Source organism: Pseudoxanthomonas sp. JBR18 (assembly GCF_028198165.1).
In the GTDB taxonomy this organism is placed as follows: domain Bacteria; phylum Pseudomonadota; class Gammaproteobacteria; order Xanthomonadales; family Xanthomonadaceae; genus Pseudoxanthomonas_A.
Genome location: NZ_CP116339.1, coordinates 4003276 through 4464648 on the forward strand (window position 1 = coordinate 4003276; position 461373 = coordinate 4464648).

The following is a 461373-nucleotide window of genomic DNA, read 5'->3' on the forward strand; positions in this document are numbered from 1 at the left end:
GTCCGGACGCATGCTTCTCGCTGGACGAAAAAAAGCCCGCGCAGTCCTGATGCCGGCCTGGCCCTGGCCTTTACGCTAGGGCATCCAGCGCCGCCGCCAGATCCTCCGAAAGCGGCGCATTGAGCACGTAAGGGGTGTGCCCGGCATCGAGCGCGAACTCCAGCGAGGCGGCGTGCAGGAACAGCCGCTTCAGGCCCGCCTGGTCCCGTAGCCGCTTGTTGGCCGCCGGGTCGCCGTACTTGTCGTCGCCCGCCACCGAATGGCCGATGTGCTGGGCGTGGACGCGGATCTGATGGGTGCGCCCGGTCTCGATCAGCACTTCGCAGTACGACTGCCCGCCGCGGCGCTCCAGCACCTTGAAATGGCTCACGCTGGGCTTGCCGCCCTCGTTGACCTGAACGTGGCGCTCGCCGCCCTGCCGAAGCCCGACCAGCAACGGCGCATCGACGGTCATCACCCCGTCGGGCATGCGCCCGGTCAGCAGGGTCAGGTAGCGCTTGCGGATGCCCTTTGTCGGGCCGGCATCCTCGCGCAGCAAGGCCTGCAGCTCGGTCAGGGCCGAACGCTTCTTGGCCAGGATCAGCAGGCCCGAGGTGTCCCGGTCCAGGCGGTGGACCAGCTCCAGGGACTGGTTGGGCCGCAGGGCGCGCATGGTTTCGATGGCGCCATGACTGATTCCGCTGCCGCCGTGGCTGGCCACTCCGGTCGGCTTGTTGATGACCAGCAGGCGCGCGTCCTCGAACACGATCGCCGCCTCCATCCGCGCCAGGAAGCCCGCCGGCGGCGCCGCGCGGGGGCCAGTTTCCTCCAGGCTCACCGGCGGAATGCGCACCTCGTCGCCCGGCTCGAGCTTGCGCTCGGCCTTGGCCCGCCCCCCGTTCACCCGGACCTGGCCGCTGCGGACCAGCTTGTAGACCAGGCTGCGCGGGGCGCCCTTGAGCTGTCCGAGCAGGAAATTGTCCAGGCGCTGGCCGCCGCGATCGGCGGGCACCACGACCATGCGGACGGCGCTACGGGCAGGCGGGTTTTCGGGGTGGGAGGGGGCGGTCATTTGTCCATCTTGTCTGTTACACTCGGCCTGCGAGATAAGGGTTTGATTTCGCTAGGAAGTTGCGTCACGGGCCAGAAGCCCAGCTTTCTTCAGCGAAGCCCGGCACAGTGCGCGACCACCGTCCTCGGGGCGGCCATGTTAGCGGCTCGCCGGCAGACCCCGACACCCGCCGGGTGCGTCAGACATCCGAAGCTGAACACGTCCCGCGCGGCGCAACCGGCCTTTGGGCCTGTCGCCGACGGTCCCGCAACACCGACATCGCAACAAAGCGCTCCCGCGGCTCGCCGTGGTGTCGAAGCGCTGGAAGCTCCAACCCGCCCCACCCGCGCTGCGCGCGAGGAGCGGCCGAACGTTCCAGAGGCAAAACGCCATGGTGTTTGTCGCGCGGTAGAGCGCGAGGAACACAACAATGAAACGTATGTTGATCAATGCCACGCAGGCAGAAGAACTGCGCGTGGCGATCGTGGATGGGCAAACGCTGTACGACATCGATATCGAGCAGCCCTCCAAGGAACAGAAGAAGTCCAACATCTACAAGGGCCGCATCACCCGGCTCGAACCCTCTCTCGAAGCGGCCTTCGTCGACTACGGCGCCGAGCGCCATGGCTTCCTGCCGCTGAAGGAAATCTCCCGCGATTATTTCCAGGCCGGCGTGGACCACCACAAGGCCGGCCTGCGTGAACTGTTGCGCGAAGGCCAGGAAGTGGTCGTGCAGGTCGACAAGGACGAGCGTGGCAACAAGGGCGCGGCCCTGACCACGTTCATCTCCCTGGCCGGCCGCTACATGGTGCTGATGCCCAACTCGCCCACCGCCGGCGGGGTTTCGCGCCGGATCGAGGGTGACGACCGCGCCGCGCTGAAGGCCGCCATGGACGCGCTGACCATCCCCGACGACATGGGCGTGATCATCCGCACCGCTGGCGTGGGCCGCGACGCCGAAGAGCTGCAGTGGGACCTGGACTACCTGCTGAGCGTGTGGAAGGCCGTGGCCGAGGCCGCCCTGGCCAAGCCGGCGCCGTTCCTGATCTACCAGGAGTCGCGCCTGATCGTGCGCGCCCTGCGCGACTACCTGCGCAGCGACGTGGGCGAAATCCTGGTCGACACCGAGGAGCTGTACGCCACCGCGCAGGAGTTCATGCAGCAGGTGATGCCGCACAACCTGCGCAAGCTCAAGCACTACACCGACGATATCCCGCTGTTTAACCGCTTCCAGATCGAATCCCAGATCGAGGGCGCCTACGAGCGCAATGTGCGCCTGCCGTCCGGCGGCTCGATCGTGGTCGACCAGACCGAGGCGCTGACTGCCATCGACGTCAACTCGGCCCGCGCCACCAAGGGCGGCGACATCGAGGAGACCGCGTTCCACACCAACTGCGAGGCGGCCGAGGAAGTGGCCCGCCAGCTGCGCCTGCGCGACCTGGGCGGCCTGGTGGTGATCGACTTCATCGACATGGCGTCCAACAAGCACCAGCGTGAGGTGGAAAACCGCCTGCAGAATTCGCTCAAGTACGATCGCGCCCGCGTTCAGCTGGGCCGCATCTCGCGCTTCGGCCTGATGGAGATGTCGCGCCAGCGCCTGCGTCCCAGCCTGGGCGAGTCCAGCCAGATCGTGTGCCCGCGCTGCGACGGCCATGGCCGCATGCGCAGCGTCGAGTCGCTGTCGCTGTCCATCATCCGCGTGGCCGAAGAGCACGCCATGAAGGACAACACCGGGCAGGTCCTGGTGCAGGCGCCGCTGGAGATCGCCAACTACCTGCTCAACGAAAAGCGCGGCGCGCTGCGCGAGATCGAGCAGCGCCACGGCTCGCCGATCATCATCGTGGCCGACGAGCAGCTGCACACCCCACACTACGAGGTCACGCGCCTGCGCGAAAACGAGCTGGGCGAAGAATCCAGCAAGCCCAGCTATCAGCGCGGCACCCCGCGCAAGCTGCCGGTGCATGCGTTGACCAAGGCCCAGCTCAACATCCCCGCCGCCCCGGCGGTGACCACGGTCAAGCACGCCCAGCCTGCCCCGGTCCGCCAGGAGCGCGAGGCACCGGCCCCGGTCGAACCCACGCCGGCCCCCGTGGCGCCTGCTCCGCAGCCGGTCGTCGCGCCGGGCGGCGTGGTCGGCTGGCTCAAGCGCGTGTTCGGTGCCGCCAGTGCCCCTGCGCCGGCCTCCCCGACCACGCCCGCACGCGGCAACGACAGTCGCCAGGGTCGCGCCGAGCGTGGCAATGGCAACGCGCCGCAGCAGCGCCGTGACGCCAACCGCGGCCAGGGTGGTAATGGTCGCGGCGGCCAGAACGGCCAGCAGCGACGCGAGCGTGGCAAGGACAAGGACAAGGACAAGGAGGCGAACCAGAACAACGGTGGCGCCCAGCAGCCGCGCAATCGTGGCGAGCAGCAGGGCAAGCCGGCCAGGCAGCAGCCCAAGGCCAAGCAGCAGGAAAAGCAGCAGGACAAGAGTCCCTCACCTGCGCAGGCCAACGAGCGGGGTCCCAAGCCCCAGCGTGAGCCGCAGCAGAAAACGCCCGAGGTCCAGAACGAGGTCAACGCCGCCGTTGCGGCCGCTGCGCTCGTGCAGGGCGCAACCGTGGCGCAGCAGGACACCGCGCCTCAGACCGCTCCTGCCCCCGAGGCGCGCAGCGAAGCCCCGGAAGCACGCAAGCCACGCGAGAAGAAGCCTCAGGTCGAGGACACCGAGACCCTGACCCCCGTTGTACCCGAAGGCCAGGAAGCGACCGATGAGGCCAACGCGGCGCAGGACACGCACGAAGCGAACGAAGCCGAATCCGGCGATGAGAACGGCACCCCGCGCCGTCGCCGTGGCCGTCGCGGCGGTCGCCGTCGCCGTCGTGGCAATGGCGAAGGCAATGGAGCGCCGCACGACCAGCACGATGCGGACGCCGACCAGGCGGGCGATGAAGAGCCGGTCGTGATCGCGTCTTCTTCCCAGCCCGAGTTCGACTTCGACGATGCCGAGCCGGCAACGCCGGCACCCGCGCCAAGTGCTCAGCCTGCCAGCGCGCCCGTGACTGCGGCCGCGGCCGCAGTGGTTGCCGTCGCCGATGCGACGCCGGAACCCAAGTTCGAGCAGAACCAGGACGCCGCCGAGGCCGCACCGCAGGCCTCCTCCGAACCAGCCGCCCCCCCGGCGCCGCAGGTCATGACGCCAGCCGCGGTCGCCGTGGCAGTCGCCTCGGAAGTCGCTCCTGCCGAGGAGATCGCGCCGTTGGTGGTGGAGGAGACACCCGCCACCGCAGCGTTTGCCGAGGCGGACACGCCATCCGACGCAACCCCGGCTCCGGTGGAACCTGTCGTCGCCACCGCCGCGGAAACCGTCGATGCCGCGGGCCAGCCCGACCTGCTGGTCGCCGCCGAGGTCGCCCCGTCCGCCGCGGAAGCAGAAGCCGCGCAGCAGGCCGCCAAGCCTCAGCCGATCACGCCACCGGCCGGTTCGCTGTTCTTCGCTGCCGACGTGGCCACTCCGCGTTCGGTGACCCGCCACCTGTTTGAGCCTGCGTCTCCGTCGCAGCCCGCGCAGGTGCCGAGCGAAGCACACAACGACGATGCCCCCGCTGCCGGCGATACGGCAGGTGGCAGCGATTCGGAAAGCGAACGCAGCGCCTGATCGGCGCTGCACACCGGCGCGTGCTGGGTCAGACCACGCGCGCCGGATCCACCAGGCCGTACTGCGCGGCCAGGCGGGCCAGCGACACGGTGTCCTGGACGTTGACCTTCTGGAACAACCGCGACTTGTGCGTGTTGACCGTCTTGGGGCTAAGGCTGAGACGCCGCGCGATGTCTTCCTGTCGCAGGCCCTGGATGAGCAGCATGGCCACTTCCAGCTCACGCGGGGACAGCGCATCGAATGGTGACCCCGCCGTGTCCACACTGGACAACGCCAAGTTCTGCGCCACGCTGGAGCCCAGATAACGACGCCCGCGCGAAACCTCCCGCACGGCGCGCACCAGCTCTGCGGCGTCCCCACCCTTGCCCACATAGCCCGAGGCTCCCGCCTCGAGCAGCCGCTTGGGCAACGGACCGTCCTCCAGCACCGAGACGATCACCACGCGCGTGCCATAGTCGCCGCGCACGATGCGCTCGGTGACATCCAGCCCGCTCAGGCCCGGCAGATGCAGGTCGCACAACACGACATCGGGCTTGAGCTTGCGGATCTCCGGCAGCGCGTCTTCGCCATTCTCGGCTTCGCCAACGACGTCCATATCGTCCTGTCCGGACAAGATCATCTTCAGACCGGTCCTGACCAACGCATGGTCATCGACCAGGAATACCCGGATCATCATCCTTGCTTCCCCTTGTGCAAGACATCATCCTCTCCCCGCCTGCCAGACTAAACGTCGCCATCACGCGGAGCAAGCCGACCGCCTCGCGCCATGGACGATGCAAGGGCGCTGCCGGCCTCAGCTTCCCGGGGAACCCTCCGCAGTGGCCGATGATCCGTTCTTCGCTGGACTGCTTACTCATATCCAATCTCATTGACCCACCCCCGGATAACTGGGCGTACGAGGCAGGTGTAGAGCTGGACTTTTCTCGCCGTGGCACGCCGACGGACAACGCGATGGTGGAAAGCTTCAACGGCCGGCTGCGGCAGGAGTGTCTGAACGAACATTGGTTCTTGTCGTTGGCCGATGCGCGGAGCAAAATCGAAGCGTGGCGGCGCTTCTATAACGAGGAGCGTCCCCACAGTGCACTGGCATGGAAAACCCCTGCGGAATTCGCCCGAGAACACCGGTCCCAAGCGAATTCCCAGGTGCCGGAGAAGGTCGGAATCTCTACCGGCTGATGGCCCTGCGATCGGGGGTGGGTCAAGGTGTCTACCTTCGAAGTGGACGAGTGAGGCCACTGGGTTTGCTCAAGCCTTCGAGCAATGCCTTTGCTTCCATCAAAGTGTCGCCCGCCTCAACCGCAACCTCGATTGGAAGCACAGCAACCACCGGACTGGTCAGATTCGCCGCATGAATCTCTACATGAAGCGCCGCTTTCCTTGATTGGTTGCTACCGAACCATACAAGCTCGAACTCAAAGGACTCAGGTGATGAACGATGCCGCCACTGCTGACACGTCAGCTCGGTGGAAGGCCGAGGGTCATCTGGTCGCTCGCCGGCTCGCCAGTAAAACGAATCGATCTCCCGGGCTGCCGGCATCATAGGCAGCCTGTTCAGATGAGCGGAGAAGAGAGGCTCGTGCCTCTGGATACTTCCAGCTAAAGATGCGAAATGGTCCAATGAACTAAAGGCTTTAACCTTCTTCCAAGAACCCTTTGGGGGAGCCGGAGGCCGCGGCAACTCCAAATCCGGGCCGCGAATCTCCACCTTCAACTCGACTCCACCCTCAAACCCCAGTGGCACGGGCTCCTCTTCCTCTTTGGGAAGCTTGATCAGCAAACCGCCGCCGCGCATCGAAAACGTGACGCGCACATCCTCCGCTGGGCGCGCTCCGTCGTTACGCAATTTCAAGATGATTCTCGGCGCAGGCTGGCAACGCTCAAGCTTCTGATGAAGTTCTTTGAAGTATTCCTCACAGGTCGACAGCCATTGCGGATACGCTTCCTCCTGATACGACAGGATCTCGTTTTCCGACGCGGGAACAAATTCCTCATGCCCGAGGTATGCCGCTAGGCCTGGCATTCCTGGAGCAGCACTGCGAGTGGAACTTTCGCGGGGTCCAAAGTCAGTTTCCATCGGGTAGCGTCGCTTAAGCAATTCCAGGAGCGCATCGGACTCTGAATCACTTAAGGGTTCAAAGCTTTCACAGTTAAAGCGCCAAGGCGTGGCTTCTGCCTCAATGACACATGCGGGTTCGCTTTTCTTGAGCTGCTCGATTTCGCCCTCGAGCGCTTTTAACTTCTTCCGGTCCTCATCAGCCTCAGCCGGTAGCAGCCAGTCGGGCGGAACGCGATGGAATGCCACCCCTACCCGGCGTGCGCTCAGTAGGACACCATTATCATTGGACAGAAGCTTCACTTGCTGGTCGGCGAAGGCCACAGCTTGCGTCAGTGCTGACACTGTTCCGACGATCGCGTCGTCAGCTTGCGAGTAGTCGAGGCCGCCGCTAAGGCCAGCGTCCGGCCGGAACTCGTCGCCCGAAACCATAGTCACTGACGGCACTCGACCTTCGGACAGATCAACTACTGACGTCTCAAGAAGTCGGCCAATCAGGCTGTTGATGATGCGAGCTCGCTTAGCCAGGCGGCCCTGCCCCCCTTTGTGCCTGTCGACTTCACGAAGCACCGGAGCGATCAGAACCAACGTGATTGAATCAACGCCTGGAAATTCATCCTTCCAAGGAAGTTCGTTGAGCTGACGGCACTGCATCAGCACATTGGTGTCAGGAACGAGATAAATATTTATGGACACTTGACCTTTACCTCCTTTGGTCGGTTAATCGTAAGGCGGTCGATTCCAAAGCACACCAAGACCCGCTGACAGACCGCGCCCTACGCCCATAAGCCGACCCTTCCAGCATCCGAGCATCATGACCGATCAACTGCCCCTTTCGACCGTTCCGACGAACCTGAGCTTGGCTCTCATGAACTTCCCGGATGACCAGGAGTTCATCCAGAAGTTCAGTGACGAGATGTCAGTCGCGATAGTCGATTGCGGCCGCTTCCTTGACCTCGAACGCCTTGCCGGCGTCACCGTCGGATATGACTTCGACGCGGCCCTAGCGTCTGTTGACCTGGGTTACGAGTCGGGGATTGCAACGCAATACACGAACAACGGTGACGTGGTCGCGGTCGCGAAGGCAATGAACGTGCTGCGGGATGGCAAGGTCATGTCGCACGTGGTCTACAACGCAAACGTCATCGTTGCGCTCGTAGATCCAACCAACGAGTATCACTTGGACGCCCTGCATATCATCGCCCACGAGTTCGGACATGTGGCAGAACTGAAGTGGAGGGACGAAGCCATGCCTGGCTTGATGCTGACCAGGCCAGAGGGCGAATGGGTAGACGTAACGCTCTTGCAGACCATCTTGACGGCCTGGGAGGAATACGCCGCCTGCCGGATGACAGGGACAATTGGAGACCGTCAAGCATTGAAGCTTCGCTACGCGGCAGAGTTGGATAGGGCAGCGGGCTACTCGTTGGCCCGCGCCCAAGAGCAGATCAAGCAATATCGAACTCACGGAGATGTCAACCGCCTTCTGATTAACGCTGGCGAGCCCATCGCCATGCCCTTTAAGATGGCCGGCTACCTCTTAGGACACTTGGACGCTATCGACGCGCCGGACCTTCTTGAGGACCTGTGCCCCGTCTACGCTAATTCCCACCTCGTAGCGCTGATGTCCGAGCTTAGAAAGGCGCTGCGAAACGTTTGGAGTGAACGTGATGCAGGAAAGGGCATCGGAGTATTCGATCCGCTGAAATCACTGATTCTCCAAGCCTACTCAGCGGCTGGAATCGACCTCGCCCCCGGTAGCAATGGCCATGGCTACTATGTCAGCGTGCCATGCACCGCCGAGACCATGCCCAATGGCGAAGCAGACATGGCCATCGTCCTCCTTCGAAGAAAGCTCGGGCTAGACTAAGAACGAAGGCGCCATATACGGCAATACGCCTTTGCTACATAAAATACTTATAGAACCACCAACGAATAGGAATTAGATTGCGAAAGAAAGAGTTCAAGGCGTACGCTTTAGGCGGAGACGGGGCCAAAGAGCTCATTCGCTACCAGAAGATACTTCCGGAAATATCTGAACAGGCGCATGAATCCGTCGTGGTCCTTAAGCGGGAAACCCAGTCAAAGGGCGATGAGCAGATAGGCTCCGGTATTCTGATAAGAACCGGCGATAGATTATTTTTGGCCACAGCACAGCACGTTTTGTCTAACTGGTTTCAGCCGAACACCCCTCATACGATTAGGCTATCCACAAGCTTCGGGATATTCAAATTAGCAGGATCCGCGTGGATAGCAGCCTATGACCACCCAATAGGAAAGGAGAAGCTGATTCTTGACACAGCCGTTCTTGAGATCACGGGAGAACTGCTCACCGTTGGCTTGGAAAAATCTCTCGGCGAGATAGAAATTACATCAAACAGCCACGACGATCTCTACGTGATGGCGGGCTACCCATTAAAACTGACCACCGCTCCCATTTTAAATTCAACAATCTATGGACTATCTATAATCCCCACAGCACTCTATGGATCTAGACGCATATCGGGTCAAATGGCTAGTGTCCAAATCGGTGACAGTATAATTGACGACGCTTCGCTAGCATTTGTCTACTATGGCATGAAGTTCGAAAATAATACCCTAAGTGAGATGCCGAGCATTCGGGGCATAAGTGGAGGGGCAGTATTCAGAGTTCTTAACTGCCCATTAGACGTCGACTCCGAAATCCCGGAAAAGCTGCAACTATCGATCGCTGGAATACTCATTGAAACCGCTTCTAGAATAAATGATCAACCGCCCCTTATGATTGCGACAAACATTTTAGTAGTCTCAGAAATGATAAAATCGCTTGCATCCGAAGCGGCGAGATTTTCTTGGGAGTCGAAGCAAATTGGCAGACCGATTTCAGCCGCACCTTATCCACTGTCTATCATTCCTGACGAAATATAGAGTATGCGAATAGAAACGACCGCGCCGCGACTCGTTCCCGTTGTGCTGCACTGCGCAATGAAGCACAAATCTGGATGGTGTAACTTAATTCCGTGACGCACGGCCGGATTCGAGCGTGCAATCGATCACCTCTGCCTTCAGGATGAAGTTATGGTCAATAAAGTGATTTTCGTTGCCTTCGCGATTGAAGACGTCGCAATTCGAGACATGATCAAAAGACAGTCACTTAACACCAAGTCCCCTTTCGAATATATCGATATGTCAGTCAAGGACGCATACGACGACGAGTGGAAGAAGAAGGTCCGCACCAGAATTCTGCGATCGGATGGCGTCCTTGCAATCGCGACGAAGAACTCGCTGAAATCCACAGGGCAGAAATGGGAAATCCAGTGCGCGAAGGACGAGGGCGTTCCAGTCAAGGGAATTTGGGCTTACAAGGACGACGGCACTGTCTTGCCTGGTGTGAGCACGATGGTGACCCACCCCCGATCGCAGGGCCATCAGCCGGTAGAGATTCCGACCTTCTCCGGCACCTGGGAATTCGCTTGGGACCGGTGTTCTCGGGCGAATTCCGCAGGGGTTTTCCATGCCAGTGCACTGTGGGGACGCTCCTCGTTATAGAAGCGCCGCCACGCTTCGATTTTGCTCCGCGCATCGGCCAACGACAAGAACCAATGTTCGTTCAGACACTCCTGCCGCAGCCGGCCGTTGAAGCTTTCCACCATCGCGTTGTCCGTCGGTGTGCCACGGCGGGAAAAATCCAGCTCAACGCCAGCCTCATACGCCCAACGGTCGAGCACCTTGCCAGCAAATTCACTGCCGTTATCCACCTTGATCGCTTCCGGCTTGCCGCGTTGAACAACCAGGCGCGTCACCGCTTCAGCCACGTCGTCAGCACGCAGGGACTGATCGACGACGATCTCCAGACACTCGTGCGTGAAGTGATCCAGCACCGGCAACAGCCGGAACCGACGGCCGTCGAACAATGCGTCACTCACAAAGTCCATTCCCCACAGCGTGTTGGGTGCGGTCGCAATTTTGATCGGCTGCCTGCGACGACTGCTTCGGCTGCGACGCGGCCGGCAATGCCTTAAAGACAGGCCTTCTTCCTTGTAGATGCGATGCACGCGCTTGTGGTTATCGCGCCACCCCTCCCGGCGCAGCATCACCAGCACCCGCTCGCAACCATAGTGGATGCGCGTCTGCGTGATCTTGCGCATCCGCAAGCGGATGGCGCTACAGTCGCGCGCTTTGGCCTTGTACGAAAACGCTGAGCGCGACATCGCCACGATCCGCAGCGCACGCCGTTCGCTCACCCCAAAGCGCTCTCTCAAACGGGCAACCCAGCTGCAGTCCTTGCCGATCTCGGCCAGATATCGGCTAAACGCTTTCGTGATCCAGTTCCCCTGCCCGTTCATGGCATCTGCTTTGGCCTGCGGAAACAAGCGCTTGTGGCCAGTAGTTTTTCGGCTTTCCACCCAGTCCCAAAATCCAAGCGCCAGCAGCTCGGGATGGATCGGCACCGTGCGCAAGCTGACTTCGGTTTTGACCTTCTGGTGCTCTCCCTCGTCCGAAATCCGGATGCAAGGGAGATTGTCTTCCTTAAATACATCGGCCACCAGCAACTGCCCGACCTCAGAGGCTCTGGCACCTGTGTAGAGGCCAATAAGCGCTGCCCAGCGGGCGTTCGGAGAAAGCCTTGGGAAGCTGACCGGCGAGAAAATCGCCTGAATCTGCTCTCGGTCGTAGGCCTTGAAGCCGAGCTTCCGTCGTGCCCGCTTCTCACGAAGTGAATAGCTCACATGCCCAGACGCCGGGTTGTCGCCCTTGGGTAGTAGCCTGAGGCAATTGCCCAATCGAAAAACCCACCCTTCCCGCCCACATAGCTTTGCTTGTTCATCAGGGTCGGGGTGGAAGCACCCTTATCGCGCAAGTGCTGAAACCAATGCGCCAGATCGGTCCGTGTGACGCTGTGGAGCTTGGTCTCGGTTCCAAGACATGTCTTTCTTGCAAAGCCTATCCACACGTCGATCCCTCAACACGTCGAAGGCCTGAGCATAGCCTGAGGCAAGCATCAAAGCGCGCAATCGCGCGCTAGGCAGTTCTTTCGTGTGGAGGGTGTGCTTGATGACCTTGCGACCCAAGACCGATTGCAGATCAATGGGAACGCGTTGGCGGAAGGAGCAGTGACCGGAGGAGGATCGGATGAGGTGGTGGGGGATGCGCATCGGGAGATGTGTCCCGATTTGTGTCCTGCCCCAGACCTCAATTTCTCGCCAAAATCAAATGTAAATCATTGATTTATATAGATAATGGCGGAGAGAGTGGGATTCGAACCCACGGAAGGTTTGACCCTTCGCCGGTTTTCAAGACCGGTGCCTTAAACCGCTCGGCCATCTCTCCGAAGTGCATGCCGGCAGGCCCGGCAGCAAAGCGCCCGGCGCGGGGCCGGGCGCGTATTCTCGCACGTGCGCGGGGCGGCGGGTACCGCCCCGGGGCGGGTCAGGAGGCCTTGCGCAGGCCCAGTTCGACCAGGCGTTCGACGCACTTGCCGCCACAGTCCAGGCGCGAAGCCTCGATCTGCTGCGGCAGGTGTTCGGCCAGGTAGTCGATGAACACGCGCACCGCCGGCAGCAGGCCACGGCGCGAGGCGAACACGGCATGGCAGATGCCCTGCGGCAGCGACCATTCGGGCAGCACCACCTCCAGCTCGCCGCTGCGCACCGCATCGGCGCACACGGTTTCGGGCAGCAAGGTGATGCCGTATCCATCCTTGGCCATCGCCTTGAGCAGCGGGAAATCGAAGCCCGCCAGGCGCGGCTGCAGCTCGACGCGGCGCACCTCCCCGGCCGGCCCGTGCAGTTCCCAACGCTGGCGGGCCTCGTCCTCGCTCATCGACATGGTCACGTGCTGGGTCAGGTCCTCCGGGGTCTGCGGCCGGCCGGCGCGCTGCAGGTACTTGGGGCTGGCGACCAGCAGTTCCTGGATCTGGCCGAAGCTGCGCATCACCAGGCTGCCATCGTCGTCCAGCTTGGCGCGCACGCGCAGGGCGATGTCGTAACCCTCGTTGATGATGTCAACGCGCCGGTTGTTGACGTGCAACTGCAGGCGCACCTTGGGGTACTTGTCCAGGAACGCCGGCAGGATCTTGGGCAACTGCATCTGCGCCACGGCAACCGGCACGCTGACCCGGACCACGCCACGCGGCTCGGCCGAGAGGCGGTCCACCACTTCGCGCGCAGCCTGGGCTTCGGCGAGCATGGTCTGGGCATGGCGATGCACGCTCATGCCCACGTCGGTCACCGCGAAGCGACGCGTGGAACGCTGCAGCAGGCGCACGCCCATGTCGGTTTCCAGCTGGCTGATGCGCCGGCTCAGGCGTGACTTGGGGATGCCGAGCGCGCGTTCGGCCGCGGCGAAGCCGCCGTGGTCGACGACCATGGCGAAGTAATAAAGATCGTTGAGGTCTTGCATGGCGGCATCCCGAATCTGGAACGATTCAGGACATTTAACACCCGCATGTTTGTCCATGCAACGAAAACGGACAAATTCAGGCGGGATTCTCTACCCCGCCCGTGGGCCAATCCTCAGGCGATGCGTTCCAGTCCGCCCATATAGGGACGCAGCGCTTCGGGGACGTCGATGCTGCCGTCGGCGTTCTGGTAGTTCTCCATCACCGCGATCAGGCAGCGGCCAATCGCCACGCCCGAGCCGTTGAGCGTATGCACGGCCTCCGGCTTGCCGGTGGCTGGATTGCGCCAGCGCGCCTGCATGCGCCGGGCCTGGAAGTCGCCACAGTTGGAGATCGAGGAGATCTCGCGGTAGGTGTCCTGCGAGGGCAGCCAGACCTCCAGGTCATAGGTCTTGGTGGCCGAAAAGCCCATGTCACCCGAGCACAGCAGCATGCGCCGGTACGGCAGGCCCAGGGTCTCCAGCACCACTTCGGCACAGCGGGTCATCCGCTCGTGCTCTTCGGCGCTTTCTTCCGGCCGGGTGATGGCCACCAGTTCGACTTTCTCGAACTGGTGCTGTCGGATCATGCCGCGCGTATCGCGGCCATGGCTGCCGGCCTCGGCACGGAAGCACATCGAGTGGGCGGTCATGCGCAATGGCAGCGCGGCGTCCTCGACGATGGTGTCGCGCACGGTGTTGGTCAGCGGCACTTCGGAGGTCGGGATCAGGTAGCGCTTGCCCTCGCCCACCTGGGTCGAGAACAGGTCTTCCTCGAACTTGGGCAGCTGGCCGGTGCCCTGCATCGACTCGGCGTTGACGATCACCGGGACGTTGGTTTCCTGGTAGCCGTGGGCGCCGGTGTGCAGGTCCAGCATCAGCTGGGCCAGGGCACGATGCAGGCGCGCCACGGGGCCACGCAGCACGGTGAAGCGCGCGCCCGACAGCTTGGCGGCGGTGTCGCCGTCCAGCCAACCGTTGCGCGCGCCGAGCTCGACATGGTCCTTGATCGGGAAATCGAAGCTGCGTGGCGTGCCCCAGCGGTGTTGCTCGACGTTGCCGGCCTCGTCGGTGCCCGGCGGCACGGTCGGATCGGGCAGATTGGGAATGCCCAGGGCGATGGCCTCGATCTGGGCGCGCAACTGGTCCAGCTCGACCTCCGAGGCCTTCAGCTCCTCACCGAATCCGGCGACCTCGGCCAGCAGCGGCGCGACGTCCTCGCCCTTGGCCTTGGCCTGGCCGATCGCCTTGGAGCGGGTGTTGCGCAGGTTCTGCAGCTCCTGCGTGCGCACCTGGATCTGCTTGCGCCGTGCCTCCAGGGACTCCAGTGCGGACACGTCCAGATCGAAGCCGCGCGTGTCGCGCAGGCGCTGGGCAAGGTCGGCGGGCTGGTTGCGGAGCAGGACGGGATCGAGCATCGGAAAGACATCGGCGCGGGGAAAGAACCTCGGATTATCGCCCGAAACCCCATCCGGCGCTGCCGCCAGCCAGCCGGCGGTCGGGTCCGGCGCGCGCGCCTGTGCAAGAATCCGCTGTCTTCCGCAAGCGATGGTTCCCAAAGCTCATGTCCCGTGCCAGCTCCAGCGAACGCGCCTTCACCTTCCGTTTGCCGCATCGCGCACTGTGGTTTGCGCTGGGCGCCTTCGTGCTGGGCTTGGGTCTGTTCGGGCTGTTCTGGCTGACCAACCGCGACGATGAGGCCCTCTATTCTGTCCAGCCGGTCGATAAGACCGCCGAGGCCGCCCTGTCCGAACCGCTGCCCGAGCCGATGGCCGCGCAGGACAACGCCAGTGGCATGCAGGCACCGTCGGCGAGCGATACGCAAGCCGCCGCCGATACCACCGCGTCCAGCCAGCCATTGCCCAAGGCCGTGGACCAAACCGCGGACGCCGGCGCTGCACCGACCACTCGGCCACCTGCGGCGGCGCAGGCCGACCGTCCGACCCCGCTGCCGATCGAGGCGCAGAGTCCCGCCCCGACCTACCCCCCTGCGGCGCTGCGGCGCGGCGACACCGGCACGGTCGTGGTGCGCATCGAGGTGGATGCCAACGGTGATCCGGGCGGCGTGGCCCTGATCCAGCGCAGCGGTTCTCGCGATCTGGACCGGGCCGCCATGCAGGCGGTGCGTCGCTGGCACTTCCAGCCTGCGATCGAAGACGGCCAACCAGTGGCCGGCAGCGTCGACGTGCCGGTGGAATTCAATCTGCAGCACTGATGGTCGCGGCCCGCGTGAAATCCGGTTTGCATCACTGAACCCCAGCCGGTTGCGGAATGCGGCGTGGCCGGCATTGTCACGTCACAAAAACGACATGGCACCAACACTGCTCGCAAGCGTCCCCTAAGGACGCCACCAGTGAGGTTGAAACCATGCGTCCATCGTCGTCCGACACCGCGCAAGGCGTGGACAGCGCGCCCTCGTCGTCCACGTTAAAGCGCAGATCCATCGGCCCGCTGCTGTGGCTGATCGTTCTGCTGGTTCTGGTGGGCGGAGCGATCTGGTGGTTCGGCGCCACGCGTGAGACAGCACCCGCTCCTACCGCGACCGCGCCAACCGACCCCGTCGCGTCGCCTCCTGCGAAAGCAGCGCAGACCAACGGGCAGTCCCAGGCCCCTACCGCGTCCAGCCGGACACGCCCGGTCATCGCCGATCGCGATGCGCGCATGGCCGAGGGCATGCCGCAACCAGACTATCCGGGCGAGGCGCTGCGCGCTGGCGAGGGCGGGACCGTGCTGCTCAACGTGGAGGTGGATGCGCACGGCGAGCCGTCCCAGATCAGCATCGCCAAGCGCAGCGGCAACCGGCAGCTGGACCGCGCCGCCCTGACGGCGGCAAGCAAGTGGCAGTTCGAGCCGGCCATCCGCGATAGCGAGGCAGTGACAGCGACCGTGCAGATCCCGGTGGAGTTCTCGCCGCAGTAGTACTGCGGCCCGCGCACGGACGCGCCGCCAGCGATTGCGGTGCGCGTGCGTCCCTGCCCCTCCGGCTCAGAAGGCGTAGCGCAGCTCCAACTGCACAAAGCGGTAGTTGTAACCGCTATCGCTGCTGCCGTTGATGGCCGGCATGTCGCTGTAGCCTGCATCGAGACGCAGCCAGGCTTGTTTCCAGCGCGGCGTTTCCACCCCACCTTCCAGCAGCCTTGCCTGGCGCCAATCCTCCTGCCCACTGCGCTGCCGCCCCAGCCCTGCCCGCGCATACCACTGGGTGCCGCCGATATAGCGCCGCCAGGCCAGCACGCCCATCGCCTGACGGTAGTCGCCGGGCGTGTAGTAATCGGCCTCGCGCACATGGCTGTCGTGGTAATAGCGCGTCCTCAGCTGGAGACTGAGGCCTTGCTGTGGCAGGAAGGCATAGACCAGGTTAGCGCGCAGGTGCGTGCGCAGGTTGTCGCCCACACCGAAGTCCTGCACCCCTCCCAGCACTGTGGCGTTCCAGCGCTCGGAGAACGGCAGATCCAGTGCGGCGCCGGCATAGGTCTGGACCCAGCCGTTGTGCACCCCCTGCCGCGTCTCCAGCACGTCGCGTTCGACGAAGAACTCCTTGCGGAAGGCGTCCTCGCTGTGGATCGTGCCACTGCCCAGCAGGCGATGTCCGTTGCTGCCCACGCTACCCTGCCAGCGCCACTCGCCCGCATGGCCTGCGCCGGTCAGGAACAGCCGACCTTCCTCACGGCGCCAACCATCACCGGAGAAACGCGCGTCCTGCACGGTCACCCCACTCCACTGATCGTAGGAGGTATAGGTCCAGTCGCCGGAAACCCCGGTCTTGAGCGTCTGGTTGCCGTCCGAATCCGAACCCAGGAACACCTGCGCCTGTAATGCGCGGTCGGGCGTTTCCGAGGCAGGCTGAGCGGTGGCGGACAGGGCGGCCAACATGGCCAGGCCGATGCAATGCGACTTCATTATTTGGTTCCCCACGTCTTGCGCACGCCCAGTGCTTCCTTGGCATATCCCAGCACGCAAACCGGCTGCAGGATCATCGTGTAGGCCAGGCTGTAGAACAGGAATCCGCCTACGTTGCGCCGTACTTTCAGGCTCTGGCTGCGGAACATCAGCGCCTGCACACGGAAGATGATCAGGTTCCAGACCATCGCCAGCGGCAGCACCAGCAGCGTCATTGGCCCGGCGATCCAGTACACGCCGAACATCGCCAGTACCAAACCGGGGATGAAAGCGAGGGTATAGACCAGGTCCAGCGGCAGGAACAACAGATTCCACCAGATGAACAGCGTGGTCATGCGAGGCTTGAGCAGCAGGCTGCCATGCCGGGCAAAAGCCTCCATCAGGCCGCGCGACCAGCGCTGGCGCTGACGTGAGAACTGCCGCAGCGAGGCCGGCACCTTGGTGAACAGGCAGGCGTCCTCGCAGTAACCGATGCGCGCCCCGGTCTTCAGCAGTCCCCAGGACAGCACGATGTCCTCGCCCACGCACTCGGGCCAGCCGCCGACGTGTTCCAGTGCCGCTCGGGTGTAGAGCGAGAAGGCGCCCTGTGCGACGAGCGTGCCGTGGTACATGCTCTGGATCCGCTTGACCGCCGCGATGCCGTGGAAGTAGTCCCACTCCTGGCCCCGGGTCAGCAGGTTCTCACGCGAGTTGCGGACCAGGACCGCGCCAGCCACCGCAACCGTACCGGCCGGATCGGACAGGAAGCGCCCGACCAGCTTGCGCAGCGCATCGGCGCGCAAGCAGCAGTCGCCGTCGACGGTGATCACCAGCGCCTGGCGCGTCTCGGCCAGGCCGCGGTTGAGCGCGCGCGATTTGCCACCGTTGCGTGCCTGCTCGAGGACCCGGATGCGAAGCCCGGGCCGTCCGTGCTCCAGCGCCGCCGCCTTGGCGATGGCCAGGCTGTCGTCGGTGGAACCATCGTCGATGACCACCACCTCCACTTCGCCGGCATAGTCCTGCCGGGCGAAGCTGGCGAGCGTCTCACCGATGTTGGGCCCCTCGTTGTAGCAGGCCAACAGGACGCACACTTCCGGCGTTCCTGGATGCTCGGTTCGCGCGGGGCGACGGTCGGCCAGAATCGAACCGATCAGGAAGGCATTCATGAAGCCCGGCACATAGGCGATGAAGGCAATGATGATCAGGGCCGGCACGAACCCGATCGGCTGGGAGAGCTCATGCAGCCAGCGCATCGAGAGCTTGACGCTGAGGGCGGTCCAGGCGATCGAGGCCATCAGTACCAGCACGTACTTGACGCGAACCGGGACATAGAAGCGGCGCGCATGCGGCGCCGGGGCGAGTGGCGCATCGGCGCCCACCGTGGCCTGGAGCGCCACGGGATGGAGTCGGGTCAGGTCGGACATCACACATGCCAACAGCAGAGATGGCCCTGTTCAGCACTAAACGTGCCAACTCCTGGGACCCCCGAATTCACGGCACCCTAACAAATGTTTACGCCGCAAATAGCGTGACGCATATCAAGGAAATGACCTGCCGCGTCACTTATCGCCAACGGCCCGGAACCTGCCTGCGAGCTTAGCTCGCAGCGCGGGTCTGGCCACGACCCTGCACCACGAATCGCTCCACGGTCAGTGCCTCCAGGCCCATCGGACCGTAGGAATGCAGGCGCGTGGTGGAAATCCCGATCTCTGCGCCCAGGCCCAACTCGCCGCCATCGGAGAAGCGCGAGGACGCGTTGACCATCACCACCGCCGCGCGCAGCGCGCTGACGAACGTGGCGGCATGGGTGTCGTTTCCGGTCGCGATGACCTCGGTGTGGTCCGAGCCGTAGTGGCGGATGTGTTCGATGGCAGCGTCCAGGCCGTCGACGACGCGGACGGCCAGGATCAGGTCGAGAAACTCAGCGGCGTAGTCCTCGTCGCTGGCAGGCTTGGCCTCGGCCACTAGCACGCGCGTGGCCTCATCGCCGCGCAGCTCCACGCCACGTGCCAGCAGCGCCTTGGCCGCCATCGGCAGGAAGCGCTCGGCAATGGCCTTGTGCACCAGCAGTGTCTCCAGCGAGTTGCACGCGCTGGGACGCGACACCTTGCCGTCCACCAGAAGGCCGACTGCCAGGTCCAGGTCGGCGCTGTCGTCCACGAAGAGGTGGCACACGCCCTTGTAGTGCTTGATCACCGGCACGCGGGCATGCTCGGCGACGAAGCGGATCAGGCCTTCGCCGCCGCGCGGAATGGCCAGGTCGACGATGTCAGTCAGCTGCAGCAGTTCCAGCATGGTCTCGCGGCGCAGGTCGGTGACCAGGGTCAGTGCCGCAGCCGGCACGCCGGCGGCTTCCAGAGTCGCCTGCAAGACCTGGGCGATGGCGGTGTTGGAGTGGATCGCCTCCTTGCCACCGCGCAGGATGACGCCGTTGCCCGCCTTGATGCACAGCGCCGCCGCGTCGGCGGTCACGTTGGGGCGCGCCTCGTAGATCATCGCGATCACGCCCAGCGGCACGCGCACCTTGCTGACTTGGATGCCGTTGGGGCGGGTGTCGGTGCGGGTGACCTGACCGACCGGATCCGGCAGGCGCGCCACTTCCCGCAGGGCAGCGGCGATGCCGTCGATACGCTCCGGCGTCAGCGTGAGCCGGTCCAGCATGGCGCTGCCGGTCCCGTTGTCCCGCGCGGCCTGCAAATCCTGCGCGTTGGCCGCCAGGATGGCCTGCGCCTGGTCCTGGAGCCGCTGCGCCATGGACGTCAGCAGGTCGGCCTTGTCGGTTGAGGACAGCTGCGCAAGCACCTGGGCGGCGTCGCGGCAGGCCAGGGCCTGGGTCTTGATGTCATCGGTCATGGCGGAAGGACTCGGCACGAAAGGAGGGTTGCGGGTGGGAGCCGCCACGGCGGCGACGGGCCCTTACCGGCAAAGCCCCATCGCCGCCATGGCGGCTCCCACCGTAGACGGCGGTCACAGCAGCACCAGGTCGTCGCGGTGGATCACGTTCTCACCGTAGCTATAGCCCAGCACGGCCTCGATCTCGCGCGAATGCCGTCGCGCGATGCGGCGGATGTCGGCGGCAGAATACTGGGCGATGCCCCGCGCCAGGCGGCGCACGCCGTCGGCATCCCGCTGCTGCACCTCGACCATGTCGCCGCGCCGGAAGTCGCCTTCGGCCCCGGTCACCCCGCCCGGCAGCAGGGAGGCGCCCTTGCCGGCCAGCGCCGCGGCCGCTCCGGCATCGACCAGGATCGCACCCGCTTCCACCGGCGCATGGCGCAACCAACCTTTGCGCGCGGCGATGCGGGTCTGCGCGGCATGGATGCGGGTGCCGCGCAGCCGATCCAGCGCCAACCCGCGCACGACCTCGGCGCTGCGGCCATTGAACAGATAGGTCTCCACGCCCGCCGCGCCGGCCTTGGCGGCGGCTTCCAGCTTGGTCCGCATGCCGCCGGTGCCCACGCTGCTGCCGCTGCCGCCCGCCATCGCGAACACCTCGGGCGTCAGCGCCGTCACCTCGTCCAATGGCCGCGCGGTCGGATTGCTGCGCGGATCGGCGGTGTACAGGCCGTCGATGTCGGTGGCGATGAACAAGGCATCGGCGTCGACCAGCGCGGCCACCACAGCAGCCAGGTTGTCGTTGTCGCCCAGCTTGAGCTCGTCGATGGAGACGGTGTCGTTTTCGTTGATGACCGGCAGCGTGCCCAATGCCAGCAGCTCCAGCAGGGTCGCGCGCGCATTGAGGTAGCGGCGACGGTTGCGCAGGTCGTCATGGGTCAGCAGCACCTGCGCCACCGGTCGCTCGAAGAAGTGCTGCCACAACCCGATCAGCTGCGCCTGGCCGAGCGCGGCCAGCGCCTGCCGCGCGGCGATGGCCGCACCGGCTTCGGCGGCCCTGGGCACGATCGCACGCCCGGCCGCGACCGCGCCGGAGGACACGATCACCACCTCGCGCCCGGCCAGTACGTTGGCCGACACGAACTGGGCCAGGCCCAGGGCGAACTTCGGCGACAACCCGCCCCCGTCCGCCGCCAGCAGACTGCTGCCAACCTTGAGCACCGCCCGCCGCCACGGCGGCAGGGCCTGTTCGGTGAAGGGAGACAGCGCGATGGGGGTGGGGAGCGCGGCGTCATTCATGGGGTGCTAGGGATGATAAGGAAATTAGTAACTCAGGAACCTGCGTGGGTCAGCGGTGACGGGAAGCCGCCCCAATCAGTCAGAAGCGGACATTGGGTAACGCGAGAATCAAGCAACGCCTTGAATGAATTGTCATGGCTCATCGGGCTGGGCTAAGCCGTCGTAGTAGCTCTCACAGTGCACTTCTTCTTTGGCATCAGCGATTGCCTGCTCAACTTCAGCTAGGGGAACACGGATGCCAGCTCCGTTATCGAATACCTCAAACCAAAAAGTGCCGTCTTCATCCTGACCAATGGTCCCGATACCCGCACGGAGCTGACCTAGGACCTTCCCTGCAACATCAACAGGGACTAGCTCGGCCTGAAACCCATCGCCGGACACTGAGGACCAAATGATCTTCACTCTTGGTGCTGGAATGACTTGGTGAGATGCCACGGAGCTAATTCCTACGTTAAGCCGGCCCGCGAATCGAATGACGGATGGCCGGAACAAGATTGCCTGGGCGTGCTTTGTATCAATATCCGCTGCGGGTTAAATGCGCCCATCAAGCGGCAACATTCAGCGCTCGAAAGCTAGGGCGTGTTCCACTCGTACACGGTCAGCTCGGACGCGTCGCGCAGGGCCAGCGGGTCGGTGGCGACCAGCGCCTGGGCCTGCTCCAGGCTGTCGAGGTTCTTGAGCACGTACGCGCCGCCGCTGCCGTCGCTGAAACCGCCGGTCATGTGGAGCTGGCCTTCGACCTTGAGATTGATCAACCAGTCCTTGTGCGGGCCGATCACGTCGTCCGGAAACTCAGGCTTGCGCTTGGCCATTACCAGATACAGCTTCATTGACGCTTCTCCTGCTTGTGTTGCGTGGCTGGCGCGATGAGTTGCGCTGCGGGAGCCACTGGATGATCAGACATTCGCCTGCCGTAAAGCAGTTCCCGCCCGCGCCGGGAAACGACTCAAACCTGGCTGGCAACCCTGAGCATTCCGCTCGATCCCCCGACCAGTCAAAACACCTGTTGCTGTTGCTGTTGCTGTTGCTGTTGCTGTTGCTGTTGCTGTTGCTGTTGCCAGTGATCTTGACTCACCCTAGCCGTAAAGCGAGCCGAGCATCGCAGCAAGTCAGGGCCGAAGAGGCGCCCTGTTTGAGCGAAGCGAGTTTGGGCGCCGTGCCCTGACTTGCGAGAAGCGCAGGGGCCCGACGCGCCAGCGTCGGATCGCGTCCCGGCGAAGACGGTTTTGCTTCCTTTTGCCAAGACAAAAGGAAGTCGCGCCGAAGGCGCGAAAGCCTTTGCCCTTGCTTCCAACACAAGGCCAAACACCATCTCAGCCGCCCAGCCCCTCCCAACGCCGCCGCAACACCTCCAACTGCAGATCCGCCGCCGCCCCCGGCGACACCCGCGCCGCCAAACTCCCTTCCGGCGTGCGTCCCTGCCCCGCCGTGTCCGCACTGGCCGCCGCGGCCTTGTAGGCCTCGCGGAACGGCACGCCGGCCACCGCGGCTTCCACCGCCACGTCGGTCGCATACATGCCCGAATCGATCGCCGCGTGGATCTTGTCCTGCCGCCACTCCAGATTGGCCAGCAACGCCGGCAGCAGCTCCAGCGCCGCCAGCCCGCGGCCGAAGCCGTGGAAGATCGCGCCCTTGGAGCCCTGCAGGTCGCGGTGATACCCCGATGGCAGCGACAGCAGCTGCTCGATCTCGGTCTTGGCTGCCGCCACGCTGGCGTGGGTGGCGCGCATCAGCTCGATCACGTCCGGGTTGCGCTTGTTGGGCATGATCGAGCTGCCGGTGGTGTACTGCGCCGGCAGCGCGACGAAGCCGAACTCGCCACTGGTGAACAACGACAGGTCCCAGGCGATGCGGCGCAGGTCCAGCGTGGCGCCGCCGAGGGCCTCCAGCGCGGCCAGCTCGAACTTGCCGCGCGAGAGCTGCGCATAGATCGGCGAGACCTGCATCCGGGCAAAGCCCAGTTCGGCGGTGGTGTGCTCGCGATCCAGCGGCAGGTTGACGCCGTAGCCTGCGGCGGTCCCCAACGGGTTGGCGTCCACCAGGCGGAAGGTATCCATCGCGCGCGTGGCGTTGTCGATGAAGGCTTCGGCCCAGCCGGCCCACCACATGCCTGCCGAGGACACCACCGCACGCTGGATGTGGGTATAGCCGGGAATCGGCATTCCCTTTTCGGCTTCCGCGCGGTCCAGCGCCACCTTGGCCACCTCGCGGCTCAGCCCGGCCACGCGCAGCAGCTTGTCCTTCAGCCACAGGCGCGTGGCGACCAGGATCTGGTCGTTGCGGCTGCGGCCGGTGTGGATCTTGCGGCCGGCATCGCCCAGGCGCTCGGTCAGGCGCGCCTCGATGGCCGAATGGCAGTCCTCGTACTGCGCATCGAGCACGAAGGCACCGCTGCGGAAGTCTTCGGCCAGCACATCGAGTTGCTCGCTCAGCTTGCCCAGCTCGGACAGCGAGAGGATGTCGATGTGCTGCAACCCCTGCGCATGCGCCTTGCTGGCCGCGATGTCGTACAGGAAAAACTCGCGGTCCAGGATGACGTCATCGCCGGCCAGGAAGGTCTGGATCTTGGCGTCGACCGCGACGCCGGGTTTCTGCCATAACAAGTCAGCCATGGATGGTTCTCCTGCGAAGACAGCGTTGAAGCTGTCTTGAATTTGGTCTTTGCATCTGTAGAGCGGAGCTTGCTCCGCTGAGGCCTTCCCCGGAACGTCCACGTGGCTGGACCGGGACGGCAGCGGAGCAAGCTCCGCTCTACAAAACTCGATGCGCGATGGAAGGGACAGCGGCGGAGCGAGCTCCGCTCTACAAAGGGCGGGTCAGTGTGGGATCGAGGTCAGCTCATCCAGGCCCAGGGCCAGGTTGAGGTTCTGCATGGCCTGGGTGGCCGCGCCCTTGAGCAGGTTGTCCAGCGTGGACACCACCACCACGCGCTTGCCGCCCGGGGCCAGGGTGAAGCCACCGATCTGCACGCCATGGGTGCCGGCGATGCGGCTGACCCACGGCGCATCGTCGATCACCTCCACCAGCGGCTCGTCGGCATAACGCGCCTCATACAAGGACTTGATCGCCTCGCGCGTCATCGCGTGCTGCAGCCACAGGTTGACGGTCATGGTGATCCCGCGGAAATGCGGCGCCACGTGCGGCATGAACTCCACCGGCAGGCCGAGCTGCGCGGACACCTCGCGTTCGTGCATGTGGTTGGTCAGCGAATACGGCATCAGGTTGTCGGCCAGCAGCTCGGGGTTGTTCTTATCCGACGGCGTGGTCCCGGCACCTGAATAGCCAGAGACGCCGAAACACTGCGGTGGACTGGCCAGTTGATCCAGTAATGGCGCGATGGCCAGCTGCATGGCCGTGGCATAGCAGCCGGGGTTGCTGATGCGCTTCTGGCCGGCATACCTGTCGCGGGTGAGTTCCGGCAGGCCGTAATACCAGCTAGGTTCAAAGCGGTAGTCGGCCGACAGGTCGACGATGATCGTGTCCGGCGCGACCGCCTCGAGCGCGACGACGAAGGGCTCGGCCTTGCCGTTGGGCAGCGCCAGGATCACCGCGTCGGCGCCCTTGGCGGCCACGGCGTCGGCATCGAGATTCTCGAAGCGCAGCGCACCGGCATAGGCGGCGTTGTGTTCGCTGACCGGCTGGCCGTCCAGCTCGCGCGAGGACACGAAGGCCAGCTGCAGCTGTGGGTGGGCGACGATCAGCTTGATCAGCTCGCTGCCGGTGTGGCCGCGCGCGCCGACGATGCCGACGGTGAACGTTTTGGAAGTCATGCGTGCTTGTCCAGCTGGTGTTGCAGATGGGTTTTGATCGCCGGCCATTCGCGGTCGAGGATCGAGAAGATGACGGTGTCGCGCAGGGAACCATCGGCGTGGCGCTTGTGGTTGCGCAGGACGCCGTCCTGCTTTGCGCCCAGGCGGGCGATCGCCGCGCGCGAGGCATGGTTGAACCAGCTGGTTTCCAGCACCACCGAGGCCACACCCAGGGTCTCGAACGCGTAGCCCAGCAGCAGCTGCTTGGCCTGCGTGTTCAAGCCGGTGCGCTGCGCGCGCGGTGCGTACCAGGTGTAGCCGATGCTCAGGCGCGGCACCGCCACATCGATGTCATAGAAGCGCGTGCAGCCGGCCACCACGCCATCGGCGTCCAGCACCGTGAAGCACAGCATGCGGCCCTGCGCCTGCTCGGCCAGCGCGGCGGCGATGTAGCCGTCGATGGCCTCGGCCCTAGGAACGCCGGTGTACCACAGGGCCGGCAGCACGCCGTCGGCGACGATCGCGCGCAGGCCGTCGGCATGCGTCGGCGACAGCGGCGCCAGGGTGACGTGGTCGCCACGCAGGGTCGGCACGCAGGTCCAGGCGGTGGCGTCGGCCTGGGTCATCAACCCACCAGCGTCGGCTGGCGCGTCGCGCAATGGGCCACGCACTGCTTGATCTGGTCGAAATCCTCCATGCCGTACCAGAACACCTTCCACTTCTCCTGCTTGAAGCAGCCGTCGGACTCGGCGTAGTAGAAGATGTTGATCTGGTTGTTGTGGCGCGAACGCCAGAACAGCTGCGGCGTCTCCTCGCGCATCACGTTCCAGACCGCACGGCCCAGGCCCTCGCCCTGCGCGTCGTCGGACACGGCGAACTTGTCCAGGTACACCATGCCGTCGCCATCGGTGAGGATGATGGCGGTGCGGTAGTTCTCGCTGACGTAGGCGCGCAGCAACGCGGTCTTCTCGAAATAGTCCGGCACCAGCGTGCGGCGGAAGCTGGATTCGATCAGGGTCTTCAGCCGCGGCAGGTCCAGCTCGTCCCAGGAGGTCGCCTTCAGCACGCGCTCGCCACGCCGGACCAGCGTGCCGGAGCCCTTGTGCGTGAACAGCTCCTTGGCCAGGTCCGCCGGCCGGGTGATCGACACCGACGATTCCAGCGGCAGCTTGTCCAGCAGATCCTTGATCTGCTCGATCTTGACCTTCATCCCGCCGTGGATCCACGGCTGGGCAATCAGGTGATCGTACTCGGTGGACAGGTTGATCGAGTCGATCACCTTGCCCTGCTCGTCGAGCAGGCCGCCGGTGCCGGTGAGGAAGATGATCTTGTACGGTTGCAGCTCGCGCACCAGCTCGTTGGCGGCAAAGTCGGCGTTGATGTTGAGGATCTGGCCGGCCGGGGTTTCGCCCAGGCTGGTGATCACCGGGATCGAGCCGGCCTGCAGGCTGGCTTCGATCGGCGCCAGGTTGACCGCCTTGACCTCACCGACCAGCCCGTAGGTGGCCTGGTCCAGGTAGTCGGCTTCGAACACGCCGCCGGTGATCGAGGTGGCACGCGCGCCGGCGGCCTGCAGCGCCTCGACCAGCTTCAGATTGGAGGACTGGAACACCTTGCGCACGATTGCCAGGCCTTCGGGCGAGGTCACGCGCAGGCCGCCCACGGTCTGCTTCTCGATACCGGCGGCCGACAATTCCGCATCCAGCTGCGGGCCGGCGCCGTGCAGCACGATCGGGGTCAGGCCGACTTCCTGCAGGAAGGTCAGTGAGGAAGTCAGGTCGTCCAGCTCGTCGCGCAGCACCGCGCCACCGACCTTCACCACCGCAAAGCGCTTGGCATCGAGCTGCGAGAAGCGCTTGAGGTACTGGCTGATCTCCTTCGCGCTGGCCATGCTCGAAAGCAGGCGCACGATGGTCTGGCGGGTCTGGGCGTTGGTCACGGGGATATTCACGATGTGCGGACTGACTCTTTTGAGGTGGCAGGCGGCCACGAAGGCCGCCGGCGAGATGCGCTGGAATCAGCGCCCATTGATGATGTGGTGGACCGATCCGGCGTAACGCTCCAACTGCTCCAGCGTCACGAACTCATCGGCGGTATGCGCCTGGGCGATATCGCCCGGGCCGTAGACCAGCGCGGTGTAACCACCGGCCGAGAACAGCGAGGCCTCGGTCCAGAAATCCACCGCGTTGCCGATGGGCAGGCCCAGTTCGTCGGCGACATCGCGCGCGGCCAGGCGACGCTCCTCGGCACGGGCGATGTCGCCCGAAGGCAGGCTCGGGCCGCGGAAGGTTTCCTCGAAATGCGCCGCGGCCGGTTCGGCGAAACCGGCGAAGGTGCTCAGCAGGTCGTCGACGTCCATCGAGGGCAGCGGCCGGAAGCCAAAGCGCAGCTCGGCCGCTGGCGCGATCATGTTGGCCTTGATGCCACCTTCGACCCGGCCGATGTTGAAGCGCAGGCCGGTCAGCCCGCCAAAACGCGCATGGCTCAGCGACTCGACATGGTCCAGCGCCTTGCCGCCCCAGCGCATGGCCTGGTGCAGGGCGCTGGCCGATGGATCCTGCTTGCCCGAGGCATGGCCGGCGCGACCGGCGAACTTCATCAGCACCGAGCTGATGCCGCGATGCGCCAGCACGGCCTCGCCCATGGTCGGCTCGGCGACCAGAATCGCCTCGTACGGCAGGCCACGGGCCAGGAACGCGGCGATGCAACGCGGGTCATTGGCTTCCTCGTCGGAAGAGAACAGGAAGGCCGCATCGCCATCGCCGGCATTGGCCGCGGCGATCAGCGCGGCCGCCGCGCCCTTGATGTCGCACACACCCAGGCCGACCACGCGATCGGCCTGGCGGCGCATCACGTGCGGATCGGCGCTCCAGTGCGGCGAATCCGGCACGGTATCCAGGTGCACGTTGAACAGGTATCTGGGCGCGCCGCGCACGGCGTAGAAGCTGATCGCGCCGGCGCCGTGGTCGATCACCTCGACCTGGAAGCCCGGCAACTGCGCACGCAGGTAATCGAAGATGCCGCCAGTGGTCAGCGCACGCGGCGGGTTGCGGGTGTCGAAGGACACCAGCTTCTCCAGATGCGTCAGCGTGGTTTCGAGCAGATGGGTCATGTCAGTCGGTCTATCGGGTTCAGGCGGCGGAAGCGGCGGCGCGGCTGTAGAGCTCCATGTCGAGCTTCTCCATCAACCGGTCCGGACGCGCGGGTGGCACGAAGCCGAACTGCGCATACAGGCCATGCGCATCGAAGGTGGCCAGCATGAAGCGACGCAGGCCCTGCAGCTGCGGATGCGCCACGATGGCCTGCATCAGCTGCTTGCTGTAGCCATGGCCGCGCTGGCTTTCCAGCACGAACACGTCGGCCAGATAGGCGAACGTCGCACCATCGGTGATGACCCGCGCGAACGCCACCTGCCCCACCTCTTCGAGATAACCACCGAAGCACAGCGACCCGTCGATGGCGCGCTGCACCGTCTGACGCGGGATGCCGCGCGACCAGTAGGCCTGGACCAGGAAACCGTGGATCACGTCCAGGTCCAGGCGGGTCTTGTCGGTGGAGATGTCGAGTGTGGTCATGTCTTCGCTTTAAACATCATTCGTCGCTTCCGCGGCGTTCAACAGACGGATGTCTGGTCAGGCGGGAGCCCAGTGACTTGCAAGTGATCAGGCAAGCCACTGGATCCCCTCCTGCGCGGGAATGACGGGCCCGATCAACCTTCGCCGTTGACCTGCGCGTACAGCGTGGAGCTCATGCCGAACAGCTTGATGAAGCCTTCGGCCTCTTCCACGCCCCAGTCGGCCGACTGCGCGTAGGTCGCGCCCTTGGCGTTGAGGATGTGCGGCGACTTAACCGCCACGGCCTCGACGCGGCCGCCGTCGGTACGCAACACCACCTCGCCGTTGACCTTGCCCTGCGAGGACTTCAGAAAGGCCTCGATGTCGGTCTTGAGCGGGTCGTGGTAGAAGCCCTCGTACACCAGCTCGACCCACTTGCGCGCCACTTCGGGCTTGAAGCGATTCTGCTGCTTGGTCAGCACCGCATCCTCCAGCGCGCGGTGCGCGGCCAGCAGCGACACCAGGCCCGGCGCCTCGAACACGATGCGGCCCTTCAGGCCGATCACGGTGTCGCCGGTGTACACGCCACGGCCCACGCCGTAGGGGGCGAAGAGCTTGTTGAGCTTGGCCAGAATCTTCTCGCCGGCCAGCTTTTCGCCATCCAGCGCCACGGCCTCGCCGTTGACGAAGCTCAGGGTCACCGACAGCGGCGCTTGCGGCCACTCGGCGCGCGGCGCGCACCAGCCGCGTGCGCCCTCGCCCGGGGCTTCCCAGCGATCGATCTCCCCGCCGGACATGGTCAGGCCCAGCAGGTTCTCGTTGATGGTGTAGGCCTGCTGCTTGGCGCGCACGCCGAAGCCGCGTGCTTCCAGGTACTGCTGCTCGTAGGCGCGGGTCTGGGTGTGCTCTTTCTGGATCTCGCGGATCGGCGCGACGATCTCGTAGTCGCCCAACGCCTTGACCGCCAGGTCGAAACGCACCTGGTCGTTACCCATGCCGGTGCAGCCATGCGCGATGGCCTTGGTGCCCAGCTCGGCGGCGCGCTTGAGCGCGGCATCGACGATCAGGTAACGGTCGGAGACCAGCAGCGGGTATTGACCCTGATAGCCCTCGCCGGCCCACACGAAGGGCTTGACGAAGCCGTTCCAGATCGCAGGGCCGCCATCGACGGTCTGGTGGCTGGCCACACCCAGTTCGGCGGCGCGCTGCTCGATGAAGGCGCGCTCGGCATCGTCCACGCCGCCGGTGTCGGCGAACACGGTGTGCACCGCGTAGCCCTTTTCCTGCAGGTAGGGAACGCAGAAGCTGGTGTCCAGGCCGCCGGAAAAGGCCAGCACGATGTCTTTCTTGCTCATGATCTGTGGTTCCGAAAGGTGGGGAATTACTGGGAAATCAGGGCGGCCATGATCGCCTTCTGCACGTGCAGACGGTTCTCGGCCTCATTGATGGCGATGCACTGTGGCGAATCCATGACCGCGTCGGTCGCCTTGACGTTGCGACGCAGCGGCAGGCAGTGGCTGAACACGCCGTTGTTGGTCAGGGCCATCTTGGCCTCGTCCACGATGAAGTGCTTGTACTGGTCGCGAATAGGCTTCTCCGGGCCCCAGTTGCCGAAGTACGGCAGCGCGCCCCAGCTCTTGGCGTAGACCACATCGGCACCGGCGTAGGCGCTGTCGATGTCGTGGCTGACCTTGAGCGAGCCGCCGCTTTCGGCCACGTTGTCCTGCGCCCAACCCATGTAGCGCTCGTCGAGGACGTACTCGGGCGTCGGGCACAGCAGGGTCACGTCCATGCCCATGCGCGTGGCGATGGTCAGGGCCGAATTGGCCACCGCGGTGTTGAGCGGCTTGGGGTGGTAGGTCCAGGTCAGCACGTACTTCTTGCCGCGCAGGTCGGAGGTGCCGAAGTATTCCTGCAGCGCCATCACGTGGGCCAGCTCCTGGCACGGATGGGTGATGGTCTCCATGTTGATGACCGGCACCGGGCAATACTTGGCGAAGCTCTTGAGCACGCGGTCCTGGCGGTCGATTTGCCAGTCCACGAACTTCGGAAACGCGCGCACCGCGACGATGTCCGCATAGCGTCCCAGCACCTGGGCCACTTCGGCGATGTGCTCCTCGGCCTCGCCATCCATCACCGTGCCCAGGTCGAACTCGATCGGCCACGCATCCTTGCCCGGCTGCAGCACCACCGCGTGGCCGCCCAGCTGGAAGGTGCCCAGCTCGAAGCTGGTGCGCGTGCGCATGGACGGGTTGAAGAACACCAGGGCCACCGACTTGCCCTTGAGCTCGCTGCCCAGCTTGTTGCGTTTGAACAGCGCGGCCTGGGTCAACAGGGCGTCCAGGTCCGGACGGCTCCAGTCCTGGGTGTTCAAGAAGTGCTTCAAGGGCATCGGGTCATCCTTTGCGAGATTGGGCGCGCCGGCCGGCGCGGTTGCGATTGAAACTTTCCAGTGACGCGAAAACGAAAAAACCCAGCCTGATGGCTGGGTTTTTCCGGTGTGCAGGCGAAGACCTCCGGTGACCCAGCTAGGAGCAGGATTCCGGTCGGCGAGCACGCGAGGTCATGCCCGAGGCCATCCGGGCGGCGCTTGCGTACAGGTGCGAAGAGATCTTCATGGGGCGCGCATCCTCGCACGCCGCCGTGCTGCGGCGCAAGGCCGAGTGCGACAGATCCCTCACTGGCCCGCGTAGGGCATCACCGAGACGCGGATGCGCAGGCGATTGCCGGGATCCTCGGCCATGCGGTTGCGGTACTTGGTGCCCTTGTAGACGTAGTCCACGTCGTAGGCGATGGGTCGGCGGAACTCGCGCTCGACCGTGACCATGTGGCAGTTCTGGTCCGCTGAAGACGTTGACCTGGATTTGGCATCCGAGGGCTTGCCATCGGCTGGCTGGCTGTCGTCCCCGGTAAAGATGCCCTTGACCGAATCGACCATCCGCGCGATGCGCCCTTCTTCCTTTGGCGCCTCTTCGTCCTCCTGCCTGGCCGGCGAATCGCACTGCTGCTCGGTGCGGCTGGCCCGCAGCGTCTGGTAGACCGGCTCGACGGAGAGCACCTGCGCGTAGTCGATCCTCACGTTCTCCACCGGAACCACCGTGGTCTGCTGCGCGGACGCTGGGACGACGCAGGCACAAAGACTGACGGCAAGCAGGACGCGGAAGGCTGGAGGCATACAGCGCGGGGGAATGGGAAGCGAGGCGGAGATACCACAGGACAGTGTAGGCAGCAGGGCTGGAACTGGGCTGAATCCGCGCTGTCGACTGACACGCCCGCATGCACCGTGAACAGGCGTGGGCCGGGCACGTTCCTGCCAAGCACACGCCATGCAGGCAGCGACACGCATGGGCCTGGGCGCCCCGCGCGTACCGCCGTGTCCTATCCAGGTATCGCTGACAAGCCCTAGAATCAACGGCCTGCTTCCTGTCGTGCCCCCATGTCCCTGCAGCTGTTCAATACCCTGACGCGCCGCGTCGAAGCCTTCACCCCGCTGGATCCGGCCGCTCCGACCATGTACGTGTGCGGGCCGACGGTCTACAACTACGTGCATATCGGCAACGCCCGTGGCCCGGTGGTGTTCGGCGTCCTGGCCCAGCTGCTGCGCCGCCGGTACGGCGGCCTGCGCTACGCCCGCAACATCACCGACGTGGACGACAAGATCAACGCCGCCGCCGCCGAACAGGGCGTGCCGATCTCGGCGATCACCGACCGGTTCACCGCCGCCTACCGTGCCGACATGGCCGCGCTGGGCGTGGTCCCGCCGGACATCGAGCCGGAGGCGACCGCGCACATCCCGCACATCATCGCCATGATCGAGCGATTGATCGACGCCGGCCACGCCTATGCCGCCGATGGGCACGCGTTGTTTTCGGTCGGCTCGTTCGACCGGTACGGCCAGCTCTCGCGCCGCGATCCGGACGAGCTGCTGGCCGGCGCGCGCGTGGACGTGGCGCCGTACAAGCGCGACCCGGGGGATTTCGTGCTGTGGAAGCCCTCCACCGACGCGCTGCCCGGCTGGGACTCGCCGTGGGGACGCGGCCGGCCGGGCTGGCACATCGAATGCTCGGCCATGGCCGCCGCGCACCTGGGCCAGACCATCGATATCCACGCCGGCGGCGTGGACCTGCAGTTCCCGCATCACGAAAACGAGGTCGCCCAGAGCGAGTGCGCACACGGCGGAGTGACGTTCGCCCGCTTCTGGCTGCACAACGGCATGCTCAACTTCGGCGGCGCCAAGATGAGCAAGTCGGTGGGCAATATCGCCCGCGTCCACGACCTGCTCCAGGCGCACCCGCCCGAGGCACTGCGCTACGCCCTGCTCTCGGCGCACTACCGCCAGCCGCTGGATTGGTCCGATGCGCTGATCGAGCAGTCGGTGCGCACGCTGGACCGCCTGTACGGGACGCTGCGCGACCTGGGCGACGTGGACGCGCAGGCACATATCCCGGCCAGCATCGAAGCCGCATTGGACGACGACCTCAACACGCCGCTGGCGCTGGCCGAAGTAGCCCGTCTCGCGAGCGAGGCACGCAAGGCCGAATCCGCGGACGACAAAACGCGCCTGAAGTCCGACCTGCTGGGCGCCGGCCTGGCCCTGGGCTTGCTGCAGCAGTCACCGGCCGAGTGGTTCGCCCGTGGCACCTCGTCCGACGACGACGCCCGCATCCAGGCCTTGATCGAGGAACGCGCCGCCGCAAAGCAGGCACGCGATTTCGCCCGGGCCGACGCGATCCGCGATCAGCTCGCCGGCGAGAACATCGTGCTCGAGGACACCCCGCAAGGCGTGCGCTGGAAGCGCGGCTGATTTGATTGTTTCCTTCTCCCACCGGGACGAGGCGCCTTTGGGGTGGAAGGCGCCCCGAGGGGCGGATGAGGGTCAGCGAGCGACGCACGCGCGGCGCCAAACATCCCTGACTTCGCCCAACCCTCACCCCAACCCCGCTCCCAGAGGGAGAGGGGGCAACGCTCGCCATCTGGAAGACCCATGACCGACACTGTTTTTCCGCTGGAACCCACTGCCGTCGAAGCGCAGGCGGCGATCAAGGAGGAGTTTTCCTTCTTCTCTGACTGGGCCGAACGCTACCAGTACCTGATCGACCTGGGCCGCAAGCTGCCGCCCTTCCCCGAGGCGTGGAAGACCGAGGAGCATCGCCTGCTCGGCTGCCAGTCGATGGTGTGGATCGTGCCGCAGGGCAACGCCGCCAAGCTCGACTTCCAGGCGATCAGCGACTCGGCCATCGTCTCCGGTCTGATCTACCTGGCCCTGCGCGTGTACGCCGGCCGCCCCGCGGCCGAGATCCTGGCGACCGAGCCGGACTACATCGCCGACATCGGCCTGGCCAAGCACCTCTCACCGACCCGCAGCAACGGCCTGGCCGCGCTGCTGGCCTTTATCCGCCAGACCGCCCAGGCCCAGGCGCAATGAGCGTCCCGCCGCCGGCGGACACCGCGGTCGGCGCGCGCGAGGTGCTGGCGCAGCCAGGGTTCATCCGGATCCTGGCCTACCGCATCTGCGCGATCCTGTCCTATCAGGTCGTGGCGGTTTCAGTGGGCTGGCACATCTACCAGATCACCCAGAACCCGCTGTCGCTGGGCCTGATCGGCCTGGCCGAAGTCCTGCCGTTCGTGTGCACCGCGCCATTCGCGGGTTATCTGGTCGATCACCTGCCGCGGCGCCGACTGGGCATGACCGCCTCGACCGGACTGCTGCTCACGCCGCTGGTGCTGCTGGCGGTGGACAGGCAATGGCTGCCGGTGGACGGCGTGTGGCCGATGTACGCTGCCGTGTGCCTGACCGGCGCGGTGCGCTGCTTTCTGACCCCGGTCTACAACGCGCTGTTCGCGCGTGTGCTCGAACGCCGCCAGTTCGCCCGCGGCACCAGCATCGCCAATGTCTTCTTCCAGGTGGGGCTGGTCACCGGGCCGGCGCTGGGCGGTGGCCTGGTCGCCTGGGGCGGGACCACCCTGGCCTACTCGGTCGCCGTCGTCCTGGCGGCCGTGGCTATTGCGGTGCTATACCCGCTGAAGGTCGCCGAGCCCATCGCCACCGGGCCGCGCGCGCCCGTGTTCAAGAGCATCGCCGAAGGCACCCGCTTCGTGTTTTCCAACCAGATCATGCTCGGCGCGATGGCGCTGGACATGTTCTCGGTCCTCCTGGGCGGTGCTGTGTCGATGCTGCCGGCCTTCATCCACGACATCCTGCACCACGGCCCGGAAGGGCTGGGCATCCTGCGTGCCTGCCCATCGCTGGGCGCGGTGGTGGCCGGGCTGTGGATCGCGCGCCATCCCATCGACCGCCATGCCGGTCACATCCTGATGATCGCCGTGGCGGCCTTCGGGCTGTGCACCATCGCCTTCGGCCTGTCGCGCAGCTTCTGGCTGTCGGCGGCGATCCTGGTGGTGTATGGGCTTTGCGACGGGGTGTCGATGGTCCTGCGCAGCACTATCTTGCAGCTGGCCACCCCTGACGAGATGCGCGGGCGCGTCTCGTCGATCAACAGTATTTTCATCAGCTCGTCCAACGAGCTGGGCGCGTTCTACGACGGGGTGATGGCGCGCTTCCTGGGCTTGGTGCCAGCAGTGCTTCTGGGCGGCTGCGTGACCCTGTGTGTGGTGGGCCTGACCGCCTTGAAGGCGCCGAAGCTGCGCCGAGTGTCAATCAAGGATCTCTAGGAACCCCTGCTTTTCGCGCCACCTGAACCGACAAGACCCACACCCGTAGAGCGGAGCTTGCTCCGCTGCTCTTGTCCCTCTAGCAGCCGGATCGGTAAACCGGATCAGCGGGAAGGCCCCAGCGGAGCAAGCTCCGCTCTACGCGGGATTGTTTGGCGGCGCTGGTGCTAAAGGGGAATCAGGGCCGCCGATCACCAGACCAGGTCGTCCGGGACCTGGTATTTCGGATCGGCGTAAGGGTCGTCCTCGGCCGGTGCGTCCGGGTCGACCTTGAGCGCGACGGCCGGGGCGAAGATCGCTTCGACCTCGGCCAGCAGCGCCGCCTCCACCAGCAGGTAGCGACCGGCCTGCTGCACGATACCCAGCTGCCCGGCGTTGAGCGCCTTGAGCTGGTCGGCGGTGACATGGATCCGCTTGATCTTGCCGCCGTACGGGAAGTGGCGGACCACCTCGGCCGCGGGATCGTTGAGGGTCTTGCCGGCGATCAGCGCATCCACCTTCGCCCGCGCCTCCCGGCGCAGACGGGCCTCTTCCTGCTTCAGGCGCTCGGCCTCGATGCGCTCGTCCTTTTCTCTCTGCGCGCGGATCGCATAGGCCTTGGCCAGGTCGATATCCTCACGCGAGCGCGGCTTGCCGCCGGACTTGTGGGCGCCCGGGCCCTTGCCCGCCGCGGCCTTGTCGCCGCGTCCACGTGGCCCGCCGGGCTTGCCGTCGCGCCGATCGCTACGGGCATCGGCGCGTGCGCCACCGTGGGGACGCCCCGGCTTGTTGCCAGGGGTGTGATGGCCCTTGGGCCGTTCTGGCTTGGGCGCGGGCTTGAAACCCAATCCCAGCAGCTGGTCTCGCAGTGAGTCGGTCATCGGTGAATCGGTCGTGGATCAGTAATGCGGGGGCGGCGGTTCGTCGCCCGGTTCGGAATACAGCTCGGAACGGACCTTCTTCAGGTCGGCCAGCAGGTGGCGGACCAGTTCACCGTTCCGATTGCCCTCGGCCCTGGCGTCGGCCAGGGCCTCGCTGAGTTCGGCCAGGGCGTGCTCCTGGAAGGCGAGCCTGGTCTCCAGTTCGATCAGGCGCCGCTCCAGCGCATCGCCCGCCTGGGCCTCACCCGCGCTCATTACTTGGCGATGCCCAGCAGTTCGACGTCGAAGGTCAACGTCGCGTCCGGACCGATCGGGCCACCCGGGGTGCCCTGCTCGCCATAGCCCAGGTTGGCCGGCACCCAGAAACGGTACTTGGAGCCCACCGGCATCAGTTGCAGGCCCTCGGTCCAGCCCGGCACCACGTTGGCCAGCGGGAAGGTGGCCGGCTCGCCACGCTCGTAGGAACTGTCGAACACGGTGCCGTCCAGCAGCTTGCCCTCGTAGTTCACGCGCACGGTGCTGGCCGCGGTCGGACGCGCGCCGCTGCCCTGGCGCAGGACCATGTACTGCAGGCCCGACGGGGTGGTGACCACGCCCTTGGCGGTCTTGTTCTTGCCGAGGAACGCGGCGCCCTCGTCACGATTGCGCTGGGCCAGGCCGGCCTGGCGCTCGCTGGCGTAGGCTTGCACGGTCGAACGCGCTTCGTCCTCGGTCAGCAGGGTCTTGCCCTGAGCCAGCACGGTGCGCACCGCCTGCATCAACACCGGCAGTTCCACCTCATTCTTGAGCGGCGCGAGCTTGGGACCGATCATCATGCTGCCGACCATCAGGCCGACGTTCTGCTTGTTCACGGCCGGCGGCTGGCTGCCCGGCGGCTGGCCCGGCGGGGTCTGGCCGTTCTTGGCGGCCAGGTTTGCACGCAGGGCGGTGTCGGTGGCCTGGGCCTCTTCCTGGCTGATGGGTGGTTCCTTACCGTCCAGCGCACTCTGCAGGCCACGCTGCATCGCGGCAGGATCGATGTAGTCGGCCACCGGCGCGAAGGAGCGGCCGATGTCCATGCCGATCGCGTAACTGACCTTGTCACGCTGGCTGTCCAGCGTCGTCTTGTCCTGCGCCAATGCGTTTCCTCCGATCAGGGACGCGGCCAGACTGGCGGCCACCACCCACATGCCAAACGATTTCATCCGGTGCTTTCCTCATGCAGCCAAGCGCCGGGACTTCCGGCGCAACAGGCGCGCATTGTGGCATGTGCGCCTGCGGCAAGCAGGCTTTGCGGTCGTACACCCGACCGCATCGGCCCTGCACGGCCGCCTGCGGCACGCGACCCGTTCATGCATGCGCCGGTGAGGTGCCCTGCTCCCAGCCGCAAGGCCACCTGGATGCACACCGGACACCCCTGCCATTGGTTGGGTCATCGAAGTGTCATTCCCTGTTGACGCGGGTTGATTTGGTGTTATAGTTACCTACAACACCACCAACCCAAAGCAGAGGACGCCATGGACAGCAAACTCGGAAACCCCGGTTTCACCCTGCTCGGCCTGAGCCTCGTAGCCCTGACCACATTGGGCCTGCTGAGCCGGATGCCGGCCTCCAGCGCGCTGCCCGGCGCGGTGGAAGCGGCGGCCGCACACGCGCTGCCCACGGTGATCGAGGCAGGCGCCTCGACCGCCGCCCCCTCTCCCCCAGCCCAGGACGGCACCCACCACAGGCACGCGCTGTCGATGCCTTATTTCTCCTTTGCCCGTCTGTTGCGACCCGGGAGCTGAACCCATGACACCGATCCAATGGAGCGACGGCGCTCCCATCTACCGCCAACTCAAGGAAAAGGTGATTGCCATGATGCTTGATGGCGAACTCAAGCCCGGCGATGCCCTGCCTTCTGTCCGCCAGGTGGCCGCCGAATACCAGCTCAATCCCATCACCGTTTCACGCGCCTACCAGGAATTGGCCGACGAGGCCCTGGTCGAGAAGCGCCGCGGCCTGGGGATGTTCGTCACCGACGAAGCCGCCAGAAAGCTGCTGGCGAACGAGCGCGAACGTTTTCTGAAAGAAGAGTGGCCGGCCGTGGCCGCGCGCATTGCGCGACTGGGACTGTCCATCGACGAACTGCCCAAGGGAGGCGAGGAATGAATGCCGTGACACAACCGGTCATCCAGGCCCGCGGCCTGCGCAAGACCTACCGCAACAAGCTGGCCCTGGACGGGGCGACGTTCGCCATCGAATCCGGGCGCATCCTGGGCCTGATCGGGCCCAACGGCGCCGGCAAGACCACCGCGCTCAAGGCGATCCTGGGCCTGACGCCCTTCGATGGCGAGCTGGACGTGCTGGGCATGGATCCGCGTCGTCGCCGCGACGAGCTGATGCGCGATGTGTGCTTCATCGCCGACGTGGCCGTGCTGCCGCGCTGGATGAAGGTCTCCGAGGCCATCGACTTCGTCGGCGGCGTGCATCCGCGCTTCGACCGCGCCAAGTGCATGCGCTTCCTCGAAGGCACCCAGCTCAAGCCCAACCTGCGGGTGCGCGAGATGTCCAAGGGCATGATCGTGCAACTGCACCTGGCCCTGGTGATGGCCATCGATGCCCGCCTGCTGGTGCTGGACGAGCCGACCCTGGGCCTGGACATCCTGTATCGCAAGCAGTTCTACCAGCGCCTGCTGGAGGATTACTTCGACGAGAACAAGACCATCATCGTCACCACCCATCAGGTGGAGGAGATCGAGCACATCCTCACCGACGTGATGTTCATCCGCGACGGTCGCATTGCCCTGACCGCCACCATGGACGAGGTGGGCACCCGCTACACCGAACTGCTGGTGTCCGAGGCGGGTGCCGAGCAGGCCCGCGCCCTGGGCCCGATCGACCAGCGTGCCCTGCCCTTCGGCAAGACCGTGATGCTCTTCGATGGCGTGCCACGCACGCAGCTCGCCGCCCTGGGCGAAACCCGCAATCCCGGCCTTGCCGACCTGTTCGTGGCCATCATGAAAGGAACCTACGCATGAACGCCCCCGCTCCTGCCCGCACTCTGTCCAAGCCAAGCGTCTTCGGCTGGCTGCTGCGCCGCGAATATTGGGAAAACCGCGGCGGATTCCTCTGGGCCCAGGTCATCACCGCCGGCATCATCCTGGCCTTTGCCGCGCTGGGCGCGGTGATCGGCGCGATCCAGGCACGCGACAAGATCCAAGGCGATAGCTTCAACATCCATGTCGGCCCAGAGGCACTCGCCAAGGGATTTGGTGCCACCGGTGATTTTGCGCTGCTGACAGGTTTCAGTATCGCCGGGGTCGTGGTCGCCTTCGTCGTGTTCTTCTACTGTCTGGGCAGCCTGTACAACGACCGCCACGACCGCAGCGTGCTGTTCTGGAAGTCCCTGCCGGTGTCGGACACGATGACCGTCGCCTCCAAGCTGGTCTGGGCCCTGCTGCTGACCCAGGTGGTCTCGCTCATCGTCGGCCTGCTGATGGGACTGGGGCTGTGGGTCATCATCGCCTTGGCTTCCACCACCGCTGGCATGCCGGGCGCCGGCGCGATCTTCACCGCCTCTCACCCGTTCAAGGTGATCGGGACGATGCTGGCCACCCTGCCCATCTACGTGTTGTGGTCGCTGCCCGCGATCGGCTGGCTGATGCTGTGCTCGGCCTGGGCACGTCGCGTGCCGTTCCTGTGGGCGGTCCTGGTGCCGCTGCTGGCCTGCATCGTGATCAGCATCATGGGCGCCATGCCCGGCCTGAACCTGCCGCTGGGCGAGGTCTGGTACGTGGTCATGTATCGCGGCCTGCTGAGCGTCCTGCCCGGGATCTGGATCCCGTCGGAGCTGGCCCGCCACGAGACCCTCGAAAGCGCGTCCCAGTCCGCCCAGGATCCAGCCCAGGCGCTGGACCTGGTCCTGCACCACACCAGCAACCCCTCGATCTATGCCAACCCGGACCTGTGGATCGGCGCGGTCGTCGGCATTGCCCTGATCGTCCTGGCCGTGATGGTTCGCCGTCGCCGTGACGATGCCTGATCCCCGAGACAACGGAAGGAATCTGGAGATGAAGAGATTGCATAGGGGTCGACGCCCTGGCCTGTCGGTGATTGCCGCGGCACTGTCCCTGCTGGTGCTGCCCGCGCTGGCCAGTGCGCAGGACGCGCGCTGCCAGTACTCGGCACCGCGCTCGCTCAAGCTTGACCTGGCCGGCGCGCATTCGGTGCTGTTCAACGTGGGCTCCAGCAATCTGCGGCTGAAGGCCACCTCCGGCAGCACCGGCACCCTCGATGGCCGGGCATGCGCGTCCAGCAAGGAGCTGCTGGACGACATGCAGCTGCAGCAGGAGCGCCAGGGGGACAAACTGGTGGTGACCCTGATGCCGGCCAAGCATCTGCACCTGTCACGCTCTATGGGCACGACCTACTGGTACATGGACCTGGACGGCAGCGTGCCCGACGACGTGCTGGTGCAACTGGACGTGGGGTCGGGCGATGCCAGCCTGCGCGGTGGCCAGGCTGCCAGCGCGGACATCGGCTCCGGCGATGTGGACCTGCAGGACGTGGCCGGCCTGGTCACCGCCAAGGTCGGCTCCGGCGACCTCAAGCTGCACGGCGCCGGTGCGCTGAAGGTCCTGTCGGTCGGCTCCGGTGACGTCGTTGCCGCAGGAATCAAGGGCAAGACCGAAGTCGGCAGCATCGGTTCGGGCGACGTGACGCTTGATCAGGTCGGGGCGGGCGTCGACATCGGATCGATCGGGTCCGGCGACCTGCGCCTGGGTGACATCACCGGCGATGTCACCGTGGGCTCGATCGGATCGGGCGACCTGGACGCCCGCGACATCCGCGGCAATCTCAGCGTGCGCCGCAAGGGCAGCGGCGATATCGACCATCGCGGCGTGACCGGCACGGTCGACATCGCCAAACACTGACATCACCTCACCAGGAGAGATCACCATGCACCAGCGTTCACTGCGCATCATCGCCGCCACTGGCCTGCTGGCTCTGGCCGCCTGCGCTCCGGGCCGCGATGCCGATGGCAAACTAACGGGCGTGGCAGGCCACGCCGTCGAGCAGGCCAGCAAGGGCCTGGACGATGCGTCCAAGGAGATGGAAAAGGCCAACTCAGAGATGAGCAAGGCCCAATCCAAATTGCGTAGCTCCAGCATGTCGCTCGAGGCCAAGGACGGCAGCCATGCGCCCGATGCGTCGATCACGCCGGACGGCGACATCATCATCGACGGCAAGACCATCGATGCCACGCCCGAGCAGAAGGCCCTGGCCAAGACCTACCGCAAAGAACTGGAGGGCGTGGCAAGCGACGGCATCGCCATCGGCATGGCCGGCGCCAAGATCGGGATCGATGCCGCGGGGGCCGCGCTCAAGGGGCTGCTGAACGGAGACTCGAGTGACGAGGTCGGCAAGCAGGCCGAAGAAGCCGCCCGGCAGAAGATCAAGCCCCAGGTCGAGCAGCTGTGCGCGCGCCTGCCCAAGCTGCGCGACGCGCAGGATGCCTTGGCGGCCGCGCAACCTGCGTTCCGGCCCTACGCCGGCATGGACCAGTCCGACATCGATGACTGCATGGACGACAACGACTGGAAATCATGACGTGAAGCCAGCACCGGCGCGGCATGGGCCGCGCCGGTGCATCGCTTACAATCAAGCGCATGACTGTCCTGTCCCGATTTCGCTTCGTTTTGGCCCCGGTCGTGGCCGCCCTGGCACTGAGCGCCTGCGGCGGCAGCGGGGATCACACCGCCAACAGCCGCGCCGAGCGGATGAAGCCGGCAACCTCCGTCACCACCCTGCAGGTGAGCATGCGCCAGGCGCCAGGCGCACCGGTCGGGATCGGGCCGGATGGCACGCTCAAGATCGACGATGTGGAACTGCCGCAGCCGGCCGACAAACGCGCCGAATTGCAGCATTACTTCGGTCTGCTGCAGATGCGCCGCCAGGCGGTGCTGGACCAGTTCCAGGCCAATGGCGGCGCAACGATCACCATCGCCCCCGATGCGCAGCTCAAGCCGCTGCAGGCACAGCTGCTGGCCGATTTCCCGGAACTGCGTCCGTACAAGGACAGCATGCAGACCATCCGCCTGGAAGCGCGTTAGGTCACCCCATAAAAAAGCCGGCGGGATCACCCCGCCGGCTTTCTCACGCCCGGCAACCGTCCGGTGTCAGGCGATCTCAGCCGTGGATGCCGCCTTTGGCCAGGGCGGCAGGATCCAGCAACGGCTTGAGCTCGGCCTCACTCATGCCGGTGACCTCGATGGCGACCTCCAGGACCGGGCGGTTCTGCTTGTAGGCCTGCTTGGCGATGGCCGCGCCCTTTTCGTAGCCGATGACCGGGTTGAGCGCGGTCACCAGGATCGGATTGCGCTCCAGCGCCTCGCGCACCTTGTCCTCGCGGACGGTCAGCCCGGCGATGGCCGAATCGGCCAGCAGGCGGCTCACGTTGGACAGCAACTGGACCGATTCGAGCAGATTGGCCGCGATCAGCGGCAAGGTCACGTTGAGCTGGAAGTTGCCGGTCTGCCCGGCGACGGTGATCGCGGTGTGGTGGCCGATGACTTGCGCGCAGACCATCACCGTGGCTTCCGGGATCACCGGATTGACCTTGCCCGGCATGATCGAGCTGCCAGGCTGCAGCGCCGGCAACTCGATCTCGCCCAGGCCGGCCAGCGGACCGGAGTTCATCCAGCGCAGGTCGTTGGCGATCTTGATCAGGGCCACGGCCAGCGCGTTGAACTGGCCCGACAGCTCCACCGCATCGTCCTGCGCGGCCAGGCCTTCGAACTTGTTGTCGGCACTTTCGAACTTGGCCCCGGTCATCTCGGTCAGCACCTTGGCCACCTGCTTGCCAAAGCGTGGATCGGCGTTGATGCCGGTGCCGATGGCGGTCCCGCCCAGCGGCAGCCGGCGCAGGCGCTTGAGCGTGTCGCCAAGGCGACCTTCCGCCGAGGCCAACTGGGCCGACCAGGCGCCGAATTCCTGGGCGAAGGTCAGCGGCATGGCGTCCATCAGGTGGGTGCGGCCGGTCTTGACGATCTTGCCCAGCGCCTTGCCGCGCGCATCGATGGTCTTGCGCAGGTGCTTGAGCGCCGGCAGCAGGTCCTCGATCACCGCCAGCTGCGCAGAGACGCGGATCGCGGTGGGCACCACGTCGTTGGAGCTCTGCCCCAGGTTCACATGGTCGTTGGGGTGCACGGCGGCCTTGCCGCTGCGCGTGGCGAGATTGGCGATGACCTCGTTGGCATTCATGTTGGACGAAGTGCCCGAGCCGGTCTGGTAGAGATCGATGGGGAACTGTTCGTCAAAGTGTCCCTGGGCCACTTCAAAGGCCGCCTTGCGCACCGCCTTGGACGTGGCCTTGGGCAGCAGGCCAAGCTCGGCGTTGACCTCGGCCGCGGCAGCCTTGATCAGGCCCAGCGCGCGGATGAACCCGCGCGGCATCGGCCGGCCGGAAATGGGGAAATTCTGCACGGCGCGCTGGGTCTGGGCCCCCCAGAGGGCGGCCTCGGGGACCTGCAGTTCCCCCATGCTGTCGTGTTCGAGTCGGACCTTGTGCGGCATCAGCGTGTTTCCTTCTGGATAAAAGGCTACGGCTGGCACGCGGTGGTCAGTCCGCAACGGCTGGCGAGGAGCGGCGAAGGATACGCCGCGGGGCGTGACATGGGCGACAGGGGTAAACTGTGCGGCCCTTGAGGCCCCGCCAGGCCGCGCACTGCGCGCCGGCGCCCTTGCTCCCTCTTCCCTTCCATCAGCCACTTTTCAATGACCAACGCGACCCTGCTTGCCCTGTCCCCGCTCGATGGCCGTTACGCGTCCAAGGTCGACGCCCTGCGCCCGATCTTCTCCGAGTACGGCCTGATCCGCGCCCGCATCAAGGTCGAGGTGGAGTGGCTGCTGGCCCTGGCAGCCGAGCCGGGCATCACCGAACTGGCGCCCTTCTCCGCCGCCGCCGTGCAGAAGCTGCGCGCGCTGGCCGAGGATTTCAGCGTCGAGCAGGCCGGACGGGTCAAGGAGATCGAGCGCACCACCAACCATGACGTCAAGGCGGTGGAGTATTTCATCAAGGAGCAGCTCAAGGGCGATGCCGAGTTGGGGCCAGCACTGGAGTTCGTGCACTTCGCCTGCACCAGTGAGGACATCAACAACCTGTCCTATGGGCTGATGCTCGCGCAGGCGCGGCGCGAGGTGCTGCTGCCGGGCTTGGAGGGCATCGCCGCCAGCCTGCGCACCCTCGCCCATGCCCAGGCTGACCAGCCGATGCTCTCGCGCACCCATGGCCAGACCGCCTCGCCGACTACCCTGGGCAAGGAAATCGCCAACGTCGTCGCCCGCCTGGAGCGTCAGCTCAGGCAGATCGCCGCGGTGGAACTGACCGCCAAGATCAACGGCGCGGTCGGCAACTACAACGCGCACGTGGTCAGCTACCCGGACGTGGATTGGCCGGCCTTCGCCCAAGCCTTCGTCGAAGGCCTGGGTCTGGTCTTCAATCCCTACACCACCCAGATCGAGCCGCACGACAACGTGGCCGAGATCGGCGATGCCACCCGCCGCGCCAATACCATCCTGGTGGATCTGTCGCGCGACATCTGGGGTTACATCTCGCTGGGCTATTTCAAGCAGAAGCTGAAGGACGGCGAAGTCGGCTCCTCGACCATGCCCCACAAGGTCAATCCGATCGACTTCGAGAACGCCGAGGGCAACTTCGGCGTGGCCAATGCGCTGTTCGAGCACTTCTCGGCCAAGCTGCCGATCAGCCGCTGGCAGCGCGACCTGACCGACTCCACCGTGCTGCGCGGCCTGGGCACCGCCTTCGGCCATACCCAGGTCGCCGTGGATTCGCTGGCCAAGGGCCTGGGCAAGCTGGAGCTCAACCCACAGCGCCTGGATGCTGACCTGGATGCCGCCTGGGAAGTGCTGGCCGAAGCCGTGCAGACCGTCATGCGCCGCCACGGCCTGCCCAACCCCTACGAGCAGCTCAAGGCCCTGACCCGCGGCCAGGGCATCACCGCCGCGTCGATGCAGGCCTTCGTCGAATCACTGGACCTGCCGGCCGAGGCCAAGGCGCGCCTGCGCGAGCTGACCCCCGGTGGCTACACCGGCCTGGCCTCGTCATTGGCCAAAGCGATCTAGGGAAGAACCCCGAATCTCAGCGAACAGGGTCAAACCTGGCTTCCATCGTGACGCTGGCTGCCGTCTGGGCGGCGGCGCTTCACCGACAGCTTCGGATCTCAGCCGGCAGCCGCCATGCGCTGCTGTGGCAATACAAGGACTTCACGTATGCAAGCACTCGAAGGACAAACGCAGGCCTCTTGGCGACTAGCAGTCAAAGCCGCGTTTCACGCCTTCCTGCTTTCCAGGCTCATCATTTTCTTGGTCGCCGCAACCACCGTGGCCTTTGTCCAACAATGGCCTGCACCGGGACAGGAGAGCGGCCAGACCAAGCTCGACATCCTCAAGCCCGATGTGCTCCATGCGCTCATGGCCCACGTGATCTCCAACGATGCTGGCTGGTACGCATCGATTGCGCAGAGTGGTTACGAAGCACGCCCCTTTGACACGAGCCAGCAAGCCAATTGGGCGTTTTTCCCGCTACACCCCTTGTTATGGCGTTTGCTGACGGCCACCGGAATTTCGCCGGCCCTTGCTGGACTGTTACTTGCCAACCTCCTGTTTTTCGTGGGAATGGTTCAGCTTCATCGATGGATGCAGCTGAAAGCGGGAGCTTCCGTAGCGGACCGCGCCACGCTGTGCCTTGCCATGTTTCCCACGGCCTACTTCTTTTCCCTGCCGTGGACAGAATCGCTATTTCTGTTTTTATCGGCCTCAATTCTTGTGGGACTGCAGCGCGGTCGCTGGGGCGCGGCGGCATTGGCAGGATCGCTCGTGACAGGAACGCGGGCGATCGGCGTTCTATTCGCTCCATTGGCCTGGATGATGGCGCGTCAGGATGCAAGGACCGGCTGGGTGCAGCGCTGGATATGGCCGGCCTGCTATGGCCTCGGCCTGATCGTGTTCATGAGCATCCTGTGGCACAAGACGGGTAATGCATTGGCCTTCTCCGACATCCAGATCACCTGGGGCCGCGGTGGCGGAGGGGGAATGACAAAAGAGCTGCGTCGCTGGCTAAAGGACCCCTCCATCGTCGCCCACGCTTGGAACGTTCGCTGGATCAACTACCCCAGCCTGCTGATGGCACTGGCTGCAACATGGGCACTCTGGCGCCAGCGCGAGCGAGCACTCGCAACGTTTGTCTTGCTCTCGGTCTTGATCCCGTGGGCAAGCGGCAGCCTGATGAGCATGGCCCGTTATGTGATGTCCTGCCCGCCAATTTTCCTCGTGCTGGGCGTTTGGCTTGCTCAACCGAGGACCTGGGCGACCTGGATGGCGGTCAGCGCCTGCATGTTGGCTTGGTTGACCCATTATTTTGTATTGGGCGCCAACTTTGCTGGCGCCTGAACTGTCCGAGACCACGCCGATGAATAAACTCCCTCCAATCGAGGTCGACGCCACAAAGCTGCCACCGCTGGGGATGCCGCCGCAGGTGTTCCTGCGTGACTACTGGCAGAAGCGTCCGCTGCTGATCCGCAACGCTTTCCCGGGCTTCGTCTCGCCGATCGAGCCGGGCGATCTGGCCGGCCTGGCCTGCGAAGAGGCAGCGCTGTCGCGCCTGATCGTGCATGACCGCAATCGGGATGCCTGGTCAGTGCGCAGCGGCCCGTTCGAAGAGGACGAATTCCCGGGCATGCCCGACCACGACTGGACCCTGCTGGTGCAGGACGTGGACAAGTGGGATCCGGACATCGCCGCGCTGCTGGAGGCCTTTGCCTTCCTGCCGCGCTGGCGGATCGACGACATCATGGTCAGCTTCGCGGCCACCGGCGGTTCGGTCGGCGCGCACGTGGACCAGTACGACGTGTTCCTGCTGCAGGCGCACGGCCATCGCCGCTGGCAGATCGATGCCTCGCCCAATCCGCCGCTGGCTTTCCGCGACGATGTCGAGCTCAAGCTGCTGCGCCAGTTCAGCCCCACCCACGACTGGGTGCTGGCGCCGGGCGACATGCTGTACCTCCCGCCAGGCGTCCCCCATCACGGCGTGGCCGAAGACCCGTGCCTGACTTTCTCGGTCGGCATGCGCGCGCCCTCGGCCGCCGAACTGATCGGCGATTACCTCGACACCCTGGTCGCCGATGCCGACGAGGCGATCCGTTACCAGGACCGGGACCTCGCCGCGCCAACCGACCCGAACGAGATCGATGCCGCCGCGATGGGGCGCGTGGTCGAAGCGCTCAACGCCCTGCGTATGAACGACCCGGATCGGCTGGGTGAGTGGTTCGGCCGTTTCATCACCACTTATCGCAGTGCCGGAGAAGCCGCGGTGCCCGAACTGGCGCCGGACCACGCCGAACTGGAGACCGCCCTGGCGCAAGGCGCGGTGCTGCAGCGCCACCCCATGACCCGCATGGCCTGGCGCCGGGCGGCCCGGGGCGCGGTCCTGTTCGCCAGCGGCCAGGCGCTGCCCATGTCGGTGCGCGATGCCCGCGCCCTGGCCGCCGCCGCCGAGCTGGATGCAGCCGCATACCAGACCTTAGGCGAACAGGGCCGCCAGGCGGTTTCGGCTCTGGTAACGTCCGGCCATTACGTGCTGCCCGGGACCGATGACGATGACGAGTTCGACGCCGCTTGAGTTCACCCTGCGCCCTGCTTCCTTCAGCGCCGACCGCGAGGCCCTGCGCTGGGTCCGCGAATCGGTGTTCGTGACCGAGCAGCACGCGCCGCTGGACACCGAATGGGACTCGATGGATCCGGAGGGCGAGCACATGCTGGCGGTCGACGCGCATGGCGCGCCCATCGGCACCGCCCGGCTGACCCCCGATGGCCGCTTCAGCCGCCTGGCCGTGCTCAAGCCCTGGCGCGGCAAGGGCGTGGGCGAGGCCCTGCTCAAGGCCATGATCGACCAGGCCCGTGCGCACGGCTGGGCCACGCTCAATCTCTACGCCCAGGTCGCCAACGAGAGCTTCTACGCCCGCCACGGATTCGTGGCCATCGGCGAGCCGTTCGACGATGTCGGCATTCCGCACCAGTACATGCGCCTGGACCTGCGCCACTGACGCCATGGAAGTCGAACACCTGGCCCAGGCCGTCGAGGTCGTCACGGCCCTGGCGGTCGACACCCGCAGCCTGCTGTGCATCTACACCCGCGACCTGGACCCGGGCCTGTTCGACGCGCCAGCGGTCCTCGAGGCGCTGCGCGGGCTGGCCGTGCGCCAGCGTGGGGCCGAGATCCGGATCCTGCTGCAGGACCCCGGGATTCCACAGCGCGCCAATGCGCCCCTCCTCCCCCTGGCCCAGCGGCTCCCCAGCAGTTTCCTGCTGCGCGCCATCGACGAGCCCGTGGACCGCGCCTACGCGGCCGCCTTCGTCGCCAGCGACGGCGGTGGCTATTACTTTCGCCCGCTCGGGCATCGCTTCGATGGCGAAGCCGATCTGCACGCCCCGGGGCGCAGTCGCCAGCTGCGTGAGGAATTCGGCCGCTTCTGGGAGCGCGCCCGCGCCTGTACGGAGCTGCGCGCCCTTGGTCTTTAAGGGTTCATCTGCAATGTCCCGCATAGTGGGTCATTGCACGGACACACCTGCCCGATCCCACGCCCGGACCCGCCCGGATTCAGGCCGAAGCCTATAATTTGCTGGTTTGTCGGCGGGCGGAATGCCCGCCAACCGGCTGCAACCGGGCCGGCCACCGAGCCACTTTTTCCCCACAAAGACGCCGTAGGCAACCACCGTGGACAATCTTCTCAAGCAGTTTGTGCAGACCTCCCAGCTCAACGGCGGAAGCGCCGCCTACGTGGAGGATCTGTACGAGCAGTACCTCGTCGCGCCGGACAGCGTGGATCCCAAGTGGAAGGCCTTCTTTGACGGCTTCCAGGGCCGTGAGGCCGGCGACGTCCCCCATTCGGCCGCCATCGAGCACATCACCCAGGCCTCCAAACTGGCCGCCAACGCGGCCAATGGCGCGTCGCCCTCGGATGAACGCGAGCGCCACGTCGGCCGCCTGATCACCGCCTACCGCTCGCGCGGCCACCTGGGCGCCAAGGTCGATCCGCTCAACCTGACCGACCCGGTCAATCCGCCGGACCTGAGCCTGGACTGGCACACCCTGTCCGAGCGTGACCTGGACAGCGAGTTCAGCACGGGCGGCGTCGCCGGCCAGTCGCGCATGGTGCTGCGCGACCTGCTCGCGCGCCTGCAGGCGACCTACACCGGCTCGATCGGTGCCGAGTTCATGCATATCCCCGACCACGACCAGCGCAAGTGGTGGTACCAGCGCCTGGAACAGGCCGGCGGCAACTACGGTCTGGACACCGAGACCCGCAAGCGCACGCTGGAGCGGCTCACCGCCGCGGAAGGCCTGGAGCGCTACCTGCACACCAAGTACGTGGGCCAGAAGCGTTTCTCGCTGGAGGGCGGCGATTCGCTGATCCCGATGATGGACCAGCTGCTGCGCCGCAGCGGCACCGACGGCATGCGCGACATCGCCGTGGGCATGGCCCACCGCGGCCGCCTCAACGTGCTGGTCAACACCCTGGGCAAGAACCCGCGCAAGCTCTTCGACGAGTTCGAAGGCAAGTTCGAGCACGCCCACGACGACCGCGCCCACACCGGCGATGTGAAGTACCACATGGGGTTCTCGGCCGACGTGGCCACCCCGGGCGGTCCGGTCCACCTGGCCCTGGCCTTCAATCCCTCGCACCTGGAAATCGTCGACCCGGTGGTCGCCGGCTCCGTGCGTTCGCGCCAGGAGCGCTACAGCGACACCGATCGCAGCCACGTGCTGCCGGTCCTGATCCACGGCGACGCGGCCTTCGCCGGCCAGGGCGTGGTCATGGAACTGCTGCAGATGTCCCAGGCCCGCGGTTTCGCCATCGGCGGCACCGTGCACATCGTGATCAACAACCAGGTCGGCTTCACCACCAGCGCCCGCGACGACGCGCGCTCGACCCTGTACTGCACCGACGTGGCCAAGATGGTCGGCGCCCCGGTGCTGCACGTGAATGGTGACGATCCGGAAGCGGTGGTGTTCTGCGCCAACCTGGCCTATGAATTCCGCCAGCAGTTCAAGAAGGACGTGGTCATCGACCTGGTCTGCTACCGCCGCTGGGGCCACAACGAGGCCGACGAGCCGGCCGCGACCCAGCCGCTGATGTACCAGGTGATCCGCAAGCACAAGACCACGCGCGAGCTGTACGCCGCGCAGCTGGAGCAGGCCGGGGTCATCGCCGACGGCGAAGCCAAGACGATGGTGGACACTTACCGCGACAAGCTCGATTCCGGCGCGTATACCACCGAGCTGGCCAAGCCCGAGCGTGACCCGCTGGCCATCGACTGGTCCAAATACCTGTCGGGCAAGCTCTCCGATCCGGTGGATACCACGGTCAAGCCGGGCAAGCTGGCGCAGCTGGCCAAGATCATCAACACCATCCCCGAAGGCGTGCACCTGCATCCGCGCGTGGCCAAGATCTACGAGGACCGCGCCAAGATGACCGAAGGCGAGCTGCCGGGCGACTGGGGCTTTGCCGAGAACCTGGCCTACGCCACCCTGCTGTCCGAGGGCCACACCCTGCGCCTGGTCGGCCAGGACGCGGGCCGCGGCACGTTCTTCCATCGCCACGCGATCCTCCACGACCAGAAGACCGACAGCTACTACCTGCCGCTGCGCCAGCTGGTCGACGATCCGCAGGACGCCACCGTCATCGACTCGCTGCTGAGCGAGGAAGCGGTGATGGGCTTCGAGTATGGCTACTCCACCACCGACCCCAATGCCCTGTGCATCTGGGAAGCGCAGTTCGGCGATTTCGCCAACGGCGCGCAGGTGGTGATCGACCAGTTCATCGCCGCCGGCGAAGCCAAGTGGGGCCGCATCACCGGCCTGGCGCTGTTCTTGCCGCACGGCTACGAAGGCCAGGGCCCCGAGCACAGCTCGGCGCGCCTGGAGCGCTTCCTGCAGCTGTGCGCCCTGGACAACATGCTGGTCTGCGTCCCGACCACTCCGGCCCAGGCCTTCCACATGATCCGCCGGCAGATGCGCATGACCACGCGCAAGCCGCTGATCGTGATGACGCCCAAGTCGCTGCTGCGCCACAAGCTGGCCGTGTCCAGCCTGGACGAGCTGGCCAACGGCGAGTTCCAGCAGCTGATCCCGGACGCCAAGGCCGACCCGAAGAAGGTCAAGCGCGTGGTTGCCTGCTCGGGCAAGGTCTACTACGACCTGGCCGAGGATGCCGCCAAGCGCGAGCAGGACGACGTGGCCATCCTGCGCGTGGAGCAGCTGTATCCGTTCCCGCGCGAACTGCTGGCCGCCGAGCTGAAGAAGTACAGCAAGGCCACCGACGTGGTCTGGTGCCAGGAAGAGCCGCAGAACCAGGGCGCGTGGTACCAGATCAAGCACCATCTGCAGGCCTGCCTGGGTCCCAAGCAGGAACTGCACTACGCCGGCCGTGCCCGTTCGCCCTCGCCTGCCGCCGGCCATTTCGCCGAGCACGTGGCCGAACAGCAGCAGCTGGTCGCCGATGCACTGGTCAACTCCTTCGGCGACGACGTCGTCGCCGAATAACGCAGCACCTCCATACCTACCCGACGAGAAATCTAGGACGTTCCCCGCATGGCAACCGAAGTCAAAGTTCCGGTACTTCCCGAATCCGTTTCCGACGCCACCATCGCAAGCTGGCACAAGAAGGCCGGTGACGCCGTCAAGCGCGACGAGAACCTGGTGGACCTGGAGACCGACAAGGTCGTCCTGGAAGTGCCCTCGCCCGTCGATGGCGTGCTGAAGGAAATCAAGTTCCAGGAAGGCGACACCGTTACCTCCTCGCACCTGCTGGCCATCATCGAGGAAGGCGCCGCTGCCGAGGCCGCGCCGTCCAAGCCGGCCGAGGAAGAAGTGAAGCCGGCTGCCAAGGCCGACGCACCCAAGGCGGCCGAAGCACCGAAGGCCACCAAGGCCGAGGCGCCCAAGGCGGCCGGCGATACCGCTTCGCTGCCCCCGGGCGCGCGCTTCTCGGCCATCACCGAGGGCGTGGACCCGGCCCAGGTCGAAGGCACCGGCCGCCGCGGCGCGGTCACCAAGGAAGACATCGTCAAGTTCGCCGCCGGCGGCGGCGTGGGCAAGGCCTCCGGCGCCCGTCCGGAAGAGCGCGTGCCGATGACGCGCGTGCGCAGGACCATCGCCAAGCGCCTGATGGAGTCCAAGAACTCCACCGCCATGCTGACCACCTTCAACGAGGTCAACCTCGCCAAGGTGTCGGCCGCGCGCAAGGAGCTGCAGGAAGAGTTCCAGAAGGCCCACGGCATCAAGCTGGGCTTCATGAGCTTCTTCGTGAAGGCCGCCGCCAACGCGCTGCAGCGCTTCCCGCTGGTCAACGCCTCCATCGACGGCGACGACATCATCTACCACGGCTACAGCGACATTTCGATCGCCGTGTCGACCGACAAGGGCCTGGTGACCCCGGTGCTGCGCAACGTCGAGCGTCAGTCCTTCGCCGACGTCGAACAGGGCATCGCCGACTACGCCGCCAAGGCGCGCGCCGGCAAGCTGGGCCTGGACGACCTGCAGGGTGGCACCTTCACCATCACCAATGGCGGCACCTTCGGCTCGCTGCTGTCCACGCCGATCATCAACCCGCCGCAGAGCGCCATCCTGGGCATGCACGCCATCAAGGAACGCCCGATCGCCGAGAACGGCCAGGTCGTGATCGCCCCGATGATGTACCTGGCGCTGTCCTACGATCACCGCATCATCGACGGCAAGGACTCGGTGCAGTTCCTGGTGGACATCAAGAACCAGCTGGAAAACCCGGGCCGCATGCTGTTCGGTCTGTAACTGCCTTGAAGCCCCTCTCCCGACGGCGACCGAAGCAAGTCCCGTGGGAGAGAGGGGTTGGGGTGAGGGCCGGACGAAGGCATTTCGCCGGAGACTCACCTCATATCAGGCAGCACTCGGCGCCAGGCCTGCCCTGCTCCGCCGAACCCTCATCCGGCGCTCAGCGCCACCTTCCCTCGAACACGGGGAAGGGAAAGGCAAAGGAAATCTGAAATGGCAGAGAACTACGACGTCGTCGTCATCGGTGCCGGCCCGGCCGGCTATCACGCGGCCATCCGCGCCGCGCAGCTGGGCATGAAGGTCGCCTGCGTCGATGCGGCGCTGGGCAAGGACGGCAAGCCCGCCCTGGGCGGCACCTGCCTGCGCGTGGGCTGCATCCCGTCCAAGGCGATGCTCGATTCCTCGCGGCAGTTCTGGAACATGGGTCATCTGTTCGGCGACCACGGCATCACCTTCAAGGACGCCAAGATCGATGTGGCGACCATGGTCGGCCGCAAGGACAAGATCGTGAAGCAGTTCACCGGCGGCATCGCGATGCTGTTCAAGGCCAACAAGGTCACCGCCTACTACGGCTTCGCCCAGCTGCAGCCGGGCAACCTGGTCAAGGTCAAGCAGCATGACGACACCGAGGTCGAGCTGCAGGGCACCAACGTGATCCTGGCCGCCGGCTCGGATTCGATCGAGCTGCCGTTCGCCAAGTTCGACAACGAGTACATCGTCGACAACGTCGGCGCGCTGGACTTCACCGAGGTGCCCAAGCGCCTGGCGGTGATCGGCGCGGGCGTGATCGGCCTGGAGCTGGGCAGCGTGTGGAAGCGCCTGGGCGCCGAGGTCACCATCCTGGAGGCCCTGCCGGACTTCCTGGCCGTGGCCGACGCGGAAGTGGCCAAGACCGCTGCCAAGGAGTTCAAGAAGCAGGGCCTGGACATCAAGCTGGGCGCCAAGGTCAGCGCGACCGAGATCACCGGCAAGGGCAAGAAGAAGGAAGTCCTCGTCAGCTACACCGACAAGGACGGCGAGCAGACCCTGACCGTGGACAAGCTGCTGGTGGCCGTGGGCCGCCGCGCCGCGACCAAGGGCGTGCTGGCCGAGGGCACTGGCGTGCAGCTCAACGAGCGCGGCCAGATCGTGGTCGACGAGCACTGCCACACCGGCGTCGATGGCGTCTGGGCGATCGGCGACTGCGTGCGCGGCCCGATGCTGGCGCACAAGGGCTTCGAGGAAGGCATCGCCGTGGCCGAGCTGATCGCCGGCCTGCCGGGCCACGTCAACTTCGACACCATCCCGTGGGTCATCTACACCGAACCGGAAATCGCCTGGGTCGGCAAGACCGAGCAGCAGCTCAAGGACGAGGGCGTGCCGTACAAGGCCGGCAGCTTCCCGTTCGCCGCCAACGGCCGCGCCGTGGCGATGGCCGAGCCGGCGGGCTTCGTCAAGGTGCTGGCCCATGCCGAGACCGACCGCGTGCTGGGCATGCACCTGGTGGGCGTGAACGTCTCCGAGCTGGTCCACGAAGGCGTGCTGACCATGGAGTTCAGTGGCTCGGCCGACGACCTGGCCCGCATCTGCCACGCCCACCCTTCGCTGTCCGAAGTGGTGCACGACGCGGCCATGGCCGTGGACAAGCGCGCCATCCACAAGGCGAACTGAGTCCACACACCGTGGTGGGAAGGAGGCTTCGCCGCAGGGCGGAGCCTTCTTTCGTTTCCCCTGCCGGCCAAGGCTTGGACATGGCGTCGATCCGCACACTCAAATGGGCAGGCTTCACGGCGATGGCCGCAGGGTTGGTCGCGCTTGCCGCCGCCACCTTGTTCGGCATTCATCCCTACCTGCTCTATACGCTCGCCATCGTCCTGCTGGGCGGCGGGCGGGTCGCCCTGGCACGGGGCCTGCGCCGCGCGCTGCGACGACCCGAGTGATTCTTCTTCCGATGTCTCCTGGAGTCCCCCTATGAAATCCGTCTGTGTCTATTGCGGCTCCAATGCCGGCAGCAAGCCCGTCTACGCGCAGCGTGCCGCCGAACTCGGCAAGCGCCTGGCGGCCGATGGCCTGCGCCTGGTCTACGGCGGCGGCAACGTGGGCCTGATGGGCACGGTGGCCAACGCGGTGCTGGAAGCCGGCGGCGAGGTCACCGGCGTGATCCCCAAACAGCTGGCCGACTGGGAGGTCGCCCACCGCGGCCTGACCACGCTGGAGATCGTCGGCTCCATGCACGAACGCAAGATGCGCATGTTCGAGCTGGCCGACGGCTTCGTCACCCTGCCCGGCGGCTTCGGCACGATGGAAGAGATCTTCGAGATGCTGACCTGGCGCCAGCTGGGGATCGGGAACAAGCCCTGTGCGTTCCTGGACATGGACGGGTTTTACGCGCCGCTGATCGGGATGATCGACCGCATGGTGGAAGAGCGCTTCCTGCACACCGACCAGCGCGCCGACCTGTGGTACGGCGAGGACATCGGCGCCCTGCTGACCTGGATGCGGGCCTATACCCCGGCCCAGGCCTCCAAGTGGATCGATGAAAAGCGTGCACAGACGCTCAAGTAAGCTCGACACCTCCATCCAGCGCAAGGACGCCTCCATGCGACGCTTCGACATGCCGCTCGCCCGCCTGGCCCTCACGCTTGGCCTGCCCTTGCTCATCGCCAGCTGCAGCCACCTGCCCGACGCCGCGGCACCGAGCGCGGCGACTGCCGACGACCCGATCACGCAAGTCACCCTGGAGCGCTCGCCCTGCTTCGGTGCGTGCGCCACGTTCACGCTGGTGCTCAAGGCGGATGGTCAAGCGACCCTGTCGCTGCCCAGCCGGCCAGGCTCCGATGCCACCGCGCGCAAGGCCGCCGCAGACACCAGCACCGCCTCCGCGCCGATCCTGATCCACGGCCAGATTCCGGCCACCGACACCACCGCGTTGCTGGAGACCCTGCGCCAGGGTCATTTCGATCAACTGCGCGATGACTACAGCGCGCAGATCACGGACATGCCTTCGACCAGCATCACGGTCGCCACGGCCCATCAGGTCAAGGCAACGCGCGTCTACGCCGTGCCCTGCGCGCGCGATGCGCGCTCACAGGAACGGGCTGCGGGAACGCCGGCGCCCGTCCCGGATGTGTTCTGCCAGGCCGCTGAACGTCTGGACGCCATGGCATGCCAGCTCTATCGCGATGGGCCTTTGCCGGCGGACCGCACGGCCCGCTTTCCCCCTCATTGCAGCACTCCGTCCTGACCCAGCGCTGCGTGAGCGCCCGCCCACGCGCTCACCGCACCGGGCCTGGCGTTAGGAATGTGACCTGCCGCAGCCTTTTGGCCGCTGCATCCCCGCGCGCCTGGACGGCGGCCGCGCAGGCATCTGGCCAGGGCTCCAGACGAACGGAACATCCGTGACCCCGACCGGTCACCGGCGTATTACCTTGTCGATGAACAGCCTCTACAATCGAGCCGGGGACAAACAGGGGTACCGCATGGCACGCATTCTCATCGTCGACGACTCTCCGTCGCAGCTGCTGGGCATTCAGCGCATCGTCGAAAAGCTGGGGCACGACTGGATCACTGCCGAAGACGGCGCCCAGGGCGTGGAAGTGGCCAAGCGCGAGCTGCCGGACATGGTGTTGATGGATGTGGTGATGCCCAATCTCAACGGCTTCCAGGCCACGCGCCAGCTCAGCCGCGAGAGCACCACCCGGCACATCCCGGTCATCCTGGTCACCACCAAGGACCAGGACACCGACCGCATGTGGGGCATGCGCCAGGGGGCCAAGGCCTATCTGACCAAACCGTTCTCCGAAGACGAACTGTCCGAGGTGATCGAGCGCATCCTGGCCGATGGAGCTGCCGCGCCCGGCACCTGAGGGCCATCACCGGCAGACACGGAACGGGCGCCGCAAGGCGCCCGTTCCGGTTATCAAACACCAAGCGATCGACCGCTCCGGCTAATCGTCGGCGAAAGCCTTGGCCAGCTTTTCGTAGGCCTTGCGCTTGGCATCGGTCGTGGCGCGCGGGGCGGTGATCTCCAACTCGACGATCTGGTCGCCCGCCGGGCTGCCCGGCAGTCCGCGACCGCGCAGGCGCAGCTTGCGACCGGCGTCGGAATCGGGCGGGATCTTCAGGTCCACCGACCCACCCAGGGTCGGCACGCTGACCGTGGCGCCCAGCGCCGCCTGCCAGGGCGTGACCTGAAGGACGTGGATGATGTTGCGCCCGTCGACCTCGAACTGCGGGTCGGCCGCATATTCGATCTCCAGCAGCAGGTTGCCGCCGCTGGTACCTTGCCCTCCCAGCCGGATCGACTGGCCAGGTTTGATGCCCTTGGGCACCCGCACTTCCAGCTGCTTGCCGTTGACGGTGACCCGGATGCTGCTGCCCTCGTAGACCGCCTTGAGCGGCACCGACAACTTGGCGCGGGTGTCGCCCCTGGGCGCCTGTCCGCTCGAAAAGCCCGGTCCGGCACCGCCACGGGCGCGCTGGCCGAACAGGTTCTCGAAGAAATCGCTGAAGCCGGCACCGCCGCCACCGCTGCCGAACACTTCCTCGAAGTCGAAGCCCTGCCCACCGCCAACCCCCCCACCGCCGAAATCCTGCGGCTGGTATTCCTGGCCCGGCCGGTAGCCGCGCGCCTTGAGCTGGTCGTAGGCCGCGCGTTTTTCAGGATCGCGCAATGCCTCGTAGGCCTCGTTGACGGCCTTGAATCGCTCCTCGGCGTCGGCCTCCTTGCTGACGTCGGGGTGATACTTGCGGGCCAGGCGGCGATACGCCGTCTTGATCTCCGCCTCGCCCGCCGTCGGCTCGACGCCCAGGGTCTGGTAGTAATCCTTGAATTCCATCGCACCTCCGCAAGAAAGCCCGCGACCTTGCAGTCACGGGCTTGATCCTGGCCCAGGGCGGCTGGAGACCGCCCTGCGCCCGCTGACACTGGCCCGGCAGACCGGGCCCACCTGCACAGGTTACTGGATCGACTCGCGACCCACCTGGATCCGCCGCGGGGCCAGTTCGGCGCGCTTGGGAATCACGACCTCCAGCACGCCGTTGCGCCCGGTGGCCACGATGCCGTCGGCATCGGCCGTCTCCGGCAGGGTGAAGTTGCGCACGAACGCGCCGTGGCGGCGCTCCTGGCGCGAGAACCGCTCCTGCTCACCGACGGCCGGCGCCGCACGCTCGCCGCGGATGCTGAGCACGTTCTTGTCCATCTGGACCTCGATCGCGTCCAGGTCCACGCCCGGCAGGTCGGCGTAGATCACGAACCGCCCGGCTTCTTCCTTCACGTCGACCTGCGGCGTCCAGCCCTCGCTGCTCCCGTTCTGCACGAAACGCTCGAACACGCGGCCCAGATCGGCCTGGCCCACGCGCGGGAAACCACCCTGATAATGCACGTAACGCATGTTGTCTTCTCCTGTTCGGTTGCCGACATGCCGAGGGACCGGCGCGGCAGGGGCCCTCGGCCTCCATGACCAACAGATAAGCGCCGCCCAGGCGTTTTCAAGGGTTTTGACGCGGCCTTTCCGCGCGGGCTTCTAGGGTGGCGTTCATGCGCGGGCACCTCCGCCCGGCACCCATTCAGTCAGAGCGACCATGACCATCGAAAGCGGACAGCGCATCCCGGAAGTTACTGTCACCCGTATCCGTCAGGGCGTGGAGACGGTCGATACGCCGACGCTGTTCAATGCCCAGAAGGTCGTGATGTTCGGCGTCCCCGGCGCCTTCACTCCGACCTGCTCCGAGAAGCATCTGCCGGGCTTCATCGCGCACTACGACGACTTCCTCAAACGCGGCATCCACGTGTACTGCGTGTCGGTCAACGACGCCTTTGTCATGAAGGCGTGGGGTGAGTCATTGGGTGTCCCCGACGGCCTGCAGATGCTGGCCGATGGCAGCGGCGACCTGACCCGCGCCCTCGGGCTGGACATCGACCTGAGCGGCAACGGCATGGGTCTGCGCTCGCGCCGCTATGCCCTCTATGCCGAGGACGGCGTGGTCAAGCAGGTCTGGGTCGAAGCGCCTGGCGAATTCAAGGTGTCCTCGGCCGAGCACGTGCTCGAACAGCTTCCCGACTGACGTTTCATCCCTACTTTCTTTCCCTCACCCAAAGAGGCCTGCCAATGTCCAAGACATCAGCCAAGACCAAGTTCGACCACACCGACGCCAACGAGCTGTCCGACCGCGACACGCTGCGTGCGAACGCGCGCAAGAGCATCGAGGACGGCGCCATCACCGGCAGCTATACCGCCGACCGCAAGGAAGTGATCAAGCTGCTCAACGAGGCCCTGGCAACCGAGTACGTGTGCGTGCTGCGCTACTACCGCCACTACTTCATGGCCAAGGGCATGCTGGCCGATTCGGTCAAGGCCGAGTTCCTCGAACACGCCCAGCAGGAGCAGGATCACGCAGGCAAGTTGGCCGAGCGCATCGTGCAGCTGGGCGGTGAGCCGGATCTCAACCCCGACACGCTGACCGCGCGCTCGCACGCCGAGTACAAGGAAGGCACCGACCTGCGCGACATGGTCAAGGAAAACCTCATTGCCGAGCGCATCGCCATCGACAGCTATCGCCAGATGATCAACTACATCGGCGACAAGGACACCACCACCAAGCGCATCCTGGAATCGATCCTGGCCCAGGAAGAAGAGCACGCCGACGAGTTCGCCGACATGCTGGAAGGCTGGATCGGCAAATAGTTGGACCCCTAAGAATCGGTACGAAGCGGGCGCCCAAGGGCGCCCGCTTTTTTTGCATCACACACATCGAGCGACAGCAGCATCCCGCTGTAGAGCGGAGCTTGCTCCGCAGCGCTTCGATGAGACCCGCGCCGGTAAGACCTCAGCGGAGCAAGCTCCGCTCTACGGGGGGATGGGCGCCTGCTTCAACGCAGCACCTCGAACCGCAAGGTCGTCCACGCGCCGCTTTCGGCGAGCGCAGTGAGCGTGTGCTCGCCGGGCTGGTCGAAACCCTGCTCGAAACTGCGCCGCCCCTGGGTGGTGGCGATCCAGCGTCCGTCCAAGAGCCACTGCACCTGGGCCTCGGTGCCCAGCGCCCGCAGGCGCACGGTGGCCGGTTTCAGGCTGCCGGGCGCACGGGCGATCGTCGCACGGTCATTGAGGCCTTCGATGCGCAGGGTTTCCACCGCGTCACGGCCATCCGGGGCGCAGTCCGCCGCCAACGCGGGCAGGCGCGAGGCCGTGCGCTCGGCCTGGGTCAGCCACGGGGCCGCCAACGCCGGCCAGCGTGCGATCTGCGCGGGCTCGGCCACGTGCCGCTCAGCGCACTGCGGCGACAGGCGCTGGCCGGTCGCCGCATCACGGGTGAAGCGCTCCACGCCGCCATGCCACAGCCGCGCCTCGCGCTCGGGGAAGGTCGGCGGCACGTTGCCGTCCAGGGTCCAGGCCTGCAGGCGCTTCTGGCACAGCTGCGGCGCCTGCGGGTCGGGCGGCAGGCCCAGCGGCCAGCACACGTCCACCTGCGCCACGCTGGGCGGCGCCGGGGTGAGCATTGCATCGCCGCGCGCGCGCGGCAGGCTGTCGATCACCTCGAACATCAGCGGCAGCGCCGTCACCGCGCCGTACTGGCCCGGCAACGGCGTGCCGTCCGGACGTCCGACCCACACCCCCACGGTGTAGCGGCGCGTGCCGCCGATCGCCCAGGCATCGCGATAGCCGTAACTGGTGCCGGTCTTCCACGCCACCGGGGGGCGGCTGGCGGTGTCGAAGGTGTCCAGCGCATAGCCGGGGCGCGGATGATCCTGCAGGATCTGGCGGATGATCCAGGCCGCGCCCGGTGAGAGCAGGCGCCGGTCCGCGGTCGGCGCATCCGGTGTATAGCGCACGCGTCCGGCCAGACCACCGCGGTTGAAGGCGGCGAATGCGCCGACCAGGTCTTCCAGCCGGGCCCCGGTGCCGCCCAGGATCAGCGCCAGGTTCGGCTTGGCGCCTCGCGGGAAATGCAGGTCGATGCCGGCATTGGCCAGGCGCGCGGCAAACCGCGCTGGCCCGACCCGGTCCAGCACGTCGACCGCCGGCACGTTGAGCGACAGGCGCAAGGCCTCGGCCACGCCGACCGGACCGTTGAAGGCCGCATCGAAGTTACCCGGCCGGTAGCCGCCGAAGCCCTGAGGCGCATCCACCAGCAGGCTTTCGGAATGGATCAGCCCATCGTCCAGCGCCAGCCCGTAGAGGAAGGGCTTGAGGGTGGAACCCGGCGAGCGCCAGGCCCGCACCATGTCCACATGGCCCAGGCGCTTGGCATCGCCGAACTTCACCGAGCCGACATAGGCGCGGGCCTCCATCGTGGCGTTGTCGACCACCAGCAGCGCGGCGGAGGTGCGCTCGGGCAGATCGGAGAAGTACGCCGTCACCCGATCCTCCAGCGTGCGCTGCAGGTCGGCGTCCAGCGTGGACACGATCCGCGATGCGCGCGGCTGCTGCAGGTGCAGGCGTCGCGCCAGCAACGCCGCGCGCATCGGCGGCTGCAGGGAACGCGCGACCACCGGTTCGATGCGTGCATCGTCGACCTGCGCCTGGGTCCACACCCCCAGGGCCACCATGCGCGCCAGCACCTTGTCGCGCGCGGCCTGGGCGGCCTGCGGATGGCGATCCGGCCGCAGGCGGCTGGGCGACTGCGGCAGCACGGTCAGCAACGCCGCCTCGGCACGCGACAGGCGCGAGGCGGGCTTGCCGAGGTAGGCCCAGCTGGCGGCCTCCACGCCCTCGATGGTGCCGCCGAAGGGCGCGCGTTCGAGGTACAGGTCGAGGATCTGCGCCTTGGACAGGTGCACCTCCAGCTGCACCGCGCGCAGCATCTGTACCGCCTTGCCCCACGGCGTGCGCGTGCTGCCCTCATCCAGCAGGCGCGCGACCTGCATGGTCAGCGTCGAGCCGCCGGACACGATGTGCCCACGCGAGACCAGCTGCCACCCTGCGCGTAGCAGCGCCACCGGATTGATTCCCGGATGGCGCCAGAACCAGCGGTCCTCGTAGGTCAGCAGTGCCTGCACGTACAGCGGCGACACCCCGTCCGGCGGGACCGGATAGCGCCAGACACCTTCTTCATCGGCGAAAGCCCGCAGCGGCGTCCCGTCACGCGCCACCACCAAGGTACTGGTGTCGCGGGCCTTAGGCAGGGGCGGCGGGAAGGCGAAGTCCAGGACCAGCAGCGCGACCAGCCCCGCTGCCGTGGTCCAGCGCAGGATCCGCCAGAAGATCACTCTCTTATCCAGGATCACGGCACGTGAAGCGAACTGACTTCAAAGTCGTAAGACGCTTCTCGCTGATAGATGCGGAGAAACAGGACCAGATCACTTCTGCCTTCCTCAAGCGTGAAGAGATCGATCAGCGCCTCCCACCACTCGCCCATCCAGACACAAATCGATGTCTGCCAGGCCTGCGGTGAAAGCCGATCAAGCGTGGCGCCGTATCCCTCCACCTGTTGCGCCAGCCAGGCGCCGTCCAACGCATTGGAAAGATGGGCGCCCTCAATCCCACGTGCCAAGGAAAAATCCCCTTCGCAGAACGCGTCGACGATAGAGGCGATCGTGGGCCGCCACCGCGAAGGAACGGGAAGTTCCTGTCCTACTTCCCGCTGGATCGGAAACGTTTGCTCCAGCTGCGTCATCCCTTGACGCCGCCCCTGGGCGCTGCCTGATTCACGGCTGTACCACCGTGATCGTCGTCGGCGTGGACGCGCCGACACCGCGGATGTCCGGGCGATACATGTCCTCCACCAGCGGCGGCGGCACGGTGTAGGTCCCGGGGGTGACGGCGCGGACAAGGTAGAAGACCTTGGCGCCGCTGCCGCCCTGACCCAGGCGCAGGGCCGCCACGTAGCGGTCGTCACGGAACTCCTCGTGCTTGACGTCGGCCGCGTCGCCGCGCTCGGTGATGTTGATGCCGTCGACCACCACGTCGGCCCACTGCTTGGCGTCGGAGAGGTTGAAGTTCTCGATCTCCAGTCCGGCCGGCAGCAGGTCGGTGAGCAGCGCGTCCGGCATGGCGGTGTCGGCGGTGATGCGCAGGCCCACGATGAGCGCCTCGCCCTCCTTGAGGGTGCTGCCGGTCCACGGCTTGCCATCGGTTGTGTAGTAGCGCCGCTCCACCCCGATCTGGGACTTGTCCTCGGCCGGTGCGGTGCGCGGCACGCCGGCCACCTCCAGGCTGGCGTACAGGGGCACGGTGCCCTGCGGGGTGAACGTCACGCCCTTGGCCAGGGTGTCGCCGTCGAAGGCGCGCGCGAACAGGCGGCGCTCGCCGATGGCCTCGGTGCCGCCGTCGGCCGCCCAGGTGCCGGACAGCGTCTTGGCCTGGCCGTCGGCCAGCAGCGACTTGCCGAGCCGCGCCAGGGCCACCTGTTCCTGCGTGCTCAGGTAGAACCAGCGCGCCTTGCGACGCTCGTCCAGCTCGCGCCCCAGGTCGACCACGCGTGCGTCGTATTCGGGCCTGGACAGCTTGCGCTCGCGCACCAGGGCCAGCATCAACGCGTCATCGCGCAGGCGGGTGCCGTAATCGCCCAGGTAGCGTGGGCGGTCACCGCGCTTGTCGAAACCCAGCGCGATCGCGCGCGCGCCACGCTTGGTGTCACCTTGCAGCGACAGCGCAATACCCAGATGCACCAGCGGCAGGCCGGTCATCGACTTGACCCGGTCGTTGTCGTACAACGCCCGCAGCGTGCCCAGCGGCGCGCGGCCCACCCGCGCCAGCACGTAGCCGGCATAGGCACGGTTGGCGAAGCGCAGGTGGTCGCGGAAATCCGCGCCGTAGAACTGGTTGCCACCGGACAGCAGGTCCTCGCTGAGGCGCTTGAGCGCCTTCTGCAGGACCGCGTCAGGCACGGCGAAGCCGGCATCGCGCGCGTCGAGCAGGAACTCGGTCACGTACGGCGTGATGTAGGGCACCACGTCGCTGTCATCGCCCCACATCGAGAAGTTGCCGTTGGCCACCTGCATCGAGGCGATGCGGCCGAACGCGCCTTCCATCCGCGCTTGGCGCGTGTCCGCGTCCAGTCCGCGGGTGCCCAGCAGCTCGGCCGTGGCCTGGTCCATCAACAGTGCGCCGTAGCCCTTGCTGGTGGTCTGCTCGATGCAGCCGTAGGGGTACTTGAGCAGGTTCTCCAGCGCGGCGGCGAAGGGGATCGGCGGCAGCGCGCTGACCACCATGCGCGCATTGACCGAGCCGGGCATCAGGCCATCGGCGAAGCCGGCGCCCATGGTCACCGGCGCAAGCGGATCGATCACCCGGCTCTCGGCGCGCACCACGCTGGGCCAGCCGGCCCGCACCGGCACGTCGTAATGGCGATCCACCTTGAAGCCGGTCGCGCCACCTTCCACGCGCACGCGCACCTGGGCGGTCTGGTAGCCCTCGCGCGCGGTCAGCGGGAAACTCAACGTGGTCTTGGCCCCGTCGGCCAGCTGCGCGCTGCGGCTGCCCTCGCCCACCGCCACAGGACCGCTGCCATCGACCTGCACCTTGAAGGTCCCCGCCTTGCCGGTGAAGTTCTGCACGTCCAGCGTGACCATGGAGCGGTCGCCCGGCGCCAGCACGCGCGGCAGGCTGGCCTCGGCCACGATGGGCGCGCGCACCACGGTCTGCGCATCGCGGCTGCCATAGTCGCTGTCCGAATACACCAGCGCCGACACGCGCAGGGTGCCGTTGAAGTCCGGCACGTGCAGCAGCACGCGTGCATTGCCCTTGGTGTCCAGCTTCACTGGCCCGGCGAACAGGTCCACCGTCTGCACCCGCGCGGTGGGGCGGCGTGCCTGCGGCAACGGCCCCAGTGCCATGTCGCCGCCGAAGCGCATGCGCGCGGTGTCACCGGCGAAACTCTCGATCACCCGCCCATAGATGTCGTACGCATCCACGCCCAGGCGGCGCTGGGCGAAGAAGTGCGTGGTCGCATCCGGCACCGGGTAGCGGGTGATGTTGAGGATGCCCACGTCCACGGCCGAGACGGTCACGTGCGCGGCCTTGCCGGCCAGCTGCGGCACGCTGACGGTCACCGCCAGGTCCTGCTCGGGCTGCATCTTTTCCGGCACCTTCAGGCCGACGGCGACACGGCGGGCACTGCGGTCCATCGGCACGTGGGCAACGCCCACCGCGCGCGCCGGGGTGATCTTGGAGGTGGCGCTGCCGCCGCGAAACACCAGGGCGGTCACGTAGACATCGTGGCGTTCCCAATCCTCGGTGACCGGAATTTCGAAAGTGCTGCCCGCTTTCACGTCCACGTTCTTGACGTAAAGCATGTGATCGGACTCGACCATCAGCACGCCCTTGCCGGCGTGCGGCGGGGTCGCGGTGACCTTGAGCGTGTCGCCGGCGCGGTAGCCGGTCTTGTCCAGCGACAGCTTGACCTTGTCCGGGCGTGCGTCCAGGCCTCGGTTGTCGTCGCTCCAGCTCCAGCCGGCGGTGAACGGATAGCGCGTGGTCAGGCCCGTGGCCGGGTCGAAGACCTCCAGCCGATAGCCGCCCCACTCCACCGGGAAGTCGATGCGCGTGGCTTCGCCGGTGACATCCACCGTGCGCGTCTCGACGTTCTCGAAGCGCTGGGTGTAGTCGAACGACCAGCCGGTGTCCTCGTCATGGGTCCAGTGGTAATCACGACGCTCGCGCACCAAGGTGACCTTGAGCCCCTTGCCTGGCTGGCGCGCACCGGCCGCGTTGAAGCGCGCCAGTTCGAAGCCGGCATTGGCGTTGGCGTCGGACCCTTGCGCATCGTCGAACAGCGGGCGCACGCCCACCAGCACGTCGGCCGGCCACATGACCCGCTTGAGGGTGCGGTTGACCGTGCGTCCGCCGGTCTCGTACACGCTGCCCGAGACGATGACCGCCACCGGCGTCACCGGCTTGACCTCCTCGGGCAGCGCCAGCGCCTGTGCGAAATGGCCCTTGGCGTCGAAGCTGGCGTCGACCACGTCCTTGGCTTCGCGCGGCAGCTCCACGGTGGCATCGCCGAAGAACCAGCCCGGCAGCTTGTCCAGCGGGTGCTGCTCCACCGCCACGGCCAGCTTGGCAGTGAAGCGGTTGCCGTCGGCCGGCGCGCCGTAAAGGTAGGCGGCATCGGCCTGCAGCTGCAGCGGTGCAGCCGGCTTGAGGGTCTCCGGCGCGGACAGGTCCAGCTTCATCCGCTCGGGCAGGAACTCCTCGATCCGCAGGCTCATGCCCTGCACCGCCTGCGCGCTGACCGGATCGGTGCGGAACTCCACCTGCCAGCGCCCAGTCGGGGCTTCGGCGGGGATGGCCTGTTCGAAGGAGAAGTACCCCTGCTCGGCCGGGGTCAGCCGGGTCTCGCGGAAGACCTTGCCGTCGGGCTGCTTCAGGCGCAGGTACAGCGGCTGGTCGGCTTTGACCGGCTTGCCGTCGAAATCGCGCAGCAGCGCCGACACGCGCACCGTCTCGCCCGGCCGATACAGATCGCGTCCGGACCAGGCGAACACGTCGAACCAGGCCTGCTCGCGCCCGGCCACGGCGAACTCGGACAGGTCCAGCGCCGGCTGGTTGAACGGCAGCAGGGTCACGTCCTTGCCGCGCTGGGCGATCAGCACCTGGCCCGCATCCAGCGTGTACTTGAGCAGCGCGTTGCCGTTGTCGTCGGTCTTGCCGCGCAGCACCGTGGCGCCCTTGGCGTCGAGCACGCGCAGCTCCGCGCCCGCGGTGGCCTCGCCGGTGGCCAGCGAGGCGGTGTGCACGAACAGCGTGTCCTTGTAGGCGCGCGCGTGCAGGCCCAGGTCGCTCACGCTGAAGAACGCAGTCTGCAACTCCTCGGAATAGCGACCGACGCGCTTCATCACCGCGAAGTAGAGCCCGGGATCCTGCAGTTGCTTGATGTCCTGGATCGGCAAGTAGCTCAGCGTGCGCGCGTTGGGCTTGCCGCCGAGTTCAAAGCGATTGAGGTAGACCGAGTCGGCCATGTCGCCCAGCGGGGTGTGCGTGCCGTAGGTGCGGTCCAGGTCCCAGGCGCCCCGGCTGCCGCCGCGCTGGTACTCGCCGAAGAAGCGCGGCAGGTCGGCCTCGCGCACGCGCAGGAACTCGACGTCGACCTCCGGCACGTTGAGCGAGACCACCGGCAGGCCACGCGATTCGCGCGCCGGCAGCACGCTGCCCTGCGAGGCAAAAGCCACCGACGGCGCCAGCGGCCCGGTGTGCACCACCTGCTCCACCGCCTTGCCCAGGCGCGGCCCGGACGCGGCCAACAGGCCGGCGTCGACCTTGACCGTGTAATCGCGCGCGGCCTCCAGCGAGGGGAAACGCAGCACCTTGGCCTCGTCATCCAGCACCCAGCTACCACTGACCACCGCGCCCTTGTCGTCGGTGACGTGCAGCAGGCTGTCGAAATCCTGCGACTCCACCAGCGGCTCGGTGAACTCCAGGGCGATGGCGACCTCGCCGTCGTGCTGGTCCGGATACGCATTGGCCAGGGCGAAGCCCTTGGGCACCTGGGCCTGCTGGGCCTTGACCGCTTCGCCGGAGACTTCGGGCAGTTGCCCGGTCTTGTTGCGACCACAGCCGGCCAGGGCGAACAGCGCCAGCAGCAGCAGGCACCACCGCAGCCCCGCCCGGGCCGTGCGCGCGAGGGGCGCGACATTCGAGACGGCGTGCAGCTCCTGCACGATGATCGATCGCGGCGCGCCTGCGCCGAGCTTCTGCGGACAATCCATGGTTCGCGTTCTCCCCTTGCTGGCGCGGAAGTATAGAACGCAGGTCCGCGCAACGCGGCCCCGAATGCAACACGGCCGCCCCGCTTGCGGCGGGACGGCCGTGGCCTTCCACTGCGACCGGGTTGGCTTCAGGCGTCGGGTTGGACGGCCTCGCTGGCGCCGGTGCCCTCTTCGTCGATCGCGTCCAGCACGTCCTCTTCGATCGAGGCATCCAGGCGCTCGATGGCCTGCAGCTTCTCGTTCTTGCCCAGGCGAATGAGGGTGACGCCCTGGGTATTGCGACCCACGCGCGAGATCTCGGTCGAACGGGTCCGCACCAGGGTGCCACCGTCGGAGATCAGCATCACCTCGTCGCTGTTGCCCAGCAGCAGCGCGCCGACCAGCTTGCCGTTGCGGGCATTGGTCTGGATGCCGATCACGCCCTGGGTGCCGCGGCCCTTGCGCGGATACTCGGTCAGCGGGGTGCGCTTGCCGTAGCCGTTCTCGGTGGCGGTGAGGATGTAGCAGCCCGCCTCGTCCTGGGTGGTTTCCAGCACGGTCTCGTCGCTGGCGGCCTCTTCGGCGGTGTCATCCTCGGCCTCGTCGGCGCTGGCCGCGCGCTCGGCCACGATCAGGCTGACCACGTCCTCACCCTTGGCCAGCTTGATGCCACGCACGCCGGTGGCGGTGCGGCCCATGGAGCGCACCGTCTCTTCGCCGAAGCGCACGGTCTTGCCGTTGGAGGCGAACAACATCACATCGCGCTCGCCGTCGGTCAGGGCCACGCCGACCAGCGCGTCGCCCTCGTCCAGGTTGATGGCGATCTTGCCGCGCGCCAGGCGGAAGGCGAACTCGGTCAGCGGGGTCTTCTTGACCGTGCCGTTGCGGGTGGCGAAGAACACGTAGTGGCCTTCGCTGTACTCGCGGATCGGCAGCACCGCCTGGACCTGCTCGCCGGCTTCCAGCGGGATCCAGTTGATGATCGGCCGGCCGCGCGCGTTCGGCCCGGCTTCGGGCAGCTGGTGCACGGCCAGCCAGAACACCCGGCCCTTGCTGGTGAAGGTCAGCAAGGTGTCATGGGTGTTGACCAGCCACAGCTGGTCGATGAAATCCTCGTCTTTCATCGAGGCCGCATTGCGCCCGCGGCCGCCGCGCTTCTGCGCGCGGTAGCTGCTGGCCGGCTGACGCTTGGCGTAACCGGAGTGCGAGAGGGTGACCACCATGTCTTCCGGCGCGATCAGGTCCAGGATGTCCAGGTCCTCTTCGCTCTGGCGGATCTCGCTGCGGCGCGCGTCGCCGAACTCGGCCTTGACGTTGAGCAGTTCCTCGCGGATCACTTCCTTGAGCACGTCCGGGTTTTCCAGGATGCGGATCAGGCCGGTGATGGTCTCCAGCAGTTGCTTGTATTCCTCGGTGAGCTTTTCCTGCTCCAGCCCGGTCAGGCGATGCAGGCGCATCTCCAGGATCTGCTGGGCCTGGACCTCGGTCAGCTGGTAGCGGCCATCGATGAAGCCCACGCCCTTGGGCAGGTCTTCAGGGCGCGAGGCCTCCGCGCCAGCGGCGCCGAGCAGCGCGCCGACCATGCCCGGCTCCCAGGACTTGGCCAGCATGCGCTCGCGGGCCTCGTTGGGATTGGCCGAGGTCTTGATCAGCTCGATCATCTCGTCGATGTTGGCCAACGCGACGGTCAGGCCTTCGAGGATGTGGGCGCGGCCACGGGCCTTGCGCAGCTCGAAGATGGTCCGTCGGGTCACCACCTCGCGGCGGTGGCGCACGAAGGCCTCCAGCATCTGCTTGAGGTTGAGCAGCTGCGGGCGGCCGTCGACCAGGGCCACCATGTTGATGCCGAACACCGACTCCATCGGCGTCTGCGAATACAGGTTGTTGAGGACCACCTCGGCCGACTCGCCGCGCTTGACCTCGATGTAGATGCGCATGCCGTCCTTGTCGGACTCGTCGCGCAGCTCGCTGATGCCTTCGAGCTTCTTTTCCTTGACCAGCTCGGCGATCTTTTCGATCAGCCGTGCCTTGTTCACCTGGTAGGGGATCTCGGTGACGATGATCGCCTCGCGACCGGTGCGGTCATCGACCTCCACGTCGGCCTTGGCGCGCATGCGCACGCGGCCACGGCCGGTGCGATAGCCGGCGATGATGCCGGCAGTGCCGTTGATGATGCCGGCGGTCGGGAAGTCCGGGCCGGGGATGTATTCCATCAGCGCATCGATGTCGATCAGCGGGTTGTCGATCAACGCGATCAGACCGTCGATCACCTCGGTGAGGTTGTGCGGCGGGATGTTGGTGGCCATGCCCACCGCGATGCCGGCCGAGCCGTTGACCAGCAGGTTGGGGATGCGCGTGGGCATCACCGACGGCTCGAATTCCTTCTCGTCGTAGTTGGGCACGAAATCGACGGTTTCCTTGTCGATGTCGGCCATGATCTCGTGGCTGAAGCGCGACATGCGCGCCTCGGTGTAACGCATGGCCGCCGCGCTGTCGCCGTCGACCGAACCGAAGTTGCCCTGCCCGTCGATCTGCAGGTAGCGCAGCGAGAACGGCTGCGCCATGCGCACCAGCGTGTCGTAGACCGCGCTGTCGCCGTGCGGGTGGTACTTACCGATCACGTCACCGACGATACGGGCCGACTTGTAGTACGGCTTGTTGGCGTGCGCGCCAAGTTCGTTCATCGCGTACAACACGCGGCGATGCACCGGCTTGAGGCCGTCCCGGACGTCCGGGAGGGCGCGGCCCACGATCACGCTCATGGCGTAATCGAGGTAGCTCCTGCGCATCTCGTCTTCGAGGTTGACGGGGATGATTTCCTTGGCGAGATCAGCCATTCGAGGTCCGTGCTTGTGTTCGGTACGTCGGGCCAAAACCCGGGCCGCCACGGAGTCCGCGGCAGATGGATTTTGGAGGGGTTTTCAACCTCGGAATTGTAGCACGCGGCCGCCTCCCGATGCCGGGTCGGAAGCTGTCTGAATCAAGCACTTGCGCGTGGAACACCACAGCGCGCGCCCACTTTCGACGAAGGTTCCACCCTGCTGCGGACGCGCTTGGCGCATGCGGTGTTGTCAAGGCGCTGCGCAGCAGCGTTGAAAGCCCGCCGTCAGCCGAAAGCCGCGCGCATCTTCTCGGTCGTGGGCTGCTCGACCACGCCCTTCTCGGTCACGATCGCGTCGATCAGGCTGCCCGGGGTGACATCGAAGACCGGGTTCCAGGCCTTGATGCCCTCGGCCACCGTGCGCACGCCACCGATGCCGTGCAGTTCGCCCGGATCGCGCTCTTCGATCTCGATCGCCTCGCCGCTCGCGGTGTCCATGTCCACGGTCGAGGACGGCGCCACGACCATGAACTTCAGCCCGTGGTGGCGCGCGGCGATGGCCAGCTGGTAGGTGCCGATCTTGTTGGCGGTGTCGCCATTGGCGCAGATGCGGTCGGCGCCGACGATGACCCATTGCACCGCGCCGGTCTTCATCAGGTGCGAGGCCGCCGAATCGGCGATCAGGGTCGCGTCGATGCCGTCCTGCTGCAGCTCCCATACCGTCAGGCGCGCGCCCTGCTGCCACGGGCGGGTCTCATCGGCGAACACCTGGGTCACGCGCCCCTGGGCCACGCCGGCGCGGATTACGCCCAGCGCGGTGCCGAAGCCGGCGGTGGCCAGCGAGCCGGTGTTGCAGTGGGTCAGCACGCCGCTGCCTTCTGCGATCAGCGCCGCGCCCAGCTCGCCCATGTGGCGGTTGGCGGCCAGGTCCTCGGTGGCGATGGCCTCGGCCTCACGTTCGAGCACCGCCTGCCAGTCGGCGCCGGCGGCCTGCAGCACGCGGCGCATGCGCGCCAGCGCCCAGGCCAGGTTGACCGCGGTGGGCCGGGCGGCGCTGAGGCGCTGCAGGGCCGGCTCGAGCTTCTGCGCGGCCTGCGCGCCGTCGGCGGCCTCGATGTCCCGGCCAGCCAGGACCGTGCCCCAGGCCGCGGCAATGCCGATGGCCGGCGCGCCGCGCACGGCCAGGGCATGGATCGCCGCGGCGACCTCGTCGCTGGTGGCGCACACCACGTGTTCGACCTGGAAAGGCAGCTTGCGCTGGTCGAGCAGTTGCAGGGCATCGCCCGTCCACAGCAGGGGACGGATGCGGTCGTAGCGGGCGTAGTCGAAGGTCTCGTTCATCGGCGCATTTTACCTGCGCCGGCCCGGCAACTCAGCGGACCCGGAACAGACCTCGGCAGCCGCCATCCACCCACACGCCCTGCGCGTCCCAACCCCAGGTGCTGCCCTCGACGCACTTGGTGTCCGAAATCTGTCGCAGCAGCGTGGCCGGCGGGCTGCTGACCTCGATCGGGCAACGTCGCCGCGCCTGGTCTTCCGACTCGCAGCGCACGACCTTGTGCCGGGTATCGAACATCCCCCCATCGTCGTCGCCGGCGCCGCTGATGAACTCGCCGCGGCATCCATGGTCCACCCACACCCCGAAGCGCCCATAATCCCAAGTGCGCCCCTTGATGCAGGGCATGTTGGACAACTGCTTGGTCAGCCGGACACCGGCCGACGCATCCACGTCGCAGTACTTGAGATCCTGGCTCTTGGACTCGCACTTGAAGTGCACCACCGGCACATCGTCCAGCGTGCGCTCGTGGCCGCCAAGCAGGTTTCCGACCGTCGCACATCCAGACAGGACCATCAGCAAGCCGCCCAGCGCGCCCCACCCCAGCTGTCGCATCGGTCCTTTCACATTCCCCTGCACGATACGCAAACTCGAAACTCCGGGCCGGACAGCATGCCAACACAATCAGGTGTTTACGGTCCGTGTATTCCCGGCGTGTGTCAGGCCCGCGCGAAGTCGAACGCCAACACCTCGGCGATCCTGGAAGTTTCCAGCATCGCCATCAGCAGCCGATCCATCCCGACCGCCACGCCCGCGCAGTGTGGCATGCCCGGCAGGGCGTCGAGCAAGTGCCGGTCCTGCGGTGGCTGAACGAGCCCACGGGCAGCGCGGCGCGCGTTGTCGTGGGCAAAGCGTGTGCCCTGTTCCACCGCGTCTTGCAGCTCGTGATAGCCATTGGCGAGCTCCACCTGGCCCAGATACAGCTCGAAGCGCTCGGCCACCGGCGGGTCGTCCGCGCGGATGCGCGCCAGCGCTGCCTGCGACGCGGGCCAGTCATGGACGATGGTCAGCGTGTCGGCGGCAAAGGCCGGCTGCAGGTGGTGGGTGATCAGCAGGTCCAGCCAATCGTCGCGGCCCAGGCCATCGGGATCGATCCGACTGGCGGCCAAGGGCGCCTGCAGTTGCTCCAGCGTGGCGCTGAACGGGTCCAGCCCCAGCCCGCGCAGGAACAGTTCGCGATAGCTCAGCGTTTCCACGCCAGCGCTGCGCCCCACCAGGGCCAGCGCCTGCTGCACCAGTTCCACGGTCTCCTCGGCCAGGCGCAGGTGGTCCCAATCGACGCGATACCACTCGAGCATGGTGAACTCGGGATTGTGACGCCCGCCGGCCTCGCCATTACGGAATACGCGGCCCAGCTCGTAGCAGTCGCCGAGACCGGCAGCCAGCAGCCGCTTGAGCGGATACTCCGGCGAGGTCCGAAGCCAGCGCGTACGCGCCCCGGCGCTGACGTGTCCGCTGAATTCGGTCGTGAAGCTCTCGATGTTCGGCTCGGTGTTGCCGGCCTGCGAGAGCACCGGGGTTTCGACCTCCAGCACCTCGCGCCGCGCGAAGAAGTCGCGCACCAGCGCGTTGAGCCGCGCGCGCAGGTGCAGTACCTCCAGGGTCGCGCTGGGCTGCCAGTCGGCAAGCGACCAGGCCGGTTCAGGAGCGACGACATCCGATATTCCTTCCACTACGACAAGACCGCCTGAATCGTTGTTGTTGTTGCTGTTGTTGCTGTCGCCCCCTCTGCCCCGCCTGCGGGGGAGAGGGCTGGGGTGAGGGGGCTGCTTCTCCGGCCGCTGCTCCATATTCACGGCATGCCAAATCGCCTCAAGCACCGCCTCGGTCCGGCCCAGCACGTCGTCATTCCAGAACCGCAGCACCCTGAAGCCGCGTGCCTCCATCGCAGCCGTGCGCTGTGCGTCCGGTGCAGTCTGTTCAAGATGCTGGCTGCCATCCAGCTCCACGACCAGACCAACCTCGATACAGGCGAAATCCGCGATATAAGCGCCGATGCGATGCTGGCGACGGAACTTCACGCCCAACTGGTGGTTGCGCAGGCGCTGCCAGAGCCGGTGGCCGGCTTCGGTCTGCGCGCGACGCAGGCGCTTGCTGTGATCCATGCAAGCCCCCCCTCACCCCAACCCTCTCCCCCGCATGCGGGGGAGAGGGGGCGGAAACAGCCGGACCCGAAAAGCCCGAGGCGCCAGCGACACGCTCATGCGTGCTGGTCCAGAAACGCCAGCAGCGCCGCCTCGTCCCAGATCTCGATGCCCAGGTCCTGGGCCTTGGTGAGCTTGGAGCCGGCCTCGCTGCCGGCCACGATCAGGGAGGTCTTCTTGGACACGCTGCCGGTGACCTTCGCCCCCAAGGCTTCGAGCCTGGCCCCGGCCTCGTCGCGGGTCATCGCCTCCAGGCTGCCGGTCAGCACCACGGTCTTGCCCGTCAGCGGACCGGTCTGCTCGGCCGCCTGTTGCGGGGTGATGGCGTCGAGCCGCTGCAACGCAGCGCCCGTCTCCAGCAGCAGTCGGGCGTGGTCGTCCGCCTCCAGCCAGGCGACCAGCGCCGCGGCGGTCTCCTTGGGCAGGCCGGCGGTGACCAGGGCCTCGGGCGCGGCGTCAACGATGTCGGCCACGGCGGGCATGGCCGTGGCCAGGGCGTCGGCGCGCAGCCGGGTCAGCTTGGGAATTTCCAGATCGGCCAGCAGCGTGGCCAGGGTCAGGCCCTCGCGCAGCAGGCCGCTGGGCGGATGCGTGTCGGTGATCTCCACGCCGCGCGAAAGCAGGTCATCGATCGCCTGCTGGTTGCCGGCCTGCTGGAAGAACTTGCCCAGCGAGCGCGCCACCTCGCCGCCGATGTCCGGCACGCGCTTGAACACTGGCCACGGCAGGTGGCGCACGATCTCCAGATCGCCGAACCATGCGGCCAGCGCCTTGGCCGTGCTTTCGCCCACATGCTCGATGCCCAACGCGAACAGGAAGCGCTCCAGCGCGGTGTGCTTGCTCTTTTCCAGCGCGGCGACCAGGTTCTCGGCCCACTTGGTCGCGATCTTCTTGCGGTTCCAGTCGAAGTCCGGCAACCCGGCACGCAGCAGGTCGGCCTGCCAACCCGCTGACGCCTGCTCGGTTTCGCCCCGCACGGTGGCCAAGGTCGCTTCCAGCCTGGCGTAGGCGCCGCTGGCCAGATGCTCGCGCGCGTCACGGAGGAAACCTTCCGGCGTCTCGGCGCCAGTGACCAGGCGCAGCTGCAGCAGCTGGTCCAGATCGAGCGAATACAGATCGGCCACGCCCTGCACCACGCCGGCGTCGACCAGCAGCTCGATGAACTTGTCCCCCAAGCCATCCACGTCCATCGCCCTGCGTGAGACGAAATGGGCGATGGCCTCCTTGCGCTGGGCCGGGCAGCTCAGTTCGCCCGAGCAGCGCCACACCGCCGCGCCTTCCTCGCGCACGATCTCCGAACCGCAGACGGGGCACTGGGTCGGCATCTGCCAGGCCTGGGTGCCCTCGGGCCGGCGTTCGATGATGACGCTGACCACTTCGGGAATCACGTCGCCGGCGCGTCGCACGATGACCGCATCGCCGACGCGCACATCCAGCCGCGCGATCTGGTCGGCGTTGTGCAGCGTGGCGTTGGTGACCGTCACCCCGGCCACCTGCACCGGCGCCAAGCGTGCCACCGGCGTGGCCGCGCCGGTGCGGCCGATCTGGATCTCGATCGCCTCCACCGTGGTGGACTGCTCCTGCGCGGCGTACTTGCGCGCGATCGCCCAGCGCGGCGCGCGCGAGACGAAGCCCATTTCGCGCTGGCCTTCGGCATCGTCGAGCTTGTAGACCACGCCGTCGATGTCGAACGGCAACCCATCGCGCCGTTCGCCGATCTCGCGTGCATAGGCCAGCAGGCCGTCTACGCCCTCGACGAGCCGGGTCAGGTCGCTGACCGGAAAGCCCCATTCCCGCAGCTGCTTCAGCACGCCCGAATGGCTGTCCGGCAACGTCCCGCCTTCGACCGCGCCGGTGCCATAGGCGAAGAACGCCAACGGACGCTGGGCGGTGATGCGCGCGTCCAGCTGGCGCAGCGAACCGGCCGCGCCGTTGCGCGGGTTCGCCAGGACCTTGCCGCCATGCAGGCGCGCCTGTTCGTTATAGGCCTCGAAAGCCGCGCGCGGCATGTAGACCTCGCCGCGCACTTCCAGCACCTGCGGCCAGCCGCTGCCGCGCAGCTTGAGCGGGATCGCCTTGACCGTGCGCAGGTTGGCGGTGACATCCTCGCCCGTCGCCCCGTCGCCGCGCGTGGCGCCCTGCACGAACACCCCACCCTCGTAGCGCAGGCTGATAGCCAAGCCATCGAGCTTGGGCTCGGCGGAAAACACCAGCGTGTCGCGGCCCAGGCGATCGGAGATGCGGCGCACGAACTCGCGCACCTCGTCCTCGTCGAAGGCATTGCCCAGCGACAGCATCGGCATCGCGTGGCGGACCTCGGCGAATCGGCCCGAAGCCACCGCGCCCACGCGCTGGGTCGGCGAATCGGGCGTCACCAGCTCGGGATGCGCGGCCTCCAGTTCGTCGAGCTCGCGCAGCAGGCGGTCGTACTCCGCATCGGGAATGTTGGGCTCGTCCAGCACGTGATAGCGGTAGCTGGCATCGTCGAGCTGCTGGCGCAGCGCGGCCGCGCGGGCGGCGGGGTCTTGGGCGGCGTGGGTCATCGGCCGATTTTACGCAAGCTACCCGGCTGTCGCCCGGTGCCTTAAAGAGGTCACATCGCCTCCTTGATGCCGGCGCGGATCAGCCAGGCGTTGACCGGGTAGGCCACCACGAAGCCTGCGCACATGGCGAACTGCATCATCCACCAGAACACCGCGCCGTCCTTGGGCAGCGCCTCGGGCGACCACCAGACGAACAGGGCCAGGGCCATGAAGCCGTACATGCCGACCTGCCAGGCCAGCAGCGAGGCGGTATCGGCCTTGATCGCGGCCACCAGTCCGTCCTTCAGGCCGAGCCCGCGCATCGGCGCGATGGCAAAGTACTGGAAGACGATGCCGATGACGTAGGCCAGCAGCAGCGCCACCAGCCAGCCGCCGAAGACCTCGTTGCCCCACAGCACCAGCGGCCAGTGCGCGGTGGCGCTCTCGGCGATCACATCGGCGAGCACGCAACCGGCGCCGCAGTGGCTGGCGCCCAGCGCGATCGACTGCCAGCGCGGTCGCCGCGGGGGATGCATGTGCGAGTGTCCCCCTTCGCCTGCTCGCCCGTCATCGTGCGCCTCGGCCCCGCGCTTCATCCCACGACCGAAGGCGAAATACGCCAGCAGGCCCACCGGACCGGCCCACAGCATGGTCAGCGGCCAGACCGCCTCCATGATCGCCATGTGCTGGCGATAGCCCGCCACGAAGATGTCCACGACCACCACGCCCACGCAGGCGGCGGCCAGCAGCAATGAGGCCAGGCCCCAGGGTGAAAGTGCTTGGACAGACACGGCAGGCTCCCAGACAAACAAGCCCAATGCTGGGACCCGCCACGCCAACGCAGTGTCGATGTCCTCAGCTGCGGCTCACACCGCGCGGACGGCGAACTGCGGAACGCAGCGCAGGCCATCGCCTGTTGAGACGTCAAAACGATCCCACACCCCGGCACGCACAAGCCTGCCAGGCCTGCGTGCCCTACCTGCGCCCGCTTACCAGCGCGGCGCCTTGCTCAGCGGTGGCGCCTCGTGCTGGCGGTCGTAGCCGCGCAGTTCCTCGCGGATGTGCTGGATGCGCTGCCGGCCCAGCGCATTGCGGCTGTCGTCCAGGACCACACCATCGAGCAGCTCGGCCATGCGCTGCACATTGGGCAACATCATCTCCCAGGCCTCGAGCGCGGTCATCGGCGCCGGCAGGGTCAGGAAGAAGGCGATCGCCGGGGTCTCCAGCTCACGGATCGCGCCCATGTCGAAGCTGCCCGGCTGCATGATGTTGGCCATGCTGAACACCGGCCCGCGCTCGGGATGATGTTCGATCAGCCGGTGGAAGACGTTCATGTGGCCGAAGGTCAGGCCGGTCTTCTCGGCGGCCACGACGATGTCTTCGCCACGCAGCATCTGTCCGGCCTTGGCCGCGACGTAGAGCGAGATGATCTTGTCGAAGTCCTGGCCCGGCCGGCGACCGAGGTCTTCACCGGCGGCGGGATCGCGCAGGCCCAGGTCCTGCTGCACGCCCGTTTCGCCAACGGCCTCCGCGGCGGCCTCGTCCCCGAGGCTGGGTTCGACCCGGGGCTGCTCGCGATCGCCTCGCTCCAGGCGCCGTCCCTGCGAGGGCTTTTTGGGCTTGCCGAACAGCAGCATCGCGCCGATCAGCAAGGCACCGACGACGGCAATGCCGATCCGCAGCATCCAGACATCGGACATCAGGCGCTCCTTCCTTCAAACAGGCGCGATGGTGACATGCTCAGGCGGCGCCGGCCAGACGCGAGGCTTCGGCCAGGTCCACCGAGACCAGGCGCGAGACGCCCGGCTCGCGCATGGTCACGCCAGAGAGCTGATTGGCCGCCTCCATCGTCGCCTTGTTGTGGCTGACAAACAGGAACTGCACCTTCTCGCTCATCTCCTTGACCATCGCGGCCAGGCGGCCGACGTTGGCTTCGTCCAGCGGCGCGTCCACCTCGTCGAGCAGGCAGAACGGCGCGGGGTTGAGCTGGAAGATCGCAAACACCAGCGCCACCGCGGTCATCGCCTTCTCGCCACCGGACAGCAGGGTGATGCTGGACACGCGCTTGCCGGGCGGGCGGGCCATGATGGCCACGCCGGTGTCGAGCAGATCCTCGCCGGTCAGTTCCAGATAGGCATGGCCGCCACCGAACAGACGCGGGTACAGCGCCTGCACGCCGGAATTGACCCGGTCGAAGGTCTCCTTGAAGCGGCCACGGGTCTCGCGGTCGATCTTGCGGATGGCTTCTTCCAGCGTCTCCAGCGCCGCGGTCAGGTCGGCGTTCTGCGACTCCAGGTATTCGCTGCGCGTACTGGCCTCGCCGTACTCGTGGATGGCGGCCAGGTTGACCGGCTCCAACCGACGCATACGGGTGTCGATCTGGGCCACGGCCGCTTCCCACTCGGCCGGATCGGCCACCTCGGGCAGGGTCTCGATCACCGCCTGCAGGACGAAGCCGGCCTGCTCCACCGCGGTGGACAGCTGCTCGGCCTTGAGGACCAGTGCCTGCTGGTCCAGGCGCCGCTGGGCGATGGCCTCGCGCTGGGCCAGGGCCTGCTCGTCGCGCTGCTGGCGGGTCTGCTCGTATTGGCGCAAGCCGTTGTCGATGCCATCCAGCGCGGTGCGCGCCTCGGTCAGCACGCGTTCGGTACGCACGCGCTCGGCCAGCGCGTTCTCGCGCTCGGCCTCCAGCGAGACAATCGGATCGTCGTCGCCGCTGAGCTGGGCGGTGATCTCTCCCAAGCGTGAATCCAGCTGTCCGCGCTGGCCGCCCATGCGATCCAGGCTCTGGGTCAGCGAAGCGATCTGGGTGCGCTGGGATTCCAGGGTCAGGGCCAGGGCGTGGGTGGCCTCACGCGTGGTCCGCGCCGCCTCGCGCGCGCTGTCGCGGGCGCTGGTCAACGCCTGGCGCTCGGCGTCGAGCTGGCGGCGTGCGTCCTCCTGGTCGGCCATGCGGGTGACCGCGTCCTCCAGGCGCAGGCGCGCCTCGGCGGCCTGGTCGCGGGCTTCCTCCAGCGCACCGGACAGCTGCGCCAGTTCGCCGTCGATACGATCGATGCGGTTGCGCGCGGCATCCACCTTGCCCTGCTGGCCCTGCAGCTGGCCGGCCAGCTCGGACACGGCGCGATGCGCCTGGTAGAGCACACGCTGGGCTTCCTCGCGCGCCTGTTCGGCGGCCAGTGCGGCTTCGCGCAGGCTGCCCACCTCATCCTCGGCCTGCGCCTCGCGGGCCTGCAGATCATCGATCTCCGCACGCAGGGACTGGATCTCGCGTTCGCGCAACAGCGCGCCCTGGCGGGACGCACCGGAGCGCTGGACATGCACCCAGCCTTCGCCCAGGCGCTCGCCGGCGCGGGTGATGACCGCATCGCCCGCCGGCAGCGAAGCCAGCAGCGCGCGCGCGGCGGCCAGGTCCTCGGCCGCGTGCAGGCGCGACAGCAGCCGGCGCACGGCCAACGGCCCCTGCACCTTGGCCGCCAACGAAGTCGGCGCGAAGGTCTCGCTTCCCTGTTCCGGCGAGACCAGGGCAATGCGGCCCTCGCCCAGGTCGGCCAGGGCTTCGACAAGCGACTCCGGCGATTCGACCAGCACGCCCTCGATCAGTCGGCCCAGGGCGCCTTCCACGGCGTTTTCCCAGCCGGCCTCGACAGTCAGCGACTCGCCGACGCGGCTGGCCGAATCCAGCCCACGCGCCTTCAGCCACGCCACCGCCGCACCCTGCTCCTGGCCGAGGGCGGCTTGTTGCAAGGCCTCCAGCGAGGACAGTCGGCCGCGCGCGCCCTGGGCCTGCTTGCGCACCTCGGCCAGTTCGGCCTGCAGCGCGCGCTGGCGCTCGCTCACCCCATCGACGGCCTGCTTGCGCTGGTCCACCGCCTCGGTGAGTTCGTCCAGCGACGCCTTCTTGACCTCGTGCTGCTCGTACAGCGCCTCGTAGGCCTCGGCCAGGGATTCCAGGTCCAGCCCGGCGCGCTCGGCGGTCAGCGACTCGCGGCGACGGTCGGCTTCCAACGACTGGCGGTCCAGGTAGTCCACGCGGGTGCGCTCGACCTCGCCAGCGCGCGAGGATTCGGCGGTGGCGCGGTTGTGCGCTTCCCAGCGCTGCTGCCAGTCGGCCAGCTTCGCTTCGGCCTCGCGCAGCGCGTCCTGGCGCATGACGTCGTCCTCGCGCAGCTGTTCGAGCTGCGGCTCGGCTTCCTCCACCGACGCGCGCAGCACGGACAGGCGGGCGCTGTCGCTGTCCATGTGCGTGCCCAGTTCGGCCAGCTGCGCCTGGGCCTCGGCCTGGGCCTTGACCAGGCGGCTGGAGAGGTCGCGCTGGTGCTGGATCTGCTGTTCGATGCGGGCCAGGTTGCTGGCGACCTGGTAGACGTCGGCCTGCGCCTTGTTGAGGACCTCGACGGCTTCCTCGCGGCGCACGCGGTCGCCTTCGATCTGGGCCTCGGCCTCGCGCTGTTCGGCGATCAGTTGCTGCAGGCGGGTCTCCTCCACCGACAGGCCTTCGCGCAGCCCGGACAGTTCGCCGTCCAGGCCGCGGTATTCCAGCGCCTTCCACTGCGCATCCTTGACCCGGCGTTCTTCCTGGTAGGTCTGGTATTGCTCGGCCTGGCGCGCCTGGCGCTTGAGGTGCTCGAGCTGCTTGTCCACTTCCTCGCGCAGGTCGGTCAGGCGCTCGAGGTTCTCGCGGGTGTGGCGGATGCGGGTCTCGGTCTCCTTGCGGCGCTCCTTGTACTTGGAGATGCCGGCGGCTTCCTCCAGGTACACGCGCAGGTCCTCGGGCCGGGCCTCGATGATCTGGCTGATCATGCCCTGCTCGATGATCGAGTAGCTGCGCGGCCCCAGGCCGGTGCCCAGGAACAGGTCTGTGATGTCGCGCCGACGACACTTGGTGCCGTTGAGGTAGTAGTTGCTCTGGCCGTCGCGACTGACCGTGCGCTTGACCGAGATCTCGTTGAAGGCGGCGAATTCGCCGGAGATCGTGTGGTCGGAATTGTCGAAGATCAGCTCGACGGTGGCCTGGGACACCGGCTTGCGTGCCGAGGAGCCGGAGAAGATCACGTCGGTCAGCGAGTCGCCGCGCAGCCGACTGGCCGAGCTTTCGCCCATCACCCAGCGCACCGCGTCGATGATGTTGGACTTGCCGCAGCCGTTGGGACCGACCACGCCGGTCATGTTGGTAGGCAGGTGCAGCGTGGTGGGATCGACGAAGGACTTGAAGCCGGCGAGCTTGATCGTGGACAGGCGCATGCGACGTTGGATTCCGGGGGCAGCGGCGACGCACTCCATCGCGCGCGGCCTGGGTGAGGATCAGGATGACATCCGGCGCGCAACCCGTTGAATAATTTTACGAATATGGCACGCACGCCAGCCGCCAGCGACCAGTATAACGGGCGCCACGGACGTGGGCCGGCCCGATGTCCGGACCACTCGGCCGCGCTCGTCGGCGCGCGGGCGTATCAGCGCACCGCGAGGCTCAGCCCGGTCTCGGGATCGAAGGCGTGGAGGCGATCCATCGGCAGTGCCATGGCCACCCGCTCCCCCACTTCCGGGGTGCCCTGCGGCGGCACGCGCGAGATCAGCAGATCCTCGCCGAAGCGCAGATGCAGGAACGCCTCGTTGCCCACGAACTCGATGCTTTCCACATCGGCCTGGAACGCGGCCTGCCCGTCGCGCGCCGGCTGCAGGTCCTCCGGGCGCACGCCCAGCACCAGATCGCGCCCGGCATGGCCGGCCAGCGCCGGCGTCAGCGCGCCCAACTGGACCTGGCGCCCGTCGGCCTGGACGAGCTGCGGCGCTTGTCCCACCTCGAGACGGCCATGCAGGAAGTTCATCGCCGGGCTGCCCAGGAAGCCGGCGACGAACAGGTTCGCCGGCCGGTCGTACAGCGCCTTGGGCGTGTCGATCTGCTGGATCTGCCCATCCTTGAGCACCACGATGCGCTGGCCCAGCGTCATGGCTTCGACCTGGTCGTGGGTGACGTAGATCATGGTGGTGCCCAGCTGCCGGTGCAGCTTGGAAATCTCGGTGCGTACCGAGTTGCGCAGCTTGGCGTCCAGATTGGACAACGGCTCGTCCAGCAGAAACACCGCCGGCTCGCGCACCAGGGCCCGGCCCAGGGCCACGCGCTGGCGCTGGCCACCGGACATGGCTTTGGGCAGCTTGTCCAGCATCGAGGTCAGGCCCAGGGTCTCGGCCGCGGCCTTGATGCGTGTGTCGATGGTGGCCTTGTCGTGCTTGCGCAGCTTCAGGCCGAAGGCCAGGTTCTCGGCCACGGTCATGTGCGGATACAGAGCGTAGGACTGGAACACCATGGCGATGTCGCGGTCCTTGGGCGCCACGTCGTTGACCACCCGGTCGCCGATCTTCAGCGTGCCGCCGCTGATCTCTTCCAGCCCGGCGATCATCCGCAACAGCGTGGACTTGCCGCAGCCGGAGGGTCCGACCAGCACCATCAACTCGCCGTCGGCAACCTCGAAGCTGGCCCCGTGCACGGCCACCTGGCCGTTGTCATAGACCTTGCGGACCTGATCCAGCTGCACACTCGACATCGTTGCTCCCGTGGCGTCAAAAGATTGCTGCATTGCGACATCGGCAAGGCCGCCCCAGCCTGGCTTTGCAAGGCTACGCTGGCCCCCGTGACGGCAGCCGGCGAGCCGCGCTATTCTGCCATGTAAGCGTTTTCAACACGCAACCTGACACCATCGACACGCCGGAGGGGGCCATGTCGCTAGAGGGTCCGCATTCGTATGCGGGACATCGCCTGAACGGGGCACGCGCTAACATCCGGCGCGCCTTGCAGCCGGCCCGTGCTTCCGCGCGTGGCGGCCTTTCCCATTCAAGAACCCAGGATTCCCGCATGACCTCACCCGACCCCGCGCAGTGCGTCCTGCTGGCCGACATCGGCGGCACCAACGCGCGCTTCGCGCTGGCCGACACCGGCAACGATGTCCCGCTGATCAAGGACAGCTACCGCGACTACACCGTGGCCGAGTTTCCGTCACTGGCCGATGCGGCGCGGCATTACCTGGACGAAACCGGCGCCAAGGCCAGCAATGGCGTGTTCGCGGTCGCCGGCCGGGTCGACGGCGACGAGGCCCGCATCACCAACCACCCCTGGGTGATCAAGGTGCCGCGCCTGCGCAGCATGCTGGGTTTCGAGGGGGTCAAGCTGATCAATGATTTCGCGGCCCAGGCCATGGCGGTCTCGCTGCTGGGACCCGAGGACGTGGCCCAGGTCGGTGGACCGCGCTGGACCCCGGCACCGATCACCAAGCAGCGCACCTACGCGGTGATCGGCCCAGGCACCGGCCTGGGTGCCGGCGGCCTGCTGATCCGCGACGGGCGCCGCTTCGCGCTGGAGGCCGAGGGCGGACACGTGAGTTTTCCGCCGGGCACGCCGGAGGAGATCGAGATCCTGCAGCGTCTGTCGCGTCAGTTCGGCCGGGTCTCCAACGAGCGCCTGATCTGCGGCCCGGGCCTGGTCAACATCCACCGCGCCCTGAGCGAGATGGCCGGCGAGGATCCCGGTCCGATGAAGCCGGCAGACGTGACCGCGCGCGCAGCCGAGGGCGATGCGCGCTGCCTGCATACGCTGGATGTGTTCTTCGCGGTGTTCGGCGCGATCGCCGGTGACCTGGTGCTGACCCTGGGAGCCTGGGACGGGGTGTTCCTGTGCGGTGGACTGGTCCCGCGCCTGCTCAACCAGCTGCAGCGGTCGGGCTTTCGGCAGCGCTTCGAACACAAGGGCCGCTTCTCGCCGGCGATGGGCAATATCCCGGTGTTGGCCAACCTGCACCCGCAACCGGGCCTGCTGGGCGCGGCGGCCACCGCAGTGGAAGTGTTCGGCGGGACGCGTGACACGACCACGGCAGTCGCCAAGGCCTGACTGGCATCTTATTGGTCCCATCGATTTCCAGCGCGACCTGACGGGATCGCGCTAGAATCGGGACAGATGCGTCGCCTGACGATCAGGGCCGAGAAACTGGTATTACCAGTGGTCTTCTCCAGGCAGGTGCCGCGCCGCCCTTTGCCTCCGTCAGAGCCCAACGCCCATGACCCTGCATCCGCGCATCGAAGCCGTCACCGACCGCATCCGCCGCCGTAGCGCGCGGCCCCGCCAGGCCTACCTGGACGGGATCGACGCCGTCCTCAAGGAAGGCCCGCTGCGCACCCGCCTGAGCTGCGGCAACCTGGCCCACGGCTTCGCGGCCTGCGGTCCCACCGACAAGGGCCGGCTGCGCGCCGATGTGACCGCCAACCTGGCCATCGTCACCGCCTACAACGACATGCTCTCGGCGCACCAGCCTTTCGAGCGCTACCCCGAGCTGGTGCGTCAGGCGGCCCGCGAGATGGGCGCCACCGCCCAGGTCGCCGGCGGCGTGCCGGCCATGTGCGATGGCGTCACCCAGGGTCGCCCGGGCATGGAGCTGTCGCTGTTCTCGCGCGATGTGATCGCCCAGTCCACGGCGATCTCGCTCAGCCACGACATGTTCGATGCGGCGCTGTATCTGGGCGTGTGCGACAAGATCGTGCCGGGCCTGCTGATCGGTGCGCTGGCCTTCGGCCATCTGCCTGCGGTGTTCGTACCGGCCGGGCCGATGACCCCGGGCATCCCGAACAAGGAAAAGGCCGCGGTCCGCGAGCGCTACGCGGCCGGTGAAGCCACCCGCGAGGAACTGCTGGAAGCCGAAGCGGCCAGCTACCACGGCGTGGGCACCTGCACCTTCTACGGCACCGCCAACTCCAACCAGACCCTGCTGGAGGCCATGGGCCTGCAGCTGCCGGGCACCTCCTTCGTCAACCCGGACACGCCGCTGCGCGACGCGCTGACCCGCGCCTCGACCGAGCGCGCCCTTCAGATGAGCGCGCTGGGCGACGACTACCGCCCGATCGGTCACCTCATCGACGAACGTGCCATCGTCAACGCGATCGCCGCGCTGATGGCCACCGGCGGCTCGACCAACCACACCATCCATTGGGTCGCCGTCGCCCGCGCAGCCGGCATCCTGCTGACCTGGGACGACATCGACGAGATCTCCCAGACCGTCCCGCTGCTGGCCCACGTCTATCCCAATGGCGAAGCGGACGTGAACCGTTTCGCCGCGGCCGGCGGCACCCAGTTCGTGTTCCGCGAACTGCTCGACGCCGGCCTGATGCACGACATCCCGACCATCGCCGAAGGCGGCATGCGCGCCTATTGCCAGGAGCCGCGCCTGATCGACGGGCAGCTGTCCTATGCGCCCGGTACGGCGACCAGTGGCGATGACAAGGTCGTGCGTCCGGTTTCGGCGCCGTTCGAAGCCCAGGGCGGCCTGCGCCTGCTGCGCGGCAACCTGGGGCGTGCGCTGATCAAGACCTCCGCGGTCAAGCCCGAATACCGTCGCATCCACGCTCCGGCCGTGGTGGTCGACGACCCGCGCAGCCTCAACAAGCTGCACGCAGCCGGCGTGCTGCCGCAGGACTTCGTGGCCGTGGTCCGCTACCAGGGCCCCAAGGCCAACGGCATGCCCGAGCTGCACTCGCTCGCCCCGCTGCTGGGTCTGTTGCAGAACCAGGGACGGCGCGTGGCGCTGGTCACCGATGGCCGCCTGTCCGGGGCCTCGGGCAAGATCCCCGCCGCGATCCACATCACCCCCGAAGCCGCCGCGGGTGGTCCGCTGGCGCGCCTGCGCGAAGGCGACATGATCCTGCTCGACGCCGAGGCCGGCATCCTGGAGGCGCAGGTCAATGCCGAGGAATGGAAGCTGCGCACCATCGCGCCGGACACCGCCCGACCCTCGCACGATCTGGGTCGCAACCTGTTCGCGCTGAGCCGTCAACAGGTCAGCCCCGCCGACCAGGGCGCGCTGTCGATCTCCTGCGGTCCGCCCTCGCCCGAGCATGGATGGGAGGAAGAAGATGCGGAGTACGAACTCGGCCACGTTCCCGCCGCCGCCCAGGCCCCCCACGAAGCCAAGGACGCCTGACCGGCGCCCCTTCTCCCAACACAGGATTCCGACATGATCGCTTCCAAACGCCAGCAGCAGACCGAAGCCCTGCTGTCCTCCGCCGGCATCCTGCCGGTCGTTGCCGTGGACACCCTGGACCAGGCCCGCGGCGTTGCCAACGCGCTGCTCGAAGGCGGCCTGCCGGTGGTCGAGCTGACCCTGCGCACGCCGGTGGCGATGGAGGCCCTGGCCACGCTGAAGAAGGAGCTGCCCGGCTTCGCCATCGGCGCCGGCACGGTGCTGACCATCGACCAGATCGGCCAGTGCGTCGGCGCGGGCGCCGACTTCCTGGTCACCCCGGGCACGCCGGCGCATATGGCCGAGGCGCTGGTGGCCGCCCCGATCCCGGTGGTGCCCGGCGCCGCTTCGCCGACCGAACTGCTGACCCTGCTCAACCTGGGGTTTCATGTCTGCAAGCTGTTCCCGGCCAACGCGGTGGGCGGCCTGCAGATGATCAAGGGCCTCCACGGCCCGGTCCCGCAGCTCAAGCTCTGCCCGACCGGTGGCATCACCGAAGCCACTGCGGCCGACTACCTGGCCCAGCCCAACGTGGTGTGCATCGGGGGTTCGTGGATGGTGCCCAAGCAGTGGATCACCGCCGGCGACTGGACTTCGATTCGCGACACGGCCGCCCGCGCGGCGCAGATCGTCAAGGACGTGCGCGCCGCCTGACCCGCGGTGCCAGCCCTGCTTCGCCGTGTGCCCACGGCGTGGCAGGCACAGGTCGCCACGACAACGGCGACACCTTGTGCACACGCCGGCGCGGAGACTGCGAAGCCTCGCGGGCACCCCTCGGTACGGCAAGGCCGGATCATCGGCGCCTGCGCGTTCTTTCGCAGGAGACTTCCATGTCCGTCCACGCCGTCCCCCGCCGCTCCGCCGCGGCCAATGCCCTCTACGGGGTGCTCAACCCGATTCCATTCGGGTTTTTCGTCGCAGCACTGATCTTCGACATCGCCTACTTCCGCACCGCGGAAATGCTGTGGATGAAGGGCGCGGCCTGGCTCATCGCCATTGGCCTGCTGTTCGCGATCGTTCCGCGTGTGGTCAACCTGGTCCAGGTGTGGATCACCTCGCGCCGGATCGCCACCGGGACCGACCGGCTCGACTTCTGCCTCAACCTGGCGGCCATCGTGGCGGCGACCTTTAACGCCTTCGTGCATAGCCGGGATGCCTATGCGGTGATGCCCGCGGGGATGTGGCTGTCGCTGCTGACCGTGCTCCTGCTGGCGATCGGCCATGTGCTGATCGCGGTGCAGGCCAGCCGCAATGGAGGGCTTGTCCATGAATAAGTCTCCACTGCTGCGCACGGGCCTGGCCATGGCGGCCGCGATCGCTCTGCTGGGCGGCTGCGCCGACAAGGCCAAGCTGAAACCCACCGAACAGGCCGGCGGCGCTCCACCACTGCCCGAAGCCCAGCACTATCTGGTTCCGCCGATGCAGGTCCCCGACGGGGTCGGCTGGAAGGAAGGCCAGGCACCGAAAGTGGCCGCGGGCCTGAAGATCGAAAAGATCGCCAGTGGACTGATGCATCCGCGCCAGTTGCTGGTGCTGCCCAATGGCGACGTGCTGGTGGCCGAGGCCAACAGCCCCGGCACCGAAGCGGTGACCACACCCAAGCAGTTGATCGCCAACAAGATCAAGGGCCTGTCGGGCAAGGGTGGGAAGGGCGGCAACCGCATCACCCTGCTGCGTCACGGCAATGCGGCCGGCGGCGAGTGGGAACAGCATGTGCTGGTGGATCACCTCAACTCGCCGTTCGGCATGCAGTTGATCGGCGACATGCTCTACGTGGCCGACACCGACGCGATCATGGCCTTCCCCTACACCGTGGGGCAGACCCGGATCACCGTGGCCGGGCGTGAATTCGCCGACCTGCCCGACACCATCAACCACCACTGGACCAAGGCGCTGCTGGCCAGTCCGGATGGCAGCAAGCTGTATGTCGGCGTGGGCTCCAACAGCAATATCGGCGAGAACGGCCTGGAAGTGGAATACCGCCGCGCCGCGGTCCTGCAGGTGGACGTGGCCTCAGCCAGCAGCCGCATCTACGCCTCGGGCATCCGCAACCCCACCGGCCTGCAATGGGAGCCGCAGAGCGGGCAACTGTGGGCCATCGCCAACGAGCGTGACGAGATCGGCGCCGACCTAGTCCCGGACTACCTCACCTCGGTCCAGGAAGGCGGCTTCTACGGCTGGCCCTACAGCTACTACGGCCAGCACGTGGACACCCGGGTCAAGCACCAGCGCCCGGACCTGGTGGCCAAGGCCCTCAAGCCCGATTACGCACTGGGATCGCACGTGGCCGCGCTGGGACTGTGGTTCTCGCAGGGCGACGGATTGCCGGCCCAATACCGGAATGGCGCCTTCGTGGCCGAACACGGTAGCTGGGACCGCTCTCCGCTCAGCGGCTATCAGGTCGTGTTCGTCCCGTTCCAGAACGGCAAGCCGACGGGCAAGCCGCAGCCGGTGGTCACGGGGTTCCATTCGGACGACGAAGAGTCGCTCTACGGGGCACCGGTGGGACTGGCCCAGGACGCCGACGGCGCGCTGCTGGTCGCCGACGACGTGGGCAACACGATCTGGCGGGTCAGCCCGGCCAGCACGCCCTAGGCGTGCGGCACATCTTCCTCACCCACACAACGCCGCCCGCTTGGGCGGCGTTGCGCTTGGGCGCTGGAAAACAAGCGTCTTGTGGATGCCGGCGGCGACAGGCTCGACCCGACGCCGCCGCCATTGCCTTCGCACGCGCAGGGACCGACGTGGCGATCGGCGACCTTGCCCTTGTAGAGCGGAGCTAGCTCCGCTGAGGCTTTCTCGCACTCCGCGTGAAGCGCAGCCGAACAGGCTCGGCTCTACAAAGCGCAAGCGGCGTCGCATCTGGCCAGACCGCACGCTCCTGGTAGAGCTGAGCTTGCTCCGCTGGGTGCTTTCCTCGCGATCCGCCAGAAGCGCAGCCGAGCGAGCTCGGCTCTACGAAAGGCGGTTCGACGCGAGACGCAACGTGCGTCTTCATGCATTGCCGAACGCGCGGCCGATCCTCAGGGCACCACGACCCGCACCTTGGCGGGCAATGCGTTGAGACGCAATTCGTTGCCGTCCCATTTGGCCGCCTTGCCGTTCACCAGTGTCTTGCCCGGCACGCTGGGATATGGCCACTGCAGCACCAGCCCGCCCTTGGGCAGCGTCATCCCGGCCGGGACATCGAGCTGCAGCTGTCCGTCCACGCGCTTGAGCGCATAGGAGAGCTGGCCCTGGGGCGTGCGCAGCCCCTCGATGGCGATGCCCTGCCCGTCCAGCCACGCCGCCGGGATGCCCGCGGCCAGGACGAAGCTCTGGTCCTGCTCGCGGCTGTAGGCAAACATGTCCAGCGCGGTGCGCACGAAGTCCGAGCCCACCCAGGCATGCGGCAGATCGCCCAGGAAGAACGGCTTGCGCGGGGTATGGGAGACGACCTCGGCCCACTGGTTCCACGCCTGCGGGGTGCGATGGCCGAAGAAGAACTTCACCGCCGCGTCGGCACGCGCGCGCCAGCCCAGTCGCACGAAGGCCGACACGTTGCGCCACTCGTAAGGCGTGTAGTCCTTCCACGCGCGGGTGCCGTTGGCGCGCGCTTCGAATTCGCGCCAGTAACGCTGGAAGGTATTGTCCAGCTGCGGCTGCGGCAGGTTGGCCTGCTCCCCGGCTGGCGCCAGGGCGATGGTGGTCGAGGTGGAATCGAAGTCGCCCAGCTCCACAGATCCCGGAATGTAGTCGATCTTGCGCTCGCGCATGGTCGCCTGCAGCGAGGCCATCAGATCGCCATGAAACTGATCGCGCGAGGCGGCCATGCGCTTGGCGTCCTCCGTCTTGCCCAGCGCCGTGGCGATCTGCACCGCGTCCTTGTAGCCACGCAGTGCCCAGAAGTCATCCCAGTACGAGTGCACCGGCTTGGCCGAATAGCCCTCGTGGCTGATCGACACCGGCATCATCCCGTAGAAGCCTGGGTCTCTGGCCTTGTTGGCCTCGGTGCGCTCGGACAGGCGCAGCTTCTCCATGTAGCGGTAGGCGCCCTCCACATGCGGCCACATGCGCCGCAGGAACGCGGTGTCCCCGGTGTAACGCCAGTAGTCGGCGATGGCGAAGATCAGCTCGCCATGGCTGTCGTTCTCGGGCACCGGATCGCTGCCGCGACGGTCCACGCAGCACGGCACCATGCCGTCCTTGAACTGGTAGGGCGCATACCAATCGACGAACTGGCGCGCGACTTCCGGGCGCCCCATGCGCAGCAGCCCCTCGGAGATCATCGCCCCGTCGCGGATCCAGCTGCGCCCGTAGGAACGCGTCCCCGGCTGCAGGCGCGGGCCCACGCGCGAGATCAGCATGTGCGCGGTCGCGGTGCGCAAGGTATTCACCAGCGCCTGGCCGGCCGCCGGCACAGTGAACCGCACCTGGTCCAGCTTGTTGCGCCACGCCGCGGCCACCGCGTCCTGACGAGCCTGCGCGCCACATGCCGGATCCGAGGAGGCCTGCGCACAAGCCGGCATGCCGGTCAGCGGAATGCGCAGGTCGAACTCGCGCGCCTCGCCCGGCGCCAGATGCACGTCGTAGACAAAGGCACCGGACGCCAGTCCGGTCTCGTCCACCACCTCGGTGCTATCTGGCAGTGCACCGCGGGCCAGGTGCTCGGCGGCCATGCCGCCGTCGAAGGTGCTGGCAAAAACGGCCGAGGGCACCTGCGAGGCGAACACCCGAGGACTGCCGTTCACCTCGGCGGTCCGGCCGGCGATGGACAACGTGTCGATGCGGCTGATGCCGCCCTGGGTATTGAGGAACTGCGAAGGCGGATTGACCTGGAACGGACGCACCGCCAAGGCCAGCCGATAGTCGTGCGCCGTCTTGCCGGGGTTGTGTAGCCGATAGCGCACCACCAGCTGCGAGTCGGCCGGCGTTCCGTCCGCGAAGGCCGTCGTCTCCAGCCCCAGTTCCGGCGTGGTCCACTGCACGCTGGGGATGGGCAGGTCTCCATCCTGCAGCGACTGCGCCTCCTTCACGTCGGCCCAGGTGTTCATGCGCCCGTCCACCGAGACGAACGGCTCCACGCTGAAACCGCCACGCGCGACCTCCACGGCCCCGTCCTCGCTGATCAGCCCCTGCTCGGTTCCGCTGTCCAGGCCGACAATCGTCCAGTACGGCTGTTCGTTGCGGAACCCGCGCGGATACCAACCTCGCGGCGCGGCGGCCGCGACCGCCTTGACCACATCGTTGGGCGTGGCCGAAAACGCCAGTGGCAGGACCTGGAGTTGGGCCAGGCCGAAGGAGTCGGCCGGGCCCTGCGCCGGCATCAGCCGCACGTAGCGCGCCTCGGACTCCGGCAGGGCGACCCAGTCGGTTCCGCCATCACCTCCAACGACCGCACGCGCATCGCGCCAGTGCAGGCCGTCATCGGACAGCTGGATCAGGTAGTCGGAGGCGTACTCGTCAGGTTTCCACACCAGCTTGAGCCCGCCGAATTCCCGCGGCTTGTGCAGGTCCAGGGTCAGCTGTGGGGCAGTGGCCGCGTCGAAGTCCGCATACCACGCCGTGTCGGAATTGCCATCGATCGCCATCGGCGCCTCGCTGCCCGCGTTGGACACCGAGGCGCTGGCCGAACCAGTCAAGGGCGAGGTGTCTTCCGGCGGCAGCTGGGTGAAGGTCAGCGCATCGAAACACACCGAGCCCTTGCCACCGGCATTGTTGTAGATGGTGAATTCCAGCCTGGCGCTGTGCCGCAGCACCGGGTCCTTGCCCGGACCCCAGGCCTTGTCGATGTGACGCTTGCGGTAGGTCACCTCGGTCCAGGTCTTCGGAAACTCGTAGCGCGTGCGGTTGACCCACCACACGTTGTCGCCAGAAGCGTCGGTCAACTTGAACTGCAGGTCGTTGGCCGGCGAGTCGCCCCGCAGCTTGAAGTCGAAGCGGTAGTTCTGCGGATAGTCCAGCTCCAGGGTGCGCTGCAAGCCGGCATAACCGGACACGCCGTTGTAGTCGTACTCCAGGCACAGCGCCTTGCCGCCATCCGGACCCGTCACCGCGCGCAACGAGGCGCTCACCTGATTGGAGGTCACCACCTTCCATGACGACGGATCGTCGAAGCTGTCCAGCACCCGCGTCTGCGCCAGCGCCGGGATCGCCGCCCCTGCCAGCAGGCCGAGTGCGAGAACGGAGGAAGACACGGGAACGGAACGCTTGTCAGTCATGGAAACTCGCCGGATAACGTCGGGAATGCGGAACTAGGCTGGTACAAGTGCTGCGGTCACGGCGTGACAGTGTGGTCACGCGGCAGCGCAAGCGACTGGCTTCGGTCTCGTCGTGCTGCCTGCCATGGCGGGACATACGACTTCGGAACGTCCGGCCCGGCCATCCATGGCCGGGCGTTCGGGCGTCCGCGCGGCAGTGCCGCGCAAGCGGCTGGCTTCGATCGCACCACACTGCCTTCCATGGCGCGACGCATCGGCTTCGGAACGTCCGGCCCGGCCATCCATGGCTGGGCGTTCGGGCGTCCGCGCGGCAGTGCCGCGCAAGCGGCTGGCTTCGATCGCACCACACTGCCTTCCATGGCGCGACGCATCGGCTTCGGAACGTCCGGCCCGGCCATCCATGGCCGGGCGTTCGGGCGTCCGCGCGGCAGTGCCGCGCAAGCGGCTGGCTTCGATCGCACCACACTGCCTTCCATGGCGCGACATACCGGCTTCGGAACGTCCGGCCCGGCCATCCATGGCCGGGCGTTCGGGCGTCCGCGCGGCAGTGCCGCGCAAGCGGCTGGCTTCGATCGCACCACACTGCCTTCCATGGCGCGACATACCGGCTTCGGAACGTCCGGCCCGGCCATCCATGGCCGGGCGTTCGGGCGTCCGCGCGGCAGTGCCGCGCAAGCGGACGCCCTCACCCTTTCACGCTGCCGAGCAGGAGGCCTTGGATGTAGTAGCGCTGCAGCAGCAGAAACAGCGCCAGCACCGGGACCACGGTGACCACCGCGCCGGCCATCATCATCTCCACGTCCATGATGTGTTCGCGCGAGAGCGAGGCCAGGGCCACCGGCAAGGTGTAGTGACTCTGGTCGGTCAGCACGATCAGCGGCCACATGAAGTCGTTCCACGCCGCCATGAAGGTGAAGATCGACAGCGTCACCAACACCGGCTTGAGCATCGGCAGCACGATCTGGAAGAAGATGCGCATCTCCCCTGCCCCGTCGATGCGCGCGGCTTCGAGCAGCTCGTCCGGGATGCTGCGCGCGTACTGGCGCACCAGGAAGATGCCGAACACCGTCGCCAGCGCCGGCACGATCACCCCGCCATAGCTGTTGACCAGGTGCAGCTGCTTCATCAGCAGGAACAGCGGCAGCATGGTCACCTGCGCGGGAATCACCAGCGCGGCCAGCAGGATCTGGAAGATCCGCTCACGCCCGACGAAGCGCAGCTTGGCGAACGCGTAGCCGGCCATGGTGTTGAACAGCAACGAGCCCAGGGTGATGGCGATCGAGACGATCAGGCTGTTGACGAAGTTGCGCGCCATGCCGGTGCGCTCGAACAGCGCATGGTAGTTGGCCAGCGTCGAGGCGCTGGGCAGCAGCGGCGGCGGAAACCGACTGGCCTCACCGGCCGGCATGAATGAGACCGACACCATCCACGCCAGTGGCGCCAGCGCGATCAATGCGATCAGCAGTAGCGCGCCGTTGACCAGCACCGTGTTCCAGCGGCTGCCCCCGACTTCGTGGCTCATGACGCCTCCCCGCCTGACATCCGCACGCGCGGCAATGCTCGTGGGCTCATACCAGGTCCTTCCTGCGCCCCAAGCGCAACATCAAGGTGGTCACGCCTAAGATGATCAGGAACAGCAGGAACGCCACCGCCGAGGCCAGGCCCAGGTTCCACCACTTGAAGCCCTGTTCGAACATGAAGTACAGGACGCTGACCGTGCTCTGCAGCGGGTCACCGCGGGTCATGATGTAAGGCTCGGCGAACAGCTGGAAATACCCGGAGATCGTGATCACTCCCACCACCAGCAACACCGGTCCCAGCATCGGCAGGGTGATGTGCCAGAACTGCCGCCAGCGGTTGGCCCCGTCGATGCGCGCGGCCTCGTAGAGGTCCTGCGGGATGGCCTGCAAGCCGGCCAGGAAGATCACCATGTTGTAGCCGAAGTTCTTCCACACCGCGAACAGCATGATCATCGGCATCGCCCAGTGGGGATCGCCCAGCCAGTCGATCGGCGAGATGCCCAGATGCGCCAGGACGTAGTTGACCAGCCCGTACTGGGTGTTGAACAGATAGCGCCAGATCACCGCCACGGCCACCAGCGTGGTCACCACCGGGGCGAACAACGCCGTGCGGAACAGCGCCTTGAAGCGCGCGGCCGGTGCATTGAGCAGCAGCGCCGCGCCCAGCGAGGCGGCGATGGATAGCGGCACGCCGACGATCACGAAGTACGTCGTGTTCCACAGCGCCTTCCAGAACATCGGCGTGCGCAGCAGGTCGATGTAGTTGCCCAGCCCGACGAAGCGCAGGTTATGCACGTCGGCCAGTGCGTAGAGGTCGAAGTCGGTGACGCTCAGCAGCAGCGCCGAGATCACCGGCAGCCCGAAGAACAGGCCAAGCACGATCAGCGAAGGCCCAGCGAAGATCCAACCGGCCAGCGAGGGACGCTTCATGGCTGGGCCTCCGTGTTGCCGTTGGCGCGATCGGCCTTGTGGTCGCGCTCGTACATCCAGCGGCGCTTGGCCAGGATGTCGTCGACCTGCTGGTCCAGCTCGACCACCGCGTCGTCCTGGGACAGGCCGCCGCGCACCACCCGCTCGGTCACCAGGCGCATGTTCTGCACGATGCGCTCCCATTCGAGCACCTTGGGCGTGGGCCTGACGCGCTCGAGCTGGTCGCGGAACGCCGCGGCCAGCGGGTCGCCCTCCAACTGCGGGGCATGCCAGGTGGAGCGACGCGGCGGCAGGTCGCCGATCAGCGCATGGAAGCGCTGCTGCACCGAAGGCTGCGAGAGGAACTCGACCAGCTTCCACGCCGCTTCTTTCTTTTTCGACTGCTGGAAGATCACCAGGCTGGTGCCGCCGGCGATCCCGGCGCCCGGGCCATCGGGCCCCGGCAGCGGCATGGTGCCCCACTGGTCCTTGAGCGCCTCGGGTGCAAGCCGGCGGAACTCGCGGATATTCCACGGGCCGGACAGGTAGAAGGCATAAAACCCGTTGAAGAACTCTTCCCAGACGTTGGAGATCTGGGTTTCGGACATCTTTGGCGCCCAGTTCTGCTCGAACATCTGCGCATAGAACCCCAGCGCCTTGCGAAAGCCCGGGCTTTCGAAGTTGCCGCGATTGTCATGGTCCCTGAGCAGCGGATCGTCGGTCTGCAGGGCCAGCGACAGTTGCTGCTCGAACTCGTTGAGCGGCATGAGGATGGCGTAGCGGTCCGGCCCGACATGCGCCTTGACCTTGGCCATGGCGTCCTTCCACTGCGCCCAGGTCACGATCGGCAGCTCGACTCCCGACTCGCGCAAGATGTCCTTGCGATAGAACAGCAGGCGCGTGTCGACATACCAAGGCACGCCCACGAGCTTGCCGTCGATGATGTTGGTGTCCCAGATGCCCGGGAAGTAGTCGTCCTGCTCCACCACCGGCGAATGATCCACATAGGCCTGCAGTGGGGTCAGCGTGCCCAGGTCGGCGAACTCGGGGATCCAGGTGTTGCCCAGCTGGCAGATGTCCGGGAGGCTGTCGGCGGCAAAGGCGGTCAGCAGCTTCTCGTGCGCGGCCGTCCACGGGATCTGCTGGATATCGACGCGGATGTCGGGATGGGCCTTTTCGAAATCCGGGATCAGCGTCCCGACCACCTCGGCCTCGCGTCCCATCGCCCAGAAGGTCACGGTGGTGCGGCCATCGTCCTGGTCCGCGCAGCCCGCCAGGCCGGCCAGCGCCAGCCCGGCCATGAGCAGCCACGCGCCCCAGCGCGGCAGGCGCCTGCCTGGCCTGAGAGATCGAACACGCATGGCGAGGCGCCTCACGAAACGACCTTACTGCGGCTGCTGGGGCTTGGCATCGGACGGGGTCGTCGTGTTGGCCGGCACGCGCGACTCGGCCAAGCCCAACGCGCGCGCGTTGGCCTTCTCCGGATCCCCCTTTTCGGCCGGCGCGGGCTTTTCCCCGTCCTTGGCCGCCAGCCAGCCACCCTTGAACCCTGCCCGTTCCAGCCCCTGGCGGATGTGCGGGTTCTTCTTCATCACGTTCCAGACGAAGTCGTCGCGGTAATTGGCGATCATCGCCAGGATCGGGCCCTGGTCGATACCGATGTAGTCGCTGCCCACCCAACCGTTATCCGGCACGATGCGGCCGGTCTTGATCGGGATGTCGTAGGTGAAGCTGCGGTTGAACGCGTCCAGGAACCCGTAGCTGGAATACAGATAGTCGCCGAAGCGCTTGTGCATCTCCTCGGTGGCCGGGATCACGATCTCCGGGGCGAACGGCAGCGAGGCGATGGCCGCGGTCGGCGCGATGGTGCCGTCGTCGAAGGCATCGCGCAGCCCCGCCCCACGGGCCGAGTAATGGCGGAACTCACGCTGCTCGCCGCGGTATTCCTGCTGGGTCTGCTGCGGACCGTCCGACGCGGTCAGGCCCCAGACGTTCTCGCCGTAATCTTTCCACTTCATCGGATTGGAAATGGCGTACTGGCGCTGGGCGTAGGCGGCGCGGCGGCTGTTCTCGAAATAATCCATGCCGTGTTCGCGCATGAAGTCGTCCTGGATGCCGCGGAAGTCCACCCAGACATGCGTGTACTGGTGGCCGAACATCGGGCCGAAGGACAGGTACTCCTGCCCCTGATAGACGCCCCACACTTCGTTGTAGCTGCGGCTCCACACCTGCCAGGCATCCGGTTCCACCGCATGGGTGGGCGAGCCCAGGGCCAGGATGTAGACCATCATGCCCTCGTTGTAACCCATCCAGTCGTGGTTGATGAACTGGCTCTCGGGGAACCAGCCCATCGAGATCAGCGGCGAGCGCGGTTGCATCCAGGTCCAGTCCACGCGCCGGTAGAGCTTCTCGGCCAGATCGCGGATCTCCTTTTCGCGCGGGTCGTCTTTGTCGTAGTAGGACTGGGCGAACAGCACGCCCATCATCAGCAGCGTGGTGTCCACGCTGGACAGCTCGACCCAGCTGTCAAAGCGCTCGCCCTTCTGCATGTCCAGGAAGTGGTAGAAGAATCCCTTGTAGCCGGCCGTGCCCTCGGATTCCTTGCCCTGCTTGAGGCCGTAGAGGAACTTCAGCGTGGTCAGCGTGCGGTCCACGGCCTGGTTACGGCTGACCCAGCCGTTCTCGATGCCGATGGGATACGCGGTCAGGGCAAAGCCGACCGAGGCCACCGAGGCAAACGGGCGCGATGGATACCGGTCCGGGGTCAGGCCGTTGGTTTCGTTGGTGGTATCCCAGAAGAACTGGAAGGTGCGCCGCTCGATGTCGCGGAAGAGCGGTGAGAGTTCTGGCTTCTTGTCTTCCACGGGCAACTCCACCGGTGGTCTGCCGGTGACCTTGACCGGCTTGACCGGGGTCGGTTCCGGCGTCTTGTTGCAGGCCGCGAGGAGCACGATCAGGGCCCCGGCGGTGAGCCTGGCCAGCGAAGGAACGATTCGGCGCGTTTTCAAGGTCGAGATCCGTGTAAACGTTTACATCTGCAAACAGACTGTGGCGCAGATCAAGGGTGTACGGGAAACCTCCCCAGCCGGCAAACGGCCAGCCGGGGAGGATCAAGGTTACCAGTCCAGCCCGAGCGATAGCTTGAAGGTGCGAGTGACATATTGGTTCACACCACTCGCCGTGCCCGCGTCGAAGTCGACGTTGTAGCTGTCGTAGTTTTCCCAGTCAAAGACGTTGAGGATGTCGGCGCGCATGCGCAGCTTCACGTCGGTGCCGGTATCCCAGATCTTTTGCAGTGCAAGGTCGAGCTGCTTGTAGCCAAGCGTGCTGTCGGACTTGTATTGGCGCGTCACGCACTGGGTGACGATGTCGTTGCCATCAGGCCCATTCGGGCAGTAGCGCACATAGACCGGCTCGGGCGTGGCCAGCACCAGCTTGCCCGATACCTGCGTGTCCCAGGGGCCGTCGACCATGCCGCTCAGCACCAGGCGGTGCTTGGCCACACCACCGGAAGAGAACCAGCCGTAGCCGGCCAGGGTTGGGTAATCCAGCGCGTAATGCTCGCCGAACTGACGGTTCTCCTCGGCATCACTGAAGGTATAGGCGACGTTGAAGTTCCACGGGGAGGACTCCGAGTACGGCTTGTCCAGCCCGACCAGCAGCGAGTTGTTGCGACTTTCGATGCCGTTGGTGCCCAGCAGCAGCGAGCCGTAGCCCGGCACACCGTAAGAGAACGGTGACTCGGAGATCGCGCCCGGCTCAAAGAAGCTGCCATCCGGCCGGCGGTTGCCCAGCAGGAAGGCGAAGCCGTCCTTGGACACGATGCGCTGGACGGCCACCGAGCTGTTCCACTGGTGCCCCATCAGCTCGAAGCTATCGCGGATGCCGATGCTGAACTGATCCGAGTACGGCACCTTCAGGTTGTTGGCGAGCAGATCGACTTCGCGCCCAAGGCCTGGCGCACCAGCCACCAACGCATTCAGCGTGGTCTGGTCGCGCAGCGATTCATCCCAGTCCAGGCAGGTGCCCACGCCCGGCGTACAGGCATGGCCCGGCGTATTGATGCTGTAGATATAGCTGGGGAAGGTGGCCTTGGTCTGCTCAAGCGCCAGGTAATCGAAGATGTTGCGGTCGTAGGAACGACCCGCACCGCCGAACAGCACATGGCTTTCGTCGCCGCTCAGGTCATAGGAAAAGCCAAGGCGCGGCTGCCAGGCATCCTTGAACGCCTTTCGATTGTTGCCCGTGCTGATGTAGTGGGAAATATCCACACCGCCCAGCGCGAGCGTGTCGGCGTAGCTCTGCCCGACCGGCGCTCTGGGGTCCTGGCCGTAGATCGCCGCCACCACGCCCGGATCGGTCACTGCATCCAGGTAGCTCGGCGTCTTCTCGTAATCCCAGCGCAGGCCGAGGTTGAGTTCCAGGCGATCGGTCACGCGCCAGTCGTCCTGGAAATAGATGCCGAACTGCTTGTTGTCCGATTCCACCGAACCGCCGTTCGTGCCGGCCAGCGGCGAGGTGAAGCTGATGGTGTAAGGGATGTCGGTGTTGCGGTTGATGTCGTAGTAGTACTGCGGGTTGTACGGCTGCTGCTCGGTGGTCCGCAGTTTGATCTGCTTGTACTTCACGCCCATCTTGAAGGTGTGGTCCTCAAGACCGGAGTAGGTCAGATCGTCCTGGAACGAGTAACCGTCCTGGCCCTTGTCCTGAAAGCCACCGGCGCCGGCGCCGGCGCGGAAGATGACGTTACCGGTGACGCCCGCGCCATCGGTCAGCACGTATCCGTTGCCGAAGTTCTGCGGAGCCAGCTCGAAGGTCGCCTTTTCGTAGGTCAGATGCGCATCGTTGAGCCAGTCGCCGGCCGTGAGCTGCCAGCGCAAGTCCACCCGGGTTTCCTTGACGTTCTGGTCGGTGCCCGCGCTGGCGGCGGTCTGGTCGCCCACATTGGCCACGCCGGTCTCGTCGCGCACCTTGGTGGTCAACTCCAGCAGGTTGTTCTCGTTGACCGACCAGTCCAGCTTGCCGAAGTACAGGTCTTCATGGAACGGCACATTGCTGCTTCCCACCTGGTCCTGCAGGTTGGCAGGTAGGTCGGACACGTCGTAGCCACTGCCCGGGAAAATGTCCTTGGGCGAGATGTAGTCCTTGCCTTCGTAGACGAAGAAGAAGTGCGCCTTGTCCTTCACGATCGGGCCGCCGAAGGAGACCCCGTACTGCTCGTCGCGCGAGTAGACCTTCTCCGCGTCCGGGCCCTTCTCGATCTCCTTCTTCTCACGCCAGTCCGCGTTGGTGTAGTCCCAGAAGAAGTTGCCGTGGAACTCGTTGCCGCCCGACTTGGTCACCGCGGTCACCGCGGCGCTGGAGAGCTGGTCGTACTCGGCCTTGTAGTTGGAGGTGATGACCTTGTACTCGCCGATGGCCGCCTGCGGGAATGGATTGCCGCGACTGGAGTCCTGACCGGTGATGCCGCCCTGCAGGACATAGTTCTTCTGACCCACGCCATCGACAAACACATTAATGTTGTTGGCGCTCTGGGCGCCGGACTGCAGTTTGGTCGAGCCATCGCTAGGATTGGTCTCGAACTTCATGCCCGGCACGGTGTCTGCGAAAGCCAGGAAGTTGCGCGAGGTCTGGGGCAGCGATTCGATCTGGCGCTGGGTGACATAGGTGGCCACCTCGGAGGTCTTGGACTCGATCAGCGCCGGCGCGGTCACCTGCACGGCGTCCAGGTTGGTCGCATCGCCGCCGGGCGTCACCGCCGTGCTGGCCCCGCCGTCCATGTTCAACGTGGCCGTCTGTCCGACCTGCAGAGTCACGTTCTGCGAGGACGCCGCGCCATTGGCCACCACATCGACCTTGTAGGTGCCCGGCGGCAGGCCGGCCACCGAGTAGTTGCCGTCGGCGCTCACCGACACGCTACGGCTGAAGCCGGTGGCCGTGTTGGTGGCGGTCACCGTGGTGCCTTCGGCCGCGCCGCTGATCTGGCCGCGCAGCGTGGCGGCGGTCGACTGAGCGTTGGCAAGCTGGGCGCCTCCCAGCAACAGGCAGCTGGCCAGGGCGCAGGTCAACAGCCTGCGGGCGGGTCGGGTGGAATTGCGTCGTGGTTGCGTCATGCGTCTGCCCTCCCAGGGCTTGCCCAAACGTCATTGGGGGTGGTCAAGAACAGCGAAGTGCTGCGAAGGAAAATTCCGCGCGCTCAGGCGCGGACGGCCCCTTCCCTGGTGGGTGCCGAATTGCGCACCACCAGCTCGGGGGTCAGGGGGTCTGGTTCAGGCCACGGCTGGCCGCCGGCCTGGATGTCGTGCAGCAGCCGCTGCATGGCGTTGGCGCCCAGCTCGGCAATGCTGATGCGCATGGTGGTGAGGGTGGGATGAACGAAGCGCGCCAGCGGCACGTCGTCGAAGCCCGCCAGTGCGATGTCGCGTGGCACCTGCAACCCGGCCTCGTTGAAGGCGAACAGACAACCCAGGGCCATTACGTCGTTGGCTGCGAAGACCGCATCCGGCCGCGCCTCGGCCTTCAGCAGGGCGGTTCCGGCCTCCATGCCCGAGGCCTCGTCGAAGTTGCCCGGCACGATCCACGCACGGGTGCCAGGCAACAGCTCGGCCAGCGCGTCGCGGTAACCGCGTTCGCGCTCGGCGGCGTCGAAATTGCCCTGCGGCCCCCCGATGAAGGCGATGCGTCGGTGCCCGGCGCCGATCAGGTGGCGCATCATCGCCAACGCGCCACCGTGATTGTCGACATTGAGGACCGGATAGACGTCATTGGGCAGCCGAGTGTTGATCATCACCACCGGCAGTCCCACCGGCAGGTTGTCGGTGAGGAAGCCCGGCTGGTCGGCATAAGGCGAGAGCACCAGCAGCCCGTCGACGCGGCCGCGCATCGCACGCAGGGCGGCTCCCTGCCCTTCCTGGGCACCGTGATAGCTGGAGACCAGCAGATGCCGACCCTGGCCACGGGCGACGCCGTCGATGCCCCGGATCAGCTCGGAGAAGAACTCGCCATACAGGTCCGGCAGCACCACGCCAATGGTCTGGGTGCTACGGCTGGAGAGGCTGCGGGCCGCGGCATGCGGCTGGTAGCGCAGGCGCTTGGCGGTCTCCAGCACCATGCGGCGCACGTCCTCGGCCACGTTCTCATGGCCGTTCAGTGCGCGCGAGACGGTGGCCACCGAGACCGCTGCCTCGCGTGCCACGTCCTTGATGGTGATGGTGCCACCTCGACCCACGTCCGCCCTCCACGGTCATGCCTGTGTTCGATTGGGCGCGGACTGTAATCGTTTCCACGCAATCGAGTAAACCCTACGTTTGGCGAATGTTAAACACGCGCCAGATCAAGGGCTTGCGAAGATGAGAGCGTTTTCAGAATTGCTGCACTGCCACATCCGTGGCCGGCAGCAAGCCCGTTCAGGGGGGCGATGCTTCGCCCGGGGCCCTCGCGTCGATCGACAATGCATGGATGTCGGTCTGCATCATGTCACCCAGTGCCGCGTACACGGCCCGGTGCCGTGCCAGCGGCGCCTTGCCGGCAAAGACCTCGCTGACCACGACCACCCGGTAGTGGCCGCGCCCGTCGCGCGCGCCCGCATGGCCGGCATGCAGGTGGCTCTGGTCTTCCAGCTCCAGCTGCCGAGGCGAAAGTCCCGCTTCCAGCGCCCGGCGCATGCGCTCCATCCGCTCGCTCATGGCAAGACCTTCAGGAACGGCCGGACGTCGACGCGAGCGTAGGCGCCGACTTCCATGTAGGGGTCGCCCTGCGCCCAGGCCTGTGCCTGCTCGAGCGATTCGAACTCGGCAATGACAATGCTGCCACTGAAGCCGGCCGGGCCCGGGTCCGGCGCATCGATCGCGGGGCACGGCCCGGCGACCAGCAGGCGCCCGGCGTCGAGCAGCGCCTGCAATCGGGCCAGGTGGGCTGGACGCACCGACTGGCGCAGTGGCAGGGAACCGGGGGCATCGTGGCCTTCGATGGCGTACCACATGGCGGTCAGGCTTCTTCTCGTGAGCGGGCTTGGATTGTAGAACGCCTGCCCATGCTGGACAGGCGCGCCCCAGGCCCGTACTCTTTGAACTTGATTGGCACGTGACGACCCGCAGCGGCCGTCTCCCGGATCCGACTTAGGTGCCCGGGATGACCACCCCCGCGCTGCCTGACGCGTTCCGCAGCCAGACCACCTTCTTTCCCGAGTTGCCCGCCGCTCCCGCATGGGCGTGTGCCTGCTTGGGCCTACGTGCGAAGTCCCTTCGCCACGCAAGGTTGCATGACCCGCCGTAACCGTGCCGGTTCCGCAAGATCCGAGCGCACCCTTTCGCAATCGCGACCTCCCTGGCGCTTGGCACGTCATGGATGGCCCCGAACGCAGCGTTGACGCGACACAGCCCGTGACCCGATGACATCGCCCTCCGCGCCTGGCGCGACCGTTTCCACCGAGAGCCCGCAGGCACCGCAGCAGCAGGAAATGCCGCTGGCGGTGGTGCATGGCCAACCGGTGCTGCAGATTCCGCAGGACCTGTATATCCCGCCGGACGCACTGGAGGTCATCCTCGATGCGTTCGAAGGCCCGCTGGACCTGCTGCTGTACCTGATCCGCCGCCAGAACCTGGACATCCTGGATATCCCGGTGCTGGAGATCACCCGCCAGTACGTGGCCTACATCAATGTGATGCAGGAGCTGCGCTTCGAACTGGCAGCCGAATACCTGGTCATGGCCGCGATCCTGGCCGAGATCAAGTCGCGCATGCTGCTGCCGCGTCCCCCCGTGGAGGAAGGCGAGGAAGGCGATCCGCGCGCCGACCTGGTTCGCCGACTGCAGGAGTACGAGCGCTTCAAGCAGGCTGCCGAAGACATCGATGCCCTGCCCCGCCAGGACCGCGACACCGCCGTGGCCCACGCCCACGTGCCGGACCGCGCGGCGATCAAGGTCCCGCCGGAGGTGGAGCTGAAGGAGATGCTGCTGGCGCTGCACGACGTGCTCAAGCGCGCCGAGCTGTTCACCGGCCACGCCATCAAGCGCGAGGCGCTGAGCGTGCGCCAGCGCATGGGCGAGGTGCTCTCCAAGCTGGAGGACGGCAAGTTCCATCGCTTCGAATCGATGTTCACTGCCGCCGAAGGGCGCCTGGGCGTGCTGGTCACCTTCCTGGCCATGCTGGAACTGGCCAAGGAGCAACTGCTGGACATCGTGCAAGAGGCGCCGCTGGCGACGATCTACGTCAAGTCGCTGGCGCTGGGCAACACCAACGAGCCGCTGCAGTTCTCCAGCGAGTTCGACGATTCGGACGCGGCCAACGACGCATGACGCGCGCGCCGGCCGGACACCTGCAACGCCCGGGCAACCGCCCGGCCTGACATCAAACTGCATGCAAGACGAAGCCTTCGATCAAGAATCCATGCCTGCCGCCCCGGTCGCCGTCGACCAGGCGCTGGTCAACCGCATCGTGGAAGCCGCGCTGCTGGCAGCCAACCTGCCGATGACCGTGGCCCAGCTCGAGGAACTGTTTCCCGAGCAGCGTCCGGCGCCGGAAGGGGCCATCCCCACCGCGCTGGAGCAACTGGGCGCGGCCTGCGCCGACCGCGGCGTGGAACTGGTCGAAGTGGCCAGCGGCTGGCGCTACCAGGTCAAGGGCGAGGTCCACGGCTGGGTCAGCCGCATGTGGACCGAGCGCAAGACCCGCTACACCCGCGCCACGCTTGAGACGCTGGCCCTGATCGCCTATCGCCAGCCCATCACCCGCGGCGAGATCGAACAGGTCCGCGGCGTGGCGGTCAGCAGCAACATCATCCAGGCCCTGGAAGAGCGCGAATGGATCCGCGTGGTCGGTCATCGCGACGTCCCCGGGCGGCCGGCGCTGTTCGGCACCACTCGCGGGTTCCTGGACTACTTCGGCCTCAAGCGCCTGGACGAACTGCCGCCGCTGTCCGAGCTGAAGGACATCGGTGAGCTGGACCCACAGTTGCCCTTCGCCCCGGCCACCGCCAAGGTCGCTGCCGAGGGCCAGCCGGAGGACACCCAGGCCACGCCGGTTGAGGATGCAGGACAGGCCGACGACGCCAGCACCGCGCAAGCGTCGGCAGGCGAGGCACAGGACGTGCAAGTACAGGCGGACACCCTGGAGACGGCCCCTCCCCCTGATGACACGGCGACTGCCGACGCGTCCTTCGCGTCGGAATCTCCCGCAGACGACACCCCCGCCGACATCGCGCAGGACGCAGGCGATGCCGACGACACCCAAGATTCTTCCCAACAACCCCAAGAAGACGACGCCGCACCGGTCTCGTCGGAGCAGAAACCATGAGTGACACCCCCCGCAGCAAGCTGTCGCTGAAGCGCGATCCCGCCGCCGCCCCTGAAACCCGCCTGGAGGAGCGCCTGCACAAGGTGCTGGCCCAGGCCGGCCTGGGCTCGCGCCGCGCGCTCGAGCAGCGCATCGCCGACGGCCTGGTCAAGGTCAACAACCAGACCGCGCAGATCGGCATGTCCATCGGCAGCGGCGACCGCGTCGAGCTGGACGGCCGCAGCTTCGTGGCCAGCGCGCTGACCGAACCGCCGCGCGTGCTGATCTACAACAAGCCCGAGGGCGAGGTCACCACACGTGAAGATCCCGAGGGCCGGCCGACCGTGTTCGAGTCGCTGCCCGCGATCAAGGGCGCGCGCTGGATCGCCATCGGCCGCCTGGACATCAACACCACCGGCCTGCTGCTGCTGACCACCGACGGCGAGCTGGCCAACGCGATGATGCATCCCTCCTTCGAGGTCGGCCGCGAATACGTCGTGCGCGTGCGCGCGCCGGAAGGCCAGGACACCGTGTCCGACGCGCTGGTCGACCGCCTGCAGAAGGGCGTGGAACTGGAAGACGGCCCGGCCCGCTTCGACGAGATCGAACGCATCGGCGGCACCGATTCGCACGACTGGTTCCGGGTGATGCTCAAGGAGGGCCGCAACCGTGAGGTGCGCCGTCTGTGGGAATCCCAGGGCTGCCAGGTCAGCCGCCTCAAGCGCACCCGCTACGGCAGCGTCGAGCTGCCCCAGCCGCTGCTGCGCGGCCAGTCCCAAGAGCTGCCCGATGCACAGGTCCAGGCCCTGCGCAAGTCGCTCAAGCTGGAGGACGGCACGCCCGCCGCGCTGACCCTGCAGCCGGTGATCGGCCAGCGCAAGGCAGCCCGCGCCGCCGTGCAGGTCAATGCCCATGCTGCTGGCAATGCCTACGTCAACGGCCACAACACGATCGCCGACGAAGGCCGCGAGCTGCGCCGCTTCGACAACGTGCGCGAGGATCGTGGCCGTGGCCGCGGCAAGGGCGGCTTCAAGGGCGGCCTGACCGTCAGCGGCGAAGCGGCGGCCAAACAGTCGCAGAAGCCGTTCAAGCAGCGCACCCCCAAGGGCCCCAAGCCGCTGCCGGACGGCAACCCGGCCGCGTTCCGCAGCTGGTATGTGCCCGATGGCGTGGACACCGGCCCGACCGGGCACCGCAACGCCGGGCCCGGTGGCGCCAGGAAGCCCTACGGCGGCAAGCCAGGCGGTGCGCGTGGCGGCGCCGCGGGTCAGCCGCGCAAGGCCAAGCCCTACGGCCATCCCGGCAACGCGCCGGTGTTCCCGTCCGACCACGCGACTCCCGGCGGCAACAGCCCCTACGGTCAGCGCCCGGCCCGTCCCAACGGCAACCGCGCCGGCAACAAGGGCCCACGCCCGGGTGGTGGCGGCAACCGCGGTCGTGGCGGCCCGCGTGGAGGCGGCAACGGCTGAACCCAGCGGTCTGCGATGCGTACTCGCAGGTCGAAAGATGAGAACCACTCTCATCGGGGCGTTATACTGCGCCCCGTACGCCCCCCATTGCTGACACGATTCGCCCATGTCTTCCGCTTATGGCACCGAAACGGTGCTCGACGTCCGTCACTGGACCGACGACTACTTCAGCTTCACCACCACCCGCCATGAAGGCTTTCGCTTCGACAACGGCCAGTTCGTGATGATCGGGCTGGAAGGCGAGACCCGCCCGTTGCTGCGCGCCTATTCCATCGCCAGCGCCAACTGGGAAGAGCAGCTCGAGTTCTTCAGCATCAAGGTGCCCAACGGCCCACTGACCTCGCGCCTGGCGCACATCAAGCCCGGCGACAGCGTCCTGGTCGGCAAGAAGCCCACCGGCACCCTGCTGATCTCAGACCTGCACCCCGGCAAGCATCTCTACCTGCTGGGCACGGGGACCGGCATGGCGCCCTGGCTGAGCATCATCAAGGACCCGGAGACCTACGAGCGCTTCGACAAGGTGATCCTCACCCATGGCGTGCGCTTCGAGAAGGACCTGGCCTATCGCGACTATTTCGAGCACGAGCTGCCGCAGCACGAATTCCTGGGCGAAATCATCCGCGAGAAGCTGCTGTACTACCCGGCGGTGACCCGCGAACCGTTCCGCAACCAGGGCCGGCTGACCGAACTGCTGGGCAATGGCCAGATGGCGCAGACGCTGGGCCTGGAGCCGATCGACCCGTCGCGCGACCGGTTCATGATCTGCGGCAGCCCACAGATGCTCGCCGACCTGCGCACCCTGCTGGATAGCCGTGGCTTCGAGGCGTCGCACCGCATCGGCAATGCAGGCCATTACGTGTTCGAGCGCGCCTTCGTCGAAAAGTGAACCGCGCTTCCGGCGGCGCTTCGCGGTGACGGATCTGCGCTGAAGATCCAGCCCGGCAGGCCGATACCGACCTCAGACCCCTCCCTGGTGTGGCCTGAGATGTCAGCACTTCCCACCTGCTCGGCCTGTCGCGACGGGACGGCGCTGCCTGTCGCGGTGTCGATGGCGTTCCAACCTATCGTCCAGGTCAGTCGCAGGACCATCTATGCGCACGAGGCGCTGGTCCGCGGTACCGAAGGCCAGTCGGCGGCCAGCGTGCTGGCCACCGTCACCGATAGCAACCGCTACGCCTTCGACCAGGTCTGCCGGACCGAGGCCATCGCCACGGCCGCACGGATCGGGCTGGACACCCGGCTATCGATCAACTTCATGCCCAACGCGGTCTACAAGCCCGCGCATTGCCTGCGCGCCACCGTCGCGGCCTGCCAGCAGCACGGCCGAGGGCTGGATACGCTGATCTTCGAAGTCAGCGAGCAGGAAGCCATGTTGGATCCGGCCCATTTGCTGGACATCCTGCAGACCTACCGCGAACTCGGGCCGAAGACGGCGATCGACGACTTCGGCGCGGGACACTCCGGTCTCAACCTGCTGGCCGATTTCACACCGGACCTGGTCAAGCTCGACATGCACCTGATCCGCGACATCCACACCGACCGCAAGCGCCAGGCCATCGCGCGGCACCTGACCGCGCTCTGCGCCGAGCTGGGGATCGAGGTGGTCGCCGAGGGCATCGAATGCGAGGATGAGTCCAAGGCGCTCAGCGCGTTGGGCATCGACCTGCAGCAGGGCTACCTGTTCGCGCGCCCCTTGTTGCGCGGCATTCCTCCGGTGCACTGGCCCCACTGAGGCACCCACTTGCTACCGAACGCGACACACCCGTTGTCGCCGGCAAGAAATTCGTCCTCTGGAACGGCAGCGCCTTGGATGCGAAGCGCAGCCGACAACGGCTTCCGGTACACCGACGTGCCTCTGCGGTAGCGGCAAGGGCCGGCCCCGCCTGCACGTCACCCCAAGGCGCGCTCGATGTCACCAGCGAGCGAAGATGGCGTATGACGCGGGCCGTAGCGCTTGACCACCTGGCCATTGCGGCCGATCAGGAACTTGGTGAAGTTCCACTTGATCCGTTCGGAGCCGAACAGCCCTGGCTTGTCGTGCTGCAGGCGCTTCCACAACGGATGCGCATCGGCGCCATTGACCTGGACCTTGGAGAACATCGGGAAGGTCACCGCATAATTGAGCCCGCAGAATTCGTGGATCTGCGCCTCGTCCCCCGGCTCCTGCTGACCAAACTGGTTGCACGGAAACCCCATCACCACCAGGCCGCGGTCGCGGTACTGCTGCCACAGCAGTTCCAGACCACCGTACTGGGGCGTGAATCCACAGCGCGACGCTACGTTCACGATCAACAGCACCGAGCCAGCCCACTCGGCGAGCGGCTGCTCGCGCCCGTGGATGTCGGTCGCCGAATACTCGAATACTCCTCGCATGCGTCGCAACTCCTCCCAAGGCGCGGATCATAGGCGCTGACGCCCACGACCACCACCCGGGCGAATGACAGGATCGACATCGCCTGCATGACCATGGTCATTTGTAGGCACGCACCGCAACTGGGTTAGCCTGCCCTACTGCCTGTCACATGGAAGCCACACCGCATGACCACCCGTCTCGCCCTGGCGCTTGCCCTCGCCCTTGGAACCACCATGCCCGCCTACGCCCAGACCACGCCGACGGCTGCCAGCCCGGCCGCCAATCCCTTTGCCAGCGAGAGCCCGCTGCCGCTGCACTACCCGCAGTTCGACAAGATCAAGGACAGCGACTTCGCCCCGGCCTTCGATGCAGGCATGGCCCAGCAGCTCAAGGAGGTCCAGGCGATCGCCGACAACCCGGCCAAGCCGACCTTCGACAATACCATCATCGCCATGGAGAAGAGCGGCCAGGAACTGGACCGCGCCACCACGGTGTTCTTCAACCTGGTCGGTGCCGACACCAATCCGGCGCGCGAGAAGCTGCGCAGCGAGTACTCGGGCAAATTCGCCGCCCATCGCGATGCGATCACCTTGAACGGCAAGCTCTTCGCGCGCATCCAGGCGCTTTACGACAGCCGTGACACGCTGGGCCTGGACCCGCAGGCGGTGCGCCTGGTCGAGAAGTACCACACCGACTTCGTGCGCGCCGGCGCCAAGCTCAACGATGCGGACAAAGTCCGTCTGAAGGACATGAACAGCCAGCTGGCCGCCCTCGGGACGCAGTTCAGTCAGAACGTCCTGAAGGAGGTCAACGATTCGGCGGTCGTGGTCGACGACGTCAAGCAGCTCGACGGCTTCACCCGCGAGCAGATCGACGGGGCCGCCGCCGAGGCCGCCAAGCGCGGCCTGAAGGGCAAGTCCGTCATCACCCTGCTCAACACCACCGGCCAGCCGCCGGAATCGCAGCTCACCGACCGCGCCACGCGCCAACGACTGTTTGAGGCCTCTGTCGCGCGCGGCAGCCGCGGCAACGCCTTCGACAACACCGGCATCGTCTCCAAGATCATGAAGCTGCGGGCCGACAAGGCCGTACTGCTGGGCTATCCCACCTGGGCCGCCTACGTGCTGGAGGATGAGACCGCCAAGACGCCGGCCGCGGTCAACGACATGCTCGGCAAGCTGGCGCCGGCCGCAGTGGCCAATGCCAAGAAGGAAGGCGCCGACCTGCAGGCGATGATCGATAGCGAGCAGAAGGCGGCCGGCAAACCGAGCTTCCAGCTGCAGCCCTGGGACTGGGCCTACTACACCGAGAAGGTGCGCAAGGCCAAGTACGACTTCGACGAGTCCCAGCTCAAGCCGTACTTCGAGCTGGACAGCGTGCAGCAGAACGGCGTCTTCTATGCCGCGCACGAGATGTACGGGATCAGCTTCAAGGAGCGTCACGACCTGCCGGTCTACGAGCCGTCGGTGCGCGTGTTCGACGTGACCGACGCCGATGGCAAGCCGCTGGCGATCTTCATCTCGGACATGTATGCGCGCGAATCCAAGCGCGGCGGCGCCTGGATGAATGCCTACGTCTCCCAGTCCGGCCTGACCGGCAACCTGCCGGTGATCGCCAACCACCTCAACATCCCCAAGCCGCCGGAAGGCAAGCCGACGCTGCTGACCTGGGACGAGGTCACCACCATGTTCCACGAGTTCGGCCATGCGCTGCACGGCATGTTCTCCAACGTGGAATATCCCTATTTCTCCGGGACCAGCGTGCCGCGCGACTTCGTCGAGTATCCCTCGCAGGTCAACGAGATGTGGGCGGACTATCCGGCCGTGCTCAAGCACTACGCCAAGCATTACCAGACCGGTGAGGCGATGCCGCAGGCGCTGTTGGACAAGGTGATCGCCGCGTCCAAGTTCAACCAGGGCTTTGCCACCACCGAGTACCTGGGCGCGGCGATGCTGGACCAGAGCTGGCACCAGATCACCGCCGAGCAGGTGCCGCCGGCCGCCGGCGTGATGGCCTTCGAGGCCGACGCGCTGAAAGCCAACGGGACCGATTACGCGCCGGTGCCGCCGCGCTACCGCACGCCGTACTTCAGCCACATCATGGGCGGCTACTCGGCCGGCTACTACGCCTATATCTGGTCCGAGGTCCTGGCTGCCAACAGCGAGCAGTGGTTCCGCCAGCATGGCGGATTGAGCCGCGCCAACGGCGATCACTTCCGCAAGACGCTGTTGTCCCAGGGCGGCAGCCAGGACGCGCTGAAACTGTTCCGGGACTTCGCCGGACACGGCCCGCAGATCCAGCCCCTGCTGGAAAAGCGCGGGCTGGACGCCAAGGCCGACTGAGTCACGGCTTGCATCCAGACCCACGAAAAAGCCCGGCAACGCCGGGCTTTTTCATTTTCTGCCGCGTGATCGACCGCTCACGGCTTGGTCGGTTGGATGATGCGCTGCCCGTCACCGTCCGGAACGGTGGAATAGATCCGGCCGGTCCTGGGATCCATTACCCGGTTGTCCCCCACCATCACCGCGCCGGCCACCACGCGCCCCTGCGCATCGGTGACCCGCAGAGGTTTGACCGGCGCCTTGGGCGTGATGCTGGAAGGCTGGCCAGGCCGCGCGACATCGTTGGCCGGCCCCTTCGCGCTCATCGGCGAGGGGGTGGCCCGATCGCTGGCACTCGCCCGCACTCCGGACTTCACCCGCTGCTGCGGCGCGGGCAACACATTGGAGGAAGCGCTGGTCGATTCAGCGCTGCTGACCGGCTCGAACGGCTCTACTTGTTTGGGCTGGTTGAGCTGCTGCGCAGCGGCCAGGCCGATGACGCCGTAGGCCACCACGCCGACGAGGGCGATCAGGTAGGTCCTGTTGCGCATGACGGAACTCCCCGTATGGAATGCCAGCCACGCTAGCGCACCCCGACTGGCTGCGCCATGAAGCCCCGCCGTCCTGCCAGGGTCGTTCGTTCAGCCGACCGCTGGCGCCTGGACCAGCGCGCGCGCGCGACGCGGCTTGCTGGGCAGGGAATGACGCAGGATGCGCCAGGCCACCTGACCGAACTGCTTGAACAACGAGCCGGTGTTGTAGTGCTGGCCGTACCGGGCGCAGATCTCGCGCACCTCCACGGCCATGTCGCTGTAGCGGTTGGCCGGAATGTCGGGGAAGAAGTGATGCTCGATCTGGTGGCTCAGGTCACCGGTCAGGACGTCCACGACCTTGCCGCCGCTGATATTGGACGAGCCACGCAGCTGGCGCAGGTACCAATGGCCACGGCTTTCATTACGCACGCAATCCTTGGGAAAGGTTTCGGCCTCGGCGGTGAAGTGACCGCAGAAGATCACCACGTAGGTCCAGATGCTGCGCAGCACGTTGGCCACCAGGTTGCCCAGCAGCACCGGCAGGAAGAACGGGCCGGCCAGCGCGGGGAAGATCAGGTAGTCCTTGATCATCTGCCGGCGCATCTTGCGCCCTACCGGCCGGAACTGCGCACGCAGTTGCTTGAAGGTCATCTTGCCGGCGAACACGCGGCCCAGGCGCAGGTCCTGGATCGCCACACCCCACTCGAACAGCAGGCAGAAGATCACCGCGATCGGCGGCTGCAGCAGGTTGAACGGCTTCCAGCGCTGCTCGGGGAAGATGCGCAGCAGGCCGTAGCCGATGTCATCGTCCAAGCCGCGCACGTTCGTGTAGGTGTGGTGGCGGAAGTTATGGGTTTTGCGCCAGTTCTCGCTGGTGGCGACGATGTCCCACTCGTAGGTGCGGCTGTGCAGCTGCGGATCGCCCATCCAGTCGTACTGACCGTGGATCACGTTGTGGCCGACGGTCATGTTCTCCAGGATCTTGGACAGCGCCAGCAGCAGCGTGCCGGCGATGCAGGCCGGCCACAGCAGCAGCGGCAGGAAGGCGCCACCCACCGCGCCGGCGAACAGCGCCAGACGGCCCAGCGCACCGGTCCAGCGCACGGCGGCCACGGCGCGGCGGATGTAGCGGGCGTCGGGGGATCCCAGCTTGGCCACGATGCGCGCACGCAACGCGTCCAGTTCGTCGCCGAAGCGCTGCAGTTCCTCCTGGGACAGAGGGCGGTTCTTGTGGGCCATTACAGATCCAAGGTCAGGTCGGTGGACGCGGCGCTGATGCACAAGCGCACGGTGGCGTCGGGCTCACCCGAACGCGCGTTGGACTGGGTATCGCGGGTGATGCCTGCGCGCTTGGTGCAGGCGCAGGTGTTGCAGATGCCCATGCGACAGCCGGACGCCGGACGCAGGCCCTGGGCTTCCAGCGCCTCCAGCAGCGAGGTGTCGCGGGCAACGGTCAGGGTGCGCCCGCTGCGTGACAGGGTGACGTCCACCGTGCCGGTTTCGCCCGGGAGCGCCTGCGGCGGCGTGAACGCCTCGGCCTCGAACCGGGTGACGCGGCCCTCCAACTGCGCGTGCGCGTCCTGCACGAAGCCATGCGGGCCGCAGGCGAACACCTGGCGGCGCGGAAGTTCGGCCACCAGCGCGGCCAGGTCTGTCTGGTCGATGCGCGGCGCCGCCTGAGCTTGCGTCTCGCGGGTCAGGCGCAGGTGCACCTTCAGGCCACGATGGCGTGCGGCCATGGCCTGCAGGTCTTCGGCGAAACAGACCTCGGCGCGGGTCCGCGCCCAGTACACCAGGTCCAATTCGACCGGCATGCCGGAGGCGTCCAGGTCGCGCAGCATCGCCATCAGCGGGGTGATGCCGCTGCCCGCGGCCAGGAACAGCCAGGCGCCGTGGACCGCGGCCGGCAGCGTCATCGCACCGAAGGCCGCGCCCAGTTCGAACACCTCACCGATGCGCGCTTGCTGGCACAGGTACTGGCTGACCCGGCCGCCCTCGACCGCGCGCACGGTGATCTCGATGCGGCGACCGTCCACCCTGCTGGGGCTGTAGCTGCGGGTGACGCGCGCGCCGTCGATCTCCACGCCCAGGTTGATGTGCTGGCCCGCGCGCAGCCCGGTGAAATGCCGATTGGCCTGCAGGACCAGCGTCATCGCGCCTTCGGCCGCCTGGTGACGCGCCTTGAGACGCGCCAGCGGGCGCTCCCACGTCCACAGCGGATGCAGCCGGGACGCCCAGAAATCGAACACCGCCGGCTCCACCAGTCCGCGTGCAAGACGCAGGGGCTGGCGAGGGGCGGGACGGGAACGGCGGGCGGTGATGGCACTCATGACATGCACTATACAGACGTGAGAACGCATGTCTATACAATTGTATATTCGCGATGAGGCTATGATTCATCGGCCTGCCCCACCAGGCCGAGGAAACTGCAATGCCTTTCACGGAGCCCGCCGCCATCGACCCGACCGCCGAAGACACCTCGCCGGTCCGCAGAGCCGCGATCTCGCGGCAGGATCTGCTGGCGGCGGCCCTGCGCCTGGTGGGCCCGCATCGCAGCCTGGCCTCACTGAGCCTGCGCGAGGTCACCCGCGAGGCCGGGATCGCGCCAAACAGCTTCTATCGGCAGTTCCGCGACATGGACGAACTGGCCGTGGCCCTGATCGACCTGGCCGGCAGCTCGCTGCGCCAGATCATCGGCCAGGCCCGGCGCCGCGCGCTGCGGGCGGACCGCAGCGTGATCGGCCTGTCGGTGGAGACCTTCATGGAACAGCTGCGCGCCGACGACAAGCTGCTGCATGTGCTGCTGCGTGAAGGCATGGTCGGCTCGGATGCGTTCAAGGCCGCCGTCGAACGCGAGCTGACCTATTTCGAGGACGAGCTGAAGGTCGATCTGGTGCGCCTGGCCGCCGCCGATGGCGCGACCCTGCACGAGCCGGCCCTGGTGTCCAAGGCGATCACCCGCCTGGTCTTCGCCGCCGGCGCCAATGCCATGGACCTGCCGCCCGAGCGCGACCCGGAGCTGATCGAACAGCTCTCGACCATGCTGCGGATGATCCTGACCGGGTCGCGGGCGATGGCCAAGGGTGTCGGCGCTGGCCGGTGAGCCGCGGATGAAGCGATCAAGCCCTTGATCCCGCTTGATTCGACAGACTGGATCCGATTCCAGCACGCCTATGGCAGTGCCGAGGACATCCCGGCGCTTGTCAGGCGACTACGTGATTTCCCGGACGACAGCGACCCAAATGCAGAGCCGTGGCATTCGCTCTGGAGCGCACTGTGCCATCAAGGCGATGTATATCCGGCTTCTTTCGCGGCGCTTCCTCATATCGTCGAAGCGCTCCACTCAGCGCCAGAGCGCGCCACTTTCAGCTATTTCCTGCTGCCCGCAAGCATCGAAATCGCGCGGAACGAGCGCGACGTCGACATTCCCCCGGAACTAGAGCGGGCTTACTTCAAAGCGTTGAACATGCTGCCAGCCCTGGCGGCACAGACCATCGCCGCGATGCCCCCCAGCCCAGAACTCTGTTCGAGCGCACTCGCCGCCAGTGCGGCAGCCTCAGGAAACATCGCCATCGCCGCACTTCTGACCGAACTTGACCCCGGCGACATCGATGGCATGCGCGAGTGGATTCTCGAGCGCTGACGCTCTGCTTTAGGGTAACGCGCGCTCAATCAACGGATCGAAATCCGCATCCGCGGGCAAGGTTCCCATCGCCAACCCATGCGCGCGGCCCAGGCGTGAGCGGCAGAACAGCGGTGCGGCGGGGCTCTGGTCGCGCAGCAAGACGCTGGCTTGCAGCAACAGCGCCAGTTGCTCCACCAGCAGGCGCGCACCCGCTTCGGCCGGCGCTCCGTTGGCGAGTTGCGAGGCCAGCACCTCCAGCTGCTGGTCGTAATCGCGGTTCAGGCCGCGGGCGGCGTCGAGTTCCGACCGCAGGGCCTGCATGCACGCCGGTTCCTTCGCCAGCGCGCGCAGCACGTCCAGGCACTGGATGTTGCCGCTGCCTTCCCAGATGCCGTTGAGCGGCGACTGCCGGAACAGACGCGGCAGGATCGATTCCTCCACATAGCCGGCCCCGCCCAGGCACTCCTGGGCCTCGTTGACGAAGGCCGGCGCGCGCCGGCAGATCCAGTACTTGCCAATCGCGGTGGCCACCCGCGCCAGCGCGGCCTCGTGCGGATCGGTCGGCGCGCGATCTACCGCGCCTGCCACGCGCAGGCAGAGCGCCAGGGCGGCTTCCCATTCCAGCGACAGGTCGGCCAGCACGTTGCGCATCAGCGCGTGCTCGACCAGCACCTTGCCGAAGGTGCGGCGATGACGGGCATGGTGCACCGCGTGCGCCAGCGCCATGCGCATCTCGGCGGTGGCGCCCAGCATGCAGTCCAGTCGGGTGAGCATGACCATCTGGATGATGGTCGCCACCCCGCGCCCCTCCGCACCGATGCGATGGGCCATCGCGCCGGTGAATTCCACTTCGCTGGAGGCGTTGGACCAGTCGCCCAGCTTGTCCTTGAGCCGCATCAGGCGCAGCGCGTTGAGGCTGCCATCGGCCAGACGTCGCGGCAGCAGGAAGCAGCTCAGCCCGCCCGGCGCCTGCGCCAGCACCAGCCAGCCATCGGACATGGGTGCCGAAAAGAACCACTTGTGCCCGACCAGCGTGTATTCGTCTTCCCCGCCATTAGACGTGGCGACCGTGGCATTGCTGCGCACGTCCGAGCCGCCCTGCTTTTCGGTCATGCCCATGCCCAGGGTGATCCCGGCCTTGCCGGCGATAGGAATATCGCGCGGGTCGTAGTGCGGGGCGGCGGCCTTATCGGCCCACGCCCGCAGCGCCGGTGCCTGGCGCAGCACCGGCACGGCCGCGTGGGTCATGGTCAGCGGGCAACTGGTGCCGGCATCGGCCTGGTGATGCAGATAACTCAGCGCGGCGCGGGCCACGTGCGCGCCGGGGGCCTGCGCCGTCCACGACAGGCCGGCCACGCCCCCCGCCTTGGCCGCGTCCATCAAGCGGTGATACGCGGGGTGGAACTCGACCACCTCGATGCGCTGGCCGAAGCGGTCATGCGTTCTCAGCCGCGGCCTGTCGCGGTTGGCGTCGAAACCCAATGCGTAGAGCTCGCCGCCGGCCAGCGTGCCGTAGTCGACCAGGGCCGACACGAAGGCGGCCGCGCCCTGTCGCGCGACGCCCTCGCGCAGGACCTGGTCATCGGCCCACAGATCACGGGGACCGAATTCGGGCGGCTGGTTGCCGACCTGATGCGTTTCGAAGGGTGCGGGTTCGTCCTGCATGGCGTGCTCCTCCCTGCCCACCATTGTGCCGCAGCGCGCCGGACGGCTCAGCCTCCGGGCTGGAGCGCGGTCACCTTGACGTCCACGTCCACACAGGCCGGATCGCGGCAGACGCCGTTGATCCAGACCTGTCCGGCGCCGAGCATCACCCCATTCTGGCTGACGAACAGCTCGCCGTAGCGCGCGTCGGCGATGGCCTGAACGATGGAAGGCCGCATGATGTCCTCATAGCGCGCCACGAAGGCCTGCGCGTTGTCCACCTGCTCGATGCCGGCCTCGGTATGGATCTTCAGCGGATAGCGGACCATCGCCGCCACGCCCATCGGATCATGGCTGGCCACGGCTTCCTGCAGGCGTTCGAACACTGAGCGATAGGCCGCATGCGGGCCCAGCACGCGATCGATGCGCGCATCCATCGCCGCCGAGTCGCCCGCAGGGGGGGCGTCGGCCTTCGGCGGGACCGGCGTCTGCGGCGCAGGCCGCGACTGTGCCGGGGCCGTCTTCGGAGACGTCTGGGCGGTGGTTTCAGGCGCTGGCGCCTGCGCGCTACAGGCGGACAGCAGCAACAGGAGTGCCGGGGGACACCACGTTTTCATCCAGATCCTCCTTCTGGTTTGGCGGACCGGACCGGCCAGCCAGGGGCGCGCAGGATGCGGGGCCGCATGTCAGCGTCGCGCGAGGGTGCCGCGCCCGTGGCCAGACCGTCCTGGTCTCAGCTGCTGAGACGCAGAACCCCAACGTTGGCGGCCTGTGCACATCCCTGCCCGCACCCTGCCCGCCCATGGCCACAGCAACCGAAGACCTGATCGTCCTGCGCCCGGAGGGCCTGTACTGCCCGGCCGGCGACTTTCACATCGATCCGTGGAAGCCGGTGCCGCGCGCGGTCATCACCCACGGCCACGGCGATCACGCGCGCACCGGCATGGGCCGCTATTGGGCCACGCGCGAGAGCGTGCCGATCCTGCAATGGCGGCTGGGCGAACAGGACTACGCCATCCACGATTACGGCGACACCTTCCGGTTGGGCGACGCCAGCATCTCGCTGCATCCCGCCGGACACGTGCTGGGTTCGGCGCAGGTGCGCGTGGAAGCCCACGGCCAGGTCTGGGTCGCCTCGGGCGACTACAAGCGCCAGCCCGACCCGACCTGCGCGCCGTTCGAGGTCGTGCCCTGCGACACCTTCATCACCGAGGCGACCTTCGGCCTGCCGATCTACCGCTGGCCGGACACGCGCGAGGTGGCGCGCGAGATCGTCGCCTGGCGCCGGCACTGCGCCGCACGCGGCGAAGCCGCGATCCTGTATTGCTACGCATTGGGCAAGGCGCAGCGGCTGCTGGCCGAACTGCGCGACCTGGACGACCAGCCCGCGCTGCTGCACGGCGCGATCCAGACCGGGGTGGAGGTGTATCGCGGCGCCGGCATCGCCATGCTCGATACGCTGCCCGTGTCCGAAACCGCCAAGGGCAGCGATTACGCCGGGCAGCTGATCCTGGCCCCGCCGTCGGCGGCAGGCAGCCCGTGGATTCGCCGCTTCCGCAAGGCGCAGCAGGGGTTCGCCTCCGGTTGGATGCGGGTGCGCGGCAATCGGCGGCGACGCAACTACGATCGCGGCTTCGTGGTGTCCGACCATGCCGACTGGCCCGACCTGCTGCGGACCGTGCGCGAGACAGGCGCGCGCCGCGTCATCGCCACGCATGGCAATACCGAGGCGATCATCCGCGCGATGAACGAGGCCGGCATCGCCGCCGAAGCCTTTCGCACCGATTACGGCGGTGAGGAATGAAGCGCTTCGCCGAGCTGTACAAGGCGCTCGACGAGAGCACCGCCACGCTGGACAAGCGCGCGGCGCTGGTCGCCTATTTCCGCGACGCGCCGCCGCGCGACGCGGTGTGGGCACTGTACCTGCTGTGCGGCGGCAAGCTCACCGGCGCGCGGCGCAAGATCGCCGGCACCCAGGAGCTGCGCGCGTGGATCGCGCAGGAATCGGCCACGCCCGACTGGCTGGTGGACGACAGCTACGACCACGTGGGCGACCTGGCCGAAACGCTGGCCCTGCTGCTGAACGATCCGGCCGATCCAGCGCCGGATGTGGGGCTGGCTGAGTGGATCGAGCAGCGCCTGCTGCCGGTGGCCAACCAGGACGAAGCCGTGCGCCGCGCGGTCATCGTCGACGCCTGGCACGCCCTGCCCTATGCGCAGCGACTGGTGTTCAACAAGCTGCTGACAGGCGCGCTGCGGGTGGGCGTGTCGCAGCGACTGGTGCAGCAGGCGCTGAGCGAGATGAGCGGCATCGACATCGCTCGCATTGCCCAGCGCATGCTCGGCGAATGGGTCCCGACCCCGCAGTTCCTGCAGGACCTGCTCTCGGACGAGGAACTGCCCAGCGACCGCCAGCAGCCTTACCCGTTCTTCCTCGCCTCGCCGCTGGAAGCCGAGGTCACCACACTAGGCGAGATCGAAGACTGGCGGCTGGAATGGAAGTGGGACGGCATCCGCCTGCAGCTGATCCGGCGCCGGGGCGAAGTCGCGCTGTGGTCGCGCGGCGAGGAACGGCTGGACGGCCGCTTCCCGGAGATCGAAGCCGCCGCGGCCACGCTGCCGCGCGACTGCGTGATCGACGGCGAGCTGCTGGCCTGGCGCGCGGGCGAGGACGCGCCGATGCCGTTCACTGCGCTGCAAACCCGCATCCAGCGCCGCAAGCCTGGGGCCAAGACCCTGGCCGACACCCCCGCACGCGTGCTGGCCTACGACCTGTTGGAACTGGACGGCGAAGACCTGCGCGAGCGTCCGCTGGACCAGCGCCGCGCCCTGCTCGACCACCTGCTGCAAGCACATGGCGATCCACGCCTGGTGGTTTCACCGCAGGTCCAGGCCCTGGACTGGGACACCGCCGCGCGATTGCGTGAGGACGCGCGCAATCGCGGCGTGGAAGGCCTAATGCTCAAGCGCGGCAGTTCCACCTACCAGGGCGGGCGCAAGCGCGGGGACTGGTGGAAGTGGAAGATCGATCCGCTTTCCATCGATGCGGTGCTGATCTACGCGCAAGCCGGTCATGGCCGGCGCAGCACGCTCTACACCGACTACACCTTCGGGCTGTGGGACGGCGAGGCGCTGGTGCCGGTGGCCAAGGCGTACTCGGGCCTGGACGACAAGGAGATCCTCAAGCTGGATAGCTGGATCCGCGCGCACACCACCGAGCGCTTCGGGCCGGTGCGTGCGGTGACACCGCACCATGTCTTCGAGCTTGGCTTCGAGGCGGTCAACGTCAGCAAGCGGCACAAGTCCGGCATCGCCACGCGCTTCCCACGCATCCTGCGCTGGCGCCACGACAAGCCCATGGCCGAAGCCAACCGCCTGGACGATCTGAAGGCCCTGGCACGGTGACCCAACGCCCCCCACGCCGGCCCGGACCGGTGGCCAGACGCCTGCTGGACGACACCGAGGCCACGGCAGCGGCCACGCCGCCGATGCCGCGCGGCATCGAGGCGCCCCTCCAGGCCTGGCTCGCCACACGCGGATGGAAGCCGCTGGCCTTCCAGCGCGAGGTCTGGCGGCACTACCTGGCCGGCCAGTCCGGCCTGCTGCACACCCCGACCGGCAGCGGCAAGACCCTGGCCGCCTTCGGCGGTCCCTTGCTGGAAGCCGTCCGCGCGCGTGCCGGCGACTCGGGCCTGCGCAAGAAGAACCGCGTGCGCCCGCTGCAGGTGCTATGGATCACCCCGCTCAAGGCGCTCGCCGCGGACACCACCCGCGCCTTGAACGAAGCCATCGTGGGCGTTGGCCTGGACTGGCAGGTGGGCCAGCGTACGGGAGATGCCTCCTCGCGCGACAAGCGCCTGGCGCGCGCAGGCAAGCTTGACGTGCTGGTCACCACGCCCGAGTCCCTGGCGCTGCTGCTGTCCTATCCCGACACCGCGTCGCAGCTGCAGGACATCCGCGCGGTCATCGTCGACGAATGGCACGAACTGCTGGCCAACAAGCGCGGCGTGCTGCTGCAGCTGTGCCTGGCGCGCCTGCGTACGCTCTCGCCCGCGATGCGGACCTGGGGCCTGTCGGCCACGCTGGGCAACCTGGACGAAGCACGCGAGGCCTTGCTGCCGCACAGACCGGGCGCACCGATGGTCGCAGGCGTCCGACCGCGCACGCTGACGCTGGAGACCCTGCGCCCCAAGGCGGGCGAACGCTTCCCCTGGTCCGGGCACCTCGGCTTGGCCCAACTGGCACGCGTGCTGGACAAGCTGCTGGCGGTGCCGACCAGCCTGGTGTTCACCAACACCCGCGCACAGGCCGAGCTGTGGCACCAGGCGCTGGCCTCGGTGTGGCCAGAAGACCCCGCCACGCTCGCCCTGCATCACGGTTCGCTCAGCCCCAAGCTGCGCAGCGAGGCCGAGCAAGGCCTGCGCGAGGGCACGCTGCGCTGCGTGGTCGCCACCTCCAGCCTGGACCTGGGCGTGGACTTCCCGGCGGTGGACCAGGTCCTGCAGATCGGCAGCCCCAAGGGCATCGCGCGGCTGCTGCAGCGCGCCGGACGCGCGCGCCATCGGCCGGGCGTGGCCGGGCACGTGGTGTGCGTGCCCACGCACGCGCTGGAACTGGTCGAGTACGCCGCCGCGCGTCAGGCCATCGCCCGCAACGCCATCGAGCCGCGCCACGCGCCGCGCCTGTCGCTGGACGTGCTGGCCCAGCATTGCGTGACGCTGGCCCTGGGCGGCGGCTTCTCGCCCGATGCATTGCTGGCCGAGGTGCGCGGCACCCAGGCCTTCGCCGCGCTGGACGAGGCGACCTGGCGCGGCGTGCTGGACTTCATCACCCGTGGCGGCAGCGCGCTGGAGCGCTACCCCGATTTCCACAAGGTCGTGCGCGACGACGACGGCGTCTATCGCGTGCACGACCGCAGGGTCGCCCTGCGGCATCGCTTGTCCATCGGCACCATCACCAGCGACGGCAGCGTGCAGGTGAGGTTCCTGCGCGGCGGGCGGCTGGGCTCGGTGGAGGAGCAGTTCGTCGGGCGCCTGCGCCGGGGCGACCGGTTCCAGTTCTCCGGCAAGCTGCTGGAGCTGGTGCGGCTGGAGGACATGACCGCCTACGTGCGCCTGGCCAAGGGCGGCGATGGGACGGTGCCCAAGTGGATGGGCGGGCGCATGCCGCTGTCCTCCGAACTCGGCCGCGAGGTGGAAGCCGTGTTCGGCGGCGATCACGCCGCGCCCGAGCTGCACGCCATCGCGCCCCTGCTCGCGCTGCAGGCCCGCCTGAGCGCCCTGCCCGCGCCCGGCGCGCTGCTGTGCGAGTGGATCAAGGCGCGCGATGGCCGGCACCTGTTTCTGTACCCGTTCGCCGGCCGCCAGGTGCATGAGGGACTGGCCGCACTGCTGGCACTGCGCTGGGGGCGAATGCAGGCCAACACCTTCGCCTTTTCCGCCAACGACTATGGCCTGGTGCTCTCGCCGGCCAACCCCGTCGAACTGGACGCGGACACCTTGCGCGGGTTGCTGTCGCCGGACCAGTTGCTCGAAGACCTCACCGCCAGCCTCAACCTGGGCGAGCTGGCGCGACGCCAGTTCCGCGAGATCGCGCGCGTGGCCGGCCTGCTGCCGCCCTCTCTACCGGGCAAGACGCCGCGCAGCCTGCGCCAGTTGCAGGCCTCCAGCGGCCTGCTGTTCGATGTGCTCAGCCAGCACGACCCGGATCATCTGTTGCTGCATCAGGCCCGGCGCGAAGTGTTCAGCGGCACCCTGGAGCTGGACCGCCTGGCCGCCACCCTGGCCGACTGCGCGCAGCGGGAGCTGACGGTGCATCGCCCGGTCAGCCTGACCCCGCTGTCCTTCCCGCTGTGGGCCGAACGCCTGCGCGGACAGCTCAGCACCGAGGACTGGAAGACCCGCGTGCAGCGCGCCGCCGAGCAACTGGAGCGCAAATATGGCCGCTGAGCTGGCGCTGACACTGGCCGGCGAGCCCATGCAGGTGCTGGGCGATCGCGCCCTGTATTGGCCAGCGCGACAGCGCCTGCTGATCGCCGACCTGCACCTGGGCAAGGGTGATGTGTTCCGTCGCGCGGGCATCGCGCTGCCGCGCGGCGGCACCCTGCACGACCTGCAGCGGCTGACCGAGCTGATCGCCCGCACGCAGGCACGCTCACTGTGGATCCTGGGCGATGTCCTGCACGGACCGGCGCCGCACGCGGCCTGGCGCGCGCAGCTGGCGCAGTGGCGTACCCACCACGCGCTGCTTGAGATCGCCGCGCTGGCGGGCAACCACGACCGCGTGCTGGCCCAGGCCGGACTGGACATGCAGCTGCTGCCAGACCAGGTGGAAGACGGCCCGTTCCTGCTGCGCCATGAGCCCGCCACCCATCCGGCACTGCACGTGCTGTGCGGCCATGTGCATCCCCAGTTCAAGCCGCCGGGCACCACGCGACGGTGGCCGGCGTTCTGGCGCCGCGCTGGCCTGACGGTGCTGCCGGCGTTCTCGCAGTTCACCGCAGGTGTCGTGCCGACGCTGCAGCCAGGCGAGCAGTTGATTGCCTGCGTGGAAGGCGCGGCCATCGCCCTGCCGCCGGCCTGAGTGCACGTGCCTATTCGGTGACGGCCGGCTCCGGCGCGGCGGGCAGCGTCAACGGCGACTTGTCCACCAATCCCTCCAGGGCCGCCAGGAAGCCCGGCTCCAGCTTCAGCCGGCCGAACACGCCGTGCTGGGTTCCGCTGAGCACGCGCAGCATGTGCCCGCGCCCGCCCGGCATGCGCCCCAGCGGGCGGAACGCGACATCGCGTAGCTTGGCGATCCGATCGCGCTCGGACTGGAACAGCGGCGTCAGCCAGCGGCTCCAGAACTGGTAGATCGCCACGTGCCGCTGGCGGCGGTGCTGGTAGCGCGCCAGCGCGGCCGGCAGCGCATCGGCATGGCGCAAGGCCTCGCGCAGCGCCGCGGCATCCATCAGCGCCATGTTCACGCCCTGACCGAGCTGCGGGCTCATCGCATGGGCGGCGTCACCCATCAGCAGCAGGCGATCACGATGCCAGCTGTGCAGCACCGCATCGCGGTAGCCCGCGCGTGCCAGCTGCGCGCAGGACTGCACCTGATGCACGCGGGCGGCGGCCTGCGGCCATAGCGTGGCCAGCTCGTCGCGCCAGGCCTCCAGACCGCCGCGTTCCCAGGCGTCGAAGCCGTCGGCCGGCAGGCTCCAGAAGAAACTGATGCGCGGCTGTGGATCACCCGGTCGCGTACCGACCGGCAGCATGCCGACCATCTTGCGCGCGGCCACGTAGCGCTGCCGCAACTCATGCGGCCAGGCCCAGTCTTCCTGCGGGACCAGGCACCACAACGCGCCCCAGGGATACGGCGTATCCGCCCGGACCCCACCGCTATGCCGGCGCAGCGCCGAGGCCGCCCCGTCGGCGGCGATCACCAGATCGAACGGCCCATGCCAGCTGCCCTGCGCATCGCGCACGCGGCGGGTGTCTTCGCTGATCTCCACGATCCGCGTGCCGCAATGCACGCCGCCGAAGCCGTCCCAGGCCTGGGCCAGCAGGCCGAACAGCGCGCCGCGCTGCATGCCCAGCCCGAACAGCCGACGGTCCAGTGGCGCGTAGCGCATGTCCATCACCGCGCGGCCGCACGGCGTCTCGCCATACAGCCGGTCGATGCGGCGTCCGTGGGCCAGCGCCTGGTCGAGCAGGCCCATCTCCCACAACACCTGCATGCCCGTGGGCTGCAGCAGGAATCCCGCGCCCACCGGTCCCAGGGCTGGCGCCTGTTCGAAGACCTCGACCCGGTGCCCGTCGGCGGCCAGCAGGGCGGCCGAAGCCTGTCCCGCGGTACCGTATCCGACGATGGCGATGTGATGCGACTTGTGCATTCCAATCCCTGGTCTGCCGGTGATCCGTGGGAGCCGCCATGTCGGCGATGCGCCGTTCCCGGTGAAGCCCCATCGCCGCCAAGGCGGCTCCTACGACAGCAGCGTTGCATCATCGCACGCCGGGCAGCGCGCTTCAGGCGACGTAGACGGTCTTGATGTTGGTGAACTCGTGCATGCCCACGGCCGCCAGCTCGCGGCCGAAGCCCGAGCGCTTGGTCCCGCCAAACGGCAGGCGTACGTCGGACTTGACGATGGAGTTGACGAAGGCCGCGCCGCACTGCAGCTGCTGGGCCACGCGCTCGCCACGCTGGGCATCGCCGGTCCACACGCTGCCGCCCAGCCCGAAGCTGGTGTCGTTGGCCACGCGCAAGGCCTCGGCCTCGTCCTTGACCCGCAGGATGCTGGCTACCGGACCGAACAGCTCTTCGTCATAGGCGCGCATGCCCGGCTGCACCTGGTCCAGGATGGTCGCCGGATAGTCGGCATGCCCCTGGCCTGGGTGGCCGCCCAGCAGTACCTTGGCGCCATCGGCCACGCTGCTGGCGACCTGGTGGTGCAGTTCGTCGCGCAGGTCCTGGCGTGCCATCGGCGCCAGCGTGGTGGCCGCGTCGTTGGGGTCGCCGGTCTTGAGCTTGCCTGCCGCCTCCACAAAACGCTGCACGAAGGCATCGGCGATCGCATCGACCACGATGAAGCGCTTGGCCGCGATGCAGGTCTGCCCGGCATTGTCGAAGCGGCCCTTCACCGCCGCGGCCACGGTCTTGTCCAGGTCCGCATCGTCGAGCACGACGAAGGCATCGCTGCCGCCGAGTTCCATCACGCACTTCTTCAGTTCGCCACCGGCGTTGGCGGCAATGGACTTGCCCGCCCGCTCGGAGCCGGTGAGCGTCACCGCCGCCACGCGCCGGTCGCGGATGACCTCGGCGGCCTGATCGTTGTCGATGTGCAGCACGGCGAACACGCCTTCGGGCACGCCGCCGTCGCGCAGTACGGAGGCGATAGCGTCGGCGCAGCGCGGCACGTTGCTGGCGTGCTTGAGCAGGGCCACGTTGCCCACCATCAGGGTCGGCGCCAGGAACCGGAACACCTGCCAGATCGGGAAGTTCCACGGCATCACCGCCAGCACGCAGCCGATCGGCTCGTAGCGCACGTAGCTGGCCTGGGCCTCGGTCTCGATGGGCTGTGGCGCCAGGTAACGCGCGGCGTTGTCGGCGTAGTAGTCGCAGGCACCGGCACACTTGTCGATCTCGGCCAGGGCCTCGGCCTTCAGCTTGCCCATCTCGGCGGTCATGATCCCGGCAATGGCCTCGTGGCGTTCGCGCAACAGCGCGCCCACCTTGCGCAGCACTGCGCCACGGGCCTCCAGCGGACGCTGCGCCCATTCGGGGAAGGCGGTCTGGGCCGCATGCAGCGCGGCCTCGACCGCGTTGGCGCCCATCAGTTCCTGGCGATGCTCGATCTGGCCGGTCGCAGGATTGGGAATCTCGGTGAACATGGCGCACTCCACACAGCTTGAAAACAGGGCTCCATCATCGCGATGTGCCTGTTACCGAGTCGTCGCCGACGCACGTCGCCACGGGTTGGAACCGCCCTTATGGGAGCCGCCATGGCGGCGATGAGGCGTGACCGGGAATGCCCATCGCCGCCGTGGCGGCTCCCACAAAGCAACAACATCAGCGCGCCGCGGTCTCCTGGTCTTTGGCGACCGGTTCCGGCGCGTCCTGCCAGCCCAGTCCCAGGCTCTTCTGCAGCGCCACGTAGTCCACCAGCAGCTGGACCTGCGCCTGCGCGGCGCTATCCCGTGCGGAAAGCTGCTGGCGCTGCACATCGAGCAGATCGATCTGCGAGCTGGCACCGGCATCTCGTCGCTGCTGCATGAGCTGCGCCGCACGATCGGCCGAGGCTTCGGCCTGCTGCGCCACGACCAGCTGCTTGCGCGCCGAACCGAAGTTGGACAGCGAGGTATTGGCATCCTGCAGGGCCGACAGCACCGTGTTTTCGTACGCCGCAGCCCGTGCCTGGGTGCCGGCGCGTGCCTGGGCGACCTGGGCGCGGATGCGGCCGAAGTCTAGGATCGACCACTGCAGGAACGGTGCGGCGATGGTCGCCGCCGAGTCCGCATCCAGGTCGCTGGGCTTGGTCGCCACCGCGGCGATGTTGCCGAACAGCTTCACCTGAGGGAAATAGCCGGACATCGCCTCGCCGATCCGCGCGTTGGCGCCGGCCAGTTCGCGTTCGGCCTGGCGCACATCGGGACGGCGACGAATCAGCGCAGCCGGATCGTCCACCTTCACCTGCGCCGGCAACTCGGGCAAGGGCGTGACCGGCGCCAGCCTTGCGTCCAGCGCGCCGGGCACCTGCCCGACCATCAGCGCCAGCTGGTCGAGCGCGGCGTCGCGCTGTGCCTGCAGCGGCAGCAGGCGCGCCTGCTCTTGCTGGAGCTGCCCGCGCGCGCGCTCGACCTGCAGGTCCGAGGCGGCGCCACGGCCGCGGCGCTGTGCGACCAGATCCAGGGAGTGCTGCGCATCGCGCACGCTGTCCTGACCGAGCGCGATGCGCGCCTGCAGGCCGCGATAGTTCAGATAGACCTGGCCGATCTCCGCGGCCAGCCGGACCTGGGCGTCGGCCAGTTCGGCCTGCGCGGCCTGGGCCTGGGCCGCCGCTCCTTCCAGCGCACGCCGGCGCCGGCCGAAGAAATCCAGTTCCCAGCTGGCGTCGAAGCCGGCCAGGTACAGATCCGTATCCAGGTCGACGTCCTGCGTGGCCTGGGTGACCGCCGCGCCGGTGGCCGGATCGCTGGCCTGGGCAAGGCCCTGGCCCGCTTCTCGCAAGCCATCCTTGACCGAATCCGGCGATCGGACATGCGCATAGGCGGCCATCGCCCCGACCTGGGGCAGGCGTTCGGCCCGGCGCTGGGCGGCCAGGCCGCGCGCCGAACGCAGCTTCGCGTCCGCCGCGCGCAGGTTGGGGCTGTCGCGAAGCGCGGTTTCCACCAGCCAGGTCAGCTGCGGATCGTCCAGCGTGCGCCACCACTGGCTGGGCGGCGGCGCATCGACGACGCCTGCGGCGGCGGCGCGGTGCAGGCGCGGGGCCTCCATCGCGCCCTGCGCGACCTGCGGGCGCACATAGTCCGGACCCAGCATGCAGCCGGCCAGGGCCAGCGGCAGCAGCGCGAACAGCAGGGGGCGCCGGGCGCGGGAATCAATGCATCGCAATGTGGGCCCCCTTGGGCAATGGCTTGAGCAGGAACGCCAGCGGAATGGCACAGGCCACGACCACGCCGAAGATCCAGAACAAATCGTTGTAGGTCATCACCAGGGCCTGCAGCTGCACCTGCTGAGCAAATGCCCCCATCGCCTGCATGGCGGTATCGCCTCCGCTGCCGCGCAGCGCGCCGGCGATCTGGCGCAGGTAGTCCTGCCCCATCGGCGAATTGGCCGTGGTCGCGCTGCCCAGCACCTCGGTGTGGTAGGTCAGGCGCCGGTCCTGGAAGGTCGAAATCATCGCCAAGCCGATCGAACCGCCCAGGTTGCGCGCGGCGTTGAACAGGCCCGAAGCGTCGCCGGCCAGTTCGGTCGGCACCGAGCTGATCGCCGCCTGGTTGAGCGACATCATCGCCAGCGCCAGGCCCACACCCTGCAACAGCTGGCTGGCCACGAAGGTGGTGCCCACGCTCTGCGAGGTCAGGTCCATGTTGATGAAGCAGGCGATGCCAAAGCACAGCAGGCCGCCGATCACCAGCGCGCGCACATCCACGATCTCCAGCAGCTTGGGCATCAACGGCATCAGGAACACCGTAGGCAGGCCCTGCAGCAGCAACACATAGCCGGACTGCTCGGTGTTGTAGCCGGAGACCATCGCCAGGAACTGCGGGATCATGTACATCACGCCGAACAGGATCATGCCCACGGCGAGCATCATCAGGAACACCGCGCCGAAGCTGCGGTTGCGCAGCACCTTGAGCTGGATCACCGGCTCGCGGCTGACCACCTGGGCCAGCAGCAGGGCGGCAAAGCCCACCGCGGCCACCAGCGACAGGATGATGATGAACTCGGACTCGAACCAGCGCTCACGCTGCCCCTCTTCCAGCACCACCGTCAGCCCGCCCAGTCCGGCGGCCAGGCCGAAGATGCCCAGCCAGTCGGCATCCAGCAGACCGGCCCAGTGCGCCTTTTCGTGGTGCAGGCCCAGCAGCAGGAGCGCCAGCAGGCCAGCGCACACCGGCACGTTGAGAAAGAACGCGTAGTGCCAGCTGACGTTCTCGGTCAACCAGCCGCCCAGCAGCGGGCCGATCACCGGTCCCATGATCACCGTCATGCCGAACAGCGCCGTGCCCATGGTCTGCTGCGCGGGCGGCAGGCGCGTGGCCACGATGGTCAGCGCGGTGGGAATCAGCGCGCCGCCGGCAAAGCCCTGGCCGATGCGCCCGACGATCATCATCGGCAGCGAGCTGGACAGCCCGCACAGCACCGAAAACAGGGTGAAGAACGAGGCGCAGATCAGCAGGAAGTTGCGCAACCCGAGCGTGCGCACGAACCAGCCGGTCAGCGGGATCATCACGATCTCGCTGACCAGGTAGGCGGTGGAGATCCACGTGCCTTCGGTGCCGCTGGCGCCGACCTCGCCCTGGATGGTGGGCAGCGCGGCGTTGACGATGGAGATGTCCAGGGTGGCCATGAACGAACCGATGGTGCCGGCGGCCACCGCCAGCCAGGCGCCGGCGTCGGCCTTTTGCGCCGCCCCGGCCTGGCCGTCATCGTCCGCGCTGGCCGCCTGCGCGTTCACTCGCGTGCCTCCTCCCGCTCCTCCAGGCGTTCTGCTTCGTCCTGGGTCTGGTCCTTGGCGCCCTTGGCCGACCGCGTATCGACCGTGGCGGTCACCGACATGCCCGGCACCAGCACCTTGCGCGCCTCTTCCCCCGCGATGACCTTGATGCGCACCGGCACGCGCTGGACGACCTTGGTGAAATTGCCGGTGGCGTTCTGCGGCGGCAGCAGCGCGAACTGCGAGCCGGTGCCCGGTGACAGGCTGTCCACGCGCCCGTGCAGGGTCACTCCGCTGAGTGCATCGACCTCGATCTCCACCGGCTGCCCGGGGCGCATGAGCCCGACCTGGGTTTCCTTGAAGTTGGCGCTCAGGTACAGCGCGTTGACCGGCACGATGGTCATGGTCCGCGTGCCGGCACCGAGGAACTGGCCGACCTGCACGGTCTTGTCGCCCAGGCGCCCGGCGATGGCCGCTGTCAGCCGGGTGTCGTCCACCGCAACCTGGGCCTGGTCCACGTTGGCCTGCGCCTGCTTGAGCCCGGCCTGGGCCTGCTCCAGTTGCGCCTGGCTGGCGGCGATCTGGCTCTGCGCGCCGGCCACCTGGGCCTTGGCCGCGTCGTACTGCGCCTGGGCCTGGTCGCGCTGCTGGTGCAGTTGCTCCTGGTGTTCGTGGGTATCGGCGCCGGAGGCGGCCAAGGGCGCGAAACGCGCGACCTCGGCCTTGGCGAACTTCAGCTGCGCCGCGGCCGAGGCCACCTGCGTGCGGGCCTGCAGCAGCTGCGCCTGATAGCCCTCGATGGCGGCCTGGGCCGCGACGATGTCGGCCTGGCGCACGCCCACCGCGGCCTGGGCCTGCTCGAGCTGCGCGCGATAGGTGCGGTCATCGATCTGCAGCAGCGGTTGCCCGGCCTTGACCCAGGCGTGGTCCTTGACGAAGACCTTGGTCACGTAGCCATTGACCCGCGGCGCCACGGCCACCGAGTCGGCCTGTAGATAGGCGTCGTTGGTTTCCTGCATGTAACGGCCGACCAGCAAGTAATAGACCAGCCAGATCACCAGCGCGACGACCACCAGCACCCCGATCACGATCAGGGTCCACTTCACCCGGGGGTTCTTCAGCGGCGAGGGCTTCTTCTGCGCGTCCTGTTCCTGGTCATCGTCGCGGCCCTGCGCGGGCGCGTCTTCGTGGCGGCGGTCGTGGTCGTCGTGACTGCTCAAGGTGGCGATTCCTGCTCGGTGGACATGGACAAGACAGCCCGATCCACCACCACACCCATCCACGGCGCGACGGCGCCGGGGAACGGCACGTACGGCGCCGGATGTTAGATCACGGTGACTTCACGAAGGCGTGAAAGTGAAACTCGAGGTTCCACTTACCATCAAGCCTGGTCGTGCAGGGCCAGCTGCATGTCCGCCCTGCGGCGACGTTCGTTGCGGGACATCAGCCACCATCCCAGGAACGCACACAGGGACACCGCCACGATCATCAGCGTGGCCAGTGCATTGATCTTGGGACTCAGCCCCAGGCGCACCGAGGAGAACACCTTCATCGGCAAGGTGGTCGAGCCGGGTCCGGAGACGAAGCTGGCGATCACCACGTCGTCCAGCGACAGGGTGAAGGCCAACAGCCAGCCGGACACCAGCGCCGGCGCGATGATTGGCAAGGTGATCAGGAAGAACACCTTGATCCGGTTGGCGCCCAGGTCCATTGCCGCCTCTTCCAGCGACTTGTCCAGCTCGGCCATACGCGAGGACACCACCACCGAGACGAAGGCCAGCGAGAAGGTCGTATGCGCGATCCAGATCGACAGCATGCCCTTGGGCTGGAAATGCAGCATGTCGCCCAGCGAGACGAACATCAGCAGCATCGACAGGCCAATGATCACGTCCGGCATCACCAGCGGCGCGGTGATCAGCCCGCCGAACAACGTCTTGCCGTGGAAGCGACGCATGCGCGTCATCACCAGCGCGGCCAGCGTACCCAGCACCACCGAGGCATTGGCCGTCCAGAATGCGATGCGCAGACTGACCCAGGCCGCGTCCATCATCTGCCGGTCGCGCAACAGCTCGCCGTACCACTTCACCGAAAACCCCGCCCACACCGTGGCCAGGCGCGAGCTATTGAACGACCACACCACCAGCAGCAGGACCGGCAGATACAGAAAGCCGAAGCCCAGGCCCAGCACCAGCCAGGATGGCCAGCGGGCGCGACCGACGCTCACGTCAGCCGCCCTTCGATCTGCCGCTGCTGAACGCGGTTGAAGATCACGATGGGCACCATCAGCAACAGCAGCATGGCGATGGCCACCGCCGAGGCCAGTGGCCAGTCGCGGTTGGCGAAGAACTCGTTCCACAGCACCCGGCCGATCATCAACGTGTCCGGCCCGCCCATCAGTTCGGGAATCACGAACTCCCCCACCGCCGGGATCATCACCAGCATGCAGCCGGCCACGATGCCGGCGCGCGAGAGCGGCAGGGTGATCCTGAGGAAGGCCCGCCACGGCCGCGCGCCCAGATCGTAGGCGGCTTCGAGCAGGCGCGTGTCGTGCTTGACCAGGTTGGTGTACAGCGGCAGCACCATGAAGGGCAGGTAGCAATAGACGATGCCGATGTAGGCGGCCATCGGGGTGTAGAGGATCTGGCGTCCGTCGATCCAGCCCAGCGCCTGCAGCGCATCGATCACCCCGAGCTTCTCCAGCAACCGCCCCACCGGACCGCTGCTCTTGAGGATGCCGATCCAGGCATAGACCCGGATCAGGAACGAGGTCCACGACGGCAGCACCACCAGCATCATGGCGACATTGCGACTGGCCACCGGCAGGCGGGCGATGACATAGGCCATCGGATAGCCGATCAGCAGGGTCAGGAAGGTCGCGATGGCCGCGATCTTGAGCGAGCTCCAGTACGCGGCGATGTAGCCGTTCTGCAGCGCACCGAGCTGCAGGAAGTTGGACAGGTTGAGCTTGAGCGCGACCTCAGCCCCATCCACCTCCAGGATGGGCGTGTACGGCGGCATTGCGATGGCCAGCCGCGCGAAGGAAATCTTCAACACGATCAGGAACGGGATGGCAAAGAACACCAGCATCCACAGATACGGGATGCCGATGACGCCCCAGCGCGGCCCGGGCGTGAGCTTGCGCAACGCCTGGAAGACCGTGGCGGCGCTCATTGGGTCAACACCACGCCATCGTTCTCGCCCCACCACACCCAGACCGTGTCGCCCCAGGTCAGGCCTTCGCTGGCCCAGCGCTGCACATTGGCGAAGTGGGCCATGATGGTGAAGCCACTGGGCAGCTTGACGTGATAGACCGAATGGCTGCCGAAGTAGGCGATGTCCTCGATCACGCCCTGGGCCCTGTTGTGCGGCTGGTCCGGCGCCTGCTTGCCGATGCCCAGCTTCTCCGGGCGCACCGCGAAGGACACCGCCTGCCCTTCGAAACCGGAGATGCCATGGCCGATGTAGATGACCGATTCCAGCGCCGGTGCGCGCAAGGTTACGTACTCCGGCTCGTCCTGCTCGATCGCCGCTTCGAGCATGTTCACCGAACCAATGAAGCTGGCCGCAAAACGGTTGGCCGGCTGCTCGTAGATCTCGTCGGGAGTGCCCACCTGGCGGATGCGCCCGGCGTCCATCAACGCGATGCGCGTGGCCATGGTCATGGCCTCTTCCTGGTCGTGGGTGACCATCACGCAGGTGACCCCGGTCTTTTCGATGATCGTGACCAGCTCCAGCTGCATCTGGGTGCGCAGTTTCTTGTCCAGCGCGCCCATCGGCTCGTCCAGCAGCAGCAGCTTGGGGCCCTTGGCCAGCGAGCGCGCCAGCGCCACGCGCTGCTGCTGGCCACCCGACAGCTGGTGCGGCTTGCGCCTGGCCAGCGCGTTCAACTGCACCAGCGAGAGCATCTCTTCCACGCGCCGGGCGATCTGCGCCTTGGGCAGCCGGTCCTGCTTGAGTCCAAAGGCGATGTTCTGCTCCACGGTCATATGCGGGAACAGCGCGTAGGACTGGAACATCATGTTGATCGGACGCTCGTAGGGCGGCAGCGACCCCAACGCCTGACCATCGAGGAAGATGCGGCCGGAGGTCGGCGTCTCGAAGCCGCCCAGACAGCGCAGCAGCGTGGACTTGCCGCAGCCCGAGCCGCCCAGCAGCGCGAAGATCTCGCCCTTGCGGATGGATAGGTCGGTGTCGTCCACGGCCAAGAAGCCGTCGAACTCCTTGCGCACCTGCTCCAGCCGCAGATAGCCCTCCGTGCCGACGGTGGGCAGCGGGCTTGGCGCTGTCAGCGGAGTTTCCACTGCGCTCATCCGGCATCCCCTCTCTTGAATGTGGCGGGGCCAGGCATGTCGGGCCCGGCGCCACCAGACAGGTTCCAGGATCGGGCGCGCGGATGGCCGCGCACCGGACCGCGACCGGCCCTGATGGGCCGGTCAGGCGTGCCTCACTTGCCGCTCTTCAGGTCAGTCCACAGCTTGGTGTACTGCTTGTCGACCTCCGGCGGGATGATGGCGAAAGTGAACAGCTTGGCCTCCACGTCCGCCGGCGGATAGATCGTCGGGTCGGAGGTGATGTCCTTGTCCATCAGCGCCTTGGCCTTGGGAACCGCGTTGGGATAGCTGATGAAGTTGGAGTTGTTGGCCATGACCTGCGGATCGAGCAGGTAATTGATGTAGACATAGGCGTTGTCGACGTTCTTGGCGTCCTTGGGGATGGCCAGCATGTCGAACCACAGCGGCGCGCCTTCCTTGGGGATCGAATAGGCGATGTCCACGCCGTTGCCGGCTTCCTGCGCACGGTCACGCGCCTGGATCACATCGCCCGACCAGCCCACCACCAGGCAGGTGTCGCCATTGGCCATCGCATCGATGTACGAGGACGAGTGGAACTGGGTGATGTAGGGCCGGATGGTCTTGAGCAGCGCGGCGGCCTTGGCGATCACCGCCGGGTCGGTGCTGTTGGGATCCTCGCCCAGGTAGTTGAGCGCGATGGGGACGATCTCGGTGGGCGTATCCAGGAAGGTCACCCCGCAGTCCTTCATCTTGGCGATATTCTCCGGCTTGAACACCAGGTCCCAGCTGCCGGCGATGTCGGTGCTGCCGAAGGCCGCCTTGAGCTTGTCCACGTTGTAGCCGATCCCGGTGGTCCCCCACATGTAGGGCACGGCGTACTGGTTGCCTGGGTCCTGCTTGGCGATACGCGCCATCATGGTCGGATCCAGGTTGGCCAGATGGGGGATCTTGGCCTTGTCCAGCGGCTGGAACACGCCGGCCTGGATCTGCCGCCCAAGGAAGTTGAGCGTGGGCACTACGACGTCATAGCCGCTGGAGCCCGCCAGCAGCTTGGCTTCCAGCACCTCGTTGCTGTCGAACACATCGTAGGTCACCGTGATGCCGGTGGCCTTCTCGAAGTTGGCGTTGGTGTCTTCTGCGATGTAGTCCGACCAGTTGTAGACGTTGACCGTCTTGGAAGCGCCGGCCTGTGCAGCCGTCGACTCCTTCCCCGCTTCCGGGCCACCGCAGGCGGTCAGGCCCGCGGCCAGCATCACACCCAGGATTCGCAGCTTCATCGTCTCTCTCCATGCAGTCCCCGCCGGGCGGGGCGTTCGACTGGAAGCACGGACCGCCGGTGGGCGGACCGCGCGTTTGATCCCTCCCCAGGGAGCATCACCTACCGATCGCCGCAGCCGTCTCCTCCAGCGCGGCCCAGGCCTTGTCGAACAGTTCGTCCACCTGCGCACGGGTCATGACCAGCGGCGGGGAGAGCAGCATCGAGTCGTAGGTGGCGCGGAGGATCAGGCCGTGACGCAGCGCACTGTCACGGCACAACGCCCCCACTCTACCGCGCTCCTCGAACATTGTGCGCTGGCCCTTGTGCGGCACCAGCTCCAGCGCGCCCATCAGACCGACGATCCGCGCCTGGCCGACCAGGCGATGCTCGCCCAGTTCGGCCCAGCGCTGGGCCAGGTAGGGAGCGACCTGCTCGCGTGCGGTCTCCACGATCCGCTCGTCCTGCAGGATGCGGATGTTCTCCAGCGCCACCGCCGCGCACACCGGGTGGCCGGAATAGGTGGCGCCATGCGCCAGCTCGCCGCCCTGGCCCTTCAGCACGCCGGCGACGCGGTCGTTGAACATCGCCGCGCCCAATGGGATGTAGCCGGAGGTGATGCCCTTGGCGATGGTCATGATGTCCGGCATGAAGCCGAAGGTCTGCGACCCGAACCACTCGCCGGTGCGGCCAAAGCCGCAGATCACCTCGTCGGCGACCAGCAGCACGTCGTACTTGCGACAGATGCGCTCGATCTCCGGCCAGTAGGTGCGTGGCGGGATGTACACGCCGATCGCGCCCATGACCGGCTCACCGATGAAGGCCGCCACGCGCTCTGGGCCAAGCGCCAGGATCCTGTCCTCCAGCCGACGCGCGGCGACCAGTCCATATTCGTCCTCGGACAGCTCGCCGCCGTCATGGAACCAGAACGGCGGATCGATATGGTGGATGTCCGGGATCGGCAGCCCGCCCTGCCCGTGCATGCCCTTCATCCCACCCAGGCTGGCCCCGGCCACGGTGGTGCCGTGGTAGCCGTTGTGGCGGCCGATGAAGATGTTTTTCTGCGGCTGGTCCTGCACCGCCCAGAAGTGGCGCACCAGGCGCAGGATGGTGTCGTTGGCCTCCGAGCCGGAATTGACGAAGAAGGCGTGGTTGAGATCCCCCGGGGTCAGCTCGGCCAGCTTGGCCGCCAGGCGGATGGTGGGCTCGGTGGTGCACTGGAAGAAACTGTTGTAGTAGGCCAGCTGCTCCATCTGCCGCGCGGCCGCCTGGCCCAGTTCGGCCCGGCCGTAGCCGATGTTGACGCACCACAGCCCGGCGAAGGCATCGAGCAGCTTGTGGCCCTGGGCGTCCCAGACATAGCAACCCTCGCCGCGAGTCAGGATGCGCGTGCCCTTGGCCGCCAGGGCGGCGTTGTCATTGAATGGATGCAGATGGTGGGCGGCATCGAGGTCCTGCAGGAGTCGGGCTTGCTGGGTATCCATCACTTTTTTCCAACGCTTTGAAGGCAAGGGCAAGAGCTTTCGCGCTTACAGCGCGAGCTACTTTTGTCATGGCAAAAGTAGCCAAAACCGTGGGCACCGACGCAATCCGATGCTGCGCATCGGTCCCCTGTGCTTCTCGCAGCCCCGGGCACGGCGCCCAAACTCGCTTCGCTCAGACAAGGGCGCCTCTTCGGCCCGGGTCTGCTGCGATGCTCGGCTTGCTTTAAGGTGCTCAGAATCAAACGCCGACAGCAACAACAGGCCTCACCGCGCGGATCACACGTTCAACAACAAGAACTCGCGCTCCCACGAGCTGATCACCCGGAAGAACGTCTCGTATTCCTTGCGCTTGACCGAGATGTAGGCGCGCACGAAGCGCGGCCCGAGCAGGTCGTGCAAGGCGGTGGCGCCCTCCAGTTCGTCCAGCGCCTCGCCCAGCGAGCGCGGTAGCTCGAAGCCCACGTCCTGCGCGCTGGTGGACAGCGGCTTGGTCGGCTTCAGCTCGCCCTGGATGCCCAGCAGCCCACAGGCCAGGGTGGCGGCCATGGCCAGGTAGGGATTGGCATCGGAACCGGCGAAACGGCTTTCCACGCGCGTGTTCTCCAGCGTGTCCTTGGGCACGCGCAGGCCGCAGGTCCGGTTGTCGTAGCCCCACTGCACGTTGATCGGGGCCACCTGGCCGATCGCCAGGCGCCGATAGGAATTCACGTTGGGCGCAAAGAAGGCCATCGTCAGCGGCGCGTACTTCTGCAGCCCGCCGATGTAGTGATGGAAGGTCTTGCTCTCCTTGCCCAGCGCCTTGCCGGCGAACACGTTCCTCCCGCGCTTGAGGTCCAGCACGCTCTGGTGGAGATGCATGGCGCTGCCGGGCTCGTTCTCCATCGGCTTGGCCAGGAAGGTGGCGTAGATGCCGTGGCGCATCGCCGCCTCGCGCATGGTGCGCTTGAACAGGAACACCTGGTCGGCGCGGCTCAGGGCGTCGGCATGGGTGAAGTTCACCTCCAACTGCGCGGCGCCGGATTCGTGGATCAGCGTATCCACGTCCAGCTCCATGGCATCGCAGTAGTCGTACATCAGGTCCAGGATCGGGTCGAATTCGTTGACCGCGTCGATCGAGTAGGACTGGCGCGCAGTCTCCGGCCGGCCCGAGCGCCCGGCCGGGGGCAGCAGCGGGAAGTCCGGATCGGTGTTTTTCTGCACCAGGAAGAACTCCAGCTCCGGCGCCACCACCGGCTGCAGGCCAGCATCCTCGTAGGCCTTGAGCACGCGCCGCAGGACGTTGCGCGGGGCCAGTTCGTGCGGCTCCCCGTCCTTGGTCCAGCAGTCGTGGATCACCTGCGCGGTCGGGTCGGCGGCCCACGGCACCATGCGCACGGTGCCCGGGTCCGGGCGCAGGAACATGTCCGAATCCGACGGACTGGTCAGCTCGTAGTAATCGTCCGGATAGTCGCCGGTGACGGTGGTGGCGAAGATGCCTTCGGGCAGGCGCGTGCCGTAGTCGTGGCTGAACTTGTCGGCCGGGATGATCTTGCCGCGCGCGATGCCGGTGATGTCCGGGACCAGGCATTCGACCTCGGTGATGCGGCGCTCCTTGAGCCAGCGCCGCAGCGAATTGTCGGCCGGTTCGGCGGGCGGTTCACGCGGGGGCTGGCGGCGGCTCATGCGAAAGCGGGCTCCTGGCGACGTCTGGCGCGGGCGCGGCAGGCATCGCCGAACGCCCGGAAGATGCCCATGTAGAACGGGTGCTCGGTGAGCTTCCATTCCGGATGCCACTGCACACCAAGCAGGAAGGTCTCGCCATCGAAGCGAAAGGCTTCGACCAGCCCGTCCGGTGCGGTGGCTTCCACCAGCAGGCCGTCGGCGAGTCGGCGCACGCCCTGCCCGTGGAGCGAATTGACCTGTTGGCTGCTGCCGCCAAATCCGGCCAGCAGCCCACCAGGGACCAGCGCGACCGGATGCGCCGGGGCGTACTGCACGTCCAGGGTCGCGGCCTTGTCCTCGCGGTGATCGGTCAATCCAGGGACCTCGTGCACGCGCTGGTGGAGGGTGCCGCCCAGGGCCACGTTCACTTCCTGGAAGCCGCGGCAGATGGCCAGAACCGGGACGCCGGCATCCAGCGCCGCGCGCACCAGCGGCAAGGTGGTCGCATCGCGCGCGGGGTCGTGCGGGTTGCCTTCCCAGCTGGGCTCATCGGAGTAGTGGTGCGGCTCGATGTTGCTGACCGCACCGGTCAGCAACAGGCCATCGACCGTGTCGAGCAGCGCATCGAAGGCCAACGGCGGGCTCAGCGCCGGCCACAGCAGCGGAACGCCGCCGGCGCCGTCCACCACGGCGCGGACATACTTCTCACCCACGGCCAGGAACGGATGCAGGCCGATCTGCTTGCGGTCGGTGGGGATTCCGATCAGCGGCGACTGGGTCATGGGGGACGCGGCTCGCGTGCGGCTCCGGGCCAAAGTAGCCGCGGCGCCTGATTTTTACAACGCGGTCCTCCACCTAAGCCCAGGCAGCACTGAAAGCCGACGGACACTAAGCGGCGCGTGCATGGCCTTTGTTGATTTTTCTTGACAGCCACCCGCACTGCTAAGCTCCTGCGTGATCGCCAGCGAGGCCTCCATGACCCTTCCTCCCGCCGCCTCCGACGAGGCCCTGCGTGACCAAGACCGCGCCACCCGCGCCGCGCTCCCGGACCTGGAAGCCATCGACCTGCTGCTGCCTGACATGAACGGCCTGCTGCGCGGCAAGCGCGTCACCGCCGATGCGCTGGACAAGGTGTATCGGGACGGGGTGTGCCTGCCGATGTCGCTGATCGCCACCGACATCACCGGCAATACCGTCGAGGAGACCGGGCTGGGCTACGACATCGGCGACGAGGACCGGATCTGCCGGCCGGTGCCGGGCTCGCTGCGGCCGGTGCCGTGGTCGCCACGGCCGATGGCGCAGCTGCTGCTGTCGATGGAGGACGGGCAAGGCGGCGTGTTCGAGGCCAATCCGCGCGAAGTGCTGCGTCGGGTGGTCGAACGCTTCGCCGCGCGCGGCCTGACGCCGGTGGTCGCCATCGAGCTGGAGTTCTACCTGTTCGACCGCCTGCCCGATGCGCAGGGACGCCCGCAGCCGGCCATCAACCCGCAGACCGGCACGCGCAACGCGACCACGCAGGTCTATTCCATGGAAGACCTGGACGACCATCGTGGCTTCATCGACGCGGTCACCGCGGCCTGCGCCATCCAGGACATTCCCGCCGACACGGCCGTGGCCGAATACGCCCCGGGGCAGTTCGAAATCAACCTCAAGCATCGCGCCGACGCGCTACGCGCCTGCGACGAGGCGCTGTTGCTCAAGCGCACCATCAAGGCGGTCGCCCAGCGGCAGGAGCTGCAGGCCAGTTTCATGGCCAAGCCGCTGGTCGAGCAGGCCGGTAGTGGCCTGCACGTCCATGTCAGCCTGCTGGATCGCCAGGGCCGCAATGTCTTCGCCGGCCCCCAGGACGCACCGGCCGAGGCGCTCAAGCACGCCATCGGCGGCTTGCAGCGCAGCGCGGCCGAGACCCTGCTGTTGTTCGCCCCGCATGCCAACAGCTACCGACGCTATGTCCTCAATGCGTTCGTCCCCCTGGCCGACACCTGGGGCTTCAACAACCGCACCGTGGCCATGCGCATCCCACACAGCGATGCGGCCAATACGCGGATCGAACACCGCGTCGCCGGTGCCGATGCCAACGTCTACCTGGCCTGCGCGGCCGTGCTGGCCGGCATGCTGCACGGCCTGGAGCACCAATTCGATCCCGGACCTCCCATCGTCGGCAATGCCTACGACCAGACCGACAACCGCAGCCCTTCCTGGCGCCAGTCGATCGACGACTTCCTGGCCAGCGACCTGGTGGCCACGCAGTTCGGCACGCGCTTCCGCCACATCTATGGACAGCAGAAGCGCAAGGAGCTGCGCAGCTTCGAGACCCAGGTGACCGACCTGGACTACGCCTGGTACCTGCGTGCGGTCTGAGCCTGCCTGGCCGCGCGCCCGCCGCCGCACGCACCTGTAGAGCGGAGCTTGCGCCGCTGGGCCTGCCCCGGGAAAACCCCGTGCCGAGCAAGCTCGGCCCTACAACGACCACGACAATCGGAAAGGTCCACGCGCAGGAGCCTGCATGAGCGAGTCATACCCCCTCAGCTGGTACGCGGCCAGCGTCGATCCCCTGCCCCTCCAGCCCACGCTGGAAGGCCGCCTCACCTGCGATGTCTGCATCCTCGGCGCCGGCTACACTGGACTGTCCGCCGCATTGGAGTTGGCCGAGGCCGGCTATCGCGTCGTGGTACTGGAGTCGCACCGGATCGGCTGGGGAGCGTCGGGCCGGAACGGGGGCCAGGCCATCGTCGGCTTCGGCTGTGGCGAGGAGAAACTGGAACACCTGGTCGGACTGGACCAGGCGCGGCGCCTGTTCGACCTCTCGCGTGAAGGCCTGGACTGGCTGCACGCCCGCCTGGCCAGGCACGGCATTCAGGCCCACTGGCGTCCCGGCCACGCCACCGTGCCGCTCAAGCCGCGCCAGCAGCGCGACGTGCAGGCGATGGTCGAACGCTTCCACACCTACTACGCCCATCCGGTCGAGTGGTGGGACCGCGAACGCCTGCGCGCCAACCTCGCCAGCGACCGTTGCCTGGGCGCGCTCTACGACCCGATCAGCGGCCACCTGCACCCGCTGGCCTATGCGCTGGGCCTGGGACGCGCGGCGCTGGCCGCCGGCGTCCAGATCTTCGAAGGCACCCCGGTCACGCAGTTGGTCCGCGGCGCCAAGCCCGTCTTCCGCACTGCGCAGGGCGAGGTGCATTGCGAGTTCGCCGTGCTGGCCGGCAACGCGCTGCTGCAGGGCATCGCCCCGGAGCTGGAGGCGCGGATCATGCCGGTCGGCACCTATATCGCCGCCACCGCCCCACTGGGCGAGGACGGGGCCCGCGCCCTGATCGGCAACGACATGGCCGTGGCCGATACCGCATGGACGCTGGATTACTACCGGCTCAGCCACGACCATCGCCTGCTGTTCGGCGGGCGGGCCAGCTATTCCGGGCGCGCCCCGCGAGACCTGCAGGCGATCATGCGCCGGCGCATCGTCGCGGTGTTCCCGCAACTGCGCGACACCTCGCTGGATTACACCTGGGGGGGTGTGGTGGACATCTCGCTCAATCGTGCCCCCCACTGGGGGCGCCTGGCGCCCAACCTGTACTTCGCCCAGGGATTCTCAGGTCATGGTGTGGTCGCCACCGGGCTGGCCGGCAAACTCATCGCGGAGGCGATCGCCGGCCAGTCCCAGCGGCTGGACCTGTTCGCCAGGATCAAGCACGCGCCCTTCCCCGGCGGCCAGGCCCTACGCACCCCGCTGCTGGTCGCGGCAATGGGCTGGTACAAGCTGCGCGACGCACTTTGGTAAGCACAAAGGCCTCAAGAACCCCGCAGTCGTGCCGTTATGGGCACTGACTCTCCAAGTCTTCGCGACCCATGTCACCGTTTCCGCATCTAGCGGCGTTTCAAGCTGGCGACGAAGTGCTCCCGCAGAAAGTCCTGCTGGTGGAGAACTCGCGCACCTTCACCACCCTGGTGCGCGAGGCGATTTCCCAACGCATCAATCTGCCGGTGACCGTGGTCTCCACCCTGGCCGAGGCCGCGCGGGTGCTGGAGAGCGAGGATGGCTGGTTTATGGTGATGACCGGCCTGGTCCTGTCCGACGGTGACCGCGACACGGTCGTGGACTTCTTCGTCTCGCGCGGGCTGCCGACCGTGGTGGTCAGCGGCGTCTACGACGAAGACCTGCGCAAGCGCGTGCTGCAGCAGCAGATCATCGACTACGTACTGAAGAACGCCCCGGGCAGCATCGACTACCTGGCCTGGCTGGTGCAGCGTCTGGAACGCAACCGGCGCATCGCCGCCCTGGTGGTGGACGATTCGCTTTCCGCGCGGGCGTACGCCGCCGGACTGCTGAGCATGTACGGCTATCGGACCGAACAGGCGGCTGGCGGCGCCGAGGCACTGGAAGTGCTGGAGAAAGACCCCGGCATCCGCCTGGTGGTGGTCGACCAGGAAATGCCGGGCATGGAGGGCGTGGAATTCATCCGCCGCATGCGCGCCATCCGCGCGCGCGACAAGGTCACCGTCATCGGCCTGTCCGGTAGCAGCGACCCCACCCTGATCCCCCGCTTCCTCAAGAATGGCGCCAACGATTTCCTGCGCAAGCCGTTCTCACGCGAGGAGTTCTTCTGCCGCGTCTCGCAGAACGTCGATCAGCTGGAGTTGATCGGCACCCTGCAGGACCTGGCCACGCGCGACTTTTTGACCGGGCTGCCCAACCGGCGGCACTTCCTGGAGCAGGGCCAGCGCATGCTGCCTCACCTGCGCCAGCAATCGGCCCAGGTCGCCGCGGCGATGGTCGACATCGACCATTTCAAACACATCAACGACACCTGGGGCCACGAGGCCGGCGACGACGCGTTGCGCGCGGTGGCCAATGCTGTCTCACGTCACGCCCGCCCGCAGGACCTGGTCGCCCGCTTCGGCGGCGAGGAATTCTGCCTGCTCGCGCCGGGACTGAGCGCGGACGAGGCGGCGACGTACTTCGAGGACCTGCGCCACCGCATCGCCGAGCTGGACGTCCAGATCGCGGGCGACCGCCTGAAGACCACCGTCAGTATTGGCGTGTGCCTCAGCGCGGGCGCTCACGACGAGACCCTGCACAGCCTGCTGGCCGAGTCCGACCGTCGCCTGTACTTGGCCAAGGCCGGCGGACGTAACCAGGTCATCGCCTCGGGCTGACAGCCTTGGTCGGCGCGGCGGTGCGCATACACCGGACCGCCGTGCCTTGCGCCAGATCAATGCCTCAGCGACGCGTGTCGCACACATTGCCTTCCATCGGCCCCGCCAACCTGGGGCGTCCTGGAAGCGTCAACATGGCCCTGCTGATCTGGCAGAACGACCTGGACACCGGCATCGAGGAGATCGACCGGCAACACCGGCGCATCGTTGAGATGATCAACCAGCTGCATGCCGCCCAGCGCACCCACGAGCAGCTGGCCGTGGGCGAGGTGATCGAGGAGCTGGTGGACTACACGATGTCCCACTTCGCCTTCGAAGAGGAACTGCTGGAGGAAGCCGGCTATCCCTTCACCGCCGCGCACAAGCGGGTGCACGAGGTGTTCATCCGTCGGGTCAACGAGTTCCGGCTGCGCTTCCAGGCTGGCGAGGACGTCTCCGACGATCTCAAGCACCTGTTGTCGCGCTGGCTGTTCAACCATATCCGCAACGACGACAAGGCCTACGCCGAGGACGTCCGCCGGCACCTGGACCACTTCAGCCGCGCCCATCAACAAGGGGGCTGGATGAAGCGCACCCTGGCGCGCCTGTTTCACTGACCGCCAGCTTGCCTCATCGGGCCACGCTGGCGTGGCGTCGCACCACCATCAGCGCCAGCAGCGTGATCACCGCCGCCGCGCTCAGGTAGAACCCGACCGACTGTACGCCGTACTGCCCGGCCAGCCACTTGGCGGCCGCCGGCGCCGGCGCCGCGCCCAGGATGCTGGCCAGGTTGAACGACAGCGACGAGCCGGTATAACGCACGCTCACCGGATAGACCTCCGACAGCAGCGTGCCCACCGGGCCGTAGGTACAGCCCATGATGAAAAAGCCGACCGACAGGAACAGCAGCACCATCGCCGGATGCCCGGACTGGAACAGTGTGGAGAACAGCAGGCCGAACACGAAGATGCACACCGTGGCCACCATCATCGCCTTGCGCGCGGTGGCGCGGTCGCCGTAGAGCGCCGAGAGCGGGATGCCCGCAGCGAAGAACAGGATGCCGATCATCTGCAGCAGCAGGAATTCCTGCTTGCTGTAGCCCAGGGTGCCGGTACCGTAGCCCAGGGCGAACACGGTCATCAGGTAGAACAGCACGAAGGTCGCCAGGGCGCCCAGGGTCCCGGCCAGCATCGGCCCGAAGTGTCGGGTGAACACCTCGCCCATCGGCAGGCGCACGCGCTCGTTGCGGTCCAGGGCCTTCTGGAAATCCGGGGTCTCGGCGATCTTCAGCCTCACCCACAGGCCGACGATCACCAGCAGCGAGGAGGCGATGAACGGCACGCGCCAGCCCCAGGCCAGGAACTGGTCGCTCGACAGCGCCGCGCCCATGATCAGGAAGGTGCCCGCCGAAAGCAGGAAGCCCAGCGGCGCGCCCAGCTGCGGGAACATGCCGTACCACCCGCGCTTGCCGGGGGGCGCGTTCTCGGTCGCCAGCAGCACCGCACCGCCCCATTCGCCGCCCAGGCCCAGGCCCTGGCCGAAGCGGAACAGGGTCAGCAGCGCCGGGGCGGCCAGCCCGATGGTCGCATAGGTCGGCAGCAGGCCGATCGCCACCGTGGAGATTCCCATCGTCAGCAACGCCGCCACCAGCGTGGCCTTTCGGCCGATCCGGTCACCGAAATGTCCAAACATCGCCGAACCGACCGGACGGGCGATGAAGGCCACCGCGAAGGTGGCCAGCGACGACAGCTGCGCGGCGGTCTCGTTGCCCGGCGGGAAGAACAGATGCGGGAACACCAGCACCGCGGCGGTGGCATAGATGTAGAAATCGAAGAACTCGATGGTGGTGCCCATCAAGCTGGCCACCAGCACGCGCGCGGGCGAGTTGGTGGTGGGAGCGGCGGCGACGGAAGACATCGATGAAAACCGGTTCAGGAAAACGAAGCCGGCGGATTCTGTCATGTTTGCCTGATCACGTCGGCAATGGTTGCAGGCGTGACGATCCTGGCACGCAGGCTTCAGGCGTCGAGCTGCTCCACGGCGTTACGGGCCAATGGAACCAGCCCCTCTCCGCCCTCACGCACGTAGCGCAGCAACTTGCGACGCATGCCCGGCTCCCAGAATTTCACCAGATGCTGGCGAACCCCTTCGGCGCCGATGGCCTGGTCGGACTCGGCGGCGAAGTAGGCGGCGATGTCGTTGGCCATCTCGACCAGGCGATTGACGCGTTCACCGGCAGTCTCGTTCATGGGCGGTCCTCGTGGATGTCTTCGATGAAGCGCGGCGCGTGGGTGTACACCGCGTGGCCGTCCTCACGCGCAAAGCCCAGCAGGGTCAGGCCGGTGCGCTGGGCCAGGGAGATGGCCAACGCGGTCGGTGCGGAGATCGCGGCCATGAAGGCGATGCCGGCGCTGGCCGCCTTCATCGCCATTTCGTAGCTGGCGCGGCTGGTCACCACCAGGAAGCCGGCCTGTGGATCATGGCCGGCCCGATGCATCGCTCCGATCAACTTGTCCAGCGCGTTGTGGCGGCCAACGTCCTCGCGCACCAGCACGACACGGCCATCGGCCAGCGCCCAGCCTGCGGCGTGGGTGGCGCCCGTGCGCGCGTTGAGCGGCTGCAAGCCGCGCAGCTCCCGCAGGGCGCGCTGCAGGGCGGATGCGGTGACCTTGATGCCCTCGCCCACCGGTGCCGGTGAACGCAGGGCCGCTTCCAGCAGTTCGCTGCCGCACACGCCGCAGCCACTGCGCCCACTCATGCTGCGGCGGCGCTGCTGCAGGATCTCCGCGCGGTCCTGCGGGATGCGCACACGGATCTCCACACCCTCCAGCAGGTGCTCGACCGAGGCGACCTGCGCATCGTCGAAGGCTTCCACGATGCCCTCGCTCAGGGCAAACCCCTGCGCAAAATCGTCCAGGTCCGCAGGCGTGGCCATCATCACCGCGAACGGCGCATCGTTGTAGACGAAGGCCACCGGCACCTCTTCGGCGATGTGGTCTTCCAGCGTGCGCACGGTGTCGCCACGCCGCCTGGCCACGCCGCGCACGACGCTGCCGGCGTCTTCGGTCCGCTCTGCGGTGTGGCTCTCGCTCATGGTCCTATTCTGCGGCAGGCAGCAGTTGCTCCTGCAGCGTGTCGAAGGCCTTGTGCCGCTGCTGCCAGTCCGAAGGCTGGGTCACCCGCGTGACCTGGACCGCGGTGACCTTGTACTCGGGACAGTTGGTCGCCCAGTCCGAGTTATCGGTGGTGATCACGTTGGCGCCCGAGCCAGGGAAGTGGAAGGTGGTGTAGGCCACGCCCGGCTGTACCCGGTCGGTAATGCGCGCGCGCAGGACGGTGTCGCCCGCGCGGCTGGCCACGCCGACCCAGTCGCCCTCGGCGATGCCGCGCTCCTCGGCATCGTGCGGATGCAGCTCCAGGCGATCCTCGTCGTGCCAGGTGGAGTTGGGCGTGCGCCGGGTCTGCGCGCCGACGTTGTACTGGCTCAGGATGCGCCCGGTGGTCAACAGCAGCGGGAAGCGCGCGTTGACCTTCTCACGCGTGGGCACGTATGGCGTCAGCATGAACTTGCCCATGCCGCGCACGAAGGCATCCACGTGCATGGTCGGCGTGCCCTCCGGGTGCTCGGTGTTGCACGGCCACTGGATGCTGCCCATCTCCTCCAGGCGCGCGTAGCTGACACCGGTGAAGGTCGGGGTGAGCCGGGCGATCTCGTCCATGATCTGCGAGGGGTGGGTATAGGCCATCGGATAGCCCATGGCATTGGCCAGCAACTGGGTGATCTCCCAATCCGCATAGCCGGCCTTGGGTGCCATGATCTTCCTCACCCGCGAGATGCGGCGCTCGGCGTTGGTGAAGGTGCCATCCTTCTCCATGAACGAGCTGCCGGGCAGGAACACGTGCGCGAACTTGGCCGTCTCGTTGAGGAACAGGTCCTGCACCACTACGCACTCCATCGCGCTCAGCGCGGCGGTGACGTGCTGGGTATTGGGATCGGACTGGCCGATGTCCTCGCCCTCGATGTACAGCCCCTTGAACTCGCCATCCAGCGCCGCCTCGAACATGTTGGGGATGCGCAGCCCCGGCTCGTCGTGCAGCGGCACGCCCCACTCGCCCTCGAACAGCGCCCGCACCTGGGCGTCGCCCACGTGGCGATAGCCGGGAAACTCATGCGGGAAGCTGCCCATGTCGCAGGAACCCTGCACGTTGTTCTGCCCGCGCAGCGGGTTGACGCCCACGCCGGGCCGGCCCAGGTTGCCGGTGGCCATGGCCAGGTTGGCAATGCCCATCACCGCGGTGGAGCCCTGCGCGTGCTCGGTCACGCCCAGGCCGTAGTAGATGGCCGCGTTGCGCGCGCCGGCATACAGGCGTGCGGCCTGGCGCACCAGCGCGGCGTCCACCCCGGTCTCGGCCTGCAGCGCCTCCGGCGAGCGCGAGGGATCGGCCACGTAGCTGCGCCACTTGGCGAAGGGTTCGGGCTCGCAGCGCGCGGCGATGAAGCCCTCATCGGCCAGGCCTTCGGTCACGATGACGTGGGCCAGCGCGTTGAGCATGGCCACGTTGGTGCCGGGCTTGAGCTTGAGATGGACCTCGGCCTTGCCGTGCGGCGTCTTGACCAGGTCGATGCGGCGCGGGTCGATCACGATCAGCTTGGCGCCCTCGCGCAGGCGCCGCTTCATCTGCGAGGCGAACACCGGATGGCCGTCGGTTGGATTGGCGCCCATGACCAGGATCACGTCGGCATGGCGCACCGAGTCGAAATCCTGGGTGCCGGCCGATTCGCCCAGGGTCTGCTTGAGCCCGTAGCCGGTCGGCGAATGGCACACGCGCGCGCAGGTATCGACGTTGTTGTTGCCAAAGCCGGCGCGCACCAGCTTCTGCACCAGGTAGGTTTCCTCGTTGGTGCAGCGCGAGGAGGTGATGCCGCCAATGGAGAACTTGCCGTACTGCTGCTGCAGGCGCTTGAACTCGCTGGCGGTGTGGGCGATCGCCTCCTCCCAGCTCACCACCTGCCACGGGTCGGTGATCTGCTTGCGGATCATCGGCGTGGTGATGCGGTCCGGATGGGTGGCGTACCCCAGCGCGAAGCGCCCTTTGACGCACGAATGCCCGTGGTTGGCGTGCCCGTCGGCGTTGGGGACCATGCGCACCAGCTGGTCGCCCTGCATCTCGGCGCGGAACGAGCAGCCCACGCCGCAATAGGCACAGGTGGTGACCACGCTGTGGTCGGCCTGGCCCAGGGTGATCAGGGACTTTTCCGACAGCGTCGCGGTTGGGCAGGCCTGCACGCAGGCGCCGCAGCTGACGCACTCCGATTCCAGGAACGGCTGCTCCTGCGCGGCGGACACCTTGGATTCGAAGCCACGTCCGGCGATGGTCAGGGCGAAGGTGCCCTGCACCTCGCTGCAGGCGCGCACGCAGCGCGAGCAGACGATGCACTTGGACGGATCGAAGGTGAAATACGGGTTGGACGCGTCCTTGTCGGCGAACAGCGGATTGACGTGCCCGTCCTGGCTGACCGGCTTGACGTGGTTGGCGCCCTCGTAGCCGTAGCGCACCTCGCGCAGGCCGACCGCGCCGGCCATGTCCTGCAGTTCGCAATGGCCGTTGGCCGGGCAGGTCAGGCAGTCCAGCGGATGGTCGGAAATGTACAGCTCCATCACCCCGCGCCGCAGTTCGCCCAGCTTGGGTGACTGCGTGCGCACCACCATGCCCTCGGTCACCGGCGTGGTGCACGAGGCGGGGTAGCCCTTGCGTCCTTCGATCTCCACCAAGCACAAGCGGCATGAGCCGAAGGCGTCGAGCGCATCGGAGGCGCACAGCTTGGGAATCTTGGTTCCCATCAGCGCCGCGGCACGCATGATCGAGGTGCCTTCGGGCACCTGCACCGACTGGCCGTCGATGTTCAGGGTGACCTTTTTGAGCGGCTGAAGCTGGATGAGCTGGGGATTGGGGGTGCCCAGGTCGGTTTCGGCGATGGAACGCATGGTGACCTCCTCAGGCCGCGTCGGACTGGCGGACGCGGTCGAAGTCTTCGGGGAAATGATCCAGGGCGCTGAGCACCGGGTACGGCGTCAGCCCCCCCAGCGCGCACAGCGAGCCGTGCAGCATGGTCTGGCACAGGTCGCGCAACAGCGCCTCCTGCACCGCGCCATGCGTGGCGAAGCGGTCGATGACCTCCACCCCGCGGGTGGAGCCGATTCGGCACGGCGTGCACTTGCCGCAGGACTCGATCGCACAGAACTCCATGGCGTAGCGGGCCTGTTCGAGCATGTCCACGGTGTCGTCGAACACCACGATGCCGCCATGGCCGAGCATGCCGCCGACCTTGGCAAAGGCCTCGTAGTCCAGCGGCGTGTCGAACAGCGATTCGGGCAGATAGGCGCCCAGCGGGCCGCCGACCTGTACCGCGCGGATCGGCCGGCCGCTGGCCGAACCGCCGCCGTAGTCGTACAGCACCTGGCGCAGGGTCAGCCCGAACGGCACCTCGACCAGCCCGCCGTGGGCGATGTTGCCCGCCAGCTGCAATGGCAGCGTGCCGCGCGAGCGGCCAGTCCCGTAGTCGTGGTAGGCCGGCGCGCCATCGGCCAGGATCGCGGGCACCGCCGAGAAGGTGATCACGTTGTTGATCACGGTGGGCTTGCCGAACAGACCCTTGAGCGCCGGCAGCGGCGGTTTGAAACGCACCTGTCCGCGCTTGCCTTCCAGGCTCTCCAACAGCGAGGTCTCCTCGCCGCAGATGTAGGCCCCGGCGCCCAGGCGCACCTCCAGGTCGAAGCGCCGCCCGGAGCCGGCGATGTCCGCGCCCAGCCAGCCCGCCGCGTAGGCCTGGGCGATGGCGGCATTGAGCGTGCGCCAGGCGTGCGGGTACTCGCTGCGCAGGTAGATGTAGCCCTGGGTCGCCCCGACCGCCAAGCCGGCGATGGTCATGCCTTCGACCAGGCACAGCGGGTCGCCCTCCATCAGCATGCGGTCGGAGAACGTGCCCGAGTCGCCTTCGTCGGCATTGCAGACGATGTATTTCTGCAGGGCGTGGGCATCGTGCACGGTCTGCCACTTGATCCCGGTCGGGAACGCCGCACCGCCGCGCCCGCGCAGGCCGGAGGCGGTCACCGTCTCCACGACCTTCGCCGGCTCCAGCGCCAACGCGCGCTTGAGCCCGGCCCAGCCGCCATGGGCGGCGTAGTCGTCCACATCCACCGGATCGATCACGCCGACGCGGGCGAAGGACACCCGCCGCTGGTCGCGGAAATACGGATGCTGGGTGATATCGCCCAGACGCAGGGCATGGGCGCCGCCCTCCAGCCATCCGGCCTGGAACAGGCCCGCGATATCCCCCTCGCCCACCGGCGCATAGGCCACCCGCCCCTGGGGCGTGGCGACTTCGACCAGCGGTTCCAGCCACAGCAGCCCACGCGAGCCATTGCGGACCACACGCACGTCCAGGCCGCGGGCCTGGGCCTCGCGGGTGATGGCGGCGGCCACGGCATCGGCGCCGACCGAGACCGCGGCGGCGTCGCCTGGCACATACACCGTAATGCTCATGCGGCGTGCTCCTCGGTCGTTTCACAAGTGGCCAGCAAGGCATCGAAGCGGCCCGGCGTCACCCGCCCGTGCAACTGCCCGTCCAGCAACATCGCCGGCGACAGGGCGCAGTTGCCCAGGCAATACACCGGTTCCAGGGTGAAGCGACCATCGGCGCTGTGATGTGCGCCGGCCGCAAGCCCGAGCCGGGCGCGGGCGTGGGCTTCCAGCGCCCGGGCGCCCATCGACTGGCACGCCTCGGCCCGGCACACCTGCACCAGGTGTGCGCCTGGCGGCGCGCTGCGGTAGTGGTGGTAGAAGCTCACCACGCCGTGCACGTCGGCCCGGGTCATGTTGAGCGCGGCGGCGATCGGCGCCACCGCGCCTTCGGGGACATGGCCCAATGCGTCCTGCACCGCATGCAGGATCGGCAGCAGTGCGCCGGGACGGTCGCGATGTTCGGCGATGGCCGCCTCCACCGGACCGGCCAACGCGTCCTCCAGCGCCGGGACCACTTCGGTCACTGATTCGATATGCCTAGAGCGCTTGCCCATCGGTACGATCTCCTCTGCCCGACTACATGAACAGTGCCGCGGCCTTCTTCAGGGCGATCCACACGCCGATCAGGAACGGCACGCCCACCGCCAGCCACGCCAGCATCCCGCCCAGCCCGAAGCCGCCACGGGCCACCTGCTCGGTCCCGGCGCCGGGGGTTGCGGTCTTGGCCAGCGCGCGCTCGGCGGCCAGTTCCTCCTCGCTCATGTAGTGCTTCTCGTTGACCGGGCGGACCAGCAGGTTGCAGACGAAGCCCACCAGCAGCAGGCCGGCCAGGATGTAGAGCGTGGTGTCGTAGACCAGGTTGGGCGCCATGCCGCGGTCCAGCTGGAACTGACGCAGGTTGGTGATCAGCACCGGGCCGATGATGCCGGCCACCGACCAGGCGGTGAGCAAGCGACCGTGGATCGCGCCGACCATCTGCGTCCCGAAGATATCGGCCAGGTACGCCGGGATGGTGGCAAAGCCGCCGCCATACATGGTCAGCACCACGCACACGGCCACCACGAACAGCGCCGCGTAACCCAGGTGTCCCAGCGTGGGCATCAGGCAGTACAGCGCCATGCCCAGCACGAAGAACACGAAATAGGTGGTCTTGCGCCCGATGAAGTCCGACAGCGAGGCCCAGAACAACCGCCCCAGGCTGTTGAACAGGCTGATCAGGCCAACCAGCCCGGCCGCCGCCGCAGCCACCGCCGCCTTCTGCTCGGTACTCAACTCGGTGCCGGCCGGCAGGCCCAGCAGGCCGCCGCCAAACACCTCCTGCAACATCGGCGAGGCCATCGCGATCACGCCGATGCCGGCGGTCACATTGAGGCACAGCACGCCCCAGATCAGCCAGAACTGTGGGGTGCGCCAAGCCTTGGACAGGTGCACGTGGCGCTGGGTGACCATGCGCGCGGCCTTGTCGCTGGCCGGCGGAGTCCAGCCGGCCGGGCGCCAGCCATCGGGGGCCACGCGGAAGCCGAACGCGCCGGCGCTCATCACCAGGAAGTAGATCGCGCCCATCACCATCAGCGTGGTCGCCACGCCGTTGCCGCCACCGGCGTTGAAGTGGCCCATCAACCACACCGCCAACGGCGCGCCGACCAGCGCGCCACCGCCGTAGCCCATGATCGCAAAGCCGGTGGCCATACCGCGCCGGTCGGGGAACCACTTGATCAGCGTGGACACCGGGGTGATGTAGCCCAGGCCCTGCCCCACGCCGCCGAGGATGCCGCAGCCCAGCCATACCAGCCACAGTTGGTGCACGTAGACGCCGATGCCGCCCAGGATCATGCCGCCGCCCCAGCACAGCGCCGCGATGAAGCCGGCCTTGCGCGGGCCGGCATGCTCCAGCCAGCCGCCCCAGATGGCCGCCGAGATACCCAGCATCGCGATGAACAGCGTGAACACGATGCTCACCATCGGCACCGACCAGTTGCAGGTGGTGGTGGTCAGCTCACCCAGCACCCCCAGGTTGGCGCAGCTGGCGGCCGCGCCATCGGCGCCGGCCAGCAGCTTGGTCATCGGCAGCCAGAACACGCTGAAGCCGTAGGCCATGCCGATGCACAGATGGATGGCCAGCGCGGCCGGAGGCACCAGCCAGCGGTTGAAGCCCGCGCCGGCGATGATGCGTTCCTTGGACATCAGGCTCGGCGCTGCGCCGCGGGTCCCTGCAACTAAGTCTGGTGTGCTCGCCATGAACCCTCCCAAGGTCGATTGGCTGGCGGATCTACGGATCACCCGGACGATTCAATATGTTCCAGATGACATAAGGCGTATCGGACTCGTGACGAGTTTAGTCGGGCATATTGACGCAATGCGGCGTTCCAAGACGCGCCATTGGTCGAATAATCGGCTCTGAACCACCGATGGCACCGGCACACCGGCCGCGCTGCCCCGCACCACCGCGAGGTCATCCATGTACAAGGTCGGCATCCGCCCGCAGTGGAGCGTTCAGACCGTCGACGGTCGGGAGTTGCCCGCGCGCCTGATCGAACTGCTGGTCGCCGTGCGCGCGTCCGGTTCGCTGGCGGCGGCGAGCCGCGAGATCGGCCTGTCCTATCGCTATGCCTGGGGACTGCTGCGCCAGGCCCAGGCCCTGTTCGGCGTACCGCTGCTGCGCTCGCAGCGTGGACGTGGCGCCGTGCTGACCCCGCTGGGCGAGCGTCTGGTCTGGGCGGACAACCGCATCGCTGCGCGCCTGTCGCCCATGCTCGACAGCCTGGCCACCGAACTGGAGGCCGAGTTGTCGCGCAACCTGACCTGCGAGACCACGCCACTGCGCCTGCATGCCTCGCATGGCTTCGGCGTGGAGATGCTGCGCAAGACCCTGGCCGCCGCCGACCAGCCCCTGGACCTGAAGTACCGCAGCCCGGACGACGCCCTGACCGCGCTGCGTGCCGGCGCCTGCGACCTGGCAGGCCTGCACCTGCCCATCGGCGGCCTGGAGGGCGAATTGCTGCGTCATTACCTGGACCGGCTGGATCCGCTCGGGGACCGGGTCATCCACCTGGCCATGCGGCGGCAGGGATTGGTGGTGGCGCCTGGCAACCCCAAGCGCCTGCGCGTGCTCAGCGACCTGCTGCGTGATGATGTGCGCTTCATCCATCGCCAGCCGGGCTCGGGCACGCGCCTGTTGCTGGAATGCATGCTGGCCCGCGAGGGCCTGCCCCTGTCGGCGATCCACGGCTGCGATGCCGAGGAACTGACCCATGCCGCGGTCGCCGCGTATGTGGCCAGCGGCCTGGCCGACGTGGGCCTGGCGCTGGAACCGCCGGCGCGCCGCTACGGGCTGGATTTCGTGCCGTTGATCACCGAGCACTACTTCTTCCTGTGTCAGGCGCGCAGCCTGGATGACCATCAACTGCAGCCGGTACTGGACCTGCTACGCAGCGACGGCTTCCGACACGAGCTGGGACAGTTGCCTGGCTACGACCCCAGCTACTGCGGCACGGTGCAGATGCTGGGCGATGCCTTCCCGTCGATGGCCGAGCGCAAACCCGTACCCACCCTCCCGTAGAGCGGAGCTCGCTCCGCTGCGGCTTTCCCGAACATCCGACCTGTAGAGCGGACCTTGGTCCGCTGGGGCATTCCCGAACATCCGACCTGTAGAGCGGACCTTGGTCCGCTGGGGCTTTCCCGAAAACCTGACCGAAGAGCAGCGGAGCAAGCTCCGCTCTACGCGCGGCTCTGGGCGATCGCAACACGCCGGCCTCGCGCAGAGCTGCCTGCCCTTGACGTGGTTGGCCGGCGCCGGCTCGGTCATCTGCAGCTGCGCGGCGCTCCCGAACATCCCGTGTAGAGCGGAGCTCGCTCCGCTGCGGCCTCCCCGAACATCCGACCTGTAGAGCGGACCTTGGTCCGCTGGGGCTTTCCCGAAAACCCGACGGACGAACAGCGGAGCAAGCTCCGCTCTACACGCGGTTTTGGGGTTATTGCAGCACGCCGGCCTCGCGCAGGGCGGACTCGACCTTGGCCTGGTTGGCCGGCTCCAACTCGGTCATGGGCAGACGCAGCGCACCACCGCAATGGCCCAGGCGCGAGACGGCCCACTTCACCGGGATCGGGTTGGCCTCCACGAACAGCTGCCTGTGCAGCGGCAGCAGCCGCATCTGGATCGCCATGGCGGTGGCGGCATCGCCGGCGATGGCGGCCATGCACAACGCATGCATCAGGCGCGGGGCGACGTTGGCAGTAACGCTTACATTGCCATGGCCACCACAGAGCATCAGCGCCACGGCGGTGCCGTCATCGCCGGAGTAGATCGAGAAGCCCTCCGGCGCCTCGCGGATCAGCCACTGCGCACGTTCGATATTCCCGGTGGCTTCCTTGATGCCGACGATGCCCGGCAGCTGGGCCAGGCGCAGCACGGTGTCGTGCTGCAGATCGGCGACGGTGCGGCCGGGCACGTTGTACAGGATGATCGGCAGGTCGCCGGTGGCTTCGGCGATGGCGGCGAAGTGGCGGTACTGCCCTTCCTGCCCGGGCTTGTTGTAGTACGGCACCACCTGCAGTTGGCTGTCGGCGCCGACCTCGCGCGCGAACTTCGCCAACGCGATCGCCTCGGCGGTCGAATTGCCGCCACAGCCGGCCATCACCGGCACGCGCCCCGCGGCCTGCTCGACGGCGACGCGGATGATCTCGCAGTGCTCGTCCACGTCCACCGTGGGCGACTCGCCGGTGGTGCCGACCACGCCGATGCAATCGGTGCCTTCGGCCACGTGCCAGTCCACCAGTTTGCGCAAGGCGGCGTAGTCGACGCTGCCGTCCTGGTGCATGGGGGTGACGAGCGCGACGATGCTGCCGCGCAGGGGGGCGTGGGAAGTGGTCATGAAGGCAACGAGAAAGTGACGGACGGAAAGAGCGCCGATTCTAAGCGCCGCGGCGCGCCATCGCGCGCTTCCAGGACGTGTTTTGGCGCAAAACAGGCAGTGTCAAATGCAACCATCCGCCTTGTCGATTTCGCGCACGCTGCACCGTCGTGTCATCGAAAGCGCATCGCTGCGCGCCCACTCGCCCAAGGAGAAACGCCTGTGATCCCCAAGAACCTGATCTGCCTGTGGTACGACGGCACCGCGCTGGAAGCGGCCGAGTTCTACACCAGGACCTTCCCCGACAGCCACCTCGGCCCGGTGCATCGGGCGCCATCGGACTTTCCGTCCGGCAAGGCGGGTGACGTACTGACCGTGGAGTTCACCGTGGTCGGCATCCCGTGCCTGGGGCTCAATGGCGGCCCGATGTTCAAGCACAGCGAGGCGTTCTCGTTCCAGGTCGCCACCGAGGACCAAGCCGAAACCGATCGGCTATGGAACGCGATCGTGGACAACGGCGGACAGGAGAGCGACTGCGGCTGGTGCAAGGACCGCTGGGGCCTGTCGTGGCAGATCACCCCGCGCGCCCTGACCGAAGGCGTGACCGATGCGGACCCGGCTGTTGCCAGGCGCGTGTTCGAGGCGATGATGACGATGCGCAAGATCGACGTGGCCCGGATCCAAGCCGCGCGACGCGGCTGAGCGCATTCCTCAAGCAGACCCCCTGCCCGCCTCGCGGCGGACAAGGGGCCCGGTTCACTCCCAGCGGATCGCGCTCAGCGCTGAGGCAGCGCGTAGGCGACCACGTCGTTGCCACGCTTGGTCTTCATGAAGTGGTGACCGGTGGCGGTGATGACCACGTACTCGCGGCCGTTCTGCTCGTAGATCATCGGCATGGCCTGGCCCCCGGCCGGGAGCGGCGCGGTCCACAGGGTCTTGCCGGTGTTGATGTCGATCGCGTGCAGCAGGTCATCGGTCGCTGCGGCGATGAAGATCAGGCCGGACTTGGTCACCACCGAGCCGCCGTTGTTGGGCGTGCCGATATTGATCGGCAAGCCACTGGAGATGCCCCAAGGGCCGTTCTTGCGGGCGGTGCCGAAGGGGCGGTCCCACACGGTGCGACCGGTGCGGATGTCGATGGCCCGGATCCCGCCGTAAGGCGGCTCGGTGCACAGCATGCCGGTGTACTTCAGCTGCCAACCGGCATTGACGTCCACGGCGACCGGCAGGCCTGCCTGCGGATCGCCCGCGCCTTCGGCCTGGGCATCGGCGTGCGGATCGTTGATCACGTCCTTGGCATGCCAGCCCAGCGCATTGGCCTTCGCCCGCGTGACCAGCTTGTTGTAGTTGGCCATGTCGTTGTAGTTGGCGATGATCAGGCCGCGGGCCGGATCAAGCGCCACCCCGCCCCAATCGATGCCACCGTTGTAGCTTGGGTAATCGATGATCGGGTGCTTGACGCTGGGCGGCGTGAACTCACCGCGGTAGTCGGCCTGCTGGTACTGGATGCGGCACACCAACTGGTCGATCGGGGTCAGGCCCCAGGTCTTGGCCGGGGTCAGCTCGGGCTGGGCCACAGTGGCAAACTTGGAGAACGGCTGGGTCTTGCTGCGCTCGCTGGGCTCATAGCCGCCCTGCGGTGCCGGACGTTCTTCCACGCCGAACAAGGGTTTGCCGGTCTTGCGGTTGAGGACATAGATCTCCCCGTTCTTGGTCGGGAAGAGAATCGCCGGCACCCGGGTGCCGTCCTTCTGCGGATAGTCCACCAGGGTCGGTGACGCGCCCGGGTCGTAATCCCACACATCGTTATGGGTGTTCTGGAAGGTCCACACCGGCTTGCCGGTCTCGATATCCAGCGCCGTCAACGAAGGCGAATACTTCTTCTCGGCGGGCGTGCGGCTACTGGAGTAGTAGTCGCCCGAAGCATTGCCCACCGGCAGGTAGACCATGCCCAGCGTGTCGTCGCCGGTGAAGGAGGTCCACACGTCCGGCGAACCACGCTTGTAAGCGTCGTCGTGATCGCGCGGTGCGGTGTTCTCCGGATCGGCCGCGTCCCAGGCCCACTTCAGCTTGCCGGTGTGCACGTCGTAGGCCTTGGTTACCCCGGCCGGGCCGAAGGCACGCTGGCCATCGACGGTCTCGTGCCCCACCACGATGGTGTCGCGGATCACCGCTGGTGGGCTCGAGATGGCCACATACCCGTGGTAAACCTTGCCCATGTCGACAGTGATATCCACCTGGCCGTTTCTGCCGAAGTCGCTGCAGCGCTTGCCGGTCTGCGGGTCGAGTTCGATGACGCGACCGTCCAGGGTGCCCATGATCAGGCGGGACGTGCAGGCCTGCGGGGCAGCGCCTGCGACAGGCGTCGCAGGTGCGGCAGGTGTCTCATTCGCGGCCGCTGTGGACGTCTCGGTCGCCGGAGCCGTCGCCCGGTCGACGGGTGTCTGCGGGGCGGCGCCGGTGTCGGTGTAGTAGGCCATGGAGCGGCACGAGGGGGTGTAAGGCACGGATGTGGCCTTGACCCCCGGGTCGAAGGTCCACTTGGTCTTGCCCGTTGCCGCATCCAGCGCCGCGACCTTGTTGAGGTAACCGCACACATACAGCGTGTCGCCGATCTTGAGCGGGGTGTTCTGGACGCCCCAGCGACCATCGGTGGGCACCTCGCCCACCTGGGCGGTCCAGGCCATCTGGAGGTTCTTGACGTTGTCCGGCGTGATCTGGGTGGCGGTGGTGTAGCGGTCGGTCGCCTGGTTGCCGCCGTAGGCGGGCCAGTCGCTCGAAGGCAGTGCGCCGTCCACGCTCGAACCGGTCTGGGCGGTGAAGTCGGCATCGCCGGCCGTCGGCACATTGGACGCTTCGGTCACGTGATGCGGCGCGAACGCCAGGCCCCCGGCGACCAGGAAGGCGGCCACGAGCACAGCGGTGATGCCGCCGGCCTTGGCGCGCGATAAACCCGCATGCAGCCCCGGCAGCAGTAGGGAGAACCAGATCGCGAAGACCAGCACCAGCGCAAAGCGCGGCACCCAGCCCCAGTAGTCCAAGCCGGATTCCCAGATCGTGAACAACAAAGTGATTACGAACAGCGCGCCAAACCAGAGCGTGGCACTGGCTTTACGGCGCCATAGCGCTACCGCACTGCCCACGCTGAGCAGGCCGGCGACCAGGTAATACCAGCTGCCGCCAAGTGCGATCAGCCAAGCGCCGCCAATCGTCAGGAAAAGGCCGAATGCGCATAGACACAGCGCGAGAAGCCAACGACCCACGCGCATGGGAGTTGTCTCGGTTTTAAGCATGTTATTTCCTTCGGCAAAGGAGCTCCGCCGCGACATCCATGCCCGGCCTGGAGATTTACTTGAAGGCCGGCCTTGCGATGGCGAACCTTCAATCAAGGAGTCGCGGGTAGGTTCCTCATCGGCCGCGATGGGGCCGGTGGGCCCACGATTTCGATCCAAGTGGAATGACCGTTCTGTCATTTTGGCCCGCTGGATGCATTCCCACCGTGAATTTTGGTCGAGCGCCCGCTGGTGCCGGTCCGTACTGGCGGTCTCATCGCCAAGGCACGATCGCTGCACACCTAGAGGTGTGCTTACGTCAGAACATGCGCAGGTCGATTCTCAGCAGAACCTCTGCGGCGAGTACCTGCGCCGCGCGCGAGATTGGTTGGCGCTGCGCCACCGCATGCGAGCCGTGGTGGGAGGCCGCGCCGCATCGATCCAAAGCCATGACGGCCGTGCGCCGAGCGCCGAGGTGATGTGTCCGGCTCGTCAATGCCGGCGACTTCCGCCTGGGCGACGCGCATCGCCAAAGCCGTATCGAATGCGGCGCCCGGAACATGAGACCCGCATGCGCACCACATGCGGGGAGCCGCATCCATGCGACCCGAGCCAGCGGAGCGACACTGCGCCGTCTACAGCACACCCACTAACCAGGGCTCGCGCGCCAGAGCGCTCGGTCAAACCCTCCCGCAGCGGCGAGCCCCCGGGGCCCTCATGGGACTGACCATGTGGCAACCGCGGCTCGCCGCGCCAAGCGGTCGACCACCTGGGCGCGTTCCGGCCTCCACGGACGGACCTCGACAGCGCTGCGCGCCGCGCCGGGAATCGGCAAGCCACGACACGACGTGTCACTAGGCGAACACCAGCTCAAATTTGTAGCGAAACGCTGCCCATTTCTACGCGGCACTATTCCCGCACAAAGTGATAGCGTTAACGCTGATAGAGGGGACGGCCTTGCGAGCGCATGGCCAACGACAGGGGTAGGCCAGCACCGGCCTCAGAGGGAGCGGAGAACGGGCAATGCCAAACAGCCGATGGTCGCTGCGCCGGGGAGTTGGCCGAAGGGCGCTGCTCAGCTCCATCGCCACGGCGCTGGTGGGCACCGTGGCGGCGTTGCTGGCCGGCGCGGCCACCGAACGCCACAACACCCAGATGCTCAACGAACGCTTCGCCGACCTCAACCGGCACATGGTTGCGGAGATCGGCGATCGAATGTCCATGTTCGAGCACGGTCTACGGGGTGCACGTGGGGCGTTGATCGCCACCGACGGCAACATCGGCCGCGAGCGCTTCGTGCGCTACAGCCGATCGCGAGACTACCAACGCGAGTTCCCGGGCGTGCGCGGATTTGGCTATGCGCAGCGCGTCCCCCCTGAGCAGCGCGCGGCCTTTCTTCAGAAAGCCCGGGACGATGGCGCAGAGAATCTGCACATCCGTCAGTTCGCCCCGCACGACGGCGAGTCCTACGTGCTTCTGTATTTCGAACCGTACCCAACACAGGGGGGGCCCGCAGGGCTGGACCTGGCCTCGGAGCCTGCCCGGCGTACCGCGGCCATCGCCGCGGCACGCAGCGGCATGCCCGTCATGACCAGTCCGATCCTTCTGCAATCGGCGCCATTCCATGGCCAGCAGGGCTTTCTCATCCTGCTGGCCGACTACCGCGAAGGCATGCCCCTGGACACGCCCGAAGCGCGCGCGCGCGCGGCCCGCGGCTGGGCGCTGGCAGCCCTGGAGGCCAGCCACCTGCTCACGCACCTGGCGCTGCATCGCCGCGATGTCGAGCTGTCGCTGGCCGATACCACGTCACCTGATGCACCGTTCTTCCAGGTGCATCAGGCGCAGGCGGCGGAGGGCGCCAAGGCCATCACCAGCGACCTGCCCGTGTACGGACGCTCTTGGCGGCTGACTGCGCGACCGACGGAGACCTTCATCCGCTCTCTCAACCAGATTCAGCCATGGTGGGTGGTGAGTGGGGTCACCGCACTGTTCATCCTGCTGGCTGCGCTGCAGTACCAGTATCTGTCCAACCGTTTTCGACGCGCCCAGGTCCTGCGCCACCAGACCGAGTTGGCCTCACTGGTCAGCCATTCCAGCGAGGCGATCATTGCCGAGGACGCCAAAGGACGGATCACGCACTGGAACCCGGCCGCCGAACGCATCTTCGGCCATACCCGGGCGCAGGCGCTGGACCAGGACCGCCTGGCCCTGCTCATGCCCGAGCCCTATCTGCCTCCGCAGATCGCCGAGCTGATGCCGGGCGAGGATCCCAGCCCCACCCTGGTCGAACAGATGCGGCATCGCGATGGACGCGTGGTCTACGTCCTGTCCAGCATCGCCCCCATCGTGGGTCGCCATGGGCAAACCGTCGGGCACTCGCACTTCGTGCGCGACGTGACCGAGCGGGTCGTGGCCCAGCAGCGCGTCCTGCAGGCCAACGCCACGCTGGAGCAGCAGGTCCAGGAGAGGACCAGTGAGCTGGTGCGCTACTCGGCGCTGCAGCACGCCATCCTCGCCCACGCCGGCTATGCCATCGTCGCCACCGACAGGCAGGGGCTGATCACCCTGTTCAATCCCGCGGCCGAGAAGCTGCTGGGCTATTCGGCCCACGACATGATCGGGCGCAGCCATCCCGAGCAGTTTCTCGACGCGACCGAACTGGAACGCCGTGCCGAGGACGCCTCGCGCGAGGCCGGCCATCCCGTGGCGCCCCGCCTGGAAGCCATCGCCGCCGAATCCAGCCTGGGACGCAGCGACACCCGCGAATGGACCTATGTGGCCAGCAACGGCCGTCGTCTGCCCGTGCTGCTGACCCTGAGCACGCTGCTGGATGCGCAGGATCAGGTCATCGGCTACCTGGCCATGGCCGTGGACCTGAGCGAGCAGAAGCTGCGAGAGCAACAGCTGCGCCTGGCCATCGATTCGGCCGAAAACGCCAACCGCTCCAAGTCGGATTTCCTGGCCAACATGAGCCACGAGATCCGCACGCCGATGAATGCCATCCTGGGCATGCTCTATCTGCTGAGCCGCAGCAGCCTGGCCCCGGCGGCCAAGGACATGGTGCAGAAGATCGATGTGTCGGCCCGTTCGCTGCTGGAAATCATCAACGACATCCTGGACTTCTCCAAGATCGAGGCTGGGCGGATCGACCTGGAGATCGCCCCGTTCGATCTCAACCAGTTGCTGGACGACCTGGGCGTGCTGATGGGCAACTCGCTGGCGAACAAGCCGGTGGAGATGGTGATCGAGTCGGCGCCGGAAGACTGCCACTGGTTCCTGGGCGACGCGTTGCGGCTGAACCAGGTGCTGATCAACCTGGTCGGCAACGCGGTGAAGTTCACCGAACATGGCGAGGTCGTGCTCTCGGTGCGAACCTTCCCGGCCGGCAATGCGAGCAGGGTCAAACTGCTGTTCTCGGTGCGCGACACCGGCATCGGCATCTCGCGGGAAAAGCAGGAACTGATCTTCTCGCCGTTCCTGCAGGCCGATACCTCCACCAGCCGCCAGTTCGGGGGAAGCGGACTGGGCCTGACGATCAGCGCACGCCTGGTGGAGCTGATGGGTGGCGAGCTCAAGGTGGACAGCGTGCTGGGCCAGGGCAGCGAGTTCTACTTCGCCATCAGCCTGGAGCGCGCAGCGCCCCCCGCACACGCGCTGCCACTGCCCCACGCGCCCGCGGCGACCGAGCGGGCGCCGCGCGTGTTGATCGCCGACGACCACGAACTGGCGCTGAGCACGCTCAGTGGGATCGCCAGTAGCCTGGGGTGGGAGGTCCGGGCCGTGGCCAGCGGCGCCGAAGCCCTGGCCGAGATCAAGGCCTCGGCCGAGGACCCGTTCGACATCTACCTGCTCGACTGGTGCATGCCCGAGATCGACGGCCTGGATGTGGCCCAGCACGTCCGCGACACCGCCACGCCCGGCTATCACCCGGTCATCGTGATGGTCACCGCCTACGAACGGCGCCTGCTCGAGCAGCAACCCGACCACCCCTGCATCGACGCGGTCATGACCAAGCCGGTCAGCGCCAGTTCCCTGCACCGCACCGTGACCGAGCTGGACCGCCAGGCGTGCCAAGACGCGGGCACCGCCCAGATCGAGTCAACTGAACGCCTGTCCGGCGCGCGTCTGCTCCTGGTCGACGACAGCCACATCAACTGCGAGGTCGCCCAACGGATCCTGCAGGGCGAAGGCGCCTCCGTGGAGGTCGCCCATGACGGCCAGCAGGCGTTGGACATGCTGCAGCGCCAGCCGGACCACTTCCACCTGGTGTTGATGGACGTGCAGATGCCACGCATGGACGGCTACGAGGCCACCGCCCGCCTGCGACGCGATCCGGCGCTGTCGGACCTGCCGGTGATCGCGCTGACCGCCGGCGCCTACCGCCAGCAGCAGGACCTGGCCCTGCAGGCCGGGATGAACGGCTTTGTGTCCAAGCCGTTCCAGGTCGACGAACTGGTGGACATGATCCAGCAGTTCATGCCGCGCACGGTCCGCATGACGCGCCTGGGCAACCTCCCTGCCCCGCCACAGGCGCCGCTTCCCCAGCGCGGCTGGACCAGCAGCGACCCGGATCTGCTCGATGGCGAGCGCGCGCAACAGTTTTGGGAGGAACCGGCGCCTTACCAGCGTTACCTGGCGCGCCTGTTCCATGACGACCCGGACCCCGCGGCGACGCTCGGCGGGCTGATCGAGGCCGGCGACATTGCAGCGGCCATTGCGCTGGCGCACAAGCTGCGCGGCTCGTGCGGTTCGCTGGCGTTGCCGCGACTGGGCCAGGCCGCCGCGCAGCTGGAGCACGAGCTCGAGCAAGGGCGCAGCGGACGCGATGCCCTGACCGAGCTGCATCGCGCCGTCGTCGACACGGCGGCGGCCATCGAGGTCTTCCTGCGCCGTAATCGCCTTGAGCAGGCGCCGGACATGGCCCAGGAGGACACCACCCGGCCGGACATCGCATCCGATGGGGAAGGCGACCCGCTGGCGCGCCTGATCCTGGCCCTGCAGACCGACGACGCGGACCAGATCGAGCAGACGCTCGCCAGCATCGCCCCCTACATTCCCGAGGAACTGCGCGACCAACTCCAGACGCTGGTGGAGAACTTCGACTTCCGCGTCGCCGAGGATCAAGTCCGCCGCCACCAGGCCGATATCACGTCATGAAGCCCCGAATAATGGAACCCGGTCTCATCGAGCGGCATCGATCCGGAGCGGTCATGAGCCAACGCCCCATCCTCTGCGTGGACGATGAAGCCAGTAACCTCGCGTTGCTGCGCCAGATCCTGCACAACGACTACCCGCTGGCCTTCGCCAAGAGCGGCACCGACGCCATCCGCTGCGTGGTCCAGCACGCGCCCTCACTGATCCTGATGGACGTGGACCTGCCGGACGTGGATGGCTACACCATCGCCCGCACCCTCAAGCAGGACAACCGCAGCGCGGCGATCCCGATCATCTTCGTCACCTCCAAGAACAAGGACGCCGACGAGGACGTGGGGTTCGCCGCCGGCGGCGTGGATTACATCACCAAGCCCTACTCGCCGGCGGTCCTGCGCGCGCGCATCCGCACCCACCTGTCGCTGGTCAGCGCCACCGAGCTGGTGGCCAGCTACCACGACGCCATCCGCATGCTCGGCATCGCCGGGCACTACAGCGACAACGACACCGGCGTCCACATCTGGCGCATGGCCGCCTATGCCGGCGCCCTGGCCTGCGCCGCGGGCTGGCCGGTGGAGGAGGCCCGGCTCCTGGAGGAAGCCGCGCCGATGCACGACACCGGCAAGATCGGCATCCCCGACGCGGTGCTCAAGAAGCCCGGGCCGCTGACGCCCGAGGAATGGGCGGTGATGAAGACCCACCCGCGCATCGGCTACGACATCCTCAGCCACAGCAAGGCGCCGTTGTTCAAGCTGGCCGCCGAGGTCTCGCTCTACCACCACGAGCGCTGGGACGGCAGCGGCTATCCCAGTGGATTGGCCGGCGAGCGCATCCCGGAGTCGGCGCGCATCGTTGCGGTCGCCGACGTCTTCGACGCCCTGACCTCGCCGCGTCCCTACAAGGAGGCGTGGCCGGTGGAACGGGCGATCCAGCAGTTGCAGGACTCGGCCGGCAGCCACCTGGACGCCCGCCTGGTGCGGATCTTCATTTCGATCCTGCCGCGCATCCTGCAGATCAAGGCGCACTGGGACGAACAGGACGCCTGAGCGCGGCGCACGCTGGATAGCGCTTCATGGCGGAAGCGCGACGGCTCACCAGCACCGGGCCCCGGTGCCTGCGTGAAGCGGGTGGGACACGCTAGGCTAACGACTCCCCGGCTCCTGACCGACCCCGCCCATGCCCGCCGACGCCCTGCACGACGACACCGCCCTGGCCACCCAGCGACCGGAGGCGATGGACGCCTTCTGGATGCCGTTCACCGCCAACAAGGCGTTCAAGGCCAGGCCGCGCCTGCTGGCCAGCGCGCAGGGCATGTACTACACCGATGTGGACGGGCGGCAGATTCTCGATGGCTGCGCCGGCCTGTGGTGTGTCAACGCCGGTCACGCCCGCCCGCGCATCGTCGAGGCCGTGCGCCGGCAGATCGGCACGCTGGATTTCGCCCCCAACTTCCAGATGTCCTCGCCCCTGCCCTTCGTGCTGGCCGAGCGCCTGGCCGAACTGACCCCGGGCGACCTCGACCATGTGTTCTTCACCAACTCTGGCTCCGAAGCAGTGGACTCGGCACTGAAGATCGCCCTGGCCTATCACCGCGCCCGCGGCGAGGGGCAACGCACGCGCCTGATCGGCCGCGAGAAGGCCTATCACGGGGTGGGCTTCGGCGGCATCTCGGTGGGCGGATTGCCCAACAACCGCAAGTGGTTCGGCCCCGGCCTGCCGGGCGTGGACCATTTGCGCCACACCCTGGACATCGAGCGCAACGGCTTCACCCCGGGCCTGCCCGCCCACGGCAAGGAATGGGCCGAGGAACTGGAGCGCGTGATCGCCCTGCATGACCCGTCGACCATTGCCGCGGTCATCGTCGAACCCATCTCCGGCAGCGCCGGGGTGATCCTGCCGCCGGAGGGCTACCTCAAGCGCATCCGCGAGATCTGCACCCGGCACGGCATCGTGTTGATCTTCGACGAGGTGATCACCGGTTTTGGCCGCGTGGGCAAGGCCTTCGCCGCGCAACGCTTCGGGGTGACGCCGGACATCATCACCGCGGCCAAGGGCATCACCAACGGGTGCGTGCCGATGGGCGCGGTGTTCGTGTCCGAGGACATCTTCGATGCCTTCACCCATGGCCCGGACAACGCCATCGACCTGTTCCATGGCTACACCTATTCCGGCCATCCACTGGCTTGCGCCGCCGCGCTGGCGACCCTGGACACCTACGCCGAGGACCATCTGTTTGAGCAGGCCATTGCCCTGGGCGAGGTCTGGCAACAGGGCCTGCACGCGCTCAAGGGCCTGCCCAACATCATCGACATCCGCAACTACGGGCTGATCGGCGCGATCGAGCTTGCCCCGCGCCCCGATGCGCCCGGCGCGCGTGGCGCGGAGGTGTTCACCCGCGCCTTCCACGACGGCCAGCTGCTGGTCCGCGTCACCGGCGACACCATCGCCCTGTCGCCACCGCTGATCATCGAGAAGTCGCACATCGACCAGATCTTCAATGTCCTGGGCGAGGTCATCAAAGCGACCGCATAACCCGTAGCGCGGAGCTTGCTCCGCCGCCCTACGACCAGATCAAGAAAACCCCTCTGCAATCAGGTCAAGGGAACGCCCCGTAGAGCGGAGCTCGCTCCGCTGCTCTGCAATCAGGTCAAGTGAACCCCCTGTAGAGCGGAGCTCGCTCCGCTGCCCTTCGGCAAGGTCAAGGGGAACGCTCCAGCGGAGCAAGCTCCGCTCTACACGTGGTGCGGCGGACCTGCTCAGGCCGTCGGCAACTGCATGCAGGCCTCGGCTCCGCCCCCGGCGGCGTTGGCCAGTTGCACCTGGCCGCCGTGCAGGCGCGCGACTTCACGCACGAAGGGCAGCCCCAGCCCGCTGCCGCGCTGCCGCGCTGCCGCGCTTGCCGGTTGCCGGCGAGGCCTGCGAATAACACCGCTGCCCTCCGTCACGGATCAAGGCAAAACACCCGTAGCGCGGAGCTTGCTCCGCCGCCCTACGACCAGATCAAGGGAAAGCCCTGTAGCAACTGTCTTCCTCACTCCCCCGCCGGCAGCACGCTCCAGGCGTCGCGTGCACGCGCATTGAGGATCACCAGCATCTTGCGCATGACCGCCACGATGGCCACCTTGGCCGCTTTGCCGCGAGCACGCAGGGATTGGTAGAACTGGCGTAGACGCGGCTCGTAGCGCAAAGCCGACAGGGCCGACATGTACAGGGCCTGGCGGATGTCAGCGCGGCCACCCCAGATGCTGCGGGTGCCGCGCAGGGTGCCGCTGTCGCGTGCCAGTGGCGCCACCCCGACCAGCTTGGCAATGGCCTTGCCATCGAGCCTGCCCAGTTCAGGAAGCTCGCTGGCCAGGACCGCCAACAACACCGGCCCCACGCCCTTGAGCGTCTGGATCGCCTCCAGTTGTGGCTGCTGGCGCACCTGTTGGGCAATCTGCTGATCCAGAAAGGCCTTGCTCTTGGTGAGTTGGAGGACATTGGCCTGCAACGCACCGCGTAGCTGGCGGTCCTTGACCCAACCCAGCTGTTGTTCGGCGCTGACCAGCATCTGGACGACCTGACGACGGCTCTGCACATACTCGGCCAGCCGGCGCTGCCATGGATGCGCCGGCTGATAAAGCGGCAGATCAAGGACCTGGGCGATCTGAGCCAGCACGGCCGCATCCAACCGATCGGTCTTGGCCAGTTGTCCGGTGGCCCGGGCAAAGTCACGGACCTGGCGCGCGTTAGCCCGCACCACCGGCAGGCCTGCTGCATGCAGGGCATCGAGCACCTGCTGCTCATAGCCGCCGGTGGGCTCCAACACCACCCGGCGCACGGCCAGGGGCTTGAGCCAAGCGGCCAGTTTGCGATGACCGGCGACGGTGTTGTCGAACTGCCGCCAAGGGCCATGGTAGACGGCCACCTCCAAGGTGGCCTTGCTCACATCGATCCCGATCCCGTGCATGGCGCATCTCCGTTAGGCTGGAAGGGTCGAGCACTCCCCCGCTTGCCCAGTCTTATCCATCCGAGTGTCGGCTCGGGCAACTGTTCGGGCGGATCAAGGGAGCTTCCGGCGTGGGCACCAGGCTACAAAGCGATCGTCAGATCCAGAGCGGAGACGGTGGCCCACGCCGGCGCTCGGCACCTAACCTGACAGATCCACAGCAGATAAGAGCGGAGCTCGCTCCGCTGCCCTTCGGCAAGGTCGAGGGGAACGCTCCAGCGGAGCGAGCTCCGCTCTACGCGTGGCAGGGCGAACCTGCTTGCGCTCAGGCCGTCGGCAACTGCACGCAGGCCTCGGCTCCGCTCTCGGCGGCATTGGCCAGTTGCACTTGGCCGCCGTGCAGACGCGCGACTTCGCGCACGAAGGGCAACCCCAGCCCGGTACCGCGCTGGCCGGTCGCCGGCGAGGCCAGCGAATAGAACCGCTCGAACACCCGCTCCAGCGCGTAGTCCGGCACGCCTGGCCCGGTATCGCGCACGATGATGGACACCTGGCCGCCCGACGCCTCGGCGATCAGCGCCACCTCGCTGCCCGGCGCCGAGAACGCCCGCGCGTTGTCGAGCAGGTTCAACAGCGCCTGGCGCAGCAGGAAGGCATCGCCCTGCACCGCCAGCCCCGGCGCGCAGCGGACCTGCAACGCCACGCCGGCAGCCTGCATGCGCGGTGCGGCCGCGGCACGCACTTCATCGAGCAAGCGGGCCACCTCGATCCGCGTGCGCGTCTGCAGCCAGCCGTGCTGCTCCACCTCGGCCAGCGCCAGCAGCTTTTCGATGGTTTCGGTCAGGCGCTGCTGCTGGTCCAGGATGTTGCGGGCGAAGCGCTGGCGGTCCGCCTCCGGGATCGGCTCCTGCAGCAGCTCGGCCGCGCCGCGGATGCCGGCCAGCGGGCTTTTCATCTCGTGGGTCAACGACTGCACGTACTGCTCGACGTAGTCCTTGCCCTCCAGCTTGCGACGCATGGTTTCCAGCGCCTGGCCCAGGTCGCCGATCTCGTCGCGGCGCGGCTTGGGCGGCGCGACCGGCTGTCCGGCGCTGACCGCCTGCGCGTAGCGGTTGAGCCGGCCGATGCCGCGCGAGAGCCACCAGGTCATCAGCACCCCGATCAGCACCGACAGGCCGATCAGCCAGCCGCCGCGGCGCAGGATGCTGCGCTGGCTGGCCGCGATGAACGGCTCGAAGGTCCGGTTGGGCTGGGACAGCGTCAGCACCCCGATCAGGCGCGGCGGCTGGCTGCCCGGCGCATAGATCGGCGCGGCCACGTGCATCACCGTATGCGCGGTGTCGCCCGGCGACTCGGGGCTGGAGCGTGCCCCGTACTCGCCCCGCAAGGTTAGGTAGACATCGTTCCAGCGCGAGTTGTCCCGGCCCAGGTTCTTGCCGCGCGAGTCGTAGACCACCACGCCATGCGCATCGGTGATGCTGACCCGGTAGTCCACGCGCTTCTTGGGAATCTGCCAGATGTGCGCGTCCACCTCGCGCTGGAAGGCCGCATCCATGTCGCGGGCAAAGCGGCCATCGTCGATGCGGCCGGCGGCCAGGTCGTCGGCCGCCATCACCGCCAGCACGTTGGCCGTATCCACCAGCGTGGACTCCATCGCCTGGCGCACGCCGGGTTTGACCTCGTTGACGAACACCCGCATGACGAAGAACGCCGCCAAGCCGGTGATCAGGAAGAACCCCAGGAACAGCCGCAGCCCGATGCGCATCAGGGCGCCCCGTCACTGCACAGGCGGCACGCGCGGCGCTCGCGTGCGCGCAGGGAAAGCAAGCACGGGGCCATAGCCACCGGTCCATCACCGAGCGACGAGCGCGCATGGGGCAGACACAGGCCGGGCCACACGCGCCGCGTCTGAAAGCCCAGGCACGACGTGTTCGGAAACGGACGGCGCACCCTCACAGCTCCAGCGAATAGCCCAGGCCGCGATGCGTGCGCACCGGGTCCGGCTCGGCCCCGGCGGCGCGCAGCTTGGCGCGCAGGGTCTTGATGTGGGTATCCACGGTGCGGTCCGCGCTGTCGGCATCGCGATCCCAGCCCCGGTCCATGAGTTGCGCGCGGCTCAGGATGGCGCCAGGCCGCTGCAGTAGCGCGGCCAGCAGCGCGTACTCGTAGCGGGTCAGCTCCAGCGGCTGGCCGCGGAAGTGCACACGGTGGCCTTCGGGATCGACACTAAAATCGCCCTGTGTCCTGCCGCCGGCCATGACCACCGCCGGGCGCCGCAGCCGAGCACGCACGCGCGCCACCAGTTCGCGTGGCGAGAACGGCTTGGCGATGTAATCGTCCGCGCCCAGTTCCAGGCCCAGTACGCGGTCGATCTCTTCGTTGCGTGCGGTCAGGAACAGCACCGGCACCTCGCTGAAGGTGCGCAGCTGGCGGCACACGTCAAAGCCGCTGCCGTCCGGCAGGCCGACGTCCAGCACCACCACGTCCACGCCACCGGCGCGCAGGCGCGGCACCACTTCGCGCGCCAGCTGCAGGTGCTCGGCCTGCAGCCCTTCGCTGCGCAATGCGTAAAGCACCGCATCGGCGATGGCGGTTTCGTCTTCGACAACCAGGACATGGGGCATGGCGCGCAGCATAGCGGTGCGCCGTGCCGGCCCGCATCCTCTATGCTTGTGCGCGATGAACTACCGACACGCCTTCCACGCCGGCAACCATGCCGACGTCCTCAAGCACCTGGTGCTGGTCAACCTGCTGGAGGCGATGGCGCGCAAGGACAGCCCGTACTTCGTGCTCGACACCCACGCCGGGCGCGGCCACTACCTGCTGGCCTCGCCGGAGAGCCGCAAGACCTCCGAGGCCGCCGAAGGCGTGCTCAAGCTGTTCGGCCAGCCGCCACTGCACGAGAGCATCGAGCGCTACCTGCGCGCGGTGCAGTCGCACAACCCGGTCGGCGCGCTGGTCGCCTATCCCGGCTCGCCGCTGCTGGTCGCCCAGCACCTGCGTGAGCAGGACCGCCTGGCCGCCTGCGAGCTGCAGCCCGAGGAAACCCAGGCCCTGCGCGAGCTGTTCGCCCGCGACGCGCGCGTGGCCGTGCACGGCCGCGACGGCTACAGCGCGATCAAGGCGCTGCTGCCGCCGCGCATCGGAGACACCAAGTTCGGCCGGGGCCTGGTCCTGATCGACCCGCCCTACGAGGCCCAGGACGCCGAGTACCCGCAGATCATCACGGCCGTGCGCGAAGGCCTCACCCGCTGGCCCAACGCCACCTGGGCGGTGTGGTATCCGATCAAACAGCGGCGCACGCTGCTGCCATTCTTCCGCAAGGCCGCTGCCCTGCCCGCCAGGTCCATCTGGCTGGCCGAACTGCAGGTCCGCCCGGACGACTCCCCGCTGCGCCTGGCCGGCAGCGGCATGCTGATGATCAATGCCCCATGGCAGCTGGAGCAGGCGATCGCCCCAGCCCTGCCAGTGCTGCAGCGGCTGCTCGGCGAAACCGGTGCGACCACGCGCCTGGAATGGCTCAAGCAGCCGGACTGAGCGCCGCACGGACGCTGGCTTGCACCACGGCCAGCCATGTCAAACCCGCTTTCACCCGCCGCGTGACAGCATCCGGCCATGAGCGGGCAAAAAAGACTGCCGCCGTGGCACGAGAAATTCCGGCTGAGGGATGGCCGTGAACTCCTGATCCGGCCAATTAGGCAAGAAGACGCGGCACCGATCCGCGGGGCGTTTTCCCTGTTGGAGCCCCAGGAGATCCGCCAGCGTTTTCTTTCACCGATGAACGAACTGTCCGTGGACCAGGCTGCGGCCCTGTGCACGCCCGACAGCCGCACGGCGTTCGCGCTGGTCGCCGCCGAGCCGATGATCCCAGGCGAAGCCCTGGTCGGCGCGGTGGCGCGGGCCCACATCCTGGACGGTGGCAAACAGGCCGAGTACACGGTCCTGGTGAGTCGCTTCATCGCCGGTCAGGGCGTGGGCCGGCATTTGATGCGCCGGCTGGTGAAGTGGGCGCGCGGACGCAACGTGCAGCAGCTGCAGGGCGACGTGCTGGACGACAATCAGCCAATGCTGCAACTGGTCAAGTCGCTGGGCTTCCGCGTGTTGCCAGGGCACCAGACCCCGGGCATGTCCCGGGTGGTGCTGGATCTGGACACGGCCGCCGGTCGCCTGGGCGAGGCCGAACCCGCGCCGACCGCGCCAGCCTGATCCCCTCGCACGCCCGCTCACGGCGTTTGTCCCGGCCAGCAAGTTAAAATGGCCGACTGATGAGCCAGTCTTCCTCGACCCCGCCGCTGCCGCGTGCCGGCCAGCCGCGCGCCTGGTGGCGCGCCCCGACCTCTCCTTCCGCCCTGGCCTGGCACCTGGTGCAGGCCGCGCGCGCGCATGATGGCCCGCTGCTGGCTATCGCCGCGGACAACCACGGCGCGCACCAGATCGAATCGGACCTGCAGACCCTGCTGGGCCCCGATGCCGACCTGCCGGTGCTGCCATTCCCGGACTGGGAGACCCTGCCCTACGACCGCTTCAGCCCGCACCCGGACATCATCTCCCAGCGCCTGGCCGCGCTGAACCGCCTGCCCACGCTGGGGCGCGGCATCGTGGTGGTGCCGGTGCAGACGCTGATGCAGCGCCTGGCACCGGTGGCGCGCATGTCCGGCAGCAGCTTCGACTACCGCGTCGGCCAGAAGCTGGACTTCGACGAGGAAAAGCGCCGCCTGGAGGCCGCCAGCTACCGCAACGTGCCCCAGGTGCAGGACCCGGGCGACTTCGCCGTGCGCGGGGGCCTGCTGGACGTCTACCCGATGGGCGCCAAGGCCCCGCTGCGCATCGAGCTGTTCGACGAAGATATCGACACCATCCGGGCCTTCGACCCGGAGACCCAGCGCTCGCTGGACAAGACCGACGCCATCCGCATCCTGCCCGGGCGCGAGGTGCCGCTGGACCCGCGCAGCGTGGAGAAGGCGATGAACGCCCTGCGCGAGCGCTTCGACGTGGACACACGCCGCAGCAGCCTCTACCAGGATCTCAAGTCCGGCCTGGCGCCGGCCGGCGTGGAGTACTACCTGCCGCTGTTCTACGACGCCACCGCCACGCTGTTCGACTACGTGGGCGACAAGGCGCTGCCGGTGCTGGCCGATGCCGCCCTGGCCAATGCCGATGCGTTCTGGCTGCAGGCGCAGTCGCGCTACGAGCAGCGCCGCCACGATGTCGAGCATCCGGTGCTGCCGCCCGAAGAGCTGTACCTGGCCCCCAATCCCCTGCGCGAGCTGCTCAACCAGCGTCCGCGCGTGGAGCTGTGCGGACCGGCCCACCCGCGCGTGGACGAGGCCAAGTCGCTGGGCGACGTGATCATGCCGCCACTGCCGCTGGCGCCGCGCGACGCGCCGGCCGGTCAGGCGCTGCGCCAGTTCCTGGACGGCTATCCGGGCGGCGTGCTGGTCGCGGCCGATTCGGCCGGCCGCCGCGAGGCGCTGATGGAAGTCATGCAGTCGGCCCAGCTCAAGCCCGAGGTGGTGCACGACTTCAAGGCCTTCCTGGACAAAGGCCCGGGCGCCAGGACCTTCGCCATTGCCGTGGCGCCGCTGGAGGACGGCTTCGCGCTGGAATCCCCGCGCATCGCGGTGCTCACCGAGCGCCAGCTGTTCCCCGAGCGCGCCAACCAGCCGCATCGGCGGCGCCGCAGCGGCAAGGAGCCCGAGGCGATCATCCGCGACCTGGGCGAACTGTCCGAAGGCGCGCCCATCGTCCACGAGGACCACGGCGTGGGCCGCTACCGTGGCCTGATCACGCTGGAAGCCGGCGGCATGCCGGCCGAGTACGTCGAGATCGAGTACGCCAAGGGCGACCGCCTGTACGTGCCGGTGGCGCAGCTGCACCTGATCAGCCGTTACTCCGGCGCCTCGGTGGAGACCGCGCCGCTGCATTCGCTGGGCGGCGAGGCCTGGACCAAGGCCAAGCGCCGCGCCGCCGAAAAAGTGCGCGACGTGGCCGCCGAACTGCTGGAAATCCAGGCCCGTCGCCAGGCCCGCGCCGGCCTGGCCTTGGATGTGGACCGGGCGATGTACGAGCCGTTCGCCGCGACCTTCCCGTTCGAGGAGACGCCCGACCAGCACGCGGCCATCGACGCGGTGCTGCGCGACCTGGCCAGCAGCCAGCCAATGGACCGCGTGGTCTGCGGCGACGTGGGCTTCGGCAAGACCGAGGTCGCCGTGCGCGCCGCCTTCGCCGCCGCCAGCGCCGGCAAGCAGGTCGCCGTGCTGGTGCCAACCACCCTGCTGGCCGAGCAGCACTACCGCAACTTCCGCGATCGCTTCGCCGACTGGCCGCTGCGGGTGGAGGTGCTCTCGCGCTTCAGGTCCACCAAGGAGATCAAGGCGGAACTGGCCAAGCTGGCCGACGGGCAGCTGGACGTGATCGTCGGCACCCATCGCCTGCTGCAGAGCGACGTCAAGTTCAAGGACCTGGGGCTGGTGATCGTCGACGAGGAGCAGCGCTTCGGCGTGCGCCAGAAGGAGGCGCTCAAGGCCCTGCGCGCCAACGTGCACCTGCTGACCCTGACCGCCACGCCGATCCCGCGCACGCTCAACATGGCCATGGCCGGCCTGCGCGACCTGTCGATCATCGCCACCCCGCCGGCCAACCGCATGGCGGTGCAGACCTTCGTCACCGTGTGGGACGAGGCGCTGCTGCGCGAGGCCTTCCAGCGCGAACTGGCGCGTGGCGGGCAGGTGTATTTCCTGCACAACGATGTGGAAAGCATCGGCCGCATGCAGCGCGACCTGCAGGCGCTGGTGCCGGAGGCGCGCATCGGCGTGGCCCACGGCCAGATGCCCGAGCGCGAGCTGGAACAGGTGATGCTGGGCTTCCAGAAGCAGCGCTTCAACGTGCTGGTGTGCTCGACCATCATCGAATCGGGCATCGATATCCCGAATGCCAACACCATCATCATCAACCGCGCCGACCGCTTCGGCCTGGCCCAGCTGCACCAGCTGCGTGGCCGCGTCGGTCGCTCGCACCATCGCTCGTACGCGTATCTGGTGGCGCCTGAGACGCGGTCGCTCACCGACGATGCGCGCCGTCGCCTGGAGGCCATTTCCTCCATGGACGAACTGGGCGCTGGCTTCATGCTGTCCACCCACGACTTGGAAATCCGCGGCGCCGGCGAGCTGCTGGGCGAAGACCAGAGCGGCCAGATGGCCGAGATCGGCTTCAGCCTGTACACCGAGCTGCTGGATCGCGCGGTGCGCTCCATCCGCCGGGGGCACCTGCCCGACGTGGATGCCGGCGAGGAAGCGCGCGGGGCCGAGATCGGCCTGCATGTCCCCGCCCTGATCCCCGAGGACTACCTGCCCGACGTGCATACGCGCCTGACCCTGTACAAGCGCGTGTCCAGCGCCCGCGACGTGGACGAACTGCGCGAGCTGCAGGTGGAGATGATCGACCGTTTCGGCCTGCTGCCCGACCCGGTCAAGCACCTGTTCGCCACCGCCGAGCTCAAGCTCACCGCCGACCAGTTGGGCATCCGCAAGCTGGAGCTGGGCGAAGCCGGCGGGCGCATCGTGTTCGAGGCCAAGCCCAAGGTCGACCCGATGACCGTCATCCAGCTGATCCAGAAGCAGCCCCGCATCTACGCCATGGACGGCCCGGACAAGCTGAAGATCAAGCTCCCCCTGCCCGAGGCCGCCGACCGCTTCAACGCCGCCAAGGGCCTGATGACGGCGCTGGCGCCGGCGGCCTGACCGGACCCTCGCCTCCGCCGTGACGGCACGCTTCATCGCGCGCCGTCACGGCGTCCGCACCGTCGTCACGAAGGCGCGCGCGCAAGCGAGGGGGGTCGCAACGATTGATCACGGGGCCGGACCGCGCGTACCAAAATCCTCCGGCGAAGAACCCCTGTGCCGGTTGAGACCCTCGCGGCAATCCCTGCTTTTCGGCCTAACGCCTTCCAACACCCGTCAACGTTGCGGCCCGTGACGTGGACGGAACTCCGCGCGATATCGGGGTCTGCACGCCCCGCGATGTTGTACCGGGGTCTGCTCGCCCCCTATCCCGACACGCGGCGAGCGACTCACGCGCTCAATGGCACCGCAACCACCTGATTCCTATCGGGAACTTTGAATTGACCCGCCAGCGGCGACAGCACAGAATCCGGATAACGCTCCTTCGAGGGGTCTAATAGTAGTTAGGCGTGTGCCTTCTCCTTTGGCTTGGTGCTCCCGCTTGCATCAGCCCTCGCGCCGGCTGACACTTGACGGGTCACTTCATCGGACGGACAACGTGGCAAGCCCTGCATCGGATGCAGCACAAGACAATCGGCCAATCGGCTCGCAAGCGCAGCCGGCCACCTGCGTTGGGCCGTCCTGGCCTAACAAGTCAATCAAGCCGAAACCGCTTCGCGGTTCGGCTTATTTCCAGCGTTAGGCGTGTGCTTTTTTCTTTGGCATGGCGCTCCCGCTTGCACCGGTCATTGCGCTGCTTGACACTTGGCAGGTCACCTCGACGGATGGTCAACGTGGCAAGCCTGCATCGGACGCAGCACAAGACAATCAGCCCGTTGTCTTGCACGCTCAGCTGGCTACATGCGTTGGGCCGTCCTGGCCTAACAAGTCAATCAAGCCGAAGCCGCTCCGCGGCTCGGCTTATTTCCAGCGTTAGCCTTCAAGACAGACTATGACGCTCTCGCAGATAGCTGACATCGCCTCATTGATCGGCCTGCCGGTGACCTTTTGGGTTTTGTACGAGACCCATCTGATACGGCAGCATTTTTCTCTGCGCGCGCGAATCCCTGAGCTGCGAACGGCTCTTGCCGAACAGACAAAAACGCTTTTGTCCGCCATCCAATCCCGTAACTCTGGCGATGCCCACGAGAGCCTCGCCGCCATCACTGCTCTTTTAAGGAACTTAGAGAAGAAGGTGGGTGCGGCGCACAAGCAGACCGTTACCGAGGCAATCCAGAAAATAGAAGCTGTGACGAGCCAAAGGCTTTCAGATACGCGCAGCCTCCGCGGCACCTATGAGGCCACGCTCGGGATTGTGGTAACCCTTGAACAAGTCGAACGCGATCTAGCCTGGAAGTGAGCCATGCCAACTGATTCGAAAGTCTCCAAGCTCATCAGCACACTTACTTGGGCAACCGTATCCGGCGAGCTCATTTGGCAGATCGTAGAGCCGCCCTCAAGTTTGCGCCAAGGCAGCGATGACATCGTTGCGTTGTACATTGAATGCAACTTCAAGAACCAGAGAATCGGTCTCTACGAACGTCGCTACAGGGATTACCAGCCAGATCTGGATTCGTGGTACTGGGCATCGGCCATCCATATGGTCTTCTTTGATCGTTTCGAGCGCGTAATCTGGGAGCACGGCGAGCCAAGCACCGCATTCTATAATCTGTTCGTTGTCGCCCGCGATTCCGCGTCTGGCATCGATGGAATCTTGAAAGGGCTAGTTGAAGGCTAACAATTCGTTCAAGCCGAACCCGCTTCGCGGGTCGGCTTAATTCAGGCGTTAGGCGCCAATAGGAGAGTTCTGTGAGACCGTATGGATCCGCAATTAGCTATGACACATCCAACCATCCGATCAGGATGATCATTGACTCGTCACGTTACGAGGCAATCAGGCACAAGTTCGTGACGGACTATGGACTGCACCCAGTTTCAGAAGAAACTGACTCGGCAAACAACTCTGTAGTCGCAACGCTTCATGAAAGCGTTGATGAGCACACCTTCCTTCGCCATCTTCAGACCATGCCCCCTGAACAGTACGAAGAGCTAGAAATTCCGCAGGAATGATCGAGCCTTAGGCGGCATCGTTTGGCGCCTGACGACTCATTCAAGCCGAAGTTGCTTCGCAACTCGGCTTAATTCAAGGATTGGACTCATGCCGGACAGAAACACGCATCACGATAGATTGCGATCCATTATTGTGCAGATCGGTCGACTGCAGACCGCTAGAGTCGACATAGTCACATCGTGCGCAGGAGTCGACCACAATAATGTTGTGGCTGTCATTGATGCGCTCGACAAGATCATTTCAATCTTAGATCAGGAAGCAGCCTGCGAGGAGCAGACCTCGAACATCCACGAAGCTCTTCATATGCCGCAGACGGGGCGAAAACCTCGTAAGATATGAGTCCTAACAATTAATTCAAGCCGAAGTTGCTTCGCAACTCGACTTAATTTAGGCCTTAGGCGGTGGTGGAGCAAATCAGTTGGTTGGTCCGGCTTCGGTCGGTTCACTGGCATGCAGGCGATCGGCTCCGCGCAGTGGTCATCACCGTTGCTGTTGCGGTAAGTTCAGTGCTTCGTCCTTGTGCGTCATTGCCGCGCCATGCTCGTTGCATTTGGCTTCGGTAGCAGCCCAGATCGGGCATCGCTGGGCAAGCTCCGTCTCGCAAGCTGGGGCATACTCGGTCCAGACGGCGGTGCTGGGGAGCATGGTTGCACCATCCAACCTTTGCAGCCACTCACTGCCTAACAACTCATTCAAGCCGAAGTTGCTTCGCAACTCGGCTTAATTCAAGCGTTAGGCCCAAGAAGCAGCATATGGCGTCTCCTGACAGCGAGTACTTTTATCATCTGCCTTCGCTTACCTCCGACGATTTCGTCGAGCTGAGCGCCGACAGCTCTTTGCCGCTCCTACTACTTGAGTACGTTCCGACCGGCGCCGGCGTCATTTTTCCAGTCGAGTACATACATCGAGAGTTGATTTACCGCACACCCGTACAGAAGGATGCGGTGGCATTCGGCAAAGGCAGACTTGCCGAGGGCACCGACGAGTATCAAGATGTTCGCATTCTCTTCTCGCGTCCAAACAAGACTGCGACATTTCGCGGACTAGTGCTTGAGGGGCAGGTCAAGGTCGGTCGGCTTCGGCCTAACAATTCATTCAAGCCGATGCCGCTTCGCGGCACGGCTTAATTATGGTGTTAGGCCTCTATGCCAATCAATGTCGTAGCCAAGCAAGAGATCACGGTCGGAACCGAGCAGTTCGTGGATGGAACTGCCCCAGATGGTCCCTTCGCTGTCGTTTTCGAAGATGACGGGGACACGGGCTACCTCTACGCGCTAGATAGATCCAAGTCGGACCCGTCCATTCAAGATGCGCTGCACATCTATAACGTCGCAAATGTCACGGACGGACATCGCCCTTCGCTAGTCGAGATTGGCTGGTCACTGGACAACCTAAAGGCAATTTTGCTTATAAATGACTATCCTCATGCCATCTTCGACTTTTCGTCAAAGCAAGGCTACTGCCGAACCGGATTTCCACCTCCTTCGGAGAACGGAGATTGGTCCGGCCACGAGTGGGACGAGTCCGCGCCCAAGCTCTTCGAGGACGAAGCCTAACAAGTCAATCAAGCCGAAGCCGCTTTGTGGCTCGGCTTATTTCCAGCGTTAGGGCTCACAACATGCACTACAGTGACGGCCACGAAGTGAATCGCCCAGGGTTTCGTAGACACCTACGAGCCGCTTGATTGCTGCTTCTCGAACTGCACCGGTGACAGTCTGTAGGACATCTGAGTTTGGTCAAGGACATCTGCTCTGGCCTCAGCACCGTGATTGTGGACACTTCGCTTAGTCCGGTCGCGCTCGAACAATTGAAAGAAGCACTCCGCCGTCTCATATGCGGGGAAATTTTTTCCGAAGTACTCGACGACAGTGGCGGTGCTGCGGCTTTTCCCCTTCCGCGTCATTAACCTCGGGCAGCTTGGTGCAAGCGTTGCGGATGGCATGCGCTCGACCTTCTGTCGGCCGCATCACACAATCAATCTCAACACGGTTGACAAGGCCGCCGAGTGACCGCAATCTGCAGTCAAGGAGCGTAGAAACTCCTCTAGTAGCGGTACCCACCTCCGTCAAACCGGTGGGTTTTTTGTGCCCGCATTCTGCAGGGACAAACCGACGCGATGCCTGCGTCGGGAGGGCGGCTAATACAACACCCGCAAGGGGAATACGCCCGCCGACTACTAGCGGTTTCTAACCTCCCGACTTCCCGTCCGCCGTTCGGCGGGCGGTCACTTCATGGTGAAAGGAGAAGCGGCGATGACGGAACAGACGTTTGACGATCGAGGTGCGGGGGACTTCCTGCGTGAGAACAGCGGGCTGTTGCTGAAGCAGGTGAGGAATCACATCCACTTCCTGGCGCGGCGGGCCCAGCCAAGCGCTGCGGACGGGACGAAGGACGGGGCTGCGGCCGTGGGCATGGCCGAGGTGATGTCCTGCCTGGACCAGTTGTCCGAGCAGCTGGACTTGTTGATCAAGGACGCGAACTTTTACGGACGTGCGGGCCACCCGCTGATGGTGGATATTGCCGATGTCACTGCGGCGCACAGTGACGCTTCCGGTGAAGAAGACGAGGAAGAAGAAGAGGAAGAAGAAGCGTCATCGTCCGAGCAACAGGAGGATGAAGAAGGCGATAACGTCCCCGCATCCCCTGCCCGCCACGGCACCTACGCGCAGCGGCTGGTCTTCGGCGTGACGCTGGCGCAGATCGACACGCTCCAACAGCTGATGGTGGGCATCAAGGCCTACGCAGATGCGGTGTTCGCCGATGGCATGGCGGACTTCGCACCCGGCACATTGGCGGCGCTGGGTGGCACGATCTTCGACCGGGCCAATGATGTGTGTGAGATCCTCAGGGAGATCAATGCGCAGTCGCTGCAGCAGGGTCGTTCGGGCTTTGCGGTGGAAGAGACCGCGTCCGGGTACCTCGTCCAGGGGCGGGCCGGAAGAAGCCACGGATCGCACAGCACGCCTGCATGGGAGGCGCACGTGGGGACCGGGGCGCCGCACGCCGATCGGCGGCATCTGCACTGAGCGAGCGATGATCTGGCGCAACCGATCCCGTCGGTGACGCGAACCAGCGGGCCGTCTCTGGGACGCCGCTGGTTCGTTTGCAGTGCTGAGGTGAGCTTCAGTTCCTTCTTTGTCCGCTGGCCAGGTGCGTCGCCGCTCCTGGCTTGGCGCCGACGCTTGCAGGAGCCAACCGCCTTGTAGCCGCCTGTCGCCTCCACCACAACGCGGCCTGATCAAGCTTTGCGACCAAGCGGATCAGCTTGCGCATGCCCGCTGCCGAACTGGCGATTTGCACCGCCCCAGGCTTGGCCTGCATGGCCACATCCAGCGCCGCCTTGCCCACGTCGATCCCTACTGCGGTCATGCCCGTTCTCCGATAGAGTTGGCCGGTCGAGAGCATCGCGCCTGAGGCCCACGCTTATCAGTTCGAGGGTGACCTCGGTCAACTGTCCGGGCGCAGGGCGCGAGCACCGGCATGCGGCCCCTGCTGAGTTACGGTGCTGCTACACCGAGGCGTTATCGGGCGCGCATGCCGGGCTCTCGGCGCCTACAGTAGGGAAACTGGAAGACATAAGGTGTTAGGCGGTCATGGAAGAACTCAGCGGCTACGAGCATGAAGCAATCGCAACAATCGCGCTTTCGGACGCCCAACGAGACATAGTTCTCGCTCAGCTGGCTAAAGCTACCTGCATCTCGCGGGATTACACAGGCGTTGGCCTATATACACAGAACTTTACGTAGACCCGTCTGCTCCAAAGCTAGATGAGGCTCGCTGGAAGATCGAGGACATGCCCAAAGGGCACGCTTACCATCCGGACCTGCCTGCTGGTGCCGGACTTATTCTATGGGTCAAGGACGGCTACATTAGCTGCCTTGAGTCGTACACGTATGAGGGTAGCTGGCCGCAGGACGAGTCACTGTTCCGGCTAGCCGCCTAACAATTCATTCAAGCCGACGCCGCTTCGCGGCTCGGCTTAATTCAGGTGTTAGGCCTCAGGGGGAACTATGTCGAGCGACCAACTTCCAGACGACCGCGTGATCGTCGAGCGCCTTAGACAAGAACTTGCCAAGACGGAGCCCTCAAGGCGACGGCGAATAATTGAGAAGTTCGTACTCGCCGCACTCGGAAGTATTCCTTGGATTGGAGGATTCCTCAGCGCCGCTTACGACTACAAGGCCGAGGAAGACACACTCCGGCAGGATTCGCTCCAAACACAGTGGCTTGAGGAGCACCAAGGAAAGATCGCCTCACTCCGAGAGACCCTAGCAGAGATAGAGAGGCGCTTTGAAGCGCTTGGCAGCGCGATCGAAGACCGGATTCAGAGCGAAGAGTATCTAGGCCTCGTAAGAAAGGCGTTCCGCGCTTGGGATGAGGCTGACACGCAGGAGAAGAGACGGTACATAGCCAATCTCGTCACGAACGCCGCTGGCACGCGTGTCTGCTCCGACGACGTACTGCGGCTGTTTATTGACTGGTTAGAGCTCTACCACGAGGCTCATTTCGCCGTTATCCGTGAGATCTATCAGTACCCGGGCTCTACCCGTTTCGACATCTGGTCAGCCATCTATGGCGACACGCCACGAGAAGACTCTGCGGAGGCAGATCTCTACAAGCTACTCATTCGAGATCTAAGCACTGGCGGAGTGATCCGACAGGAGCGCGACACAAATTCCATGGGGCAGTTCATGCGCAAAAGACCGCAGAAAACTGGTGCTCGCAGAGTTGCGCCAAGCACGATGGAATCCGCGTTCGAAGATACCAAGCCGTACGTACTGACTGAGATGGGGAAGCAGTTCGTCCACTACACCATGAACGAGGTGGTCACTCGCATTGAGAGCGACAGTGATGGGCCGCTGGCCTAACAATTCATTCTGAATCGCCCAGCGCTTCGTAGACACCCACGAGCCACTTGATTGCTGCTTCTCGACTGTAGCGGTGACAGTCCTCCGCCGTACCGTGTCGGTGCTTGGGGCTGTAGGACACCTCATTGAGTTCTTCGGTGGCGGCGCGGGTGGCGGTTCTCGCCCGGTAGGCAAGCCTCGCGGCTGGCTGTCAAAGTTCTTCTTCAGCGCAAAAACGTACCGATTGTCTGGCCCGGTTAACGGGTGAGGGTTAGCAGTTCATTCAACCCCAACCCGCTTCGTGGGTCGACTCCATTCACGCGTTAAGCTACTGGATGCAGAAATGTCGCAAGCGCTGATTCTGGCCATGGCCGCGCATGTCGCGCTCGCGGCATTGCTCTATGTGCTTCTCACCGTTGCTCGCGCCCCGGCGGTGTGGGGCGTCGGGAAGCGCGCCGATGGGTCGAACCCGTTCGCGGAATTCGAGCCGCGCATCGGCGCCAGCCTTTCCAACCAATTCGAATGGCCGGTGCTGTTCTACGCCGCATGCATCCTCTTGCTGCTCGGGACTCCCGGGCCGGCCGCCGTCGGCTTGGCGTGGCTGTTTGTCGCGGGCCGCGTCCTCCACAGCGTGGTGCACATTGGCACGCGGAACGTCCGGCTCCGGGGTGTCGTGTTCACCCTGAACTTCCTGGCCGTGTTGGGTCTTTGGGTGCTTGTAGTTGCACGCGCAGCGTCCGAGCCCCTGGCCTAACAACGCTCTCTTCGTCCGCTGTCGAGGCGCGTAGCCTCTTCAGCTTGGCGCTTGTGATTGCAGAAGCCGGCTCGCGCACCGACACTGCGGCCTGGTTCACCAGCATCCCACCAGGGCCGATCTCCGATGAGCCTGTCGAAACCACAGCGTGGCGTTGCCTTGGGCATGGCGTCGGCCCTGGCGCTCTCTGTCGCCGGGCTGGGCGCTGAGGTCCTTGTTGCGCCGGCTGTGTTGCTGCCAGACACCTTGGAGGGCCGGCTGCAGCTGGCGGCGTGTGCCGCGTTGGCGCCTGCACTGGCGTTCGCGGCCTGCATCGCGCGGCTGGCCGCGCATCGCTTTCGCACGCCCGCCGACCTCGATGGCAGTGGCATGACCGAGGGCACGGACCAGGCCAGATTGCTGCAGGCGCTGCTGCAGAACACGCTCGAACAACTGGCCCTCGCCCTGCCCGTCTACGCCGCCTGGGCCGCGCTGGCGCCGCCACGCTGGCTGGTGGCACTCCCCGTGGCCGCTGGCATGTTCGTGCTGGGGCGGCTGCTCTTCTTCGTCGGCTATGCGCGGGGGGCGCCAGGCCGAGCGTTCGGATTTGCGCTGACGTTCTATCCCAGCGTGCTCCTGCTGCTCGGTGCGCTCTTGTTCGCTGCACACCTGGTTTGACCGCCGCCGCTCGCAGAGCCACCCGCTTCGCCGGGCGATTCGGCTCGGTTAGCAGGGACATCGCTTTCGCCTGGGCGTAAAGCACGTATGTGCATCGGCGCGGGCCATGCGCTGACGCCGGTGCCGCTCATGCGCACTTGTTGAAGGGCCGGAGCGTGACGCCGGGGGACTGGTCCAGGAACTGCGTGCGGACCCGCCCCTCCGCGCGCCCGGCAGGGCTGCGTCCTTGTTAGGAATCGGTGCGGCGTCACGGGAATTTCTTCACCTGACATGCTCGCCGCAGTCTTTAGGTTCGTACTTCCCCCGCGTCCCACAAGATCCATGTTCTCTCATTCCTTGCGCCGCTTTCCTTGCGCTCGATGCGCTGTTTCCATGCGTTGTCGCGCCCGATGAAGGGGAACGCTGAAAGCTGTCTTCAGGACGCGCGCGATTTCCGCGTGGACGGCGTGCTGCCCATTGCGCGCTACGGCGCGTTGGGTGAGGGGCGCTCGGTCGCGCTCTCCGGCGTGGATGGCTCGATCGACTGGTGGTGCGCGCCCAACATGGATAGCCCGCCGCTGTTCGATCGCCTGCTCGATCCCGAGCGCGGCGGGTTCTTCTCGCTCTGCCCCGATGAGCCCTTCGACATCGAGCGCCGCTACCGCGACGACAGCAATGTGCTGGAGACCGTGTTCCGCACCGCGTCGGCGCGGGCGGTCCTGGTCGAGTCTCTGAACAGCGGCAACGCCGGGCGCCTGCCCTGGTGCGAGCTGGCACGGCGGGTCGAGGGCCTGGAAGGGACGATGCGCTTTGTCCTCAAAATGAAGCCAGGCGCACGGGCCGAAACCGCCAACCCGTATTACTCCACGGTCGGGCCGCACAAGGTCTTCCATGTGCAGCGGCTGCTGGGGCTTTTGATCCACCACTCCGCCGTGCAGTGCCACTGGTCCGATGCCGGGATCACCGGTGAGGTCACGGTCTCGGCGGGAGAACGGGCCACCATTGCGCTGGTGGTCGGCGAGGACGAGCCGCTGGTGGCCCCCTCGGTCGAAGAAGTCGATGGCCGCATCGACCTGACCGATCGCGAATGGCGCGCGTGGGCGAGCAACGTCAAGTTCCAGGGTGATGCGCGCGCGGGGTTCGTGCGCAGTGCGCTCGCGCTCAAGCTGCTGCTGTACTCGCCTTCCGGTGCCATCGCGGCCGCGGCGACCACATCGCTGCCGGAGCGGATCGGCGGTGAGAAGAACTTCGACTATCGCTATGCGTGGGTCAGGGACGCCGGCTACACCATCCAGGCGTTCCTGGCGGCCGGGCTGGAAGCCGAATCGAAGGCGGCCTTCACCTGGCTGCTCAAGCAGCTGCGACGACACGGTTCCAAGGTGGTTTTCACCCTGGATGGGGAGCAGGTGCCGTCGGTCGCGCACAAGCGTGCGGCGGGCTACCGCGATTCCACACCCGTGGTGGTCGGCAACCTGGCCGGTGACCAGCACCAGCACGGTATCTACGGCGACATCTTCGAGACCGCCTGGTGCTTCGTGAACACCGGCAACGTGCTGGACAGCGCCAGCGCGGAAGTGCTTTCGCATCTGGCCGACGAGTGTGCCGATCGCTGGCGGATGCCGGATTCGGGCATCTGGGAGCTGGCGGACCTGCAGCACTACACCATGTCCAAGGTCAGCTGCTGGCAGGCATTGGCGCGGGCGGTGGAACTGGCCGACCAGGGCCAGTTGCCCACCACCTGCCGCGACCGCTGGCACCGCGAGCGCGACAGGATCCGGGCCTGGATCGAAGCCGAGTGCTGGTCCGACGAGAAGCAGGCCTTCGTCATGTATCCGGGCAGCGATCGGCTCGATGCCTCCATCGCCCTGGCCGTGCGTTTCAGGTTCGATGGCAAGGAGCGGCTGCAGAAGACGCTGGACGCCATCGACCACGAACTGGGCCAAGGCGAGTTCCACTATCGCTACTCGGACATGGAGCAGGAGGAAGGCTGTTTCATCGCCTGTTCCTTCTGGATGGCCGAAGCGGTCGCGCGCCTGGGCGACACCGAGGCGGCCCGTGCGCGCCTGCATCGCCTCGGTCGCGCGCTCGGCCACTGCAACGGCGTGCTGAGCGAAATGATCGACCCCCATACCGGCGAGTTCCTGGGCAACACGCCCCAGGGGCTCAGCCACCTGGCGCACATCATGGCCATGTCCACGGTGGCCGAACTGAGCGCACACCCCTCACCACAGCAAGGAGAATCTCCATGAGCGATCGTCTCAAGATGCAGGACCCACGCACCCAATATCCCCAGCCGCCCTTCCCCGCCCAGCCGCAGCAAGCGCCCGGCGAGGCGGCCAAGATGGAACCCACGCCGGATCACGGCGAGAGCAGCTACCAGGGCTCGGGCAAGCTCAAGGGGCGCAAGGCCCTGGTCACCGGCGGCGACAGCGGCATCGGCCGCGCCGCCGCGATTGCCTTTGCCCGCGAGGGAGCCGATGTCGCCATCTCCTATCTTCCCAGTGAGGAGGCCGACGCCAAGGAAGTGATCGAACTGATCCAGGCCGAGGGGCGCAAGGCGCTCAGCCTGCCTGGCGACGTCACCGATCAGGCCTGGTGCAAGACCCTGGTGGACAAGACGGTCTCCGAGCTCGGCGGCCTGGACGTGCTGGTCATCAATGCCGGTCGGCAGCAGTACCGCGAGGACATTTCCCAGCTCAGTGCCGAGGACTTCGACAAGACGCTCAAGACCAACCTGTATGCGATGCACTGGATCGCGCAGGCCGCGGTGCCGCATCTGCCGGCCGGCGCGTCGGTGATCACCACCGCATCGATCCAGGCCTATGACCCCTCGGCGATCCTGCTGGATTACGCCACCACCAAGGCGGGCATCGTGGCCTACACCAAGGCGCTTGCCAAACAGCTGATGGAGAAAGGCATCCGCGCCAATGTCGTTGCGCCGGGTCCGTTCTGGACCGTGCTGCAGTGGGCCGGTGGTCAACCCACCGATAAGGTGACCCAGTTCGGCGCGCAGACGGAGTTCAAGCGCCCGGGCCAGCCGGTCGAAATCGCCCCGCTCTACGTGCTGCTGGCCAGCCAGGAAGGCAGCTATCTGTCCGGTGAAGTGCTGGGCGCCACCGGTGGCGCTGGCGTCGCCTGACGCCCACGGGCAGCCCGCTTCGGCGGGCTGCCTGGACTAGCCTCAGCCGGCGATGGTGAACACTGAGCCGGAGTCAATGCGCAAGCCGGCGCCGTTGATGAAACTGGCGCGCTCGGAACACAGGAAGGCCACGGCCGCCGCGACTTCTTCCGGCTTGCCGCGGCGCTTGAGCGTCATGCCCGGCCGTTCTTCGTCCAGGAATGTGGCGATGGCCTTGTCCACGCTGACGCCTTTTTCCTTGGCCCGCTTTTCCATCATGGCGTCGGTCATCGGCGTGTGGATGAAGGCCGGCGACACCGTATTGACCAGCACGTTGTCGGCGCCATAGGCCTTGGAGAGCCCCTTGGCCAAACTCAGAATGCCGGCCTTGGAGGCGCAGTACGGCAGTTCGTCCACATAGGGCTGAACGGCATCCTCGGAGGCGAACAACACGATGCGCCCCCACTTGCGCTGGCGCATGGCGGGAATGGCCTGTCGGCACATGCGTACCGCGCCCATCAGGTTGATGTCCAGTGTCTCCAGCCAGCCCGCATCGCTGACGTCGAGAAAGTCCCCCGTGGCGCCCGTGACGCCTGCGGCGTTGACGTAGATATCGGGGTCGCCCAGGCGCTCGCGCACCTCCGACCAGATGCGGTGGACATCGTTCTCGCGCCTGACATCGCCGGTCACCGCGATGACCTGCCCCAGCGCGGAGAGCTCGTCGTGGGCCTGTTGCAGGGTCCCGTCCGGCAAGTCGGTGATGGCCACGCGGGCGCCAGCCTGCAGTAGCTGCCTGGCCGTTTCCAGGCCCATGCCCGAGTCCGCGCCGCTGATCAGCGCGATCCTGTCTTTGATACCGAGGTCCATGTGATCTCCTTGATGAGTGAGTCGTGCAAGCGCAGCGGCGACGGCCGCGCAGGATTCAAGCCGCCAGGAAACGATCGGCCGTCCGCAGGCCCAAGGCCATCTGGGTCAGGGCCGGATTGGCCGCCATCGCGCTGGGAAAGGTGGAGTTGTCGCAGATGTACAGGTTGTCGATGTCGAACGAGCGGCCATCCGCATCGACCACGGCGCGGCTGCGATCGGTGCCCATGCGACAGGTGCCGAGGGTGTGCGCCGAGCGCGCCACCGCGAAGATGTCCCGCGCCCCGGCCGCCTCCCAGATCTGCCGCAACGTCCGCTGGGCGTGGGCATCGAGCGCCTGCTCGTTGTCGTTGAAGCTGAAGTCGACGCGGGCCTTCTTCATGCCAAAGTCGTCGTCTTCCGCGGCCAGGGTCAGGACATTGTTCTCGCCAGGCAGGCACTCGCCGTTGATCCCGATGCCGGCCAGGTGGTTGTAGTCCTGCAGGACCGAGACCAGCTCGGCGCCCCACAGGCCGGCACCGCGCACCAGGCTGTTGGCCAGCGTGACCGGCTGAACGCCGAGGCTCTGGATCAGGTAGCCGCCGGCGAAATCGGCGTCGGCAGGCCGCAGCATGTCTTCACTGATCAGCGAGGAGGGGTAGCCCCGGTTCATGCGCATGGACGCATCGAAGCGGCCCCAGACCTGGGTCGCCACGTGCGCCATGAAGTTGCGACCGACCTGACCGCTGGAATTGGCAAGCCCCACGTTCAGCAGCAGGCGTGGGGTCTCGATCCCACCGGCGCACAGGAACAAGGCCTGGCAACGTTGCCTGACGTTCCGGTCTTCCAGGCGATACACGACGCCGGTCACCCGCCCGCGCGCGTCGAGCTCGATGTCGATGACGCGTGCGCCGGCCTGGAGCGTGGCGCCATGCGCCTGCGCCATCGGCAGCCAGCTGGTGTCCGAGCCAGCCTTGGCCCCATTGAAGCAGCCCTGGTGACATGCGCCACAGTTGGCGCAGGCCAGGCGCCGGCCGAGGAAGGGCTGCTCGCGGTCCTGCGTCACCAGCGCCGCCGGGGCGTCGGTCGCGGTGATGCCGCTCGCCGCGCAGCCACGGGCCATCGCTTCGGCCGGTGCATTGCGCCTGGGTGGCGCATAGGCGTACGCGCGGCCGGGATCCCAGGGATAAGGCGAAGGCCCGGCAACGCCGATGGTCGCCTCCACCTCACGCAGGTAGTCCACGAGCTCACGATGCGCGATGGGCCAGTCCTCACCCACTGCATGGTGCGAACGCAGCGCCAGGTCGCGCGCATCCGGCCGTGGGCAGAACGCGCCCCAGTGCAGGGTCGAGCCTCCCATGCCCGTTCCGGAATTGTTGGGGCCGAAGGCGGTCGGTGTGCGCCCTCCGCTCAGTCGCTCCTCCATCCAGTACAGGCTGGACTCCAGCTCGTCGGGAAGATGGTCGGCCGGGGCGAACCGTGCGCCCGCCTCCAGCACCAGCACCGACAGGCCCGCCCGCGCAAGCCGTGCGGCCAGCGGGCCTCCGCCTGCTCCGCTGCCCACCACGACCGCATCGACGCATGAGGGGTTGCTCATGTGCGACGCGCTCCAAGCTGCCAGGCTTCCACCTCGTCGGCACCCGTCAGTGCGTAGCCCAGTGCGAGCTCGCCGTCGCGAGCGACAGCGAAGCCGTCATATCCCATCTTCGCCATCGTGCGCGGAAGACTGGTCCAGACACGCGCGATCTGGGCACAGGCATCCTCGAACCACAGGGCAAGTTGGTCCGGATCCAGTGGGCTTCCCGCGCCCACCGTCAGCTCACGGCGCTGGAGCTGGCGCAGCAACGACGCCTGTGCTGCGGTCGTGCGATGACAGAAGCCGCCGGCCAACGCGTCCACGCTCGCGAGTCCCGCGATCCACGCGTCCCTGTCGGGTGGAAGCTCGGCGAACCGCCACCCATCGCCCTCGCCAGCGGCCAATGCGATATCGATGCGGTGCGCAAGCTCATCGGCGCCCTCCGACGAATCGACGACCTGCGCGACGATCGCCGCCAAGACCTGGCGCTGGGCCTGGTTCAAGACGCCAGCGGCCTGCGGGTCGGGAGGCAGATTCCGCGCGATCAGCCGGGCACGCATCCGCGGATCGACGCGCGAGGTGTTGAGCAGGGCCAAAAAATCCTCAGGCAATGCGCGCCCGAGCGCCGCGCTGGCCAGCGCATCGATCTCGCTGGCAACCTCAAACGGCTTTTCGTAGGGAAGGAAATGCGCAGCGTGAGCGAGGACCCGCACCTCCTGCGCCGCCGCGTAATGCGGAAGATTCAAATCGCGTTGCGCCTGCGCGCCCAGATCGCCGTCTTCGGCGCCGGCGATGATGCAAGCGGGAAACGCCAGACGGCCCGCCTCCTCGCGCCAGTCCTCGCGGCTGCCGTGCTCCAGCCAGGCGCGCCACGCCACCGGATCAGCGCGCATGACGTCGTGGATGGCCCGCTCTCGCAGCCGTTCGGGCAATGGCCCCGCGGTGTTGGCGGAGACGAACGTGTCCGCATCGCGGCGGCTGATCGAACCGTGTTCGACCCAGCCCAGCATGTCCTTGCGCCGAGACGCATCCATCGGCTCACGCGCAGGCGGTGAGCCCGCCAGCAAGACGACGCCGCACAGCCCGGCAAGGCCTGCATCGCCGGCAGCCGCCTTGGCCGCGGTGAGGGTCGCGATCTTCGCGCCCATGCTGTGCCCGACCACCAGCCAGCTCGACGCGCCGCTGTCGATCACGACGTGGCAGAACCACTGCACCAGTGAGGCGACGTCCGTGTGGTTCTGGACCGGGGTGTCGCCAAATCCCGGTAGATCCAGCGCGTGGCAGTCGTAGCGTTGGTCGAGATGGGCGATCACTTCCTGCCACTGCGCCCCGCTGGATCCTAATGCATGCAAGAAGAAGAGCGTGGGTCTGGTCATGAATGCGTTGTCGTCGAATTGGCCGGGAGTGATAGCGCTCACCGGGTCACCAAGGCGTGATCGGTCGCTGGCCCGAGCGCCGTTCTGCTCGGGGGAGCATGAGATGAGTTTTGAAGGCTTCGGACGGCGACGGCGCAGGCCCGCGCATGCATGCCCGCGCATGCATGGTCGAGCGCGATGCGACACCCTCCCGGCGCGCCCTGGCTGGTCTGGCGCGATCACGCACAGCGCGAGCCCACCGGATATACGCGGAAAGGCCTCACCGCACCTGTGTAGATCGGAGCTCGCTCCGCTCGGGCTTTACCCACCCACTGATCGCAGCGCAGCGGAGCTTGCTCCGCTGGCACGTCACCCGTTCCCTGGTCGCAGAGCAGCGGAGCAAGCTCCGCTCTACGTCGGGCGCGCGTCGCCGGTTGGCCATTCGACTGCGCCCCGTGAGAAGGGCACCAAAAAAGGAGCCGGTTACCCGGCTCCTTTCGTGTCATGCAGACGACCTCTTACTTCATGGCGTGCTTGCGGTCACGCATGACCGCGTGGGTTTCCTGCACCTTCGGCAGCAGGGCCAGGATTTCCTCCTTGGCGCCGACCGCGATGTCGCTGTCGTTGGCCGCTTCCTTGAACGCCTTCAGCAGACGGTCCTCGGACTCTTCGAGCTCGGCGACATAGCCATACTCGGTATCGCCCACCGCCGCACGCACCTTTCCGTAGAACTCCTGCATCGAGCCCACGAAGGTGCCGTGCTCTGCCGGCTTTTCGCCTGTCGCCGCGACGACGGTGCTCAGCCTGGTCACGATCTCCGCCTTGGTGGTGGCGATCCGCGCGAAAAGGCTGGACAACTCCGCGTCCTTCACCTTCTTCGACGCATCGCTATAGAACTCGTTGCCGTCGCGGGCGATCTCGATCAGGTCGTTGACATGGTGTGCGGTTTTCTTTTCGACGTTCATCGTGTGCTCCTGAATTGAAGCCCGATCATTCACCGCGCTCGCGCAAAACGGCGTGAGCCTGGAATGAGGGAGGCGTGACTCATCGGTGCGTGTTCAGAGGACGGGAAATTAACGATGTCCCGCAGCTCGCCTATTGAGCGGATGCTCCCCAGATCACGATGAGCGCAGCAGCCGCCGCGATACGCCGCCTGATTGCGCGACGCGCGGGATGCGCTCGCCGGGCAGCACGGTGCCCCGCATGTTGGCCTGGTCGCGGGCCGACGCGCACACCAGGCGCCCGTCGCCCTCGCGGCGAGTTTCGCGCAGCTGGCCGATGGCCATCGGCGGGGCAGACTTTTGCGCGGACAGGCCTTCGATAGAGCGGCTGCCGGATCAAAACCGGGGATCGAGCAAACGACCCCTGTTGAAGCCACAGGAGGTTTGCAGCCGCCATGGACCCCGATGCCGTCGCTCGCATCGGGAGGAGCGGCGCTCGGGCCGCTGACTGCGGTAGATTGCGCCATCGTCTGGCAACGACACAGGGAAAGGTGCATGAAACTGCTCTGCTCATCCAGCAGCCTTGCCTTCATCCACACGCTCCGGATTGCGCTGGAAGGCGAAGACATCGCGACCTATATCTCCGATGCCGAGACCACCTCGCTTTCCAGCGTCGCCGGCCCCATTGGCAGCTCGGGACGGCTGTATGTGCTCCACGAGGAGGGCTGGGACCGCGCAATCGAAATAATGGGAGATTTTTCCGGCCCAGATCAGCCGAGCGCAGAGGTCGCCCGAAGCAGAAAGCCAATGCCTGTTTGGCTTGTGGTTGGTGCAACCACTCTGCTCACCGCCGTTCTCGTCGGGCTATTGAGCAATTGACTTGAATCCCTGCCCTCCCGACGGCCTGCGACGCTGGTACCGCCTGTTCACGGCGACGCTCCTCGCTCTCACTGGGTGCTCGACCCCATCAGCCCGCACACATCAAAACACGTATGACGCGGTCTCCTCGGTCGAGCTCTATCGCGGCGAATGCTTCTGGGGCACATGCCCGAGCTACAAGCTCAAGCTCGGTATGGATGGGCAACTGAGCTACACCGGCCTGGGCGCCGTCCCCACACTTGGCGAACGCCAAAAGACCATTGCTGCGGCAGACGTTCAAGCCATTCTCGCGACACTCGATGAGATGGATGACTTCTCCCTCTCCGATCGTTACACGGCCCTAAAGGAAGGCTGCAAGGAGGTGTGGACAGACGCGCCTACCGCCGAGATCACCATCACACGCCACGACGTTCGCAAGACGGTGTTGTACTACTTCGGTTGCAGGGGCGGGAAGCAGCCGAGACAGCTGAATCGTCTCATCGAAGTCATCGAAAGCCGAACGGGCATCGCCGAGTGGATCGATGCCGATCCTCGATCGAGACCCGCGCCACTTCCGTCTCAGCTTTGAAGCAAGACGGCTTCCCGACCAGTCAGCAGCGCCATTACCGCAGCGCGTTCTTCTGCGTTGAGTTCGACCAGTGACTCAAACCGCTCACTGACCCACGTGGCCACCGGCACGCCATCGCGATACGCCACCCGATTGCCGGGCACGCGCGGGATGCGTTCGCCGGGAAGCACGGTACCCAGCAGGTTGGCCGGGTCGCTGGCCGACAGGCAGACCAGGCGCCCGTCGCCGGGGCGGCGGCGGGTCTCGCGCAGCAGGCCGATGGCTTCGGGCAAGGCGAACTGCTCACCGGACAGGCCCTCGATGAAGCGGCCGCCACGGATCTCGCCGCGCGCTTCCAGGCGCTGGTAGACCCGGACCAGTTCGCGCCAGGGCGGCAGCCACGCCGCCTCGCGCTCCAGCAGGCGCCAGGCAATCACGCCATAGCGTTGCAGCAGGATGCGGGCGATATGTTCGACCGAGGCACGCCTCGCCTCGGCCTGCTCGGCGCGGGCTTGCGCGTCGTCGGCATCCAACGCGGCGAGCGGCCGCAGCAAGGCCCAGCGCCCCGCGTCCTGGATACCGAACAGCGGCACGCGCCGACGCTTGCGTGACAACGCGGACGGGCGCTTGGACGCCGGCACCAGCAGCGCGCGCAGGCCGCCGAAGCTGTCGCAGTGCGCGCGCCCACGCGCGACCAGCTCGGACAGCGCGTCTTCCAGCTCGGTGGACAGCAGGCGCGCGCCGTCGGCGATCTCGTCGAAGAACGATGCCCCGTTGGCCTGCAGATAATCGGCCACGCGCTGCGCGCGCGAGCCGAGCGCGCCCTCGCCTTCGACCTGGGGCGCCAAGCGCGTCCAATGCGCGGCGCTGCGGCGGGGCAGCAGCAGGATGGGCGTGGCGCGCAGGGACTGGCCGGTACCGCCGGCAGGCTTCAGCGCGGAAGCGGCAGCATTCACGCGCGTGGCACTGGAAGCCCGCTTGCGCCGGGAGGACACCTCGGTCGAAGACGACGACGCAACGCCCGGCGCCGGGCGCAGGCGCGTCCACAGTGTGCGCCCGGCGCTGCACAGGTCGTCCAGCCACGAAGGCGCGTAATCGCGCACGCGTGCGGACAGCAACTCGCTCTCCCACACGGCGGCCTGGGCCTCGTAGCCTTCCAGCTGCGCCAGTACGCCGGCCAAGGCTTCGGGCCCGGCCACGCGCGACTCCGCGTCCAGGTGCTGCCACTGAAACAGGAAGCGCGCGTAGTCGCGCACGGCCACCGGCTCGATCTCGCGCCGCAGTCGGCCCAGCGTGTAGCGATGGATGCGCGCCAGCAGATGCCGCTCGCACCATTCGTCCTGCGCCGCGCCCGGGCTGAAACGACCGGCGATGACAAAGCCATCGGTCTGCAGCGCCAGCAGGCCGGCCTGCACCTGCGCCAGCGGCAACTGCAGGTCGGCGGCGATCACCGCCGCCGGCAGCGGACCGAAGCCGGACAGGCGCGCGCGCAGCAGTTCGCGCAGGGCGCCCTCCGCCTGCCAGTCGTCCACGTCGTAGCCGCGCGGGGCAACGATCTGTGGCTGCGGCACCGCATTGGCATACAGCGGGCCGAACTGGGCCAGGCGTTCGGCGCCGATCCACAGCCCCGGCGCACCGGCGTCATCCTCCAGTCGTGCGGCGCGGCCGGCGCGGGCCAGTTGCGCCAGCCAGGCGTCCCACCCCGCGTGGTCCCGCACCTCATTCGGCGTGATGAGGCCCAGGCCGGTCAAGGCCTCGTGCAGTTCGTCGGCATCGCGCACCTGTGGCCAGGCCTCGGCACGCACGGCGGCGATGGCCTCCGGATCGAGCCGGCCCAGGTCATCGGCGCTGTCCGGATCGGCGTAGCGGCGCGATTGTACGGCCTGGGTGCGGCGCTCCTCCAGCGGCGCATCGTCCAGGAAAGCGTAGGGCTTGGCGTTGAGCGCCTCGGCCGCCAACGGCGAGGGCGCGGCCAGGTCGCGCGCCAGCAGGCGCACCTGCCCGCTCTCCATGCGTCGCAGCAAGGTCAGCCAGCCCTCGGCGTCCATGGCCTCGTGCAGGCAGTCCTCCAGGGTCTGGGCGACCAGCGGATGGTCGGGAATCTCGCGCTCGCCGACGATGTTCTCCAAACAGGCAACCTGGTCGGGGAACACCGTGGCCAGCAGGTCCTCGGACTTCATCCGCTGCAGCTGCGGGGCGGTCTTGCGGCCCCCGGTGAAGCGCGGCAAGGCCAGTGCGTTGGTCGCGTTCCAGCGCCAGCGCACACCGAACAGCGGCGCGTCCAGCAGCGCCTGCACCAGCACCTCCAGCGCGCTGGACGATTTGAGGTAATGCCAGACGTCCTCCAGCGGAAAGCTGTGGCTGGTGGACAGCGACAGGACGATGGCGTCCTCGGTCGCGGCGGCCTGCAGCTCGAAGTTGAAGGTGCGGCAGAAGCGCTTGCGCAGGGCCAGGCCCCAGGCGCGGTTGAGGCGACTGCCGTAGGGACTGTGAATGACCAGTTGGGTGCCGCCGGAGCCGTCGAAGAAACGCTCCATCACCAGTTGGTCCTGGGTGGGCAGCGTGCCCAGGGCGATGGCGGCGCTGGCCAGGTAATCGGCGATCTGGCGCGCGGCTTCTGCATCGAGCTGGAGCTGCATGCGCAGCAGGGCCAGGGCCGCGTCGCGACCGCCCTGCTCCACCGCACCGGCGACCTCGGCCCGCAGGCGTGAAACGGCCTGGGACAGCTCGTCGGTCCGGCCGGGCGCCTCGCCGATCCAGAACGGGATGTTGGGCGCCGCGCCGCGCGCGTCCTCCACGCGGATGCGTCCGGGTTCCACGCGCAGGATCCGGTAGCTGATGTTGCCCAGCTGAAAGACATCACCGGCCAGGCTCTCGACCGCGAAGTCCTCGTTGACCGTACCGATGGTCTGCGCCTGCGGCTCCAGCAGCACGCTGTAGTCACCGGTCTCGGGGATGGTGCCACCGCTGGTGAGCGCGGTCATGCGCGCGCCGCGACGCTGGCGCAACCGCCCATTGACCGCATCGCGGTGCACGTACCCGGCACGCTGGCCGTTGCGGGTGGCAAAGCCTTCCGAGAGCATCCGCACCACCGCGTCGAAGTCCTCGCGCGCCAGCCGCGCATACGGCCAGGCACCGCGCACCAGCTCGAACAAGGCGTCCTCGTCCCAGTCCTGGGTGGCGGTTTCGGCAACGATCTGCTGGGCGAGCACATCGCGCGGCGCCTCCAGCAGATGCAGCGCATCGAGCTCGCCGCGCCGCACGGCATCGAGCAGCGCGGCACATTCGACCAGTTCGTCGCGCGACTGCGGGAACAGCCGCGCCTTGGGCGTGCCGCCCACCGCATGCCCGGAGCGTCCGGCGCGCTGGAGGAAGGTGGCGATCGAGCGCGGCGACCCGATCTGGCAGACCAGGTCGACCTCGCCAATGTCCAGGCCCAACTCCAGCGAGGCGGTGGCCACCAGGACCTGCAGCTGGCCGGCCTTGAGCCGTTGCTCGGCCAGCAGGCGCGCATCGCGGGCCAGGCTGCCGTGGTGCGCGGCCACCGCCTCCTTGCCCAGCAGTTCGCCCAGGTGTCGGGTGACGCGTTCGGCCATGCGCCGGGTGTTGACGAACACCAGCGTGGTGCGGTGTTCACGCACCAGCTGCGCGATGCGTTCATGGATCTGCTGCAGCTGATCGCCGGACAGCACCGCCGACAGCGGCGTGGGCGGCAGCTCCAGTGCCAGGTCGCGCTGGCGGGTATAGCCGATATCGACGATGGCGCAGTCCGGCACGCCGTCATGCACGTGGCGGCTGCCGACCAGGAAGCGGGCGACCTGCTCGATGGGCTTCTGCGTGGCCGACAGACCCACGCGCACCGGTGGGTGTTCGCACAGGTTCGCCAGGCGCTCCAGCGACAGGGCCAGGTGGCTGCCGCGCTTGCTGGCGGCCACCGCGTGGATCTCATCGACGATGACCGTGCGTACGTGGCGCAGCGAGGCGCGACCGGATTCGCTGCCCAGCAGCACGTACAGCGACTCGGGGGTGGTGACCAGCACGTGCGGCGGCAGCTTGCGCGCGGCGGCGCGCTCGCGTTGCGGCGTATCGCCGGTGCGCACGGCCGTGTTGATCGCCACGTCCGGCAGCTCCATGGCGCGCAGTTGCGTGCGGATGCCGGCCAGCGGCGCTTCCAGGTTCAGGTGGATATCGTTGGACAAGGCCTTGAGCGGCGAGACGTAGAGCACCCGGGTTTCATCGGGCAGCGCGCCACCGGCGGCCACGCCTTCGGCCACCAGAGCATCCAGCGCCGCCAAAAACGCGGTGAGCGTCTTGCCCGAACCGGTCGGTGCGGCCACCAGCGTGTGCCGCGCCGCCTGGATGGCCGGCCACGCGGCCGCCTGGGCCGGGGTCGGCCCTGCGAATACACCTGCGAACCAACGCGCGGTGGCGGGGTGGAAGGAAGTCAAAGGGTCGTGCATGAGGACGCTCACTGCGCATGCGCACCAGCGATCCATTGAAGATGGGGTCGCGCAGGCAGCGGGTCAACGTGCGGCGCGAGATCACGCGTGACCGCATACCGGCAACAAACTGGGATGGGTCCCACAAAAGCACCTGAATGCCAAAGGAATTGCGAACACCGGGTTTGCAATCGCTTTACAGCGTGACCGATAGCGTCATACCTGCCGCGCGCCGGCACTTTACCCAACTGAGCGCGAACGAGGATCAAACAGGATGATGGCACTCAAGCAGGGACACGACGAAGACACTTCCCCCTCCCACGACAACCACCGCTGGTCGCAGCACGTCTCGGAGACCAGTGATGCGATGGATCTCAAATCCGGCGTCTTCGAGCAGGACGACCCCAAGGAGATCGCCCGCTCGCTCAAGCACTCGGCCGACGCCAGCACCCGACGCAAGGCGCCACCGTTCCGCTCGGCCATGTCGATGCTGGTCTTCTATATCAACCGCGCCGGCAAGAACCTGCCCCAGCAGCGCATCGAGATCCTGGAGCAGGCCAAGGACGAGCTGAGGGCGCTCTACGGCAAGCCGCGCAAGGCGGCCACCGCCTGAGGTTGAGTGGCGCCGCCCTCAGCGCGGCGCCACATACCCCCCACGTACCCCGCGCGGCGAGAGCACCAACTGCCACAGCTGCGAGCGACGCGTGCGGAAGGTGGCCATCGATCCGGCCAGATAAAAGCGCCACATGCGCCGGAAGCGCTCGTCGTAGCGCGCGGACAGACGGCCCCATGCCGCCTCGATGTTGGCGCGCCAGGCCTGCAGCGTGCGGTCGTAATCGGTCCCGAAGTTGTGCCAGTCCTCGATCACGAACAGCCCTTCCAGCGCACGCGTGGTCTGCTCGGGCGAAGGCAGCATGGAGTTGGGGAAGATGTACCGGGCGATCCACGGATCAGTGCGATTGCGCGAGGTGTTCGTCCCGATGCTGTGCAGCAGGAACAGGCCCTCGTCCTTGAGCACGCGGCGGGCGACCTCGAAATAGGTGCGGTAGTTCTTGGCCCCGACGTGCTCGTACATGCCGATGGACAGCACCGCATCGAACGGTCCGCGCACCTGGCGATAATCCTGCAGCACGATCTCCACCGGCAGCCCAGCGCACAGTTTGCGCGCGTACTCGGCCTGCTCGCGGGAAATGGTCACGCCCACTCCGCTCACGCCATAACGCTCGGCGGCGAACTTCAGCGCCTCGCCCCAGCCGCAGCCGATGTCCAGCACGCGCATGCCCGGCCGCAGCCCCAGCTTGCGGCAGACCAGGTCGAGCTTGGCCTCCTGCGCGTCGTCCAGGGTGTCGGCCTGGCGCCAATAGCCACAGCTGTAGACCAGTCGTTTGCCGAGCATGGCCTGGTAGAGGTCGTTGCCCAGGTCGTAATGCCGCTCGCCGACCTTGCGGCTACCCCGCAGGCTCTGGGCATTGAACAGGCGCGCCCGCAGCGCGTCCCAGATTTCGCCCAGGCCGTGCACCTGCTCGTCCAGGCGTGCTTCCAGCACCCGGGTGAGGAACCCATCCAGTGAGCGCGCATCCCATGCCCCGTCCATGTAGCTCTCGCCCAGGCCCAGCGAGCCCTGTGCCAGGACCCGTCCGTACATCCCGGGGTCATGCACCTGCAGATCCCAGGGCCGTTCGCCGTTGAGACGGACGTCGGCCTTGGCCAGCAGGCGCGCAATGCGGGATTCGAAGCGGGGGGCGGTGGAGGACTGGGGATGGGCGGGGGCTTGGAAGTGGCTCATTTGAGGAAGAGATCTGCGTACTCCGGTGCCAGGTAGGGACGCAGGACCGGGGCGGGCACATCCACGGTCTGCGTACCGTCGGCGTACGAGCCCACCTGGTAGGGCGGGAACACGAAGCGGACGGCGGCGATTTTCCCGTCGGCGTTCATCACCGGCTGGAACAGGCTGAAGTTGGAAACCTCCGGCGCGGTCCCTGCGTCGATCATCTGGTTCTCCGAATCCAGCAGTTGCATGCGCTGGTCCGGCGGCACGGTGTCATCATCGACACGCAGCGAGGCACTGGTGTGCAGCTGCTCGCGCACGTATTGGCTGGCCGCCTGCAGTCCCGCCGGCGTGGGCAGCATCTCCTGGGTGGTCAGCAACGCCTGCCGCTTGGGCAGCCAGGTGAAGCGCGCCACCAGCGGCTCGCCATGGGCGCCCCCGGTGTAGCGTCCGCCATCGGCGGCCACGGCGAAGATCTCTGGCGTATCGGCCACCACGTCGAATGACAGCGACAACTCGTAAGGGGCCGACGGTTTCTGTCCATCCAGGCCGTTGACCGCCTGCATCAGCTCGGCACGTGCGGACTGGGCGTAATCGCCAAGCACCTTGACCATGCCCGGGTAGGCGTTGGCCTGGCGCGGGAAGCTGATCCCGATCACATAGCGCGGATCGGACTCGGCCACATCGGCCAGGGGGCCATCGGCGGCAGGCTCGGTCGTGGCCGGCGGCGGGGCCGCAGGCGCAACGGGTGTCTCCGAGCCCTGCGGGCGCTTGGCCTCGCCGGCATCGTCAGGCTGGCCGGGGCTGCAGGCAGCAAGGAACGCGGTCAGGGTCAGCGGAGCAAGAACGGCTTTTACGGATCCCACGTGCATCATCCTAGGCAGGGTGTTGGTCGCAGTGTAGGTCCGGCGGGCGAACGCTCCATCCCACCGGCCAGGGCGCACAGCGCCGAGGCTAGCGCCGGCCCGGTGATGACCGTGCAATACACGGCGGCTGACCTGCCGCGTCACTTTTCGGCACAAACCGCCGGGGCGGCCAGATCGAAGACGCCGAAGCGTCGCGTCCCGAGGTTGGCATGGTTGATGCTTGATCCTCCCCAACGATCACTGGGCAGGGGGAAGTGCGATGCATCAGGGTGAAGACGGATCCCAGGGGGTGGGAGTGCCGAGCGACTTCACGTTGCTCGAAGGGTTGTACCAGCTCGCGGTGACCGGTCATGCCCATGACTGGGAATTCGAGCGCCTCAATAACGCCGTTTACGAGCGCCTGCTCTCGTCATACGGCGTAGAGGAAAGCACAAAGTTTGACCAGAGCAAGAATGCGTTCAACGGTTCCTGACCGCCACCGCACAGCAACATCGCTTTACTATTGCTACGGACGGGCGACGGGGGTCGCCCGTTTTTTTTTGCGCAGCGGTCACCGCCTCAACCGCGGTTGTCGCGCTTGCCCTGGTTGCGTCGGTCCTGGACAGACGCACTGCCCTGCACCGCCTTGGTCCGGCTTTCGGCCAGATGTAGTTCGTTGGCCTTGGCCGCCGCCTCCTCGTGCGGGACGAAACCGGTCTCAGCGGTGTGGCCGACGGCGTCGTCGAGCATCTGCCACGGTTGCGGCTGGCGATCATGTTCCTGCTTGGCGGCGAGCAGTTCGCGCGTCTTGGCCAAGGCCTGCTCGGGGCTGATCTTCTTCGGGGCGCTGGGCCGCTTGCGCGCCGGTAGCTTCTTGGCGCTCGCCTGGGTCAGCGTGGGCGAGGTGCGCTTGACGGCCTGCTTCGCAGGCGCCTTTTTTGCAGGGACCTTCTTCGCCACTGCCGGCCTGGAACTCGTCTTCTTGATCGCGCGCTTGGCGGCCTGCTTCCCGACGCCCTTGGCGACCTTCTTCGGTGCGGCTTTCCTTGCGACCTTCTTGACGGCCTTCTTTGCGGCGGCACGCTTGGCCGGCTTTTTGGCGACCGCTTTGCGGGCCGTCGGCTTCTTGGTTGCCTTCTTCGCGGCGGGTGTCCGGATCGTCTTCTTGGCGACGGCTTTCTTGGCAGCCTTTTTGACTGCCTTCTTCGCTGCCTTCTTGGCCGCCTTCTTGGCTGCGGGCTTGGTCGACTTCTTGGCCGCCTTCTTGGCGACGGTCTTGCGGACGCGTGTTGCCATCGTGCAGAACTCCTGAAGTGGTCACACGCGCATCGGGATAACACGCAAAACATTCAGAAGCGGTGAGCCGCCAAGGCGGGCATTCAGCCCGCCTGCGGCATGGCGCAGGACATGCCTGCACCACGCATCAACGAATCGCTACTTGGCCTTGCCCTGGTTGGCGACGGCTTCGGCCGCGCGCTTGGCCGCTTCCGGATCGCCCAGGTAGCGATAGGACTGCACCTGCAGTTCGTCGTCCAGTTCGAACAGCAGCGGGATGCCGGTGGGGATGTTGAGCTCCAGGATCTCTTCCTTGCTCACCCCGTTGAGGTACTTGTACAGCGCGCGCAGCGAGTTGCCGTGGGCGGTGACCAGCACGGTCTGGCCGGCCTTCAGCGACGGGGCGATGGCGTCGTGCCAGTACGGCAGCACGCGATCGAGGGTGGTCGCCAGCGACTCGGTGGCCGGCAGCGCGTTGCGATCCAGGGTGGCGTAGCGGCGGTCGTGCGCCGGGTGCCCCGGATCGGCCAGGTCCATCGGCGGCGGCGGGATGTCGTAGGACCGGCGCCAGATCTTGACCTGGTCCTCGCCGTGCTTGGCCGCGGTCTCGGCCTTGTCCAGGCCCTGCAGGCCGCCGTAGTGGCGCTCGTTGAGACGCCAGCTCTTGTGGACCGGCAGCCAGTCCTGGTCCATCTGCTTGAGCGCCCGCTGCAGGGTGTGGATGGCACGCTTGAGCACCGAGGTGTAGGCCACGTCGAACTTCAGCCCCTCCTCCTGCATCAGCTTGCCGGCGGCGACGGCCTCGCTGCGGCCCTGTTCGCTGAGGTCGACATCGACCCAGCCGGTGAAGCGGTTGGCCAGGTTCCATTCGCTCTGGCCATGGCGCAGCAGGACAAGTTTGCGGCTCACTGAGGATTCTCCGGGAGGGGGCGAAAAGGGCTGTCGATTGTACGGCAGGCCACCTCCACGCCCGGTAGCGGCCGCACGCGGGCGCGGGCTAGAAGTGCGGCCGGCTCAACTCACCCAGAAAGTGCGAAAAGACCTCCGGGCGCATGATCAGCATGAACATCACGCCGTAGGCCGCGCCGGCCAGATGCGCGCTGTGGTTGACCCGATCGCCGCCGCGCCGGTCCATCCAGATGCTGTAGACCACGTAGAGGACGGCGAACAGGATCGCCGGCATGGGGATGACGAACACCAGGATGCGCGACCACGGCGCCAGCAGGATGAAGGCGAACAGCACCGCCGACACCGCGCCCGACGCGCCCAGCCCCAGGTAGTTGGGATCCTTCTGGTGCTTGAGGTAGGTCGGCAGGATCGCCACGACCAGGGCGGAGAGATAGAACAGCGGGAACACCCACCACGCCGTCTCCTGGGTCATGAAGCCCTCGATCTGCCGCCCGAAGAAGAACAGGGTGAACATGTTGAAGAACAGGTGCATGAAGTCGGCATGGATGAAGCCATGCGTGATCAGGCGGTCGTACTGGTGCTTTTTGTCGATGGCCGGCGGCCACAGGATCAGGCGATCGGCGATGCGGCGGTTGTTGAGGGCGAGCAGCGACACCACGGCGGTGACGGCGATGAAGATCAGGGTGAACATCGAAACCTGCGGGGATGAGGAGACAGGACCCGCCGGTCAGGCGGTCCGGTAATTGTCCTGCATCGGGTAGCGTCGTGCGTACCAGGCGAAGGCCAGGCCGGCCAAGAAGGCGAATCCGGCGAAGAAGAACATCAGGAAAGCCGCCTCGCTCAGGCCGGTATCGGCGATCCGCGCGGTGAGCGCGTCGTTGCGGACCGCCGCATTGGTCAACAGCACCCACAGGCTGCCGAAGGTCGTGGCCAGGTACCAGAACGCCATGATCACGCCCTTCATCGCCGCAGGTGCCTGGCTGTAGGCGAACTCCAGCGCCGTGGCCGAGACCAGCACCTCGCCCAGGGTCAACAGCGCGTACGGGCCGATCTGCCAGGCCAGCGAGACCTGCGCCCCGCCATCCATCGCCAGCTGCAGCACGCCGGCGAACACCCAGGAGACCCCGGCCAGGGCGATGCCCGCGCCCATCCGCCGCAGCGGCGTGGGCTCGAACCCCAGGCGCCGCAGCAGCGGGTAAGCGACCAGGTTGTTGAACGGGATCAGCAGCATCACCAGCAACGGGTTGAGCGCCTGCATCTGCGCCGCATCGCGCACCAGCCAGCTCGGCCACCAGGCCAGCTGGTGCGGGATCACCATGTCCTGGCCCTGCAGGACCCAGGTCGAGGCCTTCTGGTCGAACAGGGAGAAGAACGGCGTGGTCAGGGCGAACACGATCAGGATGCGCAGCACGGCCCGCACGCCATCGACCGCCGCATCCGGGTGGTGCGCCCGGGCGCGGTCGAGCTGCAGCGAGGCCCCTGCCCCGCCGAAGGCGATCACCAGCCCCAGCGCCAGGCAGGCCGCCGCCACGAAGCCCAGCACCGGCGTGGCGGCCAGGGCCAACACGGCAAGCACGGCTCCGACCACGGCCACGATCAGGCCGGCGCGGCCCTGACCGTCCGCCCGTCCCAGCAGCGCGCTGCGCACCACCTTGAGGAAGGCATGCGGATCGGCCGGCGTGGGTGGGACGTTCACGTACTGTCTGCGCCCGGCCCAGAACACGATGGTGGCGATCAGCATCAGCACGCCAGGAATGCCGAAGGCCACCGCCGGACCGTAGCTGCGCAGGAAGATCGGCATCAGCAGCGAGGCGAAGAACGAGCCGAAATTGATGATCCAGTAGAACGCGTCGAAGACCGTGCGCGCCAGGTGCTTGTTGCGCTGGTCGAACTGGTCACCGACAAAGGACACCACCAGCGGCTTGATCCCGCCCGAGCCCAGCGCGATCAGGAACAGCCCGGTATAGAAGCCCTGGCGGTTGTCCTCGAAGATCGCCAGGCACGCGTGGCCGGCGCAGTAGATCAGCGAGAACCACAGCACGGTGTGGTACTTGCCGAAGTAGCGGTCGGCCAGCCAGCCACCCAGCAGCGGAAAGAAATACACGCCGATGACGAAGCTGTGGAACACGTCCTTGGCCATCGTCGCCCGCTCGGCTTCCGGCGCGTATAGCAGCAAGGTGCCGACCAGGAACGAGGTCAGGATGTTGCGCATCCCATAGAAGCTGAAGCGCTCGCAGCCCTCGTTGCCGATGATGTAGGGGATCTGGCGCGGCAGGCGCGCCGCAGGCGACGGGGTCTGGGTCATCGTGGAACGGCTGGCGGCGAATCGGGCCAGCTTACCCAGCGGGTCACACGGCTTGGCTGACCACCCTGTCAGGTCACACCGACGACGTGGCGCGCCTGGCGGTGGCAGGTGGCGAGGCGCCGTTCGGCTGGCATGATGCGGGCTGCCTTGAAAACGGTTCCCCGCCCCGATGCGCCTGCCATCCGCCCTGATCGCCTGTTTGCTCCTCCCGATCCTGACCTTCGCGGCTCACGCCGCCGATGACGCCCTGACCACCGTCGCCGAGGCCTCCGGCTTCCAGAAGACCGGACGCTATGCCGAGGTGGGACCGTTGTGCCAGGCCTTCGCCACCCGCTGGCCCAAGGCGGTGCGCTGCTTCGACTTCGGCACCACACCGGAGGGCCGGCCGATGCACGCCATGGTCATCTCCACCAGCGGCGCGCTGGACCCGGCATCGGCCCGGGCGCGAGACCTGCCAGTGGTGCTGGTCCAGGGCGGCATCCATGCCGGCGAGATCGATGGCAAGGACGCCGGCTTCCTGGTCGCCCGGCAGCTGCTGGAAGGCCGGCGCGCCAAGGGCACGCTGGACAAGGTGGTGTGGGTGTTCGTCCCGGTGTTCAACGTCGATGGGCACGAGCGCTTCGCCGCGTGGAACCGCCCCAACCAGCGCGGCCCGGAGGAGATGGGCTGGCGCACCACCGCGCAGAACCTCAACCTCAACCGCGACTACACCAAGGCCGAAGCCCCGGAAATGCAGGCGATGCTGGCCCTGGTGAATCAGTGGGACCCGCTGATGGCGCTGGACCTGCACGTCACCGACGGGGCCAAGTTCCGCCACGACGTCTCGGTCCAGGTCGAGCCCTCGCACGAGGGCGATGCCACCCTGCAGCGCGACGGGCAGGCCCTGCGCGCGGCGATGATCGCCGAGCTGGACCGACAGGGCTCGCACGCCCTGCCCTTCTATCCCTCGCTGGCCGAGCACGACAACCCGGCCGCCGGCTTTACCGACGAGATCTACCCGCCGCGTTTTTCGCATGGATATTTCCAGCTGCGCAACCGCTTCGGCATCCTGGTGGAAACCCACTCCTGGCTGCGCTACCCGCAGCGTGTGGCGATCACCGGCAACGCGATCGTGGCCTTGCTGCAGCAGGCCGCCGCGCATGGCCGTGACTGGTCCAAGGACGCCGCAGCCGCCGACCAGGCCGCGACGCAGCTCGGCGGTCAGCCGCAGATCCTGGACTGGCAGGCCAGCGACACCGCCAGGACGATCGACTTTTTGGGCTACGCCTATACCCGCACGCCCTCGGACGTGTCCGGCGGGCTGATGACCCACTACGACGAGACCAGACCGACCATCTGGCACATCCCGCTGCGCGACCAGATGGTGCCGTCGGTCACCACCACCGCGCCGCGCGCAGGCTATCTGGTGCCGGTCGCCTGGGCGCCGGTGGTCGAGCCGCGCCTGCGTGCCCACGGCCTGACGTACCAGCGCCTGGAAGCGAACGAGGACCTGTCCGTACAGGCTTACCGGGCCACCGACATCGCCTTCGACAAGTCCTCCACCGAAGGCCACCAGCGCCTGAAGCTCGCCGGCGCCTGGGGCGCCGAGCCCGCGCAGCTGCCCGCCGGCAGCCTCTACATCCCCATCGCCCAGCCGCGAGCGCGCCTGGTGGTGGCGCTGCTGGACCCGGCCGGGCCGGACTCGCTGCTGCAGTGGGGCTATTTCAATGGTGCCTTCGAGCGCAAGGAATACATGGAGAGTTATGTCGCCGAGGAGGTCGCGCGGCAGATGCTCCAGGATCCCGAGGTCAAGGCGCAGTTCGAGCAACGCCTGAAGGACGACCCGGCCTTCGCCGCCAGTCCACGCGCGCGGCTGGAGTTCTTCGCCCGCCGGCATCCTTCATGGGATACCCGCTACGGGCTCTATCCGGTCCTGCGCACCGACACCGCACCGCACTGATCCCGCCCGAGAGGGGGCGCACCACGCGCCGTTGCACGTCACGCCGCTGGTCCACCGCATTGAAGGCGACCGGTACCGGCCTTCGGCCTGAGGCACGCGGTATCCGGACGCCGCACCGTTGAAGCGGGGCCGATGGGAAGGCGATGCCCGCACGGCACTTGAGCAGGTCGATGTCGGCCTGCCCGATCGCTGGTCGCCACGCGCATCGGCCGCGTCGACACCTTGACGCGGGTGACGCGACGTCACATTCCAGACAAACGGTGACCGATGTTGACCTGCTTGCCCGTTTACATCGGCATGTAGGGCGCCGACACTTCCGACTCAACCTGAACAGGGGTAGCGCATGTCGCGTCGGGAAGCGCGAAGCCGTCGGCCGCGCAGCACCGGGGGATGGATGGTGCTGGTTGCCGGCCTGGTCCTGGCCATGGCATTCCTGGGCAGCCGTCCGCTCGACCCGACGCAGCCGGCGTCCACGGTCGCGCGGGAACCGGCCACGGGGCAGCGCCAGGCCCTTCCAGACTTTCTGCCGCCCGAGGCCAGGACCACGCTGAGCCTGATCGCCCGCGGTGGCCCCTTCCCCCATCCGCAGGACGGCGCGGTGTTCGGCAACTTCGAAGGACACCTGCCACGCCAACCGCGGGGGTGGTACCACGAGTACACGGTGGAAACGCCCGGGCTGTCCAACCGAGGGACGCGGCGCATCGTCACCGGGGGCACGCCCCCTTCCAGCTACTGGTATACGGCCGATCACTACGCCAGCTTTTGGCCGTTCCAGGTGGAGCGGCCATGAGCCAGGAGCCTCCCGCCCTGCACGATCCCGACCAGGCCGGCGTGTTCTTCGTCGGTGGCAATGACCTGGACGTGCTGGCCTACTACGCCTTCGACGCAAGGCTGCTCTCGCGCCGGATCGACCTGATGGGGGTGCGCGACAAACGCACCCTGCTGCTGCGCATCGCGGTGGCCCTGGATTTCCCCGTGTCGGCCGGACGCAACTGGGACGGACTGCTGGACAGCCTGCGCGACCTGTCCTGGCTAGAGGCGTCCGGCTACGTGCTGCTGATGGAGGGGGCCGGTGAGCTGCACGCCCACAACGAACCCGAATTCGACACGCTGATCGCCATCCTGGACCAAGCCCAGGCGCATTGGCACACGCAGGGCGTGCCGTTCTGGGCATTCCTGGCCCTGCGCGACAAGGACATCGCCGAGCTGGAGGACTAGCGCCGCATCGCCGTGCGGTGCCGGCGCGTGCGCCCGCGCTTCGCAGCGCGTGCCGATGCTGCGATCATGGCGGATGGACGACTTTTCGACACTTCCGCTGACCGACGCGCTGCGCCGCGGTCTCGACGCCGCCGGCTACGCCCGCCCCACCGACATCCAGGCCCGCGCCCTGCCCGCCATCCTCGAGGGACGCGACGTCATCGCCCAGGCCCCGACCGGTAGCGGCAAGACCGCCGCGTTCGCGCTGGGGCTGCTCAGCCGCGTGGACACCGGGCTGGTCAAGACCCAGGCCCTGGTGCTGTGCCCGACCCGCGAGCTGGCCGATCAGGTCGCCCGCGCGGTGCGCCGCCTGGCCGTGGGCCTGCCCAACCTCAAGGTCACCCTGCTGTGCGGCGGCATGGCGCTCGAACCCCAGCTGGCCTCCCTGGAGCACGATCCGCACGTGGTGGTCGGCACGCCAGGCCGCGTGCAGGAGCTGATGCGCAAGAAGGCGCTGCATCTCAACGGGGTCCGCGTCCTGGTCCTGGACGAAGGCGACCGCATGTTGGACATGGGGTTCGAGGACCAGATCCGCGAAATCGTCGGGCGCACGCCCGCCACGCGCCAGAGCCTGCTGTTTTCGGCGACCTGGCCCGACGCCATCCGCGTCATCGCCCAGGACAGCCTGAAGGACCCCGTGGAAGTGGCGTCCGACGCCACCACGACCGTGGCGCCGGCGATCTTCCAGCGCTTCTGCGAAGTGGAGCCGGCCATGCGCCAGAAAGCGCTGGCGGGCCTGCTGCTACAGCAGCGCGTGGAACCGGCGGTGGTGTTCTGCAACACCCGCAAGGACGTGGATGAAGTGGCCAATTCGCTACAGGGTTTCGGCTTCTCCGCGCTGGCCCTGCACGGCGACATGGAGCAGCGCGACCGCGAGGAAGTGCTGGTGCGTTTCGCCGGCGGCAGCTGCAACGTGCTGGTGGCCAGCGACGTGGCCGCGCGCGGCCTGGACGTGGAGGACGTGGCGGCGGTGTTCAACTATGAATTGCCGACCGACACCGACACCTACACCCACCGCATCGGCCGCACCGCGCGCGCCGGCCGCAGCGGCCTGGCCTTCAGCCTGGTCACGCCACGCGAGCTTCCGCGCGCGCGCGCGCTGGAAGACCTGTCAGGTGCGCCGCTGGACTGGATGAAAACGCCCCTGGCGACCGGCCGGCCCAAGCAGCCGCCCAGCGCGCCCTTCGTGTCACTGCGCGTGGATGGCGGCAAGAAGGACAAGCTGCGACCGGGCGACATCCTCGGGGCCCTCACCGGCGATGCGGGCCTGCCGGGCACGGCGATCGGCAGGATCACGATCGGTCCTGTGCGCAGCTACGTCTCGGTCCGGGACGAACACGCCAGCAAGGCCGTCGCGCGGCTGTCGGCCGGCAAGATCAAGGGCCGAAGCTTCCGAGTGCGCGCGCTCTGAGGGCCGTGCGCCGCCACGCCTGAGCGCGGGACGCGCGACCCCGACCGCTCACGCGTAGCGGAGCGTCGCGGTCAGCGGCAGGTCGGCCTGCCAGCGACCGCGGCCGCCCAGGGACTGCAGTTCGATCAACACCGCCGCCCCCAGTACGTCGCAGCCCTGCTGGCGCGCCAGCGACAGCGCCGCGTGCAGGGTTCCGCCGGAAGCCAGCACATCGTCGACCAGCAACACCTTGGCCCCCGGCGGCAGCGCATCGGCGTGCAGTTGCAGGCTGTCGCTGCCGTACTCCAGGCCGTACTCGACTGTCAGCACGTCACCTGGCAGCTTGCCCGGCTTGCGCACCGGGACGAATCCGCATTTGAGGGCGCGTGCGAGCGCTGCGCCCAGGATGAAGCCGCGCGACTCGATCCCCAGCACCGCCTGCACGCCGGCCTCGCGCCAGGGCGCGGCCAGCGCACTGGTCGCCGCGGCGAAGGCGGCCGCGTCGGCCAGCACCGGGGTGATGTCCTTGAACAGGATCCCCGGCTTGGGAAAATCAGGCACGTCGCGGATCAGGGTTGCCCATTCGGTATCGCCGGACATCGAGGCTCTCGCAGTGAAGGATGGCCCCCGATGCTACTGCACTGCGCCGCCGATGCCAGCCGGCAGGGGCGCGCCCGTCGCTACGAGCTGCACGACAGCATCGAACAGCCTGCCCGCGTGCGCGCCCAGTCCGGGCGCTTGCGGGCGAAGGCCTCGCGACCAGGCTGGTCGTCGTAGGGATGGCGCAGCACCTCGAGCAGCTCATGCACCCCGGTCAGATCGCCGTCGTGCGCGCGATCGATCGCCTCCTGGGCCAGGTAGTTGCGCAGCACATAGCGCGGATTGGCCGCGCGCATGCGGCGCTGGCGCGCGGCCTCGTCGTCCTCGCCCGCGCAAAGCGCCGCATAGCGGGTCAGCCAGGCCTCGAAGGCAGGACGATGGGCGGTGTACTTGTCAGGGTCATAGAACGCGTCGGCCAGCGGCGCAAGGGCCTGCGGCCCAGGCGCGTGATCGCCCAGGCCACGGAAGAACAACGTCATGTCGACCTCGGCGCCGTGCAGCAGGCCGCGTAGTTCCGCCATCAGGGGCGGTGCCTCGGGCGCGCCCTCCGGCAGCCCCAGCTTGGCGGCGGCATCGGCGCGCTCGCAGGCGGCATAGGTGTCGGCGTAGGCCTGCAGCGCCTCCTGCAGCGGCGCCGGATCGGCGAACAGCAGCGACAACGCGCCGGCCAGGCGGCTGAGGTTCCAGAAGGCTACCTGCGGCTGCCAGCCGAAGCGATAACGACGGCCCTGCGCATCGGTGGTATTCGGCGTCCAGTCCGGATCGTAGTCGTCGATCCAGCCATACGGGCCGTAGTCGATGGTCAGTCCGAGGACCGAGAGGTTGTCGGTGTTCATCACCCCGTGCACGAAGCCCACCCGCATCCAGTGCGCCATCAGCACCGCGGTGCGCGTACAGATCTGTGTGAACCACGCCGCGTCCCGCTCGGCGCCTGGCGCCAGCTCGGACAGCTCGGGGAAGTCGCGCTCGATGGTGAAGTCCACCAATCGCCGCAGCAACGCCGTGTCGCCGCGCGCGGCCGGGAGTTCGTAATGCCCCAGGCGCAGGAAGGAAGGCGCCACCCGACAGACCACCGCGCCAGGCTCGGGCGCGGCATGGCCGTCGTAGAACATGTCGCGCACCACGTCTTCTCCCGTGCCCACCAGGCATAGCGCGCGGGTGGTCGGCACGCCCAGATGGGCCATGGCTTCGCTGCACAGGAATTCGCGGATCGACGAGCGCAACACCGCGCGTCCATCGGCGAAGCGCGAATACGGCGTCGGCCCGGCGCCCTTGAGCTGCAGCTCCTGACGGCTGCCATCGGCCGCGATGGCCTCGCCCAGGGAGATCGCCCGACCGTCGCCCAGCTGCCCTGCCCAGTTGCCGAACTGGTGGCCGCCGTAATTGGTCGCGTACGGCACCATGCCCGGCAGCAGCGCATTTCCACCGAAGACCTGGGCGAACTCGGCCGTCTCGATGTCGTCCTGCTTGAGTCCCAGCAACGCCGCCACTTCCGGCGACCAGGCCAGCACCCGCGGCGCGGCGACCGGCGTGGGCGCCACGCTGGACCAGACCGCGCCCGGGACCTGTCGGACCTGTGGCCCGTCGATGGGATCGCGCGGCAGCGCGCGCAGCAGGGTGTTGTCGAAATGCAGTTCCATGCGCACAGCCTACGCGGGCATGGCCACATGGACGCTGACACAAAAAAAGACGCCGGGGAAACCCCGGCGTCCTCTTCATGCGGTTGACGCAATGAAGCGCTGGATTACAGCGGCTGCACCTGGTCGGCCTGCATGCCCTTCTGGCCCTGGACGGCCACGAAGGTCACTTCCTGGCCTTCCTTCAGCGACTTGAAGCCGGTGCCCTGGATCGCGCGGAAATGCACGAACAGGTCCGGGCCGGACTGCGGGGTAATGAAGCCGAAGCCCTTGGCGTCGTTGAACCACTTGACGGTGCCGGTCTGACGATCAGACATTTTTACTACTCCTGAAAACGAACGATGGGTAATCGCAGCCACGAAAAACCGCGACTGAGACTGGGTTTGCAGGCGTAGGAAAAACGCAAACGATGTAGCCGATCTGACGATCTACCGCATCAGGCTCACGATTTACGGTGACCCTGGCAAGCACAGTGGCGCGAACGATACGCAGGTTGGGGGGAAAAAGCCAACGCAATTGCAAGCCCGTTCGTCGGGCTCTGGCGGGGGCATGGGTCCGGCACTGGAACCCGGCTGTTTTCGGAGGAAAATATCTTTCACTATCAATTGGATACGAAAACTCCTGACGGTTCTGACAGGTGGATCTAGAGCGCCTGCCGGCTCTGGAATTGTCGCAACGCACCACAAAGTGGGTCGCGAAACGCCAAGGATCGCGCCAAAAGTTTGACTGGGCGGCTGAAGTCCTCCGGCGCGTGCTGGGGCTGCAACACCGGATAAAGCGGATCGTGCTGGATCGGAATGCCGAGCGAGGCCATGTGCACGCGCAGCTGGTGCTTGCGCCCGGTCACCGGCTCCAGCGCGTAGCGCCACAGGTCTGGCCCGCGCTCCAGGACGGCCACGCGGGTCAGGCTGTTGGGCGCGCCGTCCACCTCGCGCATCCGGAAGAACGGTTCGCCGCGGACCAGTCGCGAGGCGACCTGACAGGGAAAGATCCGCTGCGGGCACGGTGCGGCCAGGGCCTCGTACTGCTTGTCGATGCGCCGTTCGCGGAACAGCGCCTGGTAGGCGCCGCGCGTGGCCGGGTCGACCGAGAACAGGACCAGCCCGGCTGTCGCGCGGTCGATCCGATGCAGCGGCGCCAGCTCGGCCAGTCCGGTCCTTGCGCGCAGGCGCGCGAGCAAGGTCTCTTGCACGAACCGCCCCGACGGCATCACCGGCAGGAAATGGGGCTTGTCGGCCACCAGCAGGTGCGCGTCCTGGTACAGCACCGACTCGGCGAACGGAATGGACGCTTCGTCGACCACTTCGCGGAAATAGACGATCTCCTGCCCGACCCGCCACGGCGCATCCGGCGCCAGCGCCCTCCCCTGCGCATCCTGCACGCGGCCGCGTGCGAAACGTGCGCACCACGTCTCGCGCGGAATCGCCGGAAAGCGCGCGCAGAGACCCTCCAGCAGACAGGACCAGGGGCCTGGCGCCAGTTGCAGGCGGCTGGGCTGTGGCGATGGTGCGTGCGTGTGGGACACGTCGATGCACGGTCGAGCCGTGTGCGTCAAAGGTGAAGCCATTATCATGACGTCCGCTTTCCGACGATATCCGCATGGCCCTCTCTGCCACGATCCGCAAGGTCGAGCTTCAGATCAACGACCTTGACCGGCACCATTACGCCAGCCACAGCCTGACCCTGGCCCAGCATCCTTCCGAAACCGACGAGCGCCTGGTCGCGCGCCTGCTGGCGTTCGTGCTGTATGCGCACGAGCGGCTGGAGTTCGGCCGTGGCCTGAGCGCCGAGGACGAACCCGATCTGTGGCGGCGCGACTACACCGGCCAGATCGAACAGTGGATCGATCTGGGCCAGCCCGACGAGAACCGCCTGCGCAAGGCGGCCGGACGCGCGAGCGAGGTCGTGGTGGTCAACTACGGCGGCCACGCCGCCGAGGTGTGGTGGCACAAGCAGGGCGCGGCGCTGCGCCGGATGAAGCAACTCACGGTGATCGACCTGCCCCACGACGTGGTGTCCACCCTGGCCAGTCACGTGCAGCGGACCATGCGCCTGGACGTGCTGATCCAGGATGGCGAAGTGCAGATCATGGGTGACGCGCTGCAGCTGGTGTTGGTCCCCGGCGTGCGCCACGCGCCCCAGGCGTAATGGAACCCGGCTTCACCCACGACGTCCTGATCATCGGCGGCGGCGCGGCGGGGCTGATGTGCGCGGCCACCGCGGCGCGGCGCGGGCGCTCGGTGCTGGTCATCGAGCACGCCAATCGGGTGGGCAAGAAGATCCTCATGTCCGGCGGCGGCCGCTGCAACTTCACCAACACCGGCACCACGCCGGCCAACTACCTCTCGGCCAACCCGCACTTCTGCCGCTCGGCGCTTGCGCGCTACACGCCGCGCGACTTCATCGACCTGGTCGAGCGACACCGCATCGCCTACCACGAGAAGGAGCTGGGCCAGCTGTTCTGCGACGACTCGTCCAAGCAGATCGTGGCGATGCTGCTGGCCGAGTGCGCGGACGCCGGTGCGCGCATCGCCACCAGCTGCGGCGTGGAACGCGTGGCCGCGTGCGAAGGGGGCGGCTACACGCTGTACACGGCACAGGGCGCGTTCACCGCGCCGTCGCTGGTGGTCGCCACCGGCGGACTGTCGATCCCTTCGATGGGCGCCAGCGGATTCGGCTACGCACTGGCGCGCCAGTTCGGGCACGAGGTGCTGGCCACGCGCGCCGGGCTGGTCCCGCTGACCCTGAGCGGCAAGCCGCAGCAGCAGTTGGCCGACTTGGCCGGCGTCGCCCTGCCCGTGCGCGCGCAGTGCGGCAAGACCGCCTTCGAAAACGCCATGCTGGTCACCCACCGCGGCATCAGCGGCCCGGCGATCCTGCAGATCTCCTCCTACTGGCAGCCCGGCCAGCCGCTGCTGCTGGACCTGCTGCCGGGCCAGGACGCGCTGGAGGTGCTGCAGGCCCAACAGGCCGCGCGCCCGGCCGCCGAGCTGAAAACCGTGCTGTCCGATCTGCTGCCGCGGCGCTTCGCCCAGCGCCTGTGCGAGCACTGGCTGCCCAACAAGCCGATGAAGCAGTTCAATGCCCCACAGCTGCGCCAGGCCGCCGAGCTGCTGCGCGCCTGGCCGCTGGTGGCCAGCGGCACCGAGGGCTACCGCACCGCCGAGGTCACCCTGGGCGGGGTGGACACCCGTGAGGTCTCACAGGCCAGCTTCGAGTCCAAGCGCGCGCCTGGGCTGCATTTCATCGGCGAGGTGCTGGATGTCACCGGCTGGCTGGGCGGCTACAACTTCCAGTGGGCCTGGGCCTCCGGGCACGCCGCCGGCGAGGTGGTCTAGACCCGCGGATCTGCCGCAGCGCAACACGGCTTTCGTGGCGCCGCGTGGCATGATCGCGACCTCGTAACACCCTGCGTGACTGCCGTGCAGCATCCCATCAAGGGCAAGGCCACCTCGCTGGACATCGCGCATCTTGCCGGCGTCTCCCAACCCACCGTCTCGCGCGCCCTGCGCGGCAGCCCGATGGTCAACGAGGAGACGCGCAAGCGCATCCTGGCCATCGCCGAGGAGCTGCACTACAAGGTCGACAAGAACGCCTCCAACCTGCGCACCCAGCTCACCGGGACGCTGGCGCTGCTGTTCTTCGAAGATCCCACCCCAGACGACTCGGCGATCAATCCCTTCTTCCTATCGATGCTGGGCGCGATCACCCGTGCCTGCGCGCTGCACGGCTACGACCTGCTGATCTCCTTCCAGAATCTCTCCGAGGACTGGCAGGCCGACTATGCCGACAGCAAGAAGGCCGACGGGCTGATCCTGCTTGGCTACGGCGACTACCTCAAATCGCGCATCAGGCTGGAGAAGCTCCAGCAGCAGGGGATCCGCTTCGTGCGCTGGGGCGCGGCCCTGCCCGGCCAGCCGGGCGTATCGATCGGCTGCGACAACTTCCAGGGCGGGCATGACATCGCCGCGCACCTGCTGGAACAGGGCCGCCGGCGGATCGCCTTCATCGGTCACGCCTCGGCGCATTACCCGGAATTCCAGGAGCGCCATCGCGGTGTCGCCGCTGCGCTGGCCGAGCTAGGCCTGGCGCCGGACCCGTCCTTGCAGGTCGACGCGGAGACCAGCGAGCAGTCCGGCTACGAAGCCACCAAGGCGCTGCTGGCGCGCGGCGCCAGTTTCGACGCCCTGTTCGGCGCCAGCGACCTGATCGCCATCGGCGCGATGAAGGCGCTGCTGGAACACGGCTTGCGCATTCCCGAGAACGTGGCCGTGGCCGGGTTCGACGATATCCCGCTGGCCAACTTCGTCGCACCGGGCCTGTCCACGGTCCAGCAGGACACACGCCAGGCCGGGATGCTGCTGGTCGATGCGCTGATGCAGCTGATCCACGGCCAGCCGGTGGACAACCAGACCATCCCGGTACGCCTGGCCCTGCGCGGCTCGACCCGCTGCGCGTAGTGCGATGGACACGCGTGTAGCGCCGAGCTTGCTCGGCTGGGGCTCTATCGGCAATGCCCCGGCCGAGCAAGCTCGGCCCTACAGGAATCGGCGAGTCAATCCAGCAGAGTCTACCCACGGGGTGCGCGCCCGCACACAGGGACTCGCCGGATTGAGGACACGCTCTAGTCGCGCAGGCGATGTCCCATGTCTTCGGCCAGTCGCGCGCGTAGTAGCGCATTGGTCAGCGGCTGGTCGTAAAGCAGGACGCGCACCCCATGCGCTGGGACGTCCAGCGCTAGCGTGTCCCCATCCACCTGCACGGCTGCGCCATCGAAGGCGTCTCGCCACTGGCCGGGCTGCAGCAGCGTATCCAGCGTCACTTCAGAAGCCGTGTCAGCCTTGTTGAGTAGCACCAGCGCGGTCTGCGCCTGACCGTCGTGCTCGAAGACGCGATAGAACGCGGCAGTCTGCTTGGTCAGCTGCAGGTTGAGCTGCAAGCCGCGCTGCAGGGCGATCGATTCACGACGCAGGTTGGCGATGCGCTTGAGATTGCGGTAGATCGCGCTCTCGCCGGCCGCATCCACACGCGCCTGCCCGTAGTAGTTGCGATTGCCCGCGTGCTCGGCCGCGCCACGCATGAAGCCGGTCTCCGAGCCGTAGTACACCGCCGGGATGCCGCGCGTGGTGAACAGCCAGTTGTGCGCATCGATGAAGCCGTTGTCGCTGGCGTCCAGGCGCGCCATATCGTGGTTGTCGTAGAAGGTCACCAGGTCGTAGGGGTTGTTGTACGGACCGTCCTCCAGGTACAGCGTGCGCTCCAGTTCGTCGTAGCCGCCGCCTTCCCTGCCGAAGACCTTGGACAGCTTCCCGCGCTGGGGAAAGTCCAGCACGCTGTAGTGCCCGTTGCGGTCCAGCGTGTGCGCGGCGATGAAGGCCGCGTCGTAATCGAAGGCCTCGCCGAACATGAAAAAGCCCGGGTGTTTGGCGCGGATGCGATCGGCGAACTGCTTCCAGAAGCTGTGCGGCATCCAGGCGATGGTATCGACGCGGAAGGCGGCGGCGCCCTGGTCGATCCACTGTTCGTAGGCGCCGGCCAGATAGTCCAGCACCGCAGGATTGTCCTCGGCCAGGTCCGACAGCTCGGCCAGCCCCCCGCCGGTGTTGTAGAAGGCATGCATCGGGTTATGCCGCGGGTCCAGCTTGCCTGGATCCAGGTTCTGGTGGTCGGCGACCTTGTGGCCCTGCTTGTCGAAGAGCTGCCCGAACTGGGGCTGCGCGGTAGGCATGGAGAACGCCGGCGAGCCGTGGTTGGCGACGATGTCCAGCACCACGTCCAGCTGCTGGCCCTTCATCGCCTTGGTGAACCCGGCGAAGTCCAGGCCCTTGCTGGGCAGGTGCTCGTCGAGCTTGTAGAAATTCACGCCCCAGTAGCCGTGGTAACCGGTCTTGCCCTGGTCGGTCAGCGAACTGCCCCACTTCACCGGCTTGCCACCAGTAAAAGCCTGGTCGGGGTTGTCGACGATGGGCGTCACCCACACCGCGCTGAAGCCCATGTCGCGGATGTAGTGGGCGTTGTCGACGATGCCCTTGAAGTCGCCCCCCAGGTAGCCGATGTTCGCACTCTTGCCGGCCGGGGCGCCCGGCACGGGAATATCGAAGGTGTGGTGCTTGCCGCCCTGGTCGCGGTGGTCGTTGGACGGATCACCATTGACGAAGCGGTCGGTCACCACGAAATAGATCGCCTCGCTGGCGAACGGCTCCAGCGTGCCGTACAGCTCATCGGCCGGCGCCTGCTGCGCACGGGCCGGCAGCGCCAGGACGGTCGCCAGGGCCAACAGGGACAAGGACAGCGGCTTCATGCTTGGGACTCCAGGCGAGGTTCGGGCACGCGCAGGGTGCACAGGCCGGCCACCACCAGGCTCAGGCCACCGACGGCCAGGGCGTTGATCGGTGCGCCGCCCAGGACGGTCTTGACCAGCAGGCCCAGGATCGAGGCGGCGACCAGTTGCGGGATGACGATGAAGAAATTGAAGATGCCCATGTACAGGCCCATCTTCGCGGCCGGCACGCTGTCGGACAGCAGCGCGTAGGGCAGCGAAAGGATCGAGGCCCAAGCGAATCCGACCCCGGCCATGGACAGCAGCAACCAGTGCGGATCGCGAAAGAGAAGAAACGAGCAGAACCCCGCGCCGCCCAGGCACAGGTTCAGCAAATGGCTCCAGCGCAGGCCGATGGCACGCACCATCCACGGAATCACGATCGCCGCCAGCGCGGCAAAGCCGTTGTAGGCGGCAAACAGCACGCCCACCCAGTTGGCGCCCTCGTTGTAGGCGGCCGAGGTGGTATCGCTGGTGCCGAAATGGGTGCTGGTCACCGCGTCGGTGGTATAGATCCACATGGCGAACAAAGCGAACCACGAAAAGAACTGCACCACCGCCAGCCGCCGCATCGCCGGCGGCATGTCCATCAGGTCGTCCACGATGGTCGCGTACATCCCGCCGCGGGCGCGTCCGCGCCCCAGCAGCAACGCACCGGCGACGGCCGCACCACCGCCGAGCACGTAGAGCTGCTTGTCCAGGCCAAACGCCGCCACCAGGACGCAGCCAATCAGGCCCAGGACCAGCGCCACCATGCCCAGCCGCACCCGCACCGCGCCATTGCCCGATGCCACTGGCACGGGCGCGGTGGTCGGCGGCTCCAGCTCACCGGCCAGTTGGCCGGGCGGGGCTTCGCGCGTGGTGACCACCGTCCAGACGATGGCCAGCATCAACACCGCGCCGCCAAAGTAGAACGCGTAGCGCACCGTGTCCGGCACTTCGCCCGCCCCGGCGGTATTGGCCACGCCGACCTGCGCCAGGATCCACGGCAACAGGCTGGCGACCACCGAGCCTAAGCCGATGAAAAAGCTCTGCATCGCATAACCCGACGCGCGCTGCCGGGTCGGCAACAGGTCGCCGACGAAGGCGCGGAACGGCTCCATCGAGATGTTGATCGACGCATCCAGCACCCACAGCAACCCCGCGGCGATCCACAGCGCAGGCGAATGCGGCATGGCCAACAAGGCCAGCGTGGCCAGCACCGCGCCGACCAGGAAGTACGGACGTCGCCGCCCCAGCCGCGTCCAGGTCCGATCCGAGAAATAGCCGACCACCGGCTGCACCAGCAGGCCGGTCAGCGGCGCGGCCATCCACAGGATCGGGATGTCGTCCACCGACGCGCCCAGCGTGTGGAAGATGCGGCTGACGTTGGCGTTCTGCAGGGCGAAGCCGAACTGGATACCCAGGAAGCCGAAGCACATGTTCCAGATCTGCCAGAACGACAGGGCACGGGTACGGGTCATGATGCGAGTGAAATCCCCTTGCGACGGCACGGTGCGCACTCACGATGATGCGTGACCGGGTCGGCGCGTCATGGTGACCTCTGCCCACGCGCTTGCCATGCTGCACTGCAAAACACGCATCCCGGCCTCGAACCCGCCTTTGACCGTTGTCCCAGGCCTCGCCAAAAGCGCATGAAATGCCTTTTTTCAAGACACTTCACGCATTGTCCGGCGGACCCCGCGCGTCTCGTCGACTCGCTTCGGCAACGCGCACGCGCCGCCACGCCTGCATACGTATTCATGCGTCTTCGAACCCATCCTCTGGCGACGTCATCGGGATCGCGTGGAATAGTGGCGCCCGTTTTCGACCGCCAGGCAGTGGCCTGGCGGGGCACCGCATTTCTCGGGGAAGGCAATGAACAACTGGTGGCGTGGCGCGGTGATCTACCAGATCTATCCGCGCAGCTTCATGGACACCAATGGGGATGGCATCGGCGACTTGCCGGGCATCGTCGAGCGGCTGGACTACGTGGCCAGCCTGGGCGTGGACGCAATCTGGATCTCGCCGTTCTTCAAGTCGCCGATGGCCGACTTCGGCTACGACATCGCCGACTACCGCGATGTGGACCCGATGTTCGGCACCCTGGCCGACTTCGACGCGCTGCTGGCCAAGGCCCATCGGCTGGGCATCAAGGTGATGATCGACCAGGTGCTCAGCCATTGCTCGGACCAGCATGCGTGGTTCCAGGAGAGCCGGCAGAGCCACGACAACCCCAAGGCCGACTGGTACGTCTGGGCTGATCCGCAGGAAGACGGCACGCCGCCCAACAACTGGATGTCGATCTTCGGCGGCGTGGCCTGGCGCTGGGAGCCGCGCCGCGAGCAGTACTACCTGCACAACTTCCTGGGCCTGCAGCCGGACCTGAACTTCCACAACCCCGATGTCCAGCAGGCCACGCTGGACAACGTGCAGTTCTGGCTGGACCGCGGTGTGGATGGCCTGCGCCTGGATGCGATCAACTTCTGCTTCCACGACCAGCAGCTGCGCGACAACCCGCCCAAGCCCAAGGCCGAGCGCGTCGGGCGCGGTTTCAGCCCGGACAACCCCTACGCCTACCAGTACCACTGGTACAACAACACCCGCCCCGAGAACCTGCCGTTCCTGGAGCGGCTGCGCGCGCTGATGGACCGCTATCCGGACGTGGCCGCGCTGGGCGAGATCTCCTCGGAAGACTCGCTGGCCACCACCGCCGAATACACCGGCCACACCCGCCTGCACATGGGCTACAGCTTCGAGCTGCTGGTCGAGGACTACAGCGCGGCCTACATCCGCGAGACGGTCTCGCGGCTGGAGGCGGCCATGGACGAAGGCTGGCCGTGCTGGGCCATCTCCAACCACGACGTGCCGCGCGCGGTGACCCGCTGGGGCGGCGCTGGCGATGCGGCCTTCGCCGCACAGCTGGTGGCGCTGGTGTGCTCGCTGCGTGGCTCGGTCTGCGTCTACCAGGGCGAGGAGTTGGGCCTGAGCGAGGCCGAGGTCCCCTACGAGCTGCTGCAGGACCCGTACGGCAAGGCGTTCTGGCCCAACTTCAAGGGCCGCGACGGCTGCCGCACGCCGATGCCGTGGCAGGCGCTGCCCGGCGGCGGCTTCAGCGCCGGCGTGCCGTGGCTGCCGGTGCCGGCCGAACACGTGCAGCGCAGCGTGGCGACCCAGGAGGCCGATCCTGACTCGGTGCTGCAACAGGTGCGCCGCTTCCTGGCTTGGCGGCGGCGCCATCCGGCGCTGGTGCGCGGCGATATCCGCTTCCTGGACACGCCAGAGCCGGTGCTGGCCTTCGTGCGCGAAGGCGAAGGCCAGGCGTTGCTGGTGGTGTTCAACCTGTCGACCGCGCCGGTGCAGTGGCCATTGCCGAAAGGCATGAAGACCACCACGGTCGACGATCACGGCCTGCGCGCGGCGACGCTCGAGGCCGGCACGCTGTCGCTGCCCGGCCGCGGCAGCTGGTTCGCGACCCTGGCCTGAGCGGCGGGCGCCGCATGGCCATGCGCAAAGCACCTGCCGCGATGCAACAAAAGGCCGACCGTGGGCATGTGGAAGCGTTTTTCATGCGTGCGCACCGCGCCTGCCAAGCGCAGGTCGGTGCCACAGCGACATCGCTGCGCGCACCGAATTTCATCGCATTGCCATGAATACGTATGCAGGCCGATGCATCCGCGCGGGCCGGCACTACCATGGCCGCCCATTCGAATAGGCCTTGTTTTAACGCCTTTGCGAAACGCCGGCGATGTGGGGATGCCGGCCCACACCTTGAACGCTGCACCGACATTGACTGGAGGGGAAAATGTTGACTCCCAAGCGCAACCTGCTGTGCGTGGCCCTGGCGTCCGCGATCACGTTGACCAATACGCATGCCAACGCGCAGACCACGCCGACCGATACCACGGCCGATCCTGCTGGCACCCAGACCGCCCAGGCCACCGATCTTGAGCGGATCACGGTGACCGGCATCCGCCGCAGCATCGAAGGCGCGATCTCGGTCAAGCGTGAATCGACCTCGATCGTCGAGGCGATCTCGGCCGAGGACATCGGCAAGCTGCCCGACGTGAGCATCGCCGAATCGCTGGCGCGCCTGCCCGGCCTGGCCGCGCAGCGCGTGGCCGGACGCGCGCAGGTGATCAGCGTCCGCGGCCTGTCGCCCGACTTCTCCACCACCCTGCTGAACGGGCGCGAGGTGGTCAGCACCGGCGACAACCGCAGCGTGGAGTTCGACCAGTACCCATCGGAACTGGTCAACGGCGTGACCGTGTACAAGACGCCCGATGCCGGCCTGGTCGGCCAGGGCCTGTCGGGCACCGTGGACATGCAGACCGTGCGCCCGCTGAGCTTCGGCGAGCGCGTGATCGCCATCGGCGGCCGCTACCAGCGCAACTCGCTGGGCAAGGCCGCCAACGTCGATGCCTATGGCAACCGCTTCAGCGTCAGCTACATCGACCAGTTCTTCGACAAGACCCTGGGCGTGTCCATCGGCTATGCGCATACCGACATGCCCATCCAGGAAAACCAGGTGGGTCTGTACGAGCCATGGAGCACCCAGAACACCGACAGCGGATCGCGTCCTGGCGTGGCGCCGGGCACCTATTTCTCCGATGGCATCAAGGCGCTGCGCCGCACCGGCAACTCAAAGCGCGACGGCGTGATGGCCACCGTGCAGTACCGGCCTTCCAACAACTGGACCAGCACGCTCGATGCCTTCCATACCGAAGCCGAGCAGATCGACACGGCCAACCAGTTCGAGCTGAACCTCAGCAACTACAACGGCGGCTACACGCCGGGCCTGCTGATCACCAATCCGCAGGTCAACGCGGACAACACCTTCACCGGCGGTACCGCCAGCGGCGTGTATCCGCTGGTGCGCGGCATGTACAACAAGCGCAAGGACAAGATCGACGCGTTCGGATGGAACAACGAGTTCAACGCCGGTGCGGTGAGGATCAACACCGACCTCAACTACTCCAAGGCCACGCGCAAGGAACTCAACCTGGAGAACAACCTCCAGCTGACCCCCATGCCGCAGCTGGACACCGTCGGCCTGGCCTTCCGTGGGAACGACTTCTCGCAGATCTCGCCAAGCCTGGATTACTCCAATCCCGACGCCCTGTTCCTGACCAACACGATCTATGGCTCCGGCTACGGCAAGGCGCCGCAGGTGGAAGACAGGCTGAAGGGCGCGCGCCTGCAGGCCAGCTTCCCCATGCCGCAGTCGCTCAGCTGGTTCTCCGACCTGGACGTGGGCGTCAACTACGCCGACCGCGAAAAGCAGAAGCACCAGCCAGAGGGCAACATCACCCTGGGCGCGCAGGGCGACAGCACCGTCGCCTCGGACCTGCAGTATTCCCCGGTGAACCTGGGCTTTGCCGGCATCGGCTACATCCCGGCCTGGAACGTGCCTGGCGCGGTGGCGCGCTACATGGTGTTCGAACCGAACGAGGACGCGTCCTACCTGGTCTCCAAGGCCTGGACGGTCGATGAAAAGATCACGACCGCCTGGGCGCGCGCCAATATCGACACCCAATGGGGCGAGGTCGGCGTGCGCGGCAACGTTGGCGTGCAGATGCAGCACACCGACCAGTCCTCGAGCGCCAACTACTGGGATGCCTCGCAGCCTGCCGGCAGCGAGGTGCGCCCAATCGAGGAAGGCAAGACCTACAACGACTGGCTGCCTAGCCTCAACCTGGCGTTCCAGTTTGCGCACGAGCAGACCCTGCGCTTCGCCCTGGCCAAGCAGGTGGCCCGTCCGCGCGTGGACCAGATGCGCGCCTCGCTGGAATTCGGCGTGGACACCTCCACCGGCAAGCCCGGCGCCAGCGGCGGCAATCCGCTGCTCGATCCCTGGCGCGCCAACGCGGTCGACCTTTCGTATGAGAAGTACTTCGGCGAAAAGGCCTACGTGGCCGCCGCGGTCTTCTACAAGGACCTGAAGTCCTACATCTACACCCAGACCCGCGACGACTACGATTTCAGCGCGCTGGTGGCCGGCTACGTGCCGCCGCCGGGCATGACCGTGCCGGTACAGACCACGGGTACCTTCAGCGCGCCGTTCAACGGCAAGGGTGGCACGCTGCGGGGCCTGGAGTTGACCGCCTCGCTGCCGCTGGACATGGTGTTTGCGCCACTGGAAGGCTTCGGCATCCAGGCCAGCGCGACCTTCAACGACAGCGACGTCAAGATCATGGATCCGGAAAGCGCCTCCAGCGTGGGCAGCGATGCCATCGACCTGCCCGGCCTGTCCAAGCGCGTCTACAACTTCACCGCCTACTACGAGCACAGTGGATTCGAGGCGCGGGTGAGCCAGCGCAGGCGCTCGGACTTCATCGGCGAGATCGGCAACTTCAACGGCAACCGCACCCTGCGCTACGTGGTCGGCGAGAACATCACCGACGCGCAGATCAGCTATACCTTTGGCGACGGCAGCAACCTGAAGGGCCTGAGCCTGCTGCTCCAGGGGAGCAACCTGACCAACGCGCCCTACCGGACCTATGCCGAAACCAAGGACCGCCCGCTGGAATACATCGAGTGGGGCCGCACGGTCGTGCTGGGCGTCAACTACAAGTTCTGACCACAGCGGGATCGGTCGATACAGGGCGCCCCGCGAGGGGCGCTTCTGTTAGGGCGATGACGGGACCTGGGACAGCTGTGCCTGGATGGCCGCGCGGTCGATCAGCGACCACACCTGTGCGATACGCCCCGCCTCGACGCGGTAGAAGACGTGTTCGCAGAACCGCACCCGGCGCCCGTTGACCGGCAGTCCGAACAGTTCGCCCATCGGGGTGCAATCGAACACCAGCCGCGCGGCGATGATCGGCGCGGTGCAGGCGAGCTGGTCGATGGAAAATCGCAGGTCCGGAATCGACCGGACGTCGTCTTCCAGCATCCGTCGGTAGCCCTCCAGCCCAAATGCCCGCCCGTTGTGGCTGACCGACTCTGCGACGAATTCGCCCAACGCGTCCCAATCCCGCCGATTCAGGCAATCCAGGTAGGCGCGGTAGAAGCGATCCATGTCCTGTGCGTGCATGCGTACTCCATGGTCGTTTGTGGAAGCGCAGTGCAGCAGGCCTGGCCTGTGCACGAAGTCAACGCGCAAGTTCAGGCGCCGTCGGCCGGCTCCAGGCGCGGTGTCATCGCGCCCTGACGCGGCAGGCGCCGGCCCGCGCGGCGATCGGCGCGCCAGCACAACCAGCCGGCGACGAAGAACGTCGTCGCCCCCAACGCCAGGTGCATCGGATCATGCGCGACCAGCGGCGACAGCACGCCGGCCACCAAGGCGTTGGTGGTGAGCTGGACGAAGGCCTGCAGCGAGGACGCCAGCCCGCGCTGGCGCGGATACAGGTCTAGGACGGCCAGGGCCAGGATCGGGAACACCAGGCCCATGCCGGTGCCGGCCACGAAGATCGGCAACACCGCCCACGGCACCTCGAAGGTGGGCGATATCGACGCGTAGGCGATGCTCGCCAAGCTGGCCACCGCGCAGCAGATGAAGCCCACGCGCACCTGCGCGGCGGGCTTCAACCTGCCGGCCATGCGCCCGGACAGCCACGAGCCCAGCGTCATCCCGCCGATGGTGGGGATGAACAGCCACGCAAAGTCCTGCTCGGTCTTGCCCAGCAACTCCATGACGACCACGGGCGCCGAAGCGATGTACAGCCAGATCCCGGCGAAGGTCAGCGCGCCCGAGGCGGCCAGGCGCTGGAAGCGGCGGTCCAGGCCGATGGCCTTGTAGCCCCGCCACAGGCCACCGGGCGAGAGCGGCGTGCGCGCGGCCGGCGGATGCGTCTCCGGCAGCCAGACCGCCGTGGCCAAGATCAGCAGCGCAGCGAAAACGACCAGGAACCAGAAGATCACCGGCCAGCCCGCGCCGCTGCCCAGGATCCAGCCCCCGATGATCGGCGCGATGGCCGGGGCGATGCCGAAGATCATCGACACCTGGCTCATCAGCTTCTGCGCCAGGTGACCCTCGTAGAGGTCGCGGATCACCGCCCGCCCCACGATCATGCCGGCTCCGGCCGAAAAGCCCTGCAGGGCACGGAACGCCAACAAGGTGCCCAGGTCGCGCGAGAGCGCGCAGCCGGCCGAGGCCAGTACGAACACCACCAGTCCGCCCAGGATCACCCGCTTGCGGCCGAAGGCATCGGACAGCGCGCCATGGGCCAGGCTCATGACTGCGTAGGCCAGCAGGTACACGCTGACGGTCTGCTGCACCGCGACCTGTTCCACGCCCAGGCGCTGGGCCAGCTGCGGGAAGGCCGGGAAGATGGTGTCGATCGAGAACGGCCCGAACATCGCCAGTCCGGCCAGCAGCAGGGCGAGACGACGGGTCGAGGTGGCGGGCAACGGCATGGAATGGGGTCCTGGCAGGCGCCATCTGCGCGGATGGCACGCACGGGCGACACGACGAGGGCGCCGCGCAGCCCCGGGGGGCACACGGCGATGACAAGGAAGGAAGGGCGCCATGATAGGCGCTGGGCCCGGTCCCGTTAACCGCCCGGGCCGGACAGGCCGTCCCGGGATCGCGACACCCGGCGTCCGGCCCGGGCGTACGCAGCCCTGCCCGGCCCGTATAATCGGCGGGGCAACACAGGTGGGAGAAGCGGCGCAGGCCCGTCCAGGACCGGCTCCGCTGCCGAAGGCGCAACGCCCGTAATCGCTCAGGCCCGATACCACCGCAGGCAGCACACACTCTGGAGAGACCGGTCGGCCCGTGACAGGGCTCGGCACCGGCGCCGAAGGGGCACGAAGCGCAATCCAGCGCGCTTTTAAACTCTCAGGCAAAAGGACAGAGGGGCGCGAGGAAGACGCCGCCACTCCGCCGATCCGCATCTGGATCGCAGGAGGGCCGCGGCTTCCGAACCTTTCGCGTGCCCCACCCTGACGGATGCCTGCCATGTCCCAGAACACCCCCTCGCTGCGCGACCTCGAACACCACGGCGCGTTCGTCGAACGCCACATCGGCCCCAACGACGCCGAGATCGCGCAGATGCTCGACGTGGTCGGCCATCCGACCCTAGAGTCGATGACCGACGCCATCGTCCCGGGCAAGATCAAGTCGCCGGCCCCGCTGGCCCTGCCCGAGGCGATCACCGAAGAAGAAGCGCTGGCCAAGATCCGCCAGATCGCGCTGAAGAACCAGGTGTTCCGGAGCTTCATCGGCCAGGGCTATTACGGCACTCACACCCCCAAGGTGATCCTGCGCAACATCCTGGAGAATCCGGCCTGGTACACCGCCTACACCCCCTACCAGGCGGAAATCTCACAAGGCCGCATGGAAGCGCTGATCAACTTCCAGACCATGTGCGCCGACCTGACCGGCATGGAGATCGCCAACGCCTCGCTGCTGGACGAGGCCACCGCGGCGGCCGAGGCGATGACCCTGGCCAAGCGCTCGGCCAAGTCCAAGTCGGACGTGTTCTTTGTCCATGACGCGGTGCATCCGCAGACCCTGGAACTGCTGCGCACCCGCGCCGAGCCGCTGGGTATCGTGCTGGAACTGGGCACGCCGGCACAGGCGATGGACGCCGATGCTTTTGGCGTGCTGCTGCAGTACCCGGATACCTTCGGCCACATCGGTGACTACAAGGCACTGGCCGACGCCGTGCACGCGCGCAACGGCCTGGTCGCCGTGGCCACCGACCTGCTGGCCCTGACCCTGATCGCCGCGCCCGGCGAATGGGGCGCGGACATCGTGGTCGGCAACTCGCAGCGTTTCGGCGTGCCGTTCGGCTTCGGCGGCCCGCACGCCGCGTTCATGGCCTGCCGCGATGCCTACAAGCGCTCGATGCCTGGCCGCCTGATCGGGGTGTCCATCGACGCCCAGGGCAATCCGGCGTATCGCCTGACCCTGCAGACCCGCGAGCAGCACATCCGCCGCGAGAAGGCGACCTCCAACATCTGCACCGCGCAGGTGCTGCTGGCGGTGATGGCCTCGATGTACGCCGTCTACCACGGCCCCGACGGCCTGACCCGCATCGCCCGTCGCACCCATCGCCTGGCCGCGATCCTGGCCGCCGCGCTGCGCGATGCCGGCGTCGAAGTGGGCGAACACTTCTTCGACACCCTGCACGTCAAGGGCGTCGACGCCGACGCGATCCACGCCAAGGCGCTGGCCGCCGGCATCAACCTGCGCGTGATCGACAGCGAGGCGCTGGGCGTCAGCGTCGATGAGACCACCACGCGCGCCGACATCGTCGCGCTGGGCGCGCTGTTTGGTGCGAGTGTGGATGTCGATGCGCTCGATGCCGCCACCGCCGATGCGCTGCCGCAGGGCCTGGTGCGCACCAGCGTGTTCCTGCAGCACCCGGTGTTCAACACCCACCACAGCGAGCACGAACTGCTGCGCTACATGCGCGCCCTGGCCGACAAGGACCTGGCGATGGATCGCACCATGATCCCGTTGGGCAGCTGCACGATGAAGCTCAACGCCACGGCCGAGATGATCCCGGTGACCTGGCCGGAGTTCGGTGCGGTCCATCCGCTGGCCCCGGCCGCGCAGTCCGCCGGCTACACGCAGCTGATCGATGAACTGGAAGCCATGCTGGTCGAATGCACCGGCTATGACGCGGTGAGCCTGCAGCCCAACTCCGGCGCGCAGGGCGAATACGCCGGCCTGCTGGCGATCCGCGCCTACCACCGCTCGCGCGGCGAAGGCCATCGCGACATCTGCCTGATCCCCGAGTCCGCGCATGGCACCAACCCGGCCTCGGCGCAGATGTGTGGCATGAAGGTCGTGGTCACCAAGTGCGATGCCAACGGCAACGTCGATGTCGACGACATCCGCGCCAATGCCGAGAAGTACTCCGACCGTCTGGCCGCGCTGATGATCACCTACCCGTCCACGCATGGTGTGTTCGAGGAAGACATCGTGGCCATCTGCGAGGCCGTGCACGCGCACGGCGGGCAGGTCTACACCGACGGTGCCAACATGAATGCCCTGGTCGGCGTGGCCAAGCCCGGCAAGTGGGGCTCGGATGTCTCGCACCTCAACCTGCACAAGACCTTCTGCATCCCGCACGGCGGCGGCGGCCCGGGCGTGGGCCCGTGCGCGGTCAAATCGCACCTGGCCCCGTTCCTGCCCAAGACCCTGGGCGGCGAAGGCGAAGTCGGCATGGTCTCGGCGGCGAGCTTCGGCAGCGCCAGCATCCTGCCGATCAGCTGGATGTACATCACCATGATGGGCACCGGTGGCCTGCGCAAGGCGACCCAGGTGGCGTTGCTCAACGCCAACTACATCGCCAAGCGGCTCAGCCCCCACTACAAGACGCTCTACACCGGCCGCAATGGGCTGGTGGCCCATGAGTGCATCCTGGACGTGCGTCCGCTGGAAAAGGCCACCGGCATCAGCGCCGAGGACGTGGCCAAGCGCCTGATCGACTTCGGCTTCCATGCACCGACCCTGAGCTTCCCGGTCGCCGGCACGCTGATGGTCGAACCGACCGAAAGCGAATCCCAGCACGAGCTGGATCGCTTCATTGACGCGATGATCCAGATCCGCGAGGAGATCCGCGCCATCGAAGACGGTCGCCTGGACCGTGAGGACAACCCGCTCAAGCATGCCCCGCACACCGCTACCCAGGTGTCGGGCAGCGAGTGGACCCACGCCTACCCGCGCGAACTGGCCGCCTTTCCCCTGGCCAGCCTCAAGCAAGCCAAGTACTGGCCGCCGGTGGCGCGCGTGGACAACGTCTATGGCGACAAGAACATCATGTGCGCCTGCATCCCGGTCGATGCCTACAAGGAAGACGACGTCGAGGCCTGATCACGCCCAGGTCCGCTGACGCGACAAGGCCCCGCTCCGGCGGGGCCTTGTCGTTGAAGCCATCAGGTCCCGAAGGCGACCTGCCGGTCGAGCACGGCCGGTGCGGGATGGATCCGGTTACGCCCCTCGGCCTTGGCCTTGTACAGCGCCTGATCGGCGGCCTGGAACAGCGACAGGGTCGTGTCGCCTTCGTCCAGCCAGTCGTGTTGCCGGATCGCGATGCCGATGCTCACCGAGACATGGCCCAAGGGCGAGGCCGGATGTGCGATCCGCAGTCCGGACACCGCGCCTAGCAGGCGCCTGGCCATGGCCTCGGTGTCGGCTTGACTCGCGGCCGGCATGACCGCCGCGAACTCCTCGCCGCCGTAGCGCGCCACCAGTTCGTCGGCGCGCTGCAGGCAGCCTTTCAGCGCCGCGGCCACGCGAACCAGGCACTGATCGCCGCGCACATGTCCCTGGCTGTCGTTGAACTGCTTGAAATGGTCCACGTCGATCATCAACAGCGAACAGGTCACGCCGCTGGCGAGGATCTCGCGGACGCGGGCATCCAGCGCGCCGCGATTGGCGATGCCGGTCAGCGGGTCGATCCCCAGTTGCAACTGCAGCTGGCGGTTGTCCAGATCGACCTGCTCACGCAGGTCCTGGTGCCGGGTCTGGACGAAGGCCACCCGCAGGCCATACAGGATGGCGGCCAGCATGACCGCCGCGGCGCCGCCTGCGAAGTGCAGCCGTGACAGGCTCAGGCCCAGCATCAGCACGCCCAGTGAGATCGCCACTGGCGCGAAGGCGGCGATCACCCGACCGGTGCGCACCGAGGGCCGATAACGCCGCAGCCAGCGCGGCGGCGGCAGGCCGGCCAGGATCGCGACGGCCACAAACGCCGGCTCGATCAAGATCGCGCTCCACCCTGTCGGCCCGGCAACGCTCAACCGGTTGTAGACCGCCGCGTCGATGGCGTTGAACCACAGAAAGGCCGCGGCGACCCAATACAGATAGCGCCGGTTGATGCTGCGCGCGCCAAGCAGGCGCAGCGTGGCCAGCAGCGCCAGCGAAAAATCGATCACGTCGGCATGCCAGATCGCAAAGCGGGTGGCATCCAGCCCCGCAGGGACCGCGCCGCGCACCACCGTGACGATCAGCAGCGCCAGCAGCACGCCCAGCAACAGAGAGGTCCCGGCGTCGAGGATGCGCACCGCGCGCGGCTCGCCATGGGAGAATGCGCCGGCGATCAAGTACATGCACGGCAAGGTGTACAGCGCCGAGGCGACCTCGGCGGCGATGGAAAGCGAGGCGACACGCGCCGGCCAGAGCGTCCCCAACAGCAGCACGCTTCCCCAGACCACCTGCATCGTGACCGCCAGGGCAAGCAGGCCCCAGAGCGCGCGCAGGGTGCCGATGGTCAGCGCCCGCTGCCGCCACAGGGCGGCCAGTGCCGCGCTCATGACGCCCAACCGCAGCAGTTGTTCGGCCACCTCCGGCCGCAGGCCTTCGCCGGTTGCGACCAGCACGTGCAGCGCCATCAGCCCCAGCGCAATGCTGGCATAGCGTAGTTTCAGCCGCACGCGGCGTCCACGCCCGACGTGCCTGGGGATCCCAGGTTGGCGCCCGCCACTCACTTGCGCTGGCGGCACGCGATTCATATCGCTTCGACGGCCGAGGCGAGGGTACCGGCCGGTTCATGGCGATCAACCGCCACGAGCCCCCAGCGCTGCGGGCGCCGGGCGACCCGGCTCTCGCTGGCATGCGTACGCAGCCCGCCCATGGCCGGTAGCGCCATGGCCGCCAGGACCTGCCGCCGAGGCGGGGAGTGCGCGTCGGCCTCCGCACCAGGCCTCGCGCTCAATCCCCACTGCATCGCCAGCATTGCCATGGCGGCCACGCGCGATCCCCATGCGGCATGGCACCGCATCCCAGCCACACGGGCGCTGTCATGCCACGATGGCCCATCGTCGTGTGATGCCTGCGTCCTTGCCTGCTGCTGTGCCTCCTGCCTGCGTGGCGTGCTGTGCATGACGGCTCCGCGAGGCGCCGCTCCGCGGCCCCCAATTTGCGCAATCCGAAGCAAGTTCCGCGCCAGCCATCACAAGTGTGATGAAGCACACATTTACCATACCCTGGCGCATGCCGCTGCGGCAATGGCTGACCCGGCACGTCACCCGCGCTGACGGTGGAGGCCGAACGTTACCCATGTCTCACCGCGATCCCGGCGTCTCCTCCTCCGTCGCGCCGCGGGCGATGCGCGCTTTCCAGGTCCGTCCATGCTGCCCGCGTCCCCCCTTCTTAATGCGTGTCGTCTGGATCTTGCGCCTGCGCGTCGGACGGCAAGCATCGCCGCGCGCCCGACGACCTGGCGATGCGATCGTGTCCAATGCGGCAACGGGCATCCGTGCCGACCCCAACGCGTATCACGCGTCACAAGACGATGCGGGCCTCGACCGATGCGCCCCCAACTGCCTGACGACGGGCCACGGGCCAATGCGCAAGGCCGATCCAGCAGACCAGAACATGGGAAGCGGGCAAACCAGACCTGGACCGGCGCGGTGAGCCTACGCGCGATCACGATGGCCCCACCAGGACCGTAACGCCATCACCGCTTCACACGGGCAAGTGCCATCCGCACCCGCCTCCGATGCGGCCAGCCCGTATCCGAGGCTGATGAGAAGGTGACACAACGCGTCACCACGCTGGCCAAGCGCTCTGGGATGCCTCTTCACAAAAGAGTGTCGCGGCAGGCGCTAGGCAGATGCAGGCGCGGCACCACGCCGCTTTGCAGGGCCAAGGCGCTCCATGGCACGCTCCTTGCTGCTTTCTTCGGCGTCCCCCGCCTTTGGACGGCCCCCGGCCGATTCCAACCAACATGATCGGAACCTACAACCTTCCTCTGGTGCTGGCGTCCTTCCTGGTCGCCGGCATCGCATCCTATGTGGCGCTGAGCATGACCGAGCGCATCTCCGCCAGCGAGGGCGCCACCGCGCGTTGGTGGTTGGCCGGCGGTGCCTGTGCGCTGGGATTCGGCGTGTGGTCCATGCATTTCATCGGCATGCTCGCCTTCCGCCTGCCGATCCCGCAGGGCTACGATCTGCTGATCACCGGTTACTCCCTGCTGATCGCGGTAAGCGCGTCGGGCTATGCGCTGTGGATGGTCAGCCGCCCCACCCTGCCGATGAGGCAGTTGCTGGGCAGCGGCCTGATCATGGGTTCAGGCGTGGCCGCGATGCATTACGTCGGCATGGCCGCCATGCACATGGAACCCGGGATCGACTACGACCCATTGTGGTTTTCGCTGTCCATCGTCATCGCCATCGCCGCCTCGGTCGCGGCGCTGTGGATCTCCTTCGCCCTGCGCAGCGAGCACCGGCACCTGCTGCGCCTGCGCCTGGCCGCGGCGGTGGTGATGGGCCTGGCGATCGCCGGCATGCACTACACCGGCATGGCCGCCGCACGCTTTCCGGCCGGAAGCATCTGCGGCGCAGCCCTGGGCCGTGGCGTGTCCCCGCAATGGCTGGCCGCGCTGGTCGGCAGCTCCACCTTCGGCATCCTCGGCATCGCCCTGGTCATCTCGGTGCTGGACCGACGTCTGCAGGAGCGCACCGTGCTGCTGGCCACCTCGCTGGACAAGGCCAACCAGGAGCTCACCCACCTGGCCATGCACGACGGACTGACCCGCCTGCCCAACCGGGTGCTGCTGGAAGACCGTCTCACCCAGGCCATCGAGAACGCGCGCCGCGGCCAGCGTCGCTTTGCGGTGATGTTCATCGACCTGGACGGGTTCAAGGTCATCAACGACGCCTACGGCCACCAGGTCGGCGACCGGCTGCTGCTGCAGCTGGCCTCCAACCTGGTCGAAAGCCTGCGCGCTGAAGACACCGTCGCACGCCTGGGCGGAGACGAGTTCGTCGTGCTCACCGAGATCGAAGCACCGGAGGACGCGGCCACCATCGCCCACAAGCTGATGGAACTGGCGACCCTGCCGATGGAGGTGGACAAGACCGAAGTCGCGGTCTCGGCCAGCATCGGCGTGGCGATCTACCCTGAAGACGGCCGTCGCGCGCAGGACCTGCTAGCCAACGCCGATGCCGCCATGTACGCGGTCAAGGAACGCGGCCGCAACGGCTACCAGCTGTTCGAGCCGGCCATGAACCGGGGCGCGCACGAGCGCATCGCCCTGACCCAGGACCTGCGCCGCGCGATCGGGCGCGGCGAGCTGTTCCTGGACTATCAGCCCAAGGTCCAGGCCCCGGCTGGCCCGGTGATGGGCGTCGAGGCGCTGGTGCGTTGGCGCCACCCGGCGCGCGGCCTGATCATGCCCAACGACTTCATTCCGCTGGCCGAACGCAGCGGCCTGATCATCGAGCTGGGGCGCTGGGTCCTGGACGAGGCCTGTCGACAGATGTCGGAGTGGCGCGCCGAGGGGTATGCGCTGGGCAGCGTGTCGGTGAACCTGTCGCCTACGCAGTTCCGCTCCGACCTGCTCTACCACGACGTCAAGGCTACGCTGGCCCGCCACGCGCTGCCCGCCGCGTCCCTGGTGCTGGAGATCACCGAGTCGATGGCCATGCATGACCCGCAGACCAGCCTGGAGATCCTGCGCAAACTTTCCGACCTTGGCGTGAGCATCTCCATCGATGACTTCGGCACCGGCTACTCCAGCCTGATGTATCTGAAGAAGCTGCCGGCCAGTGAACTCAAGATCGACCGTGGCTTCGTGCGCGACCTGATACCTGGCAGCGACGACGAAGCCATCGTCTCGGCCATCGTCGCGCTGGGCCGTACCCTGGGCCTGCAGGTGATCGCCGAGGGCGTGGAAACCGCCGAACAGCAGGCGCTGCTGACCCAGTTGGGCTGCACCTCGCTGCAAGGCTATCTGCTGGGTCGCCCGGGCCAGCCGGGCATCGTGCGTACTGGCTTCGAAAGACAAACGGTCCAACTGCGTCGCGGTTGAGCCCCGCAGGGCTCGCCATGTGCCGACGGAGGGTCGGACCATGGCTGCGCACCATGGAAGGTGGCGCGCGAGCGGCATGGCGAATGCATCGGTGGCGTGAAGCGCGAGCGGCAACGGCGTCCGGTCTTATGCCAATGCCGCAGCCGGCTCGTGAACTGCCGGTGCAACGCCAAGCGGCATGACGACCTCGTCACGCCCCGCGAAACCGAAACCGACACGATGCGTGAAGACCGTCGCGCGAAAGCTCGACGAACCATTGACGCCCGCGCTCCCAGCATCGGGGGTCCTGCCTTCATCATCCCCCGGAGTTCCTACCCCATGGCCGATCGCAAGCAAGCCTCCAAGCCCGCCGCCCCGCCCTCCAACGATCAAGCCGGCCAGGGTGGCGAGCTCCACCAGCCCGCGGGCGGCACGCATCCGGCATTGACCACCAACCAGGGCATTCCGGTCAGCGACAACCAGAATTCCCTGCGCGCCGGCCCCAAGGGACCGACGCTGCTGGAAGACTTCGTTCTGCGCGAGAAGATCACCCACTTCGACCACGAGCGCATTCCCGAGCGCATCGTGCATGCACGCGGCACCGCGGTGCATGGCTATTTCCAGCTGACCAAGTCGCTGTCCAAGTACACCACCGCCAAGATCCTGACCGAGGTCGGCGAGAAGACCCCGGTCTTCACCCGCTTCTCGACGGTGGCCGGCGGCGCCGGTTCGGTCGATACCCCGCGCGACGTGCGCGGCTTTGCGGTGAAGTTCTATACCAAGGAGGGTAACTGGGACCTGGTGGGCAACAACATCCCGGTGTTCTTCATCCAGGACGCGATCAAGTTCCCCGACCTGATCCACGCAGTGAAGATGGAGCCGGACCGTGGGTTCCCACAGTCGGCCACCGCACACGACACCTTCTGGGACTACATGTCGCTCACCCCCGAGGCCATGCACATGGTGATGTGGGCGATGAGCGACCGCACCCTCCCGCGCTCACTGCGCATGATCGAGGGGTTCGGCATCCACACCTTCCGCCTGCTCGACGCACAGGGCAAGAGCACCTTCGTCAAATTCCATTGGCGGCCCAAGCTGGGGCTGCAGTCGCATGTGTGGGACGAGGCGGTGAAGGTCGCCGGCGCGGACCCGGATTTCCTGCGCCGCGACATGTTCGAGGCCATCAGCGCTGGCGACTTCCCCGAGTGGGAGCTGGGCGTGCAGCTGTTTACCGAAGAGCAGGCCGAGCAGTTCCCGTTCGACCACCTGGACTCCACCAAGATCATCCCCGAGGAAACCATCCCGCTGCAGATCATCGGCAAGATGGTCCTGGACCGCTGGCCGGACAACTTCTTTGCCGAAACCGAGCAGGTCGCCTACTGCCCGGCCAACATCGTGCCCGGCATCGACTTCTCCAACGACCCGCTGCTGCAGGGCCGGTTGTTCTCCTACCTGGATACGCAGCTCTCGCGCCTGGGCTCGCCCAACTTTCACCAGATCCCGGTCAACGCGCCCAAGTGTCCGTTCCACAACAATCAGCGCGATGGCCACATGCAGATGGGCACGCCCAAGGGCCGCGTCGCCTACGAGCCGTCCTCGCTGCAGGACGACAGCCCGCGCGAGACGCCGGCTGGCTTCACCAGCCACGCCACGGTGGATGATGGCGCCAAGGGTCGCGTGCGTGCTGAAAGCTTTGCCGACCACTACAGCCAGGCGCGCCTGTTCTATCGCAGCCAGACCAAGCCCGAACAGGCGCATATGGCCTCTGCCCTGGTCTTCGAGCTGTCCAAGGTCGAGACCCCGCATGTGCGCGCGGCGATCGTGGGCCACCTGCGCCACATCGATGCCGATCTGGCCCAGCGCGTGGCCGATGGCCTGGGCATGGACACGCTGCCTGAAGCGCCCAGCACCACCACCGAGGTTGTGGACATGGCGCCGTCACCGGCGATCCAGCTCATCGGCAAGATGAAGGACACCCTCAAGGGACGCAGTGTCGGCATCCTGGTCGACGATGGCTCGGACGCGGCCACGGTCAAGGCGCTGTCCAAGGCGATCGAGGACGCCGGTGCCATGGCCAAGCTGGTGGCGCCCAAGCTGGGCGTGAAGCTGTCCGATGGCAAGAAGCTCACCGCCTTTGGCCAGCTGGCGGGCACGCCGTCCTTCATGTTCGACGCGGTGGCCATCGTGCTCACCCCCGAGGCCGGCAAGAAGGCGTCCAAGGACAGTGCGGCGATCGACTTTGCCAGCAATGCCTGGGCGCACCTGAAGGCCATCGCCAGCGACGCCGGCGCCGCGCCGCTGCTCAAGGCCGCCAACGTCGGCAAGGACGCTGGCATCATCGATGCGTCCGATGCCAAGGCCTTCATCGCTGCGGCCAAGACCCGGCAGTGGGCGCGCGAACCCAAGCTGCGCATGCTGGCCTGAGCCAGCGCAACGGGTCTTCCGTCAGCAAACACAGGCAGGCCGCCCTCTCCGGGCGGCCTGCCTGCTCTTAGAGGTTCAGCGGCGCAGCGCCATGACCACGTCCAAGGCCTCGCGCAGCTTGGCCGCGGTGACCGGCTTGACCAGGTGATGGTCGAAGCCCGCGGCCCGGGTTTTCTCGCGATCTTCCTCCGCTCCCCAGCCGGTCAGGGCGACGATGCGCAGGTCCTGTCCATCGGGGCGCTGGCGCAGGCGCCGACAGACCTCGTGCCCATCCAGTCCCGGCATCCCGATGTCGGTAAACACCACGGCCGGATGCCCGGCCGCGACTGCGTCCAGGCCTGCCAGGCCTTCGTAGCAGGTCACCACCTGATGTCCCAGCGCCTGCAGCACCATGGAGATCGAGTCGGCCGCGTCGCGGTTGTCATCGATGACCACCAGCGTCAGCACGCTGGGGGCCGCCTTGGCCTGGGCATCGGCGGACGGCAGCGGCGTCCCGCTCGCGGCGTCGAGCGGGAGCTGGATGGTGAAGCAGCTTCCCTTCCCCAGCCCATCGCTATGGGCTTCGATGTGTCCCTGGTGCATCTCCACCAGTTCACGGGCCAAGGCCATGCCAACGCCCAGTCCGCCCAGGGTCGCGTCCCGACCGTTGTCGGCCTGCGCGAACAGCTCGAAGATCGTCTCCAGTTGGCTGGCTTCCATCCCTAGCCCCTGGTCGCGCACACGCAGGTGCGCCTTGTCCTTGTGTTCCAACAGCGAGAGCCAGACACGTCCGCCTTCGGAACTGAACTTGACCGCATTGGCCAGCAGGTTGCCCAGCACCTGGGCCAGGCGTGTGGGATCGATCCTGACCCACACCGGGCCGTCGGGCAGCACGCATTCCAAGGTGAGCCCGTGCTGAAGGTAATGCGGGCGGAAGGCTTCGGCCACTTCGCGGACCAACTGCACCAGATCGCGCCGCTCCAGGCGCAGGATGACTTTGCCCAGGGTGATGCGGTTGATGTCCAGCAGGTCGTCGAGCAGCTCCGTCATCTGCGCGATCTGGCGCTCCATCATGGGCGTGGCCGGATGACTGGATACGCCATGGCTACCGAGTTTCATGGCTTGCAAGCCACTGGTGATGGTCGCCATGGGATTGCGCAGTTCATGGGCCAACATGGCGATGAACTCGGTCTTGCGCCGTCCTTCCTCGCGCAGCGCGTCCTCGGCCCGCTTGCGCTGGGTGATGTCGCTGAACAACACGCCGACCTGACCACAGCCTGGCGCACCGACCGGAAAGGCATGGACGTCGTAGTAAAAGCCCAGCGCCGACGCCCCATGCTCGAACCGCTCTGGCACACCAAGGCGTGCGATCCGCCCGTAGGTTTCGAACCAGTGCGCCTCATGCGCCGGCGCGATTTCGCGCATGCGCCGACCAACCGCATCGACGATGCCGGTCACGCCCTCGAAAGCGGCATTGACCTCCAGGAAGCGATAATCGACCGCCTGGTCCTGCGCGTCGAACAACACCTCGATGATGCAGAAGCCCGACTCGATCGAATCCAGCAGTTGCCGGTACTTGTCGGCGGACTGCTGCGCACGCTGGTCGTGCATGGCACGGCCGCTCACGTCATCGAGCACGCCAAGCAAGCGCATCGCGCGTCCCTGGGCGTCACGTTCGATCACCTGGACACGGTCGCGCAGCCGACGCGCCTGCCCGTTCGCAGCGCTTACCCGATATTCGATGTCCAGGGGCTGCCCCGTCCGCAGCATGCACTCGTATTCGGCACGGGCGCCGTCCACATCGTCGGGCAGCACCGCATGCCACCAGTCAGAGGGGCCAGCTGGGTCGAGGCCAAGCAACTCGTACAGATGCCCGGGCGCAGTCCGCGGAATCGCATGCGCGGCACTGGCCTCATACAGCATCCCCGTAGGGCGTCGCGCATCGAACGGTGGCGCAAGCGCCGTCGACGCTTGAGTGGTACGGATGGAAGCCAGTGTCGTGGTCCTGCCTGCAGGTCGTGCCCGTTCGCGGGAGGGTAGCGACCTTCACGCTGAGACAACGTGAACGACACGTGCTCCTATCAAGGCACTTGCCCCCGCCTCACTTCGAGGGCGTCGTCGGGCTCGGCGCGGGGTCAGGTGCGTCGGAACGCGAAGGATCCGGCGCATGGCCGCGCGGCACATGCGGCATCCCCTCGCGCGAGGCCGGTTGCGACTGCGGGTCGTTGCGCTCGTCGTTGGTGCGTTTGCCAGGCTGCTCCCCGCGCTCCAGTGGCCCTGGCATCCGCGCTTGCTCAACTGCGTTGGTCGGGCGGCTCGGGTCCTGGCTTTGGTCGATGTTGTCTTTCATATGGATCTCCATAAAGAATCGAATGAGACACAGTTGGCAGGTGATACGCCGAGGTAGACCACAGACGCGAGCGGCATCAGGCGGCATTGCGTTTGCGGGTACGCGCGGCTTTCTTGGCGGCAGCCTTGCGAACCGCTGGCCCCTTGGTCCTGGCCGCCTGCTTGGCGGCCGCAGAACGACTGGCCTGGGTCCGCTTGCTCGCGGCCTTCTTTGCCTGACGCGAGAGGGCCTGTTTGCTCGCAACCTTCTTGGCCGACGACGAGGATTTGGCCGCCGTCTTCAGCGCTTTCTTGGCGCCCTTGGATCTGGCCGGTGAGGCGCGCTTACCGGCCTTGCCCGATTTCGCGGCCTTGGTGTCCTGTGCGGCCTTGCGCTTGACGGACTTGGAGGCCGTCTTTGACGGCTTGACCTTGACCCCGTCACGGCGCGCCTTGGACAGGCCGATGGCGATGGCCTGCTGGGTGCTCTTCGCACCGTGCTTGCCCTCTCTAAGATGATCGATTTCCTCGCGGACGTATTCGCCCGCCTGGGTCGCTGGAGACTTGCCCTCGCGTCGATCCTGCGCGGCGGCCTTACGTGTGCGTTGTTCGGGCATATCGGTCCTCGTGCACGAAGTGGCGATACCAAGACATCATGCGTCGTGGCCCGGTGAGCCGAAGGTGGAGTCCATACGATTCAATGCACACGGCTGACTAACATGCAGCCAAGCCATCGCCGACCCACATGCGCGGACACCCGCCCGCTTTCCGGGTCGGCGCCTCTCGCCGCCGCCAAAGCTTGGCTAAATCGTTTTAGGTTCAGGTCTCATCCCTCGCGGCGCCTTGAACGCAGGGCTGCATGACGCGATCCAACCGTGCTAGCGTTCATTTCTCGATCACGCTTTCCGGGAATGGGCCATGCGATACCCACACCGCGCTCGCCAAGGCATGCGCGCGATTTGTAACGTTTTAGCTTGCGCAGCGCTGCTGGCGTCCGGTGCGGCCGGCGCCGCGTCGCTGACCACCGCGCAGGAACAGGCTTTCGCGGCGGTCGATCCTTTCATCGGCAGCGGCGGCGAGGGTCACACCTTTCCCGGGGCCACCCTGCCCTTCGGCATGGTCCAGCTCTCGCCCGATACGCAGATCAAGTCGCGCAAGGACGGCTATGGCTGGGCCGCCGGCTACCGCTACAGCGACCACACCATCGTCGGCTTTTCGCATACCCACTTCTCGGGATCGGGCCACTCGGACCTGGGCGACTTTTTGGTCATGCCGACCACCGGCGAACTGCAGCTCGAGCGCGGCGACGTGGACAAGCCGGGCAGCGGCTTCACCTCGCGCTTCGACCACGCCACCGAAACCGCGCAGCCGGGCTACTACGCCGTGACCCTGGCCGACTCGGGCGTGCGCGCCGAGCTGACCGCCACCGCGCGCGTGGGCCTGCACCGCTACACCTTTCCGAAGGGCAAGCCCTCGCACGTCATCCTGGACATGCGCACCAGCATGTACGACTACCCGGGCAAGGTGCTGTGGTCGCGGGTGCGCATCCGCCCGGACGGCACCATCACCGGCTTTCGCGAGACGCGTGGCTGGGCGGCCGGGCGCCAGCTGTACTTCGCCATGCGCTTCTCGCGCCCGGTAACCGCGCACACGCTCAACGACACCGAGCAGAACGTGATCTACAAGGGCTTCGCCCCGCCGGCAGCCGATGATCCGTCCAAGCGCGCGCAGATCGAAGGCCGCCAGCCGGTGGCCAGCTTCGACTTCGGCGATGGCGGCGGTCCGGTGCTGGTGAAGATGGCGATCTCGCCGGTGAGCGAGGACAACGCCGTCGCCAACCTGGAGGCCGAGGCCCCGGCGTGGGACTTCGATGGCGCACGCGCCGCCGCCAAGCAGCAATGGGCCACGGCGCTGGCCGCGGTCGACGCCCAGGGCAGCAAGCAGCAACGGACGCAGTTCTACACGGCGCTGTACCACAGCTTCCTGGGGCCAACGCTGTTCATGGACGTCGATGGCCGCTATCGCGGTCCGGACAACGCCGTGCACCAGGCCAAGGGCTGGACCAACTACTCCACCTTCTCGCTGTGGGACACCTACCGCGCCCTGCACCCGCTGCTGACCCTGGTGCAGCCGCCGCAGCACACCAACGACATCGTCAACTCACTGCTGGCTTCGCGCCGCGAGAGCCCCTACGGGATCCTGCCGGTGTGGGCATTCAACGGCCTGGAGACCTGGTGCATGATCGGCTACCACGCCGTGCCGGTGATCGCCGATGCCTACATGAAGGGCATCCGCGGCTATGACACCACCGAGGCCCTGGACGCGATGGTCGCCAGCGCCGACTATGGTCCCTACGACGGCATCGCCCAGTACCGCGAACTGGGCTATGTCCCGATCGATGAGGAAGGCGAAGCCGCGTCCAAGACGCTGGAGTACGCCTTCGACGACTGGACGATCTCCCAAGTTGCCAAGGACATGGGCAACGCCAAGGTCGCCGCCGAATTCACCCAGCGCGCCGGCAACTGGAAGAACGCCTACGACCCGGCCACCGGCTTCATGCGCGCCAGGAAGCGCGACGGCGCTTTCCGCGAACCTTTCGATCCCACCGCCAGCGGCTATGGCACCGACTACACCGAGGGCAATGCCTGGCAGTACTCCTGGTACGTGCCACAGGACGTGGCCGGCCTGGCCAAGGCCCACGGGGGCGCCGACAAGCTGCTGGGCATGCTGGACCAGGCCTTCGATGCCAAGGTCGATCCGAAGGTCTTCGAGCACATGGAGGACATCACCGGCCTGATCGGCTGGTATGCGCACGGCAACGAGCCGGGCCACCACGTGTCCTATCTGTACGCCTACGCCGGCCAACCCTGGCGCACCCAGCAGCGCTTGAAGCAGATCATGGACACCCAGTACAAGGACACGCCAGACGGCCTGGCCGGCAACGACGACCTGGGCCAGATGTCGGCCTGGTACGTGTTCACCTCACTGGGCTTCTATCCGGTTACCCCGGGCAGCAACCAGTACGTGATCGGCCGGCCGTTCCTGCCCCGGGCCACGCTCAATCTGCCCAACGGCAAACGCTTCACCGTGGTGGCCGACGCGCTGGACGCCAAGCATACCTATGTGGGCAAGGTCACGCTGGATGGCAGGCCGCTGGACCGCGCCTACGTCACCCACGAGGAGATCATGGCCGGCGGGGAGCTGCACTTCACCATGCAGGCCGAGCCCAACAAGACCTGGGCCACGGACCTGAGCAAGCTGCCTTATTCGCAATCGGCCCAATAGGCGCGCACGTCCAACGCCGAAGGGCCGCAGGTGCAGCATGCGGCCCTTCTCCCATCGGCACGCCACAGGGCATGCCGGGCGAGCGCGCCTAGAGCGACTGCAGGATCAGCGAATGCCAGCCTGTGCTGTAGGTTTCGTAGCCGGGCGAAGCGGCATGGGCGATGCAATGCACACGGCCATCGAGATCGGCCAGCACCGCGCCGCGGGCTTGCTTGAACAAGGCCTCACGGCCAGCAAAGTCGATCCGCTCCTGCAACATGCGCCCAGCCGAATCGGCCAGGACCTGCCCACGCCCGTCCACGATGCACACCCGGGTGCGAGTCCACTCCTGCGCCGACAGCGGCGTGCGCTGGACGACCGTCTGGGCCAAGGCATCCCAGCGAAACACGATGCCCAGCACACCCAGCACGCGTCCGTCGACCCGCCCGCCATCACGCACCGTGCAGGCGTACACCAGGACGCGTTCGCCGTCGGCCAGCGCGCTGGGGTGCACGTCCTGGAAGCCGAACTCCTCGCCGCTGCGTGTCCGCGAGGCCTCCTGAAACCAGGCCTGGCCGGACACGTCGCTCCCCACCGAGTCGTATTGCCGCGGTCGGCCGTTGGCCAGGACCCGGCCGTCGGTGCCGGCCAGCACCAGATCGAAATAGACCGTATACGAGTCCAGGATCTGGCCCATCCGGCGTGATGCGTGCGACAGCGCCTCGTCGCTGCGGCCCTGGCGCGCAGCGGCGACCACGGCGGCGTCGGTGGCCCACCAGCGCACGTCGCAGCTGCGCTCGTAAAGATTCCGGTCGATCAGATCGATGTTGCTCAGGGCCAGTTCGCTCAGCCGGGTCTGACGCACGCCATCGTCCAGCCGTTGCAGGGTCTGGCGCATGTCGGCGCTGGTCGTGGCAGCGACCTTGTCCAGGTCCAGGGTGGCGTCTGCGACGCGCCGGGACAATACGTCCATCTCCTGCGCGATGACACTGAAGCCGCGGCCGGCCTGACCGATACGCGCAGATTCGATTCGCGCATTCATGGCGATCACGTGGGTGGTGCGGTTGATCTCATCGATCCGCTGTAGCGAGCGTCGCAGCTGGATCAGGAGTTGATCGGAAAGGCCCACCACAGAACGGATGTGATCATCGATTCCCACCGCTGTGGGCGTGCCTGCAAGGTTCATTTGCGCTGTCGGTGGGAGGGAGGGAGGGGACAGCAAACGCAATTTCACTTGAACACTTAACGGCCGCCGATCGCGCACCTTGAGACGAACGTGCTCGGCACACGCACAGCCACTGAACTAGCTCAGCGACGACCTGCCACGGCTTGCCTCGCGGGCGTCAGCACCCGGGTCACCCGTGTGCCGCTCAGGCCACGCGCTGCGCGAACTACAGCCCCGGGATGGGGTCGTGGGGCTGGCCAGGCTGCCGCTCCGAGTCTTCCTGCTCGCGCCCGTCGTGCTCGGCAGGGACGTGGCCGGGCATGGGCACTTCGGCGTTGGGATCCATGTCGGAAGAGGGAACCGGTTGTGCAGGCTGGTTGGGCACGGCGGGAGACCTGGGCGATGGAGTTCCACACAGACTGCGCCAAGGGATGTCAGTGTCCCGCCTGCAAGGCGTGAAGCGCTGAGCGCTTACAGGCGCGGCGCGCTGGCCTGATTGAAGTTGGCCGGCAGGCTGCCGAAGGCGTCGGCCGACATCGGCGTCGCGGCCTGCTCGGCGTTGCCGCCCAGGTTCAACGCGCCCGAATGCGACTGGGCCGGAGCGGTCCACGGCTGGCCCGCCGGCTGCACCAGGGCCATCGTCGGCGCCGGCTGACGCAGCAGACGCTCGGCCCGGGACTGCAGCGCCGGACTGGAGACGAACACGAAGATCCCCGCCATCGCCAGCGCGCCGGCACTGATCGCGGCCCGCAATGGCCAAGCCGGACGTGTGGCTTCGCGCAGGCTCATGGCGCGCAGGGCCGCGCGCTCGGCATAGACGTCCACCACCGGCAATGGCTGGTCGGCAGCGGCCGGATGATCGGCCATCACCAGGTCGCCGTGGCGCAGCGCGGCCTGGTGCGCGGCGACCGTAAAGCCACCTTCGCCGATGAGAAACGCACGTTGCGCGCCCACTTCGAAACGCTCGGCCGCCAGCTGCTGGACCGCACCCTGCGCCAGCGCACCGTGGCGCCGTGCGTAAGCGTGGACCAGGACCTGCTCACGCTCCTTGGTCAGCAGCAGCGCGGTGTCCGGCGCATTGGCCGAGGCGGCTGATGCGGCAGGCAGCACTTCGACGGCGTAACCAAGCGCGCGATACGCCTTGGCCAGACGCGACGCGGCTTCGTCGGCCACGCCGCGACCGGCGCGCCGATCGCGGGAGAATGTGATGCCTTGCATGGTATGGCGCCCCTGTTCCGTAGGTCTTCGTAGAAGACCTACGGCCTGTGTAGTCAAGACTTGAGGGGTCCACAAGCAAGATCCCGTGTTGGATCACCGAACTCCCAACGGCGTCTCACTCGGGACGTGCGCGGAATACCACACTCATGCGCGGCGCCACAGCCTGGCGCGTCTTGGGAATGCCGTGTTCGTGGGTCATCTGCGAGGCATGACTCATGACCAGCAGGCTGCCCGGGGCCAGGTCCAGCGCCCAGGTGCGGCGTCTCCCTTCCCGCGCCCGGATGTGCATGCGCCGCGTGCCCCCCAGTGACAGCAGCGCGATGGGCTGGCCCGGTTGCAGCGTGTGCAGCTTGTCATGGTGCATGGCCACGCTGTCGCGGCCGTCTCGGTAGAAGTTCATGCCGACACCGGTGTACGGCGCCGGCACCCTCCCCTGCACCAGGGACAACATTTCAGCCAACGGCAGTTGCGCTGGCAGTTCATCGAGCCGATAGCCGGCACGCAGGCGCGGGACATCGACGATGCGGTCGTACATCGGCCGGCGTTCGTGCTGCCAGTGGGCGTGGTCACGCAGGGCCTCGAACCAGCGCGTGGCCGTGTCCGGATCGACGACATCCGGCCAGTAGCGCATCCCGCCCTCGGCATCGTCGAACACCGTGATCGGCGCCGGCGCGAACAGGTCGTCCATGAAGGCGTTCAATGGAAATCCCGTGACGGCAGCGACAGTTCGCCCAGCAGCTCGCTCATGTCGCGCAGATCGCCGGCGATGAGGTGTTCGACACCATCCACGCGCTCCCAGCGCCCGCGCACCGCCAGCAGCCGCGACTCCAGCAGCGCGCGCCGGCGGCGTATCGCCAGGTGCGACCAGACGATGACATTGATCATGCCGTGCTCGTCCTCCAGCGTGACGAAGATCGTGCCCTTGGCCGTGGCCGGGCGCTGGCGCTGGGTGACCAGCCCGGCCACGTGCACGCCGCTGCCGCTGGCCCGGCCCTGCAGCTCGCGCAGGCCGAGGATGCGCTGGGCGCGCATCTGCGGGCGCAGCAGCGCCATCGGATGCGCTTCCAGGCTCAGGCCCACGCTGCGGTAGTCGGCGGTGATGTCCTCGCCGATGCGCGGCGCAGGCAGGTCGATGCGGCGCTCTGCCGGGCTGCCGGGCAGCAGCGGGCGGCGCCGTTCGATCCCGGCCACCGCCCAGCGCGCGGCATTGCGGTGGCCGACCAGGGATTGCAGTGCACCGGCTTCGGCCAGGGCGGTGCGGGCCTTGTCGTCGAGTTGCGCACGCAGGCTCAGGTCCTCGACGCTGGAGAACGGTCGCTGCGCGCGCGCAGCCACGATCGCCCTGCCCGCCAGTTCGGACAGGCCGGCGACCTGGCGGAACCCCAGGCGGATGTCCGGCTGCGCCTCTGGCTCGTCCTGGCTGCGCCACGGCCGCCCACCGACGAGCGTGTTGTCCCAGTCGCTGTGCAGCACGTCCACCGGCAGCACGTGGACCGCCTCGCGCGCGGCCCTGCCGCGGCGCGCGTCCTGCACGATCTGGCTGGGCGAATAGAAACCCATCGGCTGGGCATTCAACAGCCCGCAGGCAAACGCCGCCGGCTCGTGCCGCTTCAACCAGCAGCTGGCATAGACCAGCTTGGCAAACGAGGCTGCATGGCTCTGCGGGAAGCCGTAGGAACCGAAGCCTTTGATCTGCTCAAAGATCTGGTCGATGAATTCGGACGAATAGCCCTTGCCCGCCATCAACTCACGGATGCGCACACGATGCGGCTCCATGTCCCCGCCACGCCGCCACGCCGCCATAGAGCGGCGCAGCTCATCCGCCTCATGCGGCTTGTAACCAGCATGGATCACCAGTTCCATCACCTGCTCCTGGAACAGCGGCACGCCCAGGGTCGGCCCGAGGATTTCCTCGACGCCCTGCGATGGATACGTGGGCTGCTCCAACCCCTGCCGCCGCCGCAGATAGGGATGGACCATGTCGCCCTGGATGGGGCCGGGGCGCACGATCGCCACCTCGATCACCAGGTCGTAAAACTTCGCCGGCTTGAGCCGCGGCAGCATCGCCATCTGCGCGCGCGACTCGATCTGGAACACGCCCACCGTGTCGGCCAGCTGGATCATCTGGTAGGTCGGCGCGTCTTCTTTTGGAAGGGTGGCGATCTCGTAATCGCGCCCGCGATGCACGCGCACCAGGTCCAGGGTCTTGCGGATGCAGGTCAGCATGCCCAGCGCCAGGCAGTCGACCTTGAGCATGCCCATGGTTTCCAGGTCGTCCTTTTCCCACTGGATGATGGTGCGTTCGGCCATGGCCGCGTTCTCCACCGGCACCACCGTGGACAGGGTCTGCTCGGCGATCACAAAGCCGCCCACGTGCTGGGACAGGTGCCGGGGCTTGCCCTCCAGTTGGAAGGTCAACGCCAGGATCTTGAGGATCAGCGGATTGGCGGTGTCGAAGCCGGCCTCGGTCAGGCGCTGCTCCATCGGCGTGTCGCCATTACCCCAGCCAAAGCAGTTGGCCAGCAGCGAGATCTGGTCCGGTGGCAGGCCGAAGGCCTTGGCGACATCGCGCACCGCGCTCTTGCCGCGATAGCTGATGACCGTGGCCGCCAGCGCGGCGCGGTGCCGCCCGTACTTCCGGTAGACGTACTGGATGACTTCCTCGCGCCGCTCGTGCTCGAAATCCACGTCGATGTCCGGCGGCTCGTTGCGCGCCTTGGACAAAAAGCGCGAGATCAGCAGTCGGTTCTCGTCCGGGTCCACCGCGGTGATGCCCAGCGCGTAGCACACCGCCGAATTGGCCGACGAGCCACGCCCCTGACACAGGATCTGCTGCGAGCGCGCGAAGCGCACCACATCGTGCACGGTCAGGAAGAACGCCTCGTACTTGAGCTCCTCGATCAGCGCCAGCTCTTGCTCGATGTCGCTGCGCACCTTGGCCGAAAGTTTCAACCCGCGATCGTCCCAGCGCGCGCGGATGCCGGCTTCGGTCAGTTCGCGCAGGTAGCTGGTGGCGGTGTGCCCGGCTGGCACCAGCTCGGCCGGATAGTCGTATTGCACGTCGCGCTTGAGATCGAAGCCGCTGCAGCGCCGGGCCAGCGCGACGGTGGCCTGCAGCAGTTCGGCCGGATAGATATTGCCCAGCGCCCGGCGCGAGCGCAGGTGGCGCTCGCCATTGCGGAACAGCTGCGCGCCGGCCTCGGCCAGCGGCACGGTGTGGCGGATGGCGGTCATGGTGTCCTGCAGCGCGCGGTCGCGGCGCGTGGCCATGTGCACATCGCCACTGGCCAGCGGCGTCATGCCCAGCTGTCGGGAGAGCGCCAGCAGCGTGTCCAGGCGCGCGGTGTCGTCGCATTCGCGCAGCAGCTCCACCGCCAGATAGGCGCGCTCTGCAAACACCTGGCGCAGCCATCGCGCCTCCTCTTCCCGTGGCGCATCGCCCGGCAGCCACAGCGCGAACAGCTCCGGTGCCGCTTGGCGAAACTGCGCCTCCACATCGGCGCGCGTCAGCGTGTAGCACCCCTTGGTCGCCGCGCGGCGCGCGGTGGTGATCAGCGCGCACAGCTGCGTGTAACCGGCGCGCGTTTCCACCAGCAGGACCAGGCGTGTGCCATCGACCAGGGTGAACTCGCTGCCGACGATCAGCGGCACCCCGGTGGCCTGCGCGCCCTCCCAGCCGCGCACGATGCCGGCCAGCGAACATTCGTCGGTGACGGCCAGCGCGGCGTAGCCGCAGGCCTTGGCCCGCTCGAACAGGCTTTCCGCATCCGAGGCGCCGCGCAGAAACGAAAAGTCGGACAGGCAGTGCAGCTCGGCATAGGCCGGCAGGCCATCGCCGTGCTCGCCGTGCAGCACATCGTCATTGGCGGCCTGGCGTAGGCGCTGGGCCACGCGCCAGGCGCGCGGCATGCGCCCGCCGGGCGTGTCGCGATCCACCCCGTCGATGGCGTCATCCCAGCTCATGCGAACCAGCCGTGCAGCATCCAGCCGCCCTCGCGCACGCCCGCCGGCAAGAACGCCCAGGCGCGCTGGCCCCGCGCGGTCTCCACCACGTAGTAGTCGCGCCGGGTGTCGCCGTCGTCCCACCAGCCGCTTTCCAGGCGCTCGGGGCCGGAGAGGATCTTCGGCGGGGCGTGCAGCGGCACCGGCTGCGGCAGTAGCCAGGTCGGGCGCGGCGGACGGGCGGGCGCGGCTTCGACGCCACGCGCAGGGGCATCACCGATGGCCCGGCGCCAGGCGCGTTCCGGGCGCGGATCGCCCGCCGGTTCGACCCGATACACGGCCGCATCGCCCAGGCGCGCGCGCAGGCGCTCGCGCAGCTGCGGCCAGTCCACGGCCTGCTGCGGGCGCGTATCGAACAGGTCGCGCGCGGCCGGCACGAACGGCGGCAGCTGGCGCGCCAGCAGACGCACGCCGACCACCGGGCGCGGGATCGACACCCGCTCCAGCCGGTTGCGGGCCAGCTCGAACAGCATCGCCTGGTCGCGCTCGGGCGCCAGCAGGCCCACGTCCACGTCGGTGTGGCCCTGCTCGTGCTCAAGCCGCAGCACGAAACGCTGTACGCCCCCGTCGCGGATGGACAGGTACGTGCACAGGTCACCGATCAGGCGCCGCAGCGGAAACAGCAGCGCCATGTGGCTTTCCACTTCGTAGCCCATTTCCACGCGTGCGTCGAAATGGTCCGGTGGCGCGTACCAGTCCAGCGGATCGTCGGCCTGCCCGTACAGTCGGTCCAGGTGCTCCAGCAACGCCAGGCCGAAGCGCCGCCGCACGGCCTCGCGCGGCAATGCGCGCACGGCGGCCAGCGTACGCAGGCCCATGCGGTGCAGACGCTCGCCACTGTCCTGCGGCAGCCGCGCGCCGCGCACCGGCACGCCATCGAGCACCTGCTGCAGGCGCGCGAGGTTGGCAATGGCCAGGCCGTCCTCCAGCCCGGCCAGCACATGGGCTGCGCGCGGTGTCGGCGCCAATGCCAGGCGATGGCGGAAACCCAGCGTGTCCAACTCCTTGCGCAGGCGCCGGGCGAACTGCGGCCATGGCCCGAACAGGCGGAAACTCGCCCGCGCCTCCAGCACGATGGCGTGCGGCCACTGCTGGCTGACCAGCGAGCTGTGCCGGTAGGCCCAACTGGCCAGGAAGCGCTGGCTGCGCGCCTGGTCCTGCGCGTCGAAGTCGACCGTGCGCACCTGGGTCATCAGCGCATGCGCCGCCGACAGGCGCATCCCGGGGTTGAGGCCGGCCTGCGCGGCGGTGGCATTGACCGAGTGCAGACGCCGCAGCTGCGCCGGGCCTTCGACCAGCACCAGCGGCGCTCGACGCTCGTCTTCGGGCAGGCGCCGCAGCACGGCGTCCATCGCCAGGTGCGGCAGCAGGATGCAGGCCCAGAGCATCAGCGTCGCTCCTGCGCAGGCGCGGTGTCAGCGTCGGGGCGGGAGGCCGGATTCCACGGCAAGGGACGATGCGATGACATGCGCGCGCCTCAATGCACCAGCCGCAGCGGCTGCGTCGGCACCTGCCCGCCGCGACATTTGCGCACGCGCCAGGCACCTTCCTCGCGGCGGTATTCCAGGCGCAGCGCCGCCGGTGAGGCGTTGACCGCATGACGTGCATCGCGCAGCGCGAACCCACAGCAGTCGCCACTGTCGGCCGCCACCTGCAGGCGCCGCAGCGCGCGCTCGTCAGCGGTCTGCGGCCAGCCCAGCACGGCCGCGCAGGCGCCGCTGCGCAGGCATTGCTCGAACGCCCATAGCGCATCGCGCGGTTCGGCCTCGATCACCTCCAACTGCGCCAGGTCGATGCCGCCGCACTGCCAGGCCGGCGCATACGGCACGTACGGCGGGGCCACCAGCGCCACACGCCCACCGGCTGCGGTCATGCGCGCCAGCGTGGGCAGCAGCAGGCCGATCTCGCCGACGCCGTCGGCCGGCAGCAGCAGTTCGGTCAAGGCCTTGCGCGGCCAGCCGGCGGTGGGCAGCACCGCATCCAGCGCCGCGTATCCGGTCGGCTCGCCGGCATGCTGGGCGCCGCCACCGCGTCCGGCACGCCACACCGTGCGCGCAGCCAGCAGGTCGTCCAGCGGCATCGCCGCGGACGACACAGCCGATAACGCACGGCGCGGGACTTCGGACATCGCGTGCTCAGCCTCGCCGCACCAGGCCGCAGTACAGGCCTTCGATGGCGAAGTCCGCCCCGGCCGGGACCACGATGGGCGCATGCGCCGGGTTGCGCGGCAGCAGGCGGATCCGGCGTGGGCCACGCTCCAGCCGCTTGATGGTCAGCTCGCCGTCGATGCGCGCCACCACGGTCTGGCCGTCGCGCGCCTCGTGGCTGCGATGCACGCCGACCAGGTCGCCATCGAGGATGCCGTCGTCGATCATCGAGTCGCCCTGCACCTTCAACAGGTAATCCGGCCGCAGCGAGAACAACCCGGCATCCAGCACCAGTTGCTGGTCCAGGCCAATGTCCGCGCCGATCGGCACACCCGCCGCGACCCGGCCCAGCACCGGCAGCGCCAGCAACCCGTCCCGGCGCCCGCCGCCAGGCAGACGGATGCCGCGCTTCTCACCCGGGCGCAGCTGGATCAGCCCGTCCTCGGCCAGGGCCTGGACGTGCTTCTGCGCCGCATTGCGCGAGGCGAAGCCGAATTCAGTCGCGATCTCCGCCAGGCTGGGCGTATGGCCGCGCAGGGCTTGGTCCTGGAGGAACGCCAGCACGGCGGCGCGTTTGGGGGGCAAGGTGTCCATGGGTGTACATTTGTACACCTATCGCGTCGCACGAAGCGAGATACCAGACGTCCTTCCCTCGCCTTGCATGCAGGCTGGGAAGGGCGCAATATAACGATCGTTATAACAACGAGGCCGCGACCATGAAGCTCAAGATCACCACCATCGGCAACTCGGCCGGCGTCATCCTGCCCAAGGACCTGCTGGCCCGCCTGCGCCTGGGCAAGGGTGACGAGCTCTACGCGCTGGAGACCCCGGACGGCATCAAGCTAACCGTGTTCGACCCGACCCTGGCCGAGCAGATGGAAGTGGCCGAGCAGGTCATGCGCAGCCGCCGCACGCTGCTGCACAAGCTGGCCCAATGACATGATCGTCTGGATCACCCGTGCCTTGGCGCTTGCCATCCACGACCGCCAACTGGCCGAACACGGCGGCGGCAGCGGCGTGCGCGACGAGGCCTTGCTCGACTCGGCCTTGGCGCGTCCGCAGCAGCTGTTTTCCTACGGCGATCCGCCGCCGGACCTCGCCGCGCTGGCCGCCAGCCTGGCCTTTGGCCTGGCTCGGAACCATCCGTTCGTGGATGGCAACAAGCGTACGGCGGCGGTGGCCTGCGAAACCTTTCTCCTGCTCAACGGGACCACCTTGATGGCCGATGACCTCGCGCTGTATCCGGTGTACCTGGGATTGGCCGACGGCAGTCTGGATGAAGCCGCATTCGCCGACTGGCTGCGTCCTCACCTCAAGCCTCAATCGCCAGCCCACGTCCACGAGCCAGTCCCCAACTACGCGGACTGACGCTGAGGCTCAAGTTCCCGACACCGGTCTTTGGGCCAGCGCCGCGTCGAACGCGCGTTCCAACTCCGGATGCGCCCCGCGCACCTGCCCGATCACCTGCGCGGCCCAGTCGAAATACTGCTGGCGGCGGGCCAGGCTCCAGTCCTGCGGCGGCGCCTGGTGCAGGTCGCGCAGGTTGGCGATCTTGTCGGCGAGCTTCACCAGCTTGGCGCCATGCGGGACGTGGGCGGCGTGTTCGACCTGCAGGCGCTTGCGCTCGGCCTTGGCCAGTGATTTGTCGTCACTGACCGCATCGACGTAGGACAGCACCTGCGGTCCGAAGCGCTCCAGCAGGCGCGCGCGCCCGGCCTCCACCGACATCGCCAGGTGCGTCGGCACCTCGGCGCCAGGCCCGCAGCAATCTTCCAGATAGTCGTGAAGGGCCGCCGCACACAGCACCTCGACATCGTCCACGCCGCCCTCCACCGCCAGGATGCGCACCAAGGCCATCGGGTGGTTGATGTACGGGGTGAGGCCATCCTTGCGGCGCTGCAGGCTGTGCGCCTCGGCGGCGAAGGCCATTGCCTCGACCAGGCGTGGCAGCGCGGTTGCGGTGGCGGTTGTCTGGTCCATCGTCTTCTCCTGTGATCGTGAAAGCGCAGGACGGTGGCCAGGGCCGTGGCATCAGTTGCCGGGCCGCGCCACCACCTTGGGTTCGTGCACTTCCTCGCCGGGCTTGGCGCGCCCGGCCATTTCCGCGCCGGCATCGGGCGTCAGCTGGCGCATCACCAGCACCGAGCTGGCCGAGATCAACGCCACGGTGAGGAAGGCGAAGGTGAAGTTGATCGGCACGCCGGTGGCCTGCCCGGTCGCCAGGCTGGCCCCGGTCAAGGCGTAGCCGCCCACGGTGATGCCCAAGGCCAGCGAGATCTGCTGGATCATCGCCGACAGGCTGCTGGCCTGGGCCATGCGCGCCTGGTCCACGTCGGCGTAGACGATGGCGTTGAGGCTGGTGAACTGCAGCGAGCGGAAGCAACCGCTCACCAGCAACACCCCCACCATCAGCGCGTAGGGCGTGGATTCGCGGAACAGCCCGACCACGGCCAGCGCCACCGAAGCGATCACCGCATTGCCCACCAGCACCCGGCGGAAGCCGAAGCGCTTGAGGATGCTCGCGGCCAGGGTCTTCATGAACATCGCCCCGGCCGCCGAGGTGAAGGTCACCAGGCCCGACTCGAACGGATTGAGTCCGAACCCCAGCTGCAGCATCAGCGGCAGCAGGAACGGAATCGCACCGATCCCGATGCGGAACAGCGAACCGCCCAGCACCCCGATGCGATAGGTCGGGATGCGCAGCAGGCCCAGGTCCACCAGCGGATGCGGATGCCGGCGCGCGTGCCAGCCATAGCCCAGCAGCGCGAGCACGCCCAAGGCCGCGCATCCCAGTGCAAGCCCCAGATTGACCATGTGCCGGCCCATCGTGGCCAGGCCGAACATCGCCAGGGCAAGGCCTACGCCGGACAGCGCGAACCCCACCCAGTCCAGCGGCTTGACCTCACCCTTGAGCAGTGGGATGTGACGCCAGGCCAGGAAGATGCCCAGCGCGCCCATCGGCAGGTTGATCAGGAAGATGAAGCGCCAATGCCCCCAGGTGGTGATCATGCCGCCCAGCAGCGGACCCAGGATCGGCCCCATCAACGCGGGGATGGTCAGCCAGCTCAGCGCGCGCACCAACTCGGCCTTGGCCACGCTGCGCAGCAGGACCAGGCGCCCGACCGGCACCATCATCGCCCCGCCCATGCCCTGGACGAAGCGCGCCACCACCAGCCATTCCAGCGAGCCGGCCACCGCGCAGCCCAGCGAACCCAGCAGGAACACGCCAATGGCCGTCATGAAAGTCGGCCGCGCGCCGAAGCGGTCGGCCACCCACCCGCTGATCGGAATGAACACCGCCAGGGCCAGCATGTAGGTGGTCAGCGCCAGCTTCAGCGCGACCGGCTCGACCTCCAAGTCCTGCGCGATCGCCGGCAGCGAAGTCGTGATCGCCGTGGAGTCCATGTTCTCGATGAACAAGGCGGTGGCGACGATCAGGGGCAGCAGGCGTTCGGGTTTCAACGGGCCGGGGGATAAGCGAGGGGGCGAGCCTATTTTCGCGCAACGCCGCGTGCGCCGCTGTGATCCGCTTGCGTCGGCACACCGGTTCGACCCATCTGCCGGCACACCGCACGGACCCACCTGCCCGGACCGATCGTGATGTACGCCCGGCGGACTGTAGCGCCGAGCTTGCTCGGCAGCCTTCCGGACAGCTCGCTGGGAGAGCCCAAGCGGACCAAGGTCCGCTCTACGGGCATCGCCCGGAAGACCGTGATCTACACCGGCGGACTGTAGCGCCGAGCTTGCTCGGCGGCCTTCCGGACAGCTCACTGGGAAGGCCCAAGCGGACCAAGGTCCGCTCTACGCGCACAGCCCGGGAGGGTTGTGATGCACGCTTGGCCGACTGTAGCGCCGAGCTTGCTCGGCGGCCCTTCGGACAGCTCGCTGGGAAGGCCCAGGCGGACCAAGGTCCGCTCTACGGGTCCGTGCCTGCATAACACCAGGCATACGGATACTCCCCGACCTGCCCGGCCAGCCCGCTGCGGACCGGATTGGCCAGGATGTAATAGGCCAAGGTCCGCAGGTCCTCGTCGGCACGGAGTTGACGGTCGTAGAAGCCCGCCTGCCACACCGCTCCGCTGCGCGCGTGCGCGGCGTTGACGCTGCGGGCGGCGCACGACTTGGCTCGCTGCACGACGGAACTCAGGCCCCCCGCCTGCAGCACAAACAACCAATGCAGATGATCAGGCATGACAACCCACGCCAACGACGTGGTCCAACCGGCAGCATCCATGTTCCGCAGGACCGCCTCGACACCCTGCGCCGCCGAGGCAGGCGCCAGCCAGCGCTGTCGCAGCACGGTCACCGTGGTGATCATGTAGACCGCATCCAGAGACGAGCGGCGGCCACGCAGGAGCAATGGACTGGGCATGCCCCAGCATCCCGCGCGTGGCACCACGCGCCCATCAGTGCAGCGCGCAGGCACGGGTCGGATAAATCCGAAGCCGTCGAGCGGCGCCGGGAAGGCCTCAGCGGACCAAGGTCCGCCCTACGCGCATGGCCTGGACGGATTGTGATGTACGCCTGGCCGACCGTAGCGCCGAGCCTGCTCGGCGGCTGTTCGGACGGAGCGCCGGGAAGGCCAGCGGACCAAGGTCCGCTCTACAAGTACGGCCTGTAGCGCCGAGCTTGCTCGGCGGCTGTTGGGATAGATCACGACAACCCGGTCAGCCCATCAGGGCCGGCATCGCCGGCGCTGCAAGCAAACTGCCTGCCTCAGACGAAGCGTGGAATCGGCCCCACCTGAGGCGTCTGGTCCGGCAATTCCACCTCCACCCGATCCACGTAGCACCAGCCCCAGCCCTCGGGCGGATCGTAGCCCTCGATGATGGGGTGGCCGGTGGCGCGGAAGTGCGCGCTGGCGTGCCGGTGCGGGGAGTCGTCGCAGCAGCCGACATGGCCACAGGTCCGGCACAGGCGCAGATGCACCCAGGGGCTGCCGATGGCCAGACACTCCTGGCAGCCGCGGGCGCTGGGCGTGACGTCTTCGATGGTCTCCAAATGCGTGCAGGTCTTCGGCATCACACGGTCTCCCGGGAAGTTTGCATGGCGTCCAGCTCGGCGAGGTACTGGTGGATCTGGGCCACCACCTGCGCCCCCTCTCCCACCGCGGCGGCCACACGCTTGACCGATCCGGCACGGACATCGCCGATGGCAAACACCCCGGGACGATCGGTCTGCAGGGAGCTGCCATGCTGGCCGGTGAGGACGAAGCCGGCCGGATCGAGTCCGACGCAGCCCTTGAGCCAGTCGGTATTGGGATCGGCGCCGATGAAGAGGAACAGGTGGCGCAGGTCGCAGTGATGGGTCTGCCCACTGCCGCGTTCGCGGTAGACCGCACCAGCCAACGCACCGTCGGCATCGGCCTCCAGCGCGACCAGCTCGGTGCCAGTGTGCAGCACCACGTTGGGCAGCGCGGCGATGCGTTCGATCAGGTAGCGCGACATCGAGCTTTCCAGTCCCTTGCCGCGAATCACCAGGTGCAGCGTCTTGACCTGCGGGGCCAGGAAGACCACGGCCTGCCCGGCCGAATTGCCTCCGCCCAACAGCGCGACGTCCTCGCCGCTGCACATGCGCGCCTCGATGGGCGAGGCCCAGTAGGACACGCCCGCGCCCTCGAAGCGCGCCAGCTGTTCCAGCTCCGGACGCCGATAGCGCGCACCGGACGCCACCACCACGGTACGCGCCGACACCGTGGCACCACTGTCCAGGACCAGCTTCAGCGGCGCCAGCGGGTCCTCCGCGCTGGCCGCGCAATCCAGGCGGAGCACGTCCAGCGGCAGGGCCAGTTCGGCCCCGAACTTCAGCGCCTGGTTGTACGCGCGCCCGGCCAGACCCTGCCCGGAGATACCGGTCGGAAAGCCCAGGTAGTTCTCGATCCGCATCGAAGCGCCGGCCTGCCCGCCAATGGCGCGCTGCTCCAGCACCAGCACCTTCAGGCCCTCCGAGGCGGCGTAGACCGCCGTCGCCAGCCCTGCCGGCCCGGCACCGACCACCACCACGTCGTGGACGATGTCCGGGTCCAGCTCGGGGGTCATGCCCAGACAGCCGGCGGCGGCGGCATCGGTCGGCCGCCGGAGCACCGTGCCGTTGGGGCAGATCATCAAAGGCAGGTCTTCGGCGTGCAGGCCCATGCGTTCGACCACCGCGCGCCCTTCGCCGGGTACGGTGACATCGAGCAGTGCGTTGGGATAGCCATTGCGCGTCAAAAAGCCCTGCAGCCGCACCAGGTGCGCCTCGCCGGGGTGCCCGACCAGCACCGATCCCACCGCATCGCTTTCGATCAGTCCGACCCGGCGCAGGATCAGCGCGCGCATCACCAGCTCGCCCAGTTCGGCCGCGCCGATCACCAGCGCGCGCAGATGCGCGGCATCCAGCGGCACGGCCGTGCACCCATGCTCACCGGCCACACCGCCGGCCAGCGAACTGCGCCCGGCCAGCTGGCTGACCTCGCCGCTGAACTGCCCGGCGCGGTGTTCGGTGATCTGCGCCTGATGGCCCAGGCCATCGCGCCGGATCACCGACAGGCTGCCCTCCAGGACCAGCCAGACCGGGGCGGCATGCTGGCCCACCTCGAATACGGCCTCGCCCGGCGCGAAGCGACGCGGCGGACCACTTGCGAAACGTTGCGCCAGCGCCAGCTGCGCGGCGTCCAGCACCGGATACATCTGGTGCCGGCGGGTATCACTCAGGGCCATGGGCGTCTCCGGTCGACGGGCGCAGAGTGCGCCAGGCCCACTTTCTACCACCAACGGCCGTGCCTGACCCGCCCTGTCGGCATGGCCGCGGCAAGCCGCTGGCCTTCATCCGTGGATGTGGTGCATGCCGTCGCGCCGGGCTTGCTCGGCGGGCTTTCGGACAGATCGCCGGGAAGGCCCTAGCGGACCAAGGTCCGCTCTACAGGCATCGCCCGGAAGGGGTGTGGTGCACGCCTGCCGCGCTGTAGCGCCGAGCTTGCTCGGCGGACTTTCGGACAGATCGCCGGGAAGGCCCTAGCGGACCAAGGTCCGCTCTACACGCATGGCCCGAAAGGGCTGTGGTGCACGCCTGCCGCGCTGTAGCGCCGAGCTTGCTCGGCGGACTTTCGGACAGATCGCCGGGAAGGCCCTAGCGGACCAAGGTCCGCTCTACACGCATGGCCCGAAAGGGCTGTGGTGCACGCCTGCCGCGCTGTAGCGCCAAGCTGGCTCGGCGCCCCTCGGGAGCAAAGATCGCGACGAACCGGTCAGTACACCAGCGTCTGGATCGCATGCGCGGGGATTTCCACCTGGGTGGACTGCTCGCCGACGTAGAAGTTGTAGGTGATCGCCTTGTCGCTGGCATTCATCACCACGGTGGCCAGCGAATTGTCCGGGTTGATGAAGGAGGTCGTCATCAAATTGCTGCGGCTGCTCGCCGCACTGACGCGCTTGGCGCCGGGGCGGATGAACTTGGAGAAGTGGCCGATGTACCAGTAGCTGGGCGTGTAGATCAGCTTGCCGGTGTGGGTATCGGCGTGGATCGGCGAGAAGCAGAAGTTGCCCACGTGGTTGGGGCCACCGTGCTCATCCAGCAGCACGTTCCAGTCGGTCCAGGCCACCGAGCCGCCATTGAGGTCGTGGATGATCGAGGTGCCATAGCGCTCGCCATTGGGCCAGTACTGGTAGCGCGCCGGGTCGAACTTCTCCACGGTGGCCTCGGTCAGCAGTACCGGCTTGTCCGGGTAGGCGCGGGTCACCTCGGCGACGTTGTCGAACATCGGATCGAACCCGGCCCAGGTCTCGTACCAGTGGAAGCCCATACCCCAGGCGTACTTGGCCGCCTCCGGATCGTCGAAGATCACGTGCGCGCGGTGGACCATCATGTCGCGGTTGTGGTCCCACACGATGATCGGCTTGTCGCCGTAGCCGGCCTTGGCCATGGTCGGACCGAGGTGGTCGCGCAGGAAGTCGCGCTCCTCCTCGGCCGAGTACTGCATCGATTCCCAGGTCTGCACGGCCATCGGCTCGTTCTGGATGCTGATGCCCCAGATCGGGATGCCGGCCTTCTCGTAGGCGGCGATGAACTTGGTGTAGTACTGCGCCCAGGCGTCATCATACTTGGGCAGCAGGTGGCCGCCGTGCAGCATGTTGCCGGTGTCCTTCATGAAGGCCGGCGCGCTCCACGGGCTGGCGAACATCGGCAGGCTACCGCCGGCCGCGGCGATCGCATCCTTGATCATCGGGATGCGGTACTTGCGGTCATGATCGATGCTGAAGGTCTTCAGCGCGGCATCGCCTTCCTTGATGTAGGTGTAGCTGGCGCTGGAAAAATCCGAGCTGTGGATGGTGGTGCGCGCCCAGGTGTAGCCGATGCCGTCCTTGGGGTCGTAGTAGGCCTTCATGAACTCGGCCCGGGTGGGTTTGTCCAGTTTGGCGTAGACCTCGGCCGAGGCGTCGGTGATGGCCCCGCCGATGCCCAGCATCTCCTGGAAGCGGCGCGTGGGGTCGACGAAGATCGAGTTCTCCACCTCTTTCAGCGTATGCCCGGGCTTGGGCGCGGCCACCTGGCTGGGCACCATCTGCGTGGCGGCGCCCTCGGCGGTGGTGTAGACGGTGACCGCGCCGCCAGCCGGGGTATAGGCCGCGGTGGTCACGGCGGCAGCCTGCGCGGGTCCGGCCTGCGCCAGCAGGACACCGAGCGTGCCCACGGCCGATAAGAGCATGGATGGCTTCACGTTCCCCTCCCAGGGTGTTGAGTGCGGCCGGTAGGGTAACCGAGGGCCGGGGGGAGCGACATGGGACGATCTGTCGACTCAGCAGGCCGCAGCGCCTGCCTCAGCCCGCCGGCGTGAGCCCCTGCGCGTCCAGGAACCGCCACATTCGCTGCAGCGTGTCGGCAAACGGCGAGCGCCCCAGCGCGGCATCGTCCTGCTGTCCGTGGAAGAAGCCATGCCCATGCCCGGCGTAGGTCTGCAGCTGGCACAGGCGTCCGGCCCGGATGGCGCGCGCACAGAACGCCTCCACGGTGTGGACGGGTACCACCTGATCGTCCTGTCCGTGGAAGACCAGCGTCGGTGGCAGCCCGGCCACGGGCAGCACGCTGGGCGAGATGCGCCGGGCGACCAGCTTGAGCGCCAGCGGTGCCGGGCCGACCAGATCCACCGCCGGATTGAACAACACCAGCGCCGCGGGGCGATGCGCGCGCGCGGATTTCATCGCCGTGGTCAGCGCCAGGTGGCCGCCGGCCGAGCCCCCGGACAGGACGATGCGCGCCGGGTCCACGCCCAGCCCCTCGGCTTCTGCGCGCAGCCAGGTGTGGGCGGCGTGGGCATCACGCACGGCATCCAGCGGGCTGGTGCCATCGCGGCACTTGACCCGGTAGTCGGCCAGCACCGCCACGTAGCCGCGCGCCACGCAGGCATCGGCCTGCGCGCGGAAGGCGTTGATGTCGCCCACCCGCCAGGCCCCACCGAAGAAAAACAGGATCGCCGGCCGCGGCGCCCCGCCTTGCTCCGACTCCGGCACCAGCACATGCACGCGCAGGTCGCGCCCGGACGCCTGGCGGTAGGTGAAGCTGCGCGCACCGGATAAGGTCTGCGGCTGCGGGGCGATGGCCTGGCAGGGATCGGAAAGGACCTCTGCCCCCGCGCCCACCGGCTTGCGAATTGCGACCAACCCCGTTCTCCACGCCTGCATCGTGGCGAACATGATCGCGGATCGCGGGCCATCCTCACAGTGCTCCACGCCGATCAACGTGCGGCTTGCCCATCTCGTGCCGGTGTCCTACGGTGCACTTCGACTGGTTTTCCCGCGTGTGCGATGCCCTCCCCCTGGCTGTCGAACCTGAGTGTCTGGCTGGCCGCCGCCATGGCCGCCGTGGCGCTGGCGTGGCCACGACTACGCAAGGCCGACCGCTGGCGGGCCACGGTCACGCCCCTTGCCTCGATCATCGGCAGCGGCTTCCTGGTGCTGGGGCCGCTGCTGCTGCATCGTTTCGGCAACCTGGCGGCATGGGTGATGGCCGGGCTCTGTGGCCTGGCCTATGCGGTCGGCGCCGCGATCCGCTTCAACATTCTCGCCCTGGAAAACGGCGGCGGCACACCGCCCCGTGCCGCGACCTTGCTGGACCGCGTCGCCTCCTGGGCACTGGCCTTCGCCTATGTAATCTCGGTCTGCTACTACCTCAACCTGTTCGGCGCCTTCGCCGTGCGCAGCGGGCCGCTGCACGGCGTGGTCAGTGGGCGCGTGGTGACCAGCGCGATCCTGATGGGGATCGCCGCCTTGGGCATGTGGCGCGGCCTGCGCGGACTGGAGCGCGCCGAGACCATCAGCGTCTCGCTCAAGCTGGCGGTCATCGCCGGCCTGCTCGCCGGCCTGGCCGTGTTCGCCGGCACCCTGGCCGGCCATCACCAGTTGCCCGACACGCATGCGCCCGCGCTGGACTGGTCGGCACTGCCGTTCGCCTTTGGGCTGGTGATCACCGTGCAGGGCTTCGAGACCAGCCGCTACCTCGGACAGGCCTACGCCGCGCCGATGCGCGTGCGCTCCATGCGCGATGCCCAGTGGTTGTCCACCGCGATCTACATTGCCTATATCGGGCTGGCCAGTGTGGCCTTCACCGCCGACAGCGTGCCCAACGAGGAAACCGCGGTGATCGCGATGATGGCCCCGATCGCAAGCACCCTGCCGGCGCTGTTGATCCTGGCCGCCCTGGCCGCGCAGTTCAGCGCCGCGGTGGCCGATACCAACGGCTGCGGCGGTCTGGTCTATGAGATGACCGGCGGCCGCATTCCGGCGCGGACCGCCTACGCCCTGCTGGCGGCGGTTGGCCTGGTCCTGACCTGGACGGCCGACATCTACCAGATCATCAGCGACGCCTCGCGCGCGTTTTCCGCCTACTACGCGCTGCAGTGCGCGCTGGCCGCCGTGCTGGCCAGGCGCCAGCGCACGCGGCGCCTGGCCTTTGCCGCGCTGTCGGTGCTGATGACGGCAGCCGCGTTGCTCGGCGTCCCCGCCGAGTAGGCGACCATCGATCAATCGCCGCTGGGGTGCAACACCTCATGCAGGAACGGCGCCGTCCTGCTTCCCTTGGCCTTGGCCACCTGGGCTGGCAGTCCCGCCGCGATCACCGTGCCTCCCTGGTCGCCAGCGCCCGGCCCCATGTCGATCACCCAATCGCTGCTTGCGGCCACGCGCATGTCGTGCTCGACCACCACCACGGTGTTGCCGGCCTCCACCAGCCCGTGCAGCTGGGTCATCAAGGTATCCACGTCCGCCGGGTGCAGGCCGGTGGAAGGTTCATCCAGCACGTACACGGTGTCGCGACGCTGGGCGCGCTGCAGCTCGGTGGCCAGCTTGATGCGCTGGGCTTCGCCGCCAGAGAGTTCAGTCGCAGGCTGCCCAAGGCGCAGATAGCCCAGGCCCACCTCGATCAGGACCTGCAGCGGCCGGGCGATGGTGGCGTCCTGGGCGAAGAATTCCGCGGCCTGCGCCACGGTCATGCGCAGGACCTGGGCGATGTTGTGACCGCGCAGCTCCACCTCCAGGGTCTTGGCGTTGTAGCGCGCGCCATGACAGGTGGGGCACGGCGCATAGACGCTGGGCATGAACAACAGTTCCACATTGACCGCGCCCTCGCCCTGGCAGGTTTCGCAGCGGCCCTTGGCCACGTTGAAGGAAAACCGCCCGGCATCGAAGCGCCGCCGCCTGGCCTGCGGTGTTTCGGCAAAGCGCTTGCGCACATGGTCGAACAGTCCGGTGTAGGTGGCCAAGTTGGAACGCGGGGTACGGCCGATGGCTTTCTGGTCCACGCGCACCAACCGGCGCACGTGCTCCAGCCCGGCCACGATGTGGCCGCCGGTGGGAACTTCTTCCCCACGCTCCAGCGGATCGAGTGCGTCTTCGTCATCCGCGCGTGCCTGGCCCAGGTGATCGGCCAGCAACTCCACCAGCGCCTGGCTGACCAGCGAGGACTTGCCCGACCCACTGACCCCAGTGACCGTGGTGAACACGCCCAGGGGAATGTCCACGTCCAGTCCATCGACGTTGTTGCGGGTGATGCCGCGCAGCTGCAGCCAGGCGCTGGACTGGCGCGCACGGCTGTGCACCGCCTGCTGCCCGCCAAACAGATAACGCCGGGTGGCCGAGGCCTGCACCTGTTCCAGGCCGGCCGGCGGGCCGCTGTACAGCACCTGCCCGCCTTGCTCGCCCGCCGCAGGACCAACATCCACAATCCAGTCGGCATGGCGGATCACATCAATCTCGTGTTCGACCACGAAGATCGAATTGCCTGCGCCCTTCAACTGATCCAGCGCCCGCAGCAGCGCCTGCGCATCGGCCGGGTGCAAGCCAGCGGATGGCTCGTCCATGACATAGACCACCCCAAACAGCTGCGAACGGATCTGCGTGGCCAGGCGCAGGCGCTGCAATTCGCCCGGTGAAAGCGTCGGCGTGCCGCGCTCCAGGGTCAGGTAACCCAGGCCCAGGTCCTGCAGGATGGCGATGCGCGCCAGCAGATCCTGCGCGATGCGCTGGGCGGCGATGGCCTGCTCGGGATGACCATCGCCGCGATGCGCCTTGCCCTGCGCAGCCGGTGTCAGCCGTGCCGCCACCTCGCTCAAGGGCAACTGCGAGAGCGCCCCGATATCCAGCCCGGCAAAGGTGACCGACAGCGCCTCGCGCCGCAGGCGTTTGCCGTCGCAGCTCGGGCACAGCGTGCTGACTAGGTACTGGGACGCGCGTTTTTTCTGCTGCGCACTCTGGGTGGTGGCAAAGGTATGCAGCACATGGCGCCGCGCACTGGTGAAGGTGCCCATGTAGCTGGGCTCGGTCTTGCGTTTGAGCGCGGCCTGGGTCTGGGCCAGGCTGAAGCCCGGGTACACCGGCACCACCGGCTGCTCGTCGGTGAACAGGATCCAGTCGCGGGTCTTCTTGGGCAGCTTGGACCACGGCACGTCCACATCGATGCCCAGCGTGGTCAGGATGTCGCGCTGGTTCTGCCCGTGCCAGGCACCGGGCCAGGCCGCCACCGCGCGCTCGCGGATGGTCAGGCTGCGGTCGGGCACCATCGAGGCCTCGGTGGCTTCATACACACGCCCCAGTCCATGGCAGGTGGGACACGCCCCGGCGGGGGTATTGGGCGAAAACCCATCGGCATAGATGATTTCCTGCCCCTTGGGGTAATCGCCGGCGCGCGAGTACAGCATGCGCAGCGAGTTAGAGATGGTGGTGACACTGCCCACCGACGAGCGCGTACTCGGCGCGCCACGCTGCTGCTGCAAGGCCACCGCCGGGGGCAGGCCTTCGATGGCATCCACCTCGGGCACGCCGGCCTGGTCGATCAACCGGCGTGCATAGGGCGAGATCGAATCCAGGTAGCGCCGCTGCGCCTCGGCGAACAAGGTGCCAAAGGCCAACGAGGACTTGCCCGACCCCGACACCCCGGTGAACACCACCAGCGCATCGCGCGGGATGTCCACATCCACGTCTTTCAGGTTGTGCTCGCGCGCACCACGCACGCGGACAAAGCCGGCGGGGCCAGATGGGGAAGCTTGGGACATGACGACGGCACTCGCAAAAGAACGCCGCCATTATCCGGACCAGCGCGCATGGAGGGCGCGAATGGCGGCCAGGTCGCACCGTGCAAGCACTCCATGGAAGCGCGCCCTTGGAGGCACCCCAGCTTTCACCACGTAGGGCCCGAACGCCTAACCACGCCACAGTGCGTTGCGGCGGGCGGAACCTATCGAAATGTGCGGCTTGGAGCGACGGACGTCTCCAATCCCGCGAGACGGCTCCCGCTTTAGGTGGACCTGTCCCACTTGATAGCCATCGCTGTGCTCGAGCCACGATCGCTTCGTCATTTGGCAGCTCTAGCGCTACCACTCAGCGATTCGCACGCACCAATCGAAACGCCCCGCGGTGCGGGGCGTTTTGTGTCATTGGTAGAAGGGGATAACGGGCGCCGCCGCAGCCGGCCGCGCTCAGCCATCAGGCCTTGGCCAGCAGCGTTTCCAACTCGGCCTTGCCGACGCGGGCGCCGTAGGCGGGGGTGCCGTTCTCGTAGCGGAAGCCTTCATGCAGGTTACCGGCGTCCAGCACGTCAAAACCGAAAGATTCGATCAGCTCGGCCACCACGGCCTTGGCCGAGGCATCGTCACCGACGATGGGCAAGGCGCGGCGTTCCGGATCGCCCTTGGGCCGAGCCGCGGTGCCGATCTCCTCGGCGTGGATGGAGTTGAAGGCCTTGACCACCTTCGATTCCGGCAGATGCTCGGCGGTCATTTCGCTGGTGGTGGTATCGCCACTGTCCAGCGCGGCGATCTGGCCGTCGCGCTCGGGGTAGTAGTTCATGGTGTCGATGATCACCTTGCCGGCCAACGGCGCGACCGGCACGTCCTTCAAGTCCTTCAGCGGAATGGTGACCACCACCATCTCGCCTTGTTCGGCCGCGTCCTTGGCAGTGGCGGCGCTGGCCTTGGGACCAAGCTCGCCAATCAAGCCGGACAAGGTCTCCGGCCCGCGCGAATTGGACATGACCACCTCGTGGCCGGCCTCGATGGCCTTGCGCGCCACGATGGAGCCGATATTGCCGCTGCCGATAAATCCGATCTTCATGGGATGCCCTTTAGACCTGAGATGAAAGTGTCCACGATGATGCGGATCGCATCAGAGCCTCCCGGTGAAGGATTTGCTATACGCCTTTCATTCGTATGAATCTCCACCTTGGACCAGTCCTACAGGAACCACGCTGGCGCAAGCCGCGCGGCACTCCCGCGATTGCACAGCCCGGCGCCTTGCCCGCTCTCTCGCCGCACGCCCCACTCACCTTCGGGAACGCAACCTCGGCGCTGGCTTGCGCCTTCAGGTTTCCGAGTGAGGAAAAAGCGTCAGGCGCCGGGACGCGCGCCAGCGCTGCATAGACAAACCGCCAACGCATGGCCGCCTTGATGGCCCTGGCCTCGTAGCGAAGCGGCGCGCATGCATCACGTGCGACCTCGATGCTCGCCGCGCGCGCCACTGGTCGACACCTGCAGAAGGCGCAACTCACCGTAAGAACAAAGACTTTTCTCTTGTTCGGGTGATGCCTGCCCATTGGCCTGATGCCTGGATCGGGTGGCTGGCTTGCGGTGCAGCCGCCACCGAGGCCTTGTAGAGCGGAGCTTGCTCCGCTGAGGCCTTCCCTGCGTTCTGATCGCAGAGCAGCGGAGCAAGCTCCGCTCTACGCGGCGAGGAGATTGTCGGGAACGGCGCTGATCCGGCTGCGAAAAGGCGTCGCGATCGTTGGGGCGCGCAGCTCACCAACGGGCGCTGATGCCAGCCTGTGTTCTCGTCTCCCGCTTCCCGCAGTCGGGAGAAGACGCAAGAAAAAGCCCCGCTTTCGCGGGGCTCCTTCGTGTCGCCGGGAAGGTTGGAACTCAGCCCTTCTGCTGCTTCAGCCAGGCTTCGATCTGCGGCAGGCGCTCGGCGCGCAGCTTGATGCGGGTCTTGATGCCGGTGACTGCGGTTTCCGCATCGCGACGCGAGGTCGGCGCGATGTACTTGTCGGCGAAGGCGTTGAGCTTGTCGACCATCTTCAGGTCGGTCGAGCCGCTGGCCAGGCGCGGGTAGTAGCGCGAGATCGAGGTCGAGTCGACCAGCTTGTTCACCTGCTCGCGATGGTCCACGGCAAAGTCGAACGCCATGTCCGGATGCTCGCGCGAGACGCCACCGATCATGCTGGCGCTGTTGGTCGCACCCGGCTCGTCGGTCAGCGCCATGTCCAGGGCCTTGCGCGCCAGGGCGTCGTCCTTGGCATAGGCCAGCAGGCTGTAGTACTGGTCGCGGACCATGGAAGAGGTCTCCTTCTGCGCCATCTGGTGCAGGGCCTCCCAGGTGGTCGCATCGGCGTTGCGCGCCACGATGCCCAGCACCGTGCGGCGCAGGTCAGGCGAGAGCGAGGACGGATCGGCCTGGAAGGCGGCAAAGCGGCGACGCGCCTCGGCGATGACCTGCGCATCGCCCAGGCTGCTGAGGATGCCGATCAGGCTGCTGCGCAGCTGCTTGGTCCGCGCGGCATCCCCATCGCGGTTGTCCCAGCCCAGCTGCTGGAACTTGGGCGAGAGCCGGCCGATGGCGTACTTGCGCCATGCCGCCTGCGCCTTGGGCTTGCCCTCGAACATGTCGTCGATGCCGCCCAGCGTGCCGGCCACCTGCAGCCACAGGTCGTCGGAGGCCTTCAGCGGCACCTTGGCGGTCAGGTTGAGCATGTCCGATTCGGGCTGCAGGCCGATGGTCGCCAGCGCGCTGGTATCCATCATCACGCCCAGCTGGTCCACCACCGGCAGCGTATTGAAGCTGGCCGTCAGCGCCTTGAACTGCGCCGGCGCGTACAGGGTGCGGTAGTAGCCCTTCTGGCCGGCATTGACCAGCACCGGGCCGTCGCAGCCGGGCAGCTTGACCTGCGCGTCGCCATCGACCAGCACGCGCACTTCCTTGCCATCGGCGCCACGCAGGGCCACCGGCACGTGCCAGCGCAGCGGGGTCTTGTCGGGGCGGTCGACCGTGTATTCGCCCTGCTCCAGGGTCACGGTGGTCTGCCCGCCCGCGCAGGTGGCGCTGGCCTTGATCAGCGGTACGCCCGGCTGCAGGGTGAAGTCATGCGCCACCTGGGTGAAGTCCTTGCCCGGGGCGGCCTTGTCCATCTCGGCCCACAGGTCGTCGGTCACCGCGTTGGCGTGCTCGTGCTTCTTGATGTAGCTGCGCACGCCGGCGCGCCAGGCGTCCGAGCCCACGTAGTCCTCCAGCATGCCGATCACCGCCGAGCCCTTGCCGTAGGTGATGCCGTCGAAGGCCTGGCTGGCCTGCTCCACCGTGGCCACGTGCTGCACCACCGGATGGGTGGTGGCGTAGGCGTCACGGCCCATCGCGCCACGGCTGGTGTAGGCCGCGTCGGTCTTGTCGATGTCCCACTCCGGATGCAGCTTGGCCGTGGTGCGCCCTTCCATCCAGGTGGCGAAGCCTTCGTTGAGCCACAGGTCGTCCCACCACGCCATGGTCACCAGGTCGCCGAACCACTGGTGGGCGATCTCGTGCGCGGCGGTGGTGAACACGCGCTGCTCGTCGTTGACGTTGGAGATGGCCGGGTCCAGCAGCAGTGAGTATTCGAAGGTGAAGATCGCGCCCCAGTTCTCCATCGCGCTGAAGAACTGGCTCTGGCCCGGCGCGGCGATGTTGTCCAGCTTGGGCAGCGGATAGTCCACGCCGAAGTAGTCGTTGTATTCCTTGAGCACGTCGCGGCCGGAATCCAGCGCGAACTTGGCCTGGGACACCTTGCCCTTCTGCGCGATCACGCCGATCTCGGTGCCGTTGGGGCCCATGGTCGTGGCGCGCTCGAAGTCGCCCAGGCCGAAGAACAGCAGGTAGGTCGACATCTTGGGCGAGGTCTGGAAGACCACCTGCTTCATCCCGCCGGCCACGTCCTTGGATGAGGCGATGGGCATGTTGCTCACCGCCATCTGGTCGGCCGGCACCTCGACGGTCAGGTCGAAGGTCGCCTTGAAGTCCGGCTCATCCCAGGACGGGATGAAGCGGCGGGCGTCGGAGTTCTCGAACTGGGTGTACAGCGCACGCTTCTGCCCGCTGTCGGTGGCGTAGTCCAGCGCGAACAGGCCATTGGCCTGGGTGTTGATGATGCCGCTGTAGTCGATGGACAGCGTGTACTGGCCCGGCGCCAGCGTCTTGTCGAAGGCGAAGGTCGCCGTCTGCGCATCGGCACCGGTGCTGACCTTGGCGGTCATCGGCTTGCCCTTGCCGGCGCTGAGCGTGCTGGTGCCGAAGGTCAGGTTGGCCGCCTGCAGGACGATGGTCTTGGTCGGCTGCAGCACCTGCACGTCGATCTTGACCTTGCCATCGAAGGTCATCTTGTCCGCGTGCGGGGTGATCTGCACCGCGTAGTGGCTCGGCTTGGCCGTGCGCGGCAGTTGGGTGGTCACCTCGGCGGAGGACGCCGGGGTGGAAGAAGCAGGAGCGGCTTGGGCCAACGCGGCCACGCTCGTGCTGGCCAGGGCCAGGGCAATGGCGGTCACCAGGGTCTTGCGCATGCGAATCCTCGAAAATGAAGGGCGCCTCAAAGCGCCGACCGGCGATGATCCCCCGCCGCACCGGCAGCCGACACCGCCGGAAGTCATGGCCGGCCCTTCCCGCCGTCCTCCGGTAATCCCCCCGTAGAGCGGAGCTCGCTCCGCTGCCCTCCGGCCAGCGCGCGGAAAACCTCACCCGCGCGGGGAAAGCCCCAGCAGAGCAAGCTCTGCTCTACAAGGCCCGAAGCTCGCAGCACATATTCTCCATCCAACCCCGCGCCGTCGTAGAGCGGAGCTCGCTCCGCTGCTCTCCGCCCAGCCTGCAGAAGACCCAAAGCAGCCAGGGGGCGAGAAACCTCGCCACTCGGGCCGCCTTACCCGCTACGCACCAGCACCGCGCACCGCGCGTCAAGGCACCGCCAAAGCGCGATGCCTCGACACGCGTCCCACAACAAACGCTCAGTGCAGCAGCGCCCCCACCCCATAAACAGCACGCACTTCACGCACGCGACCAAGCGGCGCCCGCTCCCTCAAACGCTGCGACGCCACGGCCTCGAGCACCGCCCGCACTTCCAGGCCGGCATCGAAGACCGTATGCCCCATCTGCGCCAACGTGCCATCGGCGTACTCGGCCATGTCGCTGGCGGCCACCACGTCCCCGTGCGCCGTGATCGCGTGGACCAGCCGGTTGAGCGTGTCGATCTGATCCAGGGTGACGCCAAAGAGGAAATCGCCCGCTTCCGCATCGCCCTCGTCATCGGCTTCCGCGTCGTCGTCATCTTCATCCTCATCCTCATCCGAAGCGACTTCATACGCGATCGTGTCGGCCGTGTCCGCCTGCGATGAGGGCGGGTATGCCTCACTCAGCACCCGGTCCAACCGGTCGGCCAGCAGTTGCAGGGAACCCGCAAGTTCGCCGCCACCTCCGTCCGCCAATCCATCGCCCGCGCCGTCCTCGGCGCGTCGCTGGGCCAGCCCTGCCAGCAATCTGAGATGCGCACTCAGCCGTACCAGCGGGAGCCGGCCTTCCTGATCCAACAGCGCCTGCGCGTCATGAAGTCCATGCGTTTCGTGCGTTGACATCGGTGCCTCCTCATTCCATGAAGTGACCGCCCGCCGGAACGGCGGACGGGAAGTCGGGAGGCTCGAAACCGCAAACAGCCGGCGGGCTTATTCCCCTTGCGGGTGTTGTATTCACCGCCCTCCCGACGCAGGCATCGCGTCGGTTGCGCCTGCAAAACATGCAGGCACAAAAAACCCACCGGTTTGTCGGAGGTGGGTACCGCTGTTTGAGGAGTTTCGAGGCTCCGTGCAGCAAGACTGCTACTGAATTTTCGACGCGTCAAGATAATGCGCGATCAGAATCAAGGAGCGCCGATCAACGGTCGCAATCGCCAAATGCTGTGCAGCTCAATACCAGATCACCGCATCCAATCCAGCGGCATCTGGCTCCACCTCGGCCGGCAGCGAATGCGGTACGCCATCGCGGATCCTCTCAGCCGTCCACAGCGCAGCCAGCGCATCGAGCACGTCGTCCGTTTTGGCCTCGCGCGGAGGAACGGCTTGCAGCAGATCCGAAATCGACACCTCGCCGAACACAGCGGCAAGCAACGCGCTTCTGGCGGCAACGCCAGCAGGCGTGCGCTTGCTGGCGACGACACCCTGCCCCGCGCCACCGGCCAGCGCCGCGAACGACACCTCCGGATGCACCTCGCGCACTACACGGCGCGCCTGCGGGTTACTGCGCAGCAGCTCGTCCCACTCGCGGATCTTGGACAGGATGGCAAAGGACTGGGCCCCAAACCCACGACCGTCGATCGCGCGGTGGCGCCGCGACGCCTCCGGCTGGGTCTGCGCATCCAGGATCCCGCGCACCGGCGTCGAGAAGAGGCTGCAGGCGCGCCGACCGCCAACGAAACGCCGGGCCTCGCGCTCGGCCGGACGTCCGCCGTGCTCGGACAGGCCAATCGGCACGTCCACCGCGATCACTGCGGCATCGCGGTGCGCGTCAACCAGCGCACGTGCATCGCCGTGGACACGCCACGCCAGGCCACCCTGCCCCCGCCACACCGCGATCCAGCCGGACCGGGCCCCGTCCCCCCCGATGCACTGATCCATTCGCTGCTTCCTCCTCCGCCCGGCAAGCCGGCAGGCTCTTCTATACTGCGACGACGATTGCAGGCAAGGCACCACAACATGGACGGGGAACTCGAGCAACTGCAGGCCGAGCTGCGCCGCTTCGCCGCAGAGCGGGATTGGGGGCAGTTCCATTCGCCGAAGAACCTTGCGGCGTCGCTGTCCATCGAGGCCGCCGAAGTGCTGGAGCACTTCCAGTGGCTGACCGACGCGCAGAGCCGCGCCCTGGACGACGAGCAGCGTCAACAGGTCGGCCACGAAATCGCCGATGTCCTGCTCTACCTGCTGCAGCTGGCCGACAAGCTGGGCATCGACCCGCTGGCCGCGGCCCGCGAAAAGCTGGCGATCAACGCCGCCAAGTACCCGGTCGACCTGGCCAAGGGCACCAGCAGGAAATACACCAAACTCTAAAAGAACGGCCGTCCAAGGAGGACTCGCTGGCGTGATCGTCTACCAGGCAACAAAGCGTACTTTCCTGCACGATACCGATCATGCGCAGATCGAGGACGTGGTCGAGCGGGCCTTCGTCCAGCGCGCAGGACGCTACGCATCCGATTCCGAGTTCAGGTCCTGGCGCCATTCGCTCGCCGCCATGGCCCGTGTGCTGCGCGACAGCGAGATCCCGGACGATATCGGCATCGGGGTCGAGTTCGGCATTCCGCAGACCTCCAAGCGCATCGACTTCATCGTGTCCGGCAAGGCCGACGACGGCACGCCGCACCTGGTCATCGTCGAACTCAAGCAGTGGTCCAGCTCTCAGGTCAGCGAGAAGGACGGGATCATCGTCGCCAACCGCGGTGGCCGTGCCGAAACCGAAGGTCCCCACCCCAGCTACCAGGCCTGGTCCTACGCCGCCCTGCTCAACGGCTTCAACGAGGCCATCTACGAATCCGGCACCGAGCTGCGTCCCTGTGCCTACCTGCACAACTACAAGGACGACGGCGTCATCCGCGACGCCCGCTATGCCGCCTACCTCGACAAGGCGCCGGTCTTCCTCGATGGCGCCGAGGAGCTAGCCAAACTGCGCGGCTTCATCAAACAGCACGTCAGGAAGGGCGACAACGGCGAACTGCTCTACAGCATCGAGAACGGCCGCATCCGCCCCTCGAAGATGCTGGCCGACAGCGTCGCCAGGATGCTCAAGGGCAACGAAGAGTTCGTGCTGGTGGACGACCAGAAGGTGGTCCATGAAACCTGCCTGGCGAAGGCCGCGCAGGCCAGCGATGCCCGCAAGCAGGTGGTCATCGTCAAGGGCGGCCCGGGCACCGGCAAATCGGTGGTGGCCATCAACCTGCTGGTCAACCTGACCAAGCGCGGCCAGCTCACCAAGTACGTGTCCAAGAACGCGGCGCCGCGCGCCGTCTACAAGCAGAAGCTGGCCGGTCACCTGCGCCAGGCGGAGATCGGCAATCTGTTCGCCGGCTCCGGCGGCTTTCACGACAGCCAGCCCAACGTCTTCGACACCCTGGTCGTGGACGAAGCGCACCGCCTCAATGAGAAGAGCGGCCTGTACGGCAACCTCGGCCAGAACCAGGTAATGGAGCTGATCCGCAGCGCCCGCTGCACCATCTTCTTTGCCGACGACGACCAGCTGGTGACCTTGTCAGACATCGGCCGCATTGCCGAGCTGGAGCGCTGGGCGCAGGCCGCCGGCGCGGAGGTGACCCGGCTGGAACTGGCCTCCCAGTTCCGCTGCGCCGGCTCGGATGGCTACATCGCCTGGCTGGACAACTTCCTGGGCATCCGGCAGACGGCCAACACCGACTTCGACCGCAACAGCTTCGATTTCCGCATCGTCGACTCCCCGGTCGAACTGCACGACCTGATCCGCGAAAAGAACAAGCTCAACAACAAGGCCCGCGTCGTCGCCGGTTACTGCTGGGACTGGAAGAGCAAGAAGAACCCTAAGGCCTGGGACATCGAGATCCCCGAATACGACTACCGCGCCCAGTGGAACCTCGACAAGGACAGCAGCCTCTGGATCGTCGCCCCGAACTCGGTCGAACAGGTCGGCTGCATCCATACCTGCCAGGGCCTGGAGCTGGACTACGTCGGCGTGATCATCGGCCCGGACCTGCGCTGGGTCGATGGCGAGCCAACGGTTTTTCCGGAATCACGCTCGCGCATGGACCGTTCGGTGCGAGGTTGGAAAACCCTGATGAAAAATGATCCAGACGCAACGCGCGAACGACTAAAGCAGATCGTGCGGAACACGTACAAAACGCTGATGAGCCGGGGGATGAAAGGGTGTTATGTGCACATCGCTGATCGGTCCGAGCGTGACGCATGACCGCTTCTGACCAAAAGCGGAAGTCAACAGCTCGAACACTCACTAGGCACTTATTTCGCTCATAAGTGACATCAGGTTAAATACCTCAACAGCCATCTCTAGATCAAATTTCTTCGCATATTCCCGAACGAGCGAGTCCAGGCTGAATGAATCTTCTGGATCGCGAGTCACGACTACGAGTGTGAATGAAGCCTGCTGGGCGCTCCCATCGATATCCATCTGATTCTTCAACTTCCGAAACTTCTCTAACTGCATTTTTATCTTTGAGCCAATGTCAGCCTCACTCTTGTAAACAACTTCCACTATGTTAACTGTCCGACCCTGCACGATAGCGCCGTCAAACTGATATGCCCCATCATTCACAGTCACTGTGGCCGGGGTAGTGAGCTGCCCGCCGTAGGTCTTGATCAGCTTCGCTAACGCCAGTCTCTCGGCCATGGCTGCTTCGCCTAACTCAAGAGTGGTCTGAGCTAGCCGCGGTGTCGGTGCTGGCGACTGGAACCTGTAGAAATGCTTAGCGTCCAGCGCTCGATCCGTAGCTTGCCCAACAGTGGAGTTACTTGGGTCTACAACGGGCGTGGGCGTAGCAGACGGCTCTACCGCTGGGCCACTATTCACAGACTCAGTTCTTGCGCCAGGCGTTTCCGTCTCACTGGATTCAAAAACATTCGCATGACCAAGATCTCGCACGGCAAGAAAGTTGTCGTTCGTCACCTTGGGACCGTTGATCTTTATGTAGGCAGAGTCATCCCTGAAATCTGCAGGCGCGTAAAGTGCAGAAGGCCTCCTCCAAAGCATTATGAAGAAGAGAAGAACAAGGAGGCAAGGAAAGCCCATTACGAAGTTTACGAAGATGACTTGAATGCCAGGATCTAGGATAGGCAGCACCGCAACGGCACAAGTCTCTGCGATTCCCGCAAATACTGCGATAAGTGTCAGCGGGTTGCTGATAGAGGCTTTCGACATGTGATTTCGCCTGTCCTAGTTGGCGCCAACGTCAATCGTCGACATCTCCGATTGACAATCTTACATTTCTCTCCCGCAGCTTGAAAGCGCCCACCCGGAAAGCGGCGGGTCGCTAGAGGCTGGAGATCTCGATAGCTGGATAGTGGCGGCGGGACGAAAACCCAGTGGTATTTTAGAGCGGATGGCTGCTGAAAGGCGACCTCCGCTAACCCATTAGGTTCCGGATCGTACCCTTACTGCGCATGATGTGTGCCATTGGCCGATAACCGACGCTTGGTCGGACTTGGCCTACCTGTGGTGCTAAATTTGCTTTAATTGGGCAGGCGTGCGATCGGAAAGGGACCTAATGGAACTTCGAGCTCAGCTTCATGATCACCGGCTGAGGACCGATTTGCCACTCCGGCATGGGAAGAAAAGCACCGTTCTCGCTGTAATCATCGAGCGTCCTGAAGGCACTAAGTTGCCCACAGAGGCGGAACTTCGTCTCGACCACTTCGACCTGCGGCTACAAGATGATCGTCCATCTCACTGCGCTCGAGAACACAGACGTACCCGCAGGCACCAAAATATGACGGGTTTGATTCGAGCCTCCGGCTTTGGACATGAGCAAGAATCAGGTACGCAGCGGATTAGGAGTGTATCGAGGAGATGAGAAATTTTTGTCCGCGTTGGAGGTCGATGGCGAACTAGTCAAGCTCGTGTTCGTGCAGATGCGTTGTATTGAGGCTTGCACTAAACGAAACCTAAGGAGGGATCAATGTCATCGTTCCCAGCAAGAGCAGTCGAGATATGGAGGTCATCGCAAGCGGAAGTAATCGCTCCAATATATGGAGTTTTCTCCTTCGAAGTCCTCAAAACTTTGATGGTCCCACAGACTTTGCAGTTCCTCGCAGAACGCGCCAGTCGCCCGCGAAGCGGCGTTGGTGAAATCTCATCCGCGTTCCTGCGGGGCATGCGCCACTTTGATCAGGGCAGGCCCGCGCTACTATTCTGGAAAGAATTCCGAGATCACAAAGAGTTGTTTTCGTTCGATTCCGAGGTTCTTTCCGAGGCGATTCGGCAACTTGAAATCCATACTGACATCAACCTCACCTTTGGCCGAGTCACCTACTTGGCCGATATCGGGCGCGGTCCGGAGTTGCCATTGTGGATACTGTCGAGACTTCCATTCACCAGGGGGATTGCGTTCGAAATCGACGAGCGTGGCGCCACCGAGGCATCACTAGAGGTCGGCGATTTCGAAATGTCGGATAAGGCCAAGGTGGCGCAACAGCATTACTCTACCGGCATGTCCCTGCTCGCAGGAGAGGACTCAATCTCAGGTCTCGTTGATGCTGCTTTTATGCAGTTCTATCTTTCAACAGAGGCGATTCTCGAACGTCATGAGAAGGACAAGGCACTTGAAGCGGGCGCTCAGATGTTCGGCGCCGAGTTCGACGCCAATCTTCAGCTGATCGTGTCTCATGTTTATCTGGCGCGTCACCGTTTCTTTGGTCATGCGCATCCAAAGTACCTTAAGGGGCTTCTGGACACTGACACGGCGTTTGATATTGCGAAGCAGACTCTTGTAGCTCGATGGTGTGCAAGGCGCCTAATGGAGCTTGAACTAAGACGATCATTGGTCAAGCGAGAAATGAGGCTATACGCCAGTCCTCAGGAATCGGTAACATTCAATGGAGATGCTATTTCTCTTCAGTCTAACTTCACTCTACCGTGATTGCGAGCCGTCCTCGCGCCCGCGAGGACGGATGTATAAATATTCGGTGAAGATATTAGGAAGATTTGTCGGGGTAGAAAATAGTTCTCTTCCACCCCAAAACGGCCTTTTGACGTACTAGGTGGCTAGACTCACATCGAGCGCGGCAGCCACCTCCGGATGACAGACGTCTCAACGCGTTGGACGAACGATTCTGCGCAGACCCGGATCAACTTTCCGACAGGTGCCAGGCATTCGCGTTGCACCATGAGTTGTTTCAGTCTGAAGGATCGTAGGATCGCGGCGGCGTTGCGTCGACACCGAACCACTGGCCATCTGCGCCCGATGCAATAAGACGCCGCCAGCTGCGCAGCGCCTAATAACGGTCGTCTTCACGCTGATGCCTGACGGCCAGGACAGTCACCGCCGTGCTGTTTTCGATCCTCGCAAGAACAGATCCGCCGCGCCTTGCGGCGACACCCTCACGTATGGCCTGCACCGCCCGTTCGGCAACCAAGTCATCCCCGCCGCCTGCTGCAGCCGCCCGTCGTACAAACGCTCCAGATCCTGCTGCGCTTCTTCCGTAAGGCGAATGGTGAATGCCGCCCCGGCCTATTCCTTTCGTGCGCGATCCAACCTCGCTTGCAGTCCGTCCAACACATCCTGCGCATCGATGTAGCGCCCTGTCTGGCGCGCCTGCTCGCGCGAAGCCAGGCCTCTGGCGATGAACTCGGTCCGGTAACGGCGACGCCGGACCTCATCCCGCAGCGACTGCTCCATCAGGGCGGACAGACTTTCGCCTTTTTGCAGGACCGACTCGGCGGCTTCGCACAATTCGGGCTCGACCTGCAGGGACGGCAGCGACGCGGTTTTCATGACACACCTCATGCGTTGCAATTGCGATGCATGGTCGCGAGTGATACGGGCGTGTTCAAGCCCCGCCGGTGAAGTTCGCTGTTCGCGAATAGCGAATTCACTATCGCCCAGAAGCACCAAACCCCGCTTGCGCGGGGCTTGGTCTCGGCAAGGCGCTGAAAGGCCCCTCACCCAGCCCTCCCCCGCACGCGGGAGAGGGGGCACAACCTGCAATCAGGCAAACGGATCCTGCAGCACCATGGTGTGGTCGCGGTCCGGGCCGGTGGAGACGATGCTGATCGGGCAGCCGGCCAGTTCCTCCAGCGCGCGCAGGTAGGCGCGGGCGGCGGCGGGCAGCTTGTCCCACTCGGTGATGCCGTGGGTGGTCTCGTTCCAGCCGGGGAACTCCAGGTAGACCGGGGTGCAGTCTTCCCAGCCCTGCGCGTCCAGCGGGGCGTACTCGGTGCGCTTCCCGCGGTATTCGTAGGCGATGCAGACCTTGAGCTTTTCCATGCCGTCCAGCACGTCCAGCTTGGTGATGCACAGGCCGGAGATGCCGTTGATGGCCACGGCGCGCTTGAGGGCGACGATGTCCATCCAGCCGCAGCGGCGCGGGCGGCCGGTGGATGCGCCGTATTCGGCACCGCGGTCGCGGATGCCCTGCCCGATCTCGTCGTCCAGCTCGGTCGGGAACGGACCGCCGCCCACGCGGGTGGCGTAGGCCTTGGCGATGCCCAGCACGTAGTCGATCGAATCGGCGCCCACGCCGGTGCCGGCCAGCGCGCCACCGACGGTGGTGTTGGAGCTGGTGACGTAGGGATAGGTGCCGTGGTCGATGTCCAGCAGCGCGCCCTGGGCGCCTTCGAACAGCACGCGCTTGCCCTGCTTGCGCAGGTCATGGCAGATGCCGGCCACGTCGGACTTCATCGGCTGCACGTATTCGCCGAAGGCCAGCGCCTCGTCGTAGGTCTTCTGGAAGTCCACCGCGTCCACGCCCAGGTACTTGGTCAGCACGAAGTTGTGGTAGTCCAGCGCGGTGCGCAGCAATTCTTCCAGCTGCTTGGGGTAATGCAGGTCGGCGATGCGGATGCCGCGGCGCGCCACCTTGTCCTCGTAGGCCGGGCCGATGCCGCGGCCAGTGGTGCCGATGGCCTTGCCGCCGGCGGCCTTCTCGCGGGCCTGATCCAGGGCGATGTGGTACGGCATGATCAGCGGTGCGGCCGGGGAGATCTTCAGGCGGCTGCGCACTTCCACGCCAGCCGTCTCCAGCTCCTCGATCTCCTTGATCAGGGCGGCCGGGCTGATGACCACGCCGTTGCCGATCAGGCACAGCGCGTCGTCGCGCAGGATGCCGGACGGGATGAGGTGCAGGACGGTCTTCTTGCCGTTGATGACCAGGGTATGGCCGGCGTTGTGGCCGCCCTGGAAGCGCACGACCGCGCCGATCTCCTCGGTGAGCAGATCGACGATCTTGCCCTTGCCTTCATCGCCCCACTGGGCGCCCAACACCACCACTGACTGACCCATGACGGGTACTCCTGTTTTGTTGCGGCCATCGGGGCCGCGGACTTGGGCCGTGCAAGGGAGGGCCCTGGCGCGTTGACCGGGGTGCCATCGGGGCGCCCCACGCGTTGCGGCCGTGCCCAGACACGGAAAAAGCCGGAGGGCTTGGCTCGATCACGAGCGGCCGTCCGGCTTTCGGGAATTATCCGGGTTTTTGGTGACGGGGGCCACCACGGGGATGAACGGGTGGTGGCCGGGGGGCCGCGATCGTGAAAGGCAGCGGAGCGGTTGGGGCCGGGCCGCAGCGGAGCGAAAGGCAGCGGGAACAAAAGACAGCGGAGCTAGCTCCGCACTACAAGGGGGCGGTTTGGGGCGGGTCGCTAGGGGCAGCGGAGCGAGCTCCGCTCTACATGGGCGGGGGTCAGCGGTCGGACTTGAGGTACTGGAGGAAGGGGTCGTTCTTATCCAGCACCACCACCGCGTTGCCATCGGCGAAGGCGTTCCGGTAGGCCTCCAGGCTGCGGTAGAAGGCGTAGAACGCCGGATCGGCGCCGCTGGCCTTGGCATAGACCTGGGCGGCCTGGGCATCACCTTCGCCCCGCAGGCGCTGGGCATCGCGCTCTGCCTCGGCGGCGATCACCACCTGCTGGCGGTCGGCCTCGGCCTTGATGGTGCGGGCCTGCTCCTCGCCTTCGGCGCGCAGGGCACTGGCCACCTGCAGGCGCTGGGCGCGCATGCGGTCGTAGACCTCGCCCAGCACCTTGCTGTCCTGCGGCAGGTCGATCTGCTTGAGGCGGATGTCCACCAGGTGCATGCCCAGGTTCTTGATCGCCGCGTTGATGGCCTCCAGCTGGGTGGCGATGATTTCGCTGCGATCGCCGGAGACCAGTTGGGTCAGCGTGCGCGAGTTGATCTCGTTGCGCAGCGAGTTGGTGATGATCGGCGTCAGGCGGGTGTTGGCATTGCGCTGGTCACCCCCGGTGGCGCGGTAGTAGGCGCGCACGTCGGAGATGTAACCGACGGCGAAGAAGTCCACCGACACATCCTTCTGCTCGGAGGTGAAGTAGCGCTCCGGTGCGGTTTCCAGGATCTGGAAGCGCCGGTCGAACACGCGCACGGTTTCCACCACCGGCAATTTGAAGTGCAGTCCTGGCTTGACGTCATCGCGCACCACCCGGCCCAGGTTGAGCACCATGGCGGTCTGGTCCTCGCGCACCACGTACACCGAGCCCATCAGCGCCAGCAGGATGGCCACGATCACGGCCACGATCAGGGAAGTCTTCATTCAGCGGCCCTCCGGACGGCCAGTGGGTCGAGGCGGACGCTGGCTATCGCTGGATGAGGACGACGCGCTGCTGCTGCCACCGCTGCTGCTCCCCGAGCCGTCCGAGGACTGGAGCAAGGTCTCGGGCGACAGGCGCGGCAGGCTGGACGTCGGCGGCAGCGGGCCACCGTTCTGCGCCCCTTGCTGCATCGGCACGTAGATCAGCTGGCGACCATCGCCGCCGACGACCTTGCGGTTGTGCGACAGCACGTCTTCCATGGTCTCCAGCCACAGGCGCTTGCGGGTGGTCTCAGGCGCGCCGGCGTACTGCTGCTGCAGCAGGGTGAAGCGATCGGCATCGCCCTGGGCCTTGGCGATGGCCGCCTCCTTGTAGCCCTCGGCGGCGGTGCGGGTGCGTGCAGCCTCGCCCCGGGCCTCGGGCACCACGCGCGCCGCGTAGGCCTGGGCCTCGTTGACCAGGCGCTCGCGGCTCTGCTGGGCGCTGTTGACGTCGTCGAAGGCGGCCTTGACCTCATCGGGCGGACGCGCGTTGGGCAGGGTCAGGTCGGTGACGGCCATGCCCGAGTGGTAGGCATCCAGCGCGTCTTGCAGGCGGGCCTTGGCGGCGGCGGCCAGCGGTCCGCGCTTGTTGAGCACGTCTTCCAGGCTGGCCCGGCCAACCTGCTCGCGCACCGCGCTCTGCGCGGCCTGCTGCAGCACCTGGTCGGCATCCTGCGTGCCGTAGAGGTATTGGCGCGGATCGCTGATGCGGTACTGCACGTTGAAGCTGACGCTGACGATGTTCTCGTCACTGGTCAGCACCGGCAAGGTGTTGCTGAAGGTGCCGATGGTGGTGACCTGCACGTTGCGCACGCTTTCGATGGGCCAGGGCCACTTGAAGTTGGGGCCCGGCTGCATGATGCGGGCGAACTGGCCAAAGCGCAGGACCACGCCGCGCTCCTGCTCGCCGACCAGCTGGAAGCTGCTGAACGCCACGATCAACAGCACCACCAGCCCGATCCAGCGCAGCGACCCACCACCACCGGAAAAGAACCCGCGCAGTTGCGAAAGCAGGTTGTCCGCGCCGCCCGGCTTCCAGCCGTTGCGTCCTCTGCCCGGCCCACGACCGCCGCTACCGTTGTCTCCCGAACCGCTACCAGGGGTGTTCCAGGCCATGCCAACTCCGCTTTGATGGGTGCAAGCGCCCCCGGGTCACCGGGGCGCAGCGCCGCACGATTCTACAAGGTCGCCGCGGGGATGCCGGCTGACACCCCTGTCATGGCGTCCCGCAGGCCGGCGCACAAGGGGGACCATCGGGTGTTGACGGCGCGTCCGGGGCCTGAACCCCAGCGGCTGCCCGACATCGGCAGACCACGCGGGAATGACATGAATGCTGGTACCACTAGAACGTTTTCAACGGAACGCCCCCATGTCGACCCCGATCGAGGATTACGCAATGCTGGGCGATTGCCGCAGTGCCGCACTGGTCTGCCGCAATGGCTCCATCGACTGGCTCTGCCTGCCACGCTTTGATTCCGATGCGGTGTTTGCCGCACTGCTGGGCACGCCAGAACACGGCCGCTGGCTGCTGTGCCCGGACGTGCCATCCCGAAGTTCGCGCCGCTACCTGGACGGCAGCCTGGTCCTGGAAACGACGTTCGAAACCGAGGAAGGCGCGGTCCGGCTGCAGGACTTCATGGTCGCCAGCCACGACGGGCATACCCACAGCCACCTGATCCGCCGCGTGTGTGGCGTGCGTGGCCGGGTGCCGATGAAGACCGAGCTGGTCATGCGCTTCGGGCATGGACGCATCGTGCCCTGGGTGACCCAGGACGCCGATGGCCTGCGCGCGGTCGCCGGACCGGACCAGCTGGTGCTGCGCACACCGCTGGAAATGGAAGGCCAGGACATGACCTCCACCGCGCAGTTCACGCTGGGCGAAGGCGAATCGACCTGGTTCGTGCTCAGCCACGGGCCTTCACACCTGGAGGCGCCACCGTCGGTGGACCCCGAAGAAGCCTTGTCCACGACGCTGTCGTTCTGGGAGGAATGGTCAGGCGCCTGCGCGCAGGCCGGGCGCTGGAGCGAGCAGGTCAAGCGCTCGCTGGTGGTGCTCAAGGGCCTGAGCTATCTGCCCACCGGCGCGATCATCGCGGCGCCCACCGCCTCGTTGCCCGAGCAGATCGGCGGCGAGCGCAACTGGGACTATCGCTACTGCTGGCTGCGCGACAGCGCCTTCGTCCTGCTGGCGCTGATGAATGCGGGGTTTCGCGAGGAAGCCGGCGCGTTCCGTGACTGGGTCAAGCGCGCGGTCGCCGGGACGCCGGACCAGTTGCAGGCGCTCTACAGCGTCGATGGCGTGCGCAGGCTGGAAGAATGGTCGGCAGACTGGCTGCCCGGCTACGAGGATTCACGCCCGGTCAATTTCGGCAACGCGGCCGCGCGCCAGTTCCAGCTGGACGTCTACGGCGAGCTGATCAGCCTGTTCGAAGTGGCGCGCATGCGGGGCATGCCCGCCGGTGATTACGGCAACGAGCTGGAGCGCGCCTTCCTGCTGGAGCTGGAGAAGCGCTGGCACGACCCGGACGAAGGCATCTGGGAGGTGCGCTCCGGTCGGCGCCATTTCACCCATTCCAAGATGATGGCGTGGCTGGCTTTCCACCTGGCCTCGGACAACGATGAGAGCGGCTTCAGCGATGAAGATCGCGCCCGCTGGGCCGCGCAGGCCGAGGCGGTGCACGCCGAAATCCTCGAACGCGGCCTGCATCGCGATGGCTACTTCGTGCAGAGCTATGACAGCGAGGAACTCGATGCCGCTCTGCTGCTGATGCCGCTGATCGGCTTTCTACCCGGGGACGATCCGCGCCTGATCGCCACGGTGGAGGCCATCCAGGCGCGCCTGACCGTCGACGGGCTGGTCCAGCGCTACTCCACCCATGGCAGCGCCGATGGCCTGCCGCCCGGCGAAGGCACCTTCCTGGCCTGCAGCTTCTGGCTGGTGGAGGCGCTGGTGATGATCGGGCGCCTCGACGAGGCCACCACGCTCTACGACAACCTGCACGGCCTGTGCAACGACGTGGGGCTGCTGGCCGAGGAATACGACCCGCAGACCAAACGCATGCTGGGCAACTTCCCGCAGGGCTATTCGCACGTGGCGCTGGTCAACGCGGCCTATCGCCTCAACGACGCAGACAACACCAGGCGCACCAGCGCAGAGGTACATCCATGACCGATACGACTTCCCCCGGCGTGACCGACACCGGCGCACTGGCGCCGCCCTGCGTGCTGGTCCTGTTCGGCGCGCGCGGCGATCTGGCGCGACGGCTGGTGATCCCGGCGCTGTACAACCTGCGCCGCGCCGGGCAGCTGGACGAGCACTTCGCAATCCTGGGCTTCGACCATGGCGAGATCGGCGAAAGCGCCTGGCGGCGCAACATCGGCAATGCCCTGCGTGCGCAGGCCTCCGCCACCGGCACCGAATTCAGTGCGCCAGGCATCGACGAGGACACCTGGCGCTGGCTGAGCCGGCGCATGTATTACCAGCGCGGGGACTTCACCTCCGCCGCCGACTATCGCGCGCTCAAGGAGCGACTGGTCGAGCTGGATCGCAAGCACGGCACCCAGGGCAATGCGCTGTTCTACCTGGCGACCGCGCCGCGCTTCTTCGGCACGGCGGTCAAGGAGCTGGGTCGGGCTGGGATGGTCAAGCAGGACGACGCCGGCTCCTGGCGCCGGGTGATCATCGAGAAGCCCTTCGGCCATGACCTGGAGAGCGCACGCGCGCTCAACACGCAGGTCGCCAAGGTCCTGTCCGAGGATCAGGTGTTCCGCATCGACCACTTCCTGGGCAAGGAGACGGTGCAGAACATCCAGGCCTTCCGCTTCGCCAACGGCCTGTTCGAACCGGTGTGGAACCGCGACCGCATCGACCATGTGCAGATCACCGCCTCGGAGACCATCGGCGTGGAGGGACGCGGCGGCTTTTACGAACCCACCGGTGCCCTGCGCGACATGGTGCCCAACCACCTGTTTCAGGTGCTGGCCATGGTGGCCATGGAGCCGCCGACGGATTTCACGCCCAAAGCGATGCTGCGCAGGCGCTCGGAGGTGATCGAGGCCGTGCGCCCGCTGGCGCCCGAGGACGTGGTGCGCGGCCAGTACGCCGCCGGAACCGTCAACGGCGAGGCGGTGTCGGCCTACCGCGACGAAGACACCACCTCGTCCACGTCCGAGACCGAGACCTACGTGGCGATGAAGCTGGCCATCGACACCTGGCGCTGGGCCGGCGTGCCCTTTTACCTGCGCACCGGCAAACGCCTGCGCACGCGCACCACCGAGGTGGCGATCCGCTTCAAGCCCGCGCCACTGGCGCCGTTCCGGCACACGGCGGTGGGTGGCTACGGGCCGGACTGGCTGGTGCTGCACATCCAGCCCGACGAGGGGATCTCGCTGCAGTTCGACGTCAAGCGCCCGGGCTATCCGGTGGCGCTGGCGCCGGTGCGAATGGACTTCCGTTATCGCGACTGGTTTCCACAGCAGAACACGGTGGGCTATGAGCGCCTGCTGCACGACTGCATGCGCGGCGAGGCAGCGTTGTTCCAGGACGCCACCATGGTCGACGCGGCCTGGCGCATCGTGCAGCCGGTGCTGGATGCCTGGGCCAAGCAACCGCCGACCGAATTCCCCAACTATGCCGCTGGCAGTGCCGGCCCCACCGCCAGCGACGCGCTGCTGGCGCTCGATGGCGGCCGCACCTGGCGGGCCCTGACCCCGGGCCGCACCCGTCCGCCGCAGCGGGCGCGGCGCCTGGCGGCCGAGGCGGGCCGCGCCAAGGCCGGGGCCAAGAAGACGGCCGCCAAGAAGGCCACCAAGGCCGCCAAGGCGCCCGCCGCCAAACAGCCCAGCGCCACAAAGACACCCGCGAAGCGAGCAAAACGCGCGTCCGCGACCAAGTCCGGCCGCGCCAAGTCGTGACCCGGGCCTCGACAGCAACGGTGCAGGCGCCCTAGCCTGATCACTTCACTTATGCGCCAGGACACTGCATGAAAGCGGCGAAAAGCGTGGTGGTGATGGGGGTCTCGGCATCGGGCAAGACCACGATCGCCAATCTGCTGGGTGCCGAGCTCGATTACCGCGTGCTCGACGCCGACGACCTGCATCCGGCCGCCAATGTGGAGAAGATGCGCGCCGGCATCCCGCTGGACGACGCCGACCGCGCGCCATGGTTGCGCAAGGTGGCCGACTGGATCGGCGACCAGCGTGCCCAGGGCGTTGGCGTGGTGGTGTCGTGTTCGGCGTTGCGACGTGCCTATCGCGACGTGTTGCGCCAGGCCGACGCGCAGATCGTGTTCGTGTGGCTGGATGTGGACCGCGACACGCTCGAGCAGCGTCTTGCCCACCGTCGCGGGCACTTCATGCCGGCCAGCCTGCTGGATGACCAGCTGGAAACACTGGAGCCGCCCGGAGAGGACGAGCGCGCCGTGCGCGTGGCGCCCTCGGACTCGGCGCAGGACACCGCCGACCAGGCGATCGAGGCACTGTCCCGCCTGGACTGATCGCTCAGTCCTCGTCCGGCCAGCGGATCTGCGCCGCCGCCGTCTCCCGGCGCGGCGCGGGCACGGCATCGACCGCCGCCCACACCTTGAGCGCGTCCACGGTGGCCGCCACGTCGTGCACGCGCAGCAGCATGGCTCCGCGCTGGGCGGCCACAACGTGCGCGGCGATCGAACCGGCGACCCGCTCGGCAGGCACCTGGCGCCCGGTCAGTTCGCCGATGCTGCGCTTGCGCGACAGCCCGGCCAGCACCGGCACGCCCAGTTCGGTGAAGCGCGCCAACTGGGCCAGCAAGGCCATGTTGTGGGCGGTGGTCTTGCCGAAGCCAAAGCCGGGATCGACCACGATGTTCCGTTTCGGGATGCCGCTCATTTCGGCCGCGAAGATGCGTTCGGCCAGGAATCGATGCACCTCGCCGACGACATCGTCGTATTCCGGCGCATCCTGCATGGACTGCGGCTGCCCCAGCATGTGCATCAGTACCACCGGCACGCCGAGTTGCGCGGCGGTCTCCAGCGCGCCCTCCTCGCGAAGCCCGCGGATGTCGTTGATCATCCCGGCCCCGGCGGCCACGGCCGCACGCATGACCTCGGGCTTGAAGGTGTCGATGCTGATCGGCAGGGCGGTTTCGCGCGCCAGGCGCTCGATCACCGGCACGACCCGACGTAACTCCTCTTCCAGCTGCACTGCCTGGGCACCCGGGCGCGTGGACTCGCCCCCGATATCCAGGACATCGGCGCCCTCGGCAGCCAGCTGCAGCCCATGGGCGACGGCCGATTCCAACGTGTCATGCGCACCGCCATCGGAAAACGAATCCGGCGTGACGTTGACGATGCCCATCACCCGCGGCCGGTCCAGGCGCAGGATGCGGCCGTTACAGTCCAACTGCGGTGAGGTATCGAACATGACGCGCTCCGGGACAATCCAACGAGCGCGCATGATACGCGTCAGGCCTGTGGCGGCCCGCGGCGATCACGCTTGCGCCGCAAGCAATCGACTTCGCGCCCGGCCAGCAGCGACATCATGGCGGCGCCGAGCCCTGCCCCCATGCCCAGCCACAGCCCCATCTGGCCGGTGGCGGCCCCCATTGCCGCACCAATGCCAATTCCCATGACCAGCGGGGTGATCCTGCGATCGCACTTCATGACGTGATCCTCGTACAGGGGGACGGCGCGCTGCCCTCCTGACGCCCTGCATGAGCAAAGACACAGCCCGCCGGGAAATGTGACCGCCGGCTGTGACCGGTCAACCGCCGCGGCGCTTTTTCTTTTGGCTGCTCATGAAGGCCCCCAGGGCCGCGCCCAGGCCTACGCCGACTGCCAGGCCGGTGCCCATGTCGTGCATCGCCGCGCCAAAGCCGGCTCCGATCGCCACGCCCAGGGCAATGCCGACGCCAAGGCTCCATCCACTGCTGTTGAACATCCGGTCGTCCTCCTCGGCGCGCAGGCGCCGGGTACCAACACAAACAAAAGGCCGGGAGAATCCCGGCCTTTTGTCGATCACTTGCCGCTTAGCCGTCAGGTCTGCGCGGCCGGCCCTGCGATCGGAGGCAGCGGACGCTTGGGCGTGGGACCACCGCCGTTGTCGTCCTTGCCACCGGTCTTGGCCCAACCCATGGGCGGCGGCGGATCGCGGCCTTCCATGATGGCGTCGATCTGCGGCACGTCGATGGTCTCGTACTCAAGCAACAGCTTGGACATCGTGTGCAGCTTGTCCAGGTTGTCGGTGAGGATCTTGGTCGTGCGCTGGTAGGCGTTGTCCAAGATCCCGCGCACGACCTCGTCGATCTTGCGCGCGGTGGCATCGGAGACGTTCTTGTGCTGGGTCACCGAACGACCCAGGAACACCTCGTCCTCCTCCTCGCCGTAGGCGATCGGGCCCATCTCGTCGCTCAGGCCCCACTTGGTGACCATGTTGCGGGCCATCTTGGTGGCGCGCTCGATGTCGTTGGATGCACCGGTGGTGACCTTGTCGGTGCCGAAGATCAGCTCCTCGGCCACGCGGCCACCGTAGAGCGAGCACAGCTGGGATTCGATCGCGGTGCGGTTGTAGCTGTACTTGTCGCCCTCGGGCAGGTACATGGTCACGCCCAGCGCGCGGCCACGCGGGATGATGGTGACCTTGTAGACCGGGTCATGCTCGGGCACCAGGCGCCCGACGATAGCGTGGCCGGCCTCGTGGTAGGCGGTCAGCGTCTTCTCGTCCTCGCTCATGGCCATCGAGCGGCGTTCGGCGCCCATCAGGATCTTGTCGCGGGCCCGGTCGAAGTGGTCCATGCGGACCTCCTTCTCGTTGCCGCGCGCAGCGAACAGCGCCGCCTCGTTGCAGAGGTTGGCCAGGTCCGCGCCGGAGAAGCCCGGCGTGCCGCGCGCCACGATCATCGGCTCCACGTCATCGGCCAGCGGCAGCTTGCGCATGTGGACCTTCAGGATCTGCTCGCGGCCCTTGACGTCGGGCAGGCCGACCACGACCTGGCGGTCGAAGCGACCCGGGCGCAGCAGCGCCGGATCCAGCACGTCGGGACGGTTGGTCGCGGCGATGATGATCACGCCCTCACCGCCCTCGAAGCCGTCCATCTCGACCAGCAGCTGGTTGAGGGTCTGCTCGCGCTCGTCGTGACCGCCGCCCAGGCCGGCACCGCGATGGCGGCCGACCGCGTCGATCTCGTCGATGAAGATGATGCACGGCGCGTGCTTCTTGGCCTGCTCGAACATGTCGCGCACGCGGCTGGCGCCGACGCCCACGAACATCTCCACGAAGTCCGAACCGGAGATCGAGAAGAACGGCACCTTGGCCTCGCCGGCGATGGCCTTGGCCAGCAGCGTCTTGCCGGTACCCGGCTGGCCGACCATCAGCACGCCGCGCGGAATCTTGCCGCCGACCTTCTGGAACTTGGTCGGGTCGCGCAGGAATTCGACCAGTTCGCTGACTTCTTCCTTGGCCTCGTCGCAGCCGGCGACGTCAGCGAAGCTGACCTTGACCTGATCCTCGCCCTGCAGCTTGGCGCGCGACTTGCCGAAGGACATCGCGCCCTTGGCCCCGCCGCCACCGCCCTGCATCTGGCGCATGATGAAGATCCAGAAGCCGATGATGAGCAACACCGGCAGGAAGTTGAGCAGGATCATGCCCAGCGAGATGCCGTTGTCCGGCTTCTCACGGGTGATCTGCACGCCCTTGTTGATCAGCACATTGATCAGACCCTCGTCCTGCGGTCCGTAGACCACGCCCTGGGTGCCGTCATTGCGCTTGTAGCTGATCGCATTGGTGACCAGATCGCTGTCGTTGGTGAAATCCACCGAGCTGATCTGCCCGTTGTTCACCTCCTGCAGGAACTGGGTGTAGGTGGCCTGCCCGCTTCCCGGGCCCGCTCCACCGGAGCGCGGGGAGAAGCTCTGGAACACCACCATGAGCACCACCGCCACCACGACCCACAGCAGCAGATTTTTGGTCAAGTCATTCATCCTCATGGGCCTCGGTATTCCTCTGGCACTGCCACATTAGCGCGAATTGTCGAACCGACTCGGAAGCCGGCATCACTTGGGTTGGATCCGCTTACCCTGCCCAAGTGCGTAAACCTCCGGCGAGCGCTTGCGGGAGGCGTCCGGCTTTCGGATCACCACCCGGTCGTACCGCCGGCGCATGTCGCGGACGTAGTCGTCGAACCCCACGCCTTGGAACAGCTTGATCAGGAACGCGCCTCCCGGCCGGAGATGCACATCGGCGAACTCCATCGCAAGCTCCGCCAGATGCATCATCCGCGGCTGATCGACCGCGTCCACTCCGCTCTTATTGGGGGCCATGTCAGAAAGCACAAGGTCGACCGGCTGCCCACCGAGCATCGCCTCCAACTGCGATAACACGATCTGCTCCCTGAAGTCTCCGTGAAGAAACTCCACGCCGGCCAACGACGGCATGTCCAGGATGTCCATCGCCACGACTCGCCCGCGATCGCCCATGGCCTGGCGCACGTACTGCGACCAGCCGCCAGGCGCCGCCCCTAGGTCGACCACGACCATGCCCGGCTTGAGCAGCCGGTCACGTTCGATCAGCTCCTCCAGCTTGTAGGCCGCGCGCGAACGCAGCCCCTCGGCCTGCGCCTTCTTGACGTAGGGATCGGAGAAATGTTCCTTCAGCCAGCGCTGGCTGCTTTTGCTGCGTTGGGCCATGTGGACGGATAACGGCGGCACGGCGTGTGGCCGGCCCCGCGAAAGCTCGGGAGGGGTCCGGCCCATGATACGCTTAACCCCCTTGGCTTCCCCTGAAAATCCTGCATGTCTGTTGTCCTTACCGCTGCCCAGAACCGTTTCCTGCGTGGGCAGGCCCACGGGCTCAAGGCGTTGCTGCAGACGGGAGGCAAGGGCCTGACTGACGCATTTGTCACCGAACTGGACGAGGTGCTCGAGCGCCACGAGCTGGTCAAGGTGAAGGTCGCCGCCGAGGATCGCGAGGCCCGCGGCGCCATGATCGACGAGATTTCAAAGCGCACCGGGTGCGCCGTGGTGCAGAAGATCGGCCACGTGGCCGTGCTGTACCGCCCCAGCCAGGACAAGCGCACCATCGTCCTGCCGCGCGCCTGATCCTCACGGCCGTTCCTGACGGCAGCGGCGCCCGACGTACGGAGCCCCTCCATGCAACTCAGCCACGAAAGACCCGATTACGCTTTCACCCTGCGCGCCGCCGATGGGCGCAGCGCCAAGGTCAACGATCAGGTGCTGCAGCGCAGTTTCATCCTCACCCCCGCACACCTGCAGACCGACTGGGCTGCCACGCAGCCTGAGGCGCTGGATGCGGCGACGCTGGAACCCCTGCTGGCGCTGGAACCGGAACTGATCCTGCTCGGCACCGGCGACCGCCAGGTGTTTCCGCCCGCGGAAGCCATGGCCGCGTGCCTGACCCGCGGCGTGGGTATCGAAGTGATGACCAACGACGCCGCCGCCCGCACCTTCCACATCCTGGCCGGCGAAGGTCGGCGCGTGGTAGCGGGCTTCATCCTGGGGACGGAAGCGGCGCGGTAGGCCAGTCAGCGGAACTGCCCTCAGACGGGCAGTCGCACAACCCGGATGACGAGCCGCCGCTCGCGCGCGGCGGACGAATCCAGGGCGCCGCCTAGCGAGGCGGCAGGTAGGACAGCGGATCGACCGGCTTGCCGTTGTAGCGGATCTCGAAGTGCAGCATGTCGCGGGAGGCCCCGCTCCGCCCCATCTCGGCAATCTGCTGCCCGGCCTTGACGTTCTGGCCCTCGTTGACCAGCCGCTTGCGGTTGTGGCCATAGGCCGACAACCAGGCCTCGCTGTGCTTGACGATGATCAGTTCGCCATAGCCCACCAGCCCCGCCCCGGAGTAGACCACCACACCGTCAGCGGTCGCACGGACCGGATCACCGCCCTTGCCCGCGATATCCACGCCCTGGTTGGCGGCGTCACCGGCGACGAAGCGACCCACGATCTGGCCATCGGCCGGCCAACGCCAATTGATGTCGCTCTTGACCGGCGCGGCGGCCGGCGTCGAAGGCGGCGTAGCAACGGGCGGACGGGATGCGGTCATCCCCGCAGGCGCCGCTGCGCCCCCTTGCGGATACAGCTGCAGGCGCTGCCCCGGATAGATGGTGTAGGGCGGCGCGATGCCGTTCCAGGCGGCCAGATCGGCCGGCACGATCCCGTTGTCGGTGGCGATGCGGTACAGGGTCTGCCCGCGCTGGACCGTGACCCGCTGGCCGTACTTCGGCTTTGACACTGGGCGGGCCGCAGCGCTGCCACCGACCGTGCGCCCCCCGGGGCCGCCCGAGGTCCGCGTGACCGTGCTACTGCAGGCCGCCAGGGCCAAGGCACCTGCGACCAGCGCCACTTGCGTCGTGCGCTTGCTGAAAGACCCCAGCAGGTCCATGCGAATCGTCATCCGTTCTTTGCACTCCAGACCAGCCAAGCCAACAACACCAGGAGCAGGACGCTGGCGATCCAGCCCACCGGTTCGATCCAGCGCCGCAACGCCGCTTCCGCACGCACACCACCCAGGCGCAATGCCAGGGCGATCAGGAACACGCGCTTGCCGCGCCCCACCACCATGCTCGCGATGAACGGTAGCAGCGGCACTCCCACAATGCCTGAGGCCCACGTAAATATCTTCAGCGGGATCGGGGTGAAGCCGGCCAGCACCAGCAGCCAGAACGCGCGCCAGGGCGACTGGGCGACCAGTTCGCGCAGATGCGCCACCTGTTTGTTGACCCCATCGGTCCAGCCCAGCGCGTCGATCAATGGCTGCACGGCCGCATAGGCGTAATGACCCAGCGCGTAGCCGATCAAGGCACCTAACAGTGAACCGACCAGGCTGATCCCGGCGAAGGAAAACGCGCGCCGGGGCTGGGCCAGCGACATCGGCGCCAGCATCACCTCGGGCGGCACAGGAAAGAAGATCGCCTCGATAAAGCTCAGCCCGAACAGCAGACGCGGCGCATGCCGATGGCGGGACCACGCGATCGCGCGGGCATACAAAGGACCGAAAAGCTGCATCAGTCGAGGGTTCCCGACAGGAGGGGGACGAACATCACCGGGGCCAGCGTGGTCTGCTGAACGTGGCCATCGGCATCCTTGGTGAGCTGCACCAGGGCCTGCGAGGACGCGCCACCCACCGGCGCGACCAGGCAGCCGCCCGGGGCAAGCTGATCGATCAGATCGTGGACCAGGGCCGGTGCAGCGGCCGTGACCATGATCGCGTCGTAAGGACCATGCTCCGGCCAGCCCACCCGTCCGTCGTCATGCTTGCTGCGCACGTTCAAGCCGAGCAGGCGCAGGCGCTTGCGCGCCAGGCGCAGCAGGTCGCCAATCCGCTCGACCGTATAGACGTCCAGTCCCAGCGAAGCCAGGATCGCCGCCTGGTAACCCGATCCTGTCCCCACTTCCAGCACTGTCCTGGGCGCACGTCCAGCCAGCAGCACCTCGGTCATGCGGGCCACCACCCAGGGCTGGGAAATGGTCTGGCTGTGGCCGATGGGCAGCGCGGTGTCCTCGTAGGCGCGCGTGGCCAGCGCTTCGTCCACGAACAGGTGCCGTGGCACGGTGCGGATGGCGTTGAGCACGTTCTCATCGACGATGCCCGCCTCGCGCAGGCGCTGCACCAACCGATCGCGCACGCGCTGGGACGTCATTCCCGATCCGGCCGCATCGGCCGGCTGGACGCGCAGGCGCGGGGTCATGCCGCCGGCTCCAGGTCCGCGGCCAGGCCGTCGACCCAGCCGGCGACCGTCTCCAGCGCCTGGTAGCGGGTCAGGTCCACATGGATGGGGCTGATGGAGATGGCGCCACTGCGCACCGCATGGAAATCGGTCCCTACGCCGGCATCCTGTTCCGGCCCGGCCGGGCCGATCCAGTACACGGTGCCGCCGCGCGGGTCACGCTGTGGCAGACAGGGCTCGGAGCGATGGCGATTGCCCAGCCGCGTGACCTCGAACCCAGTGACCTCGGACCAAGGCCGGTCCGGAACATTGACGTTGAGGATGGTGTTGGCCGGCAGCGGATCGGCCTTGAGCCGGGCCACGATCTGCACCGCCGCGCGCGCGGCGGTCTCGAAGTGCTTGGGGGCATGGTCACGGCTCACCAGCGACACGGCCACCGCGGGAAACCCGAGGAAGCGTCCTTCCATCGCCGCCGACACCGTGCCCGAATAGATCACGTCATCACCCAGATTGGGCGCGTTGTTGATGCCGGACACCACGATGTCCGGCTCGAAATCCAGCATCCCGGTCAGCGCCAGGTGGACGCAGTCGGTCGGGGTGCCGTTGACGCGGATGGTGCGCTCGTCCAGCTGGCGGGTGCGGATCGGCAGATCCAGCGTGAGCGAGTTGCTGGCGCCGGAACGGTCCCGGTCGGGGGCCACTACCCAGACTTCGTGCCCGGCCTGGCGCAACGCCTCGGCCAGCATGCGGATCCCGGGGGCGTCGACGCCGTCATCGTTGCTTACAAGTACGCGCACTCAAACTTCCTTCAATGATGCGCGTCCGATGATACCGGATCGATCCGGACGCTTCGCCCTTGCATGGGCCGCGATGCGACGTAACCTGCCTGCCATGAGCGATCCGCGCGACGACGACGATGACGACGCCAGCCTGTTCCGCGAGGCCATCGGCCAGGTGCGGCGCCTGGACGCTGCGCCCTCGCCGCCCAGCAAGCCGCGCCCACGTCCGTCGGCCCGCATGGCGCGCGCCGACGAGCGCGCCGCGCTGAGCGAGTTCCGCCAAGCCCTGGAGGCCATGCCGATCGGCGCTGGCGATGTGCTCTCGCATCGGGTCGAGGCCCTGCCCGCCAGCATCTTCACCCGACTCAAGCGTGGCCAGTTCTCGATCCAGGACGAACTGGACCTGCACGGCGCCACGGCCAGCCAGGCCGAGGCGCTGCTGCGTCAGTTCCTGCGCGAGGCCCAGCGCAGCGGCACGGCCTGCGTGCGCATCGTGCACGGCAAGGGGTTGGGCTCGGACGCCGATATCCCGGTCCTGAAGAACGTCGTGGACCGCGTGCTGCGCCAGCGCAATGACGTGCTGGCATTCCACTCCGCGCTGCCGACGCAGGGCGGCACCGGCGCGGTCATCGTCCTGCTCGCAGCGCGCCCCTGACCACCAACGGGCTCAACGTACCCCGCCACCGCATCGACGGGCCACGCGGGACGATGGCCCCGCTAGGCTTTGAATGGACACGGCAGCGACGTCAGGTGATCCGGTTAGCCTCGCGCACCGCGCCGAGTTCGTGCAGCAGCGCGGTGGCATAGCTCCCGGGCACCAGGTCGAAGCGCAGCTCCAGCGTCTGTGGATCCTGCCACGACCACTGCAGGTCGGCCGCCTGCTGGCGCAGCGCACGACGCTCCTGCTTCAGGCGTGCCGACTCCAGGCCGGCACGCAGTGCCGGCGCATCGCCCTGCGTGAGCACCTGTGTCTCCAGGGCGGCACAGGCGCCCTGCGTGCGCAGCTCACCTTCTCCCCATAACGGACCACTGGGATGGATATCGAAGCGCGCCAGCCGTTCGGCCAGCGCGTCGCTCCAGGCTTCAGGGCCGAACACACTGCGGCTGCCGGCGAGCATCCAGACCTCACCGTCCAGCCCGCGTTCCCAGCTGCCATCGGTCACACGCGCCGACAAGACGCGATTGAACAGTTCCGAGCGCGCGGCCGACAGCAGCATCGAGCGCTGCTCGCGTTTGACCCGGCGCCCTTCGAACATGGCCAGCGCCTGGGCGACGTTGTCTCCGGCGCGACCAAAGCGCTGCTCGCCAAACCAGTTGGGCAAGCCGCGCGCGGCGATGGCCTGCAGGCGCGCATCGATCGCCTCGCGCTCGCCCTGCACCTGGCGCAGCACCAGGGTGAAGCGATTGCCCTCCAGCGCGCCGCGCGGCAGCTTGCGGCTGTGCCAGGTGGAGGCGACGACCTCCAGGTTGGGCTTCACCAGCGCGTCCAGGTCCGGCGACACACGCTTGGGCAGGTGCACGCTGAAACGCTGGGTGGTCACCGCATGCCGGTCCTTGAGCCCGGCATAACCGATGCCGACCTCGCCGATGCCCGCCCAGCGCGCGAGCGTGCGCGCCACCTCGGCGGTGTTGAGGCCGCGTTTGCGCACGGTCAACAGCAGGTGCTCGCCCTCGCCACTGGCGTCGAACGCATCGATCTCATCGACCTGGAAATCTTCCGGCCGGCTGCGGAACACCGCCTCCAGCACCGCCGGCCCGAAGGCCAAGGGGAGCAACGATGTGTCGGTCATGTGGTGTGCCTTCTCGTAGCGCCGAGCTTGCTCGGCTGGGGCTTGCGGGCCGGAGCCTGCGCGGTAATGCCGACGGAGCTCGCCCGATGGCTGTAGCGCCGAGCTTGCTCGGCCGGGGCCTTCCCGAGGAAAGCTTCAGCCGAGCAAGCTCGGCGCTACAGCGCGTCCGTTGAATAGGCGTCCGTTGAACAATGCGTCCGTCGGATCAAGCCCGCACCAGCAGCACCACGGCCTGCGCGGCGATGCCTTCACCGCGCCCGGTGAAGCCCAGCTTTTCGGTGGTGGTGGCCTTGACGCTCATTGCATCGGCATCGATGCCCAGGACCTGCGCCAGGTGCGTGCACATGGCCAGCGCGTGCGGGCCGACCTTGGGTCGCTCGCACATCACGGTGATATCGGCGTTGCCGACCAGCCAGCCGCGTGCGCGCACCAGGCCATCGCAATGGCGCAGGAACTCGGTGCTGTCCACGTCTTTCCAGCGTGGATCGCTCGGCGGGAAGTGGCGACCGATGTCCCCCAGGGCCAGGGCACCGAGGAGCGCGTCGCACAGCGCATGGATGACCACGTCGCCGTCGCTGTGCGCCAGCACGCCGCGGCTGTGCTCGACACGCACGCCGCCCAGCATGACGTGATCGCCGTCCGGGGCGAAGGCATGCACATCGAAGCCCTGGCCGATGCGGATCTGCGGGACTGACATCTCGAAGTTCCTTATGCGGCCACGCGCAGCGACAGGATGAACGCAAAGCGCTCCAGGTCGGCCGGCGTGGTGATCTTGAAATTGGTTTCCCTGCCTTCCACCAGCAGCGGACGCAGGCCCTGGCGCTCCATGGCCATGGATTCGTCGGTGACATCAATACCGGCACCGGCCGCCTCGTCCAGCGCGCGGGTGAGCTGCAGGCGCCGGAACATCTGCGGGGTGAGCGCCCGCCACAGGCGCTCACGCGGCTCGGTGCCATCCACGCCGCCGTCATCGCCGGCACGCTTGAGCGTGTCGCGCACCGGCGCGGCGAGCAGCCCGCCGACGGGATCTTCGCGCCCGCGCTCGATCAGGCGCTCCAGGTCGGCCTCGGCCAGGTTCGGCCGCGCGGCATCGTGGACCAGCACGAAGTCATCGGCGCGTACGTCATCCGGCAACACCTGCAGTGCCGCCAGCACGGACGCCGCGCGGGTCCCGCCGCCGACACAGGCCAGCACCGGCTTGCCGCCGAACTGGGTCCAGCCCGGCCACCACGGGTCATCGGCCGACAGCGCGACCACCGCGCCGGCCACCAGCGGATGGGCGAGCAGCGTGGAGAGGGTCCAGGCCAGCACGGACTGGCCACCGACTTCCAGATACTGCTTGGGAATCTCGCTGCCGAAGCGCGTCCCACGTCCGGCGGCGGGGACGACCACCCACAGCCCTCCCATCAATCGCCCTCCGCGCGGGCCGCGTCGTCATCGTTGACCGGATCGGAGGCCTCCGGCGCACTGGCCGGCGCCGGGGCCGCGCTGCCCGCACCGGCGGGGGCGTCGACCACGCGATAGAACTTCTCGCCCGGTTTGATCATGCCCAGCTCGCTGCGCGCGCGCTCCTCGACGGCTTCCTCCCCCGACTTGAGGTCCTCGACCTCGGCGGCCAGCGCCGCGTTGCGCTGGCGCAGGCCCGCGTTCTCGCGGGCCTGGCTTTCGACCTGCGCGCGCATGGTGATGACCTGGCCGGAGCTGCCGCGTCCGAACCACAGGTGGTACTGCAGCACCGCCAGCAGCACCAGCAAGCCCAGCAGCAGCCAACGCACCTTGGCCATGTCAGCTCCCGCGCACCGCGATCACACGCTTCGGACGCACGGCGCGGCGCTCAGCGCTTGAGCGAAACGAACGCGTTGCGCCCGGCGTAACGCGCCTGCTTGCCCAGTGCTTCTTCGATGCGCAGCAGCTGGTTGTACTTGGCCACGCGGTCCGAGCGGCACAGCGAGCCGGTCTTGATCTGGGTGGCGGTGGTGGCCACGGCGATATCGGCGATGGTGGTGTCCTCGGTCTCACCGGAACGATGCGAGACGATCGCCGCGTACTTGGCATGGTGGGCCATGGCGATGGCTTCCAGCGTCTCGGTCAGCGTGCCGATCTGGTTGACCTTGATCAGGATGGCGTTGGCGGTCTGCGACTCGATGCCTTCCTTGAAGATCTTCGGATTGGTGACGAACAAATCGTCACCGACCAGCTGGACCTTGTTGCCGATGCGATCGGTCAGCTGCTTCCAGCCGGTCCAGTCGTCCTCGGACATGCCGTCCTCGATGGTGATGATCGGGTACTGGGCGGCCCAGTCAGCCAGGAAGTCGACGAACTGCTCGGAGGTCAGGCGCTTGTTCTCGCCCACCAGGTTGTACTTGCCGTTGTCGTGGAACTCGCTGGAGGCCACGTCCAGGCCCAGCAGGATGTCCTCGCCCGCGGCGTAGCCGGCCTTGCCGATGGCTTCCAGGATGGTGTCCAGCGCCTCGACGTTGCTGCGGAAATCCGGCGCGAAGCCGCCTTCATCGCCCACCGCGGTGCTCAGGCCATGGCCCTTGAGCACGCTCTTGAGCGCGTGGAAGATTTCGGTGCCGGCGCGCAGCGACTCGGAGAACGAATCGAAGCCGACCGGCAGGACCATGAACTCCTGGAAGTCCACGTTGTTGTCGGCATGCGCACCGCCGTTGATGATGTTCATCATCGGCACCGGCAGGCAGACATCCGATTCGCAGGTGTCGGCCAGGTGCTGCCACAGCGGCTTGTGGTTCGAGGCGGCCACCGCGTGCGCGTTGGCCAGGGACACACCGAGCAGCGCATTGGCGCCCAGGCGGCCCTTGTTCTCGGTGCCATCCAGGTCGATCAGGCGCCGGTCCAGGCCTTCCTGGTCGGCGGCGTCAAAGTCCTTCAGCGCATCGGCGATGGTGGTGTTGATGTTCTCCACCGCCTTGCGCACGCCCTTGCCCAGGTAACGGGTCTTGTCGCCGTCACGCAGCTCCACCGCCTCCTTGGCACCGGTCGAGGCACCGGAGGGCACGGCCGCACGGCCGAAGGACCCATCGGTGAGCGTGACTTCCGCTTCCAGCGTGGGATTACCACGGGAGTCGAGGATTTCGCGGGCGTGGATCTTGGCGATATTGGTCATGGGATCAGTCTTGGCTCTTTCGATCGGATGAAAGTCGGGGGCCGGTCAGGCGATGACCGAGTGAAGTGAGGAACGTCATCTCGCGCGCGCCAGCGTTGCGGCCACGTGCACGTTCCCGGGCGAAGCGATTGTAGAGGGTGCAGGCCAACAGCGCGGATGCCAGGCAGACCAGCAAGAAGCCGCTGGTCGAAGCCGCTGCCGTTTCGATGGCCTTGCCCGGGGCAAGCGTGCCACTGGGCACACGCTCCTGGAGGTCTGGCACGCGCCAGTGGGTGGCGACCATCACGCCTGCCAACGGGGCAAGCAGGCAGGCCACCCCCTGGCGGTGGCCCAGGCCTGCGAATCCGCGCGCGGGAGGCTGGTCGTCTGGCATCAGGCCTTGACGCCGTCTTCCAGGAAACCGTTCTTCTTGGTGATCGAGTCCAGCGCCAGCAGCGTTTCCAGCAGTGCCTCCATCTTGTCCAGCGGCCAGGCGTTGGGACCGTCGGACAAGGCCTTGGCCGGGTCCGGGTGGGTTTCGGCGAACAGGCCGGCCACGCCCACGGCCACGGCGGCGCGCGCCAGCACCGGCACGAACTCGCGCTGACCACCGGAGCTGGTGCCCTGCCCGCCCGGCAGCTGCACCGAGTGGGTGGCATCGAACACGACCGGGCAGCCGGTCTCGCGCATCACCGACAGCGAGCGCATGTCGCTGACCAGGTTGTTGTAGCCGAACGAGGCGCCGCGCTCGCAGACCATGATCTGCTCGTTGCCCGTCGACTTGGCCTTGTCGACGACCGGCTTCATGTCCCACGGCGAGAGGAACTGGCCCTTCTTGATGTTCACCGGCTTGCCGGCCGCGCAGACGTTTCTGATGAAGTCCGTCTGCCGCACCAGGAAGGCCGGGGTCTGCAGCACGTCGACGACGTCGGCGACCTCGTTCATCGGGGTGTACTCGTGCACGTCGGTCAGCACCGGCACGCCGATCTGGCGCTTGACCTCGGCCAGAACCTTGAGCCCCTCTTCCATGCCCGGCCCGCGGAACGAGGTGCCCGAGGTCCGGTTGGCCTTGTCGAAGCTGGACTTGAAGATGAAGTTCATCCCCAGCCTGGAGGTGATGTCCTTGAGCTTGCCGGCGACATCGAGCTGCAGTTGCATCGACTCGATCACGCAGGGGCCGGCGATCAGGAACAACGGCTGGTCGATACCAGCCTCGAATCCACACAGTTTCATGCGCGTGCCTCCTTGAGCAACGTGCCACCGGCCTTGCGCTCACGCGCGGCGCGGATGAAGCCGACGAACAACGGGTGGCCCTCGCGCGGGGTCGAGAGGAATTCAGGATGCGCCTGGCAGGCCAGGTACCAGGGATGCTTGTCGCGCGGCAGCTCGACCATTTCCACCAGCGTGTCGTCCATGGACTTGGCGCTGATGACCAGGCCGGCGTCTTCGAGCTGGGTGCGATAGCGGTTGTTGAACTCGTAGCGATGACGATGCCGCTCGGACACCACGTCCTGGCCGTACATCTCACGCGCCAGGGTGCCGGGCTTGAGGCGCTGTTCCTGCAGGCCCAGGCGCATGGTGCCGCCCAGGTCCGAACGCTCGTCGCGCTTTTCCACCTCGCCCGAACTGGTGCGCCACTCGGTGATCAGGCCGATCACCGGGTGTGGGGACTGCTTGTCGTTCTCGGTGCTGTTGGCGCCTTCCAGGCCGCAGATGTGGCGCGCGTAGTCGACCACCGCGGCCTGCATGCCATAGCAGATGCCGAAATACGGCACGCCGTGCTCGCGGGCGTACTGCGCGGTGAGCACCTTGCCTTCGAACCCACGATCGCCGAAGCCGCCGGGCACCAGGATGCCGTCCACGTCATCCAGGGTTTCGGCACCGGACTCGACGTCCTGCGACTCCATCCACTTGAGGTTGACGCGGGTGCGCTGGCGCAGGCCGCCGTGCTTGAGCGCCTCGCCGACCGACTTGTAGGCGTCCTTGTGGTCCACGTACTTGCCGACCACCGCGATGGTGACTTCATCGAGCGGATTGACGGTGGCATCGACCGCCGCCTCCCACTCGTGCAGGTCGGCTTCGTGCTTGGCCGGCAGGTGCAGGCGGTCGACCACGAACTGGTCCAGGCCCTGCTCCTTCAGCCCCAGCGGAATCTTGTAGAGCACGTCCACGTCGCGCAGGGTGATCACCGCGCGCTCGGAGACGTTGGTGAACAGCGAGATCTTGCGGCGTTCGCCGTCCGGGATCTCCTGCTCGGAGCGGCATAGCAGCACGTCGGGCTGGATGCCGATCGAGCGCAGTTCCTTGACCGAATGCTGGGTCGGCTTGGTCTTGAGCTCGCCGGCCGCGGCGATGTACGGCACCAGGGTCAGGTGCATGAAGACGGCCTTCTCTTGGCCGCGCTCGGCACGGATCTGTCGGATCGCCTCCAGGAACGGCAGCGACTCGATGTCGCCCACGGTGCCGCCGACCTCGATCAGGCCCACGTCGAAGCCAGACGCGGCTTCGTCGATGCTGCGCTTGATCTCGTCGGTGATGTGCGGGATGACCTGCACGGTCGCGCCCAGGTAGTCGCCTCGGCGCTCCTTGCGGATGACGTTTTCGTAGATGCGACCGGTGGTGACCGAGTTCTTGCGGCTCAGGCGCGTGCGCACGAAGCGCTCGTAGTGCCCCAGGTCCAGGTCAGTCTCGGCGCCGTCGTCGGTGACGTAGACCTCACCATGCTGGAACGGGCTCATCGTGCCCGGGTCGACGTTGATGTAGGGATCCAGCTTCATCATCGTGACCTTCAGGCCACGTGCTTCGAGAATCGACGCCAGCGACGCGGCGGCAATGCCCTTGCCCAGCGAGGACACCACGCCGCCGGTCACGAAAATCAGGGGAGTCATGGATCTTTGGGCTCCAGGAAAGCCATAGTTTAGCGGTAGCGGCGCTGGCGGCCAAACGCGGCGGGCGCTGGCTGTCCCGCGGCGCGAGACGTTGGCTGGCCCAAACGCACACGCCCCGCAAGAAGCGGGGCGTGGCGGAAAGGCGCAGCGCGCTGGATCAGGACTTGTGCCCTTCTTCCTCTTCCTCTTCGCGCGGGGCCGGGTTGGTCGAGGCGGGATCCTCGCCCTTGAGCCGGGCGGCGTTGGCGGCGCGACGCGCGGCTCGCTTTTCGGCCTCGGTCCGGGTGTCCTGCGACTTGGACGGGTCGGCGCTGGCGCCCTTGCCAGCAGCCTGCGCGCCTGTGGTCTGGGCCATGGCAACGGCGGCGGAAGAAACGGCGGCGAGCGCGCCGGCGAGCATCAGAATGTGACGGGTTTTCATGGGGCCTCCAGTGAGGAACCGGGTGGAATCGCCACGTGCGGCGGCGACATCTGCAAGCCTACGCACTGCGCATCCAGCGCCACCTGAACCGGATCGCCCGGATTCAGCCGGCAAGCGCGCGACGCAAGCCCTCGACGCGTCCAATCTCGGTGCACCAATAGCCGGTTTCAAGGCCATCCAGCCCCCGGCCGACCCCGGCGATGCGCTGGCGCGCCGAGGCGTGAAACTCGCGGGCGCCAGTCTGGCGCGCCAGTTCAGCGACGTTGTCCGCGGTGATGCCCGCGCCGGGCATCACCGACAGGCGACCGCCCGCCTGACGCACGGCACGGGCGATCGCGTCGGCCCCAAGCGGCGCCGCGGAGGCCGCCCCGGAGGTCAGCACGCGCTCGCAGCCCAGGCCGATGATCTGCTCCAGGGCCACCGCCGGATCGGCTACGCAATCGAAGGCCCGATGAAAGGTCACGCCCATCGTGCCCGCCTCGGCGATCAGGCCCGCGCAGCCGGCGACATCCACCTGACCGGCAGCATCCAGCGCCCCCAGCACGACCCCGTCGCAGCCAAGTTGCCGGCAACTGGCGACATCGCGCGCCATCACTTCCCACTCGGCCGGCGAATAGACGAAATCCCCCCCGCGCGGCCGGATCAGGACGTAGAGCGGGATGCGCAGTCGTTCCCGCGCCAGCGCCACGGTGCCATAGGACGGTGTGCACCCGCCTTCGCCCAGGTTCTCGCACAGCTCGACCCGGTCGGCCCCGCCGCGCTGCGCGACGAGGGCCGATTCCAGCGAGCCGGCCGCGATCTCCAGCAGATATCCCATGCGCCGCCCGCTCAGGTCCTGTCGGTGGTGTAGATCGACTGCGAAGGCAGCAGCGCGTCCTGTTTGGATGCATCGCAGACCGCGTAGACGAAGCCCTTGTGCAGGGCGAAGGCGCCCACCTGGCCGTCCTTGTTCATCGCCAGGAAGCAGACCTGCAGCTCCTTGCTGGCCGCCGGGCGCTTGTGCACCACCCGCTCGATGGCCTCGCGGCAGGCATCGGCCGGGCTGCGCCCCTGGCGCATCAACTCGACCACCAGGAAGCTGGCGGCGTTGCGGATCATCTCCTCGCCCACGCCCGAAGCCGTCGCGCCACCCACCTCGTCGTCCACGTACAGCCCGGCCCCGATGATCGGGCTATCGCCGACGCGACCACGCATCTTCCAGGCCATGCCGCTGGTAGTGCAGGCACCGGCCATGCGGCCCTCCTTGTCCAGGGCCAGCATGCCGATGGTGTCGTGGTTCTCGCTGTTGCCGGGCAGGCTGCGGCGCTCGACATTGATCTCCGGCTGGTACTTGGAGGTCTTGAGCCACGCCTTCCAGGCTTTCTCTGCCTCCGGGGTACGCAGGTCCTGCACCTTGAAGCCCTCGCTGACCGCGAACTGCTGGGCGCCTTCGGCCACCAGCAGGACGTGGGGAGTCTTTTCCATCACCTTGCGCGCCACCGAGATCGGATGGTCGATGCCCTCGATGGCCGCCACCGCGCCGCAGCTGCCGTCACCCTTCATGATGCTGGCGTCCAGGGTCACGTGGCCGTCGCGGTCCGGATAGCCGCAGCGCCCCACCGTGGAATTGCACTGGCCGGTCTCGGCCCAGCGCGCGCCAGCCTCGACCGCGTCGATGGCGCTGCCGCCTTTGCCCAGCACCGCCCAGGCCGCCTGGTTGGCCGGCACGCCGAAATCCCAGGTGGACACGACCTTGGCGCCGCTGGCTCTGATCTGGGCAAACCCGCGCGGGAGCGCGGCGGCGCCGGCGGCCAGGAGAGAGGACTGCAGGAAAGTGCGACGTGAGGGCATGTCGGGAGCTCCGTGGGTGGGGATCAGTGGGGGTCCGGATGGGCCGCGAACCACGCGGCCGCACCGATGATGCCCAGTTGGCCGTGCTCGATGCACGACACCGGGATCTGTCGCAGCGCACTGGACAGCACGCCCTTGTCGTGGAAGCGGCGCATGAAGCCACCCGCCTGCAGATGTTCGCCCAGATGGCCGGCCAAGCCACCGGCCAGATAGACCGAATGGGCGCAGAAGGTGATGGCCAGGTCGCCGGCCAGGCTGCCCAGCCACTGGCAGAACATGTCCAGGCATTCGGCGGCCAGGGCGTCGTCGCCGGCGGCCGCGACCAGGTCGGCAGGCGCGCCGTGCACGACCGGCGCCTGTCGAAGTTCGCACAGGGCCGCATATAGATGCATCAGGCCGGTCCCGGACAGCGCCCGCTCGTTGTCGACATGGCCGAAGCGCCGCTGCAGCACGCGGACCACGTCCAGCTCCAGCGAGGTGGTCGCCGCCAGCGCGGCATGTCCGGCCTCGCTGGGCTGGACGCCAAAGCCGGCATCACCATGGACCGCCAGGGCCGCCCCCAGCCCGGTGCCAGGCCCCAGCAGCAGCGCCGGAAACCGCACGGCGCCCGCCTCCGCCTCTCCCAGGGCACGCATCTGGCCTGCCGGCACATGCGGCAGCGCCCAGGCCAGCGCCTCGAAATCGTTGATCAGCCGGAACCTGCGCAGCCCGGCCTCGCGCTGGGTCTGCGCCAGCGACACCGGCCAGGGAAGATTGGCATTGAGCAGTTCGTCGCCCTGCAGGAGGCCCGCAATGGCCACCACGCCCTGGTCTGGGAAGGCGACGCCCTCGGCTTCCAGCGCGTGCCGGAAGCGGGACAACACCGCGGCCAGCGACGGAAATTCGGCCCCCACGTAACGCCGGTGGTGACGCAATTCGGGCGTGCCGTCCTGCCCCACATGGACCAGGCCAAGCCGGGCATAGGTGCCCCCGACATCGGCCGCCACCATCTCTTGCCCCCCAAACGGGGCGCCCGCTGTCTCACGGGCGGCGACTTGCACCACTTAGGATCTCCTTGCAACGGCGCGCTCCGGCACCCGGTTCGCACGCCGGTGGCACCGGCGCCGGACGGAGCCGTGCTGCCGCCTGTAACCGATTGTAGTGGCAAGCCGCGTCGTTGCCGCATGCCGCGCCGGTGGCGGCTGGACCATACGTCGCCGCACGTGCAAATCCGCCCCCCAGGCCCCACACTTGCCGCCCTTCGTGGCCCTAGACACGACCTGATCGACCGAATGAATACCCGCTACAACGCTGCCGACATCGAAGTCCTCTCCGGCCTGGACCCGGTCAAGCGCCGGCCCGGCATGTACACCGACACCGCGCGCCCCAACCACCTGGCCCAGGAAGTCATCGACAATTCCGTGGACGAGGCCCTGGGCGGCCACGCCAAGACCGTCGAGGTCACCCTGTACAAGGACGGCAGCGTGGAGGTGTCCGACGACGGACGCGGCATGCCGGTGGACATCCACCCCGAGGAGAAGGTCCCCGGCGTGGAGCTGATCCTCACCCGGCTGCATGCCGGCGGCAAGTTCAACAACAAGAACTACACCTTCTCCGGTGGTCTGCACGGCGTGGGCGTGAGCGTGGTCAACGCGCTGTCCACCCTGGTGGAAATCCACATCAAGCGCGAAGGCAGCGAACACCGCATCACCTTCCGCGACGGCGACCGCGCCAGCCCGCTGGAAGTGGTCGGCAGCGTCGGCAAGAAGAACACCGGCACCCGGCTGCGCTTCTGGCCGGACCCGAAGTACTTCGACACCCCCAAGATCAACGTGCGCGCCCTGCGCCACCTGCTGCGGGCCAAGGCGGTGCTGTGCCCGGGCCTGACGGTCAAGTTGACCGACGAGGCCAGCGGCGATACCGACACCTGGCTGTTCGAGGACGGCCTGCGCGACTACCTCAAGGGCGAGATGGCCGGGCGCGAGCTGCTGCCGGCCGAGCTGTTCACCGGCGTGCTCAAGAAGGAGACCGAGGTGGTGGACTGGGCCGTGGCCTGGGTCCCAGAAGGCGAGCTGGTCCAGGAGAGCTACGTCAACCTTATCCCCACCGCCCAGCACGGCACCCACGTCAACGGCCTGCGCTCGGGCCTGACCGATGCGCTGCGCGAGTTCTGCGACTTCCGCAACCTGCTGCCACGCGGGGTCAAGCTGGCCCCGGAAGACGTGTGGGATCGGGTCGCCTTCGTGCTGTCCTTGAAGATGACCGACCCGCAGTTCTCCGGCCAGACCAAGGAGCGCCTGTCCTCGCGCCAGGCCGCCGGCTTCATTGAAGGCGCCGCGCACGATGCCTTCAGTTTGTGGCTCAACCAGCATGTGGAAACCGGCCTGCAGATCGCGCAGATCGCCATCGATCGCGCCAGCGCGCGGCTGAAGACCGAAAAGCAGATCGTCCGCAAGAAGGTCACCGCCGGCCCGGCCCTGCCGGGCAAGCTGGCCGACTGCATCAGCCAGGACCTGTCGCGCACCGAGCTGTTCCTGGTCGAGGGCGATTCGGCCGGCGGCAGCGCCAAGCAGGCCCGCGACAAGGACTTCCAGGCGATCATGCCGCTGCGCGGCAAGATCCTGAACACCTGGGAAGTGGCCTCCGGCAGCGTGCTGGCCTCCGAGGAAGTGCACAACCTGGCCATCGCCATCGGCTGCGACCCGGGTAAGGACGACATCTCCGGCCTGCGCTACGGCAAGGTCGTGGTCCTGGCCGACGCCGACTCGGACGGCCTGCATATCGCCACGCTGCTTTCGGCGCTGTTCCTCAAGCACTTCCCGGCGCTGGTCGAGGCGGGGCACGTGTTCGTGGCGATGCCGCCGCTGTTCCGCGTGGACGTGGGCAAGCAGGTGTTCTACGCGTTGGACGAGGAAGAAAAGCGCCTGCTGCTGGAAAAGATCGCGCGCGAGAAGCTCAAGGGCCAGGTCAACGTGACCCGCTTCAAGGGTCTGGGCGAGATGAATCCTTCGCAGCTGCGCGAGTCGACCATCCACCCCGATACCCGGCGCTTGGTGCAGCTGACCATCGACGATGCCGAACAGACCGACGGCCTGATGGACATGCTGCTGGCCAAGAAGCGCGCCGGCGATCGCAAGGCGTGGCTGGAGACCAAGGGCGACCTGGCTTCGCTGGAAGTCTGATCCATCCGCATCGCCGCGCAAGCCGCGGCGATGCTTCATTCGGAACGTCAACTCAGGACCGCGGCCCACGCGCCCGGTCAGTGGGCGCCCGCGGAGGCCACTTCCTCGTAGGGCTGCACCACTACCCAGCCCTCACCGGCGAAACGCAGTTGCACGCTCTCACCCGACCCGCGCCCGAGGAAGGTCTTCAGGCTTATGTCGGTGACGATGTCCGGGGTCAGTCCGCCCGACCAGGCCACGGTGGCCTGCGGATCGGTGAACACCGGGCCGCTGTCGGCGTCGACCCTGAGCGTCAACGGCTCGTAGTGCGAGGTGATCGCCACGATGCCGTGCCCGGACAGATGCATGTTGAACAGACCGCCCGACAGCATCCCGGCAACCTTGCGCATCATGGTGATGCGTGCCTGGATGCCGGACTCGGTCGCCAGCACATCGTTGCCGTTGACGTAGATCGACTCGCCGGCCAGGCGCAGCAGGGTAATGCGCTTGCCCTTGTCGGCCAGGTAGACGCGTCCCCGGCCCTCGACCTTCATCAGCTGCATGCCCTCGCCACTGGCCATCTTCTTGAGTAGGTTGCCCACGCCCTGCTCCAGCAGCCCCTGGCGGGTGAACTTCACTTCCCCCATCCGCGCCACCATCGCACCGGCCTTGGCCCAGATCCGGCCGTCGAGGCGGACTTCCAGCAGGTGTGGGCCCTCCAGTTCGAAGGCATCGGTCGTGGTGTCGCGCTCGGCGGATGCGTCGACGAACTCCCCCAACGTACGGACGGACATGGCGCACTCCTGCGAGGCATGGCTGATACCCGATCTTAAGGGCTGCTGGACGGGCCGCGGCCTCAGCGCATCACATGCCTGACGCCATCACGCGCGTCGGCTAGACTTGCCGACGTTTGCCCCCATACCACTGAGGCCCCCACCGATGACCGCCCCCCTCGCCTATCGTCGCATCCTGCTGAAACTTTCCGGGGAGGCGCTGATGGGATCAGAGGATTACGGCATCGATCCCAAGGTCATCGGCCGCATCGCCCGGGAAATCCTTGAGGCGCACCACGCCGGCGCCGAAGTGGCCCTGGTCATCGGCGGCGGCAACATCTTCCGCGGCGCGGGCCTGGCCGCCGGCGGCATGGACCGGGTCACCGGCGACCAGATGGGCATGCTGGCCACGGTCATCAACGCGCTGGCCATGCAGGACGCGCTGGAGAAGCTCGGCGCCAAGGTGCGCGTGATGAGCGCCCTGAAGATCAACGACGTGTGCGAGGACTACATCCGCCGCCGCGCCGTGCGCCATCTGGAAAAGGGCCGCATCGCGATCTTCGCCGCCGGCACTGGCAACCCGTTCTTCACCACCGACTCCGGCGCGGCCCTGCGCGCGATCGAGATCGAGGCCGACCTGCTGCTCAAGGCCACCAAGGTTGACGGCGTGTATGACAAGGATCCGCGCAAGTTCCCGGATGCCAAGCGCTTCGACTCGCTGACCTACGACGAGGTCATCAGCCGCGGCCTGGAGGTTATGGACACCGCCGCCTTCGCCCTGTGCCGCGACAGCGCCGTGCCACTGCGCATCTACGACCTGGGCGTGCCGGGCAACCTGATGAACATCCTGCGCGGCGAGAACATCGGCACCCTGGTCGAAGGACGCGGTTGAACCTGTAATTGTGTCCGCGCGGCCATCCGCGCGAGGCTGGTGCCATGTCGCACGACCACGATCACGGCGCGCACGCCGGCCACGCGCATTCCCACGGACACGACCATGCCCACGGCGGCGACACCGGCGCCCGCGGCTACGCCGTGGCGTTGCTGGTCAACCTGGCGTACACCGCGCTGGAAGCCGGTTACGGCTTCCACACCAACTCCCTGGCCCTGCTCTCCGACGCGTTGCACAACCTGGGCGACGTGCTGGGCCTGGGCCTGGCCTGGGCGGCGGCCGGCATGGCCCGGCGCCGCCCGACGGCCAGCCATACCTATGGCTGGCGGCGCGCCACCCTGCTCGCCCCGCTGGCCAACGCCCTGGTCCTGATGGTCTTCGCCGGCGGCCTGGCCTGGGAGGCGGTGCGCCGCTTCAGTGACCCGCTAGGCGTTCCGGCCATGCCGGTGATCGTGGTGGCCGCCATCGGGATCGCCGTCAACCTGGGGGCCGGCTGGCTGCTGCATGGCGGCCACGGTCACGGCGGGCACGACCTCAACCGGCGCGGTGCCGTCCTGCACCTGCTGGCCGATGCCGCGGTCTCCCTGGCCGCGGTGATCGCCGGTTGCGGCATGCTCTGGCTGGGCTGGGAATGGCTCGATCCGGTGACCGCGCTGCTGGTGGGGGTGGTCATCGCGGCGGGCACCTTCGGCCTGCTGCGCGAAAGCTTCGCCGCGGCCATGGATGCGGTGCCATCGCATATCGACCAGGAGGCGGTCGCGCGCTTCCTTTCCGCGCGCCCCGGCGTGGAAGCCGTGCACCACCTGCACATCTGGTCGCTGGGTGCCGGCGAGATCGCGCTGACCGCGCATGTGGTCAGGCCCCGGGCCGAGGACGACGACGCCTTCATCGAGGCCACCGCACACGCGCTGGGCGTCGAATTCGGCATCCACCACGCCACCCTCCAGCTCGAGCGCGGCCAGGCCTGCCCGCAGGTCTGCCATGCCGGTGAGCACCCCGCGCACTGATCGCCGGCCCGGCCCAGGGTGGCTTTCGCCTATAATCCCGGGTTTGACGAACCCCAGGACCCGACGATGCTGAACGACATCAAGAACGACGCGCAGATGCGCATGAACAAGAGCGTCGAGTCGCTGCGCCAGGCCCTGACCAAGCTGCGGACCGGTCGCGCCACCACCGCGCTGGTCGATCATCTGAAGGTGAACTACTACGGCTCGGACATGCCGCTGTCGCAGGTGGCCACCGTGTCGGTCACCGACGCCCGCTCGCTGACCATCACCCCCTGGGAGAAGCAGATGGTCTCGGCCGTGGAGAAGGCGATCCTGGCCTCGGACCTGGGCCTGACCCCGAATACCGCCGGCACCGTCATCCGCATCAACATCCCGGTCCTCACCGAGGAACGCCGCCGCGACCTGTCCAAGGTCGTGCACAGCGAAGGTGAGGACACCAAGGTCGCCATCCGCAACGTGCGCCGCGATGCCAATCAACAGGTCAAGGACCTGCTGAAGGAAAAGGAAGTCACCGAGGACGAGGTGCGCCGCAGCGAGGAAGAGATCCAGAAGCTCACCGACAAGGCGATCAAGGACGTCGACGAGGTGGTCAAGGCCAAGGAGCAGGAACTGATGGCCGTCTGAGCGGGTCAAACCGCCTTCATGACCGTCACGCCGCCCGTTCCGCCTCGCGTTCCTCGCCACCTGGCCATCATCATGGATGGCAACGGGCGCTGGGCCGAGCGCCGCCGCCGTCCGCGCATGATCGGTCATCGTGCCGGTGCGCGCGCAGTCAACCTGTGCATCGACTTCTGTCTGGAGCGCGGCGTCCAGGCCCTGACCCTGTTTGCGTTTTCCAGTGAGAACTGGGGCCGCCCGGCCGAGGAGGTCGGCGCCCTGATGAAGCTGTTCATGGGCGCGCTGGAGCGCGAGGTGGACGAACTGCACCGCCGCGGCGTGCGGATCCGCTTCATCGGGCAGCGGGCGCGCTTCGCGCCGGGCATCGTCCAGCGCATGGAAGCGGCCGAGCGCCTGACCGTGGACAACACGCGCCTGACCCTGGTCATCGCCGCCAGCTACGGCGGGCGCCAGGACCTGGCCGACGCCGCGCGCGCCCTGGCCGAGGAAGTTGCCGCCGGCCGCCTGCGACCGGAGGACATCGACGAGGCGCGACTGGATGCGCACGTCGCCCTGTCCGACCTGCCGCCGCCGGACCTGTTCATCCGCACGGGCGGCGACCACCGCATCAGCAACTTCCTGCTGTGGCAGCTGGCCTACACCGAACTGTGGTTCACCGAGACGCTGTGGCCCGATTTGGACGCCACGGTCCTGCAAGCCGCGCTGGACGACTTCGCCATGCGCGAACGCCGTTTCGGCCTGACCGGGGCCCAGGTGGCCACGCACGGAACCACATCATGACCCGTACCCGCGTCCTCGCCGCCCTGGTGATGACCCCGCTGGCGATCGCCGCCATCCTGCTGTTGCCGACCCCCTGGATGGCCGCGCTCGGCGCCGCCGTGTTCCTGATCGGTCTGTGGGAGTGGCTCAAGCTGGCCGAGGTCGACGACACCCTGTCGCGCACCGTGCTGCTGCTGCTCAACCTGGCCCTGATGGTGCTGCTGACCTGGGCCAGCGGTTCCAGCAGCGGGCTCTCCCCAGCCCTGTTCCAGATCGTGGCCCTGGTCGGCGCCGTGTGGTGGCTGGTCGCCCTGCTGTGGCTGCGCTTTTACACATTCGGCTCGGATCACCGGAGCTGGGCGCGGCTGTTCAAGCTCGCAGCCGGGACCCTGGCGATCATTCCGGCCTGGTGCGCCATGTGCCTGATCCATTCGGGCAACTTCACCCAGCTGCACGACCTGCACCAGCACCTGTGGCTGCTGACCGCGCTGGCGGTGGTATGGGCCGCCGACAGCGGCGCCTATTTCGCCGGCCGTGCCTTCGGCAAGCGCAAGCTGGCGCCGCGGATCAGTCCCAACAAGACCGTCGAAGGCCTGCTTGGCGGCCTGGCCGGTGGCGTGGTCGTTGGCCTGCTGGGCGGCTGGGCGGCGGGCGTCAGCCTGGCGCAGCTCCCTGCGCTGACGGTGGTCTGCCTAGCCACGGTGCTGGTCTCAGTGGTGGGCGACCTGTTCGAGAGCCTGCTCAAGCGCCACGTGGGCGCGAAGGACTCGGGTCACCTGATCCCGGGCCATGGCGGCATCCTGGACCGCATCGATGGCGTCGTGGCAGCCCTGCCGGTGTTCCTGATCGGCCGTGAGCTGCTGGGATTCTGAGCATGGATGCCGCCTTCACCACACGCAGTGTCGCCGTCCTGGGCGCCACCGGCTCAATCGGCACCTCCACCCTGGACGTGATCGCGCGCCACCCCGATGCGCTGCGCGCCAGCGTGCTGGCCGCCGGCAGCAACGTGTCGGCGCTCGTCGACCTGTGCCGTATCCATCATCCGGAACATGCGGTCATCGCCGATCCGGCGCGCTTCGAGGCCCTGCGCCAGGCCCTGGCCAACGCTGGGCTGCGCACGCGCGCCCATGCCGGCGATCAGGCCCTGGACGCGCTGGTCGCCAGTGATGCCTGCGACACGGTGGTGGCCGCCATCGTGGGCGCCGCCGGCCTGTCGTCCACGCTCGCGGCCGCCAAGGCGGGCAAGCGCCTGCTGCTGGCGAACAAGGAATCCCTGGTCCTGGCCGGCGCGCTGGTGATGGCGGCGGCCAAGGCCTCCGGTGCAGACATCATCCCCATCGACAGCGAACACAACGCGATCTTCCAGTGCCTGGGTTCGCGCGAGGCCGGCGCCCGGGTGCGGCGGATCGTGCTGACCGCCTCGGGCGGGCCGTTCCGCGGACGCAGCCGCGCTTCGCTGGAAACAGTGACCGTGGCCCAGGCCGTGGCCCATCCCAAATGGTCGATGGGCCCGAAGATCTCGGTCGATTCGGCCACCTTGATGAACAAGGGCCTGGAGCTGATCGAAGCGGCCCATCTGTTCGACGTGGGCCGCGACCGCCTGGACGTGCTCGTGCACCCGCAGAGCCTGGTCCACTCCCTGGTCGACTTCATCGACGGCTCCACCCTGGCCCAGCTCGGCCTGCCGGACATGCGCACCGCGCTGTCGCTGGGCCTGGGCTGGCCGCGCCGCATCGACTCGGGGGTGGCCGGACTGGATTTGCTGCGGCACGGCACGCTGGAGTTCGAGGCCCCGGACCTGGAGGCCTTTCCCTGCCTGCGCCTGGCCTGGGAGGCCCTGGAGACCGGGGGCGCCGCGCCCGCTGTCCTGAATGCCGCCAACGAAACTGCTGTTTCAGCCTTTCTTCAGGGCAAAATCGGTTTCCTAGCGATCCCTGCATTGGTCGAGGATGCTCTCGCCGCCCACGCACACGCCCCGGCCGGAAGCCTGGAGGCCCTGCTGGCGGCCGACGGGCACGCGCGGCACTTCAGCCAGGGCTGGATCCAACGCACCGCCACAGGCCAAGCCGCTTCCGCATGAGTGAAATCGCAGGCTCCATCTGGTGGTTGATCGTCGCCCTGGGCGTGCTGGTCACCTTCCATGAATTCGGCCATTACTGGGTCGCGCGACGCTGTGGCGTGGGCGTGCTGCGCTTTTCCGTGGGATTCGGCAAGCCGCTGTGGTCGCGACGGGACAAGCACGGGACCGAGTTCGCCATTGCCCCGATCCCGCTCGGCGGCTACGTCAAGATGCTCGACGAGCGCGAGGGCGACGTGCCCGCCGCGCGGCTGCACGAGGCCTTCAACCGCAAACCCGTCCTGCAGCGCATCGCCGTGGTCGCCGCCGGCCCCATCGCCAACCTGATCCTGTGCGTTGGCCTGCTGTGGGCCATGCTGGTGATTGGCAAGGAGGACTACGCCCCGGTGGTCGGCCGCGTGGACGGCATCGCCCAGCAGTCGGGCCTGCGCCCGGGCGACCGGATCGTCTCGGTGGACGGCGACCGGGTGGCCACGGCCACCCAGGCCACGATCGCGCTGACCGGTGCGGCGATGGACGGGCGCGACCTGCAGGTCGGCGTGGAAGACGCCGCGGGCAATGCCATCACCCGTCGGGTCTACACCTCGCGTCTTCAGGGCGGTTTCGACGAGCAGAATGTCACCGGCAATCTCGGCCTGCGCTGGCAGTTCACGATCGAGCCGGCGCAGGTCAATGCGGTCACCGCCGGCTCGCCGGCGGCTGGCGTGCTGCAGCCGGGCGACCTGATCACCGCGATCGATGGCGAGCCGGTCCAGTCCGCCGACGCCCTGCGTCCCCTGGTGCAGACGCTGGGCGACCGCGGTGGCGAGGTGATGATCGAGGTCGAGCGCGAAGGCAGCCGCCTGGCCCTGCCGCTCAAGCCCAAGCGAATGACCGACCCGCGCAGCGGCGCGGCCTACTGGGGCCTGGGCATCGCCCTGGGCACCGGGCAGGCACCGGCTTATGACGCCCTGCAACGCTACGGCCCGCTGGAAGCCATCCCCGAGGCCTTTCGGCAGACCGGCCAGTTGGCCTCCGATTCGCTGGGCATGATCCGCAGGATGTTCACCGGCCATGCATCCCTGCAGGGCGTTTCCGGCCCGATCACCATCGCCAAGGTGGCCAACGCCTCGGCCGAGCGCGGGCCGGCCTGGTTCCTTCAGTTCCTGGCGCTGCTGTCGCTGAGCCTGGCCATTGTGAACCTGCTGCCGATCCCGGTCTTGGACGGCGGACACCTGCTGTATTACCTTATCGAGTTGGTCAAGGGCAGCCCGCTCAGCGAGCGCGCGATGGCCGCCGGCCAATTTGCCGGCCTGGCCCTCCTGGCTGGCCTCATGGGGCTGGCGCTCTACAACGACATCCTGCGCCCGGTGATCTGATGCCCTCCACTGTTCCATGCCCGACCGCCAACCGGCGGCCTGCCGCCTGCAAGGGCGTTTCCGAAACAAGTTCTTCGACGGATGTGATAATGACGCGACTCCCGACCCGCCGCCTGCTTGCCCTTGCCCTGGCCTCGGCCATTGCGGCTCCGGCATCGGCACAGTCGACCGGCATGGTGCCGCCCTTCGGCGCCCCGCAGTCGGCGCCGCCCGCTGCCTTCGGGATGCAGCAGCCGTCCTCTCCGTCGGACTTCGTGGCCAGCGACATCCGCGTGGACGGGGTTCAGCGCATCTCATCGGGCACGGTGCTGACCTACCTGCCGATCGAGCGTGGCGACATGGTCACTCAGGCCAAGATCGGCGAGGCGATCCGCGCGCTGTATCACACCGGCTTCTTCGAGGACGTGCAGCTTTCGCGCCAGGGCTCGATCCTGGTGGTCACGCTCAAGGAGCGTCCCGCGATCAACAAGCTCACGTTGACCGGCAACAAGGACATCAAGACCGAGGACCTGACCAAGGGCCTGAACGACATCGGCCTGTCCGAGGGCGGCACCTTTGACCGCCTGGCCCTGGACCGGGTGACCCAGGAACTGGTCCGCCAGTACAACAACCGCGGCAAGTACAACGTCCAGATCACCCCCACGGTGAGCCCGCTGGACCGCAACCGCGTGGACGTCACCATCTCGATCAAGGAAGGCAAGGCGGCCAAGATCCGCCACATCAACCTGATCGGCACCGAAAAGTTCGACCAGGAAGACATCCGCGAGGGCTGGGAGTCGCAGGAACACAACTGGCTGTCGTGGTATCGCCGCGACGATCAGTACTCCAAGGAGAAGCTCTCGGGCGATATCGAGAAGCTCAACTCCTGGTACCTGGATCGCGGCTACGTCGATTTCAATCTGGACTCGACCCAGGTGGCCATCAGCCCGGACAAGAAGGACATGTTCCTCACCGCCGGGGTGACCGAGGGTGAGCAGTACACCGTTTCGGACGTCAAGGTCTCCGGCGACACCATCCTGCCGCAGGAGCGGGTGGAGAAAATGGTGCTGGTGCGCAAGGGCCAGATCTTCTCGCGGCGCCTGCTGGAGATCAGCTCCGATGCGATCACCGCGACCCTGAGCAACATCGGCTACGCCTTCGCCCAGGTCAATCCGATCCCAACAGTCGACCGCGAAGGCCGCACGGTGGCCATCAACATGCAGGTCGTGCCGGGCCCGCGCGTCAACGTGCGCCGGATAGAGTTCAAGGGCAACAACCGCACCGCCGACGAGGTCCTGCGCCGCGAGATGCGCCAGTTCGAGGGTGCGTGGTACTCGCAGGCCGCCATCGACCGTTCCAAGGTGCGCCTGCAGCGATTGGGCTATTTCGAGACCGTCGACGTGGAGACCCAGCCGGTCCCCGGCACGCGCGACCAGGTCGACGTGGTCTTCAACGTCAAGGAGACCACCTCGGGCAGCTTCACCTTCGGCCTGGGCTACTCGCAGCTGGCCGGCATCACCACCTCGGTGCAGCTGTCGCAGAACAACTTCCTCGGCGGCGGCAACCGCGTCGCGGTGGAGGCGTCGCGCAGCTATTACCTGGACCGGTACTCGTTCTCCTTCACCAACCCGTACTTCACCGACGGCGGCGTGTCGCTGGGCTACAACCTGTCCTACAGCAACCTGGACTACTCGGACTACAACACCGCCGCGTATTCGTCCAAGAACACCGCCGCGCAGGCGATCCTGGGTATCCCGCTGAGCGAGAGCGACAGCGTCTCGCTGATGTTCGGCGTGGACTCGACCCAGGTCAGCGTCTACGAAGGCACCACGCCGCAGGCGATCGTGGACTACGTCAAGGCGCTGGAAAGCCGCACCTTCCACGCCTGGCGCACCCAGATCGGCTGGGCCCGCGACACCCGCAACGCCTACTGGATGCCCACCCGCGGCACCTATCAGCGCGTGTCAGCGGAAATCACCCTGCCCGGCTCGACCGTGGAGTACTACAAGCTCAACTACGAGTTCTCCAAGTACTGGCAGCTCAGCCCGGCCTTCGTGCTGCGCACCGGCGGTGAGCTGGGTTATGGCGACAGCTACGGCAGCGACAAGACCACCGTCATCTGCCACAACCCCGCCAACGGCCAGGCCGTGACCTGCGACACCAGCGGCGCGGTGGCCGAGACCTTCACCGCCAGCGGCCTGCCGTTCTACGAGAACTTCTACGCCGGCGGCGTGCGCTCGGTGCGTGGTTTCGAGGACAACACGCTGGGTCCGCGTTCGGAGGCCACCCCCTACTACAACCGCGGCCAGCCGCTGGGTGGCTCGCTCAAGACCATCGGCCAGATGGAAATGATCTTCCCGAAGCTGTTCGACTCCAACGCCGCCCGCATCTCGGCCTTCATCGACGTGGGCAACGTCTACAACGGCTACGACAACTTCAAGGCCAACGAGCTGCGTGCCTCCACCGGCGTGGCGCTGCTGTGGCGCGCACCGGTCGGCCCGATCTCGATCAGCTACGCCTTCCCGCTCAAGACCGAGACGGGTGACGAGATCGAACGCCTGCAGTTCACCTTCGGCGGCTCGTTCTGATCCGACCTGCCCGCACGATGGACGCAAGGCCCGGCTTGTCCGGGCCTTCGTTTGTGCGGTGCGGGTCCGGGGTAAAATGTCGCGGATGACTACTCCTGCCTCCCATACCGCCGGCGCGCTGGCGCAGCGTTTCGGCCTGGAACTGCATGGCCCGGCCGAGACCAGCGTCACCGGCGTGGCCACCCTGGCCGCGGCGCGCAGCGGGCAACTCGCCTTTCTCGCCAACCCGCGTTACGCCGACCTGCTGACCACCACCCAGGCCTCGGTCGTGATCGTTGGCCGCGACCATGCCGAAGGCGTGCGCGGTGTAGCCCTGGTGGCTAAGGACCCGCATGCGGCCTTCGCCAAGGTGTCCGAGCTGTTCGAACCGAAGTATCCGCGCCCGGCCGGCATCCACCCCTCGGCCGTGGTCGACCCCTCGGCGTCCATCGCGGCCAGCGCCAGCATCGGTCCGCATGTCTGCATCGGCGCCAACAGCGTGGTCGGCGAGCACTGCGTGGTCGGCCCGGGCTGCGTGATCGGCGAGGACTGCGTGCTGGGCGATGGCTGCGAACTGGTCGCCCGCGTGACGCTGGTCGTGCGCGTGCGCCTGGGGCGCAACGTCCGCGTCCACCCCGGCGCAGTGCTGGGCGCGCAGGGCTTCGGCCTGGCAATGGAAGCCGGCCGCTGGCTCAACGTGCCACAGCTCGGCGGCGTGGTGATCGGTGACGACTGCGAGATCGGGGCCAATACCTGCATCGACCGCGGCGCGCTGGAAGACACCGTGCTGGCCGAGGACGTGCGCGTGGACAACCTCATCCAGATCGCCCACAACGTGCAGATCGGCGCGCACACCGCCATGGCCGCGCAAGTGGGCATTGCGGGCAGCGCCAAAATCGGCCAGTACTGCATGCTGGCCGGCAAGGTCGGCGTCGCCGGCCACCTGGAAATCGGCGACAAGGTCACGGTGCTGGCCATGTCCATGGTCGCCGGCCCGGTCACCGAGCCGGGCACCTATGCCTCTTCCCTTCCCATCACCGATGTCCGCACCTGGCGCAAGAACGCAGCGCGTTTCCGCCAACTGGACGCGCTTGCCCGCCGGATTCCCTCCGGCAAGGAGCCCGTAGAAACACCATGACCACCAACCTGGAACTCCCGCTCACCATCGAGACCATCCAGCGCCTGCTGCCGCATCGCTATCCGTTCCTGCTGGTGGATCGCGTCACCGAGCTGGAGCCGGACAAGCGCATCAAGGCCTACAAGAACGTGAGCTTCAACGAGCCGTTCTTCATGGGCCATTTCCCCGAGCGCTCGGTGATGCCCGGCGTGCTGATCATCGAGGCGCTGGCCCAGGCCGGTGGGTTGATCACGCAGATCTCCAATGGCGAAGCCGCGGCGTGCAAGCTGTTCTATCTGGTCAAGGTGGAAAGCGCCAAGTTCAGCGCGCCGGTGGTCCCGGGCGATCGCTTGGAACTGGAAGTCTCGATCAAGCGCAAGATCCGCAACATGGCCGTGTACGAAGGCATCGCGCGCGTGGACGGCAAGCAGGTGGCCTGTGCCGAGATCCTGTGCGCCGAAGTCGACAAGTCCAAGGAGCAATAAGCCGATGTCCGACACGCTGATCCATCCCTCCGCCGTGGTCGATCCCGGCGCGAAGCTGGGCGCCGGCGTGCAGGTCGGCGCCTTCAGCCTGATCGGTGCCGAGGTGGAAATCGGCGATGGCACCATCGTCGGCCCGCACTGCACCGTCACCGGCCCCACCCGGATTGGCCGCGAGAACCATTTCGTCGGCCATGTCGCCGTCGGCGGCCCGCCGCAGGACAAGAAGTTCAAGGGCGAGCGGACCGAACTGGTGATCGGCGACCGCAACGTGGTGCGCGAGTTCGTCACCCTCAACCGTGGCACGGCCACCGGCACCAGCGTGACCCGCATCGGCGACGACAACTGGCTGCTGGCCTACACCCACGTGGCCCACGACTGCGATGTCGGCAGCCATTGCGTGTTCTCCAACAACACCACCCTGGCCGGACACGTGACCATCGGCGACTGGGTGATCATGAGCGGCTTCTCCGGCGCCCATCAGTTCTGCCGCATCGGCGCGCATGCCTTCATCGGCATGGGCGCGCTGGTGGGCGGCGACGTCACGCCGTTCACCATGGTGGCCGCCGACGAACACGGCCGTCCGCGCGGCATCAACAGCGAGGGACTCAAGCGCCGTGGCTTCGAGCCCGAGCGCATTTCGGCGATCAAGCGCGCCTACCGCACCCTGTATGTCGCCGGCCTGCCGCTGGCCGATGCCCAGGCGCAGCTGGCCGAACAGGCCAGGGACAGTGCCGATGTCCAGGCCATGCTCGACTTCATCACCAGCGGCGAGCGTCGCCTGCTGCGTTGAACGGAGCGAAGTGGCATGGCTGAGACCATCAGCGCCTCGCGGCCCTTGCCCGAGCTGAGGACGGGGGCCGCGCCGGCCCGCCCCCTGCGCATTGCACTAGTAGCAGGCGAGGCCTCCGGCGACGCATTGGGCGCAGGCCTGGTCTCCGAGCTGCGCCGCCGTCATCCCGACGCACACTTCGCCGGCATCGGTGGACCGGCGATGCGCGCGGCCGGGCTGGATGCGTGGTTCGATGCCAGTGAACTGGCGGTGATGGGCCTGGCCGAAGTGCTGCGCCACCTGCCGCGCCTGCTGAAGCTGCGCCGGTCGCTGCGCCAGCGGCTGCTGGACTGGCAGCCGGATGTCTTTGTCGGCATCGATGCGCCGGACTTCAACCTGGGAGTCGAGCGGTGGCTCAAGCAGCGCGGCGTACGCACCGTGCACTACGTCAGCCCCTCGGTGTGGGCCTGGCGCGAGCAACGCGCGGCCAAGATCGGCGCCAGCGCCGATCGGGTGCTGTGCCTGTTCCCGATGGAGCCGGCCATCTACGCGCGCCACGGGGTGGACGCGCGGTTCGTCGGCCATCCGATGGCCGACGCCCTCCCCCTGCAGCCCGACCGTGAGGCCGCCCGCGCCGCGCTGGGCCTGGACCGGCGACCGGTGCTCGCGGTGCTGCCTGGCAGCCGCATGGGCGAAGTCGGCCGCCTGGCCGCCCCCTTCATTGAAGCCGCGCGTCGTGTCGCCGAGCAGGTACCCGACCTGCAGGTGGTCATCCCCGCTGCCAATGCCGCCTGCCGCGCCGCCCTGGAGCCGCTGCTGGCGTCCACGTCCTTCCCCTCACCGCCTCCGCGGCTGCTCGATGGGCAGGCCCGCGAGGCGATGGTGGCCAGCGACGTGGTGCTGCTCGCCTCCGGCACCGCCACTCTTGAGGCGATGCTGGCCAAGCGGCCGATGGTGGTCGGCTACAAGGTCGCCCCGCTGTCGGCGTGGCTCGCACGCAAGCTGAAATTGCTCAAGGTCACGCGCTTTGCCCTGCCCAACATCCTGGCCAACGAGGATCTGGCGCCGGAACTGATGCAGGAAGACTGCACGCCCGAGCGCCTGGCCGAGGCGGTGCTGGCCTGGTTCAAGCACCCCGACGCGATGGCGACACTGCAGACGCGCTATGTCGACCTGCACGCACAGCTACGCCAGGACGCGTCCGCGCGCGCCGCCGATGCGGTGCTGTCGTTGATCAATGCGCCGCTGGGCCCCGCCGCATGAATCGCGTGCTGCCCAGCGCCGATATCCAGCTCCTGGTCGCCGGTGTCGACGAAGCCGGCCGCGGGCCGCTGGCCGGGCCGCTGACCGTGGCGGCGGTGGTGTTCGACCCGACGCGCCCGCGCATCAACGGGCTGGACGACTCCAAGCAGCTCAACGCCGCCAAGCGCGAACTGCTCTACGGGCGCATCGTCGAACGTGCCTTGGCCTGGCACGTGGAGGTGCTGGAAGTGGCCGACATCGACCGCCTCAACATCTTTCAGGCCACCATGCTGGGTATGCGCCGGGCAGTGCACGCCGTGGCGCACGTGGCCGGCGTGGCCCACATCGACGGCAACAAGGTGCCGCCCGGGCTGCCCTGCCCCGGCCACGCGCTGATCGGCGGGGACGGCCGTGACCGCGCCATCATGGCCGCATCGATCCTGGCCAAGGTCACCCGCGACCGGATGATGGCCGCGCTGCACGACCAGCACCCCGCCTACGACTTCGCCACCCACAAGGGCTATGGCACGCCGGCGCACCTGGCCGCGCTGCGCAGCCACGGGCCCTGCATCCAGCACCGGCACAGCTTCGCGCCGGTACGTGAGGCCGCCGCCGCACGTGCGGGGCTCGGACAGGTGTCACTGTTCTGATGGGATGCGGGGCCTGAACGAAGCCTTCCGGTGACCCCCGTTCCGGCCAGACACCCTGGCCTGTCAAGCCTGCCCCACCCCTGCCGCCGCGCGTACACTGCTTCCGATGTCTTCCCGTTTCGTCCACCTCCACCTGCACACCGAATTCTCGCTGGCGGATTCGACCATCCGTGTCCCGGAGAAGCCCGACCAGGGCCTGCCGGCCAACGCCAAGCGCCCCAACCTGGTGAGCCGGGCGGTGGAGCTGCAGGCGCCGGCGCTGGCGGTCACCGACCGCAACAACCTGTTCGCGCTGGTGAAGTTCTACAACGCCTGCGAAAAGGCCGGCATGAAGGCCATCGCCGGCGCCGACGTCAGCGTGATCGAGGAAGACGGCACCCCGTGGACGATGACCCTGCTGTGCCGCGACCACGGCGGCTACCTCACCCTCTCGCGCCTGCTCACTCGCGCCTGGCTGGAAGGCCATCGCACCGAGGGCGTGGCGATCGACCCGGCCTGGCTGCGCGCCGACACCTCCGGGCTGTTCGGCATCATCGGTCGCAACAGCCAGGCCGGGCGTCTGGCCGCCAGCGGTCGCCATGACCTGGCCGAGCAGCACATCGCCGACTGGCAGCGCGCCTTCGACGAAGGGCTGCACCTGGAGCTGACCCGCACCCAGCGCGCGGGCGAGGAGGCCTTCAACGCCTTCGCCCTGCATGCGGCCGCCGCCCGTGGCCTGCCGGTGATCGCCAGCAACGACGTGCGCTTCCTGGAACCAGAGGGGTTCGACGCCCACGAGGCGCGCGTGTGCATCGCCGCCGGTCGGGTGCTGGACGATCCCAAGCGGCCACGCGACTATAGCCGCGAGCAGTACCTCAAGTCCGCCGAGCAGATGTCCGAGCTGTTCGCCGATGTGCCCGACGCGATCGACAACACCTGGGCGCTGGCCCAGCGCTGCAACATCGAGCTCAAGCTCGGCACCTACTTCCTGCCCGCCTATCCGGTGCCGGACGAGGAGACCCTGGACAGCTGGATCCGCAGCGAAGCGCGCCGCGGCCTGGACGCGCGCCTGGAGAAGAATCCGCTGGCCGCCGGCAAGACCCGGCAGGACTACGTGGACCGCCTGGAATTCGAGCTGGACACCATCATCAAGATGGGCTTTCCGGGCTACTTCCTGATCGTGGCCGACTTCATCCAGTGGGGAAAGAACCAGGGCATCCCGATCGGCCCGGGGCGAGGCTCTGGCGCCGGTTCGCTGGTGGCCTGGGCGCTGCAGATCACCGATCTGGACCCGCTGCCGTACAACCTGCTGTTCGAGCGATTCCTCAATCCCGAACGCGTGTCGATGCCCGACTTCGACATCGACTTCTGCATGGACCGGCGCGACGAAGTCATCGACTACGTCGCGCGCAAGTACGGCCGCGACCGCGTCAGCCAGATCATCACCTACGGCACCATGGCCGCCAAGGCGGTGGTGCGCGATACCGGGCGCGTGCTCGGCTTTCCGTACGGCTTCGTCGATGGCGTGGCCAAGCTGATCCCCAACATCCTGGGGATCACGCTCAAGGACGCGATGGGCGAAGGCAAGGATTCGGAGATGGCCTCGGCCGAACTGATCCAGCGCTACGCCAGCGAAGACGACGTGCGCGACCTGATCGACCTCGCGCGCCAGCTGGAAGACCTCACCCGCAACGCCGGCAAGCATGCTGGCGGCGTGGTGATCGCGCCCTCGCCGCTGAGCGACTTCAGCCCGCTGTTCGCCGAACACGACGAGGGCACGCTGGGCAAGAACCCGGTCACCCAGTTCGACAAGAACGACGTGGAAGCCGTGGGCCTGGTGAAGTTCGACTTCCTGGGCCTGCGCACGCTGACCATCATCGACTGGGCGGTGAAGGCCATCAACGCGCGTCACGCGCGTGCCGGCATCGATCCGGTGGACATCGCGGCCATTCCGCTCGATGACGCGGCCACTTACAAGGACATCTTCGCGGCCGCCAACACCGGCGCGGTGTTCCAGTTCGAATCCTCGGGCATGCGGCGCATGCTCAAGGACGCCAAGCCCGACCGCTTCGAGGATCTGATCGCGCTGGTGTCGCTGTACCGCCCCGGCCCGATGGACCTGATCCCCGACTTCATCGCGCGCAAGCACGGCCAGCAGGAGTTCGATTACCCGGACCCGCGCACCGAGGACATGCTGGCCGACACCTACGGGATCATGGTGTATCAGGAGCAGGTCATGCAGATGGCCCAGATCGTCGGCGGCTACTCGCTGGGCGGCGCGGACCTGCTACGCCGCGCGATGGGCAAGAAGGTGCCTGCCGAGATGGCCAAGCACCGCGAGATCTTCCGCGCCGGTGCGGCCAAGGGCAACGTCGACCAGGCCAAGGCCGACGAGATCTTCGACCTGATGGAGAAGTTCGCCGGCTACGGCTTCAACAAGTCGCACGCCGCCGCCTACGCCCTGGTCAGCTACCAGACCGCCTGGCTCAAGCGCCATTACCCGGCCGAGTTCATGGCCGCCACCCTGTCCTCGGACATGGACAACACCGACAAGGTGGTGGGGTTCCTGGGCGAGGCGCGCGGCCTGTCGCTGGAGGTGCTGCCGCCGGAGGTGAACCACTCGGACTTCATGTTCGTGGCCACCGGGGCGAACACCATCCGCTATGGTCTGGGCGCGATCAAGGGCGTGGGCCAGGGTGCGTGCGAAGCCATCGTGGCCGAGCGCCAGCGCGGCGGTGCATATCGCGACCTGTTCGACTTCTGCAAGCGCACCGAGGCCGCGCGCCTCAATCGCCGCACCCTGGAGGCGATGATCAACGCCGGCGCGCTGGACGAGCTGGGCAAGAACCGCGCCTCCCTGCTGCTGCAGGTGCCCGAGGTGACGAAGGCCATCGACCAGCTGGCCAAGAACCGCAACGCCGGCATCGTGGACATGTTCGGCGCCAGTGCCGGCGGCGACGACATCCAGATCGAACTGGCCGAATGCGACGAGGCGCCGCTGGCGCAGAAGCTCGCCGCCGAACGCGACACCCTGGGCTTCTACCTCTCCGGCCATCCGATGGATCCGTATCGCGATGACCTGCGCGCCCTGGTCGGCAACGACCTGGGCAGCCTGGACACCATCTGGGCGTCCAGCCAGTCCGGCGGCGGTGGCGGCGGTGAACGCAAATGGCGACCGGGGGTGACCGCGGTCCTGGCCGGCAAGGTCGTCGCGGTGCGCCAGAAGGGCGACAGCCAGAGCTTTGTCACCCTCGAAGACGGACGTGGCCGGGTCGAGTGCAGCGCCTTCTCCGATGCGATGGCCGAGTTCGGCCAGCTGCTGACCCGCGACCGCATCCTGGTGGTCAAGGGCGAGCTGCGCGAGGACGAGTTCAACGGCGGCTACAGCCTGCGCCTGCGCCAGGTATGGGACTACGCCCAGCTGGTCCAGGCCACGCAGAAGCTGTCGGTCCGCCTGGACCTGCGCGTGCCCGGCACGCTGGAGCGCATCGAGGCCCTGCTCGACCGGCATCGCCCGGGACGCACCTCGCTGCGCCTGGACCTGCTGCTGCCCGGCGGCGTGGCCGGCATGGTGGAGATCAACGGCAGCCAGTCGGTGCTGGTCGATGCCGACCTGCTGGGCACGCTGCGCGACCTGCCCGGCGTACGCACGGTCAAGATGGCCGTCGGCCACCGCCCCTGGGCCCATTGAGCCCGCGCCACCGCCAGCCCCCACTCCCTTCACCACACTGCCCGGTACGGGGCGTTTCCCCCGCATGGGCTAAACTCCCCGTTTTACGGCCGAACGCTTGCCGATGAATCCCAACTACCTCGATTTCGAACAGCCCATCGCCGACCTGGAAGCCAAGATCCAGGAGCTGCGCAGCGCAAGCGCCGGCCCGGCGGTCAATGTCGATGCCGAAGTGCGCGCCCTGCAGGACAAGCTGCGCGTGCGCACGGCCCAGATCTTCCGTGACCTGACCTCATGGCAGGTCTCCCAGCTCTCGCGCCATCCGGCCCGTCCCTACGCCCTGGACTACATCAAGGTGTTCTGCGACGAGTTCCAGGAGCTGGCCGGCGACCGCGCCTTTGCCGACGACAAGGCCATCGTCGGCGGCCTGGCCCGCATCGGCGGTCGCCCGGTCATGCTCATTGGCCACCAGAAGGGCCGCGCAACCAAGGAAAAGATCCTGCGCAACTTCGGCATGCCCAAGCCGGAGGGCTACCGCAAGGCGCTGCGCCTGATGAAGATGGCCGAGCGCTTCGGCCTGCCGGTGCTGACCCTGATCGACACCGCCGGCGCCTGGCCGGGCATCGACGCCGAGGAGCGTGGCCAGTCCGAGGCCATCGCCCGCAACCTGATCGAGATGGCCGAGCTGAAAGTCCCGATCATCTGCACCGTGATCGGCGAAGGCGGCTCGGGCGGCGCGCTGGCGATCGGGGTGGGCGACCGCACCCTCATGCTGGAATACAGCACCTACTCGGTCATCACCCCCGAAGGCTGCGCCTCGATCCTGTGGAAGGACGCCGGCAAGGCCAAGGATGCCGCAGAACAGCTGGGCCTGACCGCCAAGCGCCTGCGGGAGCTGGGCCTGGTGGACAAGGTCGTGCGCGAGCCGACCGGGGGCGCCCATCGCAACCCGCGGGCCATGGCCACGCGCCTGAAGGCGGTGCTGCTGGGCGAGCTGGACGCCCTGGCCGATGTGCCGGTCGACACCTTGCTGCAGCGCCGTTACGAGCGCCTGCGCAGTTACGGCGCCTACGAGGCCGCCTGATTCCTGGACCCGGTCCCATGCCTTCACGGAAAAGGATTTCCGTCCACCCCAAGGCCGGCCCTGCAAATTTCTGCAAGGCTGGCCTTGTCGTTTCCGGCTGGCGACGCGTGATGGCGAACTCGCGCCCCCTGCGGTGGTCCAATCGGGGGCAGGCGAGCGCGACGCACCACCTTCGCCTTCCGGCGGACCTCATCCCATTCACACCAATGCATTGCCCATGAGTCCCTTCTTCATTGTCTCCCTGCTCCTGCAGATCGCCTGCTGTATCCACGTGGCACGCAGCGGCCGGCCGATGTACTGGATGCTGCTGCTGATGGTGGGGTCGTATCTGGCGGTGCTGGTCTACGTCTTCGTCGCGGTGCTGCCGGACCTGCGCCACGATCCTTCAGGCCAACGCGCCATGCGCAAGGTCCGCGCCCAGCTCGACCCGGGCCGCGCCGCGCGCGCGGCCAATCGCGACCTGCAGGTGGCCGACACGCCTGAGAACCGCCGCCGGCTGGCCGAGGAAAGCTTGCGCACCGGGGACTTCGCCCGCGCCGAGGAGGCCTATCGCGGTGCGCTCAGGGGGCTTTACAAGGAGGATCCCGACCTGCTGCTGGGCCTGGCCCGCGCGCAGCATGCGCTGGGCCGGGCACAGGAGGCACGCGACACGCTGCAGACCCTGCGCACGGCCAATCCGGACTTCCGCAACCACGAGGCCGACCTGCTCGAGGCCCGCGTACTGGCCGAGACCGGTGCGATGGATGCGGCGCTGGAACGCTTCGAGACCGTCTCGCAGGCCTACCCGGGCGAAGAGGCCCGCGTCCGCTACGGACAGCTGCTGCGCCAGGCCGGCGACCAGGCCGGTGCCGCCGCGCAGTTCCGCGAGAGCCTGGAGCGCTCGCGGCACGCCCCGGCCTACTACCGGCGCGAACAGAAATCCTGGCTGGACCTGGCCCGGCGCGAACTGGCCGCCGTGCAGGACTGATCGCACCGCGACCCAGGACGCTGGCGTTGACCTCGCAAAACAGACAGGGCCGGCGGGCCTGATGGCTCACGAAAAGCCGGGCCACCGTGAGGTTTCCTCTCGCCCTTGCCACCCGAAATGCACCTGCCGGCAACCGCTGCCGTGCCCATGTAGAGCGGAGCTTGCTCCGCTGGGGCTTTCCCGTGCACGCCCGGCGTAGATGGATGTGGTCCCAGGGGAATGCGCGTGCCGGAATGAGAGTGCCGCAGGGTCAGGTGTAGCGGCAGCGGAGCAAGCTCCGCTCTATAACGGATGTGCGCTCGTTTCGATGCCACCTACCATCAAGCAAAAAGGCCGCATTCGCGGCCTTCTTGCCGGGCCGGTCGACGCGCTGGCGTGACCGGCCCAAAGGGCACGTCTGCTTACTTGGCCTGGAGCAACTGGCTCAGGGTGTCCTTGGTCCCGGGCAGGCGCTCGAGCGAGGGATACTGCAGGCCACCGTGGTAATCGAGCTTGTAGGTGGTGTACTGGTCGAGATTCTTGACCAGCAGTTCGATCGCCGCCTTGTCGGTCTTGGCCGCCGTCACCGCGTCCTTGATCACATCCGGCGAAAAACTCTGGCCGTTGACCGCCACGATGGTCATCTCCGGCGCGATGCCGGCCTGGAAAGCCGGGCTGTCCCACAACACGTCGCCCACGTCGCCGTCGTTGCCCACCGCCATGCCCAGCGAGTAGGTCAGGTTGACGTACTTGCCACGGCCCTCGCTGGCCTTGATCGCCACGCTGGGCTTGTCGTTGAACACCAGCTTCCAACCGCTGGCCTCGATGCCGCCGGTCAGCGGCTTCTTGCCATCCAGGCGATCGCGCAGGAAGGTCGTCCAGTCGTATGCGACCACGCCGTTGAGGGTGTCCACCACATCCTGGAACACATACGGCTTGACCACGTAGCTGCCGTTGTCCATCCCGAAGAACGCCTTGGCGAAATCATCGATGGACTTCTTGCCGCCGCTCAGTTCGCGGATCTTGGCGTCGGCCTCCAGCCACACCATCTGCCCGCCGGAGTAGTAGTCCTCGCTCAACTGGTAGTTGCGGTAGGACTGCGGCTGGCGCTTGTTGATGCTCGGGTCGTTGGTGGTGTCCTGCAGCGCACGCCACTGCAGTCCCGGGCGACCCTTGGCATAGGTAGCGGCCACGTTGGCCAGCGCGGCCATGGTCTGGTCCTTGCTCCACAGGCCCGAGCGAGCGGCCATCACGTAGCCGTAGAACTGGGTCTGGCCCTCATAGACCCACAGCAGACTGTCGCCCATGGGTACGTTGAAGTTCGGCGTGGCCAGGTCGGCGCCGCGACGGAACTTGCCGTCCCAGGAGTGGTTGAACTCGTGTGGCAGCAGGTCGCGGCCGGCCCACTGCTCGTCCCACTTGGTGAAGTAGTCCGGACTGCCACTGTTCTCGCTGGAGCGATGGTGTTCCAGGCCGATGCCACCAAGCTGGTTGGTCAGCGCCAGCAGGAAGTCGTAGTGATCGTAGTGGTGCGCGCCGTAGAGCTTGTACATCTGCTCCACCAGCGCCTTGTGCTTGGCGATCTGCTCGGGCGTGGCCTCCAGCGACTTGGCCTGGTCGGCGAACACGTTGAGTTTGACCGGGGTGTCGCCCACGCTCAGGTCGAACTGCTTGTAGTACTTGCCGGCGTACAGCGGCGAGTCCTGCAGCACGTTCCACTTCAGCGTCTTGAACTCGACCGTGTCGCCGGAGCGGCTCGCGGTCTCGGCGGCCGTCGCGTAGGACCAGCCGGCCGGCAGCTTGACGCTGGCCTGGATCGGGATCTGGCGGCTGTAGTAGCCGGCCGGATACAGCGTGGTCAGGTTCCACTGCAGGTTGAGCATGTTGGGCGTCATCACCACACGGCCCTGGTTGGGCGCCAGCGGCGAGAGATAGTCGAACTCCACCTGTAGCTCGCTCACGCCCTCCGGGATCTGCACCTTGAAGGCATAGACGTCGTACTGATCGCGCTTCCAATCCAGGGGCTTGCCGTTGGCGGTGAACTTGATCCCGGCGATCTTGTTGATCTGGCCGCTGGCGCGATGATTGCCGGGGATCCATTCCGGATACAGCAGGGTCAGCTCGCCCGCGGTGACCGGCATGGTCTCGCGCACCTTGAAGATGCGGTGCTGCAGGTCGGTGGCATCCACGTCCAGATGCACCGTGCCCGGATACGGCACGTCCTGCGGCGGCGGCGTGGAGGACTGCTGCGCCACGGCGGGCGTAGCCAGCGCGCACAGCACGGCCAGCGCGATCGGCGACACGGGATTCTTCATGGGGACTCCAGGGATGACAACGGAAGGAAGACGCAGCCCCCGATCGTAGCGCCGCGCGGATGTCGCGGCGTCCTGCCATTGGTCATGGTCCGCACCGGCGACCGGCAAAAGTAAAGGCCGCCCTGGGGCGGCCTTTGCGGAGACGAACCGGCGAACGCCGGGATCGCTCGTCCTTACATCATCATGTTGGCGTTCATGTTGTGCAGCACCCACAGGGAGCCGACGATCACGATGCCGATCACCAGGACGGTGAGGACGAAGACCACCACGTTCCAGCGCTGCGCCGCCGAGCGGTCCATGTGCAGGAAGAACACCAGGTGAACCACGATCTGCACCGCGGCCAGGACCGCCACCAGCAAGGCGGTCACGCCCGGCGGGAAGAAGCCGGTCATCACCAGCGCGAACGGGATCACCGTCAACAGCACCGCCCAGCCGAAGCCAACCAGGTAGGACTTGACGCTGCCGTGGCTTGCACCGGCTTCGTGCATGGCGTCGTGGGACTTGGGGGATTGATCGTGAGCGCTCATCACAGGGCTCCCAGCAGGTAGACGACGGTGAACACACCGATCCAGATGATGTCCAGGAAGTGCCAGAACAGGCTCAGGCACGCCAGGCGCGTCATGTTCTTCGGGGTCAACCCGCGCATCAGCACCTGGATCACCAGCACTGCCATCCACAGGATGCCGGAGGTGACATGCAGGCCGTGGGTGCCCACTAGGCTGAAGAACGCCGACAGGAAGGCGCTGCGACCCGGGCCGAAGCCCTCCTCGATCAGGTGATGGAACTCATAGAGCTCCATGCCAAGGAAGCCGGCACCGAACAGGAAGGTCACAAACAGCCACAGCAACAGCTGAGACTTGCTGCCCTTGTGCGCCCCGATCATCGCCAGGCCGAAGGTCAGGCTGGAGAACAGCAGCAGGAAGGTTTCGACCAACACGAACTTCAGGTCGAAGATCTCCTTGCCCGTCGGTCCATCGACCGTGGCGCCGGACAGCACCGCATAGGCAGCGAACAGCCCCGAGAACAGCAGGCAGTCGCTCATCAGGTAGATCCAGAACCCGAAGATGGCGTTGCCGCCAGCGTCGTGATGGTCGTGGGCGTGCTCGTCGTGGTGAGCGTGGCTCATCGTGGTACTCGCGGACATGTCAGACAGCCTCCTGCGCCTGGGCGGCACGCAGCTTGTCCAGCTGGTCGTAGCGCGCGTTTTCAATGCGCTCGACCTCGGCGGCCGGCACGTAATAGTCGGTGTCCTCATCGAAGGTGCGGACGATGTAGCTGCCGACCATGCCGACCAGGCCCACGATGGCCATCCACCAGATATGCCAGATCATGCCGAAGCCCAGGACAATGCTGAAGGCGCCCATGAACACACCGATCGACGTGTTGCGCGGCATGTGGATGTCTTCGTAGTGAGTCGGACGCTGGTAGGCGGTGCCGGCCTTCTTGTCGCGCCAATGCTGGTCAAGCCCATTGACCACCGGCAGATGGGCGAAGTTGTAGAACGGCGCCGGCGAGGAGGTGGACCACTCCAGGGTGCGGCCATCCCAAGGATCGCCGGTCAGGTCGCGGTTCTCGTTGCGCTTGTAGATGCTCCAGCCCAGCTGGATCAGGTTCAGCGCGATGCCGCAGGCGATGATCACCGCACCGAAGGCCGCCACGTACAGCCACGGCACCCACTCGGGGTTGTTGTAGCTGTTCATGCGACGGGTCATGCCCAAGAAGCCCAGCACGTACAGCGGCATGAAGGCGGTGAAGAAACCAATGATCCAACACCAGAACGAGGCCTTGCCGAGCTTCTCGACCAGCTTGAAGCCGAAGGCCTTGGGGAACCAGAACGCCAGCCCCGCCAGGCAGCCGAACACCACGCCGCCGATGATCACGTTGTGGAAGTGCGCGATCAGGAACAGGCTGTTGTGCAGCACGAAAGCCACCGCCGGAATCGCCAGCATCACGCCGGTCATGCCGCCAATGGTGAAGGTGACCATGAAGCCGATGGTCCAGTACATCATCGAGGTCATCTGGATGCGACCACGGAACATGGTGAACAGCCAGTTGAAGATCTTCACGCCGGTCGGCACCGCGATGATCATCGTGGTGATGCCGAAGAACGCGTTGACGTTGGCACCCGAGCCCATCGTGAAGAAGTGGTGCAGCCACACGATGAAGGACAGCACGCCGATGCAGCTGGTGGCCCAGACCATCGAGGTGTAGCCGAACAGCGGCTTGCGCGAGAAGGTCTGCACCACCTCGGAGAACACGCCAAAGCACGGCAGGATCAGGATGTAGACCTCCGGGTGGCCCCAGATCCAGATCATGTTGATGTACATCATGGCGTTGCCGCCACCGTCATTGGTGAAGAAGTGCATGCCCAGGTAGCGGTCGGCGGTGAGCAGCGCCAGGGTGACGGTGAGGATCGGGAAGGCCGCGATCATCAAGATGTTGGTAATCAGCGCGGTCCAGGTGAAGATCGGCATGCGCATCAGGGTCATGCCCGGGGCGCGCATCTTGAGGATAGTCACCAGGAAGTTGATGCCGCTCAGCGTCGTGCCCAGACCCGAGATCTGCAGCGCCCATATGTAGTAGTCGACACCGACCCCTGGACTGTATTGCAGCTCGGAGAGCGGCGGGAATGCCAGCCAGCCGGTCTTGGCGAACTCACCAACGAACAGCGACAGCATGATCAGCACCACGCCGGCCACGAACAGCCAGAAGCTGAGCGAGTTCAGGAACGGATAGGCCACGTCGCGCGCGCCGATCTGCAGCGGCACGACGATGTTCATCAGGCCCACGATGAACGGCATGGCCATGAAGAAGATCATGATCACGCCGTGCGCGGTGAACACCTGGTCGTAATGGTGCGGGGGCAGGAAGCCCGCCTCGCCTCCGTGCGCCAGCGCCAGCTGCGCGCGCATCATGATCGCGTCGGAGAAGCCACGCAGCAGCATGACCAGGGCAACGGCGATGTACATCACGCCGATCTTCTTGTGGTCGACCGAAGTCAGCCATTCGCGCCACAACCAGCCCCACTTCTTGAAGAAGGTCATCAGCGCCAGCACCGCCAGCCCGCCCAGCGCGACACCGGCGAAGGTGCCGATCAGGATCGGCTCGTGATACGGGATCGCCTCGAGCGACAATTTGCCGAGCAACATTAGTGCGTCTCCTGCGGATTCTGCGATTCACCCGCCGGCGCCGGCGCGCCGTCGTGGTGCATGTCGTCCATGCCGGGCATGGCGTCCATCGAATGCATGTCGTGGCCCTGGGTGGCTTCGTCGGCGGCGCCGTGCTCACCGGCATGCGCATCGGCCTGCTTGGCCGCTTCGGTGCCAGGAGGCGCCGGATTGTCCATGCCGAGCATCTCGTGCCCGCCATGGCCGTGCGAACCCATCATGTACTTGGCCATGATCCCCTGGAACAGGCCCGGGGTCGCCGAGGCGTAGTACATCGGCGCCACGTTTTCGCTGGGCTTGGCCAGTTCGGCGTAGGACGCTTCATCCAGCGCCTTCCCCGAGGCCTTCGCCTTGGCCACCCAAGCATCGAAGCCCGCCTGGTCGGTGGCGATCGCATTGAAGTGCATGCCCGAGAAGCCCGCGCCGCTGTAGTGCGAGGACAGGCCGCGGAAGGTGCCCTGCTCGTTGGCGATCAGATGGAGCTTGGTCTCCATGCCGGCCATCGAGTAGATCATCGTGCCCATCTGCGGAATGAAGAACGCATTCATCACCGAATCGGAAGTGATGCGGAAATTCAGCGGGGTCTTTTCCGGGAAGGCCAGTTCATTGACCGCCGCCACGTCCTGGTCCGGATAGATGAACAGCCACTTCCAGTCCAGCGAGACGGCCTCGATGTTGATCGGCTTGACCTGCGAATCGAGCGGACGATACGGGTCCAGCGCATGCGAGGAGCGCCACACCAGCACGCCCAGCACGGTGATGATCACGCAGGGGATGGCCCAGACCACGATCTCGATCGGGGTCGAGTGGTGCCATTCCGGCTCGTAGCGGTTCTGCTTGGACGCCCGGTAGCGATAGGCGAACACCAGCGTCAACACGATCACCGGCACCACCACCAGCAGCATCAGCACCGTGCAAGTCACGAGCAGGTTGCGCTCGTCGATGCCGATCTGGCCCTTGGGGTTCAGGATGGCGGACTGGCAGCCGCCAAGAAACAACACACTTGCCAGCAAAATCCATGGACGCAGTCGTCCAGGAAGCTTCAGCAGGGACATGGTCTATCCGTTTGCGAGAAGAAATCGGCGTCCGAGCGGGCCCCGGCTTGCCGAACCCCGCAACACTGTCGCGCGTGACGGGCGCCTCAAGGGCCGGACGCAGGCGGGCAAGTGCTTGAACCGCACTATTTTATGCTGCCCCGCAGCATCTAGGAATCCCTAGGCCGATGCTTTTCCGTCAGCGATGACGCGAGCCCGTCGCCCAAGGGACAGGTCAGCGCCACGATCCGTCCTGGATCCATCGGAAGAGGCGCCGCAAGCGGCGACACACGGAATGCATCTTACTCTTCTGCGGTCGGCGATGCCCCCTCGCCGATGCGGGTCACGCAGAGCGTGCAGCCGGCCACAAAAAAGCCCCGTCGGCACGCGACGAGGCTTTGATGAAGACGCTTTGGTGCCGGAAACAGGAGTCGAACCTGCGACCTACGCATTACGAATGCGCCGCTCTACCAACTGAGCTATTCCGGCGGGACGGCGAATTCTAGGGATCGCCTCGCCCCCGGTCAATTGACCAGTTGCAGGCGCAGCTCCTTGGGCAGGGCGAACACCATGCTTTCCGGCTGGCCCGCCAGCTCGGTCACGCCGCTGGCGCCCAGCTCGCGCAGCCTAGCGATCACGCCATCGATCAGCACGTCCGGGGCCGAGGCGCCGGCAGTCACGCCCACGTGCTGCTTGCCGGCGATCCAGGCAGGATCGATCTCCTGCGCGCCGTCGATCAGATGCGCCTCCACTCCGTCGCGTTGAGCAAGCTCGCGCAGGCGGTTGGAATTGGAGCTGTTCGGCGAGCCCACCACCAGGACCAGATCGCATTCGCGCGCCAGGTCGCGCACGGCGTCCTGGCGGTTCTGGGTGGCGTAGCAGATGTCGTCGTTCTTGGGCCCCTGCATGGCCGGATACCGGGCCCGCAGCGCCTCGATGATGCCCACTGTGTCGTCGACCGACAGCGTGGTCTGGGTGGTATAGGCGAAGTTCTCTGGCTGCTCGATCCGCAGCGTGGCGACATCGTCGATGTCCTCCACCAGATAGATGCGCCCGGTGCCGCATTCGCGGTCCCACTGGCCCATCGTGCCCTCCACTTCCGGATGGCCGGCATGGCCGATCAGCACCACGTCACGACCTGCACGGCAGTGGCGTGCCACTTCCAGGTGGACCTTGGTCACCAGCGGACAGGTGGCGTCGAACACCTTCAGCCCGCGCCGCTCGGCCTCCTGGCGCACGGCCTGGGAGACGCCATGGGCGCTGAAGATCACCGTGTTGCCGTCCGGTACCTCATCCAGTTCCTCGACGAAGATCGCGCCGCGAGCCTTGAGATCGTCGACCACGAAGCGGTTGTGCACGACCTCATGGCGCACGTAGATCGGCGCGCCCAGGGTCTCGATGGCGCGTTTGACGATCTCGATGGCGCGATCGACGCCGGCACAGAAACCGCGGGGATTGGCGAGCAGGACATCCATGGGAATCAGTCCGACCGGCCGCACAGGGCCGGATGAGTCGAAGAAGGAGCCACCATTATCCGGATTTGGCCCGGCGCTTGCCGTCCAGCAGGCCAAACAGGCCGATCCCGACCGCGCCGCAGACGATCGCCGAATCGGCGATGTTGAACGAGGGCCAGTAATGATCGCCCACGTACCACTGGATGAAATCCACCACGTGGCCGTGCACCAGGCGGTCGATCACGTTGCCCAGCGCGCCACCGATGACCAGCGCGTACGGCAGGGCCACGCGCCATTCACCGCGCGGCGTGCGCGACAGCCACCAGGCGAGCAGCCCGCTGACGCCGACCGCCAATGCGGTGAAGAACCAGATCTGCCAGCCGCCCGCCTGGCTCAGGAAGCTGAAGGCCGCACCGGTGTTGTAGGTGCGATACCAGTTCCAGAACCCGTCGATGACCTTGACCGGCTGGAATTCCGGCAGGCTGGCCAGCACCCAGGCCTTGGACCACTGGTCCAGTCCGACCACGGCCGCCGAGAGCAGCAGCCACACCAGCGCATTGGGCTTCTTTGCGATCACCTTCGCCTCGCTGCTCAGAACCATTGGCGGTCCTCGCCGGGACCATCAACATTGTCCACGCAGCGCCCACACAGTTCCGGGTGGGCCGCGTAGGCGCCGACATCGGCGCGACGCTGCCAGCAACGCACGCACTTGGGCTTGGTGGTCGGCGTGGCCAAGACGAAGACCTCGTCGGCCTGCGCCTCGGTCACGGTCACGTCACCGCTAATGAACAGGAACCGCAGTTCGTCGCCCAGCGCCTGCCAGTGTTTGGCCACGACCGGACCTGCGGTGATCGCGATCTCCGCGTCCAGCGCCGCGCCGATCGCGCCGCTGGCGCGCATCGGTTCGAGCACCTTGGCCACCTGCTCGCGCAGGGCCAGCAGTTGGTCGAAGTCGGCCGCCGACAGCGCCGCATCGGCAGGCAACGGCGCCAGCCCGTCGTAGAACACCGAGAACAGCACATTGTCCAGGCGCTTGCCCGGCAGGTAGCCCCACATCTCGTCGGCAGTGAAGCTCAGGATCGGCGCGATCCAGCGCACGAAGGCCTCGGCGATGCGATACATCGCGCTCTGCGCGCTGCGACGGCCGCGCGAGTCAGTCGGCATCGTGTACAGGCGGTCCTTGGTGACATCCAGGTACAGCGAGCCCAGGTCCACGCTGCAGAAGTTCAGCAACGCCTGCACGATGGAGGCGAAGTCATAGCGCTCGTAAGCCCCCTTGATCTTCTCCTGCACTTCCCAGGCGCGATGCACGATCCAGCGATCCAGCGCGACCATGTCGTCCAGCTCGCGCAGATGCACGGCGGGGTCGAAGCCATGCAAATTGCCCAGCAGGAAGCGCGCGGTGTTGCGCAGGCGACGGTAGGCGTCGGCATTGCGCTTGAGGATTTCCTGCGACAGCGACATTTCGTTGCTGTAGTCGGCGCTTGCGATCCACAGACGCAGGATGTCCGCGCCCAGGGTCTTCATGATGTCCTGCGGCTCGATGCCATTGCCCAGCGACTTGGACATCTTGCGGCCGTGCTCGTCCACGGTGAAGCCGTGGGTCAGGCACTGCTTGTAAGGCGCGGCCTTGTCGATGGCCACGCCGGTCAGCAGCGAGGACTGGAACCAGCCGCGGTGCTGATCCGAGCCCTCCAGGTACAGGTCGGCCGGCTTGCCGAAGCCACGCGCCAGCAGCACGCCCTCGTGGGTGACGCCCGAGTCGAACCAGACATCCAGGATGTCGGTGACCTTGTCGTAGTGCGCCGCCTCTTCGCCCAGCAGCTCGGCCGGCTCCAGGTCGTACCAGGCGTCGACGCCGCCCTGCTCCACCTTCTGCGCGACCTGCTCCATCAGCTCGACCGAGCGCGGATGCGGCTCATGGGTTTCGCGATGGACGAACAGCGCGATCGGCACGCCCCAGGTGCGCTGACGGCTGATGCACCAGTCCGGACGTCCCTCGATCATGCTCGCGATGCGCGCCTGGCCCCAGGCAGGGAACCAGCCGACCTGCTTGATGGCGGCCAGCGCATCGCGGCGCAGGTTGGCCTGCTCCATCGAGATGAACCACTGCGGCGTGGCGCGGAACACCACCGGGGTCTTGTGCCGCCAGCAGTGCGGATAGCTGTGGGTCAGCGGATGAAAGGCCAGTAGCGCACCGTTGCCGCGCGCGGCCTCGACGATGGCGTCGTTGGCCTTCCAGATGTGCGTGCCGGCCAGCTCGAGATCGCCAAAGGCCGGCGTGGATCGCAGGTACACGCCACGCGCGTCGACCGGATTGATCTGCGCGGCCGTGTACTGCTCGATCAGGCCGTACTGCAGGCCGACCGCATAGTCCTCCTGGCCATGGCCGGGCGCGGTGTGGACCGCGCCGGTGCCGTCTTCGGCCGAGACGTGATCGCCCAGGATCAGCGGGATGTCACGCTGCGCGTAGAACGGGTGCGCCAGCAGCAGGTGTTCAAGGGCGGCGCCCTTGGCCTGCCCCTTCACCACCACCTCGGACACGCCGTAGCGCGCCAGCGTGCGCTCGGCCAGGGCTTCGGCCACGACCAGCCAGCGCGGCGCGCTGGCGCGATCCGGGCCTTCGACCAGGACGTAATCCAGGTCCGGCCCCAGGCTCACCGCCAACGAAGCCGGCAGCGTCCACGGCGTGGTGGTCCAGATCGGCACAGCGACTTCGACACCGGCAGGCACCTCGACACCGAACGCGGCGCCCAGCGCCTGCGGATCGCGCGCGGCGTAGCCGACGTCGATCGCCGGGGACACCTTGTCCTGGTATTCGATCTCGGCCTCGGCCAGCGCCGAGCCGCAGTCGAAGCACCAGTGCACGGGCTTGGCACCGCGCACAAGATGGCCGTTGGCGACGACCTTGGCCAGCGCGCGGATCTCGTCGGCCTCGAAGCGGAAGTTCAGCGTCTTGTACGGATTGTCCCAATCGCCGATCACACCCAGGCGCTTGAAATCGCGGCGCTGCAGGTCGATCTGCTCCTCGGCGTACTCGCGGCACTTCTGGCGGAAGGCCTTGGCGTCCAGCTTGGTGCCGACCTTGCCGTACTTCTTCTCGATCGCGATCTCGATCGGCAGGCCGTGGCAATCCCAGCCCGGCACGTAGGGCGCATCGAAGCCGGCGACATAGCGCGACTTGACGATGATGTCCTTGAGGATCTTGTTGACCGCGTGTCCCAGGTGGATCTGGCCATTGGCATACGGCGGGCCGTCGTGCAGCACGAACAGCGGCCTGCCCTTGGCGTTGGCGCGCAGCTGGGCGTACAGGTCCTGGTCGTACCAGCGCTTGAGCGTGTCCGGCTCGCGCTTGGGCAGGTCGCCGCGCATCGGGAAATCCGTGGCGGGCAGTTGCAGGGTGACTTTGTAATCGGTGCTCACGGCAAGCGGTTTCTCGATGGCGTTGCGTTGGAAGGCCCGCGCCAGGCGCAGGCAGGCATTGGGGATCCGGCGGTCACGCGGTGGCCCTGAAGCGTTCGGCCGACAGCAGCTGGCGCGCCTGGGCGGCATCGCGCTGCATCTGCGCGGTCAGCGCGTCGAGGCCGTCGAACTTTTCCTCGTCGCGCAGCTTGGCCACGAACTCCACCCGCAGATGGCGCCCATAGAGGTCGCCGCTGAAGTCGAACAGGTGTGCCTCCAGCAGCGGCTCTACGCCTTCCACGGTCGGGCGGGTGCCGAAGCTGGACACCGAGGGCCACGGCCGTTCGGTCAGCCCGTGGATCCAGGTGGCGTAGATGCCCGACAGCGCCGGCGTCTTGGGAAAGCGCAGGTTGGCCGTCGGGAATCCCAGGGTGCGGCCGAGCTGCTTGCCGCGCACCACCCGCCCGCCGATCGCGTACGACCGGCCGAGCAGGCGCTCGGCGTGGGCGAAGTCGCCCTGGCGCAGCGCCGCGCGGATGCGGGTGCTGGACACCCGCTCGCCGTCGGCGCAATGCACCGGGGCGATGTGGCCGGCGCTGAAGCCCAGCTCCGCGCCCATGGCCTGCAGCAGCGCGACATCGCCGCCGCGCTTGTGGCCGAACCGGAATTCCGGCCCGATCCACACCTCGCGCGCGCGCAGCCGTCCGGCCAGCAGGATGTGCACGAAGTCCTGCGCGGACATGGAGGTCATGCGCCGGTTGAAACGCAGCAGACCAACCCGGTCGGCGCCGGCCTCCAGCAGGCCTTCGACCTTGGCCCGCGGCAGGCTCAGCCGCGGCGGCGGCGCATCGGGCATGAAGAATTCGCGCGGCAGCGGCTCGAAACTCAGTGCCACCATCGGCACGCCCAGGGTCGCCGCGCGCAGGCGCGCGTGCGCCAGCAGCGCGCGGTGGCCCAGGTGCAGGCCATCGAAGGCGCCGATGCACACCACGCTGCCATCGGGGGTCAGTACCCCGCCTTCGACGTCACGGAACAACCTGCTCATTGCATTGGGGTCGGGCCGCGCCGCCTGTGAAACCGCCGCGTCCCGGGAAGCCTCTGGGGAAACCCTTGAAGTATAGCCGCCATGCGCGGGCACAACCCCTGGCGCCTCAGTGCTCGCGCAGGTCACGTGGGCGGAAGCCGAGCACCACCTGGACCACGGCGTAGCTCACCGCGCCGGTCGCCACCAGACCCAGCAGCGAGGCGATGCGGTGCCACTTGTCCATTCCGGTGAAGTCCGGGAGCCAGTGCACGCCGCCGCCGACGACCAGGGCCATCACCGCGCAGGACGCGACCAGGCGGACCAGGAACCGTCCCCACCCCGGCTTGCGCCGGTACACCCCCGCCCGCCGCAGCCAGAACGCCAGCAGGCCCAGGTTGATGTAGCTGGCCACCGCGCTGGACAGCCCCAGCGCCAGGTGCAGGCCCGGGGTCTGCGACAGCGCCTGGATCACGCCCAGCGCGCGCACCTCCGGCTTGACCATCAGCTGGTACAGCACCGCCAGGAAGGCAAAATTCAGCAGCATGTTGGCCACCAGCGCCGCCACGCCTGCGCGCACCGGCGTACGGGTGTCCTGGCGGGCGTAGAACGCCGGCAGCAGGATCTTCAGCAGCGCGAAGGCCGGCAGTCCAAAGCTCAGGCCGAAGACCGACATGGCGGCCATGCGCGAGTCGAAGGCGGTGAACCTGCCGTACTGGAACAACGTGGACACCAGCGGCGTGCTCAGCAGCATCAGCCCGACCATCGCCGGCGCGGCGATCAGCAGCGTGGTCCGCAGCCCCCAGTCCAGCGCGGCGGAAAAGCCCGCGCCATCGGTCTTGACGTGGTGCCGCGACAGCGCTGGCAGGATCACCGTGCCCAGGGCCACGCCAAACACGCCCAGCGGCAGTTCCAGGAAGCGGTCCGCCTGCGACAGCCAGCTCTGCGAGCCGACGTAGAGGTAGGAGGCGATCACCGTATCCAGCAGCAGGTTGATCTGGGCCACCGACGAGCCGAACAGGGTCGGCAGCATCAGGCGCAGCACCTTGCGCACGTCCGGATGCGACCAGCCCCAACGCGGCAGGGTCAGCAGGTCGATTCCGCGCAGGGCCGGCAGCTGGAACAGCAGCTGCAGCGCACCGGCCGCCAGCACCGCCCAACCCAGCGCCAGCACCGACATGCCCATCGCAGGCGCCAGCCACAAGGCGCCAGCGATCATGCAGACATTGAGGATCACCGGGGTGATCGCCGGGATGGCGAAGCGGTTGAAGCTGTTCAGCGCCCCGCCCGACAACGCGGTCAGCGACACGAACAGCAGGAACGGGAAGGTCAGCCGCAGCAGCTCGACGATGGTGCCGAACTTGGCCGGGTCGTCGGCCGAGCCCGGATTGAAGATCAGCGCCACCTGCGGGGTGAAGATCAGCCCCAGCGCGGTGACCAGCAGTAGGATGCCGCCCAGAGTGCCGGACACGCGGGCCATGAGCGATCTGAGGTCCTCGTGCGGACGGGTCTCCTTGACCTCGGTGAAGACCGGCACGAAGGCCGTGGAGAACGAGCCTTCCGCGAACAGCCGACGCAGGAAGTTGGGGATGCGAAAGGCCACCCAGAACGCATCGGTGACCGCGCTGGCGCCAAAGCTGTAATTGATGGCTTGGTCCCGGACCAGGCCCAGCACGCGCGAGATCATGGTCATGCTGCTGAAGGACAGCAGCCCGCGCAGCATCTTCGGCGTGCTCATCGTCCGCGCTCCGCCGGCCAGGACCGCCCCGTGCACGCCGTGTTGACCCAACCCATTGAATAGCCCATAATTTCCCGTTCGTTTTTCCCGCCCGCCGTCAACCCAAGAATTCTCAGGATCCCAACGTGGCCAATATCAAGTCCGCCAAGAAGCGCGCCAAGCAGACCGTCGTGCGCAATGCGCGCAACGTCGCCCAGCGCTCCATGCTGCGCACCGCCGTGAAGAAAGTCATCAAGGCGCTGGATGCCAACGACGCCGCCGGCGCCCAGGCAGCCTTCGCCACCGCCCAGCCGCTGCTGGACCGTTTCAGCTCGCGTGGTCTGATCCACCGCAACAAGGCCGCCCGTCACAAGAGCCGCCTGACCGCACGCATCAAGGCCCTCCAGGCCGCGTGATGCACGCTTGACGGCAAGGGCGACAGGAAACCCGGCTTCGGCCGGGTTTTTTGTTGCCCGGCGATCGGCCGCACCGAAACAAGCGCGCGCGCCCCGCCGTAGAGCGGAGCTTGCTCCGCTGCGGTTGCGGCTGCTGTCATTCCCATCCCGACATGCGCACCCCCTCCCCGCCGCAGCGCTGCACGCCAGGCCCACAGGGGGAAGCTCCAGCGGAGCAAGCTCCGCTCTACGGGCAGGACAGCAGACCCGCACCGGCAGCCCTCAGCCGGCGTCTCGTGCGGCCTCGGCCGCTTCCTCGCGCTGTCGATCGAAGAAGGCCATCACGTCCTTCATGATCGGGAAGGTGCCCTCGCGCGAGATCGCCGAGGTCACGTACCACGGACCTTCCCAGCCCAGTTCGGCCACCACTGCGCGCGCGCGCTCTGCAGCTTCGCCCTCGAACATCAGGTCGGCCTTGTTGAGCACCAGCCAGCGCGGCTTGTCCAGCAGCGCCGCATCGTGCTTGTGCAGTTCGCGCTCGATCGCCCGAACCTGCTCGGCCGGAGAAATGGTCACGCCGGTGTCGGCATAGGCCTCGTCCACCGGCGCCATGTCCACCAGGTGCAGCAGCAGGCGGGTGCGCTGCAGGTGGCGCAGGAACTGTGCCCCCAGGCCCGCGCCATCGGCCGCGCCCTCGATCAGGCCGGGGATGTCGGCGATGACGAAGCTGCGGTGCGCCTCGACGCTGACCACGCCCAGGTTCGGATACAGCGTGGTGAACGGGTAATCGGCCACCTTGGGCGTGGCCGCCGACACGGCGCGGATCAGAGTGCTCTTGCCGGCATTGGGGAAGCCCAGCAGGCCCACGTCGGCCAGCAGCTTCAGCTCCAGCTTGAGTAGGCGCTCCTCGCCCTCCTCGCCCGGCGTGGCCTTGCGCGGCGCGCGGGTCACCGAGGACTTAAAGTGCATGTTGCCCAGCCCGCCCTTGCCTCCGCGCGCCACCAGCAGGCGGTCGCCATGGACGGTCAGGTCGCCGATGACCTCGTCGGTGCCCACGTTCACCACCACCGTGCCGACCGGCACGGTGATGACCAGGTCCTGGCCCGCCTTGCCGTACATCTGCCGCCCCATGCCGTTCTCGCCACGCTGGGCGTTGAAGCGACGCTGGTGGCGGAAATCGACCAGCGTGTTGAGGTTTTCGTCGGCCTGCAGCCACACGCTGCCGCCGTCACCGCCGTCGCCACCGTCCGGGCCGCCGAGCGGGATGAACTTTTCGCGGCGGAAGCCGACGCAGCCATTGCCGCCGTTGCCGGCGATGACCTGGATTTCGGCTTCGTCTACGAGTTTCATGGGAATGGGGACCGGAAAGAAAAGAGGGTTGAAGCGCACGAGCCGCGCACGATGCGCACGGCCCGAAAGTCTAGCGGCAGCGCCGCCCCACGAGGGCGGCCCATGCCGCACACCACCGGCAGGTGGCACTGAAACGAAAAACCCCGCCGAAGCGGGGCTTTCGCGGCGGTATCGCGAAGGCTTACGCCTCGGCGACCACGCTCACGGTGCGACGCTTCTTGGCGCCCTTCACCGAGAAGTCCACCTTGCCGTCGACCAGCGCGAACAGCGTGTGGTCGCGACCCAGGCCGACGCCCTGACCCGGATGGAACTGGGTGCCACGCTGGCGAACGATGATGTTGCCGGCTTCGATCGCCTGGCCACCATAGATCTTCACGCCCAGCATCTTCGGATTGGAGTCGCGGCCGTTGCGCGAGGAACCTACGCCCTTTTTATGTGCCATGACTTGCGCTCCTTACTTGTTGTCGCCGGAACCAGTGATTCCGGTGATCTCGATTTCGGTGTAGTGCTGCCGGTGACCCATCTGCTTCATGTGGTGCTTGCGGCGGCGGAACTTGATGATACGGACCTTGTCGGCGCGGCCGTGCGACTTGACCGTCGCGGTGACGGTGGCGCCCTTCAGCGCATCGCCCAGCTTGATGCCGTTTTCGTCGCCCAGCATCAGCAGGGTGTCGAAAGTGATGTCCTTACCGGCTTCGGCGTCCAGCTTCTCAACGCGCAGGGTTTCGCCCTGCATGACGCGATACTGCTTGCCGCCCGTGACCAGAACTGCGTACATGGGTGCTTCCTCTAGTGTTGGCTTTTCGTAGTTATTCTCGTGCCTGCCGCCCATCGAGGGGCGGACAGAAGCGGAATCATATCCGGATCAGTGACTTGGAGCAAGTCACCCCCCAGCTCCGCACTGAACGGCGCGCGCGCGGCCCGACGATCGGCGCGGCGGGCGCCCGGCCCCTTCGGAAACCTGTCAATTGCCCCCATACAGGGGACTCGCTAGGCTGATCGATTCGCACCGGATCGACACGCGCCGGCGCTCCTCCCCTGCACAGGCCAGACCCCCCAGGCATGGACAGTATCCGCATCCGCGGCGCACGCACGCACAATCTCAAGAACATCGACCTCGACCTGCCTCGCGACAAGCTGATCGTGATCACCGGCCTGTCCGGCTCGGGCAAGTCCTCGCTGGCGTTCGACACCATCTACGCCGAAGGCCAGCGCCGCTACGTCGAGTCGCTGTCGGCCTACGCCCGGCAGTTCCTGAGTGTGATGGAAAAGCCGGACGTGGACACCATCGAGGGCCTGTCGCCGGCGATCTCGATCGAACAGAAGTCCACCTCGCACAACCCGCGCTCCACCGTGGGCACCATCACCGAGATCTACGACTACCTGCGCCTGCTCTACGCCCGCGTGGGCAGCCCGCGCTGCCCGGACCACGGCTACCCGCTGGAGGCCCAGACTGTCAGCCAGATGGTCGATCAGGTACTGGCGCTGGATGGCGAGCAGCGCTGGATGCTGCTGGCACCGGTGATCCGCGAGCGCAAGGGCGAGCACGCCCAGGTCTTCGACCAGCTGCGGGCGCAGGGTTTCGTGCGCGTGCGCGTGGATGGGCAGCTGCACGAGATCGACGCGGTGCCGACCCTGGCCCTGCGCCAGAAGCACACGATCGAGGCGGTGATCGACCGCTTCAAGCCGCGCGCGGACATCAAGCAACGCCTCACCGAGAGCTTCGAGACCGCGCTGAAGCTGGGCGACGGCATGGCCTCGGTGATGTCGCTGGATCGCCCGGACGCCACCCCGCAGCTGTTCTCCTCCAAGTACTCCTGCCCGGTCTGCGACTACTCGCTGCCCGAGCTGGAACCGCGCCTGTTTTCGTTCAATTCGCCGGTCGGGGCCTGCCCCAAGTGCGACGGCCTGGGCGTGGCCCAGTTCTTCGACCCGGCGCGCGTGGTGGTGCATCCGGAGCTGGCGCTGTCAGCCGGCGCGGTGCGCGGCTGGGATCGGCGCAATGCCTACTATTTCCAGCTGATCGCCTCGCTGGCTCGGCACTACAAGTTCGACGTGGACGCGCCGTGGATGATCCTGCCGGAGAAGGTCCAGCAGGCAGTGCTGTACGGCAGCGGCAACGAGGTGATCACCTTCACCTACCTCACCGAATCGGGCGGGCGCACCCAGCGCAAGCACAAGTTCGAAGGCATCGTGCCCAACCTGGAGCGCCGCTACCGCGAGACAGAATCGCCGGCCGTGCGCGAGGAGCTGTCCAAGTACATCAGCGAGCAGCCCTGCCCCGAGTGCGGGGGCGCACGCCTCAACCGCGCCGCGCGCAACGTGTTCGTGGCCGACCGCGCGCTGCCTGAAATTGCGGTGATGCCAGTGGACCACGCCCTGGCCTTCTTCCGTGAGATGAAGCTCACCGGCTGGCGCGGCGAGATCGCCACCAAGATCGTCAAGGAAATCGGCGAGCGGCTGGGCTTCTTGATCGACGTGGGCCTGGATTACCTGACCCTGGAACGCAAGGCCGACACTCTGTCCGGCGGCGAGGCCCAGCGCATCCGTTTGGCCAGCCAGATCGGCGCCGGCCTGGTCGGGGTGATGTACGTGCTGGACGAGCCTTCCATCGGCCTGCACCAGCGCGACAACGAGCGCCTGCTCGGCACCCTGACCCGCCTGCGCGACCTGGGCAACACGGTGATCGTGGTCGAACACGACGAGGACGCGATCCGCGCGGCCGACCACGTGCTCGATATCGGCCCCGGCGCCGGCGTGCATGGCGGCGAGATCGTGGGCGAAGGTTCGGTGCAGGACCTGCTGGACGCCCCGCGTTCGCTCACCGGCCAGTACCTGTCGGGCAAGCGCCGCATCGAGGTGCCCAAGATCCGGCACAAGGCCAACCCCAAGATGGTGCTCAAGCTCACCGGGGCGCGCGGCAACAACCTCAAGGGCGTGGATCTGGAGATCGCCTCGGGGCTGTTCACCTGCATCACCGGCGTGTCCGGCTCGGGCAAGTCCACGCTGATCAACGACACCTTGTTCTCGCTGACCGCCAACGAGATCAACGGCGCCTCGCATCCGGTGGCGCCGTACGGCGAGATCACCGGGCTGGACCTGTTCGACAAGGTGGTGGACATCGACCAGTCGCCGATCGGGCGTACGCCACGCTCCAACCCGGCGACCTACACCGGACTGTTCACCCCGCTGCGTGAGCTGTTCGCGCAGGTCCCCGAGTCGCGTGCGCGCGGCTACTCACCCGGCCGTTTCAGCTTCAACGTGCGCGGCGGCCGCTGCGAGGCCTGCCAGGGCGATGGCCTGATCAAGGTGGAGATGCACTTCCTGCCCGACGTCTACGTCCCCTGCGATGTGTGCCACGGCAAGCGCTACAACCGCGAGACGCTGGAGATCCTCTACAAGGGCTTCAACATCAACGACGTGCTGGAAATGACGGTCGAGGACGCGCTCAAGCTGTTCGAGCCGGTGCCCTCGATCGCGCGCAAGCTGGAAACGCTGATGGACGTGGGCCTGAGCTACGTCAAGCTCGGCCAGAGCGCCACCACGCTGTCCGGCGGCGAGGCCCAGCGCGTGAAGCTGTCCAAGGAACTCTCGCGTCGCGATACCGGGCGCACGCTGTACATCCTGGACGAACCGACCACCGGCCTGCACTTCCACGACATCGAACACCTGCTGGCAGTGCTGCACAAGCTGCGCGACGACGGCAACACCATCGTGGTGATCGAACACAACCTGGACGTGATCAAGACCGCCGACCAGGTCGTGGACCTGGGACCGGAGGGCGGCCATCGCGGCGGCACCATCGTGGCCACCGGCACGCCGGAGGAAATCGCCGCGCATCCTGACTCGTACACGGGCCACTTCCTGGCCAAGCTGCTGCCCGACACGGCCGCCAAGGCCAGCAAGCCGGCGGCCACCGCCAAGGATGAGGTCCTGCCGCCGCGCATGGCGGCCAAGAAGGCCGCGAAGGCCGCACGGAAATCGGCCAAGTCCGCAAAGAAGAAAGCCGCCAGCTGACCCCGGCGTCAGGCTGCCTCCCGGCAGCCGCGCCGATTCGCTACGGCGCCCAAGCTGTACTGGGCGTCACGAAGTCCGCGCGGCGTGTTTGAACTCCGCGCCATGATCTGGACAATGCCTTGCCCTCGACCCACACGGACAGGGCTAGATACGTTTTGGATTTGCGCACGACTCTGATTTGCACGCTGGCCGCCGCCAGTGCCTTCTCCGCCAGCCAGGCCGCGCCAGCGGCAAGCGTCGACACCGACGAAGCCAACTGGCTGTACTTCCCCATGTACGCCCGCGACACCGCCCATGCGGTGGATCTCTCGGCCCTGCACTGGCGTGAGGACGGCCTGCTGGCGTCGGCGTCGCGCTACCCGCGCCATGACCATGATCACTGGCCCGACCAGGCCGACAAGGCCGCCTGGTACGAATACGAGACCAAACTGATCGACTGTCGAACCGGCCACTTCGTGCCTGTCCAGCAACGGTTGCTGGACCGCGAGGGCCATGTCCTGGCCCGGCGCGACGTCCAGCCCGGCACACAGGCCGATCGCCTAGCCGAGCAGATCGAGCGCGGTGATGGCAAGCTCTGGCCGGAGCGCTCGGAGACGTTCCTGGCCTGCGCGGCGGCGGCCGACGCCAGCCTGCGCGAGCGCCGCCGCGCACTGGCCGCGACGACACCCCCCGCGCTGAGCTTCGTGCCGATCCAGCGCGTGCTCCAGCGCGACACCGATACGTTGTTCGAACGCGAGGAATACCGCTTCGACCCCGAAACCTTGAAGACCGTGCCCACCACGCCGGACGCCATCTACCGGGCGGCCCTGGAGGGCTACGCCCGCTGGCGACGCCAGGTCATGGGCAAGGCCGACGTACCAGCCCCGCATTGGGACGCGGCCACCCGACAACGGATCGAACAGGCATTGGAGCCCTGGGCGCAGGCGCATTTCGCGCCGATTGCCGGAACCCTGCAGATCGAATCCGACGCCAGCCTGCGCTTCGAAACGCCCGCGCCGTTCCTCACCCTGGACGAGCAGGACCTGCCAGCCGATCTGCCCGAGCAGGCACGGCGCGATGCCAGCCTGCACGAACAGATCCACCTGGACTGCCGCAGCGGGATCGCGATGCCCCAGGCCATCGTCTGGCGCAGTCGTGCACGCGATGCCCAGGTGCTCTACCGGATGCCGGTACCGGCCCAGGCCCTACTGCAGGCGATCCGTAGCAACCGTCAGGAAGTCCACCGCCAGGCCTGGGGCCTACGCCGCGGTGCCTATCAGGCGGGCGCCGACCGCAATCCGGCCCTGTGCCTGGTTGCCTGGCATGCCGCACGCAGCACCCTGCGCCAGGACACCGAGGCGGCTCGGGTCTGGCCGCGCCTGGCCCTGCCAGACCGGACCGCGCTCATCGACGCAGGCGCTCCTGCGGCCATGCTGCTCCGGGCCCGTCACGCCTGGCAGGAGGCACGGCCATGACGCATGCAGCTGCTGCCATCACCTGCGCGCGTTCGCGCATCGCGGTCGTGCTGCTGCCCCTGCTGAGCTGGGCAGCACCGGCCTTCGCACAGTCAGACACGCCCTGCTCCCTGCCCGGCAGCGAGGACTCGGCCGTCGAAGCCCTCTGCGACCTGCATGACGGGCTTGCGCGCTTCAAGCTGGACGGCCGCTGGGGCGCGCTGGATCGCAACGGCGAGGTCGCCATCCCGCCGCGGTTTGCCGAACTGGGCCACTTCGACGACGGTCTGGCGCCGGCGCGTTCGGGCGAACGCTGGGGCTACGTGGACCGCCAGGGCCGCTGGGTGATCGCGCCGGCCTTCGAGCAGGCCGAGGCGTTCTCGCATGGGCGCGCCTCGGCCAAGCGCGAGGGCGGCCACTGGGGTCAGATCGACCGCCAGGGCCAGTGGACGATCGCCGCCGACTATGGGTTCATCGGGCCGTACAACGGCCACACGGCGATCGCGCTGCGCCAGGATGGTCGCAGCGTGATGGTGAATGGCCAGGGCATGGTGGTGCAGCGCTTCCCGGCAGACACCTCGGTGCGCTATCGCCCCAACGACGCCGGCCTGTATCCCATGCAACGCCGCCGCGAAGAGCTGCTGGTGAACGTCGACGGCCGGCAGTTCCCGATGCCCAAGGACACGGCCTCGCGCGAATTGCGCGACGCACTGATGATCGTGCGCCCGCCCCGTGACGGCGAACGCGCTCCCGGCCCCCTGCGCGGCGCGGTCGATGTGCAGAGCCGGCTCCAGGTGCCGGCACGGTTCGAGATCCTGAAGGACTTCCGCCACGGCCTGGCCGTCGCCCGCACGCCCGATGGCCCCGGCCTGGGCCTGGTCGACACGCACGGTGCATTCAAGCTTCCCGAGCGCTACCAGCAGTTGGATGACGAGCCGCGCGGCTGGTACGTGGGGCATACCAAGGACGCCACCGACCTGATCGACCGCCGCGGCCGCGTGCGCCAGTCGATCGACTGCCCGAACCTCGACAAGGTCCGCGTGCAGGGCCCCGCCGACGGCCCCTGGGCGGTGCTGGCCGGGTGCGGCCAGAGTTGGGTGCTGCGAGCGGGCCTGCGCAGGCCAATCCGGGCTGCCGTGGCCGCACCGACCGTGCAGGCCGACGAGGACCATCTCATCCTCAGCACCCGCGACACCGACAGCCGCAGTGGCGCGGACGACATCGCCATGCAGGTCTTCGATGCCAGCGGTCGTCTCGTGTTCCAGTCCGATGGACACCGGTTGGAGCCTGCCGAGGGCGGAGTCCTGGACCGCATCGTGCTGGTGGCCAGGACCCAGGACACGCCGCGCAAGGGTCCGCGCGCGCTGCCCGTCGCCCTGCTCTCCGGCGACGGTCGGGTCGGGGTGCTTACCTCTGACTACACGCTGGTCACCGACCCGCTGTGGCGCGCCGACTCGACCTGGGGCACCTACCGCCCGACCCTGCGGGGCGAGGTGCCCGAAGGGCCGCTACCGGTCCAGACAGAAGCCGGTTTCGGCGCCATCGATGCCGACGGCCAGTGGATCGTCGCGCCGCGCTTCCGCCGCCTGGAGCGCTTCCATCATGGGCTGGCCGAAGCCATCGACGAACACCGCATTCCCTGGATCGTCGATGCACAGGGCCACGCCGTCGAACCGCCGCCTCACTTCCGCCATGCCACGGCCGTGGCCGAGGGGGTGATGCTCGGCAACGATGGTCAAGGCGCGCTGTACCGCTTCACCGTGTCCGACGCCAAGCTGGAACACGTGAACCTGCCCGAAGGCGTGCGCGTGCGCGCCGATGCGTTCCATGGCGGGCTGGCGTCGGCCAAGTCCGGGGAGCGCTATGGCCTGATCGATCCGCACGGCCGCTGGCGCCTGCCACCGCGCTACGACGCGCCTTTCCAGCCTCGGCAGAACAAGGCGCACCAACACATCGGCTGGACGTCCACCGTGACCTACCGCGACCAGGACAGCCGTCATCGGTTGCACGGCTGGGTGGACGCGGATGGGCGTCAGATCGTGCCGCCGCGTTACGAGGAACTCACCTACCGCGCCGTGGACGACACCCTGCGCGTCAACGGTCCCAGGGCCGGTGTGCTTTCCCTGCAAGGCCAGGTGCTGCTGCCGCCGCGCTACGAGCAGGTCCGCGCACTGGGCGATGGCTGGTTCGCGGCGTGGCGGCCGGACTGGGAAGGCCTGGTCGATGCTCAGGGCCAGGTCGTGGCCGCGCCGCGCGATGTCGACCTGTCCTCGGCCGCCGACATCGTCCCCCGGGTGCGCTACGTGCAGGGACAGCCGCAACTGATCGACCTGCGGGGGCGTGTGTCGACGCCGCAGGTGCCCCTGCAGGCGGACGAGGCGGCGCCCGGCACCTGGTGGCCCATGCGCGCGCACGCCGGCCAGGACGATGTCTACACGGTGTTTCGGGACCTCGGGTTCAAGGTGCGGGCCGTGGTCCCCGGCAAGGTGGACAAGTGGCACCGCTACTCAGAAGGCGTGATCGCCTTCAAGCCACGGTTGCCCACCGCGCGGGCCCAGGTCGGTCTGGCCGACAGTGAGGGCCGGGTCCTGGGGCGCTATCCCTTCGATCTCATCGCGTCCATGCACGAGGGAAGAGCGGCCTTCCAGCAGTCCAGCCGCGACGATGATGGCGAGCTTCGCTTCCACTTCGGTTACCTGGACCGCCAGGGCCGCATCGCCATCCCGGCACGATTCAGTGGCGCGCGCCCGTTCAACGAGGGACGGGCGGTGGTGATCGCCCGACACAACCTGGGCCTGGCCGACCGCGAGGGAAAGGTGCTGGCCCAGGGCGCCTGGCGCTGCGGGCGCGAGCCGGTGCTGATCGGCGAGAATGACCGCATCGTCTGGCCATCCAATGCCCCGGCCAGCTGCGACACCCCACCTCCCCACCCACAGGCACAGACCCGATGAGCGAATCCCCCGACACCCCAGCCGCGCACAAGGTGCTGGCCCGCATCCCGATCAGCGTGCGCTGGCGCGACATGGATGCCTACGGCCACGTCAACAACGCCAAGTACATCTCCTACCTGGAAGAGGCCCGCGTACGCTGGATGCACGGCGTCACCGGCGGCGCCCGCATGGGCAGCGGCATCTCGCCGGTGGTGGCCAACACCCACGTCAATTACCGCCTGCCGATCGTGTGGCCCAACGACATCGTGGTGGAGCTGTTCGTCGAGCGCCTGGGCAACTCCAGCGTGACCATCGGCCATCGCATCGTGGCCGACAACGACGACACCGTGCTGTATTCGGACGGCCACGTGGTGGTGGTGTGGATCGACACGGCCACCGGCAAGAGCGCGCCGATCCCCGAGGCCGTGCGCGCAGCCTCGAGCTGACCTGCGAGCCAGGCGGCGGGGAGCAGCGTCCGCCTACCATACGCAGCCGCACGGGCCCGCTATCATGCGGGCCTTGTTGCATGGGAGACGCCCAGATGTCCGAGCTTGTCCACGTCCAGTCCCACGGCCCGGTGCGCGAGCTGCGCCTGGCGCGTCCGCCGGTCAATGCGCTCGATGACGCACTATGCGCGGCGCTGCTGCAGGCGCTCGCCGACGCCTTCGCCGATGACGCGGTGTCCGGCGTGGTGCTCTCGGGGAACGACAGCGTGTTTTCCGGCGGCCTGGATGTGCCGCACCTGATCTCGCACGGGCGGGACCGCGCCGCGCTGCACGCGACCTGGTCCGCCTTCTTCGACGTGGCCAAGGCCATCGCCGCCGCCCCAGTACCGGTGGCCTTCGCCCTCACCGGCCACGCGCCGGCCGGTGGCTGCGTGCTGGCGTTGTGCGGCGACTACCGGGTGATGTGTCGCAGCGCCGACCCGGCGCGCCCATTGCAGATCGGCCTCAACGAAACCCAGGTCGGCCTGGCCGTGCCGGACGGCATCCAGCACCTGATGCGGCGCGTGATCGGCGCACACCGCGCCTCCCTGCTGCTGGTCCCCGGCGCCATGGTCAGCGCCGAACACGCCCTGCAGATCGGCCTGGTCGATGCGCTGGCCGACGATGCCGCCGCCACCGTGCAGCACGCCGTGGATTGGCTGCGGTCGCTGACGCGCCTGCCGCAGACGCCGTTGCGCAAGACCCGTCAGGTCGCCCGTGCCGATCTGGGCATCGCGCTGGACAGCGTGGTGCTGGACGAGTTCATCGACGACTGGTTCGGCCCTGACACCCAGGCTGCGCTCCAGGCGATGGCCGCACGACTCAGGAAGTCGCGATAGTCCGGGCCGGATCGGAAATCCAGCCGCTCCACGAGCCTGGATAGAGCTTGGCGCCCGGCAGGCCGGCATGTTCGAAGGCCAGCAGCTGATGGCAAGCGGTGACACCGGATCCGCACATCAGCACGACTTCATCGGCGCGATGCGGCCCGCGCTGCGCCAGCAGTTCCAGCAGTTCCATGCGGATGGCCTGCGCGTCGCGGAATCGGCCATCGGCCACGTTGTCCGCATAGGGACGATTCACCGCGCCCGGTACATGCCCGGCGACCCGGTCCACGTGCTCATGCTGCCCGCTGTAGCGCTCGAACGCCCGTGCATCGATGAGCCAGCCGGGAGACTCGGACAGGCGCGCGGCCACGGCCTGGGCATCGACGATCTGGCTGCGGTCGAACCGGCCCGGATACGCAGGGCTCGCCGGATCCGGCTCGGGCAGGTCCGCCGTTTCGGGCAGGCCCGCGCCGCGCCATGCAGCCAGTCCGCCGTCGAGCACGGCCACCCGCGCATGCCCCAGCAAGCGCAGCATCCACCACAGGCGCGCGGCGGCCATGCTGCCGTCGGTGGCGTCATAGACCACAACTTGATGCCGTGGCTCGATGCCCCACTGCCCCAGCCGCGCGGCAAAGGTCGCTTCGTCGGGAAGCGGGTGCCGTCCCTCGCCCGCCGCGACCCGCGACAGGTCGGCCAGGTCCTCGTTGAGATCGGCGTAGGCCGCATGTGGCAGGTGCGACTGCGCATAGCCGGCGCGTCCTGCGGCCGGATCGGTCAGGACGAAACGCGCATCGACGATCCTCAGGTCCGGATCATGCAGGTGCAGCGCCAGCAGCGTGGGGTCGACCAGCGTGTTCCAGTTCATCGGCTTTTCTCCAAGCGTCTGCGCAAGTTGTAGAGGATGCCAGCCGTGGCGCCCCAGATGCGCTGCTGGGCCCAGTCGTACTCCAGCACCGTCCGCGCACGTCCCTTGAACTCCAGTTCCACCGTGCGCAGGTTGCGCGGCTCCATCAGGTAATCCAGTGGCACTTCGAACACTTCGGCCACCTCGCCCGGGTTGGGGATCGGCACGAAGGCCGGATCGATCACCGCCACCACCGGTGTCACCAGGAAGCCGCTGACCGTGGCGAAGGTATCCAGCAGTCCCAGCGGCATGACCTGGCCTGCCTTGAGCGCGATCTCCTCATCACTCTCGCGCAATGCCGCGGCTACCGCATCGGCATCGCCCGGATCCACGCGGCCGCCCGGAAAGCTCACCTGCCCGGCGTGGTGGCGCAACCCGTCATGCCGGCGGGTGAGCAAGACCGTGGTGCCGTGCGCGTGCGGGACCAGCCCCGCAAGCACCGCCGCGGCAGCGGGCGGTCCCGGTGGCAGGAGGTCTTCCAGCTCGCCATGATTCCAGCCCTGCGTGGCCGGCGGCGTCTCCAACGGATGCAGCGCCCTGGCGAGCGCGGTGTACTCCGGCAGACGTGATGCAAGTTCCAGTGACATGGGCGGACGTCTTCCAGGCAAGCGCTCCATCAGGGCCCTGCGGGCATCATCGCCCATCCGCGACCAGGCGGCGATTTCCTCCAGCGTGCGCAGGCATCCCGTGCACACGCCCTCATGCAGTGCGCACACACCGATGCAGGGCGACAGCTGGGTTGAAGAGGGGGATGGCATCGGCGATACGGGGGATCGGGCGAAAAACACGCGCCTGAAACGACGATGCGCCGGACAGGCCGGCGCATCGCACGATCAAGCTTCGCGGAAGTGGATTACTTGACGCTGATAAGTTTGACGTCGAACACCACGGCCTGGTTCGGGCCGATCGGCGACTGCGGGGTGTTGCCGTAAGCCTTCTCCGGCGGCAGGGTCACTTCCCAGCGCGAACCGGCCGGCATCTGCACCAGCGCATCGCGCAGGCCCGCCAGCGGAATCTCGCTGACCTTCAGGCTGGCCGGCGGCGGCGGGGTGGTCTGGCCCTGCTGCGGACTGAAGGTATCCACGAAGGTGCGGCCGTCGGCCAGCGAACCCTTGTACTGGATGGTCACGGTGCTGGCCTGGGTCGGCTTGGCGCCGCTGCCCGACTCCTCGACCCGGTACTGGACGCCGCCCGGCAGGGACTGCACGCCAGCCTTGGCCTTGTTCTGGGCCAGGAACGCGTCGGACTTGGACTTGTTGGCAGCCGCGGCCTGATCGAACGCCGCCTTGGCCTTGGCCTGCTGGCGCTGCTCCATCTGCTGCACGGCGGTGCGCAGCTGGTCGACCGGAACGCTCGGCTCCTTCTTGGCATAGCCTTCCTGGAGGGCCTTCTGCACGGTGGCCAGGTCGACGGACTCACCGCTCTCGATCAGGTTGCGGCCCAGGTCGTAACCCAGGGCGTAGCTGAGCGCGTTGCGATCCGGCGCCGGGGTGGAGGCGGCAGCGGAGTTCGAGGTCTGTGCGGCAGCGGTGCCTGCGGCCAGAGTCATGGCCAGCACGCTGGCAGAGAGCAAACGCAACTTCATGTCTTACAAACCTCCAAGGGTTATTGGTGAGGGTCGCAACAGGCGGCCCAGGTTGACGCGCTAGGATAGCCCCGCCTGGACTTAACGGCCAGTGAGGCATTGCGGGCTCTGACAGGGGTTCGTGACGGAAAGTTCCGGATTTACCTTTTATTTACGAAACAAGGGCGTTCCATGGTGCATTCCCCGGTCCTGATCGACGATGCCGGCGCGGTCCGCCGCATCACCGTCAATCGTCCCGACAAGCTCAATGCGCTGAATGCGCACACGATCCAGGCCCTGACCGAGGCTTTTCTGGCGGCCGATGCCGACCCGGCCGTGCGCGTGGTCGTCCTCACTGGCGCTGGCGCGAAAGCGTTCGTCGCCGGGGCAGATATCGCCGAGATGGCCGACCTGGACGCGATGGCCGGACGCGCGTTCGGCCTGCGCGGACAGACCCTGATGCGCACGGTGGAGACCCTGTCCAAGCCGGTGATCGCGCGGATCAACGGCTTCGCCCTGGGCGGCGGCCTGGAGTTGGCGATGGCCTGCCATCTGCGCATCGCCGCCGAGACCGCCAAGGTCGGCCAGCCGGAAATCAACCTGGGCCTGATCCCCGGCTTCGGCGGCACCCAGCGCCTGCTGCGATTGAGCAGCCGCGCGGCCGCCTTGGAACTGTGCCTGCTCGGTGCGCCGATCACCGCGACGCGCGCGCTGGCATTAGGCCTGGTCAATGAAGTCGTGCCTGCCGACGAACTCGACGCTCGCGTCGATGCGCTGACCGCCCAGTTGGCCAACGCCGCGCCCCTGGCGTTGCGCGCCATCCTGGAGTGCATCGTCCACGGCGGCGAATCGGCACTGGGCGAAGGCCTGCAGTACGAGGCGGCGCAGTTCGGCCTGATGTTCGCCACCGCAGACATGCGCGAAGGCACCGCGGCATTTGTCGGCAAGCGCAAGCCGATCTTCGAGGGGCGTTGAGGCGATGGCGCACGCTGGAGACCCCACGGCTGCCTGCACGCGGGTGCTGGCCCTGGATGCACTGCTGGCCGAGGACCGGCTCGACGACGCCATCGAGGCCGGGCTGATGGAACTGGACCTGGAAGCATCCGTGGACGCGCGCTGCCAGGACGCCCTGCTCCGCGTGGCCGCGATGCAGCGACAGTTGGCCGCGCAATGGGCGGCCCGGGCACGCTACGAGGCGCGCACCGCGCGCCTGCAGCGCCGTGCCGCCGAACGCCAGGCCCGTCGCACGCCGCCGCCGGCACCGGCCAGCAAGCCCGCACTGCCGCCCGCCGTGGCCGCCGCGCTGGCCCGCGCCAAGGCCCGCGCCGCTGGACCCTCGCGCACGTGAGCGCCACCGTCGCACGCCGCGGCCGCACGCTCACGCGCGCGGAGATCGCCGAGCTGTTCTCGCGTCTGGCCGAACTCAACCCGACCCCGACCACCGAGCTGGAATACACCACGCCGTTCGAGCTGCTGGTGGCCGTCACCCTCTCGGCGCAGGCCACGGACGTGGGCGTCAACAAGGCCACCCGCCGCCTGTTCCCGGTCGCCAACACGCCGCAGGCCATCCTCGATCTGGGCGAGGAAGGGCTGAAGCGCTACATCTCCACCATCGGCCTGTTCAACGCCAAGGCCAGGAACGTCATCGCCGCGTGCCGGATCCTGGTCGAGCAACACGGCGGCGAAGTACCGCGTTCGCGCGAGGCCCTGGAGGCCCTGCCCGGCGTCGGTCGCAAGACCGCCAACGTGGTGCTCAACACCGCTTTCGGCGAATCGACCATGGCGGTGGACACGCACATCTTCCGCGTCGCCAACCGCACCGGGCTGGCGCCTGGCAAGGACGTGCGCGCGGTCGAAGACACCCTGGTCAAGGTGATTCCGGCCAATTACCTGTACAACGCGCACCACTGGCTGATCCTGCACGGGCGCTATGTCTGCAAGGCCCGCAAGCCGGACTGCCCGCAATGCGTGATCCGCGACCTGTGCCGGTTCAAGGACAAGACGCCGGACAGTGACGCGGTGCGCTGAGCCAACCTCCGCAACGGCGGCGATACAGCACCGCAAGGGCGCCGGACGATCGGTCCGGCGCCCCGCGCTTACAAGACCTCCCGCAGCCCATGCGATTCGGGCAACCGGAACACGCGGCGTCAGGCCGGTTTGAGCCCAACCCGCGAGGCGCCGGTGCCTTCGGTCCGCGTTCCGAGCGCCTGCCAGTCGACCACCAACGCATTGCCACGTGCGGCGGCGTTGCGGGCGAAGTCGCGCAGCAGCTCCAGACAGGCGTGGTCCACGTGCCGTAGCTTGCTCACGTCCAGGTGCAGCTCACGCCCTGGCGGCACGCGCTCCAACGTGCGCGCCATCTCCGGCACGCGCAGGAAGGTGGCCGAACCATCCAGGGCCAGCACTAGGCGGTTGCCCTCGCCTTCCGGCTCGTGCACGTCGACCTTCAGGCGCGAGGAATGCAGCGACAGGCGCAGCAACGACAGCGCGAAGCCCACGATCACCCCGGTCAGCAGGTCGGTGGCGACGATCACCGCCGTGGTCGCCAGATAGACCGCCGCGGTCCCACGGCCGTAGGCCGCCAGCGACTTGACCTGCTTGAGGTTGATCATCTTGATGCCGGTGAACACCAGGATGCCGGCCAGGCAGGCCACCGGCGTCATCCGCAGCAGCCACGGCACCAGCATGGCGAACACCAGCAGCCAGCATGCGTGCAGGATGGCCGACATGCGCGTGGCCGCGTTGGCCTGCACATTGGCCGCGCTGCGCACGATCACCCCGGTCATCGGCAAGGCACCGAGGAACCCGCACACCATGTTGCCCACGCCCTGCGCGGCCAGCTCGCGGTCGTACCGGGTCCGCACGCCGGTATGCATGCGATCCACCGCCGCGGCCGACAGCAACGTCTCGGCACTGGCGATGAAGGCGAAGGTCAGCGCCGAGACCAGCAGCGTGGTGTCCAGCAGGCCTGCGAGGTCGGCCACGCTGGGCATCGCGATGGCCGACAACAGGTTGGTGGGGACGTCGACCTTCTTCACCTCCACGCCCATCAGTTGCACGGCGGCAGTGATGCCGACCACGGCGAGCAGCGCACCGGGCACGAAACGCAGCCTGGCCGGTCGCAGCTTTTCCCAGCCCAGCATGATCGCGATGGTGCCCAGCCCCACCAGCAGCGCCGCGGAGCCCGCGCCGCCGGTGAGCGCCTGCCACAGCACGGCCGGCAAGGCCGCGAAGTTCTCCAGGCCGCGGGCCTTGGGACTGGCGTCCATCAACACGTGCGACTGTGAGGCCACGATCAGGATGCCGATCCCCGAAAGCATCCCGGCCACGACCGCCGGCGAGGTCATGCGGAACCAGACCCCGGCGCGGCACAGCCCGGCCACGAGCTGGATCAACCCGGCCAGCAGCACCACCGGCCCGAGCGCGGCCACCCCGTGCTGGCGCACCAGTTCGAACACCAGCACCGCCAGGCCGGCGGCGGGCCCGCTGACCTGCAGCGGCGAGCCGGCGATCATGCCGACCAGCAGGCCGCCGACGATGCCGGTGATCAGGCCCGAGGCCGGCGGCATGCCCGAGGCGATGGCGATGCCCATGCACAGCGGCAGGGCGACAAGGAAGACCACGATCGAGGCCAGCAGGTCGCGGCCGAACAGGCCCTGGGAGAAGTAGCCGGCACGCGCCGGGGGCGCGGAAGGCGTCGAAGCGCTCATGGTTGGGCCTCCTTCACGCGGCAACGTCTTGGAACTGCGTGAGCAGGCCCAGACGCGCTGGCGGCGTCGCTTCCGGCGCGGCGCCGTCCACAGCCGAGAGCAGCGGCGCGAAGCGCCCCGTGGCCGCATCGAATGCGCGGATGTCGCCGGCAGCGATGTCGTAGATCCAGCCGTGGATACGCAGCGTGCCGTGGGCCAAGCGCGTGGCCACCAGCGGCTGGGTGCGCAGGTGGTCCAGCTGGGAAATGATGTTTTCCTCGGTCAGGCAGGCCAGGCAGTCGCTGGCGTGCGCATGGCCGTGCGAAGCCGCCACGTGGCGGGCGGTATCGGCATGGCGCAGCCAGGCAGCCACCGATGGCAGGCCATCCAGCGATTCGGGCTTGAGCACGGCCTTCATCGCACCGCAGTCGGTGTGCCCGCACACCACGATATTGGACACGCCCAGCACGCCCACGGCGTACTCGATGGCCGCGGTCACACCACCGACGTGGTTGGAATACGGCGGCACGATGTTGCCGATGTTGCGCAGGACGAACAGTTCGCCCGGACCGGCGTTGAACATCAGCTCGGGCATCACCCGTGAGTCGGCGCAGGTGATGAAGAAGGTATGCGGGGTCTGGCCCGAGGCGAGGCGTTCGAAGACCTCTTGCTGTTCGGGATAGATGTGTTCGCGGAAATGGCTGAAACCTGCAAGCAAGGCTTCCATGGGGGGCACCTCTTTTGGGGGGACGCAGCGGACCACGCGGCAACGCGATGCGTGCCGGCGGTAGGAAAGTGGGAAAGCAGATGGACGACGGCGCACGACGACCGCGCCACCAGGGCGTCAGCCAGTCAAGCGGCGGGGGTCAGGCCCACGGTGGGCGCAGCAGGGTGTCGGGCAATGCGCCGGCGGCGAGGATCGCGGTGGTACGCGCATGCGTCGGATCCACGGCACAGACGGACCACACGAACGGCGGCAGTGGATACCCGTCGTCGGGGATGTCTTGCCCGGCCGCCCAGGCGCCGCCCTCCTCCACCGGAACGCCCAAGCCGTCTTCGGATACGCCATGCAGGTCAGCACGACCGCTTGGGGCGTCCAGCTCGAATGCACGCGCCTGTCCTGGCAACTGCAGGCATGCGAATGCCAGCAAGAGTGTCATGCAGGCAAGGCGGCAGCGGTGGACAAGGCCGACGGTCATGTCATGGACCGTAGCGAATGCGTCAATTTTGTTGCAAGTGCTGCACAGCACAAAATTCATCTTCCGGCTGGCGCGTGCAGGGACGCCTGGAACCGGTGTCACATTGGAAGGCGCTAAAAACAGGCGGCGGCGGGACTTGCGTCCCACCGCCGCCTGCGGATCACGATTGGATGACGATGTCGTTAGAAGGACACATCGCCCCACACACCGAACTCCTTGGTATGCAGATCCAGGGTGGTGTCGTTCTCGTTCTTGGTGTCCTTGTACACGGCAGCCAGCTTGAAGCCCTTGGTGATCGGGAACTCGACACCCAGGTCGAAGTACTTGTTCTCACGACTCGGGTCGACATCCTTGCTGGTGTTGGCCTTGTCGTAACGGGCGAAGGCATTGATGCCAGAGGCCGTCAGCGGGACCGCGCCCCACACCGACCAGCCATCGGCCTTGTCGTCGACCACGTTGGTCACCGCCCAGTTCTTGGCCTGGAACCACTCGGCACCCAGGCGATAGCCCGACGGCGCGGCGTAGGCGACCATGGCGTTGACGCGCTCTGCGGTCTGCGGCGGATCGACGTTCTCGGTCTCCTGGCCGCGCTTGCCGTTGTAGCCACCCACGGCGATGATCATGTTGTCCATCGGCGCGAAGCCAACGCGCGCTTCCACGTCCACGCCCTTGCTACGGCTGAAGTTGCGATAGCCGCGGCCGTTGACCACCGAAACCGCGTAATTGGCCATGCCACCGGCCAGCTCGCCGCTGGCGTGCACACCCCAGTCAGACGAGGTGCCGTAGGACAGGCGATCGGTCAGGGTGTTCTCGACATAGCGATAGCCCCAGAACTTCTCGGCGTACGGGATCCACGGCATGTCGGTGGCACCGACGCGGAACACGAAGGCGTCGTCGAACTTGCCCTGCAGATAGGCCTTCTTGACGAACACTTCGGTGTTGCCGATGGCCGACAGGTACTGGAAGTCGGTCGTCAGGTTGGCCGACCAGATGTCATTGAACTTGTGGTCGACCGTCAGGTAGAAGCGCTTGACGTCGAAGCCCGTGCCGGTGGCGTCGGTCTTGGAGCCGTTGTCCTTTTGATCGATGCTGGTGGCATCGAAGAACATGCGTCCGCCGATCTTGGTGTCGTTCACCAGCTTGGCCAGCTTGTCGACGGTCTTCTGGGTCTCGGCCACCGACTCAGTGGCCTTGGCCTGGACCACGTTCACATCGGACTGCGCATCGGCCTGCGCCTGCAGCGCGTCGATCTGCGCCTGCAGCTGGGCGACCTGCGCCTGCAGCTGCTGCAACTGTTCGGCCGACACCTGCTGGGCACTGGCGGAACCACTAAGGGCAAGGCCGGTCAGGCCGAGACTCGCGACGATGGCGGTTGCGAGCAGATTGGAACGCATGGGAAGGTCTCCACGAGGTTGGGTTGAATGCAGCGATGCAGACCCCGCTTCAGGAGGGGGTCGGCGTGTGAACGAAGTGAAGATTCCGTCAAGTCGATGACAGCCCGGCGTCATCTTTGTGTCATTCAAAAGACAGTCGAGGACTGGATTCCAGACGATCTCGGCGCGTCACATTTCTGCAATGCCACTGCCGCGTAACCATCATGGAACCGTCGTGGAATAGCGCCGGGCGCCCCACATGGCGCCGTCACCTTTCCACTCGAGGACTCAACCGTGACTTCCTTTCCCAAGGCCCGCCTTGCACTGGCCTTTGCCCTGGCTTCCAGCGTGTTCGCCGCCAACGCGACCGACGTGACTGGCGCAGGCTCCAGCTTCGTGTATCCCGTGCTGTCCAAGTGGTCGGCTGCCTATGCTGAAAAGAGCGGCAACCATGTGAACTACCAGTCCATCGGTTCCAGCGGCGGCATCGCGCAGATCAAGGCGGCCACGGTCGACTTCGGCGCCTCGGACAAGCCGCTGGACGCCGCCGACCTGGCCAAGTCCGGTCTGGGCCAGTTCCCGGTGGTCATCGGCGGCATCGTGCCGGTGTTCAATGTGCCGGGCGTCGCGCCGGGCGCGATGAAGCTCGACGGCGCCACCCTGGCCGCCATCTTCATGGGCTCGATCACCAAGTGGAATGACCCGGCCATCGCCGCGCTCAACCCCGGCGTGACCTTGCCCGAGCTGCGCATCACCGTCGTGCACCGCTCCGACGGTTCGGGCACCAGTTTCAACTTCACCAACTACCTGTCCAAGGTCAGCCCGGAGTGGAAGTCCAAGGTGGGCGAAGGGACCTCGGTCACCTGGCCGACCGGCATCGGCGGCAAGGGCAACGAAGGCGTGTCGGCCTACGTGCGCCAGATCAAGGGTGGCGTCGGCTATGTCGAATACGCCTACGCCCTGCAGAACAAGCTTTCCTATGCCGCCATGCGCAATGCGGCTGGCAAGGTGGTGATGCCGGACGACCAGACCTTCTCGGCCGCCGCGGCGACCGCCGACTGGGCTTCGGCCAAGGACTTCAACCTGATCATGACCAACGCCCCGGGCGCCAACGCGTGGCCGATCACCGCCACCACCTGGGCGATCATGTACAAGAAGCCCAAGAACGCCGCTCAGTCCAAGGCTGCGCTGGACTTCTTCAAGTGGTCCTTCGAGCAGGGCCAGGCCCAGGCCAAGGCGCTGGACTACGTGCCGCTGCCGGCCGAGCTGGTGCAGAAGATCGAGGCCTACTGGGCCAGCAGCATCAAGTAAGCGACGTCGGTGGACCGGTGCCAGCGTGCACCGGTGCCACCTTCGCGCGTCAGGCGGGCCCGGGATCACTCCCGGGCCCGCATCGTTTCCAGTCGGTCATCAGACTGTCACGATCCCGTCCTGGCCATTGACCAGCGCGCATCCTGGAGTGGATTCGCGTCCGCCGCGCGCCATCGATGACGCGATCAATCTTCAGCGAAATCCCCACCAATCCCTATGGAATCAAGCGCTCTGGTGCGGTCCATGCCGCGCTTGGGAGGCGCCGCCGGTCACGGCGTCATGACCCTGTAACAAAACCATCATCCAATAGCGTCAGCTGCCGGCCAGAACCGGCATCCGTGTCCCATTGACTGGAGTTGCTGATGAACCTCAAGCCGGCCCGCGTGGCCCTGCTTTCCCTGTCCGTCGCCCTGGCCGTTGCCGCCTGCGGCAAGTCCGGCGACCAGGCCAACACCACCGCCACCGCGCCCGCCGACGGTGCCGCCGCCCAGGCGCCCGCGGCTGACAATCCCAATGCCGCACAGATATCCGGCGCCGGCTCCTCGTTCGTCTATCCGCTGGTCTCGCGCTGGTCAGCCGACTACGCCGGCATCTCCGGCAACAAGGTCAACTACCAGTCCATCGGCTCGGGCGGCGGTATCGCCCAGATCAAGGCCGGCACCGTCGACTTCGGCGCCAGCGACAAGCCGCTGACGCCGGAAGAACTGGCCGAAGCCAACCTGGCCCAGTTCCCGGTCGCCATCGGCGGCGTGGTCCCGGTGGTCAATCTGGAAGGCGTGGACGCCGGCAAGCTGCGCCTGACCGGCCCGCTGCTGGCCGACATCTTCCTGGGCAAGGTCACCCAGTGGAACGACCCGGCCATCGTAGCGGCCAATCCCGACCTCAAGCTGCCCGATACCAAGATCAGCCTGGTCCACCGCTCCGACGGCTCGGGCACCAGCTACAACTTCACCAACTACCTGTCCAAGGTCAGCCCGGAGTGGAAGGACAAGATCGGCGAAGGCACCTCGGTGCAGTGGCCGGGTGGCGTGGGCGGCAAGGGCAACGAAGGCGTGGCCTCGTACGTGAAGCAGATCAAGGGCGGCATCGGCTACGTCGAGCTGGCCTACGCGCTGCAGAGCGCCATGCCCTACACCGCCATGCAGAACGCCGCCGGGCAGTGGGTGCAGCCGAACGCCGAGACCTTCGCCGCCGCCGCCGAAAGCGCTGAGTGGGCCAATGCGAAGGACTTCGACCTGGTGATCACCAACGCGCCGGGCGAGCAGGCCTGGCCGATCACCGCTACCACCTTCGTGCTGATGCGCAAGCAGGGCGATGCCAAGCACAACGCCGATGCGCTGGCCTTCTTCAAGTGGGCCTTCGCCAACGGCCAGAAGCAGGCCGACGAGCTGCATTACGTGCCGCTGCCGCAGCCGCTGGTGGACCAGATCTCCACCTACTGGGGCACTGCGTTCAAGTGATGCCTTAGGCGGCCGTGCGAACGCACGGCCGCCTGCCTGGCATGACCTGACGTTCCGCCCGCGGCGCCTTGCGCGCGCGGGTCCGCAACACCCAGGACCGATGCGTCCTTCCACGGATCTCCCATGAACGCAGCCACGCTCCCCGCCCAAGGCAGCTCACGCGACGTCCGCGACGCGCGCGCCGACCGCATCTTCCGCTGGATCCTGGTCGGCACCGTGGCCTTCGTCCTGGTGGCCCTGGCCAGCGCCGCGCTGTCCATGCTGTGGGGCGGCCGCCACGTCCTGCTCAGCCAGGGCTGGCACTTCATCACCTCCACCGAATGGAATCCGGTGGAAAACCGCTACGGCGCCCTGGCCCCCATCTACGGCACCCTGGTCACCGCGGTCATCGCGATGGTCATCGCCGTGCCGGTGAGCTTCGGCATCGCCTTCTTCCTGACCGAGGTGGCGCCGCGCTGGCTGCGTGGGCCGATCGGCACGGCCATCGAACTGCTGGCCGGCATCCCTTCGATCATCTACGGCATGTGGGGCCTGTTCGTGCTGGTCCCGGTCATGACCGAGTACGTCACCCCCTGGCTCAACGACCACCTGGGCACCCTGCCGGTGATCGGCCCGGTGTTCCAGGGCCCGCCGCTGGGGATCGGCATCCTCACCGCCGGCTTCGTGCTGGCGATCATGGTCATCCCGTTCATCTCCTCGGTGATGCGCGAGGTGTTCCTGACCGTGCCCACCCGGCTGAAGGAATCGGCCTACGCGCTGGGTTCGACCAAGTGGGAAGTCAGCTGGGACATCGTCCTGCCCTACACCCGTTCGGCGGTGATCGGCGGCATCTTCCTGGGACTGGGCCGCGCCCTGGGCGAGACCATGGCCGTGGCCTTCGTGGTCGGCAACAGCGTGACCCTGTCGGCCTCACTGCTGATGCCCGGCACCACCATCGCCGCGCTGATCGCCAATGATTTCGGCGAGGCCACCGAAACCTACCGCTCGGCCCTGCTGCTACTGGGCTTCGTGCTGTTCGTGGTCACCTTCATCGTGCTGGCCCTGGCCCGCCTGATGCTGATGCAGATGGCCCGCAAGGAGGGCACCTGATGTCCACTGTGCTCTACACCCGCCGCCGCCTGGTCAACATCGTGGCGATCTTCGTTTCATGCGCCACGGCGGCCTTCGGCCTGCTGTTCCTGGCCTGGATCCTGTGGACGCTGCTGGCTAAGGGCCTGCCGGGCATCGACCTGAACCTGTTCACCAGGAACACCCCGCCACCGATGCAGGAAGGCGGCCTGCTCAACGCCTTCTTCGGCAGTGCGCTGATGTGCGCGCTGGCCATCGTGATCGGCGCGCCGCTGGGGGTGATGGCCGGCACCTGGCTGAGCGAGTACGGCAACGCGCGCAAGGCCGGCACGGTGGTGCGCTTCGTCAACGACATCCTGCTCTCGGCTCCGTCGATCGTGCTGGGCCTGTTCGTCTACGCGATGGTGGTGTCGCTGATCGGCTTCTCGGCGCTGGCCGGCGCGATCTCGCTGGCCTTCATCGTGCTGCCGGTGGTGGTGCGCACTACCGACGAGATGCTGCGCCTAGTCCCGGCGCAGATGCGCGAGGCGGCGCTGTCGCTGGGTATCCCGCACTGGAAGGTCATCATGCAGGTGCTCTATCGCAGCGCCTCGGCCGGCATCGTCACCGGCATCCTGCTGGCCCTGGCGCGCATCTCCGGCGAGACCGCGCCGCTGCTGTTCACCGCCTTCGGCAACCAGTTCTGGAGCACCAACATCTTCCGCCCGATGGCCTCGGTGCCGGTGGTGATGAACCAGTTCGCCGGTAGCCCGTACGAGTCCTGGCAGACCCTGGCCTGGGCAGGCGCCCTGGTCCTGACCCTCTTCGTGCTGCTCGTCAGCCTTGGCGCGCGCTTCTTCCTGCTGCGCAACAGGATCTCCAATGACTGATCTTTCGACGGACCCCACCATGAACGACGTCCAGAACGCCTCGCCCGCCAAGCGCCTGACCCAGGTCACCACCGACCGTGGAGAGCTGCCACCTGCCGAGGTCAAGCTCGAGGCCCGTGGCCTGGACTTCTACTACGGCGGCTTCCATGCCCTGAAGGGCATCAACCTGCAGATCCCGGAAAAGCGCGTGACCGCGCTGATCGGGCCCTCCGGCTGCGGCAAGTCCACGCTGCTGCGCGTGTTCAACCGGATCTATTCGCTGTATCCCAAGCTCAAGGGCACCGGCGAGGTCCTGCTGGACGGGGAGAACATCCTCTCGCCCAAGTACCCGATGAACCGCCTGCGCAGCAAGGTCGGCATGGTGTTCCAGAAGCCGGTGCCGTTCCCGATGACCATCTTCGAGAACGTGGCCTACGGCATCCGTCACCACGAGCGCCTGTCCAAGGCCGACATGAAGGAACGCGTCGAACTCGCGCTGCGCCAGGGTGCGCTGTGGGACGAGGTCAAGGACAAGCTGGGCCAGAGCGCGCTGGGCCTGTCCGGCGGCCAGCAGCAGCGCCTGTGCATCGCCCGCGCCGTCGCCCTGCGCCCGGACGTGCTGCTGCTGGACGAGCCCACCTCCGCGCTGGACCCGATCTCCACCAGCCGCATCGAGCAGTTGGTCGAGGAGCTCAAGCACGACTACACCATCGCCATCGTCACCCACAACATGCAGCAGGCCGCGCGCGTGAGCGACTACACCGCCTTCATGTACCTGGGCGACCTGATCGAACACGACGTCACTTCCACGATCTTCTCGCGCCCCACCAAGCAGCAGACCGAGGACTACATCACCGGTCGGTTTGGGTGAGGAACATGCTCGTCTGATGCCACATCACGCGTCAGCAGGCAAGTCATCCGCACGCGTACCAGCCTCCACCACGCCACTTCCTCGTTGTGCCGAAGATCCCGGTACGCCGACCGCCTCTCAGCAGAGACACCGCCATGAATAACCTCCCGCACGAACACATCGTCAAGAGCTATGACGAAGAGCAGCGTCGCCTGGCGCGCGAGATCCTGCACATGGGCGAGATCGCCGTGGCCCAGCTGGAAGCGGCGATGGACGTGGTCGATCGACGCGACGATCGCGCCGCCGAACGCATCATCGCCAACGACGAGGCGATCGACACGCTGGAGGACAAGGTCAGCCAGGACGTGATGCAACTGGCGCTGCGCGGCCCGATGGCGCGCGACCTGCGCGAAATCCTGGCGGCGCTGCGCATCCCCACCGATCTGGAGCGCATCGGCGACTACGCGGCCAACGTCGCCAAGCGCTCGATGGTGCTCAATACCCTGCCCCCGGTCCCGCACGCGACCGGCCTGCGCACCCTGGGCCAGCTGGCCGTGGGCCTGGTGCGCGACGCGATGGAAGCCTATCGCGGCAACGACGCCGCCCTGGCTATCCAGGTCCGCGACCGCGACGCGGAGCTGGATGCGCAATACACCGCGCTGTTCCGCGAACTGCTGACCTACATGATGGAAGACGCGCGCAACATCACCCCGTGCACGCATCTGCTGTTCATGGCCAAGAACCTGGAACGCATCGGCGACCACGCCACCAACATCGCCGAGAACGTCTGGTTCCTGGTCCAGGGCGACGCGCCGCTGCCGCCGCGCGACAAGCGCGACGAAACGCCGTTCACCGGGGCGAGCTGAGCCGGCGGCTCGCCTGGCGCATGCTCGACCACGATTGGGTGCTGGTCACACTGGCCAGCGGCCTCATCGCCTGCGTGATCGCCGCCGACCACTGATCTCAGCCTCGCGATGAAGTGAAACAGCGTGCGCCGTGCAAACGGCGCACTTTTTTGTGGGAGGCTGCCTGGCACGGTCTGCTAGGCTTCCTGGATGCAAGACACCCCCGCAACGCCCTCGCCCGCTCCCGTCACCCCCATGTCCCGTCGCTTTCGCGGCTTCCTGCCCGTGGTGGTGGACGTGGAGACCGGCGGCTTCGACTGGAATCGCCATGCCCTGCTGGAGATTGCCGCCGTTCCGATCGACTTGGACGCGGAGGGCCGCTTCATCCTCGGACAAACCGCCTGCGCCCATCTGGAGCCGGCCCCTGGCCTGGAAATCGACCCCAAGTCGCTAGAGGTGACCGGGATCGTCCTGGACCATCCCTTCCGCCTGGCCAAGCCAGAAAAAGAAGCCCTGGACCATGTGTTCGCCCCGATCCGCGCGGCCATGAAGCGGCACGGCTGCCAGCGCGCCATCCTGGTCGGCCACAACGCGCATTTCGACCTGAATTTCCTCAATGCCGCCGTGGCGCGCACCGAGCACAAGCGCAATCCGTTCCATCCCTTCAGCGTCTTCGACACCGTGAGCCTGGGCGGACTGGCCTACGGGCAAACGGTGCTGGCGCGCGCGGTCCAGGCCGCCGGCATGGAATGGGATTCGGCCCAGGCCCATTCGGCCGTCTACGACGCCGAGCAGACGGCGCGACTGTTCTGCACGGTCGCCAACCAGTGGCCCCAGCCGGCAACCGCCACGGCCTGAGCGCCGGGTCGACCGCTGCTCCAGCGACCTAGTCCGGCGTTGGCGACATGACCTGGGCCGCGCCCGATAGCGTCGAACCGGCCGAGGCGACAATCACCGCCCCGATCGCCAACCACTGCAGCCCGCTCAGGCGTTCATGCAGCAGCAGCCAGCCGCACAGCGCGGCCACCGCAGGCTCCAGGCTCATCAACATGCCGAAGGTCCGGGTGGGCAAGCGGGTCATGGCCACCATCTCCAGCGAATACGGCAGCGCCATCGACAGCACTGCCACGCCCAGCGCGACCGGTAGCAGTGCTGGCTCCAGCAACGTGGCGCCTGCGTGGGCCACGCCCCAGGGCACGGCGACCAGCGCGGCGATGGACGCACCCAGCGCCACCATGCGCGGTCCGTGGTCCGCGCCGGCCTTCTGCCCGAACACGATGTACAGCGCCCAACAGACCCCGGCCGCCAGCGCACAGCCCATGCCGACCGGATCCAGGGCAGTGTCCTTGCCCGGCCAAGGCACCAGCAGCAACAGGCCGGCGATGGCCAGCACGGCCCACACCAGATCCAGCCAGCGCCGCGACCCCAACAACGCCAGGGCCAGGGGACCGGTGAACTCCAATGCCACCGCCAGGCCCAGCGGGATGGTCTGCAGGGAGATGTAGAAGACCGTGTTCATCGCCCCCAGGCTGATCCCGTAGCCCAGCAGCATCGGCCATGGCAACGCGCGCCAGCGCAGCGTCCAGGGGCGGAAGACGCACCACAGCAGCAGCGTGCCCAACCCAAGGCGCAGCGCGGTCGCACCGGTGGCGCCAACCAGGGGAAACAGCCCCTTGGCCAGACTGGCACCACCCTGGATCGAGAGCATGGACGCCAGCAGCAGGAGCACCGGAAACAAGACTGACGAGGGAGCACGGGAGGAGGTGGACACGCAGGGCCTGCGGCTGGAAAGAGGGATAATTGCGCACTATATTGCGCAATATGAACAGTCTAGCGGCGTGCAATATAGTGCGCAATCTCGCGAGGTCGGCATGAGCGTGCTCGAGCATGTCGCCGGCAATCTGCGCCGCTTGCGGCTGCGCGACGACTTGAGCCAGCAGGCGCTGGCCGAGGCCGCCCAGGTCAGCCGGCGCATGCTGGTGGCGATCGAGTCGGGCGACGCCAACGTCAGCCTCAATACCCTGGACCGGCTGGCCGATGCGCTCGGCGTGCCCTTCGCCGAGCTGCTCCGGGCCGACACCGGCGGCGAGCCAGCCCAGGTGGACGCGCTGGCTTGGCGCGGCCGTGATCCCGCTTCACGCGGCGTGCTGCTCTCCAGCGTCGCCGCCGCGCGCCAGGTCGAACTCTGGGACTGGACCCTGATGCCCGGCGAGCGCTATGCCTCGCAGGCCGATCCGCCCGGCTGGCGTGAACAGCTGCTGGTCCTCGCTGGCACGCTGACCCTGGAGAGCATCGACGGCGCGCGCCAGGTCTTGGCCGGGCAGCATCTGGTGTTCGCCAGCGACCGCGGCGCCTATGCCTACCGCAACAACGGCGACACGCCGCTGCGCCTGCTGCGCAACGTGGTGTATTGAAGGTCCTTCGCACCGGCACCACACCGACGGACACACGCTTGGCGTCATGACACTCCGAGTCCACGCCCTGCACGCCGACATCACCACGCTGGCCGTCGACGCCATCGTCAATGCCGCCAACTCCAGCCTGCTGGGGGGAGGCGGCGTCGATGGCGCCATCCATCGCGCCGCCGGCCCGGGATTGCTGGACGAGTGCCGCGCGCTTGGCGGCTGTCCCACCGGGCAGGCACGCATCACCGGCGGCCACCGCCTTCCGGCACGGCATGTGATCCACACCGTCGGCCCGGTCTGGCACGGTGGCCAGCAGGGGGAGCCCGCGCTGCTGGCCGACTGCTATCGCAACAGTCTCGCACTGGCCGGCGAGTACGGATTGGGCACCCTCGCCTTTCCATGCATCAGCACGGGCGTCTACGGTTATCCGGCCGAGGCCGCCGCACGGATCGCCGTCGAAACAGTACGGACGCACGCTCCGCAGGCCGGCCTGGAAGAGATCACGTTCTGCTGCTTTTCAGAGGCAGACCGCGGGCGCTATGCGGCGCTGCTCGCCTGAGCGGGCCTATTCACCAGCCGGCAGCGCGCGCTCGATCCGGTCGCGGCCGTTGCGCTTGGCCTGGTACAGCAGCCGATCGGCGCGCTGGTAGAGCGAGGCGACCGCCGTATCGCTGCCCGGGGTCCACTCCACCAGCCCCGCGCTGAAACGCACGTCCAATCCCTCGACCCCGCCCCAGTCGCGATGCGCATGGAACGCGGCGCGCAGCCGCTGCAGGGCCTGCTCGGCCGCCTCCAGCGTGGCCCCCGGGAACAGCAGGCAGAACTCCTCCCCGCCGGTGCGCGCCGCCATGTCCGTGCGCCGGGCCTGCGCGGCCAGCAGCGTGGCCACCTCCTTGAGCACCGCATCGCCGACCACGTGCGAATACTGGTCGTTGACCCGCTTGAAGTGGTCCACGTCTAGCAGGGCAAGGCATAACGGGGTCCCCTGGCGGCCGGCCAGCGCGATCTCGCGCGTCAGCCGCTCCTCGAAAGCACGTCGGTTGGGCAGCCCGGTCAATGCATCCTCGTGTGCCTGACGCTCGAAGGCCTCGGCGTGCAGGCGCAGCTGCTGCAGCAAGCCGGTCTTTTCCTGGTCGGCACGGCGCAGCTGCTGGGCCTGGGCCTGCAGGTCGCGCGTGCGTTCGTCCACCAGCCGGCGCAGGCGTCGGGCGCGAGCATGGAAGCGATGCACCCGGTAGCGGTACAGGCCGTAGAGCAGCAGTAGCAAGGCGGCAGCCGCCGCGGCCTGCACCCCATGGCGTTGCCACAGGAAGGGCTCGATGACGAAGGCCAGCCGCGCTTCGCGCTGGCTCCATGCGCCGTCGGGATGGGCCGCCGACACGCGCAGGGTGTAGCGTCCCGGCGGCAGGCGCACGAACTCGACGCTGCGCTGTCGGCCACGCGTGACCCAGTCGGTGTCCAGTCCCTCCAGCAGGGTCCGGTACTCGGTGCGTTCGGGCAGCAGGTAACTCAGGCCGACGAAACTCACCGTCAGCCGGTGGCCCCCTTCCAGGCGCAACGGCTGCTGGTCGCGCCAGGGCAGCGCAACCGAATCCTCCTGAACGCTATCGATCACCACCGGCGGCGCCGGACGCTCGCGGAACCAGTGCAGGCGTGTCGGGTCCACGGCCGAGATCCCGCCAGCCGTCGCGATCCACACCGTGCCGTCGGCGCGCAGCACTTCGGTCGGTCCCGAGCTGCCGTTGGCCTGCGAGTTGGCCATGCCGTCCATCTCGTTGTACTGGATCACTGCCAGCCGCGCCTGGCGGCCGTCGGCCACGGCTTCCAGGCTGGCCAGGTCGGTGCGCAACATGCCCCGATTGCTGGTGATCCACAGGTGTCCGGCCCGGTCTGGCAGCAGCTGGAACACCGCATCCACCGGCATGCCCTGTTCCAGCCCCACCCGCGCCAGCCTGCCCTCGCGCCAGCGATACAGACCGCGATCGGATGCGATCCACATCGCCCCGCCCAGGCGCGAGAAACCGAAGACCGAGCGTCCGCCGCCGAGCGCTTCGAGCGACAGCCGCTGCACCTGGTCCCCACGGAGCACGCGGACGCCATCCAGGCTGCCGAACCACACCGCGCCGGGCTCGCTGTAAACGGCGGTGATCAGGGCTTCCTCCAAGCCGGGAAGCCGTGGGCGCACCACACGCGCGCCATCGACATAGCCCAGCCCGCGCTGGGTCGCCAGCCACACCACCCCATCAGGCCCGATGCTGATCCCGCGCACGGTGCCGGCGGGCAGCCCTTCCTGCGGCCCATAGCGGCGCACGCCGCCGTCGGTCGCCACGCGATAGAGCCCGTCGTTGGCCGTGCCCACCCATAATGCGCCGTCCCGCCCCCGGGCCAGACTCAGGACCGAAGGCGGCCGGCCCGTCGTGGTCGGCAAGGGATGCGGGCGGATCCGGCCGTTGGTGCCCACGCGGTCCAGGCCCGCCGCATGGCCGACCCACAGCGCGCCGTCGGGATCGGCCAGCACCGCGCGCACATAATCCGAGCCCAGCCCATCGCGCGCGGTGAGGTTGGTGAAGAGTGTTTCGCGCAGGCGGAACAACCCCCCATTGGCACCCACCCAGATACTGCCCTCGGCATCCTCCTTCAGGCTGGTGATGCGCCCTCCCGGCAGCGGCAGGCCGGAGGTGAGGCGCTCGAGGCCGTGATGTCCCACCCGTAACAAGCCGCTGGCCTCGGTACCCAGCCACAGATCGCCGTGGCGATCCTGCAGCATCGCGGTGATGCGCCCCACGCCAGGCAGCCGATGTGCCAGGACCAGGCGTCCGTCCTGGCGTCGATACACGCCGTCCCCGGCCACGATCCAGACCGTGCCGTCATCGGCCCGGTAAGGCCAGGCATTGCCGGGCGGCAGGCCGAACGCCTTGGAGGCGTCACGCAACGTGCCATCGGCCTGGCGGATCACCAGGCCCTCGTTGGTCCCGACCCAGACCAGGCCGTCGTCATCGATCATCATCCGCGCATAGGCGGTGCGCAGCGGCGAATCGGCCGGCGGCGGGGTGTAGAGATAGCGACCGTCCGCGGTCAGGCAGGCCAGGCCATTGCCTTCGAACAGCATCCACAGCCGTCCCTGCTGGTCCATGGCCATGGCCGGTAGCAGCACCTGCGGCACCTCGGGAGGGCGCTTCCAGATCTTCAGCTTGCCGTCGGCCGTGTAACGGCTGACGTTGCCGCGCGAATCGCTCAGCCACAGCGCGCCACTGGGATCGACATACAGTCCGCCGATGCCATTGTCGGCCAGCGCCGGGGTGGTGCTGCGATCGAAGGTGACGAAATCCAGCCCGTTGTAGCGCACCAGGCCTTCCCAGGTGGCGAACCACAGGTAGCCGTCGGCGGTCTGGGCGATATCGCGGATGGAGTTGTGCGGCAGGCCGTCGCGCGAGGTCCACAGGTCGATCGCGTCATCGTGCAGCGGAGGCGGCGGGGCCAGCTTGGGCGCCGCCAGGCCCGGCATCGCCAGCAACAGGCCCAGCAGGGCCACGCACAGGCGCAACGACCACGGCCTCCCACGCCGCAGCCCATCCGTTTCGTGCGCGCATCCCCCGAGCCGCATCGTCTCCCCCACCGCGAGCGGCTTACGCGCTGCGCTGGCGCACCGCCTCGAACAGGGTCACGCCGGTGGCGACCGAGACATTGAGACTCTCGATGTTGCCCGGCATGGGGATCCTGACCAGCCCGTCGCAATGCTCGCGGGTCAGGCGGCGCATGCCGTCGCCCTCGCCACCCAGCACCAGCGCCACGTTGCCGCGCAGGTCGATCGTGTACAGCGAGTCCTGCGCTTCACCGGCCAGGCCGTAGATCCACACACCGGCTTTCTGGATCTCGCGCAGCGCGCGCGCCAGGTTGGTCACCGCGATCACCGGGATGCGATCGGCCGCGCCGGCCGAGGTCTTGCGCACGGTGGCGTTGAGGCCGACCGACTTGTCCTTGGGGATCACCACCGCGGTCACGCCAGCGGCCGCGGCGCTGCGCAGGCAGGCGCCGAGGTTGTGCGGATCCTGCACCCCATCGAGCACCAGCAGCAGCGCACGACCTTCGGCCGCTTCGATCAGGCCGTGCAGCTCGCCCTCGTCCCAGGTCCGGGCAGCGGCATAACGCGCGGCCACGCCCTGGTGGCGCACCTGGCCGCCCACGCCATCCAGCGCCTGGGTGGTGACCCGGCGCACGTCGATGCCCTTGCGCCGCGCGTTCTCTTCGATCTCGGTCAGGCGCGCGTTCTTGCTGCTGCCGTCGATCAGCACTTCGCGCACGTTGTCCGCGTCGTTTTCGATGGACGATGCGACGGCGTTGACGCCGACGATCCATTGGTTCTGTTTGCTCATGATGCTCGTGTCGTGCTGGGCGATCAGCCGCGCGCAGGCGGCCAGTGCTCGGTGTCGTGATCGGGATGCTGGAAGGATTCGATCCGCGAGAGAAACGCCAGCGAGGCAGCGTCCTCCTCGGTGCGCCGCACCGGCAGCGTATGCACGCTATCGGTGAACGGCAGGCGGCCTTCGACGCCATATTGGATGTGCGGGGCGAACAGCGCCGGCTGGTCGAAGGCACCGGCCGCCAGGGCCAGTCCATCGGGCGCCTCATAGGTGAGCGGCGTGCCGCACTGCGCGCAGAAACCACGCGCCACCAGGTTGGAGGACTGATAGCGCGCGGGCGTGCCGCGGGTCCAGGTCAGCGTGGCGCCACGCGTGGACACCAGCGGCGCGTAGTACCCGCCGAAGGCCTTCTGGCACATCCGGCAATGGCAGACCGACGCATCGTCCAGCGTGCCGGAGACATGGAACCGTACCGCGCCACACTGGCAGCCACCGCTGTATTCACCCACGACGCAACCCTCTTCAGGATTTCTGCTTCTTGCGCTTGGCCGGGAAGGCGCGCGGCGCTTGGTCGCCCGCGTCCTGCCCGTCCTGGCGCTCGACCAGCCGGAAATCGATCTTGCGCTCCTCCATGCTGGCCTTCATGACCTGCACGTGGACCGCATCGCCCAGGCGGAACTCGACCCCGCGCCGCTCGCCCGACAGTGTCTTGCGGATGGGATCGAAGTGGTAATAGTCGTGCGGCAGCTGGGTGACGTGGACCAGGCCATTGACCTTGGACTGATTCAACTCCACGAACAGGCCAAAGCTGGTCACCCCACTGATGACGCCGTCGAAAATGCCACCGACATGCTGCTCCATCCACGCGGCACGGTAGCGCTCGTCGACCTCGCGCTCGGCCTCGTCGGCGCGGCGCGAACGCTCCGAGCACTGCAGCGACAGCGCCGCCATCTCGCGCGGCGAATACTGGAACTTCTCCACCTTGCCTCCGGTGAGCGCGTACTTGATCGCCCGGTGCACCAGCAGGTCCGGGTAGCGCCGGATGGGCGAGGTGAAGTGCGCATACGCATCCAGCGCCAGGCCGAAATGGCCGGCGTTGTCCGGCGTATACACCGCCAGGCTCTGGCTGCGCAGCAGCACCGACTCCAGCAGGGCCACGTCCGGCCGCTGACGGATCTTCTTGAGCAGGGCGGTGAAGTCGCGCGGCTCGACCTTGCTCCAGGCCGGCATCGACAGCTTGAACTCCTTGAGGAACTCCAGCAGGTCGGCGTACTTGGATTCCGGCGGACGCTCGTGGACGCGGTACGGGGCCGGGATGCCCTTGGCCAGCAGATACCGGGCGGCCTGCACGTTGGCCGCGATCATGCATTCCTCGATCAGCTTGTGCGCGTCGTTGCGCACCTGCATGCCGGCCTGGGTAACCTCGCCGCGGTTGTCCAGGACGAAGCGCACCTCGCTGGTCTCGAACTCGATCGCCCCGCGCTTCTCGCGCGCCTTGGCCAGCAGACCGTACAGCTCGTGCAGGCGCTTGACGTGCGGCAGCAAGTCCGGACCGATCTGCGCCTGGGCTTCGGCATCGTCCTCGCCCACGGCTTTCCAGACCTGGTCGTAGGTCAGGCGTGCGTGCGAGCGCATCACCGCCTCGTAGAACTTCGCGCTGGTGACCTCACCGCTCTTGTCCACCTGCATGTCGCAGACAAAGCACATGCGGTCGACCTTGGGATTGAGCGAACAGATGCCGTTGGAAATGGTCTCCGGCAGCATCGGCACCACGAACCCGGGGAAATACACCGAAGTCGCCCGCAATTGGGCTTCCTCGTCCAGCGGCGTGCCGGGGCGCACGTAGTGCGAGACGTCGGCGATGGCCACCACCAGGCGATAGCCCGAGCGGTTGGCGATGCGCAGGCCCTTGCGATTGGACTCGCAGTACACCGCGTCGTCGAAGTCCTTCGAGTCGGCGCCATCGATGGTGACCAGCGGCAGGTCGCGCAGGTCCACGCGGCCGCCGATCATCGACGGCTCGACGCTCAGCGGCACCGAGGCGGCCTGGTCCAGCACTTCCTGCGGGAATTCGTAGGGCAGCTCGTGGCCGTGGATGGCGGTTTCCACCACCAGCGACGGCGTCAGCTTGTCGCCCAGCACGGCGATGATCTTGCCGATCGGGTCGCGGCGGCCGTCCGGCGCGTGGGTCAGTTCGACCACCACCAGTTGGCCATCGTGCGCATCATTGCGCGCATCCGGCGGAATCATCACGTTGCGCTGCATGCGCTTGTCGTCGGGCACCACGAAACTCACGCCCGACTCCATGGCAAAGCGCCCGATCAGCCGGTTCACCCGGCGCTCGAGCACCTCGACGATGGCTCCTTCGCGGCGGCCACGGCGATCCAGCCCGGTGACGCTGGCCAGCACCCGGTCGCCATGCATGACCTTGCGCATCTCGAAGGGCGGCAGGAACAGATCATCGCCACCGGCCTCCGCACGCAGGAAGCCAAAGCCTTCTGGATTGGCGATCACCACACCGGGCACCAGGTCCATCTGCTCGGCCGGCGCATAGCCGCCACGGCGGTTGAGCAGCAACTGGCCGTCGCGGACCATGGCCGTCAGGCGCTTGGTCAGCGCCTCGAATCGCTCCGGCGCGGTCAGGTCCAGCTTGCCGGCCACTTCCTCGGCGGTCAGCGGACCATCGCTGGCGGCCAGCACGCCCAGGATGACCTCCCGGCTCGCGATCGGCTGGGCATAACGCTCGGCCTCGCGCGCGGCATAGGGATCCTTGAAACCGGCTTTGCCGGCCCCTTCCACCGGCACCACCACGCGTGGGGCGCTCTGGCTGCGTCGATCGAAGGGACGCGGGCCATCGCCGTCACGACGTGGCCCCTGGCGTCCTGGTGCCCCGGGCTTGGCGCCACCACGGCCGCCGGACCTGCTACCGCCGCGACCGCTCTTGGGCGGTGCAGTCTCAGCGGCGGTCATCGATTCGGGCATCCAGGGCGGAAGCTTGGACTTGCCGGCGCCTTTCTTCCCCCCTGTGCCCTGCGCTGCCTTTTTGGAGGCCGGAGCCTTGTCGGTTGGGGGTTTACGCCCGCCTGTTCCAGTCTTTTTCGTCATTGGTGAATGGTACACCCCGGCAGGCGCCAGCCCTTCGCATGCGGTTCGCGTTGACATTCGCCGAACCGCACTGCAACATACGCGCCGCTTTGCCCAGGTGGCGGAATTGGTAGACGCACTAGCTTCAGGTGCTAGCGGGGGCAACTCCGTGGAGGTTCGAGTCCTCTCCTGGGCACCAAAGACGAAAGAAAGACCCGCGAAAGCGGGTCTTTTTTTTGCTCTCCCGGCTGTAGGGAAGCGGAAGACGTTTCCTGTCGCGCGGAGCTTGCGCCGCGGCCGTGCGGTCAGGTCACAGGGAAGGCCCAAGCGGAGCGAGCTCCGCTCTATCCAGGCCAGGCACCGCACCGCAAGCCAGGACATCCGATCCAGTGCGCCAGGCCCGTGCGGGAGAAGACGTATCTTGCCGCGCTCCTCGCATGCCACCGGCAGGCCTCCCTCCCCCGTGCGTCGAGCACGCTGGCGTGCTCAGGCAGCCATCCCGCCCGCGACACCGTCACGCGCAGCTGCGATAAAAAAACATTTGACACCCTCGACGGCTGCCTCCAGAATGCGCGCCCTGAGTCGCCCAGGTGGCGGAATTGGTAGACGCACTAGCTTCAGGTGCTAGCGGGGGCAACTCCGTGGAGGTTCGAGTCCTCTCCTGGGCACCATGACTCAAGAAAAACCCCGCCACAAGCGGGGTTTTTTGTTGCCCGCAAGGACGGCACGCCGTGTGCCAGGCAACGCTTCACCCCAGGCGCCGACACGTGGTATTTCCAATGGGCCTGCAATAACGCCTTTTCTTCCTGCGAGCCATCGACGCTGTGGAACCCCAACAGATCCTGTTCCTGGCCATTCTGGCCGTCGCCCTCGGCCTGTTCGTCAGCGAGAAGCTGCGCGTGGACCTGGTGGCGATGCTGGCCATGCTGGCGCTGACCCTGACCGGAATCCTCAACCCGCGCGAAGCGCTGTCCGGTTTCTCCAGCGAACCGGCGATCATCGTGGCCGCGGTGTTCGTGCTGTCTTCGGGCCTGGCCGCCACCGGCATCACCGACCGGATCGGCCATGCGATCGGCAAGGCCGCCGGCGGCAGCGAATGGCGCACCATCGCCGTGGTCATGCCGGCAACCGCAGCCCTGGCCGCGTTCTCGCACCACCTGATGGTCACCGCGATGATGTTGCCGATCCTGATGCGGCTGGCACGCGATCAGAAGCTGGCCGCCTCGCGCCTGCTGATGCCCATGTCGCTGGCCGCCTCGCTGGGCACCACCCTGACCCTGATCAGCGCACCGGCCTTCCTCCTGGCCAATGACCTACTCAAGCGCTCGGGCAGCGAGGGCCTGGGCTTTTTCACCATCACGCCCATCGGTGCGGTGCTGGTCCTGCTGGGCACCAGCTACATGCTGTTGGGACGCTGGCTGGTACCCAAGCGCTCCGGCGAATCCAGCAGCGACAGTTACATGCGCCTGGAGCGCTACTACACCGAGCTGGTGGTGGACGAGGACTCGCCGTGGATCGGCAAGACCTACGGCGAGTTCCGCGAGAACTTCGACGAGCGCCTGCAGGTGGTGGACTGGCTTCGCTACGGCATGCGCCGCCGCTACCAGCGCGAAGACAGTCCGTTGCAGCGTGGCGATGTGCTGTTGGTACGCGCCTCGCCCGATGAGATCGCCTCGATCAAGGACGAGCCGGGCCTGTCGCTGCACGCGGTGGTCAAATACGGCGAGAAGCCCAAGGAAGACGAGCAACGCAAGACCGAGCTGCTGGGCGAGGAGCAACTGGTCCAGGCGGTGGTCTCGCCCAATTCCGAATTCGTCGGCCGCTCGGTGGCCAGCATCGACTTCCTGCACACCCTGGGCGTGGTGGTGGTCGGACTATGGCGCAAGGAAGGCTGGCTGCATGGCGAGCTGTCCGAGCTGGTGCTGGAGGAAGGCGATCTACTGGTGCTGTGGGGACGCCAGCACACCTTCGGCAAGCTGGCCCAGCACCATGGCTTTTTGATGCTGATGCCGTTCGAGGCGCAGAAGCGCACCCGCAAGCGCGCGCCGCTGGCGCTCGGGATCATGGTCGGCGCGGTGATCGCCGCGGCCACCGGCTGGCTGAGCCCGCAGATCGCGTTCCTGGCCGGCGCGGCGGCCATGGTCCTGACCCGCTGCGTGGACATCGAACACGCCTACCAGGCCATTGACGTGCGCATCTTCGTGATGATCGCCGGGGTGATCCCGCTGGGGCTGGCGATGGAAAAGACCGGGACGGCTGCCTGGCTGGCGCAACTGCTCAACGAGCACGCGCAAAACTGGAGTGCGCTGACCCTGCTGCTGGTGATGTTCTCGGCCGCCGCACTGTTGACCCAGGTGCTGTCCGATGCGGCCACCACCGTGCTGCTCACCCCCATCGCCCTGGCCATGGCCCAGAGCCTGGGCGAGACGCCCACGCCCTTCGTGATGTGCATCGCGATGGGCGCGGTGGCCTCGTTCCTGACCCCGATCGGCCATCACGGCAACCTGCTGATCCTCAACCCGGGCCAGTACACCTTCGGCGACTTCCTGCGCGTGGGCGTGCCATTGACCACGTTGATCGCCATCGCCACGGCCTGGATGGCGCGCTGGCTGTGGCTGGGCGGTCCGCTGCTGCCCTTCGGCTGGGGCGGCTGAGGCCCGGATCGACGATCTTTCGCCCGCGGTCGCGGGCGCTGCGACGGTGGGCCGGCTAAAATTGGTCCGGTTCACCCCTGAAGCAGTGCCCGCATGACCGAAGAGACGACCCGCCCCACCTTCCACGGCTTCGAGCAGATCCCGCTGCGCGAGTACGCCGAGCGCGCCTATCTGGACTACTCGATGTACGTGGTCCTGGACCGCGCGCTGCCCTTCATCGGCGACGGGCTCAAGCCGGTGCAGCGCCGCATCATCTATTCGATGAGCGAACTGGGGCTCAACGCGGCCGCCAAGCCGAAGAAATCCGCGCGCACCGTCGGCGACGTCATCGGCAAGTTCCATCCGCATGGCGACAGCGCCTGCTACGAGGCGCTGGTGCTGATGGCCCAGCCGTTCTCCTACCGCTATCCGCTGATCGATGGCCAGGGCAACTTCGGCTCGTCCGACGACCCCAAGTCGTTCGCGGCCATGCGCTACACCGAATCCAAGCTGACCCCCATCGCCGAGGTGCTGCTGGGTGAGCTGACCCAGGGCACCACCGACTGGTCGCCCAACTTCGACGGCACCCTGGAGGAGCCCACCTGGCTGCCGGCGCGCCTGCCGCACCTGCTGCTCAACGGCACCACCGGCATCGCCGTGGGCATGGCCACCGACGTGCCGCCGCACAACCTCAATGAGATCGTCAGCGCGCTGATCCGGCTGATCGACGACCCTGACGCGACGGTGGCCGACCTGTGCGAGCACGTGCGCGGGCCGGATTACCCGACCAGCGCGGAGATCATCACCCCGGCGTCCGACCTGCGGCAGATGTACGAGACCGGCCATGGCAGCGTGCGCGCCCGGGCGACCTTCACCCGCGAGCACGCCAACATCGTGGTGACCGCGCTGCCCTTCCAGGTCTCCCCGTCCAAGGTGATCGAGCAGATCGCCACCCAGATGCGGGCCAAGAAGCTGCCCTGGCTGGAGGACATCCGCGACGAGTCCGACCACCAGAACCCGGTGCGCGTGGTCCTGATCCCGCGCTCCAACCGGGTGGATGCCGAGCAGCTGATGGGGCATCTGTTCGCCACCACCGACCTGGAGAAGAGCTACCGGGTCAACCTCAACATCATCGGCCTGGATGGGCGCCCGCAGGTCAAGAACCTGCGCAGCTTCCTGTCCGAGTGGCTGGGATTCCGCTACGACACGGTCACCCGCCGCCTCAAGCACCGCCTGCAGAAGGTCGAGCGCCGCCTGCACCTGTTGGAAGGCCTGCTGACCGCGTTCCTCAACCTGGACGAGGTCATCCGCATCATCCGCAGCGAGGACGAGCCCAAGCCGGCGCTGATCGCGCGTTTCGCGCTGTCCGAAGACCAGGCCGACTACATCCTGGAAACCCGCCTGCGCCAGCTGGCCCGCCTGGAAGAGATGAAGATCCGCGGCGAGCAGGACGAGCTGGCCGTCGAGCGCGAGAAGCTGCTGGCCACCCTGGACTCCAAGGCCAAGCTCAGGAAGCTGGTCAAGGACGAACTGCTGGCCGATGCCAAGAAGTTCGGCGACGAACGCCGCTCGCCCCTGGTCGCCCGCCAAGCGGCCCAGGCCCTGGACGAAACCGAACTGGTCGCCAGCGAGGCGATGACCGTGGTGGTGTCCGAGAAGGGCTGGGTGCGCGCGGCCAAGGGCGGCGACATCGACACGGCCAAGCTGTCCTATCGCGATGGCGACGGCCTGCTGGCCGCGGTCCGCGCGCGCAGCAATCACCAGGTCGCCTTCCTGGATTCGACCGGGCGCAGCTATTCCACCGCCGTGCATACCCTGCCCTCGGCGCGCGGCAACGGCGAGCCGTTGACCGGGCGCTTCTCCCCGGCGGCCGGCGCATCGTTCCAGGCCCTGGCCTCGGGTGAGAACGACACCCGCTTCGTGCTGGCCTCCTCGCATGGCTACGGCTTCGTCACCCGCTTTGAGAACCTCACCAGCCGCAACAAGGCCGGCAAGGCGATGCTCAACCTCACGCCCAATGCCAAGGTGCTGCAACCGGCCCTGGTCGCCAACCTGGAGACCGACCGCATCGTGGCGGTGACCAGCGCCGGCAACCTGCTGGCCATCGCCGCCACCGACCTGCCCGAGCTGGACAAGGGCAAGGGCAACAAGCTGATCGACATCCCCAAGTCCAAGCTGGGCACCGAGCGGGTGGTCGCCATCGCCGCCATTGGTCCCGGGGCCACCCTGCAGATTCAGAGCGGCGCGCGGACCATGACCCTGTCGTTCAAGGACCTGGACCTGTACACCGGCACTCGCGCCACGCGCGGCATGCTGTTGCCGCGCGGCTGGCAGAAGGTCGATGGACTGGATGTGGCGTGATCCGTCGCGGTCTGTGGTGACCGCGACGCCGTCCGCCCAGGGTCGGTGCGGATGACACCGCAAGACGCCAAGCTGATGGCCGCCTACAACCGCTGGATGAACCAGCGGATGTACGCGGCGGCCGGCACCCTGACCGAGGATGCGCTCGCGCAGGAGCGTGGCGCGTTCTTCGGCTCGATCCTGGCCACGCTCAACCACATTGCCGTGGCCGATACGATCTGGCTGCATCGCTTCTCCAGCCCTGAAAGCGCGGTCGCCCTGCGCGCGGCCCTGGTGGACTTCCCCCTGCCGACCTCGCTGCGCCAGCCGCTGGCCGGCTCCTTCGCGCAGTTGCGGCAGCATCGCGCCGCGCTGGACCAGGTCATCACCGACTGGGTCGGTACGCTGGATGCCGTCGCGCTGGCAGGATCCTTGTCCTATCGCAACACCGCCGGCACGCCGTTCACTCGCGGCTGGCATCAGCTGTTGGCGCACTTCTTCAACCACCAGACCCATCACCGTGGCCAGGCCAGCACGCTGCTCCATCAGGCCGGCGTGGATGTCGGCGTCACCGACCTGATCGCCCTGCCCGACGAGGCGCTCTGATGGATCCGGCGTTCTGGCACCAGAAGTGGCAGGCCAACCAGATCGGCTTTCATCAGGACCAGGTCCTGCCGTTGTTGCGCAAGCACTGGCCTGCCCTGGCGCTGCCGACGGGCAGCCAAGTGTTTGTGCCGCTGTGCGGCAAGTCGCTGGACCTGGCGTGGCTGGCTGCACAGGGCCATCGCGTGCTCGGCGTGGAGCTGTCAGCGCTGGCGATCGAGCAGTTCTTCGACGAACACGATCTGGTACCGCGCACGCATGACAGTCGCTACGGCACGCACTTCGTGGCCGGTGACATCGAACTGATCTGCGGGGACGCTTTCGCCCTGGATGCGCAGGCGCTGGCCGGCTGCGCGGGCGTCTATGACCGGGCCGCGCTGGTGGCCCTCCCGCAGGCGATGCGCCGGCGCTACGCCGCCCAGCTCTACGGCGCCCTGCCCGCGGCCTGTCAGGGACTGCTGGTCACGCTGGAATACCCGCAGGCGCAGAAGGCCGGACCGCCGTTCTCGGTGGTGCCGGAGGAAGTCGACACGCTGTTCGCCGCGCAGTGGCACATCGACGCCCTGGAACGGCGCGACATCCTGGCTCACGAGCCGCGTTTCGCCGCGGCCGGCGTCAGTGCGCTGGAGACCGCCGTGTACCGTCTGCTGAAGCGCTAAGGGGTTTTGCCGCCATCCTGTGACAGGCGGCCAGGTCTGCGGCGATCACGCGAATGCGCTATCGCCGCCGTGGCGGCTCCCACCGGTCTGGTGCACGCCTGACATGAAAGAGGCGCGACACCTTGTGATGTCGCGCCTCATCGAATCGGCTTCACCGCGAGCACGTGGCTCAGTCGGCGGACTTTCCGTCGATCTTGGAGGTCTGGTAGAGCTCCAGGCCAATGCGCTTGATCAAGCCCAATTGCTGCTCCAGCCACCAGGCGTGGTCTTCCTCGGTGTCGCGCAACTGGGCCAGCAGCATGTCGCGGCTAACGTAGTCGCGCTTGTCCTCGCACAGCTTCATGGCCGCGGCCAGGTCGGCGCGCACCTTGTATTCGGTCTGCAGGTCGGCCTCGAGCATTTCCACCACGGTCTTGCCCGGGGTGAACGGATGCGGGCGCATGTCCGGGTCGCCTTCCAGGAACAGGATGCGGCGCAGGATCGCGTCGGCGTGCTCGGTCTCCTCCTCCATCTCGTGGCCGATGCGCTCGTACAGCGCCATCAGCCCCTGATCCTCGTAACGGCGTGAATGCAGGAAGTACTGATCGCGGGCGGCCAGCTCGCCGCGCAGCAGTTCGATCAGGCAGGCGACGACTTCGGGATGACCTTTCATGGGGAGAACTCAGTGTTTGGTGCAGCGCGCATGGTGCCGCAAAGACGCGGCCGGTGTTCTAATCGGAATCACTATCACTCGCGGGTGCGGCTTTGCCGCGATGTCACCGGCCCGCGCATGCCTCCCTCTCTTTCCACACGCCCCCCACATGACCCGCTGGATTGGACGGATTGCCCTGCTGCTGTTGGTCCTTGGACTGCTCGCAGCACTGACCGGATGGTGGCTGTTACGAGGCAGCCTGGCGCCTCTGGACGGCCGCCAGACCCTGCCCGGATTGTCCGCGCAGGTCCAGATCGTGCGCGACAGGCACGGCGTGGTCACCATCGACGCGGCCAACGCCGCCGATGCGGCGCGCGCGCTGGGCTATGTGCACGCCCAGGAGCGTTACTTCGAGATGGACCTGATGCGGCGGACCTCCGCGGGCGAACTGGCCGCGCTGTTCGGACCACGGGCGCTGCCGGTCGACCGGCGCCACCGGCTGCACCGGATGCGCGCACGGGCGCAGGCCTCGCTCCCCGATTTCGCCGGCGCGCATCGGCCCGTGCTGGATGCCTATGTCGCCGGGGTCAATCGCGGTCTGACCGACCTGCGCAGCCGGCCTTGGCCTTACCTACTTCTGCGCCAAGCGCCCAAGCCATGGACGGCGGCCGACAGCGTGCTGACCGGCGATGCGATGTATTTCGACCTGCAGGACGCGGACGATACGCGCGAGCTGGGCCTGTGGGACCTGCAGCAGCACCTGCCCCCGGCGCTGTACGCGTTGCTGACCCAAACGGGCACGGCGTGGGACGCCCCGCTGCAGGGCGGGCCGCGCGATCCGGTGACGCTGCCTGAGGCCACGCAGGTGGACCTGCGCCAACTGCCCTTCCCTGCAGCGCACGACAAGGCCCCGCCAGCGCCGGCCCTGGCGCCGGGCAGCAACAACTTCGCGATCTCCGCCGCCCACACCCGGGACGGGCGCGCCATCCTCGCCGATGACATGCACCTGGCCCTGCGTGCGCCCAACCTGTGGTTCCGCGTGCGCCTGCGCTATCCCGACCCGCACGCCGCGCGCGGCCGCGTGGACGTGACCGGCTTCAGCCTGCCCGGGCTGCCGGCTGTCATCGTCGGCAGCAACACGCACGTGGCCTGGGGATTCACCAACGGCTACGCCGATACCGCCGATCTGTTCCGGGTCCATCCCTGCACGTCAGGGGCTCAGGCCACCTGCGCCCCGGTCACCGTTCGCAAGGAGCGGATCGAGGTGGCCGGCGGAGCGGACGACACACTTGAAGTGCGCGAAACACCCTTCGGTCCCCTGGTCCGCGATCTGCCCGATGGCCAGGCGCTGGCCCTGCGCTGGGTCGGGCACCTGCCCGGAGCACTCAACCTGGGCCTGCTCGACCTGGCCGGCGCGGGCGACCTGGAAGCGGCGCTCAAGGTGGCCGACCACACCGCCGTCCCGGCGCAGAACCTGCTGCTGGCCGATGCGCATGGACGCATCGCCTGGCGCCTGCTCGGCCCGCTGCCGCAGCGTGCACCGGGCTGCGACGCCGGCCAGTTGGTACTGCCCACTGCGTCGGCCGCATTCGACCAGACCGGGCAAGCCGCGTCCCCGTGCGCACCGTGGGCGCTCTCCACCCGGTTGGCAGAACCGTTGGTGGATCCGGTCGAGGGCCGCCTGTGGACGGCCAACAACCGGGTCGCCGACGGCCCCCTGCTGGCCACGCTCGGCGATGGCGGCTACGCCCTGGGCGCACGCGCGCAGCAGATCCGTGACGACCTGCGACGCCACGAGCACCTGGACGAGCCGGCGCTGCTCGCGGTCCAGCTGGACGATCGCGCCGTGTTCCTGCAGCGCTGGTGGGCCCTGCTGCGCAGCGAAGCCCGCCAGGCGCCGGAAGACTCCGCGCTGCGTGCACTGGCCCGCGCCGCGGCGCACTGGGATGGCGCGGCGGTGCCTGGCTCGGTAAGTTTCCGCCTGGTCCACGATTGGCGCCTGGCCGTGCAGGCGCGCGTGGAGGACGGCCTGGAAGCGCCCGCGCTAGCGGTCCTGGAGCCAACGTTCACGCGCCCCTCGCTGCCGCAGCTGGAAGGCGTGACCTGGGCGCTGCTCGAACAGCGCCCGGAACATCTGCTGCCGGCCAGCCTGTCCTGCGCCGCCCTGCATCCCGCCCCGGCCGGCTGCAACGACCGGGACGGCTGGCACCGGCTACTGGAGGCGGCCGCCGACGATGTGCGCGCGCGGCTCGAACCCCCGGACAAGCCGCTGTCCACGCGCACCTGGGGGGAGCGCAACACCGCGCGCATCTGCCACCCGCTCGCCTCCGCGCTGCCGTGGCACGCCAAGCGCCTGCTGTGCATGCCGGCCGAGCCGTTGCCGGGTGCAGGCGACATGCCGCGGGTCCAGGCCCCCTCCTTCGGCGCCTCCGAGCGCATGGTGGTCTCGCCCGGGCACGAAGCCGAAGGCATCGTGCACATGCCGGGCGGACAGAGCGGGCACCCGCTGTCGCCGTACTGGGGGGCCGGTCACGAAGACTGGGTGCAGGGCAAGCCGACGCCCTTCCTGCCCGGCCCGGCCGAGCACCGCCTGGTGTTGGAGCCGCGCTAGGCGCGCGGCAGCGAGACTTCGACGGCCAGCCCGCCCAGCGCGGACGAAGTGGACAACACGATCCCGCCGGCGTGCGCATCAACCACCTCGCGCACAATCGCCAGACCCAGGCCACTGCCTTCCTCGCCGCTGCCCAGTTCGCGGTGGAAACGATGGAACACGCGTTCGCGCGCCACTTCGGGGATGCCCGGGCCGCTGTCCTCCACGCTCAGCAGCGCCGCGCCGTCGCGTACCTGGGTGCGGATGACGATCCGGCCGCCGGTCGGGGTGTAGCGGACGGCGTTCTCGATCAGGTTGCGCACCAGCAGCCCCAGGCCCAGCTCGTTGCCGAGGGCCTGGACGCCCCCCAGGTCCGTGCTCAGTTGTTGGCGTTTGCAGTCGGCCATGGCCGCCAGTTCCTCGACCTCGACCATGACCAGCGCGTCCAGGTCCAGCAACGCGGGAGCCGACAGACCGGCGCTGCGTTCGCTTCGGCTCAACGAGAGCAGTTGCGCGACCAGACGCTCCACCCGGCTCACGCTGGCGTCGAGCTGGGCCTGCGAATGGCGCCGCTCCTGTCCGTCCTCGGCCTGACGCAGATTGCCCGCATGGACCTTGAGTGCGCTGATCGGGGTCCGCAGCTCATGGGCCGCGTCGGCGATGAAGCGCCGCTCGCGCGCCAGGGCCGAATCCAGCCGATGCAGCAGCCCGTTGACCGCCCGTACCAGACCATGCACCTCGCGTGGCAGGTTGGACAGCTCCAGCGGCGTCATACGCTCGGGGTCGCGCTCGCCGATCTGGTCGGACACGCGCACCAGCGCGCGCGTCGCCCAACGCACCACCACCCAGATCAGCAAGACCATCAGCGGCAGGGCCAGGGCCATCGGCAGCAACGTGCCCTCGGCGATGTCCTCGGCCAGTTCGGCGCGGATGTCGGCGCGCTCGGCCGACTGGAACCAGCGACCCGATGGCGAGCGCAGGGTGAACACGCGCCAGTCGTAGCCGGCCAGCCGCACATCGGCATAGCCAGGCGACAGCGCCGCGAAGGCATGGGTGGGCGCACTGTCCGAACGCAGCAACAGGTTGCCGTCGTGGCTCCAGGCCTGAAAGGCCAGCTTGGTCTCGTAGGCATGGCCATTACTGAAGGCCAGCGCCTCGCCAACCCCCTGTGCCTGGCCATGCCAGCCCTTGAGCACGACCGCTTCGCCCGGATGGGCTTCCAGGTCGGCGAGCGGTTCGTCCATCAGACTCATCACCACCCGCGCCGACTGCGCCAGGCGTGCGTCGAACATCTCCCCGGCCTCCTGCAGGCCGGCGTGGTAGCTGAAGACCGCCGCCAGCGCCAGCAGCACCGACAGCAGGCCCACCAGCGAGACCATCAGCACGCGGCGGATGGAGTTCAAGGCGACGCTGCCCCGGCCTTGGCCGCGGCTTCCTCGTCCAGGGCGTAGCCGATGCCGCGCACGGTCCGGATCAGCCCGGGGTCGAGCTTGCGGCGGAGCTGGTGGACGTGCACGTCCACCGCGTTGCTGGCCACGTCCTCGTCCCAGCCATACAAGTGCTGCTGGATGGTCTCGCGTCCCAAGGGGCGTCCGTGTTGCTCCATCAGCAGGCGCAGCAGGGCGAACTCGCGTCGGGTGAGGTCCAGCCCGCGACCACGCCAGGTCACCGACAGGCGCGCCGGATCCAGGTGCAGCGCCCCGGCATCCAGGGTGGGCTGGGCACGGCCGGCACTGCGCCGCAGCAGCGCGCGGATGCGGGCCTGCAGTTCGGCGGTATCGAAGGGCTTGCCCAGGTAGTCGTCGGCGCCCACGTCCAGGCCCAGGGTGCGGTCGGCGGCACGCTCGCGGGCACTCAAGACGAGGATCGGCACGTTGCTCCCGGAAGCGCGCGCTTGGCGGATGACCTCGATCCCGTCCAGGCGTGGAAGCCCCAGGTCCAGCACGACCAGGTCGAAGCCACCGTCGCGCACCGCCATCAACGCCGCGGCGCCATCGCGGACCCAATCCACCGCAAAGGCACCGCGCCGCAAGGCGGTGCAGATGCCCTCGCCCAGCGAGACGTCGTCTTCGACCAGCAGGATGCGCATGGTCCCAGTCTGGGCCGGGCCCTCACTGGCTGGCAAGGTGGGCGCGGACCTCCTTCAGCTTGGCGGCCGCTTCTGCACGGCGTCCGCGATCGGCCAGCTCGCGCCCCGGCCGCGCCGGGGCATCGATCGCCTTCTGCAGGGCACTGGCCGCGCCGGACCAGTCCTTCTGGTCGCGCAGGAAGTCGCCGTAGAAATAATTGGCGTCGATGCCGTTCGGGTTGATCTCCAGGCCCTTGCGCAGCATCTCGCGCGCCTTGTCGTCATTGCCGAATCCGATCGGCCAGCCCGGGACCTGGTAGTACAGCGCGCCCAGGCTGGTATAGGCCGAACCCTCCAGCGCGTCGGGGTCCAGCTTGAGCGCGGCCTCCAGATCGCCACGGGCCCGCTTGACCAGGGACAAGGCCCCCATGCCGCCTTTCTCGCCGGCCCAGCTGGACAGCACGATGCCTTCCCAGATCAAGGCAGCGGCATCGCGCGGCTTTGCCTGCGCGGCCTGTTCGGCCTGCTTGGCCAGGGCCTCGAAGGCGGCCTCGCGCTGCGGCTTGGGGGTCTGGTAGCTGATCTGCGCCCAGCGATCCCGGACCTGCCCGACCTCCGGCGACACGGCCTGGGCCCACGCGGTCCCGGCTCCCACCATCAGCAGGGCGGCCAGCATCAGCCCATGGCCGGACTTACGGGGATGAAGGTTCATGGGCGGGTTCCTGGATGGACGGATGGGCCTGGCCGCGGGCGTGGCGCCGGATCGTGGGCAACTGCGCGCGCAGGCTGCGATCGACCAGCGCCGGGAAGGCACCGTTGAGGCGGGCGAAGAATTTCTCCGGCCAGCCCAACTGGCGGCGTGTATCGCCCTGCACGATGGCCTGGACCAGCTGTGCAGCGACCGCCTCGGGCGTATCGCTCGGGGTCCGCAGCTCGGCATTGAGCGCATCGACCGCGGCGGTGTTGAACGCGGTGCGCGTGGCGCGCGGAGACAGGTACTGGAAGCGCACCGGCCCGTCGGCATGCTCGCGCGCCAGGGCCTCGAACAGGCCACGCAGGCCGAACTTGCTGGCGCTGTAGCCGGCAAAACCGGCAAAGCCGATGCTTCCGAAGGTCGAGCCCACCGCGACCACCGATGCTTCCGGCTGCGCGGACAGCAGCGGCAGGAAGTCCTGCACCAACAGCATCGGCGCGACGAGGTTGGCCTGCATGACCGCTTCCAGTTCCGCGGCGGACTGCTCCTGGAACAGCCCGAAGGCACTGCGCGCATGTCCCAGCACCAGCACCGCCGGCTTGGGCTGCTGCGCGCGCGCCATCTCCAGCAGGTGCGCGCGCCCCGCGGCGGTGGATAGATCGGCGGCCACGATGATCACCCGGCCCTGCGGCTGGGTGCCGGCCAGGACGGCCAGGCGGGCGGCGCTGCGACCGACTGCCATCACCGTGGCACCGGCCGCGACCAGGGCCATGCACAAGGCCGAGCCGATGCCACCGCTGGCGCCGGTCAGCACGACGGTCTTGCCCTTGAGGTCCATCACGCGGCCTCCGCCAGGCGCATGCCATCGCGGCGCAGGGTGCGGAAGATGTCGCCGTAGAGGACGTAGAAGCGACGCGCAGCATGGATCACCGCCTGCTTGTCGCCCGGATCGTCCAGGCGGTTCATCAGGCCTTCGAAGAACCCGGCGTGTTCCACATCCAGGTCCCCGTGCGACAGCAGGTAACTGAAAGCATTGCGCGGCAGGCCCAGCGAGGTCTGGATGGTGTTGGCCGCGCGCGTGGCCAGCGCCACGCTGGTGCCTTCCAGCACCAGGACCATGCCGAAGAAGCCCACCGGATTGCCGCGCGCGATGGTGTCGTAGGCGTAGCTGACCATCAGCTCGGTGGCCAGCGACGGCTCCGAAGCCGCGCAGGTGGCCCGGTCGGCACCGCAGGCGACCAGATCGTCCAGGATCCACTCCTGGTGCCCCATTTCCTCCTCGATGTACTCGCCGATGGCCGTGCGCAGCCATTCCAGCCGCGCCGGCAGACGCGCGCCGCAGGCCATCAGCAGTGGGACGGTGTGGCGTACGTGGTGGTAGGCCTGGCCCAGGAAGGCGATGTAGTCCTCGCGGGCGATCTGCCCACCCAACGCGGACTGGATGATGGGCACGGAAATCAGCCCGGCACGCGCGTCCTGGGTCTGGGCGAGCAGTTCATCGTGGAAACTCATGCGGCAACTCCTGCAATGGGAACGGAAGCCGGGCGGCGGTAACTGGCGTCCACCTCGGCCTGGTAACGGGAAAGGATGGCCTCGCGGCGCGGACGGCCATTGGCCGTCAGCAGCCCGTCGGCCGCGGAGAACGGGGCGCTGGCGCGGACAAAGCGCGACACCCGGGCGTAGTCCGGCAGGCCCGCGTTGACCTGCGCGAGCGCCCCGGCAATCACCGCGTCGTCGAGATCGGGGCGACGCGGCCACAGCACGGCCACGTTGTCGGCCTGCGCCTCGCCCCAGACCACCGCCTGGGCCAGCGCCGGGTGCTGCAGCAGCTCGCTTTCGACCCACTCTGGCGAAACGTTGCGACCGAAGGCGGTGATGAACACGTTCTTGCGCCGCCCGGTGATATGCACGAACCCGTCTGCATCCACGTGGCCCAGGTCACCGGTGCGGACCGGCCCGTCGGGCAGGGCCTCACCCCCCAAATAGCCCAGCGCCCGCACGCCATCGACCAGGATCTCGCCCTCGTCGATGGACAAGCGCGCGTGCGGCAGGGGCTGTCCCACGCTCCCGGCCAGCTGCGCGCCAGGCCGGTTGAGGCAGACCACCGAGGCGCATTCGGTCAGGCCATAGCCTTCGAACACCGGCAGGCCCAGCGCCTGCGCCCGCGCCAGCAGCGCCGGGCCGATGCGCCCGCCGCCGACGGCGATGTAGCGCAGGCTCGCGGGCAGCGGCGCGCCGTGCTCGGCCGCCATCACCAGGGCCAGCAGCAGCTGCGGCACCAGGATCACGCTTTCGGGCTGATAGCGATGCAGGCACTTGAGCAGGGTCGGCACGTCCAGGCCCGAGGCGCCGGTGTAGCCGATCTCGGCCAGGGACGGCAGCGCGATCTGCGCATCGCCCAGCAACGTGGCGTAAAGCCCGGCGACGTTTTCCAGCAGCGTGGACAGCGGCATCAGGCACAGGTGCCGACGCGGACGGATCGCAGAGGACGCCTGCACCAGCGAACCGGCCACGGCCAGCAGCCCCGCCGCATCCAGGCACACACCCTTGGGACGGCCGGTGGTGCCGGAGGTATAGGTAATGCACGCCGTGCCGTCCGGAAGCGCGAGCGCTGGCGCACCCACGCGCCAGCCATCCAGGCCGGTGTCCGCCAGTTCGGCCTCGAGGCCCTCCTGTCCTGGCGGCAGCGGCGTGCCGTCGGCCACGATCACGGCCTGGGCGCCGCTGGAGGCCAGGGCATGTCCGACCTGCTCGGAGGAGAAGAACGTCGGCAACGGCACGTGCACGCCGTCGAGCAGGCGCAGGGCCAGGTCCAGCTCCAGCCAGGCCAGGCCGTTGTCCATCCGGCTGGCCACGCGCCGCAGGCCCGCTTGGTCCAGGCGGCCGGCGAGCGCCCGCACGCGCCCGGCCAGCGCCACGTCGCCCAGCGAGCCAGCGGCGGTGATCACCCGTTCGGGCGAAGTGCCCAACGCCTCCAGCAGCACCGCGCCAGCGTTCAAAGGCCACCTGCCAGGCACAGGGCGGCCGGTGCGGACACTTCGGTCTCGGGCTCCAGCCTTTGCATCAGGTAGGCGTGCCCGGTCGCCACATTGCCGCAAACCACGACCGGGTTGGCGTCGTAGTAGCGCCCCCAGTCGGTCTGGGAGCCGGCCAACCGTTCGGGCCGGGCCTCGACCAGTTCCACCGGTGAGAGCTGCAGGCGTTCGAAGGCGTTGCGCAGCTGGCGAGTGGCGGCGAACAGCACCCAGCGCACCTGGGCGCTGTTGAGCAGGCAGGTGACCTGCACGATCAGTTCGCGCGCGGTGCCCGGTGTAGCCGCCGCGAAGTTGCCCACTTCGGCCATCGCCTGGCGCCAGACACCATGGCAATCCAGCCGCTGGGCGATGGCGACCTCGGCCGGCAGATCCAGATACTGTTCGACGAACAGCGGCCCTTCGCTGCCCAGGCGCAGGCCGACGGCCGCCACCAGCGTGCCGGCGAGATCGTAGTAGGCCAGCAGGTGTGGCAGGAAACTGTGCAGCTGCGCGCCATAACGCTCGCGGTAGATGGCGGCGATGAACGCCTCCACGCCTGCGCGTTGCGGATCATGCGGGCCGACCAGCTGCGCATGGGCGAAACGTCCCGGCAGGGGGACGAAGACGGAAGTGGGGATCCAGGACATGCGCCGCATCCTCGGCGCGCCAAATTAAGCCTCGATTAGGCGACTGTTAGCCGTTTATTCGGATTTCGCAAAGCGATGGTTACCGCCGCTGGAACGTTAACCCGCGGTGTGGAGTGTCGATCGCCCGCCTCGCTACACTGGCCCCCCGTCTAGACAGCCGCCCGTGGCGGCCACCACGCCCTTGCCAGATCCCGCGACGCCAGGCTTTCCCTCACCCCGTATTCGCGCCGGCTCGGTCAGCGACATCAGCAACCACCGCTCGGACATCTTCTTCGCTGCGGTGGAGACGACCCGGATGCCGATGATCGTCACCGACCCGCATCACCACGACAATCCGATCGTGTTCGCCAACCGCGCTTTCTTGGAGATGACCGGCTATACGGCCGACGAGATCATCGGACACAACTGCCGTTTCCTGCAGGGCCCGGAGACCGACCGGGAGACCGTGGACGCGATCCGCGAGGCGATCGCCGAGCGCCGCGATTTCGCCACCGAGATCCTCAACTACCGCAAGGATGGCAGCTCGTTCTGGAATGCGTTGTTCACCTCGCCAGTGTTCGACGACCGGGGCGAGCTTGTGTATTTCTTCGGCTCGCAGCTGGACGTCAGCCGTCGCCGCGACGCCGAGGACGCCTTGCGCCAAGCCCAGAAGATGGAGGCGCTGGGCCAGCTCACCGGCGGCATCGCCCACGACTTCAACAACTTGCTTCAGGTCATGAGCGGCCACCTGGAGCTGATCACCCTGCTGGCCAGCCGCCCGCAGGTCGAGCAGGACAAGCTGCTGCGCAGTGCCGGACACGCGCGCGACGCCGTGGACAAGGCCGCCACGCTGACCCAGCAGCTGCTGGCGTTCTCACGCAAACAGAAGCTCCAGGGCCGCGTGCTCAACCTCAACAGCCTGGTATCGGGCATGACCGAACTGGCCGGGCGCACCCTGGGCGAAGACATCGTCCTGGAGCAGCAACTCGACCCGGCGCTGTGGAACTGCCGCATCGATGCCACCCAGGCCGAGGTCGCCCTGCTCAATGTGCTGATCAACGCCCGCGACGCGCTGCTCGGTCGCAGCGAGCGCAAGGTGGTGATCCGGACCTCCAACGTGGAAATCGGCGCGGACGACGCGGCCTCCTCACTGCACGGCCAGCTCGCGGCCGGACGCTACGCCAGCGTCGCGATCACCGACACCGGGGCCGGCATCCCTGCCGAGATCGTGGACCGGGTGATGGACCCGTTCTTCACCACCAAGGAAGTGGGCAAGGGCACAGGCCTGGGCCTGAGCATGGTCTATGGCTTCGTCAAGCAGTCCGGCGGGGTGGTGCACCTGTCTTCGGAGCCCGGCCAGGGCACCACGGTGCGCCTGTATTTTCCCTCAAGCGAAGACTCGGTCGGGCTGCTCGAAGCCGTGAACCGACGCGCCTTGGACAAGGGCGGCAACGAGCGCATCCTGATCGTGGAGGATCGCGAGGATGTGGCCGGCGTCGCGCAGATGTTCCTGGAAGGCGCCGGCTATGCCACCGACGTGGCCCGCAGCGGCCAGGAGGCGATGGCGTATTTCGACGCCGATCGCGAGTACGACCTGCTATTCACCGATCTGATGATGCCCGGCGGGATGAACGGCGTGGTGCTCGCCCGCGAGGCACGCCGACGCATGCCTCGCATCAAGGTGCTGCTGACCACCGGCTATGCGGAGGCAAGCCTTGAACGTACCGATGCCGGCGGCGCGGAGTTCGACCTGATCAACAAGCCCTATACCCAGCGCGACCTGCTGCGGCGCCTGCGCATGCTGCTCGATGGCCCGACCGGCACCGGCTGAGCGTCACACGCCCAGCCAACTCGACCCTGGGATGGAATGGTGGATCAACTCCAACTGGTCCAGGGTCAAGTCTTCCGGCTCAGCGGGCAGCGGCAGACGCAGGTGTTCGCGGACTAGCCAAGTCCCCTCGTTGCGCTCCACGCGCACACCCTGGGGCAAAGCCAGGCCTCGCCCGTCGCTATCAAACAACACCAGTTCTGCCATCTTTGAGTTCCTTAATCCCTGGGCCGCTCCCATTCCCGGATCGTAGAACTGCCACGTCGGATCATCGTGAAACCGGCTTCACGCCACGGCACCGGGTTCTCGCCTTGCACGGCCCTACATCCTCGCGCCGTTTTGACACCGCGTGCGCATCCACAAGACTACCGTGCGCGAAAACACAAGATCTTCGGAGCCATATGAACGACCAGCCGATCCGCGTGCTCATGGTGGATGACAACGCCGAGCTCATCAACGTCGTGCGTGAGGCCATGGACCTTCTGGGCGTCAAAGTGGATGGCGCCTTGAGCGCACAGGGCGCGATCGCCCAACTCGCCCGCGACGATGGATACGACGTGGTGTTCAGTGACGTCTTCATGCCCAACGGCATGTCGGGCGTGCAGTTGCTGCAGATGCTGGCCGTCTCCAACCCCGACATGCGTACGGTGCTGACCTCAGGCTTCCCCAAGGAGCAACTGCCGCCGCTTCCCGAAGGCGTCACGTTCGTGGCCAAGCCCTATAACTTCACCTTGCTGCTGGAAGCCTTCAGGCGCGAAGCCGGCACCCCGACCCACTGAGTGATCCGCGGCGCGGCGCCCGAAGCCTGAACATCGCCATCGGCCGCGACGGATTTTCCATTCCGCCACGACCGGCATTCGGAGAGGATGCAGGTTCCGCCGTCTCCCTGTCAGTCCCGATGACCTTCTTCCGACTCCTCGGTTGATGCCGCTCATAGCGGTTGCCGCCCTTCCCCATCAGGCCCATGCCGCCGAGCCCGCCGCCTGCACTGCGCGCGTGGCGCCCGGCCAGGACCTGCAACAGGCGATCGATGCGCTCCCCGAGACGGACCAAGCCGTCACGCTGTGTCTGGACAAGGGTGAATTCCCGCTCAAAGGGCTGGTGTCGATCCAACGCGACAAGCTCACCTTGCGCGGAAGTGGAAAGCAGACCGTCCTGCGCATGCGCGACGGCGTACAGCAGCCGCTACTGGTCATCGGTGACTATCTGCATCAGGTGCCAGAGCGCGTCATCCAGCATGTCGCCGTGGAAGACCTGAGCCTGGTCGGTGGCCAGGCCGACAACGAATTCATGCCCGAGCGCCCCTATCTGAGCAACAGCGCGGTGGTGGTCCGCAAGGGGCGCGACATCCGCCTGAGCCGGCTCAGCGCCAGCCACTGCCGCAGCGCCTGCCTGTTGACCGAGCAGGACACCCGCGGCGTGGTGATCGATCACAACGACGTGTCCGGCGCGGCCTGGGACGGAGTGTCGTTCAACAGCACCTCGCAGGTCCTCCTGGTGGACAATGAGATCCACGACAACGTGGCCGCCGGGATGACCGCCGAGCACATTACCGACAGCCAGATCCGTGACAACCGGTTCATCGACAACGGCAGCCAGGGCATCTACCTGTCCAACTCCACCGGCAACCAGTTCTCGGGCAACACCTTCACTGGCAACCACCTGGCCGGCGTCTTCCTGACCTGCGCGATCCGCTACCGCAATGCCGACGGCAGCACCCAGTGCTGGGACAACAGCATGAGCCAGGACAACGTATTCGCGGCCAACCGCTTCGATAGGAATCCCCACACCTACACCATCGGCGTGGACAACGCGGCCAACTGCCGCAGCGACGGGTTCAAGCCCAACCTCTGGCGCGGCGACAATCAGGCAACCGTCTCCGGCGTGGACCTTGATCCGCAACGCTATGGAGATTGCGTGCGGCACGAACCGGCCCCGGCCACCTCATCCTGACCACCCCGGGCCGCGGACGAGAAGGCCCGCCAACAGGCGGGCCTTCTCGTCTCAGATGTCAGACGGGGAACTACGCCAGCGCCTGTGCGTGCACGCCTGCGATCGCGCGCCCCGACGGGTCTGCCGCATTGGCGAAGCTGGCATCCCAGGCAATCGCCGCCGGCGACGAGCAGGCGATCGACTTGCCGCCCGGCACGGTCTCGGCTGCGGCCGGCGACGGAAAGGCCTGCTCGAACAAGGTGCGGTAGTAATAGCCTTCCTTGGTCGTCGGCGGGTTGACCGGGAATCGCTTGTCGGCCGCCGCCAGCTCGCGGTCGGTCACCTGGGCCTCGGCGTGGGCCTTGAGGCCGTCGATCCAGCCGTAGCCGACGCCGTCGCTGAACTGCTCCTTCTGCCGCCACAGGATCGAATCGGGCAGATAGCCTGCAAAGGCTTCGCGCAGCACGGCCTTCTCGATGCGCTTTTTCCCGTCCGCACCCACCGTGATCATCTTGTGCGAGGCGTCCATGCGCATGGCCACGTCCATGAATTCGCGGTCCAGGAACGGCACGCGCGGCTCCACGCCCCAGGCCATCATCGACTTGTTGGCGCGCAGGCAGTCGTAGTTGTACAGCGCGTCCAGCTTGCGGATCAGCTCCTCATGAAACTCGCGCGCGTTGGGCGCCTTGTGGAAGTACAGGTAGCCCCCGAAGATCTCGTCGCTGCCCTCGCCGCTGAGCACCATCTTCACGCCCATGGCCTTGATCCGGCGCGCCAGCAGAAACATCGGCGTGGAGGCACGGATCGTGGTCACATCATAAGTCTCGATATGGCGGATCACCTCGGGCAGCGCGTCCAGGCCTTCCTCGAAGGTGTACTCGAACCCATGGTGCACGGTGCCGAGCGACTCGGCCGCGATCGCCGCGGCGGCCAGGTCCGGCGAACCAGCCAGGCCGATGGCGAACGAATGCAGCCGCGGCCACCATGCTTCGCTCCTGTCACCATCCTCCACGCGATGACGCGCATAGCGCGCGGCCACGGCGGCCACCAGGGACGAATCCAGGCCACCGGACAGGAGCACGCCATAGGGCACATCGGTCATCAGCTGGCGATGCACGGCACGTTCGAAGGCTTCGCGCAGTTCGGTCGGCGTGACGTCGACATCCTTGACCGCGTCGTAGTCGCGCCACGGGCGCTTGTAGTACTGCTTCAACTCGCCGGTGGCCGTGTCGTACCAATGGCCGGGCGGGAACTGCGCGACGTCCGCGCAATGCTCGGACAGCGACTTCATCTCTGAAGCCACCCGCAGACGACCGTCCTTGTCATGCCCCCAGTAGAGCGGGCACACGCCGATGGTGTCGCGCGCGATGATCGCCCGGCCCTTGGCCTTGTCCCAGAGCGCAAAGGCGAAGATCCCGTTGAGGCGGTTGAGGAGGGACTCGACCTCGTCCTCGCGATACAGCGCGTTGATGACCTCGCAGTCCGAGCCGGTCTGGAACGCATACGGCTGGGTCAGCTCGGCCTTGAGTTCAGCGTGATTGTAGATCTCCCCGTTGACGGCCAGGGCCAGCCCGCCGTCCTCGCTCAACAGCGGCTGCGAACCACCGGCGGGATCGACGATGGCCAGGCGCTCGTGCACCAGGATCGCGCCATCGTCGACATACACGCCGCTCCAGTCCGGCCCGCGGTGACGCTGGCGCTGTGAACATTCGAGCGATTGACGGCGCAGCGCGCCAAGATCATCGCCGGGCTGGAGACCGAAGATGCCGAAGATGGAACACATGGTGAGACTCCTGGGGAAATGTCTTGCAAGGACAGTGACGTGGGGTAAGTGGCGAAGATCGAACATAAAAAAACCCGCACCTTGCGATGCGGGCTTTTCTGGTTCCTTGGCTGTTCCGTTCTTTGCCTAGTCGCAGACCCGCATCGGCCGCGCACGATTATTCGCGCGCAGGGGATTGCGGTTGTTGTTGTTCACGACGTTGGCGCGGCGGGACGGCATGGGGCGAACTTAACCCGGTCGTTTGCGGGCGCGCAACTGTTACGCGAGCAACCGTTGAATCAGCGCGCGGTACAGGGCCGGCAGCTGTTCCAGGTCGGCCACGCGCACGTGCTCGTCGATCTGGTGGATGGTCGCGTTGACCGGGCCAACCTCGATGCACTGCGCCCCCAACGGCGCAATGAAACGCGCATCGGACGTCCCGCCACCGGTGCTTTCCTCCGGCGGCGCGCCGGAGAATTGGCCCAGCACCTCACGCGCGACGCTGCGCAGCGTGCCTTCCGGGGTGTAGAACGGCTCGCCGCTGCGATGCCACTTGAGTGCGTATTCCAGGCCCTGGCGATCCAGCAGCGCGGTGATCTCGGCTTCCAGCCTCGGCGCGTCCCAGTGCGGGTTGTAGCGCAGGTTGAACAGCACCTGCAGCTCACCCGGGATCACGTTGCTCGCACCGGTCCCGGCGTGGAGGTTGGAGACCTGCAGGCTGGTCGGCGGAAAACTCTCGTAGCCGTCATCCCAGTGTCGGGAGGTCAGTTCGGCCAATGCGGCGGCGGCCTGGTGGATCGGATTGCGCGCCTTGTGCGGATACGCGACATGGCCCTGCACGCCCTTCACGGTGAGCGTGCCGGTCAGGCTGCCGCGACGGCCGACGCGCAGCAGGTCGCCGAGCTTTTCGGTGGATGAAGGCTCACCGGTGATGCACCAATCGATGCGCTGGCCGCGTTCGCGGAACACGTTGGCCACGTGGCGCACGCCATCGATGGCATCGCCCTCCTCGTCGCTGGTGAGCAGCACCGCGAGGGTGCCGCTGTGATTGGGCTGCGCGGCGACGTACTGCTCGGCCGCCACCACGAACGCGGCCACGCTGCCTTTCATGTCGGCGGTGCCGCGTCCATAGAGGTTGCCCTCGCGCACCTCCGGTTTGAAGGGATCGCTGGTCCATGCATCGACCGGACCGGACGGCACCACGTCGGTATGACCAAGCAACACCAGCACCGGCGCGCCGCTGCCGTGCGTGGCCCACAGGTTGTCGACCTGGCCGAAGCGCAAGTGCTCGCACGCGAACCCGGCGGCCTGCAGGCGACCGGCGATCAGCGCCTGGCAGCCGGCATCCTCCGGGGTGACCGAGGCACGCGAGACCAGGTCGAGGGTCAGGTCGAGGACATCATGCATGGCGAACGGATCGGCTGGGCGGCCGTCAAGGATACGACGCACAGGGCGGTCTAGACCCGCCGTCGCGGTCCCGGTTGGATTGTGGGCAGGGATCAAGCCCCGCCCTTGTGATCTGTGGAGCGGAGCTTGCTCAGCTGCTCTTCGGTCAGACCCCCAGAAAGCCACTGTAGAGCGGAGCCCGCTCCGCTGCGCTTCGGTCAGTTCCTCAAAAGCCACAGCGGAGCAAGCTCCGCTCTACCCGATCCCGAAGCGCGCCTTGAAGGCGTTATCCGAAAACCCCTGGCTCACCACGCCATCTTCGGTGACCACCACGGGGCGCTTGATCAGCTGCGGATGCTCGCGCAGCAGCAGCTTCCATTCCGCCTCGCTGCCGGGCGTCTTGCGGTTGTCCGGCAACTGACGCCAGGTGGTGGAAGACTTGTTGACCAGTGCGCCGAAGCCGCCCGCCTTGTCCGCCCACGCCACCAGCGTCTCCGGTGCGGGCTTGTGCTCGCGATAATCCACGAAGGTATGGGCGACACCGAAACGATCCAGCCACTTGGTGGCCTTCTTGCAGGTGTCGCAGTTCTTCAGTCCGTAGAGCGTGGTCATGGCAGCGTGTCTCACAAGGCGTTGGCTTGTGAGGACGCCGCGATCAGCGCAGCGGACGCGGCGCGACGCCCTCGTTGGTCATCTTCACCGGCAGGATGTGGCCCTGCGCGTCGAAGACCATGCGGTCGATGGCGACCTGGCGATGGTTGCCATCGGAGTCGCCCAACGGGTGACGATGGTAGACGATGTACCAGGTGTCGTCGTCCCCGCGGAAGATGGAATTGTGGCCGGCACCGGTGCCGATGGTCGGGTCCTGCTGCAGGATCTTGCCGATGCGCTTGAACGGCCCGGTCGGCGAATCGCCGATCGCGTAGGCCACCGAATAATCCGGCCCGGTCCAGCCGCCTTCGGACCACAGGTAGTAGTACTTGCCGTTGCGCTTGAACATCAGCGAGCCTTCGACGTACTCCGGTGCGGGCGTGATCTCCTTGAACACCGTACCGTCGGCCATCGGCAGCACGCCGGTGAAATCGTCCTTGAGCCTGACGATATTGGCGTGCTTCCAGCCGCCGTAGATCATGTACCAGGTTCCGTCGTCGTCCTTGAACACGAACTGGTCGATCGGCTGGGCGCCATTGTGGAACTTGCCGACCAGCGGCTTGCCCAGCAGGTCGCGATACGGGCCATCGGGCTTGTCGGCCACGGCCACGCCGATGCCACCGACCTGTTGGTCGTTCTGGATGTCGTTGGCCGCGAAGAAGAAGTAGTACTTGCCGCCGTTCTCCACCACCGCCGGTGCCCACAGCGCCTGCTTGGCCCAACGGATGTCCTGGATCTTCAGGATGCCCGGGTGCTTGGTCCAGGTCACCAGATCCTTGGAGGAAAACGCGTCGAAGTAGGTCTGCTGCGCATAGGGCAGCGAGCTGGTCGGATAGATCCAGTAGGTGTTGTCGAACACCGCGGCTTCCGGATCTGCATACCAGCCCGGAAAGATCGGATTACCCGAACTCGCCTTGGCCGCAGGCTGCGCAGCCTGCGCTCCGATCGCGCCCGTGGCGATCGCCACGGCCAATGCCACTGTCTTCAATGCCCTGCCCCGCATGTGCCGCTCCCGACATGGATGGTCATGCCGAGTCTAAATCGATTTAGACCGCTGCGGCAGCAGACCAAGGTCATAGGGCTTGTCCACTCGCAACACTTGGAAACGCACAAACACCAAGGGCCACACACGTGGCCCTTGGCTTCGCTCGCAATCTCGTCCCGCGTCAGTCGGCCAGGCCGCGCAGCAGGTCGTTGACGCTGGTCTTGCTGCGGGTCTTCTCGTCGACCTGCTTGACGATCACCGCGCAATACAGCGAGTGCGAACCGTCCTTGGACGGCAGCGAGCCGGACACCACCACGCTGCCCGGGGGCACGTAGCCGTAGCTGATCTCGCCGGTGGCCCGGTTGTAGATGCGCGTGGACTGGCCCAAAAACACACCCATGCCGATCACGCTGTGGTGGCCGACCACCATGCCTTCGACCACCTCGGAACGGGCGCCGATGAAGCAGTGGTCCTCGATGATCGTCGGACCGGCCTGCAGCGGCTCGAGCACGCCGCCGATGCCGGCACCGCCGGACAGGTGGCAATGCTTGCCGATCTGCGCGCAAGAGCCGACCGTGGCCCAGGTATCGACCATCGTGCCCTCGCCCACGTAGGCGCCGATGTTGGTGAAGCTGGGCATCAGCACCACGTCCCTGCCGAAATAGGTGCCGCGACGGGCCACCGCACCGGGCACCACGCGCACGCCGCCGGCCTTGAACTGCGCCGCATCGTAGCCGGCGAAGCGGGCTTCGACCTTGTCCCAGAACGGCGCCGGCTCGGCATCGATCACGCGCATGTCGTTGACGCGGAAATACAGCAGCACGGCCTTCTTCAGCCACTGGTTGACCTGCCAGGCACCGTCCTGGCCAGGCTGGGCCACGCGCAGTTCGCCCGACTCGAGCCCGTCGATGGCCGCATACACGGCCGGTCGCACGCGGTGCTTGATCTCGTCGGGGGTCAGCTCGGCGCGCCGCTCGAACGCATCCTCGATCTGTGGGCGGAGTTCGTCGATATCGACTTTGGATGACATGGAAAACGCAGGTCCTTGTGGGGAAGGGAAACAGGGAGATCGCCCGGCACGTGGTGCTCAGGCTGCGTACTCGAGACTGGCACGCAACGCCTCGCTCAAGGCCTCCCGGGCAGGCAGGTCGAGCGCGCGATCATGCTCGTCGCTGAGGTGGAAGACATCCTCGGCCCGCTCGCCAAAGGTGGCGATGCGGGCGTCATGCACGCGCAGGCGATGCACGCGCAGCACCTGCGCGATCTGGGCCAGCAGACCCGGCCGGTCGGGGGCGACCAGATCCAGCAGCGTATGGCGGCCGTCCAACGTCGGCCCGAACTCGAAACGCGGCGCGAAGCGGAAATGCCGCAGCTGTCGCGGCACGGTGCGCTGCGAGATGCGCACCTGGTCCAACGGCCTGGTCAGGGTCTGGCGCACGGCGGCGGCCACCGCCTCGGGATCGCCGCTGGCGTAACTGTCCGAAGGCAGGATCTCGAAGGTATCGAAGACCGTGCCGTGCGGACCGACCAGCACGCGCGCCTGGTGCACGCCGTAGCCGGCCCGGTCCAGCGCGGCCAGGATCGCGGCGAACAGCCCATCCTTGTCCGGCGAGTGCACGAACAACTCCAGCGCCGCGCCGTCTTCGTCGATGCGACGCACCCGGACCAGGGTCTGGCCGGCGAACACATCCACCAACGCGGTGGCCTGCCAGGCCAGTTGCTCGGGACGGAAGCGCATGAAGCTCTCGGCCGGCATCTCGGCGAACTGGCGATCGATGGTCGATTCGCTCAGGCCCTGGGCCAGCATCAGCGCGCGTGTGGCCTCGCGGCCCTCGGACACGCGCTGGCTGACCGCGATGGGCTGCTCCAGGCCTTCGCGCAGCACCCGGCGGGTGGCGAAGTACAGGTCGGCCAGCAGCCGGTCCTTCCAGGCATTCCACAGCTTGGGGCTGGTCCCGGCGATGTCGGCGCAGGTCAGCAGGTACAGCGTGTCCAGGTGTTCGCGGTCGCCCACCAGGGTGGAAAACCGGTGGATCACCTCCGGATCGGCGATGTCCTGCTTCTGCGCGGTCACCGACATGCGCAGGTGCTGCTCCACCAGCCAGGTGACCAGGCCGGTGTCCCCTGCGCTCAGCCCGTGGGCCTGGCAGAACGCGGCCGCGTCCACCGCTCCCAGTTCGGAGTGATCGCCCCCGCGCCCCTTGGCGATGTCGTGGAACAAGCCGGCCAGCAGCAGCAGCTCGGGCTTGCGCAGGCGCGGCCACACCTCGTGGGCGATCGAGAAGCGCTCGTCGGCTCGCCCGCTGGAGAAGATCGCCAGGTTGCGCAGCACCATCAGCGTGTGCTGGTCGACCGTGTAGACATGGAACAGGTCGAACTGCATGCGTCCGGACACCTGGGCGAAGGCCGGCAGCCACTGCCCCAGCACGCCCAGACGGGCCATGCGCGCCAGGCTGTCGACCGCCCGCGGCCCGCGCAGCAGACCCATGAAGGCGGCGCGCTGATCCGGTGTTCCTTCGGGGTAGGACGGCAAGGCATACAAGGCCTCGGCCAGCGCGCGCGCGGTGCGCGAGTGCAGGCCGCGCACCTGCGGCTGCGCGGCCCAGGTGGCGAACAGGGCAAAGACCTCGCCGATGTCGCGCGGCCATTGCGGATCGCGCGCGGCCAGGTAGTTCCGGCACAGCTCGAAATCCGCATCCAGCGCGCGCGGCTGCGCCTGGCCCTCGAACTGCTCCTCAAAGCGCTGCAGCAGCCGGTCGCTGATCCGGCGCACCAGCGAGGCGCTGCGATAGAAGCCCTGCATCATCTGTTCCACGGCCAGGCTGCCCGGCGCATCGACATAGCCCAGGCGCGCGGCCAGGGTCTTCTGGTAGTCGAAACGCAGGCGCTCCTCGGGCCGGCCGGCGACCAGATGCAGGCCATAGCGCAGCCGCCCCAGCACGCGCCGCTCGCGAGCCAGCGCCTGGGCCTCGTCCTGGCCAAGCTGGTCCATGCCCACCAGCGGCTCCAATTCGCTCACCCCGAAGGTGCGCAGCGCCATCCAGCCCAAGGTGTGCAGGTCGCGCAACCCACCGGGACCGTCCTTGATGTCCGGCTCCAGGTTGTCCGAGGTATCGCCAAAACGCGCATGCCGCTGCGCCATCTCCTCGCGCTTGGCGGCGAAGAATTCGCGTGGCGGCCAGACCACCTCGGGCGCCACCGCCTGGGCCAGCGCACGGCGCGCGGCCGCGTCGGCCTGCAGCGGACGAGCCTCGATCAACGCGGTCAAGACGGTCTGATCCGCCGCCGCCTCGGTGCATTGGGCGGGCGAGCGCACCGCATGGCTGACCTTCAGCCCGACGTCCCAGATCAGAGCCAGGCAGCGCGCCAGCGCTTCTTCATGGCGCTGCTGTGCCTCCGGCTCGCCCAACACCAGCACGTCCACGTCCGAGTGCGGGAACAGCTCGCCGCGGCCATAGCCGCCGACGGCAAAGAGCGACAGACCGCTATCGAGCGGAATGCACCGATGCCAGGCTTCGCCCAACAGATGATCAACCGCGCGGGCTCGCAGCGCGAGCACCCGGTCGATCCGGTCCACATCGTCGAAATGCTTGGCCAGCCGCTCATCGGTCGTGGCCAGGATCGCGCGCGCCTGCTGCGACCACTCGCCATCGAACGCGGGGTCAGGCCCCATCGACGGCCGCAGCGAGGCCTCGCCAGCAGCGGCCGCGCCGGTCACAGGTCGTTATCGTCGCCTGGCAGGCGGGTCAGGATCTCCACCCCGTCCTCGGTCACCGCCACGGTGTGCTCCCACTGCGCCGAGAGCTTGCGGTCCTTGGTCACCACGGTCCAGCCATCGGGCAGCGTGCGCGTATAGCGGCTGCCTTCGTTGATCATCGGCTCGATGGTGAAGGTCATGCCTGGCTTGAGCACCACGCCATCGCCGGGACGGCCGTAATGCAGCACCTGCGGCTCGTCGTGGTAGACCGTGCCGATGCCGTGGCCGCAGTACTCGCGCACCACGCTGAAACGCTCGGACTCGGCGTACTGCTGGATCGCATGGCCTACATCGCCCAGCGTCGCGCCCGGCTTGACCGCACGGATGCCACGGAACATCGCCTCACGCGTGGTCTCCACCAGGCGCTTGGCCATGACCGACGGGGTGCCGACGTAGTACATGCGGCTGGTGTCGCCATGCCAGCCATCCTTGATGACGGTGACGTCGATGTTGACGATGTCCCCGTCCTTGAGGACCTTGCCGTCGCTGGGGATGCCGTGGCAGATCACGTTGTTGACCGACGTGCAGACCGTAGCCGGGAAGCCCCGATAGCCCACGTTGGCGGGAATCGCATCCTGCACCTTGACGATGTGGTCATGGCAGATGCGGTCCAGCTCGGCGGTGGTCACGCCCGGCTTGACGTGGGGGGCGACGACCTGCAGCACCTCGGCGGCCAGGCGGCCTGCGACGCGCATCTTTTCCAGGTCGGCGGCGGATTTCAGTTGAATGCTCATGGCCCCCATTATCGCCGATTCCGCCAACAGCTGAACGACCGCGTTGTGCATCGCAACACGAATGTGAACTCCGTGAACACGTGGCCCCCAATCCCCGGACCCGCGTCAGCTCCAGTCGCAGCGACGCGCCAGCCGCTGGGGCGCCAGTCTAGACATCGATACAGTCAAGGGGACCGGCACGGGCAGCCCCAGACGATCAACGTCTTCGGTCGCGTGGCGGCTGGACAAACCGCCGCCCCAGGGCCGTACAGCGACACCATCACCGTGACCATCACCTACTGACGCGCCTGCCGACGGCGCGGCCAAAAGTGACGCCCGCGCTGGTGCGTCGCAGCAATCACGGCTCCAAATTGCGGTGTGCGTCTCGAATCCCAGGAGACGCGGGTTAAGAAAGCCGGTTGGCACGACCCCTGCATGAGACATCCCAAGGCCGGCGCATCCGCCGCGGCCACTCACTGCCCCCGGACTTCACCGCTATGCGCCTGACCGCTTCCCGCCGCCTGCTGCTGCTCGTCATCCTGATGGCCTCCGCGCCCCTGTTCGCCTGACCCGTCTGGCCGGCGCCATTGCGCCGGCCATCGCCGCGCGGCTATAATCCGCCGGCTCTGCAAGGCCCTGGTGCCTGTGCAGTCCCGCCCACGCCGGGCGTCACCGGCGAATACACACCTGCTGCCACAGCCCGTGCCGGGGTGCCCTTCGCCAGAGGGGTTCGGCCACGGACGCCGCAGGGAGGCCCAACCCCGGAACCAATAGCGCCGCATCCCACTGCGCGGCCGGTTCCACTGCCTTGGAGTTTTGCAATGTCCCAGATCACCATGCGCCAGATGCTGGAAGCCGGCGTGCACTTCGGCCACCAGACCCGTTACTGGAACCCGAAGATGGCCCCGTACATCTTCGGCGCCCGCGGCAAGATCCACATCATCAATCTGGAAAAGACCCTGCCGCTGTTCGTCGATGCGATGAACTTCATCAGCGCCATCGCCCAGAAGCGCGGCACCGTGCTGTTCATCGGCACCAAGCGTTCGGCCCGTGAAGCCATCAAGGAAGAAGCCGAGCGTTGCAACATGCCGTTCATGACCCAGCGCTGGCTGGGCGGCACGCTGACCAACTTCGCCACGGTGAAGAAGTCCGTCGCCCGCCTGAAGGAGCTGGAAGCGGCCGAGACCGACGGCACCTTCGAGAAGCTGGTCAAGCACGAAGTGCTGGGCCTGCGCCGTGAGCGCGACAAGCTGGAAGCCTCGCTGGGCGGCATCAAGGACATGAACCGCCTGCCCGACGCCCTGTTCGTCATCGACATCGGCCACGAAGACATCGCCATCAAGGAAGCCAAGAAGCTCGGCATCCCGGTGGTCGCGGTGGTCGACTCGAACTACGACCCGGCCCTGGTCGACTACGCCATCCCCGGCAACGACGACGCCATCCGCGCCGTGCAGCTGTACGCCCGCGCCGCCGCCGACGCCGTGCTGGAAGGCAAGGCCGCTGCCCCGAACTCGGCCACCGTGCGCGAGGAAGAGTTCAGCGAAGGCAACGCCGACGCCAAGCCGGCCCGCCGCGGCCGCAAGAGCGACGAAGCCGCCGCCTAAGGCGTCATTGCCGTGCAACGCCGACGCGCGATGTTCGCGTGTCGGCCACCAGCGGCGGGCATCACGTCCCGCCGCTGTCGCTTGAAGCGGCGCTGCGCGCCCTTCATCAAAATTCAAGCAAACATCGAGGTCATCACCGTGGAAATCACTGCTTCCCTGGTCAAGGAACTGCGCGAGCGCACCGGCGCCGGCATGATGGAGTGCAAGAAGGCACTCACCGAGAACCAAGGCAACATCGACGCGTCCGCCGAATGGCTGCGCAAGTCCGGCCTGGCCAAGGCTGACAAGAAGGCCGACCGCGTCGCCGCCGAAGGCCGCATCGCCTCGGCCCAGGAAGCCGGCAAGGCGGTCCTGGTCGAGATCAACTCCGAGACCGACTTCGTCGCCAAGGACAGCAACTTCGTGGCCTTCACCGACGCCGTCGCCCAGGCCGCCCTGGCCTCCGGCGCCACCGACGTGGACGCCCTCAAGAGCGCCAAGTTGGGCGCCGAGACGGTCGAAGAAGCCCGCGCGGCGGCCATCGCCAAGCTGGGCGAGAACATCCTGATCCGTCGCATGGTGTCCATCGACAGCGCCAACACCGTGGCCGCCTACGTCCACGGCGGCAAGATCGGCGTGCTGGTCGAGCTGGCCGGCGGCGACGCCGAGCTGGCCCGTGGCCTGGCCATGCACGTGGCCGCGATGAACCCGCCGCACAACAAGGCCTCCGACGTGCCGGCCGAGTTCGTGGCCAAGGAAAAGGAAATCGAAATGGCCAAGATGTCCGAGAAGGACAAGTCCAAGCCGGCCGAAATCCTGGAAAAGATCATCAGCGGCAAGATCGCCAAGATCGTCAACGAGGTGACCCTGTACGGCCAGCCGTACGTGCTGGACACCAACCAGACCGTCGAGCAGGTCCTCAAGGCCGCCGGCGCCGACGTGGTGGGCTTCAAGCGCCTGGCCGTGGGCGAAGGCATCGAGAAGGTGGTGGAAGACTACGCCGCCGAAGTGATGAAGCAGGCCGGCCTGGCCTGATCGTCGCCGGGATAGATGCAGTATCACGAAAGGCCGCGGGAAACCGCGGCCTTTCGCTTTTCCAGTCATCCCCGAACCAGGAGACCTCGCATGTTCAACCACGTCATGATCGGCAGTAACGACATCGAGCGCGCCAAGGCGTTCTACGACGCAGTTCTGGCCACCGTCGGTGTCGGTGCCCCGCTGCGCAACGTCGCCGGCAGCGGCCACGTCCGCTACTTCTATCGGCACGCCGGCAACAGCTTCTGCATCAGCCAGCCCATCAACGATGAACCGGCGACCTGCGCCAACGGCGCCACGCTGGGCTTCAAATGCGACTCGCCGGAACAGGTCCGCGCCTTCCACGACGCAGCCGTCGCCGCCGGGGGCACCTCGATCGAACACCCGCCTGGCGAGCGCAACAGCAGCCTGGGCAACGCCTATATCGCCTACGTGCGCGACCTGGACGGCCACAAGCTCTGCGCGCTGCATCGGCTGGCTTGAGCGTCTTGCGGCTCGGGCCGCTCCGCCACGCAAGTGGACGGCCCCTTGCTTCGGCATGCCTGACCCAAAGCAAAAAGCCGCCCCTCAGGCGGCTTTTTGCTTGATCAGTGAGAACCGATCGCCTACTTGACCGCCTCGCCGTAGCGGTTCGGGCCGGGCGTGCCCTCGAGCATCATCATGATCAGCACCACGAAGCCGCCCACGTAGGGAATAAGGTTGAGCAGCACCATCCAGCCGGACTTGTCCATGTCGTGGAAGCGACGCACCTGCACGGCCAGACTGGGCACCAGAAACGCCAGGATCGCCAGCATCATCAGCGCAAAGCCAACGTAACCCAGTACGCCGGGACGTTCGGCCGGCGCGGCCATCGCCGCGCCCAGCGCCATCACCAGCACGGTTGCCAGCAGCACCAGCGTATAGAACAGGGCAAACATCCAGTATTCCTTGCGTCGCGAACGCCCGGAAAAATCCGCGTAGCGCTTCAACGGCATCAACATCCATTCCATCCAACAACTCCTCACAGTTCAAGAAACCCAGGCATGGAAGTTGGAAGGCGTCTTGCGCCGCCTCGCATCCATGCGGGGCGCGCATCTTAAACTGAATAGGGTTGGGGGCGACAACGTCTAGGCACCCGCCGTTGCCAAGCTGGCAAAAGCGTCATGCGGCGCGGCGCACTCAGCCGAACGCCGCCTCCAGCGCATCGGACAGGCGCTCGACTGCGATCACCTCCATGCCCTTGATGCTCGCGGACTTGGGGGCGTTGGCACGCGGGACGATCGCGCGTTTGAAGCCATGGGTGGCCGCTTCGCGCAGGCGGTCCTCGCCGTTAGGCACCGGGCGGATCTCGCCGGACAGGCCGACCTCGCCGAAGGCGATCGTCTTTTCGGCCAGCGGCGCGTCGCGCAGACTGGAGAGCACCGCCAGCAGCGCCGGCAGGTCGGCGGCGGTCTCCTGCACGCGGATGCCGCCGACCACGTTGATGAAGACATCCTGGTCGCCGACCATGATCCCGCCGTGGCGGTGCAGTACCGCCAGCAGCATCGCCAGGCGATTGCCCTCCAGGCCGACGGCCACGCGCCGCGGATTGGACAGCGGCGAGGCATCGACCAGCGCCTGCACTTCCACCAGCAGCGGCCGCGTGCCCTCGCGGGTGACCATCACGCAGCTGCCGGGCTGGCGCGTGCTGCCCCCGGTGAGGAAGATCGCCGAGGGGTTGGAGACCTCCTTGAGGCCTTTGTCGCCCATGGCGAACACGCCCAGCTCGTTGACGGCGCCGAAGCGGTTCTTGAACGCGCGCAGCACGCGGAAGCGGCTGCCCGACTCGCCCTCGAAATACAGCACCGCATCGACCATGTGTTCGAGCACGCGCGGGCCGGCGATGCCGCCCTCCTTGGTGACATGGCCGACCAAAAACACGGCCGTGCCGGTCTCCTTGGCATAGCGCACCAGGCGCGCGGCGCTTTCGCGCACCTGGCTGACCGAGCCGGGCGCGGCGGTGAGGGTCTCGGTCCACAGGGTCTGGACCGAATCGGCCACGATCAGCTTCGGGCGGGCGCGGGAGGCGTGCTGCAGGATGGCTTCCACGCCGGTCTCAGCCAGCGCGTCGAGCCCTTCCAGCGGCAGATCCAGGCGCACTGCGCGGCCGGCCACCTGCGCCAGCGACTCCTCGCCGGTGACATACAGCACCGGCAATCGCGCGGCCATCGAAGCCAGCGACTGCAGCAGCAGGGTGGACTTGCCGATGCCCGGATCGCCGCCGACCAGCACCACCGCGCCTTCCACCAGGCCGCCGCCCAGCACCCGGTCGAATTCACCGATGCCGGTGGAGACGCGCACCTCCTCGCTGCTGCGCACGTCCTTGAGCGCGGTGATCTTGGGCGCTTCGGCCTTGCCGGCCCAACCGGTGCGCCGTGCCGCGGCCGGCGCTTCAGCCGCCGCAGGCTCGATCACGATCTGCGTCAGCGAGTTCCAGGCATTACACTCGGTGCACTGGCCTTGCCACTTGCTGTATTCGGCGCCGCATTCGCCACAGACATAGGCGGTGCGTGGCTTGGAGGAGGCCTTGGCCATGAAGCGATCCCATCGAAAATCCGGCGGCCACTGTAGCCGCGCCCGGTCTCCGCATGCGAGACCGGCGCCGTCCTGGGTGGGTCGGTTTTGACGTGGCGATGATGACCCAAACCCTGGAGCACACCGCGTTGGCGCCCCCACCCTCCACCGGCCGCCTGAACTGGATTGCCCGCATCACACTGGCGCTGCTGACCGCGGCCATGCTGATCGGGCTCGGTCTGTACCTGTATCTACCGCCGCCCAACCTGGCCAAGCTGCCACTGGACCCGGCCGACTATTTTTCCGGCCAGGGTCTGGCCTTGGCGCGCGCGGTGGATCGTGGCGATGCCGAGGCGATCGGCAAGCTGATCTACGAGAAGGGCGTGGATCCGGACAGAATCTTCGACCATACCGGTCGCCCGCTGGTGGCCTGGCCGGTGATCACCCATAACCCCAGGGGCCTGGCGCTGCTGCTCGATGCCGGCGCCTCGCCCAATGCGCGCCAGCTCAGCCAGGCCGTGGACGGCGGGCCGGCGGCCGAGACCGCCCTGGTCCCGGCCGCGGCCATGGTCGACCCGACCTACCTGACCGAACTGCTGCAGCATGGCGGCGATGCCAACGGCCGCGACGCCCAGGGCCGCCCCCTGTTGTACGTGGCCTTCATCAACGGCCATTGGATCAACGTGCAGCGGCTGATCATGTCCGGCGCCGACCTGGACACCACGCTGTACAGCCACGACGGCTACGACACGGTGCTGAGCTGGTACGCCAAGATCGGGCGTTTCGACCGCTTGTACTGGTTGCTGGAGCACGGCGGCGACCCCACCCGGCGCATGCACGACCTGCCCGGCTCGCGCCTGGCCGGCACCCTGGAGTCCAACGAGGGCCGCATGCCCATCGTCGAAGACGCCTTTTACGCCCAGGTCCCCGAGCAGATGCACGATTGGCAGCAAGCCTGCCAGTCCTGGCTGCTGACCAAGGGCATCGACCGGCCGCCGGCGCCACCTTCCATGCGCATGCGCGAGCGGCAACGCACCGAGGAACGCGCCCCGGGGGCGATTCCGCTCTGAGTCCAGCGCGGGGGCAAAACCGATGCCCACCGACCGCGCCCGCCCGGCATGGCACCATGTCGGGTCATGTCCCCGCTGTCCGCCCCCCTCGCCGCTCCGCCCAGCCCTGTCCGGGATGCTGGCGCCCTGTGGGTCGCTTTCAGCGGCGGACTGGACTCCACCGTACTGCTCCATGCCCTGCGCCAGATCGCAGGTTTCCAGTCACGGCTGCACGCGGTGCACGTCCATCACGGGCTGCAGCCGCAGGCCGATGCCTGGGCCGCGCACTGCGCAGCGCTCTGCCGCCAGTGGGAGGTGCCGCTGGAGGTCCGCCACGTCCAGGTGCCGCGCGATGCCGACGCCGGCCCGGAGGCCGCCGCACGCCACGCACGCCATGCCGCCTTTGCCGACGTCCTGGGCCCGGACGATGTGCTGATCGCCGCACACCACCAGGACGACCAGGCCGAGACCTTCTTGCTGCGTGCGCTGCGCGCTTCGGGGCCGGACGGGCTCGGCGCGATGCGGCCCCTGCGCCGCTTCGCCCAGGGCTGGTTGTGGCGGCCGTGGCTGGCGCTGCCCCGCGACGCGCTCAAGGCCTACGCACTGAGCCACGATCTTGCGTGGATCGAAGATGCCAGCAATGCCGACACCCGGCTGGACCGCAACTTCCTGCGCCACCAGGTGCTGCCGCTGCTGCGCCAGCGCTGGCCGCAGGCCGATGCCCTGCTGGCCCGCAGTGCCGCGCTGAGCGCGCAGACCGCCGGGCTGATGATCGAACATGACGCGGCGACCCTGGCCCTGGTCCAGGCGGCCGACCCGCAGGTGCTTTCGGTCGGTGCGCTGCTGGCGCTGACGCCGGCGCGTCGCGCCCGCGCGGTGCGGCACTGGATCGCGCAGCTTGGCCTGCCGCCACTGCCAGCCCGCGGGGTCGAGGCGCTGGAGGCGAGCCTGCTGACACCACGCCACGACGCCCAGGCGCGCTTTGACTGGGACGGCGTGCGCCTGCGGCGCTGGCGCGACCAACTCCATGCCGGGCCGGTGCTGGGCCCCTTGCCTGCCGACTGGCAGGCGACCTGGGATGGCAGCGCCGCGCTGCAAGTGCCCGGCGGCGGCCACCTGCAACTCGAAGGCGCGGCCCGGTTCGAGACGCCCCTGCTGGCCGGCGCGCGCCAGGGCGGCGAGCGCATCCAACTGCCCGGTCGCCAGCACCACCATGCGCTCAAGCACGTGCTGCAGGAGTTGGGCATCCCGCCATGGGAACGCCAGCGCCTGCCGGTGTTGCGCGACGTCGATGGCACGGTCCTGGCCGCCGGGGATCGCGTCCAGTCAGCCACCCTGGCGGCCTGGCTGCATGAACGCAACGCACGCCTGCAGTGGCGCCCGGCTGTGCGCGATTGACCCATCGCCGGGGGGCGCCCACACTTTGCGCATGGCAAAGAAACCCACAGCCGACGCCTCGCCCGTGGCGCACTTCGAACAATCCCTGGACGAGCTGGAACAGCTGGTCGGACGCATGGAACAGGGCGAGCTGAGCCTGGAAGATTCCCTGGCCGCCTACGAGCGTGGGGTGGGCCTGTACCGCAGCTGCCGCACCGCGCTGGAACAGGCCGAGCTGCGCGTGCGCCTGCTCAGCGACCCGGACCGCCCCGACACCGCCGAACCCTTCGCGCCGCTGCCCGATGGCGACTGAGGCGGCGTTCGCACGCTGGGCACAGCGTGTGGAAGCCTCGCTGGACGCGGCGCTCCCCAACCCGGACCTCGCCCCGCAGCGCCTGCACGCGGCCATGCGCCACGCGGCCCTCGGCGGCGGCAAGCGCATGCGCCCATTGCTGGTTTACGCCGCCGGCACCCTGACCGGCGCCGATGAAGCGGTGCTGGACGCCCCGGCCACGGCGGTGGAATTGATCCACGCCTATTCGCTGGTCCACGACGACCTGCCGGCGATGGACGACGACGCCCTGCGCCGCGGCCAGCCGACCGTGCATGTCGCCTTCGACGAGGCCACCGCCATCCTCGCCGGCGATGCGCTGCAGACCCTGGCCTTCGAGGTGCTGGCCGCCAGCCAGGCCGGTGCAGTGCTGCGCGTGGCCTGGCTGCAGACCCTGGCCCGGGCCAGCGGCGTGGCCGGCATGTGCGGCGGCCAGGCACTGGATATCGACGCCACCGGACAGCGCCAGTCGGTCGAGGCCCTGCAGCAGATGCACGCCCTCAAGACCGGCGCGCTGATCCGCGCCAGCGTGCGCCTGGGCGCCCTGGCCGGCGGCGTGGACGAGGAAACCCTGCAACGCCTGGATGCCTTCGCCGAAGCGCTGGGGCTGGCCTTCCAGGTGCGTGACGACATCCTCGACGTGGAAGCCAGCTCCGAGGTGCTCGGCAAGACCGCCGGCAAGGATGCGGCGCAGGACAAATCCACCTACCCGGCACTGCTGGGCATGGACGGCGCGAAGGCGAAACTGGACCAGTTGGCCGCCCGGATGCGGGAGCTGCTGGGCCCGTTCGGCACGGCGGCCTCGCCCCTGACCGCGCTGGGCGAACTGGCGGTCCAGCGCAGCCATTGAGCGAGGCGCGCCTGGCGGGCCAGGCGCGCCGGGTTACTCAGTGACTGGCAGTCGAATGCGCCACCACCGGCAGCAGTACCGCGCTGCGGCCGTCCGCACCATGCTCGACCGTCACCGTGGCCTTCTGGTAGTCGGCGGGCTTGGCGAACAGGATGTTGGACACGTAGGTCTGCGGGTTGCGGTCGTACAGCGGGAACAGCGAAGACTGGATCTGCACCATGATCCGGTGGCCGGGCTTGAACACGTAATTGATCGTCGGCAGGCGGAACTTGTATTCCTGCACCTGGTTGGCCGGGATCGCCGAGGGGTCGGCAAAACTCTTGCGGTAGCGCCCGCGGAAGATATCCATCGACACCGGCAGCTCATAGCCGCTCATGTCCGGGTTGAGCGCGTCCGATCCCGGATACACGTCGATCACCTTGACCACGAAATCGCCATCGGTGCCCGTGGTCCGGGCGAACAGGTCGGCGATCGGCGCGCCTTCCACGGTGACCGCCTTGTCCAGCACCGGCGTGGTGTAGGTCAGCACATCGCCCCGGTTCTCCGCAAAGCGCTGGTCCTGCACCAGCCAGGTCCGCCAGCGGTCGTTCTCCTGCGGGATCGGGCGCGACAGGTAAGGCACCGGGTTGGCCGGGTCGGACACATAGCTGTCGCTGCCACCGGCGGGCTGCTCGAAGCCCAGCCCCCTGTCGGCCTGCAGGTACAGCGGCGTGAGCTTCTGCGCGTCGGCGACCTTCCAGTCGTTGAAGCGATCCCAATGCTGCTCGGCCGGGTTGTAGATCATCGCCTGCGGCAGCGGCTTGGCCATCGGCGTGCCGCGCAGATAATGGTTGAACCAGGGGATCATCACCTCCTGGCGGAACTGCGCGGTGGTGTTGCCCGGCCACTTCAGCGGGCCCAGCTCCCAGCCATCGCGGTTGATCTGGCTGTGGAACCACGGGCCCATCACCAGGTGGTTATTGCTGCCGTGGCCGGCCTGCTGCAGCGCCTCCCAGGTGTGGACGGCACCGTAGATGTCCTCCTGGTCCCACAGGCCCTGCAGCCACATCGTCGGCACGTTGGACGGATGCGCCGCCACGATCTTGTCCAGCGCCTGCAGCTGCCAGAAGGCGTCGTAGGCCGGGTGTGCGGCAAACCGATTCCACCACGGCAGCTGCTCGAAGCCATGCGCCTTGGCATATGCGCCAGCCGAACCGGCCTCCAGGAAGTTGACGTAATCGTCGTCGGTGTCGCGCGGGACGTCCTCCCCCTTGCCCTGCTTGGTCATCTGCCCGGTGAAGTAATCCAGGTTGACCAGGCGCAGCGCGCCGTGGTGGTACCAGTCATCGCCCATCCAGCCGTCGATCATCGGGCTCTCCGGCGCGGCGGCCTTGAGCGCCGGATGCGGGTCCAGCAGCGCCATGGCCACCGTCCAGCCGTCGTAGGACGAGCCGATCATGCCGACGTTGCCGTTGGTTTCCTTGAGGTTCTTCACCAGCCAGTCGATGGTGTCCCAGGCATCGGTGGTGTCATCGGTCTTGGTCGGGTTGAGCGGGCCGCGCGGCGGGCGGGTCATGACGTAGTCGCCCTCCGAACCGTACTTGCCGCGGATGTCCTGCCACACCAGGATGGTGCTGCCGTCGGCCCAATCCTTGTTGCCAGGCCTCACCGCGTCGGCCATGTGCGGGCTGTTGTTGGGGGCAAAGCCGCTGGCGTCGTAGGGCGTGCGCTCCAGCAGGATCGGCAGGTCATGCGCCCCCTTTGGGATGACGATGACCGTATGCAGCTTGACCCCGTCGCGCATGGGGATCATGACCTCGCGCTTGACGTAGTCGAAGTTGCCTTCCGGCTGCTGCCACGCCTTGGGGATGTCCGAGCCGGTCTGGACCATGTCCGGGGTGACCTGGCCGGCATCCTGCGGAGCCGCCAGGGCCGCGACAGGCAGGGCGCAGACAGAGGCAATGGCCAGGGCCAGGGCGGTGTTCTTCATGGGGCAAGCATCCTCGTGACGGTGGGAGGGACGGCAGCCGCCGATGCGGCGACCCAGCCTGACTATCCTGTCAGTTTTCCCCGCCGGGAAGTTGCTTTGGTCATGGGTCCCGGCACCAGACGCTTACGCCGTCTGCCCGCCGGCCGGAGGCCCCGGTGCGGCGTGGGCTTAGTCCTCGCCCAGCAGGCCTGCCCGCGACCAGCGCGCGATGCGCAGATCGTCGGGCACGTCCTGAGGCGAGGCCGGATACGCCGCCATCCGCGCGCGCGTGGCCCAGCTGAAGTAGTCCAGCAGCGCCTGCCGCAGCGATGCATCGTCCAGCCCGATATCGTCCAGTGCCAGCGCGAAACAGGCGATGGCCTGCGCATCCATCTCCTCGTGCACGCCATTGCCGCTGTGCATGCGCACTACGTCCGACTCGGAGCCGAACCGACTCGAATACGCCGCCGGCCCGCCCCACGCTTCGACCCAATACGCAGCCAGGCGCTCGGTGTGCTGCGGGTGGAAGCCGTGACTGAAGGCGTGCGCGACCACCGGATCGGCCAGCACCCGCACGTGCCAGGCATGGGCCAGGCGATGTACGGCGTCCGGACCGCCCATGTCCTGCAGAAGCGTGGTGGTGTTCATCGTGTGAGCTTGAACGAAAAACGGGACGCTCGGCGTCCTGGGAAGTTGTTTTGAAGGAAGCCGCCAGCGCCCGAGCGCCCATGCACTGAACGCGCCACACCCAATGGCAGCTTAAGCTGCATCAACCTGTCCTGGCGTCCGGGGCGGGGCGGGTCACGCTTGGACGGCAGGATTTGCTTCAAGCCTTTCGTATGCCTGCAACGCCGCGGAAGCCTTGCAAGGACACGGGACAACTTGCCACGCGGGCTTGCCCAGGCGTGTCCCCGCATGGTGAGCGGCTTCGGAAGGCATAGGGGCCAGCACTTCAGCCCTGGTCTCATGCGTCGGGCCTGCTACGCGTATGCCGCCGCAACGCCTGAGGTGCCACGCCGAAACGACGCAAGAACACTTCGCGCAGATGCCGACGGTCGCGAAAGCCCGTCTCGCGGGCGATCACTTCCAGCGGATGGCGCCCCTGTTCCACCATGACACGCGCGGCCTCCACGCGCAGCGCTTCGATGGCCTTGGCAGGTGACTGGCCGGTTTCCGCCGTAAACACCCGGCTGAATTGCCGAGGGCTCAGGCTGACCTGCTCGGCAAGCTGTTCCACGCTCAGAGAACTGCCCAAATGGCGCCTTGCATAGTCGAGCGCCTGCTGGATACGGTCGCTGCGCGGCGCGAGTTCCAACAGTTCCGAATGCTGGGTCTGTCCGCCGGCGCGGCGATGGTGCATGACAAGCCGGTGCGCGACGGCACGTGCCACATCCGGCCCCAGATCCTTCTCGACCATGCCAAGCGCCATGTCCAGCGCGGCGGTCATGCCAGCCGATGTCCAGAACGGGCCATCCAGGATGAAGATCCGATCGGGTTCCACCTGGATATCGGGGTAGCGTTGCTGCATGTGCTCGGCGAAAGCCCAGTGCGTGGTGGCCCGGCGCTGCGCGAGCAGGCCGGCCTCGGCCAGGATGAAGCCCCCGGTGCAGATGCCCGCCACGCGCCTGGCCCGAGGCGCCACGCGGCGAACGAATTGCAGCAGCGCCTGGGAAGCCGGACGGGCCAGCGGATCGATCACCCCCACCAGCATCCAGGTATCGGCGCGACTGCGCCCGGTGAGTTCACGCGTCACCACCCGCATGCCCAGGGATGCATTGACCTCCCCGCCTTCAGGCGACCAGTTCTCCACCACATAGAAGGTCTCGCCGGCCACCAGGTTGGCGAACTCGAACACCGCCTGCGAGCCCAGCGCCATGACCTGGAAACCGTCCCCCAGTACATAACCAACGCGATGCATCGTCGCCGATCTCGCATGTCCTAAAAAACGAATATATGCGTCATTTGCGCCAAGGTCCATCGAGCGCAGGCTTTCACCACATCCCGCGGCCATCGCCGCCCACTGGAGAAAGCACAATGTCTACGCAGTCCCCATCCACGCCTGGTGTCGCCCTGGTGACAGGCGCCTCTTCCGGTATCGGCGCGGTCTACGCCGAGCGCCTGGCCGGCCGCGGACATGACCTGATCCTGGTCGCACGCGATCGTCAGCGACTCAACGCCCTGGCCGAGCGCATCACCAGCCAGACCCAACGCTCGGTCGAAGTCATCGCCGCCGACCTGGGCCGCCGCGACGCGTTGGCGACGGTCGAGCAACGACTCAAGCAGGACGCCGACATCACGGTTCTGGTCAACAACGCAGGCATCGGAACCCACACCCCGTTGCTGGAGAGCGATGTCGAGCGCATGACCGCGATGGTCGAGCTCAACGTCACCGCACTGATGCGCCTGACCTATGCCGCCGTCCCGCAGATGGTGGCGCGCGGCCGCGGGACCCTCATCAACATTTCTTCCATCGTCAGCCTGGCGCCGGAAGCCCTCAATGGCGTCTACGGCGGCAGCAAGGCCTTCGTGACCGCCTTCAGCCAGTCGCTGCAAAAGGAGCTGGAAGGGACCGGCGTGCACGTCCAGGCGGTGCTGCCGGGTGCGACGGCCACCGACTTTTGGGCCACTGGCGGCCTGCCGGTGGAGCACCTTCCCAAGGAGATCGTCATGCGCACCGAAGATCTGGTCGACGCCGCCCTGCGTGGCCTGGACCGTGGCGAACGGATCAGCATCCCCTCGCTGCATGCCGGCGAGGAGTGGGACGCCTTCGAGGCCGCCCGCCAGACGATGTCAGCGCATCTGTCCAGCGATACCGTGGCCGCGCGCTACCGTTGATCACTCGATTTTCCTCGTCCGCGCGCGGCGACCGGGAACGCACGCCGTCCAACGGGTTCCCGATGAGGCAGCCTGCTCCGCGCGCGGCCAGGGGAAGGCGTTGCAGCGCAGGGCTTTGCCAGTTCGCAATGGATCAGGCGAGCAGCCCCTCCATGAGCGGCACCTTGCCGCTGTCCGGAAACACCGCCGTCTGCAGCCGACCTTCGTCCACCTTCAGGTGACCGGCCAGCACGGCCTTGAACAGGGCGCGCATGTCGGTGGTGACGCGTAGGTCGCGGCCTTCGTTGAGGGCGGCGGGCAACAGGCCGGGCCAGTCGCCGGCGATGCGGCCACCGCGCACCGCGCCGCCGGCCAGCAGGGCCACGCCGCCGGTGCCGTGGTCGGTGCCACCGGTGCCGTTGACCCTGGCGGTGCGGCCGAATTCGGTGACCACCACCACCACGGTCCTGCCCCAGATGGCCCGGGCGTTGTCATGAAAGGCGCGCAGGCCGTCGTCCAGTTCGGCGAGCTTGTTCTTCAGCACGCCGGCCTGGTTGGCGTGGGTATCCCAACCCGAGTCCTCGACGAAACCGATGCGCGGGCCGTCGGCCTGCGACATGAAGCGCGCCGCGGCCGCGGTGGCCTCCGCCATGCGCCCTTTGCCGCCCGCGCCCTTGCCGCCGCTCACGCCCTGCGTGTCCATGGCACGCTGGAACGAGGCGGCCAACACGGGATCGTGCGCATACAGGCCTTGCAGGCGCTGCAGCAGGATCGGATTGACCGCCTCGGGCAACGGCGGCGACCACGTCGAGGCATCGCCTGGCCCCCGCATGATCAGCGGCATCACCGTGGTGATCGACAAGGCCTCGGTGCCGGCCATCGCGCTGGCACAGCGGTTGAGCCAGCCGGTGCTGGCGCCGCTGGGGCGGGCGCTGCCGTTCTCCAGGCAGTCCTGGGCCTCGAAATGCGAGCGCTGCTGGTACGGCGGGGCAATCGCCACCACCGGCAGCAACTGACGCTGGCCATACAGCGTGTGGGCAAAGGCCAGCGACGGGTGCAGGCCGAAATGCGCGTCCAGCTTGAGCGTGTCGGTCGGTGCCAGGTCGCCGCGCAAGTCGCGATACGCAGGATCTTCGGTGGGCACCAGCACATGCAGCCCATCCAGGCCGCCGCGCAGCAGGATCACCAGCAGGCGCGTGTCGTTGGCGCGTTGCGCAGCGGCCCCGAGCTGGGGCCACAGGGTGAGCGTGGTCAGGGCGCCAGCGGCGCCAAGGAAGGCACGTCGGGTCAGGGACATCGTCAGGTCCTCCATTGGAAGGCGGGGCTGGCGAACAGCAGGGCCAGTCCATCGCGCGGGGATTCGGCACGGGTCAGCGCGGTGCGCGTGTCGGCATCGAGCGTGTCGGCAAACACCGCCTGCGCGGTGCCCAGCGGGTCCAGGCGGTCTTCCGGCACGGCTTCGGCCAGGGCCTGGCTGGCCTGCACCCGCTTCCACAGCGCATCCGGGCCGCTCCATTGCGCGGCATCGTCCTCGAACCCGGCCGGCGAGCGCGGCGTGAACGGCGGCTGCCCCATGCGGGCGAGCAGGGTCACCTGCAACTGCGGCCGATCCTTGGCCAGCGCGCCGCCGGCGCGCAGTGCCGAGAGCAGGTAGTCGTCGGGCGTCTTGAACTTGCGCGCCTGCGGGCCCCACGCGGCCGGGTGCCGGATCAGCGCGGCATACACCTGCGCCAGTGCGCCACCACTGTCGCGCCAGGCCTTGACCATCGCCTCCACCACCGGCTGCGGCGGGGTGTCGCTGATCAGGTGACGCGCGATCTTGGTCGAAACATGCCGCGCCGTGGCCGGATGCACCGCCAGGTCGGCCAGGATGGCGCGACCCTGCGCCACGCCGGCTTCCGCGTAGCGCCGACCCATGACCGTGCGCGCGCCGGCCTCGTGCGCGTTGGCGCGGAAGGCGAAAGCCGAATCCGGCGCGCCGCGCTGAAAGTCCTGTGGCATCGGCACGCCCCAGCCGGTGATGGCCTTGGCGAATTCGGTCACATCGGTCTGCGTGTAGCCGCCATGCACCCCCACGGTGTGCAGCTCCATGATCTCGCGCGCGAGGTTTTCGTTGAGGCCCGGCGCCTTGTCGGGGTTGCGCTGGCGCACGCGGGTGGCGAGTTTCGAATCCGCCCCCACCGAGCGCACGTTGTCCAGGAAGCGCAGCATGGCCGGGTGCGTCTCCACCGCCAGCAGCAGGTCACCAAAGTGGCCCAGCACGTGCGGGCGGATCGCCTCGCGCTCCATCGGTGCGGCGTAGGGGGCGGCCACGCGCTTGTCCACCGAGACGGCGAAGTGGTTCGACCAGAACCGCACCATGCGTTCGACGAAACTGGCCTGGCTGGCCACCGCGACCTGCTGGCGCAGCGCCAGCTCATGCAACTGGTCGCGGCGCATGTCGCGCGCCATGTCCTTGGGCGGGGGCATGCCCTGTTGGCGGGCTTGACGCCGGGCCTGCTGCAGGGCGATGTTCTGGCGCAGGTAGGCCAGACTGTCGGGCAGGGCCTGCAGGGCCGACGCCGACGGAGGCGACTTGAGCTGGGCGAGCAACCAGCCCTGCGGGTCGCCCAGGCCTGCGAGTTCTCCCGGACGGGCACCCAGGCCGAAACGGTTGGCGGCACTGACCGACTGAGCGGTGACCATGACGCATTCCTCGATCAAGGACGATGCGGAGGCTAACGGGCCAGCGGCGATGCGGTTGACCGGCGCGCACGGGCCCCACCCCCGTTCAGTAGCGACGGTGTGCCACGCCGGGACGGGAAGCACAAAAAAGCCCGGCGCATGGCCGGGCTCGTGGTCGCGTTGGCGGGCGGCGGACTACTTGATCAGCCGGATCGCGAAGGGATAGCGATAGGCAACGCCTTCATTGGCCTTGAGTCCGGCCAGGATGCAGAACACCAGGTTGACCAGCCAGACCAGCGGCATGAGCAGGCCCCCGATGATCACGAAGGCCAGCACCCAGCAGATCACATAGCCGAAGAACACGGTGATCTGGAAGTTGAGCGCCTCCTTGGACTGATCGTTGAGCCAGGCCTTGGCGGGATTGTCCTTGTTCACCAGCCAGATGATCAGCGGCACGATGAAGCCGGTGACGATGCCGGTCAGGTGCACGATGAGCGCGACCGTCCGGTCCTCCTGCGGGGCAGTACCCGCCGGCGGCGGCGGCGGCGCGGTGGCGTTCTCGAACTCGTTCATGGGCGTTGGCTTCCTTAGGTGGTGGTGGAACGCATCGGGTGGATGGAGGCAGGCAACTGTCAGCGGCCGGCTGTCGCCCGTCAACCCGGCGATAACGCATCAATACGTCATTGCCCGCCGGCAACGGTCATCCGTCCCACCAGCAGCGAGCCCATGCCGATGTGCGAGCGCGCATCCAGGTCGCTGCCCACCGCCTCGATCGCGGCGAAGATGTCCTTGAGGTTGCCGGCGACGGTGACGTTGTCCACCGGATAGGCCAGCTGCCCGTTCTCCACCCAGAAGCCGCCGGCGCCACGCGAGTAATCGCCGGTCACGCCGTTGACGCCCTGCCCCATCAGCTCGGTGACCAACAGGCCACTGCCCATGCCGGCCAGCATCGCGGCCCGGTCTCCGGCGTTGCTGGACACCCTGAGGTTGTGCACCCCGCCGGCATTGCCGGTACTGGACAGGCCGAGCTTGCGCGCCGAGTAGCTGCCCAGCACGTAGCGCTGCAGCACGCCGCCGGCGACCAGTGGCGAATCCACCGTGGCCACGCCCTCGGCGTCGAAGTTGCCCGAACGCAGCCCGCCGCGCAGGCGTGGCAGTTCGTCGATGGAAAACCAGTCCGGGAACACCTGGGTACCGGCCCGGTCCAGCAGGAAGCTGGCCTTGCGGTACAGCGCGCCGCCGCTGACCGCGCCGAGCAGGTGGCCGATGAGCGAGCGCGCGACTTCCGCATTGAACAGCACCGGGTACTGCCCGGTGGCCACATCGCGCGGGGCCAGCCGCGCCACGGTGCGCTGCGCCGCGCGCAGGCCGACCGCTTCGGCCGCTTCGAGCTTCTCGCGCATCAGGGCGGTGCTGTACCAGCCATCGCGCTGCATGCCCTCGCCACTGCCAGCGATCAGCGCGCAGCTGATGGAGTGATGCGTTCCGCGCTCACGGCCGATGAATCCATGCGAATTGGCGTAGACCGAAAGCCCGTAGCCGCTGCCCACCGATGCGCCATCGGAATTGCTGATGCGCGCGTCGGCCTGGCGCCCGGCGGCCTCGCAGGCCAGCGCCAGGTCCACGGCGGTATCGGCGTCCAGCGCCCAGGGATGCCAGGTGTCCAGGTCCGGGAAGTCGGTGGCCATGCGCGTGGCATCGGCCAGGCCGGCGGCCTCATCGTCCTCGGTATAGCGGGCGATGGCGCAGGCTTGCTCGACGGTGGCCGCCAGGCTGTCTTCGCGCAGGTCGGCGGTGCTGGCACTGCCCTTGCGCTGGCCGAAGTACACGGTCACGCCGATGGCCCGGTCCTGGGTGGACTCGACCGTCTCCACCTCGCCCAGGCGCACGTTGACGTTCAGGCCACGGTCCTCGCTGCAGCTGACCTCGGCCTGGGTGGCGCCACCCCGGCGGGCCATGTCCAGCAGGCGCTCGGACAATTGGGCCAAGTGGTCCAGTCGCGCATCGCTGTCGTCGTGCACGGGAGAAGTGATGGCGTTCAATGGCTTATCCTTGTCGATCTGATGTTGGATTCGGCGCGCCCTGTGATGCGCGCGCCTTGAAAGGTGAAGTGAGCATGCGCGGACGCGATCCGGACACCGGCGAGTTCTACAGCCCCAGCCGCACCCAGCAGCGCCAGGACGCGCTGGAGGTGCGCACGCTGGCCGAGCAACTGGTGGCCCTGCCGGCCGCCCGCCTGGCCCAGCTGCCCATGAGCGAGGAACTGCTGGAGCATGTGTACGACACCCAGAAGGTGACCTCGCATATTGCCCACAAGCGCCAGCTGCAGTTCCTGGCCAAGCAGATGCGCAAGGAAGACGACGCCACCTTGGAGGCGATCCGCGACGCGCTGGACGCCGGCGGCGACAGCGCGCGCCGCGAAACCGGTCTGATGCATCAGGCCGAGACCTGGCGCGAGCGCCTGCTGGACGAGCCCGAGGCCCTGACCGAGCTGTTGGACACCCATCCAGACGCGGATCGCCAGCGCCTGCGCCAGCTGATCCGCAACGTGGGCGAAGAGCGCAGGAAGAACAAGCCGCCAGCCGCCTACCGCACGCTGTACCGCGAGATCCGCGCCCTGCTCGACGGCGACGACGCACCCGCAGATGGGATCGAGCCGGACGAGGACGACTGAGTCCTCGCGCGCATGCCGCAACGTCGGCATCGCGCGCCTCAGGCCTGCGTGCCGCCCACGGTGAGTCCGTCGATCAGCAGCGAGGGCTGGCCGACCCCGACAGGCACGCTCTGCCCGTCCTTGCCGCACACGCCCACGCCGGTATCCAGCGCCAGGTCGTTGCCGACCATGCGCACCTTCTGCATGGTCTCCGGCCCGTTGCCGATCAGGGTGGCGCCCTTGACCGGCGCGGTGATCTTGCCGTCCTCGATCAGGTAGGCCTCGGTCGCGGAGAACACGTACTTGCCGCTGGTGATGTCGACCTGGCCGCCGCCGAAGTTGACCGCATACAGACCCTTCTTGACCGAGCGGATCATTTCGTCCGGCTCGTGCTGCCCGGCCAGCATGTAGGTGTTGGTCATGCGCGGCATCGGCAGGTGGGCGAAGGATTCTCGCCGGCCGTTGCCGGTCGGCGCCATGCCCATCAGACGCGCGTTGAGGCTGTCCTGCATGTAGCCCACCAGCACGCCATCCTCGATCAGCGTGGTGCACTGGGTCTGCTGGCCTTCGTCGTCGATGTTGAGCGAGCCACGGCGGCCCTCCAGGGTGCCGTCGTCGACGATGGTCACGCCCTTGGACGCGACCTGCTGGCCGATACGACCGGCGTAGACGCTGGTGCCCTTGCGGTTGAAGTCACCTTCCAGGCCGTGGCCGACGGCCTCGTGCAGCAGCACGCCCGGCCAGCCCGAGGCCAGCACCACCGGCATCACCCCGGCCGGCGCATCGACTGCTTCCAGGTTGACCAGCGCCTGGCGCAGCGCTTCGCGCGCGAAATGCTCCGGCTTGCCGTCGGCCAGCAGCTCGGCATAGGAGTAGCGCCCGCCGTAGCCGGCATAGCCGGATTCGCGGCGGCCGTTCTGCTCGACGATCACCTGCACGTTCAGGCGCACCAGCGGGCGCACGTCAGAGGCCAGCACCCCGTCGCTGCGCGCCACCAGCACTGTGTCCACGCCGCCGGACAGGCTGACGCTGACCTGCTGCACGCGCGGATCGGCCGCGCGCAGCAGCTTGTCCACCGCACGTAAGGCGGCGACCTTGGCATCGTTGTCCATCGCATCGACCGGGTCTTCGGGCGCGTACAACGAGCGGCCCTGGCCGCGCACCAGGGTGCGCGGGCTATGGCTGGCGCCGTCGCGGGCGATTGCCCGGGCCGAGCCGGCCGCGGTCAGCAGCGCACTGGCGTTGATGTCGTCCGAATACGCAAACCCGGTCTTCTCGCCGGAGATCGCGCGCACGCCCACGCCCTGCTCGATCGAGTGCGCACCGTCCTTGACGATGCCGTCCTCCACCGTCCAGCTCTCACGGCGGGTGTGCTGGAAATACAGATCGCCGAAGTCGATGCCGGGCCCCAGCAGCGCGCCGAACGTGCGGTCCAGCCCGGACTGGTCCAGGCCCGCGGGCAGCAGCAGACGGGATTCGGCAAGGGCGAGTGCGGATGTGCTCATGGGTTCAATGATCGGGCTGGAGAGGGGGAATGCAAGGGCGACGGTCAGGGCGACGAGGGGCGCGCGGTGTCTTGCGGGGTGTCGGTGGCCGGCGTGGTGGCGTCCGGGGCGGGCGTGGTCGCCGGTGCGGCGTGCTCGGTGACCTCGACGCTCGGATCCTTCCAGGGCCCGGTCACATGGTAGGTCTTGGCCCCGATCTGCCCCAGCGGCTTGCGCAGGACCGCATTGGCCGCAGCGCCCACCGCCGCCCCGACCGGGCCGCCGGCCACCGCACCAACCACGGTCAGCAGGTTGCCCGACTTGGGCAGTACATCGATGGTCTGGTCGAAGGTCTGCGCCTTCAGGTCGGTCTGCCCCCCGATGCGGATCTCGGCTGCGGGGCCTTCCATGACGGTGTTGTCGGTGCGCGCCTGTCCAGCGACGAAGGCCACGTCACCGTGCACGCGATTGAACGCGAACCCCTTGGAGAAGAAGTCGCGGAAATCCAGCATCAGCCGGCGCGGGAGCTGGGTCAGGCTGAACAGGCCGAGCACACGCCCGGCGCCCGGCTCGACCTCGAGCAGCGCGCCGTTGCGCACGTCCAGCTTGGCGCTGCCATCGAGCGCCCCCAGCGAAAACCCTGCCGGGCTCGACGGCCAGGCCAGGTCCAGGTCGATCTCGCCCTCGCCGCCGCGCAACCGCCCGGTGAAGCCCAGGCCGTCCATCAGCGCCCCTACGTCGCGACTGTCGACCTTGGCGACAAGATGCGTGCGGGCGTTGGGGCCGTGCCCAGTCCAGTCGCCGGTGACGTCGATGGCCTGCTGGTCCGAATGCATGGTCAGGGTCTGGATCTGCAGCCCGCCTGGCACCTTGCGGGTGCGCAGCATCGCCTGCCCCAGCCGCGCCTGGCCAAAGCGCAGGTCGCCGATTTGCAGCGCCAGCGGCGGAAGCGCGGCCGGATCCAGGTCGTCCTCTTCGGACGTTGACCCATTGGCCGGCGAAGTCGGTGACGCTGCCCCGTCCGGCGGCGACGGTGTGGCCGAGACCCAGTAGAGGCGATCCAGGGTGCCCTGCACGGCTGCATCGGCATCGTCGGGGACATGCACGTTGCCCGACAACGCGCTGCCATCCAGGCGCACGTCCAGCGCATCGCGCGCCGGCGAGACCTGGACCCGTGTGCCGGGAAACACGCCACCGATCAACAGCAACTTCTGCGCCGTGATATCGATCCCGCGCAGCGCCAGGGGCTGGCTGGACGAGGCTGCGGGGGCCGTCACCGGAGGCACCGGCGGCGCGGTGGTGGAAGCGGCACCGAGCTTGGCGACGGCGGCCCCGGCCTTGACCAGCGGATCATCGGCCGGCGCGCTGCCCGAGGCGCGTGCCACCGCGATCCAGCCCGCCGCATCCAGCGCACCGGCGGTGCCACCGGCGCTCAGGCCACTGGCCGGCACGGCCTGGGCCACGCTGCCGCGCCCCAGTTCCACGCGCACGCCTGTGGCGCCATTGCGCTCCTGCGCGCGCAAGGCGAGCAGCTTGCCGAAATTGACGTCCACCCGGCCCTGTTCGAGCGGCATCTGGATTGCGACGGTCGAAGCCAGGGCACGCCCGGCCGGCTTGTCCAACGGCGCCGGCAGCTTCAGCGCGGTTCCAACCAGATCCGACTGCGCGGTGATCTGCACCGGCGGATCGCCGCCCGCCTGCGGCGGCGTCCCGACGCCGACGTTGATCGTCCACGGCGAGCGTCCCTGGAGATAGCGCTTCATCCATGCCAGGTCCGGTACGCGGTCGAGCAGCTCATCGCTGGTCAGCGGCGCCTGCAGGCGCGCCTCGAACACATGGTCCGGGCTCTGTGCCGCGTCCCCCGCGCGCAGGCTCAGCCGCGCGGGCGCGCCGTTGCGCAGGGCGTCGAGCTGGGGCGCATCGAAACCGCCTTCCGAATAGCTGGCCGTGCCGTTGACCCCGCTGAAGGCCAGGTCGTAGGTGCTGTCGGCCAGTTGCGCACCGGTCAACTGCACCTGGCCACTGATGTCCGGCTGCGCGCCGCCGCGCAGCGGTAGGGTCATGCCGAAATCCACGTGGGCCGGGCCCGAGGCGGTCAGGCCTTGCATCGCCGTGCCATAGGCCTTCTGCAAGGGGCTGTGGCGCAGCAGCGCCAGCAGCCTGGCGGCATCGTCACCGCCCTGGGCGTTCAGCTTGAGCACCGTTTCGTGCCAGTCCGCGATGCCGCCCTCGATCCGCGAGATCGGCACCTCGTCCAGCCGGCCCTTGCCACTGAGCGAGAACCCATTGTTGATAAAGCGAACGTGCGCATCGAGATCGGTCATGTCCGGCCAGTCTGGCTGGAACCGGATCCGTCCCTTATCGATATCGGCCTGTGCATCGAACAGGCCCTCGTGGTGCACGAAAGGCCAATCATCCAGATCGCCGCCGACCAGACCGGTGCCATGCCGCACCGTCCCGCCCTGCATCGCGCGATCCAGCCACTCCAGCGCAGGCTTGGACATCAGATGGCGCACCCAGAAACCGCGCGCGGCGGGCACCGGTGTGTCGTGCACATCGGCGGACACGTTCAGCCAGGGGCGCGTGCCGTCGTTCTGGAACCACACGTCCGCACGCGCGGTCACGCCGAAGTCCGGACCGTCCACCACCAGCGACGGCGTGCCAACCTTCCATCCAGCGCCTTCGCGCCACGCGGCCAGGGTGCCGTGCAGCGTGGCGGGATGCACCACGCCAAAGCCCGCCGGCCAGTCGAAACGAAACGGCACGGCCGGGTCCAGCGCCAACGCCACACCCTGTGCATCACCGGTCAGCGCACCGCCCAACCCGGACAGGCCGGGCGCATGGCCCACTGGATCGAAGGACAGCCCATCGACGTGCGCCTGCACGCGCAGCGGCCCTTGCAGGTCGCCGGCCATTTCCACCTGGGACAGGCCGACCCTGGGCTTGGCCTGGCGTAGCCAGGCGCGCAGCGCCGGCGCGACACGGTCACTGAGCCCCACCACCCGCAGCAGCGGACCGGCTTGCAGGCGCTCGACACGCAGGGCCGACGCCGTACCGCCGGCCAGGCTCAACCCGCTCACACCCTCATCCGCGCCATCGCCAGTGAAGGCCAATTGCGGGATATCCAGCCGCCAGCTGCGGTCGGCCACGCGCACGCGCGCCTGCCCGTGGATCCGGGCGAACTGCGCCTGTGCCGGCGCATCGCGCGCGGCCAGCGTCACCTGACGCACATCCAGTTGCGCCTGCGCCTGCGCCAGGCGGTTGCCGCGCAGGCTGGCCCAGACCAGGACGCTGCCTTGGCCATCCACCAGCTTCAACCCGGCCAGGTCCGACAGCGCCGCCCAGTCGGCCAGCCGCAAGGCCTTCGCCTCCAGATAGGCTCGCCCGTCGCCGCTGTCCCGATCGAACCGTGCGGCGAGATGGATGGGCGCCCCGCCCGCGCGCCCCTGCAGCCGCGCGCCGGCCTCAACCTGGCGACCCTGGACGCGCAGTCGCAGGTCGATGCGTGGCAGTTGCAGGTCCCATCCCAGGGAAGGTGCGAGCACGTGCAGGCGGCCGTCGACCACCTGCAGCTCCCCCAGCCCGTCGAGCGCATGGAACGGGTCTCCGCCCGGCTTCTGCCCCGGGAAGCCCCGGATCGTCCAGCGGCCGTCAGCGGCGCGCTCGGCCTCCAGGGCCAGGTTGCGCAGGCGCAGCTCGGTCAAGGGGCGACCGGGCAGCAGGCCCGAATACAGCGAGACCAGGACCTCGGCCTGGCCGATGTCGATCCCCTCGCCGGCGCCGCTGGGCCCAACGTGCAGGCCGTCGAGCTGCAGCAGCGGTCCACGCCGGGTCCACTGGGTGTGCAACGACTGGAACTGGATCGGACGCCCGGCGCGCTGGCTGAGCCAGGCCGCCACCTGGTCCGGATGGCGCTCGGCCAGGGGCAACAGCTGGCTGACCACGCCCAGGACCACGGCCACGCACACCAGCGCCACCGCCAGCGTGTACCAGACCACGCGGCGAAGCACGCGCAGGCGGTGATGGAACGCGACCGGCATTCAGCGAACCGGCGCTTGCGGCACGCTGCCGCAATGGCCTTCAGAGCAGGACGACATCGAACTGTTCCTGCAGGTACTGCGCATCGGCCTGGAAGCGGATCGACTTGCCGAGGAATTCCTCCAGCTCGGCCACCGCTTGGGATTCCTCGTCGGTGATGCGCGCCACGACCTTGGGGGAGGCGATCACCAGCAGGCGCGCGGCCTCGAACTGGCGCGTGGCCCGGGTGATCTCGCGGAAGATCTCGTAGGTGACCGTCTCGGTGGTCTTGATGGTGCCGCGCCCGCCGCACTCGGTGCACGGCTCGGACAGCTGGCGCTCCAAACTTTCCACGGTGCGCTTACGGGTCATCTCCACCAGACCCAACGGCGAGAAGTCATACACCGTGGTCTTGGCGTGGTCACGCGACAGGCCCTTCTCCAGCGTGCGCAGGACCTGGCGCTTGTGCTCGGCATCGGACATGTCGATGAAGTCGATGATGATGATGCCGCCCAGGTTGCGCAGGCGCAGCTGCCGGGCCACGGCCTGGGCCGCCTCCAGGTTGGTGCGGTAGACCGTTTCCTCCAGGTTGCGCTGGCCCAGGAACGATCCGGTGTTCACATCGATGGTGGTCATCGCCTCGGTCTGGTCGATGACCAGGTAGCCGCCGGACTTGAGCGGCACCTGCTTGTCCAGCGCACGGCCGATCTCGTCCTCGACCCCGTACAGGTCGAAGATCGGCCGGTCGCCGGCGTAGAGCTCCAGTTTCTCGGCCAACGGTGGCATGTACTTGGCCACAAAGGCCTGCAGCCGCTCGTAGGTCTCGCGCGAATCCACCTTGACCCGGTCCACGTCCTTGCGGATCAGGTCGCGCACCGCGCGCAGCGGCAGGCTGAGGTCTTCGTAGAGCAACGCGCGCGGCGCCATCTCGCCGACCCGGCGATTGATCACGTTCCACACCCGCGACAGGTAGGCCACGTCCTCGGCCAGCGCCTCGGCGGTCTGCCCTTCGGCGTTGGTGCGCACGATATAGCCCATGTGGCCGTGGTTGGCCGACAGCTCGGTCACCAGCCCCTTGAGCCGCGCGCGCTCGGCCTCGTCCTCGATCCTGGCCGACACGCCGATCACCTTGGACTGCGGCAACAGCACCAGATAGCGGGAAGGGATGGAGATCTGCGTGGTCAGGCGCGCACCCTTGGTGCCGATGGGGTCCTTGACCACTTGCACGACGACATCCTGGCCGTCGCGGACCAGTTCCAGAATCGAGGCCGGCGCCGGCGGCGGCAGGGAGACTTCCTCACCGGCGGTGACCGCAGCGGGGGGCGCCGGGCGCACGATGTCGCTGGCATGCAGAAATGCGGCCCGGTCGTGGCCGATTTCCACGAAGGCGGCCTGCATGCCGGGCATGACCCGCTGCACCTGCCCCTTGTAGATGTTGCCCACGATGCCGCGCCGCCAGCCGCGCTCGATGTGCAGCTCCTGCAGCATTCCATTCTCGACCACCGCCACCCGCGTCTCCCGCGGGGTGACGTTGACCAGGATTTCCTCGGACATCACTTCACTCCGAATTGCGTGAGCAGGCGCGCCACGTCGTGCAGCGGCAAGCCCATTACACCGGAATAGCTTCCGGAAAGGTGGGTGATGAAGGCCTCGCCGCGGCCCTGGATCGCATAGGCGCCGGCCTTGCCCATCGACTCGCCGGTGACTACGTATTCGGCGATCGCCCGCGGGGTCAGTTCGGCAAAGGTCACTTCCGACACATTCAGCACTTGGGCCTGGCGCGCACTGGAGACCAGGGCGACCGCGCTGGCCACGCGATGGGTGCGCCCGGACAGACGCGCCAGCATCGCACCGGCATCGTCGGCATCGACCGGCTTGCCAAATACCACGTCGTCCAGGATCACCTCGGTATCGGCGCCGAGCACGACCGCATCCTGCCGGCCGTCGAGCTGGGACAGGCCAGCCTGGGCCTTCTCTCGCGCCACCCGCTGCACGTAGTCCAAGGCCGCTTCGCCCGGCCCACGCTGTTCAGGTACATCGAGGGTCAGCAGCTCGAATGCCACGCCCAGACGGGCCAGCAGTTCGGCACGCCTGGGGGATCGGGATGCGAGGAACACCATGGCCGACAGGATAACCCGGCGCAGCTGACTGAACGGGCGCCAGCGACCCGCGCAAGGCGCCAACCCCACCCGCCCGGACAGTGCGTTCATCGCCTGGGCAATACCTTCTTCATCACGCACCACGACAGGACTCACCATGCACACCACGCTACGCCCGCTGCTGCTCGCCCTCACGCTCGCCCTGGGAGGTACCGCCATGACAGCGTCCGCACAGACCGCCAGCCCGTCCGGCTACACACTGCCCGCTGACGGCACCCTGCTGTCGATCTCTTCACAGGCCGAGGCCAGCCGCGCACCGGACATCGCCACGATCTCCGCCGGCGTCGTCACCCAGGCGGCCGACGGCAACACCGCCATGCGTGACAACGCGCGTCAGATGACCCAGGTCATGGCGGCGATCAAGCAGGCCGGCATTGCCGACAAGGACATCCAGACCAGCGGCGTGATGCTCAACCCTCAGTACGACTACCGCGACAATCAGGCGCCGAAGATCACCGGCTACCAGGCCACCAATACCGTCAGCCTGAAGGTCCGCAAGATCGCCGACCTGGGCCAGGTGCTCGATGCGTTGGCCGCCCACGGCGCCAACCAGATCAACGGTCCGACCTTCGAGATCGACGATCCCGACCCCGTCTACGACCAGGCGCGCCTGGCGGCCCTGAAGCAGGCCCAGGCACGCGCCGAGACCTACGCCCGCGGGCTGGGCCTGAAGGTGCGGCGCGTGGTCAGCCTCTCGGAAGGCAGCACCGGCGGCGGCCCGCGCCCGATGATGATGATGGCCCGGGCCAAGGAGGCCGACAGCACCCCGGTCTCCCCAGGCGAAACCACGCTGAGCGTCAGCATCGAGGCGGTGTTCGAACTGGGACGTTAGTCCTGCAGCACTCCCCCAAGGTGAGCAAAGGGCCGCGGCAACGCGGCCTTTTCTATGCCTGGCGCAGGGTGGAACGGGGAAACGAATTACATGCGCAAACATGAATGAACGACCTAGCGCTAGGCAACATACACGGAAATTAATTTTTCGTGACTTTCACGGGAGCGACCGCTAAATTTCGGTTAACCGTGTGCCAGATGATGTCAATCATGACGCACGGGACCCTTTGGTTCATTCTGTAGTCAGGAGAGAGACTGTGGCAGGTAACCGTACGAAACAGGCGATGCAGCGCACCGCCTTGAGCGTCGCTCTCGGCATGTGCTTCAGCACTGCCGTTTTTGCGCAATCCAATACACAGGGCGCAATTTTTGGCCAGGCTATGGCCGGCTCCACGGTTCAGATCGTCAACCCCGACACCGGGTTTTCGCGAAGCACAACGGTCAGCAACGACGGCACCTACCGCTTCTCTGCACTTTCGACCGGCAGTTACAACGTCACGTTGCAGGACCCCAGCGGCGCCGTCGTTGCATCGCGCGAAGGCGTCTACGTCAGTATCGGTGGCGGCACCCCCGTTAATTTCACCAGCGGCAGCAACGCCACCACCCTGGACACTGTGACCGTGCGCGGGAGTGCGATCGCCAATCCAATCGATGTCTCATCCGTGGAATCGGCCACGGTCTTGACAGCGGAACAACTTGCCAGGATCCCAGTCGCACGTGACACCACCTCGGTGGCGCTGCTCGCCCCGGGCACCGTCCGTGGGGATAACGCATTCGGCAATCTCGCTTCCTTTGGCGGCTCGTCCGTCGCTGAGAACCAGTACTACGTCAACGGCTTCAATGTCACCAACACGTTCCGCAATCTGAACTTCTCGCAGATTCCCTTCGAAGCAATCGCCGAACAGCAGGTCAAGACTGGCGGCTACGGCGCCGAATTTGGTCGCTCGACCGGTGGCGTGGTCAACATGATCACAAAGCGCGGCACGAACGAATTCCACGCGGGTGCGAACGTGTTCTGGTCACCGGACTCCCTGCGCGCTAACACCAAGAACGTCTACTACGCCAATCCACTGACGCCTGATTCCTACGGCAAACTGCTGGAAGATAATTCAAAGGACGAGGAGGACCAGTGGGTTGGGGCGGTATGGGCCAGCGGCGCGCTGGTCAAGGACACTCTGTTTGCCTATGGCCTGGTTCAATACACCCAGAAGGACAGCCAGTCCTATGGCGATGTCGACTCCTTCACTAACAATAAGGATTCAGTCGACAACCCGAACTGGCTGTTGAAGATGGACTGGAACATCAACGACAGCAACAAGCTGGAATTCACGGCCTTCAGCGACACCAGGAAGACCACCAGCCGCACCTATCTCAATGATCCTGGCAGCCTGGAGCGCCGCAACTTGGTGGGCACGCAGCACAGCGAGAATGGCGGCGAGAATTACATCGGCAAGTACACTGGCTACCTGACCGACAACTTCACCCTGACGGCGCTGTATGGTCACGGCACTTTTGACCGATCCACCTACCTGCGCACGGCAACCGGCGACCTGGTGGAATATGGCGGCGACCTCGCCGTGCCCGCCACTGGCTGCCCGATCATCGTTGATGCCCGCTCTGATGCACGCAAGGCTGCGACCGGTGTTTACGGTAGTACCTGCAACATCACCGGCGGCTCAATCGACCGCAAGGACTCCAAGGACACCCGCGATCAGTATCGTATTGACGCTGAGTGGGCACTGGGCGATCACCTGATCCGCTTCGGCTACGACCGTGACGACTACGAGTCGGTCGCGGGCCAGGCCTATGAAGGCGGCCGCGTGTGGCGTTATTCCACCAACGTGGGTCCGGATGGAGAACTGAACACGGCTGACGACTTCGACGTTGTGCGCGAGCAGATCGTGCAGCAGGGTTCAACCGTCAAGCTCAAGCAATGGGCCTTCTACGTTGAAGACAGCTGGAACATCACCGATAACTTCCTGGCTTACCTCGGTGCGCGCTGGGACACCTTCGAAAATCTGAATGGCAATGGGCAGTCTTACGTCAAGATCGACAAGCAATTCGGTCCGCGCCTGGGCTTCTCATGGGACGTCAACGGCGATTCCAGCCTGAAGATCTACGGTAATGCAGGCCGTTACGCGCTGCCCCTGACCCCCAGTGTGGCCGTCCGTGGCGCCAGCGCGTCGTTGTTCACGCGACAGAACTTCAATTTCAACCAAGTGGACCCGGTCACCGGCGCCCCCATTGATCCGACACCGCGCAGCGGGCTTCAGTATGTCAACGGTGAATTCGGCGAACCGAAGAACCCCGCGACGATTGCAGCCAAGAACCTCGATCCAATGTACCAGGACGAGTTCATTCTTGGCTTCGAGAAGCAGCTGACCGAGCACCAGTCGATTGGCGCCAAGGGAACCTATCGCAAGCTCAAGGCCGCGATCGACGACAACTGCGACTACACGCCGATTTATGATCGGGCCGTTGCAGACGGGTTCGATCCGGTCCTCCCGAGCTCCGGTTTTCCTTACTGCCGCATGTTCAATCCGGGCAAGAGCCCCGTGTACGTGACCGACATCGAAGACGATGGTGTCCTTACCGAATACAAGATCGATGGCTCGCTGCTCTCGCCGGACGCCAAGCGCAGCTACAAGGCACTTGACATGTTCTGGAATGGCTATTGGGAACGCCTGTTTGTGCAGGCTTCCTGGACTATGTCCTGGAACAAGGGCAATACCGAAGGCGGGGTCAAATCCGATATTGGCCAAGCCGACACCAGCGTGACCCAGGACTTCGACTACAAGGAGCTGATGGTCGATGCTTACGGCTATCTGCCGAATGACCGACGTCACAGCTTCAAGATCTTCGGCAACTACCAGATGACCGATGAGTGGTCAGTCGGTGCCAATCTGATTGTGCAGTCGGGTCGGCCGAAAAACTGCCTGGGCGACCTGGATCTCGATCCGGAGCCCGGCGCAGCGAATTTCAGCCCACATCCGTACGGATCGAGCTTCTTCCGTTGCGGCACGACCGAACTAGGCGCCTCGGGTCCTGTTTCCGCCGTGCCGCGCGGAACCGCCGGGCGCCTGCCCTGGACCAACACGCTCGACCTCAATGTAGCTTATGCGCCTCAGTGGGCGCCGGGACTGCAATTCAAGGTGGACGTGTTCAATGTTTTCAACAACCAGAAGGTGATTGCGGTTAATGAAGTAGCGGAGAACGGCTACAACACCGACGGCACACCGCTGAACACGTACGGTTCTGCTCGCGCCTATCAGGCGCCACGCAGCGCACGCTTCATGGTGCAATACGACTTCTGATCGGAGCCCTTGGGCGCCCTCAGAATGACAGACGGCCGCCGAAAGGCGGCCGTCTTCTTTGTTCGTAAGCATCCTGGTCCCGTTATGCTGCGAATTCTTACGACATGAACTTCAGTTCCATGCGCAACACGCTAGACACACTGTGGGCAGAAGGTCAGGCTCTGGAAACCTCCCGCGACCTGCTGGGTGCGCGCCAGATCTACGAGCGCGTCGTCGCGCTCGATGCGAGCCATATTGCGGCACGGTTGCGGCTCTCGCGCTTCGCCCAAGTCTCCGATGAGTACATTCTCGCGCGACGGCATGTGATTGAGGCTGCGGACGCCATCCGCTCGGGGGCGAGCACCCGATTGGTCGCATTCGTCACCCAGCGACTACTCGATTTCGCAGAGGAAGGCGAGGTTGCGGCACTGGTACTCTCGCTTGAATGGGCCGATCCAGAGATTCTGAGGCAAGCCGCCCCGCTGGCCCAGCACCTCTGGTTGTCGGGACGGTACGAGGACGCAATGCGCTTTCTCGACTCGGTGGAACCTCGCCTTCCGCCGAATGCGCTACTGCTCCTCACGCGCGCGAATGTCCTGCGCTACTTGGGCAATATGCAAGAGGCAAGCCGCCATTACCACCGCGCACTCGAGGTGGAACCCGCGCTGGTCGATGCGCATTGGGCCCTGGCCACGCATGAACGGGATCCAGCGCCTCCATTGAGACTTGAACGTCTCCGCGCAGCCGCCAGAAGCCACACCAGAGGCAGTATTGAAGCCGCTCACCTGCGCTATGCGCAGTTCCGCGACCTCGACCATCTCGATCGCCGGGCAGAGGCGTGGGCGGCACTGCAACGCGGCGCCAGCATCATGGCTTCCGCTTCACGACACGACGCATCGCGCGACCACCAGGCGCTACGCCGCCTGGAGACACTCGGATGCCAGCCCTCGCAGGCTGACACTGGCAAGCCGACGCAACCCACGCCGCTCTTCATCGTCGGCCTCCCCCGGACCGGCACGACCTTGCTGGATCGGATCCTCGGCAACCATGGCTGGGTCAGCAGCACTGGGGAACGCAACGATTTCGCGGCTGCCGTCAGCGAGGTATCAGACCACTTTTTCGGCACGCTGCTACAGGAGGAACTGCCCTCGACGTTCCTCGATATCGATCTGAAGCAAGTTGGTCACCTGTATGTCCAGCGGTTGCGCCGCCACGCATCCGCAACTGCATATGCGATCGACAAAAATCCGCAAAACCTTTTCAACCTCCCCTTGATCGTACGCGCACTGCCCAACGCCAAGATCCTCATCCTCGAGCGCGACCCCATGGATGCCGCATTCTCCAACCTCAAGGAGTTGTTCCAGGGAGGCGCCTATGCGTATAGCTATGATTTCGCTTCGCTAGCGGTGCGAACCTCCGGGGCCATGCGACTCGCACACGACTGGCAGAAGCAGAACCCAGGCGCTATCCGTATCGTGCCCTATGCAGCACTCGTGCAGACGCCTGACGAAACGATTAAGCACCTGCTTGAATTTATCGGACTCCCGCCCGCTGACGGATTGACCGACATCACGTCGAACCGCTCGGCCGTGACTACCGCCAGCAGCAGCCAGGTGCGCGAGCCGCTGAACACTCGCGCGTTGGGTGCATGGCGGCGCTATGCATCCGAACTGGCGCCGCTCCAAGCGCTACTCGAACAGGAGCGCGGTGCGAATGTCCCACGTGCCTAGTTATACGGAGCTCCACGCCTTGGCCGAAGCTGCAGCGGGACGAGGTCAGTTTCCGGAGGCGCTTGCCCTCTTCGGACAAGCGCTTCTGCTCAGACCGGATGACGCCACCACGCTGATGCAGCTGTCGTATTTGCACTCAATGCTGGGGCACTACGGTATTGCGCATGAGCATGCGCTGCGCGCCTACGCCACCGGTACCAACTCGCCCAGCGTCTTGATGGAGCTGATCCCACGTCTGCGCACCTTCAACGAGGTGCCGGCCCTGCGTGAATGCATACGGCGCATGATGCCGTTGTCCCGCATCCCCATTCCCGTGTTGATCAAGGCAGCTGCGCATCTGAGCTACGTCAACCTACCGGAAGAAGCCATCACGTTACTGGACGAGGCCAAGCGCGCTGACCCTGACTTTCCGACGACCTTGTTGGCAAGGACGCAGGTCTTGACCTATCTCGGTCGCTTTCGCGAGGCCGAACAGGATGTCCTGCGCGCACTCAGACGCGCGCCTGAAATCGCGCAGGGATGGTGGCTACAGGCTCCGCTACGCAAGCAACAGGCCAATGCAAATCACGTCGACGCCATCCGTGCGGAACTTGCACGCCCACATCGCAAGCATGAAGACGTTGCCTTGCTGGGCTTCGCCCTGCACAAGGAGCTGGACGATCTCGGTGACATAGCTGGCGCCTGGGATGCCTTAATGCTGGGCTGCCATGCCAAACGCGCGGCACTCAGGTATTCCTCCACGGATACCATCAAACTGATGGACGCCCTGATCAATTACTCACCTGTAATGACGCCTGTGCCGGTGCAGGAAACTGGACCGAAGCCAATCTTCATCGTGGGCATGCACCGCTCTGGCACCACCTTGCTCGAACAACTGCTTGACGGCTCACCACAGGTGCGTGGAATTGGAGAGTTGTACGACTTCACCAGCGCTATGCGCTACGTGACTGATCACCATTGCCCTGGCGTGGTCGATCTCGAATTGATCCGACGCGCCGCACACGCCGACCTCAAGGTCGCCGGCCAGCGCTACCTTGGTGGCGTTGCATGGCGCCTGCGAGGCGAGGCGTTCTTCACTGACAAGTTGCCATCCAACTTCCTCAATATCGGCTTCATCGCGTCAGCACTGCCACGGGCCAGGATCCTGCATATGATGCGCGACCCGATCGAGACCTGCTTTTCCAACTTGCGCGAGCTGTTTTCCGGCGCGAATCCCTACAGCTACGACATGACGGAGCTGGCCAGCTACTACAAACAGTATCAACGCCTGATGGCACATTGGCATCGACGCTTCCCTGGACGCATCCTCGATGTGGACTATTCCCGATTGGTGAATGATCCAGAGGCGACATTGCGCGAGGTTTGCGACTTCTGCGAGCTGGACTTTGATCCGGCCATGCTGGAGCTGGATAACCGCGAGCGCGGTGTGGTAACGGCCAGTGCCGTCCAGATCCGCGCCGGAATCCAGGCCCGCCAGACACCAAAGTGGGCACCATATGAAGCCCTGTTGCAGCCGCTGATCAAGGCGTTGGCTGAGGGTGAAGCATGATGGCTTGTGCTGCGTTTTTTAATGCTCTGCGAAACCCTGCTCTCAGGCTGAGTGCATTGCTCCGGGGTAACTGAGCAACGACAACTCAGATGATCCACGGATCGAAACTTCCTCAAGTTTCAAGAGGGCGAATGAATTCCGCTCGAATTTGCGTCACCTATCATCGCGCCGCCGTAACCACAGGCGCAGGCTGAACGACACATGGTCGCCCAAACGTAGATCGGCAGGCCACACCTCTTCTTCATCCTGAGTGAGCCCTCGCTCAGCAATGACCTTGCCTTGTCGGCGATGTCGGATCTGAAGCTGTGCGATGCCGGCACCGGGCCGCGCCAGCCTCCGGGCCAACCTCCTGCGAGGGGATTACCCGATGATGATGATGGCCCGGGCCAAGGAGGCCGACAGCACCCCGGTCTCCCCCGGCGAAACCACGCTGAGCGTCAGCATCGAGGCGGTGTTCGAACTGGGACGCTAACCACGCGCAGGGGCGCGCAGCCACTTGCCTTGCCAGGTTCCAACGCGCAGAGTCGGAAGCGCGGCCGTCGCAACCCCCTTCGCGGCGGTCGTGCGTTGATTCCGAAACATGTCCAGACACCGGAGGTGGTCCATGGTTCGCACGTATCCGCATGACACAGAGGCCGGGCTCAACCCCGCGCGCATTGGCGGGATCGCCACGGCGATCCTGGTGCACGCGGTGGCGCTCATGCTGTTGTTGATTCCCGCCACCCTACCCCCACTGGCCCAGCGGTTGCCCGATCGGCGTCCTCAGCTGGAAATCATCAAAAAGCCGGTCGAGGTGCCCGTGACGGCGCCGCCGCCGGCAGATCCCAAGCCCCCCATCGCCGCCCCACGCACACCGACAACGGCCACGCCGGTCGTTTCCCCACCTGCACCCGAACCGGTCGAGATCACCCAGGCAGATCCGATGCCATGGACGCCACCGGCCACCATCGCGCCTGCAGCACCCACCAGCGCCGCGCCGGCACCGTCAACGGGCCCGATCAGCGCCTCACACCTGTCCTACGTCAGTGCGCCCGCGCCCCGCTATCCACGCGCGTCCATCGCCCGCCGTTCAGAAGGCACGGTGATGCTGCGCGTGCTGGTGGACGTGGACGGCAAGCCGCTGGAGGTGGTGATCGAGACTAGCAGCGGCGATCGGGAGTTGGATCGCGCCGCGCGTCAGCAGGTGCTGGACAACTGGCGGTTCCAGCCCGCCATGCAGGATGGTCATCCGGTCCAGGCCTACGGTCGGGTCCCGGTGGACTTCCGCCTGCGCTGATCTACGCAGCGTGCGATGCCGGAGCGCCGGGCCATGTCCCGGCGCTTCGATTTCAGGCACGGTGATAGGGGTGATTGGCGAGCATCGCCGCAGCGCGATACAACTGCTCGGCGACGATCAGGCGCACCATCATGTGTGGCAGGGTCAGCGGGCCGATCGACCAGGTCTCATGCGCGGCGGCCAGCACGTCCGGTGCGTGGCCTTCCGGACCCCCAATGAGGAACGCCAGGTCACGGCCCTGACCGCGCCAGTGCTCCAGGCGCTGGGCCAGGTGTTCTGACGAATAGGGCTTGCCGGTCACTTCCAGCGCGACGATGTGCGCGCCCTTGGGCAACGCCGCCAGCACGCGCTGGCCCTCGTCCTCGATGGCGCGTTGCGCGTCGCGGTGCTTCCCGCGCAGCCCGGGCGTGACTTCGACCAGTTCAAACGGCAACCAGTGCAACAGGCGTTTCTGGTATTCGGCAAAGCCCTGCGCAACCCAGCCAGGCGCGCGCTCACCGGTGGCAATCAGTCGGGCTTTCATACCTAGCGCCGGACGCGAGTGGAGAACAGCACAGCGTGCTGGGGCGAGTTGCGATCATCGCGATCGAGCGGACTCGCGCTCTGCTGGCCGCTCACGCCTTAAACGCTCACTCCAGTTCTTCCGGCGGCTGGTCGCCAACGGTCCACAGGCGCTCCAACGCATAGAACTCACGGACGCGCGGCAACATGATGTGGACGATCACATCGCCCAGATCCACCAAAACCCATTCCGCCTCGCGTTCACCCTCCACGCCCAGCGGCATGACATCAAGCTTCTTGGCGAACTTGACCACCTCGTCGGCGATCGACTTGACGTGCCGCGTCGAAGTCCCCGAGGCGATGACCAGATAGTCGGATACGCTGGACTTGCCGCGCACGTCGATCTCGACGACGTCCTTGGCCTTGAGCTCATTGACGGCTGCATGCACGGTGGCGAGCAGGTCCGGTAGCGCAGGAGGCGGACTGGGCAGACGGGTCTTGATGACTTGGGCTTGGCTGGACAAAAGAGAGACTTGGCTGATCGACAGGGCGCGATTATAGCGCCGACGCCCCGTAGAGACCGTGGGCTTGGATGAACGCGGCGACAGGCGGCGGCAGCAGAGCCTGCCAGTTCCGCCCCGTGGCGATCCGCTGGCGCACCTCGGTGGCCGATTCGGCCTGCAGCGGCTGGTGCAGCGCCATCACCCGCCCCGCGGGAGCCGCGCGCAAGGCGGCGGGGTCGTCGACCCAGCGCCCACGCATGGCCTGGGCCAGTGGTGCGGGCATCGTGGACAGTTCCGATTCGCCACGATCGGCGATCACCAGATGGGCCAGCCCCGGGAGCGCCTCCCACGCATGCCAGGTGCTCAGGGCCAGGAAACTGTCCGCGCCCATCAGCAGCGCCATCGGCGCCTCCGGGCCTAGCTCACCACGCCAGCCGCGCAAGGTGTCGACCGTGTAGGAGGGACCTGGCCGGTCCAGTTCCCGACGATCCACGCGAAGCAGCGGATCTGAGAGGGCAACGGCTTCCAGCATCGCCAGACGCTGGACCGAACTGGCGCCCGGCGGTGCTCGGTGGGGCGGGTCGGCGGCAGGGACCAGCGTGACGGTACAGTCCAGGGCACGCCCGGCGGCGTGCGCAATGGACAGGTGCCCGTTATGAAACGGGTCGAAGGTGCCGCCGTAGATCAGCGTAAGTGGGACCGGCGTCTGCATGGGCGTTCTCGCTGGGCCGCGCTCCGGTCAAGCGCGGAATCAGGCCACCAGGCGCGTGGCGGCGCCATCGGCGATGGCCAGCAGCAGGCGTTCGAGCGACACCCAGGCGTCGCCTTCGGCGCGGCCCTTGGCGATGCGGTCGATGCGCGAGGCCTCGGCCACCAGACGCGCCCAGCGTGCGGCGCTGGTGTGCCGTTGCAGCGCACGCTTGAACGGTGCCTGCCGACTTTCCCAGATCCCCTGCCCCTTCATCTCGGCGGCCAGATTGCCGCCCCGCTCGGCGGTGCGGGCCAACTGGGCGGTACTGAGCAGGTTGCGCACGATCATCGGCATCAACGCCGCCACTGCCTCGCCCTCGGCGCGCAGGCCCTGGAGCATGCGCGAGGCCAGCGCGGCATTGCCCGACCAGGTGACCTCGATCAATCGAAACACGTCGAACCGCGCCGCATCGGCCACCAACGATTCCATCGTCGCCAGATCCAGGGTCTGCCCCTGGGCCAATAGGGCCAGCTTGTCGATCTCCTGCGCGGCGGCCAGCAGATTGCCTTCCACCCGTTCCACCAGGCTGGCGATGGCATCGCGTTCGGCGCGCAAACCCTTGGCCCGCAAGCGCGCCTGGACCCAGCCGGACAACTCGTGGGGCTTGATCGCCCAGGCGATCGACAGCACGCCGATCCGCTCGATCGCGTCGGCCCATTTGCCGCGATGCGCCTTGCTCCATTCGCCAGCGGTGACCAGCAGCACCACGTCCTGCGGCGGGCGCGCGCAGAAGGCACTGATCACCTCGGCGCCTTCCTTGCCGGGCTTGCCGGTCGGCAGGCGCACCTCGACCAGGCGCCGGGCGCTGAACAGACTGGGCGCATCGAAACTGGCCTGCAGGCCAGTCCAATCCACTTCACGCCCTTCCACATCGAACACTTCGCGTTCGGCGATGCCCTCGGCCCGGGCCCGGGCGCGGATCGCATCGGCCGCCTCCAGCACCAGCAGAGCCTCAGGCCCTGCGATCAGGTAGGCCGGCGCCAGTGCGGCTTCGGCCCCCTGCGTCGCTAGCCGGTCGGCAGGCAACTCCATGTCAGGGCGTCGGGGCGACGGGTTCGTCGACGGGCGCGGCGTGGATGGTCGCACCGCCCGGACGGCCAACGCCACGCACCACGCCATCGATCCGGCGCAGGATGGCCTGGGCCATGTCGCGCCGCAGTTCGTCGGCCAGGATTTCCCGCTCCGAGGTCGCGCCAGTTAGGTTGGTCGCCTCGGCGACGTAGTCGCGGGAGAGCTCGACCACCTGCTGGGGGACCAGTTCGCTGCCATCGGCACGCGTGAAGCGGAAGATCACTGCGTAACGCAGGCTGTATTCAAGCGCACGCCCCTGCTCGTCCAGCGCGATCGGCTGGTCTCCCCAGCGCTCAGACATGATGTCCAGCGTGGCGACCTTGGCTTTGGCGTCGTCCGCCGGAATCGCGCCCGCGCCACGCAGCCCGACGGACAGATCACGCGCCAGCGGACTGTAAGCGTCGGTCGCGGCCACCTTCACCGGCCCGAGATCGGACGGCAGGGCGATCTTGCTGCGCAGGTGGAAGCCGCAGGCGCTGAGCGAAACGGCGAGCAGGATGACGGCCAGCAGCCGCAACGTCGGGGTCGGATTCATGGCAGAGAGTCTGGACGAGGCGCCCAAGGGCGGCAACTGGACGGGCCAAGAGACTGCCCCACCCAGCGTGAACGCGGCTTGAGACCTCACCCGACGACCAGGTTGACGATCTTGCCCGGCACCACGATCACCTTGCGGATGGCGACCCCTTCCAGGAACTTGGCGGTATTGGGCTCGGCCTTGGCCAGCGACTCGATCAGGTCCTTGGGCGCATCGGCGGCCACCTCGATGGTGCCGCGCAACTTGCCGTTGACCTGCACCGCCAGGGTGACCGAATCGCGCACCATCGCGGACTGGTCGGCCTGCGGGAAGGCAAGGTCCTCCAGCAGCGTTTCGCAGTGGCCCAGCAGTTGCCACAGCGCGTGGCTGGAGTGGGGGGTGATGGGGTTGAGCAGCAAGACCGCCGCCTCCAGCGCTTCCTGGCGCACCGCGCGGCCCTGCTCGCTGGTGTCGTCGAACTTGCCCAGCGCATTGGACAGCTCCATCACTGCGGCGATGGCGGTATTGAAGCCGTGACGCTTGCCGTAGTCGTCACCGACCTTGACGATGGTCTCGTGGGTCTTGCGGCGCAGCGCCTTCTGCTCGGCGCTCAGCGCAGCCACATCCAGCGCCGGCGCAGTGCCGGCCTCGGCATGGCGCTGGGCCTGGGTCCACAGCCGGCGCAGGAAACGCGACATGCCTTCCACGCCCGCCTCGTTCCATTCCAGCGACTGCTCGGGCGGGGCGGCGAACATCGAAAACAGGCGAACGGTGTCGGCACCGAACCTGTCGACCATCGCCTGCGGGTCCACGCCGTTGTTCTTGGACTTGGACATCTTCTCGACGCTGCCGATCTGCACCGGCTGGCCGTCGGCGGCCAGGGTCGCGCCCACGATGCGACCCTTTTCGTCGCGCTGCACGTCCACCAGGGCCGGGTTGATCCAGTCCTTCGAGCCATCCGCGTTCTCGCGGTAATAGGTCTCGGCGATCACCATGCCCTGGGTGAGCAGGCTGGTGGCCGGCTCGTCGCTGTCCACCAGCCGCGCGTCGCGCATGAGCTTGTGATAGAAGCGGAAGTACATCAGGTGCAGGATCGCGTGCTCGATGCCGCCGACATACATGTCCGCGGGCATCCAGTAATTGGCGCGCTTGTCGACCATCGTCGCCGCGCCGGGGCTGGTGTAGCGCGCCACGTACCAGCTGGACTCCATGAAGGTGTCGAAGGTGTCGGTCTCGCGCTCGGCCGCGCCGCCACACTCCGGACAGGTGGTCTTGCGCCACTCCGGGTCGGCCTTCAGCGGGGACTTCACCCCGTCCAGGGTCACGTTCTCCGGCAGCACGACTGGCAACTGGTCGTCCGGGACCGGGACCGCGCCGCAGCTTTCGCAATGGATCACCGGGATCGGGCAACCCCAGTAGCGCTGGCGGCTCACGCCCCAGTCGCGCAGACGGTAGTTGACGCGGCGCTGGCCCTGGCCCTTGCGCTCGAAGCGCTCGGCCAGCGCCTCGAAGGCGCCGCGGAAATCCAGTCCGTCGAACTCGGCCGAATTGACCAGCTGGAACTCGCGGGTCTTGTCCGAATACCAGTCGCGCCACTCGGTGGCGTCGTAGCTGGCCTCGGCCTCGTTGCGCGGTTCCTTCAGCTCGATCACCTGCACGATCGGCAGCGAATACTTGGTGGCGAACTCGAAATCGCGCTGGTCGTGGCCGGGCACGGCCATCACCGCGCCGGTGCCATAACCCATCAGCACGAAGTTGGCGACCCACACCGGCACGGTCTCGCCACTGATCGGATGCACGGCCTTCAGGCCGGTGTCCATGCCGCGTTTTTCCTGGGTCTCCAGCTCGGCCTCGGAGACGCCGCCCAGCTTGAGCTGCTCCAGGAACGCGGCCAGCTCCGGATGGGTCTCGGCGGCCTTGAGCGCCAGCGGATGCTCGCCGGCGATCGACACGAAGGTCACGCCCATCAGCGTGTCCGGGCGGGTGGTGAACACCATCAGCGGGTCATGCCCACCTTCCACGTTGAACTGGATCTCCAGGCCTTCGGAGCGGCCGATCCAGTTGCGCTGCATGGTCTTGACCGACTCGGGCCAGCCGTCCAGCGTATCCAGGCCGTCCAGCAGTTCCTGGGCGTAGTCGGTGATGCGCAGGAACCACTGCGGGATCTCGCGCTTTTCCACCAGTGCGCCCGAGCGCCAACCGCGGCCGTCGATGACCTGCTCGTTGGCCAGCACGGTCTGGTCCACCGGGTCCCAGTTCACCACCGAGGCCTTGCGATAGGCCAGACCCTTGCGCAACAGGCGGGTGAACATGCGCTGCTCGTGCACGTAGTACTCGGGGGAGCAGGTGGCGAATTCGCGCGTCCAGTCGATGGCGTAGCCCAGCGACTTGAGCTGCTCGCGCATGTGCGCAATGTTGGCGTAGGTCCACTTGGCCGGCGCGGTCTTGTTCTTGATCGCGGCGTTCTCCGCCGGCAGGCCGAAGGCGTCCCAGGCCATCGGCTGCAGCACGTTGTGGCCGGTCATGCGCTTGTAGCGGCTGATGACGTCGGAAATGGTGTAGTTGCGCACATGGCCCATGTGCAGCGCGCCGGACGGATACGGCAGCATGGACAGGCAGTAGTACTTGGGCTTGTCGGAGGTCTCGCTGACCTCGAAGGCCCGGGTCGCGTTCCAGAAATGCTGCGCGGAGGTTTCGACCTGCTTGGGGTCGTAGGCGTGGGTTTCGGGAACGGCGGACATGGCGGGAGGCTTCGGACGCAGCTGCAAAGCAGGAAAGCGTACCGCAGCGCACCACCGGCTGCACCCGCTGGCAGCCCGGCGGCCGTTCAGACCATCATCGAGACACGCCGCTGCCCTGCCCCGCCGGCCCGCCAAGTCCGGCCATGCCGGCCCAGGCCATCCAGGCCAGGATCGACAGGCGTTGGCTCAGGCCATCGGGCATCAGCATCGGCCCGATCAGCGCCAGGACGGCCATCGCCAGGCCTAACACCAGTCCATCGCGGGCCAGCCGCTGCCAGGCGACCTGCCCGCGCAGCCCCAGGCCCAGCAGCAATGTTCCGGCCAGGGCGCTGGCCCACCACAGCACCCAGGCGGTGGCGTGCAGGCGCGTGGAGCGGCCATCGAGCTGCTGGGGATCCAGCCGGAACAGCCCCATCGCGACGAACCCCAGCGCCGACAGGAACATCAGCTGCGCCCCGATCCGCTGCGGCCACGGGGCCTTGAGCGGCAGCCGCAGCCGCAGGCTCAGCGCGCCCAGTCCGATCAGCGCGCCGGGCAGCGCGTAGCCGAGCAGATTGAACAACTGCGCGCGCGGGATGCCCAGCGCGCCCAACGCCGCAGTCGGATAGATCATCTGGGAATACCCCGGCAGCATCGCACCGAAGCCGAGCACGCTGCCCAGCCAAAGCAGCGCCGCCAGGGGCGCCGGAGCGGCATGCAGGAGGCGCAGGCGCGCCGGGCTCATCGCCGGTTCCCGAAGGCCAGGCGTGCGGTCACAGGGAGGTGTCGGGAATCGCAGGTCATGGGCCCGGCAGGCTAGCCGTCCCGGGCCGGCTGTCAATGTGGCCGGCGCCACGCCTTGTATCCTCCGCCGCCCGGCACCATGTGCCCGTCATTGCCTTTGCGAGGAATCCAGCCCACATGAGCGCCCAGCCGCACGTCTTCAACGCCACCACCGACACCTTCGAGGCCGAGGTCCTGCAGCAGTCCCTGCAGGTGCCGGTGATCGTCGACTTCTGGGCGAGCTGGTGCGAGCCGTGCAAGACCCTGGGACCGATCCTGGACAAGCTGGCGGCCGAGTACCACGGCGCCTTCAAGGTCGCCAAGGTCGATGTCGACCAGGAGCAGCAGCTGGCGGCGATGTTCCAGGTGCGCTCGATTCCCACCTTGGTGGTGGTCAAGGACGGCCAGGTCCTTGGCGCGATCCCCGGCGCCCTGCCCGAGGGCGAGCTGCGCAAGGTGCTCGAGCAGATCGGCGTGCAGCCGGCCGCCAATGAGGAAGAGGCCGAGCCGGAGGAACTGACCCCGCTGTCTCCGGCCGAGCAGATCGCCGAACTGCGCAAGGGCATCGCCGCCGAGCCGGACAAGGACGAGTTGAAGCTGGACCTGGCCTTGGCCCTGCTGCGCAGCGGCGAGGTGGAAGAAGCCGGCGGCCTGCTGGAGAACCTGCCGGCGAACCTGGCCACCGACGACCGCGCAGTCAACGCGCACGCCCGCCTGGCCTTCGCCGCCCAGCTCAAGGGCGCTCCCGATCCGGCCGCGCTGGAACAGGCGCTGGCGGCCGACGAGGGCGACCTGCGCGCGCGTCACCTGCTGGGCGTGCACAAGCTGGTGGCCGGCGATGCCGAAGGCGCCCTGGCGCAGTTCATCGAGTTGCTGCGCCGGGACCGCGCCTGGGAAGACGGCCTGGCCAAGAAGACCCTGATCGACGCCTTCCGGGTGATCGAGGACGAGGACCTGGTGGGCACCTATCGCCGCAAGATGTCCGCGCTGCTGTTCTGAACCAGGGCGCACCCGGCGCAGTTTCCGGCGCCACGAGCATCTGAAAATCCGTGGGAGCCGCGACAGCGGCGATGGGCTTTGCGCAGCATGCCTGATCGCCGCTGTAGCGGCTCCCACGGTTGTTTCCAGCGCCCAGGAAGTCATCGGGCAACGCCACTCCATACTAATGCGTATGTTAGCCTCGCCTCCCGCCTGATCTCCGCCCTCGCCCGCCGATGAAACCCTCCACCCTGCGCCACGGCCTGAATCTGTGGCCGCCGTTCCTGTTCACCGGCATCCATGTCGCGGCGATCGCGCCGGACTGGCGCCACGCGCGGGTGGAACTGCGCATGCGGCCGTGGAACCGCAACTACGTGGGCACCCATTTCGGGGGCAGCCTGTTCGCCATGACCGATCCGTTCTGGATGCTGCTGGTGATGCACTGCCTGGGCCGGGATTACTTCGTGTGGGACAAGGCCGGGGAGATCGAGTTCGTCAAACCCGGACGCGGCACCGTGAGCGCCGATTTCCGCATCGATGCGGCCACCCTGGATCAACTGCGCCTGGCCACCGCCGGCGGCGCCAAGCACCTGCATTGGTTCGAGCTGGACGTGGTCGATGCGGACGGCGAGGTCGTGGCCCGGGTGCGCAAGCAGCTCTATGTCCGGCTCAAGCCGGCCGCGCGCGGCGCGCCGGCCGAGGCCTGAGCCGCCCCCGCCTTTCAGTGCTCAATCGGCCCGCGAGGCGGGCAAGGGGATACCCCAGCGCGCCTGCCCGTCCTGCGGCGCGAACAGCGGCATCGACAGGGTCTTGTGTTCGGCGTCCAGCCGCAGCGCACGCCCTTGCCTGAGCGTTTCAGGCAAATCGTCCAGGGTCTTGCCCGGGTTGGCGCGCAGCCACAAGGCCACCGACACCAGCCGGGCCTGCGCGACACCATCCTGCAGACGTCGCAGGTGTGGGGCGAAATCCGCTGTTTCCATGTTGCTCAACACGCAGCCGGCCGCATTGGCGATGCAGCGGACATTCCAGCCAGTCCCAAGATCCGCCGGCACGGTAACCGGCTTGTCCGCCTTCACCTGCGCCTGGCCAGGCGCCTGGCAGGTCCACGCCGGACGCACGGCCATGCGCGCCAGGGTCTTGCCCGGGTCGAACAGCCAGCGCCCTTCGGCTGCGCCCGCGCCCTCGACCAGCCGCCAGCCACCGGCTTGCACATTGGCGCTGATGTAGGAGAACTCGCCCTGCATCGCCGCGCAGATGCCGCCCTGCGCGAACGGCGCAAAGGCGTCCTGGCAGTCCTCGGGCAACGCGGCGTCGGCCGGCATCTGCGCCAGCATCTCGGCGAACAGGTTCGCCGAACCGCGCAGCATCGCCAGCGAGATCATGCCGTCGGCCAGCGTGTCCGGGCGTTTCCACAGCATCCGCGCGGTCCTGGCGTCGCGGCAGACGCCGGCCAGCGCCTCGGTACGGTGCCCGCGCACGAAGGCCAGCGCATGCCCGGTCTGTGGCGCGCCCAGTGCCTGGTAGGTGGGCATGGGCATCGTCAGTCCCAGCGGAAAGGGGTTATGCACGTAGTCCGCCTCACCCAAGGCCTCCACCCGCGCGCTCAGGCCGGCGTTGCGGGCCACCAGTGCGGCGTAGGCGGCCTGGTTGCCGCGTACTCGGGCCAGGCAGTCCTGGTCGGGCCAGCTGCAGGCCCGCAGCCCCGGCACACCATTGACCTGTTCGTGCGGCCACTGCTTCTCGGCGGTGGTGACAAAGCCCTCCGGTGACTTGGCATAGGCCGCCAGGTCGGCTTTCAGCACGGCGGCCTGTTCGTCGGCGGGCACCGCGTACGGAAGCAGCCAGAGCTGGGCGAAGCCGTTGCGGCCGGCAGGCGGTTTGCCTGGCGTCAGGGCCTCCAGCGCCGCACGCTCGGCCCGCGTCGGGCCCATCGCCCGGGAGATGCCATAAGCCCCCAGCGCCAGCACGACGACCGCCAGCAGGGTGGCCCCGATCCACTTCAATACCCGCACCATCACCACACTCCTTTCCTTTCCTGTCCTGGCGCGCGCTGCGCGCCTTGAGCGCGCCATACAATACCGGCATGTCCGCCCACACCCCACGCCCTTCCCTGCAGAGCCTTTTCCTCACCGGCCTGCTCACCCTGTTGCCGATCTGGCTGACCTGGGTCGTCGTCAAGTTCGTCTTCGTGCTGCTGTCCGATGCCAGCAAGCCGCTCGTCGAGCCCATTTCCCGCAGCATCGCCAACGATTTCCCCGGCATGGCGTCCTGGCTCAACGGGCAGTCGGTGCAGGCGGTCATCGCCCTGGTCGCCACGCTGCTGGTGATCCTGCTGGCCGGTTTCCTCGCCCGTCGGGTGGTCGGGCAGACGCTGCTGCGCTGGTTCGAGGCCCTGATCCTGCGCGTGCCGCTGGCCAGCACCATCTACACCAGTTCGCGCCAGTTGCTGGACATGCTGCAGACCAAGCCCGGCAGCACCCAGCGCGTGGTGCTCATCGACTTCCCGCACCGGGAGATGAAGTCCGTCGGCCTGGTGACGCGGGTCATGCGCGAGGAAGGCACCGGCCGCGAACTGGCCGCCGTCTACGTGCCCACCACGCCCAACCCGACTAGCGGGTATCTGGAGATCGTGCCGGTGGAACTGCTCACCCCGACCGACTGGAGCGTGGACCAGGCCATGAGCTTCATCATCTCCGGCGGTGCGGTGGCGCCCGATTCGATGCCCTTCACCCGCGCCGGCGACCAGCGCCGGTGAGCGTGGTGGCGCGCACCCTGGACGACCGGGCGGTGCGATTGTTCATCGCGCTGGCGGCGTTCCTGTGCGTCAACGCGGTGCTGGCCGAGTTCATCGGGGTCAAGATCTTCGCCCTGGAGGACACCCTGGGCATCGACCCGCTGCAGTGGAACCTGTTCGGCCAGACCGGCTCGCTGAGCTTCACCGTCGGCACGCTGCTGTGGCCGTTCGTGTTCGTGCTGACCGACACCATCAATGAGTTCTTCGGCCGCCGCGGCGTGCAGTTCATCTCCTGGGTCGCAGTGGCGCTGATCGTGTACGGGTTCGCGTTCGCCTATCTGGCCATCCATGCCGCCCCGGCCGCGTGGTGGGTGACCGTGGCCGCGCCGCAGGGCGTGCCGGACTACCAAGCCGCATTCGCGGCGATCTTCGGCCAGGGGCTGTGGTCGATCGGTGGGTCGATCGTGGCCTTCCTGCTGGGCCAGCTGATCGACGTGTGGGTGTTCCACCGCATCCGCACCGCGACCGGCGAGCGCCACGTGTGGCTGCGCGCAACCGGGTCAACGGCGGTCTCGCAGCTGGTCGATAGTTTCGTGGTGATCTACATCGCCTTCGTGCTGGGCCCGCAGCACTGGTCGCTGCCGCGCTTTTTCGCCATCAGCACGGTCAACTACGGCTACAAGATGCTGGCGGCCGTGGCGATGATCCCGTTGCTGTACCTGATGCGCCACGCGATCCGCGCCTACCTGGGCCATGCGCGCGAGGAGCAACTGCGGCTGGAAGCCGCGGCGGACTAACGGCGCGCCCGCAGCAGCGGCACACCACCCTGTGCGTACTTGCGCCGGCGCACAGAGCCGTCTCATCGTCGCGGTGATCCCGACCTTCAAGGATCGCCATGCAATGGCAATCCGCTTGTCCTCAAGCCGGGCGCCGCCTCAGCCCAGGTCGCCGATCACCACCTGCGCGGCATTGTGTCCTGGCGCTCCGGTCACCCCGCCACCGGGATGGGTGCCGGCCCCGCACAGGTACAGGCCCGGAATCGCGCCGCGATAGCCGGCCTGGCCCAGCGCCGGGCGCGATGAGAACAGCTGGTTGAGGGTCAGGGCACCGTGGAAGATGTCGCCGCCGACCAGGCCGAAGTCGCGCTCAAGGTCCAGCGGGCTCTTGATCTGCCGGCCCAGGACCGAGGCGGCGAAGCCCGGCGCATAGCGCTCGACCGTGGCGATCATCAGGTCGGCGACCTCTTCGCGGTATGCGTCCCAGCTGCGCCCATCGGGCAGCTCCGGCGCCACGTGCTGGCAGAACAGGCTGGCCACGTGCTGGCCTGGCGGCGCCAGCGAATCGTCCAGCGTCGAAGGGATCAGCAGCTCGACGATGGGGTCGCGTGCCCAGCCATGCGCCTTCGCATCGAGGTAGGCCCTGTCCATGTATTGCAGCGACGGCGCCAGGATGATGCCGGCGGTCAGGTGGTCGCCTTCGCCCGGCAAGGCGGTGAACGAGGGCAGCCGGTCCAGCGCGACATTCATCCGGAAGGTGCCGGAGCCGCAACGCCAGTGGCGCATGCGTTCAGCGGTCGGCTGCGGCACGTGCTCGGCGCGCAGCAGGCGCTGGTAGAGCAGCTTGGGATTGACGTTGGCCACCACGCAGCGTGCGCGCAGGATCTCGCCGGTGTGCAGGCGCACGCCAACCGCGCGACCGCCTTCGACCAGCACCTCGTCCACGCCGGCGTCGGTGCGCAACGTGGCGCCGGCCGCGCGCGCCGCAGCCGCCATGGCCTGGGTGATGGCGCCCATGCCGCCGATCGCATGTCCCCAGGCCCCCTTGACTCCATCAACCTCGCCGAACACGTGATGCAGCAGCACGTAGGCGCTGCCCGGCGTGTAGGGGCTGGCGTAGTGGCCGACCACGCCGTCGAAACCAAGCAGCGCCTTGATCGGCGCGCTCTCGAACCAGCGGTCCAGGTATTCGCCGGCCGAGAGCACGAACAGATCCAACATTTCCTGCCGCAGGGTCTGGTCCAGCGACATCAGCCGGCGGCCCAGCTGCGCGCCGCGCAGCAGTTCGGGCAGCGCCTTCCACCAGCCATCGCCGGTGATATTCGGCGGCGGCTGCAGGGCCAGCGCGCGCAACACATCGGCCATGGCCTCCAGCCGCGCTTCGTAGGCCGGCAAGGCCTCGGCGTCGCGCCGGGAGAATTTGGCCACCTGCGCCTGGGTCTGCCCGGCGCCAGTCAGCAGGAACTGCCCATCGGGCAGCGGCAGGAAGTTGCCGCGCCTGCGCTGGACGATGCGCAGGCCTTGGCCATGCAGGTCCAAGTCGGCGATCACCTTGGGTTGCAGCAGCGAGACGGTGTAGGAGGCCACCGAGTTGCGGAAGCCGGGGTGGAATTCCTCGGTCACCGCCGCCCCACCGAGCACCCCGCGCCGCTCCAGGACGGTCACCTTCAACCCGGCGCGTGCCAGGTAGGCCGCGCAGGTCAGGCCGTTGTGGCCGCCACCGACCAGGAGGACGTCGCAGGACGTGGCGCCGCGCATCAGGCAGAATTCCGTGACGGCTTACACAATCTGCGGCTGGCGTTCATGACGTTGCACGGATCAGGGGAAGGACCGAAATGGGACACCACATGCCGGGCAGGACCGAATGCGCAGGGTAGCGTGAACACAGATCCTCCCCAACACGAACCCATCGCCTGATGCGCGCGCTGAGATCCATCCGCCGCAGCCGGGCGCATGTCGGTGAGCGCGTCTTGACCGGCGTCGGGGCCGCGGCACTGGTGATGCTGTTGACCCTTTCCGGCCTCACCGCGCCCCTGGATCGTGGCCTGTTCGACCGCCTTGCCGGCGCACGCCATGCCCAGGGAGAGCAGCAGGTGGTCGTGGTCGCCATCGACGCCCCCAGCGTGAGTCAGCTCGGGCCATGGCCATGGTCGCGACGCGAACTGGCGCATCTGGTGGATCGCCTGACCGCCGCTGGTACCCGCGCAATCGGCCTGGACCTGCTGCTGGCCCAGCCCAGTCTCTACGATCCCGAAGGTGACGCGCTGCTTGCGCAGGCGATACGCCGCAACGGTGCGGTGGTGTTGCCGGTCATGGCCGACCTGCCCGCGCCGCCGCAGCCGGCCACGGCCCTGCTGCCCGCCCCGAGCCTGGCTGAGGCCGCCGCGGCGCTGGGCCATGTGGAAGTCACCACCGACCCCGATGGCATGCCACGCCAACTCGACTTGCGTGCGGGGCTGGGCACACCACGCTGGCCTGCGTTCTCACTCGTGCTCGAGTCCCTGGCGACCCACGGCACTGCGCTTCCCGCCCGCCATGCCAGACACCGCGCCGTCGCCACATCCGACGCACGGCCGGAGACCTGGTCGGGAACCGAAACGGTCCTGCTGGCCTACCCACGTGGCGGTGGCATCGAGCACGTCCCGGCCGCCGGTGTCCTGGACGGCCGCATCGGCGCCGAGCGCCTGGCGGGGCGGGTCGCGATCGTCGGCCGCACCGATGACGCCGCGGCCGGCGAGGTGACGGTGCCCGGCATGGCGCACCAGTTGGCGCCGGTGGATATACAGGCCAATGCGGTGGCGCGCCTGCTTGAGGACCGCGCGATCTGGCCCATCCCGATCCTGGCGCAGGTCTCGCTCGCCGTTGTCCTGGTCTGCCTGCCCCTGCTGCTGCTCGGGCTGCCGGGCATGCACACGCTCTGGGTGCCGATGGGGCTGGCCGTGGCCCTGGTGGGCCTGCTGTGCTGGGCCTTGCTGCTGGCCGGCGCGTGGTTTCCTCCCATGGCCGCCCTGCTGGTCTTGATGATCGGTGTGGTGACCGGCGTGGTCAGCAGTTGGCTGCGCACGCGCCGCCAGTCGCGCCTGGACGCGGGCACCGGAACCGCCAACCGCGCCTGGTTCGACACCCGTCTGGAGCGCGATGTCCGCACCGCGCGCCGTCGCGGACGGCCGCTGTCCTTGTTGCTGGTGGAGGCGCGCGGCCCCGGGCCGCAGCTGCCCGGGCAACGCGGGGAGCTGGCCCTGCCGCTGGCTGCCGCCCTGCGCCTGCGCCTGCGCCGGCCCGCCGATCTGATCGCCCGTCTCGATGCCGGGCGCTTCGCCGCGCTGCTGCCGGACACCGGCGCCGACACCGCCACTGCGCTGGCCACCGCGCTGATGGTGGACCTGGAAGGCCGGCCCGGCCGCCCCGGGCCCGCGGCCCGTGGCAACGGCCTGCGCATGGGCCTGGCCACCCTCCACGCCGAGGACGCCCGCGGCAGCGACCTGTTGCTGCGCGCCACCCGCGACCTGGTGGCCGCCCGCGACCCCCTGGCGCCCTGAGCCCGGGCGCCAGCCGGTGCCCATGACCTTCGACACCGGCCCGCCTCCCGGCGCCACGTTACAGTCCCACGATTGCCCGGACCACCCGCGGCAAGAGCGACTTCACGGTTATCCAAGGGAGCCTACGTGCGCACGTCCAAGACCAAGATCCTGCTGCTCACCCTGTCCATCGCCACCGCACTGGCGGCCTGCAAGCAATCCGACGACCAGGCCCCGGCCACCTCGACCCCGCCTGCCGACGCGCCCAAGGCCCTGACCCTGGACGATTCCAAGCTGCCGCCGTTCAACAGCTTCAAGGCCAGCGACCTGGACAAGAACGCCAACGTCTGCACCGACCTGAACGCCTACGCCAACCAGAACTGGCTGGCGGCCAACCCGGTCCCGGGCGACCGCACCAGCTGGGGCAGCTTCGAGGTATTGAGCGAGCGCTCGGAAGCGGTCCAGCACCAGCTGGCCGAGCAGGCCGCCGCCGACACCAACGCCACCGGCGTGGAGAAGATCGTCGGTGACTTCTGGGCCACCGGCATGGACCGGGACAAGATCGAGCAGCAGGGCATCGCGCCGATCCAGGGGGAGCTGACCGCGATCGACGGGCTGACCGACCAGGCCAAGATCACCGACTACCTGCGCACCAGCGCGGCCAAGGGCCAGAACATGCTGTTCGGCTTCGGCGCCAACGCCGACTTCAAGGCCTCGGACATGAACATCGCCTACGCGATGCAGGGCGGCCTGGGCCTGCCCGATCCGGAGTACTACACCAGCGCCGAAAACAAGGCCAAGCTGGAAGCCTACCAGGCGCACATCGCCAAGACCCTGGAGCTGGCCGGCATCGCCCCGGAGGCCGCCGCCGCCCAGGCCCAGCAGGTCATCGACTTCGAGACCCGCCTGGCCAAGGTGTCCAAGACCAGCACCGAACTGTCACGCCATGTCGAGTTGTTCTACAACCCGGTCACCCTGGAAGAGGCCGACAAGCTGACCCCCAACTGGTCCTGGACCGAGTTCTTCAAGTCCCAGGGCGTGACCCCGCCGGAGAAGTTCTCGCTGGCCATCCCGGCCTTCCACGAGGAAGTGTCCAAGATGCTGGCCGATACCGACCCGGCTGCCTGGCAGGCCTACCTGCGCTTCCACACCATCGACGAGGCCAGCCCGTACCTGAGCAAGCCGTTCGTGGATGAGAACTTCGCCTTCTGGAGCAAGACGCTGCGTGGCCAGAAGGAAATGAAGGACCGCTGGAAGCGTGTGCTGGGCACGATCAACCGCCAGGTCGGCGAGACCATGGGCCAGCTCTACGTCAAGGTCGCCTTCCCGCCGGAAGCCAAGCAACAGATGGAACAGCTGGTGGGCAACCTGCGCACCGCGCTCAAGGCGCGCATCGAGAAGCTGGACTGGATGAGCCCGGAGACCAAGGAAAAGGCCATCGCCAAGTGGAACACCTTCACTCCCAAGATCGGCTATCCGGACAAGTGGCGTGACTGGTCCGGGCTGAAGACCAGCCGCGAGAGCTACATCGGCAACGTGCTGGCCGCGCAGGAATTCAACTACAAGTTCGACCTGTCCAAGATCGGCAAGCCGGTGGACAAGACCGAGTGGGGCATGACCCCGCAGACCATCAACGCCTACTACAACCCGCAGCAGAACGAGATCGTGTTCCCGGCCGCCATCCTGCAGCCGCCGTTCTTCGATCCCAAGGCCGATCCGGCCCTGAACTACGGCGGCATCGGCGCGGTGATCGGCCATGAGATGACCCACGGCTACGACGACCAGGGCGCGCAGTTCGGGCCCAGCGGCAACTTCGAGAACTGGTGGACCGATGCCGACAAGCAGGGCTTCGAAGCCCGCACGGGCAAGCTGGTGGACCAGTTCAACGGCTATACCACCAGCGATGGCGGCAAGGTCAAGGGCGACCTGACCCTGGGCGAGAACATCGCCGACCTGGGCGGCCTGAACACCGCCTACGACGCGATGAAGGTCGCCGAGCAAGGCAAGCCGGAACCGGAGATCGATGGCCTGACCCAGGACCAGCGCTTCTTCCTCAACTGGGCCACGGTGTGGCGCCGCAACTTCACCCCGGAAGAGCTGGCCGTGCGCCTGAAGACCGATCCGCATGCCCCGGCCAACTTCCGCGCCAACGGCGCCCCGTCCAACATGCCGGCCTTCGCCAAGGCGTTCGAATGCAAGCCGGGCGATGCCATGGTGCGCGCGCAGGACAAGCAGGTCGTGATCTGGTAAGCCACCGCGCCCCTGGCGCACTGCGACGCGGCGTCATGCCGCGTCGTCACTTATTTCCCATGTGCCGCAAGGCACCTTCCATCGGCCGCGAAAGCCAACGAGTCCCGAATACGTGAACGCACCGAAACTGATCACCCTTTCCCTGGCCGTGAGCCTGGCCCTGTCGGCCTGCAACAAGCACGCGGACACCACGCCGGCCCAGGCCTCGACCCCGCCGGCCACCGCCGATGCCGCCAAGCAGGCCCCGTCCTTTGACGTGACCGAGCTGGACAAGGACATCAACGTCTGCGACGACCTCAACGGCTTCGTCAACGCCAAGTGGGTCAAGGCCAATCCCATCCCCGACGATCGCACCAGTTGGGGCGCCTTCAACAAGCTGGCCGAAGACAGCCTCAACACCCAGCACGACATCGTCGAGGCCGCGGCCAAGAACAAGATCGCGCCCAGCGACTCCATCGAGCACAAGATCGGTGCGCTCTATGCCGCGGGCATGGACCAGGCCGCCATCGACAAGGCCGGCTACACGCCGCTGCAGCCCACCCTGGACGCCATCACCGGCCTGAAGAACAACCAGAACGTGGCCAAGTACATCGTCGACCGCTACGCCCAGGGCGACGGCCAGGTGTTCGAGTTCGGCTCCGGTGCCGACTACCAGCACGCCGAGACCCAGATCGCCTACGCCAACGAAGGCGGGCTGGGCCTGCCGACCAAGGATTACTACACCGATCCCAAGTACGCCGACATCCGCGACGCCTACATCGCCTACATCGCCAAGTCCTTCGAGCTGACCGGCACCGACCCGGCCGCGGCCAAGACCCAGGCCCAGCAGGTGTTCGACCTGGAAAAGCAGCTGGCCGCCGCCTCGCTTTCGCGCGTGGACGCGCGTGATCCGAAGAACCAGTACCACTTCGTCTCCGTGGCAGAGGCCGACAAGGTCACCCCGCATTTCTCCTGGGAGACCTTCTTCAACGCCCAGGGCGTGAGCATCGACAAGGGCTTCTCGCTGTCACAGCCGAAGTTCTTCGCCGAGTTCGACAAGCTGCTGGCCAAGGCGCCGACCGATCAGTGGCGGGCCTACCTGCGCTTCCACGCCATCGACGGAGCGGCCAACGCGCTGAGCCAGCCGTTCGTGGATGCCAGCTTCGACTTCTGGGGCAAGACCCTGTCCGGGCAGCCCCAGCAGAAGCCGCGCTGGAAGCGCGTGCTCGGTGCGGTCAATCAATCCATGGGCCAGGCCCTGGGCCAGTTGTACGTAGCCAAGGTGTTCACCCCGGAAGCCAAGACCCGCGCCACCGAACTGGTGGACAACGTGCGCAACGCGCTGAAGGCCCGTATCCAGCATCTGGACTGGATGAGCGAGGACACCAAGGCCAAGGCGATCGCCAAGTGGGACACCTTCCTGCCCAAGATCGGCTACCCGGACACCTGGCGCGACTGGTCCGGCCTGGAGATCAAGCAGGATGATTACTACGGCGACCTGCAGGCCGCGCAGAAGTTCAACTACCAGTACGACATCGCCAAGATCGGCAAGCCGACCGACCGCAAGGACTGGGGCATGACCCCGCAGACGGTCAACGCCTACTACAACCCCACCGACAACACGATCAACTTCCCGGCCGCGATCCTGCAGCCGCCGTTCTTCGACGCCAAGGCCGACGACGCCATCAATTACGGCGGCATCGGCGCGGTGATCGGCCACGAGGCCAGCCATGGCTTCGACGACGAGGGCAGCCAGTTCGACGGTGCCGGCAACAACGTCAACTGGTGGACCAAGGACGACCGTGCCAAGTTCGACGCGCGCACCCAGAAGCTGGTGGACCAGTTCGACGCCTACACCCCGATCAAGGACAAGCCAGACCTGCACGTCAACGGCAAGCTCACCCTGGGCGAGAACATCGCCGACCTGGGCGGGCTGAACGTGGCTTACGATGCCCTGCACACCGCCATGCAACAGCACCCGGGCGAAGCCGACCAGAAAATCGACGGCTATACCCCGGACCAGCGGTTCTTCATGAACTGGGCCCGCGTGTGGCGTGGCGACATCCGCGAAAAGCAGGCCATCGTCTACCTCAACGCCGACCCCCATGCGCCGATGCAGCTGCGCGCCATCGCCGCCCCGTCCAACATGCCGGCCTTCGCCGAGGCCTTCCAGTGCAAGGCGGGCGACGCGATGGTGCGTCCGGACGACAAGCGCGTGGTCATCTGGTAAGCCGTCCCGGCTCCTGCGATACCCCAGCAAAGGCCCGGCACGTCCGGGCCTTTGCTGTTCCCGCGGCGCGCTCGCCGGGCCGCGGTTAAGCTGGGAATTGGAATCACACACACAAGGATCGTGCCGTGCCTGTCGAGGAACTCACCGGTGGCCTGCTGAGTGGCGCGCTGCGCCTGATCTGGTGGCTGCTCTCGGACCTGTTGCTGGAAGTGCTGATCAAGGGGACCGGGTACCTGGTGCTGCGGTGGCTGCGCCCCGGCTCGGAGCCCTCCGAAGGCGCGGCGACGGTGGCCGGCCTGTGCGCCTGGGCCGTGCTTGGCGGCATCGGGTTCTGGCTGTGGCACGCACACGCCGCCTGACCGGCTGAGTCCGTCCTGCACGGGTGAAGGCCTCGCCCACTTCGCGCGCCAACACGTTGCTAGAATCCGCGCCTTCCACCGCCGGAACTCATTTCAGATGCCGCAGTTGCGCAACGCCCGTACGCCCACCCTGCTCGCCCTGGCGCTGATGATCGCGCTGGGCAACGGCGAGGCCCTTGCCGCCAAGAAGAAGAAAGCCCCGGCCAAGAAGGCTCCGGCGGTCAGCGCCGAGTGCACCGATTTCTACGCCGCGGCCAACGCCGACTGGCTCAAGGCCAATCCGCTGCCGGCCGGCGTGGGTGCCGTCTCGGCGCTGGGCAACATGCGCGACTACAGCCTGCAGCAGCAGAAGGCACTGCTGGACGGCGCAATGCAGTCCCCGCAGGGCCAGG

At 67.2% G+C, this 461373-nt stretch carries 379 protein-coding genes, 4 tRNA genes, 4 pseudogenes and 1 riboswitch (2 of these 388 cut by a window edge); of the genes and pseudogenes, 170 read left to right on the top strand and 217 right to left on the bottom strand.

All coding sequences use genetic code 11. The features are described from left to right. Positions 1-50, top strand: partial view of an energy transducer TonB gene (locus PJ250_RS18050; RefSeq protein ID WP_271645996.1) — the end only. The gene continues 379 nt to the left of window position 1, outside the view; only the last 50 of its 429 coding nucleotides appear in the window; the start codon falls outside the window, past its left edge; the stop codon is at positions 48-50. 20 nt (positions 51-70) lie between these two features. Here PJ250_RS18050 and PJ250_RS18055 read toward each other — a convergent pair whose 3' ends face one another. Next, the gene (locus PJ250_RS18055; protein ID WP_271645997.1) at positions 71-1051 is read right to left on the bottom strand and encodes an RluA family pseudouridine synthase; all 981 of its coding nucleotides are present in this window, start codon (positions 1049-1051) and stop codon (positions 71-73) included. 409 nt (positions 1052-1460) lie between these two features. Between PJ250_RS18055 and rne the strand changes: the two genes are divergently transcribed. Next, positions 1461-4667 (top strand): ribonuclease E, encoded by a 3207-nt coding sequence (rne, locus tag PJ250_RS18060; protein ID WP_271645998.1) that lies wholly within the window; start codon positions 1461-1463, stop codon positions 4665-4667. 28 nt (positions 4668-4695) lie between these two features. Here rne and PJ250_RS18065 read toward each other — a convergent pair whose 3' ends face one another. Beyond that, positions 4696-5343, bottom strand: coding sequence for a response regulator (locus tag PJ250_RS18065; protein WP_271645999.1), 648 nt, complete (start codon positions 5341-5343; stop codon positions 4696-4698). A gap of 206 nt (positions 5344-5549) precedes the next feature. On the opposite strand from PJ250_RS18065, the pseudogene PJ250_RS18070 reads away from it, so the two are divergent. After that, positions 5550-5843, top strand: a pseudogene (locus PJ250_RS18070) (integrase core domain-containing protein); the annotation flags it as partial. Between the two features lie 31 nt (positions 5844-5874). Here the strand turns inward: PJ250_RS18070 and PJ250_RS18075 are convergent. Beyond that, positions 5875-7416, bottom strand: coding sequence for a PIN domain-containing protein (locus PJ250_RS18075; RefSeq protein WP_271646000.1), 1542 nt, complete (start codon positions 7414-7416; stop codon positions 5875-5877). A 118-nt stretch (positions 7417-7534) separates the two neighbouring features. Between PJ250_RS18075 and PJ250_RS18080 the strand changes: the two genes are divergently transcribed. Together PJ250_RS18080 and PJ250_RS18085 are read left to right on the top strand one after the other, a co-directional pair. Then, positions 7535-8590 (top strand): hypothetical protein, encoded by a 1056-nt coding sequence (locus PJ250_RS18080; RefSeq protein ID WP_271646001.1) that lies wholly within the window; start codon positions 7535-7537, stop codon positions 8588-8590. 77 nt (positions 8591-8667) lie between these two features. Then, on the top strand, positions 8668-9627 hold the full coding sequence (locus PJ250_RS18085; RefSeq protein ID WP_271646002.1) for a hypothetical protein: 960 nt from the start codon (positions 8668-8670) through the stop codon (positions 9625-9627). Between the two features lie 500 nt (positions 9628-10127). Here the strand turns inward: PJ250_RS18085 and PJ250_RS18090 are convergent. The 5 genes and pseudogenes from PJ250_RS18090 to serS form a co-directional block, all read right to left on the bottom strand. Next, positions 10128-10961: pseudogene (locus PJ250_RS18090) on the bottom strand (IS3 family transposase); the annotation flags it as partial. A gap of 588 nt (positions 10962-11549) precedes the next feature. Next, positions 11550-11855, bottom strand: coding sequence for a DUF6538 domain-containing protein (locus tag PJ250_RS20625; RefSeq protein ID WP_333909491.1), 306 nt, complete (start codon positions 11853-11855; stop codon positions 11550-11552). 85 nt (positions 11856-11940) lie between these two features. Then, positions 11941-12030: transfer RNA gene (locus PJ250_RS18095), tRNA-Ser, on the bottom strand. Positions 12031-12129: 99 nt separating this feature from the next. After that, positions 12130-13116, bottom strand: a complete 987-nt coding sequence (locus PJ250_RS18100; protein WP_271648697.1) for a LysR family transcriptional regulator — start codon at positions 13114-13116, stop codon at positions 12130-12132. A gap of 98 nt (positions 13117-13214) precedes the next feature. Beyond that, positions 13215-14495 (bottom strand): serine--tRNA ligase, encoded by a 1281-nt coding sequence (gene serS, locus PJ250_RS18105; RefSeq protein WP_271646003.1) that lies wholly within the window; start codon positions 14493-14495, stop codon positions 13215-13217. A gap of 146 nt (positions 14496-14641) precedes the next feature. Between serS and PJ250_RS18110 the strand changes: the two genes are divergently transcribed. Continuing rightward, positions 14642-15292, top strand: a complete 651-nt coding sequence (locus tag PJ250_RS18110) for an energy transducer TonB (RefSeq protein WP_271646004.1) — start codon at positions 14642-14644, stop codon at positions 15290-15292. 152 nt (positions 15293-15444) lie between these two features. Next, on the top strand, positions 15445-15996 hold the full coding sequence (locus PJ250_RS18115) for an energy transducer TonB (protein ID WP_271646005.1): 552 nt from the start codon (positions 15445-15447) through the stop codon (positions 15994-15996). 66 nt (positions 15997-16062) lie between these two features. Here the strand turns inward: PJ250_RS18115 and PJ250_RS18120 are convergent, their stop codons facing one another. From PJ250_RS18120 to PJ250_RS18145, 6 genes are all read right to left on the bottom strand, one after another. Then, the gene (locus PJ250_RS18120) at positions 16063-16977 is read right to left on the bottom strand and encodes a hypothetical protein (protein ID WP_271646006.1); all 915 of its coding nucleotides are present in this window, start codon (positions 16975-16977) and stop codon (positions 16063-16065) included. Beyond that, positions 16977-18380, bottom strand: a complete 1404-nt coding sequence (locus PJ250_RS18125; RefSeq protein WP_271646007.1) for a glycosyltransferase family 2 protein — start codon at positions 18378-18380, stop codon at positions 16977-16979. The genes PJ250_RS18120 and PJ250_RS18125 overlap by 1 nt, the downstream gene beginning before the upstream one ends. A 172-nt stretch (positions 18381-18552) precedes the next feature. Continuing rightward, on the bottom strand, positions 18553-19809 hold the full coding sequence (locus tag PJ250_RS18130) for a glutamate-5-semialdehyde dehydrogenase (protein WP_271646008.1): 1257 nt from the start codon (positions 19807-19809) through the stop codon (positions 18553-18555). 114 nt (positions 19810-19923) lie between these two features. After that, entirely contained in the window at positions 19924-21090 is a 1167-nt protein-coding gene (proB, locus tag PJ250_RS18135; protein ID WP_271646009.1) for a glutamate 5-kinase, read from the bottom strand. A 132-nt stretch (positions 21091-21222) separates the two neighbouring features. Beyond that, positions 21223-21492 carry a hypothetical protein gene (locus PJ250_RS18140; protein WP_271646010.1) on the bottom strand — a complete coding sequence of 90 codons (270 nt, stop codon included), beginning with the start codon at positions 21490-21492 and terminating at the stop codon, positions 21223-21225. 170 nt (positions 21493-21662) lie between these two features. Continuing rightward, on the bottom strand, positions 21663-21920 hold the full coding sequence (locus PJ250_RS18145) for a YciI family protein (protein ID WP_271646011.1): 258 nt from the start codon (positions 21918-21920) through the stop codon (positions 21663-21665). A 62-nt stretch (positions 21921-21982) separates the two neighbouring features. Here PJ250_RS18145 and PJ250_RS18150 point away from each other — a divergent pair, with 62 nt between their 5' ends. Further along, positions 21983-22255, top strand: a complete 273-nt coding sequence (locus PJ250_RS18150; RefSeq protein ID WP_271646012.1) for a hypothetical protein — start codon at positions 21983-21985, stop codon at positions 22253-22255. A gap of 148 nt (positions 22256-22403) precedes the next feature. Here PJ250_RS18150 and argH read toward each other — a convergent pair whose 3' ends face one another. The 9 genes from argH to PJ250_RS18195 all read right to left on the bottom strand — a co-directional run bounded on the left by argH (position 22404) and on the right by PJ250_RS18195 (position 31568). Further along, a complete protein-coding gene (gene argH / locus PJ250_RS18155; RefSeq protein ID WP_271646013.1) occupies positions 22404-23702 on the bottom strand; it encodes an argininosuccinate lyase in 1299 nt (432 codons plus the stop codon). A gap of 204 nt (positions 23703-23906) precedes the next feature. Further along, positions 23907-24860: an N-acetyl-gamma-glutamyl-phosphate reductase gene (argC, locus tag PJ250_RS18160; protein WP_271646014.1), complete on the bottom strand. Its 954-nt coding sequence runs from the start codon at positions 24858-24860 to the stop codon at positions 23907-23909. Next, positions 24857-25465 (bottom strand): GNAT family N-acetyltransferase, encoded by a 609-nt coding sequence (locus PJ250_RS18165; RefSeq protein ID WP_271646015.1) that lies wholly within the window; start codon positions 25463-25465, stop codon positions 24857-24859. Before PJ250_RS18165 ends, argC begins: the two co-directional genes overlap by 4 nt. Beyond that, positions 25465-26730: an acetylglutamate kinase gene (locus PJ250_RS18170; RefSeq protein ID WP_271648698.1), complete on the bottom strand. Its 1266-nt coding sequence runs from the start codon at positions 26728-26730 to the stop codon at positions 25465-25467. Before PJ250_RS18170 ends, PJ250_RS18165 begins: the two co-directional genes overlap by 1 nt. Before the next feature lie 126 nt (positions 26731-26856). Then, positions 26857-27951 carry an acetylornithine deacetylase gene (locus tag PJ250_RS18175; RefSeq protein WP_271646016.1) on the bottom strand — a complete coding sequence of 365 codons (1095 nt, stop codon included), beginning with the start codon at positions 27949-27951 and terminating at the stop codon, positions 26857-26859. Between the two features lie 19 nt (positions 27952-27970). Beyond that, complete coding sequence (locus tag PJ250_RS18180) at positions 27971-28414, bottom strand: GNAT family N-acetyltransferase (protein ID WP_271646017.1); 444 nt, start codon at positions 28412-28414, stop codon at positions 27971-27973. Positions 28415-28548: 134 nt separating this feature from the next. Beyond that, on the bottom strand, positions 28549-29748 hold the full coding sequence (locus PJ250_RS18185; RefSeq protein ID WP_271646018.1) for an argininosuccinate synthase: 1200 nt from the start codon (positions 29746-29748) through the stop codon (positions 28549-28551). Positions 29749-29774: 26 nt separating this feature from the next. Then, the gene (locus PJ250_RS18190) at positions 29775-30785 is read right to left on the bottom strand and encodes an N-acetylornithine carbamoyltransferase (protein WP_271646019.1); all 1011 of its coding nucleotides are present in this window, start codon (positions 30783-30785) and stop codon (positions 29775-29777) included. Between the two features lie 285 nt (positions 30786-31070). Further along, on the bottom strand, positions 31071-31568 hold the full coding sequence (locus PJ250_RS18195; RefSeq protein ID WP_271646020.1) for a hypothetical protein: 498 nt from the start codon (positions 31566-31568) through the stop codon (positions 31071-31073). 261 nt (positions 31569-31829) lie between these two features. Between PJ250_RS18195 and cysS the strand changes: the two genes are divergently transcribed. The 3 genes from cysS to PJ250_RS18210 all read left to right on the top strand — a co-directional run bounded on the left by cysS (position 31830) and on the right by PJ250_RS18210 (position 35065). Continuing rightward, positions 31830-33197, top strand: coding sequence for a cysteine--tRNA ligase (gene cysS, locus PJ250_RS18200; RefSeq protein ID WP_271646021.1), 1368 nt, complete (start codon positions 31830-31832; stop codon positions 33195-33197). Between the two features lie 180 nt (positions 33198-33377). Next, positions 33378-33818, top strand: coding sequence for a SufE family protein (locus PJ250_RS18205; protein ID WP_271646022.1), 441 nt, complete (start codon positions 33378-33380; stop codon positions 33816-33818). Continuing rightward, positions 33815-35065, top strand: a complete 1251-nt coding sequence (locus PJ250_RS18210; protein ID WP_271646023.1) for an MFS transporter — start codon at positions 33815-33817, stop codon at positions 35063-35065. The genes PJ250_RS18205 and PJ250_RS18210 overlap by 4 nt, the downstream gene beginning before the upstream one ends. Positions 35066-35256: 191 nt before the next feature. Here the strand turns inward: PJ250_RS18210 and PJ250_RS18215 are convergent, their stop codons facing one another. Genes PJ250_RS18215 through PJ250_RS18225 form a run of 3 tightly spaced genes read right to left on the bottom strand, consistent with a single transcriptional unit; the run spans position 35257 to position 37094 of the window. Then, positions 35257-35925, bottom strand: coding sequence for a DUF2058 domain-containing protein (locus PJ250_RS18215; protein ID WP_271646024.1), 669 nt, complete (start codon positions 35923-35925; stop codon positions 35257-35259). Between the two features lie 18 nt (positions 35926-35943). Further along, positions 35944-36180, bottom strand: coding sequence for a SlyX family protein (locus PJ250_RS18220; RefSeq protein WP_271646025.1), 237 nt, complete (start codon positions 36178-36180; stop codon positions 35944-35946). Continuing rightward, positions 36180-37094, bottom strand: coding sequence for an FKBP-type peptidyl-prolyl cis-trans isomerase (locus tag PJ250_RS18225; protein WP_271648699.1), 915 nt, complete (start codon positions 37092-37094; stop codon positions 36180-36182). Before PJ250_RS18225 ends, PJ250_RS18220 begins: the two co-directional genes overlap by 1 nt. A 327-nt stretch (positions 37095-37421) precedes the next feature. Between PJ250_RS18225 and PJ250_RS18230 the strand changes: the two genes are divergently transcribed. Genes PJ250_RS18230 through PJ250_RS18260 form a run of 7 tightly spaced genes read left to right on the top strand, consistent with a single transcriptional unit; the run spans position 37422 to position 41999 of the window. Further along, positions 37422-37691 carry a hypothetical protein gene (locus tag PJ250_RS18230; RefSeq protein ID WP_271646026.1) on the top strand — a complete coding sequence of 90 codons (270 nt, stop codon included), beginning with the start codon at positions 37422-37424 and terminating at the stop codon, positions 37689-37691. Positions 37692-37695: 4 nt separating this feature from the next. Then, positions 37696-38055: a GntR family transcriptional regulator gene (locus tag PJ250_RS18235; RefSeq protein WP_271646027.1), complete on the top strand. Its 360-nt coding sequence runs from the start codon at positions 37696-37698 to the stop codon at positions 38053-38055. Beyond that, a complete protein-coding gene (locus PJ250_RS18240) occupies positions 38052-38924 on the top strand; it encodes an ABC transporter ATP-binding protein (RefSeq protein ID WP_271646028.1) in 873 nt (290 codons plus the stop codon). Before PJ250_RS18235 ends, PJ250_RS18240 begins: the two co-directional genes overlap by 4 nt. Next, positions 38921-39928 carry an ABC transporter permease gene (locus PJ250_RS18245; protein WP_271646029.1) on the top strand — a complete coding sequence of 336 codons (1008 nt, stop codon included), beginning with the start codon at positions 38921-38923 and terminating at the stop codon, positions 39926-39928. The genes PJ250_RS18240 and PJ250_RS18245 overlap by 4 nt, the downstream gene beginning before the upstream one ends. A 28-nt stretch (positions 39929-39956) precedes the next feature. Continuing rightward, on the top strand, positions 39957-40820 hold the full coding sequence (locus tag PJ250_RS18250; protein WP_271646030.1) for a DUF4097 family beta strand repeat-containing protein: 864 nt from the start codon (positions 39957-39959) through the stop codon (positions 40818-40820). Positions 40821-40845: 25 nt separating this feature from the next. Then, positions 40846-41496, top strand: coding sequence for a YggN family protein (locus tag PJ250_RS18255; RefSeq protein WP_271646031.1), 651 nt, complete (start codon positions 40846-40848; stop codon positions 41494-41496). Positions 41497-41555: 59 nt separating this feature from the next. Continuing rightward, a complete protein-coding gene (locus PJ250_RS18260) occupies positions 41556-41999 on the top strand; it encodes a hypothetical protein (protein WP_271646032.1) in 444 nt (147 codons plus the stop codon). Positions 42000-42075: 76 nt separating this feature from the next. On the opposite strand, the gene PJ250_RS18265 is transcribed toward PJ250_RS18260, so the two are convergent. Next, positions 42076-43461, bottom strand: coding sequence for a class II fumarate hydratase (locus PJ250_RS18265; RefSeq protein ID WP_271646033.1), 1386 nt, complete (start codon positions 43459-43461; stop codon positions 42076-42078). Positions 43462-43662: 201 nt separating this feature from the next. On the opposite strand from PJ250_RS18265, the gene purB reads away from it, so the two are divergent. The 12 genes from purB (at position 43663) to pilH (ending at position 56619) form a co-directional block, all read left to right on the top strand. Further along, positions 43663-45030, top strand: a complete 1368-nt coding sequence (gene purB / locus PJ250_RS18270; RefSeq protein ID WP_271646034.1) for an adenylosuccinate lyase — start codon at positions 43663-43665, stop codon at positions 45028-45030. A 147-nt stretch (positions 45031-45177) separates the two neighbouring features. Next, positions 45178-46356 carry a mannosyltransferase family protein gene (locus PJ250_RS18275; protein ID WP_271646035.1) on the top strand — a complete coding sequence of 393 codons (1179 nt, stop codon included), beginning with the start codon at positions 45178-45180 and terminating at the stop codon, positions 46354-46356. A 19-nt stretch (positions 46357-46375) separates the two neighbouring features. After that, a complete protein-coding gene (locus tag PJ250_RS18280; RefSeq protein ID WP_271646036.1) occupies positions 46376-47584 on the top strand; it encodes a cupin domain-containing protein in 1209 nt (402 codons plus the stop codon). After that, on the top strand, positions 47562-48008 hold the full coding sequence (locus PJ250_RS18285) for a GNAT family N-acetyltransferase (protein ID WP_271646037.1): 447 nt from the start codon (positions 47562-47564) through the stop codon (positions 48006-48008). Before PJ250_RS18280 ends, PJ250_RS18285 begins: the two co-directional genes overlap by 23 nt. Before the next feature lie 4 nt (positions 48009-48012). Beyond that, positions 48013-48483 (top strand): DUF7931 domain-containing protein, encoded by a 471-nt coding sequence (locus PJ250_RS18290; RefSeq protein ID WP_271646038.1) that lies wholly within the window; start codon positions 48013-48015, stop codon positions 48481-48483. Positions 48484-48679: 196 nt separating this feature from the next. Further along, the gene (locus PJ250_RS18295) at positions 48680-51508 is read left to right on the top strand and encodes a 2-oxoglutarate dehydrogenase E1 component (RefSeq protein WP_271646039.1); all 2829 of its coding nucleotides are present in this window, start codon (positions 48680-48682) and stop codon (positions 51506-51508) included. Positions 51509-51556: 48 nt separating this feature from the next. Next, the gene (gene sucB / locus PJ250_RS18300) at positions 51557-52774 is read left to right on the top strand and encodes a dihydrolipoyllysine-residue succinyltransferase (RefSeq protein WP_271646040.1); all 1218 of its coding nucleotides are present in this window, start codon (positions 51557-51559) and stop codon (positions 52772-52774) included. A 213-nt stretch (positions 52775-52987) separates the two neighbouring features. Then, positions 52988-54424 carry a dihydrolipoyl dehydrogenase gene (gene lpdA / locus PJ250_RS18305; protein ID WP_271646041.1) on the top strand — a complete coding sequence of 479 codons (1437 nt, stop codon included), beginning with the start codon at positions 52988-52990 and terminating at the stop codon, positions 54422-54424. Between the two features lie 80 nt (positions 54425-54504). Further along, the gene (locus PJ250_RS18310; RefSeq protein ID WP_271646042.1) at positions 54505-54693 is read left to right on the top strand and encodes a hypothetical protein; all 189 of its coding nucleotides are present in this window, start codon (positions 54505-54507) and stop codon (positions 54691-54693) included. Between the two features lie 31 nt (positions 54694-54724). Then, positions 54725-55318: an LOG family protein gene (locus PJ250_RS18315; protein WP_271646043.1), complete on the top strand. Its 594-nt coding sequence runs from the start codon at positions 54725-54727 to the stop codon at positions 55316-55318. Next, positions 55299-55997, top strand: a complete 699-nt coding sequence (locus PJ250_RS18320; RefSeq protein WP_271646044.1) for a DUF6438 domain-containing protein — start codon at positions 55299-55301, stop codon at positions 55995-55997. Before PJ250_RS18315 ends, PJ250_RS18320 begins: the two co-directional genes overlap by 20 nt. A gap of 235 nt (positions 55998-56232) precedes the next feature. Beyond that, on the top strand, positions 56233-56619 hold the full coding sequence (pilH, locus tag PJ250_RS18325; RefSeq protein ID WP_271646045.1) for a twitching motility response regulator PilH: 387 nt from the start codon (positions 56233-56235) through the stop codon (positions 56617-56619). Between the two features lie 81 nt (positions 56620-56700). Here the strand turns inward: pilH and PJ250_RS18330 are convergent, their stop codons facing one another. Together PJ250_RS18330 and PJ250_RS18335 are read right to left on the bottom strand one after the other, a co-directional pair. Beyond that, the gene (locus tag PJ250_RS18330) at positions 56701-57591 is read right to left on the bottom strand and encodes a DnaJ C-terminal domain-containing protein (protein WP_271646046.1); all 891 of its coding nucleotides are present in this window, start codon (positions 57589-57591) and stop codon (positions 56701-56703) included. Positions 57592-57711: 120 nt separating this feature from the next. Beyond that, the gene (locus PJ250_RS18335) at positions 57712-58146 is read right to left on the bottom strand and encodes an Hsp20/alpha crystallin family protein (protein ID WP_271646047.1); all 435 of its coding nucleotides are present in this window, start codon (positions 58144-58146) and stop codon (positions 57712-57714) included. Positions 58147-58336: 190 nt separating this feature from the next. Between PJ250_RS18335 and PJ250_RS18340 the strand changes: the two genes are divergently transcribed. After that, entirely contained in the window at positions 58337-58819 is a 483-nt protein-coding gene (locus tag PJ250_RS18340; protein WP_271646048.1) for a peroxiredoxin, read from the top strand. A gap of 44 nt (positions 58820-58863) precedes the next feature. Further along, on the top strand, positions 58864-59439 hold the full coding sequence (locus tag PJ250_RS18345; RefSeq protein ID WP_271646049.1) for a ferritin-like domain-containing protein: 576 nt from the start codon (positions 58864-58866) through the stop codon (positions 59437-59439). A 185-nt stretch (positions 59440-59624) separates the two neighbouring features. Here PJ250_RS18345 and pbpC read toward each other — a convergent pair whose 3' ends face one another. From pbpC to ugpC, 13 genes and pseudogenes are all read right to left on the bottom strand, one after another. Beyond that, positions 59625-61979 (bottom strand): penicillin-binding protein 1C, encoded by a 2355-nt coding sequence (pbpC, locus tag PJ250_RS18350; RefSeq protein ID WP_271646050.1) that lies wholly within the window; start codon positions 61977-61979, stop codon positions 59625-59627. Then, positions 61976-62368, bottom strand: coding sequence for a DUF7668 domain-containing protein (locus tag PJ250_RS18355; protein ID WP_271646051.1), 393 nt, complete (start codon positions 62366-62368; stop codon positions 61976-61978). The genes pbpC and PJ250_RS18355 overlap by 4 nt, the downstream gene beginning before the upstream one ends. Before the next feature lie 31 nt (positions 62369-62399). Further along, positions 62400-67400, bottom strand: a complete 5001-nt coding sequence (locus PJ250_RS18360; RefSeq protein WP_271646052.1) for an alpha-2-macroglobulin family protein — start codon at positions 67398-67400, stop codon at positions 62400-62402. Positions 67401-67528: 128 nt separating this feature from the next. Beyond that, positions 67529-70216 carry a DNA gyrase subunit A gene (gyrA, locus tag PJ250_RS18365; protein WP_271646053.1) on the bottom strand — a complete coding sequence of 896 codons (2688 nt, stop codon included), beginning with the start codon at positions 70214-70216 and terminating at the stop codon, positions 67529-67531. A 269-nt stretch (positions 70217-70485) separates the two neighbouring features. After that, positions 70486-71541 carry an S-methyl-5-thioribose-1-phosphate isomerase gene (mtnA, locus tag PJ250_RS18370; protein WP_271646054.1) on the bottom strand — a complete coding sequence of 352 codons (1056 nt, stop codon included), beginning with the start codon at positions 71539-71541 and terminating at the stop codon, positions 70486-70488. Between the two features lie 31 nt (positions 71542-71572). Then, positions 71573-72091 carry a DUF3011 domain-containing protein gene (locus PJ250_RS18375; protein ID WP_271646055.1) on the bottom strand — a complete coding sequence of 173 codons (519 nt, stop codon included), beginning with the start codon at positions 72089-72091 and terminating at the stop codon, positions 71573-71575. Positions 72092-72195: 104 nt separating this feature from the next. Next, complete coding sequence (gene epmA / locus PJ250_RS18380; RefSeq protein ID WP_271648700.1) at positions 72196-73200, bottom strand: EF-P lysine aminoacylase EpmA; 1005 nt, start codon at positions 73198-73200, stop codon at positions 72196-72198. Between the two features lie 189 nt (positions 73201-73389). Further along, positions 73390-73641 (bottom strand): annotated as a pseudogene (locus tag PJ250_RS18385) (DUF559 domain-containing protein); the annotation flags it as partial. Positions 73642-73736: 95 nt separating this feature from the next. Further along, positions 73737-76223, bottom strand: a complete 2487-nt coding sequence (gene ligA / locus PJ250_RS18390; protein ID WP_271646056.1) for an NAD-dependent DNA ligase LigA — start codon at positions 76221-76223, stop codon at positions 73737-73739. Between the two features lie 50 nt (positions 76224-76273). Beyond that, on the bottom strand, positions 76274-76993 hold the full coding sequence (locus PJ250_RS18395; RefSeq protein ID WP_271646057.1) for a DUF4396 domain-containing protein: 720 nt from the start codon (positions 76991-76993) through the stop codon (positions 76274-76276). Positions 76994-77191: 198 nt separating this feature from the next. After that, entirely contained in the window at positions 77192-77902 is a 711-nt protein-coding gene (gene zipA / locus PJ250_RS18400) for a cell division protein ZipA (RefSeq protein ID WP_271646058.1), read from the bottom strand. Between the two features lie 40 nt (positions 77903-77942). Next, entirely contained in the window at positions 77943-81446 is a 3504-nt protein-coding gene (smc, locus tag PJ250_RS18405) for a chromosome segregation protein SMC (RefSeq protein WP_271646059.1), read from the bottom strand. A gap of 209 nt (positions 81447-81655) precedes the next feature. Continuing rightward, positions 81656-82747: an ABC transporter ATP-binding protein gene (gene ugpC / locus PJ250_RS18410; protein ID WP_271646060.1), complete on the bottom strand. Its 1092-nt coding sequence runs from the start codon at positions 82745-82747 to the stop codon at positions 81656-81658. Positions 82748-83055: 308 nt separating this feature from the next. On the opposite strand from ugpC, the gene glk reads away from it, so the two are divergent. The 5 genes from glk (at position 83056) to PJ250_RS18435 (ending at position 88798) form a co-directional block, all read left to right on the top strand. Beyond that, entirely contained in the window at positions 83056-84084 is a 1029-nt protein-coding gene (gene glk, locus PJ250_RS18415) for a glucokinase (RefSeq protein WP_271646061.1), read from the top strand. Positions 84085-84250: 166 nt separating this feature from the next. Further along, positions 84251-86164 (top strand): phosphogluconate dehydratase, encoded by a 1914-nt coding sequence (edd, locus tag PJ250_RS18420; protein ID WP_271646062.1) that lies wholly within the window; start codon positions 84251-84253, stop codon positions 86162-86164. 33 nt (positions 86165-86197) lie between these two features. Further along, positions 86198-86857 carry a bifunctional 4-hydroxy-2-oxoglutarate aldolase/2-dehydro-3-deoxy-phosphogluconate aldolase gene (gene eda, locus PJ250_RS18425; RefSeq protein ID WP_271646063.1) on the top strand — a complete coding sequence of 220 codons (660 nt, stop codon included), beginning with the start codon at positions 86198-86200 and terminating at the stop codon, positions 86855-86857. Positions 86858-87033: 176 nt separating this feature from the next. Continuing rightward, positions 87034-87477: a DUF2231 domain-containing protein gene (locus tag PJ250_RS18430; RefSeq protein ID WP_271646064.1), complete on the top strand. Its 444-nt coding sequence runs from the start codon at positions 87034-87036 to the stop codon at positions 87475-87477. After that, on the top strand, positions 87470-88798 hold the full coding sequence (locus PJ250_RS18435) for a PQQ-dependent sugar dehydrogenase (RefSeq protein ID WP_271646065.1): 1329 nt from the start codon (positions 87470-87472) through the stop codon (positions 88796-88798). Before PJ250_RS18430 ends, PJ250_RS18435 begins: the two co-directional genes overlap by 8 nt. Before the next feature lie 428 nt (positions 88799-89226). Here the strand turns inward: PJ250_RS18435 and PJ250_RS18440 are convergent, their stop codons facing one another. The 9 genes from PJ250_RS18440 to PJ250_RS18480 form a co-directional block, all read right to left on the bottom strand. Next, on the bottom strand, positions 89227-92403 hold the full coding sequence (locus tag PJ250_RS18440) for a discoidin domain-containing protein (RefSeq protein WP_271646066.1): 3177 nt from the start codon (positions 92401-92403) through the stop codon (positions 89227-89229). 685 nt (positions 92404-93088) lie between these two features. Beyond that, positions 93089-93925 (bottom strand): carbohydrate ABC transporter permease, encoded by an 837-nt coding sequence (locus PJ250_RS18445; RefSeq protein ID WP_271646067.1) that lies wholly within the window; start codon positions 93923-93925, stop codon positions 93089-93091. A 46-nt stretch (positions 93926-93971) separates the two neighbouring features. After that, positions 93972-94853, bottom strand: coding sequence for a carbohydrate ABC transporter permease (locus PJ250_RS18450; RefSeq protein ID WP_271646068.1), 882 nt, complete (start codon positions 94851-94853; stop codon positions 93972-93974). After that, positions 94850-96133 carry a sugar ABC transporter substrate-binding protein gene (locus PJ250_RS18455; RefSeq protein WP_271648701.1) on the bottom strand — a complete coding sequence of 428 codons (1284 nt, stop codon included), beginning with the start codon at positions 96131-96133 and terminating at the stop codon, positions 94850-94852. The genes PJ250_RS18450 and PJ250_RS18455 overlap by 4 nt, the downstream gene beginning before the upstream one ends. A gap of 84 nt (positions 96134-96217) precedes the next feature. Further along, complete coding sequence (locus PJ250_RS18460) at positions 96218-97840, bottom strand: glucoamylase family protein (RefSeq protein ID WP_271646069.1); 1623 nt, start codon at positions 97838-97840, stop codon at positions 96218-96220. A 108-nt stretch (positions 97841-97948) separates the two neighbouring features. Further along, positions 97949-100945: a TonB-dependent receptor gene (locus PJ250_RS18465; protein ID WP_271646070.1), complete on the bottom strand. Its 2997-nt coding sequence runs from the start codon at positions 100943-100945 to the stop codon at positions 97949-97951. An 83-nt stretch (positions 100946-101028) separates the two neighbouring features. Next, a complete protein-coding gene (locus PJ250_RS18470) occupies positions 101029-102060 on the bottom strand; it encodes a LacI family DNA-binding transcriptional regulator (RefSeq protein WP_271646071.1) in 1032 nt (343 codons plus the stop codon). 178 nt (positions 102061-102238) lie between these two features. Then, entirely contained in the window at positions 102239-102517 is a 279-nt protein-coding gene (locus tag PJ250_RS18475) for a BolA family protein (RefSeq protein WP_271646072.1), read from the bottom strand. Next, complete coding sequence (locus tag PJ250_RS18480) at positions 102514-102813, bottom strand: YciI family protein (RefSeq protein ID WP_271646073.1); 300 nt, start codon at positions 102811-102813, stop codon at positions 102514-102516. The genes PJ250_RS18475 and PJ250_RS18480 overlap by 4 nt, the downstream gene beginning before the upstream one ends. A gap of 408 nt (positions 102814-103221) precedes the next feature. On the opposite strand from PJ250_RS18480, the gene PJ250_RS18485 reads away from it, so the two are divergent. The 5 genes from PJ250_RS18485 to PJ250_RS18505 all read left to right on the top strand — a co-directional run bounded on the left by PJ250_RS18485 (position 103222) and on the right by PJ250_RS18505 (position 108304). Next, complete coding sequence (locus PJ250_RS18485; protein ID WP_271646074.1) at positions 103222-104127, top strand: segregation and condensation protein A; 906 nt, start codon at positions 103222-103224, stop codon at positions 104125-104127. A gap of 91 nt (positions 104128-104218) precedes the next feature. Beyond that, positions 104219-105124: an SMC-Scp complex subunit ScpB gene (gene scpB / locus PJ250_RS18490; RefSeq protein WP_271646075.1), complete on the top strand. Its 906-nt coding sequence runs from the start codon at positions 104219-104221 to the stop codon at positions 105122-105124. Next, positions 105121-106572 (top strand): pseudouridine synthase, encoded by a 1452-nt coding sequence (locus tag PJ250_RS18495; protein ID WP_271646076.1) that lies wholly within the window; start codon positions 105121-105123, stop codon positions 106570-106572. The genes scpB and PJ250_RS18495 overlap by 4 nt, the downstream gene beginning before the upstream one ends. A gap of 106 nt (positions 106573-106678) precedes the next feature. Beyond that, entirely contained in the window at positions 106679-107458 is a 780-nt protein-coding gene (locus tag PJ250_RS18500; RefSeq protein ID WP_271646077.1) for a ferredoxin--NADP reductase, read from the top strand. 99 nt (positions 107459-107557) lie between these two features. Next, positions 107558-108304 carry an EAL domain-containing protein gene (locus tag PJ250_RS18505; RefSeq protein ID WP_271646078.1) on the top strand — a complete coding sequence of 249 codons (747 nt, stop codon included), beginning with the start codon at positions 107558-107560 and terminating at the stop codon, positions 108302-108304. A 158-nt stretch (positions 108305-108462) separates the two neighbouring features. On the opposite strand, the gene PJ250_RS18510 is transcribed toward PJ250_RS18505, so the two are convergent. Next, positions 108463-108945 carry a glutathione peroxidase gene (locus tag PJ250_RS18510; RefSeq protein WP_271646079.1) on the bottom strand — a complete coding sequence of 161 codons (483 nt, stop codon included), beginning with the start codon at positions 108943-108945 and terminating at the stop codon, positions 108463-108465. Positions 108946-109110: 165 nt separating this feature from the next. On the opposite strand from PJ250_RS18510, the gene PJ250_RS18515 reads away from it, so the two are divergent. Then, positions 109111-111267: a M3 family metallopeptidase gene (locus PJ250_RS18515; protein ID WP_271646080.1), complete on the top strand. Its 2157-nt coding sequence runs from the start codon at positions 109111-109113 to the stop codon at positions 111265-111267. A gap of 77 nt (positions 111268-111344) precedes the next feature. Here the strand turns inward: PJ250_RS18515 and PJ250_RS18520 are convergent, their stop codons facing one another. The 3 genes from PJ250_RS18520 to PJ250_RS18530 form a co-directional block, all read right to left on the bottom strand. Continuing rightward, positions 111345-111797: a hypothetical protein gene (locus PJ250_RS18520; protein ID WP_271646081.1), complete on the bottom strand. Its 453-nt coding sequence runs from the start codon at positions 111795-111797 to the stop codon at positions 111345-111347. Positions 111798-111887: 90 nt separating this feature from the next. Further along, the gene (locus PJ250_RS18525) at positions 111888-113018 is read right to left on the bottom strand and encodes a fatty acid desaturase family protein (protein ID WP_271646082.1); all 1131 of its coding nucleotides are present in this window, start codon (positions 113016-113018) and stop codon (positions 111888-111890) included. Continuing rightward, a complete protein-coding gene (locus tag PJ250_RS18530; RefSeq protein ID WP_271646083.1) occupies positions 113018-114109 on the bottom strand; it encodes a ferredoxin reductase in 1092 nt (363 codons plus the stop codon). The genes PJ250_RS18525 and PJ250_RS18530 overlap by 1 nt, the downstream gene beginning before the upstream one ends. 101 nt (positions 114110-114210) lie before the next feature. Here PJ250_RS18530 and fabR point away from each other — a divergent pair, with 101 nt between their 5' ends. Both fabR and PJ250_RS18540 read left to right on the top strand, forming a co-directional pair. After that, on the top strand, positions 114211-114882 hold the full coding sequence (fabR, locus tag PJ250_RS18535) for an HTH-type transcriptional repressor FabR (protein WP_271646084.1): 672 nt from the start codon (positions 114211-114213) through the stop codon (positions 114880-114882). Between the two features lie 24 nt (positions 114883-114906). After that, complete coding sequence (locus PJ250_RS18540; protein ID WP_271646085.1) at positions 114907-115422, top strand: hypothetical protein; 516 nt, start codon at positions 114907-114909, stop codon at positions 115420-115422. A gap of 9 nt (positions 115423-115431) precedes the next feature. Here the strand turns inward: PJ250_RS18540 and PJ250_RS18545 are convergent, their stop codons facing one another. Together PJ250_RS18545 and PJ250_RS18550 are read right to left on the bottom strand one after the other, a co-directional pair. Further along, the gene (locus tag PJ250_RS18545) at positions 115432-117069 is read right to left on the bottom strand and encodes an acyl-CoA dehydrogenase family protein (protein ID WP_271646086.1); all 1638 of its coding nucleotides are present in this window, start codon (positions 117067-117069) and stop codon (positions 115432-115434) included. A 47-nt stretch (positions 117070-117116) separates the two neighbouring features. Further along, on the bottom strand, positions 117117-117665 hold the full coding sequence (locus PJ250_RS18550; protein WP_271646087.1) for a hypothetical protein: 549 nt from the start codon (positions 117663-117665) through the stop codon (positions 117117-117119). Between the two features lie 185 nt (positions 117666-117850). On the opposite strand from PJ250_RS18550, the gene PJ250_RS18555 reads away from it, so the two are divergent. From PJ250_RS18555 to pdeM, 4 genes are all read left to right on the top strand, one after another. Beyond that, complete coding sequence (locus PJ250_RS18555; RefSeq protein ID WP_271646088.1) at positions 117851-118852, top strand: ligase-associated DNA damage response exonuclease; 1002 nt, start codon at positions 117851-117853, stop codon at positions 118850-118852. Further along, positions 118849-120453, top strand: coding sequence for an ATP-dependent DNA ligase (locus tag PJ250_RS18560; protein ID WP_271646089.1), 1605 nt, complete (start codon positions 118849-118851; stop codon positions 120451-120453). Before PJ250_RS18555 ends, PJ250_RS18560 begins: the two co-directional genes overlap by 4 nt. Before the next feature lie 83 nt (positions 120454-120536). Further along, entirely contained in the window at positions 120537-122996 is a 2460-nt protein-coding gene (locus tag PJ250_RS18565; protein WP_271648702.1) for a ligase-associated DNA damage response DEXH box helicase, read from the top strand. Continuing rightward, positions 122986-123630 carry a ligase-associated DNA damage response endonuclease PdeM gene (gene pdeM / locus PJ250_RS18570; protein ID WP_271646090.1) on the top strand — a complete coding sequence of 215 codons (645 nt, stop codon included), beginning with the start codon at positions 122986-122988 and terminating at the stop codon, positions 123628-123630. The genes PJ250_RS18565 and pdeM overlap by 11 nt, the downstream gene beginning before the upstream one ends. Positions 123631-123640: 10 nt before the next feature. Here pdeM and PJ250_RS18575 read toward each other — a convergent pair whose 3' ends face one another. The 12 genes from PJ250_RS18575 to PJ250_RS18630 all read right to left on the bottom strand — a co-directional run bounded on the left by PJ250_RS18575 (position 123641) and on the right by PJ250_RS18630 (position 139139). Continuing rightward, positions 123641-124921: an FAD-dependent oxidoreductase gene (locus PJ250_RS18575; protein WP_271646091.1), complete on the bottom strand. Its 1281-nt coding sequence runs from the start codon at positions 124919-124921 to the stop codon at positions 123641-123643. Between the two features lie 133 nt (positions 124922-125054). After that, complete coding sequence (locus PJ250_RS18580) at positions 125055-126416, bottom strand: NAD-dependent succinate-semialdehyde dehydrogenase (protein ID WP_271646092.1); 1362 nt, start codon at positions 126414-126416, stop codon at positions 125055-125057. A gap of 178 nt (positions 126417-126594) precedes the next feature. Continuing rightward, entirely contained in the window at positions 126595-128136 is a 1542-nt protein-coding gene (locus PJ250_RS18585) for an efflux transporter outer membrane subunit (RefSeq protein ID WP_271646093.1), read from the bottom strand. Next, positions 128123-129706, bottom strand: coding sequence for an MDR family MFS transporter (locus tag PJ250_RS18590; RefSeq protein WP_271646094.1), 1584 nt, complete (start codon positions 129704-129706; stop codon positions 128123-128125). Before PJ250_RS18590 ends, PJ250_RS18585 begins: the two co-directional genes overlap by 14 nt. Further along, complete coding sequence (locus PJ250_RS18595) at positions 129703-130914, bottom strand: HlyD family secretion protein (RefSeq protein WP_271648703.1); 1212 nt, start codon at positions 130912-130914, stop codon at positions 129703-129705. The genes PJ250_RS18590 and PJ250_RS18595 overlap by 4 nt, the downstream gene beginning before the upstream one ends. 152 nt (positions 130915-131066) lie before the next feature. After that, on the bottom strand, positions 131067-131909 hold the full coding sequence (locus PJ250_RS18600; protein WP_271646095.1) for an ABC transporter permease subunit: 843 nt from the start codon (positions 131907-131909) through the stop codon (positions 131067-131069). Then, a complete protein-coding gene (locus PJ250_RS18605) occupies positions 131906-132856 on the bottom strand; it encodes an ABC transporter permease subunit (RefSeq protein WP_271646096.1) in 951 nt (316 codons plus the stop codon). Before PJ250_RS18605 ends, PJ250_RS18600 begins: the two co-directional genes overlap by 4 nt. After that, the gene (potA, locus tag PJ250_RS18610; protein ID WP_271646097.1) at positions 132853-133995 is read right to left on the bottom strand and encodes an ABC transporter ATP-binding protein; all 1143 of its coding nucleotides are present in this window, start codon (positions 133993-133995) and stop codon (positions 132853-132855) included. Before potA ends, PJ250_RS18605 begins: the two co-directional genes overlap by 4 nt. A 134-nt stretch (positions 133996-134129) precedes the next feature. After that, positions 134130-135254 (bottom strand): polyamine ABC transporter substrate-binding protein, encoded by a 1125-nt coding sequence (locus PJ250_RS18615; protein ID WP_271646098.1) that lies wholly within the window; start codon positions 135252-135254, stop codon positions 134130-134132. A gap of 97 nt (positions 135255-135351) precedes the next feature. After that, positions 135352-136716 carry an aspartate aminotransferase family protein gene (locus PJ250_RS18620; protein WP_271646099.1) on the bottom strand — a complete coding sequence of 455 codons (1365 nt, stop codon included), beginning with the start codon at positions 136714-136716 and terminating at the stop codon, positions 135352-135354. Between the two features lie 276 nt (positions 136717-136992). Beyond that, positions 136993-138378, bottom strand: coding sequence for a glutamine synthetase family protein (locus PJ250_RS18625; RefSeq protein ID WP_271646100.1), 1386 nt, complete (start codon positions 138376-138378; stop codon positions 136993-136995). Continuing rightward, entirely contained in the window at positions 138375-139139 is a 765-nt protein-coding gene (locus tag PJ250_RS18630; RefSeq protein WP_271646101.1) for a gamma-glutamyl-gamma-aminobutyrate hydrolase family protein, read from the bottom strand. The genes PJ250_RS18625 and PJ250_RS18630 overlap by 4 nt, the downstream gene beginning before the upstream one ends. Before the next feature lie 193 nt (positions 139140-139332). Here PJ250_RS18630 and PJ250_RS18635 point away from each other — a divergent pair, with 193 nt between their 5' ends. The 4 genes from PJ250_RS18635 to PJ250_RS18650 all read left to right on the top strand — a co-directional run bounded on the left by PJ250_RS18635 (position 139333) and on the right by PJ250_RS18650 (position 144113). Next, positions 139333-140718 (top strand): glutamine synthetase family protein, encoded by a 1386-nt coding sequence (locus PJ250_RS18635; protein WP_271646102.1) that lies wholly within the window; start codon positions 139333-139335, stop codon positions 140716-140718. A 145-nt stretch (positions 140719-140863) separates the two neighbouring features. Further along, the gene (locus PJ250_RS18640) at positions 140864-142141 is read left to right on the top strand and encodes an NAD(P)/FAD-dependent oxidoreductase (RefSeq protein WP_271646103.1); all 1278 of its coding nucleotides are present in this window, start codon (positions 140864-140866) and stop codon (positions 142139-142141) included. A 68-nt stretch (positions 142142-142209) separates the two neighbouring features. Continuing rightward, on the top strand, positions 142210-143517 hold the full coding sequence (locus PJ250_RS18645; protein ID WP_271646104.1) for a diguanylate cyclase: 1308 nt from the start codon (positions 142210-142212) through the stop codon (positions 143515-143517). A gap of 134 nt (positions 143518-143651) precedes the next feature. Further along, complete coding sequence (locus tag PJ250_RS18650) at positions 143652-144113, top strand: bacteriohemerythrin (protein ID WP_271646105.1); 462 nt, start codon at positions 143652-143654, stop codon at positions 144111-144113. A 13-nt stretch (positions 144114-144126) separates the two neighbouring features. Here the strand turns inward: PJ250_RS18650 and PJ250_RS18655 are convergent, their stop codons facing one another. The 7 genes from PJ250_RS18655 to PJ250_RS18685 all read right to left on the bottom strand — a co-directional run bounded on the left by PJ250_RS18655 (position 144127) and on the right by PJ250_RS18685 (position 153258). Then, positions 144127-145413 carry an MFS transporter gene (locus PJ250_RS18655; protein ID WP_271646106.1) on the bottom strand — a complete coding sequence of 429 codons (1287 nt, stop codon included), beginning with the start codon at positions 145411-145413 and terminating at the stop codon, positions 144127-144129. Between the two features lie 101 nt (positions 145414-145514). After that, a complete protein-coding gene (locus PJ250_RS18660; protein WP_271646107.1) occupies positions 145515-145745 on the bottom strand; it encodes a formate dehydrogenase subunit delta in 231 nt (76 codons plus the stop codon). Further along, on the bottom strand, positions 145742-146590 hold the full coding sequence (gene fdhD, locus PJ250_RS18665; protein ID WP_271646108.1) for a formate dehydrogenase accessory sulfurtransferase FdhD: 849 nt from the start codon (positions 146588-146590) through the stop codon (positions 145742-145744). The genes PJ250_RS18660 and fdhD overlap by 4 nt, the downstream gene beginning before the upstream one ends. A 4-nt stretch (positions 146591-146594) precedes the next feature. Continuing rightward, positions 146595-149483: a formate dehydrogenase subunit alpha gene (fdhF, locus tag PJ250_RS18670; RefSeq protein WP_271646109.1), complete on the bottom strand. Its 2889-nt coding sequence runs from the start codon at positions 149481-149483 to the stop codon at positions 146595-146597. A 10-nt stretch (positions 149484-149493) separates the two neighbouring features. Further along, the gene (locus PJ250_RS18675; protein ID WP_271646110.1) at positions 149494-151041 is read right to left on the bottom strand and encodes a formate dehydrogenase beta subunit; all 1548 of its coding nucleotides are present in this window, start codon (positions 151039-151041) and stop codon (positions 149494-149496) included. After that, positions 151038-151574 carry a formate dehydrogenase subunit gamma gene (locus PJ250_RS18680; RefSeq protein WP_271646111.1) on the bottom strand — a complete coding sequence of 179 codons (537 nt, stop codon included), beginning with the start codon at positions 151572-151574 and terminating at the stop codon, positions 151038-151040. Before PJ250_RS18680 ends, PJ250_RS18675 begins: the two co-directional genes overlap by 4 nt. 22 nt (positions 151575-151596) lie before the next feature. Next, positions 151597-153258, bottom strand: a complete 1662-nt coding sequence (locus PJ250_RS18685; RefSeq protein ID WP_271646112.1) for an OFA family MFS transporter — start codon at positions 153256-153258, stop codon at positions 151597-151599. 220 nt (positions 153259-153478) lie between these two features. Here PJ250_RS18685 and PJ250_RS18690 point away from each other — a divergent pair, with 220 nt between their 5' ends. Next, complete coding sequence (locus tag PJ250_RS18690) at positions 153479-154579, top strand: substrate-binding domain-containing protein (protein WP_271646113.1); 1101 nt, start codon at positions 153479-153481, stop codon at positions 154577-154579. 412 nt (positions 154580-154991) lie between these two features. On the opposite strand, the gene dapA is transcribed toward PJ250_RS18690, so the two are convergent. Beyond that, complete coding sequence (dapA, locus tag PJ250_RS18695) at positions 154992-155891, bottom strand: 4-hydroxy-tetrahydrodipicolinate synthase (RefSeq protein WP_271646114.1); 900 nt, start codon at positions 155889-155891, stop codon at positions 154992-154994. A 201-nt stretch (positions 155892-156092) separates the two neighbouring features. Here dapA and PJ250_RS18700 point away from each other — a divergent pair, with 201 nt between their 5' ends. Beyond that, on the top strand, positions 156093-156572 hold the full coding sequence (locus PJ250_RS18700; protein WP_271646115.1) for a VOC family protein: 480 nt from the start codon (positions 156093-156095) through the stop codon (positions 156570-156572). 74 nt (positions 156573-156646) lie between these two features. Here the strand turns inward: PJ250_RS18700 and PJ250_RS18705 are convergent, their stop codons facing one another. Further along, the gene (locus tag PJ250_RS18705; RefSeq protein ID WP_271646116.1) at positions 156647-159139 is read right to left on the bottom strand and encodes a membrane-bound PQQ-dependent dehydrogenase, glucose/quinate/shikimate family; all 2493 of its coding nucleotides are present in this window, start codon (positions 159137-159139) and stop codon (positions 156647-156649) included. Between the two features lie 1026 nt (positions 159140-160165). Here PJ250_RS18705 and PJ250_RS18710 point away from each other — a divergent pair. The 3 genes from PJ250_RS18710 (at position 160166) to PJ250_RS18720 (ending at position 166825) form a co-directional block, all read left to right on the top strand. After that, positions 160166-164299 (top strand): CHASE domain-containing hybrid sensor histidine kinase/response regulator, encoded by a 4134-nt coding sequence (locus PJ250_RS18710; RefSeq protein WP_271646117.1) that lies wholly within the window; start codon positions 160166-160168, stop codon positions 164297-164299. 53 nt (positions 164300-164352) lie between these two features. Further along, entirely contained in the window at positions 164353-165339 is a 987-nt protein-coding gene (locus PJ250_RS18715) for a response regulator (protein WP_271646118.1), read from the top strand. 130 nt (positions 165340-165469) lie between these two features. After that, positions 165470-166825 (top strand): omega-aminotransferase AptA, encoded by a 1356-nt coding sequence (locus PJ250_RS18720; RefSeq protein WP_271646119.1) that lies wholly within the window; start codon positions 165470-165472, stop codon positions 166823-166825. 224 nt (positions 166826-167049) lie between these two features. Here the strand turns inward: PJ250_RS18720 and PJ250_RS20630 are convergent, their stop codons facing one another. From PJ250_RS20630 to creB, 4 genes are all read right to left on the bottom strand, one after another. Then, positions 167050-167238, bottom strand: coding sequence for an ATP-binding protein (locus PJ250_RS20630; protein WP_333909492.1), 189 nt, complete (start codon positions 167236-167238; stop codon positions 167050-167052). An 86-nt stretch (positions 167239-167324) separates the two neighbouring features. Continuing rightward, entirely contained in the window at positions 167325-168242 is a 918-nt protein-coding gene (locus tag PJ250_RS18725; RefSeq protein ID WP_271644615.1) for an IS110 family RNA-guided transposase, read from the bottom strand. A 304-nt stretch (positions 168243-168546) separates the two neighbouring features. Beyond that, positions 168547-169986: a two-component system sensor histidine kinase CreC gene (creC, locus tag PJ250_RS18730; protein WP_271646120.1), complete on the bottom strand. Its 1440-nt coding sequence runs from the start codon at positions 169984-169986 to the stop codon at positions 168547-168549. Positions 169987-170173: 187 nt separating this feature from the next. Then, positions 170174-170857, bottom strand: a complete 684-nt coding sequence (gene creB / locus PJ250_RS18735; protein ID WP_271646121.1) for a two-component system response regulator CreB — start codon at positions 170855-170857, stop codon at positions 170174-170176. A 43-nt stretch (positions 170858-170900) separates the two neighbouring features. Here creB and rlmJ point away from each other — a divergent pair, with 43 nt between their 5' ends. From rlmJ to PJ250_RS18775, 8 genes are all read left to right on the top strand, one after another. Further along, positions 170901-171758, top strand: a complete 858-nt coding sequence (rlmJ, locus tag PJ250_RS18740; RefSeq protein WP_271646122.1) for a 23S rRNA (adenine(2030)-N(6))-methyltransferase RlmJ — start codon at positions 170901-170903, stop codon at positions 171756-171758. A 78-nt stretch (positions 171759-171836) separates the two neighbouring features. Beyond that, entirely contained in the window at positions 171837-172427 is a 591-nt protein-coding gene (locus PJ250_RS18745; protein ID WP_271646123.1) for a GNAT family N-acetyltransferase, read from the top strand. 59 nt (positions 172428-172486) lie between these two features. Beyond that, complete coding sequence (mfd, locus tag PJ250_RS18750) at positions 172487-175960, top strand: transcription-repair coupling factor (protein WP_271646124.1); 3474 nt, start codon at positions 172487-172489, stop codon at positions 175958-175960. A 931-nt stretch (positions 175961-176891) separates the two neighbouring features. Next, the gene (locus PJ250_RS18755) at positions 176892-177299 is read left to right on the top strand and encodes a hypothetical protein (RefSeq protein WP_271646125.1); all 408 of its coding nucleotides are present in this window, start codon (positions 176892-176894) and stop codon (positions 177297-177299) included. 3 nt (positions 177300-177302) lie between these two features. Continuing rightward, positions 177303-177677 carry a hypothetical protein gene (locus tag PJ250_RS18760; protein ID WP_271646126.1) on the top strand — a complete coding sequence of 125 codons (375 nt, stop codon included), beginning with the start codon at positions 177303-177305 and terminating at the stop codon, positions 177675-177677. Between the two features lie 1085 nt (positions 177678-178762). Then, the gene (locus PJ250_RS18765; protein ID WP_271646127.1) at positions 178763-179137 is read left to right on the top strand and encodes a hypothetical protein; all 375 of its coding nucleotides are present in this window, start codon (positions 178763-178765) and stop codon (positions 179135-179137) included. 18 nt (positions 179138-179155) lie between these two features. Continuing rightward, the gene (locus PJ250_RS18770; RefSeq protein ID WP_271646128.1) at positions 179156-179566 is read left to right on the top strand and encodes a DUF2251 domain-containing protein; all 411 of its coding nucleotides are present in this window, start codon (positions 179156-179158) and stop codon (positions 179564-179566) included. Positions 179567-180241: 675 nt separating this feature from the next. Further along, on the top strand, positions 180242-181036 hold the full coding sequence (locus tag PJ250_RS18775; RefSeq protein ID WP_271646129.1) for an XAC0095 family protein: 795 nt from the start codon (positions 180242-180244) through the stop codon (positions 181034-181036). A 97-nt stretch (positions 181037-181133) separates the two neighbouring features. Here PJ250_RS18775 and PJ250_RS18780 read toward each other — a convergent pair whose 3' ends face one another. Then, complete coding sequence (locus tag PJ250_RS18780) at positions 181134-181415, bottom strand: hypothetical protein (protein ID WP_271646130.1); 282 nt, start codon at positions 181413-181415, stop codon at positions 181134-181136. Between the two features lie 605 nt (positions 181416-182020). Between PJ250_RS18780 and PJ250_RS18785 the strand changes: the two genes are divergently transcribed. The 5 genes from PJ250_RS18785 (at position 182021) to PJ250_RS18805 (ending at position 187386) form a co-directional block, all read left to right on the top strand. Then, positions 182021-182878, top strand: coding sequence for a hypothetical protein (locus tag PJ250_RS18785; protein WP_271646131.1), 858 nt, complete (start codon positions 182021-182023; stop codon positions 182876-182878). 322 nt (positions 182879-183200) lie between these two features. Continuing rightward, complete coding sequence (locus PJ250_RS18790) at positions 183201-183611, top strand: MAPEG family protein (protein ID WP_271646132.1); 411 nt, start codon at positions 183201-183203, stop codon at positions 183609-183611. A gap of 165 nt (positions 183612-183776) precedes the next feature. After that, positions 183777-184268, top strand: coding sequence for an MAPEG family protein (locus PJ250_RS18795; protein WP_271646133.1), 492 nt, complete (start codon positions 183777-183779; stop codon positions 184266-184268). Between the two features lie 389 nt (positions 184269-184657). Continuing rightward, a complete protein-coding gene (locus tag PJ250_RS18800) occupies positions 184658-186496 on the top strand; it encodes a glycoside hydrolase family 15 protein (RefSeq protein WP_271646134.1) in 1839 nt (612 codons plus the stop codon). Then, entirely contained in the window at positions 186493-187386 is an 894-nt protein-coding gene (locus PJ250_RS18805; RefSeq protein WP_271646135.1) for an SDR family oxidoreductase, read from the top strand. The genes PJ250_RS18800 and PJ250_RS18805 overlap by 4 nt, the downstream gene beginning before the upstream one ends. A 42-nt stretch (positions 187387-187428) precedes the next feature. On the opposite strand, the gene PJ250_RS18810 is transcribed toward PJ250_RS18805, so the two are convergent. The 5 genes from PJ250_RS18810 to PJ250_RS18830 form a co-directional block, all read right to left on the bottom strand. After that, positions 187429-188232, bottom strand: coding sequence for an SDR family NAD(P)-dependent oxidoreductase (locus tag PJ250_RS18810; RefSeq protein WP_271646136.1), 804 nt, complete (start codon positions 188230-188232; stop codon positions 187429-187431). 55 nt (positions 188233-188287) lie between these two features. Continuing rightward, on the bottom strand, positions 188288-189805 hold the full coding sequence (locus PJ250_RS18815) for a GMC oxidoreductase (protein WP_271646137.1): 1518 nt from the start codon (positions 189803-189805) through the stop codon (positions 188288-188290). Next, a complete protein-coding gene (locus PJ250_RS18820; protein WP_271646138.1) occupies positions 189802-191160 on the bottom strand; it encodes an alpha/beta hydrolase in 1359 nt (452 codons plus the stop codon). Before PJ250_RS18820 ends, PJ250_RS18815 begins: the two co-directional genes overlap by 4 nt. A 497-nt stretch (positions 191161-191657) precedes the next feature. Then, positions 191658-192104 carry a PA2169 family four-helix-bundle protein gene (locus PJ250_RS18825; protein ID WP_271646139.1) on the bottom strand — a complete coding sequence of 149 codons (447 nt, stop codon included), beginning with the start codon at positions 192102-192104 and terminating at the stop codon, positions 191658-191660. A 153-nt stretch (positions 192105-192257) separates the two neighbouring features. Further along, positions 192258-192425, bottom strand: coding sequence for a hypothetical protein (locus tag PJ250_RS18830; RefSeq protein WP_271646140.1), 168 nt, complete (start codon positions 192423-192425; stop codon positions 192258-192260). 210 nt (positions 192426-192635) lie between these two features. Here PJ250_RS18830 and PJ250_RS18835 point away from each other — a divergent pair, with 210 nt between their 5' ends. After that, positions 192636-192959 (top strand): putative signal transducing protein, encoded by a 324-nt coding sequence (locus PJ250_RS18835; protein ID WP_271646141.1) that lies wholly within the window; start codon positions 192636-192638, stop codon positions 192957-192959. 1 nt (position 192960) lies between these two features. Beyond that, complete coding sequence (locus tag PJ250_RS18840) at positions 192961-193527, top strand: DUF6438 domain-containing protein (RefSeq protein WP_271646142.1); 567 nt, start codon at positions 192961-192963, stop codon at positions 193525-193527. On the opposite strand, the gene PJ250_RS18845 is transcribed toward PJ250_RS18840, so the two are convergent. Continuing rightward, positions 193518-197966, bottom strand: a complete 4449-nt coding sequence (locus PJ250_RS18845) for a DEAD/DEAH box helicase (RefSeq protein ID WP_271646143.1) — start codon at positions 197964-197966, stop codon at positions 193518-193520. The two genes, PJ250_RS18840 and PJ250_RS18845, sit on opposite strands and share 10 nt — an antisense overlap. Positions 197967-198219: 253 nt before the next feature. Between PJ250_RS18845 and PJ250_RS18850 the strand changes: the two genes are divergently transcribed. Next, a complete protein-coding gene (locus PJ250_RS18850; protein WP_271646144.1) occupies positions 198220-198558 on the top strand; it encodes a DUF3175 domain-containing protein in 339 nt (112 codons plus the stop codon). Positions 198559-198576: 18 nt separating this feature from the next. Here the strand turns inward: PJ250_RS18850 and cfa are convergent, their stop codons facing one another. Together cfa and PJ250_RS18860 are read right to left on the bottom strand one after the other, a co-directional pair. Further along, complete coding sequence (gene cfa / locus PJ250_RS18855; RefSeq protein WP_271646145.1) at positions 198577-199731, bottom strand: cyclopropane fatty acyl phospholipid synthase; 1155 nt, start codon at positions 199729-199731, stop codon at positions 198577-198579. After that, positions 199728-200579 (bottom strand): PdaC/RsiV family protein, encoded by an 852-nt coding sequence (locus PJ250_RS18860; RefSeq protein WP_271646146.1) that lies wholly within the window; start codon positions 200577-200579, stop codon positions 199728-199730. Before PJ250_RS18860 ends, cfa begins: the two co-directional genes overlap by 4 nt. Positions 200580-200838: 259 nt before the next feature. Here PJ250_RS18860 and PJ250_RS18865 point away from each other — a divergent pair, with 259 nt between their 5' ends. Further along, positions 200839-201051, top strand: coding sequence for a hypothetical protein (locus tag PJ250_RS18865; protein WP_271648704.1), 213 nt, complete (start codon positions 200839-200841; stop codon positions 201049-201051). A 668-nt stretch (positions 201052-201719) separates the two neighbouring features. On the opposite strand, the pseudogene PJ250_RS18870 reads toward PJ250_RS18865, so the two are convergent. The 4 genes and pseudogenes from PJ250_RS18870 to PJ250_RS18885 all read right to left on the bottom strand — a co-directional run. Beyond that, positions 201720-201794, bottom strand: a pseudogene (locus PJ250_RS18870) (histidine biosynthesis protein HisIE); the annotation flags it as partial. A 198-nt stretch (positions 201795-201992) separates the two neighbouring features. Beyond that, positions 201993-202742: a 2,3-diphosphoglycerate-dependent phosphoglycerate mutase gene (gpmA, locus tag PJ250_RS18875; RefSeq protein WP_271646147.1), complete on the bottom strand. Its 750-nt coding sequence runs from the start codon at positions 202740-202742 to the stop codon at positions 201993-201995. A gap of 88 nt (positions 202743-202830) precedes the next feature. Next, positions 202831-203433 carry a rhomboid family intramembrane serine protease gene (locus PJ250_RS18880; protein ID WP_271646148.1) on the bottom strand — a complete coding sequence of 201 codons (603 nt, stop codon included), beginning with the start codon at positions 203431-203433 and terminating at the stop codon, positions 202831-202833. Between the two features lie 36 nt (positions 203434-203469). Beyond that, positions 203470-205047, bottom strand: coding sequence for a POT-type proton-dependent oligopeptide transporter (locus tag PJ250_RS18885; protein ID WP_271646149.1), 1578 nt, complete (start codon positions 205045-205047; stop codon positions 203470-203472). A 169-nt stretch (positions 205048-205216) separates the two neighbouring features. Between PJ250_RS18885 and PJ250_RS18890 the strand changes: the two genes are divergently transcribed. From PJ250_RS18890 to dbpA, 4 genes are all read left to right on the top strand, one after another. Next, on the top strand, positions 205217-206986 hold the full coding sequence (locus PJ250_RS18890; RefSeq protein WP_271646150.1) for a M14 family metallopeptidase: 1770 nt from the start codon (positions 205217-205219) through the stop codon (positions 206984-206986). Between the two features lie 343 nt (positions 206987-207329). After that, a complete protein-coding gene (locus tag PJ250_RS18895; protein WP_271646151.1) occupies positions 207330-207776 on the top strand; it encodes a guanyl-specific ribonuclease in 447 nt (148 codons plus the stop codon). After that, complete coding sequence (locus PJ250_RS18900; RefSeq protein WP_271646152.1) at positions 207773-208204, top strand: barstar family protein; 432 nt, start codon at positions 207773-207775, stop codon at positions 208202-208204. Before PJ250_RS18895 ends, PJ250_RS18900 begins: the two co-directional genes overlap by 4 nt. Before the next feature lie 73 nt (positions 208205-208277). Next, on the top strand, positions 208278-209654 hold the full coding sequence (gene dbpA / locus PJ250_RS18905) for an ATP-dependent RNA helicase DbpA (RefSeq protein WP_271646153.1): 1377 nt from the start codon (positions 208278-208280) through the stop codon (positions 209652-209654). A 48-nt stretch (positions 209655-209702) separates the two neighbouring features. On the opposite strand, the gene PJ250_RS18910 is transcribed toward dbpA, so the two are convergent. The 4 genes from PJ250_RS18910 to PJ250_RS18925 all read right to left on the bottom strand — a co-directional run bounded on the left by PJ250_RS18910 (position 209703) and on the right by PJ250_RS18925 (position 213395). Then, complete coding sequence (locus tag PJ250_RS18910) at positions 209703-210233, bottom strand: adenine phosphoribosyltransferase (RefSeq protein ID WP_271646154.1); 531 nt, start codon at positions 210231-210233, stop codon at positions 209703-209705. A gap of 80 nt (positions 210234-210313) precedes the next feature. Then, a complete protein-coding gene (locus tag PJ250_RS18915) occupies positions 210314-211873 on the bottom strand; it encodes a protein adenylyltransferase SelO (protein WP_271646155.1) in 1560 nt (519 codons plus the stop codon). Positions 211874-211977: 104 nt separating this feature from the next. Beyond that, positions 211978-212187, bottom strand: coding sequence for a cold-shock protein (locus PJ250_RS18920; protein ID WP_271646156.1), 210 nt, complete (start codon positions 212185-212187; stop codon positions 211978-211980). Positions 212188-212513: 326 nt separating this feature from the next. Beyond that, positions 212514-213395, bottom strand: coding sequence for a pseudouridine synthase (locus PJ250_RS18925; RefSeq protein ID WP_271646157.1), 882 nt, complete (start codon positions 213393-213395; stop codon positions 212514-212516). A gap of 74 nt (positions 213396-213469) precedes the next feature. Here PJ250_RS18925 and PJ250_RS18930 point away from each other — a divergent pair, with 74 nt between their 5' ends. The 3 genes from PJ250_RS18930 (at position 213470) to PJ250_RS18940 (ending at position 216330) form a co-directional block, all read left to right on the top strand. After that, positions 213470-214018: a YaeQ family protein gene (locus PJ250_RS18930; protein ID WP_271646158.1), complete on the top strand. Its 549-nt coding sequence runs from the start codon at positions 213470-213472 to the stop codon at positions 214016-214018. Then, entirely contained in the window at positions 214018-215208 is a 1191-nt protein-coding gene (locus PJ250_RS18935) for a BaiN/RdsA family NAD(P)/FAD-dependent oxidoreductase (RefSeq protein ID WP_271646159.1), read from the top strand. Before PJ250_RS18930 ends, PJ250_RS18935 begins: the two co-directional genes overlap by 1 nt. Before the next feature lie 84 nt (positions 215209-215292). Beyond that, entirely contained in the window at positions 215293-216330 is a 1038-nt protein-coding gene (locus PJ250_RS18940) for a LacI family DNA-binding transcriptional regulator (RefSeq protein ID WP_271646160.1), read from the top strand. Positions 216331-216494: 164 nt separating this feature from the next. On the opposite strand, the gene PJ250_RS18945 is transcribed toward PJ250_RS18940, so the two are convergent. Both PJ250_RS18945 and PJ250_RS18950 read right to left on the bottom strand, forming a co-directional pair. Further along, positions 216495-218171, bottom strand: a complete 1677-nt coding sequence (locus PJ250_RS18945; RefSeq protein ID WP_271646161.1) for an alpha-amylase family glycosyl hydrolase — start codon at positions 218169-218171, stop codon at positions 216495-216497. Further along, a complete protein-coding gene (locus tag PJ250_RS18950) occupies positions 218168-219652 on the bottom strand; it encodes an MFS transporter (protein ID WP_271646162.1) in 1485 nt (494 codons plus the stop codon). Before PJ250_RS18950 ends, PJ250_RS18945 begins: the two co-directional genes overlap by 4 nt. Positions 219653-220046: 394 nt before the next feature. Between PJ250_RS18950 and PJ250_RS18955 the strand changes: the two genes are divergently transcribed. The 3 genes from PJ250_RS18955 to PJ250_RS18965 all read left to right on the top strand — a co-directional run bounded on the left by PJ250_RS18955 (position 220047) and on the right by PJ250_RS18965 (position 224748). After that, positions 220047-221654, top strand: coding sequence for an alpha-glucosidase family protein (locus tag PJ250_RS18955; protein ID WP_271646163.1), 1608 nt, complete (start codon positions 220047-220049; stop codon positions 221652-221654). A 14-nt stretch (positions 221655-221668) separates the two neighbouring features. Then, positions 221669-221821 (top strand): hypothetical protein, encoded by a 153-nt coding sequence (locus PJ250_RS18960; RefSeq protein ID WP_271646164.1) that lies wholly within the window; start codon positions 221669-221671, stop codon positions 221819-221821. Between the two features lie 152 nt (positions 221822-221973). After that, positions 221974-224748 (top strand): TonB-dependent receptor, encoded by a 2775-nt coding sequence (locus PJ250_RS18965; protein WP_271646165.1) that lies wholly within the window; start codon positions 221974-221976, stop codon positions 224746-224748. Between the two features lie 48 nt (positions 224749-224796). Here the strand turns inward: PJ250_RS18965 and PJ250_RS18970 are convergent, their stop codons facing one another. Together PJ250_RS18970 and PJ250_RS18975 are read right to left on the bottom strand one after the other, a co-directional pair. Beyond that, on the bottom strand, positions 224797-225204 hold the full coding sequence (locus tag PJ250_RS18970) for an ester cyclase (protein ID WP_271646166.1): 408 nt from the start codon (positions 225202-225204) through the stop codon (positions 224797-224799). A 71-nt stretch (positions 225205-225275) separates the two neighbouring features. After that, entirely contained in the window at positions 225276-226526 is a 1251-nt protein-coding gene (locus PJ250_RS18975; protein WP_271646167.1) for a multidrug effflux MFS transporter, read from the bottom strand. A 331-nt stretch (positions 226527-226857) separates the two neighbouring features. Then, positions 226858-226976, top strand: a riboswitch (glycine riboswitch). An 85-nt stretch (positions 226977-227061) separates the two neighbouring features. On the opposite strand from PJ250_RS18975, the gene gcvP reads away from it, so the two are divergent. Beyond that, on the top strand, positions 227062-229938 hold the full coding sequence (gene gcvP / locus PJ250_RS18980; protein WP_271646168.1) for an aminomethyl-transferring glycine dehydrogenase: 2877 nt from the start codon (positions 227062-227064) through the stop codon (positions 229936-229938). Positions 229939-230000: 62 nt separating this feature from the next. On the opposite strand, the gene PJ250_RS18985 is transcribed toward gcvP, so the two are convergent. Beyond that, positions 230001-231500 carry a GGDEF domain-containing protein gene (locus PJ250_RS18985; protein ID WP_271646169.1) on the bottom strand — a complete coding sequence of 500 codons (1500 nt, stop codon included), beginning with the start codon at positions 231498-231500 and terminating at the stop codon, positions 230001-230003. Positions 231501-232795: 1295 nt separating this feature from the next. Here PJ250_RS18985 and PJ250_RS18990 point away from each other — a divergent pair. Beyond that, positions 232796-234880, top strand: coding sequence for a putative bifunctional diguanylate cyclase/phosphodiesterase (locus PJ250_RS18990; RefSeq protein WP_271646170.1), 2085 nt, complete (start codon positions 232796-232798; stop codon positions 234878-234880). A gap of 318 nt (positions 234881-235198) precedes the next feature. After that, positions 235199-237283 carry a catalase gene (locus tag PJ250_RS18995; protein ID WP_271646171.1) on the top strand — a complete coding sequence of 695 codons (2085 nt, stop codon included), beginning with the start codon at positions 235199-235201 and terminating at the stop codon, positions 237281-237283. A 75-nt stretch (positions 237284-237358) separates the two neighbouring features. On the opposite strand, the gene PJ250_RS19000 is transcribed toward PJ250_RS18995, so the two are convergent. From PJ250_RS19000 to PJ250_RS19010, 3 genes are all read right to left on the bottom strand, one after another. After that, a complete protein-coding gene (locus PJ250_RS19000) occupies positions 237359-239185 on the bottom strand; it encodes a hybrid sensor histidine kinase/response regulator (RefSeq protein WP_271646172.1) in 1827 nt (608 codons plus the stop codon). Positions 239186-239363: 178 nt separating this feature from the next. Further along, positions 239364-239612 carry a hypothetical protein gene (locus tag PJ250_RS19005; protein WP_271646173.1) on the bottom strand — a complete coding sequence of 83 codons (249 nt, stop codon included), beginning with the start codon at positions 239610-239612 and terminating at the stop codon, positions 239364-239366. 76 nt (positions 239613-239688) lie between these two features. After that, on the bottom strand, positions 239689-240207 hold the full coding sequence (locus tag PJ250_RS19010; RefSeq protein WP_271646174.1) for a DUF6496 domain-containing protein: 519 nt from the start codon (positions 240205-240207) through the stop codon (positions 239689-239691). 301 nt (positions 240208-240508) lie between these two features. Between PJ250_RS19010 and PJ250_RS19015 the strand changes: the two genes are divergently transcribed. Continuing rightward, positions 240509-242875 carry a GH92 family glycosyl hydrolase gene (locus PJ250_RS19015; RefSeq protein ID WP_271646175.1) on the top strand — a complete coding sequence of 789 codons (2367 nt, stop codon included), beginning with the start codon at positions 240509-240511 and terminating at the stop codon, positions 242873-242875. Between the two features lie 88 nt (positions 242876-242963). Here the strand turns inward: PJ250_RS19015 and PJ250_RS19020 are convergent, their stop codons facing one another. The 7 genes from PJ250_RS19020 to lexA all read right to left on the bottom strand — a co-directional run bounded on the left by PJ250_RS19020 (position 242964) and on the right by lexA (position 251980). Continuing rightward, positions 242964-243983, bottom strand: a complete 1020-nt coding sequence (locus PJ250_RS19020; RefSeq protein WP_271646176.1) for a methyl-accepting chemotaxis protein — start codon at positions 243981-243983, stop codon at positions 242964-242966. 507 nt (positions 243984-244490) lie between these two features. Continuing rightward, entirely contained in the window at positions 244491-245237 is a 747-nt protein-coding gene (locus tag PJ250_RS19025; protein WP_271646177.1) for a hypothetical protein, read from the bottom strand. Positions 245238-245352: 115 nt separating this feature from the next. Next, positions 245353-245925, bottom strand: a complete 573-nt coding sequence (locus PJ250_RS19030; RefSeq protein ID WP_271646178.1) for an alpha-ketoglutarate-dependent dioxygenase AlkB — start codon at positions 245923-245925, stop codon at positions 245353-245355. An 8-nt stretch (positions 245926-245933) separates the two neighbouring features. Next, a complete protein-coding gene (locus PJ250_RS19035) occupies positions 245934-249200 on the bottom strand; it encodes an error-prone DNA polymerase (protein WP_271646179.1) in 3267 nt (1088 codons plus the stop codon). Next, a complete protein-coding gene (locus PJ250_RS19040; protein ID WP_271646180.1) occupies positions 249197-250627 on the bottom strand; it encodes a Y-family DNA polymerase in 1431 nt (476 codons plus the stop codon). The genes PJ250_RS19035 and PJ250_RS19040 overlap by 4 nt, the downstream gene beginning before the upstream one ends. An 89-nt stretch (positions 250628-250716) precedes the next feature. Beyond that, positions 250717-251367 (bottom strand): translesion DNA synthesis-associated protein ImuA, encoded by a 651-nt coding sequence (gene imuA, locus PJ250_RS19045; RefSeq protein ID WP_271646181.1) that lies wholly within the window; start codon positions 251365-251367, stop codon positions 250717-250719. Between the two features lie 7 nt (positions 251368-251374). Further along, complete coding sequence (gene lexA, locus PJ250_RS19050) at positions 251375-251980, bottom strand: transcriptional repressor LexA (RefSeq protein ID WP_271646182.1); 606 nt, start codon at positions 251978-251980, stop codon at positions 251375-251377. A 122-nt stretch (positions 251981-252102) separates the two neighbouring features. Here lexA and PJ250_RS19055 point away from each other — a divergent pair, with 122 nt between their 5' ends. Continuing rightward, positions 252103-252324 carry an AbrB/MazE/SpoVT family DNA-binding domain-containing protein gene (locus PJ250_RS19055; protein WP_271646183.1) on the top strand — a complete coding sequence of 74 codons (222 nt, stop codon included), beginning with the start codon at positions 252103-252105 and terminating at the stop codon, positions 252322-252324. Position 252325: 1 nt separating this feature from the next. Continuing rightward, on the top strand, positions 252326-252754 hold the full coding sequence (locus tag PJ250_RS19060) for a type II toxin-antitoxin system death-on-curing family toxin (RefSeq protein ID WP_271646185.1): 429 nt from the start codon (positions 252326-252328) through the stop codon (positions 252752-252754). Between the two features lie 9 nt (positions 252755-252763). Here PJ250_RS19060 and PJ250_RS19065 read toward each other — a convergent pair whose 3' ends face one another. The 7 genes from PJ250_RS19065 to PJ250_RS19095 all read right to left on the bottom strand — a co-directional run bounded on the left by PJ250_RS19065 (position 252764) and on the right by PJ250_RS19095 (position 261021). Further along, positions 252764-253366 (bottom strand): HD domain-containing protein, encoded by a 603-nt coding sequence (locus PJ250_RS19065; protein ID WP_271646187.1) that lies wholly within the window; start codon positions 253364-253366, stop codon positions 252764-252766. A gap of 51 nt (positions 253367-253417) precedes the next feature. Beyond that, positions 253418-254848, bottom strand: coding sequence for an MFS transporter (locus tag PJ250_RS19070; protein WP_271646188.1), 1431 nt, complete (start codon positions 254846-254848; stop codon positions 253418-253420). 454 nt (positions 254849-255302) lie between these two features. Next, on the bottom strand, positions 255303-255758 hold the full coding sequence (locus PJ250_RS19075; protein ID WP_271646189.1) for an REP-associated tyrosine transposase: 456 nt from the start codon (positions 255756-255758) through the stop codon (positions 255303-255305). 344 nt (positions 255759-256102) lie between these two features. Further along, positions 256103-256408, bottom strand: coding sequence for a UBP-type zinc finger domain-containing protein (locus PJ250_RS19080; RefSeq protein ID WP_271646190.1), 306 nt, complete (start codon positions 256406-256408; stop codon positions 256103-256105). After that, entirely contained in the window at positions 256408-258084 is a 1677-nt protein-coding gene (locus PJ250_RS19085) for an FAD-dependent oxidoreductase (protein WP_333909493.1), read from the bottom strand. The genes PJ250_RS19080 and PJ250_RS19085 overlap by 1 nt, the downstream gene beginning before the upstream one ends. A gap of 527 nt (positions 258085-258611) precedes the next feature. Beyond that, positions 258612-260069, bottom strand: coding sequence for a glycoside hydrolase family 30 protein (locus tag PJ250_RS19090; protein WP_271646191.1), 1458 nt, complete (start codon positions 260067-260069; stop codon positions 258612-258614). Positions 260070-260181: 112 nt separating this feature from the next. Further along, positions 260182-261021, bottom strand: coding sequence for an alpha/beta hydrolase (locus PJ250_RS19095; protein ID WP_271646192.1), 840 nt, complete (start codon positions 261019-261021; stop codon positions 260182-260184). A gap of 144 nt (positions 261022-261165) precedes the next feature. On the opposite strand from PJ250_RS19095, the gene PJ250_RS19100 reads away from it, so the two are divergent. Next, positions 261166-262368, top strand: a complete 1203-nt coding sequence (locus PJ250_RS19100; protein WP_271646193.1) for an Aq_097 family APC-type transporter — start codon at positions 261166-261168, stop codon at positions 262366-262368. Positions 262369-262379: 11 nt separating this feature from the next. On the opposite strand, the gene PJ250_RS19105 is transcribed toward PJ250_RS19100, so the two are convergent. The 5 genes from PJ250_RS19105 to PJ250_RS19125 form a co-directional block, all read right to left on the bottom strand. Further along, the gene (locus tag PJ250_RS19105; RefSeq protein ID WP_271646194.1) at positions 262380-264905 is read right to left on the bottom strand and encodes an excinuclease ABC subunit UvrA; all 2526 of its coding nucleotides are present in this window, start codon (positions 264903-264905) and stop codon (positions 262380-262382) included. Positions 264906-265335: 430 nt separating this feature from the next. Next, on the bottom strand, positions 265336-265962 hold the full coding sequence (locus tag PJ250_RS19110; RefSeq protein ID WP_271646195.1) for an NADPH-dependent F420 reductase: 627 nt from the start codon (positions 265960-265962) through the stop codon (positions 265336-265338). A gap of 800 nt (positions 265963-266762) precedes the next feature. Further along, a complete protein-coding gene (locus tag PJ250_RS19115) occupies positions 266763-269426 on the bottom strand; it encodes a M1 family metallopeptidase (RefSeq protein ID WP_271646196.1) in 2664 nt (887 codons plus the stop codon). 438 nt (positions 269427-269864) lie between these two features. Then, positions 269865-270488 (bottom strand): hypothetical protein, encoded by a 624-nt coding sequence (locus PJ250_RS19120; protein ID WP_271646197.1) that lies wholly within the window; start codon positions 270486-270488, stop codon positions 269865-269867. 327 nt (positions 270489-270815) lie between these two features. Next, a complete protein-coding gene (locus PJ250_RS19125; RefSeq protein ID WP_271648705.1) occupies positions 270816-271523 on the bottom strand; it encodes a DUF429 domain-containing protein in 708 nt (235 codons plus the stop codon). Between the two features lie 78 nt (positions 271524-271601). Here PJ250_RS19125 and PJ250_RS19130 point away from each other — a divergent pair, with 78 nt between their 5' ends. Both PJ250_RS19130 and PJ250_RS19135 read left to right on the top strand, forming a co-directional pair. Next, positions 271602-271952: a nucleotide pyrophosphohydrolase gene (locus tag PJ250_RS19130; protein WP_271646198.1), complete on the top strand. Its 351-nt coding sequence runs from the start codon at positions 271602-271604 to the stop codon at positions 271950-271952. A gap of 31 nt (positions 271953-271983) precedes the next feature. After that, positions 271984-273831, top strand: coding sequence for a DUF2075 domain-containing protein (locus tag PJ250_RS19135; RefSeq protein WP_271646200.1), 1848 nt, complete (start codon positions 271984-271986; stop codon positions 273829-273831). Between the two features lie 42 nt (positions 273832-273873). Here the strand turns inward: PJ250_RS19135 and PJ250_RS19140 are convergent, their stop codons facing one another. Then, complete coding sequence (locus PJ250_RS19140; RefSeq protein WP_271646202.1) at positions 273874-274797, bottom strand: hypothetical protein; 924 nt, start codon at positions 274795-274797, stop codon at positions 273874-273876. 757 nt (positions 274798-275554) lie between these two features. Between PJ250_RS19140 and PJ250_RS19145 the strand changes: the two genes are divergently transcribed. Continuing rightward, positions 275555-276514, top strand: a complete 960-nt coding sequence (locus PJ250_RS19145; RefSeq protein ID WP_271646203.1) for a hypothetical protein — start codon at positions 275555-275557, stop codon at positions 276512-276514. Between the two features lie 591 nt (positions 276515-277105). Here the strand turns inward: PJ250_RS19145 and PJ250_RS19150 are convergent. The 4 genes from PJ250_RS19150 to hflK form a co-directional block, all read right to left on the bottom strand. After that, positions 277106-277369, bottom strand: coding sequence for a YlcI/YnfO family protein (locus PJ250_RS19150; RefSeq protein ID WP_271646204.1), 264 nt, complete (start codon positions 277367-277369; stop codon positions 277106-277108). A gap of 213 nt (positions 277370-277582) precedes the next feature. After that, positions 277583-278875, bottom strand: a complete 1293-nt coding sequence (locus PJ250_RS19155) for an adenylosuccinate synthase (RefSeq protein ID WP_271646205.1) — start codon at positions 278873-278875, stop codon at positions 277583-277585. 397 nt (positions 278876-279272) lie between these two features. Next, complete coding sequence (locus PJ250_RS19160; RefSeq protein WP_271646206.1) at positions 279273-280136, bottom strand: protease modulator HflC; 864 nt, start codon at positions 280134-280136, stop codon at positions 279273-279275. Further along, positions 280137-281291 carry an FtsH protease activity modulator HflK gene (gene hflK, locus PJ250_RS19165; RefSeq protein WP_271646207.1) on the bottom strand — a complete coding sequence of 385 codons (1155 nt, stop codon included), beginning with the start codon at positions 281289-281291 and terminating at the stop codon, positions 280137-280139. 253 nt (positions 281292-281544) lie between these two features. On the opposite strand from hflK, the gene PJ250_RS19170 reads away from it, so the two are divergent. The 3 genes from PJ250_RS19170 (at position 281545) to PJ250_RS19180 (ending at position 285670) form a co-directional block, all read left to right on the top strand. Continuing rightward, positions 281545-283344, top strand: coding sequence for a glycoside hydrolase family 15 protein (locus tag PJ250_RS19170; RefSeq protein ID WP_271646208.1), 1800 nt, complete (start codon positions 281545-281547; stop codon positions 283342-283344). Beyond that, on the top strand, positions 283341-285089 hold the full coding sequence (gene zwf / locus PJ250_RS19175) for a glucose-6-phosphate dehydrogenase (protein ID WP_271646210.1): 1749 nt from the start codon (positions 283341-283343) through the stop codon (positions 285087-285089). The genes PJ250_RS19170 and zwf overlap by 4 nt, the downstream gene beginning before the upstream one ends. 68 nt (positions 285090-285157) lie before the next feature. Further along, positions 285158-285670, top strand: coding sequence for a gluconokinase (locus PJ250_RS19180; RefSeq protein ID WP_271646211.1), 513 nt, complete (start codon positions 285158-285160; stop codon positions 285668-285670). A gap of 4 nt (positions 285671-285674) precedes the next feature. On the opposite strand, the gene folP is transcribed toward PJ250_RS19180, so the two are convergent. The 5 genes from folP to rlmE all read right to left on the bottom strand — a co-directional run bounded on the left by folP (position 285675) and on the right by rlmE (position 289834). Then, positions 285675-286574: a dihydropteroate synthase gene (gene folP / locus PJ250_RS19185; protein ID WP_271646212.1), complete on the bottom strand. Its 900-nt coding sequence runs from the start codon at positions 286572-286574 to the stop codon at positions 285675-285677. Between the two features lie 41 nt (positions 286575-286615). Next, positions 286616-286813, bottom strand: a complete 198-nt coding sequence (locus tag PJ250_RS19190; RefSeq protein WP_271646213.1) for a hypothetical protein — start codon at positions 286811-286813, stop codon at positions 286616-286618. Between the two features lie 100 nt (positions 286814-286913). Then, entirely contained in the window at positions 286914-287090 is a 177-nt protein-coding gene (locus PJ250_RS19195; RefSeq protein ID WP_271646214.1) for a glycine zipper domain-containing protein, read from the bottom strand. A gap of 95 nt (positions 287091-287185) precedes the next feature. Further along, positions 287186-289129, bottom strand: a complete 1944-nt coding sequence (gene ftsH / locus PJ250_RS19200) for an ATP-dependent zinc metalloprotease FtsH (RefSeq protein WP_271646216.1) — start codon at positions 289127-289129, stop codon at positions 287186-287188. 72 nt (positions 289130-289201) lie between these two features. Beyond that, complete coding sequence (gene rlmE / locus PJ250_RS19205; RefSeq protein ID WP_271646218.1) at positions 289202-289834, bottom strand: 23S rRNA (uridine(2552)-2'-O)-methyltransferase RlmE; 633 nt, start codon at positions 289832-289834, stop codon at positions 289202-289204. A gap of 105 nt (positions 289835-289939) precedes the next feature. Between rlmE and yhbY the strand changes: the two genes are divergently transcribed. Together yhbY and PJ250_RS19215 are read left to right on the top strand one after the other, a co-directional pair. Beyond that, positions 289940-290245, top strand: coding sequence for a ribosome assembly RNA-binding protein YhbY (yhbY, locus tag PJ250_RS19210; protein ID WP_271646220.1), 306 nt, complete (start codon positions 289940-289942; stop codon positions 290243-290245). Between the two features lie 51 nt (positions 290246-290296). Continuing rightward, entirely contained in the window at positions 290297-290683 is a 387-nt protein-coding gene (locus PJ250_RS19215) for an Mth938-like domain-containing protein (protein WP_271646221.1), read from the top strand. 91 nt (positions 290684-290774) lie between these two features. Here the strand turns inward: PJ250_RS19215 and PJ250_RS19220 are convergent, their stop codons facing one another. From PJ250_RS19220 to surE, 4 genes are read right to left on the bottom strand one after another with little or no spacing between them, the layout of a single operon-like run. Beyond that, positions 290775-291563 (bottom strand): peptidoglycan DD-metalloendopeptidase family protein, encoded by a 789-nt coding sequence (locus PJ250_RS19220; protein ID WP_271646222.1) that lies wholly within the window; start codon positions 291561-291563, stop codon positions 290775-290777. Then, positions 291560-292174 carry a YqaA family protein gene (locus tag PJ250_RS19225; protein ID WP_271646223.1) on the bottom strand — a complete coding sequence of 205 codons (615 nt, stop codon included), beginning with the start codon at positions 292172-292174 and terminating at the stop codon, positions 291560-291562. Before PJ250_RS19225 ends, PJ250_RS19220 begins: the two co-directional genes overlap by 4 nt. Continuing rightward, the gene (locus tag PJ250_RS19230) at positions 292174-292857 is read right to left on the bottom strand and encodes a protein-L-isoaspartate(D-aspartate) O-methyltransferase (protein ID WP_271646224.1); all 684 of its coding nucleotides are present in this window, start codon (positions 292855-292857) and stop codon (positions 292174-292176) included. The genes PJ250_RS19225 and PJ250_RS19230 overlap by 1 nt, the downstream gene beginning before the upstream one ends. After that, the gene (gene surE / locus PJ250_RS19235) at positions 292854-293633 is read right to left on the bottom strand and encodes a 5'/3'-nucleotidase SurE (protein ID WP_271646226.1); all 780 of its coding nucleotides are present in this window, start codon (positions 293631-293633) and stop codon (positions 292854-292856) included. The genes PJ250_RS19230 and surE overlap by 4 nt, the downstream gene beginning before the upstream one ends. A gap of 94 nt (positions 293634-293727) precedes the next feature. Here surE and PJ250_RS19240 point away from each other — a divergent pair, with 94 nt between their 5' ends. Then, entirely contained in the window at positions 293728-294270 is a 543-nt protein-coding gene (locus PJ250_RS19240; RefSeq protein ID WP_271646228.1) for a Smr/MutS family protein, read from the top strand. Positions 294271-294361: 91 nt separating this feature from the next. Here the strand turns inward: PJ250_RS19240 and truD are convergent, their stop codons facing one another. From truD to PJ250_RS19300, 12 genes are all read right to left on the bottom strand, one after another. Continuing rightward, positions 294362-295405 carry a tRNA pseudouridine(13) synthase TruD gene (gene truD / locus PJ250_RS19245; RefSeq protein ID WP_271646230.1) on the bottom strand — a complete coding sequence of 348 codons (1044 nt, stop codon included), beginning with the start codon at positions 295403-295405 and terminating at the stop codon, positions 294362-294364. A 205-nt stretch (positions 295406-295610) separates the two neighbouring features. Then, positions 295611-296102, bottom strand: a complete 492-nt coding sequence (ispF, locus tag PJ250_RS19250; RefSeq protein ID WP_271646232.1) for a 2-C-methyl-D-erythritol 2,4-cyclodiphosphate synthase — start codon at positions 296100-296102, stop codon at positions 295611-295613. Positions 296103-296113: 11 nt separating this feature from the next. After that, a complete protein-coding gene (gene ispD, locus PJ250_RS19255) occupies positions 296114-296815 on the bottom strand; it encodes a 2-C-methyl-D-erythritol 4-phosphate cytidylyltransferase (protein WP_271646234.1) in 702 nt (233 codons plus the stop codon). Beyond that, on the bottom strand, positions 296812-297189 hold the full coding sequence (gene ftsB / locus PJ250_RS19260; RefSeq protein ID WP_271646236.1) for a cell division protein FtsB: 378 nt from the start codon (positions 297187-297189) through the stop codon (positions 296812-296814). Before ftsB ends, ispD begins: the two co-directional genes overlap by 4 nt. A gap of 50 nt (positions 297190-297239) precedes the next feature. Next, positions 297240-298532, bottom strand: a complete 1293-nt coding sequence (gene eno / locus PJ250_RS19265) for a phosphopyruvate hydratase (RefSeq protein WP_271646237.1) — start codon at positions 298530-298532, stop codon at positions 297240-297242. 4 nt (positions 298533-298536) lie between these two features. Next, a complete protein-coding gene (locus PJ250_RS19270; protein WP_271646238.1) occupies positions 298537-298815 on the bottom strand; it encodes a hypothetical protein in 279 nt (92 codons plus the stop codon). A gap of 89 nt (positions 298816-298904) precedes the next feature. Next, positions 298905-299744, bottom strand: a complete 840-nt coding sequence (gene kdsA, locus PJ250_RS19275; protein ID WP_271646239.1) for a 3-deoxy-8-phosphooctulonate synthase — start codon at positions 299742-299744, stop codon at positions 298905-298907. Further along, positions 299741-301399 carry a CTP synthase gene (locus tag PJ250_RS19280; RefSeq protein WP_271646240.1) on the bottom strand — a complete coding sequence of 553 codons (1659 nt, stop codon included), beginning with the start codon at positions 301397-301399 and terminating at the stop codon, positions 299741-299743. Before PJ250_RS19280 ends, kdsA begins: the two co-directional genes overlap by 4 nt. A 157-nt stretch (positions 301400-301556) precedes the next feature. After that, positions 301557-301820, bottom strand: a complete 264-nt coding sequence (locus PJ250_RS19285) for a hypothetical protein (protein WP_271646241.1) — start codon at positions 301818-301820, stop codon at positions 301557-301559. Between the two features lie 103 nt (positions 301821-301923). Continuing rightward, positions 301924-302637, bottom strand: a complete 714-nt coding sequence (locus PJ250_RS19290; RefSeq protein ID WP_271646242.1) for a copper homeostasis protein CutC — start codon at positions 302635-302637, stop codon at positions 301924-301926. An 11-nt stretch (positions 302638-302648) separates the two neighbouring features. Further along, complete coding sequence (locus PJ250_RS19295; protein WP_271646244.1) at positions 302649-303650, bottom strand: glycosylasparaginase; 1002 nt, start codon at positions 303648-303650, stop codon at positions 302649-302651. Positions 303651-303673: 23 nt separating this feature from the next. Then, positions 303674-304693 (bottom strand): glucokinase, encoded by a 1020-nt coding sequence (locus PJ250_RS19300; protein ID WP_271646246.1) that lies wholly within the window; start codon positions 304691-304693, stop codon positions 303674-303676. A 228-nt stretch (positions 304694-304921) separates the two neighbouring features. On the opposite strand from PJ250_RS19300, the gene parE reads away from it, so the two are divergent. Further along, the gene (gene parE, locus PJ250_RS19305) at positions 304922-306811 is read left to right on the top strand and encodes a DNA topoisomerase IV subunit B (RefSeq protein ID WP_271646248.1); all 1890 of its coding nucleotides are present in this window, start codon (positions 304922-304924) and stop codon (positions 306809-306811) included. A 77-nt stretch (positions 306812-306888) separates the two neighbouring features. Here the strand turns inward: parE and PJ250_RS19310 are convergent, their stop codons facing one another. Further along, positions 306889-307584: an AIM24 family protein gene (locus PJ250_RS19310; RefSeq protein ID WP_271646249.1), complete on the bottom strand. Its 696-nt coding sequence runs from the start codon at positions 307582-307584 to the stop codon at positions 306889-306891. Positions 307585-307729: 145 nt separating this feature from the next. Between PJ250_RS19310 and pyrH the strand changes: the two genes are divergently transcribed. The 16 genes from pyrH (at position 307730) to PJ250_RS19390 (ending at position 326783) form a co-directional block, all read left to right on the top strand. Next, positions 307730-308455, top strand: a complete 726-nt coding sequence (gene pyrH / locus PJ250_RS19315; protein ID WP_271646250.1) for a UMP kinase — start codon at positions 307730-307732, stop codon at positions 308453-308455. 44 nt (positions 308456-308499) lie between these two features. After that, positions 308500-309462 (top strand): cation diffusion facilitator family transporter, encoded by a 963-nt coding sequence (locus PJ250_RS19320; RefSeq protein ID WP_271646251.1) that lies wholly within the window; start codon positions 308500-308502, stop codon positions 309460-309462. A gap of 66 nt (positions 309463-309528) precedes the next feature. Further along, positions 309529-310086, top strand: coding sequence for a ribosome recycling factor (gene frr, locus PJ250_RS19325; RefSeq protein ID WP_271646252.1), 558 nt, complete (start codon positions 309529-309531; stop codon positions 310084-310086). 18 nt (positions 310087-310104) lie between these two features. Then, entirely contained in the window at positions 310105-310860 is a 756-nt protein-coding gene (gene uppS, locus PJ250_RS19330) for a polyprenyl diphosphate synthase (protein ID WP_271646253.1), read from the top strand. After that, the gene (locus PJ250_RS19335) at positions 310857-311711 is read left to right on the top strand and encodes a phosphatidate cytidylyltransferase (RefSeq protein WP_271646254.1); all 855 of its coding nucleotides are present in this window, start codon (positions 310857-310859) and stop codon (positions 311709-311711) included. Before uppS ends, PJ250_RS19335 begins: the two co-directional genes overlap by 4 nt. Before the next feature lie 2 nt (positions 311712-311713). Next, positions 311714-312919 carry a 1-deoxy-D-xylulose-5-phosphate reductoisomerase gene (locus tag PJ250_RS19340; RefSeq protein ID WP_271646255.1) on the top strand — a complete coding sequence of 402 codons (1206 nt, stop codon included), beginning with the start codon at positions 311714-311716 and terminating at the stop codon, positions 312917-312919. After that, positions 312916-314274, top strand: coding sequence for an RIP metalloprotease RseP (gene rseP / locus PJ250_RS19345; protein ID WP_271646256.1), 1359 nt, complete (start codon positions 312916-312918; stop codon positions 314272-314274). The genes PJ250_RS19340 and rseP overlap by 4 nt, the downstream gene beginning before the upstream one ends. Positions 314275-314363: 89 nt before the next feature. Continuing rightward, positions 314364-316841, top strand: a complete 2478-nt coding sequence (gene bamA, locus PJ250_RS19350; protein WP_271646257.1) for an outer membrane protein assembly factor BamA — start codon at positions 314364-314366, stop codon at positions 316839-316841. A gap of 85 nt (positions 316842-316926) precedes the next feature. Beyond that, positions 316927-317958 (top strand): UDP-3-O-(3-hydroxymyristoyl)glucosamine N-acyltransferase, encoded by a 1032-nt coding sequence (gene lpxD, locus PJ250_RS19355; RefSeq protein ID WP_271646258.1) that lies wholly within the window; start codon positions 316927-316929, stop codon positions 317956-317958. After that, positions 317955-318422 (top strand): 3-hydroxyacyl-ACP dehydratase FabZ, encoded by a 468-nt coding sequence (gene fabZ / locus PJ250_RS19360; protein WP_271646259.1) that lies wholly within the window; start codon positions 317955-317957, stop codon positions 318420-318422. Before lpxD ends, fabZ begins: the two co-directional genes overlap by 4 nt. 4 nt (positions 318423-318426) lie before the next feature. Next, positions 318427-319212: an acyl-ACP--UDP-N-acetylglucosamine O-acyltransferase gene (gene lpxA / locus PJ250_RS19365; RefSeq protein WP_271646260.1), complete on the top strand. Its 786-nt coding sequence runs from the start codon at positions 318427-318429 to the stop codon at positions 319210-319212. 15 nt (positions 319213-319227) lie between these two features. Beyond that, the gene (gene lpxB / locus PJ250_RS19370; protein WP_271646261.1) at positions 319228-320454 is read left to right on the top strand and encodes a lipid-A-disaccharide synthase; all 1227 of its coding nucleotides are present in this window, start codon (positions 319228-319230) and stop codon (positions 320452-320454) included. Beyond that, on the top strand, positions 320451-321083 hold the full coding sequence (locus PJ250_RS19375; RefSeq protein ID WP_271646262.1) for a ribonuclease HII: 633 nt from the start codon (positions 320451-320453) through the stop codon (positions 321081-321083). The genes lpxB and PJ250_RS19375 overlap by 4 nt, the downstream gene beginning before the upstream one ends. A 106-nt stretch (positions 321084-321189) precedes the next feature. Then, a complete protein-coding gene (gene dnaE / locus PJ250_RS19380) occupies positions 321190-324753 on the top strand; it encodes a DNA polymerase III subunit alpha (protein WP_271646263.1) in 3564 nt (1187 codons plus the stop codon). A gap of 103 nt (positions 324754-324856) precedes the next feature. After that, positions 324857-325816, top strand: a complete 960-nt coding sequence (locus PJ250_RS19385) for an acetyl-CoA carboxylase carboxyltransferase subunit alpha (protein WP_271646264.1) — start codon at positions 324857-324859, stop codon at positions 325814-325816. Between the two features lie 217 nt (positions 325817-326033). Beyond that, a complete protein-coding gene (locus tag PJ250_RS19390; RefSeq protein ID WP_271646265.1) occupies positions 326034-326783 on the top strand; it encodes a tetratricopeptide repeat protein in 750 nt (249 codons plus the stop codon). A gap of 401 nt (positions 326784-327184) precedes the next feature. Here the strand turns inward: PJ250_RS19390 and PJ250_RS19395 are convergent, their stop codons facing one another. The 11 genes from PJ250_RS19395 to murJ all read right to left on the bottom strand — a co-directional run bounded on the left by PJ250_RS19395 (position 327185) and on the right by murJ (position 340878). Then, positions 327185-329077 carry a M61 family metallopeptidase gene (locus tag PJ250_RS19395; protein WP_271646266.1) on the bottom strand — a complete coding sequence of 631 codons (1893 nt, stop codon included), beginning with the start codon at positions 329075-329077 and terminating at the stop codon, positions 327185-327187. A gap of 173 nt (positions 329078-329250) precedes the next feature. Next, complete coding sequence (gene cyoD, locus PJ250_RS19400; RefSeq protein WP_271648706.1) at positions 329251-329565, bottom strand: cytochrome o ubiquinol oxidase subunit IV; 315 nt, start codon at positions 329563-329565, stop codon at positions 329251-329253. Positions 329566-329603: 38 nt separating this feature from the next. Then, positions 329604-330221, bottom strand: coding sequence for a cytochrome o ubiquinol oxidase subunit III (gene cyoC, locus PJ250_RS19405; RefSeq protein ID WP_271646267.1), 618 nt, complete (start codon positions 330219-330221; stop codon positions 329604-329606). A 1-nt stretch (position 330222) separates the two neighbouring features. Beyond that, positions 330223-332223 (bottom strand): cytochrome o ubiquinol oxidase subunit I, encoded by a 2001-nt coding sequence (gene cyoB / locus PJ250_RS19410; protein ID WP_271648707.1) that lies wholly within the window; start codon positions 332221-332223, stop codon positions 330223-330225. A 2-nt stretch (positions 332224-332225) separates the two neighbouring features. Then, the gene (gene cyoA, locus PJ250_RS19415) at positions 332226-333299 is read right to left on the bottom strand and encodes a ubiquinol oxidase subunit II (RefSeq protein WP_271646268.1); all 1074 of its coding nucleotides are present in this window, start codon (positions 333297-333299) and stop codon (positions 332226-332228) included. 392 nt (positions 333300-333691) lie between these two features. Then, positions 333692-333767: transfer RNA gene (locus tag PJ250_RS19420), tRNA-Thr, on the bottom strand. 35 nt (positions 333768-333802) lie between these two features. After that, positions 333803-334753 carry a 4-hydroxy-3-methylbut-2-enyl diphosphate reductase gene (ispH, locus tag PJ250_RS19425; protein WP_271646269.1) on the bottom strand — a complete coding sequence of 317 codons (951 nt, stop codon included), beginning with the start codon at positions 334751-334753 and terminating at the stop codon, positions 333803-333805. Positions 334754-334808: 55 nt separating this feature from the next. Continuing rightward, on the bottom strand, positions 334809-335306 hold the full coding sequence (gene lspA, locus PJ250_RS19430) for a signal peptidase II (protein WP_271648708.1): 498 nt from the start codon (positions 335304-335306) through the stop codon (positions 334809-334811). Positions 335307-335323: 17 nt separating this feature from the next. Next, a complete protein-coding gene (gene ileS / locus PJ250_RS19435; RefSeq protein ID WP_271646271.1) occupies positions 335324-338155 on the bottom strand; it encodes an isoleucine--tRNA ligase in 2832 nt (943 codons plus the stop codon). 73 nt (positions 338156-338228) lie between these two features. Then, on the bottom strand, positions 338229-339179 hold the full coding sequence (locus PJ250_RS19440; RefSeq protein WP_333909494.1) for a bifunctional riboflavin kinase/FAD synthetase: 951 nt from the start codon (positions 339177-339179) through the stop codon (positions 338229-338231). 106 nt (positions 339180-339285) lie between these two features. Continuing rightward, complete coding sequence (gene murJ, locus PJ250_RS19445; RefSeq protein ID WP_271648709.1) at positions 339286-340878, bottom strand: murein biosynthesis integral membrane protein MurJ; 1593 nt, start codon at positions 340876-340878, stop codon at positions 339286-339288. A 140-nt stretch (positions 340879-341018) separates the two neighbouring features. Here murJ and rpsT point away from each other — a divergent pair, with 140 nt between their 5' ends. Beyond that, on the top strand, positions 341019-341288 hold the full coding sequence (rpsT, locus tag PJ250_RS19450) for a 30S ribosomal protein S20 (protein WP_271646272.1): 270 nt from the start codon (positions 341019-341021) through the stop codon (positions 341286-341288). A gap of 261 nt (positions 341289-341549) precedes the next feature. Here the strand turns inward: rpsT and obgE are convergent, their stop codons facing one another. From obgE to rplU, 3 genes are all read right to left on the bottom strand, one after another. Next, a complete protein-coding gene (gene obgE / locus PJ250_RS19455) occupies positions 341550-342617 on the bottom strand; it encodes a GTPase ObgE (protein ID WP_271646273.1) in 1068 nt (355 codons plus the stop codon). A gap of 181 nt (positions 342618-342798) precedes the next feature. Continuing rightward, complete coding sequence (gene rpmA / locus PJ250_RS19460) at positions 342799-343059, bottom strand: 50S ribosomal protein L27 (RefSeq protein WP_271646274.1); 261 nt, start codon at positions 343057-343059, stop codon at positions 342799-342801. 12 nt (positions 343060-343071) lie between these two features. Next, positions 343072-343395: a 50S ribosomal protein L21 gene (gene rplU / locus PJ250_RS19465; RefSeq protein WP_271646275.1), complete on the bottom strand. Its 324-nt coding sequence runs from the start codon at positions 343393-343395 to the stop codon at positions 343072-343074. A gap of 284 nt (positions 343396-343679) precedes the next feature. Between rplU and uvrA the strand changes: the two genes are divergently transcribed. From uvrA to PJ250_RS19490, 5 genes are all read left to right on the top strand, one after another. Next, positions 343680-346634, top strand: a complete 2955-nt coding sequence (uvrA, locus tag PJ250_RS19470) for an excinuclease ABC subunit UvrA (protein WP_271646276.1) — start codon at positions 343680-343682, stop codon at positions 346632-346634. 161 nt (positions 346635-346795) lie between these two features. Then, positions 346796-348088: a hypothetical protein gene (locus PJ250_RS19475; protein ID WP_271646277.1), complete on the top strand. Its 1293-nt coding sequence runs from the start codon at positions 346796-346798 to the stop codon at positions 348086-348088. Next, positions 348085-351018 carry a WG repeat-containing protein gene (locus tag PJ250_RS19480; protein WP_271646278.1) on the top strand — a complete coding sequence of 978 codons (2934 nt, stop codon included), beginning with the start codon at positions 348085-348087 and terminating at the stop codon, positions 351016-351018. The genes PJ250_RS19475 and PJ250_RS19480 overlap by 4 nt, the downstream gene beginning before the upstream one ends. Continuing rightward, complete coding sequence (locus tag PJ250_RS19485) at positions 351015-351443, top strand: acyl-CoA thioesterase (protein WP_271646279.1); 429 nt, start codon at positions 351015-351017, stop codon at positions 351441-351443. Before PJ250_RS19480 ends, PJ250_RS19485 begins: the two co-directional genes overlap by 4 nt. A gap of 95 nt (positions 351444-351538) precedes the next feature. Beyond that, on the top strand, positions 351539-352321 hold the full coding sequence (locus PJ250_RS19490; protein WP_271646280.1) for an enoyl-CoA hydratase/isomerase family protein: 783 nt from the start codon (positions 351539-351541) through the stop codon (positions 352319-352321). On the opposite strand, the gene PJ250_RS19495 is transcribed toward PJ250_RS19490, so the two are convergent. From PJ250_RS19495 to PJ250_RS19505, 3 genes are all read right to left on the bottom strand, one after another. After that, positions 352305-353171: a sulfurtransferase gene (locus PJ250_RS19495; protein ID WP_271646281.1), complete on the bottom strand. Its 867-nt coding sequence runs from the start codon at positions 353169-353171 to the stop codon at positions 352305-352307. The genes PJ250_RS19490 and PJ250_RS19495 overlap by 17 nt on opposite strands. Then, complete coding sequence (locus PJ250_RS19500; protein ID WP_271646282.1) at positions 353168-353968, bottom strand: CoA pyrophosphatase; 801 nt, start codon at positions 353966-353968, stop codon at positions 353168-353170. Before PJ250_RS19500 ends, PJ250_RS19495 begins: the two co-directional genes overlap by 4 nt. Positions 353969-354063: 95 nt before the next feature. Next, positions 354064-354795 (bottom strand): FKBP-type peptidyl-prolyl cis-trans isomerase, encoded by a 732-nt coding sequence (locus PJ250_RS19505; protein ID WP_271646283.1) that lies wholly within the window; start codon positions 354793-354795, stop codon positions 354064-354066. A 171-nt stretch (positions 354796-354966) separates the two neighbouring features. Between PJ250_RS19505 and PJ250_RS19510 the strand changes: the two genes are divergently transcribed. From PJ250_RS19510 to nth, 3 genes are read left to right on the top strand one after another with little or no spacing between them, the layout of a single operon-like run. Next, the gene (locus PJ250_RS19510; RefSeq protein WP_271646284.1) at positions 354967-355749 is read left to right on the top strand and encodes an enoyl-CoA hydratase/isomerase family protein; all 783 of its coding nucleotides are present in this window, start codon (positions 354967-354969) and stop codon (positions 355747-355749) included. Between the two features lie 4 nt (positions 355750-355753). Beyond that, entirely contained in the window at positions 355754-356122 is a 369-nt protein-coding gene (locus PJ250_RS19515; protein ID WP_271646285.1) for a hypothetical protein, read from the top strand. Next, positions 356119-356802, top strand: a complete 684-nt coding sequence (nth, locus tag PJ250_RS19520) for an endonuclease III (RefSeq protein WP_271646286.1) — start codon at positions 356119-356121, stop codon at positions 356800-356802. The genes PJ250_RS19515 and nth overlap by 4 nt, the downstream gene beginning before the upstream one ends. Positions 356803-356921: 119 nt before the next feature. Here the strand turns inward: nth and PJ250_RS19525 are convergent, their stop codons facing one another. The 4 genes from PJ250_RS19525 to PJ250_RS19540 form a co-directional block, all read right to left on the bottom strand. Further along, a complete protein-coding gene (locus PJ250_RS19525) occupies positions 356922-358484 on the bottom strand; it encodes a SulP family inorganic anion transporter (RefSeq protein ID WP_271646287.1) in 1563 nt (520 codons plus the stop codon). Between the two features lie 13 nt (positions 358485-358497). Next, positions 358498-359190 carry a carbonic anhydrase gene (locus tag PJ250_RS19530; protein ID WP_271646288.1) on the bottom strand — a complete coding sequence of 231 codons (693 nt, stop codon included), beginning with the start codon at positions 359188-359190 and terminating at the stop codon, positions 358498-358500. Between the two features lie 139 nt (positions 359191-359329). After that, a complete protein-coding gene (locus PJ250_RS19535; RefSeq protein WP_271646289.1) occupies positions 359330-359722 on the bottom strand; it encodes a hypothetical protein in 393 nt (130 codons plus the stop codon). Between the two features lie 122 nt (positions 359723-359844). Next, complete coding sequence (locus PJ250_RS19540) at positions 359845-361056, bottom strand: porin (protein WP_271646290.1); 1212 nt, start codon at positions 361054-361056, stop codon at positions 359845-359847. A 303-nt stretch (positions 361057-361359) separates the two neighbouring features. On the opposite strand from PJ250_RS19540, the gene pstS (PJ250_RS19545) reads away from it, so the two are divergent. The 7 genes from pstS (PJ250_RS19545) to rnt all read left to right on the top strand — a co-directional run bounded on the left by pstS (PJ250_RS19545) (position 361360) and on the right by rnt (position 368275). Further along, a complete protein-coding gene (pstS, locus tag PJ250_RS19545) occupies positions 361360-362346 on the top strand; it encodes a phosphate ABC transporter substrate-binding protein PstS (protein WP_271648710.1) in 987 nt (328 codons plus the stop codon). A gap of 362 nt (positions 362347-362708) precedes the next feature. Next, the gene (gene pstS / locus PJ250_RS19550) at positions 362709-363806 is read left to right on the top strand and encodes a phosphate ABC transporter substrate-binding protein PstS (protein WP_271646291.1); all 1098 of its coding nucleotides are present in this window, start codon (positions 362709-362711) and stop codon (positions 363804-363806) included. A 123-nt stretch (positions 363807-363929) separates the two neighbouring features. Next, entirely contained in the window at positions 363930-364895 is a 966-nt protein-coding gene (gene pstC / locus PJ250_RS19555; RefSeq protein ID WP_271646292.1) for a phosphate ABC transporter permease subunit PstC, read from the top strand. Then, the gene (pstA, locus tag PJ250_RS19560) at positions 364895-365743 is read left to right on the top strand and encodes a phosphate ABC transporter permease PstA (protein WP_271646293.1); all 849 of its coding nucleotides are present in this window, start codon (positions 364895-364897) and stop codon (positions 365741-365743) included. Before pstC ends, pstA begins: the two co-directional genes overlap by 1 nt. A 19-nt stretch (positions 365744-365762) precedes the next feature. Beyond that, positions 365763-366593 (top strand): phosphate ABC transporter ATP-binding protein PstB, encoded by an 831-nt coding sequence (pstB, locus tag PJ250_RS19565; RefSeq protein ID WP_271646294.1) that lies wholly within the window; start codon positions 365763-365765, stop codon positions 366591-366593. 134 nt (positions 366594-366727) lie between these two features. Beyond that, positions 366728-367438 (top strand): phosphate signaling complex protein PhoU, encoded by a 711-nt coding sequence (phoU, locus tag PJ250_RS19570; protein ID WP_271646295.1) that lies wholly within the window; start codon positions 366728-366730, stop codon positions 367436-367438. 189 nt (positions 367439-367627) lie between these two features. Continuing rightward, complete coding sequence (gene rnt / locus PJ250_RS19575; protein WP_271646296.1) at positions 367628-368275, top strand: ribonuclease T; 648 nt, start codon at positions 367628-367630, stop codon at positions 368273-368275. 28 nt (positions 368276-368303) lie between these two features. Here rnt and rhtA read toward each other — a convergent pair whose 3' ends face one another. After that, complete coding sequence (gene rhtA, locus PJ250_RS19580) at positions 368304-369188, bottom strand: threonine/homoserine exporter RhtA (protein ID WP_271646297.1); 885 nt, start codon at positions 369186-369188, stop codon at positions 368304-368306. 100 nt (positions 369189-369288) lie between these two features. Here rhtA and PJ250_RS19585 point away from each other — a divergent pair, with 100 nt between their 5' ends. Then, complete coding sequence (locus PJ250_RS19585; RefSeq protein ID WP_271646298.1) at positions 369289-369831, top strand: type II toxin-antitoxin system RelB family anti-toxin; 543 nt, start codon at positions 369289-369291, stop codon at positions 369829-369831. A gap of 46 nt (positions 369832-369877) precedes the next feature. After that, a complete protein-coding gene (locus PJ250_RS19590; RefSeq protein ID WP_271646299.1) occupies positions 369878-370381 on the top strand; it encodes an O-acetyl-ADP-ribose deacetylase in 504 nt (167 codons plus the stop codon). A gap of 6 nt (positions 370382-370387) precedes the next feature. On the opposite strand, the gene PJ250_RS19595 is transcribed toward PJ250_RS19590, so the two are convergent. From PJ250_RS19595 to rnr, 4 genes are all read right to left on the bottom strand, one after another. Further along, the gene (locus PJ250_RS19595; protein WP_271648711.1) at positions 370388-373327 is read right to left on the bottom strand and encodes a ligand-binding sensor domain-containing diguanylate cyclase; all 2940 of its coding nucleotides are present in this window, start codon (positions 373325-373327) and stop codon (positions 370388-370390) included. A gap of 121 nt (positions 373328-373448) precedes the next feature. After that, complete coding sequence (gene rlmB, locus PJ250_RS19600) at positions 373449-374195, bottom strand: 23S rRNA (guanosine(2251)-2'-O)-methyltransferase RlmB (RefSeq protein ID WP_271646301.1); 747 nt, start codon at positions 374193-374195, stop codon at positions 373449-373451. A gap of 23 nt (positions 374196-374218) precedes the next feature. After that, on the bottom strand, positions 374219-374692 hold the full coding sequence (locus PJ250_RS19605) for a GFA family protein (RefSeq protein ID WP_271646302.1): 474 nt from the start codon (positions 374690-374692) through the stop codon (positions 374219-374221). 13 nt (positions 374693-374705) lie between these two features. Next, positions 374706-377165, bottom strand: a complete 2460-nt coding sequence (rnr, locus tag PJ250_RS19610; protein WP_271646303.1) for a ribonuclease R — start codon at positions 377163-377165, stop codon at positions 374706-374708. Between the two features lie 214 nt (positions 377166-377379). Here rnr and PJ250_RS19615 point away from each other — a divergent pair. The 6 genes from PJ250_RS19615 to PJ250_RS19640 all read left to right on the top strand — a co-directional run bounded on the left by PJ250_RS19615 (position 377380) and on the right by PJ250_RS19640 (position 383502). After that, positions 377380-377466, top strand: a tRNA-Leu gene (locus PJ250_RS19615). 385 nt (positions 377467-377851) lie between these two features. Then, positions 377852-377938 (top strand) — tRNA-Leu (locus PJ250_RS19620). A gap of 153 nt (positions 377939-378091) precedes the next feature. Beyond that, a complete protein-coding gene (locus PJ250_RS19625; protein ID WP_271646304.1) occupies positions 378092-379921 on the top strand; it encodes an SLC13 family permease in 1830 nt (609 codons plus the stop codon). 93 nt (positions 379922-380014) lie between these two features. After that, positions 380015-382261, top strand: coding sequence for a DNA topoisomerase IV subunit A (gene parC, locus PJ250_RS19630; RefSeq protein WP_271646305.1), 2247 nt, complete (start codon positions 380015-380017; stop codon positions 382259-382261). Between the two features lie 51 nt (positions 382262-382312). Continuing rightward, on the top strand, positions 382313-382846 hold the full coding sequence (locus PJ250_RS19635) for a DinB family protein (protein ID WP_271646306.1): 534 nt from the start codon (positions 382313-382315) through the stop codon (positions 382844-382846). Further along, a complete protein-coding gene (locus PJ250_RS19640; RefSeq protein ID WP_271646307.1) occupies positions 382846-383502 on the top strand; it encodes a thiopurine S-methyltransferase in 657 nt (218 codons plus the stop codon). Before PJ250_RS19635 ends, PJ250_RS19640 begins: the two co-directional genes overlap by 1 nt. A 169-nt stretch (positions 383503-383671) precedes the next feature. Here the strand turns inward: PJ250_RS19640 and bfr are convergent, their stop codons facing one another. Then, complete coding sequence (gene bfr, locus PJ250_RS19645; protein ID WP_271646308.1) at positions 383672-384154, bottom strand: bacterioferritin; 483 nt, start codon at positions 384152-384154, stop codon at positions 383672-383674. A gap of 148 nt (positions 384155-384302) precedes the next feature. Between bfr and PJ250_RS19650 the strand changes: the two genes are divergently transcribed. Then, complete coding sequence (locus tag PJ250_RS19650) at positions 384303-386744, top strand: penicillin acylase family protein (protein ID WP_271646309.1); 2442 nt, start codon at positions 384303-384305, stop codon at positions 386742-386744. Here the strand turns inward: PJ250_RS19650 and PJ250_RS19655 are convergent. The 7 genes from PJ250_RS19655 to PJ250_RS19685 are packed head-to-tail and all read right to left on the bottom strand — an operon-like array spanning position 386741 to position 393146. After that, positions 386741-388105 carry an ATP-binding protein gene (locus PJ250_RS19655; RefSeq protein ID WP_271648712.1) on the bottom strand — a complete coding sequence of 455 codons (1365 nt, stop codon included), beginning with the start codon at positions 388103-388105 and terminating at the stop codon, positions 386741-386743. The two genes, PJ250_RS19650 and PJ250_RS19655, sit on opposite strands and share 4 nt — an antisense overlap. A gap of 17 nt (positions 388106-388122) precedes the next feature. Next, complete coding sequence (locus PJ250_RS19660; protein WP_271646310.1) at positions 388123-388812, bottom strand: response regulator; 690 nt, start codon at positions 388810-388812, stop codon at positions 388123-388125. 22 nt (positions 388813-388834) lie between these two features. Further along, complete coding sequence (locus PJ250_RS19665) at positions 388835-389503, bottom strand: hypothetical protein (RefSeq protein ID WP_271646311.1); 669 nt, start codon at positions 389501-389503, stop codon at positions 388835-388837. Then, the gene (locus PJ250_RS19670) at positions 389484-390323 is read right to left on the bottom strand and encodes an SDR family oxidoreductase (protein ID WP_271646312.1); all 840 of its coding nucleotides are present in this window, start codon (positions 390321-390323) and stop codon (positions 389484-389486) included. The genes PJ250_RS19665 and PJ250_RS19670 overlap by 20 nt, the downstream gene beginning before the upstream one ends. Then, complete coding sequence (locus PJ250_RS19675) at positions 390323-390997, bottom strand: iron-containing redox enzyme family protein (protein ID WP_271646313.1); 675 nt, start codon at positions 390995-390997, stop codon at positions 390323-390325. Before PJ250_RS19675 ends, PJ250_RS19670 begins: the two co-directional genes overlap by 1 nt. Then, a complete protein-coding gene (locus tag PJ250_RS19680) occupies positions 390994-392484 on the bottom strand; it encodes an AMP-binding protein (RefSeq protein WP_271646314.1) in 1491 nt (496 codons plus the stop codon). Before PJ250_RS19680 ends, PJ250_RS19675 begins: the two co-directional genes overlap by 4 nt. Continuing rightward, complete coding sequence (locus tag PJ250_RS19685) at positions 392481-393146, bottom strand: thermostable hemolysin (protein WP_271646315.1); 666 nt, start codon at positions 393144-393146, stop codon at positions 392481-392483. Before PJ250_RS19685 ends, PJ250_RS19680 begins: the two co-directional genes overlap by 4 nt. A gap of 244 nt (positions 393147-393390) precedes the next feature. Between PJ250_RS19685 and PJ250_RS19690 the strand changes: the two genes are divergently transcribed. Then, a complete protein-coding gene (locus PJ250_RS19690) occupies positions 393391-394956 on the top strand; it encodes a histidine kinase famiy protein (protein ID WP_271648713.1) in 1566 nt (521 codons plus the stop codon). A 3-nt stretch (positions 394957-394959) separates the two neighbouring features. Here the strand turns inward: PJ250_RS19690 and PJ250_RS19695 are convergent, their stop codons facing one another. After that, positions 394960-395160, bottom strand: coding sequence for a hypothetical protein (locus tag PJ250_RS19695; RefSeq protein WP_271646317.1), 201 nt, complete (start codon positions 395158-395160; stop codon positions 394960-394962). A 194-nt stretch (positions 395161-395354) separates the two neighbouring features. On the opposite strand from PJ250_RS19695, the gene PJ250_RS19700 reads away from it, so the two are divergent. Beyond that, positions 395355-395732, top strand: coding sequence for a response regulator (locus PJ250_RS19700; RefSeq protein ID WP_271646319.1), 378 nt, complete (start codon positions 395355-395357; stop codon positions 395730-395732). Positions 395733-395877: 145 nt separating this feature from the next. After that, positions 395878-396906 carry a right-handed parallel beta-helix repeat-containing protein gene (locus PJ250_RS19705; protein ID WP_271646320.1) on the top strand — a complete coding sequence of 343 codons (1029 nt, stop codon included), beginning with the start codon at positions 395878-395880 and terminating at the stop codon, positions 396904-396906. Positions 396907-396976: 70 nt separating this feature from the next. Here PJ250_RS19705 and asnB read toward each other — a convergent pair whose 3' ends face one another. The 7 genes from asnB to map all read right to left on the bottom strand — a co-directional run bounded on the left by asnB (position 396977) and on the right by map (position 406160). Further along, positions 396977-398668: an asparagine synthase B gene (gene asnB, locus PJ250_RS19710; RefSeq protein WP_271646321.1), complete on the bottom strand. Its 1692-nt coding sequence runs from the start codon at positions 398666-398668 to the stop codon at positions 396977-396979. 258 nt (positions 398669-398926) lie between these two features. Next, a complete protein-coding gene (dapE, locus tag PJ250_RS19715; RefSeq protein WP_271646322.1) occupies positions 398927-400054 on the bottom strand; it encodes a succinyl-diaminopimelate desuccinylase in 1128 nt (375 codons plus the stop codon). A gap of 234 nt (positions 400055-400288) precedes the next feature. Beyond that, positions 400289-400645 carry an arsenate reductase gene (locus tag PJ250_RS19720; protein WP_271646323.1) on the bottom strand — a complete coding sequence of 119 codons (357 nt, stop codon included), beginning with the start codon at positions 400643-400645 and terminating at the stop codon, positions 400289-400291. A 43-nt stretch (positions 400646-400688) separates the two neighbouring features. Continuing rightward, a complete protein-coding gene (locus tag PJ250_RS19725) occupies positions 400689-401651 on the bottom strand; it encodes a glycoside hydrolase family 43 protein (protein ID WP_271646324.1) in 963 nt (320 codons plus the stop codon). Positions 401652-401850: 199 nt separating this feature from the next. Next, complete coding sequence (gene dapD / locus PJ250_RS19730) at positions 401851-402699, bottom strand: 2,3,4,5-tetrahydropyridine-2,6-dicarboxylate N-succinyltransferase (RefSeq protein WP_271646325.1); 849 nt, start codon at positions 402697-402699, stop codon at positions 401851-401853. 57 nt (positions 402700-402756) lie between these two features. After that, positions 402757-405342, bottom strand: a complete 2586-nt coding sequence (gene glnD / locus PJ250_RS19735) for a [protein-PII] uridylyltransferase (protein WP_271646327.1) — start codon at positions 405340-405342, stop codon at positions 402757-402759. A gap of 41 nt (positions 405343-405383) precedes the next feature. Next, complete coding sequence (map, locus tag PJ250_RS19740; protein WP_271646328.1) at positions 405384-406160, bottom strand: type I methionyl aminopeptidase; 777 nt, start codon at positions 406158-406160, stop codon at positions 405384-405386. A gap of 800 nt (positions 406161-406960) precedes the next feature. On the opposite strand from map, the gene rpsB reads away from it, so the two are divergent. The 3 genes from rpsB to PJ250_RS19755 all read left to right on the top strand — a co-directional run bounded on the left by rpsB (position 406961) and on the right by PJ250_RS19755 (position 409240). Continuing rightward, positions 406961-407743 carry a 30S ribosomal protein S2 gene (rpsB, locus tag PJ250_RS19745; RefSeq protein WP_271646329.1) on the top strand — a complete coding sequence of 261 codons (783 nt, stop codon included), beginning with the start codon at positions 406961-406963 and terminating at the stop codon, positions 407741-407743. A gap of 138 nt (positions 407744-407881) precedes the next feature. After that, on the top strand, positions 407882-408757 hold the full coding sequence (tsf, locus tag PJ250_RS19750) for a translation elongation factor Ts (protein ID WP_271646330.1): 876 nt from the start codon (positions 407882-407884) through the stop codon (positions 408755-408757). Between the two features lie 90 nt (positions 408758-408847). Beyond that, positions 408848-409240 (top strand): VOC family protein, encoded by a 393-nt coding sequence (locus PJ250_RS19755; RefSeq protein ID WP_271646332.1) that lies wholly within the window; start codon positions 408848-408850, stop codon positions 409238-409240. A 122-nt stretch (positions 409241-409362) separates the two neighbouring features. Here PJ250_RS19755 and PJ250_RS19760 read toward each other — a convergent pair whose 3' ends face one another. Beyond that, entirely contained in the window at positions 409363-409746 is a 384-nt protein-coding gene (locus tag PJ250_RS19760) for a DUF805 domain-containing protein (RefSeq protein ID WP_271646334.1), read from the bottom strand. Between the two features lie 169 nt (positions 409747-409915). Beyond that, positions 409916-411310, bottom strand: a complete 1395-nt coding sequence (gene radA / locus PJ250_RS19765; RefSeq protein ID WP_271646336.1) for a DNA repair protein RadA — start codon at positions 411308-411310, stop codon at positions 409916-409918. Positions 411311-411411: 101 nt separating this feature from the next. Here radA and PJ250_RS19770 point away from each other — a divergent pair, with 101 nt between their 5' ends. The 4 genes from PJ250_RS19770 to PJ250_RS19785 all read left to right on the top strand — a co-directional run bounded on the left by PJ250_RS19770 (position 411412) and on the right by PJ250_RS19785 (position 414896). Beyond that, complete coding sequence (locus tag PJ250_RS19770) at positions 411412-412359, top strand: ankyrin repeat domain-containing protein (protein WP_271646337.1); 948 nt, start codon at positions 411412-411414, stop codon at positions 412357-412359. A 66-nt stretch (positions 412360-412425) separates the two neighbouring features. Continuing rightward, complete coding sequence (gene tilS / locus PJ250_RS19775) at positions 412426-413736, top strand: tRNA lysidine(34) synthetase TilS (protein WP_271646338.1); 1311 nt, start codon at positions 412426-412428, stop codon at positions 413734-413736. A 31-nt stretch (positions 413737-413767) separates the two neighbouring features. Then, positions 413768-414028, top strand: coding sequence for an exodeoxyribonuclease VII small subunit (locus tag PJ250_RS19780; RefSeq protein WP_271646339.1), 261 nt, complete (start codon positions 413768-413770; stop codon positions 414026-414028). Then, entirely contained in the window at positions 414018-414896 is an 879-nt protein-coding gene (locus PJ250_RS19785; RefSeq protein ID WP_271646340.1) for a polyprenyl synthetase family protein, read from the top strand. The genes PJ250_RS19780 and PJ250_RS19785 overlap by 11 nt, the downstream gene beginning before the upstream one ends. A gap of 37 nt (positions 414897-414933) precedes the next feature. Here PJ250_RS19785 and PJ250_RS19790 read toward each other — a convergent pair whose 3' ends face one another. The 3 genes from PJ250_RS19790 to PJ250_RS19800 all read right to left on the bottom strand — a co-directional run bounded on the left by PJ250_RS19790 (position 414934) and on the right by PJ250_RS19800 (position 418822). Continuing rightward, positions 414934-416865: a CocE/NonD family hydrolase gene (locus tag PJ250_RS19790; protein WP_271646341.1), complete on the bottom strand. Its 1932-nt coding sequence runs from the start codon at positions 416863-416865 to the stop codon at positions 414934-414936. A gap of 168 nt (positions 416866-417033) precedes the next feature. Further along, a complete protein-coding gene (locus PJ250_RS19795; RefSeq protein ID WP_271646342.1) occupies positions 417034-417492 on the bottom strand; it encodes a group II truncated hemoglobin in 459 nt (152 codons plus the stop codon). A 316-nt stretch (positions 417493-417808) separates the two neighbouring features. Then, positions 417809-418822, bottom strand: coding sequence for a GlxA family transcriptional regulator (locus PJ250_RS19800; RefSeq protein ID WP_271646343.1), 1014 nt, complete (start codon positions 418820-418822; stop codon positions 417809-417811). 56 nt (positions 418823-418878) lie between these two features. On the opposite strand from PJ250_RS19800, the gene PJ250_RS19805 reads away from it, so the two are divergent. Next, positions 418879-419679: an SDR family NAD(P)-dependent oxidoreductase gene (locus PJ250_RS19805; RefSeq protein ID WP_271646344.1), complete on the top strand. Its 801-nt coding sequence runs from the start codon at positions 418879-418881 to the stop codon at positions 419677-419679. 133 nt (positions 419680-419812) lie between these two features. On the opposite strand, the gene PJ250_RS19810 is transcribed toward PJ250_RS19805, so the two are convergent. The 4 genes from PJ250_RS19810 to pmbA all read right to left on the bottom strand — a co-directional run bounded on the left by PJ250_RS19810 (position 419813) and on the right by pmbA (position 424364). Continuing rightward, positions 419813-420955: a DUF1501 domain-containing protein gene (locus tag PJ250_RS19810; RefSeq protein WP_271646345.1), complete on the bottom strand. Its 1143-nt coding sequence runs from the start codon at positions 420953-420955 to the stop codon at positions 419813-419815. Positions 420956-420957: 2 nt separating this feature from the next. Then, positions 420958-422343: a DUF1800 domain-containing protein gene (locus PJ250_RS19815; protein WP_271646346.1), complete on the bottom strand. Its 1386-nt coding sequence runs from the start codon at positions 422341-422343 to the stop codon at positions 420958-420960. A gap of 174 nt (positions 422344-422517) precedes the next feature. Continuing rightward, positions 422518-422895 carry a DUF4870 domain-containing protein gene (locus tag PJ250_RS19820; protein ID WP_271646347.1) on the bottom strand — a complete coding sequence of 126 codons (378 nt, stop codon included), beginning with the start codon at positions 422893-422895 and terminating at the stop codon, positions 422518-422520. A gap of 107 nt (positions 422896-423002) precedes the next feature. Further along, positions 423003-424364, bottom strand: coding sequence for a metalloprotease PmbA (gene pmbA / locus PJ250_RS19825; RefSeq protein ID WP_271646348.1), 1362 nt, complete (start codon positions 424362-424364; stop codon positions 423003-423005). A 74-nt stretch (positions 424365-424438) separates the two neighbouring features. Here pmbA and yjgA point away from each other — a divergent pair, with 74 nt between their 5' ends. Then, the gene (yjgA, locus tag PJ250_RS19830; RefSeq protein ID WP_271646349.1) at positions 424439-424996 is read left to right on the top strand and encodes a ribosome biogenesis factor YjgA; all 558 of its coding nucleotides are present in this window, start codon (positions 424439-424441) and stop codon (positions 424994-424996) included. Positions 424997-425034: 38 nt separating this feature from the next. Here yjgA and tldD read toward each other — a convergent pair whose 3' ends face one another. Genes tldD through PJ250_RS19850 form a run of 4 tightly spaced genes read right to left on the bottom strand, consistent with a single transcriptional unit; the run spans position 425035 to position 432596 of the window. Then, positions 425035-426480 (bottom strand): metalloprotease TldD, encoded by a 1446-nt coding sequence (gene tldD / locus PJ250_RS19835; protein WP_271646351.1) that lies wholly within the window; start codon positions 426478-426480, stop codon positions 425035-425037. A 44-nt stretch (positions 426481-426524) separates the two neighbouring features. After that, the gene (locus PJ250_RS19840) at positions 426525-430499 is read right to left on the bottom strand and encodes a YhdP family protein (RefSeq protein ID WP_271646352.1); all 3975 of its coding nucleotides are present in this window, start codon (positions 430497-430499) and stop codon (positions 426525-426527) included. A gap of 40 nt (positions 430500-430539) precedes the next feature. Next, the gene (gene rng, locus PJ250_RS19845) at positions 430540-432030 is read right to left on the bottom strand and encodes a ribonuclease G (RefSeq protein ID WP_271646353.1); all 1491 of its coding nucleotides are present in this window, start codon (positions 432028-432030) and stop codon (positions 430540-430542) included. Further along, complete coding sequence (locus PJ250_RS19850) at positions 432030-432596, bottom strand: Maf family protein (RefSeq protein ID WP_271648714.1); 567 nt, start codon at positions 432594-432596, stop codon at positions 432030-432032. Before PJ250_RS19850 ends, rng begins: the two co-directional genes overlap by 1 nt. Positions 432597-432732: 136 nt before the next feature. On the opposite strand from PJ250_RS19850, the gene PJ250_RS19855 reads away from it, so the two are divergent. The 6 genes from PJ250_RS19855 (at position 432733) to PJ250_RS19880 (ending at position 441314) form a co-directional block, all read left to right on the top strand. Continuing rightward, positions 432733-433467: an SIMPL domain-containing protein gene (locus PJ250_RS19855; RefSeq protein WP_271646354.1), complete on the top strand. Its 735-nt coding sequence runs from the start codon at positions 432733-432735 to the stop codon at positions 433465-433467. Positions 433468-433750: 283 nt separating this feature from the next. After that, the gene (locus tag PJ250_RS19860) at positions 433751-436780 is read left to right on the top strand and encodes a TonB-dependent receptor (RefSeq protein ID WP_271646355.1); all 3030 of its coding nucleotides are present in this window, start codon (positions 433751-433753) and stop codon (positions 436778-436780) included. Between the two features lie 104 nt (positions 436781-436884). Next, positions 436885-438489, top strand: coding sequence for a tetratricopeptide repeat-containing sulfotransferase family protein (locus PJ250_RS19865; protein WP_271646356.1), 1605 nt, complete (start codon positions 436885-436887; stop codon positions 438487-438489). A gap of 19 nt (positions 438490-438508) precedes the next feature. Continuing rightward, on the top strand, positions 438509-440038 hold the full coding sequence (locus PJ250_RS19870; protein WP_271646357.1) for a tetratricopeptide repeat-containing sulfotransferase family protein: 1530 nt from the start codon (positions 438509-438511) through the stop codon (positions 440036-440038). Between the two features lie 310 nt (positions 440039-440348). Beyond that, positions 440349-440510, top strand: a complete 162-nt coding sequence (locus PJ250_RS19875; RefSeq protein ID WP_271646358.1) for a hypothetical protein — start codon at positions 440349-440351, stop codon at positions 440508-440510. 132 nt (positions 440511-440642) lie between these two features. Next, positions 440643-441314 carry an energy transducer TonB gene (locus tag PJ250_RS19880; protein WP_271646359.1) on the top strand — a complete coding sequence of 224 codons (672 nt, stop codon included), beginning with the start codon at positions 440643-440645 and terminating at the stop codon, positions 441312-441314. Between the two features lie 52 nt (positions 441315-441366). On the opposite strand, the gene rlmH is transcribed toward PJ250_RS19880, so the two are convergent. The 7 genes from rlmH to PJ250_RS19915 all read right to left on the bottom strand — a co-directional run bounded on the left by rlmH (position 441367) and on the right by PJ250_RS19915 (position 448119). Beyond that, positions 441367-441837, bottom strand: coding sequence for a 23S rRNA (pseudouridine(1915)-N(3))-methyltransferase RlmH (rlmH, locus tag PJ250_RS19885; protein ID WP_271646360.1), 471 nt, complete (start codon positions 441835-441837; stop codon positions 441367-441369). A gap of 106 nt (positions 441838-441943) precedes the next feature. Further along, positions 441944-442339, bottom strand: coding sequence for a ribosome silencing factor (rsfS, locus tag PJ250_RS19890; protein ID WP_271646362.1), 396 nt, complete (start codon positions 442337-442339; stop codon positions 441944-441946). 31 nt (positions 442340-442370) lie between these two features. After that, positions 442371-443030: a nicotinate-nucleotide adenylyltransferase gene (gene nadD, locus PJ250_RS19895; protein ID WP_271646364.1), complete on the bottom strand. Its 660-nt coding sequence runs from the start codon at positions 443028-443030 to the stop codon at positions 442371-442373. Positions 443031-443069: 39 nt separating this feature from the next. Next, positions 443070-444101, bottom strand: a complete 1032-nt coding sequence (holA, locus tag PJ250_RS19900) for a DNA polymerase III subunit delta (protein ID WP_271646365.1) — start codon at positions 444099-444101, stop codon at positions 443070-443072. A 1-nt stretch (position 444102) separates the two neighbouring features. Beyond that, the gene (gene lptE / locus PJ250_RS19905; RefSeq protein WP_271646366.1) at positions 444103-444675 is read right to left on the bottom strand and encodes an LPS-assembly lipoprotein LptE; all 573 of its coding nucleotides are present in this window, start codon (positions 444673-444675) and stop codon (positions 444103-444105) included. An 86-nt stretch (positions 444676-444761) separates the two neighbouring features. Then, positions 444762-447395 carry a leucine--tRNA ligase gene (gene leuS / locus PJ250_RS19910; protein ID WP_271646367.1) on the bottom strand — a complete coding sequence of 878 codons (2634 nt, stop codon included), beginning with the start codon at positions 447393-447395 and terminating at the stop codon, positions 444762-444764. Positions 447396-447489: 94 nt separating this feature from the next. Beyond that, positions 447490-448119: a DUF998 domain-containing protein gene (locus PJ250_RS19915; RefSeq protein ID WP_271646368.1), complete on the bottom strand. Its 630-nt coding sequence runs from the start codon at positions 448117-448119 to the stop codon at positions 447490-447492. A 176-nt stretch (positions 448120-448295) separates the two neighbouring features. Between PJ250_RS19915 and trxA the strand changes: the two genes are divergently transcribed. After that, positions 448296-449156, top strand: coding sequence for a thioredoxin (gene trxA / locus PJ250_RS19920; RefSeq protein WP_271646369.1), 861 nt, complete (start codon positions 448296-448298; stop codon positions 449154-449156). Between the two features lie 215 nt (positions 449157-449371). Then, entirely contained in the window at positions 449372-449842 is a 471-nt protein-coding gene (locus tag PJ250_RS19925) for a DUF4442 domain-containing protein (protein WP_271646370.1), read from the top strand. Between the two features lie 21 nt (positions 449843-449863). Here the strand turns inward: PJ250_RS19925 and PJ250_RS19930 are convergent, their stop codons facing one another. After that, positions 449864-451150: a hypothetical protein gene (locus PJ250_RS19930; protein WP_271646371.1), complete on the bottom strand. Its 1287-nt coding sequence runs from the start codon at positions 451148-451150 to the stop codon at positions 449864-449866. Positions 451151-451218: 68 nt separating this feature from the next. Between PJ250_RS19930 and PJ250_RS19935 the strand changes: the two genes are divergently transcribed. Together PJ250_RS19935 and PJ250_RS19940 are read left to right on the top strand one after the other, a co-directional pair. After that, a complete protein-coding gene (locus PJ250_RS19935) occupies positions 451219-451890 on the top strand; it encodes a DUF502 domain-containing protein (protein WP_271646372.1) in 672 nt (223 codons plus the stop codon). Beyond that, entirely contained in the window at positions 451887-452666 is a 780-nt protein-coding gene (locus PJ250_RS19940) for a queuosine precursor transporter (RefSeq protein ID WP_271646373.1), read from the top strand. Before PJ250_RS19935 ends, PJ250_RS19940 begins: the two co-directional genes overlap by 4 nt. Positions 452667-452804: 138 nt before the next feature. On the opposite strand, the gene PJ250_RS19945 is transcribed toward PJ250_RS19940, so the two are convergent. Beyond that, positions 452805-454403: a phytoene desaturase family protein gene (locus PJ250_RS19945; RefSeq protein WP_271646374.1), complete on the bottom strand. Its 1599-nt coding sequence runs from the start codon at positions 454401-454403 to the stop codon at positions 452805-452807. Positions 454404-454561: 158 nt separating this feature from the next. On the opposite strand from PJ250_RS19945, the gene PJ250_RS19950 reads away from it, so the two are divergent. From PJ250_RS19950 to PJ250_RS19970, 5 genes are all read left to right on the top strand, one after another. Beyond that, positions 454562-456184, top strand: a complete 1623-nt coding sequence (locus tag PJ250_RS19950) for a CHASE2 domain-containing protein (protein WP_271646375.1) — start codon at positions 454562-454564, stop codon at positions 456182-456184. A 150-nt stretch (positions 456185-456334) separates the two neighbouring features. Next, the gene (locus tag PJ250_RS19955; protein WP_271648715.1) at positions 456335-458413 is read left to right on the top strand and encodes a M13 family metallopeptidase; all 2079 of its coding nucleotides are present in this window, start codon (positions 456335-456337) and stop codon (positions 458411-458413) included. Between the two features lie 112 nt (positions 458414-458525). Continuing rightward, positions 458526-460622, top strand: a complete 2097-nt coding sequence (locus tag PJ250_RS19960; protein ID WP_271646376.1) for a M13 family metallopeptidase — start codon at positions 458526-458528, stop codon at positions 460620-460622. 125 nt (positions 460623-460747) lie between these two features. Further along, positions 460748-460981 (top strand): hypothetical protein, encoded by a 234-nt coding sequence (locus PJ250_RS19965; protein WP_271646377.1) that lies wholly within the window; start codon positions 460748-460750, stop codon positions 460979-460981. A 97-nt stretch (positions 460982-461078) separates the two neighbouring features. Next, positions 461079-461373: the start of a M13 family metallopeptidase gene (locus tag PJ250_RS19970; protein ID WP_271646378.1), read on the top strand. The gene runs 1730 nt beyond the window's last position; 295 of the gene's 2025 nt are visible here — the first part of the coding sequence; its start codon is at positions 461079-461081; its stop codon lies off the right edge, out of view.

Coding starts and splice junctions, on each gene's coding strand:
- PJ250_RS18055 (WP_271645997.1), bottom strand. CDS start 1,051: ATGACCGCCCCCTCCCACCCCGAAAACCCGCCTGCCCGTAGCGCCGTC.
- rne (WP_271645998.1), top strand. CDS start 1,461: ATGAAACGTATGTTGATCAATGCCACGCAGGCAGAAGAACTGCGCGTG.
- PJ250_RS18065 (WP_271645999.1), bottom strand. CDS start 5,343: ATGATGATCCGGGTATTCCTGGTCGATGACCATGCGTTGGTCAGGACC.
- PJ250_RS18080 (WP_271646001.1), top strand. CDS start 7,535: ATGACCGATCAACTGCCCCTTTCGACCGTTCCGACGAACCTGAGCTTG.
- PJ250_RS20625 (WP_333909491.1), bottom strand. CDS start 11,855: ATGCGCATCCCCCACCACCTCATCCGATCCTCCTCCGGTCACTGCTCC.
- serS (WP_271646003.1), bottom strand. CDS start 14,495: ATGCTCGATCCCGTCCTGCTCCGCAACCAGCCCGCCGACCTTGCCCAG.
- PJ250_RS18110 (WP_271646004.1), top strand. CDS start 14,642: ATGTCCCGTGCCAGCTCCAGCGAACGCGCCTTCACCTTCCGTTTGCCG.
- PJ250_RS18115 (WP_271646005.1), top strand. CDS start 15,445: ATGCGTCCATCGTCGTCCGACACCGCGCAAGGCGTGGACAGCGCGCCC.
- PJ250_RS18120 (WP_271646006.1), bottom strand. CDS start 16,977: ATGAAGTCGCATTGCATCGGCCTGGCCATGTTGGCCGCCCTGTCCGCC.
- PJ250_RS18125 (WP_271646007.1), bottom strand. CDS start 18,380: ATGTCCGACCTGACCCGACTCCATCCCGTGGCGCTCCAGGCCACGGTG.
- PJ250_RS18130 (WP_271646008.1), bottom strand. CDS start 19,809: ATGACCGATGACATCAAGACCCAGGCCCTGGCCTGCCGCGACGCCGCC.
- proB (WP_271646009.1), bottom strand. CDS start 21,090: ATGAATGACGCCGCGCTCCCCACCCCCATCGCGCTGTCTCCCTTCACC.
- PJ250_RS18145 (WP_271646011.1), bottom strand. CDS start 21,920: ATGAAGCTGTATCTGGTAATGGCCAAGCGCAAGCCTGAGTTTCCGGAC.
- PJ250_RS18150 (WP_271646012.1), top strand. CDS start 21,983: ATGATCAGACATTCGCCTGCCGTAAAGCAGTTCCCGCCCGCGCCGGGA.
- argH (WP_271646013.1), bottom strand. CDS start 23,702: ATGGCTGACTTGTTATGGCAGAAACCCGGCGTCGCGGTCGACGCCAAG.
- argC (WP_271646014.1), bottom strand. CDS start 24,860: ATGACTTCCAAAACGTTCACCGTCGGCATCGTCGGCGCGCGCGGCCAC.
- PJ250_RS18165 (WP_271646015.1), bottom strand. CDS start 25,465: ATGACCCAGGCCGACGCCACCGCCTGGACCTGCGTGCCGACCCTGCGT.
- PJ250_RS18170 (WP_271648698.1), bottom strand. CDS start 26,730: ATGGCCAGCGCGAAGGAGATCAGCCAGTACCTCAAGCGCTTCTCGCAG.
- PJ250_RS18175 (WP_271646016.1), bottom strand. CDS start 27,951: ATGACCCATCTGCTCGAAACCACGCTGACGCATCTGGAGAAGCTGGTG.
- PJ250_RS18180 (WP_271646017.1), bottom strand. CDS start 28,414: ATGACCACACTCGACATCTCCACCGACAAGACCCGCCTGGACCTGGAC.
- PJ250_RS18185 (WP_271646018.1), bottom strand. CDS start 29,748: ATGAGCAAGAAAGACATCGTGCTGGCCTTTTCCGGCGGCCTGGACACC.
- PJ250_RS18190 (WP_271646019.1), bottom strand. CDS start 30,785: ATGCCCTTGAAGCACTTCTTGAACACCCAGGACTGGAGCCGTCCGGAC.
- PJ250_RS18195 (WP_271646020.1), bottom strand. CDS start 31,568: ATGCCTCCAGCCTTCCGCGTCCTGCTTGCCGTCAGTCTTTGTGCCTGC.
- cysS (WP_271646021.1), top strand. CDS start 31,830: ATGTCCCTGCAGCTGTTCAATACCCTGACGCGCCGCGTCGAAGCCTTC.
- PJ250_RS18205 (WP_271646022.1), top strand. CDS start 33,378: ATGACCGACACTGTTTTTCCGCTGGAACCCACTGCCGTCGAAGCGCAG.
- PJ250_RS18210 (WP_271646023.1), top strand. CDS start 33,815: ATGAGCGTCCCGCCGCCGGCGGACACCGCGGTCGGCGCGCGCGAGGTG.
- PJ250_RS18215 (WP_271646024.1), bottom strand. CDS start 35,925: ATGACCGACTCACTGCGAGACCAGCTGCTGGGATTGGGTTTCAAGCCC.
- PJ250_RS18220 (WP_271646025.1), bottom strand. CDS start 36,180: ATGAGCGCGGGTGAGGCCCAGGCGGGCGATGCGCTGGAGCGGCGCCTG.
- PJ250_RS18225 (WP_271648699.1), bottom strand. CDS start 37,094: ATGTGGGTGGTGGCCGCCAGTCTGGCCGCGTCCCTGATCGGAGGAAAC.
- PJ250_RS18230 (WP_271646026.1), top strand. CDS start 37,422: ATGGACAGCAAACTCGGAAACCCCGGTTTCACCCTGCTCGGCCTGAGC.
- PJ250_RS18235 (WP_271646027.1), top strand. CDS start 37,696: ATGACACCGATCCAATGGAGCGACGGCGCTCCCATCTACCGCCAACTC.
- PJ250_RS18240 (WP_271646028.1), top strand. CDS start 38,052: ATGAATGCCGTGACACAACCGGTCATCCAGGCCCGCGGCCTGCGCAAG.
- PJ250_RS18245 (WP_271646029.1), top strand. CDS start 38,921: ATGAACGCCCCCGCTCCTGCCCGCACTCTGTCCAAGCCAAGCGTCTTC.
- PJ250_RS18250 (WP_271646030.1), top strand. CDS start 39,957: ATGAAGAGATTGCATAGGGGTCGACGCCCTGGCCTGTCGGTGATTGCC.
- PJ250_RS18255 (WP_271646031.1), top strand. CDS start 40,846: ATGCACCAGCGTTCACTGCGCATCATCGCCGCCACTGGCCTGCTGGCT.
- PJ250_RS18260 (WP_271646032.1), top strand. CDS start 41,556: ATGACTGTCCTGTCCCGATTTCGCTTCGTTTTGGCCCCGGTCGTGGCC.
- PJ250_RS18265 (WP_271646033.1), bottom strand. CDS start 43,461: ATGCCGCACAAGGTCCGACTCGAACACGACAGCATGGGGGAACTGCAG.
- purB (WP_271646034.1), top strand. CDS start 43,663: ATGACCAACGCGACCCTGCTTGCCCTGTCCCCGCTCGATGGCCGTTAC.
- PJ250_RS18275 (WP_271646035.1), top strand. CDS start 45,178: ATGCAAGCACTCGAAGGACAAACGCAGGCCTCTTGGCGACTAGCAGTC.
- PJ250_RS18280 (WP_271646036.1), top strand. CDS start 46,376: ATGAATAAACTCCCTCCAATCGAGGTCGACGCCACAAAGCTGCCACCG.
- PJ250_RS18285 (WP_271646037.1), top strand. CDS start 47,562: ATGACGAGTTCGACGCCGCTTGAGTTCACCCTGCGCCCTGCTTCCTTC.
- PJ250_RS18290 (WP_271646038.1), top strand. CDS start 48,013: ATGGAAGTCGAACACCTGGCCCAGGCCGTCGAGGTCGTCACGGCCCTG.
- sucB (WP_271646040.1), top strand. CDS start 51,557: ATGGCAACCGAAGTCAAAGTTCCGGTACTTCCCGAATCCGTTTCCGAC.
- lpdA (WP_271646041.1), top strand. CDS start 52,988: ATGGCAGAGAACTACGACGTCGTCGTCATCGGTGCCGGCCCGGCCGGC.
- PJ250_RS18310 (WP_271646042.1), top strand. CDS start 54,505: ATGGCGTCGATCCGCACACTCAAATGGGCAGGCTTCACGGCGATGGCC.
- PJ250_RS18315 (WP_271646043.1), top strand. CDS start 54,725: ATGAAATCCGTCTGTGTCTATTGCGGCTCCAATGCCGGCAGCAAGCCC.
- pilH (WP_271646045.1), top strand. CDS start 56,233: ATGGCACGCATTCTCATCGTCGACGACTCTCCGTCGCAGCTGCTGGGC.
- PJ250_RS18330 (WP_271646046.1), bottom strand. CDS start 57,591: ATGGAATTCAAGGATTACTACCAGACCCTGGGCGTCGAGCCGACGGCG.
- PJ250_RS18335 (WP_271646047.1), bottom strand. CDS start 58,146: ATGCGTTACGTGCATTATCAGGGTGGTTTCCCGCGCGTGGGCCAGGCC.
- PJ250_RS18340 (WP_271646048.1), top strand. CDS start 58,337: ATGACCATCGAAAGCGGACAGCGCATCCCGGAAGTTACTGTCACCCGT.
- PJ250_RS18345 (WP_271646049.1), top strand. CDS start 58,864: ATGTCCAAGACATCAGCCAAGACCAAGTTCGACCACACCGACGCCAAC.
- PJ250_RS18355 (WP_271646051.1), bottom strand. CDS start 62,368: ATGACGCAGCTGGAGCAAACGTTTCCGATCCAGCGGGAAGTAGGACAG.
- PJ250_RS18360 (WP_271646052.1), bottom strand. CDS start 67,400: ATGGATTGTCCGCAGAAGCTCGGCGCAGGCGCGCCGCGATCGATCATC.
- gyrA (WP_271646053.1), bottom strand. CDS start 70,216: ATGGCTGATCTCGCCAAGGAAATCATCCCCGTCAACCTCGAAGACGAG.
- mtnA (WP_271646054.1), bottom strand. CDS start 71,541: ATGAACGAGACCTTCGACTACGCCCGCTACGACCGCATCCGTCCCCTG.
- PJ250_RS18375 (WP_271646055.1), bottom strand. CDS start 72,091: ATGCGACAGCTGGGGTGGGGCGCGCTGGGCGGCTTGCTGATGGTCCTG.
- ligA (WP_271646056.1), bottom strand. CDS start 76,223: ATGACCCACGCCGCCCAAGACCCCGCCGCCCGCGCGGCCGCGCTGCGC.
- zipA (WP_271646058.1), bottom strand. CDS start 77,902: ATGTCCGATGTCTGGATGCTGCGGATCGGCATTGCCGTCGTCGGTGCC.
- smc (WP_271646059.1), bottom strand. CDS start 81,446: ATGCGCCTGTCCACGATCAAGCTCGCCGGCTTCAAGTCCTTCGTCGAT.
- ugpC (WP_271646060.1), bottom strand. CDS start 82,747: ATGTCGAGTGTGCAGCTGGATCAGGTCCGCAAGGTCTATGACAACGGC.
- glk (WP_271646061.1), top strand. CDS start 83,056: ATGACCTCACCCGACCCCGCGCAGTGCGTCCTGCTGGCCGACATCGGC.
- edd (WP_271646062.1), top strand. CDS start 84,251: ATGACCCTGCATCCGCGCATCGAAGCCGTCACCGACCGCATCCGCCGC.
- eda (WP_271646063.1), top strand. CDS start 86,198: ATGATCGCTTCCAAACGCCAGCAGCAGACCGAAGCCCTGCTGTCCTCC.
- PJ250_RS18430 (WP_271646064.1), top strand. CDS start 87,034: ATGTCCGTCCACGCCGTCCCCCGCCGCTCCGCCGCGGCCAATGCCCTC.
- PJ250_RS18435 (WP_271646065.1), top strand. CDS start 87,470: ATGAATAAGTCTCCACTGCTGCGCACGGGCCTGGCCATGGCGGCCGCG.
- PJ250_RS18440 (WP_271646066.1), bottom strand. CDS start 92,403: ATGACTGACAAGCGTTCCGTTCCCGTGTCTTCCTCCGTTCTCGCACTC.
- PJ250_RS18445 (WP_271646067.1), bottom strand. CDS start 93,925: ATGAGCCACGAAGTCGGGGGCAGCCGCTGGAACACGGTGCTGGTCAAC.
- PJ250_RS18450 (WP_271646068.1), bottom strand. CDS start 94,853: ATGAAGCGTCCCTCGCTGGCCGGTTGGATCTTCGCTGGGCCTTCGCTG.
- PJ250_RS18455 (WP_271648701.1), bottom strand. CDS start 96,133: ATGGCCGGGCTGGCGCTGGCCGGCCTGGCGGGCTGCGCGGACCAGGAC.
- PJ250_RS18465 (WP_271646070.1), bottom strand. CDS start 100,945: ATGACGCAACCACGACGCAATTCCACCCGACCCGCCCGCAGGCTGTTG.
- PJ250_RS18475 (WP_271646072.1), bottom strand. CDS start 102,517: ATGAGCGAGCGGATGGAGCGCATGCGCCGGGCGCTGGAAGCGGGACTT.
- PJ250_RS18480 (WP_271646073.1), bottom strand. CDS start 102,813: ATGTGGTACGCCATCGAAGGCCACGATGCCCCCGGTTCCCTGCCACTG.
- PJ250_RS18485 (WP_271646074.1), top strand. CDS start 103,222: ATGACATCGCCCTCCGCGCCTGGCGCGACCGTTTCCACCGAGAGCCCG.
- scpB (WP_271646075.1), top strand. CDS start 104,219: ATGCCTGCCGCCCCGGTCGCCGTCGACCAGGCGCTGGTCAACCGCATC.
- PJ250_RS18495 (WP_271646076.1), top strand. CDS start 105,121: ATGAGTGACACCCCCCGCAGCAAGCTGTCGCTGAAGCGCGATCCCGCC.
- PJ250_RS18500 (WP_271646077.1), top strand. CDS start 106,679: ATGTCTTCCGCTTATGGCACCGAAACGGTGCTCGACGTCCGTCACTGG.
- PJ250_RS18505 (WP_271646078.1), top strand. CDS start 107,558: ATGTCAGCACTTCCCACCTGCTCGGCCTGTCGCGACGGGACGGCGCTG.
- PJ250_RS18510 (WP_271646079.1), bottom strand. CDS start 108,945: ATGCGAGGAGTATTCGAGTATTCGGCGACCGACATCCACGGGCGCGAG.
- PJ250_RS18515 (WP_271646080.1), top strand. CDS start 109,111: ATGACCACCCGTCTCGCCCTGGCGCTTGCCCTCGCCCTTGGAACCACC.
- PJ250_RS18520 (WP_271646081.1), bottom strand. CDS start 111,797: ATGCGCAACAGGACCTACCTGATCGCCCTCGTCGGCGTGGTGGCCTAC.
- PJ250_RS18525 (WP_271646082.1), bottom strand. CDS start 113,018: ATGGCCCACAAGAACCGCCCTCTGTCCCAGGAGGAACTGCAGCGCTTC.
- PJ250_RS18530 (WP_271646083.1), bottom strand. CDS start 114,109: ATGAGTGCCATCACCGCCCGCCGTTCCCGTCCCGCCCCTCGCCAGCCC.
- fabR (WP_271646084.1), top strand. CDS start 114,211: ATGCCTTTCACGGAGCCCGCCGCCATCGACCCGACCGCCGAAGACACC.
- PJ250_RS18545 (WP_271646086.1), bottom strand. CDS start 117,069: ATGCAGGACGAACCCGCACCCTTCGAAACGCATCAGGTCGGCAACCAG.
- PJ250_RS18550 (WP_271646087.1), bottom strand. CDS start 117,665: ATGAAAACGTGGTGTCCCCCGGCACTCCTGTTGCTGCTGTCCGCCTGT.
- PJ250_RS18555 (WP_271646088.1), top strand. CDS start 117,851: ATGGCCACAGCAACCGAAGACCTGATCGTCCTGCGCCCGGAGGGCCTG.
- PJ250_RS18560 (WP_271646089.1), top strand. CDS start 118,849: ATGAAGCGCTTCGCCGAGCTGTACAAGGCGCTCGACGAGAGCACCGCC.
- PJ250_RS18565 (WP_271648702.1), top strand. CDS start 120,537: ATGCCGCGCGGCATCGAGGCGCCCCTCCAGGCCTGGCTCGCCACACGC.
- pdeM (WP_271646090.1), top strand. CDS start 122,986: ATGGCCGCTGAGCTGGCGCTGACACTGGCCGGCGAGCCCATGCAGGTG.
- PJ250_RS18575 (WP_271646091.1), bottom strand. CDS start 124,921: ATGCACAAGTCGCATCACATCGCCATCGTCGGATACGGTACCGCGGGA.
- PJ250_RS18580 (WP_271646092.1), bottom strand. CDS start 126,416: ATGTTCACCGAGATTCCCAATCCTGCGACCGGCCAGATCGAGCATCGC.
- PJ250_RS18605 (WP_271646096.1), bottom strand. CDS start 132,856: ATGAGCGCCGCCACGGTCTTCCAGGCGTTGCGCAAGCTCACGCCCGGG.
- potA (WP_271646097.1), bottom strand. CDS start 133,995: ATGAGCGCAGTGGAAACTCCGCTGACAGCGCCAAGCCCGCTGCCCACC.
- PJ250_RS18615 (WP_271646098.1), bottom strand. CDS start 135,254: ATGAAGCTGCGAATCCTGGGTGTGATGCTGGCCGCGGGCCTGACCGCC.
- PJ250_RS18620 (WP_271646099.1), bottom strand. CDS start 136,716: ATGGATACCCAGCAAGCCCGACTCCTGCAGGACCTCGATGCCGCCCAC.
- PJ250_RS18625 (WP_271646100.1), bottom strand. CDS start 138,378: ATGAGCCGCCGCCAGCCCCCGCGTGAACCGCCCGCCGAACCGGCCGAC.
- PJ250_RS18630 (WP_271646101.1), bottom strand. CDS start 139,139: ATGACCCAGTCGCCGCTGATCGGAATCCCCACCGACCGCAAGCAGATC.
- PJ250_RS18635 (WP_271646102.1), top strand. CDS start 139,333: ATGACCCTTCCTCCCGCCGCCTCCGACGAGGCCCTGCGTGACCAAGAC.
- PJ250_RS18640 (WP_271646103.1), top strand. CDS start 140,864: ATGAGCGAGTCATACCCCCTCAGCTGGTACGCGGCCAGCGTCGATCCC.
- PJ250_RS18645 (WP_271646104.1), top strand. CDS start 142,210: ATGTCACCGTTTCCGCATCTAGCGGCGTTTCAAGCTGGCGACGAAGTG.
- PJ250_RS18650 (WP_271646105.1), top strand. CDS start 143,652: ATGGCCCTGCTGATCTGGCAGAACGACCTGGACACCGGCATCGAGGAG.
- PJ250_RS18655 (WP_271646106.1), bottom strand. CDS start 145,413: ATGTCTTCCGTCGCCGCCGCTCCCACCACCAACTCGCCCGCGCGCGTG.
- PJ250_RS18660 (WP_271646107.1), bottom strand. CDS start 145,745: ATGAACGAGACTGCCGGTGAACGCGTCAATCGCCTGGTCGAGATGGCC.
- fdhD (WP_271646108.1), bottom strand. CDS start 146,590: ATGAGCGAGAGCCACACCGCAGAGCGGACCGAAGACGCCGGCAGCGTC.
- fdhF (WP_271646109.1), bottom strand. CDS start 149,483: ATGCGTTCCATCGCCGAAACCGACCTGGGCACCCCCAATCCCCAGCTC.
- PJ250_RS18675 (WP_271646110.1), bottom strand. CDS start 151,041: ATGAGCATTACGGTGTATGTGCCAGGCGACGCCGCCGCGGTCTCGGTC.
- PJ250_RS18680 (WP_271646111.1), bottom strand. CDS start 151,574: ATGGGCAAGCGCTCTAGGCATATCGAATCAGTGACCGAAGTGGTCCCG.
- PJ250_RS18685 (WP_271646112.1), bottom strand. CDS start 153,258: ATGGCGAGCACACCAGACTTAGTTGCAGGGACCCGCGGCGCAGCGCCG.
- PJ250_RS18690 (WP_271646113.1), top strand. CDS start 153,479: ATGTACAAGGTCGGCATCCGCCCGCAGTGGAGCGTTCAGACCGTCGAC.
- dapA (WP_271646114.1), bottom strand. CDS start 155,891: ATGACCACTTCCCACGCCCCCCTGCGCGGCAGCATCGTCGCGCTCGTC.
- PJ250_RS18705 (WP_271646116.1), bottom strand. CDS start 159,139: ATGCGCGTGGGTCGTTGGCTTCTCGCGCTGTGTCTATGCGCATTCGGC.
- PJ250_RS18710 (WP_271646117.1), top strand. CDS start 160,166: ATGCCAAACAGCCGATGGTCGCTGCGCCGGGGAGTTGGCCGAAGGGCG.
- PJ250_RS18715 (WP_271646118.1), top strand. CDS start 164,353: ATGAGCCAACGCCCCATCCTCTGCGTGGACGATGAAGCCAGTAACCTC.
- PJ250_RS18720 (WP_271646119.1), top strand. CDS start 165,470: ATGCCCGCCGACGCCCTGCACGACGACACCGCCCTGGCCACCCAGCGA.
- PJ250_RS18725 (WP_271644615.1), bottom strand. CDS start 168,242: ATGCACGGGATCGGGATCGATGTGAGCAAGGCCACCTTGGAGGTGGCC.
- creC (WP_271646120.1), bottom strand. CDS start 169,986: ATGCGCATCGGGCTGCGGCTGTTCCTGGGGTTCTTCCTGATCACCGGC.
- creB (WP_271646121.1), bottom strand. CDS start 170,857: ATGCTGCGCGCCATGCCCCATGTCCTGGTTGTCGAAGACGAAACCGCC.
- rlmJ (WP_271646122.1), top strand. CDS start 170,901: ATGAACTACCGACACGCCTTCCACGCCGGCAACCATGCCGACGTCCTC.
- PJ250_RS18745 (WP_271646123.1), top strand. CDS start 171,837: ATGAGCGGGCAAAAAAGACTGCCGCCGTGGCACGAGAAATTCCGGCTG.
- mfd (WP_271646124.1), top strand. CDS start 172,487: ATGAGCCAGTCTTCCTCGACCCCGCCGCTGCCGCGTGCCGGCCAGCCG.
- PJ250_RS18755 (WP_271646125.1), top strand. CDS start 176,892: ATGACGCTCTCGCAGATAGCTGACATCGCCTCATTGATCGGCCTGCCG.
- PJ250_RS18760 (WP_271646126.1), top strand. CDS start 177,303: ATGCCAACTGATTCGAAAGTCTCCAAGCTCATCAGCACACTTACTTGG.
- PJ250_RS18765 (WP_271646127.1), top strand. CDS start 178,763: ATGGCGTCTCCTGACAGCGAGTACTTTTATCATCTGCCTTCGCTTACC.
- PJ250_RS18770 (WP_271646128.1), top strand. CDS start 179,156: ATGCCAATCAATGTCGTAGCCAAGCAAGAGATCACGGTCGGAACCGAG.
- PJ250_RS18775 (WP_271646129.1), top strand. CDS start 180,242: ATGGTGAAAGGAGAAGCGGCGATGACGGAACAGACGTTTGACGATCGA.
- PJ250_RS18780 (WP_271646130.1), bottom strand. CDS start 181,415: ATGCTCTCGACCGGCCAACTCTATCGGAGAACGGGCATGACCGCAGTA.
- PJ250_RS18785 (WP_271646131.1), top strand. CDS start 182,021: ATGTCGAGCGACCAACTTCCAGACGACCGCGTGATCGTCGAGCGCCTT.
- PJ250_RS18790 (WP_271646132.1), top strand. CDS start 183,201: ATGTCGCAAGCGCTGATTCTGGCCATGGCCGCGCATGTCGCGCTCGCG.
- PJ250_RS18795 (WP_271646133.1), top strand. CDS start 183,777: ATGGCGTCGGCCCTGGCGCTCTCTGTCGCCGGGCTGGGCGCTGAGGTC.
- PJ250_RS18800 (WP_271646134.1), top strand. CDS start 184,658: ATGAAGGGGAACGCTGAAAGCTGTCTTCAGGACGCGCGCGATTTCCGC.
- PJ250_RS18805 (WP_271646135.1), top strand. CDS start 186,493: ATGAGCGATCGTCTCAAGATGCAGGACCCACGCACCCAATATCCCCAG.
- PJ250_RS18810 (WP_271646136.1), bottom strand. CDS start 188,232: ATGGACCTCGGTATCAAAGACAGGATCGCGCTGATCAGCGGCGCGGAC.
- PJ250_RS18815 (WP_271646137.1), bottom strand. CDS start 189,805: ATGAGCAACCCCTCATGCGTCGATGCGGTCGTGGTGGGCAGCGGAGCA.
- PJ250_RS18820 (WP_271646138.1), bottom strand. CDS start 191,160: ATGACCAGACCCACGCTCTTCTTCTTGCATGCATTAGGATCCAGCGGG.
- PJ250_RS18825 (WP_271646139.1), bottom strand. CDS start 192,104: ATGAACGTCGAAAAGAAAACCGCACACCATGTCAACGACCTGATCGAG.
- PJ250_RS18830 (WP_271646140.1), bottom strand. CDS start 192,425: ATGGCCATCGGCCAGCTGCGCGAAACTCGCCGCGAGGGCGACGGGCGC.
- PJ250_RS18835 (WP_271646141.1), top strand. CDS start 192,636: ATGAAACTGCTCTGCTCATCCAGCAGCCTTGCCTTCATCCACACGCTC.
- PJ250_RS18845 (WP_271646143.1), bottom strand. CDS start 197,966: ATGCACGACCCTTTGACTTCCTTCCACCCCGCCACCGCGCGTTGGTTC.
- PJ250_RS18850 (WP_271646144.1), top strand. CDS start 198,220: ATGATGGCACTCAAGCAGGGACACGACGAAGACACTTCCCCCTCCCAC.
- cfa (WP_271646145.1), bottom strand. CDS start 199,731: ATGAGCCACTTCCAAGCCCCCGCCCATCCCCAGTCCTCCACCGCCCCC.
- PJ250_RS18865 (WP_271648704.1), top strand. CDS start 200,839: ATGCATCAGGGTGAAGACGGATCCCAGGGGGTGGGAGTGCCGAGCGAC.
- PJ250_RS18880 (WP_271646148.1), bottom strand. CDS start 203,433: ATGTTCACCCTGATCTTCATCGCCGTCACCGCCGTGGTGTCGCTGCTC.
- PJ250_RS18885 (WP_271646149.1), bottom strand. CDS start 205,047: ATGACCCAGACCCCGTCGCCTGCGGCGCGCCTGCCGCGCCAGATCCCC.
- PJ250_RS18890 (WP_271646150.1), top strand. CDS start 205,217: ATGCGCCTGCCATCCGCCCTGATCGCCTGTTTGCTCCTCCCGATCCTG.
- PJ250_RS18895 (WP_271646151.1), top strand. CDS start 207,330: ATGTCGCGTCGGGAAGCGCGAAGCCGTCGGCCGCGCAGCACCGGGGGA.
- PJ250_RS18900 (WP_271646152.1), top strand. CDS start 207,773: ATGAGCCAGGAGCCTCCCGCCCTGCACGATCCCGACCAGGCCGGCGTG.
- dbpA (WP_271646153.1), top strand. CDS start 208,278: ATGGACGACTTTTCGACACTTCCGCTGACCGACGCGCTGCGCCGCGGT.
- PJ250_RS18910 (WP_271646154.1), bottom strand. CDS start 210,233: ATGTCCGGCGATACCGAATGGGCAACCCTGATCCGCGACGTGCCTGAT.
- PJ250_RS18915 (WP_271646155.1), bottom strand. CDS start 211,873: ATGGAACTGCATTTCGACAACACCCTGCTGCGCGCGCTGCCGCGCGAT.
- PJ250_RS18920 (WP_271646156.1), bottom strand. CDS start 212,187: ATGTCTGATCGTCAGACCGGCACCGTCAAGTGGTTCAACGACGCCAAG.
- PJ250_RS18930 (WP_271646158.1), top strand. CDS start 213,470: ATGGCCCTCTCTGCCACGATCCGCAAGGTCGAGCTTCAGATCAACGAC.
- PJ250_RS18935 (WP_271646159.1), top strand. CDS start 214,018: ATGGAACCCGGCTTCACCCACGACGTCCTGATCATCGGCGGCGGCGCG.
- PJ250_RS18945 (WP_271646161.1), bottom strand. CDS start 218,171: ATGAAGCCGCTGTCCTTGTCCCTGTTGGCCCTGGCGACCGTCCTGGCG.
- PJ250_RS18950 (WP_271646162.1), bottom strand. CDS start 219,652: ATGACCCGTACCCGTGCCCTGTCGTTCTGGCAGATCTGGAACATGTGC.
- PJ250_RS18955 (WP_271646163.1), top strand. CDS start 220,047: ATGAACAACTGGTGGCGTGGCGCGGTGATCTACCAGATCTATCCGCGC.
- PJ250_RS18960 (WP_271646164.1), top strand. CDS start 221,669: ATGGCCATGCGCAAAGCACCTGCCGCGATGCAACAAAAGGCCGACCGT.
- PJ250_RS18965 (WP_271646165.1), top strand. CDS start 221,974: ATGTTGACTCCCAAGCGCAACCTGCTGTGCGTGGCCCTGGCGTCCGCG.
- PJ250_RS18970 (WP_271646166.1), bottom strand. CDS start 225,204: ATGCACGCACAGGACATGGATCGCTTCTACCGCGCCTACCTGGATTGC.
- PJ250_RS18975 (WP_271646167.1), bottom strand. CDS start 226,526: ATGCCGTTGCCCGCCACCTCGACCCGTCGTCTCGCCCTGCTGCTGGCC.
- gcvP (WP_271646168.1), top strand. CDS start 227,062: ATGCCTGCCATGTCCCAGAACACCCCCTCGCTGCGCGACCTCGAACAC.
- PJ250_RS18990 (WP_271646170.1), top strand. CDS start 232,796: ATGATCGGAACCTACAACCTTCCTCTGGTGCTGGCGTCCTTCCTGGTC.
- PJ250_RS18995 (WP_271646171.1), top strand. CDS start 235,199: ATGGCCGATCGCAAGCAAGCCTCCAAGCCCGCCGCCCCGCCCTCCAAC.
- PJ250_RS19000 (WP_271646172.1), bottom strand. CDS start 239,185: ATGCTGTATGAGGCCAGTGCCGCGCATGCGATTCCGCGGACTGCGCCC.
- PJ250_RS19005 (WP_271646173.1), bottom strand. CDS start 239,612: ATGAAAGACAACATCGACCAAAGCCAGGACCCGAGCCGCCCGACCAAC.
- PJ250_RS19010 (WP_271646174.1), bottom strand. CDS start 240,207: ATGCCCGAACAACGCACACGTAAGGCCGCCGCGCAGGATCGACGCGAG.
- PJ250_RS19015 (WP_271646175.1), top strand. CDS start 240,509: ATGCGATACCCACACCGCGCTCGCCAAGGCATGCGCGCGATTTGTAAC.
- PJ250_RS19025 (WP_271646177.1), bottom strand. CDS start 245,237: ATGCAAGGCATCACATTCTCCCGCGATCGGCGCGCCGGTCGCGGCGTG.
- PJ250_RS19030 (WP_271646178.1), bottom strand. CDS start 245,925: ATGGACGACCTGTTCGCGCCGGCGCCGATCACGGTGTTCGACGATGCC.
- PJ250_RS19035 (WP_271646179.1), bottom strand. CDS start 249,200: ATGAGCTGGGATGACGCCATCGACGGGGTGGATCGCGACACGCCCGGC.
- PJ250_RS19040 (WP_271646180.1), bottom strand. CDS start 250,627: ATGCTCTGGGCCTGCATCCTGCTGCCGCACCTGGCGATGGACGCCGTG.
- imuA (WP_271646181.1), bottom strand. CDS start 251,367: ATGTCCGAAGTCCCGCGCCGTGCGTTATCGGCTGTGTCGTCCGCGGCG.
- lexA (WP_271646182.1), bottom strand. CDS start 251,980: ATGGACACCTTGCCCCCCAAACGCGCCGCCGTGCTGGCGTTCCTCCAG.
- PJ250_RS19055 (WP_271646183.1), top strand. CDS start 252,103: ATGAAGCTCAAGATCACCACCATCGGCAACTCGGCCGGCGTCATCCTG.
- PJ250_RS19060 (WP_271646185.1), top strand. CDS start 252,326: ATGATCGTCTGGATCACCCGTGCCTTGGCGCTTGCCATCCACGACCGC.
- PJ250_RS19065 (WP_271646187.1), bottom strand. CDS start 253,366: ATGGACCAGACAACCGCCACCGCAACCGCGCTGCCACGCCTGGTCGAG.
- PJ250_RS19075 (WP_271646189.1), bottom strand. CDS start 255,758: ATGCCCAGTCCATTGCTCCTGCGTGGCCGCCGCTCGTCTCTGGATGCG.
- PJ250_RS19080 (WP_271646190.1), bottom strand. CDS start 256,408: ATGCCGAAGACCTGCACGCATTTGGAGACCATCGAAGACGTCACGCCC.
- PJ250_RS19085 (WP_333909493.1), bottom strand. CDS start 258,084: ATGGCCCTGAGTGATACCCGCCGGCACCAGATGTATCCGGTGCTGGAC.
- PJ250_RS19090 (WP_271646191.1), bottom strand. CDS start 260,069: ATGCTCTTATCGGCCGTGGGCACGCTCGGTGTCCTGCTGGCGCAGGCC.
- PJ250_RS19100 (WP_271646193.1), top strand. CDS start 261,166: ATGCCCTCCCCCTGGCTGTCGAACCTGAGTGTCTGGCTGGCCGCCGCC.
- PJ250_RS19105 (WP_271646194.1), bottom strand. CDS start 264,905: ATGTCCCAAGCTTCCCCATCTGGCCCCGCCGGCTTTGTCCGCGTGCGT.
- PJ250_RS19110 (WP_271646195.1), bottom strand. CDS start 265,962: ATGAAGATCGGATTTATCGGCAGCGGCAATATCGGCTCCATCGTGGCG.
- PJ250_RS19115 (WP_271646196.1), bottom strand. CDS start 269,426: ATGCGCAAGACCCTGGTGACCGCCATTGCCCTGGCCCTGGCCAGCACG.
- PJ250_RS19120 (WP_271646197.1), bottom strand. CDS start 270,488: ATGTCAACGCACGAAACGCATGGACTTCATGACGCGCAGGCGCTGTTG.
- PJ250_RS19125 (WP_271648705.1), bottom strand. CDS start 271,523: ATGGATCAGTGCATCGGGGGGGACGGGGCCCGGTCCGGCTGGATCGCG.
- PJ250_RS19130 (WP_271646198.1), top strand. CDS start 271,602: ATGGACGGGGAACTCGAGCAACTGCAGGCCGAGCTGCGCCGCTTCGCC.
- PJ250_RS19140 (WP_271646202.1), bottom strand. CDS start 274,797: ATGTCGAAAGCCTCTATCAGCAACCCGCTGACACTTATCGCAGTATTT.
- PJ250_RS19145 (WP_271646203.1), top strand. CDS start 275,555: ATGTCATCGTTCCCAGCAAGAGCAGTCGAGATATGGAGGTCATCGCAA.
- PJ250_RS19150 (WP_271646204.1), bottom strand. CDS start 277,369: ATGAAAACCGCGTCGCTGCCGTCCCTGCAGGTCGAGCCCGAATTGTGC.
- PJ250_RS19155 (WP_271646205.1), bottom strand. CDS start 278,875: ATGGGTCAGTCAGTGGTGGTGTTGGGCGCCCAGTGGGGCGATGAAGGC.
- PJ250_RS19160 (WP_271646206.1), bottom strand. CDS start 280,136: ATGAAGACTTCCCTGATCGTGGCCGTGATCGTGGCCATCCTGCTGGCG.
- hflK (WP_271646207.1), bottom strand. CDS start 281,291: ATGGCCTGGAACACCCCTGGTAGCGGTTCGGGAGACAACGGTAGCGGC.
- PJ250_RS19170 (WP_271646208.1), top strand. CDS start 281,545: ATGTCGACCCCGATCGAGGATTACGCAATGCTGGGCGATTGCCGCAGT.
- zwf (WP_271646210.1), top strand. CDS start 283,341: ATGACCGATACGACTTCCCCCGGCGTGACCGACACCGGCGCACTGGCG.
- PJ250_RS19180 (WP_271646211.1), top strand. CDS start 285,158: ATGAAAGCGGCGAAAAGCGTGGTGGTGATGGGGGTCTCGGCATCGGGC.
- folP (WP_271646212.1), bottom strand. CDS start 286,574: ATGTTCGATACCTCACCGCAGTTGGACTGTAACGGCCGCATCCTGCGC.
- PJ250_RS19190 (WP_271646213.1), bottom strand. CDS start 286,813: ATGAAGTGCGATCGCAGGATCACCCCGCTGGTCATGGGAATTGGCATT.
- PJ250_RS19195 (WP_271646214.1), bottom strand. CDS start 287,090: ATGTTCAACAGCAGTGGATGGAGCCTTGGCGTCGGCATTGCCCTGGGC.
- ftsH (WP_271646216.1), bottom strand. CDS start 289,129: ATGAATGACTTGACCAAAAATCTGCTGCTGTGGGTCGTGGTGGCGGTG.
- rlmE (WP_271646218.1), bottom strand. CDS start 289,834: ATGGCCCAACGCAGCAAAAGCAGCCAGCGCTGGCTGAAGGAACATTTC.
- yhbY (WP_271646220.1), top strand. CDS start 289,940: ATGTCTGTTGTCCTTACCGCTGCCCAGAACCGTTTCCTGCGTGGGCAG.
- PJ250_RS19215 (WP_271646221.1), top strand. CDS start 290,297: ATGCAACTCAGCCACGAAAGACCCGATTACGCTTTCACCCTGCGCGCC.
- PJ250_RS19220 (WP_271646222.1), bottom strand. CDS start 291,563: ATGACGATTCGCATGGACCTGCTGGGGTCTTTCAGCAAGCGCACGACG.
- PJ250_RS19225 (WP_271646223.1), bottom strand. CDS start 292,174: ATGCAGCTTTTCGGTCCTTTGTATGCCCGCGCGATCGCGTGGTCCCGC.
- PJ250_RS19230 (WP_271646224.1), bottom strand. CDS start 292,857: ATGACCCCGCGCCTGCGCGTCCAGCCGGCCGATGCGGCCGGATCGGGA.
- PJ250_RS19240 (WP_271646228.1), top strand. CDS start 293,728: ATGAGCGATCCGCGCGACGACGACGATGACGACGCCAGCCTGTTCCGC.
- truD (WP_271646230.1), bottom strand. CDS start 295,405: ATGACCGACACATCGTTGCTCCCCTTGGCCTTCGGGCCGGCGGTGCTG.
- ispF (WP_271646232.1), bottom strand. CDS start 296,102: ATGTCAGTCCCGCAGATCCGCATCGGCCAGGGCTTCGATGTGCATGCC.
- ftsB (WP_271646236.1), bottom strand. CDS start 297,189: ATGGCCAAGGTGCGTTGGCTGCTGCTGGGCTTGCTGGTGCTGCTGGCG.
- eno (WP_271646237.1), bottom strand. CDS start 298,532: ATGACCAATATCGCCAAGATCCACGCCCGCGAAATCCTCGACTCCCGT.
- PJ250_RS19270 (WP_271646238.1), bottom strand. CDS start 298,815: ATGGTCGCCACCCACTGGCGCGTGCCAGACCTCCAGGAGCGTGTGCCC.
- kdsA (WP_271646239.1), bottom strand. CDS start 299,744: ATGAAACTGTGTGGATTCGAGGCTGGTATCGACCAGCCGTTGTTCCTG.
- PJ250_RS19280 (WP_271646240.1), bottom strand. CDS start 301,399: ATGACTCCCCTGATTTTCGTGACCGGCGGCGTGGTGTCCTCGCTGGGC.
- PJ250_RS19285 (WP_271646241.1), bottom strand. CDS start 301,820: ATGAAAACCCGTCACATTCTGATGCTCGCCGGCGCGCTCGCCGCCGTT.
- PJ250_RS19290 (WP_271646242.1), bottom strand. CDS start 302,637: ATGGGATATCTGCTGGAGATCGCGGCCGGCTCGCTGGAATCGGCCCTC.
- PJ250_RS19295 (WP_271646244.1), bottom strand. CDS start 303,650: ATGCCCTCACGTCGCACTTTCCTGCAGTCCTCTCTCCTGGCCGCCGGC.
- parE (WP_271646248.1), top strand. CDS start 304,922: ATGAATACCCGCTACAACGCTGCCGACATCGAAGTCCTCTCCGGCCTG.
- PJ250_RS19310 (WP_271646249.1), bottom strand. CDS start 307,584: ATGTCCGTCCGTACGTTGGGGGAGTTCGTCGACGCATCCGCCGAGCGC.
- pyrH (WP_271646250.1), top strand. CDS start 307,730: ATGACCGCCCCCCTCGCCTATCGTCGCATCCTGCTGAAACTTTCCGGG.
- PJ250_RS19320 (WP_271646251.1), top strand. CDS start 308,500: ATGTCGCACGACCACGATCACGGCGCGCACGCCGGCCACGCGCATTCC.
- frr (WP_271646252.1), top strand. CDS start 309,529: ATGCTGAACGACATCAAGAACGACGCGCAGATGCGCATGAACAAGAGC.
- uppS (WP_271646253.1), top strand. CDS start 310,105: ATGACCGTCACGCCGCCCGTTCCGCCTCGCGTTCCTCGCCACCTGGCC.
- PJ250_RS19335 (WP_271646254.1), top strand. CDS start 310,857: ATGACCCGTACCCGCGTCCTCGCCGCCCTGGTGATGACCCCGCTGGCG.
- PJ250_RS19340 (WP_271646255.1), top strand. CDS start 311,714: ATGGATGCCGCCTTCACCACACGCAGTGTCGCCGTCCTGGGCGCCACC.
- rseP (WP_271646256.1), top strand. CDS start 312,916: ATGAGTGAAATCGCAGGCTCCATCTGGTGGTTGATCGTCGCCCTGGGC.
- bamA (WP_271646257.1), top strand. CDS start 314,364: ATGACGCGACTCCCGACCCGCCGCCTGCTTGCCCTTGCCCTGGCCTCG.
- lpxD (WP_271646258.1), top strand. CDS start 316,927: ATGACTACTCCTGCCTCCCATACCGCCGGCGCGCTGGCGCAGCGTTTC.
- fabZ (WP_271646259.1), top strand. CDS start 317,955: ATGACCACCAACCTGGAACTCCCGCTCACCATCGAGACCATCCAGCGC.
- lpxA (WP_271646260.1), top strand. CDS start 318,427: ATGTCCGACACGCTGATCCATCCCTCCGCCGTGGTCGATCCCGGCGCG.
- lpxB (WP_271646261.1), top strand. CDS start 319,228: ATGGCTGAGACCATCAGCGCCTCGCGGCCCTTGCCCGAGCTGAGGACG.
- PJ250_RS19375 (WP_271646262.1), top strand. CDS start 320,451: ATGAATCGCGTGCTGCCCAGCGCCGATATCCAGCTCCTGGTCGCCGGT.
- dnaE (WP_271646263.1), top strand. CDS start 321,190: ATGTCTTCCCGTTTCGTCCACCTCCACCTGCACACCGAATTCTCGCTG.
- PJ250_RS19385 (WP_271646264.1), top strand. CDS start 324,857: ATGAATCCCAACTACCTCGATTTCGAACAGCCCATCGCCGACCTGGAA.
- PJ250_RS19390 (WP_271646265.1), top strand. CDS start 326,034: ATGAGTCCCTTCTTCATTGTCTCCCTGCTCCTGCAGATCGCCTGCTGT.
- PJ250_RS19395 (WP_271646266.1), bottom strand. CDS start 329,077: ATGAAGAATCCCGTGTCGCCGATCGCGCTGGCCGTGCTGTGCGCGCTG.
- cyoD (WP_271648706.1), bottom strand. CDS start 329,565: ATGCACGAAGCCGGTGCAAGCCACGGCAGCGTCAAGTCCTACCTGGTT.
- cyoC (WP_271646267.1), bottom strand. CDS start 330,221: ATGTCCGCGAGTACCACGATGAGCCACGCTCACCACGACGAGCACGCC.
- cyoA (WP_271646268.1), bottom strand. CDS start 333,299: ATGTCCCTGCTGAAGCTTCCTGGACGACTGCGTCCATGGATTTTGCTG.
- ispH (WP_271646269.1), bottom strand. CDS start 334,753: ATGGATGTCCTGCTCGCCAATCCCCGCGGTTTCTGTGCCGGCGTCGAT.
- PJ250_RS19440 (WP_333909494.1), bottom strand. CDS start 339,179: ATGAGCAGGTTGTTCCGTGACGTCGAAGGCGGGGTACTGACCCCCGAT.
- murJ (WP_271648709.1), bottom strand. CDS start 340,878: ATGCTGCGCGGGCTGCTGTCCTTCAGCAGCATGACCATGATCTCGCGC.
- obgE (WP_271646273.1), bottom strand. CDS start 342,617: ATGAAACTCGTAGACGAAGCCGAAATCCAGGTCATCGCCGGCAACGGC.
- rpmA (WP_271646274.1), bottom strand. CDS start 343,059: ATGGCACATAAAAAGGGCGTAGGTTCCTCGCGCAACGGCCGCGACTCC.
- rplU (WP_271646275.1), bottom strand. CDS start 343,395: ATGTACGCAGTTCTGGTCACGGGCGGCAAGCAGTATCGCGTCATGCAG.
- uvrA (WP_271646276.1), top strand. CDS start 343,680: ATGGACAGTATCCGCATCCGCGGCGCACGCACGCACAATCTCAAGAAC.
- PJ250_RS19480 (WP_271646278.1), top strand. CDS start 348,085: ATGACGCATGCAGCTGCTGCCATCACCTGCGCGCGTTCGCGCATCGCG.
- PJ250_RS19485 (WP_271646279.1), top strand. CDS start 351,015: ATGAGCGAATCCCCCGACACCCCAGCCGCGCACAAGGTGCTGGCCCGC.
- PJ250_RS19490 (WP_271646280.1), top strand. CDS start 351,539: ATGTCCGAGCTTGTCCACGTCCAGTCCCACGGCCCGGTGCGCGAGCTG.
- PJ250_RS19495 (WP_271646281.1), bottom strand. CDS start 353,171: ATGAACTGGAACACGCTGGTCGACCCCACGCTGCTGGCGCTGCACCTG.
- PJ250_RS19500 (WP_271646282.1), bottom strand. CDS start 353,968: ATGCCATCCCCCTCTTCAACCCAGCTGTCGCCCTGCATCGGTGTGTGC.
- PJ250_RS19505 (WP_271646283.1), bottom strand. CDS start 354,795: ATGAAGTTGCGTTTGCTCTCTGCCAGCGTGCTGGCCATGACTCTGGCC.
- PJ250_RS19510 (WP_271646284.1), top strand. CDS start 354,967: ATGGTGCATTCCCCGGTCCTGATCGACGATGCCGGCGCGGTCCGCCGC.
- PJ250_RS19515 (WP_271646285.1), top strand. CDS start 355,754: ATGGCGCACGCTGGAGACCCCACGGCTGCCTGCACGCGGGTGCTGGCC.
- PJ250_RS19525 (WP_271646287.1), bottom strand. CDS start 358,484: ATGAGCGCTTCGACGCCTTCCGCGCCCCCGGCGCGTGCCGGCTACTTC.
- PJ250_RS19530 (WP_271646288.1), bottom strand. CDS start 359,190: ATGGAAGCCTTGCTTGCAGGTTTCAGCCATTTCCGCGAACACATCTAT.
- PJ250_RS19535 (WP_271646289.1), bottom strand. CDS start 359,722: ATGAATTTTGTGCTGTGCAGCACTTGCAACAAAATTGACGCATTCGCT.
- PJ250_RS19540 (WP_271646290.1), bottom strand. CDS start 361,056: ATGCGTTCCAATCTGCTCGCAACCGCCATCGTCGCGAGTCTCGGCCTG.
- pstS (WP_271646291.1), top strand. CDS start 362,709: ATGAACCTCAAGCCGGCCCGCGTGGCCCTGCTTTCCCTGTCCGTCGCC.
- pstC (WP_271646292.1), top strand. CDS start 363,930: ATGAACGCAGCCACGCTCCCCGCCCAAGGCAGCTCACGCGACGTCCGC.
- pstA (WP_271646293.1), top strand. CDS start 364,895: ATGTCCACTGTGCTCTACACCCGCCGCCGCCTGGTCAACATCGTGGCG.
- pstB (WP_271646294.1), top strand. CDS start 365,763: ATGAACGACGTCCAGAACGCCTCGCCCGCCAAGCGCCTGACCCAGGTC.
- phoU (WP_271646295.1), top strand. CDS start 366,728: ATGAATAACCTCCCGCACGAACACATCGTCAAGAGCTATGACGAAGAG.
- rnt (WP_271646296.1), top strand. CDS start 367,628: ATGCAAGACACCCCCGCAACGCCCTCGCCCGCTCCCGTCACCCCCATG.
- PJ250_RS19585 (WP_271646298.1), top strand. CDS start 369,289: ATGAGCGTGCTCGAGCATGTCGCCGGCAATCTGCGCCGCTTGCGGCTG.
- PJ250_RS19590 (WP_271646299.1), top strand. CDS start 369,878: ATGACACTCCGAGTCCACGCCCTGCACGCCGACATCACCACGCTGGCC.
- PJ250_RS19595 (WP_271648711.1), bottom strand. CDS start 373,327: ATGCCGGGCCTGGCGGCGCCCAAGCTGGCCCCGCCGCCTCCGCTGCAC.
- rlmB (WP_271646301.1), bottom strand. CDS start 374,195: ATGAGCAAACAGAACCAATGGATCGTCGGCGTCAACGCCGTCGCATCG.
- rnr (WP_271646303.1), bottom strand. CDS start 377,165: ATGCCCGAATCGATGACCGCCGCTGAGACTGCACCGCCCAAGAGCGGT.
- parC (WP_271646305.1), top strand. CDS start 380,015: ATGACCGAAGAGACGACCCGCCCCACCTTCCACGGCTTCGAGCAGATC.
- PJ250_RS19635 (WP_271646306.1), top strand. CDS start 382,313: ATGACACCGCAAGACGCCAAGCTGATGGCCGCCTACAACCGCTGGATG.
- PJ250_RS19640 (WP_271646307.1), top strand. CDS start 382,846: ATGGATCCGGCGTTCTGGCACCAGAAGTGGCAGGCCAACCAGATCGGC.
- bfr (WP_271646308.1), bottom strand. CDS start 384,154: ATGAAAGGTCATCCCGAAGTCGTCGCCTGCCTGATCGAACTGCTGCGC.
- PJ250_RS19650 (WP_271646309.1), top strand. CDS start 384,303: ATGACCCGCTGGATTGGACGGATTGCCCTGCTGCTGTTGGTCCTTGGA.
- PJ250_RS19660 (WP_271646310.1), bottom strand. CDS start 388,812: ATGCGCATCCTGCTGGTCGAAGACGACGTCTCGCTGGGCGAGGGCATC.
- PJ250_RS19665 (WP_271646311.1), bottom strand. CDS start 389,503: ATGAACCTTCATCCCCGTAAGTCCGGCCATGGGCTGATGCTGGCCGCC.
- PJ250_RS19670 (WP_271646312.1), bottom strand. CDS start 390,323: ATGGACCTCAAGGGCAAGACCGTCGTGCTGACCGGCGCCAGCGGTGGC.
- PJ250_RS19675 (WP_271646313.1), bottom strand. CDS start 390,997: ATGAGTTTCCACGATGAACTGCTCGCCCAGACCCAGGACGCGCGTGCC.
- PJ250_RS19685 (WP_271646315.1), bottom strand. CDS start 393,146: ATGTCCTGGATCCCCACTTCCGTCTTCGTCCCCCTGCCGGGACGTTTC.
- PJ250_RS19695 (WP_271646317.1), bottom strand. CDS start 395,160: ATGGCAGAACTGGTGTTGTTTGATAGCGACGGGCGAGGCCTGGCTTTG.
- PJ250_RS19700 (WP_271646319.1), top strand. CDS start 395,355: ATGAACGACCAGCCGATCCGCGTGCTCATGGTGGATGACAACGCCGAG.
- PJ250_RS19705 (WP_271646320.1), top strand. CDS start 395,878: ATGCCGCTCATAGCGGTTGCCGCCCTTCCCCATCAGGCCCATGCCGCC.
- asnB (WP_271646321.1), bottom strand. CDS start 398,668: ATGTGTTCCATCTTCGGCATCTTCGGTCTCCAGCCCGGCGATGATCTT.
- dapE (WP_271646322.1), bottom strand. CDS start 400,054: ATGCATGATGTCCTCGACCTGACCCTCGACCTGGTCTCGCGTGCCTCG.
- PJ250_RS19720 (WP_271646323.1), bottom strand. CDS start 400,645: ATGACCACGCTCTACGGACTGAAGAACTGCGACACCTGCAAGAAGGCC.
- dapD (WP_271646325.1), bottom strand. CDS start 402,699: ATGTCATCCAAAGTCGATATCGACGAACTCCGCCCACAGATCGAGGAT.
- glnD (WP_271646327.1), bottom strand. CDS start 405,342: ATGGGGCCTGACCCCGCGTTCGATGGCGAGTGGTCGCAGCAGGCGCGC.
- map (WP_271646328.1), bottom strand. CDS start 406,160: ATGAGCATTCAACTGAAATCCGCCGCCGACCTGGAAAAGATGCGCGTC.
- rpsB (WP_271646329.1), top strand. CDS start 406,961: ATGTCCCAGATCACCATGCGCCAGATGCTGGAAGCCGGCGTGCACTTC.
- PJ250_RS19755 (WP_271646332.1), top strand. CDS start 408,848: ATGTTCAACCACGTCATGATCGGCAGTAACGACATCGAGCGCGCCAAG.
- PJ250_RS19760 (WP_271646334.1), bottom strand. CDS start 409,746: ATGGAATGGATGTTGATGCCGTTGAAGCGCTACGCGGATTTTTCCGGG.
- radA (WP_271646336.1), bottom strand. CDS start 411,310: ATGGCCAAGGCCTCCTCCAAGCCACGCACCGCCTATGTCTGTGGCGAA.
- PJ250_RS19770 (WP_271646337.1), top strand. CDS start 411,412: ATGACCCAAACCCTGGAGCACACCGCGTTGGCGCCCCCACCCTCCACC.
- tilS (WP_271646338.1), top strand. CDS start 412,426: ATGTCCCCGCTGTCCGCCCCCCTCGCCGCTCCGCCCAGCCCTGTCCGG.
- PJ250_RS19780 (WP_271646339.1), top strand. CDS start 413,768: ATGGCAAAGAAACCCACAGCCGACGCCTCGCCCGTGGCGCACTTCGAA.
- PJ250_RS19785 (WP_271646340.1), top strand. CDS start 414,018: ATGGCGACTGAGGCGGCGTTCGCACGCTGGGCACAGCGTGTGGAAGCC.
- PJ250_RS19790 (WP_271646341.1), bottom strand. CDS start 416,865: ATGAAGAACACCGCCCTGGCCCTGGCCATTGCCTCTGTCTGCGCCCTG.
- PJ250_RS19795 (WP_271646342.1), bottom strand. CDS start 417,492: ATGAACACCACCACGCTTCTGCAGGACATGGGCGGTCCGGACGCCGTA.
- PJ250_RS19800 (WP_271646343.1), bottom strand. CDS start 418,822: ATGGACCTTGGCGCAAATGACGCATATATTCGTTTTTTAGGACATGCG.
- PJ250_RS19805 (WP_271646344.1), top strand. CDS start 418,879: ATGTCTACGCAGTCCCCATCCACGCCTGGTGTCGCCCTGGTGACAGGC.
- PJ250_RS19810 (WP_271646345.1), bottom strand. CDS start 420,955: ATGTCCCTGACCCGACGTGCCTTCCTTGGCGCCGCTGGCGCCCTGACC.
- PJ250_RS19815 (WP_271646346.1), bottom strand. CDS start 422,343: ATGGTCACCGCTCAGTCGGTCAGTGCCGCCAACCGTTTCGGCCTGGGT.
- PJ250_RS19820 (WP_271646347.1), bottom strand. CDS start 422,895: ATGAACGAGTTCGAGAACGCCACCGCGCCGCCGCCGCCGCCGGCGGGT.
- yjgA (WP_271646349.1), top strand. CDS start 424,439: ATGCGCGGACGCGATCCGGACACCGGCGAGTTCTACAGCCCCAGCCGC.
- tldD (WP_271646351.1), bottom strand. CDS start 426,480: ATGAGCACATCCGCACTCGCCCTTGCCGAATCCCGTCTGCTGCTGCCC.
- PJ250_RS19840 (WP_271646352.1), bottom strand. CDS start 430,499: ATGCCGGTCGCGTTCCATCACCGCCTGCGCGTGCTTCGCCGCGTGGTC.
- rng (WP_271646353.1), bottom strand. CDS start 432,030: ATGTCCGAGGAAATCCTGGTCAACGTCACCCCGCGGGAGACGCGGGTG.
- PJ250_RS19850 (WP_271648714.1), bottom strand. CDS start 432,596: ATGGTGTTCCTCGCATCCCGATCCCCCAGGCGTGCCGAACTGCTGGCC.
- PJ250_RS19855 (WP_271646354.1), top strand. CDS start 432,733: ATGCACACCACGCTACGCCCGCTGCTGCTCGCCCTCACGCTCGCCCTG.
- PJ250_RS19860 (WP_271646355.1), top strand. CDS start 433,751: ATGCAGCGCACCGCCTTGAGCGTCGCTCTCGGCATGTGCTTCAGCACT.
- PJ250_RS19865 (WP_271646356.1), top strand. CDS start 436,885: ATGAACTTCAGTTCCATGCGCAACACGCTAGACACACTGTGGGCAGAA.
- PJ250_RS19875 (WP_271646358.1), top strand. CDS start 440,349: ATGCCGGCACCGGGCCGCGCCAGCCTCCGGGCCAACCTCCTGCGAGGG.
- PJ250_RS19880 (WP_271646359.1), top strand. CDS start 440,643: ATGGTTCGCACGTATCCGCATGACACAGAGGCCGGGCTCAACCCCGCG.
- rlmH (WP_271646360.1), bottom strand. CDS start 441,837: ATGAAAGCCCGACTGATTGCCACCGGTGAGCGCGCGCCTGGCTGGGTT.
- nadD (WP_271646364.1), bottom strand. CDS start 443,030: ATGCAGACGCCGGTCCCACTTACGCTGATCTACGGCGGCACCTTCGAC.
- holA (WP_271646365.1), bottom strand. CDS start 444,101: ATGGAGTTGCCTGCCGACCGGCTAGCGACGCAGGGGGCCGAAGCCGCA.
- lptE (WP_271646366.1), bottom strand. CDS start 444,675: ATGAATCCGACCCCGACGTTGCGGCTGCTGGCCGTCATCCTGCTCGCC.
- leuS (WP_271646367.1), bottom strand. CDS start 447,395: ATGTCCGCCGTTCCCGAAACCCACGCCTACGACCCCAAGCAGGTCGAA.
- PJ250_RS19915 (WP_271646368.1), bottom strand. CDS start 448,119: ATGAGCCCGGCGCGCCTGCGCCTCCTGCATGCCGCTCCGGCGCCCCTG.
- trxA (WP_271646369.1), top strand. CDS start 448,296: ATGAGCGCCCAGCCGCACGTCTTCAACGCCACCACCGACACCTTCGAG.
- PJ250_RS19925 (WP_271646370.1), top strand. CDS start 449,372: ATGAAACCCTCCACCCTGCGCCACGGCCTGAATCTGTGGCCGCCGTTC.
- PJ250_RS19930 (WP_271646371.1), bottom strand. CDS start 451,150: ATGGTGCGGGTATTGAAGTGGATCGGGGCCACCCTGCTGGCGGTCGTC.
- PJ250_RS19935 (WP_271646372.1), top strand. CDS start 451,219: ATGTCCGCCCACACCCCACGCCCTTCCCTGCAGAGCCTTTTCCTCACC.
- PJ250_RS19945 (WP_271646374.1), bottom strand. CDS start 454,403: ATGCGCGGCGCCACGTCCTGCGACGTCCTCCTGGTCGGTGGCGGCCAC.
- PJ250_RS19950 (WP_271646375.1), top strand. CDS start 454,562: ATGCGCGCGCTGAGATCCATCCGCCGCAGCCGGGCGCATGTCGGTGAG.